The organism is Bacillus sp. FSL M8-0256 (genome assembly GCF_038005765.1).
Lineage (GTDB): Bacteria > Bacillota > Bacilli > Bacillales > Bacillaceae > Bacillus > Bacillus safensis.
On sequence record NZ_JBBOTU010000001.1, the window covers coordinates 976,659 to 1,438,031 of the forward strand.

Here is a 461,373-nt window from a genome sequence, read left to right on the forward strand (position 1 = left end):
TATGGCTTACGAGAGTTGTATCAAACATACGAACAGTCTTCTTTTAGAAAACAGCCGGAAATCTTAGATGAACTCATTCCACTAGAGATAAGACGTCTTGCATTCAAAAAGAAAACGGAAGCAAAAACAGAGCAAGAAACGAAAGAGTGGATCGATCAATTGATTGCGAAGTATATACCGAAGAAGAATACATTAGAAGAATTACATACAATCGCTGAATGTATGATCATTGCTCTTCAACTAGAGGAGGTAAGTGGACATGCCTGAAAGATGGTTTCACATTCAACCGCTTGATCCGCTGCTTATTCGTGATGCACGCCCATTTCAAAGTGTACCGGGTATACGGGCGCGTTCATTAAACGATGTTCCGCCGAGTGTGGTCGCAGGAACACTTCGTACAGCTCTAGCAAAGAAACGACAATCAATCAAACATACCACGCCACTTTCTTATTATGCGAAATCTCTTGTGCGAGGTCCTTTATATCGCTGGCATGATCATTTATATGTGCCAATGCCTAATGACCTTGAGTTATTCGATGATGAGTATGGGATGAATCAAGTGAGACCAAAGCCAATGATGTCGGAAGGACAGGGCTTTTTTGGTACAGGAAAAACAGGCCGTTTTAGTGAGGCATTATGGCCGCCAATTGGAGCTGGTGCTCGTAAAAAAATGAAATCGCCGCCTGCTTTTGTATCACTAAAGTGGATGGTGAACTGGCTGACAGACGCAGTGAATGAGAGTCAGGTGAAGGAAGCCTTGACTGAATACCAACATATGCAGAAGGAAAATCATGCTTTCAAAAAGGAAACACCACCGGCATTTATTCCAGCATTACAGCGTCAGGAACGAACACAAATTGAGGTGGAAACTGGCAGTAAAAAGGCAAAAGATCAGCATCTATTTTCAACAGAATCACTCGTATTCCCAGATGACTTTAAACTGGAGGCGGGAATAGAGTTATCTACTGAAGAGTCAGAAGCATTAAAGCCTTTCTCAAGTCTTCACCCAATCGGTGGTGAAAGGCGGCTGGCTCATATAGAAGACCGGCCACATGTATACCAACAAGATTGGACATGTCCAGATATGATTAAAGAATCGCTTAAGAACAAGCCGTATGTTCGCATGATATTGGCGACACCTGCTTATTTCAGTAAAGGATGGCAGCCCGGTTGGCTGGATGAACAGCTCATGTCAAAACCACTATTTGATACGAATGTACGACTGAAATTGGTTTGGGCATCTGTTCCACATTGGCAGCCTATCTCTGGATGGAGCTTAGCAAATAAAGACAAAGGGCGTGAAAAAGCAATCCGCCGCTTAGTCCCCGCGGGTAGCGTTTACTTCTTTATAGTAGAAGAAGGAGATCCGGCAGAACTGGCCGAAAAAATGTGGCTTCAATCAGTATCTGATCGTAACCGGCGCAAAGAAGCGTTTGATCGTGAAGATGGCTGCGGGTTAGCACTTTGGGGAACATGGAAACCGAATGAATAAGAGGAGTGAGATGATGGAAGCAAGCCGTTGGTTTTGGATACATTGTTTATCCCCCCTTCATATTGGAGCGGGTGAAGGAGTTGGCGTGATTGATATGCCCATTCAACGAGAAAAAGTAACAGAATGGCCGATTATACCTGGAAGCAGTATTAAAGGCGTGCAGCGTGAACATTATCGCGCGAAAGGACAAGACACATTCGTACAAAAAGTATTTGGCACACAAGGAGATCAAGATGGAAGCGCAGGAGCAGTCGTCATGACAGATGGCCGGTTATTTTCATTCCCGGTGGCGAGTAGATACGGTACATTTGGATATGTGGCAAGTCCACTCATATTGAAAAGATTAGCCCGCGATGCAAAAGCATTAGGCGTATCGCTGGATATCCCTGATCTCATCGAAGAATCAAGCACGCTAGTCACCATGAATTCTAAATTAGTAGAGAATGACGAATTATACCTAGGTGAATTCCAAGGGGCTGCAAAAAAATCTCCACAACTAACCGATTTTGCTGAAAAGATGGCCAAACTTTTATTCGACGATAAACAATCACAAACTCTTTGGATAGAACGATTTGTGATTGTAAGTGATGACGTTTTTCAATACATTGTCACCATGAATTCTGAAGTGACACCTCGTATTAGAATTGATCATGAAACCCAAACAGTTAGTAAAGGAGCTCTCTGGTATGAAGAGTATGTACCAGCAGAAGCCATATTTTATGGGCTCATGTGGTGTGATCGTGTCGATGGAAGCAATGATTTATCTGTTAGACACCAACTTTTAAATCAACTAGAAAAACAGATATATCTTCAATTAGGTGGAAACACAAACGTAGGTAAAGGAAGAGTATCCTGGCGTATGACAGGAGGGGAGGGATCATGAAACTCATTCAACATCATTATGCTGAGAAAGCGTATCAACATGTGATGAATGCCAAAACGAATGAGGAGAATTTCTCAAATCAATATGGACAACTCTGTCACAGATTCGCCTCAATGATCTTAACAAATGGATTAAGGCTCACCATTACATTTTTTGAGGCAAAATCAAAAAAAGGAAATGCTTATCAACAATTCGTTCAGGATATAAAAGAAACACTAGATATACAAGGGGATTGGTCAGCTTCCAATCGAGATTACTTAATCAAATCAAGACAAGCTTTAAGTGCATCTGTTTGGTTAAAAAGATATGCGGAATCTATTTTAAAGGTGGAACAAGGGGCGGAAAATGTGGAGGACATCCAATGAATCTGTCATTAACCTTAAACAAAAGCAAATGGGAGATTGGTGGTTCTACATTGTCGGACATCATAAATGACAGTGCGGAGAAGCAGTCATTTTATGAAAATGTGATTCGTCTACATCGAAAACAGTGGGGGGAAAATCGCTTTTTGTATGAAAGATTTGTGGAGCAATATTATACCGATACGAACCCCACATGCCTAGTCAAGTCCATATCGCCGTTAGTCATTGGACATGGAGGAGAGGGTGTACTTGAAACGGGATTGTTATTACACCCGATATACGGCATTCCTTATTTACCAGGAACAGCTTTAAAAGGCGTAGCCTCTCATTATGCCCATTCTGTATTAGGTGAAAACTTTGAAGAACTAAAACAAGATGGTAGTGATTACAACACATTGTTTGGAACAAACGAACGTGCCGGCATCATCGAATTTCATGATGCGCTCATGATGCCTGAGACGGTAGGAGAAGCATTCAAAGTGGATGTGATGACACCACATCATTCTGACTATAACAGCGTCAAGCTAGATAAGATGAACAAAGGGGGAAGTGTTCCAGCCCCTCGAGACGATGACTCACCGACACCGATTCATTTCTTAACGGTGGTCAACGGCCGCTTTCAACTTCTATTGAAAACAAAAAAGAATCGACCAGAAGAAGCGGAATGGCTCGAGCTCGCCAAAACCATCTTACTAGGAGCTTTAGAATACGAAGGAATCGGTGCTAAAACAAATGCAGGCTATGGAAGACTTAAAATGGACGACGTCATTTCATAAGACTAAGTGCGAATGTGAGGTGAACATAAAATCCCTAGAACATTCGCACCGTTTCATTCGACAAAAATGAGAAAAAATGTATATTTTTCAGGGGTGAAAACTTAATTCCTATATAGAAACTTAAGGGTTTTGACGATCATTCCCTAAAAAATGTTATAATTAGGGCGAAAATCGCAGTCGCACTCTACATGAGTGCGTGGATTGAAATTGTACAAATAACAATTAAGCGGAAGAATAAAGGGTCGCACTCCACATGAGTGCGCGGATTGAAATTTTTACCATCCATCTTGTAACCTGAAAGCCATTCGTCGCACTCCACATGAGTGCGTGGATTGAAATATCCTCAAACGCTTCAGGAGAGTCGAGCAAACCGTCGCACTCTACATGAGTGCGTGGGTTGAAATCTGAAGCGTCGCTGACTTTTTTGGTCAAAATAGGTCACACTCTACGTGAGTGGGTGGATTAATAATTGCGAAAACATAACCCTGCCTCCTGCCTCAGTAGTCATGAATCTAATTGAATTCAATTGTTGCTGAAATATAAATAAGTATGATTAACAAGTTTCAATAGATTTCATACTAAGAAAAAGTCGGTGCGAATGTGAGGTGAACATAAAATCCTTGGAACATTCGCACCTATTCATTCGACAAAAATGAGAAAAAATGTATATTTTTTAAGGGTGAAAACAAAATTCTATATAGAAACTTGTGGGTTTTGACGATCATTCCCTAAAAAATGTTATAATTAGGGCGGAAATCGCAGTCGCACTCTATGTGAGTGCGTGGATTGAAATAATTTTGCTGATTCTAGTTTGTGTCTCGTCTAGATGTCGCACTCTATGTGAGTGCGTGGATTGAAATTCTAAGTATCTTATGTTTTCCCTGCATTTATCAGTCGCACTCTATGTGAGTGCGTGGATTGAAATGCGCTGGCAGTGTATACGGAAACGTCGGATGAAGTCGCACTCTATATGAGTGCGTGGATTGAAATATCATATCTTCAACCGAATTACGCAGCGTCATCAATCGCAATCTCCATGAGTGCATAGATCACAATTTCTGCAAATTATATAAAGTCAAATACCTATCCATTTCAAAATCTACACAAATGAATAATCAAAATAATGTACTTTCCACCTAAATCCAAGCCCTACACAACAAAAAAAGACTCGCTCACACAGAGCCGAGTCTTAATTTTTTTTGCAGTTTTTCTTCACTGAAAATCCAGCCGGTATAGGAATTTTTGATTTGGTGGTCCATGTCGATATGGCAGATTGCGACAAAAGGATAGTGACCTTTGCTGCGGTAGCGCAAATCAATGAACCGCACCTCGTAATGATCCTTGTATTTATCCACTTCCCACCGGTAGACAGGGGAGAAGGAGAGAAAGGCTGAAATGTTTTCATCTTGTTTGGCAATTTTCATAATTTCGGTGTCAGGGACCGGCACACGGTTAAAGGTGTCTAAAATGACGACTTCTCCATTCATGCTGCGCCCAACATGGAAAGAGGATTTACATTTCACGGCGATGCGCCATTGTCTGAACTTCATTGTAGGCGAAATAATAATCTCTTCAATTTCATCGAATCGTGCACGCAGCTGACGTTTAATCTGAAGCTGCATGATGACCCTGACGATATAGTAACAGAAAATCACGGCATACAGCGTAATAAACGTATAGCCGGGATGTCCGCCAATCGCCCAAACGACAATGGCGACAAGGTGTGTAAAAAAGATAAACGGATCAAACGTATTAATGATCCCTAGCGCTACCCATTTCTTCGAAAATGGACGAATGGCCTGCGTGCCGTATGCATTGAAAATATCGACAAACACATGAAGGACAACGGCTAATAGTGTCCATAACCAAAGGTGAAGTAAATTCGCCCCGGGCACAAATGGGAAAATCACAGCCGGAATCAGCAATGACCAAAACAGTACAGCCGGAATGGAATGTGTAAATCCTCGGTGATTTCTTATATAAACCGCATTATTTTTTAGTTTTAGCACAGTATCAATGTCTGGTGCTTGGGAGCCGGCGATGGTCGCGATCATCACGGCGTGTGCCATGTGTGGATCTGCACTGACGGCTGGATCTAAAAGTGCAAGTCCCCCAAGAGAAATGCCCATTACTACATGAGTACCAGTGTCCAATTGATTACCTCCTAGTTGTCATGCTTAGGAACAATCATACAAAGTATACGTCTCCAATCAAGACTATGTGCAAAAATCACTTTTGCTTTATCCCGATTTAATGTAACATGTTAACGTATCTACAAACAGTATACAACAAATAAGGTTCTATTCAGAACGTTAGCCCTCGGTCCAATGAGAAGGAGTATAGATATGAAAGACATTCAAGAAAAGCTGGACCGCAAAGATATTGCGGGCTTTCAGCATGATTTAATTGATTGGTATGAAAAAGAACAACGAACATTGCCATGGCGTGAAAATCAAGATCCATACCGCGTCTGGGTATCAGAAGTGATGCTTCAGCAAACGAGAGTAGATACGGTCATTCCGTACTTCAACCGGTTTATGGAGCAATTCCCGACGGTGAAAGATCTCGCTTTAGCTGATGAAGAAAAGGTCATGAAAGCATGGGAAGGTCTTGGCTACTACTCACGAGTGCGTAATTTACAGGCAGCTGTGAAAGAAGTATATGAATCCTACGGTGGCGTTGTCCCTGATACGAAAGAGCAATTTTCAAAGCTCAAAGGTGTAGGCCCGTATACGAGCGGCGCAGTGCTGAGTATCGCCTATAACAAGCCGTATCCTGCGGTAGACGGCAACGTGATGAGGGTCATTTCTCGTATTTTGTCCATATGGGATGATATTGCAAAACCAAAAACGAGAAATATTTTCGAATTTGCGGTCGATCAACTCATTTCCCGGGAAAAGCCGTCAGAATTTAATCAAGGGTTGATGGAGCTTGGTGCGCTCATTTGTACCCCAACATCCCCTGCCTGCCTCATTTGTCCTGTGAACATGCATTGTTCGGCATTCGAGGAAGGCGTTCAGCATGAGCTTCCAGTGAAAAGCAAAAAGAAAAAGCCGACTGCAAAATCAATGGCAGCAGCGGTGTTATTTGATGACGCAGGCAACCTATATATTCATAAGCGGCCAAGTACAGGCCTTCTTGCGAATTTATGGGAATTCCCTAACATGGAAACCATGAAGGGAAGAAAAACGGAAAAAGAGCAGCTGATTGATTTCTTAAAAGAGGAGGCGGGTGTACAAGCGGAGCTTGGTGATTTAGAAGGCACCATTCAGCATGTATTTACCCACCTCATCTGGAATATTTCTGTTTTCTTTGGACGAGTTACCTCTGTATCTGATGACACGAAGCTGAAAAAAGTCACAACAGAAGAATTTGAGGCATATGCTTTGCCAGTCTCACACCAAAAAATTTGGAAGCTGGCACTTGAGCAGCCTAGTCATATTTAACCGTTGTACCGTGGGTATAATCAGCTTCATTTCGGTGCAGACCCCCGCGGTCTTCGATTTCAGAAATGATTTCTCGATACTTAGATTGCCCTTCTTCATTCAAATAAGGTAAAATTTGTTGGAAAGCATGATGAAAGTAAGCAAGCTCAGTATCTTTCCATTGATCCTTGGACATCATGCCAAGCTGGCTTAAATCGCGTCCGACATACATGAATGTAACCTCCTAATAGGAACTTTCCTATTAGTGTGAAGCGAATGAACGAAAACTATTCAAATCAGGAGATGAACCATAATGAGTCAACGTAAATGTGCATTAATTACAGGAAGCAGCAGAGGAGTAGGGAAAGAAGTAGCCCTTCGCCTCGCTGAAAAAGGATATGACATTGTCATTAACTATGCGAGAAGCAAAAAAGCCGCACTTGAAACAGCGGAAGAAATTGAAGCGATGGGCGTTAAAACATTGGTTGTCAAAGCCAATGTAGGCCAGCCTGAGAAAATCAAAGACATGTTTCAACAAATTGATGAAACTTTTGGCCGTTTAGATGTATTTGTGAACAACGCGGCATCAGGTGTTCAGCGGCCAATTATGGATCTTGAAGAAAATCATTGGGATTGGACGATGAATATCAATGCGAAAGCCTTGTTATTCTGCGGACAAGAAGCTGCGAAACTAATGGAGAAAAACGGTGGCGGACATATCGTCAGCATTAGCTCTCTTGGCTCTATTCGCTACCTTGAAAATTACACAGTAGTCGGCGTATCAAAAGCAGCACTAGAAGCTTTGACACGTTACCTTTCTGTAGAGCTTTCACAAAAAAATATCGTCGTTAACGCTGTATCAGGCGGCGCGATCGATACCGATGCACTCAAGCACTTCCCGAACCGTGAAGAGCTTTTAGAAGATGCGAAGAAAAATACACCTGCCGGCCGAATGGTGGAAATTAAAGACATGGTCGACAGTGTAGAATTCCTTGTATCAGGCAAAGCAGACATGATTAGAGGTCAGACGATTATTGTGGATGGCGGACGTTCTTTGCTTGTTTAAAAAAATCATGAATAGGATGTACACCTTCTGCACAAATTAATGTGCGTGGAGGTGATAATGATGGATCAACAACAAAACAAAACAAACGCGCAACAAGTGAAGAAACAAAACCAAGCTTCTGCACAAGGCGGTCAATTTGGTACTGAATTTGCTAGTGAGACTGACGCACAGCAAGTAAAAAAATACAACCAAAAAGCTGAGCAAAACAAACAACAAAACAGCTAATCACTGAAACAAAGGAAAGCACTTCATATACGAATGAAGTGCTTTTCTTTTTGCTCTCACCACCATCCGACAAAACCTGTAAAACCTCTACATAAACAGTCAAAGGATTTCTTCCTTCTTTCAAGAAATGGTATACAGACAAAAAGTGGATTCGATGAAAAGGGAGGAGTTAGATGTCTGATTTCGATCAGCTTGTAAAAGAACAAATGCAGCTCATGGATCAGCTGCTCGATGTGCAGGGAGAACTCGATCTATGCTTAGAAACAGAAAAACAATTGCTGCAGGATGAAAAAAAAGAAGAGTGGCATAGGCTTTGTGATCAGATCAAACAGAAACGTGAGGAACTGCAAAAAGTGCAAACCTTGTTTACAAAACAGACAGAAGAGGTCATCAGCTCATATAAACAGATGGAAAAGAGTTCTAGCGTGATGTAAGTCAGTGTGCCGTTCAATTGGGTTGAATGGCTTTTTCATTTCATTTTTTAATGATGTAACGGTATAATATAATAGAGACATGTTTAGTTGGGAAATTAGGTCTTTGGACTGTTAGGTTTGTTTGTTATAGAAAGTAGGGAGAAAATATGGGCTATCCCAAGGAAGGAGAAACCATCCAAATTCAAAGCTATAAACATAATGGCTTGATCCACAGGATTTGGAATGAAACCACCATTCTGAAAGCAACGGAATTGTGTATCATTGGTGCAAACGACCGTACAATGGTGACTGAATCCGACGGCCGTACTTGGATGACGAGAGAACCGGCTATTTGCTATTTCCATGCAAAACAATGGTTTAATGTAATTGGGATGCTTAGAGATGATGGGGTATATTATTACTGCAACATCAGCTCTCCTTTTGCGACAGATGATGAGGCAATTAAGTATATTGATTACGATTTAGACGTCAAAGTCTTTCCAGACATGACGTACAATATTTTGGATGAGGATGAATATGCAGATCATAAGAGGCAGATGAATTATCCAAAAGAAATCGATAGTATCTTAAGAGAGCATCTGAATACATTACTGCATTGGATTCACCAGCGGAAAGGTCCGTTTGCTCCTGAATTTGTGGATATGTGGTATGAACGTTTTTTACATTATACAAAATAAGCAAGAGCATCAAAAAACCTGTTTGGCTTTTTAGGCTAACAGGTTTTTGATTGCGTACGGATAAGAGGCACTGATAGATTGGGAAGGAGATTTACATGGGGGTCATTAAACGCTACATGGCTTTTGTAACACCGTATAAAAAACAGATTGCATTGACAATGGTCATCGGAATGATTAAGTTCTCGATTCCCTTAACCTTGCCTCTGCTTTTAAAGTACGTCATTGATGATGTCATTCAAGGCTCGGGGTCAGCTGAAGAAAAGACATCAACTCTACTGATCATAATGGGAATCATGCTCGTATTATTTTTAGTGTTGAGGCCGCCTGTTGAATACTATAGACAATACTACGCACAGTGGACAGGCAGTAAGGTATTGTTTGATATTCGGGAGAAGCTGTTCTCGCATATTCAAAAGCTAAGTCTTCGTTATTATGCCAACACGAGAACAGGAGAAATTATTTCAAGAGTGATCAACGATGTGGAGCAGACAAAGGAATTTGTCATCACAGGGCTCATGAACATTTGGCTGGATATGATGACTGTACTGATCGTGATCGCTATTATGTGTACACTGGATCTGAAGCTCACCATCGTGTCTGTCATTATTTTTCCGCTATACGCGTTTGCAGTAAAGTATTTTTACGGACGGCTTCGTAAGCTGACAAAAGAGAGGTCACAGGCGCTGGCTGAAGTGCAAGGGCACCTGCATGAGCGGGTACAAGGAATGCCGGTCATTCGAAGCTTTGCGATTGAAGAATATGAACAAGAGAATTTTCATGATGAAAACAAAAATTTCTTAAACAAAGCAATCAACCATACGAATTGGAACGCCAAAACATTTGCTGTCGTCAATACCATCACTGACATTGCACCGCTGTTAATCATTGCATTTGCGGGTTATACAGTAATTAACGGATCGCTGTCGATCGGAACCATGATCGCCTTTGTCGGCTATATTGACCGGATGTACAATCCGATTCGCCGTCTCATTAACTCATCCACGACGTTAACTCAGTCCGTTGCATCAATGGATCGGATCTTTGAGTTTATTGATGAGCCATATGAGGTCACAGACCGGCCGAATGCAAAAGAAGCCAATCATTTAAAAGGAGAGGTAGAGTTTAAAAATGTGTCGTTTCGTTATGAACACACGCAGGAAGAGATTCTGCACAACATCTCCTTGAAAGTAGAAAAAGGACAAACAGTTGCCCTTGTAGGAATGAGCGGTGGAGGGAAGTCGACACTCGTCAGCTTAATTCCAAGGTTTTATGATGTCACAAACGGGTCACTTGAAATTGACGGCATTGATATAAAAGAGTACAAAGCAAGAAGCCTTCGAAATCAAGTCGGAATGGTGCTGCAGGATACATTCCTATTCAGTGACACGATTAAAGAAAATATTGCGGTTGGTGACCCTGAAGCATCTTTTGAAAAAATCGTGTCGGCTGCAAAAGCGGCAAACGCCCATGATTTTATTATGTCTCTTCCTGAAGGATATGACACGAAAGTAGGAGAACGGGGCGTGAAGCTGTCAGGCGGACAAAAACAGCGGATTTCCATTGCAAGGGTATTTCTTAAAAATCCACCGCTGTTGATTTTAGACGAAGCGACGTCTGCACTTGATTTAGAAAGTGAGCATTACATTCAAGAAGCGATGCAAAAGCTGGCGAAGGATCGCACAACTTTTATTGTCGCACACCGACTATCGACCATTACACATGCTGACCAAATTGTGGTCATGGAACAAGGCGAAATTGTGGAAAAGGGAACACACGAAGAATTAATGAATCAAGACAGCCACTATCGTCATTTATTTACCATTCAAACATTAAATTAGTAGAAGCCTATCCGATTCTAGCGGATAGGCTTTTTTATGCTTGTCAAAAACATGACATATTTCCCAGCTTGTCTCAATACAATTTTAAAAAGTATGACGGGGTGGTGAATATGTGAAAGAACAAGACGTGCTGCTAGATGTCAAACAGCTGTCCATTGCGTTTCAGCAGAAAAAGCAAAAAGTGCCCATCGTCCATCACATATCGTTCTCGATTCAAAAAGGAGAAACATTAGGGATTGTGGGCGAATCTGGCTGCGGGAAAAGTATCACAAGCATGTCATTAATGGGATTGAATCAGCAAACCGATACAACGGGCGAGGTTCACTTCGAAGGGCAAAATCTGCTGTCACTTTCAGAGAAACAGTGGCGAGAGATAAGAGGAAATGACATTTCGATGATTTTCCAAGAGCCAATGACCTCTCTGAACCCATTAATGACCATCGGCAAACAAATGACGGAAGCCCTTTTCACACATCAAGCAATCGGTCAAAAAGAAGCAAAAGCGAAGGCGGTTGATCTTCTTGAAACAGTTGGGTTGAAGCAAGCGGAATCGTTACTTAAAAAATATCCACACGAATTATCAGGCGGTATGCGCCAGCGAGTCATGATTGCGATGGCAATGCTTTGTCACCCAAAGCTCATGATCGCTGATGAACCGACAACTGCACTTGATGTCACCATCCAAGCGCAAATCCTTCGTCTGCTCAAAAAGCTAAACGAAGAAATGGACACTGCTATTTTATTTATTACCCATGATCTAGGTGTCGTGCGGCAAATATGCCAGCGAGTCATGATTATGTATGCCGGTCGAATTGTAGAAGAAGGAACCGTTGACCGTATTTTTCAAAAACCTCTGCATCCCTACACGAAAGGTCTTTTCGCCTCAGTTCCATCGTTTAAAGAGAAAAAAGAAAAACTCATCTCTATTGCAGGTCATGTGCCTAAGCCAGGGGCCATCCGGTCCGGCTGTCAATTTGCACCACGCTGCCCATATCAAATGGCGCAATGTCTTGAAAAAGATCCAGCCTTACAATCCATTGAACAGAATCATCGCGTGGCATGTTTTCTAATGGAAGGAGGAGAAGACACTGAGTCACCCACTCTTGCAAGTGAATCAGCTGACAAAACGGTATGACACAGCCGCTTTTTTTTCTAAACATAAACAATCGACTTTGGCTTTAAATCAAGTGTCCTTTCACGTGAAGGAAGGAGAAACGCTTGGCATTGTTGGTGAATCAGGCTGCGGTAAATCAACACTTGGCAAAAGCCTAATGAGATTGACTGAACCGACGTCAGGCTCTATTCAATTAAAAGGGCAGGAGATCACCCTTCTAAAAGAACGAGACATGCGTTCTTTAAGAAAAGATATTCAAATGATCTTTCAAGATCCATATGCTTCTTTAAATCCGAGAATGAAAATCAAAGATATTTTAGAGGAACCGCTGATTGTCCATCAGCATGGGACGAAAGCAGAAAGACGGAAACGGGTAAAAGAGATGCTGCACATTGTTGGATTTGATCCTTCCTACGGGGAACGTTATGCGCATCAATTCAGCGGCGGACAAAGGCAGCGTATCGGTATCGCAAGAGCACTTATTACGCACCCAAGTCTTGTCATTGCCGATGAACCAGTTTCGGCTTTAGATGTATCCGTTCAAGCGCAAATTTTGAATTTGATGCTTGAATTACAAAAGACGCTTTCTCTGACGTATTTGTTTATTTCTCACGACCTTGGGGTTGTCAGGTATATGAGCGATCGGATCGCCGTCATGTATGCTGGGCGCATTGTGGAGATGGGGCCTGCCGAGGATGTGTTTCACAGCCCGCTTCATCCCTATACATCGCTGCTTCTGAAATCCATTCCACATATGGATCACGTACTAGAGGCGCAAGATGTGGCAGCAGAAGAGACCACAATGACGGAACGCGGCGGCTGTCCTTTCTACAAAAGGTGTCCAAAGAGATGGGAGAAATGCCTGAAAGCAGTTCCTGCTTTGTATGAGGAGGCACCGGGGCACGCGGCCGCGTGTTATTTATATCAAAAGGAGGAACACAATGAAGAAGACATGGTTATTCAGTAGTTTCATTTTTGTGCTGGCACTGGCGCTCTTTTTAGGGGGATGCTCGTCTTCACCGACATCAGAAGAAAAGGCAACAAAAGATACCCTCGTATTTGGCAGAGGGGGAGATTCCACTTCACTAGATCCAATCACAACAACAGAAGGCGAAACCTTCAAGGTCACAGAGAATATATTTGAAAAGCTTTTGAATTACGGTGAGAAAGACACGACCATCCATCCTGGCCTCGCAACAGAATGGGATGTTGCAAAGGACGGAAAATCATACACGTTCTACTTAAGAAAAGGTGTGAAATTTCACGATGGCACAGACTTTAACGCAGAAGCAGTGAAATTCAATTTTGAACGCTGGATGAATGGAGACGCAGAAAAGTTTCCTTACTATGGTATGTTTGGCGGCTATAAAAAAGATAAAGGGCATGTCATTAAAGACATCATCGTCAAAGGCGAGCATGAAATTGAATTTCAGCTAAAGCGCCCGCAGGCAACATTCCTCAAAAACATTGCTATGTCACCATTTGGCATTGCCAGTCCAGCGGCTATTGAAAAAAGCGGTGATTCATTTAGAGAAAATCCAGTGGGGACAGGACCATTTAAGTTTAAAGAGTGGAAGCAAAACGACCGTATCGTGTTAGAAAAAAACGAGGATTATTGGCAGAAGGATAAACCAAAGCTGAATCAAATCATCTTCCGCTCCATTCCAGAAAATTCTGCTCGTTTAAATGCCCTTAAAACAGGCGAGATCGACTTAATGGATGGCGTGAATCCGTCAGATTTAGATGGCATTAAAACCGACAAAGCACTCCAGCTTATTGAAAGACCATCGATGAACGTAGGCTATATCGGACTGACCGTCACAAGAAAGCCGCTTGATAACAAGCTCGTTCGTCAGGCACTCAATTATGCGGTCGATAAAGAATCGATTATTGAGTCATTTTATGGCGGACTTGCTGAGCCAGCAAAAAATCCATTGCCGCCAGCTTTAGAAGGCTACAATGACGACATTGAGCCATATCCGTATGATCCAGAAAAAGCGAAAGAACTATTAAAAGAAGCGGGCTTCCCTGACGGCTTTCGCATCAAACTTTGGGCAATGCCTGTACCACGTCCATACATGCCAGATGGGATGAAGGTAGCAGAAGTCATTCAGTCAAATTTTGAAAAGGTCGGCGTCAAAGCAGAAATTGTCACATATGACTGGGCAACCTACTTAGATAAAGCAAGTAAAGGGGAAGCAGATGTGTTCTTATTAGGCTGGACAGGGGACAATGGTGATCCTGATAATTTCATTTACACACTGCTGGACAAAGACAGCATTGGCGGTAACAACTATACATTCTTCGAAAACGATAAAATGCATGACATTCTTATTGAAGCGCAAACAGACACAGATCAAAAGAAACGAAATGAGCTGTATAAAAAAGCGCAGGAAATCATTCATGACGAAGCGCCTTGGATTCCATTGGTGCATTCGATTCCAATGCTTGCCGCTTCTAATGATTTAAAAGGCTATCAGCCGCATCCAACTGGTTCAGAAGCTTTAACTGACGTGTATTTCGAATAAGCAAATAAGGGAGATCATGTATCTCCCTTATCAAACAAAGATAAAGGCGGTGAAAGCTGTTTGTTTGCTTATTGTATGAAGCGGGCAGGAATGCTCATCCCAGTACTGATCGGAATGACATTGGTCGTGTTTTCAATTATTCGTTTTATACCTGGAAATCCAGCGCAGGTCATTTTAGGACAGCGGGCAACGAAAGAGGCTGTAGAACAATTAACGATCCAGCTCGGTTTAGATCAGCCATGGTACGTTCAATACGGTCATTATATGCTTGGCCTTTTAAAAGGGGATTTAGGGACTTCCATTCGAACAGGAGCGGCTATTGCCCAGGAAATGAAGCCTTACTTATTTGCGACGTTAGAATTGACCTTTTTTGCCATGGTGCTGGCGATTGTTGTGGGAGTGAATGCCGGAATCATCAGTGCTTGGTTTAAGCATTCTTTCTTTGATTATGCCGCGATGTTTATTGCACTCATCGGAGTGTCCATGCCAATTTTCTGGTTAGGCTTAATGGGGCAGTGGCTGTTCTCGATCGAATTAGGTATTTTGCCGACAACGGGCCGAGAAGACGTAAGGAATCCAGTGGAGTCGATCACGTATATTCATACACTGGACACGCTTTTACAAGGCCGGTTTGATCAATTCGCTGACAGCATCAAGCATTTGATCTTACCAAGTACAGCACTCGCCACAATCCCTGCTGCGATTATTGCGAGAATTACAAGGGCAAGTATGCTGGAAGTGCTTCATTCCGACTTTATTCGAACAGCAAAAGCAAAAGGAGTACGCTCATTTTTTATCATTTATCAGCATGGCCTGAAAAATGCGCTCATTCCGATCTTGACGATTATTGGTCTTCAGACGGGCCTCTTGCTTGGTGGAGCGATTTTAACAGAAACCATTTTTGCTTGGCCGGGAATCGGGCGGTATATATATGATGCCATCAGTTATCGTGATTACCCAGTCATTCAAACAGGTATTCTCGTCGTTGCGCTTATATTTGTCCTGATCAATTTCATTGTGGACATCTTGTATGCGGTCATTGATCCAAGGATTAAATATTAGGGAGGGAGAGTGACAATATGGAAGCACAAAAAGAGCTTGAACCACCTCAGCCAAAAGATGAACGCTCTCAATCATTGATTCTTGAATCGATGAAGCAGTTCTTTCAGCATAAGCTGGCGGTCATTGGCAGTGTGATTGTCTTTTTATTTCTGATCCTAGCGATCTTTGCACCGCTCATTGCTCCTTATGGAATCAATGAACAATCACTCGGTGAGCGATTTAGTGCCCCTTCAGCTGCACACTGGTTTGGTACGGATGATTTCGGCAGAGATATATTTTCAAGAGTTGTGCATGGAGCACGGATTTCCTTATGGGTCGGTTTTTTCTCGGTCCTCGGGTCTGTCATTTTAGGCACACTGCTTGGATTGATAGCAGGCTATGGCGGAAGAGTGTTAGATGCTGTGATCTCCAGATTGTTTGATATTTTACTTGCTTTTCCTAGCATTCTATTAGCGATTGCTATTGTCTCCATCCTAGGCCCCTCCTTACAAAATGCCCTTATTGCCATTGCGATTATTAATGTCCCAACCTTTGGACGGCTCGTTCGTTCAAAAGTGCTGAGTATTAAACAAGAAGAATACGTGCTGGCAGCAAAGGCGGTGGGGATGTCACACCGCCGCATCGTTCTGCGCCACATCCTGCCAAATAGTATGGTGCCGGTCATCGTACAGGCGACGCTAGCGATCGGAACGGCAATTATTGAGGCAGCCGCTTTAGGCTTTTTAGGATTGGGGGCACAGGCGCCAAGTCCAGAATGGGGGAAAATGCTCGCCGACGCAAGACCTTATCTCGTTCAAGCCCCTTGGACATTAATCTTCCCAGGAATAGCGATCATGCTGACTGTTTTAGGCTTTAACCTGATGGGGGATGGATTAAGAGACACACTAGATCCTAAAATGAAGAAAATAAAATAAGACCGATTCTCAGAATCGGTCTCAGCGCGCGGGCAAACCCTCACATTCGGTGTCAGTCCTGCGTGCCGGTGCTCACGAATACTCAATTCGCTCCGCTCCGGTACTCGTTCTTCCTAGACTGCAAAGGTTTTCAGGTCACGCTGAAAAGAAGACAAAGAGCTAAAATCAAGATCATTTTAGCTCTTTGTCAACAATTTAAGACCGATTCTAGGAATCGGTCTTTTCTATTTATGCTTCTTTTTCTTCTGTCTCGATTTCACTATCTTTTGGGTGATACGTCTGGAAGCTTGTAATCAATGTATCTAAATGCTCTAGCTCATCACGGTATTCGATGATGCTGGACATGACATTCAGCATGTTGTAATCGAGTAAGTCATTTTCTTGGTTTTGCTGATGCTGAATAAATGATTTCGTTAACGTCTCAAGACGAAGAGAGCATTCATTTTGAAATTCATCGTCCTGCGGCTTCATTTTTCCGACGAATTTCATCAAGGTGCGCTCATGCCAATACAGTAAATAATCAATTTCATCCGTTAAGCTTTCCCTGAAATGCTCTGGCATCAAATGAATTTCATTTTCTAATTTATGAAGCTTTTTCAGTAAATACAGAGCACGATTTGATGTCATAATGGCCTGTCTGAACAAAACAAGCTTTCTTGATTTGACATAGGTGGTTTTCTTTAAATAGCTTCGTTCCTCTTTGTATAACAAGTAAATATGATCTAATTTGATCATGCGTTCTTTTATTTGATCGATGTCATCCTTTAATGTGGAATGATCAGTAGACTGTCTGGAGGTCAGACGGATCCATTTTAAAATCTCCTCCGTATTTTCCATAATGTGATGAACAAGCTTTGTTTCATACTTTGGCGGCAGGAAGATTAAATTCACTAAAAATGAAGAAAGAACTCCTAACACCACAGTAGCTGTTCGAATTAAGGCAAAGGAAAGGAAATGATCCCCTGCACTTTCTAAAATCGCAATGACGGTTACAAGTGCAATTGGAATGGTGTGTTCAATTTTCAGCTTTAAATTAATGGCGATGACCATGACGGCGGTTAAACCGATAATGACTGGTCCTGTGCCAAAAAGCAGACCGAACGTAATGGCAAGCGCTGCTCCAATAATATTGGCTTGCACTTGATCAACAATGGTTAAAAAAGATCGATAAATTGATGGCTGGATAGCAAATACAGCTGCAATTCCCGCGAAGACGGGCGTTGGCAACCCAAGCCATGTTGCCAGGTAAAGCGCGAGTACAATGGCAATACCAGTTTTTAAAATACGGGCTCCAAGTTTCATTGGTTTTGTCCCTGCATTCCTTTCTTTTCGATAATAGATGATCACTCGTCATTTATCATTCATATTTTGATGAAACAACTAAGTAATATACAGCGGTCTTCCGAAATATTCAAGTGATTTTTGAAAGTTCATGAAAACATCTAAAGAAGGTATTGAGAAGAAATGTAACAGATTCGCACGCTTTTGACAAACAAGAGTTGGTAAATAAAAAAACAGGCGCATGTTTTTACGCCTGTTTTGGACTTCATTATGATTGTTTTAGCTGTGCAAATGCATGATCTACTGCTTTTAGCGTCTCAGAAATATCTTTTTCAGTATGTGCGATCGTTAAGAACCAAGCTTCATATTTAGAAGGAGCGAGGTTAATGCCTTGGGCGAGCATTAATTTGAAGAAACGGGCAAACATTTCGCCATCCGTATTTTCAGCCTGCTCGTAGTTCACAATCGTTTCTGTTGTGAAATAAATTGTGAGCGCTCCTTTTAAGCGATTCACTGTAATATCTACTTGATGCTTTTTGGCATGGGCTAAAATGCCTTCTTCTAACATAGCGCCAAGCTGATCAAGACGCTCGTAAACACCGTCTTCTTTTAACACTTCCAAGCAGGCAATACCTGAAAGAATGGATGCAGGATTTCCTGCCATTGTGCCAGCTTGATAGGCTGGTCCAAGCGGGGCCACTTGTTCCATAATTTCTTTTTTACCGCCGTAAGCGCCGATAGGAAGTCCGCCGCCAATAATTTTTCCTAATGCAGTGAGGTCAGGTTTTACTTGAAGCAAGTCCTGTGCACCGCCATACATAAAGCGGAAAGCGGTAATGACTTCATCATAAATCACCAGTGCGCCTTTTTCATGTGTGAGGTCATTGACCTGCTGCAGGAAACCGTCCTTAGGCTCTACGATGCCGAAGTTCCCGACAATTGGCTCGACAAGGACAGCTGCTACTTCATCACCCCAGCGATCTAATGCTTCTTTATAGCTGTCAATATCATTAAATGGAACGGTAATGACTTCATTGGCGATACTTTTTGGTACACCCGCGGAATCAGGTGTTCCTAAAGTGGAAGGACCAGAGCCTGCTGCCACAAGCACAAGATCAGAGTGGCCGTGATAGCATCCGGCAAACTTAATGATTTTTGTTCTGCCTGTATATGCGCGTGCCACTCGAATCGTTGTCATCACCGCTTCTGTACCTGAATTGACAAAACGAACTTTGTCCAAAGCAGGCATGGCTTCCTTCAGCATTTTAGCAAAAGTGACTTCATGCTTCGTTGGTGTTCCGTAAAGGACACCTGTTTCAGCCGCTTTCGTGATGGCTTTTGTAATATGCGGGTGGGCATGTCCTGTAATAATTGGACCGTATGCTGCTAGATAGTCAATATAGCGGTTTCCGTCAACATCCCAAAAATAAGCGCCTTCTCCTCTTTCCATCGCAACGGGTGAACCGCCGCCTACTGCCTTATATGAACGAGACGGGCTGTTGACACCTCCAACAATGTGCTCCAGCGCCTCTTGATGTAATTTTTCTGATTCTGTGAATTTCATAAATAGCCTCCTATCTCAACGTATCACGTCGTCTAACATTATTTTAACATGCCGATGCAAGCGTCCTTAGTTGAATATCCTCTCAAAATTGGATAGGCTAATTAAAAAATAGGTTGGAGGGATTGTGTCATGACAATCGAAGTAGGGCAGCAAGTACCTGACATTGAATTAACCGGTGACAACGGGGAGAAAATAAAGCTTTCTGATTTTAAAGGAAAACATATTGTTCTTTATTTCTATCCAAAAGATATGACACCAGGCTGTACAACAGAAGCATGTGATTTCCGCGACCGCCATCAAAGCTTTGCAGAATTAGATGCTGTCATTATCGGTGTAAGCCCAGACAGTCAGGACAAGCACCAAAAGTTTAAAGAAAAACATGATTTGCCGTTTCTGCTTCTTGTAGACGATGAACAGAAATTGTCTGAAGCCTTTGGGGTATGGAAGCTGAAAAAGAACTTTGGCAAAGAATATATGGGAATCGAGCGTTCAACGTTTCTTATTAATAAAGAAGGCACGCTTGTGAAAGAATGGCGAAAAGTAAAGGTGAAAGACCACGTAGAGGAAGCACTTGAGGAATTGAAAGCTCACGCTTAATATCCTCACAGGATGAGATCGGCAGTCATGCCGGTCTTTTTTGTAAAGAAGAATAGGTAAAAAAGAGGATTGTAATTGACAAAGTTTCGGCTCTGGGGGTACACTATTTATAAAGATTATAATATAAGAATATTTTTGAAGAGAGGTGCATGATGAAATGGCTGCTCACGAACTAAAAGACGCTTTAGATGCTCTAAAAGAAACCGGTGTTCGAATTACTCCGCAGCGCCATGCCATCTTGGAGTTTCTCGTAAATTCTATGACTCACCCAACCGCGGACGATATATATAAAGCACTTGAAGGAAAATTTCCAAACATGAGTGTCGCAACGGTTTACAACAATTTACGAGTCTTCCGGGAATCTGGATTAGTAAAGGAATTAACGTATGGTGATTCCTCAAGCCGATTTGATTTTGCGACATCTGACCACTACCATGCGATTTGTGAAAACTGCGGAAAAATCGTAGATTTTCACTATCCTGGCCTTGATGAAGTTGAACAGCTTGCATCCCATGTGACGGGCTTTAAAGTCAGTCATCATCGCTTGGAGATCTATGGAACTTGTCAAGAATGTGCGAAAAAAGAAAATCATTAATGAAAAAAGCTGACCGTTTAAATGGTCAGCTTATTTTTATGACTTTTTTCGATTGTAGGATTCATCAAACTCTTTACCTTCTAATGCTGGATCAAGTGTAAGCGGCTCTCTGCAATGCATGCACATGTCCACACGCCCAAGCACTTTTGTTTCCTTCTCACAGCCTGGACAAACGACACGTACAGCCTTCGTAGAAAGCATACCAATCCAAAAGTAAACGGCTGTACTTAATCCAATCGATAAGACGCCAAGCAGCATAAAGAAAGTCGACAGCCAGATCGATTCCTTGAAGAACACACCGATATACATGATCAGAAAGCCAACAAAAACCAAACTAAGTGCAAATGTTCTGATTTTATTAATCTTACTGGAGTATTTCGCCATCCCTAGTCCCCCTTATCTCCAATATAGCACATTTTACCTTTCCGTTTGAATTAGTTATAGAGTTTTGTGAATAAATTGCTTATAATGATTCAATGATCTTTTTTCATGTATTGAAGGAATTTTGATTCTATGAGGAGAAATACATAGCATTAGAGAAGAACTTTACACCCGAGTATTGGAGGAATCACTATGGAAAATCTTCTCCGTCCTATTTATCAAGAGAGAGCAAGCCATCCAGACACATTAGCTGTGATTATAGTAGAAAGAAGACATAAAGTATCTTCTGAGACGGATAACTTTGATGCAGCACTTTTAGTCATCGTAAAAGAAGCGGAAGAGCCGTTATTTATCAAGCACTATGAATCCGATCACCAAACAGCTTCTTTAAACGTTGTCACAGATGATCAACTAAAGGAATGGATTACCCTCGGTACTAACCGCCGAATCATCGATTGGATTTTGAATGGAAAAGTCCTGTTTGATCGAAATGAATATATCTTCAACTTAATTGATGAACTAAGTACATTCCCGTTTTCAAACCGCAAGCTCAAAATCGGTTTAGAATATGGCAAGCTCATTCGCAGATATATAGAAGGAAAAGCATTTTTTGAGTCAAATCAATTCCTTGATGCATATAATTCCATTGTGCATGCCCTGCATCACTTAGCACGTATTGAAGTAATTGATAAAGGCTTCCACCCAGAAGTGACCGTTTGGAACCAAGTGCGTCACATGGAGCCGGAAGTATACAAACTTTATTCAGAACTGATTGAAAGCCATGAAAGTCTGCATAAACGTTTGGAACTTTTATTTTTAGCAAATGATTTTTTGATCCATTCAAAAGCAGAAATTGGTGCCGCTCATTTGCGTCATGTCATGGAACAGAAGGATATATGGCTTTTTGGTGAGCTTCTTGCACATCCTGATCTTAAGTATTTCACGCCTGACCTTAGCGTCATGATTGATTTCTTTGTGGAAAAAGGAATTGTTCAAGTGGAGCCGATTGAGACAAAGGGACAAAAAATCTATCATCGAGGATATTTTGTGAAAAAAGATATTGACGCATGAATATTATGATGGTATATTATTAAACGTCGCTAACGAGCAACTGAGTTGCTTTGAAAGAAAAGCTGACAAAAAGAAATTCTAAAAAACGCTTGACGCACACGGTGCTCAAATGTTATATTAAGAAAGTCGCCTCTGAGCGATAACGAAGATGATCTTTGAAAACTAAACAAGACAAAACGTACCTGTTAATTCGAGTTTTTATAAAAAAATCCTATGAAACTTCATAGGTAGTCAGTCAAACTGGCGAGGCAGGAAGTGATCACATGCTAAGTTCGCTACATCGTGTAGCAGCGCATGTGTGATATGCATCCTGCATACCTCGGAGAGTTTGATCCTGGCTCAGGACGAACGCTGGCGGCGTGCCTAATACATGCAAGTCGAGCGGACAGAAGGGAGCTTGCTCCCGGATGTTAGCGGCGGACGGGTGAGTAACACGTGGGTAACCTGCCTGTAAGACTGGGATAACTCCGGGAAACCGGAGCTAATACCGGATAGTTCCTTGAACCGCATGGTTCAAGGATGAAAGACGGTTTCGGCTGTCACTTACAGATGGACCCGCGGCGCATTAGCTAGTTGGTGGGGTAATGGCTCACCAAGGCGACGATGCGTAGCCGACCTGAGAGGGTGATCGGCCACACTGGGACTGAGACACGGCCCAGACTCCTACGGGAGGCAGCAGTAGGGAATCTTCCGCAATGGACGAAAGTCTGACGGAGCAACGCCGCGTGAGTGATGAAGGTTTTCGGATCGTAAAGCTCTGTTGTTAGGGAAGAACAAGTGCGAGAGTAACTGCTCGCACCTTGACGGTACCTAACCAGAAAGCCACGGCTAACTACGTGCCAGCAGCCGCGGTAATACGTAGGTGGCAAGCGTTGTCCGGAATTATTGGGCGTAAAGGGCTCGCAGGCGGTTTCTTAAGTCTGATGTGAAAGCCCCCGGCTCAACCGGGGAGGGTCATTGGAAACTGGGAAACTTGAGTGCAGAAGAGGAGAGTGGAATTCCACGTGTAGCGGTGAAATGCGTAGAGATGTGGAGGAACACCAGTGGCGAAGGCGACTCTCTGGTCTGTAACTGACGCTGAGGAGCGAAAGCGTGGGGAGCGAACAGGATTAGATACCCTGGTAGTCCACGCCGTAAACGATGAGTGCTAAGTGTTAGGGGGTTTCCGCCCCTTAGTGCTGCAGCTAACGCATTAAGCACTCCGCCTGGGGAGTACGGTCGCAAGACTGAAACTCAAAGGAATTGACGGGGGCCCGCACAAGCGGTGGAGCATGTGGTTTAATTCGAAGCAACGCGAAGAACCTTACCAGGTCTTGACATCCTCTGACAACCCTAGAGATAGGGCTTTCCCTTCGGGGACAGAGTGACAGGTGGTGCATGGTTGTCGTCAGCTCGTGTCGTGAGATGTTGGGTTAAGTCCCGCAACGAGCGCAACCCTTGATCTTAGTTGCCAGCATTCAGTTGGGCACTCTAAGGTGACTGCCGGTGACAAACCGGAGGAAGGTGGGGATGACGTCAAATCATCATGCCCCTTATGACCTGGGCTACACACGTGCTACAATGGACAGAACAAAGGGCTGCAAGACCGCAAGGTTTAGCCAATCCCATAAATCTGTTCTCAGTTCGGATCGCAGTCTGCAACTCGACTGCGTGAAGCTGGAATCGCTAGTAATCGCGGATCAGCATGCCGCGGTGAATACGTTCCCGGGCCTTGTACACACCGCCCGTCACACCACGAGAGTTTGCAACACCCGAAGTCGGTGAGGTAACCTTTATGGAGCCAGCCGCCGAAGGTGGGGCAGATGATTGGGGTGAAGTCGTAACAAGGTAGCCGTATCGGAAGGTGCGGCTGGATCACCTCCTTTCTAAGGATATATGGAGCAGCGTACGTTTTCGTCTTGTTTAGTTTTGAAGGATCATTCCTTCAAAACATGTCTCTAGCGAGACAGGATTGTTCTTTGAAAACTAGATAACAATAAGTAATACATTCACATTGAATGCAATGCAAAGTTCATCACACATAGTGATTCTTTCTAAAGTAAGAAATGGTTAAGTTAGAAAGGGCGCACGGTGGATGCCTTGGCACTAGGAGCCGATGAAGGACGGGACGAACACCGATATGCTTCGGGGAGCTGTAAGCAAGCTTTGATCCGGAGATTTCCGAATGGGGAAACCCACTGCTCGTAATGGAGTAGTATCCATACTTGAATACATAGAGTATGAGAAGGCATACCCGGGGAACTGAAACATCTAAGTACCCGGAGGAAGAGAAAGCAAATGCGATTCCCTGAGTAGCGGCGAGCGAAACGGGAACAGCCCAAACCAAGAGGCTTGCCTCTTGGGGTTGTAGGACACTCTATACGGAGTTACAAAGGAATGATATAAGCGAAGAGGTCTGGAAAGGCCCGCCAAAGAAGGTAACAGCCCTGTAACTGAAATGTTATTCTCTCCAGAGTGGATCCTGAGTACGGCGGAACACGTGAAATTCCGTCGGAATCCGGGAGGACCATCTCCCAAGGCTAAATACTCCCTAGTGACCGATAGTGAACCAGTACCGTGAGGGAAAGGTGAAAAGCACCCCGGAAGGGGAGTGAAATAGATCCTGAAACCGTGTGCCTACAAGTAGTCAGAGCCCGTTAACGGGTGATGGCGTGCCTTTTGTAGAATGAACCGGCGAGTTACGATCCCGTGCAAGGTTAAGCAGAAGATGCGGAGCCGCAGCGAAAGCGAGTCTGAATAGGGCGCATGAGTACGTGGTCGTAGACCCGAAACCAGGTGATCTACCCATGTCCAGGGTGAAGTTCAGGTAACACTGAATGGAGGCCCGAACCCACGCACGTTGAAAAGTGCGGGGATGAGGTGTGGGTAGGGGTGAAATGCCAATCGAACCTGGAGATAGCTGGTTCTCTCCGAAATAGCTTTAGGGCTAGCCTCAAGGTAAGAGTCTCGGAGGTAGAGCACTGATTGGACTAGGGGCCCCTACCGGGTTACCGAATTCAGTCAAACTCCGAATGCCGATGACTTATCCTTGGGAGTCAGACTGCGAGTGATAAGATCCGTAGTCGAAAGGGAAACAGCCCAGACCGCCAGCTAAGGTCCCAAAGTATACGTTAAGTGGAAAAGGATGTGGAGTTGCTTAGACAACCAGGATGTTGGCTTAGAAGCAGCCACCATTTAAAGAGTGCGTAATAGCTCACTGGTCGAGTGACTCTGCGCCGAAAATGTACCGGGGCTAAACGTATCACCGAAGCTGCGGACTGTTCTTACGAACAGTGGTAGGAGAGCGTTCTAAGGGCTGTGAAGCCAGACCGGAAGGACTGGTGGAGCGCTTAGAAGTGAGAATGCCGGTATGAGTAGCGAAAGACGGGTGAGAATCCCGTCCACCGAATGCCTAAGGTTTCCTGAGGAAGGCTCGTCCGCTCAGGGTTAGTCGGGACCTAAGCCGAGGCCGAAAGGCGTAGGCGATGGACAACAGGTTGATATTCCTGTACCACCTCCTCACCATTTGAGCAATGGGGGGACGCAGGAGGATAGGGTAAGCGCGGTATTGGATATCCGCGTCCAAGCAGTTAGGCTGGGAAATAGGCAAATCCGTTTCCCGTGAAGGCTGAGCTGTGATGGCGAGCGAAATTTAGTAGCGAAGTTCCTGATTCCACACTGCCAAGAAAAGCCTCTAGCGAGGTGAGAGGTGCCCGTACCGCAAACCGACACAGGTAGGCGAGGAGAGAATCCTAAGGTGATCGAGAGAACTCTCGTTAAGGAACTCGGCAAAATGACCCCGTAACTTCGGGAGAAGGGGTGCTTCTTAGGGTGTTAAAGCCCCGAGAAGCCGCAGTGAATAGGCCCAGGCGACTGTTTAGCAAAAACACAGGTCTCTGCGAAGCCGTAAGGCGAAGTATAGGGGCTGACGCCTGCCCGGTGCTGGAAGGTTAAGAGGAGCGCTTAGCGTAAGCGAAGGTGCGAATTGAAGCCCCAGTAAACGGCGGCCGTAACTATAACGGTCCTAAGGTAGCGAAATTCCTTGTCGGGTAAGTTCCGACCCGCACGAAAGGCGCAACGATCTGGGCACTGTCTCAACGAGAGACTCGGTGAAATTATAGTACCTGTGAAGATGCAGGTTACCCGCGACAGGACGGAAAGACCCCGTGGAGCTTTACTGCAGCCTGATATTGAATGTTGGTACAGCTTGTACAGGATAGGTAGGAGCCTTGGAAACCGGAGCGCTAGCTTCGGTGGAGGCATCGGTGGGATACTACCCTGGCTGTATTGACCTTCTAACCCGCTGCCCTTATCGGGCAGGGAGACAGTGTCAGGTGGGCAGTTTGACTGGGGCGGTCGCCTCCTAAAATGTAACGGAGGCGCCCAAAGGTTCCCTCAGAATGGTTGGAAATCATTCGCAGAGTGTAAAGGCACAAGGGAGCTTGACTGCGAGACCTACAAGTCGAGCAGGGACGAAAGTCGGGCTTAGTGATCCGGTGGTTCCGCATGGAAGGGCCATCGCTCAACGGATAAAAGCTACCCCGGGGATAACAGGCTTATCTCCCCCAAGAGTCCACATCGACGGGGAGGTTTGGCACCTCGATGTCGGCTCATCGCATCCTGGGGCTGTAGTCGGTCCCAAGGGTTGGGCTGTTCGCCCATTAAAGCGGTACGCGAGCTGGGTTCAGAACGTCGTGAGACAGTTCGGTCCCTATCCGTCGCGGGCGCAGGAAATTTGAGAGGAGCTGTCCTTAGTACGAGAGGACCGGGATGGACGCACCGCTGGTGTACCAGTTGTTCTGCCAAGGGCATCGCTGGGTAGCTATGTGCGGACGGGATAAGTGCTGAAAGCATCTAAGCATGAAGCCCCCCTCAAGATGAGATTTCCCATTCCGCAAGGAAGTAAGATCCCTGAAAGATGATCAGGTTGATAGGTCTGAGGTGGAAGCGTGGTGACACGTGGAGCTGACAGATACTAATAGATCGAGGACTTAACCTATATTCTAATGTGAAGCATGAACATTGTTATCTAGTTTTGAGAGAATATTTTTAAAATATCTCTTGATTTATTTTCAATACATAGTATAATATCTTTTGTCACTAAATTGTCTGGTGATGATGGCGAAGAGGTCACACCCGTTCCCATACCGAACACGGAAGTTAAGCTCTTCAGCGCCGATGGTAGTTGGGGGGTTCCCCCTGTGAGAGTAGGACATCGCCAGGCTTTCTTCATTCCGCAGTAGCTCAGTGGTAGAGCTATCGGCTGTTAACCGATCGGTCGTAGGTTCGAATCCTACCTGCGGAGCCAATTTGGAGAGCTGTCCGAGTGGCCGAAGGAGCACGATTGGAAATCGTGTAGGCGGTAACCCCGTCTCAAGGGTTCGAATCCCTTGCTCTCCGCCACAATTTACATAATAAAGGGCCCGTTGGTCAAGCGGTTAAGACACCGCCCTTTCACGGCGGTAACACGGGTTCGAATCCCGTACGGGTCACCATTTTTATAGAATATACACCAGCATTTTTTATTCGGAGGATTAGCTCAGCTGGGAGAGCATCTGCCTTACAAGCAGAGGGTCGGCGGTTCGAGCCCGTCATCCTCCACCATATCTTTTATATCGTCGCGGGGTGGAGCAGTTCGGTAGCTCGTCGGGCTCATAACCCGAAGGTCGCAGGTTCAAATCCTGCCCCCGCAACCAAAATGGTCCGGTAGTTCAGTTGGTTAGAATGCCTGCCTGTCACGCAGGAGGTCGCGGGTTCGAGTCCCGTCCGGACCGCCATTTTTCAAAAGAATACTTGGCTCGGTAGCTCAGTTGGTAGAGCAACGGACTGAAAATCCGTGTGTCGGCGGTTCGATTCCGTCCCGAGCCACCACTATTTGCCGGTGTAGCTCAATTGGTAGAGCAACTGACTTGTAATCAGTAGGTTGGGGGTTCAAGTCCTCTTGCCGGCACTGTTTTTCAAAAGTGGAGGGGTAGCGAAGTGGCTAAACGCGGCGGACTGTAAATCCGCTCCCTCCGGGTTCGGCGGTTCGAATCCGCCCCCCTCCACCATTTTTTGTTTTCATAGGGGCATAGTTTAACGGTAGAACAGAGGTCTCCAAAACCTCCGGTGTGGGTTCGATTCCTACTGCCCCTGCCAATTATACTTTATAATTCATTACATCTATGGCGGTTGTGGCGAAGTGGTTAACGCACCAGATTGTGGCTCTGGCACTCGTGGGTTCGATTCCCATCAATCGCCCCATTTTATTATTGGGCTATAGCCAAGCGGTAAGGCAACGGACTTTGACTCCGTCATGCGTTGGTTCGAATCCAGCTAGCCCAGTTGATGTGCGGAAGTAGTTCAGTGGTAGAACACCACCTTGCCAAGGTGGGGGTCGCGGGTTCGAATCCCGTCTTCCGCTCCAATAATGGCGGCATAGCCAAGTGGTAAGGCAGAGGTCTGCAAAACCTTTATCCCCGGTTCAAATCCGGGTGTCGCCTTTTTTGAAAAGACTGCCGGGGTGGTGGAATTGGCAGACACACAGGACTTAAAATCCTGCGGTAGGTGACTACCGTGCCGGTTCAAGTCCGGCCCTCGGCACCATTGTTTTTAAATATAAGTTGCGCTCTTTAATGATCATGCCGGTGTGGCGGAATTGGCAGACGCGCACGACTCAAAATCGTGTTCCTCACGGAGTGCCGGTTCGACCCCGGCCACCGGTATCTAGTTTTAGATATTCTTTATTATCGTCAATCACAGAAGAATTAAAGAATATCAACGTTTAAAACGTCTTTCTACAAATTGTAGGAGGGCGTTTTTTATTTGTTTTTTAGCTGATTTTTCACACGATAAAATTACTTCAAATCGTTTCACTGCTGAAAGGGGACCTAGCTAAATGGCAAGACGTAAAAATATTTTAGACCAAGGTGAATTGGCAATTTTAGAAAAGGAAACTAAGTCTTATGCTATTGAATTATTTGTTTAGGACTGTGAGTAATAAATTTTTAAGGCGTTTCTTAATTCTCTAACAGCAATATGACAGAGGAACATATTAAGGAGATTACTTTTACTTTATTGATGGTTACCTTATGATTAAACTAAAGAGGCAGGATAATTGAAGAAGGATTGGATATAAATTGTACATAAGAGGTGTTGTAATGATTACGGTTAAAAATGCTGAAAGTTATCTTAAAGATAGCATTGGTGAAGATACCGATGATATAAAAAAGGTTTGGGAAACATTTAAGGCTTTTTCAAAGGAGACAGTTGAGGGCGAAGAAGATAAAGAAATTTTATTTCAGTGTGGTGTCTATGATTTTACAGGAGAGGAAGTATTTCATTTTGACTTTGTACGTCAGTTTACAGTTTATGAAGAAGATGATTATTCTCACATGGAACAACTACACTGTGAATTTTTATTTAAACCAACAAGCGAGTTAAAAAAGTTAAAGGTGGTAGAAGAATGGTCAATGGATTATGACGATATCGATCATTTTTTTTATCATATTGAAAGTATTCATGAGTTTAAAATACCTTTGAGTTTAAAGCCGATAAAATCAGAAATATATCGGGAAGAGCTTTAATTCTTCATTCATTAACGGGTGCTTTACTATAAGAGGGTATACCTTGCCTTTTTGGAATAATTTATCATCTGGTTCGACCCCGGCCACCGGTATCTGTTAAAAGTTTCATGATTGGTTTTTCCATGAACCTAACGTTTCACCCTCGTGGTAAAACGTTTTTTTGTGGTTTAAATGAGTTATTTAGATAAAAAATAGGAACCTATTAGAACATAATGAGTATGTACTTCTTTTAGCAGAATAATCTTTAGATGATTTGCAACATTTGATAAGATACATTTAACCATGTAAGGAAACAAAATGGAGCAGCACATTCACATAAAACTGTTGTACTACTTTTGAGTAACTAAATGAATATTTGTGGGTACATACACATCTTTAACTGACATCAACATGGTGACCCAGTTTGAGGGGAGAATTTATGAAAAAACAAAATGCTCATGAAGAGTTATTGACAGGTGGAAATGTCTCGAACGTATATCGTTCGGGAGATACGGTTCGTCGAGAAGTAAAGTCAGACAATATCAATATACGAAAGCTGCTAAAGCATTTAGAAAAAAAGAATTTCTCCTATGCTCCAAAGTTTTTAGGGGTTGATGAACAAGGTAGAGAGATATTGTCCTTCATTGAAGGCGTAGCCGGTCATGAGCCTTTAAAAGAATATATGTGCTCTCACCATGCCTTAAAAGAAATAGCGAGAATGCTTAGACTGTATCATGATGCTGTTCATGATTTTCCCATTTCAGACGATTGGGAACGAATGGACAATACGCCTGTCGAAATAGAGGTTGTGTGTCATAATGATTTTGCAATGTACAACATCATTTTCAATAATGAAAAACCAGTAGGTATCATTGATTTTGATGTAGCTGCTCCTGGTCCAAGACTTTGGGATATCGCATATACTCTGTATACATGTGTACCTATCAGTAGGTTTTTTCGCACCAAAACAGGAGACATCGTGAACTATCATTCATCAGACCATGCAGACCAGATAAAGCATAGAGTGAAACTGTTTTTTGAAGCTTATGGTGAGGAAATAGCAGAAGATTATTTGGATATGGTGCTGCTGCGTTTAGAAGGATTATGTCAGTATATGAAACGAAAAGCGAGTGAGGGGGATATCGCTTTTCAAAACATGATTCAAGAAGGACATCTTGAACATTATCAAAAAGACATTCAATTTATTCATGAACATGGAAAAGAATGGATGTAAAGAGGCGGCGTTGTGATTATGCAAACGAAGACGATATTACAGGCTATCATTCAAGACGAGGGAGTAAATGATTATCCTCTTTTTAGACAGTACTGTGTGAGAAAAGAACAGGGCCTGCGTAAAGATGCGCTAAACGTTCTTCAGGCCTTTATTGAAGAGATGAAAGAGAACGATTTTGAAGTACAGCGGGAATTTGCTGCTCGGCTGTTTGAGTGGATTGAACGGTTTGAGGATGGTCATCATCTGCTTGTGTATCCGCTGGTGAATGGGGTGCTCCAGCCTGTTCTTCAAGAGTGGGAGAATGTTGATCCATTAGATGTGAGACCGCACCGCTGGCAAGGTATGTTTGTACATCAAGGAGAAGGGCTGCCCTATTTATTGAAGGCACTAGAGCTTGGAGGCAGAAGTGAGCAGCGTGTGATTGTTCAAATTTGCGAAACCTATTTATCGGCCTTGTGGTATTCGTTTCATCATATACATGAAGATCTTTATTTAAGCACCTATGAGAAGGATCAAGAGAGAATTCAAGGGATTGAACGTGTTATGATGCTGATTCAAGATCAAAGAACTCGTACGAATGTTCAAAAACAAGCTGTCTATTATGACCAGCTTTTAACGGACTGGATGACGTTTCAGCAGACGGAGACAAGGGGCTTTATGAAATGGTGTGCGGAGCGTAAGAAACCGTATGAGTGGGTAGAGTCCTTTTATTATCAGCAATAGATGAGAAAACGGCAGAGTTCATTCTGCCGTTTATTTATGCCATATTCGTTCTATTTCTACATGATTTGGTTTGAAATATCTCAGGGTATAGACATCTGGATTGCTTAGTTTCTTCCACTCTTCGAATCCAATCGTTGAATCGGCGTGTTTAAGAAGCAGGCTCATGATATTGCCATGTGTGACGAATAGGGTATGATCTTTTTCTAATTTAATTTGTTCGTGGAGTGCTTCTACAATACGATTCATGGCTTCTTGGCTCGATTCTCCGCCTTCACAGGTCATATGTAAGTCTGTAAAACTGAGCTTTAGTTTCTCATACCAATCGTCTATTGGTTTGCTGCTTAATACACGTTCAGAGAGGCGCTGATCGATTTTTATCTCGAGCTGTTTTGCATGAGCAAGGGGTTCAGTAGTTTGGATCGCTCGTTTATAAGGACTTGAGATAATTTGATTGAGATGAATGCTGGAAAAAAACTGTGCCAGTTCATGAGATTGAGTGATGCCTTGTGGCGTTAAAGCTGCATCTTTAGATTGTCCATCTGCTTGGCAGTGTCTGACGATATAAAATGTTTTCATTGAATACACCTTTCATTGAGTATAAAAAAATCATCCAGTATTGGATGAGGATTTACGAAGGTCTAGGTAAGCTTGTTCGTATCTGTTTCTTTATAGGGATCTGTGAGCTTGGAGGTCAGGTCTAGATTGAACAAAAAATCATCGACGGTGTCTGTGCCAAAGGGAAGTGTGGAGAAGTCGATTGGGATGCTGTCTTCTTGCTTTTCTGAAGTGATTTGCTGTGCAGGCTGCTTTTTTCTCCAGTTCTTAAACAAGCGCATGTGAGGCCTCCTTTTCTTTGAAAAAGATGGATTTATACATAATATACGGGGAGAGTTGTCCAGGCGTCAAATGTTTTCTTCAAAAGGAACGATTCAATTGATAAACAAGAGCCACAGGAAAGTGCGGCTCTTGTTGTCAGTTTACATTGCATGCTGTAATGCTTGTAGTAATTTACTTTCGCATCTTAAGTTGTAGCGCTTCTTATGGAGTTTCTCCGTTTTAAACCTGCCTATGACACGTCGAACATCGGGATCATAAATGATGAGCTCCCTGCAAGTTTGATCATGTAATAGTGCTTGAAACCAGCTATATTTTTTGAGATGTGCTGCGTTCCTCGAGATATCCTCTTCATCCACTTGTAGAAAAGGGATATACACAGCAAGTGAAAAGATGTCTAAAATGAATCCCATTTTGCTTCCTCCTTTCATTGTTATTCATTACGCTTAGGAGAAGGCAAGGTTTCATTCAATAAACGTTAAAAACAATCCCAGTGCATAAACCATTCTTTTGATTCTTTGTCATAATAGAAATACATCGTGCCGTTATCACCAATCATGAAACGAGGTTTTTCTTCTGAGGCGATTTGCAGCATGAATTCGCCTTGTTGTTGATGGGGCGGGGATTGAATATACGCCCCATACCCACCGATTTTTGTGAACGAATAATTTGTGTATTGATTAAAGAAGTGGTTTGTGGCTTCTTCACTTTCGTTTACTTCTGATAAATCGATGTATGACCATGCTTCTTCCCAGCAAGGGAAGTCCCTTTGCTCACTTTCGTTCCATTGGATTTGAAAGGCTTTGAGCCCTCTCACTTCTTCAGGAGTTTCAGCTACTTCTAAACCTTCGATTGATGCATATTCAATGAGCTTCCAGCCTTCACCGTTTTTGGTGATATCAATCGGAAGTGTTTTCTGATTAAGAAAAATTTGAATCAGTTTACATTCATTGAAGCCGTTCATTCCTCCTGGCACTTCTGGTAAATAAATTTGTAAAATCGGAATCATGGCCCCATCTTGATCTGTCGGCCAGCCTTGGTTAGGATCGATGAAAAAATGGCTGGCAAACCAGCTGTGTATAGCTGGATCAGGACGGAAGCCGCCAATTTTGGCGATGGCTGGCGTTTTCCCGATTAGATTTAATTCTTGAAAAGCTTTGATTTCCATGGGTTATTCCTCCAGCCTTTAGCCTGCAATGTGTGCATCATGAAATGTGCCATTTATATTTCCTGTGACAATAATGACATGACCCCAAAATAAATCACCGTCATGATAGTAGACTTCAAACTCTCCCTCAGGGTAAACATGCAGGCTTTCAAGTGAAATGCGGCTTATAAATTGATTCAGTGTGAGTTCTTCTTGCTTTTCAGCTGATTCGTCTTGTTCCTGCCAATCCTTTGCTAGATCTATCAGCTGATTCGCGGCAAATGATTTAATAGAAGAATCCCATTTGGCTTGCTCTTGCATAAGTTGGTTTGCTGTTCGAAGAGAGTCATTTATTTTTTCATCTTCTTCGAGGTTGAAGTAGAGAAGGCACTCTTCATTGCTCCATTGGATCGTTTTTTCAAATAAGTCTAGTCCTTTTACTAACTCAAAGGTTCCAAGTATGTCATCATGATAATACACAGGCTTTTGGGCTTCTTCTAAAATTTCTTGAAGCGCTTGATCCTTTGTGTCTGTATCGATCAAAGATACAAGCATGAATTCACCTTCGCCTTTTCGAACCTGAAGTGTAACGATTGATTCTTTATGTAATTGTGCCTGTTTTTCCCTTAATCCCTCGTCATCTGTTAACCAGCAAAGTCTTACATTTTCGGTTATGATATGACCGTTTTCTTTCCAAGCAATCAGTGGAATAGAAGCGGTCCAAAGAGGTGCCTGGCCTGCTTTTCCTGCCCCTACGCCAGAAGGTCCTGTAACAGCAATGATAGTGACTACATCTTCTGAAAATCTTTCTTCAAAAGTGTTGATTTGTTTGTTAATCTTCATGTGATGTCCTCCAGCCTGATTTTTTTGTCATGAACATATAAGTGTTGTGATCAAGTTCTACCTCTTTATCACACCGCACATCAGTAGGGGAAATCAAGCTTTTTTTGTTTAAAACTGTTTTTTTAGGGAGGTACATGGATTAATGGAGGTTGAGTCACAATAAAAGAAGCAAGGATCGAATTTTGTATAAATTTGGGTAAATGAGTCGAAAAGCCTAGGTTATTCTTCCTTTTCTTTATAATTACTTTGACACGAATAGATGAAAAAAGTAAAGTAATACTGAGTGATTTACAAAACCTTATTCATCCACTAAAACATGAAGTGTGCGTAAATTTAATGTAAATGGATATTTTTCCTTTTATTTACTCGTATTTTTTTTGAAACTTATGATGCTTCTCATTCGTTATATTAAAGGAGCGCATGTATCCGGCGGAGACAGAGCATCGGCATGCTTGGCGAAGAAGATTTACATTTGCAAAATGAATGTAAATTTTTTATGATTTCATTTATATCAGAACGATGATAAGAAAGAAGAGGTTTTATGAAAAAAATATTTGCAAACAAATATAGCTTTTTTGTTTTGGCTGTCCTTTTATTCTGGGCTAAATCGTACACAGCCTACAAAATGGACTTTAATTTAGGAGTAAAAGGTTCTTTTCAAGAGGGGCTTCTCTTATTGAATCCATTTAGTTCAGCCATCGTGTTTTTTGGACTTGCTCTCTTTTTGAAGGGGCGTAAATCTGCCATTGTTTTAATTGTTATTGATTTTATTATGACCGCACTTTTATATGCAAATGTAGCGTATTACCGTTTCTTTGATGACTTTTTGACTTTCTCAACAATGAAGCAGGCAGGAAATCTTGGGGGAGGCATGACTGGCGGTGTGCTAGCAAGCATTAAGCCGCATGACCTTTTATACTTCCTTGATATTATCATTTTGATTGCGATTGTCATTTGGAGACCAGAAGTGAAGAAGTTCCAAATGAAAAAGACGTTTGCACTGCTGATTGTAGCTGCAGGTATTGGACTGTTCTTTGTAAACCTTCATTTGGCTGAAAAGGATCGTCCAGAATTATTAACGAGAACCTTTGATCATAAGTATGTTGTCAAATACTTAGGTGTTTATAACTATACGATTTATGATGGGGTACAAGCAGCACAAAACGCAACACAGGTAGCAAATGCAAGCAGTGAAGATTTAACGGATGTTGTGAACTATACGTCCTCTCACTATGCGAAGCCAAATGCAGAGTATTTTGGTAAAGCAAAAGGCAAAAACATTATTAAAATTCATTTAGAAAGCTTCCAGTCTTTCTTAATTGACTACAAATTAAATGGAGAAGAAGTGACTCCATTCTTAAACAAACTGGCTCATGGGAAAGACGACTTTACGTATTTTGATAACTTCTTCCATCAGACAGGTCAAGGGAAGACATCAGATGCTGAGCTGATGATGGATAATAGTATGTTTGGCTTGCCAGAGGGAGCAGCATTTGTGACAAAGGGTGAAAATACCTTTCAATCACTACCTGCCATCCTAGATCAAAAAGCAGGCTATACGAGTGCAGTACTTCATGGGGACTATAAATCTTTCTGGAACCGTGACACGATTTATAAACATATGGGAATTGATCAATTCTTTGACGCTTCCTATTACAACATGGATGAAGAAAACCTTGTGAATATGGGTCTGAAGGATAAACCGTTCTTCAAAGAATCAATTCCAATGCTAGAATCAATGAAAAAGCCATTTTATGCACATTTAATGACACTGACAAATCACTATCCATTTAATTTAGATGAAAAAGATGCGACAATCGCTAAGGCAACAACTGGCGATAAAACAGTCGATAACTATTTCCAAACAGCAAGATATTTAGATGAGTCATTAGAGCAATTCTTCAAAGACTTGAAAAAATCAGGTATGTATAAAGACTCAGTCATTTTATTATATGGTGACCATAACGGTATTTCTGAGAACCATAACCGTGCAATGAGTGAAATTCAAGGGAAAGAAATCACTCCTTATCAAAATGCACAAAACCAGCGTGTTCCGCTCATGATTCGTATTCCTGGTAAGAAGGGCGGCGTGAACCATACGTATGGTGGTGAAGTCGACGTTATGCCAACACTTCTTCACTTACAAGGTATCGATTCAAATGAATTCGTGAATTTTGGAACAGACTTATTCTCTAAAAAGCATGATGAGACTGTTGCCTTCCGTAATGGAAACTATGTGACACCGAAATACACACTTGTCGATAATACCGTTTATGATACGAAAACGGGTAAAGTGGTGAAACAAAATAAAAAGACAGAGGCGATTAAAGCCCGTGTTGATAATCAGTTAAGTCTTTCAGATAAAGTGCTCTATAGGGATCTTCTTCGATTCCATAAGTTATCTGATTTCAAACCAGTGAATCCATCGGATTATTTCTATGGTAAAGCAAACAAAGAAAAAGAAGCGGATTCTTCTGCTAACTAACTGAGTTTTGGGCAAGCACAGAAAGGTGCTTGCCTTTTTCTCTCTCTTCGCTTGATTTGTTGGCAAAATATGTTTATATTTAGGGAGAAACAAGCGTGACGCCGGCTGGCAGCTGGTGACACACATTTCGTCCTTGGGGAATTCAGGAGGAGCTTATGACAACAAATACAAAAACACAAAAAAAGAAATCAGAATTATGGGGCTGGATCAAAGCCATCTTAATCGCATTTATTGCTGTTTTTATCATTCGGAACTTTTTATTCGCGCCATACATTGTCAAAGGATCTTCCATGTATCCGACATTGCATGATACAGAGCGGGTGTTTGTGAATAAAACGGTTGATTATTTCGGTGATTATAAACGAGGACAGATCATTGTTCTTGATGGGGAAGACCGCAGCACTCATTATGTCAAACGATTGATTGGTTTACCTGGTGATAAAATTGAAATGAAAAATGATCAGCTATATGTTAATGGAAAAAAAGTGGCGGAGCCTTACTTAGCGTCAAACAAAAAGAAAGCAGCTGCAGATGGCACCTTGCTGACACCTGATTTTGGCCCTCTGACTGTTCCAAAAGGAAAGTACTTTGTCATGGGCGACAATCGCCAAAATTCAATGGACAGCCGCAACGGCTTAGGTCTTTTTACAAAGCGTGATATTCAAGGAACTACCTCATTTGTATTTTATCCTTTCCAAGACATTCGATTACTCAATCATTAATAAACAATAAAAAAGCACACAGCCGTGTGCTTTTTTCTATGTCATTCAGACTGACTTTTTGTAATCGCCTGTTCAAGATCTGCAAGAATATCTTCAATCGCTTCTGTTCCAACAGATAAACGAATGAGCTCTGGTGTGACACCTGTCGCTTTTTGTTCTGCTTCGCTTAATTGCTGATGCGTTGTGCTGGCAGGGTGAATGATGAGGGATTTAGAATCGCCCACGTTTGCGAGATGGGAGAAAAGCTGCACAGAATCAATGAGCCTTTTACCTGCTTCGCGTCCACCTTTAATACCGAATGTGAGGATTGCACCTTGTCCTTTTGGTAAATAGGTTTGAGCAAGCTCATAGGATTCGTGACTTTCAAGACCCGGATAGCTTACCCAATCGACAAGAGGGTGATCCTGTAAGAATTGTGCTGTTTTCAAGGCATTTTCACTATGCCGCTCAAGACGAAGATGTAATGTTTCTAAACCCTGCAGAAGTAAAAATGAGTTGAATGGCGACAGAGCTGCCCCTAAATCACGTAATAGCTGTACTCGTGCTTTTGTGATATAAGCTGCTTCTCCAATCGCTTCTGTATATGTCAGACCGTGATAGCTTGGATCTGGTTCAGTCAGTCCTTTGAACTTATCGCTGTCAGCCCAAGGGAATCGGCCGCTATCAACGATGACGCCGCCAATTGATGTACCGTGACCGCCAATAAATTTGGTTGCTGAGTGGACGACAATGTCTGCACCAAACTCGATAGGTCTTAATAAATAAGGGCTGGCGAGCGTATTATCCACAATAAGCGGGATATGATGCTTGTGTGCAATGGCTGAGATGGCTTCAATATGTAAAATGTCGCCTTTTGGATTTCCAATGCTCTCTGCATACACTGCCTTTGTTTTGTCTGTGATCGCCGCTTCGAGTTCTTCAAGGTTGGATGAATCGACGAATTTTACTGTAATTCCAAGTTTTTTGAGTGTATGGGCAAATAAATTGTAGGTGCCGCCATAAAGACTGCTTGAGGAAACGATTTCATCTCCGGCTCCTGCAATGTTTAAAATAGAATAAGTCGTCGCTGCTTGTCCAGAAGAAACAGCAAGTGCACCAATTCCACCTTCAAGCTCAGCGATACGCTTTTCAAATACGTCATTTGTAGGGTTCATAATACGTGAATAAATATTTCCCGGTTCCTGAAGACCAAATAAATTCGCTGCATGCTCACTGTCTCTAAAACCAAAGGAGCTCGTTTGGTAAATAGGCACGGCTCTTGAATAGGTCGCTGAATCAAGCTCCTGACCTGCGTGAATGGCTTTTGTTTCTAAACGAAATGGACGTTCCTCTGACATGTGTGTATCCTCCTTTTGTTAGATAAAACCAACTGTTTTGATAAGAAATATTTAATAAGACTATAAATCTTGTTCCCTGCTCGGTCAATCATTTTTTAGATAAATCTGAAAAAACAATAAATATAGTTGACAGGTAGGAATAGTGTGTATTAACATGAGCATACTGAAAACACGAACAAGAATGGCTGATCGGTCAACCGAAGGCTCTATCACTCAAGCATGAGTGAAGAGCCTTTTTTTATTTGAAAAAGAAAGGATGATGAAAATGGAAAAAAAGAAAAAACGAAAAAAATACAGAAAACACATGGATCTCACACTAGACATATTGATTGAGCGGAACAAATATGAGATTTACAGCAGCAAGGAACGAATAGAAGCGATTTACGATCGGATCGATGAAAAACATACAAGGACAAAATAACCATTTTATAAATTTGAGTTGATTTATGGGATTAATATGATTTAGGATGGTGCTAACAAATCAATATGATTAGCTGATCGGACAACGCGAAGGCTCTTATCTCTTTTTTGGGATAAGGGCCTTTCTGTGTATTTATCTGATCGCAAGAGGAGTGAAGGCTTCAATGACGATTTCAATTGATATTGTGGATAAAACCTTTTGGAAAAACAAACAGTCCATTCGGGTACTTGAAAACTTAAGATTGAGCATCATTCCTGGTGAATTTATAACAGTAATAGGTCCGAGCGGATGCGGGAAAAGTACGTTGCTAAAAATCATAGGCGGGCTCGACACAGTGTATGATGGGCAAATTTTGATAGGAGATAGACAGGTCACAGAACCAGGAATGAAACAGGGCTTTATCTTTCAGGAACACCGCCTGTTTCCATGGCTGACAGTCGAAGAAAATATAGCGGCCAATTTCAATTTAAAACAACAGGATGTACGCCGCAAAGTGGATGAACTGATTGAAATTGTTCGTTTAAAAGGATTTGCACACGCTTATCCACATGAGCTCTCCGGAGGAATGTCGCAACGGGTTGCCATTGCGAGAGCACTCCTTCGTGATCCGGAGATCTTATTGCTGGATGAACCATTTGGTGCGCTGGATGCATTCACACGAAAGCACTTGCAGGATGTGCTGCTGGACATTTGGCAGGAGAAAAAAACAACAATGATTCTCGTTACTCATGATATTGATGAATCGATTTATTTAGGAAATGAAATTGTGCTAATGCAAGCGAGACCTGGCCGAATCCATAAAATTCTTCCTGTGAACCTGCCTTTTCCGCGTGATAGAACGTCAACCGCTTTTCAAAGCTTAAGACAAAAGGTGCTTTCAGAATTTGAGAAAACAGATGAATTGTTACTAACTGATGGATCAGGGATTTAGGGAGGGGAAATCGCATGAAAAAGAAACAGATGATCGTTATCTTTTTGACTCTGCTGCTTGTTTTAGCAGGGTGTGATCAAGCAGCAGACGGCTCAGAAAACAAGGTGAAAGAAATTAGGATTGGGATTCAGCAAAGTTTGAGCCCGCTGCTTTTAGCAAAGGAAAAGGGCTGGTTTGAACAATCATTTGAAAAAGAAGGAGTGAAGGTAAAGTGGGTGGAGTTTCAAAGTGGTCCTCCTCAATTTGAAGGACTTGCTGCAAATCAATTAGATTTCTCGCAAGTTGGAAACTCACCTGTCATAGCAGGTCAGGCAGCAGGTATTGATTTTAAGGAAATTGGTTTATCTCAGGATGGGCTGAAAGCGAACGGTATTTTAGTGAATAAGAACAGTAAGATTCAAAAAGTAGAAGACTTAAAAGGGAAAAAAATTGCTGTCGCTAAAGGGAGCAGCGGCTTTGATTTTTTATACAAAGTATTAGATCAGGCAGGTTTATCTGCGAAGGATGTTCAAATCATTCAGCTTCAGCCAGATGAAGCGATATCAGCATTTGAAAATGGGTCCGTTGATGCTTGGTCGATCTGGGAGCCGTTCTTATCACTTGAAACGATAAAGAAGGGAGCAAAGCTGCTAGTGAATGGGGAAGCGACCGATTTATATTCTCCAGGTTTCACACTTGTTCGAACTCAGTTTGCTGATCAGCATCCTGAACTAGTAGTGAAATTTTTAAAGGTATATGACCATGCAGTGAAGTGGCAAAAAGCACATCCAGAAGAGGCTGTTACTCTATATGCGCGTGTAAAAAATTTAGATAAGAAGGTCGTCACACAAGTATTAAACAATACGGAACCACTCAATAAGCCCATTTCGAAGAAGATCATCAATGCTCAGCAGCATACCGCTGATTTTCAATATCAAACAAAAGCGATCAAGAGAAAAATTGATGTCAATCAGGTTGTAGATAATTCGTTTATTGAAAAAATGCTAAAAGAGGAGATGAATAAATGAAAGCTATTTCGAACCCGGCTTTAGCATCTAAAATTGAGCGGTCAAAGAAAAAAAGGAGAAAAGCTTCTTCTTTATATAAGTTAAAGGGACTGGTATTACCTCTCCTACTTATTGCAGTTTGGCAGATCATAGCTGGTTCTCAAATCGTTTCTTCCACTGTCTTGCCTTCGCCTGTCTTGATTGCAGAATCCTTTCGAGAGTTGATTCGTTCTGGTGAACTGTTTGGCCATCTATACATCAGCCTTTATCGAGCGATATGTGGATTTTTACTAGGGGGAGGCTTAGGTCTTTTGCTGGGCGTATGCGTAGGGTTTTCTAAAAAAACAGAGCAGTATGTAGATCCGACATTGCAAATGTTGAGAACCGTTCCACATTTAGCGGTCACTCCTTTATTCATCCTCTGGTTTGGCTTTGATGAAACGGCGAAAATTTTATTGATTGCACTTGGGGCTTTTTTTCCGATTTATATTAATACTTTTCTAGGTATTCGCAGTGTAGACAATAAGCTGTTTGATGTGGCTCGCGCCTTAGAGTTTAATGTGTATCAAAGCATCACAAAGCTGATTTTACCGGCTGCTCTTCCTCATATTCTTCTGGGCGTGAGACTGTCATTAGGAATTGCTTGGCTTGGTTTGGTGGTAGCTGAGTTGATGGGTTCAAGCAGCGGGGTAGGCTATATGATTATGGATGCAAGGCAATTCTCTCAAACGGATAAAGTGTTTGTAGGAATTATCATCTTTGCAGTAGTTGGTAAGCTGACAGATTCATTTGTACGTCTGTTAGAAAAGCGTCTGCTCAAGTGGCGCACTAGTTATCAAGGTGAATAATAACAGGGGGCGATGTTATGAATATTTTATGGTTTATTCCAACGCATGGAGACGGCCGTTATTTAGGATCAGCAAAAGGGGCAAGACAGGCAGACTATCCATATTTTAAACAGATTGCTCAAGCAGCTGATCAGCTTGGTTATACAGGGGTCTTGCTGCCTACTGGGAGATCATGTGAAGATCCATGGCTGACGGCAGCTGCTTTAGCTGCGGAAACCACTCATTTAAAGTTCCTCGTGGCTCTTAGACCAGGGCTGATGCAGCCGTCTGTTGCTGCTAGAATGACTTCTACATTGGATCGTCTTTCAGGCGGGAGACTGTTGATTAATGTGGTAGCAGGGGGAAGTAAAGAGGAGCTTGAAGGGGATGGGCTGTTCATTTCTCATGATGAACGCTATGAGGCAACAGAAGAATTTTTGACAATTTGGAAGCGGTTATTGAATGGAGAAAATGTACAATTTCATGGCAAACATCTACAAGCGGAGAATGGCCGTCTGTTATTCCCGCCAGCTCAAACACCCCATCCACCAGTCTTTTTTGGCGGATCATCAGCAGCAGGAATTCAAGCAGCCGCCAAGCATACAGATGTCTATTTAACTTGGGGCGAACCGCCTGCACAAGTAAAAGAGAAAATTGCACAAGTGAAGAAACAGGCTGAAAAGGAAGGAAGAACGGTGAAGTTTGGCATTCGTCTTCATGTGATTGTGAGAGATACCGAAGAGGAGGCATGGGAGGCAGCGGAACATCTGATTCGTCATTTGGATCAAAAAACAATTGATGAGGCGCAAAAAGTGTTACAGAGGATGGATTCAGTAGGTCAAAGACGAATGGTGGAATTGCATCAAGGGAGGAAAGACAAACTTGAAATCAGCCCAAATCTTTGGGCAGGCATTGGTTTAGTACGCGGCGGTGCAGGAACAGCACTCGTCGGAGACCCGCAAACAGTAGCAGAACGTATCCTAGAATATGAGTCTCTAGGCATTGATACATTTATCTTTTCTGGATACCCGCATCTAGAAGAAGCTTATTATTTAGCAGAGCTTGTTTTCCCGCTCCTTCCATTCAAGAGATCAGGGGCTACAGGACTCTCTGTGCCAGCTGGTGAAATCATTGGGAACAATCATTTCCCAGATGCTGCCTCTGCTGCTAGTTCCTCATAAATATGAAAAAGCAAAGCAGTCTGCGATGGCTGCTTTGCTTTTTTCATAGAATAGCGGGAGTCTTATGTTGTGTACTGCTGAACAAAGTAAGGGCTTTTTTCCCAATCGCTTTTCTTGTATATACACATTTATAGAGTCAAGAAAAGAAGGGAAATATGCCCACTCTTTTATCAGAATGATCAGTAAATATTTCATAATTGGCGTTATTGTGACATAAAATCAGGACTTTTTTATCTGATATATCGGGGGAATTCTTTCTATCTCACAAAAAAGAAAGAATAAATATGATAGATGATAAATATGGACTATTTGAAAAAAAGGAGAAAAAAGATGGTGCAAATGACATTAAATGGGTTTTGTGGTTCTTATGGGGTGTCAAAATCTAGTAAATAAGAGAGGGTTTAAACGGATGAAAGGGAATAATTGAATAAAAAGTCACATTTTAATCAAATGTATGTTCGGTCAAAAATGGGATGTTCTGTAGATGTTTGGAGTGTGACGCCTATGATACGATCATCATAAGCTGGGAGGTGAAAAGTATGACTTATGCAGCGCCGCAAGTTGACTATTCCACTATGGAACCTGCTATTATGGACCAAGCTTGGTTCTTAGTATTTGTTGCTGTCCTTCTTGGATTGGGAGCAACAGTTGTTCTAGGAGCAGCAGTTTGGTGTATCGCAAACGGCAAGGGTAGCTTTACAGGAGCCGTTCAGTGGGAAAGTGGCTTAAAAGTCAAAATTGAATGTAAGTAGCTATACTTAGGATTCATCTTTTTGCTTCTTAGATAAGACACCAGGGCTAAACCGTCTGTGGCGGGCGGTTTAGCCTGATCTGTTTTTAAAGAATATGCAGACACTTGGAGGTTATATGTTTACGATCGAGAATTTAACCAAGACGTATAAAAATAACGTGACTGCTGTCAATGATTTTCATTTAAAGATCGACCCTCATCAAATCGTTGCTGTTGCTGGACCGAATGGTTCGGGTAAAACAACGATGATTAACTGTATACTCGGCATTATTAAGCATACAGAAGGAAGGATTCACTTGCAGGACGTCCCAAATGATGAACCATCCTTTAAAAAACAAGTAGCCTATGTTCCAGATGACCTGCTGCTCCCTGAAGCATTGACTGGTGCTGAATATTTAGATTTTGTTTCTTCTATGTATGAATGTAAAACAATTCACAGAAGAAATCAACTAATTGAACTGTTTGATATGGACTCGGCTTTATCAAGACCGATCGAAACCTATTCACATGGGATGAAAAAAAAGACACAGCTGATTGCTGCATTTATGCTTGATAGTCAATTGGTGATCATGGATGAGCCCTTTAGAGGACTTGATATTGAAGCGGTTATAAACACAAAGAAACTGATGAAGCGGTATGCCGAGCACCATGGTGCGATCTTGCTTTCAACGCATGATATGCTTTCAGCGGAAGAGCTGTGCCACAAAATCGCCATTATTTCTAAAGGAAATAAAATGGATGAAGGGACGGTCTCAGCCTTAAAGGAGAAGTATCAATCAAGCACACTGGAACAGGTGTTTCTGAAAGCTTCAATGTTAAGTGATAGGGGTGCACATTTTGATGAAATCATTAATCATTTCTAAAATGATGCTTAAAATGTGGCAGCAGGAGATGTATAAGCTCTTTGATACTCAAACGAAGCGGATCATTGTGGTCTTATTCTTTTTGTTTGCCGTCACAATGGGAGCCATTATCGGATACAGCTTTACAGGTGTCTTTATGAAGGCTTTCTTAAATGGAGATGAACGTTCACTTGGATTACTTGTCGTGTCAATGGCGATCAATGCTTCTATTTTTACAAGCTTGTTATTCGTTTTGATCAAGGTCAGAACACCTGAACAAGACCGGTTTTCTATGCAGCTCAGCTGGTTCCCGCTCTCTACCTTTCAGAAAAGTTTTGGATACTTCATTCCGATGGTGACAGTGGTGGCAGGGCTTGTTTTATTTTTTATCGGCATCCTGCTTTTACCTAATTTTATTGCCCAGGGAATAGGTATTTTCTTTATCTTCACTTTCTTTTTGATGGTGCTTTTGCAGTCGCTTTTTGTCTTAATGCTGCTGCAGTTTATTTACAATATCACTTATTTACTCGTTTTGAAATTAAGATTACCGTTGCAAAAATTTGCAGCGATCTTTGTTTTATTGGCACTCGTTGTCACGTATGGATTGACGCACTTTGATATTAGCCAAATTCAGCAATCATATATTCAGTTTGATTATCATTTGATGTATTTGACAGCACCGTTTTTCTTAGCCGCACAAGGAATGCCTCCTGAAGGGGTAAATTATGGGATCTTGATTCTGCTCATCCTCTTATCGGCAGGCGGCGCATTTGTTTCTCTTGCGATGATGCCGATTATGGCAGAGAAAAAAGCGTTAACCTTTTTACACAAGCTACCATTCTCTTCTTCAAAAAAGTGGTCACTTATTATGAAGGAAATGAAGTCACAGGTACGGAATGAAGAAAACATTTTAAACTTTCTTATTCTTCTTATTGTGATCTTATTCGTTCGTTATCAGTTTGGATTCCGCTTTGAAGAGGAAGCATTTTTTGTTCTATGCGCTCTTGCTGGATTAACAGCCTTCAATTCGTTTGGCAATGATAAACGAATGCTGGGCATGTATAAAACATTTGGTCTGAGATCGTGGGAAGTGGCTTTGTATAAGTTTATCGGCCTTCTGCTCGTAGGTGTACTGCAAATTGTTTTATTCATGCTGACAACGCTGACGCTTCCTGATCAGATTTGGCACGCATTGATTGGTGCCGCTGTGTTATGCAATGCGACTGCGCTCTTTTATATGGTAGGTATTTTACTTCCTCTTGATCGAAACAATCCCTATACAGGCATTTTTTCATTTGGAGCGCTTATTTTACTCATGATTCCGATTGTTTTTATTGGAAACTATGTCATAGGGGCGTCGAGTCAAACGCTTCAATGGCTGCTTGTGGCTGCATTTGAGGGTCTGCTCATCTTTGCCATATACAAAGGTTTTTCATGGAGGTATTCACATGATTCAACTTCTTAACAATAAGCTAAAGATTGAGCGGGTACCGGCACTAGCGCCGTATGTGACCTTACAAAAAAGGCATCTCACGGATACGCAGTATGGAAGCACACTCCCGATCAATGAAAGTGCCTATCATATGTTAACGAAAGTGGACGGTAAAAGAACTGAAGCGAGTATTACCGCAGAGCTCGCCGATTTGTTTCAGGTCGATGAGTCGGTGATTGCTCGTGATTTTTATCAGCTGATGATGGGATTGAATCAGCATCACTTGCTGTCTATTCATTATCATTCACCATATCGGATTGTGACAGCCTGCTGTCAATTTTTCAAGCAGTATCAAGTCAAAATGAAGGAACGATTTGATTGTACTGGTCACTCGTTCCTTCACATTTTTGGGACGGCTTTGCTCATGGTGACGCGTAAAATCATCTTTTTCTGGATGCTTTTTATGGTCATGGCAGGGATCGCTTTTTTATTCATTCCTGATCCGTCGATTGCAGCCATTGCGATTTATTTTACGATTATTTATTTCGGGTTAATTACCGGAACCGCCTTACATGAGGCGGCACATGGCTATGCGCATCGAAAATTTGCAGGACGGGATGGTCCTCAAGGCTTTTTTGCGAGTGACATGATGTCAGTGAAGTTTGTAAGGCCTGTATTAGACCCATTTCAGAAAAAGCAGGTATGGATTACGCTGCTTGGACCGCTTGTTCCCGGTGTGATTGGCGCAGCAGGCATTATTGTCACCATTTTATTTCTAAAAGAAAACCCGGTTTCGACAGCTTTTTTCATCTTTTCAATCACGTATTTTATTCAATTACTCTATCTTCTTCCGTTTATGGGGGATGGTAAGTCCATTATGAAGCAGCTATTGCTTGGGGGAATGGGAGGACAACGATCATGAACGTACAGGCGATGAAACAAGGCGCGATAGTTGGTAGTTTTCTAGGATTCTTAGGCTTTCCGATGCTGACAATCGGTGTACTGTTCTATCATTTATTTCAATCAAAAACGAATGATGCTTTATTATTTAACAGTCTCGCTTTTGAGATGGAAGGCTCTTCCGCATTTACTTTTCAGATCAAGCCAAACTTTTTTATTTATATGATGGTGATTTTTGCTGTGAGTTTTCTCATTGTGGCATTCCTATCAGCCATGAAACAGAAAAAAGCAAAAGGTTAGGAGAATTCTCCTAACCTTTTTTTGTGTTACGACCAAATTTTAGTATAATAAGAAATAAAAAACATCAAAGGGGATCACAATGTTTAAAAAATGGAGCATTCTTTTATTCACAGTTTTTCTATTAGCAGGATGCGGCGAGAAGGCCGAAGAAACCACGACAACCGAAAAGACGGTTTCGACAATAAAAACAGAGCCTGCCACTAAAAACCAAGTAACCATCGAACAAATGAAACTCTCAAAAAAAGAAAAAAACTTACTAGAAGCAGCAACGACTAATGAAAAGGTGGCTCTGACACTGAAAGGATTAACGAAGAAGAATAAGAGTATTACGTTTATGGGGAGTCATTACAAAAATGGACGATTAGTGGATAAGGAAGCATCATCTGCTACCTTTACTTTACACCAGGATGGAACTGACCAAACGGTGAATGTACTTCTTCAATTACATCATGAGAAAGATACATATGAATCACAATTTAGTATTTGGTCAAATAAAAAGAATGATGGGATGACGAAAGCGACATCAAGCTTTCCGTTCAAAGTAAGTGACTATGTATTTTCTGCACAATCTGAAACTGTCAAAGTTGCTTCTGGAGGAAAGGCACTGATTGCGTATACAGCGGCAATGGGGAAGGATGGAAATTCACCAATGCTTGAGGAAATTCAGAAGAATCCAAAGCAAGCGCTGAAAAATAAGTCACATGCATACTTATTTTATATCCAGCTAGATAAATAACTATCGTAATATATACGGAGAATATGAAGTTTTTTGACGAAAAATCTTCATATTCTCTTGACGAATTGTTAAGAAAGTTGTAACATAATAAAAGTCAACGCGATGACGTTGCTTTTAAAAGATTGATGCGGGTGTAGTTTAGTGGTAAAACCTCAGCCTTCCAAGCTGATGTCGTGAGTTCGATTCTCATCACCCGCTCCAATACATAATTTTGTTTATAACGCAGTATTTCGTTTCTTAGATAAACGAAGTGTTGCGTTTTTTATTATGTCAGTATAATGTGAAAAAGCACTGTCACGCTACAGTGCTTTTTCAATGAGTTCATATTTGCTTTCTCCGCCATGTATTTGTACAAACATCTTCGTCAAGGATTGAATAAGAGCTTCACTCTTTTCCCGGGAAATAGATGGCGGGAAAAGGATGATTTGAAGAATGTTCTTTGTGTCTTGAGAAATTTGTGCTTTACTTGCTTGAGAAAATAATCCATTCAGTCCTGCGCTGTCCTGCCATTCGATGTGACCAGCCTCATGTTTTGCCAGTGAAAGCGGTCCTTTGATGCGATCGGCATCTAAAGTCAGGATAGGTAAGAAATATTTTAGTGAGAAAAATATCGACAAATCCTGTACGGAATTGGTCGAGTCAATAAATTGTTCCTTTTGGATGTTGGAAAGAAGTGGAAGGAAAGGAACGTCTTTTAAAATATCCGTCCATTCTTTGATGGCTGATACTTCTTCTAAAACTTTATCTTCGTATTCAAAAAATAAGGATTCTTGAAACAGGCGTAAGCGGCCTTTTAACATTTGAGGTGATGTACCCACTTCAATATGCGAATATTCAATCTGTCCAACATGGATAGACGGGTTTTGAGGATGAGAAATTTCCATATGTATCTTCACAGTGACTCACTCCAATCGGTCATGATACACTCGTATTATACTGAAAACAACAGAAGAAACAAAGAAAGGAGGTTTGCAAGGTGATTCATGTTGGAGAATTAAAAGAAGAATTGATTCAATATGCGAAAGAAATTGGTGTCGATAAAATTCGATTTGCAAGTGCCGACACATTTGATTCATTAAAGGACCGCCTCATCTTACATGAATCGTTAGGGTATTTGTCAGGCTTTGAAGAGCCTGATATTGAAAAAAGGACAAACCCTTCTTTGCTGCTTCCGAAGGCCAAATCAATTGTTGCGATAGCGCTCGCATATCCTTCCAAAATGAAAGATGCTCCTCGAAGTACAAAGGATGCGAGACGGGGGATTTTTTGCCGGGCTTCATGGGGAACGGATTATCATGTTGTGCTGAAAAAAAAGCTTGATATGCTCGAAGAATTTTTGCGAAGCAAACATGTTGATATACGGACAAAATCAATGGTGGATACAGGAGAATTGTCTGATCGTGCTGTAGCGGAACGTGCTGGCATTGGTTTTAGTGCAAAAAACTGTATGATTATCACGCCAGAGTTTGGATCTTATGTGTATTTGGCTGAAATGATCACAAATGTCCCATTTGAACCGGATGAGAAAATTGAAGATCAGTGCGGAACTTGTAATAAATGTGTGGATTCGTGTCCAACGGGTGCGCTGGTGAATCCAGGGCAGCTGAATTCTCAGCGGTGTATTTCATTTTTAACGCAGACAAAAGGCTTTTTACCTGACGAATTTCGTTCGAAAATAGGGAATCGATTGTACGGGTGTGATACATGTCAAACTGTCTGCCCGATCAATAAAGGAAAAGACTTTCATCTGCATCCTGAAATGGAGCCAGACCCTGAAATTGCGAAGCCGCTGTTAAAGCCGCTTCTGACGATCAGCAATCGTGAGTTTAAGGAAAAATACGGTCATGTTTCAGGTTCATGGCGGGGGAAAAAGCCCATTCAGCGGAATGCAATTTTGGCACTCGCTCATTTTAAAGATACATCTGCCTTACCAGTATTAATTGAGCTGATGCACAAGGATCCAAGACCGGTCATTCGAGGAACGGCTGCATGGGCAATTGGCAAAATTGGTGATGATCAGCAGCTCCCAGAGCTGGAAAAGGCCCTTGAGCGGGAAAGTGATGAAGAAGCGAAAGAGGAGATTGTGAAAGGGATTGAGCTTTTACAGACACCTTTAAATACTAAATAACATCCCTGTGAACATAGAATGAACCAAACAAAGATTTTAAAAAATGTTTGGTGGTGTCTGTGTGAAACAATTATTAGAGAAAACTTTAGAAGACAGGCTGGCGTATTTAATCAATGACCGTGCAATCAAACAGCCGCAGCTTATGTCTGATGTGGAAGCAGTAGAGCGGAAAAAAGAGCTTTTTGCTAGAAGACAGGTTGAGATTGTAAAGGCAAAAGCAAAAACAAAACTTCTCGATTCAGCCATTCAAGATGATGGGGCTCAGCATGTGCAGTACCTTGCTCATCTCACATATGTATGCAAGGATGTAGACGATTCTTTTTATTTAGAGGAACAGGTGGAAAAAAGAGAAGCATTTCTTTATAACAACATGCTTGTCAAAGATCGGATGATGTTAGAAGAGCGGCAATGGGAAGAGCATTTGGATGAGCGCTTTCAGACCGAAGATCAATTTGGGAGAGCCTTTCATTATGACCGGCGGGCTGCCGTGAAGTATGCGGAGACATATTGGAATAAACGGAATCCAGCCTATAAAAACTTTGAAGATAACTGTACAAATTTTATTTCACAATGTTTGAAAGCAGGGAATGCGCCAACGAGAGGGTATCCGAACCGCGGGTCTGGCTGGTGGGTGCGTCCGCATACGTGGAGCTATAGCTGGACGGTGGCTCATTCGATGAAAAATTATTTAGCGAATTCAAAAGCGGGTTTGAGAGCAAAGAAACTCAAAGAAGCGCACGAGCTTCAAATTGGTGATGTCATTTGCTACGATTTTGAAGGTGATGGAAGGTATAATCATACAACCATTGTCGTTGATCATGACAAAGGCGGAATGCCTCTTGTGAATGCACAGACGTATGACTGCCGCATGCGTTATTGGTCATATGAGGATTCGACTGCCTATACACCTGCTATTCGATATATGTTTTTTCACATTTTGGACGATGCCGCGAAGGATAGTTAGTGGTATAATGTTGAGCGGAAAAGAAAATTAGAGGTGAACTTTTTTGGGACTTCATGTCGTTTTATATCAACCAGAGATTCCAGCTAATACTGGAAATATTGCGCGTACATGTGCAGCAACAAATACAACCCTTCATCTGATTCGTCCGCTTGGTTTTTCGACAGATGACAAAATGCTGAAGCGTGCAGGACTCGATTATTGGAAATATGCCAATGTGGTCTATCATGATTCACTTGATGAATTGTTTGAGGCACATCCGAAGGGGCAATTTTTCTATATCACTAAATTTGGCCAAAAGCCGCACACAACATTTGATTACTCTCAGCTGGATGAAGACTATTTCTTTGTGTTTGGAAGAGAGACAAGTGGATTGCCGAAAGATTTGATTGAACAAAATATGGACCGTTGTCTTCGTTTACCGATGACAGAGCATGTTCGTTCTCTGAATCTGTCGAATACGGCAGCCATTCTTGTATATGAGGCACTTCGCCAGCAGCAATATCGCGATCTCACATAAGATCATGATAAAAGCCGAGATACTGAACTCGGCTTTTTTATGTGAAATCACTTTTTTTGACATGTTGAAAATGAAAAGGATGTTCCGCAAATGGAACATCCTTTTTTTCATTTACCAGGCTTGCCTTCGTAGCCAGCAGTGAAAATGGATACTAAAAACGTAATGATGACGCCCATCATAATGACCGTTCTCATATAAGCTCCCCCTTATCCCTTTGTTCCGTTCGCTGCCTGTTTCATATGATGTGAAGTTCACCTTGAAAAGCAGGAGAAGAAAATCATTTTTCTCCTATTTTTCCTTTATTATGAAGGGTCTTGCGGATGGTTGTCAATTCAGTTTGCCAATTCGTCATTTTGAAGAACGAAAGCATGTAATAGGACGCCTCCGCATAGATTGTAAAACAGTATCTGATTTCTAGCTTCAATCTTGAAAGAGGAGGTTCATATGGATATTTTAAAGAAAATCGAACAGCACAGAGAAGAAGAGCAGCGTCTCAAATGGGAAGGCACATTCAGCGATTATTTAGACATTATTAAGGAAAATCCACTTGTCGCTCAATCTGCTCATTCTCGCGTTTATCATATGATTAAAGACAGCGGGATTGAAGAGGAGAATGGGGTCAGAACCTACAAATTTTTTGATCAGGAGCTGTTTGGGTTAGAGGAATCACTCGAAAGATTAGTAGAGGAATATTTTCACCCTGCTGCAAAGCGGCTAGACGTCAGGAAGCGTATTTTATTACTGATGGGACCAGTAAGCGGGGGGAAATCGACGCTTGTCACTAGATTGAAAAGAGGACTTGAAGAATATTCATTGACAGATCATGGCGCAGTTTATGCGATCAAAGGCTGCCCTATGCATGAAGATCCGCTTCATCTCATTCCGCAAAATCTGCGGGAGGATTTCTATAGAGAATATGGGATTCGTGTGCAGGGGAATTTGTCGCCTCTGAACATGATGAGACTGGAAGAGGAATATGGCGGCAGAATTGAGGATGTAAGGGTCGAGCGGATCTTTTTCTCTGAAGATAAACGGACCGGCATTGGTACCTTTAGTCCGTCTGATCCGAAATCTCAGGACATTGCCGATTTAACAGGCAGCATCGATTTTTCAACCATTGCTGAATTTGGATCAGAGTCAGATCCCCGCGCCTACCGCTTTGATGGAGAACTCAATAAAGCAAACCGAGGGATGATGGAGTTTCAGGAGATGTTAAAGTGTGATGAGAAATTTCTCTGGCACCTCCTGTCATTAACGCAGGAAGGGAATTTTAAGGCAGGAAGATTCGCCTTGATTAGTGCAGATGAATTGATCGTCGCCCATACGAATGAAACCGAGTACCGGTCGTTTATTTCAAATAAAAAGAACGAGGCGCTCCATTCAAGAATTATTGTGATGCCAATTCCTTATAACTTAAAGGTCACAGAAGAAGAACGCATTTATCATAAAATGATTTCAGAAAGTGATGTCTCAGATGTGCATATTGCCCCGCATACGCTGAAGGTAGCAGCAATGTTCTCCATTTTGACGAGATTAAAAGAGCCGAAGCGTTCTGATGTTGATTTGGTGAAAAAAATGCGTCTGTATGACGGAGAAAGTGTCGAAGGCTTCCAATCAGTCGACATTGATGAGATGAAAAAGGAATTTCATGACGAAGGGATGAGCGGAATTGATCCGCGGTATGTGATTAACCGAATTTCATCTACCATTATTCGAAAGAATATGGAATCGATCAATGCACTGGATGTTCTTCGCTCCTTAAAAGAAGGGCTTGATCAGCATCCGTCTATCTCCAGCGAGGACCGGGAGCGTTATTTGAATTTCATTTCAGTCGCGCGAAAAGAGTATGATGATATTGCGAAGAAGGAAGTGCAAAAGGCCTTTGTGTATTCCTATGAGGAGTCTGCGAAAACGCTGATGGATAATTACTTAGATAATGTCGAGGCATACTGCAATAAAAACAAGCTGCGTGATCCGTTAACGGGTGAAGAAATGAATCCTGATGAGAAGCTCATGCGTTCAATTGAAGAGCAGATCGGTATTTCTGAAAACGCCAAAAAGGCATTTAGAGAAGAAATTCTAATTCGTATTTCGGCTTATGCGAGAAAGGGAAAACGCTTTGATTATAATTCGCATGAGAGATTGCGGGAGGCCATTCAGAAGAAGCTGTTTGCTGATCTAAAAGATGTGGTGAAAATCACGACATCGACGAAGACACCGGATGAACAGCAGCTGAAGAAGGTCAATGAAGTAGTGGCTAGATTAATTGATGAGCATGGCTATAATTCCACAAGTGCAAATGAACTTTTAAAATATGTAGGCAGTCTTCTGAATCGTTAATATATGAAGGAGGCATTATTGGCGCATCAGCACCGGTAATGTCTTTTTTAGAAATGATCGTCAACTTGGATGACGAGCAGCATAGGATAAAGGAATCGATGGTTAGAAGAATTGTGCAAATAGGTGAGGAGGGGGATGGATGTCCCGGCAAGAAAAAAGTCAGTTTATTGTGTCTCAGGAAGACTGGTCCCTCCATCGAAAAGGCTATGACGACCAGCAGCGTCATCAGAAAAAAGTCAAAGAGGCGATTAAAAACAATTTGCCGGATCTTGTCACAGAAGAAAGCATCATCATGTCGAATGGAAAAGATGTTGTGAAAATTCCGATCCGTTCATTAGATGAATATAAAATTCGGTATAACTACGACAAAAATAAACATGTGGGTCAAGGCGATGGAGACAGCGAGGTTGGCGATGTTGTTGCGCGTGACGGCTCAGACAGCAAGCAGGGTCAAGGAAAGGGGCAGGGTGCTGGTGATCAAGCTGGTGAGGATTATTACGAAGCAGAAGTCTCATTAATGGATCTCGAGGAAGCACTGTTTCGTGAACTGGAGCTGCCAAACCTCAAGCAAAAGGAGCTTGACGACATCATTGTTGAACAAATTGAGTTTAACGATATTCGCAAAACCGGGTTAACAGGAAATATCCACAAAAAACGAACGATGCTCTCGGCATTTAAACGAAATGCGATGACAGGCAGCCCTTCCTTTTATCCCATCTACCCGGAGGATATCAAGTATAAGACGTGGAATGAAGTGACCAAACCAGAGTCGAAAGCCGTCGTTTTGGCGATGATGGATACGAGCGGAAGCATGGGGCTTTGGGAAAAATATATGGCGAGAAGTTTTTTCTTTTGGATGACACGTTTCTTACGGACAAAGTATGAGACGGTCGATATTGAATTTATTGCCCACCATACAGAGGCAAAGGTGGTAGACGAAGAACATTTCTTCTCACGGGGTGAGAGCGGGGGCACCATTTGCTCGTCTGTCTATCGAAAGGCACTAGAGCTCATAGACGAACGATACCCTCCGTCGCGATATAATATTTATCCTTTTCATTTTTCTGATGGTGACAATTTGACCTCAGACAACGCCCGGTGTGTGAAACTTGTTTCTGAAATCATGAAAAAAGCCAATTTATTCTGCTATGGTGAAGTCAATCAATACAACCGGCATTCTACGTTAATGTCAGCATATAAGCACATTCAGGATGAGAAATTTAAGCATTATATTTTGAAGCAAAAATCAGACGTTTTTCTCGCACTAAAAAATTTTTTTCAGCAGGAAGAAGTTCTTTCATAACGAGCACATTTGAAAAAACCTTTCAGCATAAGGGCTGAAAGGTTTTTTGTGTGGAGAAGGAAAGGATCGCCAAAAAAAAAGTAAAACTTTCTCTTTGACATTTCAATTTTCATTTATTAATATTTAATCTTGTTAAATATAAGTTTTTCAAAAAAGATGCCGATTGTCTTTTCTTCTTTTTCTGCTCTTTGCTCATAAGTGAACAATAAGTATAAATGGGCTGCACACCATGATAGGGGCGGGAGTAGATGAAGGGAAAAGGACAGATTGTTGAGCTTGTTTCATATTCTGTCAGATGATGGGCATTCTAAGTTTGCTAAAGCAGATGACACTATATTTTTATACATGAAAGGAGAAACAAAACATGAACAGAGGGCGTTTATTGCTAACGAACATTATTGGCCTTATTGTGATTCTTGCCATTATTGCCGGAGGTGCTTATTACTACTACGAAAGCACAAACTTTGTTAAAACAGACGAGGCAAAAGTGACAGGTGACATGTACCAAATTACAGCACCAGCAGCTGGACAAATCAAAGGCTGGGATATCAACGAAGGTGACGAAGTGGAAAAAGACAGCACAGTTGCAAAAGTTGAAGGACAAACAAAAACAAACATTAAAGCAGTGGCTGATGGCACATTAGTCAAAAAAGAAGTACAAAACAATCAACAAGTGCAGCCTGGTACAGTTCTTGGTGAAACAATTGATTTAAGCAAGCTTTACATCACAGCAAATATTAAAGAAACAGATATTAAAAACATTGAAAAAGGCGACAAAGTCGACATCGTTGTAGATGGAGATCCTGATACAACATTTGAAGGAACTGTTGAACAAATTGGTTATGCGACAAACTCAACATTCAATATGCTGCCAGCAACTAATTCAAGTGGCAACTATACAAAAGTAACGCAAAAAGTAGCAGTGAAAATTTCAATTAAAAACCCATCAGACAAAGTACTTCCAGGTATGAATGCTTCTGTCAAAATTTCATCTTAATAATGATTGATATCAAAAAATGAAAGGAGGTTGTCTGAGATGGCAAATCAACCTGCAGCGACAAAACAGGGAACAGGCTCCTTGTCTTTACTGATCATTTTAATGGCCGGTTTGTTCGTAGCGATTTTAAACCAAACGCTTTTGAACGTAGCCATGCCCCATTTAATGACAGAATTTAATGTGAGTGCAACGACGATTCAGTGGCTGACAACAGGCTACATGCTTGTCAACGGTGTGCTGATTCCGTTGTCTGCGTTTTTAATCACACGTTTTGGACAGCGCAGCTTATTCCTAGTGGCTATGATCTCGTTTACACTAGGTACATTTATTTGCGGCATTGCGCCAAACTTTTCAACGATGCTTATCGGCCGTTTGATTCAGGCTGTCGGCGGCGGTATCTTACAGCCGCTTGTCATGACAACAATCCTTTTTATTTTCCCTCCGGAAAACAGAGGGAAAGGAATGGGGATTTTTGGTCTTGCGATGATGTTTGCTCCTGCAGTAGGACCAACAGTATCTGGTTACATTATTGAACATTATTCTTGGCGTATTATGTTTTATGGACTTGTGCCAATCGGTGCGATTGTCATTATCGCGGCTTTCTTTATGTTTAAAAATATTGTAGAGCCTAAAAAAATCAAGCTGGACAGTCTTGGTGCAATTCTTTCAATCGTCGGTTTTGCTTCCCTTCTATACGGAGTGAGTGAAGCAGGAAGTGATGGTTGGACAGATCCGATCGTCTTATCTACGATTATTATTGGTGCGATTGCGATCATTCTCTTTATTTTCCAACAGTTGAAAGTTGATAATCCGATGCTTGATTTCCGCGTATTTAAATACAGCATTTTCTCATTATCAAGTGTCATTAACATCATTATTACGGTTGCCTTATATACGGGGATGTTTTTACTTCCGATTTATCTGCAAAACCTCGTTGGGTTTACGGCATTGCAATCTGGGCTATTAATGCTTCCAGGGGCACTTGCGATGCTCATTATGTCCCCGATTTCAGGAATCTTGTTTGATAAATTTGGACCTCGTCCGCTTGCCATTGTGGGGATGCTCATTACCGTTGTCACGACATATGAGTTTACAAAGCTGACCATTGATACTTCCTATAGTCACATAGTGCTCATGTATGCAGTACGTGCATTTGGTATGTCACTCTTGATGATGCCGGTTATGACAGCAGGGATGAACCAATTACCGCAGCACTTAAACAGCCATGGTACAGCGATGTCTAATACATTAAGACAAATTAGCGGTTCCATCGGTACGAGTTTGATCACAACGATTTATACGAATCGGACGACATTCCATTATTCCAATATGGCGGATCAAACAAATACAGCGGACCCGTTCTTTATGAATTCATTCCAGGCGGCGGTATCGAATGTGATGCATCATATGGGTATGACAGCAGAAGCTGCTCAAAAATATGTATCCACCCAGCTCTTTACGAAAGCACAGATCGATTCAAACGTGATGGGTATCAATGATGCTTATATGTGGGTGACATTATTCTGTGCGGCTGGTGTCATTCTCAGCTTGTTCCTGCGAGATGTTCGTAAGGATAAAAAGCGAAAAGAACAGCAGCATAAGAAACAAGAAATATCACTGCTTCCAGCACCTAAGGAAGCAAACCAAGATGCAAGATAAGTGTGGAGGGACCGTACATGAAAATTTATGTTGTATACGATAGTGAAGGTGACCATACAAAAGCACTTGCAGAAGCGATTGCAGCAGGCGCGGGTGAAACAGAGCAAGCTGAAGTATTCATTGATCACGTGAAAGATGCGGATATTCGCAAGCTTGATCAAATGGATGCGATCATTTGGGGCTGCCCGGGCCACTTTGGTACCATTAGTTCTGGGTTAAAGACATGGATTGACCGTCTCGGCTACTTATGGGCAGAAGGAAAACTAATCGATAAAGTCGGTGCTGTTTTCTGTACAACTGCTACAACACACGGCGGTTTAGAAATGACAATGCATAATTTGATCACACCAATGTTCCACCAAGGAATGCTTGTTGTCGGCCTTCCTGGAAATGTTCCAGAGAATGCTTTATACGGCTCTTACTATGGAGCTGGTGTGACATGTCCGATCGATTCAGATGAATTGATTTCGACTGAAGGCATTGAACTTGGAAAAGCACTAGGAAGACGTGTAGCATCAGTCACTGCATCATTTAAGCGATAAGGAGAGGGTTCTTTTGGCGACGATTATTGTAGCGTTAGTAGCTGCTGTTCTAGTCATTATTGGATTAGTAGCGTTCAATGTCAGACACGCATCAGCCGATAAGGAAGAGATCAAAGAAGATGTCTCCAAACAGCCTGACGTGCCGCATAGCGAGCCAGAAGCTGTGGCGAGACATGTAGAGCCTGAAGTTGAAAAAAAAGCGTCAGAGCCTTCTCAAACGGATGATGCTGCGTCTGGCGACGATTTCTATAGACAGGCGCTTCAAAAGTTTAAGCAGCCAGAACCACCTGTCAAAGAAGAAGAACCAGAGACAAAAATGAATGATGATATGTATCGTTCTGCTTTGCAGAAGCTAAAGCAGAAGGACAAATAAAAAAGAGAACCTCTCATCAGGTTCTCTTTTTTTATGGCACAAAAAAACCGCCGGCAGAAGCCGGGCGGTTTTCCTTCACTCTATAAAGTGCTAAAAGAGCAGATGCTCTTAAATTACGCTTTGTTAACGTTAGCAGCTTGTGGTCCACGGTTACCTTCAACGATTTCGAAAGAAACTGATTGACCTTCTTCTAAAGTTTTGAAGCCTTCGCCTTGGATAGCAGAGAAGTGAACGAATACATCGTCTTGACCTTCTACTTCGATGAATCCGAAACCTTTTTCAGAGTTGAACCATTTTACTTTACCTTCTAACATGAAATTTCCTCCTAAAGCGATCTTAACGCTTAAATTCACTATTCTTGCTCTTACACAAACTTCAAAGACGAAAACTCTTTCAAAACTTTCTTCTTAAAGATGATACGAACAAAAATAATTACCTTTACTTTACCAGTGTTTGCGGGAAAAAACAACTGTTATACGAAAACTTTTTTAAAAATAATTAGTGCTAACAAATTGAGGAAAATGCCTATGTCAAATGGTCTTTTTTTCTCTCTGAAAAGCTCACTTGATTTCGGCCGGACTCCTTCGCTTTATAGAGCTCCTGGTCAGCTATAATCGGTAATTGCTTGATGTCTGCACTCGTCCCATAAGAATAAGCACACCCAATTGATACCGTAGTGTGAATGGACAGACCGTTTTTTAAATAAATCGGTTGATCGGCTATTTTTTTTCGCAAACGTTCTGCAATCTGCCATGTTTTTTCAATTGTACAATTTGGTAGAAAGACAGCGAATTCCTCACCGCCAATCCGCCCAATATAATCAGAGCTTCTTGTGTTTTTAATCAGCCTTGTACCAATTTCTTTTAAAACGATATCTCCCTCATGATGCCCATATTGATCATTGATGGTTTTGAAGTAATCGATGTCTAGGTAAATAAGGGACATTTGATGGATAGGCTGCTTCAACTTCTTAGTAAAAGCATCACTTAATACCTCATCGAACTTCCGTTTATTTAAAACACCTGTTAAAAAGTCATAATGAGCTTGGAATTTATACAAATTTAACAGCTGATATGCTTTTGTTTGATGCTCAATGATATAAAAATTAAACAACCCAGCAATATATGAGAAAACCCAATAAGTAAAATGCAGTTGAAATGATGTCTCATGCACGACCATGATAGTCAGGCTTGTGGCCATCACATTACCAATCGTAATGGATAACAGCACTTTCACAACATGATTCATATGACGCTCTGCAATCCAAAAAGAGGAGGCAGCGATAAACATCATGGAAAAAATATTGACTGAAGAAGCGATGTTGGCTTCAATTAATAATCGGCCAATGATCACAACAAAAGCTGCAATCATTGTTTGGGCGATGCCTCCATAAAAGGCCGTTAAAATAAGGGGAATATGTCTTAAATCGATGATCGCTGGTCCTGTTTTAATAGAGAAGAACATTAAAAGGACACCGAGTAACCCAGAAAGCATGCCTTTGCATATTTGTCTGAGCAAGGTATCTTCTTTCTTTAGAAAATTCTCTTTAAACACAAGTATAAATAAGTAATGGAAAGTAACAAGAATTGTTAAATTAATAAAGAGGTCTCTTAGCAAATAGAATCACCTTTTTAAAATTACTAAAATTTGTTGCAAAAGAAAAGGGGAAAAAAGATAATTAATAAAAATTTTAATGATGAGGAATTGAAGAAAATGCGAGGAAAACGCTTTCCAGATCAAACGGACTGGCTTTCTTTTTTTGAAAAAATGCCAGATGCCGGATTTGAAAAAGAAATGCCGGTTGAATATCAAGATTTGACTTTTCGGTTCGAGAATCAAGAGGAGCGATTTGTTGTGAACATGTCGCTTGCTATGAAGGAGTTTAGCTTAAACGTCGTTCGAAAAAAGACCGAATCCGTTTTAGGAATATATGATTTTAAAACAGTGCAGCATGTAGAGATTAAAAAAGATCGGAAGGAAGAAAAGGAGCTTTTGCTGATATTAGAGCATCATGACGACTTCATCACAACAATCGAAATCACATTTCTACCTTCCTTTTGTCTTATGGTCAAAGAACATTTTTCAGGAGAATAAACAGGAGCCTCTTTTTATGAAGGCTCCTGTTTTATTATTTGTGCTCGATGTCATTGATGACTTGCTGGATCGATTCATCATCCATCACATTCATCACACTTTCATCAATGTGAAGAGATTGCGCATAAGACTCTCTTGGCTGATGAGTTCTTGATGGTGATTGGTGCTGGTTCGTTTGATTTGGCTGGACAGCTGTGAATGCCTGCTTGATCATTTGGCCAACTTCACCTGTTCCTTTTGATTCCTTATGTGAGCGGGACTCATGACGAGATGAATCTTGGTGCTGATGGTTTGCGCCTTTCATCATTGAAGACATATTCATTTGTGTCATGCTTTTCAGCCTTCTTCGTAAAACCGGGGAGAATAATGCAATGATAGCTGTTGATACTGCGATCATTGCGCCAGTGCTCATACCTTTTCTTTTTTTAAACAAACGAATCCCTCCATTTGATCGTGATGATCTTTCATCAAGTTTAGGATGACCAATCACAGCTGAATTATGAATTCATTTTGCGGAAAGAGAGGATATGTGCATAAAAAGCCGGTTGGATGAAAAACCTATGAGCAAAAGGAGGGAATAATTGATGAATAAGAAATGGATGCTATCTTTACTGCTCGTGCCAACATTAATCACCGCTGGGTGTGGAATGAACAACCAAGGCGATGAGCGTAGAGGAACAATGAAACGGCAGTATGAAAATGTCACATATAAGAATGACAACATGAGGCAGGATCAGCCAGATGTTCAAACACCTCAGAAGGTCAAAGTGTCAGATAAGGCGTCAGAGCTCGTAGCCAATATGTCTGAAGTGAAAACAGCGAACGTACTTGTCACAGGAAAAAATGCATTTGTTGCCGTTGTACTTGAAGGCAATAAAAGCGGTGATGTGACGGACGATCTGAAAAAGAAAATTTCAGACAAAGTCAAATCAACGGATCAACAAATCGACAACGTGTATGTATCTGCTAATCCAGACTTTGTCGATCGTATGCAAGGTTATGGAAAACGTATTAAAAGCGGAGAGCCGATTTCAGGATTTTTCGATGAATTTACTGAAACGGTTAGACGTGTCTTCCCTGAATCAAAATAGCTACGACAAAAGCCGTATGTCATATGCGGCTTTTTTGTTTGGAACCGCACCTCGCGCACCTGACTGCATAAAGTAAAAAATATATCACCTCTTGTTGATCTTTGTTTCTTCATAGAGAGAGAAAGAGGGTGCAGGATGAATTCAGGTGGGGAGCAAATGAAAGCAAGGCCGTCATTGATTCATAAAAAACTTGTAAGCGGGATGATTGCAGCAGGTCTGATTTTTTATGCTTTCACCGCGTACTTGATTTATGTTGCGTTTCAGCTGACAGGACAATATTTGGAGCAGTCTTCTCCTAAAACGGTTATCACGGAGGGACTCAATAAGCAAGTCTATGAACATATTCGAATCTACTATGCAGAGGAAGAGGATGCTTTTGTTGATCTGACCATAGAGGCCATGAAACAGGCAGAGAAGAGAACATCGTCAGTGTTTCAGTTTGAAGCTGACAGACCTTTAGACGTTATTTATTTTGATGATAAAGAGACGATCGAACAAATGGCTGGAATTAAGCATATAACCGGATTTTACTCTGATCATGATCAAATGATTGGGTTATATCCAGATAAACGGGAAGCATTATTGAAGAAAGAGACACTGCCTTTATACTTTTTCAATACGCTTTTTATTCATGAGTATGCTCATTTTGTTTTCTATGAAAAGGTCCATTCATATGAAGTATCTCCAGGCATTTTTCCGCTTTGGTTCCACGAGGGAACAGCAGAATGGACGGCCTATGACGTGTTAAATGCTACGTCTGAACGCTTCGACGTGATTCCATTTCACTCTCTTCATTCTGATCAGGACTGGCAGAACTCCCGGGTAACGTATGAGACAGATGTCTATTTACAAAGCTATTATATGATCTATGAGCTGGTGCAGCTTTACGGACGAGATGTCATACATGAGATCATGGAGGAAACTGCGAAAACGGGCCAATTTGCTAGCGGCTTTGAACAGGCGACTGGGGAGAGGCTCACAGATTTTGAAGAACAGTTCAAAGTGATGTACCAAAGAAAAAACGGCTGACCAGAGAAGGGGTCAGCCGTTTTTTTAATGAAGAGGCCTTTGTTGATCAGCCTTGCTAGGAGGCATTTGAACCTGCCCCTGAAGCGGTGCAAAAGCTGACGTCATGGCTGTCATGTCTTGTTTGGAAAGCTGAGGAACTTGATAGTAGCCATGCTTGTTTTGATACAAGAAAATTTCATAGGCCATTTCGATAAAGTTCGGGATCTGCGCAGCAAGCACACGTCTGACAACAGGGTTTGTCACTTCTAATGCGGACATGGAAAGTAACCCAGCGTGTGATTTGACTAGGCTGAGCATATGTCCTGTGATACCTAAGTCTTTTACATCCTGTAAGGACTGATTCGGCTTCTTCGGCTGAGTAGGTTTGATTCCGTATGTCACTTGTGTGTGTTCTTTCATCATATAAGTAGCGGTTTCTTCACTAGGCTTTTGGCCTGTAGAAAAACAATCTACAGTGACATTGTACTGGGATAAAACGAATTGATATTGTCGATCCAGGATGTCGGATAATGCAGGATCTTGAATAAATTGCCGCAGGATCATATATTGATCCAAAATATTAATCGTGCCGGCTAAAATTTCATGTAAATCGAATAACTCATGCCCGCCATGGTTGAGTTCAGGCTGCTGAGCGTTTCCTTGAAACATTGGCTGCTGATCGTTTTGCATTGAGATTCCTCCTTTTGTTTATACAATCTGTTTTAATGTGAGGATGTTTTCACGTTTTCATGCAAAAAACATTATTTACAATTAGAGGGTTTTCTTTCTTTTTGTCGAAAAAAAGTATCAGACGAATGAACATGGGGGTACCAGATGCAGGACAAAATCATTAATCGTTTGATAGAAGACGAACATGTGCAGGCACCAGTGATCGGCATCGGTGTTTCGCCGTTTGAACAGCATCATCTTGAGGCTTTTTTTCAATCGTTGCCACATGAATTAAATGCCTCTTTTATTGTTGTGCAAAATCATGTGACAGGCGATTGTATAACAGATTTAGAAGCACTTGTTTTACCGATTGGCTACCGGGCAAAAACGATTAAACATGGTGAGAAAGTCATGAAGAAGACCATCTATTTTTGTCCGCAGCATGCGGCTGTGACGTTAACAGAAGATCATCGGCTTCATGTATCAGAGCAGCTGCCAACAAACAAGGCATGCTCTGTCGACTTGCTTTTTAAGTCACTTGCCAGTGTTCAAAAGGAAGAGGCGTTTGCGATCTTTTTTCAAAAAGGTCATTGTGTGGGGAGTGGATTGCTTCGGTTGGTTGAGCAAGGCGGTACAGCTTTATCATGCAGTGAGGTAGAGAGTGGTTTTGACAGCATGTATCATCACACATTCAAAAATCCATCCACCCTTGCAGCTTATATGGCCAATATCATCAATGTCCCGCATGTGGATGAGACGGATCCAGCTTTACTAAGAATCATTGAACGTCTCGAAATGTATAAAGGGATTGCCTTTTCAACCTATGAAAAGAAAAGGCTGCTTTCTGTTATTCAAAAACGCATGCGCACCGCAGACGAACCGATGTCATTATTAACAGAGTACGATCGTCTATTAGAAAGAGAACCAGATGAGCTTGACCGCCTGCATGCCCAGCTCCTAAGCGGCACGACTGCTTTCTTTAGAGATATGGAGGCTTTTCGAGTATGTGAACAGAAGGTGATCCCGTCAATCATTGACCATTCGATGAACAACGGGAAATCTCGATGCCGAATTTGGATTGCGGGATGTTCGACAGGGGAAGAAGCTTATTCTTTTACGATTTTATTTTTAGAAGAAATGAAGCGAAGAGATGTGTCCATTGAACTTCAAGTCTTTGCGACAGATATCAACCGAAAAGCCATTCAAATAGCTAGTAAAGGTCTTTATTCGATAGAGTCTATGGCAAGCATACCGGAAAAATGGCGGGCGCGATATTTCGAAAAAAAAGGTGACGCTTTTATTGTGAAGCAGTCGCTTAGAAAACATATTGTTTTTGCTCCTCACAATTTATTGATTGATTCACCTTTTATCCACCTCGATTTTATCAGTTGCCGAAATGTTCTGATGTACTTTGAGCCAGAAGTACAAAAACGAGTATTATCCCGATTCCAATATGCTTTAAAAGATCAAGGGGTGTTAATCTTAGGGCCAAATGAAACTGTTCCCAATATTCCTCGATTGTTTCAATTATTCAATGAGAAGTGGAACATTTACGCCTATTCAAATGTTCCTGCATCTAGTGTCCCTTGGGTATATGACGCTCGTGATGCCGAGTTAAAAAAGCGAGCTGCTCAATATATGGAAGAAGTGAGCGAAGAATATGACGCATGCATGGTGATCAATGATTGTGACAAAATTCTGGCGATGTCAAATGGGGCCTATTCCTTCTTAGACCGTACAGAAGTGTCAAATCAATCATGTGAATATGTGACACCTGATTATTTGAAAGAGATGTTGAGTCAAACCTTTCAAAAGGTATGGACGGACGAGACAGAGGTTGTGTTTCAGCATGTCCTCATTTCGGAAAAAGGAAAAAAGCAGTATGCGGATTTTATTGTAAAGAGTTTTGATCACCGTTTTAAAGGGGTATACGTCATTCTCATTCGAATGAATGAGAGAGGGAAAATTCAAAAGAACAGCAGGGAAAAAGGAATGCCAGATCAGAATTCAGTTTATCAACAGCGTATTGTCGATTTAGAAAATGAACTCAATGAAATTAAACAAAAAGAGCAGGAGGCAAGGGCTCAATTAAAAGTGAAAAACACGCAAATAGCGGAGCTTGAGAAAAAACACGAGCATTTTATTAATATCATAAACAACTTAAGGGTAACAAGGGAAGAACTGTATAGACCTTCTGTTAAGCCACAGCTTGCGACGTTGTTTGTGGACCGGGACATGAATATTCGCTATTACACTCCTACAGCCGCCTCTTTATTTACTTCAGCTCAAATAAGGCAACAGCAATCCTTTCAGGCGATGGCTAAGAAGCTTACGCAGGAAACGCTCTATCATGACATACAATCGGTTATCTCGGACAGGCGTGTCATCGAACGAGAAATTGAAACGAATGAAGGAGAACAATTCACTGTTCACATCACACCTATCTTTGATCAAGATCATGAGGGAGCGGTGATGACGTGGATTAAAATGACGGAAATGACAAAAATCAAACAGTCACTCCATCTAGCGGTAACAGCACTGGATAATAGCCATATCCATATTGTTGTTGCAACTGAGGAAGGGGTCATCCAATGCGTGAATCAGCGCTTTTGCCAGTTTGTACAGCAGCATGAATATGACCTGATCGGCAAAGATATTTTTTCTGTCTATTATTCGCTGTGTCAATGTGATGATTTAGAAAAGCAATGGGATGTTTGTTTAAAAGAAGGCAGCTGGACTGGTGAGCTGTACTTTCAGGATTTATCAGGCCGTGAACGATGGGAGAGAGTCTCTTTACACCGAATTGATGATCCTGACAAAATGCAGTCAACCGTGATGCGGATTTCAGAGGACATTACCAATCAAAAGCAGTCAGAGAAAATGCTGATGAAGTCAGAGATGCTGTCCGCAGTTGGTCAACTTGCAGCCGGCATCGCCCATGAGATACGGAACCCGCTGACGTCGTTAAAGGGATTTTTACAGCTGATGATTCAAAGTAAGAAATATCAGAAGGATTATGCAGATGTGATGATGTCTGAATTTAATCGGCTTGAAGCGATTATTAATGAATTCCTTGTGCTCTCTAGAAGCAAATCGGTGAAATTTGAGCCGGTACATGTCAATCTTCTGCTCGAAGAAGTGATCATGGTCGTTGAATCACAGGCGGTTTTAAAAGGCGTGTCTATTCAGAAGAATTTATCTCCGTCGCTGCCAAACATTCAAGGTATACCAAATGAGCTGAAACAAGTTTTCTTAAACATTCTTAAAAACGGTATTGAAGCGATGGATGGTGTGACAGGTGTCATTCAAGTCACATCCGTATTGGAACATAATCAGATGATGCTGATTTTTGAAGACCAGGGAAAGGGCATACCAGAAGAAGAAATAGGGAAACTGGGTGAACCTTTTTATACAACGAAAGAAAAAGGGACTGGCCTTGGTTTAATGATGACGATTAAAATCATTGAAAGCCATGGCGGCAGCATTCGTTTTGAAAGCAAAAGCTTTGAAGGGACACGAGTGATTATTACGTTTCCAATGAGCTGACAGACATAAGATTTACAAGAAATCCATCTACCATCAATATTTACTTAGTACACTATGAGAGATAAAGCTCGGAAGGGGAGGGTCTAATGAAACGTGTTCGATCCATTCGAATGATCTGCTGTCTGGTTTTAGTGATCTTTAGTCTGCAATCCTTACTGCCTGGCATGATCACAGCAGAACAAGCCATTGCGTCTGAAAAGAATGAAACGGTTTGGAACCAAAAGAAGCCAATGAAAATCAAGAAAGCCCGTCAGCTGATCGGAGAGACGGTGACGGTGAGTGGAATTGTGACAGCAGACCAATCGGCTATAGGCAATGGGAAACTGTCAACGTACATTCAAGACAAATCAGCTGGAATCAATATTTATTCAGCACAGCAAAGCAATTTCCCAGAACTAAAAGCAGGCATGAAGGTGACAGTAACGGGGAAGATCACGTCTTATAAAGGACTGATTGAAATTGTGCCGGATCGAGACCGTCTGAAGATCGATGGTGTGAATCAAACTTTGCCAAAACCGAAGCGAGTCTCCGTGAAACAACTAGAAACGGATCAGGCACGTAAACATGAAGGAAAACTTGTGAAGGTCAAAGGCTATGTTGAATCAAAACCAGAGCAGCCGGCTGGCGGTGGATACAATGTAGTAGTCATTGATAAAAAATATCACAGCACCATCCTTAGAGTGATGGTGGATACTAGTGCCATTGATGAAGTAAAGACAGGGAAATGGTATGAGTTTACAGGAGTGTTAAGCAGATATGATACGCTGCAGGTGCTTCCAAGACACAAAGGTGATGTCAGTCTGCAGAAACGCCAGCGGAAGCCGCCAAAAATGAAGAAAGAATACGAGGCAACGGTTGACCGGGTGGTAGATGGAGATACGATTCATTTAAAGAAGCCTGTGCTTGGTACAACAAAGGTGCGCTTTGTGAATATGGACACGCCGGAAACGTACCATAAGCCAAAAAATGAATTAGATCAAAACCAGCTGCGTTTTGGACAAAAGGCGGCGGACTATTTAAATACGCTTCTTTCAAGCGGAGATAAAGTCACATTAAAGATTGGTCCTGAAGCGAAGGACGCCTATGGACGTCTTTTAGCTCAAGTGAAAACTAAAAAAGGGGTCAATACGAATTTAGAGCTTGTGAAAAAAGGATATGCCCCTACGTATTTCATCTGGCCGGTTGGAGATGAAAAGGACTATCAGACGTTCCAAAAAGCGGTCAAAGAGGCGAAAGAAAAAGGGCTGGGCATTTGGAATGAAGCGGATCCGCTGCTGGAACAGCCGTTTGAATTTAGAGCACGTGAACAGAAAAAAGGACTGACACGCTACGTCGGTGATTCATCAGCGAAAACGTACGTATCGCCTGACAGCTGGAAAGAAATCGCTGTAGATAAACGCATCTTTTTTGCTTCAAAAGAAGAAGCAGAACAGGCTGGCTATCAGCCGGCAGAGGAAGCTGGGGAAGTCCCGTTAACCATTTTAAGCATGAATGATTTACACGGAAAAATTGATCAACAATACGAGCTGGATCTAAAAGGTGATGGCAATAAAGGGACGTACGGACGGATGGATTATGTGGCGGCTTATATGAAACAGAAACAAGCAGCAAACAAAAATACGATCACAGTCCATGCTGGAGATATGATAGGCGGCAGCTCTCCAATATCGTCTCTTCTGCAAGATGAACCAACAGTTGAACTCATGGAGAACATTGGTTTTGATGTTGGCACGGTCGGCAACCATGAATTTGATGAAGGGGTGGACGAGCTATTACGTATCATAAATGGCGGAGATCATCCTAAAGGCACAAAGGGATATGACGGGCAGAATTTTCCGCTCGTTTGTGCAAACTGTGAATACAAGGATACAGGCAAACCACTTTTACCTGCTTATGAAATCATGGATGTCGAAGGAATTCCTGTAGCATTTATCGGTGTTGTGACAAAGTCAGCCGCAGGAATGGTCATGCCAGAAGGGATTAAAAACATTCAGTTTACAGATGAAGTCAAAGCCGTAAATGAAGCCGCGAAGGAACTAAAACAAAAAGGGATCAAGGCCATAGCGGTTTTAGCTCATATGACAGCCTCACAAAATGGAGACACCATCACTGGAGAAAGTGCGAAGCTTGCCAAAGAAGGCGATGATGAAATTGATGTCATCTTTGCGGGGCATAATCACGAAGTCGTAAACGGAGAGGTCAATGGGAAATTAATTGTTCAAGCCTTTGAATATGGGAAGGCCATTGGCGAAGTTAATGTAACACTTGACCGGAAAACGAAGGATATTGTCAAAAAGAGTGCAAATATCCAGTACGTAGACCAGTCTGGTATTGAAAAGGACAAGGAAGCAGCCGGCATCCTAGCTCATTACGGGAAAGAAGTTGAGCCGATTATTAGTGAGGTAGTTGGAGAAGCTGGTATCAAAATGGAAGGCGGCTATTCAAATGATGGAGACACGCCGCTCGGTAATTTGATTGCTGATGGCATGAGGTATTCTATGAAAAGTGATTTTGCTATGATGAATGGCGGCGGCATCAGACAAAACCTTGAAAAAGGGCCGATTACGTGGGGAGATCTGTTTAATATTCAGCCTTTCGGCAACGTATTAGTTAAACTTGAGATTAAGGGGAAAGACTTGGCTGAGATCATTGAAGCGCAAATTTCTCCTCAATTTGGACCAGATTATAGCATTTCGGGCTTTTCATATTCCTATGATCCGGTAACATATAAAGTAGTCGACTTAAAGCTGCCAGATGGATCAGCCGTTGTGCTTGATCAAACATATACACTCACGGTGAATAACTTTATGGCAACTGCAACTGGCAGTAAGTATGCACCGATAGGAAGGCTGGGGAAAAATCCTGAAACAGGTCCAGAGGATTTAGAAGCCACTGTCGCTTTTGTGAAGAGTTTTGAAGGAGCTTCCATTGTGTATCAAAAAGAGGGACGCATTCAAAAAGCAAAACAAGAAGAAAAAGCAGCAAGCTAAAGAGCGTATCATCTAAGAGAAATGTAACAGGTAAAGGAGTTTAAGCATGAAAAAGTGGCTTGCACTTACTGTGATGACAGCAGGAATTGTCTTGCTCGGCTGGGGAATTTGGCAAATCGCCTCTACGCACCTTCAAACAGCACAATCATTAGAAGACGCGAAGAAAGCGGTAGCGGACGATCAGGGGATGTCAAAGAAGCAGTTTTCTCCTGATGTGGGGAAAGCCTCTGGCATCCTGACGATTCCGAAATTAAAAGCAGACCTACCCATTGTCGAAGGGACAGATGCGGATGATCTTGCCAAAGGAGTCGGGCATTACAAAGGCAGTTATTACCCTGATCAAAAGGGACAAATCGTCCTATCTGGCCATCGTGACACGGTATTTCGCCGAACAGGTGAATTGAATATTGGCGATCAGCTGAAAATCACTGTGCCGTATGGTGAGTTTGTTTATGAAATCACACATACGAAAATCGTGGATCAGCATGATACATCCATTATTACTTTGCAGAATAAAAAGGAAGAGCTCGTGTTAACGACATGCTATCCATTTCATTTCGTCGGCAATGCACCAGAGCGGTACATTATTTATGCAAAAAGAGCATCTGTCTAATGAAGAAAGAGCCTGCTTATTAAAAGCAGGCTCTTTTTTAATGAATGATCTCGTCCATGAGCTGGGACATATCTAGTGGAAGCGGTGCTTCTATGCTCAGTTGCTCACCTGTAAAAGGATGTGTCATGTCTACTTGTTTGGCGTGGAGAGCGCATCTGTTGATATGATGGCGAGCTCCGCCATAAAGTGTATCTCCGGCTAAAGGGTGCCCAAGACTGCTAAGATGGACTCGAATTTGATGTGTTCTTCCCGTCTCAAGTTGCAGCTTGACGGCTGTCATTTGCAGGCGTTTATTGATGTCCATGACCTGAAAGAGAGTGACAGCATTTTGACCAGTAGGAGAGATTCTTCGTCTGACGGCATGATGCTTGTCACGGCCGATCGCTGCCTCGATAGTGCCTTTCTTTTTCTTGAAAAGTCCTTCTGCGATAGCGATATAGGTTCGGCTGATCGTTTTTTTAGAAAGCATTTGATCAAGCAGAGCATGAGCTAATCTGTGTTTGGCAAAAATGACCGTGCCGCTTGTGTCTTGATCTAGTCTGTGAATATGTCTCACTCGCTTTTCTTCGCCATTTGCTTGAAAATGAAAGGCCACAAGGTTTGCCAGTGTGCCCGTTTGTCCCTTTTCATTCGGGTGCGTTGGTCGTCCAGCGGGCTTTTGCACAATCAATAAGTGCTCGTCCTCAAAAAGCACCTCTAATTCACCATATTCTGGCGTTACATCACTCTCTTCCGTTTCAAATAAATCGATCAGGATGTGATCGCCTGTACTAACCTTTGCCGCGTGATGGGCAGGCTTTTGATTTAAACGTATTTTTTGGTGCTCCATCCAAAAATGGATAATCGGTTTTGAGGCCGACACGGCTGTTTTTAAAAACTGACTCAGTGAAGTGTCATGATCCTGCTCACCTGCTTTTAGCGAGAGCGTGTGTCCGTTAATGTTCATGATATCCGTTCCTCTCTTTGGGTATATATAGGAAACACTTACCTTGGCGAACGCCTTTTTTTCTGTGCTATTCTGAATGGAGAAATAACGACAGAGAGGTAGATGCCACGTGAGAATAATGAAAGCTGCTACAGACCTGCAAGAGCAGGCAATTGAAGAAATATCAAAGGATGTTGAAGATCTTCTATCCCATGCTGTCGGTGAAAACCCAGCTGCGCGTCAACAAGAACGCCCGCTGACCTTTGTTGAAGGGGTATATAACGGAACGATGGACGATGCTTTTCGTATTTTATCGGGACTTCAGCTATTACATACCATTATTGTAAAACCTAAACGCCATATTACAAAGCGTGATCGTGAGCTATTCGAGCGAAACCGTAAGCAGGTCAATGCATGCGGCTTTTCTTTTCCATTTGATTTAGACGATTTTGCCAGCCGCCGTCTTCAAAATGCGTAAAAGTTGGTGTGAACTTCCTTGTTAACTTACAAGGCTGCCGCACATACTATTTTTAAGGGAACGGAGAAACCTTTAGATCTGTAATACCAAACCCGCTCTTTTTCAACTTTGCCTATTTCTCCACGAATCGGAGCGCTTGGATCTCTTGCAGAATAAACCGAACACGGGTAGGAGCCTGACAAAATTGGTACAGGCTCCTTTTATACATAATTATTTTAGCAGACATTCATCTTTGAAAGTCAATTTTATTCACGATATGATAGCATTGAGTATCATATTAAAGACTTTCGTAAAAAAAAGGAGTGGCCTCGTTGGTAAAGGCGATTATATTTGATTTTGACGGATTAATTTTAGATACAGAAACACATGAATATGAAGTTTTACAAGAAATATTTGCAGAGCATGAGTCGGAGCTGCCTCTTTCTGTATGGGGCAACGTCATTGGGACGCAGGCAGGCTTTAAGCCTTTTGAATACTTAGAAAAGCAGCTAGGAAAGACGCTCGATCATGAGGCACTCACAGCGGACCGGCGTTCTCGTTTTCAAAAGAGAATGAAGGATGAATCAGCACGACCTGGCGTAGAAGCTTATTTACAGGCAGCGAAGGAGCTTGGGATCAAGATTGGCCTTGCTTCCAGCTCAGACTATAAATGGGTGTCTGATCACCTGAAGCAAATTGGTCTTTTCGATTACTTTGAATGTATTCGCACGTCAGATGATGTGGAAGAAGTCAAACCAAATCCAGAGCTTTATTTGCAGACCGCAAGCTGCTTAGGTGTAGAGCCAAAGGATTGTGTGGCATTTGAGGATTCAGTGAATGGATCAATTGCTGCCAAACGCGCAGGCATGAAATGCGTCATCGTCCCAAACAAAGTGACGAGCACGCTGCAGTTTGAAGAATATGATGTCAGATTAGAATCCATGGCTGAAATCGAATTGCTCCAGCTATTCCATCAGCTTGAAAAAGAGGATCAGTAAGGGGGCAAAAACATCATGGCAGAAAAACTCGATTTAACGCGGTTTGAAAAAAGAATGGTGATCCGTAATATCCGGGAAGAAGATATTGACCGAATCATCGCCTTGCAGGAGGTATGCTTTCCGGGCATGGACCCTTGGAAACGAGAGCACCTTGAAAGCCATCTTGAGCATTTCCCAGAAGGTCAGTTTTGTGCTGAATTTGAGGGAGAAATCATTGGCTCTTGTTCAAGTTTATTAATTAACTTTGATGAATACGATGACCGTCATACTTGGCAGGACATCACAGATGATGGGTACATCACTAACCATAATCCAGATGGGATGAATATGTATGGAATTGAAGTGATGGTTAGTCCTGAATACCGCCGCATGAAAATTGGCCATCGTTTATATGAAGCAAGAAAAGACTTAGCGAGAAGATTAAATTTAAAAAGCATCATCATTGGCGGACGCATCCCGAATTATCATAAATACCAAGAGGAAATGACGCCTCGTCAATATGTGGAGCAGGTCATGCTTCATCAAATTTATGATCCTGTTTTATCTTTTCAGCTGTTAAATGAATTCAGCCTCATGCGGATCAATCCGAATTACTTGCCGGACGATAAGGCATCGAGCACATATGCTACGTTAATGGAATGGAACAATGTTGATTATCGTCCGCAATCGAAGAGATATTATAAATCGGCATTCCCAGTTCGTATTTGCGTCATTCAATATGCGATGAAACAAATTCATTCCTTCGAGGAATTCATGAATCAGGTGGAGTATTATGTTGATGTCGCATCAGATGCGTCAGCTGACTTTGCCGTATTCCCAGAAATTTTTACAACGCAGCTCATGTCTTACTTAGAGGAGCGCTCCCCAAGTCTTGCAGTGCAAAGGATCACAGAATATACCGAGGACTACATTAATTTGTTCACAGACCTTTCTGTGAAGTACAACATTAACATCATTGGCGGATCCCATTTCGTTGAAGAGGAAGGGAAAATCTACAATATCGCTTATTTATTTAGACGTGATGGAACAATTGAAAAGCAATATAAGCTCCATATCACACCGAATGAAAGAAAATGGTGGGGGATTTCAGCAGGTGATCAGGTTCGGGTATTTGATACAGACTGTGGTAAAATTGCAATCCAAATTTGCTACGATATTGAATTTCCTGAGCTTGCTCGAATTGCAGCTGATAAAGGAGCGAAAATTATTTTTACTCCGTTCTGTACAGAAGACCGCCAAGGCTATTTAAGAGTGCGTTACTGTGCACAGGCTAGAGCGGTTGAAAACCAGATTTATACCGTTATCTCAGGAACTGTCGGAAACCTTCCGCAAACCGAAAATATGGATGTCCAATATGCACAGTCAGCGATTTTTGCCCCATCTGACTTTGAATTTGCAAGAGATGGGATTGTAGGAGAATGTAATCCGAATATAGAAATGGTTGTCGTTGGCGATGTTGATTTAGAAATTTTAAGAAGACAGCGGCAAGATGGAACGGTACGTCAGCTCAAAGACCGAAGAAGAGACGTGTACCATATTGAATATAAGAAATAATGAAAGGAAGCGCCTGTCACAAGGCGCTCCAGCGCACAGACAAACCCTCGCATTCGGTGTCAGGTCTGCGCTCCAGTGCTCACGAATGTTTCATCCGCTCCGGTGCTCGACCTTCCTAGACTGCAAAGGTTTTCTATCACGCTGAAAAGAAGCGCCTGTCACAAGGCGCTTTTTTTTGATTAAGAGACACAGTAGCAGCACGAGCGCTGCTACCTGTTCAAGATTCATCATCATTTTTTACTTAAATAAGATGGAGAGCTTATTTTTTCATGCGATAAAGGGATGCTGGAGCAAAATCTGAATATACTGAAAGGAGATCATGTGTTCAAAAAGGAGAGGAACATGGGACGACAAGCTAAACATTTGTATATCAATTTACCGGTAAAGCATGTCAAGGAATCAAAGGCTTTTTTTGAGCAGCTGGGTTTTGATTTTCAAGAGCAGCTGACGAATGATCAGGCAGCTTGTTTGGTCATTGGTGACACCATTACGGTCATGCTGTTAACCCATAAGCATTTTCAAACCATCTCAGAAAAACAATTGGTGGATGCAAGGCAGGGATCAGAGGTCATTGTCTCTATGCGGGTTGATTCACGAAAAGAGGTCGATGAGCTGGTGGAGCAGGCGATGGCAGCAGGCGGGTCACCGTTTAAGGAAAAGCAGGATCATGGGTTCATGTACGGTTGGAGCTTTCAGGATCTTGATGGTCATTTGTGGGAAGTGTTCTATTTGGATGAGGAGAGAAGCGGCCTTTCATAAGGGTGCTTCTTTTTTATTGTTTAACAGTGGTATGATTATGAGGAAGAATAGGAATTCATCTAGAGAAAAGTAGGTGCAGCATGGAGTTTTTACTTGTCTTACTGCCAGTGTTCGGTATTTTCCTTATCGGGTATATTGGGCAGAAGGCCATTGGTTTTGACATACATACGCTCTCATCAATGTCTTTATATTTAATGTCACCATTTCTTGCGTTTGAAACCTTTTATCAAAACAAAGTGTCGATGGACTATGTGTACCTATCTATTTTTGTCGTCGGACTTTGTCTTTCACTTGTTTTATGTGTCTTTATTTTATCTCGTATTTATGGTTATTCGAAGGAAATGTATTGTGCCATGATTCTGTCGTCAGCATTTATGAACAATGGGAATTACGGCACGCCTGTTGTCCTGCTTGTCTTCGGAGCAGCAGGTTTAGATATTGCCATCGTCTTAATGGTGCTGCAGCAGCTTGTCATGAGTACGATCGGTATGTATTATGCAGCAAAGGGCGGAGAGGATGCAGGGGATGGGAAGGTCGTGCTGAAAAAAGTGCTGCGTATGCCGGTTGCATATGGGGCACTCCTCGGTCTATTATTTCAGCTGATGGATCTTACACTACCTAAAGAGGTGATGACGGGTGTCCAGCTTGTGGGAGATGCCGCCATACCGACGATTATGCTTATTTTAGGCATGCAGCTCGCCGTCATTTCTTTTAAGCAAGTGGATTATCGCAATATTTCTTATGCTGTATTGCTGAAGCTGTTTATCTCACCACTCATCGCATTTGGCTTTACACTCATTTTACCGGTAGATGATCTAGTGAAACAAATTATGATCTTAGTTGCAGCCATGCCGACAGCAGCAAATACCACCCTGATGGCTGTACAATTTCGAACGAAGCCTGAGTTTGTCTCAAGCACGACATTTCTCAGTACCGTTTTAAGCATCGTGACATTACCAGTTTTATTATGGATTTTATCTATGCACCCTCTGGGATAGGGGATAGGCGGCAAACAAAGGGGGACATATCAATGAATGCAGATGTTCATTTTCAAGTGAGTGATGTGTTAAAAACAAAGTATTTTGCCCATGCAAAAGTGTTAGCAGGAGAAAAGGGATTGTTTCGGCAGGTCAAATGGGTCCATGTGCTAGAAGTGCCTGCTGTAGAAGATTTGTTAAATGGGGGAGAGCTCATATTAACCACAGCCGCAGGCTTTCATGATCAATTGGATGTGTTTCAAGCATTTTTAAAACAGCTGATCGATTCTGGTGCGGCAGGCTTATGTATTGAATTTGTTCCGCTCAGATTCGATGTGCCGGAAGAACTGATTGCATATGCAGAAGAAAGAGATTTTCCGCTGATTTTGTTTACAAAAGAAGTGAAATTCGTCAACATCACACAGCATCTCCATACGATGATGATTGAACGCCAGTATCAAATGATGGCTGATTTAGAAGCACTGTCATCAAAGCTGAATGAGCTTTTGCTGACTCCCCATCCGCAGATGGATATTTTGGATCAAGTGTATCAGCACGTAAGGGGCATTCTTTTACTCATTCCTGTTCAGGGGGAGCCGATTATTTTATGTGATTCCTCCAAACAAACCGAAGAGATGGTCATGAATTATTTACAGTTTGCTTCCTTGCCAAAAGGATACGAAGTGACCAAAAAAGAAGTGCTTGCACTCAAGCAGACATTTGCAGACCTTGTGCTCATTCATCAAACAAACACACTCTCAGAATTCGAACTGCTCGTAATGGATAAAGGGGCAAATGCTCTTGCCCAGCAAACGCTAAGAGAGCTTTATACAGAAGAATTGAAGAAGACAAAAGAGAACGAATGGCTGCAAAAATGGTTCCAAGAAGAGCATACAGAAAGAGATATTTTAGAGCATCTTGAAGAAACAGAAGGATTGAAAAAGCCAACCGGCTGTGTGGTGATGCTCTTTCAAAAGCATCATCAAATCGAAGAAATCGCAGGAAATCTATATTTTCTCGTATCGTGCCGCTCTATCTTTCAGCGTGCGGGTTTCCATTTGATTCCTTATGAGCATCAAGGACAAACCTTGTTTATTTTATTGAACACGAGAAAGAAGGAGGATTGGAAAGAGCGTGCAGAGAGGGCTGCGAGTGATATCAAACAATTGTATGAGCGCGAGCAGCCCCGCGGAACTGTGATCAATTTTGGCATCGGTCCATATTGTGAACAGTTTCAGCATATGAGAAAAAGCTTTCAAGCAGCCAAAGAAGTGCTGCATTTAAAGAAAGTGATGCCCCAGCGTGTGGAAAGCCCATTTTATCAAGATTTGCATATGCTCCGTCTCATGCCTGTCATGAAGGAAAGCGGACTGCTTGAATGTATGGTGAAAGAGTATTTGGAGCCTGTCATTTTATATGATAAGCAAAATAGCGGCAGACTTTATCAAACGCTGAATATCTTTTTACAGACAAACGGTTCTAAAAAGGAAACTGCAAGCCAGCTCTATATTGTCAGGCAGACGCTTTATCATAGACTAGATAAACTGCAAGCATTGCTTGGCGAGGATATGATGCAGGCACCGAAACGACAGGCGCTTGAATTTGCGATTCTTGCATATGAATTCCTGCAAGGAAATGACCGTTAACGAGGTATGTTAGATTTGCTAAGCATCCTAGTAGAGTGTCTTACGGTTCTTTTCAATCAGTTGACGATCTGTCTAATGTAATGGGCCCGGCCCCTTTTTTATAATGAAAGTAATGGTTGGTTCTCTCTTACGGGCGGCCTAGTTTCAGTTTCATATGCCTCCCTTTTCAGCCATATAATGAATAGAGGGGCAATGTGCTGCTGAACCGGTTTAAGCTTCTTTAATGATGAAAACGGATACATGGGGGTCGGGAAGATGAAAATACATGAGCAGGCTCAAAATCTTCAGGCGAAAGATGATCAGTTGATCTGGCATCATATGAAAGGGACAAACAAGGAAAATGAAAGCATGGTCATTCACAAGGCAGAAGGCGCATGGGTGACTGATATTCATGGGAATCGCTATTTAGACGGGATGTCAGGTCTTTGGTGTGTAAATGCCGGTTATGGCAGAAAAGAGCTTGCAGAAGCGGCATATGAGCAGCTAAATACAATGCCTTACTATCCGCTGACGCAAAGCCATGTGCCAGCGATTCAGCTGGCTGAAAAGCTAAATGAATGGCTTGGCGGGGACTATGTCATCTTCTTTTCTAACAGCGGTTCTGAAGCCAATGAAGCCGCTTTTAAGATCGCCAAACAATATCATGCGCAAAAAGGAGAGAGCACAAGAACAAAGTTCATCTCCAGGTATCGGTCGTATCACGGTAATACCGCAGCAGCTCTTGCTGCAACGGGGCAGGCGCAGCGTAAATATAAATATGAGCCATTAGGTCAAGGCTTTATCCATGTCGCACCGCCTGATATGTATCGTCATCCTGAGGATCAAGAGACTTTGGCAAGTGCAACGGCAATCGATCAAGCCATGACGTGGGAACTAAGTGAGACCATTGCTGGGGTCATTATGGAACCGATTATTACAGGCGGCGGTATCTTAATGCCGCCAAAAGGGTATTTGAAGAAGGTCAAAGACATCTGTGAGGCTCATGGAGCGCTTCTCATTGTGGATGAAGTCATCTGCGGCTTTGGCCGGACAGGGAAGCGGTTTGGTTTTATGCATGAAGATGTAAAGCCGGACATCATCACAATGGCAAAAGGGATCACAAGCGGCTATTTACCTCTTTCTGCAACGTGCGTGAAACGAGAAATCTATGAAGCCTACGCAGGGGAAGATACGTATGACAGGCTGCGCCATGTAAATACATTTGGCGGTCACCCTGCTTCTTGTGCGGTGGCCCTTGCCAACCTAGAGATCATGGAAACCGAGAAATTAGTAGAACGGTCTGACACACTTGGGCAAGACATGCTTGAACGTTTACAAGAGTTAAAAGAGCATCCATTTGTCGGTGATGTCAGAGGGAAAGGCCTGCTGTTTGGTATTGAACTTGTTCAGGATCAACAGTCTAAAAAACCGGCTGCTCCACAGGTTGTCGGTCAATTGATTGCAGAATGTAAAAAACGCGGACTGATCATCGGGAAAAATGGTGATACGGTTGCCGGCTATAATAACGTTGCCCAGCTTGCACCGCCGCTAAATATAACAGCCGAAGACGCTTCATTTATTATCAACACGCTAAAAGAAAGCATGGCACAGTTATAGCAGAGAGATTTCTCTGCTTTTTTCTATGGGAAGAGCACATACATTAAGATCTGCTAGGTGAAATCGGCATTGGATACACTAGGTGTATTGAAAAATAGAAGAGATTCTATTACTGTTAGGAGAAGACTGAACCAATACACTATAGAAGGAGACGGCATATGAGTTTTCATGATCAACCCATTCTACCTGCTGTTCGCAATATGAAGCAATTTGAGGAATTTTTAAAAAGTCCATTTACATATGGGGTCTTACTTGATGTGCATTTAGGCCGGCTAAAGGGCATTATGAATGAGGCAAATGCCCATCATAAAAAAATGTTTGTCCATGTCGATCTCATTCATGGGATCAAACATGATGAGTATGGAACGGAATTTATTTGTCAGGAAATGAAGCCGGCAGGAATTATTTCTACTAGGTCTTCTGTCATAGTAAAAGCCAAGCAAAAAAAGGTATATGCCATTCAGCGAATGTTTTTACTTGATACAAGTGCGATGGAAAAAAGCATGGAGTTCGTAGGAAAACACCGCCCAGATTTTATTGAAGTATTGCCAGGGGTCGTACCGGATTTAATTACAGAAGTGCGCGAGCGAGCTGGGATTCCAATATTTGCAGGCGGGTTTATCCGTACAAAAGAAGATGTAGAAAGAGCGCTTGAAGCGGGAGCTACAGCTGTGACAACATCGAATACAGCCCTTTGGAAAGCGTTCCAAAAGTGAAAAAGATAAAATGTGAAAATTGATTGACAACGTTTTCATCCTCTGATACTATAGCACTAAGTTAATATCATGTGATGGAGAAACGGAGATCCACAACAGCGCTTTACTAGGTGACAAATGACCCTGATGTAAAGTATGTTTGTTGTGGATCTTTTTTCTTTATCTTTTTTTACACATTCATAGGGGATGGCAACTGAACCAGAGGAGGAATTTTCATGACACCATTTTGGGGTGAAGTCGTAGGTACAATGCTTCTCATTATTTTTGGAGGCGGTGTATGTGCGGCAGTCAATTTAAAGAAATCGCTCGCATATCAGTCCGGCTGGATTGTAATCGCTTTCGGATGGGGATTTGCAGTAGCCATAGCAGCTTATGCAACAGGTGGAATCAGCGGAGCTCATTTGAATCCAGCACTAACAATTGGGCTTGCGCTAGAAGGAAGTTTTCCTTGGGCTGATGTACCAATGTATATTGCCGGCCAAATGCTTGGCGCATTAATAGGAGCTATTATTGTCTTTTTACATTACTTACCGCACTGGAAAGCAACAGACGATCCAGGTGCAAAGCTGGGTGTATTCTCAACTGGTCCTGCGATTCCGCATACTTTTGCAAACGTACTTAGTGAAGTCATCGGTACATTTGTATTGGTTCTAGGAATCTTATCGATTGGTGCAAATAAATTCGCAGACGGAATCAATCCGCTGATTGTTGGATTCTTAATTGTCGCAATTGGTCTTTCTTTAGGTGGAACAACTGGTTATGCAATTAACCCTGCACGTGATTTAGGTCCGAGAATTGCACATGCGATTCTGCCGATTCCAGGTAAAGGTCCATCGAATTGGAAGTATGCTTGGGTGCCAGTCGTTGGTCCAATTTTAGGCGGTGCATTTGGCGGTGTTTTCTACAATGCAGCTTTTAAAGCGAACATCACACCAGCCTTTTGGATTGTAAGCGTTATTTTAGTTGTGGTATTGTTAGGACTCTATGTCTCTACGAAAAATCAAACAAATGCTGTAAATGAAAGTATGTAAGGGGAGGAAAACACCATGGCAAAAGAAAAATATATTCTCGCTTTAGATCAAGGGACAACAAGCTCAAGAGCGATCTTATTTGATCAAGAAGGCAAAATTGCACATACAGCTCAGAAGGAATTTAATCAATATTTTCCGAACCCAGGCTGGGTAGAACATAATGCAAATGAAATTTGGAGCTCTGTTCTATCCGTCATTTCAACTGCTTTAATTGAATCAGGCATTGAAGCAGATCAAATCGCCGGTATCGGAATTACGAACCAGCGTGAGACAGCTGTTGTTTGGGATAAACATACAGGCGCACCCGTTTATAATGCAATTGTTTGGCAGTCTAGACAAACGTCTGGCATTTGTGAAGAGTTAAAAGCGCAAGGACACAATGAAACGTTTAGAAATAAAACAGGTCTTCTCATTGATGCTTATTTCTCAGGGACAAAAGTAAAATGGATTTTAGACAATGTAGAAGGTGCTCGTGAGAAAGCAGAAAATGGCGACTTGCTGTTTGGCACAATTGATACATGGCTCATTTGGAAGATGACAGGCGGTCAATCACACGTCACAGATTACTCCAACGCGTCAAGAACGTTAATGTTCAACATTTACGATCTGAAATGGGATGAAGAATTACTTGAGATCCTTGGCGTACCTGCTTCTATGCTTCCAGAGGTAAAACCATCTTCACACATCTATGGTGAAACAACAGACTATCACTTCTTCGGCAGAAATATCCCGATTGCAGGAGCGGCGGGAGACCAGCAGTCTGCACTATTCGGTCAGGCTTGCTTTGAAGAAGGAATGGCGAAGAATACGTATGGCACAGGATGTTTCATGTTGATGAATACAGGGGAAAAAGCAATTAAGTCGGATCATGGTTTATTAACGACAATTGCATGGGGCATTGACGGTAAAGTTGAATATGCTTTAGAAGGAAGTATTTTCGTAGCTGGTTCAGCGATCCAGTGGCTGCGCGATGGACTGAGAATGTTTAAAGACTCAAAAGACAGCGAAGCCTATGCGGAGCGCGTTGAGTCAACAGATGGCGTATATGTCGTTCCAGCATTTGTTGGTCTAGGCACACCATATTGGGACAGTGATGTCAGAGGCGCTGTATTCGGATTAACACGCGGTACTTCTAAAGAGCACTTTGTCCGTGCAACGTTAGAATCACTTGCTTATCAAACGAAAGATGTTTTAGATGCGATGGAAAAGGATTCAAACATCTCATTAAAAACTTTGCGTGTGGATGGCGGAGCTGTAAAGAATGATTTCTTAATGGGCTTCCAAAGTGATTTGCTGGATGTACCAGTAGAGCGTCCAGAAATTAATGAAACGACGGCACTCGGTGCGGCCTATCTTGCGGGAATAGCAGTTGGCTTCTGGAACGACCGTTCAGACATTGCAAAACAATGGAACCTTGACAAGCGCTTTGACCCTAAAATGGAAGAGGACAGCCGTGACTCGTTATACAGCGGGTGGAAAAAGGCTGTAAAAGCAGCTCAAGCTTTCAAATAAACCAAAAGTATGGTATACTTCAAGTAAGTTAATAGAACGGTTGGAGAACTGGAGAGACCGCAGGCACCGAAGTGTAGAAATACGCTTTGGGTGTTTGCGGTCTCTTTTTCTTTACCGTACAACATGGGAGGAACAAGAGATGACTTTTTCTAGCTTAGAAAGAGAACAAATGCTTCAGGAAATGACAAAAAAACCATATGATGTGTTTATCATTGGTGGGGGTATAACAGGCGCTGGTACAGCACTTGACGCGGCTTCACGCGGAATGCGTGTCGGTCTTGCAGAAATGCAGGATTTCGCAGCAGGTACGTCCAGCCGATCAACGAAACTAGTGCACGGCGGACTTCGTTATTTAAAACAATTTGAAGTAAAAATGGTCGCAGAGGTCGGTAAAGAGCGTGCCATTGTATACGAAAATGGTCCTCATGTGACAACGCCAGAATGGATGCTTCTTCCGATGCATAAAGGCGGGACATTTGGTAAGTTTTCAACCTCTATTGGACTGAGAGTGTATGACTTTTTAGCTGGCGTAAAGCATAGCGAACGCAGAAGCATGCTAAGTGCGAAAGAAACACTTGAAAAAGAACCGCTTGTCAAAAAGGACGGCTTAAAAGGCGGCGGCTACTATGTTGAATACCGTACAGATGATGCACGCCTCACAATTGAAGTCATGAAAGAGGCTGTGAAATTCGGAGCGGAAGCGGTCAACTATGCGAAAGTAAAAGAATTTATTTATGATAAAGGCAAAGTGGTTGGTGTTGTCATTGAAGATGTCATGACGCAGAAAACATACGATGTGTATGCGAAGAAGATCGTCAACGCGACAGGTCCATGGGTAGATCAGCTGAGAGACAAGGACCACTCAAAAGAAGGAAAACACTTACAGCATACAAAAGGAATTCACTTAGTATTTGACCAATCGGTCTTCCCATTAAAACAAGCGATTTACTTTGACACGCCTGATAAACGTATGGTCTTTGCCATTCCAAGAGAAGGCAAAACGTACGTTGGAACAACAGATACAGTGTACAAAAAACAGCTGGAGCACCCGCGTATGACAAAAGCCGATCGTGACTATGTCATCCAAGCGATTCAGTACATGTTCCCTGACCTCAATATTACAGAAAAAGATGTAGAATCCAACTGGGCCGGTCTTCGTCCGCTCATTCATGAAGAGGGCAAAGATCCTTCAGAAATTTCTCGTAAGGATGAAGTGTGGACATCATCTTCAGGCTTAATCACCATTGCTGGCGGTAAATTAACAGGCTACCGTAAAATGGCTGAGCATATTGTCGATCTAGTACGTGATGGATTGAAACAGGAAACGGGCAAAGATTACGGACCATGTAAAACAAAGCATATGCCAATCTCAGGCGGCCATGTAGGCGGATCTAAAAACATGGCAGCCTTTGTTCAAGCGAAAACAGCAGAAGGCGCATCTGTTGGTTTAACAGAACCGATTGCACAAAAACTAGCTGAAAAATATGGTTCAAACGTCAGCAGTGTCTACAAACGAGTAGAGCAGCTTCAAGGGGAAGCAGACAAACGAAACATTCCAGCATATGTGCTGGCAGAGCTTGTCTATGCGATCGAAGAAGAACTAGCTGTAACACCTGTCGATTTCTTCTTAAGAAGAACAGGAAGCCTATTATTTAATATCAATTGGGCAAAAAAATACGCACAGCCTGTTGTTGACTACATGGCAGAGCGTTTTGGCTGGGATGAAGCAGCAAAACAGAAACATCAAACAGAATTAGATCAACTATTCCATGAAGCAGTCGTACCGCTTGATGCTGAATAAAAAGAAGACAAAGGGTTAAAGCAAGATCATTTTAGCCCTTTGTCAACAATCTGAAAGCCGATCATGTATCGGCTTTTTTTATTTGTGCAACATTTTTTCCAACTGCTAATGATATAGCATGACATAAAGGATGATTCCATATAAAATAACAGTAGATGTTATTTTATTGATGATAAGAGCTGGGGAGGACGACCATGAGTTGGAAGACGAATTATGAGCGATGGATCAATGAGAAGCACCTGGATACTGAATTAAAGGAATGGCTGGAGACGCATCAAGATGACCACCAGGCACTTGAAGACTGTTTCTACAAAAACCTTGAGTTCGGCACTGGAGGAATGCGCGGTGAGATTGGTGCAGGCACGAACCGAATGAATGTGTACACTGTTCGTAAAGCATCAGCAGGTCTTGCTGCGTATATTGCGAAACATGGAGAGGATGCAAAAAATAGAGGCGTCGCCATTGCATATGATTCACGCCATAAATCGCCTGAATTTGCGATGGAAGCAGCCAAAACACTTGCTTCACAAGGCATTCAAACGTACGTATTTGATGAATTGCGTCCGACACCAGAGCTCTCCTTTGCGGTTCGTGAACTGCATGCATTTGCTGGAATCGTCGTGACAGCAAGTCATAATCCACCAGAATATAATGGCTATAAAGTGTATGGTGAAGATGGCGGGCAGCTTCCTCCATTTGAAGCAGATCAAGTCATTCAAGAAGTAGATGCAATTGAAAATGAACTGTCGATTTCAGTTGACTCTGAAGAAACGTTGAAACAGCAAGGGCTGATCAAAATAATCGGAGAAGAAATCGACCATGCTTATATTGAAAAATTAAAAACCATTAGTGTGCACCCTGAGCTGGCACATGAGGTCGATGTCAAAGTCGTGTTTACTCCGCTTCATGGGACAGCCAATCACCCTGTCAGAAACGGGCTGCAGGCTCTTGGATATCAGCATGTCACTGTTGTGCCTGAGCAGGAAAAACCAGATCCACAATTCTCAACAGTGACCTCGCCGAATCCAGAGGAGCATGCAGCATTTGAGTACGCCATCAAGCTTGGCGAAAAACAAAATGCAGATATCCTTATTGCCACAGACCCAGATGCTGACAGGTTAGGCATTGCGGTCAGAGATCACGAAGGAGAATTTACCGTCTTAACAGGCAACCAAACAGGCGCTCTGCTGCTCCATTATTTATTATCTGAAAAACAAAAGCTGGGTCAGCTGCCGCCTCGTCCCGTTGTGATGAAAACCATTGTTACAAGTGAGCTTGGGCGCGCTGTAGCATCAGCTTTTGGTGCCGACACGATAGACACACTCACAGGCTTTAAATTTATTGGAGAAAAAATTAAGCAGTTTGAAAAGAGCGGAGAATACACGTTTCAATTCGGTTATGAAGAGAGCTATGGCTATTTGATCGGTGACTTTGCCCGAGATAAAGATGCGGTGCAAGCGGCACTTTTAGCCGTTGAAGTCGCTGCTTTCTATAAAAAGCAGGGCAAGTCCTTGTACGATGCACTTGTCGATATTTTCAAGCAGTTTGGATTTTACCGGGAAGGATTAAAGTCGTTAACCTTAAAAGGAAAAGAAGGAGCAGAGCAGATTTCAGCGATCCTTCATACCTTTAGAACAAACCCGCCATCTGCCATCGCAGGGCAGCGCATCACAGTGATTGAGGATTATCAATCAAATCAAAGACAACTTGTGGCTGAAAAGAAAGAGGAAACCATTCACCTGCCAGCATCAAATGTACTGAAATATTTCCTTGAGGATGGTTCGTGGTTCTGCTTAAGACCTTCCGGCACTGAGCCTAAAGTGAAATTTTATATTGCAGTCAAAGGCACGTCTTTAACAGATAGTGAAGAAAAGTTAAAGCATTTGTCAGAAGAAGTGATGAAAGTCGTTTATGATATTGTGGAAGAAACAGCGAAATAACGAAAGACAAGGCCATCGTGTATGAATACATGATGGCTTTTTCTCAGCCAAAAGGATGAGAAGAAATCATTCTTTTGGAGAAAGAGCGACGAGGGGGCTCATGGTATAATGAGCGTAATGAGAAGTGAAGGCTGCAAATGCCGGGGGTAAACATTATGGGAGAATACCAAGAGAAGGTTGAAACATTAAAAACGTTAAAAGAAATTGCTGAAAAGCTAAATGAAGGCATGGAAATGAAAGAAACGCTCCATGAAGTACTCCACATGCTGATGGATGTCACAGGCTTTCATTCAGCATGGATTTATTTTATAGAAAAAGACGGGTCATATGAACTGATGGCAGAGGTTTCCTTACCTGAAGCACTCGCAAAGCATCAAAAGCAGCTCATGTGTCAAAATGATTGTTATTGCATCAACCGTTACACAAAAGGCACACTGCAATCAGCCACCAATATTATTAATTGCAAACGGATTGAAACGGCGATTGAAGAAAAGCTTGGGGATACAGAAGGAATTACTCATCATGCGACCGTACCGCTACAAGCGTGTAAGCGTACGTTCGGCTTATTAAATGTGGCAGCAAAAGGAAAAGTCACGTTTACGCAAGAAGAGCTGAATTTGCTTGAAAGCATTGCACTTCAAATTGGCACCGCCATTCAGCGGATGAAGCTTGTGCAAAATGAACAGCAGCATGCACTTCTGGAAGAAAGAAACCGGCTGGCACAGGACTTGCATGATTCTGTCAACCAAATGCTGTTCTCTGTGAGTCTGACGGCTAAGGCTGCACGGCAAATGACAAGCGATCAAAATCTAGGGGAAATGATTGATTTTATTCAGCATTTGTCACAAGACGCTCTGATTGAAATGCGGTCACTCATTTGGCAGCTGAGACCAAGAGGCCTTGAAAAGGGGTTTACGACAGCAATTGAAGAGTATGCACAGCTTTTAGGATTACGCTGCAACTTATCTTTATTAGGCTGTATAGAAATGGATCATTCACACAATGAAACTTTGTTTCGGGTATGTCAAGAAGCACTGAATAACTGTCAAAAACATGCGGAAGTAGAAGAAGTCGAGGTCAAGCTTGAGCAATCAAAAGACACGTTGGAGATGAAAATCATTGACCACGGAAAAGGTTTTCAATATGACGAGCAGATGAGCCTTCCTTCACTTGGGCTGAAAGGGATGTCTGACCGCATCCAAAGAGCAGGTGGTACATTTTGTATCCATTCAGAGTTAGGTAAAGGAACTACGATTCATGTAAAAGTGCCATTTTCACAAGAAAGGAAGGGATCGTCATGAGAGTTGTCATTGCAGATGATCATCATATTGTGAGAAAAGGGCTTGTGTTTTTCTTGCAGACACAGCCTGATGTGGACATCGTTGGTGAGGCGTCCAATGGGCAAGAGGCATTAGAGGTTGTCAGAGAAACCCGGCCTGATATCGTCTTAATGGATTTGTCTATGCCTGTCATGAATGGCATTGAGGCAACGAAACAAATGACGCTGGAAATGCCTGACTCCCGCATTGTGATCCTGACAAGCTATGCGGATAAAGATTATGTCATTCCCGCCATTCAAGCAGGGGCGAAGGCCTATCAATTAAAGGATGTGGCACCAGAAAAACTGCTGTCAACCATGATTGAAGTACAAAATGGCACTTATCAGTTAGATGGTCATATCACGACCTTTCTCGTGCAGCATCTGACAGAGCCAAAAGAGCAGAAATGGGCATTGATGAAAGATCTCACCAATAGAGAGCGAGATGTCTTATTTGAGATTGCAAAAGGCAAAAGCAACAAAGAAATTGCCTCATCGCTGTTTATTTCTGAAAAGACTGTCAAAACGCACGTATCTCATGTATTATCAAAATTAGAGCTGGCAGATCGAACCCAAGCGGCTCTGTATGCAGTGGATTATCAAAAAAATCAGCCAAAAGAGCTGCTATGACAGACTAAAACTTTTAAGCGCACATTCAATTCAGTGAATTGAATAAAGAGTTGGTTATTTGACGTGCCCTTTTGCGTAAAAAGAGAAGTATGAACAGCCTAATTTCTAATAGAAAAACAAATAAAAGACTTGATGAGAGTATGCTCATCAAGTCTTTTTTTATTCTAAAGGAGATGATGAGCTGGTCAATCAAAGGTGAATGTAAAATCGGAGGGGATCAAGTGGAGGCATATGAATTAGTAAGTGATGACAAATTAGAGCTTTAATAAGCTTGTGATCCATACATTATCTCTAACGCTTCCGTCTATTTCATGTCAGCCACTTTATGTTTCCCAGCACTGCGCACTGCTAATTGTATGGAAAAGGGAAGGGCTAAAAAATTCATTTTAGCCCTTTTTCTTTATGTGTACATCGGTTGTGAATAAACTTCAGCAGCAGCCTCTGAAGCATGGTCAATGTACTGCAGGAGCCCATATAAACATTTTTCAACATCTGCATCGTTCCGGTTAAATTGATACGCATGTAAGAAATGCTCAATACGTTTCGAGAGCAAATCATCTTGCGTACGTACCATAAGAATAAGTAAATTATCCCATTGCGAGCGATGCGTATAATAAAGTGCTTTATCATAATCCGCCACATTCATTAAACCTTCTCCTTTCCCTTGAGAAGTCCTCATTAGTTTGCTCGGATCATATCGACTTTTTCAGGGGAAAAGTTGGTGTCCGCATCAATCGTGTACCGGGAATTATAGGCTGAATAATTGCTTCATGTATGAAAAAGGACCGGCCAGCTAAACCTAAACAAAACATATATGAAAGTGAGTTCAATGATATCATGCAGCCGAAATTGTGGATGCTTATTGCAGCAGGAATCGTTTTGCTTGGCAGTTTGATGATTCATCCTGCATCAAAAGCAGCGGTGCAGCCGTTTGAAAATTGGGAAAGACTTGCGTATACAGCGTTTAAAGATGAATATAAAGGTGCCGCTTTAAATGATTATCATTACATTGGCCGGACAGAAGTGAATGATGAGCAGACAAAAGATGTGTTTCGCGTCACTGTAAAGGAAGGATCAACTCGCTTTGCCGCACATGCAGAAATTTATTTTCATCCGGTGACCGGTCATTTGATTAGTATTAACGTGTTTCGATTATAAAAAAGCCCCTTTTTTTGTAAAGGGTGCTTGAGGCGTTCAGTCAAAAAAGACAAAGGGCTAAAATAAAGATCATTTTAGCCCTTTGTCCAACAATTTTTTTTCGAAATGGAATTACTTCATGCTACCTTGAAGATAAGCACGAATATCCACACCAAGTGAATCTGCTAATCGCTGGCCGTAATCTTCATCGGCACGATAGAAGTTGCAGATTGCAAGTAATTTTGTTTGGTCATTCACATCTTTCAGATCAGCTGTTAGGTTTTTAATCAATGCTTGTTTCTCTTCTTCAGAGTAGCTTCGATATTTTTCTCCAGCTTGTTTAAAATCGTTCGGTTTTTCAATTTTTTGTCTCACCATACGGTCACCGTGAAGAACTGGTTCACTTTCTTTGTAGTGAGGGTTTTCTTTTGGCTGATCGGCATAACGGTTTGGTTCATAGTTAATATGACCGCTTGGACGAGTCGTTGTCATAAAGCCATCCTGCTGGTTATTGTGTACAGGTGCATAAGGGCAGTTAACCGGAATGCGCATGTAGTTCGCACCAAGACGGTGGCGCTGAGTATCAGGATATGAGAACAGACGGCCTTGAAGCAGTTTATCTTCAGATGCCTCAATTCCTGGAACAAATGCACTTGGCGTGAAAGCAGACTGTTCTGTTTCAGCAAAGAAGTTCTCAGGATTGCGGTTGAGTGTCATGCGTCCTACTTTTTGAAGCGGGTAATCTTCCTCGCTCCACGTTTTTGTTGGGTCACATGGATCATAATCAAGGTCATCATAATCGCTAAGCGGCATAAGCTGAACATATAAGTCCCATGCTGGGAAGTTGCCTTTTTCAATGCGGTCATATAAATCTCTTGTCGCATGCTGGAAATCGTTTGCTTGAATTTCCGCTGCTTCTTCCATAGATAAGTTGCGAATACCTTCAGAAGGTCTCCAGTGATATTTCACATATTTTGCTTCGCCGTATTTGTTCACCCATCTAAATGTATGCACACCAGAACCGCGCATTTCAGCGTAGCTTGCAGGGATTCCTTCGTCAGAGAAAAGCCATGTGAGCATATGAGTGGATTCAGGCGTTAAGGTCATAAAATCCCAATAACGGTCAGGATCTTGAATATTGGTTACAGGATCTGGCTTGAGAGAGTGAACCATATCAGGGAATTTCAATGCATCACGAATAAAGAAGATCGGCAAGTTGTTACCAACGAGATCATAGTTGCCTTCTTCTGTATAAAATTTGACAGCAAAGCCGCGCGGATCACGCAATGTTTCAGGTGAACCTTTCGGATGAATAACGGTAGAGAAGCGAACAAAAACGTCTGTTTGTTTTCCTTCTTCACTTAAGAAGGCTGCTTTTGTATGTTTCTCCATGCTGTTTTCTACTTCAAACACACCGTAAGCGCCGGCGCCTCTTGCATGAACGACGCGCTCTGGAATACGTTCACGGTCAAAGTGTGCAAGTTTTTCAATCAAATGGTAATCATCAAGAAAGGTAGGTCCGCGGTGACCAGCTGTTCTTGAGTTTTGGTTATCGCCAACAGGCACGCCTTGGTTCGTTGTCAAATTTTTATGATTTGAATTTGTCATTCTTTTCTCCTCCTGTAAACAAAAAAGTGTTTTCTAGCAATCTATATACCCTAATTATATTGAATCAAACATGATAGTCAATATTTATTTATAATAATTTTAAATAAATTATTATTACAAGAAGGTAAAGAAAAAGACGAAAGAATAAATTCTTTCGCCTTAAAGCAGGAGCTCTCTAAGAGCATCTTTGTTTTGTGTTAAATCGTTTAGTGTGTATCGGTCTAGAACGCTTAAATAAGCAGTGAGTGCTTCATGAAGTACATGCTTTAATGAACAAATTGGGGAGATAATGCAGCTGTTTTTCTTTGGATCAAAGCATTCAACCATGACTAAATCATCCTCTGTATAACGGACAACCTCTCCAATATTAATGCTTTCTGGGCTTTTTCCAAGCCTGATCCCGCCATTTCTTCCGCGAATCGTTTCCACATACCCGCGTTTTCCAAGATGATAAATCACCTTCGTCAGATGATTTTTAGAAATGCCATAAACATCGGCGATCTGCTGAATATTTGACAGTTCATTATTTTCTCTCGAAGCTAAATAAATGAGTACCCTTAATGAGAAATCTGTGTAATTCGTAAGTTTCATTTTGACGACCTCTAAACCTAATAGAGTTTTGTATCATCGTAACACATTTTAGACAAAAACTGTTCGAGAAAGTGTAAAATGTGACAACATTTAAAACATGTATTATAAATATTGCTTTTAGAGACTGTCATCTATTACGATAAAGATGTATTTAAAATACTTCTTTTGAAAGAAGGAATGACGATGTTATCTAAAGATCAAATGAATGCAATAAAGCAATCAGCTCCTCTACTAAAAGCCGAGGGAACCAAGCTTGTCACTGTTTTTTATCAAAATATGATTCGCCAGCACCCGGAGCTGCTCAATCAATTTAATAAAACAAATCTGATGAACGGAAGTCAGCCAGAGGCACTTGCTGCGACACTATATCAAGCTGCACTGCACATTGATCGGTTAGAGGAATTACTTCCTGCGGTCAAACAAATTGCCCATAAGCATGTCAGTGTCATGGTCAAAAAAGAACAATACCCAATTGTCGGATATCACTTGATTGAAGCGATGAAAGAGGTGTTTGGCTTAAGAGAAGAAGATGCCACTTTATTAGCTTGGAAAGCTGCATATGACATCATTGCGAATATTTTCATGACCATAGAAGCAGAAATGATGGATGAAAATGTGAAACAGACAGGCGGATGGGCAGATGTGAAGCCGTTTGTGATTAAGAAAAAGAAGCAAGAATCTCCATCGCTTATCTCTTTTTATTTAGTACCAGAAGATGAATCAGAGCTGCCAATGTATAAAGCAGGTCAATATATTACGGTTCAGGCAGATATGCCAGGAGAAGCCTATATGTGCAGCAGACAATACAGCTTATCAGACGAGCATCATCCATCTTATTACCGTATTACAGTGAAGCGTGACGGTCATGTGTCTACATTTTTGCATGATGAAATGGAAGAAGGGGACGTTCTTCAAGTGAGTATGCCGCAGGGAATGTTCTGTTTGCAAGATGACATAAAAGAGCCTGTTTATTTCATCAGTGCTGGGTCTGGTGTTACACCAATGATTGGTTTAGTGAAAACTGCCGCACAAAACAGCCAGACATTCACGATGATTCATGCAGATCGATTAGAGGATGTAAACGCTTTTGAAAATGAGTTTGAACGCGTTCTAGCTTCAGCTTCCTATGGACGCATCATCCTATGTAACGAACAATTTGCGCAGTCTGGAAAGGGTGAACTCGTTGAGAAAGCGGCTTCCCGCATTGACCGTTCATTTCTTCAATCGGTGATCGGAGAAGGGAAAGGCCAATTTTATCTATGCGGTTCCCCGGTGTTTACACAGGAGATCATTCATCATCTAAAAGAGCTGGGAATTCCAGCACACCATATTCATTTCGAAGCATTCGGCGGGCAATCCACGAAAGAAATAGAAGTCGTCTAAACGATTGGCGGAACATCATGTTTTTTTACATACGCTCATATAGTAGGGATAAGTCCGATGAGGAGGGATGGTTTCCTTGAGCGTATCTGAAAAACGTCTTTTACAAAGAGCGATTGATGAAATTACAGAGATTGCAGAAGGATTTGGTCTAGATTTTTATCCGATGAGGTATGAAATCTGTCCCGCGGAAATTATTTATACGTTCGGTGCATATGGAATGCCAACACGATTCAGCCACTGGAGCTTTGGGAAGCAATTTCATAAAATGAAGCTTCATTATGATTTAGGGTTAAGCAAAATTTATGAACTGGTCATCAATTCAAATCCTTGCTACGCCTTTCTACTTGATAACAATACGCTCGTTCAAAATAAATTAATTGTGGCTCATGTATTGGCACACTGTGATTTCTTCAAAAATAATTGCCGTTTCCAAAATACAAAACGAGATATGGTCGAAAGTATGTCAGCAGCGGCAGAGCGGATCAAAGAATATGAGCATATCCATGGAACAAAAGAAGTCGAGTCCTTTTTAGATGCCGTTTTGGCTATCCAAGAGCATATTGATCCGTCTCTTGTTCGATCAAAATTAAGCTGGAATATGGAAGATGAAGAAAGTGAAGATGATAAACCAAAACGTCAAACGCCTTATGATGATTTGTGGGGAATGGATGAGCCGAAAACGCGTGAGAAAAAGAAAACTGTTAAGCAGTTTCCGCCAAAGCCGGAAAAGGATATTTTACTCTTTATTGAGGCGCATTCCCGCGAGCTGGAGCCGTGGCAGCGGGATGTCCTTACCATGCTGAGAGAAGAAATGCTCTATTTTTGGCCGCAGCTGGAAACAAAGATTATGAATGAAGGCTGGGCATCGTATTGGCACCAGCGGATTATGCGGGAGCTTGATTTGGATTCAAGTGAATCGATAGAGTTTGCGAAATTAAATGCAGGTGTGGTGCAGCCATCTAAAACAGGCATCAATCCTTACTATTTAGGGCTGAAGATTTTTGAAGATATTGAAGAGCGCTATAACAACCCGTGTGAAGAATTAAAAAAAGCAGGGGTCACAGAAGGATCAGGCCGCAGCAAAATGTTTGAAGTCAGAGAAATTGAGTCAGATATTTCCTTTATTCGAAACTACTTAACGAAAGACCTTGTGATGAGAGAAGATTTGTACTTGTTTCAAAAGCAGGGGAGAGACTATAAAGTCATTGATAAAGAATGGAAGGCGGTTCGTGATCAGTTAGTCAGTATGAGAGTGAATGGCGGCTTTCCGTATTTGACCGTGATCGATGGCGACTATTTAAAAAATAACGAACTTTATATCAAGCATTGGTATGAAGGCATTGAACTTGATCTGAAATACTTAGAAAAAGTCCTTCCGTATTTATATCAGCTGTGGGGAAGAAGTGTGCATATCGAGTCCGTTCTTGAAGGAAAAGAAGTGATGTTTTCTTATGATGGAAAAGGGGTTCATAGGAAATATCTTGCATGAAAAAGACCAAAAAAGATGTCTCTTAGCAGACATCTTTTTTGTCCATTTTATTGGTTTTTCAGCAGTTTGAAAATGTGTTTTGCTTGATCGGTATTTTCCATTAGACCTTTTAGCTGCTGGCTTGTTGGGCCATACGCAAAGAATGGAACTTCATCACCGGTATGACCAGATGTTGTCCAGCCTGTATGTGATCTTGTATTGATCACTTCTTCAATCGCATCATCAATTTTAACAGTATCCTTTGTTTCAGCGGCCTTTTGAATAGATGATATTTCTTCTTTTGTGAAATCAAGATTGATATATTGTTTCAGGGCTGACTCGACAGGCATGCCGCTGACGATTTTGTTTGCGATAAAGTCAGGCGTTTTTTTCGCTGCTTTTACCGGTTTGTAATCCCAGCTCCCTGAACCGTCTGCTCCGAAGGAAAGTCCGCCAGTTGAATGATCCGCGGTCGTGATGACTAACGTGTTTTTATCCTTTTTCGCAAAACGAATCGCTTCTTCAAATGCTTTTTCAAAATCTTTCATTTCACTCATCGCACTGACAATATCATGATCATGTCCAGCCCAGTCAATTTGACTGCCTTCGACCATAAGGAAAAATCCTTTTTTGTTTTTAGACAGCTGTTTGATGGCTGAGGATGTCATGTCTTGCAGGGAAGGGGTCGTTTGATCACGATCAATGGCTTTATCGAGACCTCCATCGGCAAAAATGCCTAACACTTTTTCATTTTTGTTTTTTTGTAAGGCAGCTTTATTGGTGACATAATCATAACCGGCTTGTCTGAATTCCTTCGTCAGATCACGATCCTTTCGGACAAAGTCGACAAGTCCTCCGCCAAGCATGACATCGACTGTATGCTGTTTTCCGATTTTCTCATCGAAGAAGTCATCGGCGATGGCTGCAGTGTTTTTCCTAGACACATCGTGAGCGGCATACGCAGCAGGCGTAGCATTTGTTAATTCAGATGTCACGACAAGACCCGTCGATTTTCCTTTTCGTTTGGCTTCTTCTAAAACGGTTTTTAGTTTTTTGCCGTTTTTGTTTACACCAATGGCATTGTTGTATGTCTTTTTACCAGTTGCCATGGCTGTACCAGCTGCTGCTGAATCGGTAATGTTATTTTTAGAGTCGTCAGGGTATGTTTTGTGCATGCCAGTGAGGTAAGGGTCAAACGCTGTTTGCTTTGAAAGGTCACCGTTGTGTTTAAATGAGCGGTAAGTTGAAAGATAGGGTGTTCCCATGCCATCTCCAATCAGCACGATCACATTTTGCACGTCATTTTTCGACTTCTTTTTAGCCTCAGCTTTGTCAGCTTGTCCAAATTCAATCCCTGAAAAAATGCCAATCGATAGCACAGATGCTGCTGCCACTGCAGCGATTTTCGTTTTCGAGCTTTTCAACACACTCATTCATTTTGCCTCCTCATTGTTTATGTATCGCTCTTACGTTTACAATGGTAGAGCAGAAGTGTGGATTCCTTTTTACAGCACCGTAAAGTTCACTTTAAAATTGTAAAGGTCCACTTTACATAGAATGAACCAAAAAGAGAAATGAATGTATCATTTATCCATGACAAGATGCGATTATTTTGTCATGATTGTGTAATAAAAATGAAATAAAAAGAACCCTAAAAAAAAATAAATTTTGCCGAATTAATAAGCATAATGTCGTAGGAAGTCAAGACTATTTCTTCTGGTATTTGATCCTTATAATAGGGAGTAGATAAAAATTCGGATCAGATAGATACATACAGGAGGAACAAATGAAAAAACAATTGATCACAGCTGCAAGTGCAGTTCTACTTGGGACGACATTATTTGCCGGAGCTGCCTCAGCACAATCAGTAAAAGTTCAAAAAGGTGACTCTCTTTCTGTTCTAGCGAAAAGATACAAAACAAGCGTGAGCAAAATTAAATCAGACAATAAGCTGAAATCTAACGTGATTTATGTTGGACAAACCTTAAAAGTGTATGGCACTTCTTCGAAAAAAGCAGTGAAGACATCAAAAACAACAACAAAAGTAAAAACGGCTTCAGCAACTGCCACTCATAAAGTTGTCAAAGGTGATACATTATCTAAGATTGGCAAAAAATATGGGATGACTGTGAAAGAGTTGAAATCGTTAAATAAACTTAAAACAGACCTCATTAAAATCGGGCAAAAGCTAAAGGTGAAAAAGACGTCTAAAGTAAAGACGAAACCTGTGAAAGAAAAAACAGTTTCTACTTCTTCCTTAAACACGTCTAAGCTCATAGCAGATGCTAAAGCGCAAAACGGTACTCCATATAGATGGGGTGGAACGACACCGCAGGGCTTTGATTGCAGCGGATTTATGTGGTATATCATTAACAAACAAAAAAAGATTTCAAGACAAACAACTGAAGGTTTCTGGGGATCGATGAAAAGTGTATCCAAACCAAAGGTTGGAGATTTTGTCTTCTTTACAACGTATAAATCAGGTCCATCTCACATGGGTGTCTACCTTGGAAACAATAAGTTTATCCATGCTGCTTCTGACGGTGTAACGATCAGTGATATGACATCAAGCTATTGGAAGCCTATTTATCTTGGAGCGAAAACATTTGTAAACTAATTCATTTTAAGAGACTGCTATGAAGCAGTCTCTTTTTTCATATATCATTTATGCCGCAGAAACTGGTCTTTTTCTCATAGATCACTATCAGTCTAAAGGCTTTAAAATAACATAATTGTGGACCCGCTTTTAAAAAAAGGGTCTTATTTTTGTTGAATAATAAGTATATGAAAAAAATATAATCTTCCATGTTGTATAATAAATAGAGGGAGACAAACTATCAATTGAATAAGGATTGAAGAAAATCTAACCGTTTTATTGACAATATTTTCGTTGATGTATAAGAATTTTCACTCTATTTTTAAAAAAAGTGTTTTCATTTTTTAATTTTCATATATAATAATTTTACGCCACCAATTTATTGTGCTAAATTTAATCTAAATATTCAGAAAATATTGTGAATTATATGAATGTGGCGTCTTTAGACTGATACTAAGTTTTGGGAGTGATGGTATGAGCAATTCATTGTTTAGAAAAAAGAGCATTTCAGAGCTCATTGCGGCAACACAAGGGGAAAAAGCATTAAAAAAGGAATTGGGTTCATTTGATTTAACCATGCTGGGCATTGGAGCCATTATCGGGACAGGGATATTTGTTCTAACAGGTACAGGAGCCGTCACTGCGGGGCCAGGACTTGTTCTATCATTTGTCATCGCAGGTCTTGCTTGTTTGTTTGCAGCACTGTCATATGCGGAATTTGCTTCCACAGTGCCTGTATCAGGGTCTGTGTATACATTTACGTACGCATCAATGGGGGAATTTCTAGCATTCATCATTGGATGGGATTTAATATTAGAATATATGCTGGCCGCTAGTGCCGTTTCAGCGGGCTGGTCAGGCTATTTTGTGTCTTTTTTAAATGGGATAGGGATTCATATACCAGTTGAGTTAACAGCAGCACCAGGTGGTTTAAAAGGGCAAGTGACATATTTTAATCTTCCAGCATTTATTATTTTAATGGTCATCACCTTCCTGCTGTACTTTGGTATTAAAGAATCAAAACGAGTCAATAACATCATGGTTATTATGAAAATTGCTGTGATTCTGCTCTTTATTTTAGTCGCTGTGAAATATGTAAAACCTGAAAACTGGACACCATTCGTACCATTTGGGACATCAGGGGTCTTAAGTGCAGCAGCCCTAGTATTCTTTGCATTTATCGGGTTTGATGCAGTTGCTTCTGCAGCAGAGGAGACAAAAAATCCATCACGCAACCTGCCTAGAGGGATTATTACTTCCTTATTGATTTGTACACTGCTTTATGTCGTTGTCAGTGCGATTATGACGGGCATTGTTCCTTTCATGAATTTTGAAGGAGTATCACATCCAGTGTCTCTCGTTTTACAAGTAGCCGGACAAAACTGGGTGGCTGGTATTGTGGATGTCGGAGCGATTCTAGGGATGACAACCGTAATGCTTGTCATGCTGTACGGCCAGACACGCGTGATGTTTGCTATGTCTCGTGATGGCTTGGTGCCAAAGGTATTATCAAAAGTTCACCCAAAGCATAAAACTCCTTACATCAATACACTGTTCTTCGGTACATTGTCAGCATTAATGGGTGGATTTATTCCACTTGATGAGCTGGCAAGCCTAGTGAATATCGGGACACTTTCAGCATTTATTTTGATTTCAGTGGCGGTCATTGTGATGAGAAAAACGCAGCCGGACTTACCACGAGCTTTCAGATGCCCAGCAGTTCCGCTTATTCCGATCTTAGCTATTCTATCTTGCGGATTGCTCATTTATAAGCTTGGTGCAATCACCTTTGTTCGTTTCTTAATCTGGCTTGCCATTGGGCTGGTTGTGTATTTCTTATATTCAAGAAAGCATTCAGAATTGAATAAAAAGTAAATGAAAAAAGCCCGTGCTGCTTGGCATTAGTCAAGTAACACGGGCTTTTGCTTTTGAGTGCTGATTAAAAACCTAACTGAAGATCGACATCGATTGATACGATGGCATAGACACAAACAATGACAAAGATATTCAGTACGACACCGAGGAAACCTGGACCCGTACGGCCTTTTTTAATGAACAGTTCAATAATGCCAAATGGAACTGCGGCCATTGCAAAAGGAAGCATTTGAAAAGAATAAAATGTCACGTTGCTGATAATGGCGAGGTTTAGCATGAGCAGGGATAATATCGCTGTGCCGACAGAAATCCAGCCAAATACATTATGCTCTTTAAAAATTCTTACCAATTCCATAATTCCACCTCGCTCACTTTTGCCGTTTTAATGCGTTTTGTCTTTACAAATTTCTCAATTTCTTTAGAAGGTCCAGTGACCACAGAGCCATAAACGGTGACGCCATTTTGATCGATATAGCGTATACGATTAGACAGATCAAGATCAGGTCTGCCAGAGATCGTTGTTGCCCATGTCGGGTGCTGATTAACATAAGCAAGGGCATCTTTGAATTGATCTACCTCAGTTTTTGATGTGTGCTGAAGCTCTTTTAAAAATTCAGAGTCCTTCCCAGGAAAGCCGATTGGCCGCTGATTTCCACTTAATGAATCCTCTGTTTTAATCGCATTCCACAGCACTTTCATATCATATTTTTTAGCAAAGGAATAAATATCCTTTGGTGTGTAAGCTCTGTCATAGGATACATACACTTCACTTACTGTTCCTTCAGGAAGCTTGTCTAACGTAGTGAGTGTTTGTTTTTTTGAGGCATCTGCCTGCGCCGAAGGATGGGTAAAGAAACCCTCCGTTTCGCGTGCGCTGTCACCATAATAAGAGATAGTAGGCTGCTTTAATTTATCGAAAAACATCTCGATTTGTTCACTGCCAATGGCTTCTGTTTTATTGCCAATTTGCTTTTGCAGCTTCAATTCGGTGTTCATCCCAAAAAGCTTGACCTGACCTTTTAAATCCTTCATATCAATGGCCACGTTTGGTTTGGTCAAAGCGACGGTGACAGCGGCAGTTTCCATGAAGTGATTGCCTTTGCTCTCGGCTCCGCCAACGCCGTAGTATAAATAACTTCCTAATGTACAAAGCGGTAAAATAATGAGTGTCGATATGACAGCAAGTACGGAAATACGTAAATATGACTTTCTTTTTCCGTATTGTAAAATGGCTTTTTGCTTCTCAGGACTGATGGAAAAGTCTGTCCAATCCGAGTCGTTCAGTTCCTGGCTTAAGCGTTTTTCGTTTTCTTCAAGCTCTTCCTCAAACGCTATCATTTCTTCCTCATTCATCTCACCATTATTATATTGTTCCCATCGCTTGTTAAACTCTTCATTCATCATTAACACCTCTGTTGTAAAGTGCTTTTAGGCGCTGCCTTGCACGAAATAAAACACTTTTGAAATTTGCTTCAGTAATATTCATGACCTTGGATGCTTCCTTGTAATTTAGTTCTTTTAAATAATACAATGTCAACGCTTCCTTGTAGTTATCTGGAAGCTGCTCTAAATACATGGTGAGGACTTCCTTTATTTCAACCTGTTCAGCAGGGCTTTGTACAGACGTTTGTAAAAGACCGCCAATGAGGTCATCCGATATGGTCACTTCTTTTTTATGTTTCCTGACATAATCAATAAAAGCATTTCGTGCCACCTGAAATAACCAAGGTTTCACTTTGCTATGGTCGTAGGAATGAATATGTATATACGCACGCATAAAGGTTTCCTGCAATAAGTCTTCTGCCAAATGTTTGTCTTTTGTCATGGAGAGCAGAAACCTGTAAACATCGTTCATATACATTTGATAAATTTCATCGATCGTCACTGATTTTTCTCCCCTCTATGTTATACACGCATAAGAAAGGCATAAAGTTGCACGAAACTTCTCATTACCGTACATTACTCATCTCTTTCGCCGAATCAAAATCATTTCTCCTTATCATAGCGAAATTTGCATCATTTATAAAGTATTTTCAATAGAACAAATCAGGAAAAAACATCGAAAAACGACAAAATTGAACACAATTCCTATTCTATTCTCCCCTAAAGCCTTGTGCTTGAATACAGGCAGAACGTTCATTTTTAAACGAAAAAAATAGGGAGGATTGGACTGTGTACAAATTTTTAGTACCAGGTAATAAAAAATTTGTTATAATAGAGACAAATCCTTCATTCTTCAAACAAAGGAAGTGCACTATGTATAAATTTTCAGGCTATACCGTCAAACTATTATTTGGTCTCCGAGGTGGAATCAAAGTATATCAAAAAGAGAATCTGCCAACTGATCGGGGTTTTGTCATTGCTTGTACACATGAGGGTTTTGTGGATGTTCTTGCATTAGGCGCAGGAATTCTTCCGTTTGAGATCCACTACATGGCGAAAAAAGAATTGTTTGCAAATAAATGGATCGGTGGATTTTTAAAAAAGATTCATGCCTTTCCTGTTGATCGAGAGAATCCTGGGCCAAGCAGTATTAAAACGCCCATTAAATTATTAAAAGAGGGAAAGATCGTTGGGATTTTTCCAAGCGGAACACGTACAACAGAGGATGTTCCTCTAAAAAGAGGGGCGGTTACCATTGCGCAGCTCGGTAAAGCGCCAATTGTTCCAGCCGCATACAAAGGACCTTCAAATGCGAAAAGTCTTTTCAAAAAAGGGAAAATGCGCTTAATCATCGGTGAACCGATTGAGCTGTCTGAATTTGACCATCTGCCGCCAAAAGAAAGATTAGGTGCCATGACAGAAGTATTAAACACAAGAATCAAAGAGCTAGAAGCTCAATTAATGGAAAAGGCATAAGAAAAACGACCGCTTGCTTAGGCAAGGGTCGTTTCAGCGTGTAGACAAACCCTCGCTTTCGGTGTCAGTCCTGCGTGCCGGTGCTCACGAATGCTCAATTCGCTCCGCTCCGGTACTCGTCCTTCCTAGACTTCAAAGGTTTTCTATCACGCTGAAAAAGAAGACAAAGGGCTAAAATAAAAATCATTTTAGCCCTTTGTCCACAATGTGAAACGCCCACTTGCTTAAGCAAGTGGGCGTTTTTTGTTACGAAGCGCCTTCTTCAGCTGCTTCTAATAATTGTTCATTTAACTTTTTTACTTCGATGTATGCCACATGGTGTCCATCGACTTCATTAATAATAAATTCATAGCCTTGTTCACGAATGGCGTCATTTTTCTCTACTTCATATTTCTGAGTAAGGAACCAGCCGCCGATTGTGTCGACCTCTTCATTATCAAGCTGTGTACCTAATAGCAGGTTGACTTGATCAACAAGAACCTTGCCATCAAAGATGTAATGGTCTTCTCCAAGTTTACGCACTTCGTTGATTTCATCAATGTCGAACTCATCACGAATTTCACCAACGATTTCTTCAAGGATGTCTTCAACGGTCACAAGACCTGCTGTACCGCCATATTCATCTGATAAAATGGCCATGTGTACACGTTCACGCTGCATTTTGAGCAGTAAATCATGAACAGGAACCGTTTCAATCACATGAATAATCGGATTTACAAACTTTTCGATCGTATCGCTTGTAGAGCACTCACCACTAATGCAGGCAGTGAGAACCTCTTTAATGTTAAGAACACCGATAATGTTGTCTTTGTCGCCATCTTCAATTGGATAACGTGTATATTTCTCTACCTTTGTTACCTTCAGCATTTCCTCAATGGTAATATCATACGGGAAGCTGACAACTTCGGTACGAGGAATCATAATTTCTTTCGCCAGACGGTCATCAAATTCGAAAATTTTATTTACATATTTGAATTCAGACTGGTTAATCTCGCCGCTCTTATAGCTCTCTGATAAAATAATCCGCAATTCTTCCTCAGAGTGCGCCATGTCATGCTCAGATACTTGCTGAAGACCGAACGCTTTCGTTAACAAACGAGCAGATCCATTTAATACCCAAATGAACGGGAACATCACTTTGTAAAAGATCATCAGTGGTCTAGCAAAAAGAAGGGATACTTGCTCAGCCTTTTGAATGGCGAGTGTTTTCGGTGCAAGTTCTCCAACGACAACGTGTAAAAACGTCATGATACTAAACGCAATAATAAAAGTGACAATAGAACTAGCTGATTGAGGAATGGACAACTCTGCAAAGAGCGGCGCAAGCATATGCGCAATTGTTTCTTCCCCTAACCAACCAATACCAAGGGCGGTAATGGTAATACCAAGCTGACAGGCTGATAGGTACTCATCAAGGTGAGTCGTTACATGCTTGACAGCAACTGCTGTTTTATTACCTTCTGCGATTAACTGATCAATTCTTGAGCTTCTTAAGCGAATGATCGCAAACTCTGATGCAACGAAAAACGCGGTTAAAGCTATAAGTAAAGCAACTATGAGTAAATTAACTATGTCCAATTAAGGCCTTCGTTCTGACTTTGAGAACGAAGGTAACACCTCCTGTTTAGTAAAAATTTTAACTTAACAGCAGTAAAAATGATTGGACAGCCGTCATTTTTTCAGGAGTAAGCTGCTCTTTTAGTTTTTCACGTTGTTCTGGCTGAAGCTGCTTACAACGTGCCAAAATGCGGTCCATATGCTCATTCATCCGATCGATATCAGAGGTTAAATGGACAAGTTCATCATGATCTTCCTTTTGAGAAGGGAATTGTTCATCTAATCTGGATTTGATGTCAGAAAGAGCCAATCTCTGCTGTTTGCAAAGAACGATTAATTGTAATCGTTTTAAAGCATATTCATCGTAATAACGATAATTTGAGCAAGATCTAACAGGCGCAAGCAAACCTAGATTTGTATAATAATCTACAGTTCGTTTCGTCACCTGTGCAATCTGTGCTAGTTCACCAATACGATACTTTTTCTCAGCCCCATCTGAACATCTCCTCCTAACCGTCACGTTATAGTTTATGAAAATAGTTTAATATAATTCTAGTCTGAAACACAAGTTAATTGTTCATATTTCCTGCCAATAAGAAGAAACAGAGGAGGATTTCCCTTAATTTAGTCAGTCATGTCAAAAACAGCATGATGATACAGGAATTTTCAGATTATTTATGGTAAGATAAAATGAATACCGTTTCATATATATGTAGAGAGGCGGAATTTTACGTGAACCGGAGGTGGTTAAGTGGGGCCCTCAATGTAGTCTTATTTAATCAGTTAACCGTTTTGCAAAACATAACATCATCAATCAGGAGGTGACTCCTTGTTCTTCTAAGAAAGAGCAAGGTTAAATGGACGATATTGTTAATCTGAGTATAGTCGGTGTTTTGATTGCTTTAACAGCTTTCTTTGTTGCATCTGAATTTGCCATAGTAAAGGTGAGAAGTTCAAGAATTAATCAGCTTGTTGCCGAAGGGTCCAAAAAGGCCATCATGGCGAAAAAGGTGACATCAAGGCTAGATGAATATTTGTCAGCCTGTCAGCTCGGTATTACAGTGACATCCCTTGGTTTAGGGTGGATTGGTAAGCCGGCTGTGAAAGAACTTTTGGTTCGAGGTTTTGGTTTGACAAACATTCCTGATTCAGCAATCAGCCTGATCTCAGCAACACTTGCGTTCTCTATTATTACCTTTTTGCATGTAGTTGTAGGTGAGCTTGCACCAAAAACGCTTGCCATTCAAAAGGCGGAAAAAATGACACTATGGCTGTCAGGCCCGCTGCATGCATTTTATATCCTTATGTTCCCTTTCATTTATGTGTTAAACGGGTCAGCACGTCTGCTAACTAAAATGATGGGCATCGATATGGGGTCTGAAAAAGAACATTCCCATTCTGAAGAGGAACTGAAGATTTTATTATCTGAGAGCTTAAAAAATGGGGAAATCAACCCATCAGAATATAATTATATGAACAAGATTTTCGATTTCGATAATCGAATTGCCAGAGAGATCATGGTACCGCGGCGAGAAATTTGTGCGATTCCAGAAGATATGCCGTTAGATGATATCCTCGCCATCATGACGCAGGAAAAGTATACACGTTTCCCTGTGTTTTCAGGAGATAAAGACCATGTCATCGGCATGCTGAACAAAAAGCAGCTCTTTGCAGATCTTGTGTATCAAGGTGAAAAAGATCAACTGAAAATTCAAGATTATATATATCCAGTGATTGAGGTTATCGACACGATTCCTATTCAAGAGCTTCTCGTCAAGATGCAGCGTGATAGAATGCATATGGCGATCTTAACTGACGAATATGGCGGAACGTCTGGACTTGTCACAACGGAAGATATTTTAGAAGAGATTGTCGGAGATATTCGAGATGAATTCGATGAAGATGAACAGCCAGTGATTCAAAAAAGAGCCGATCATCATTATGTTTTAGATGGCAAAGTGAGATTAGATGAAGTTCAAGATTTGATCGAGATCTCTTATCATGATGAGGAAATTGATACAATCGGCGGACTCATCTTAAAAGAGAATATTGATATCAGAGAAGGACAATCCGTCTATCTTGATGATATTCGAATGAAAGTGCTGGAAATGGATGGACGCTACGTTAAAAAGATTGATTTGAAAAAAGGCGTCACATCGGCAGAAAAAGGCAGTGCACGCACTGGACTTGATATAAAGGAGCCGCTGCTAGTAAACGAAATGACCTTGAGCGAAAAATAAGCTCAAGGTTTTTTTAGGTATTTAGTCTCTTTTATACGAATGTATGTTCGATATATAATAAGAACAAACGTTCGATAGAGGGGGATGGACATGCTTTGGTATGAAACAGCAAGTATCACGGAGAAAAAAACCTCAATGAAACGAATTGAGTTTCATTTAAAGAATTTCAAAAATTATCAAGCAGCAATCTTAAATATCGAAAGGCAGCTTGAAAAAAGAAGCCCGCATCATCTCGACCACATGACACGGAAAAAGTTAGAAGAGCAAAAAAATCAGTATAAACTCATCGTTGCTTGTATTGAAACGGCATTAAAAGAGTTGGACGAAATAGAGCAGCAGCTCATCGATTACAAATATTTTCGAGATTGGCGGATGGCAAAGTGTGCAATGGAAATTGGCTATAGTGAAAAAACACTCTTTTTGATGAAGCGCCAGCTGATGGATCAGCTGCTCATCAGCTTAGCCGCTATTACCAATATTTAAAGATGCTGTCCTATTTGATAAAACGTAGCAAAGAGACATAAAGACCCGATGATTGTGACCAATAAGTAGACAGCAAGTTGTCCAATTTGCCGCTCTTGCAGCATGGACGCAGCCTCTACACTAAATGTAGAGAAGGTTGTAAAACCACCGAAAAACCCAGTACCTATGATCATTAGCAGCGGATCACTGTCAGTCACTGCACCTGTCAGTAAACCTAAACCGGCAGCGCCGAGTAAGTTGATGAGAATAATACTATACGGAAAACGAGTATTAAACTTGGTTTTCTGAATCGATTGACTGAGGAAAAAACGAAGGGCACTGCCTATCCCGCCGGCAACAGCTGTATAAAATACAATCATTTATCTGCTTCCTTTCGGCTGCTCATCTTGTTGAAAGAGGCGCTGAGCGGTGATCAGTCCACATAAGGCAGCGCCCACTCCAGCAATCACTGAGAGTAGAATGTACATGATACTTGATGTGAACAGTCCATCCTGTAATAAGAGAACCGTTTCTTTAGAAAAAGTGGACATTGTCGTAAAACCACCGCAAAATCCTGTTCCGATCAAAGCAGCAAGATATTTTTTTCCTTTCCGAAACATAAAATACCCTGTTGAAAAGCCAAGAAGCAGACTGCCTGTCATGTTTTCAATCAGTGTTGCATAGGGGAATGTCTGGCTGACAACGGATTGGCTAAGTTCATATCTGCAAAGAGTACCAACCAATCCACCGATAAATACGGCGAGATATGCTTTCATTTACATCATTTCTCCTTTAGAAAAAATGGCGGGTGATCCGTCACCACTCCATCAATGTGGTATGTTTTCATCCTGTCGGCTGTTTTTTGATCTTTCACTGTCCATATAAAGACATCCATTCCAAATGAGTGGATGCGATCAATCCACCATCTGTTGATCATCGTTTTCTTCATATTAAGGCAATCCGCAAAGGAGCGGTACTCCGCTAATTTCCTTTTCGTCAGTTTAAAGGCAGAGGGTTTTATAATAAAAGCTGTTCGAAGAGAAGGGGCGTAAGCTTTGACTCTTTGAAGTGCATTGGCATCAAAAGATTGAACCATGATGTGACGGGAATAGGCAAACCGGTTGATGATGTCGACAACTGCCTTTTCAATCCCAATCTGCCGTTTTGGATGCTTGATCTCAATCAGTATCCCGACACGCTGACTGTATCTTTCAAGAATTTCTTGTAATGTGGGAATTCGTTCGTTGGCGTACTGAGAATGAAACCAGCTTCCTGCATCCAATTTCTTCAGCCGATCAAGTGTATAACCTTTCACTAAGCCGCTTCCGTTACTCGTCCGATCAACAGTATCATCATGGATGACGGCTACGTGCTGATCCATTGTCAACTGGACGTCTAACTCAATATAATCCGCACCCCGCTGAACAGCTAAATCAAATGCGGCGATTGTATTTTCTGGGGCAGCGCTTGAAGAACCTCTATGCGCGATAATATACACATGCTCCAGCTCCTGACATAAGTTCTGGTCTTATCATATCAAATTTTTGCTGTTTTTCCTTCTTTACTATATGGTACGAGGGAGAGCTGTATGTAATGGAACATGGCATATGGTGAGAAAGCATCGTGTATGAAAGGTGAAAAGTTGCAGGAATATCCCAAGCTCTTATTGAGTAAATCTGAACTACATCATTTTTTCTTCGATCAATTTTGTCCAAATCGTCAGCGTTCGTCAAAATATTAGTGCTTTCGTCATGTTGACTGAAAATTCTGATGTTTTATAATGATGAAAAGGAGGCGAGATGATTGGGTAAAGGGAGAATTAGAGTGGAAGAACGTATTAAGGCCGAAACGGATGCTGAAATGTTTAAAGCGACTCTCCTTGATCAGGCTCAGAAGAAAAAGTAGTTTGCTGCCCGTCGATATGTCTCTAGCCAAAATTTCATATTTGAACTTCATGCCTCGGGATCAGTCCCGAGGCTTTTTATGTAGAGGTCAGACATTTAAGAGAGGACATGAACGAAGGTTATATTATAAACTAGAGAGGATTGTTTTAAAGGAGAGAGACAGACATGTTTACACAAAAATGGATGGATACATATTTTACAGTAGATATTGCGATCCAAATTGGTATTAGCCTTTGTATTTTATTGCTTTTTTTATTGCTTCGGAAAGTATTTACGAAGTATTTATTTCAGCTTTTGTTTAGGCTGACGAATCGGTCTAAAACGGAGGTCATTAACCAAATTGTTGTGGCATTTGAAAAACCAGCCAGGCTGTTTTTCGTGGCACTTGGTTTATATTTTGCGTTAAGACAAGCGCCATACTTTGAGCATCATATGGATGTCATCATTAAATTGTATAGATCTTCTATTATATTGATGCTGACGTGGGGGCTTTGTAATTTAACCGCTGCATCTTCTTTCTTGTTTCAAAAGGTCAATTCGAAATTTGAATTAGATATGGATGATATTTTAGCACCATTTTTATCAAAGGTACTTCGCTTCATTATTATTGCACTGAGTATTAGTGTCATTGCACAAGAATTTAATTATGACGTAAATGGACTTGTGGCAGGTCTCGGTCTAGGTGGTCTAGCCTTTGCGCTCGCCGCTCAGGATACAGTGGCTAACTTTTTTGGAGGGATTGTCATCATTACAGAGAAGCCTTTTACGATGGGCGACTTTGTGGAGACACCAAGTGTTCTTGGGACTGTGGAGGACATTACATTTCGAAGTACAAGGTTTCGAACACCTGCTGAAGCCGTCGTGACCGTTCCGAATTCTACGCTTTCAAAGGAGCCAATCACAAACTGGACAAGAATGAATAAACGTCAGATTACGTTCTCTGTTCGCGTTTCTTACAATACACCAAAGGAAAACATTGATCAGTGTATTAAGCGTCTCAAACAGATGCTTCACGAGCATGATGGTGTGCATAAGGAGACGATTATGGTAAATCTCGATGTACTGGCAGACAGCTATTTGAACTTGTTTTTCAACTTTTACACAAACACGACAGCTTGGTCTGAAAACCTTGATATTAAGCAGGATATTAACTATCGCATCATAGATATTTTCCACGAGGAAGGCGTAGAATTTGCTTTCCCTGGTCAGGCCATTTATATGAAACAAAAAGGTGAGAAGCAGCTGGGTGAATAAAGGAGGAATGGTGCGTGGACCAAACAAAGGTGGATGTGTTAAGAGAGAAATTATCGCAGGCTTCACATATCACAGTACTCTCAGGTGCAGGTATGAGTACAGAATCGGGTATTCCTGATTTTAGATCAACGGGTGGTCTGTGGACAGAAGATACTTCCCGCATGGAGGCGATGAGCCGGTCCTACTTTTTATCAAACCCTCATCAATTCTGGCCAAAATTTAAAGAATTGTTTCAAATGAAAATGAGTGGAGAATATGAGCCTAATAGCGGGCACACCTTTTTAGCCAGCCTTGAGCAACAAGGGAAGCATGTGGATATTTTTACCCAAAATATTGACGGTCTTCATAAAAAGGCGGGAAGCCAGCATGTATATGAACTCCATGGCTCCATTCAAACGGCCACTTGTCCATCGTGTCAGGCGGTATATGATCTGTCTTATTTATTAAAAGAAGAGGTGCCGATCTGTCAAAGGGTTACCTCAGACGGCAGTACGTGTGGACGTGTGCTAAAAACAGATGTTGTCCTATTTGGCGATATGGTCAAACATTTAGACCAAGTGGAGACATCACTTCAGAAAACGGACATGCTCCTCGTCATGGGGACTTCCTTGGAGGTAGCGCCAGCAAGGTATATTCCAGAAGATGCAGCTCATGATCCTTCCATCTTCATGGTGATGATGAATTTGAGTGAAACAGAATTCGATCCGCTTTTTGATCTTGTCTTTCATGAGCGAATTGGCGATCTCGTGAAAGCTTTATAAATCATTAAAAAACCCGCATCCTAAAGGTGCGGGTTTTACTTTATTGCTGCAGCGGCTTCATTGTTTCATCAAGGACTTCAAATGTATAGCCCTTTGCCTTTAGCTGCGTAATTAAGCTGCTTAAGTATTTTGCCGTCGCCGGCTGATCATGCATTAAGATGATTTTTGGTTCTTTTGGATTTTTTGTCTCCAGCACTTGCAGCTGATTTAATACCTCTGGTACATATTTTGAGCTTTTATATTTCCAATCAAGACTGTCAATGGTCCAGTCCCAGTAGACAAAGCCTTTTTGTTTTAAACGTGCTTTTTGCTGATCGGTTAAATTTGGGGTGCTGCCATAAGGTGTTCTCACAAGATGGGTATACTCACCTGTCACAGAAGCCAAAATGCGCTGATCTTCCTTCATCTCGTTAACAGGAGAATCTTTTTTTTGATAAAAGCGTTTCACATCATGGGTGATGCCATGAAGCCCTAATTGATGACCTTCTTGATGGAGTCTTTTCACAGCTGCCGGGTGTTCTTTAATCTGAGGTCCGAGCATAAAGAATGTGGCTTTCACTTGATGCGCTTTTAGCACATCTAACAGCTGATTTGAAGTCGCTGATGGACCATCATCAAAGGTTAAAAAGATCGTTTGATCCGTTATATGTTTATTTGAATTGATCTTAAAATGTGCATCTAATGTTTTCCGAGAAGCATCTTTTGCTTTCATACTTGTGCTTGTGTCTCTAAATTGACTGCTCTCAGATAATTTCGCCGGCTGATCTGCTGCCTGCATATTGGTTTTGGACATATCCCAAATAAAAAAGAGGATCAGTGTCAGAATGACAAAACCAATCGCCTTTGAGAGCAGCATAGTGTTTGAAGGTGCCTGTTTTTTTTTAACCCGTTGCATTACAATCGCTCCAATAAATCAAAAATTTGTGTCGAATCATGTAGTAGATTCTGTCTTTTTCCGCTGTTTTTTGTCATGTTTATATGGTGTCAGTATACAGGAAAAAAGAGCCTATGAATATAGAAGTTGCTAAAAAATTGGAATCTTTTTGGTTATGAATCTATATTTGTTACAATAGAAGGTTATCCATTTCTTATGATGTGAAATAATTCTGAATAATCATTGAAACGTACCCATTTATCCGCTAAGATAGCATCAGATTCAACCATTAATGCAAAGCGAAGGGGAGATTCCATATGAAAGTATTGTACAATGGAGATTTCATTGAAAAAAAGGATGCACATGTTGATATTGAGGACAGAGGCTATCAATTTGGTGACGGAGTCTATGAGGTCATCCGTGTATACAATGGTACTTTGTTTACGTTAAAAGAGCATACAGAGCGTCTGTTCAAGAGTGCAAAGGAAATTGGCATTCATCTGCAAGGTACAGTATCTGATATGGAAGAAAAGTTACAGCAGCTCGTCGCTCACAATCAATTAACAGATGGCGGTGTGTATATTCAAGTCACGCGGGGTGTCGCCCCTCGTAAACATCAATATAGTGATTCTCTTACTCCTCAAATCACGGCATATACGTTCCAGGTGAAAAAGCCTGTTCAAGAGCAGGAAGCTGGGGCAAAGGCCATTTTATCTGAGGATCTTCGCTGGTTAAGGTGTGATATCAAAAGCTTAAACCTTTTATATAACATCATGGAAAAGCAGAAAGCATCTGAAGCTGGTGCGTTTGAAGCAATCCTTGTGAGAGACGGTTTTGTGACCGAGGGAACCTCCTCGAATGTATATGCCGTGATTGATGGCGTGATTCGTACTCACCCTGCAAACAATCTCATTTTAAACGGCATTACTCGTAGAAAGCTGCTGGAGGTATGTGAGGAAGAAGGGTGTACTGTTGAAGAAACTCGTATAAGCAAAGAAGAACTGCTGCGCGCTCAGGAAATTTTCATCAGCTCGACGACAGCTGAAGTCATTCCGATTGTTGAAATAGATGGCGAGCCAGTAGGGGAAGGCGTTCCGGGCAAGCTGACAAAGCGCGTACAGGAAGGCTTCCAGCAAAAAATTAAACATGAAAGTGAAGCATCGATCTCTTCATAAATAAAAAAAGGCTGTAAACCAATGTTTACAGCCTTTTGTGATGCTTATTTCACAATAAGCACAGGTATATCTGATCTTGCTGATAACTTTTCACTCACACTGCCAAACAGCATTTTTTTCAATCTGCTTTGGTCACGTGCTCCCATGACGATGAGGTCTGCTGATATTTCCTCCGCATATTCGATAATCGCTTCCGCTGGTTCTCCCTCTACAATTTCAATGGCAGCCTCAAACTGCTCCTCATTTAAAAGCATTCTTGCTTCCGCAACGACCTCTTCTGTATGGTCTTCAAAAATCAAGGGACTTTGCTGTTCATCATGAGGTACATATACAGGGGGTGTTTGAAGATCTGCCGTACCGCCGCCGATATAAGCTCCGCCAGTCATTGGGCGCGGCACATCAAACACCTGTCTGTCTGTTTTGCCATCATGTGCATAGGTAACGGTCAGCTTGGCATGTAAGGTTTTAGCTAAAGCGATTGCCTTTTTTAATGCTTTCTTACTGTCTTCATGTCCATCAAACGCTACGACCATCCGATCAGCTTGAAACAATGTCCTCATTCCTTTCAAAAGGAGTCTTTACACTCATGGTATACCCGTTAATAGAAAAAGATACACATGAAGGAGAATGATTTTTGTTAGAAAATTTCATTTATTGAAAAATATTTATTGACAAAATAGTGACAGCCACTATAAGATAAAAAAAGATTCAAGAGCCAAAAGGAGGAAATGTCATGTGCAACATTGGAAGAATGAAATCAAACTGCATGAATGGGTTGATTCACGTGACAATTACACCTTCATTGGTCATGGAAAAGGAACTCGTCTGTTCCAATTGATCGGATGAATCAAGGCGTATGTTGCGTATTTGTCAACATGCGCCTTTTTACATGACGAAAAGAGGCGTACCAGCAAGCTGGTGGCCTCTTTTTTTGTTGAATTCATTTCGCATTTCGAAATAAAGGGATGAAAAACAACAAGTAAATGAAGAGGAGTGAAAGCATGTGAACATGCCAAAATCAAGACAAATGACAAAAGCTCAAAAAACGAAACAAGGTGACTTGCAGGAAAATTTAGAAAGCGGCTAGCTTGAAAAGGAGAGACAAACATGTTTTCAGTATTTGCGAAATTAGGCTGGTTCTTTAAACAAGAGTGGAGGCGTTATACGATTGCTATTACGCTCCTGCTCATTGTGAATGTGCTTGAAATGCTGCCGCCAAGATACCTTGGCCAGGCAGTTGATGACATTCGTTCTGGTCAATTTACAACATCCAGTATTGTGTTTTATGTGACCATTTTTTGCTTACTAGGTGTCGTCGTCTATACACTTACATATTTTTGGATGTATCAGTTATTTGGCGGCGCAAATGTCATGGAGCGTGTGATGCGTGGGAAACTGATGCGCCACTTGCTTAAGATGACGCCTACTTTTTATGAAAAGAAAAAAACGGGCAACTTAATGGCATTGGGTACAAACGACTTGAATGCTGTGGCCTTAACGACAGGCTTTGGCGTTCTGACCTTGGTTGATTCCACTGCTTATATGCTGATGATCTTCTTTACGATGGGGCTGACGATTAGCTGGAAATTAACCTTAATGGCGATTATTCCTATGCCGCTGATGGCGCTCTTGATTGCGTTTTATGGAAGCAAAATCCATGAGCGCTTTACAGTCGCTCAAGATGCATTTGGCGATATGAACGATCGCGTTCTTGAATCAGTGGCAGGTGTCCGGGTCATTCGGTCTTTTGTGCAGGAGAAACAAGATGTCGAACGCTTTCGAGAAATGACAGATGATGTATTTCAAAAAAATATGCGAGTGGCGATCATTGATTCTTTGTTTGAGCCGACAGTGAAATTACTTGTGGGGATCAGCTACTTAATCGGAATCGGCTACGGAGCCTATCTCGTGTTCCAAAGTGATTTAACCATTGGGGAGCTTGTTGCATTTAACGTCTATCTTGGCATGATGATCTGGCCAATGTTTGCGATCGGCGAATTGATTAATATTATGCAAAGAGGAAATGCGTCGTTAGACCGGTTAAATCATACACTTAGCTACAAGCCGGACGTAACAGATGCTGCTCAGCCGAAAACGTTACAAGAGCCTGGAGATATTGAGTTTGATCATGTGACATTCAGATATCCAACCTCATCTAAAGATAATCTCATTGATGTGTCCTTTACCGTTCGAAAAGGGCAGACAATTGGGATTACAGGCAAAACGGGAAGCGGCAAAACGACCATTGTCAAACAGCTTCTGCGCCAGTACCCGGCAGGTGACGGGCAAATATTGCTATCAGGTGTTCCGATCCAAGACATTGAATTAGATCAGTTATTTCAATGGATCGGATATGTACCGCAGGATCATATACTTTTCTCAAAAAGCGTGGAACAGAATATGCGCTTTGGTTATCGTGACGCGAAACAAGATGAGTTAGCACAAGCAATCAAAGATGCTTACTTTGAAAAGGATTTACGCCTTTTGCCAGAGGGTCTGGAAACCATGGTTGGGGAAAAAGGTGTGGCGCTGTCAGGCGGACAAAAACAGCGAATATCCATTGCACGTGCTTTATTAATTGATCCAGACATTTTAATTCTGGATGACTCATTATCTGCGGTAGATGCAAAAACAGAAACCGCTATCCTAGAAAATCTAAGACAAAACCGTCATGGCAAAACGACGTTTATTACAACTCATCGCCTATCAGCTGTTGAACATGCCGATCTCATTCTTGTCATGGAAGAAGGACGCATTGTCCAAAAGGGCACCCACAACGAGCTCATCCAGCAGGATGGGTGGTACAAAGAACAATTTTTGCGTCAGCAGCTAACAAATCAGCTGGAAGGAGGGGATGAGGCATGACAACAGGAAGAAGACTCCTTGCCTACGCACTCCTATATAAGAAAGTATTGTCTGTTGCCTTAATCTTTCTAATGATTGCAGTTGGTGCTGAGCTGACAGGGCCGTTTATTGGGAAGAAAATGATTGATGATCATATTTTAGGTGTAGAAAAACCGTATGTCGAGGTCAATGAAAAGACAGACAAAACCGTTTATTACCAGGGAAATAACTATATACGAAGCGATCGATTAAATAATGGAATGGATTCTGGAAAGCAAATCAATGTAGTGCAAGTCGGGTTCGGTTACTATTTTGTGAATGAGCCGATCCGTTTTGATGGAAACAGAAAAATATCGGTAGATCAGCTCACCATTGATAATGGGAACGAGCGTGAAACCTATGAGGTAAAGCGTTTATCAAAAGAGGAGATTTTCGCTTTTTATCAGCCAGAAATCAGTGGTTTGGTGCAGCTTGTTCTATTTTATCTAGGACTGCTCATCGTTGCGATTTTCTTTCAGTATGGGCAGCATTATTTGCTCCAAAGGATTGCAAATCGAATTATTCAAAAAATGAGGGTAGACGTATTTGAGCACATCCAAACGCTGCCGATCCGATATTTTGATAATTTACCGGCTGGAAAAGTTGTCGCGAGGATTACAAATGACACGGAAACCATTCGTGATTTATATGTAACAGTCCTTGCAAATTTCGTGACAAGTGCTATTTACATGATTGGGATTTACATTGCCATGTTTTTATTAAATGTGAAGCTGGCACTCATCTGTTTGGTCGCAGTACCGATTATTTTCCTATGGTCGATGACTTATAGAAAGTTTGCATCAGTGTACAATCACCGCATTCGTTCGATCATCAGTGAAATCAATGCCAAACTAAATGAAGCCATTCAAGGGATGACAATCATTCAAGCCTTTCGTCATGAAAAAGCGACGCAAGAGGAATTTGATGAGCTGAACAACAATCACTTTCGATATCAGCGAAAGATGCTGCATTTAAATTCACTTCTTTCACATAACTTGGTTAACCTGCTGCGAAATTTAGCATATGTGGCACTCATTTGGTATTTTGGCGGTGCGTCGCTAAGTGCGACAGGCATTGTGTCCATTGGTGTGCTCTATGCGTTTGTCGATTATTTAAATCGATTGTTCCAGCCGATTACAGGCATTGTGAATCAGTTCTCTAGGTTGGAATTAGCAAGGGTTTCATCAGAAAGGGTTTTCCGATTATTAGATGAACCAGGAACAGAAGTGGAAGAACCTGTTCAGAAGAAGCTGGAGGGACACGTTCAGTTCAAAGATGTCACCTTTGCTTATAATGAAGGGAAAAATGTCTTAAAGAACATTACGTTTGAAGCGAAGAAAGGTCAAACGGTTGCACTTGTGGGGCATACTGGTTCTGGGAAAAGCTCGATCATGAACTTGCTGCTGCGTTTTTATGACATTCAGCAAGGAGACATTCTCATAGATGGCGAAAGCATTTATGATCAGTCGCGCCAAACGCTCCGTAAACAAATGGGCATTGTGCTGCAAGACCCGTATTTATTTTCTGGAACGATTGCTTCCAATGTGAGCTTAGGGAATGAAGACATCAAAAGAGAAACGATTGAATCCTCATTAAAGCAAGTAGGTGCCGCAGAGTTATTGAAGCATTTGCCAGAAGGCTTTGATGAACCAGTCGTTGAAAAGGGAAGCACCCTTTCCTCAGGGGAACGTCAGTTGATTTCATTTGCGCGCGCATTGGCGTACGATCCAGCGATTTTAATTTTAGATGAAGCCACCGCGAACATTGATACAGAAACAGAAGCGATCATTCAGCGGGCGCTTGATGTAGTTAAAGAAGGACGAACGACTTTTGTGATCGCTCACCGATTATCCACTATTAAAAAAGCCGATATGATCTTGGTGTTAGAAAAAGGTGAAATCGTCGAGCGTGGCAGTCATGAACAACTCATGCAGCAAGAAGGGCTGTATGCACAAATGTATGAACTGCAAAAAGGTGCTGTTGCAAACAGCTGATGAATAGTAGAAAAAAGAGCCTCATTCAATTGGAAGAGGCTCTTTCCTTTGCATGAAAAAGTCGAGGGTTCTGTCCTCGACTTTTACTGGTTATATTGTTTGGACAGGCATCATCATCAATAAGCGATGCCGACGCGTTGATGTACAAACTCCTTCGAATTTAACTGCTGATATAAAAAGTGTGCGGTATCTTCAACTGAAATTTTCTTTCCATCTATAGGGAGAAAATCTTTCTCATAGCGATATGACCGTGTCACTTCTCCATCTGGTAAATAGGTTGGACAAATAATGGTCCAATCTAGATCAGTCGATTGAAGGATTTCAAACGCTTTCGCATGCTCTTTAGCTGCTCGGGAAGTGGTCCGTCTTGATTCATTTGTTTCAAAACGGTAGAGCTCCGGCTGCTGCCTTGCTTTTAAAATGCCTGCTGTACCAATTGTAATAATTCTTGATGTATTCGTTTGCTTCATGGCTTGTACGATATGCTCCATTGAAACAGATAATGTATCATCACCATCTGTTGATAGACAGCTCACAACAATATCTGCTCCTTTGATTGTCTCAAGCACATCTTCTCGATTTCTTGAATTGCCGGTGACTTGAAACATACCCGCAAGCATTTCTTCTCGGTTTGTCCGAATCAATGAACGAACCATGTAACGCTCATCTACTTGAACGAAACGAAGAAATGCTTGTCCTACACGTCCATGAGCACCGAAAAGAGCTATTTTCATCTGTTCGATCCCTCCACTACATACTATAAGTGAAAAGAACCCAAATTGGTACAACTTTTATGTGATGCTTTTTTTATAAAGATGAAAGGACCGAATACTATGAGCATATTCACATAATAGAGAGATCCCTACAAATTGTAAAAGTTCAAAGTTCATACCAGAAAAAATGTCCATGAAGATCCGCTCCTTTCTACTACATGATATGAGCTGAAAGGAGTTTGGTGAGGGATAAAAACAAAAAAAGAAGACACCATAAGAGGTGCCTTCTATGATCCAGATATGAAATTAAGCTTTTGTTCCGCCAAGGTTTTGTTGAGCGAAAGACACAAGACGTTTTGTAATTTCTCCACCAACTGAACCGTTAGCACGAGATGTTGTTTCTGCTCCAAGATTTACACCAAATTCAGAAGCGATTTCGTATTTCATTTGATCGATCGCTTGCTCTGCTCCAGGAACTAGTAATTGGTTTGAACTATTAGAATTAGCCATGATGTGATTCTCCTTTTTGTATATGATTTGTTTTTTTGGTTGGGTTTGCTGGAATCGCACCAGCGAAATGATCAAGTCATTTGCCACTTGGCGAAACCCAATGCAGTAACTGCTTTGTACTAAGTATTATGGTTATTTCCGAAAAAAACATACGAAAAAAGAACATGGTAAATGTTGTGTTAACATACAAAAAACCATCACCCAATGATGAGTGATGGCGCTGCTTATATATCTTTTTATTCTGCTGAGCGAATGCGCAGCTCCGTATCCGAATCAAAGAAATGGGCTTTGTTCATATTAATCGCAAGAGGGATAGACTGTCCGGCCTGTACATCGGTACGAGAATCAACACGTGCAATAAACGATTGACCATCGATAGAAGAATAAAGCATCGTTTCTGCCCCCATTAATTCAGCTACTTCTACGTCAGCATGAATTTTTGTGCCTTCAGACGCCTCTATAAATACTGGTTCATCGTGAAAATCTTCTGGTCTGATGCCTAAAATGACATCCTTTCCAATATAGCCTTGGCTGCGTAATACTTTCATTTTTCCTTCTGGTACACGAATATGAGTTTTTCCAACCGCAATGGCACCGTCAGAGAGCTTTCCTGTAAAAAAGTTCATCGCAGGTGAGCCGATAAATCCACCTACAAACACATTCTCTGGGTTTTCATATACATCTTTCGGCGCTCCTACCTGCTGAATAAAACCATCTTTCATGACAACAAGGCGTGTTGCCATTGTCATGGCTTCAGTCTGATCATGTGTCACATAGATAAATGTTGTTTGCAGACGCTGATGAAGCTTAGAAATTTCAGCACGCATCTGAACACGGAGTTTTGCATCTAAATTAGAAAGCGGTTCATCCAAAAGAAAAACCTTTGCATCACGTACAATCGCTCTGCCAAGTGCAACACGCTGCCTTTGACCGCCAGACAGTGCTTTTGGTTTTCTGTCTAAATATTGCTCAAGCCCTAATATTTTAGCGGCATTTCGAACCCGCTCATCAATTTCTGCTTTTGGAAACTTCCGAAGCTTTAATCCAAAAGCCATATTATCGTACACATTCATATGAGGATATAATGCATAGTTTTGGAAAACCATTGCGATATCCCGGTCTTTCGGCGCTACATCATTCATCCGTTTTCCATCTAACAGAAAGTCTCCTTGTGATATTTCTTCTAGACCTGCAATCATGCGGAGGGTTGTTGATTTTCCGCAGCCTGATGGACCAACAAACACAATAAATTCTTTATCTTCTATATGTAGATTAAAGTTGTCTACTGCTGTTACTTTGTTATCGTATACTTTATAAATTTGATTGAGCATCATTTCAGCCATTAGATGTCAGCCTCCCCAGTCCCTCTTTTTTCGAAAGCGCTTTACTAGTAAATAAAGTGTATAAAATGAGGAAGAGTCTGTAAATGGACAACGTGCACAACATCCTATTTTCATTTTTGGGCAGGGTGCTCATGTCTTCATTCTTTATGAAAGATCGAGTAGAGTCATCATCAAATAAGCAGCGGATGCTTCTGGAAAATGTCGTATATCTAGCCCAGTGCGCTCAATAAATTTATCAATTCGATATTGAAGACTGTTTCTGTGAACATATAACGCTTTTGCTGCTTTGGATGCGTTTAAATTACATTGCATATAGGTCATGAGGGTTCGGTAAACATCCCGGTCAAAGACCGCTTCTTTAAAAGCATCTGAAATAGCATGAGAGAGTGCGGATGCATCATAACAAATGAACGAAGGCAGGCATTGATAAAATGTAGCAGCCCCTGATCTAAGCTTTTCTCGCTGCATATGGTATAAAAATAGCTGTTGTTCATTTAATAACCTCATCTGTAAATGGTCATTTGGCAAATGCAGCTGTCCTTGTATAAAGACTGAGTCTGTTAAAAAATCACTTGTAATAGCTAGAGACAAATCATTTAACTGATCTAATTGACTGTTTTCTGATGTGGCATTTGGTTGAATCAGCATAGCTGTTTCAGGGCCTGTCCATATGAAATGAGTATGTTCGAGGCTGTTATTCACAGCCTCTTTTATTTGCTGTCTTTGTTCTTCTTGATGGATCATTTGAAAATAATAAACACGGACGGGATGTTGGACAGTTAGTGGTTTGTTTTCAAAAAGATAGCTGAACCATTTTTGTTCATCCTCGGTCTGCGCTTTTTGAAATAGATCAATTGGTGTAAGAAAAGAGTTGAGAAGAAGTGTTTCTCTTTCTGAAAGCTCCGATTTGTTTACTCCAAATATTTCACCTTCGTCTGTTTGATACCAAAGAATTTGTTTGTCATGAGTAGGTGTGCTGATGATATGGTCTCCGTAAACAAGTTTTAATTTTTCTAACATGGCGGGGCTCCTTAAACAGTTTAATCATAGACATGGAACAGCATTAATTCGTGGATTTCTTCTTTTAAAGTTGGTTCTACTTCATGGGGCGGAAGCTGAGAGCCCCATTCAATGTCACCTGTTTTGTGGTAGATGCCTTCATAGTGTGCACCATTGTGGAAAAAGGATATTTTCCAGCCTGGCAATTGTGCTTTCTTAAAAAGGGGTTTCCATTGAAAATGAGAAATCATATCATCATTGCCTCCTTGCTTTTATTGATGAAACAATAAACAAACACGACAACACGGAAACAACCTTGAACTTGATTTTATTGTATCTCATCTCATGAAAAGAGCATAGAAAAAGCATAGATTTAAGAGCACTGACATGTGACAAAAAAGCGTCAGTAGACGTTCGCGTGATCTGAAGTGGTGAGTGCCGTTTTTGAAAGGTAAGATGCGTAATCCATGATTCTTTTCCCAATCAGCCATTCTGATTTTTTCAAAGAGACATGCTGGAAAATCTCTCGGCCAGGGCGAGAATTGGCTTCGAACATCCAAATTGCACCTGTTTGATCAATGCCTAAGTCAAAACCGATTTCACCAATATGCCCGGTCATTTTTTTATCTATCACTTGGCTAAGCATGATGGCAGTATGAGAAAGCTGCTGTAAAATCTGCAAACGTTTCTTTTCTTCTGGAAAGACAGCATAAAGTGTTTTCACCGTTCCCCCGTGTAACTGGTGAGTCGTGATGGTATGATCTCCAGAAACCTTTGCTGCTGCTGCTGTGACTGTCCAATCACCTTCTTTATTTTTATTCGTATGAACTCTGAAATCCATCGGTTGATTGTCTATTTGAAGAAGCTCAATGCCTTGTTGTGCAATAAAATCATGAATTGCATGATCCTTTCGCAGCCTTTGAACAAACTGATCTATTGAATCATATGGAATAGAATTTCCGAAATTTGAGGATACAGTGATTCCGTCGTTTTCCTTTTTTAACTGATAAATCCCGTCTCCATGACTTCCGTTTGTCGGTTTTAAGTATATAACTTGATGCAGATGGAGAAGTGTTTCAATTTTACTTAGAGCGTCCACGGGATCTAATTGTACAGAATGTGGGAGAAAGGACCATGTTTTTTCATCTGTTAATAGCTGTTCGTGAATCTCCCATTTATTAAAAAAGTAAGGATTGAACCAAGGGATATCATAGTCTTGGGTGAGTTTTCGCTTCGTTTCTTGAATGAGTGCCGACTGAGCAGCTTTTCTATTTGGAAGCCGATCATAAATGACTGACGGAAGGGGAAGCTGTTTTTTAACCCATGAATCTTCGTGGTACAACAGTCCTTCTACAATTCCTTTTTCCCAATCAATAGAATGTGACCCAAAAAGATAGGCAAAACCAGGATGCTGCCTGAAAGAGTGCAGCAGTTTGATAAAAAATTCTGATCTCGTTCCTAATGGCTGTGTACTTTGCTCAAAACCTGCAGTGAAAATGCCCATCAACGGCCCTATAAAAAGTGTATGGTCAATGATGATCACATCAGCTTTTGATTGGTAAGGAATCAGTAATCCTCTGTATAGATCTTCAGATAATAAAATTTTATTTGGATGCTGATGATAGGAAATGTTGAAGCCATCTACTAAACGAGACCCTAGAGCAAGAGAATAGATGGCATCTTTCTGTTTATAATGGACGGGAAGATGAATTGTTTTTTCACTTGTAAGGTGTGGGGCGATGATGCAGCGCTTTCTGTTCATAAGAAACCTCCTTCGGTTGAGATTTTATCGATTGCGCATGTTCAAGAATGATGCGAATCAATTCGTGTTCCTTCTCAGGATAAACTTTTAAAAAAGCGGACCGCCCTGGCTTTGATCTGATATTTGATATGAAAAGTCTGCCTTCACTTGAATGAAGTAAGTCTACTGCGAATTCAAAGCAAGGAGAGTAAGTTTTATCTATATAAGCTGGGATTGATGCCTGAATGGATGCCATATCATCTAAAAGGAGTTCCTTGATGTGTGGCTGCAATGTATTTAGATAGTGTTCAAAGCCTATCACAGGAGCTGATTTTTGTGTATGACTTAAAAGACTATTTTCTGCAGGTGATTTTGTGTGAATTCCCATGCGTTTCCATTGATTTTGTGAATCTTTCATAAGGAAAATCTTGATTTCATTGAATAAAATTTCTTTTTGATCATTCGTGTTGAAAAATTGAAGGAAATACCGGCCTGCATATTTTTTGCACCAGCGTTCCAGCTCTGACGTACGAGAAAATGTAATGGTTTGATTGGAACTTAGTTGAACAGTAAATGTTGATTTGCCATCAAAGAAAATGAAGTAAGTAGATGCTGCATGCTGATGGGAGAGAGGCTGCATTCTACAATAACCGCCAGCCCCGTACTCCCTTACCATATTGATCAGGTCTGAGGGCTCTTTTAATAAAAAGCAGCCAGGTAAATATGGCTGTGAAGCAGAGAGGAGACGGAGCTGCTCAAATAGCACCATTTTATTTGAAATGCCCGTATTCAAAAAATCTGTTTTTGGATATTTTTTTAGCCATTCCATGATGGGTTTTGCTTTTTTAGATTGTGCGTCATGCCGATAAAGACATCGGTCATAAATCAAGTCGGGAATCGGAAATTGTGCGTCAGCAAACCCTTGGCCATTCGTATATGTTTGGCCTTGTATCAAATTTGAAGCCGGCTTTAAATCAAATGGTGTAAAACGAACAACCTCTAAACGATAAGAAGAGGCAGCTTTGGCGAGCTGCCGTGTGAATGCCTCTTCATACTGCGGAGAAAGGCTCGCAATACCTAATGTTGTCATTAAAAAACACCTTCTTTTCAACTTCTTTTTTTACCATCAAAAAACATTTTTTTGTGATTTTACATAAAGCTTACGCTCCTTTATCATTACGACAGATCGCTTGATCATATGTCTCGCTGCATGCTTCATTTGCTTGGGAACTTGACAACAACTATAATACGTATAGATCAAAACAATAAACCTCGGGTGTTGTTTGAAAGGTAGATGACGACTTTGAATATATTCACAACGTTTATCTTTATGATTGTTATCGGCGCAGTCATAGGAGCAGCGACAAACCATCTTGCAATTAAAATGCTTTTTCGGCCTTATAAGCCATATTACTTATTCGGAAAACAGCTTCCATTTACACCAGGGCTTATCCCTAAAAGAAGAGACGAAGTAGCCAAGCAGGTTGGTGTCATGGTTATGGAGCATTTGCTCACGCCAGAAGGTATTCAAAAGCGATTTGAATCATCGGAGGCAAAGCAGGAGATCCTGCGTACAGTCCATCAATATATTGACAAAGGCGCAAATATGGAGATCACCGTATTCTCCCTGCTAGAAAAATTCGGCGTTTCACAGGCTGATGTTAAAGCAGATAGATGGCTCCATCAGTGGTCTGACCAGAAGCTCGCTTCATTGCTTGAAACATATAACGAGCAAACTTTATCTGAATTGCTCCCGGTAGAAGTGGAAACCAAAATATCATCAAAAATTCCAGATGCAGCAGATTATATTTTAAAGAGAGGCATTCATTATTTTGAAAGTGATGAAGGCAAAGCCAGGCTTGGCAATATGATTGATGATTTCTTAAAAGAACGGGGAATGCTTGGCAGTATGGTCCAAATGTTTCTAGGGAATTCAAGCTTAATTGATCGTGTACATCCCGAAATCATCAAGTTTTTAAGAAACGCAGAAACAAAAAGATTTTTATCAGATTTACTTGTTCAAGAATGGGACAAGGTGAAGCTATTTTCTCTTCATGAGCTTGATGAAAAATGGAATGTGAAGGAACTTATTTTTAGTGTGAAAAATCAATTGCTTTCTCATTTCTCTACAAAGCTGATATTAGACAAACCAGTTGGAACATATGTCAGTGCTGTAGCGGATGACCTTAAAACACATTTTGCGCCAGTGTTGATTGATAAGGGGATCGAAGCGGCTTCAAATGCTTTAGAGAGTCTGCTTGCAAAGCTGCAATTTGAAGATATCATTCGTGAACAAATTGAACTTTTCCCGCTTGAAAAAATGGAAGAGCTTGTAGTCAGCATCTCTAATAAGGAGCTGAAGATGATAACATTTCTAGGCGGTCTTTTAGGCGGGATGATTGGTGCTATCCAGGCTGTTTTTGTGGCGCTATTCTAAGACAAGCTATAGAAATTTTAATGAATTCATTGTATATATGTGAAACGAAAGCCATAGTTTGTTATAGTGGAGTGGTGTCCGCCGATCATATCGGTGATAACGGATAGAAAGGAGACATAACATGTCTGTAAATCTTTATGATGTTGCATATGACCTTGAAAAAGCATTGCGTCATAGCGAAGAATATTCAACTTTAAGAAATCTTTATGATGAGGTAAACGCGGATGAGTCCTCTAAAAGAATGTTTGAGAACTTCCGTGACATTCAAGTAAACCTTCAACAAAAACAAATGACTGGTCAAGAGATCACACAAGAAGAAGTGGAGCAAGCTCAAAAAACAGTTGCTCTTGTTCAGCAGCACGACAAAATCTCTCAGTTGATGGAAGCAGAACAACGTGTGAGTGTTCTTATCGGTGAGTTAAATAAAATTATCATGAAGCCACTTGAAGAGCTTTATGGGAATCCAGAAGAAAACTAATGGAAAGGGCGATGTCATTCGCCCTTTTTTGTTTTATCTTTTCTCCTCAATATCTTTTAAAAAAAGGTTGTCGAAGCACATAAATTCTGCGATAATACTTATATTGAAAGTGCTTTCAAAAGGCGCTCTCAAGGGACAATTGGGTGCGTTTCACTTGGGATTTATGGCGGTGAGCCAAACGAGAGAGAAGCGCTTCTGGGAGAAACGCAAAGCATCATAAGGGGATCTGATATAAGCAATGCTTTGGTGTGTAAATGATAAGGGGATCATGGGGAGCTTCATCACTCCATTGTAACGCATCCAAACCATACATAAAAAAAAGCCTAGGGGTAGGCTTTTTTTATTTATATCAATCATTCATAACTTTGGGCTCTTTCAACTGCATGTTCTAAAGCACCAAGCTAGGGCATATCCTCATCGTAAGTACAGTCATCAAGAAGGGGGATGCCTCAGTGTCAAAAAAACTACTTGCACTCAATATAGATGGGACGTTACTTCGTTCCAATGGTAAAATCCATTCTGCTACAAAAGAAGCTGTGGAATATGTAAAGAAAAAAGGGGTTTACGTGACGATTGTCACCAACCGGCATTTTCGTTCCGCTCAAAAAATTGCCAAGGCGTTGAAGATTCCAACATCAACCCTTGTGACGCATAGTGGTGCATTTATCGCCGATAAACTCGATGAGCCGCTTCATGTGAAAAAATTAACGGAAGAAAAGACATTTAATCTTGTGCAAATCCTTGAAAGCTTCGATTGTAATGTCCGCTTGCTGCATGAAAAATTCTCGATCGGCAACCGGAAAAAAACGCAGTCTCAGCTGATGGGAAAGACGCTCATTCATCCGTCTGATCCCATTTTCTATCCCGTCCAATTTGTTGAATCTTTAAGTGATATGCTGATGGATGAACCAGTCAGTACACCAGTGATTGAAGTATATTCGACCGCGGAGCTTCAGCCTGAGATTCACAGGACCATTCAACAAGCATTCCCATCTGTTGATCTTATTAGGATCAGTGATGAGAAAATGAATATTGTATGCAAAGGGGTTTCGAAGGAAGCGGGACTTTCTCTTTTAACCTCTGCACTCGGTTTTACTTTAGAAGATACGGTTGTCATTGGTCATGGAACAGATGACATTCCAATGCTTGAATTGGCTGGTTTAGGCGTTGCTATGGGAAATGCCCCCAATGATGTCAAGCGCAAAGCCGATTGGGTGACGCGTTCGCATGATGAACAGGGTGTGGCTTATATGATCAAGGAATACTTTAGAATGCAGCAAAGAGAAGGATTTTTACATCAATTCGATATTAAGAGATAATACACTGAAGGCCCTGTCAATCAAGAAATGACAGGGCCTTCGTCTGTTCCCTTCATTGCTTTTCCTACTTGAATTTTGTAAAATGAAACAAGTTTGAAGATAAAGGTGATATGATGCGAATTTTAATTAAAGGGCTGTCAGATGAACGATTTCATCGCCCGCTTGTCAATATAGCCAATTTATTTGAAGAAGATAGTGAAGTGATGTTTGAACCAAGTGAACTGGATGATGGTTTGATCATGGAATTTAGCTGGAAGGAAGAAAATGGCATGGTGGAAGCATCTGGTCATATCGATGGATCAGACATCACCAGTCGTTTTTCGCGGAATGTCCCAGAGAGCTTGAACGATAAGGAGCGCTGGAAACAAATCAAAAATACAGTGCTGTCCGTTTATTTACACTTGCTTCAGGAGCACACAGGAATGACACAAAAGTGGGGGATTCTCACAGGAATACGTCCGACGAAATTGCTCCATAAGATGCTGAGAGAAGGCATGTCAAAGGAAGATGCACATGAGGCATTAAAGCGTGATTACTTGATTCATGGTGAAAAAATCAATTTGATGCAGGAGATTGTCGATCGTCAGCTTAAAGCCATTCCAGATCTGTATGACCTTCAGCAGGAAGTGAGTATTTATATTGGCATTCCTTTCTGCCCCACAAAATGTGCTTACTGCACGTTCCCTGCTTACGCCATTAAAGGACAAGCTGGCAGAGTGGGAACGTTTTTGTTTGGTCTGCATTATGAAATGCAAAAAATGGGCGCATGGCTTAAAGAACATGGAATCAAAGTGACGACTGTTTACTTTGGCGGAGGCACGCCAACGAGCATCACAGCGGAAGAAATGGATTTGCTGTATGAAGAAATGTATCGCTCGTTCCCTGATGTGAAGCATATACGGGAAGTGACTGTCGAAGCAGGGCGTCCTGATACGATTTCGCCTGATAAGCTAGAGGTGCTAAACCGCTACAATATTGACCGGATTAGCATTAACCCGCAATCGTATGAGAATGAAACACTAAAGGCTATTGGCAGGCATCATAGTGTGGAAGAAACGATTGAAAAGTATCACTTATCAAGACAGTACGGCATGAATAATATCAATATGGACTTAATCATTGGATTGCCGGGAGAAGGGCTCAAAGAATTTCAGCACTCCTTGCAGCAGACTGAAGAGCTCAAGCCTGAATCTTTAACTGTGCATACACTCTCCTTTAAAAGAGCATCTGAAATGACGCGCAATAAGGAGAAATACCAAGTAGCAGACCGAGAAGAAATCACACGTATGATGGATGAAGCGGTCTCTTGGACGAAAGCACATCAATATCACCCGTATTATTTATATAGACAAAAAAATATTTTGGGAAATCTCGAAAATGTCGGGTATTCATTAGATGGACAGGAAAGTTTGTATAATATCATTATCATGGAAGAAGTACAGACAATCATTGGCATTGGGTGCGGTGCAGCGAGTAAATTCATTGATCCACGGACAGGAAAAATTACGCAGTATGCCAATCCAAAAGATCCAAAATCGTATAATGACCGGTATGAACACTATACAGAAGAGAAAATTCAATTCCTTGAATCATTATTTGTTTCTCACGTTTAAACACTGCGATGACGCAGTGTTTTTTTTCATTTGTAAAAGGGTATATAAGTGATAAAAAGTTAAAGCAGGTGTACATATGATAGATGTGATCGGAATTGGGATTGGGCCCGCCAATTTAGGATTGGCCGCTTTGTTAGAGGAGTATGAGGATGTCTCATGCTGTTTTTTTGAACAAGAGTCTGAGTTTGCTTGGCATCCTGGTATGCTGATCAAAGGAACGGATTTGCAAGTTTCCTTTTTAGCAGATCTTGTCACAATGGCGAATCCAAGGAGCAGGTATACATTTTTAAATTATTTACATGAATCAAATAGACTTCACCGGTTCTATACATTTGAACAGTTTGATATCCCGCGGAGAGAATTCAATGAGTATTTATCATGGGTGGCAGGGGAATTAGACAGCTGCCAGTTCGGGATGAAGGTAGAAGAAGTGACGGACTGCCAAGATGGCTACCTTGTGAAAGTCAGACGGCTGAACGATGGATCGCTTTCTGAGTATCGTGCAAAGCATGTCGTGTTAGGCACAGGAAGCAAACCAATGATTCCAGTCGATGTGCCTGAAGCAGCATACTCATATGTGACCCATAGCAGCCGTTATTTAGATCAGCAGAAAGCACTTCACGAAGCTGAGTCGGTGGCGGTAATCGGCTCAGGGCAGAGTGCAGCTGAAATTTTCTTAGACCTGCTTCAGCATCAAAAGAAAGGACAGCAGCTTTCATGGTTTACACGTTCTAGTGAATTTAGAGAGCTAGAGACGGCAGAGCTTGGCCAAGAACTTTTTACACCAAAGTATGTCGAGTATTTTCATTCGCTTCCTTATGAAGAACGTATGAACACATTGCCTAGGCTGACAGGATTAAGAAATGGCATCGATGCATCAACGCTTTCGCGCATTTATCAGGAGCTGTATCATCGCTCTGTTTCAGGTGAAGAGCCATCTGTGCTCATTCAGCCAATGACAGAGCTTGAAGCGATTCAAAGAGGAGAGCATCAGCCTTTGGAGCTGCATCTCAAACAGTGGCAGCTGAAGAAAGAAAAAAGCATAACTGTAGATCATGCTGTATTGGCTACAGGGTATACACCGAATATTCCTGAATGGTTTAGTGCATATGAACCTTTGATTGAATGGGAAAGTGAAGAGCATTTTAAAGTGACAGACGACTTCAGGCTTGTGTTCAAAGACAAGCGTTCAAATCATTTCTTTACATTCACGAATCTTGATCATTCTCATGGAACAGCGGCAACCAATTTGAAACTATCGATTTACCGCAACCAGAAAGTCATTCGAACCATTCGCGGGGCCGAGGAAGCGCCAGTCAAGCAAGAAACTGCATTTCAGCAATTTGAATAAAACATAGAAAAGGGCCCAAGCATAGGGCCCTTTTTCATTAGATCGTCGTTTCTTTTTTTACTTTTGGTTTTTCAGGTTTCCATTTGAAGATTTTGTTTAGGATTTGATAGATTTTCTTAGATTCTTTCGTTACGAGCGGTCCTAAGATCGCAAGGATTAAGACATACAAAGCAGCAAAGGGCTTCAAAGTAGCGGCAAGTCCGCCGGCGATGCCAAGCTCGGCAACAATGATTGAAAACTCTCCTCTCGATACGATGGTTAATCCAATATTAGAAGAGGCTTTATGAGAAAATCCAGCTCTCCGTCCAGCGAACATTCCGGCAGTGAAGTTCCCAATTAAGGTAAGAATCACAGCGCCGATCGCAAGCCAGAAGGCATCACCCAATGTAAACGGATCGATACTGAGACCAAAGCTGAAAAAGAACATCGCTCCAAAGAAATCTCTAAACGGAACCACGAGATGCTCGATGCGGTCTGAGTGCTCTGTTTCTGAGAAAACAAGACCAAGTAAGAGAGCCCCAATAGCCTCTGCTACATGAATCGTTTCTGAGAAACCAGCGACAAAGAACAAAGCGGCAAAAATCACAATGATGAACACTTCGTTCGAACGGATATCAAACAACTTGTTTAATAGTTTTGGCAGCTTCCGCGCAATGATAAAGAAAAGCATCATATAACCAAAAGCGATTAAAATCGATAATAAGGCACCGCCAACAGTAGTGGCATCTCCAAGGACAAGACCTGATACGACAGATAAATATACGGCAAGGAAAATATCCTCAAACATAATAATCCCTAGAATTAACTCTGTTTCAGGATTTGCCGTCCGTTTCAAATCGACAAGGACTTTGGCCACAATGGCGCTGGATGAAATGGTGATCACACCTGCCATAATGAGAATCTCAAGGAATCCAAACCCTGTGATAAAACCGTAGAGCAGTCCTAAGCTGAAGTTGATCAAAATATAAATAGATCCGCCGACTGCAATAGATTTACCCGATTTAATGAGTTTTCCGACAGAGAACTCAAGTCCAAGATAGAAAAGAAGGAACAGGACGCCCATTCTGCCAAAAAACGAAATGATCTCCGTGCTTTCGATAAATTTCAAATCAATGATCCCGATAGTTGGAGCATGCGGCCCAACAATCATTCCGAGGACAATGAGAAAAGGGATGATAGAAAATTTAATTTTATTGGCGATTAAGCTGGCGATGGCGATAAGAATTAGCGCCGTCCCAACTTCAAAGACTAGATGATCCATTCATCACTCTCCCCCTCTAGAAAGAAAATCACGTACCAATCGTTTCAAGTGTTTTCTTTCGCCCGAAATGACCATCGTATCATTTGCTTGAATAATCGAATCGGCACCAGGGTTGAGTAATTTTTCATTTGTATGTTTAATGATCGCAATCACGGTGACTTCATAATTTTGTCTCACATCTAAATCACCGAGTGTATGTCCAACCGCTTTTGCACCTTTTTCCACTTTAAACCATTCAATGATCAAGTCGTTGAAGGCCATTTCAATGGTTTCTAGTGCCTGCGGTTTATACACCATACCGCCGATAATAGCAGCGATTTGCCGGGATTCAGCATCATCGAGTGAAATGGTAGACAGCACTTCATCTGGATCATCATCGTCAAAACGATAAATTTCCCGTCTGCCATCATCATGAATCACAATCGTCATTTTTTCTCTATTTCTCGTTTCAATTTCAAATTTCTTTCCGATCCCAGGAAGATCATTTTCTTTAATGTTCATTTTATCCCTCCGAATTTGATAGTCTGTGTTTTTTATATAGTAAATGCGGATGAAATAAAATGAATCAGTAGAGGTAATTAGATTGATACATAACGGGGATCGCACACTTCATTTCCAAAAAACATAGATCAATGGACAATGCAGCTGATGGGGCAGGCTTTGGCAGAAAAGTCTTGGCATCCATCATTGATAATCTGTCCTTCAACAGAATGGATGAAGCATGTTTTTTTGAAAACGAAGGTGTCTTCACAGCATTGATTTCTTCATCATAAATGGATGGAGAAATCAGGCTAGGTATACTCGCTTCTGCCTGTGAAGCAAAAACGACATTTGAAAAAGGAGAAAACATGACGATGAAGCTAACCAATATCATGATGGAACATCTGATCAATCATCCTCCTCCTTTCAAATTTATTTTCTTTCTTTTTTTACTATATAAAAATATATTTCTTGTTTCAATCATTATGCTTATTTTAGTATCAATTGATCTTGAAATTTTTTGTTTAGAGAAAAAGGTTTTACATGATGGAAATGGAAGTAAGTTATGAGCTTTTAAAAGAAGAGGGGGATGGATGATGACATATATCAATTGTCAGTTAGACGGGGATGTTTTTGAAATCGTTTTCAATAGGCCTGAAGCTTATAATTCTTTTCATGTGGACATGTTTGCTGAATTCAAAGAAGCATGTGATGCAGCGGAGGAAAGCAGTGCAAAAGTCGTTGTCATCAAGGGAGCGGGAAAAGGATTTTCAGCAGGCGGAGATATTGGGATGATGCTCAAGCAGGAAAGTGAAGAAGATTTCCATCGTGTGATGGATTTGATCGAGGGAATAACACTTTCTCTAGCTGGTATGAAAAAAGTGACGATTGCGCTTGTCCACGGGTCAGCAGCAGGCCTCGCTTTTAGCTTTGCTCTAAGCTGTGACTACTTGTTTATGCATCAGGATGCAAAACTTGCCATGAATTTTAATGGAGTAGGATTAATTCCAGATGGCGGGGGGCATTTTTTCCTCACAAAAAGAGTGAGTGAGCAAACCGCTAAACAATTGATTTGGAGCGGACAAAAGCTGCCGGCTGAAGAAGCGTTAAAGCTGCGCCTTGCAGACGGGGTGTTTCAGGATGAGGTCGATACGTACCAAAAAGTGTGTGTGAAGCCATTTATGAACATGCCGCTTCAAGCCTTTATCGAAACAAAGATGATCTATTTCCAGCAGTCAGAATCAAAGCTCTTATCAGTTCTTCAAAAAGAGAGAGCAGCACAGGCAAGACTGAGAAAAAGTCATGATCACAAGGAAGGTATACAGGCCTTTTTAGATAAAAGACGACCAGTCTTTCAAAAAGCATAAATGAACATGAGGCCGGCAAAAGCCGGCTTTTTTAACGTTCAAATAAAAGCAGCTTGCCTGCTTGATTAACGAGTCGATGAGAATGCTTTGTGTATTGCTGTTCCATTAAGCGATGACGTCCTAATTCCTTTGCTTTCTCGTCACTATCCGCTGTGATTTTTTCATTTAATAAAGTCTCACCCGACCGGTCAAATACGGTTAAAAAGTATGTCTTCTCCATGCCTCATCTTCCTTTCCTCTCTTTTTTAATGTAATTAAACATGGAATAAGTCAAAACCTCTTTTTTAGCCCTTAAAAATGTGTTTTTTAGAAAGAGAGTGATAGAACGTGCATTCGTAAAAATGGCATGATAAAATATGGACAATGACAGTATCGGACAAGGAGATAGACGTTTGACTAAGCTCACCTTTATTCATGCCGCAGATTTACATTTAGACAGCCCATTTGCAGGAATGTCGACTATACCTAGTTCCATATTTAAGCGGCTCAAAGAAAGTACATTTCAAAGTGCTAAGAACATCTTTGATCTCGCCGTTGAGCGGGCAGTAGACTTTGTGCTGCTGAGCGGAGATTTATTTGATGAATCCAATCGCAGCTTGAAAGCACAGCTGTTTTTAAGAAACCAGTTTGTAAGACTGCAAACACACGGGATTGAAGTCTTTATTATTTATGGGAATCATGATCATTTAGGCGGTGAATGGACACCGATTGAGTGGCCTGAGAATGTACATGTCTTTACGAGCAGTACACCAAGTGAGCTCTCCTATTATCGAGGGGATCAGCTTGTCGCGAGTATTTATGGGTTTAGCTACAAAGAGCGGGCTGTCTATGAAAATATGACATCTCATTATGTCAAAACGACAGATGCTGCCTATCACATTGCGATGCTTCACGGCACATTAGCCGGACAAGAAGGACATGATGCATATGCCCCATTTCAGCTTCAGCAGCTTATAGCGCGGGATTTCGATTATTGGGCGCTCGGACATATACATAAAAGAGCCCTTCTGCATGAAGACCCATATATTATTTACCCTGGTAATGTCCAGGGCAGACATATAAAAGAAACGGGAGAAAAAGGCTGTTATTTGATTCAACTCTCCGAAGATTCACGGGCAGCGGATTTTATTAGCTGTGCAGATATCATCTTTGAGAAACTGGCAATAGACATCACAGAAACGGCTCATATGACGGACCTTGTCACACTTGTGGAAAGCAAAATCAATGAACTGAAAGAGGACGGTATTCCTCATTTTGTGAGAATTGAATTGACTGGTGATGCGCCTTCTTACCTTGAGCATACGCAGCTTGAGGCCCTCGAGGAGCTGATGACTGTTTTTCATGAACAAGAGGAAGATGAAGGTGTGTTTGTTTGGGTGATATCAATTGACTGCCGAACAAACGAGGAAGTGATCTATCCAGAAGATTCCTTTTTGAAGGAACTAACGGCAGAAATTGCTCAGTTTGAGTCATATGAAGAGCTGCTTTCCCCGATCAAGCGTCACTCAACCTACAGGAAGTCAGGAAAAGCGCTCACACAAGAGGATGAATTGGATATAAAAGAAGAAGCACAAAGGCTGCTGACGGAACAGCTGAAACAATTATGAGAAAAGGAGAGGTATGATGAAAATACGTTCACTCCATATAGCGAATTTCGGGAAATTTTCAAATCGAACCTTTCACTTTTCTGATGACGGTTTTCAGCTTGTTTACGGCCTGAATGAATCGGGGAAAACGACATTGAAGGCGTTTATTGAGTCGATGTTATTTGGTTATTCTAAAAATAAGATGTACAAGCCGAAACAAGGATCTTTCTATGGTGGGTCCCTCACTTGCTTAGATGAGGAGTTAGGTGTCATTCACATTGAGAGATCGTCTGATCGAGGCGGTCAAGCACAGGTGTTTTTACCAAATGGTGAAGTGAAAGACGAAGCATTTCTACGCACTCTTTTAAAGGGAACGGATCGCAGATTATTTCAATCAATCTATTCATTTGATGTGTTTGGACTGCAAAATGTCCAAGCCTTAAACGAAGATCAAATCGGTGAATTCCTCCTTTTCTCAAGTTTATTTGGCTCAGATGCGGCTTCCAAGATGGATAGCAGGCTGCTTAAGCAGCAGGAGCAGCTGTTTAAACCAAATGGACGTAAGCCGGAATTAAACCAGCAGCTTGATCGTTTAAAAGAGCTCACTGGTCAGCTGAAACAAGCTAGATTGGCAGAAGGCCGTTATACAGAAAAAAAACGGGAGCATTCTGAATTAATAGAGACTATCGCAGCGCTTCAAAAGGAAATGAAGCAGACAGAAGAACAGATTCAGCAGTTAACTGAACACATTCAACTTTATCCCATGATAGAGAAGAAGATGGAGTTAAAAAAAGAATTAGCCCGTTATCCAGAACGAGTCAAACGCTTTAAAGCAGAAACAGAGCATGAATTGGATAAATTAGAATCACACCTTCACCCGAAAAAGGCTCAAATGGCTGCACTAAAGCAAAAATTAGATCATATGCAAACCTCGCTGGCCCAAATTCAACCGCTTCATGACAAGGATACGTTACTGGAGATGAAGCGTGTCGTTGATGAATCATCTCATGCTGAACTTGTCAAAAATCGCTTAGCAGAATGTAAAGCAGAACGTGATTCATTGAAACAAAAAATGGACGAAGCCGCAGCGAAGCTAAAGTGGCAGCGTTCAATCAAGCTCGATGAGATCGACGACTCCCTTGAATTTGAGTGGGAATTAAAGGAGGCTGTCAGCCAATACGTTCGTTTAATGGACAGAAAGGCACAGCTGGATGACCGGTTTGATCATGCAAGACATGAGCTGGAAGAAGCGGAAACCGCTTTAAAAGGGTTAAAAGAACAGCAGGCCAAACCACATAGTACAGTGGAAACTTGGGGGACAAGAGCAAAAGAGAAACAGGCTCATTCCCGGGCGTGGTTATTTCCTGTGATGGTGATGTTCGATGCTGCATTTCTGCTTGTCCTCTTCTTTTTAACAGAGTGGTGGGTTACTTTCTTATTTGCGGGATTTTCTGTTTTTGTCTTCTTTGCTATTTACCCATTTTTGAAATCGACACAGGTGAAACAGGGAAGCGGCGGAGGAACATTCGATTCCTTCCAGGTACAGGCAGCTTCAGCTGAAACGCTTGTGAGGCAGAAGGAGCTTTTGTACGAAAGGATCATCCGGCAATATGAAGACTGGGAGAAGGAGCTGGAACCTGTCCAGCAGCAAGTAGAGGAAAAGAAAAGACAGCTGGGCTTGTCCTCAGAGCTTTCTTTCCTAGTAGAAGCCTTCCTTATCCTGAAGCAATTAAAAACGAATACAGCGGGATATGAGGAGCTTAGCCGGGAAATAGACGAGCTTGCCGGCCAGCAATCCAACTATGAGCACAGAGTGGAAGCGTTAAGCAGTCTTCTTCAACGAAAGGAAGGCACCATTCAAGAGCATATCTCGGCCTTTCAAGAGATATTGAAAGATGAGGCGAAAAGAGAAAAAGAACGTCAGACATTGGATGTATCGATTCAACATGTGAAGCAGCAGCTCACGACGCTAGAAGGGGAAATTGACTATTACGAAAAACAAATGGACGCGCTTTTTTGTCAAGTAGAGGCAGAGTCCAAAAAAGATTACCAAATTCTTTCTCATCTATCGAAAGAATATCGGGAACGGCTTTCCCATTTGCAGCAGCTGAATCAAGAGCTTCATAGAAGCGGCTGTTTTAATGAGGAAGAATCGATTGTTCGCAAAGGATTGCGTTTTCTTGAAGAGGAGTGTGCGGAAGCGAAGCAGCACTTGAATAACTTACAATTGAATGCGGCGAATATGGAAAAACGCCTGGCAGAACGAGCAGTGGAAATCCGGCAAATAGAAGCTTCGGGTACGGTGTCTGATTTGACTCATCAGCTTGCAGCTGAGCAGGAGCAGGCAAAGCACCTTGCGAAAAAATGGGCGGCAATTCAGCTTGTTCGCTCCGTCATTCGAGAAAAATTGAATGAACATAAAGAAAAAAGGCTGCCAGCTCTGCTGCAAACAGCCTCCCGCTTTATTCAGCCGTTAACGAATGATCGATATGAAGCCATTTTATTTTCACCCGAGGATGACCGGCTGATCTTGAAAAGGATGGATGGACGAATATTCCGCCCAGAGGAGCTCTCACAGGCAACATGTGAACAAGTCTATCTGGCCATTCGTTTTGCACTCGCCTTGTCTCATCAGCAGGAGTGTCAGCTTCCGTTTATGATGGATGACAGCTTCGTTCATTTTGATCATGTTCGTCTAGGAAGAGTGCTGGAGCTGATGAATGAACTCACTCGTTTTGAAACACAGCTGTTTTATTTCACCTGTCATCAGCATATGGCGCAGGCAGCAGAACATGGACAGATTACGAGTTTAGCAGTTGAATGATTGACAAATAATTACTTATGTTATACTTATATGAGCAGAAACATGGAAGGAGCTTTTATTGAATGGCTAAAGGGATCATGACCTATGATGTCGGCGAACAAGTTGACCTGCATTTATTAATTAAATCATCTACTAAAGGGATTGCAAGTAATGGCAAACCATTTTTAACGCTCATTCTTCAAGATCAAAGTGGAGATATTGAGGCGAAACTATGGGATGCAAAGCAGAATGATGAAATCACCTATGGCCCGCAAACCATTGTGAAGGTAGTAGGCGACATTCATCATTATCGCGGGAGGAATCAGCTGAAGCTTAGGAATATACGCCCTGTTGCTGAAAACGAGCAAATTCGAATTGATGACTTTCTCGAAACAGCTCCTATTCCAAAACACGATATGATGGATACGATTATGCAATATATCTTTGATATGAAAAACCCTAATATTCAGCGCGTTACAAGGCATTTGCTGAAGAAATACGGACAGGAATTTGCTGATTATCCAGCAGCGACAAAAAATCATCACGAATTTGTCTCTGGACTCGCCTATCACGTCGTGTCCATGCTGCATTTAGCTAAATCCATTGTTGACCTATATCCATCACTAGATCGAGATCTTTTATATTCAGGCATTATTCTTCATGATTTAGGGAAAGTCAAAGAGCTATCGGGTCCAGTCTCCACCACGTATACAGTGGAAGGCAATTTAATTGGCCACATTTCCATTATGGTGACAGAAATTGCGAAAGCTGCGGAAGAGCTTAGCATTGATTCAGAAGAAATTCTCATTTTACAGCACTTAGTCCTGAGTCATCACGGAAAAGGAGAATGGGGGAGCCCGAAACCACCAATGGTGAAAGAAGCTGAAATTCTCCACTATATTGATAATTTAGATGCGAAAATGAACATGATGGATCGTGCGCTTGAGCATGTGAAACCAGGAGAATATACAGAACGTATTTTTGCACTTGAGAATCGTTCGTTTTATAAACCAACCTTCCATCACGAATAATCATGTCAAAACGTCCGTTTATGCGGGCGTTTTTTTCATAACTTGTCTTCTTTTCGCATAAGCATGTAACACAAAGGAAGAGAGGAATTTCCTTAAGAAAAGGAGGCGAGGAAAAAATGTTGTTTTTTCCGTGGTGGGTGTATGCATGTATTATCGGCATTATTTTCTGTGCGTATAAATTAATGACAACAGCCAAAGAGGAGCAAGAAATTGATCAATCCTTTATTGAAAAGGAAGGAGAAATTTTTATCGAGCGAATGGAACAGGAAAGAGAGCGCAGACGCCAGAATCAGCAGGTGAAAAGATCACAGGATACTGCGGCACATGAAGATCATTCAATCGCTTAATCTCGTCATACAAAAACCCCTCTGCACGATTACGGCAGAGGGGTTTTTTGTGATTACTGGTTCTGTTGTGTCTGCTGATTTTGTGCAGGCTGTTCAGATTTTTCTTTGAACGTTTTTTGAAGCTCTTTATCTTTTACTTTCACATCAGCATCTTTTACTAATTTGTTTAAGATGTTTTGGATTTCATTTGTGTCTGCTTGTTTTTGGTCAAGCAGTTCTTTTTTCAAGTCTGCTTTCATGTCATCATATTTACCGCGTTCTTCAGTCTTTTTAATGATATGGTAGCCGAATTGGGATTTTACTGGCTTGCTGATTTCATTTACTTTTAGTTTGAAAGCAGCTTTGCTGAAGTTCTCGTCCATTTGGCCTTCTTTTGCGAACCAGCCTACATCTCCGCCTTGTGCTGCTGAAGCAGTATCAGTTGAATATTCAGAGACAAGGGAATCCCATTTTTCACCTTTATCTAATTTCTTTTCCACTTCGTCAGCTGTTTTCTTATCAGCTACTAAAATGTGGCTTGCACGGATTTTTCCTTTAAGGTCATCGTAATACGATTTTACTTCTTTATCAGTGATTTTGATGTTAGCTTTGGCAGCCTTTTGAGTCAGCAGCTCATATTTCACTTGATCTTTGATGTAATCTTTACCGAATTCATCTTGAAGCTGTTTTAAACGATCTTCACCAAGTGTCTTTTTATATTCTTCCAATTTCTTATCAATTTCTTTATCAGATACTTTGTATTTGTCAGCAAGAACCTTTTGTTGAACAAGTAGGTTTAGAGCATCTCCACCTGCTTGTTTCTTAAGAGTTGTATAAAGTTCTCCTTTTGTGACATCTCCTGATTTCGTTGTGGCGATCACATCTTTATCACCGCTACTGCATGCGCCAAGAGTTAATACACTTACTGCTGTTACAGCTGCTAAAGCCATTTTTTTCATTCAAAAAACACTCCTAATCTTTCCAATTTATTTATCATTGCTTGTATCATAACATATTGTGACACGCTGTAAAAAGAAATGCAAATGGAAGGGCATTCGTCTAGTCAAAAAATTGCGCGCGACATACACATATAGTGATCACAAAAAGGAGGCTGAATTATATGGGAGCAGGATATTCTAATGGGTTTGCTTTATTGGTCGTGCTATTCATTTTGCTGATCATCGTTGGTGCAGCATATCTTTACTAATTAAATCGCTGTGACAGAAGGGAGCCGTCCTGCCGTGCGTGAGGGCGGTTCTTTTTTCAAACGATGACAGGTGCCTAAACGTTTTTTATTTTTCTGCATACACTGAGCTTAGAACAGAGGAAGAACTGGCAGGAGGTGTTTTCACATGGGAGGAGAAGTCTTTGCTGGCGGTTTTGCACTAGTCGTCGTATTATTCATTTTATTGATCATCATCGGTGCATCTTGGATTTGCTAATTAAAATATACACAAAAAGCTGCCCTCAAACTGGCAGCTTTTGCTTTGATCTTAAATGGAAATGGTAATTTCAACAAATGATGAGATAAGTAAGATCAGTATCGATACATTGATAAAGCGAAACACCTTATCTTGCCGTTCTTCAGGAATCTCTCTGACAAGGCATAATGTATTAGTAAGCCTGTTTATTGAATACACAATAAACGCGGCAAAGACGATGAAGTAAAATAAAACTATCGGAGATCCCCCCTCTCTATGCTATTCCCATACTACATTACCAAATTTTTTATGAAAAAGATAGAAGTTGGCTTTAAAAACCTCATGATGAGGAAGTTTGGTCAACTAAAATATCAAACTCGTCTTGAGCTTGATCGATGATGCAGGATTTAGGTGCTTTGAGCAGCTTCCATGCAAATAAAAAGTCAGGCAAACAATAGCCTGCATGTATACTTGCGATGATGATAAAATAGTGTGCGTACATAGGAAACGCCACGCCTAACACAAAGTAAACCGGTGAGATGACACAAAACGGGCTGAGAAGTGAAAAAAGCATCACTTTCTTAGGCACGCGCTGCCAGCAATTTCGTTTCATTAATAGCGTCATTTTTTTCTTATTTTTCATCACTGGGATCAAGTGAACCACACGGTGGACAAGCAATGTCACAAGTAAGAGCACGGCAAAAAGCGGTGCGTTATGGCTGCTTAGCCTCGTTTCAGGATGAGTCAGTTGAAAACATAAAAATGCCATAATGAAAAAAAGGATAGCAAGACTTATGGCAGAAATCATCATTCTCGTATAACCATAATCCTTTTCAAGATTAATGGTCTTCCAACAATTCATTTTTCATCCTTCCAATCTAAAAATCGAATTGAATATCTCAAGATAATTTACTCTTCCTGAGGATAAAAATCAATGGTTTTGATGAAAAAAAATAAAATGGTGCCTTCATATGGAATAAAGAGAGGAAACTTTGGATTTTTCAAGAAAAAAGAACTGAAGGGGGAGGTTCGTCTCTTTCGTCAATGAGTATTTTCGGCTAAAATAGAAGGACTAAGAGAAAGAGGGAACGTACATGAGTATTGAGGAACGAATGAGCCAGCTTGAATATTATATGGAACTTTTATTGACGGCAGCCGATATGAGCCGTTATCCATATTATGCGTTATTGATCAGGCAGCGTGTATCGAAAGAAGAGGCAGAGGAAATTGAGCGTATTTGTGCTGAGCTTACAGAGGAAATGGATAAGCAAAAAGCACAAGGCTACGTCATGTTTGACGATCTCCTTGCGCTCTTTGCGGGACAGTTAATTGAAAAGCTGGATGTTCATGAGACGATATTTGCTTTGCATGATCAAGGGCTCTTTCAGCCGCTAATGAATGAATTTATAAAGATCATTAAACAATTTGATTTGTTTTAGACGCTTTTTCTGCTGCCTCAGCTGAGTTTTCAAGTTCCTCAGTCTTTTTTGTGACTTTTCCTTGCTCATTCAAAAAGTCCTTCTCAATGTTTGAAAACGATTTCTCAAAAATCTCCATGAAATCCTCACCATATATGTTACGGATGATACACATCATTTCTAAAATCTCAGGGAACTTTCCGTAAATGTCATGAAGCGGCTGTGCGCCTTTGACAATACCAGTTCGGGCCGGGTCATAATCTTCGAGTAGTTTATGGAATGTCTCTTCGCCTTTTGGCGTTAGCTCAATATACGTATTGCGCTTATCGTTTAACTTTTTAGAAAATTTTAAAAATCCTCGTTCCTCCAGTTTCTTGGAGAAGTTAAACGCCGTTGATACATGCATGACGCCAAACTTTGCAATTTCTGATATTGAAGCTCCTTTTAATTGATACGCAATCCACAAAATATGATGTTCATTGATATTTAGGTTATACGGTTTGATCCACTGCTGCCAGTCCTTTTCAATGGATTTCCAAAGAGCTTTGCTCAATTGGGCCATTCTTTGACTGAATAAAAGTGCTTCTTTTACATCGAAAGGCTGTTCCGAATGATTCATCCATTTCACCTACTTCTCTTTTTCTTGTAATTCTATTATGCCAATAAAATAAAGATTAATAAAGCTGAAAATTCAAGAATTTTTAAAAGTCATGAAAAACATTGTCAAAATAACCTTTTTTCAACAAAAAAAGTGCGGGATACGCACCCCGCACACTTTTGTAAACGAATATTTTTTTGTGAGTATATTAGTTTTGTAAGGTTTTCTCCAGTTGTTTGAGCTTTTCCTCAATTTCCTGAATTTCCTTTTGTAAGTCCTGCTGATGAGGTTTGATTTCTTCGCGCCATTGCTGAATCGATGTTTGCAATTCAGACCCGACTTCTTTAATTACCTCTGCGCTTTCTTTTGCTGTTTCCACAATTTGCTCTTTTAAAGCTTGTCCATCTCTTTTTAATTTTGTCAGCGTATCTTCGAATTTGTCATAGCCGTCTTTCACTTTTCCGCGCACATCTCTGCCAGAAGAGGGAGTCGTCAGGAGCACTGCCGCACCTCCGAGGAGACCGCCTACAAATAATCCTGTTAATAAAGAACGTCCACTAGCCATTCAAATCACCTCTAGTCAAATTTTACACATTCGCATGTTCTCTCTGAGCTGACGATCAGCTTCATTGAACTTCCATACATAGCTTGCTTTATTTTAGCATACTTTTGAAGAAAAGGGAGGGGAGAAGGTTGTCTGTCTTTCTGTTCGTTTTTATGTGTATCGTCATCGTTTTTACAGGTGGTTCTATTCATTATGCAAGACAGCTTGGGTATGCAGGGTCTTATCCGCCAAAACATGTTTTAAAGCAAAAAGCACTTGTGTGTGCGGCTGGTGCAGGAATTTCGCTCCTCATTTTGCTGCTGACCCTTTTTCTTTTATAAAAGCATGAAAAAAACCTCTTCATCTATCATGAAGAGGTTCCAGCGTGTAGACAAACCCTCGCATTCTTTGTCAGTCCTGCGTGCTGGTGCTCACGAATATCAAATTCGCTCCGCGCCAGTACTCGTCCTTCCTAGACTTCAAAGGTTTTCTATCACGCTGAAAAGAAGACAAAGGGCTAAAATCAAGATCATTTTAGCCCTTTGTCAACAATCTGAAACCTCTTCATCTATCATGAAGAGGTTCGGTTATTCGTTAAGCAACTTCTATCATTCTTGCACGTCTCAGAATGGACTGAGCAATTGGGAAGACAAATACCATAGCGATGGTATTAATCACGGCTGCTGGCAGGACAACACCCACAAGAAGTGCCGGTAATGCAGCTGGCAGTCCAGTGATCAGTAAAGCGGCAGATAAGAAAATCACGCCGGATACGATGGTTCCAATCGCAGTTAATACAGCGGTCAGCACCACTTTGTTCTTTATCTTCAAGCAAGATAAGAAAAGGGCTAAGAAGATAAAGGCTGTCACTGGCTTATCAATCATATTCGGAATTTGTCCGCCTGGGAATCCCGTTGTTAATGCAGAAATGACACCAGTCACTAGCGCAATCACGACAACATGCTGTACCTTTGGGAAAAGGATGATGCTTAAAAACATCATGACCAGCATCATATCAGGTTTCATTCCGAAAAAGATGGGCGGGAAAATCGTATGCAAGACAGCTCCCATTGCTGCAAGCAATGACATAATCACTAATTCTTTTGTTTTCATTTCTATGCTCTCCTCTGCTAAGCTCTTATAGGACTCTCCAATAATATGGCTCATCATTTATTGCAAGAGTCATGACTTTATATTTCTCGTTATTATAACAAATTTATTTCCTTATAGAAAAGCCTTTTTACTCATTTTCTTGCTGGAACTTTTTCATAAAGTCCGCAAGCTTTTGGCAGTCTTCAATTGAGACCGCATTGTAAATAGATGCTCTGCATCCACCGACAGAACGGTGGCCGGCAAGTCCAACCATTTGCTCTTGCTTTGCTTTTTCCACAAAGGAAGAAGTAAGTGCATCATCGCGAAGAGTAAAGGTGACATTCATATGTGAACGGCTGTCAGCGCGCGCATGTCCTTGATAAAAACCGCCGCTTTGATCAATGGTATCATAGAGAATGCCTGCTTTTTGTTCATTGCGTTTTTCCGCTGCTTCTACACCGCCAGCTTGTTTGACATGCTCAAGGACAAGTGACAGCATATAAATCGCAAAAGTCGGTGGTGTATGATAAAGAGAATTGGCTTTTGCGTGTGTTGAATATTTTAATATTTTCGGCGTGCTGCTTTTCTCTTTCTCTAATAAACGTTTGCGCGCAATCACAATCGTGATACCTGAAGGCCCTAGGTTTTTTTGTGCCCCAGCATAGATGAGATCAAATGAAGAAACGTCTATTTTTTTGCTGAGAATATCACTGGACATATCCGCAATGAGCGGCAGTGACGTGTGCGGGAACGTTTTCCACTGAGTGCCGAAGATCGTATTGTTCGATGTGATGTGCAAGTAAGCACCATCTGTTAAACCAGAAGTATCTACTTCTGGAATATACGAGTAGTTGTCATCTTCACTTGAAGCAAGCACAGATGTCTGACCAAACCCTTTTGCTTCTGACAATGCTTTTTCTGACCAAGCGCCTGTTTGAATGAAATGAGCTGTTTCGCCTTCATGTAAGAAGTTCATAGGAATCATCGCAAATTGAAGACTAGCTCCGCCTTGTAAAAAGAGGACTTCATAATCTTCTGGAATGTCCATCAGTTCCACCAAAAGCGCTTTTGCTTTATTGTGGACTTCTTCATATTCACCGCTGCGATGAGAAAGCTCCATCACAGACATCCCAGTTTGTTTAAAATCAACAAGTTCTTCCTGTGCTTTTTGAAGCACTTCTAGCGGCAGTGCCGCTGGACCAGCATTAAAATTTGTCGTTCGCTTCATCACAATCTCTCCCTATTTCTCGCGTTAATGGATCAAAAGATAAAACCATCCTATCACAAATTTGAAGCATTTGGACAAAAAATTTGAATCGTTCAAAATATCTTACTATTAGGGAGATGGAAGCAATGAAAAGGGGCAAAAATAAGAAAAACCTCATCTGTTAAGATGAGGTACAGATTGTTGACAAAGGGCTAAAATGATCTTTATTTTAGCTCTTTGTCTTCTTTTCAGCGTGAAAGAAAACCTTTGAAGTCTAGGAAGCTCGAGCACTGGAGCGGAGCGAATTTGACATTCGTGAGCACCAGCGCGCAGAGCTGACAACGAATGCGAGGGTTTGTCTACACGCTGAACCTCATCTGTTAAGATGAAGTAAGCCGCGTGTGGATGGCAGAAGAAATGTCTTTTAAATCCTCTGACGTGTATTGATCTTGGTGTGATTTCCATACGGCACCAAAGCCATCGCCTTTTCCGTAGCGCGGAATGATATGCATATGGTAATGGAACACCGATTGACCGGCTTTTTCACCGTTGTTGTTCAGGAGGTTTAACCCAATTGGTTCAAACTCCTGTTTGATCGCCCTTGCAATTTTCGGAATCGCTTGGAAGTAGTGGTTAGACACTTCTGGTGTCATCTCATAGATGTTTTCTTTATGTATTTTCGGGATTACAAGGGTATGTCCTTTTGTTACTTGGCTGATATCAAGAAAAGCCAATACATGCTCGTCTTCATATACTTTTGCACATGGAATGTCTCCATCAATGATCTTGCAAAAAATGCAGTCGCTCACGCCATGTCACTCCTCATTATTTTTCCTTTATCGTATCACAAAAAGAAGCAAAAAAGAAAACAGGACAAGCGAACTCCTTTGGTCGCTCATCCTGCTCCTGCAGAAGAAATGCTGATGCTTTCATTCGAATGCCTTTTGAATTCTCTATTTACTGAAATAAAGAATTCATGTGCCTGCTATTTCTGCCGTAAACACCTCATTTGACGTTTTGGTTTGTCGTATACATATTGTATAGGACACAAAAATCAAGAATCAGTGAAGCAAAACAGAAGCTAAGGTTTTTAGATGAAAAACCAACTTGTCATGCGGTTCTTTGCCTTTAACAAACACCTCATTTACTTATTGGTCATCAAGTTCATTTCTTCTACATACATTATGATGACCAAAGCGCCTATTTTATATTCATGACTCGTCTATAGGTAAACATTTCAAATTATCATTCGTTTTTGTTACTATAAAGGAAAAAAGAAAGAAAGGAACGAATTCATGTCCCTTCTCACTGTAAAAGATGTAACGGGCGGATATACGAAGAATCCCGTTCTAAAAAATATTTCATTTGAATTAGAAAGAAATCAAATCGTCGGTCTCATTGGCTTAAACGGGGCGGGGAAAAGTACAACCATCCGCCATATTATCGGGCTCATGAAACCGCATAAAGGTGTCATTGAATTGAATGGACGAACTCTTCAAGACGACCAAGAGGCGTATCGTTCACAATTTACATTTATTCCTGAAACACCTGTTTTATATGAAGAATTAACGTTAAAAGAGCATTTAGAGCTGACAGCGATGGCTTACGGTCTATCAAAGGAACAATTAGACGAACGCCTGCCATCATTGCTGAAAGAATTTCGAATGGAGAAAAGGCTGAAATGGTTCCCTGCTCATTTTTCAAAAGGAATGAAGCAGAAGGTCATGATTATGTGTGCATTCCTTGTGGAACCAGAGCTGTATATCATCGATGAACCGTTTTTAGGGCTTGATCCGCTTGCAATCAATGCACTGCTTGAACGGATGAATGCAGCGAAGAAAAGCGGCGCTAGTGTCCTGATGTCAACGCATATTTTAGCGACAGCTGAGCGCTATTGTGATTCCTTCATTATTTTGCACGAAGGGGAAATCAGAGCGAAAGGAACACTGGCAGAGCTGAGAGAACAGTTCGATATGAGAGATGCGACACTCGATGATCTTTATTTGGAATTAACAAAGGAAGAAAGCTATGAGTAAAACAACGCTTACTATTTGGAAATCAAGATTAGAGGAACACATACAAGAAACAAGAAAATACTTAAAATACATGTTCAACGATCATCTTGTCATTGTGCTCATTTTTTTCCTTGCAGGCGGAGCAAGCTGGTACAGCAGCTGGCTCAAACATATTCCGGTTCACTTCCCATCCTACTGGGTGATGGCAGTTGTTTTCTCATTGGTACTTACAAGCTCATACGTACGTACGTTGATTAAAGAAGCCGATCTCGTGTTTTTGCTTCCTTTGGAAGGGAAGATGGAGCCTTACTTAAAACAAGCGTTTAACTTTAGCTTCATTTCTCAGCTGTTTCCTCTCATTGCTGTATCCATTGTCGCACTTCCGCTTTATTCGGCGGTGTCTTCAGGAGGCATCACGGAGTATGTGCTAATATTGGCGCAAATGATCTTAATAAAGGGCCTGAATACAGCCATTCAATGGAGAATGACTTATTTTCAAGGAAAACACGTGAGATGGCTCGATGCAGCCCTTCGTTTTCTATTAAATATGATGTTGATCTACACCATTTTACAGGCAGCCTATGTGATTGCAATCGTTTTTTATCTTATCTACGGTGTCTATCTCGTCTACTTAACAAATGCAGTGAAAAAACAGCCCTTTCAATGGGAACTGCATATTTCTGATGAATTAAAACGGAAGCAGCGCTTTTATCGTTTGGCAAACTTATTTACAGATGTGCCTCACTTAAAGAAACAGGTGAAAAGAAGAGCATACATGGACTGGATGTTGAAGTTTGTTCCTTATGATCAGCGTAAAACTTTTTCTTATATGTATGTGAGGGCGTTTGTACGCTCAAATGACTATTTTGGTCTGGTGTTTAGATTAACGGCCGTGTTTGTCCTGATTATTTTGTATACAGGTGCAGCAGGCTGGGTGGGTGCGTTACTAGTCTTGTTCACAGTATTTATCACAGGTGTACAGCTTGTGCCGTTAACGAAGCACTTTGCTCATCTTTCATTACAGGCACTTTATCCAGTTTCTCAAAAAGAAAAGGATCGAAGCTTTTTTGTTCTCGTCCGTAATGTGCTCATCATCCAAGCGATATTGCTGAGCTGTGCGGTACTTCCAGCAGGAGGCTGGCAGGGAAGCGGACTTGCCTTTCTCATTTCTGTAGCGTTTGTGCTTGCCCTCTTTAAGCCTTACGTACAAAGCAGGTTAAAAAAGATGAGATAAGTGGAATTACAGCGAGCGTATGATGACATCAAGGAGGGGACCGGATGAATGCAGCTGAACGGGAGTTGTATGAAGAAGCCATTCTTTTTCAAACACGTTTTTTAAGAAAACCTTCAAAGATCGAACGGTTTTCAAAAGGAGTTCAGCAGCAGGTGAACCGCCGAATTCCTGCCAGGTTTCATCAAGTCATCACAAGTGCAGTCAAAACAATGGTTGAATCCACCGTATCAGGATCACACTTTACTTCATTTTCAGTGATTGATGAACAATTATCTATTGTAGAACGAAATGAACTGGCAAAGGATAAAGTGAAGTATTACCAAAAGGCGGCTGCTATCGAAGGGGTTGGAACAGGTGCAGGCGGTTTATTCCTCGGAATGGCAGACTTTCCCCTGCTGCTGAGCATAAAGATGAAATGCCTTTATGAGTTGGCGTGTATTTATGGCTTTGATTTATCTCAAAAGGAGGAAAGACTCTTTTTGCTCTGTATATTTCAGCTCGCCTTTTCCAGCAGTGCCCATCGTCAAAAAATGATGAAGATCATAGATGATTGGGAAACGAGCCGCGAGGAAATGGATTGGTACAGCTTTCAGCAGGAGTATCGAGATTATATTGATCTTGTAAAGCTGTTTCAATTAATGCCGGTCGTCGGAGCCGCTGTTGGCGGGGTGGCAAATCATCAGCTGACAGGACAGCTCGGAGAGGTTGCACGCCATGTGTTTCACTTGCGAATATTGAAAGAAATGAAATAGAAAAGCCGCTGATGACAGCGGCTTCAGATTGTTGACAAAGGGCTAAAATAATCTTTATTTTAGCCCTTTGTCTTCTTTTCAGCACAGCGTGATAGAAAACCTTTGCAGTCTAGGAAGGACGAGCAGCGGAGCGGAGCGAATTTGACATTCGTGAGCACCGGAGCGCAGACCTGACACCGAATGCGAGGGTATGTCTACACGCTGAAACCGCTGATGACAGCGGCTTTTTTTTATTCATTGTAGGAAAGAACGGCGTTAGCGAGAACCTTTGCTGCGATAGGCATTGCTTTTTCGTTGATATCAAACTTTGGATGATGATGTGGATAGACGTCTTTGCTGTTTTCCGGCATGGCGCCTGTGTAGAAGAAGGTACCAGGGACATGCTGAAGGTAGTAAGCAAAGTCTTCTCCGCCCATTTGGGTTTCCGCTTCTTTTACTTCTGTGACACCTTCTGTCTGGTTTGCGATGCCAGCAATATATTCAGTCGGCTTCGGATGGTTTTTGACAGCAGGGTATCCTCTTACGTATTCATATGTGTAGGCAGCATCATGCATCTGGCATACCCCTTTTACCACCTGTTCAATTTCTCGTTCGATAATATGCCGTGCACTTTCTTCAAAGGATCGTGCTGTACCCGTTAAAACAGCTGAATCTGCAATAACGTTAAAGGCATTCTCTGCTACAAAACCTCCAACAGAAACAACAGCAGAATCAATTGGATTGACTTTACGTGCAACGACTTGCTGCAGGTTTGCGACGATTTGTGAACCGATGAGTACGGCATCTTTTGTTAAATGAGGCTGGGCGCCATGTCCGCCTTTCCCTTGGATTTGAATGGAGAAACGATCGGCCGCTGCCATAAAGTTCCCGCTTTTATAAAGAATCGTGCCACAAGGCTCTGAAGACCAAAGGTGCGTACCAAATATCACATCGACCCCGTCTAAACAGCCGTCTTCAATCATCGGTTTTGCACCGCCGGGAGCATATTCCTCGGCATGCTGATGAATGAGGACGATCTTTCCTTTTAATTGATCACGATGCGTATGCAAGACTTTTGCTAATACAAGAAGTGTCGCAGTATGCCCATCGTGACCGCATGCATGCATCACACCAGGCTTTGTTGATTTGTAAGGTACATCTTTTTCATCGTGGATGGGAAGTGCATCAAAATCAGCTCTGAGGGCAATGGTTGGTCCCGGAGAAGCTCCTTCAATAAAAGCGAGTACGCCATGACCGCCCACCTTGGTGCGCGTAGGTATTTGTAATGTATCATAGTAGCTGGCGATGAAAGCGGCTGTTTCTTCTTCCTGAAAAGAAAGTTCAGGATTCATATGGAGATGGCGTCTAATTTCAACCATTTCCTCATAATGTTCATCAAGACGTTCATTGATGCTTTTTTGTAAAGTGGATATTGTCATTGAATCGAAAACCTCCTTCATGCTCTTTTACTGATTGTATGGTAATTGTTAGAATCTTTCAACAGAAGAGGATTTCGTGGTCAGTATCCAAAGGTCATTTTACATAAAAGTCGAAGTTGATATGAAGCAGGGAAAGGGAGGAGTAGCGTTGGGAAGCTGTCCAAATTGTTCAAAAACATTTTCTTTCGTCGAAAAATTTCATTTATCACATACGAAAATGATGATGTGTCCAAGCTGCCGGCATCAAATCAAAGAAACCTTTGTCTCAAAAATGAGTTTTTTTATGATCTGCTTGATTCCACTATTGGTGCTGCTGATTCAATTGAAAGGTGCTTCACCTATGTTGAAGTGGCCGGTCTTATTAGGGTGGATATTGCTGAATTTCTATGTGCTTCAGCCGATCATTCATCGGTACGAGCTGAAATCAAGTTCATAAAATGAAGAGCCCAGGCGACTGGGCTTTTTTTAATGAAAAAAAGAAGTGCTGAGAGCAGCACTTCCTTAATTGTCTGTGACGGCATGGTAGGATGTGAGGTAAGCTGGACGAGAGAAAATGGAGCCTGTATCCTCGTGTGGCTGAAAGAATGCTTCTGATTCTTGAAAGTCTTGAAATAAGTCCTCTGATTCCCAAAGTGTCAAAATCAAATAAACTTCTTCATCTTTTTTAGGTCTTAAAACGCGAATAGCCTGGAAGCCGCGCTGATGTTCTGAGATGTTCGTTTTTTTCTGAAAGGTGGATTCAAACAGTGCTCTGCTTTCAAGCTTAACAGGGATATGATTCAAGGTGACGAAACCAGATTGGACAAGCTCGCCTTTCGCATAAATCACATCATAGGCATGAGGGGCTTTAAATACAGTCTCACCCTCCGTTTCATGAAAAAGAGCTGCTTGTTCTTTTCCGACCATATAAAGCAGATTTTCCAGATGGTGTTTCTTTGCGATTTTATGCAAAAAATCTGCTGTTCCATATGTAATATAGAAATTCATCTAAACCGCCTCCTGCTTGATAGTATAACAAAAGAATGATATATAATTCTTTGGCAGTCAATCCATAAAACATATTATGAAGCAATACATCCCATACTATCCGTATAAAGGAATGAGGTGACCTAATTTGAAGAAAAAGAAGATAATCATTCCATTAGTCATTGCAGGAAGTACAATCGTACTCTCATTCATTGGCTATCTGACGATTTTATTTTTAGGACATTATGTCATAGATGAAAAGAAGCTTGTTTTTCACGCTTCCTCCAAAATCATTGATCAGAATGGAAAAGAACTCACAAGCATGTATTCAGAAAATCGGGACCCTGTGTCATTAAAAGAGGTGCCTGATAAAGTAGCAAAAGCTTTTGTGGCTGTCGAGGACAAGCGTTTTTATGAGCATCACGGAATTGATGCACAGTCTATTTCAAGGGCGGTTTATCGAGATATATTAGCAGGAGGGAAGGTAGAGGGCGGCAGTACAATTACCCAGCAGCTCGCAAAAAATATTTTTCTCACAAATGACAAAACCTTTCTTCGAAAAACGAAAGAAGTCATTATTGCCATTAATTTAGAGAGAGATTATTCAAAGGATAAGCTGCTAGAGATGTATTTGAATCAGCTTTACTTTGGCCATGGTGTTTATGGTATTCAGGCAGCAGCCAATTATTATTTTAGTAAGGATGTGAAAGATTTAACGGTCAGCGAAGGTGCCACACTCGCTGCGATGCCAAAGGCACCATCTTCTTACTCGCCTGTTTTACACCCTGATAAAAATAAACAGAGGCGGGACACCATCCTGAATTTAATGAACGAACAAGGATATTTGTCTTCAACAGAAACAGTAGAAGCAAAAGGGAGAACACTAGGCATTCATTTAAAAAAGAAATCAGAAACGCCTTGGGTGGACAGCTATGTTGATCTCATTATTAAAGAAGCAGAATCAGAGTATGCCATTTCGCATGAACAATTGCTTCAAGGCGGCTATACCATTACAGTTCCGATTGATATGAATCTGCAAAAAACCGCTTATGATGCGATGAAGAACAACCGTTATTTCCCGGGAAAAAGCGGTTCTCCGGAAGGCAGCGCCGTATTCATTGATAACGAGTCTGGTGGAGTGAAAGCAGCCATCGGTGGACGAGAATATCAGGCAAGAGGCTACAACAGGGTGACAGCTGTTAGGCAGCCGGGATCTGTTTTTAAGCCGATCGCAGTCTACGGTCCGGCAATGCAGGAGAAAAAATTCAGACCTTATTCACTGCTTGAAGACAAAGAAAAAAGCTATGACGGCTATTCACCTAAGAATTACGATGGGCAGTATGAAGGCAGGGTCACAATGGTGGAAGCCCTCATGAAAAGTAAAAATACCGCTGCTGTGTGGACATTAAGCCAGCTGGGCATTGATATGTCGAAATCATATCTCGAGAAAATGGGGATAGATATCTCGGATAAAGGCTTAGCTATTGCGCTTGGCGGTTTAGAAAAAGGAGTTTCTCCATTACAGATCGCTGGAGCCTTTCATACATTTGCAAATGAAGGCGTATATAAAAAGCCTTTCTTTATTCAAAAAATCACCAATGATGAAGGAGAAACTGTAGAAAAGAATCGTAGTCAGCAAGAACGAGTATTTAGTGTGCAAAATGCTTGGAATATGACAAGAATGCTTCAGCAAGTCGTCAAGGGCGGAACAGCCCAGAGCGGTTCATACGCTGGAGATTTAGCAGGTAAGACAGGTACGACCACATATTCAGGTGTGAAAGGTGCAACAAAGGATGCTTGGTTTGCCGGCTATACGCCTAGTACAACGGGTGCAATTTGGATGGGGTATGACAAAACCGATAACAGCCACTATTTAACTGGAGGCAGTCAATACCCTGTGCAGCTGTTTAAAGATATTTTAACAGCAGCTCAAATCACCAATGAAACGTTTGAAAAACCAGAGGGGATTAAAGAGCTCGAGTCGCCCATCCATTTAGAGGGATTATCAGGATTTGAAGCCCGCTATGCGTTTAAAATCAAAGGCTTGTTTACATTAGAGCTGTCTTGGGACAATCAGGAGGATAAACGCATTGAATACCGCATCTATGAAAAGAGAAATGGAAGCGAGACGCTGATCGACACAGTGACAGGCGTGGACAGCTATACAATGCCGTATGCCAATGTATTTTCAAATGCAGAGTATAAGGTTGTTCCATATAATACCCAAACGCAAGAAGAAGGAGAAGGCAGTCCATATGTCAAGCCAGAGGCTTTTGGACGTTAATATTCGGCGATTTTTTGAACATTGAGCCGCTTTAGTATACCGTGCCTTGAAAAAACGGTATAGTAAAAGCAGGTTTGAGCCTTGTACAAAAAGAGAGTATAAGGCGAAAGGTGGAATGAAAGGTAATGGGAAAAACGAAGGTTTTTAATGACACGTTCTTAAAGGCGTGTAAAGGGGAAAAAACAGACCATGTACCAGTGTGGTATATGAGACAGGCAGGACGCTCACAGCCTGAATATCGTGCCCTTAAAGAAAAATACGGGCTATTTGAAATTACGCATCAGCCAGAGTTATGTGCTTATGTAACAAGACTTCCTGTAGAACAATATGGTGTAGATGCCGCTATTTTATATAAAGATATTATGACCCCGCTTCCGGCTATTGGAGTGGACGTAGAAATTAAAAATGGAATTGGACCTGTGATTGATGCACCGATTCGATCTAAAGCAGATATTGAACGTCTTGGGGAACTTCATCCTGAAGAAGACCTGCCATATGTGCTTGATACCATTCAGCTTTTAACGAAGGAGCAGCTGAATGTTCCGCTTATCGGTTTTGCTGGCGCACCATTTACGATGGCAAGCTATATGATTGAAGGCGGTCCATCTAAAAATTATCATAAAACAAAGGCGCTGATGTACAGTGATCCTGAGGCGTGGATGCTGCTCATGAACAAGTTAGCTGATATGACGATCACGTACATACGTGCGCAGGTAAAAGCCGGGGGCAGCGCATTTCAAATTTTCGACTCATGGGTTGGTGCTTTAAATGCAGCAGATTACCGGACATTCATTAAGCCTGTCATGCAGCGAATTTTCACAGAGCTGAAGTCTGAAAACGTCCCGATGATCATGTATGGAGTTGGTGCAAGCCATTTAGCGAAAGATTGGCATGACCTGCCGCTTGATGTGGTTGGACTGGATTGGCGTATGAGTGTAGACGAAGCAAGAAAAGAAGGGCTCACAAAAACGTTACAGGGGAACCTTGATCCAACTATTTTACTTGCTCCTTGGGAAGTCATTGAAGAGAGAGCAAAAGATATTTTAGATCAAGGAATGAAATCAGATCACTTTATCTTTAACTTAGGTCATGGGGTATTTCCAGATGTTTCACCAGATACGTTAAAGAAGCTGACAGATTTTATTCACGATTATTCAGCGAAACATAAAAAATCATCCATCTAAACTATTTCAAATGATCTGAAGGAGTGTTGGTTGTGGAGAAAAAGAAAATGGGACTTCTTGTCATGGCATATGGCACCCCATATAAAGAAGAAGATATTGAGCGTTATTATACACATATCCGTAGAGGCAGAAAGCCGGAGCCAGAGATGCTGCAAGATTTGAAGGATCGCTACAAGGCAATCGGCGGTATTTCTCCTTTATCAAAAATTACCGAACAGCAGGCAAATGGTTTGTGTGATCATTTGAACGACATCCAAGACGACATTGAATTTCATGTCTACATTGGCTTAAAGCATATTGAGCCGTTCATTGAGGATGCAGTTGCAGAGATGCACAAGGACGGCATCACAGAAGCAGTGAGTATTGTTCTTGCGCCGCATTTTTCAACCTTTAGCGTGAAATCGTATAACAAGCGTGCACAAGATGAGGCAGACAAGCTTGGCAATCTGAAGATTACGTCTGTGGAAAGCTGGTACGATGAGCCGAAGTTTGTGGACTATTGGGTGAAACAAGTGAAGGATACGTATGCATCAATGAGTGAAGAGGAAAGAGAATCAGCCGTACTCATTGTGTCTGCACACAGCCTTCCTGAAAAGATTATTGCAGCAGGAGATCCATATCCTGATCAGCTCGCACAATCTGCCAAAATGATTGCAGAAGGTGCAGGAATTGAACATTATGAAATTGGCTGGCAAAGCGAAGGCAACACGCCTGATCCATGGCTTGGACCAGACGTTCAAGACTTAACACGGGACCTATTCGAACAAAAAGGCTATAAAACGTTCGTATATGTGCCTGTTGGGTTTGTCGCTGACCATCTTGAAGTGTTATACGACAACGATTATGAATGTAAAGTCGTGACAGATGAAATCGGTGCAGCCTACTATCGACCAGAAATGCCAAATGCGAAACCAGCATTTATTGATGCCCTCGCAACTGTCGTATTAAAGAAGCTTGACGAAAGCAAGTAATTATATAAAAGAAGGCGATCCTATGCATGACAATCAAAAACACCTTGTCATCATTGGCGGTGGCATCACTGGTTTAGCCGCCGCCTTCTATTTGGAAAAGGAAGTCGAAGAAAAAGGTCTTCCCATTCAAATATCTCTTATTGAAGCGAGCCCTAGGCTAGGTGGAAAAATCCAAACATTATATAAAGACGGCTACATCATTGAACGTGGGCCTGATTCATTTTTAGAAAGAAAGGTCAGTGGACCGCAGCTGGCGAAGGATGTGGGTCTCGCAGATCAGCTCGTCAATAATGAAACAGGGCAGGCGTATGTACTAGTCAATGAAACCCTTCACCCGATGCCAAAAGGCGCTGTCATGGGTATTCCAACTCAAATCAGCCCATTCATCACAACCGGTCTTTTTTCAGTTGCAGGAAAAGCGAGAGCGGCAATGGATTTCGTCTTGCCAAAAAGCAAGCAAACAGAAGATCAGTCGCTCGGTGAATTTTTTAGAAGACGTGTCGGTGATGAAGTAGTTGAGAATTTAATCGAACCTCTTCTATCAGGCATTTATGCAGGTGACATTGACCGTCTCAGCTTAATGTCCACCTTCCCGCAGTTTTATCAAACAGAACAAAAGCATCGCAGTTTGATTCTTGGGATGAAAAAATCACAGCAGCATGCGAAAGCGCAGCAAGTGACAGCGAAAAAACAAGGGCAGTTCCAAACGATCAATCAAGGACTTCAAGCGCTTGTTGAAGCAGTAGAAAGCAAGCTTAAGCTGACAACGATTTATAAAGGGACAAAAGTGAAGCAGATTGAAAAAACAGATGGGGGCTACGGTGTGCAGTTAGACAGCGGTCAAACGCTTTTTGCTGATTCAGCCATTGTGACAACTCCGCATCAATCAATCTATTCCATGTTTCCAAAAGAAGCGGGGCTTGAGTACTTGCATGATATGACATCTACTTCTGTTGCAACGGTTGCACTCGGTTTTAAAGAAGAGGATGTTCATAATGAATATGACGGTACTGGTTTTGTCATCTCAAGAAACAGTGATTTCTCTATTACAGCCTGTACGTGGACGAACAAAAAATGGCCGCATACAGCTCCTAAAGGAAAAACGCTATTGCGTGCTTATGTAGGGAAGGCTGGCGACGAATCAATTGTCGAACAGTCAGACCATCAAATCGTCAGCATTGTGCTGGAAGATTTAAAGAAAATTATGGATATTAAAGCAGATCCAGAACTGACGACAGTGACTCGCTGGAAGACGAGCATGCCGCAATATCACGTCGGTCATCAAAAAGCCATTTCGAACATGCGAGAAACGTTTAAGCAATCATATCCTGGTGTTTATATCACAGGTGCTGCTTTTGAAGGTGTCGGAATCCCTGATTGTATTGATCAAGGAAAAGCTGCCATTTCAGAGGCTGTATCTTATCTATTTTCATAAAACTAACTCCCTTTTCTATCAAGGAAAGGGAGTTTTTCATGCTCGAATAATTCAAAAAGAGTTGTGAATCATAAAAGTGAACAAAGTTGTTGCATCTGGAGAAAAGGATATGGTATATTACTTTCTGTACTTAATGACCAAAACGTTCAAATAGTCATTTTGGGAGTGAGATCATGAGTGTTGATAGGAGACAAATGATTTTAGACGGGGCTACGAAGGCATTTACTCAATTCGGGTATAAAGCCACCACAATGGACCTTGTGGCGAAGCTTGCCAACGTCGGAAAAGGAACCATTTATACCTTTTTCAAAAACAAAGAAGAGCTGTTCGATGAAATTTTTACATCCCTTTTAAGTGAGATGAGGAAAATTGCGGATGAAGCAATGGATGAGGAGAAAAGTTTCTCTGAAAACCTTCATTTAGCACTCTTTGCAATATTGGAATTTCGAAAAAATCACCAGCTCACAATCAAAATCTTTCAGGAAAATGCGAAGCTTGGCACGTCAGCGGTCAAGGAAATGATTGAGAAGATGGAGCAAATGATCATTCGCTATATTAAAACGAAAGTAAAAGAAGCGATTGATAAAGGCGATATTAAGCCATGTGATCCTGAATTGACTGCATTTGTGATGGTGAAACTATATATTGCACTTATTTTTGATTGGGAAAAGCGATACGAGCCTTTAACAAAAGAAGAGGTGGCCGAGTCGCTGGAGCTTTATGTACTCAAAGGACTTTTAGCAGCAAGATAATTTTTTTTAAGTTCAAATGACCAAATTCTAAATTTAGTCATTCATCTATGGGAGGAAAACAGCAATGAATTTAATTCGGAATCAATGGAAAGACATTGTGACGAGCAAAAAACTACTGATCCCGATTTTCGCTGTCTTATTTATTCCGCTGATTTACAGCGGCGTGTTTTTAAAAGCGTACTGGGATCCATATGGTACAGTTGATCAATTGCCTGTAGCAGTTGTCAACTTGGACGAAGGCAGTCATTATGACGGAAAAACACTGCATGTCGGCGATGATTTAGTGAAGGAATTAAAGAAAAATGATAATTTCAAATGGAACTTTGTCGATAGTGAAGAAAAAGCCTTGAAGGGATTAAATAACGAGGATTATTATCTCGTCGTGGAAATACCAAAGGATTTCTCGAAAAATGCAAGTACAGTCCTTGATAAACATCCGAAAAAATCGAATCTGAAATATTATACGAATCCAGGCGCCAACTATGCGGCGTCACAAATTGCGAATAATGCCATTATCAAATTAAAAGATTCGGTTTCAAAGGAAGTCACAAAAAATTACGCAGAGGTCATTTTTGATAACTTCAAAACGATTGCAAAAGGCTTAGATCAAGCAAGCGATGGTGCGAAGAAAATTGATGACGGAACAAAAGATGCAAAAGATGGCAGTAACAAGTTAAAAGAAAATCTAGCAAAATTGGCTGAAGGAACGTTAACCTATAGCGAAGGTGTTCATCAGTTTGCTGGTAAAATGGGTGAACTGAACACAGGGATACAATCTCTTGACAGCGGTCTTGGCCAGCTCTTAACAGGCTATCAAACCATCGATCAGAAATTTGGAGAGCTTGGTACAGGGATTGATACATTGACTGAAGGGCTAAACACAAGCCGCGAAGGTCATCAGCAGCTCGCTTCTAAAATGCCGCAATTTACAGCGGGTATTGAGCAACTAAACAACAAAGCACAATCTTTTTCAGAAAAAATTGAAGCAGTAGAAAAAGTCTTGTCGTCACCAGAATTAGCGAATCTTGAAAAGATGGCGCCTAAACTTGATCAGGTGAAAAAAGACGCAAAAACGTTTAGTACAAAACTGGCTTCATTAAAAGAAGCGTTATCGAATCGAGATGCTAAAGTAAAAAGCATCATCCAAAACAGCTCAATGACAGATGAAGAGAAAAAGGCGGCAATGGATCAGCTTGACAGTCTGCCTAAAATCGAACTGCCTGATCTGTCTGGACTTGAACAAAGCTTAGCGGCCTTGCAGGAACTGCCTGATGCTAGTGAGGTTCAATCTGCGGTTGCTTCTGCAAAAGCTCAGCTGCAGCAAGTCAAACAGCTGCCAAAGAAAACGGAACAGCTGTACACGTCTACAGTCGCGATACAAAATGCAATTGATCAAATGACATCAGGTACGAATAAATTGTATCAAGGTGCACTGAAGCTCCAAACAGGTCAAGGCCAATTACAAGATGGTCTGCAAACAGCAAATGGAAAGCTTGATACAGCGAAAAGCGGTGCAGATAAGCTTGCGAATGGTTCAAGCCAGCTTAGTGCAGCGTTAAATAAGCTGGAAAGTGGTTCAACGAATATCCAAAGCAACACATCTAAGCTTGCTGAAGGCTCAAAATCACTCGATAAAGGATTGGGAGATTTAAAGAGCGGTACAGGTAAGCTGTCCGATAAATTAAAAAGTGCCGCAGATGAAACAGGAGAAATTGATGCGGGTCAAGACAATTACAATATGATTGCCAGTCCCGTGAAAACAGAAAATGATACAGCGAAAAAGATCGATAATTATGGTACAGGGCTCACACCTTATATTTTATCGATGGGACTCTTTGTAGGGGCTCTCATGCTCACTGTTGTATTCCCAATGAAAGACCCTGCTGGACGCCCTAGAAATGCGTTTGAATGGTTTTTCAGCAAATATAGTGTGCTCCTCTTTGTCGGTATCCTGCAAGCAGTTATTGCAAGCTCCATGCTCATCTTTGGGCTTGGTCTTGAGGTGGAAAGCCTCTGGCGCTTCTATCTCTTTGCGATTATCGTCAGTCTGACATTCTTAGCGATCATTCAGCTGCTGGCGACAACTATGGGGAACCCAGGACGCTTCATTGCCGTTATTATCTTGGTTCTTCAGCTCGCAGCAAGTGCTGGTACATTCCCGCTTGAGCTTGTGCCGAAATTCTTCCAAGTCATTCATAGTCTGCTTCCAATGACGTATACCATCAACGGATTTAGAACGATCATTGCAAGCGGTGATGACAGCTATTTATGGCACCAAGCAGCGATCCTTGGAACAGTTGCGATCATCATGATGGCAGCAACAACAGCATACTTTGCTTGGAACGTAAGAAAAATGAAACAGGACGAAGCTTAATCTATGGAATCCTTTCTCTTTATAGAGGAAGGATTTTTCATTTGAAATTAGACATCTCGAACCTGAAGCGATATATTTTAAGAAGAGATGCTGAAAAAGGCATACATGGAAGGAATTGCTTTCAGACAAAGGAGGAAATGCCGAATGACAACTGAAGTAAACGAAACCGTTCAGCTGATTCAAAAGCTCGTATCAATTCCAAGTCCATCAGGCAATACAGAAAAAGTGATCGGCTTTGTTGAACGTTTTTTACAAGATTTGAATATTGAGACAAAACGAAATCGAAAAGGCGGATTAATTGCCACCATCAAAGGGACAGATGACAAAGAACACCGCATGCTGACAGCTCATGTTGATACGCTCGGTGCGATGGTTAAGGAAATTAAATCAAATGGACGGCTTCGTCTTGCACTCATTGGAGGCTTTCAATATAACTCAATTGAAGGCGAATATTGTGAAATTGAAACAGCATCAGGCCATACATACACAGGGACCATTCTTATGCATCAAACATCCGTACACGTCTATGCGGATGCTGGAAAAGCGAAACGAAATCAAGAAAATATGGAGATTCGTCTCGATGAAAAGGTGAAAAATGCAGACGATATCAAAGCACTTGGCATTCAAGTAGGGGACTTTATTTCATTTGATCCGAGAGTGGAAGTGACGTCTTCAGGGTTTATTAAATCAAGACATCTTGATGATAAGGCAAGTGTTGCGCTGCTTTTGCGTCTCATCCACCGGATTCAAAAGGAAAAGATCACATTGCCGCATACGACGCATTTCTTAATTTCCAATAATGAAGAGATTGGCTACGGCGGCAACTCGAATATTCCAGAAGAAACAGTGGAATATCTAGCTGTAGATATGGGTGCGATCGGTGACGGTCAATCAACAGATGAATATAGTGTATCGATTTGTGTAAAGGATTCGAGCGGCCCTTATCACTATGGATTACGCAAGCATTTAGCTGCATTAGCAGAAGAGAACAACATTGATTACCGCCTTGATATTTACCCTTATTATGGCTCTGATGCATCAGCAGCCATTAGAGCAGGGCATGATATCATTCATGGACTGATTGGTCCTGGTATAGACTCCTCGCATGCTTTTGAAAGAACACATGAAGATTCACTTATCCATACAGCGGATCTCCTTTACTACTATGTTCAATCACCATTAATCACAGCATAAAAAAAGAACCCCTGATAGATGGGGTTCTTTTTGATTAGCTTGAAAGCTGTGTTGGCTCAGGTGCCTCTTGTCCAGTCATCACACGATGTCCTTTTTCAGGGTCATACTGCCCTTCCCATTTAGACATGACAACAGCTGCAAGTGCATTTCCTGTTAAGTTTACAACTGTCCGCGCCATATCCATGATACGGTCCACACCTGCAATAAATGCAAGACCTTCAGCAGGTACACCGATCGTTCCTAATGTCGCGAGTAATACAACAAATGAAGTACCAGGAACGGCAGCCATTCCTTTAGATGTAACCATCAGCACAAGAACTAGTGTAAGCTGCTGGACGATCGTAAGGTCAATGCCATATACCTGTGCAAGGAAAAGTGCAGCAATGGCTTGATACAAGACGGAGCCGTCCAGATTAAATGTATAACCGATTGGGATAACGAACGAAACAATGCCTTTTGGACATCCGATGCGCTCCATTTTATCCATGACTCTTGGTAAAACTGTTTCAGAGCTGGATGTACTAAAGGCAAGAAGCATTTCGTCTTTCATGTAAGCAAGAAATCTGAAAATATTGACGCCAATCATCTTTCCGATAATTCCGAATACAACGATAAGGAAGAGAGCGAGCGCAAAATAAACAAGACCTACAAGCTTACCTAATGAAATAAGAGATTCAAGACCAAATTTTGATACGGTCACACCAATGAGTGCAAATACACCAAATGGTGCAGCTTTCATCACAACATTGACGACATGGAACATGGCATGTGATACACCCTCGAAGAAGGCGAGCACTGGTTTACCGCGTTCCCCAATCGCTGAAACGCCAAGTGCAAATAGCACAGTGAAGAAAATAATCGCAAGCAAATCACCTTCCGCCAATGATTGGAAGAAGTTCGTTGGAACGATATGAAGGAACGTATCAGCAACTGATTTGCTGCTTTGCTCTTTTTCCGTTTCAACATACTGGCTAATATCTTGTTTTTCTGCATGTCCAAAGTCAACGCCTGCACCAGGTTGTACAAAGTTTGCAAGGACAAGACCAAGGACAATCGCAAATGTTGTGATAATTTCAAAATAAAGAATGGTTCTAAAACCTAGTTTCCCTACTTTTTTACCATCACCCGCACCTGCAACACCTAAAATTAAGCTGGATACGACAATTGGTATGACAATCATCTTGATGAGTCTTAAGAAGAAGTCTCCAATTGGTTTTAAGTATGTCTCGACACCTGGGTTACCGAAAAAGATTGCCCCAACAACGACACCGAGAATAAGACCGATTAGGATTTGAGTAGCCAATCCAAATTTTAATTTTTTCATAGATTTCCTCCCTAACATATTCATTAAAGGAATATTCCCATCATATTAAGTTTTAATATATTAATTAAAGTATAACTAAAATTAAAGAGGTTCGTCCACGATAAAATTATATTAAGAAAATACAAAATTGTTAGAAAAAATAGACATTTAGAACCCCCTTCATTGCTTCGAGTCAATAAAAAGTGTCTTCAGAACTAAAACTCATCATATGAAAATACTAAAAAACCCTTTTGTGACAGGGGTTTTACCTTTTTACCTATTTTTCAGAAAAAATAAAAAGCACTTTTGACTCCAACTGACGAAGGAGGAAAAAAGTGCTTTTTTATTCAATTTATTTCCTTATTTAAGATAACTTACTTGTGAGCATTCCTCACATTCATTCCCATAACACTCGTGCTGTTCCATTAAATCATTTCCACATTTTGTGCATTTTTTTGAGGGCAAATTTCTAAAAAACTCTGTGATTTTTCCTAGCATTTGTCATCCTCCTATACGTTTTGTTGCTATTATTGTATTATAACAGATTAATAATTGTCAATCTGTTTTGTAACAATAGGCAGGAAGAATGCTTTTTTCATGAAAAATGGGTATATTGTAAGAAGGGGATTTTTAGAAAAGGAGGGAAAAATGACGATGAAATTAACCGTAATTGGATGCTATGGAGGGTTTCCGGCAGCTGGTGAAGCGACATCAGGCTACCTTTTTGAATCAAATGGCTTCAGGCTACTTATAGACTGCGGAAGCGGTGTTCTTTCAAAGCTTCAGCAATACATTGATATAGAAGAACTAGATGCTGTTCTCCTTTCTCATTATCACCACGATCATATTGCAGATATCGGACCACTCCAATATGCGAAGCTAGTGGGATATCATTTAGGAAAAAGCAGCGGCCCGCTTCCGATCTATGGACATACTGGTGATCAAGAAGCATTTGGACGGCTTTCTGATGATGTACATACAAAGGCAAAGCCTTATCAGCCGGAAGAAGGGATTCAACTCGGACCCTTTCAAATTGATTTTTTGAAAACGGTTCATCCAGCAGAATGCTATGCGATGAGAATTCAGGCAGAAGATGCTGTGGTCGTGTATACAGCAGACTCAAGCTATCAGGAGGCATTTATTCCATTTAGCAAGGGGGCAGATCTGCTCATTGCCGAAAGCAATTTTTACGCTGGACAAGATGGATCAGGTGCTGGACATATGAACAGTACGGAAGTAGGGAAGATTGCAAAGGAAGCAAATGTTGGGGAACTCATCATCACCCATCTGCCCCATTTTGGCCGTCATAAAGACCTAGTCAATGAAGCACAGGCGTTATATACTGGCAGTATACAGCTTGCCCATTCAGGGCTTAGATGGAACAAGGAAGGAAGATAGAGATGCTGTTTATCGATAACGAACAACATTATGATCCAATGATTAATTTGGCAATTGAAGAATATTGCTTAAAATATTTAGATCCAGAAGAAACGTATTTGCTGTTTTACATTAATCAGCCGTCGATCATTATCGGAAAGAACCAAAATACAATAGAAGAAATCAACACAAAGTATGTGGAAGACAACGGAATCAAAGTCGTACGCCGCTTATCCGGCGGTGGTGCAGTTTACCATGACAAAGGGAACTTAAACTTCAGCTTTATCACAAAAGATGATGGAGACAGCTTCCATAACTTTAAAAAGTTCACAGAGCCAGTCATCAAAGCGCTTGAAAAGCTGGGCGTTAAAGCTGAATTGAGCGGCAGAAATGACATCATGGCAGATGGACGCAAAATTTCTGGAAATGCCCAGTTCGCAACAAGAGGACGTATTTTCAGTCATGGCACACTTCTATTTGATTCAGAAATTGAGCATGTCGTTTCGGCTTTAAATGTGAAAAAAGAAAAAATTGAATCAAAAGGCATCAAATCGATTAGAAGCAGGGTTGCCAATATTAGTGAACTGATGGATCAAAAAATGACAACAGAAGAATTTAGAAAAATTCTTTTAAGCTACATTTTTGATACAAATGGGGACGTGCCTCAATATCGCCTGACTGAAAAGGATTGGGAAAAGATTCACGAAATTTCTCGAGATCGCTATCAAAAATGGGAATGGAACTACGGCCGTTCACCGAAATTTAATTTGCAGCATTCTAAGAGATTCCCTGCAGGCTCCATTGATTTGCGATTAGAAGTGAAAAAAGGGATGATCCAGGATTGCAAAATCTTTGGTGATTTCTTTGGCGTAGGGGATATTGCCGATATTGAGAAGCGGCTCATCGGACAGCAATATGATCGTAAAACGATCAGTGATGTCTTAGAAGATATGGATATGCGCCACTATTTCGGCAACGTATCAAAAGAGGATTTTCTTGATTTGATTTATTAATTGCGGGAAAGCACGGCTAGAGATAGCAGTGCTTTTTTGATTGAAGGAAATGAAAGCGATTTACATTTGATCTTGTGGATTTTTTCGATTGTCTATTATAATAGAAAGGAGGAATGTTCGGCCATAAAATGAATGGTCATTCATTCATTGATGACATGTAAGGGGTGGGAGAATGGATTTGATCAAAAATCTTCAGCAGACGGCGATGACGAAGGGAGAAAATATCGCACTGATCTTTGAAGGAAAGAAGTGGACCTATCGAGAGCTGATGACAAGTATCGAGCGTTTTGCAGATGGATTAGTCAACGAAGGGTTTCAAGCTGGGGATCATATCGCGCTTATTTTAGGAAATTCACCGCATTTTGTCATTTCTTTTTTTGGCGCATTAAAGGCAGGGCTTGTCGTTGTACCTATTAACCCAACGTATACACCTAGTGAAATTGGATATATGCTCATCACAGGCGATGTGAAAGGTATTGTGGCGCCTGAACAGCTTCTGCCAGTTTACGAGCAGGTGTATGAGCAGCTTCCGTCCATTGAAAGAGTCATTATTTGTGCAGAAAATGAATCGGCGTGCAGATCAAGCTTCAAGGAAGTATCTGATCGACTTGTTTTCTTTGGAAAACTTGTGTCAGGTGCTGCGAATGAAAACGTACATCCTTCCATTCAGCCAGATGATACTGCTGTTATTTTATTTACATCTGGCACGACAGGAAAACCAAAAGGTGCCATGCTGACTCATTTCAACCTTTATTCAAATGCCAGAGATGTCGCTGAGTATTTATCGATTGATAAAAAGGACAAGGTTATTGCCGCTTTACCAATGTTCCATGTATTTTGTTTAACAGTCTGTATGAATGCACCGTTGATTCATGGTGCGACGATTTATGTCTTGCCGCATTTCAGCCCGTCAGAGCTTTTGCGCATGATGGAAAAAGAGAAGCCAACGCTATTTGTTGGAGTGCCCACCATGTATAACTATTTGTACCGCCAGGAGGGGCATGAGGAAGCGATGTCATCCGTGAGGATCTGTATATCAGGTGGTGCCTCAATGCCTGTTGCCTTACTCCATGGCTTTGAGAAAAAATTCGGTGTTACGGTCCTTGAGGGCTATGGGCTATCAGAGGCATCTCCAGTGACTGCATTCAATCCTCTTGACGGAAAAAGAAAACCAGGTTCTGTCGGGACTGACATTATGAATGTGAAGAATAAAATTGTGAATGAACTAGGAGAAGAAGTCGGTCCAAATGAAGTCGGAGAGCTGATAGCAAAAGGGCCAAACATCATGAAAGGCTATTATCAAATGCCAGAAGATACAGAAGCTGCACTAAGAGACGGCTGGCTGTATACTGGCGATTTGGCGAGAAGAGATGAAGAAGGATATATTTATATTGTCGATCGGAAAAAGGATATGATTCTTGTTGGCGGTTATAATGTTTATCCAAGAGAAGTAGAAGAAGTACTCTATCAACATGAAGCTGTAGCAGAAGCCGTTGTCATCGGTGTGCCAGATCCGAACACGGGAGAGGCAGTCGTCTGTTACATTTCCCCTAAGAAACATGCTCACATCAATCAAGAAGACATCATCACACATTGTTCACGCTATTTAGCAAAATATAAGCAGCCCCAAACGATCCATTTCATAGATGATATTCCTAAAAACACAACAGGTAAAATTTTAAGAAGAGCGCTAAGAGAAAAGTATCAAGCAGAAGAAAGTAAATAAAAAAAGGGGGTCTCTGATGAAGAGACTCCCTTCGCATGTAGACAAATCCTCGCAATTCAAAGTTTTCTCTCAAAGATCATTTTAGCTCTTTTGAATGGCTTCTTTTAACTGTCTCTGAAAAGAATTCGACTGTTTTTGATTCAGTTCATAAAACGTTCCATCAACTAAAAAAACGACCTGTGATCGGTTGGTCCAAAGCTGGAAGGTGGTGCCGTTTGTTCGTCCGAACATCACCTTGGCGATATAATCGGGCTTTTTTAAATTTTTCTTGAGATGATTGCTTGTTTGTTTGCCTTTATTTAATTCTTCGATTAAATCTTCTACTGTGTCCTTATCATCTATTTCATAAGAGATGGATTCATTCGCAGGTGAGAGCAGCAATTTTTCAGCTCGATTCTCATCAAAGATTTCGCTCGTCCGGCTGAACACATAAAAGAAGGTAATTAATAAAAGTCCAAAAATCACAACTCCTGCAAGGATTTTCTTCATTTTGATCCTCCAACTTACTGTTTTACATGTAGCTTCTCCGATTTTTGAGTCGCATAATCATTTTTTTCGCGAAAGCTTTTTCTGATGGGGCATGCTATGATGGAGCCACATGAGACAGGTTCTAAACGAAAAAATGCATGACTAGAATAGAGAGAGGGATGGAAAGGAGGCTGACCTGTGCGAGTACGTAAATGGACGGCTCTTGCAACGGTAGCATACATATTGTACGGTCTTTTTATTTATTCGTATCTGTTTCTAATGGGGGATTCATCGGTACCTGAAAGTGTAAAAGGGACAAGTGCAGATCCGCATACCTTTATGACAAGTCATGAGCTTGTGATCAGCGAGAATTTCTCGAATATACGGAATCTGCTGTATTTCATAACCATCCCATTAGATTGGTATGTCTTTTTCCTTTTGCTCATTTCAGGGTTTTCACGGAAAATAGCAGATTGGAGCCTGGCAGCAGCTCGTTTCAAGTTTTTAAGCAAACTTGTGTATGTGTTTGTGCTGTCACTTCTAACAATGATCATTTCATTGCCAATTAAGTGGATTGGCTATCAGCTGTCTTTGCACTACGGAGTATCTGCACAAAGTACGGCAAGCTGGTTGAAAGATCAAACACTGGATTTTTGGATTCAATATCCGCTCCTTGCCCTTTGTGCTATTGTGTTCTTTTGGCTGATTCAAAAGAGAAGAAAACGCTGGTGGCTGTATGCGTGGTGTTTGACAGTCCCAGTTACGCTGTTTCTCTTCTTTATACAGCCGGTCGTCATTGATCCGTTATATAACAATTTTTATCCACTAAAGGATCAAGCTCTAGAGAAGAAAATATTAACGCTGGCAGACAAAGCGCATATTCCGGCAGATCATGTATATGAGGTCAATATGTCTGAGAAAACGAATACGATGAACGCTTATGTCACAGGAATTGGTGAAAATAAGCGTATTGTCTTATGGGATACAACACTGCAAAAGCTGAAAGACCAAGAAATTTTATTTATCATGGCGCATGAAATGGGACATTACGTCATGAAACATGTCTATATTGGATTAGCAGGATATTTAGTGTTGTCATTGGCCGGATTATTTGCGATCGACCGTCTTTATTTCTATCTTTATCAAAAAGGCGCAGCCACATTTCGTCTCAAGGTGTCACACGACATTGCTGCTCTTCCGCTTCTTTTAATCATCGTATCGATGCTGTCATTTGCAGCTTCACCTTTTACAAATGCAGTGTCAAGGCATCAAGAACGGGCAGCCGACGAATATGCGGTGAACATGACAAAAGACGGGGAGGCAGGCGTAACGTCTTTTCAAAAGCTTGCAAAATCAGGGCTGTCCCAGGTAAATCCACCGTTTTTAGTGAAGATCTTCCGCTATGGACACCCAACCATGATGGAGAGAATCATGGATATGGAAAAAGCGGCGGAAAAAGAGAAAACGCCGAAAAAGCAGTAATAAATAAAATCCGGCTGGATCAGCCGGATTTTTTTATCACACTTGGTTAGTTAGAAGCAGCTTGAACGTTGATTAACCCTTTTCCATAATAGAATGAGTCACCAAGCGGTGTCGCTGTATTTTCTAAGCGCTGGCGAACCTGTGAATTTGTTAGGTTCGGGTTTTTAGAAAGAATAAGCGCTGCTGCTCCTGCTACATGAGGAGACGCCATAGATGTACCAGTATAAGAAGTGTATCCACTGCTTGGCACTGTACTTAAAATAGAAGTACCAGGTGCAGAAACATCTAATTCAGGACCTGCGCTAGAAGATGAGTTTCTGACATTGTTACTGTTTACATTGGCAACAGCAATTGTAGACTCGTATTTGGCTGGATAGCCAACTGTACTTCTAGAGCCACTAGAGCCTGAATTACCTGCGGCGGCAACAACAACGACTCCGCGGCTGTTTGCTGTATCAACGGCATTTTTAAGTGCTGTTGAACCGCTTGCTCCGCCTAAACTCATATTGATGACATCCATGTTATTGGCTACAGCCCATTCAATACCGCTAATAATCCAGCTGTATTGTCCGTCGCCATTGCGGTCTAATACTTTCACAGCATATAGGGAAGCGCTTGGAGCGACCCCAAGAACACCAATTGTGTTATCAAGGGCAGCAATGGTTCCAGCTACGTGAGTTCCATGTGATTGAAAGTCTTGGGTGGCATTTGGCTCTGAAGGGACGAAGCTCGCACCGCCTGCAACATTTAAGTCAGGGTGTGCAGCGTGGATTCCAGTATCAAGGACAGCTACTTTGACATTATCACCTTTATAACCTTGAGCGTGTACAGCTGGAGCTTTGATTTGAGGGATTCCATAAGGGACGGTTTGTGCATATGCTTCTGCTTTATGGTCTTCTTCTACGTAAGCAATGCTAGGGTCATGTTCAAGTTTTTTGGCGGCTTGTTCGGACATTTTCACTTGTGCAGCATTAATGAGGCGGTATTGTTTTTCTAGTTTTCCACCATTTTGAATGACAGCTTGTTTCTTAGAGCTGTTTGTGGTGGCAGAGGCTTTAAAACCAACAATATAGCTTTTTTCACTATCTGTTTTGGAGACCGTCTCGGCATTTGCCATAGAGCCTCCAAACCCTGCTGAAAACAGAAGAGGGACAGCCAATAAAACACTTGTCATCACATTTTTCTTTTTCACGCACATTCCACATCCCTTTTTCTTATTTCAGAATAATCATCCGTAGTCTATAAGAATGATCCGTTTGATTATTCTGTATATTCAGTTTAAGGGAAGTAGGCAAATAAGAGTAGACCCGAATTTTTGTGAAAGTCCTAGCGAAAATTGGGGAATTAAGTCACTTGGAACTGGTGGTAAAATATGTTTATTCTATCATTTCAGCGATGATCTATTAAAAAGGGAGTGTGCTTTTTTTCTCATGATCCATTTCCGGTTAAATATTCGATACCCGAAAAGCCATAAAATAGGTAGAATCGTCTAGCATCTATTTCGAATTTCGATATAAAAAAATATTATTTTATCATTGTTTTTGCCATAAAAAAGAACCTGCTAAGATAACAGGCTCTTTAAGAAGGGGCGGATTGAGTTAAATGGCTGACCACGTTGTAATCACGGACCTTCCATTTACCATCTGACCATTCCACATAATTTAAGCAAGCATTAACAAGTCTCGTGTTCTGTAAACCCATATGTTCATCAGCCAAAGTGGTGAGTAAAGCATGGATAGCAGCGCCGTGAGCCACGATCAGGACATGTTGATCTGGATAGGCGGCTCTGACTTTCTCAATACCTTCTAGCATTCGGTTTTGAATCGTCTCAATTGGTTCCATATTTGGATATTGTTTATCTGGAAACAGCTTTTGACGCTCCTCAAACGACATGCCTTCAGCGTCACCATAATCTCGTTCTATAAAATCATCCATGATGACAAGTGGGGCATGGACATGATTTAAAATCAAGTGTGCCGTTTCTTTTGCCCTTGTTAGTGGACTGGAAATGACAACATCCCAATGGACATCCTTTAAGTAAAGTCCAGTTTGTTCAGCCTGCCATTTCCCTGTGTCGTTTAAAGGGATATCTGTTCGTCCTTGAATTCGTTTCGCTGCATTCCAATCTGTTTCCCCGTGTCTGACTAGGCAAATTGTTGTCAATCAAATCCCGCCTTTTCTATCTTTTCTTCTATTATACTAAAGCAGAAGAAAAAAGACTGTATTAGCGATTTGTCAGGCTTGTTAAGGATTCGACAGAACTTGCGACTTGAGACACCGTTTGTTTGACTTCCTTCAATTCGTTTAGGAAGGTCTGAAGGTCAATTTCAATTTTTCCGTTTTGGTTTTTGCTTAAGTTCATGCTGCTGACGATATCATCAAAGAGTGAATTGATTTGTGTCATTTTTTCTTTACTGTCTGTCACAAGTAAATTCACGTCCGCAATGTGCTGAGAAACAATGGCGATTTGTGAATTAGTATTGTTGACAAGTTCAGATACAGTTGAAACCGTTTTCTTGGTGTCCTCTGATAATTTGCGTACCTCGTTTGCAACGACAGCAAAACCTTTTCCGTGTTCACCTGCTCGTGCAGATTCGATTGAGGCATTTAAAGATAACAAGTTCGTCTGCTCTGCAATGCCTGTGACAATCCCAAAGATTTGTTCAATTTGTTTGGCGATTTCTTCAAGGCGTTTAATTTCTGTTTCAATCTTTGTCATGCTGCCATCAATTTGGTTCATTTGTGTTTGCTGAATTTCTAATTCTTTTTTACCGCCGATTGATTTTTCTTCGACCTGGGCTGAAATTTGTGTTCCAGCTTGTGACATGTCCGCCATCTCATCCGATTTTGAGACAAGCTTGTCGACTGCACTTGTTGTGTTTGAGAAGAGCGAAGCAAGTGAATTTGAAGTCTCTGTGATTTTTGTATGAAGCTCCTGCTGCTGCTCTTCTGCTTCATCACGAATTTTAGAATATTCATTTTGGAATGTATCTAGGACAAGCTGCTGCTCTAAATTTAAAATTTTCGTCGTCGCTTTGACCGCTGTCTGATATTCTTTGAAATCTTGGATATGGTTAGCGAATAAATCCATAATGGATAGCAGAAGGTCTTGGAATGCTGCCATGTACCATTTAGGCTGGAGCCCAATCCGTAAATGAACTTGCGCGATTTTAATGCGTTTTGCCACATAGGCTTCGTCAATCACACCTGCAAACATTTCACTAATATGAATGCGGAGTGTTTTTTTCAAACGATCGACAGAACTATTGTCTTGAATGATATGCATCAAGGAAGACTCGACTTCTAAATTTTTATAAAACTTATCAACAATATGTGCAATATCATTCTGAACAATTGGATTGAGCTGTTTTAATATCAATAGGTCATGCTGCGTCAGGTCAATCATTTTGATTTGTTTGGCGATGTCCGTATTGTTCGAGAAGTTGATTCGTTTTATCCCATCATCCTGCTGTGTGAAAAAAGCAGTGTTTTTTCTTTTCGGTTCTTTTTTAAATAACAATGTGTTTGTCCCCCCATAATCATCAAAAATATCAGACTTTATGTTTTTTATCGGATAATATTGGATTTTTTAAAGGGGGACGAGTGAAATTTCACTGTTCTTTATATGACCTTTTTAGTGGTTTTTTAGCAGGGCCTTCTACTACTTCTCCAGTAATGGAAAAACGTGAACCGTGACAAGGGCAATCCCAAGTGCGGTCACTATTATTCCAAGCCACTTCACAGCCTAGGTGAGTACACGTTGTATCGACTAGAAAGACATTCCCATCCTCTGATTTATAGGCGCCGCACTTTTTATGTTCATACGAGATAATGCCGCCCTCGCCTGGTTTTAAATCATCGATTGTTTGATCAGTTCGTTTGAATTTACCACTGATCAGCTTGGCAGCGACATTGGCATTTTCTTTAACGAAATCTTTGACGAAAGAGTCAGTAACAGGTCTTGATGGCGTAAAGATTGATTCATATGGATTCGATTTTCCTTCAATTAAATCACCGATAAGAGTGGCTGCGACGTGGCTTGTGGTCATGCCCCATTTTCTAAAGCCGGTTGCTACAAAGATATTCTGGTGGTGTTTGGTCAGGCGGCCAATGTAAGGGATTTGATCCATTGTGACCATATCGTGTGTCGACCAGCGATACAGCACTTCTTCTATTCCAAGGGTGGCATCTCCAAACGTTTCTAGTCCTTCATAGTGAGCGGATTCATCTCCGCCTTGTCCTGTTTTATGGCCTTCTCCTCCGATGAGGACTACTTCTTCACCGTGCCATTCTGCCGTTCTTAAAGAGTGAGCAGGCTGGTCAATTCCTAGGTACATTCCGTCTGGGAGTGGTTTGGTTGTTCTAGCTGCTACGACATAGGATTGCTCTGGATGAATTCGGGTGAAATAAAGTCCTTTTCCATCATAAAAAGGAAAGTGTGAGCATGAAATGACATAGCGCCCTGTCAGATGATGTCCGCTTTTTGTGACGACAGCAGGGCGGTTCCCTTCTTTTACATCAACAGCGGTTGTTTGTTCAAAGATACGTACACCTCGCTCTAGGAGCTTGTCGATTAGCGCATTGAGATAATGAAGGGGATGAAACTGTGCCTGATTGGTCATCGCAAGGGCTGCTTTAATGTCAGCGTCAAAAGGAAGCTTTGTTTTCCATTCCCGGTCAATACCAAGCTGTTTGTAGGCATCTAATTCCTTCTTTAACTTTTTTACACCGCTTTCTTCCTTTGTATAAAGGTAAGCATCTTTTATCTCTAGCTGACAATCAATGTCGTGCTCTTTGATACGAGCTTGAATGAGGTCTTTTGCTTTCTCATTTGCTTCTACATACAAACGTGCTTTTGGCATCCCAATTTGTTGAATCAGCTCATAATAGTACACATCATGCTGTGAGGTGATTTTAGCCGTTGTGTGTCCGGTCGTGCCTTGCAGCAATTGTTCGGCATCAATGATGATCACATCTAGTCCTTGCTCTGTCATTTCAAACGCCGCAGCGATACCGGTAATACCGCCGCCGACAATGATCACATCTGCTGTGAGATCTTCACTGACAGCAGGGAAAGAATATTTCTGACTGCCGGCCAGCCATAACGATTTTGCCTGTTCCATTCCTTTATGTTCTTGTTCCATGTTGTCGCCTCCACTTGACTTGTTGTGTATAATTTTTCCACAATGCTGAAAATCATACATCTGAAAGGAAACAAGGGCGCCATACATAAAAAAGCCGCCAGCACATAAAAATAAACAAGATAAAAGGAAGGAGTGGACTAACGTGTCAACAAAGCAGCCGAAGAAAACATTGCCGCCTCAGCACCAAAATGAACGTCCGGGTCTTGAATATAAAATGAATCCTAGACCTGTCTTTGATCGTGAGGTGCAGGATAAAAAGTTAGCAGGAAAAACAGCCATTGTGACAGGTGGAGACAGCGGGATTGGAAGAGCAGTTTCTGTTTTATTTGCGAAAGAAGGTGCCAATGTCGCCATTGTTTACTTAAGTGAACATCGTGACGCTGAGGAGACGAAGGACTATATTGAGAAAGCGGGAGGCCGTGTCATCTTAATTGCAGGTGATTTAGGGGATGAGGCTTTTTCAAATGAGGTCGTCAAAAAAACAAAAGATGCCTTCGGTTCCATTGATATTTTGGTGAATAACGCCGGGGAACAGCATCCGCAAAAAAGCATTGAGCAAATTACCTCGCATCAGCTTCTTCGGACGTTTCAAACGAATATTTTTGCCATGTTTTATTTAACAAAGGCTGTTCTTCCTCATTTAAAAAAAGGAAGCAGTATCATTAATACAGCCTCTGTCACCGCCTATAAAGGGCATGAAACATTGATCGATTATTCATCCACAAAAGGGGCGGTCGTAACCTTTACGAGATCATTATCCTTATCGCTCATTAAACAAGGGATTAGAGTGAATGGAGTAGCTCCCGGTCCTATTTGGACACCGCTGATTCCCTCAACCTTTACGGAAAAAGAAGTCTCTGAATTTGGCGGAGATGTCCCAATGGAACGTCCTGGTGAGCCAGTAGAGCTTGCGCCAAGTTATTTATTTTTAGCGAGCGAAGACTCATCTTATATGAATGGACAAATGCTGCATGTGAATGGCGGGACCATTTTAAATGGGTAAACAAAAAACTTGCGGTAAAGAGACGAGTTGCTGTCTCTCTGCCGCAAGTAAAATCATCATGATTGATGTAAGCAGTGTTCTGCATATTGAGCTGACAGGTCATTGAATCGCTTTTCATCACGCTGATCCAGTGCCTTATCAATCTCTTCTCTTAGGAAGGTTAAGCGCTGTTTATAAAGCGCCTCATCTAAAACCATTTGAATATAGATGTCTAAAATGGTGACGCCGTTTTCTTCGGTTTTTTGGGTGTTGCGGGACTTCATGAGCTCAGCATACGTTTTTTTCTCTTTCATAAAGAATCCCCCCGATGCCTTTTTTATAGTATATGGATTGGCGGAGAAAAAATCAACAAGAATTTATAATTTTTAGACAATTTATTTTTGAGCAGAATCGACACCTCTTGTCCAATCGACAGGATGTGATATATCTTTAAAAATGGCTTTTCGATAGATCGAATGGACTAAATAATATGATAAAAAGATGATTTTTAATAAATTTTGAAAAAATCCTGTCGTTTCTTATATGTTGGTGATAGATTAATAGTATCTTAAATAACCAAATATTAACACAGGAGGAAATGAAGTGTCAGGAATTAGTGAAACACCTTTAGATTCATACGTCATTAATCAAACAACAATGGCGGTCCTTCCAGTTGAAGAAGGAAAAAGAGTATATTCAAAAGTCATAGAAAGAGAGACAAGCTTTTACGTTGAATTAAAGCCCCTGCAAATTATTGAACGCAGCTGCAGATTCTTCGGCTCAAGCTATGCAGGCAGAAAGGCGGGAACATACGAAGTAACAGGAATTTCTCACAAACCCCCAATTGTGATTGACTCATCCAATCATCTGTATTTCTTCCCAACTTATTCATCCAACCGTCCTCAGTGCGGCTGGATCTCCCACAAATACATTCATACCTTCCAAGAATCATCCCTCGGAGACACGGTGGTCACCTTTACAAATGAGCAAACCGTCAAACTTGATGTCTCATATAAATCATTTGAGAGTCAGGTGCACCGGACAGCATATCTCCGAACGAAATTTCAAGATCGTCTTGATGGCGGTCTTCCGAAGAAACAAGAATTTATGCTGTATCCAAAGGAACAGCAGCTCAATCTCGTATACGATTTTATATTAAGGGAGCTTCGTAATAGATATTAGTCAAAAGCCAGCGGCAGAGCAGCCGCTGGACATCTTATCAAGCATGAATGCAATGTAAAAAGACGCCGCTACATCATAAAGATGAATTCATTGAAACCAAATACGTATGTCTCGTCGTCTATTGGTTGTATTGGGAAATGACAGGGAAATGTGGATACTTTGACGTATTTTCATCCATTTACTCATAAATCACAGAAGTGACACGAGCTTGTCTGTTACAATAAAAGAAATCTTATGTGGTAAAGGATGCTTATATTTGACCGATATGAACGAATGGGATGAAGAAATGGAGGCTCTGTATGAAAAAACAATCACATTTGGTGCTGCTATTTATCCTAACTTTGACATTACTAGCAGCCTGTCAGCAAGCAGGTCAGCCGCCTTCAAAGCAAGACACAAAAGAAGCTGCTTATGAACAATGGGTGCAGTCTTATATGGATGAGTTAAATAAAGCATATGAAAATATGACCGATCAGTTTATCTCAGATGGACATGGAAAGATCCAAACAAATAAAAAATTGACAGAAGCGACGAAAGCATTTGATCGTGTGATTCAAAAAGGGCTGGATCATCAAGAAGTTCCAGCCGCTTATCAAAAGGCCGATCAACAATTAAAGACAGGACTTGCTTCCTTTGAAAAAGGGATCAGTAAGGTGGAAAAGCTCTTGAAGCATCCCGATCAAGAGAAGCTGTTTATTTCCGCTACCCATCATTTTCAGGATGGCTTGCAGCAGACAGCCGCATTTATTGAAGAAGTAGGTCAGATTCAGCAATCATCCTAAAAAAGCTTGGAAGTAAACCTTCCAGGCTTTTTTAAATGTGAAGGATTTTCTTTAAACGGCGAACGCCTTCTTGAATCATGCTTTCGTCCGTACAGGCGAATCCTAGCAGTAATCCCTTTCGATTGCTTTCAAGCCAACACCAGCTGCTTTTGCTGCCTGTCTCATTCTATTAATCTCAGGTGCCGGGCAGTAACAAAAGTAAGATGTCCATCTTTCTCTTTCTCCTCCAATTCGTTTAAAATATAGAGAGGAGAGGGGAAGATGAACATGAAAAAAGTGCAGCTTGACGGTGCAGCGTGCAGGTCGCAAGAAGAGCTTCATGACCAGCTGAAAACAGTTTTACACCTTCCTGACTATTACGGAAAAAATCTTGATGCCCTTTGGGACTGTTTGACAGGGGAGGTGACTCTTCCAGTAGAGCTGACATGGGTGAATTTTCAAACGAGCAAAGACGCTCTTGGTGATTATGCTGAGAGCTTGCGTCAGTTATTTCAAGAAGCAGAAGAGGAATTGAAGGGACAATTTCAATTGAATATTCAATCATGATGAAAAAAGCAGCCGCTGCCGCAGGCTGTTTTTTTGAGTTTGCGTCTTTTTCATACCGCTATTGAATATTTCACTAGATGTGATAATATATGAACTGTCGCTTAATTGATAATGATAATCATTTGTGGCGGATAGAGCTTGATAGAAAGTGAGAAACCTGTATGAAATTGTATCAATTAAGTTTGTTATTTGTATGTTTGGCATGTATATCTCTGTTTGTCGGTGTACAGGATCTGTCCATTTTACAGCTGTTTCATTTAACAGATGAACAAGTGCACACGTTAGTTTCAAGCCGCCTCCCGCGTCTCGTGAGTATTGTGCTTGCTGGTATGAGCCTTAGTTTATGCGGCTTTATTATGCAAAGCATGACGAGGAATAAATTTGTTTCACCAACCACTGCAGGAACGATGGATTGGGCGAAGCTTGGTATTTTAGTAGCAATGCTTGTTTTTACACATGTGAATCCGCTTATGAAAATGGGGATTGCGTTTCTATTTACTTTAGCTGGGAATCTTCTTTTCTTAAAAATCCTGCGGCATATTAAGGTGAACGATACGATTTATGTACCATTAGTCGGCTTAATGTTTGGGGGGATTGTCAGTTCAATATCTACGTTTATAGCCTATAAATATGATTTGATCCAAAACGTATCCGCATGGCTTCAAGGAGATTTTTCTCTTATTGTCCAAGGGCGTTATGAACTGCTCTATGTGAGCGTTCCACTATTGATCATTGCGTATTTATATGCTGACCGCTTTACAGTGGCAGGCATGGGCGAGAGCTTTGCCGTCAACTTAGGTTTAACGTATAAACGTGTGATGGCGGTTGGTTTGGTGATCGTTTCAATGATTACGTCTGTCACCATTTTAACTGTCGGAATGCTGCCATTCCTTGGATTAATCATTCCGAATATTGTATCGATCTACCGCGGCGATCACTTGAAAAAAAGTCTCCCGCATACAGCTTTACTAGGAGCTATTTTTGTTCTGATTTGTGATGTGCTCGGAAGGGTGATCATTTATCCATATGAAATATCAGTTGGACTCATGGTAGGCATCATCGGAAGTGCGATCTTCCTGTATATGTTATTAAGGAGGAAACGCTATGCATAAGAAACGTATATTATGCCTGATTGCAGCCATTGCAGCCGTGTTGATCGTAATTTTTATTACCTTTCAAATGGGGTACTGGCCGTACACAGTCCCAAGTCGTTTAAAGAAAGTGCTTGCGATGACATTAACGGGAGGCGCGATTGCCTTTTCATCTGTTGTTTTCCAAACTTTGACCAACAATCGAATCTTAACGCCGAGCATATTGGGTTTAGACGCACTGTACTTGTTTTTGCAAACAGCGATTATTTATGTGTTTGGGTCGACTCATTTAATGATCGTCAATAAGAATTTTAATTTTTTCCTTTGCGTTGGGCTGATGATTCTATTTTCTGTGCTGCTGTATACAGTCATGTTCAAACGCAAAAATAAACATATTTTCTTGCTTCTGCTTGTTGGAATTGTGTTTGGGACATTGTTCAAAAGTCTTTCTTCGTTTATGGAAATGCTGATCGATCCGAATGAATATCAAGTCGTACAGGATAAATCCTTTGCAAGCTTTAATCACATGAACACTGACATCTTACTGATTGCTTCTGTTTTATTTGCGGCGCTGTGTGTTTACATTTGGACATTCCGCTCCAAATTAGATGTCATGTCTCTTGGTAAGGAGCATGCGGTGAATCTAGGCATTGACTACGACAGTGTCACAAAAAAGATGCTGATCGTAATAGCTGTCCTTGTGTCTATCGCAACGGCACTTGTCGGACCGATTACGTTCCTCGGCTTACTCGTCGTAAACGTCGCACGAGAGCTTTTTCGGACATACCGGCATACATACTTGCTATTAGGCTCTTTTTTTATTAGTGTGATTGCCCTTGTAGGCGGGGAATTTCTTGTAGAAAAGGTATTTACTTTTCAAACGCCGCTTAGTGTGTTGATTGATTTAGTCGGCGGACTGTATTTTATTTATTTACTGTTAAAGGAGAGTCGTTCATGGTCTTGATGAAGGGCGTCAGTAAGACGTATAACGGAAAAACAGTGCTTCACGACACAACAATCAGTGTGAAAAAGGGACAGCTGACCTCTCTCATTGGTCCGAATGGTGCGGGGAAAAGCACGCTTTTATCCATTATGAGCCGGCTGATTCAGCCAGACTCAGGTGCAGCTTATTTAGAAGACAAGCCCTATAGCGCATACCCTCCGCAGGAACTTGCGAAGAAGATGAGTATTTTAAAGCAGGCCAATCATATGAATGTGCGGCTGACCGTTCGGGAGCTTGTCAGTTTTGGCCGTTTCCCTTACTCACAGGGCCGTCTGACTAAAGAGGATGAGAAGATGATCGATGTGTCCCTCCAATACATGAAGCTTGCTGATATCCAGCATCAATATGTAGATGAACTGAGCGGTGGACAAAGACAAAGAGCCTTTATTGCAATGGTGCTGGCGCAGGATACAGATTATATTTTCTTAGATGAGCCTTTAAACAATTTGGATATGAATCATTCTGTCGAGATGATGAAGCTCTTTCAGCAGCTCGTCAAAGATCTTGGGAAAACAATTGTTGTGGTTCTTCATGATATTAACTTTGCTTCTGTGTATTCCGATCATATCGTCGCCTTAAAAGATGGACAGGTTATTAAAGAAGGTGGAGTGGACGAAGTGATTCAAACAGATGCACTTGAACAAATTTATGACATGCGCATACCGATTGAAGTTATTCGCGGTGAGCGTATTTGCTTATATTTTTCTTAAAAAATAAAGAGGTGATCACGTATGAAAAAATGGATATGGATGATGACTGTATTAACAGCGATCGTGGTACTCGCTGCCTGCGGAAATCAAGGAAAAACAGAAGGAATTAAAGAAGAAACTGTGACGGTAAAAGACATGCTGAATAAAGATGGTGTAAAGATCAAGAAAAACCCGAAAAAAGTGGTTGTGTTTGATATGGGAAGCCTTGATACGCTAGACAAACTAGGTGTGAATGTAACAGCTTTACCGAAACAAGTGGTGCCTAAATATTTATCTAAATATGAAGGAGACAAATATGAAAATGTCGGCGGATTAAAAGAGCCGAACTTTGAAAAAATTGCAGAAATCAAGCCGGATTTAATCATTATCCAGCACCGTCAAGCAGATGCATTCGATGAATTTTCTAAAATTGCCCCTACGATTTATATGGATGTAGACAATGCCAATTATATGGAATCATTTAAAAAGAATGCCGCAACTTTAGGCAAGATTTTTGATAAAGAAGACAAAGTCAAAGAAGAACTTGCTGCCATTGATCAAAAAGTGGATGCTTTAAAGAAAGACGCAAAAGAGTTAAAGAAAAATGGACTGGTAATCATGGCGAACGACAGCAAAATGACAGCCTTTGGTCCTAAGTCAAGATACGGTCTCATCCACGATGTGTTTGGTATCACACCGGCAGATCAAAAGCTTGAGCCATCTGATAAACACGGACAAAGCATTTCGTATGAATACATGGTCAAAACGAACCCAGATTATCTATTTGTCGTTGACCGAGGCGCAGCGATCGGAGAAGAAACGTCTGCGAAACAGCTTGTTGAAAATGATTATGTGAAATCAGTGAAAGCAGTCAAAAACAACCATGTGGTGTATTTGAACTCTGACATGTGGTATTTATCTGGCGGCGGCCTTGAATCATTCACTGCCATGATTGATGAAATAAAACAAGGAATTAGCCAAAAATAATGGACGAAAGCTGCTCATCTTGAGCGGATTTTTTATTGTGGATTCATAAAAATATGTTGCATGCAGGAAACTTTCATCAAAATATGTTATAGTGGAACCTACATTGATAGACTAAGATAGAGTGAGGGTTCGGAAAGGATGAAGGAAAAAAGATCAAAAAGAAGACTAAGGCCTTGGGTAAAAGCCGTGCTGTTTATCATGGCATTTGTCATGGTGATGGCAGTGTCCGTGACTGGATACGCATACTATAAAATTTCAAAAGCGTCGAATAAGGCGCAAGTATCATTAGAAAGAGGAGACACCTCGCAAAAGCGTGTGAAAGCTTTTGATCCAGGAAAGGACAGCTTTTCGGTGCTGCTGCTTGGAATTGACAGCCGTCCAGGTGAAACGGTAGACGAAGCAAGAAGTGATGCGGTCTTACTGGCGGCGGTGAATCGAACAGACAAAACCATTAAGCTTCTCAGTATTCCTCGTGATGCTTATGTGGATATACCGGGGAGAGGATATGATAAAATTGCTCACGCCCATGCGTTTGGGAGTGCAGATTTGTCAGTCAAAACGGTCGAAAACTTGTTGAACATTCCTGTAGACTATGTGATTTCAGGGAACTTTAAGGCGTTTCAAGACATTGTGGATGAGTTAAATGGAATTGACGTAACGATTAAAGATGAAAGTATCGCAAAACAAATGGAAAAGGATTCAAAAGGGAAAGTTCATGTGCAAACAGGAACACATACGTTAAATGGTGAAGAAGCTTTAGCCTTTGTGAGAACGAGAAAGGCTGATAGTGACCTCATGCGCGGAAAACGCCAAATGGAAGCACTTCAAGCCATCTTCGAAAAATCTAAATCGATTTCTTCGATCCCGTCATATGACAACATCATTGATACGCTTGGTGATAATGTCTCAACCAATCTTTCCATGAAGCAGTTCATCGGTCTTTTTCCATTACTGAGCTCATTGAAATCAGTGGATACGATTCAGCTAAAGGGCCATGATTATCAGCCTGGGAATGTGTATTACTTTGAGTTAGATGGACCAGGATTAGAAGAAGTTAGAACAGAGCTGAGAAAACAGCTTGAATTATCATAAATAAGAAGGAGCCTGCCGCCGCGGCAGGCTTTTTTCTTTGAATGTGTACCACGCCGCATTTCAGCAAGAAGTTAATTTGCTTGATGCAGAAAATATCCAGTCAGCAGTTCCTCTACCCGGTGACGTATACGCGGATTAAAGTATTTATGCTTTTCTTCATAGCCATTTATGATAAATAGATACGTTGTAAATCCTTCATCGTGTTCAATTTGCTGTACCTTCATGTTTTCTTTACGTAAATGCTGCTTCAGTTCGTAAAGTGCTTTCTGTGCTTCCTTTAACACGGAGGTCACAAGCTGAATGTATGGTTCATTTAATTTAAATGTTTGATGTTGTTTTAAGTGTGTCAGATCACGATTGAGGATGGAGATGACCATTGGGAGAAAGATGGCCTGTTCCATCATCTGAAGCTGTATTCTTGATAGTCTCGTCATGTCCAAGCCTGCTTTCTTTAAATGTAGAACAAATGTTCTTATTTATTATATCGAATGAGTCAAACAATCTCAAGGGGGCGAGTGTGCTTCATTTGTATATTTTTATGTTTTCCATGTAAAATGAAATGTAGACAAACCTTGAAGGAGTCAAACAAGTTGACATCATTTCTTTCTCTATTTACTCATGAAAATATCACATCATTTTTTGAAAGCTACAAGGCCTTTGGACCAATTGTCGCTATATTGCTTCCTCTGATTGAAGCATTTCTTCCGTTTTTACCACTCGTGGCGTTTGCGGTGGCAAATGCGAATGCATTCGGCCTTTGGGAAGGCTTTTTATTAACCTGGATCGGTGCAAGTGCAGGTTCTATTCTTGTCTTTTTACTGATCAGAAAATTTGGACAGATGAGAATGCTGAACTTTATCAGCAGACACCCTTCCATTAAGAAATTAATGCTTTGGGTAGAAAAGCGGGGATTTGGTCCGTTATTTATTTTACTCTGCTTTCCTTTTACACCTTCTGCGGCTGTCAATGTTGTCGCAGGCTTATCAAGAATTAGCATGTGGCAATTTTCATTAGCTGCTTTAGCTGGTAAGTGTGTCATGCTCTTTATCATTAGTTTTATCGGTTATGATCTTTCTGCTTTAGTAAAGAATCCGTTAAGAAGTGTTTTTGCGGTTCTAGTTATCGTTTTATTATGGTATGTTGGAAAGAGAGTAGAAAATAGGTTGAACATTCGAATGAGCAAGCGTGAGGACAAAGGAGGCTCTTAATGAAAAAGAAGCCATTGCTATGGTTGATGATTATTACATGCATCGTCTTATTGTTCCAGGTAAAGAATTTCATGTTTGTGAAGTATAAAGTAGAAGGGGTTAGTATGGACCCCACATTTACAGATGGAACAGAATTATTAATCAACAAGTTCTCGCCAAAACTCACGAAAATTAGCCGGTTTGATTATGTGTTATTTCACGGCCCTAAAAATCAAATTTTGATCAAAAGGGTCATTGGGCTCCCAGGAGAATCGATCAAGTATGTAGATGATCAGTTATTTGTTAATGGGGAAAAATGGAAAGAACCCTATTTAAAAGAGCAGAAAAAACATAAAATGGGGAATGTCCTGACAGGAGATTTTCAGCTGAAAGCCATCACAGGACAAGATAAAATCAAAAAAAACCATTACTTCGTAATCGGAGATAACCGAATACATAGCTTCGACAGCCGGCATTTTGGAACGATTTCAAAGGATCAAGTAGTTGGTGTCAAAAGAAATCAGGATGAATAAAAGAAGAGGCGCTCTGCACATGCAAAGCGTCTCTTTTTTTATTTTGCGGCTTTATATTCAGGATGTCTTTTTGCCCAGACATGATGTAAGAATCGAAAAAACGGTGGCAGCATCGCAATGACAAGAATGATTCTAACGACTTGTACAGCTACTACAAAGGTTGAGTCCTCATGGAGTGTGACTGCTGTTGTTGCCATTTCTGCAATACCGCCAGGCGAAAAGGCAAGAATGGCTGTAATGACAGAAATGCCTGTGACCTCTGCAATGGCAATTGAACTGAGAACCGTTGCAGCAATCAATCCAGCTGAGCTGACGACGGCTACAATTAACGTGTTTTTTAGCCCGACAAACATCTGTTTATTCATTTTTGAACCGATGGTTGCACCGAGAAATACCTGTGATGCGATATTCGCTTGTGCTGGCCAATAAGGAATCAAATCATGACCTATGAACGCACCTGCACCTACTTGAAGAGCTGCAACTCCTAACATACTGCCAATCAGCCAAGGGGCAGGGAAATGAAGCCGAACCGCGAGGCGTGACATAAGCCAGGCACCTAAAATAAGTGCAGCAGTCCACGAGATATTTGACAGGGTGAAAACGCCGGATGAAAAGGCGCTCCCTTGCACACCTGCAGCTGCATCCGCTGGATTTTTTGTATTTAAATAGAACACCGTAAATGGGATGGTGAGTACCACCATTAATACACGTGTTGTTTGTACGAGACTGACAACGGCTGTATTTGCTCCAACCTCTTGGGCAATCCCTGGCATAGCAGATAAACCGCCTGGGGCTGTTCCGACAAAGCTGGTCAGCATATCTGTTTTACTCAGCTTCCATAAGGCAAAGCCAGAGAGCATCGCCAGTAGAATAGAAAAAACGAGCATGAAACTCACAGGGAGCCAATGTTCAGCGAAAATATGAAGAACTTTCATGTTCATTTTCTGTCCGAGTTCGATTCCGAGAATGAATTGACCAAGGAGTAGCCATCTGCTGTGAATACGCAAGGTGTTGTTTCCTTTACGCTGAAACAGGGTGGGACGTCGCATGGCAATAAATGCAGCTGTGATTAATGTACCGACCATCCAGCCAATAGACATTCCTGTTAAAGACAAAAGAAATCCACCTAAACCGCTTATCGCGATCAAAATGAGATCGGTTCGAAGGCTGTTTCCTTGTTTCATCACATGTAAACCTTCTTCCTATAAATTTGTTCAGTAAGTGAAATGTTGTTATCTCTACTATAATACAAAAAATACAAAAGTCTTTATAAATAAAATACGAATTTTTTTACCTTTTTCATAAGATTATCTTATCAAGAGCAAGATAGCCTCTTGATAAAAGTAAAGATATAATTTTTACCAAAAACAAAAACAATATACAACGATTTTCCCCTATTTTAGTTATCAGTTGACTATCATTTTCAATTACACTACAATCCTTAGTGTGAGGTGATTACATGAAAATTCCTTCTTTTAAATATAATGAAAAGGGATTGAATCGTTTTTTCGGTCCTTTAGAGGGAAGAATTATGGAAATCCTTTATCAAGGTGAGGATATGCCGATTAAAGAAGTGCAGCAGAAGCTGTCAGATGAAAAGCCGATTAATTTCAACACAGTGATGACTGTGCTGAACCGCTTAACCGAAAAGGGAATTGTCGAGAAGAAAACAAAAGGGCGTTCATCTATTTATAATCCCATTTTAACAAAAGAAGAATTTCTAAATGAGCAGACAAAATGGATTACGCAAGGGCTGATGGACGATTTTGGTCCACTGGCAGTGAATCATATGGTGGATGCAATTGAAAGTGCTGACCCTGAATTACTCAAAGTGCTTGAAGCAAGGCTGGCATCCAAAAAAGAGGAGCAGCAAAATGAATAAAATGAAATCGAGCCTGCTATTTTTAAGCGGTATATTGATTGGTTTAACGATTTTTTATCAGATGGGGTATTACGTGCTTTCAAGCTTTTTTGGCTGGAATCAAGCATATAATCTGATTCATGTATGCCAGTCTGTTCTCGAATTCTATGGATTCACTCCTTTGAAATATTTCCTTGATGCTTTAGTCCTCTACACGTTGGGATTTGCGATTTTCTATATGACGAAACAAATCAAAACGTACATTCAATTCAAGCAAAATCTGATGCTTGCAGTCGATCACCAGTCGACCGAATCTTTATCTGAGAAGTATGCAAACGAAATCATTGTGTTTCATTGTCATGAACCGCTTGCTTTTGCCATGGGGATGCTTCATCCAAAGGTCTACTTATCAACATCTCTCATGGACATGCTGGATGAAGAGGAAATTGATGCTGTTGTTCATCATGAATTGCACCACAAATACAGCTACGATCCTTTAAAGGCCTTCACATTCTCAATGCTTACAAAAGTGATTTGGTACATTCCAGTGTTAAAGCATATGAGACAAAGCTATTCCGTTTTTCGTGAAGTGATCGCAGATGACTACGCGATTCGGCAGACAGGCACTGAGCTTGGAGTAGGGCAAGCCCTTTTGAAACTGATTAAAAAGAGAACGCAGTTTCAAAAACAAACGAAGTTTGCGGTATCCTTTGGAGATCGGGCATTGAATTTAAGAATACAGAAGATCTTAAACCCAACATACAATATTCCTTTCAATGTACCCATCATTCCCATTGTCACATCAACGATTCTCATGGTGGCCTTAATCATTATGCTTAATCTAAATTACTAATTTTTTTTACTTATTAACATTACATTATGTAGTGTAAAAACAGGAGGAAATCACTATATGAAAACAAATCAAGAAATAGGAACACTTTTCGTACGTGTTATTTTAGGTATCATCTTCTTTCTACACGGACTTCAGGCATATCAAGGAGGTCTGGGAGGAACAGCGGCATTCTTTGGACAAATCGGTATACCGGAATTTATGGCCTATATTGTGAAGACAATTGAACTGGTCGGTGGTATCGCCTTGATTTTAGGTCTAGGAACACGTATTTTCGCAGCCTTATTTGTACCCATTATGGCTGTGGCGATTATGACGGTTGGTTTTTCTAAAGGATTTGTGGGCGGTTATGAATTTGAACTATCGCTGCTTGTCATGGCGCTTTATTTAACACTTAGCGGCAGTAAGATGCTGTCCATTGATGGGATGCTAAAACATCAGCAGCAAAGCAATGAAGCAAAATTTCATTAAACGATCATGAAAAAAACTCCTTCTGCTATTTGTGGCAGAGGAGTTTTTTATTTATCAAATTGTCGTTTTCACGTTTGAAAAAGTGAAAGAGATGAGAGGTTTGCTGAGAATCCTTCCTTTATTTTATAGATTGAATGAATAAAAAGACAATTTCATTTTTTGACGGAACATACGATCTCCTATTAAAATAGGACTATCTAAGACACATGGTGCGTTAAAAGATATAAAAACCATACAGCATGCTGCTGTTCATCTTGAGCGATACGTTTCATCAGCTCTTTTGTTCCTTGATCCCGGACATAATCTGATATCGTTAAGTAAAAATCGACCGTTCTTTGTTCATCTTTAAATGCGAAAAGAAGCCCTTCTCTAAATTGATCTGGACAAGGTTCTGTTATGCTTGGTTTGTGGTTTTTACCTGTTAAAGAATAATATAGCTTTGAAAATAGTTGATAGTGTCTGACTTCATCCTGGCGTATTTCTTGAATGATTTTTTTTGCCTCAGGAGTTTTTGCTCTTTGGGCAAGTTTTTCGTAGCATTGGATCGCAGAATATTCACCATTGATTGCTTTTTCAAGATCTGAAATGATTCTTGTGTTTTGGCGCATGTCATATGGCGAATAGTCATAATAACTGTAATACATGATATTGCCAGCCTCCTTTGAGTTCATGATGGTTTATGATATGAGAAGAGTAAGGAAAGGTGCCTATATCTTTTTAGGAAGGAGAAGGGGAAAATAGCTATTTACTTTTATTTTCGCTAGAATATGAGTACATAAGAAAGGTGTTGTGGAGCGTGGAGATTCAGTTTTTAGCAGGCAGATCGGGGAGTGGAAAAACGACTGCAATCTTAGAGGAAATCAAAGAACAGCTTCGGCTTGATCCGTTGGGTCCGCCAATCATTTTTTTAGTCCCGGATCAAATGACATTCTTAATGGAATACGAGCTTGCAAAAACGTCTGAAGCTGGCGGGATGATCAGGGCCAAAGTATTTAGTTTCACGCGTCTTGCTTGGACTATTTTACAGCAGACTGGCGGAGCGAACCGGCAATTTGTGACAAGCACAGGAATTCAAATGCTTTTAAGAAAAGTGATTGAAGAGGAGAAAGAAAAGTTTAAGGTATTCAAAAAAGCGAGTGATAAGCCGGGGTTTGTGGAGCAAATCGAAAAGACGATGGCTGAGTTCAAGAGATACTGCATGCTGCCGGAGGATATTGAAAAAATTTCATTATCGAGCATGCATTCAGAGTATACAGAAGAAAGACGGGCAGCCGAGAAATTGCATGATCTGCATGTTCTTTATCAGCAGATGGAGCAGCATTTACAAGATGAATATGTGCACTCAGAAGACTATTTGACACTTCTCACGCAGCAAATTCCTTTATCTGAAGAAATAAAAGGAGCACACATTTATATAGATGGTTTTTATCAATTTACACCGCAGCAGCTCCTCGTCATTGAACAGCTTCTGTTGCATGCTGAGAAAATAACGGCTGCTTTCACAGTGGATCGTTCCTATCATGATAAGCAGCCAAATGAACTTGATTTATTTCGTATGACAGGTAAAACGTATTTCCAGCTCTATCAGCTTGCCAAAGAGTGCGGAGCGGCCATTTCTGAGCACATTTTGGAGAGAAATAAACGTCATCTTCATACGCCGGATCTTGCTTATTTAGAACGGCAATATGAGCAGAGACCGGTGCAGCCATATCAGGAAGTCACTCCTCATCTCACAGTATCTAAAAGTGCGAGTAAACGAGCTGAAATTGAGGGAGTAGCGAGAGAAATTCTTCATTTAGTGAGAGAAGAAGGACTTAGACTGCGAGATATTTCGATTGTAGCGCGGCATGTAGACGACTATAAAGATACGTTAAAAGAGGTTTTTCGAGATTACGATATTCCTTTTTTTATTGATGGAAATGAATCGATGCAGTATCATCCGCTCATTGAATTGATTCGTTCGAGCATGGATGTCATAAAAGGAAACTGGCGGTATGAGGCCGTGTTTCGATGCGTGAAGACAGAGTTCTTATTTCCGCTCGAACTTGCCAGAAACAAAGCGAGAGAACAGGCAGATCAGCTTGAAAACTACTGTATTGCTTATGGTGTAAAAGGAGAACGCTGGACAAACGGCTCCCGTTTCCATTACAGGCGGTTCCAATCCTTAGATGAGGATTTTGGACAAACAGATCAAGAAATTGAAATGGAACAGATGCTGAATGATGTAAAGGAATGGATCGCACCTCCGCTTTTCCAATTGCAAAAAAGGCTGAAAAAAGCGCAAAAGGTAAAAGACATGGTAGAGGCAGTCTATGTCTTTTTAGAGGAAATACAAGTGCCGGATAAACTTGAAAAGGCTAGGCTGGAAGCTGAAGAAGCAGGTAGATTAGCTGAAGCCATGCAGCATGGACAAGTATGGGATGCTGTTATTCAATTAATGGATGAATTTGTTGAAATGCTCGGTGAGGAGGAGCTCTCATTTCCTTTATTCCAACAGATGATGGATACAGGATTGGCTTCTTTAAAATTCGCTTTAATTCCGCCTTCACTCGACCAAGTATTTATCGGAAGTATGGATTTATCTAGAATGTATCAAGTGAAGTGTATGTTTATCATTGGGGTAAATGATGGCGTTATTCCCGCACGCCCTTCTGACGAAAGTGTATTGTCTGAGGATGACAGGGAATGGTTAAAACGAGCAGGAGCAGAGCTGGCAGAGACAGGAAAGGAACGGCTGCTAGATGAGCAATTTTTAATTTACCAGGCGCTGTCGAGTCCATCTCATCATTTGTATCTGTCTTATTCAGTGTCAGATGAAGAGGGGCGCTCTCTATTGCCTTCGACTCTTATCAAGTATTGTCAGGAGCTTATGCCAAATCATGAGCATGCTTTGTATGTGTTAGACCCGGAACAGCTGGAGGACAAGGAGCAATTAAAATTTGTAGCGAATGAGCATGTCTCGTTATCGTATACTGTCTCGCAGCTGCAGCAATGGCTCAACCAATATCCCATTAGTGGTGTATGGTGGAGTGTCTATAATTATTTGATGACGTCATCTCATCGGGATGTATCAAAAAACATCTTGTCGAGTTTGTTTTTTACAAATCGAGCGAAGCGCTTAAAACCAAACGTCACAAAAGAACTTTATGGTGATCACATTCAAGGCAGTGTTTCAAGAATGGAGAAATTCAATGCGTGTGCATTTTCTCACTTTGCTTCCCACGGGTTAAAACTAAAGGACCGGCAATTTTATAAATTGGAAGCACCCGATATCGGCCAGCTGTTTCACTCGGCCTTAAAGCATATTTCAGATACGCTTGTTGAACAAAAAAAGGATTGGAAAAACCTAACGAAGGATGACTGTGTCAACTATTCAAGACATGCAATCGAACAGCTTGCACCGCGTCTTCAAAAGGAAATCCTATTAAGCTCTAACCGGCATGCTTATATTAAAGAAAAACTCCAGAAAATCTTGATTCGAGTCTCTTCTATATTAAGTGAGCATGCAAGAGTGAGTGGATTTTCTCCCGTTGGGCTTGAGTTAGGCTTTGGCGGCCAAGGACCACTTCCACCGTTTACTTTTCAATTGAAAAATGGCTGCACGATGGAGCTTGTCGGAAGAATTGACCGGGTGGATAAAGCAGAAGGTTCAAAAGGGCTGCTGTTGAGAATCGTCGACTACAAATCGAGTGAGAAAGGTCTTGATCTAGCAGAAGTATACTATGGACTGGCCTTGCAAATGCTCACTTACTTAGACCTGACCATTACGTATTCGAAGGAGTGGCTCGGCGTAGAAGCAACACCAGCTGGCATTTTATATTTCCATATTCATGATCCGCTCATTCAAGCACCGATTCCGCTTGCAGAGGATGAAATTGAACAGGAAATATTCAAGAAATTTAAAATGAAAGGTCTATTGCTTGAAGATGTAGAAGCGGTAAAGCTAATGGATCAAACGCTTGAATCAGGAAGATCACAAGTCATTCAAGCCGGCTTGAAAAAAGATGGGTCCTTCCGTTCTGACTCTGCTGTTTTAAGTGAAGATCATTTCCATATACTCACACAGCATGTTCGGCGCACGTTTGAAGAGGCAGGCGAAAGAATTACAAATGGCGAAGTAGCCATTAATCCATATAAATTGAAGGATCAGACACCATGCCGCTTTTGTTCATTTAAGTCTATTTGCCAATTTGATGAATCGATAGAGGATAATGAATTTAGAGTGCTTTCATCTGAAAAGGATGATGTTGTGATAGACCGGATCAAAAAAGAAGGGGATCAGTATGCAAATACCAAAACCGAATAACAGTACTTGGACGGATGACCAGTGGGAAGCCATCGTTTCAGAAGGACAAGATATTCTTGTTGCGGCGGCGGCAGGGTCAGGTAAAACAGCTGTTTTGGTTGAACGGCTGATTCGAAAAATGACCCGTCCTGAAGATCCAGTTGATGTGGATCGTCTGCTCGTTGTGACTTTCACAAATGCATCTGCGGCAGAGATGAAGCATCGGATCACAGAAGCACTTGAAAAGGAGTTAGCCAAAAACCCCGGGTCCCTTCATATGAGAAGACAGCTGTCGCTCATGAATCGTGCCAATATCTCCACCCTGCACTCCTTTTGCTTGCAGGTTTTGCGCACCTTTTACTATGAGATTGACCTAGATCCAGGCTTTCGTTTGGCTGATCAAACAGAAGGAGAATTATTAGGAGATGAAGTGTTAGATGAACTGTTTGAGGACGAATATAAGGCTGGAAAGCCAGCGTTCTTTGAACTGGTTGACCGTTACACTTCTGATCGTCATGATTTAGACTTGCAATGGCTTGTAAAGAGAATTTATGAGTTTTCCAGATCTCACCCTTCACCTGAGCAATGGATGAGGGCATTCCTTTCTCTTTATGATGTAGATGCTCAAACAAAAGTAGAACAATTACCGTTTTACCCATATATCAAAGAGGACCTTTCTCTCGTTTTTCGAAGCTGTCTGGAACTGCTCGAACGAGCTCTCGCCCTATCAAAAGAACCGGGCGGGCCGGCACCGAGAGCAGAAAATTTTATTGATGATTTAGAGCAAGTCAATGAATTAATCAGGCACCAAGATGATTTTGAGAAGCTTTACGAGCTTTTGCCAAACATCAATTTTAAAAGGCTCAAAACATGTAAAGGGGACGAATATGACCCTGTGCTGTTAGAAAAAGCCACAGATGCACGCAATCAAGCAAAAAAACAATTAGAAAAGCTTAAAGATGAATACTTTATGCGCAGTCCGGCCCAGCATTTGAAAAGCTTAGCAGAAATGAAGCCGGTGGTCGAGACACTTGTGGAGCTTGTCATCCAATTTGGACAGCGTTTCGAAAGAGCGAAGCAAGAAAAATCAATCGTGGATTTTTCGGATTTAGAGCATTATTGCTTACGCATTTTAGCAGAGCAGGACGCGGAAGGAAATTTGATCGAAACAGAAGCGGCCAAGTACTATCAACAGCAGTTTGAAGAAGTACTCGTTGATGAATATCAAGATACAAACCTTGTGCAAGAAACGATTTTAAAGCTTGTATCTAAAGGGGAACATGCTGCAGAGGGCAACCTGTTTATGGTTGGTGATGTAAAGCAGTCCATTTATCGTTTTAGACTGGCTGAGCCCATGCTCTTTTTAAACAAATATAAACAATTTACACCAGACGGCAAAGAAACAGGGAAGAGAATTGATTTAAATAAAAACTTCCGCAGCCGTTCAGATGTGTTAGACAGTACGAACTTTTTGTTCAAACAGCTGATGGGGGAAACAGTTGGAGAAATTGAATATGATGAACAAGCTGAATTAAAGCTTGGAGCGAGTTATCCAGAAAGCGAAGATACAACGACAGAAATGCTTCTTGTACATTTAGATCAACAGGAAGCAGAAACTGACGAAGAGCGAGAAGAGCTAGAAACCGTACAGCTTGAAGCGAGAGTCATTGCTAAAAAAATAAGACAATTAGTGGAGCAGCCATTTCAAGTGTACGATTCAAAACAGCAAATGACCCGTAACTTGCAGTATCGGGACATTGTGATTTTGCTTCGCTCCATGCCGTGGGCACCGCAAATGATGGAGGAATTGAAGAAGCAGGGAATCCCTGTGTATGCGAATCTTTCCTCTGGTTATTTTGAAGCAACAGAGGTGTCTGTGATTCTTTCTCTGTTAAAAGTCATTGATAATCCATATCAAGATATCCCGCTTGCAGCTGTATTAAGATCACCAATTGTTCATTTAGACGAAAATGAAATGGCACTGATCCGCACGAGTGATAAAAAAGGCACCTATTATGATGCTGTGAAAGCATTTATGAGTGTGACTCATTCAGATCACCCTACATGCAAAAAACTAGAACGATTTTTCAGGTTGCTGCGTAAGTGGCGTGATTTTTCTATGAATCATTCAGTAGCGGAATTGATTTGGGAAGTATACCGCGATACGCAGTATCTAGATTACGTCGGTGGGATGCCTGGAGGCAAACAGAGACAGGCGAATCTCCGTGCTCTTTATGATCGAGCGAAGCAGTATGAAAAAGCTGCTTTTAGAGGGCTGTTCCGTTTTCTTCGCTTTATCGAAAGAATGCAGGAGCGTGGAGATGATCTTGGGGCGGCAAAAACGTTCAGTGAAACAGAGGACGTTGTTCGCATGATGACGATCCATAGCAGTAAAGGATTAGAATTTCCAGTCGTCTTTACCGCAGGACTCGGCAGAAACTTTAATATGATGGACTTAAACCAGTCCTACTTACTTGATAAAGAATTAGGCTTTGGAAGCAAATATATTCATCCAGAGCTGAGAATTAGTTATGCAACATTACCGCTTGTTGCGATGAAAAAAAAGATGAGGAAAGAGCTATTATCTGAAGAGCTGAGAGTTCTATATGTAGCGCTCACAAGGGCTAAGGAAAAATTATTTCTTGTCGGCTCTGTCAAAAATCAGGTGAAGGCATTAAGCAAATGGCAAAATGCTGCAACCGGAGAGGACTGGCTCCTCCCTGATTTTGAACGTTATCAATCGAAAACATACTTAGATTTTATTGGTCCTGCTCTCATCCGTCACCAAGCAATGTCATCTATTTTAGAAGAAACAGGTGATGTTGTTCTTTCGCACCCATCAGCATTCACAATCTCATTTACTCAAGCTTCCGATCTTCTAAAAGAAGATATGTCACTTGAAAAGAAGCAGCAAGATGAGGTGGTACAAGCATTGATGGACGGCTTACCTGTTGAAGGATATGGTGATGCTGATGAGAAAGTAGCAGAGAGACTTTCATGGAGATATCCGTATCTAGCGGCCTCACAAGTCGGCACAAAGCAGTCTGTTTCAGAGATAAAGAGAATGAAAGAAATACAGGATGAGTACAGTGTTCCTTCTTCTCTTAGAAGAGCTCATGCAACGTTGTATGACCGGCCGGCTTTCATGAAGAAAAAAGCACTCACTGCCGCAGAGCAAGGCACCGCAATGCATACAGTCATGCAGCATATTCCGCTTTCTTCTGACGAGCCCCTCGATGAAATCCGTATACATCAGCTGCTCGATTCCTTACAGCAGCGAGACTTGCTAACAAATGAGCAAGTTCAGTCAATTGATCAAGAAGGAATTTCCGCTTTTTTCTCTACTTCTATTGGTCAAAAGCTGCTGAAAGCGGACTGGGTGAAACGAGAAGTGTCATTTAGTATGGTGTTACCTGTTAAAGAGGTATACAGCCATATTGATGCAGAGGGGGAGCCTGTCCTAATTCAAGGGATGATTGACTGTTTATTTGAAACGGATGGAAAACTATATTTACTAGATTATAAAACAGATAGAGTGCAAGGCAGATATACAGGCGGTCTTGAAGCAGCTGTACCTATTTTGAAAAAGCGCTATGAAACTCAAATAGCGTTGTATGCACAAGCGGTGGAACGTTTAACAAACAGAACATTAGAGGAGAAAATTCTTTATTTCTTTGATGGGAATTTAGAAATTTCATTATAAATGTATCGGAATGAGAGGTGAATCACATGAGGATTTTGCATACGGCAGATTGGCATTTAGGAAAAACCCTTGAAGGCCGGAGCCGGCTTGATGAGCAAGCGCAGTTTTTAGATGAGCTGTATCAAATCGTAAAAGACGAACACATTGATGTCATTGTCATGGCTGGAGACGCCTTTGATACAGTAAATCCGCCTGCTAGAGCAGAACAGCTTTTTTATGAAAGTCTATCCGCCTTATCTGATAAAGGAAAACGTCAGGTCGTGGTCATCTCAGGCAACCATGATAATCCGGATCGACTATCTGCCGCATCGCCTTTAACAAATGATCAGGGGATTCATTTAATTGGATATCCGACAAATGACATCATCCGCGTCGATGTTCCTTCTTCGAGTGAACGTTTATCCATTGCAGCACTCGCTTATCCGTCTGAAGCGAGACTTAACGAGGTGCTGGCTGAAACATTTGAAGAGAAATTGCTTCGTGATCATTACAATTTAAAAATACAGCAAGCGTTCCAACATTTAAGCGCTCAATTTCAAGCCGATACGGTCAATATCGCAACAAGCCATATTTATGTGGCAGGAGGAAGTCAAACAGATTCAGAAAGACCGATTGAGGTAGGCGGTGCATATACCGTTGCGGCTGAAAGTCTGCCAGAAGCAGCCTGCTATGTGGCCCTTGGTCATTTGCACCGCCCGCAAACCATCAAACGTGCCAAAACGACTGCCCGCTATTCCGGGTCACCTCTTGCTTACAGCTTTTCTGAATCAGGATATGCCAAATCAGTCACGATTGTAGAGGCAAAACCTAATGAAAAAGCAAGCTGGAAAGAAGTGTTGTTATCAAGCGGAAAACCACTTGTGAAATGGAAGGCAACTGAAGGATTGAGCCAAGTACACGAGTGGCTGGATGAAAAACGGGATCTTCAGGCATGGATTGATTTAGAGATTCATTTAACAGATCAGCTCTCCATAGAAGAGATTCATCAGCTCCGAAAGCAGCATAGCGGGTTTGTCCATATTAGACCGAAATTTAAAGAACTTCAGCAAATGGAAGAACAAAAGCAAGCCGAAAAGCTCTCAATCGAAGAGCGGTTCGTGAAATTTTATGAGCGCCAGACAGGCGGCGGTCTTCCTGATGAAAAAACAGTCAAGCTGTTTTTGGAGCTCGCCAATGAAATGCAAGAGGAGGAAGCGACTTGAAGCCGATTACGCTAACCATTAAAGGACTTCATAGCTTCAGAGAAGAACAAACAATTGACTTTAGCTCATTATGTGATGCAGGTGTGTTTGGCATTTTTGGACCGACAGGAAGCGGAAAGTCGTCCATATTAGACGCCATGACCCTGGCGCTTTATGGAAAAGTGGAACGTGCGTTAAATAATACACATGGTATTTTGAACCAAGCGGAAGAGAAGCTGTCAGTTTCCTTTACATTCGCTTTACAAAAGGAACACCACATTTCTTATAAAGTCGAACGTGCTTTCAAGCGGGCAGATGAAATGAAAGTCAGAACGACACTATGCCGTCTGATTGAAATTGGGGATACGCAGACAGTTCTTGCAGATAAAGCGAGTGAGGTCAATCGTAAAATAGAAGAATTACTCGGGTTAACCATTGATGATTTTACGCGTGCGGTTGTCTTGCCCCAAGGGAAGTTTGCAGAATTCCTTTCTTTAAAAGGAGCCGATAGACGACAAATGCTTCAGCGTTTGTTTAACCTGGAGAAGTATGGGGATCAGCTCGTTAAACGTTTGCGCACAAAGGCGCAGAATCAGTATGGGCAAAAAAATGAACTGCTTGCTGAGCTGAATGGCTTAGGAGAAGCTGGCCCAGAGGCGCTCGCAAAGGCAAAGGAAGCGGCTGAGCAGGCAAAGGCTATTTTTCATGAGAAAAAACAAGCGCGGGATGAAGCGTTCACTGCTTTTACAAAGGCGCAAACAATTTGGCAGTATCAAAAGGAACGAGAAGCTTATGAGACGGAACTAAACCATCTGAATCAACTGGCACCATCAATGGAAGAGAAAAAGGCCAAGCTTCATATTGCTGAGCAGGCAGAGGCATTAAAGCCTTATGCGGATGCATTAACAAAGGCTGAAAATCAGCTTTCTCAAGCATTAAAAGAGAAGCAGGAAGCAGAAAATCAGCTGCTGCATCAACGAACGATCTATGATCAAATGACACAGAACTATGAGCAAGCAAGGCAAAAGAAAATAGAAACTGAGCCAGAACTTCTTCAAAAGAAAGAGCAGCTGCTTCAGCTAAAGGAAATTGAACGGAAAAAAGAGGCGGCTCTTCAGGAAAAGACGGCAATCGAACAGCGAAAAAACGATACATCGCAGCAATTATTACAAAAGAAAGAAGAAGCAGACAATCTCCAATCTTTGTTAGAACGTGCACTGGCAAAACAAACACAGCTGAAGCGTGAGCTGGAGCAATTACAAGTCTCTGTAAAAGAACGGAAAAGTGTACAGGATGCTTTGCGTTTAAGCGAAAATGTTCAAAGAATACACCAAAGCATACACAAGGAAGAACAAAAGATGGAGGATCTCAAAAAGCGATCAACACAGACCGCAGCAGCATATGAAAAGCTTCAAAAACAGCAAAAAGACCATCATGAAAAAATAGACCAATCGTTTCAAGCGATTGAACAGCTCTATTTCTATGTATGTGAATTTGAACGGGCTTTTACAGAATGGAGTAAAAGAGAACAAAGTCAGAAGCTCGAAAAATTAAAACAGCGTGATGCTGTTAGGGCGGCAGAATTAAGAAAAGAATTAGCGGCAGAGCTCGTAGATGGTGAGCCATGTCCTGTTTGTGGATCGATTCATCATGACCCAAAAGCACTGGAAAACAATGACCATGAAGAAACAGTGGCACAAATCGATGAAGTGATTCAACGGATGGACACAGAGCTCAAGCAGGCAGAGGAATATACAAGAGACATGTATGCCGCCAAGCAGTTATTGGAAACGCATGCCAATCAATTAGTAAAGCAGTTTGCCTTTTTATCTCAGAAAGCTCCAGGTGCGGAAGTTGCAGCAGCAGTAGAAGCAGTGCAAAAGCCGGAGTCCTTGCAGTATCTCATGCAAGAATGGAAAGGCTTGAAACAAGATATTCAAGAAGTTGAACGTAAACGAGCTCGTTTAATGGATGAAACATATGATCAAGCAGCAGAGATAAGCAAGACGAAAGATCAAATGACATTTGATCAGCAGCGTACCGAAGAATTAGACGGGCTGATCAAGGAGCTTCAATCTGAGCTTGCAGAGCAAACGTCTCAATTTGAACAGGCCTTCCCGCACTTTCCATTGCACCAAGTACAAGAGATGCAAAAGCAGATCGACGAAAAGGACCAGCAAGCGGAAGGCTATAAAGAGCGTATTGAGAAAAGTATTTCATTTTTGGAAGAAAAACAGCTGGCAAAAGAACAGCTGCAAACAGCCATATACGATGTAGAGAAGGAATTTGATAAACTAGCGCATCAGCTAGAAAGCCAGCAGCAGCTCATTCATCAATATGAAACAGATTTAGGGAGATATCCATTGAAAGCTGTCTCCATTTCTGATGAATTGATCGAGGTTGAACACACGCTTGCTCGTCTCAATGAAATGGAACAGCAATCGTACAAGCAATTACAGCAAGCGCAGGAGCTCTTTAGTGAAGCACAAAGTCATTTTTCAAGCTGTGAGCGTCAGCTTCAAGAGGCTGACCGGAGAAAACAAGAAGCAAGTGAAGCATGGACTAAAGAATCGGAGTCTTCTCCTTTTGATAAGCCTCAAGAGATTGAATCTGCTTTCATGAATCAATCAGTACGTCAAACTGTTAAACAAGAAATTGACGAATTTGAGGATAAAAGAAAGCAATGTACCGCAAACTTAAAGCGAATTTCTGAACTGCTGAAAGATGAGTTACTAGATGAAAAGCAATGGACTGACATTCAACTGAGGAAAGAAGCGGCAGAAAAGGCTTTGGAAGAAGCAACGGTGATGAGCGGCTCTGCATATGAACATCTGCGTGTAATGGAAGAAAATCACCAGCGATTTGCAAGTATTCATGAACGTTTGGCGGAGCTGCAGCAAGAAATTGATCGGCTCGATAAGCTGCAAACCGTGTTTAAAGGAAATACATTTGTTGAGTTTTTAGCAGAAGAACAGCTGGAAAGTGTCAGTCGTGATGCATCTGCCCGTCTTGGTATTTTGACAAGACAAAGGTATGCGATTGAGGTTGATTCAGAAGGCGGTTTTGTCATGCGTGATGATGCGAATGGCGGTGTCAGACGTCCAGTGTCCAGCTTGTCCGGCGGGGAAACCTTCCTGACGTCGCTTGCGCTTGCGCTAGCTCTTTCAGCGCAGATTCAGCTGAGAGGCGAGTTCCCGCTGCAATTCTTTTTCCTTGATGAAGGCTTTGGCACCCTTGATCAAGACTTGCTTGATACAGTGATTACTGCATTAGAGAAATTACAGTCTCAAAACTTAGCTGTTGGTGTCATCAGCCATGTGGAAGAATTGAAAATGCGGCTGCCGAAAAAACTGATTGTCCATCCGGCAGATCCAAGCGGGAAAGGGACAACAGTCTCAATGGAATTAATGTAAATATTGAGGTGATGACACGGGTGGCAAAGCAAACAATTGGATTATGTGAAATGTGCGGAAGACAAGATGTCCTGCTTACAGAACATCACTTAACCCCAAGAGAAGAAGGCGGGGCTTTTTTACCGACTGCCTACCTATGCATCCCTTGTCATAAACAAGTACATGCCCTCTATACAAACCAGGAGCTTGCCGCACGTTTGAACACAATTGATGCGCTGAGGCAGGATGAAAAGCTTGCTTCGTACATCAAATGGATTCGGAAACAGCCGGCAAGCAAGCTGGTCAAAACAAAAAAATCGAGACAGCGCAGAAAGAAATAAGCATAAAAAAGCGCTCCTCTATTTGAAATGGATGTAGAGGAGCTGCTTTATGCATTGCCTACCATATTCTGATCATTTAAGTCAGGATCCACATAGTTGGTGGCGCTAATGCCATTATTTAATATCAAGAAATCTCCGGTATTCCCCGCTCCAGAGCCTAAAGCAGATTTTGACGAACTTTTAGGCGACAGGTAGAATGAGTCACCGACGTTTACGACGCCTCCAGAAATAGAGTTAATGTAAATGGGTCCGACAATTGCTGGCATAATCGACATCCTTTATTCGAAGTCATATCACCATCATATGCGCAGGTAGGTCCATTTGTGAGTTTTGCGGACTTTCATCATTGCTAAACAGCTCTCTAATATGCTTCACTCGCGCAACGCCATTCATTCTACAAGTAGAGCCGATTTGATAGACAGAGGACGATGATACCCCTTCTACATGGATTGAAGACACTTTAATCACAGGCTTTTCATGGTAAAATGCCGTTCTCACTGATCGTTCTGGCAGCATCAAAGGAATGGGCTCATAATACACTTCAAATTCTTTCGCATCTAAATTTTCTGCTTCATAGCCATAAAACAAACTAATGGTTCGTTGAACAGCTAATACCTTGACTTTCGGGCATAGCTCCTGAGTATCACCAATTTGAACCACACTCGAAATCCCGACAGAATTCACCTTTGAGAACTTTACTTGAGATGTGCGCTTGATCATTATCGAGGCGCCAGAGGAACAAACGGGCCAATAATCAGTGATTCTGGCGGAGTATCGAAAATCGAGGATAATTGTACATGGTCTGTGTCCCCGATGATAAATAGGGAAGAAGACGATACCCCGACTACTTTAATGCTTCCAGTCTCGATGTTGCGGTTGACAACTGTGAAATTCATCCGTTTTCCTCTCCTTTCGTTTCACTTGGAATATGGGCTAAAAAGTGCTCAATCGCCCGCTTTACATCATGCTTCACATATTCAGCAATTTGCTCTGAACGCTGCAGCGGTGTCATATCTTCCCGGTGTGGCAGCTGTCCCGCATAGTATTTGATCCTGCTGTCAATTTGCTTGCGAATATCCTCAATGATATGGTGTTTGTTGCTTTCATCGAGGGACCCTTCGTATCGCTGTTCTAGTTCTTCAAGAAGTTCTGGTGCTTCTTCATTTAAAAATGCATCGACAAGCTGCCGTGTTTGATTGAAAAATTGACCAGCCATTTCTTGCTGCATCATTCCAATTCCCGGGGTTGTTGTTTGGCCCACTTCAAAGTTTTGAACACTGTTTGGATCAGATGGATTGAGGCCGATATTCAGCGTTCCTTCCAGCCGTTCGATTTTCAGTTGATCAAATTGATAATCAATCCGTTCAATATTCGTTGTCGGTTTATCTTTGATCATTTGTATTTCCTGCTGAAGCTCGTTAAGCCTTTTTTCAAGCATCATGATTTGTTGCGAGTGTTTTTGAATGATGCCATATACTTGTGAAGCGTTGCTCTGATAATCATACATTTACATACACCTCCGGGGATTGCAGATGGCTTAAGTTGTTGGTGACTGAAGCGGTACAAAAGGTGCTGTGCTTGCGCCTTGAGATTCTTCAATTCCTTGTGTACCTGCTGCGGCAGGCGCTGCTTCTACATAGCTTCCCGTGTTATACAGGTTGGAAAGGGCCTTGATGGATCCAGCACTCCCAATTTGCAGAACAGAGGAGTTACTCACAGACTCTACACGTAAATAATTAATTTGTATCGCTTGATTAATATAGAAGTTCAACGGATCCTCACTCCTTACAAGTTACCAACAAGCGGTTGATCAATGACATCACTGTCGTACGTATTTGTCACACTTTTGTAGTTGCTAATTTGTAATTGATCACCTGTATTAAAACTGCCTGCGCCAGCAAACGTTTTAACCTGACTATTTGGAGAAATGGTGATGCAGTCTCCAACATGAACGACTCCGCTCGTTCCGACGGCATTTACTTTAAAGGCTCCCACAATAGCCGGCATAGCGGTGCACATCCTTTATAAAATTAGGGCACTTGTTTTGGGCGTTTCACCATAGCTTATGATGGGTCTTTTAATGTGTGATTGTCTTTTTGAAAGCTTTTGATGAGAGGAATTAGATGTATGGCTTACCCTTTTTTTGAGCAATCTTTAGAGGTGGATTTGATGCCTTTATTTAAGAGTGTGTCAAGCTCTTGACTGCACCTGATCGTTTCTTCGGCATTCATCCCGAATTTTTTCGCAGTCTCAATTAAATGTAATCTTTTTTGTTCAATTTCATAATTGATCATAACGGACGCCAACTCTCACATTTTTTATCAAATAGAAGGATATGGTTAGTATACCCTATTTTTCTATAAAAAAAGCTGTTTCGTCAATATGAGTAATAAAGTGACAAAATTCGAAAGTGTTCTTACGTACCAAATATCTCTTTTTTGATCTCAGTCTGTAAATAGCGTCGTCTTTTGTTGATATACTGCCGAATTAAGTCTCTTTCAGACTGCAAGATGTCTTTTCGATCTTTCGTATATGGATCATCTCCAATTCGATCCTCAATCGATTCATGCCATTTCTCGATGATTGGACAGAGCCGGTCTTCTACAAAATGTGTATCGAGTACATGCTGGAAAAGTGTGTAATAGGCTCTTTTAAACGAAGGGATATCTAGTAATCTAGCAGTTAATGTATTAAAGCCGTTTACTGGGATATAATCAAACGGCATTTCTTCTCCATGAATGTCACGACCCCATGTTGCATCATAATCCCAAGGAAGTACTTGAAACCTCCCTTGTTCATTTACATAAAGAGCGTAGTTATGAACAAAACCATCAAAGTTTTGTGTGCATACCACACCGATGAGCCAGCGGAAATACTGTGTCACATCTAGGTATTGTTCAATTTTTTCTGCAAAAGTGTCATCTTTCGCTGTATTGAGAAAGTAAATAAATTCACTCAGCTGCTGATCATGTTGAGAAGTTCCCGTTTTTTTCTCGTATCCGAGAAGAAGGTGCTTTTTTGGTTTTTTATCAAAAGAACTCAAAAGGGAGAAGTTCGCGTCATCATCAACCGCATAATAAATGCCGCCTCCTGAAAGCTGCCGTTTTTGAAGAAAGAACTCATCGACGGATTCTATTTTCAAATAAATCCCTTCTTTTCTTCCATTTATGGTGAGAAACACATGAGAAGCAGCGGGGCTATGCACCCCCATCTGCTCAAAGAAATAAAAGGACAGCCTGTTTCGGATAAATGAAGGATCATTGTACTCTGCATTTAAATGAAAGATCGATTCGCCTTGTCTTTGTTTCGGCTTTCGATATTCAATTTGATAGGACTTTTTCTTAAGCTTTCTAATGTGTGATCCGCGGTATGAAGCATAAATATGTGATTTGGTTTGGCCTGTTTTTAGAATAGCTTCAACAGGTTCATCGTTCCAAATGTCTTTTTTTAATTCAATCAAGTCCTTTGGATGAATCCACATATCAAGTTGTTTTAAAGGTTCTGTGTTCATACGTTCATCAGCCTCCTATATGCTCTTCTTTACAATATGAAAGTGAAGGAATGTCCTGTACCGGCTGGTAGGTATTCATGGAGTTTTAAAGGAAAGAGGCATTCGTCACGAACACTTGTCTACCGAGTCTCGTAACATAAAGCAGAGAAGATAAACAGCTTTGTCTGTTTGTTTTGTCGAAGCATAGACTGGGAGGGGAATTGTTCGTGAGTACATTTGATCATTCACACATTGAACATGCAGTGGCTTCACTTCGAAGTGAGGGACGTGATCATCACTTAGATCGTGAACCAGAATCGAGACGTTCGCACAAGTCAGCTCGTTCTCGTCATTCGAGTCGCGGTCATTGGTTCTTTGGCGGTGGTGGACACCGTAAATCACGCCGCAGTAAAAAAAGCTACAGAAGCTATCGTTCAAAGAAAAGTTATCGCTCTAAGAAAAGCTATCGTTCGAAGAAAAGCATGAAGAGCAAAAAGTCATGTAAAAGCAAAAAATCTTACAGAAGCAAAAAGAGTGAACCGAAAAAGTCACACCGCAGCAAATGCAGATCCCATCATAAGAAAAGCTGCCGCAAATCACACCGCAGCAAATGCAGATCTCATCATAAGAAGAGCTGCCGCAAGTCACATCGCAGCAAATACAGATCCCACAATAAGAAGAGCCGCAAATCTCGCCGCAGCCATCGATCTAAACGTTCTCATCACCATAAACGCAGCCGCTCTTGCCGAAGATGTGGAAAGAAAACGCATCGTTCCCGAAATAGAGGAAATGTTGAGCGTAAATGGGATCAAGGGAATATGTGGGAATACCGCCGTTTCCGCTAGGCATTCAATCATCATTTTTGAAACCCTTTTTAAAAGAGAGTATGATAAAAAAGGGTTTTTTTTATTTCATAGAGAAATAAAATGAGACATCATAACTTAGCGAAATGAAGATTGTGAGGGGAAGACATGAAGTTTTTTACAGGTGAGATACATAGCAGCATGTTTATCGGGGTAGTCATTGATGATGAATGGGTAATGGACGTCAAAAAGGCAGAAGCCAAATTATTTGAGCTTGAGACACTGCCAAACTCTTTATCTGAGTGTATTAAAATGGGGGACAAGTTTGTTGAACATGTAGGGCAGCTTCTTGATTGGGCTGAGAAAAAAGAAGAAGACCGCGGTTCTTATGTATATCCGCTTTCGGACGTGAAACTCCATGCCCCGATTCCAAAGCCGTCTAAAAACATCATGTGTGTCGGAAAGAATTATCAAGATCATGTGATGGAGATGGGAAGTGCGGCGGATATTCCTAAAGACGTGATGATTTTTACAAAGGCACCTACTTCTGTCATTGGACACGAAGCGGACATTCTCCTTCATGAAGATGTGACAAATGAATTGGATTATGAAGGAGAGCTTGCCATCGTGATGGGCAAATCAGGGAAAAACATTGCTCCTGAAGAGGTCCAAGATTATCTATTCGGTTACACCATTTTAAATGATGTGACGGCAAGAGATTTGCAGAAAAAACATAAACAATTTTTCATTGGCAAAAGCTTAGATACAACCTGCCCGATAGGACCTTATATCGTTCATAAGTCAATGATCGAGGATCATGGTGCGCTCCATGTGGAAACAAAGGTAAACGGAGAGGTTCGTCAGTCTGCCAGTACGGAATTAATGATCTTCACTGTTGAGGACATTGTCTCCACTCTTTCAAAAGGGATGACATTAGAAGCGGGTGACATCATTGCAACAGGTACACCTTCTGGGGTAGGGAAGGGCTTTGAACCGCCTAAGTTTTTAGCTTCTGGAGATCGAATTGACATCACGATTGAACCGATTGGAACGCTGACAAATCACGTCAAATAAAGCGCGTGATGACACAGGATTGTCGCTTTGTGTTCGACTTATTTCGTGGTACGATGAGAAGGTACTTGTTCTGATAAAGGGGGAAATTACAAATGGGAACACATTTACATATCACAGCATGGGTGCTGGGGATTATTTTATTCTTCGTAGCCTTTGCTCTAGCAGGTAAAAATGACAAAGGCGCTAAAATTGTGCATATGATCGTTCGTTTATTCTACTTGATCATCATTGCAACAGGCGTAGAGCTGTATGTTCGCACAGGAATGAAAATTCCAGGTTACGGGGGCGAGTATATTGGAAAAATGATTCTTGGTATCCTCGTGATCGGTTTCATGGAAATGGTCCTAGTGCGCAAGAAAAAAGGAAAATCGGTGACTGGTGTGTTGATTGGTTTTATCGTATTTGCGATTGTGACCATTCTTCTCGGTTTACGTCTGCCGATCGGTTTCCATATCTTTTAATATAAAAAGGACATTGCTTATACGAAGCAGTGTCCTTTTTATGTGGCATCAAATTGTGAAACGATCCGTTGTCCTTCTGAAGTGGTCCATTCAAAAAGAATGTGATTGGATGCTGGCTCATGGTGACATTGAAGTGCAAGTGATTGCGTATCTGCCGAAAACTGAAAGAAAGAGACGCGCTGCAATGAATGAAAGGAAGAGAAAACACAATCATAGACGGAAAAACCAAGCTGCTCTATCTGGTCAAGGATGTGATCAAAAACGTTTTCCGGTACGAACATGAGAAGATCAAGCCAGCCTTTGGCAAGAGACGCCGTATATTGAATGTTTTCTCCTCCCTGTACTTCTATTAGCTGCCCGTTTTCATGAAGAATCATAGAACCGAGCAATTCCCCTTTTGTCCATTGGTCATTTTCCTTCAAACAGATCATTGTGCTTTGAAGACTTTCTGGCAGCATGATCTCTCCTTCATCATCTTCAATCAGGCAATGCCCGTTTTCAATGAGCAAATACCCATTACACCATCTTCTGCTGCAGCGTTCAAGCTGCCTCATTCGATTCTCCATTTGCAAAAGCTCCTTTCCTCTTTCTTTTCTTACCAAATCAAGCTTGTCCTATACACCGGGAAAAAAGGACAAATCAACTATCAAGGAGACGATGCATAAACTAAGAAAGGCTGAATGAGAACACTTGAGGAAAAACGGATGGGAGCTGATGATGATGTGTGGAATTACAGGCTGGGCAGACTTTAAAAAGCAGCTCATCCAACAGGATCATGTAATCAATCAAATGACAGATACATTATCTAAAAGAGGGCCAGATGATACAAATACATGGAAAAGTGAGCACGTTCTTTTCGGGCATAAAAGGTTAGCGGTGGTAGATGTAGAAGGCGGAAAGCAGCCGATGACATATACACATCAAAACCATGCTTATACGGTTGTATACAATGGAGAGCTCTATAACACGGAGGATATAAGAAAAGAATTGTTAAAAAGGGGGCACCGCTTTCTTGGGCATTCTGATACAGAAGTTCTTCTTCATGCCTATACAGAATGGAAGGAAGAGTGTGTCTCTCATTTTAATGGCATTTTTGCATTTGTGATCTGGGATAGTGAGCGTGAATTGTTATTTGCAGGGAGAGACCGGCTAGGCGTCAAGCCATTTTTCTATACAGAACGTCATCATTCCTTCTTATTTGGTTCAGAAATCAAAGCACTTCTTGCTCACCCTGATATCAAAGCAAAAGTCGATCATGAAGGACTGTCGGAGATCTTTGGCTTAGGACCGTCAAGAACACCAGGTCAAGGTGTGTTTAAAGGGATAAAAGAGCTGAGACCTGCACATGCCTTGACCTTTTCAAAAGACGGTCTGCGCGTATGGAGATACTGGAATGTTAAAAGCAAGAAACATACTGATTCACTTGATGACACCGCACTGCACATTAAGCATCTCTTTACAGATGCCGTGACAAGACAGCTCGTCTCTGATGTGCCTGTATGTACATTTTTATCTGGGGGCGTTGATTCTAGTGCCATTACTGCCATTGCCGCTAAGCACTTTGAGAAAATAGGGAAAGCACCGCTTCATACGTATTCCATTGACTACGAAGGAAACGATCAATTCTTTGAGGCAAATCAATTCCAGCCAAATGCTGACGGTCCTTGGATTGATCAAATGACCAAAGCGTTTCAAACGAATCATCACAGCTGTATCATTGGACAAAAAGAGCTCGCTTCCTATCTGAAGGAAGCCGTTGAGGTTCGAGACTTACCGGGTATGGCAGATATTGATTCTTCCTTGCTTTGGTTTTGCCGAGAAATTAAAAAGGACTTCGTTGTTGGCTTGTCAGGTGAATGTGCGGATGAAATCTTTGGCGGTTATCCTTGGTTCCATATGGAAAATGAAACGAATGGTTTTCCTTGGATGAGATCGACTGAAGCTAGAACTCAGCTCCTGCAAGACTCATGGCAAAAAAAGCTGTCACTTAAGGAATACGCGCAAAGCAAATATGAAGAAACGGTGGCAGAAACGCCTCTTTTAGATGGAGAAACCGGCGTCAATAAAGCCCGGAGAGAACTTTTTTACTTAAATATGATCTGGTTTATGACAACACTGCTTGATCGAAAAGATCGAATGAGTATGGGGGCTAGTCTTGAGGTACGGGTGCCATTTGCAGATCATCGCCTTGTCGAATATGTGTGGAATATTCCTTGGGAAATGAAAATGCATGGAAATCGTGAAAAAGGGGTTTTACGAAAAGCATTAGAGGGAATTTTACCGAATGAAGTGCTTTATCGAAAGAAGAGTCCTTACCCGAAAACACATCATCCAGCCTATACTCAGGCTGTGAAAGAGATGCTCACAGACTGCCTCGCGCAAAAAGACTCTGTACTTCACGAATTTTTAGATCCACATCAATTAAAGCAGCTGATTGAAACGGAAGGGGCTTCCTTTCATGTGCCATGGTATGGCCAGCTCATGAAGGGCCCGCAGTTGATTGCCCATCTAGCACAGATTCATCATTGGTTTGAAACGTATCGAATTGATATAGAAGCGTAATAAAGAGCCGGCTTTCTTGCACATGTTGAAAGGAAGCCGGCTTTTTTGATACATAACATGAGACTTTTTGAGCACATCAAAAGTTGATGTAATCTTTTTAATTTGTATAATTAACTTAAAGTGAATTAATTTGGAGGAAAAAGGATAATGAAAATCATTGTGATTGGAGCGGGACCAGGGGGCCTTGCAGCAGCTATGATGCTTCAAAGCAAAGGACATGACGTTCATGTATACGAAAAGCAGCCCTTTGTCGGCGGGCGTAACGCTAAGTTTCAGCTTGGTGATTTCACGTTTGATACAGGTCCTACCTTTCTCAGCATGATTCATATTGCAGAGGAGCTGTTCACCTTTGCTGGTAAAAATCTTTATGACTATATTGATGTGATTGAATTAAAAGAGATGTATAGATTAATATTTCAAGACAATCAGCTGGACATGATCCGGGATCGCGATGAAATGTACAAACGATTAGAAGCCTTTGCATCTGGTGAGGGCGAAGGGTATTTACGATTTATGAATGATACAAAGCGCAAAATGGATCGTCTGACACCAATTTTACAAAGTAAAATGGACCGCTTTCATCATTACCTTCGCCTGAAGGTGATTAAAGCACTTCCACAGCTTTCACTAAATAAAAGTTTGTATGATGTGCTGTCAGACTATTTTTCGAATGAATCAGTGAAATATGCTTTTACATTTCAATCAAAGTACTTAGGAATGTCGCCGTGGGAATGCCCTGGTGCGTTCTCGATCCTTTCGTTTATGGAACATGACACAGGTGTATTTCATCCGAAGGGCGGTGTCAATCAGCTGTCAGAAGCGATGGCAAAGGCGGCGCTTGAAGCTGGGGCAGAGATTCATCTGTCAGCAGGCGTTGAAAAGCTGCTCACGGATGGAAGGAAAGTAAAAGGCATTCGTTTAGAATCTGGGGAAGAAATACAAGCAGATGAGGTTGTCGTCAATGGAGACTTTGCACATGTGATGACAAAGCTTGTCGAGCCAGGACTCTTAAAGAAATACAGCGAGAAAAAATTAAAAAAGAAAAAATTCTCATGCTCTACCTTTATGCTTTATTTAGGACTGGATACCATGTATGATGAGCCGCATCATACCATTGTTTTTTCCGATGATTATGCTAGATTTGTCAAAGGCATTACGAAAACATATGAGCTGCCAGATGATCCGTCTATTTATATTCAAAATGCAAGTGTAACCGATGACTCACTTGCTCCAAAAGGAAAATCAGCTCTTTATGTGCTGGCTCCAGTTGCCAATAACCAAAGCGGTATTGACTGGGAAGCGCATCAAGATGAATTTAGAGAGCTTGTGCTGGATACATTGGAGCGGAAAACCGGCTTTCAAGATGTGAGACAGCATATAGAAGTCGAGCGGATGATCACACCGAAGCAATGGGAGGAAGACCTTTACGTATATGAAGGAGCTACATTTAACCTCGGCCACCAGCTGACGCAGATGATGGTCCTAAGGCCGCACAATGAATTTGATGAATTAAAGAACTGCTGGCTTGTTGGAGGAGGAACACATCCAGGAAGCGGACTGCCAACCATTTTAGAATCAGCACGTATCACGACAAATGCCATTCTTAAAAAAGAGAAACATTCACACAAAACAATGCCGCATCAAGAAAAGGGGAGCGCCTCATGAAACAACATATATTGATTGCAGGAGGCGGTATTGGCGGAATGATCTCAGCGCTTTATTTAAAAAAAGCGGGACATGATGTCACCCTTGTCGAAAAAAATGAACGGCTTGGCGGGAGACTTGCTTTTGTACGTGAGAAAGGATATAAAGTAGATGAAGGTCCGACCATTGTCCTGCTTCCTGACATGTTAAAAGGCATTTTACATGAGGTAGGAATTGACGAATCATCTCTTGATCTTGTGCAGCTTGATCCGCTGTATACAATTCAATATCAAGATGGAACCTCCTATACGAAATACTCTGATGCACGTCGTCAGCTAGATGAAATCAGACGTGTATTTCCAAAGGAAGATCAAGGGTTCCAGAGGTTTATGGAAGAAATGACGGATCGGTTTCAAGAAGGGCAGAAAGCTTTTCTAGAAAAATCATTTCACGAAAAACGTACATTTTTTACAAAAGCCAATATGAAGATTTTAATGAAATTAAAGGCGTATCGAACGGTGCAAAGCGCTCTGAAAAAATATTTCTCAGACGAACGCCTGCGAGATGCATACGCACTTCAAACCCTCTATGTTGGGGGAAACCCGTATGAAGCATCGGCTATTTATTCGCTTGTGTCCTATAGTGAGCACGCACATGGAATTTACTATTTAAAAGGCGGCTATGCAAGTTTAGTAGATATATTGGAAGGGCAGCTTATCAACATGGGTGTGCATGTAAGAAAAAATGAAGAAGTCACCCAATTGGTGTTTGAGGGAAAACGGGCAGTCAAAGCAAAAGTAAATGATGAACATGTAGCTGCTGATGCATTTGTGATCAATGGAGATTATCCAGCTGCGTTAAAACAGTTTGGTTTAGACGAACAAGATCGCCGGAAATACGTGCCTTCCTCTGGCTGTGTGATGGTGTATCTTGGTTTAAATAAGATGTATCATGAAGCACCTGTTCATCAATTTTTTATGGGAGAACACTTTGATCAGCATATGAAAGAGGTTTTTCAAACGAAAACGATTCCTCAAGACCCGTCATTTTATACATTTAATCCATCGATCATTGATCCATCTCTTGCCCCAGAGGGCTGTAGTGTTCTATACATGCTCGTTCCCGTTCCTTCAGGAGATCATATCAACTGGGAAGAGGAGACAGATTTCGCCGAGAACATGGTGGATCGCCTTGAGAAAAGAGGCTTTCCGAGATTGCGAGAGTCGATTGTCTGGAAAAAGGTCAGAACTCCAAATGATTCCTTGCGAGAAGGATTGTTTGAAGGCGGCAGCTTTGGACTTGCCCCTAATTTGTTTCAATCAGGTGTCTTCCGCCCGCAAGTGAAGGTCAGTGAGACAGATAATCTTTATGCGGCAGGTGCTTCCACGCATCCGGGCGGCGGGGTGCCAATCGTGATGCAAAGTGCGAAGCTCATGGCCTCTGTACTACTAAAAGATCTGAATGATAGAAAGGAAGTGAAGCTAAGTGGTTGATGTACAAACAGCATTGAAAGTGTGTGAGGACACCATTCAAACCCATTCAAAAACGTTTTATCGTGCTTTTTCCATGCTGCCTAAAAAGAAAAGACAGGCCGTCTGGGCCGTATATTCCTTTTGCCGTAGAGCAGATGACATTGTAGATGAGTCCCCTTCGCCAAAAGAGGACCTTGCATCCTTTCGAGAGACGTTTGATCGATTTTTACAAGGTGAGGTAGACCGGAATGATCCAATATGGGTGGCGCTAGAGCATACATTTCAAGAGTTTCGGATGGATGAAGCCCCGTTCCGTGACCTGCTCCAAGGACAAGAGATGGATATAGAGCAGCAGCGATACGAAACATTAGATGAACTGCTCATCTATTCCTATCATGTTGCTAGTACCGTTGGACTCATGCTCCTTCCCATTATTGCACCGCGTAAAAAAGAGCAGCTAAAAGAAGCAGCCATTTCGTTAGGGATTGCTATGCAGCTCACCAACATCCTTCGAGATATTGGGGAAGATCAGGCTGAAAGAGACCGCATTTATTTGCCAAAGCAGGTGATGGATCAATTCGGGTACACAGAGCAAGAATTGCAGGAAGGGGTTGTGAATCAAGCCTTCCAGCACGTCTGGGAGTACATTGCCTTTGAGGCAGAGGCATACTACGAGGAGTTTTTTGACCATCTTCATGAATTCCCGCTGTATTCACGAATACCGGTGAAAGCAGCAGCCCACTTTTATAAAGCCATTTTAGATAAAACGAGAGAAAACGAATACCGCGTCTTTACAGAGCGAGCATTTATTTCAAAACAGGAAAAAGCACTTATTTTAGAAGATATTACGTAAAAAAGGACTGCACCCAGTCCTTTTTTATGTGGAAGAAAAGCGATACTCCGTCCATACTCTGGAACGCCAGCGCCTATACATGAAGATGCCTCTGACCCATTCATCCACGATAAAAGAAATCCAAACCCCAATGAGACCCATTTCAAGCTGAATGCCTAACAAGTAAGCGATCGGAAGCCCGATCCCCCACATTGATATCATCGCCATATACACTGGAAACTTCGCGTCACCAGCCGCCCGCAATGAATTAATAATGACCATATTAAAAGAGCGTCCCGGCTCTAAAATGATCGTCAATAGGAGAAGTGTGGCGGCGATTTGAATGATTTCACGATTGCTAGTGAAAAAGGTAAGCAAATGCGTCGATGATAAAGATAAAGCAGTGGAAGAAAGAAGAGAGATCCCAATGGCCCAGTATAAGCTTTTCATACATCTGCGGTAGGCAGCATCAAATTCTTTCGCTCCAATATGGCGCCCGATTAAAATCTGTGTCCCTTGGCTAATCGCTGCACCAAACAACATAATGAACATCATCAAATTTTGAGTGTAGACCTTTGCGGCTAAAGCCTGCGTCCCCATAAATGTAATAAACAGTGTAATGATCATTTGAGAGCCGTTATATGAAAGCTGCTCCCCAGCAGAAGGGATTCCAATTTTCAGCAGCTTTTTTAAATGTGTCCGCTGAATGTGAAACATTCTTTTCAGCGAAAAGCGCAATCCAATTCGGCGGCGGACAATGAGGATCATCGCCATCAATCCGATCAACCGAGCCAGCGAGGTTGAAAAGGCAACACCCATGACACCTAATACCGGAAAGCCAAACGGACCAAAAATGACCAAATAATTCCCGGCAACGTTGAGCAAATTCATTCCGATGGTGACATACATCGTGTCTCTTGTATATCCGTAGCTTTTTAAAATAGCACTATACGTCATAATGAGTGCTTGAATAAAAGAAAGCAGGCCGACAATTTGTAAAAAGACCGCCGCATCCGGCATGAGTTCACTTGATAAGCCCATCATGTGCAGGATTGGAACAGCTAACACAAACATAAGGAGACTAATGACAAAGCTGATCAAGAAGTTGGTTCCTAGTGAGACATAGGCGACTTGAGTCGCTTCCTGCTTGCGGTCAGCTCCTAAAAGCTGCGCAATCACAATGGTCGTTCCTGTTGTAATGAAGCTGAACATGACAATTAATAAATTCAGGAGCTGGTTGCTTACACCTACTGCGGCCACACTATTATCGGAGTATTGGCTGAGCATAAGTGTATCAGCGCTCCCCATGAGCATATATAAAGAGATTTCGATAAAAATAGGCCAAGTTAATGCAAATAATGAAGGGTGTGTTTTCTCATCTTTTGCTTGAACCTTTTCATATGACAGGGTTTGAGATTTCATCACATAGCCCCCTTTCGTATAAATCCGATTTATAGTGTACCGTGCATCGACTATAATAAGAAGAGACGAAACCGAAACTTATTGGAGAAATCCGACTTCATAAGGGGATGAATATGGATCGATTTATTACATTTACTGTACCGCCGTTTCCTACTTATATTGCATCAGGTAAAGGGGTATTTCATCAAGGAGAAAGACATATCTCAAGAACCTTCACTGTATTTGATCTGCTCTATGTCACAAAAGGTGAACTATGGATGACAGAGGGCGAGGAGGCTTTTCATGTAAAAGAAGGTGAATATATGATTCTCTCACCGGGCCTGTCTCATGGTGGACATCTGCCATGTGAAGAGGAAACCCACTATGAGTGGCTGCATTTCTCAATTGACCGATTTGAGCTGACGAACCGGCCGAGAGAACACTGGATTGATATGAAACAAAATCAAGCTACCTTTGAAAAGCCGGCAACCTATGAATTTAGTCTGCCCCGTTTAGGAAAAGTGAAAGGACGAAGTGTGTTAGAAAAACACCTTTCAGCGATGAGAGCACTAAATCATGGTGCATCTGAACTTCCGCTGAAAAAACAGCTTCTATTTGAGGAACTGCTCATTCACCTGCAAAAGGAAGCATTCCATATTCCAAGTGCAAAGGAGACCGTCGCATCAGAAGTGGTTCATTATCTTGAGCATCATTTTATGGAGAAATTACACATGGAGCAGCTTGCAGAGAAACTGCACTATCATCCTGACTACATGACAAGATGTATGCAGACGGTATATGGATTGACGCCAAACCAGTACAGCCATCGTCTCAAAATCGAAAAAGCCAAAAGCATGCTGGCCTCAACGAATGAAAAAATCGCTGCTATTGCAGATCATGTAGGGATTGACGACCCTACTTATTTTTCTAAGCTGTTTCGGCAAAATGAAGGCATGACGCCGATCGAGTACCGTCATTTAGCAAAAAGAACGACAAAGTAAAGGAACGTGAACAGATGAAAAGTGAAAAGGAAGAGCTTGTGAACATACGTCCATTAACCGAAACGGACTTAGAAACGGTGTGGCATTTAAAATTTAAAGCATCAGACCAGTCCTATCGAAAATGGAATGCCCCTTATTTTTATGAACACGAAATCCCGCTTGCTGCATTTAAGAAACGTTACTTACAGGAAGAATCCATTCCTCAAAAGCTATATGGCATTGAAATAGATGGTGATATCAAAGGCACCGTCTCATATTATTGGGAGAATGAACGTACGAGGTGGCTTGAATGCGGCATTATCATTTATGACTCACGTTTTTGGAGCGGGGGTATTGGGACAAAGGCATTAAATCTATGGATTGATGTGTTATTTACGCATATTGATATCCCTCGAATTGGTTTAACAACTTGGTCAGGGAATGAACGGATGATGCGGTGCGCAGAGAAATGCGGATTTGTCCTTGAGGGGAGACTGAGAAAGGTCCGTTATTATCAAGGGGTTTATTATGATTCAATGCGCTACGGAATGTTGAGAGAAGAATGGCGAAGCCTTCCACGCAATATCCTCTGAATCATGATTTTTTCAGGACAAAAGTATCATATAATGGAATAAACTGAAGAAGAAGGGTGGCAGATGAATGTGGGCTGGATAACTGGATGGTTTGTTTCTATTTTAGTCGCAATCTATCTATTGATAGATGCACCAAAACATGGGAAAAATAAATGGTTATGGTCTATTTTAGGTCTTTTATTCGGGCTCTTTGCATTTGGGATATACCTCATCAAAACAGGAAGAAAAGGATTGGGCTGGACAGTTCTGATCGTGTCCATCATCATCTATTCTATTGTTATACTAGTCTTTGTCTTTTACTTCCTGTTGCTGATCTTCGGATACTCAAACGCATCATAGAGAGCGCGTATACATAATAAGGGGGAGTTTAATCTTGAGAATAACGGGTCTATTCGTTTCACTCGCTGTGGCCATCTATTTATGGTTTGATGCGCCAAAGCACAACAAAGACAAATGGCTGTGGGCCATTTTAGGCGTGCTATTTAGTACCATCGTACTCGGTATTTATTTGATCAAGACAGAGAGGAAGGGGCTGGGCTGGACGATCTTGATTTTAACCATCTTGTTTTATCTCATGCTGCTCATCTCTGTTTTGATCGGTGTTATTCTTTTTTATCAGGCGCCTTCATGAAGAAGGGCCTTTTTCTTTTACCTTTTGAGCCGGTACACCAGCAATGACGATCTGCTGTTCATGAAAGGAACGATTCACCACGGCATTTGCTCCGATTGAAATATGATTTGCAATATAAATGTCTCCAAACAGCTTAGCACCAGGGCCAATCCATACGTGATCTCCAATGGTTGGGACATCCTTTTCGGAATGGTTTTGGCCAATATTCACCCCTTGATGAATATCACAAAATGCCCCAATTTTTGCGTGCTTATTCACAATTAAGAGACCACTATGATTGATTCTAAGGCCGGGGCCAAAGACGCCAATCGGAATATCAAAGCCAAGCTGCACGCCTTTCTTTTTATGTAAATAGCGATAAAACCATTTGCGCAGTAGAGCGCCGCTATTAGAATAGTATTCATATTTTCGTAAATACCTTTGATATTTCCATATATCGTCCCCAAACCACTTTGGTCTTCTGCGCGTAATCGCTAATGCTTTCTTATCCTGCGTTAAGTAATGGTGAAGATCGTGCTTTGTAAAAATCATCAAATTCCCCTCCATTCCTTTATGTTTCAGAGAAATTATACCATCCAAACCATTTATATCAAGAGAAAATGATGTTACTTCTTCAATTTTCTACCTTCATTTCATCCAAATTTCTTCATAAAATGAGCGCTTTGAGTTGAATAGAACAAAAGAACCAGGAAGAATGATTTGTAATTTTTTTCAATATCAAATCGTCTCATGCGTTCCATCTCCTTATGGCAGTAAGGTTTGTAAAAATTACTCGAAAATACTCATTAAAAAGAGAAAATTGCATTCATATGCTTTTTGAATCATCTTTTTGAATACAATTGACTTTCCTATCTCACATCCTCTAGGCTAATAAATGAAAATGATAATCTTTATCAATTGGAGGAGTGTTTTATTATGTCCATCAAAACCGTTTCTAAAAATCAGCAATTTTTAGAGCAGCAAAGTCAAAGAGAATCTAATGCAAGGTCTTACCCGAGACGGTTCCCATTAGCCATGCAAAAAGCCGAGGGTATGATCGTGACAGATGCAGATGGCAGAGAGTTTTATGACTGTCTGTCAGGCGCAGGAACACTTGCACTTGGTCACAATCATCCGGTTGTTATAGAAGCTATTGAACGTATGCTTCATGAAAAAAGACCATTGCATACGTTGGACATAACCTCAGAAATTAAAGAAGAGTTTGTGAATGAAATTTTTTCTCACCTGCCAGAAGAGTTTGCAAAGAGAGCAAAAATTCAATTTTGTGGACCAACTGGCGGTGATGCCATAGAAGCTGCGATTAAATTAGTCAAGACAGCGACAGGTAATCGTTCCATTCTTTCTTTCCACGGTGCTTATCACGGTGCGACACATGGCACGATGTCATTAAGCGGAAATTTGTCTCCAAAGGAAAGAGTGCAAGGGTTAATTCCAGATGTGCATTTCATGCCTTATCCATATGAATATCGCTGCCCATTTGGTATTGGCGGGAAAGATTCACACCGTATTTCCAGTTCTTATATTGAGCGTGTATTAAATGATCCTGAAAGTGGTATTCTTCCGCCAGCAGGTATGATCTTTGAAGCTGTGCAAGGTGAGGGAGGCTCAATTCCAGCATCTATTGAATGGATAAAAGAAATGAGAAGAATCACAAAAGAAAAAGGCATTCCGCTCATTATCGATGAGGTTCAATCAGGCATTGGCCGAACAGGTAAGATGTTTGCCTTTGAACATGCAGGAATTGTGCCAGACGTTATTGTATTATCTAAAGCCATTGGTGGAAGCCTGCCGCTTTCAGTTGTGATTTATGATCAAGATTTGGATCAATGGAATCCAGGTGCACACATTGGCACATTTAGAGGAAATCAAATGGCGATGGCTGCAGGAACTGCTACGCTTAAATTTATAAAAGAAACCAATCTGCTTGATCATGTAGACCAGTTAGGGAATCGCATGCAGGCTTATTTAAAAGACATACAAAAAAATGTACCTGCTATCGGTGATGTTCGAGGAAGAGGATTAATGATTGGTGCTGAAATTGTCAATCCAAATGAAAAGCAGGATGTGGATGGAAGTTATCCAGCAAATCCTGAGCTAGCAAGTCTTATTCAAAAGAATTGCTTCGACAAAGGCTTAATTGTAGAGACAGGAGGCCGTTTCGGTAGCGTCATTCGATTCTTACCGCCATTGATCATGACAGAAGAACAGCTTGAACAAGTCATCGCCATTTTCAAAGAGGCCGTTTACGATGCAATCAACTAAAGCTTCTGTGGATTCATTATTTATCAATCAAAGCCAGCTTGGAAGAGAGTCCTTCCGAGCGGCTCTTCATACATCTATCGACAGCTTACTGGATCAGTGGCAAAAAGACCAAGGACCATACAGCGGAATATTGCCTGGGAAATTAGCGGCTAGTGTCGAATCCTTATTTCAGTTTCAACCGTCTGGCGAATCAATGGAATCTGTCTTTCAAGATATAAAGCAGCATCTTTTGCCGCATCTCGTTGATGTATCGCATCCTAAATGCTTGGCACATTTGCATTGCCCGCCGCTCATACCTGCTCTTGCCGCAGAGGTGATGGTAAGCTCCTTTAACCAATCAATGGATTCCTTCGATCAAAGCGGTATTGCATCTTTGGTTGAGGAGGAAATTTTAAAGTGGCTATGTGCGAAGTTTTCTTATGGAAATCTAGCAGATGGGACATTTACGAGCGGTGGCACCCAATCTAACTACATGGGACTGCTTCTTGCAAGAGATGCATTTTGTGAAAACACATGGCAATGGAATGTTCAGCAGAAAGGCTTGCCGAGTGAGGCTCACCGCATGAGAATTCTTTGCTCTAAGAATGCTCACTTCACTGTGAAAAAATCTGCATCCCAGCTAGGCTTAGGGGAGCAGGCAGTTGTTCTAGTAGAGACAGATGAGCATCACCGCATGGACCTCAACGATTTGAAGAAGAAACTTGTTGAGTTAAAGGAACAGGATCTCCTGCCTTTTGCGGTAGTGGCGACTTGCGGGACAACTGATTTTGGCAGTATTGACCCGGTTCGAGAGGTGTATGACATCGTCAAGCCATACGGTCTATGGATTCACGCAGATGCTGCTTACGGAGGTGCGCTTATATTAAGCGAAACCTACAGGTGTAAATTAGAAGGTATTGAGCTTGCTGATTCCATCACGATTGACTTTCATAAACAATTTTATCAGCCGATCTCTTGCGGGGCATTTTTGCTGAAGGATAAGAGACATTTCGGCTTGATCAATTATCATGCAGATTATCTTAATCCAAAAGAAGATGAACTGGATGGAATACTACATCTTGTCCATAAATCTGTCCAAACGACGCGCCGGTTCGACGCACTGAAATTGCTTCTTTCTCTTCGCCTGATTGGGGAGGAAGGGTTTGGTGACATTATTGACCATACCATTGATTTTGCGAAGGATGTGGCTGCGCTTATCGAGAGAAATGATCACCTTGAAGTGATCAATCCTGAACCAGAAATCAATGCAGTTGTGTTTCGATTTAAGGGGGCGGATGACATCAATAAAATCATCCATCGAACGTTATTCAAATCAGGAACTGCTGTCATTGCGAAAACAGTGGTGGATGGTCAAACGTGCTTAAAATTCACTTTATTAAATCCGAGAACGACAATCACACATATTGAGGAAATCCTTTCTGACATCGTTGATATCGGGATCGCTCATATTCAATCCGGGAGGGTACTACGTTGAGTCAATATAAACAAATGGCTGAAAATGCAACTATGCAAAGCTTTTTAAACTGTTTTTTACGTGAAACAGGAATCGATCGATCTGCAAAAAAAGAGACGAAAGCAGATGGTTCGCTTGTATTCGTGGCAAAACTAGCAAAGCAAGACCTTGAGCTTGTGATTCCGATCCGATATTTTTCATCTGTAGGCCGCCATCTCTTTGATTTTCCGATTCGCTTTCGTCCAAGTGGCAGCGAAAAAGAGGGAACAGTCGTCGATTACACGACACTTGTTGCTTTATGTTCAAAGGAGCTTCTCATTGCATATGGCCGCACAGATGCAGAGGATGAATTCATGCTTCGCATCATTTTAAGCTGCCGAAATATTGAACGATTTTTACGGGAGAGAGAAAGTGATCAAGCTGCTTTATCTCAAGCTGATTTTGAGTACATCGAGGCTGAGCAATCACTTCTCCTTGGCCATTTAACACATCCTACACCAAAAAGCAGACAAGGAATGACAGAAGAGGAGGAAGCCGTCTATTCTCCTGAGCTGAAAGGAGCTTTCCAGCTTCATTACTTTAAAGCGCACCATTCGATTGTGCTTCAGGATTCGTCTATTTCACAATCTGCGGCAAACCTCATGTTAGAAGAGCTTTCGCGTCAGGTGCCAGAAGAAACAGAGAGGCTGAATAGGTTAACAGAAAACGGAGAATATGTGCTCATTCCGATTCATCCGCTGCAAGTCAAAGTGGTCATGGAGAAGGCATTCGTGAAGCGTTATATAGAGGAGGGGAAACTGACTTATTTAGGACCGCTCGGGTCTGAATACACAGCGACCTCATCCTTTAGAACGGTCTATCAAAAGGATTCTGCTTACATGCTCAAATTCTCTGTTCCTGTGAAAATTACAAACTCGTTACGCATCAATAAACAAAAGGAACTGGATCGAGGAGTAGAGATGTCCCGCATCTTAAAAACAGAATTAGGCGTTTCTTTATATGAAAAATTCTCTGGATTCCGGGTCATTGAAGATCCTGCATATCTCTCTATTCGAGGAGATGAAGCGGAATCTGGCTTTGAAGTGGTCATTCGTCAAAATCCATTCTTGCATCGTGAAAAAGGCGCAAGCTTAATTGCTGGGCTGTGTCAGGATCATGCGTATGGAGGGAAATCGAGATTAGCAGGAATCATTCATAAACTTGCAGGCGCAGAAGGCAGGTCAACAGAAGCGGTCAGCCAAGATTGGTTTAAACAATATTTGACTATTTCGTTAAAGCCGATGCTCTGGCTGTTTGAAACGTATGGTCTTGCACTCGAGGCCCATCAGCAAAATGCTGTTGTGCAAATGAAGGATGGTTATCCAGAGACCTTCTATTACCGTGACAACCAAGGCTACTATTATAGTGAATCGAAAAAGGATAAGCTCGCAAATCTAGTTCAAAACTTGAGCGTAAGAAGTGAAACCATTTGTGCGGATGATGTAGCCGTTGAGAGACTCCGTTATTATTTCTTCTTTAATCATTTATTTGGTCTCATTAATGGCTTTGGCACGGAAGGCCTTGCAAAGGAAGAAGATTTGCTGGCACTCGTGAGAGATACATTGCTCGCTCATGAGGAGACGTACGGAGCATCTGATCTGACTAACAGCCTTCTCCGCTCAAAAGAACTTCCTTCAAAAGCGAATTTGCTGACACGATTTGAAGATATGGATGAGCTGACCGGATCTCTGGAAACACAATCTCGTTACACGGCTGTCTTAAATCCGCTCTTTTTACATAAGGAGGCGCTGATTGGATGAGGCATCGTATTAGGTTTATTCGCGCTGAATATGAAAGAGACGTTCAGCTTGTCCATAAGTGGATGCAAGAAGAGTACGTTCACCCATTTTGGCATTTGAATATTCCGTTTTCTGATTTTGAAAAGCATTTTTATCAGGCCATACATGATCCGCATCAAACCCTTTATTTAGGCACGATTGATGGGACACCAATGAGTTATTTTGAGGCTTACAACGTGAAAGGGGATATCATTGAATCCTACTATGAGCCTTCTCCGCATGATCAAGGCATTCACCTGTTAATAGGGGAGCCGGATTATGTGGGAAAAGGATTTGCTGCGCCGCTCCTTCAGGCAATGACAGCATTTCAATTTGAGCAGAACAAACGAACAGAAAAAATCGTTGCTGAGCCGGATATTCGCAATGAAAAAATGATTCATGTATTTGAAAAATGTGGCTTCGAACGTGTAAAACCAGTTACTTTACCCGATAAAACAGGTCTTTTGATGTTTTGTGATCGAGAAAGATTCGAAAGGAAGTATAACCATGACGCGGTTCAACAAGCAAAATAATGTAGTGGATGTAATAGGGATCGGCATTGGCCCGTTTAACCTGGGGCTTGCCGCATTATCTGAAGAGGTAAATGAAATCAACGCTTTGTTTTTTGAAAGAAGTGAAGCCTTTCACTGGCACCCAGGGATGCTCATTGAAGGGACAACACTGCAAGTCCCATTTTTAGCGGACCTTGTCAGCATGGCAGATGTGAAAAGCAAATATAGCTTTCTCAACTATTTGCAGGAACAAAACCGTTTGTATTCATTTTATTTTCTAGAGGACTTCCATATCCCGCGCAAGGAATACAGTCATTATTGCCGCTGGGTCGCTGACCAGTTAGATTCCTGCCGATTTGGCATGAACGTCGAATCTGTCTCACTGATTGAAAAGGCAGGGGAAAAGCGGTATGAAGTGCATGTCCGTCATGTAAAGAACCAAACTGTAGAGGTATTTGAAAGCAAACATCTCGTTTTAGGAATTGGCACGCAGCCGGCGATACCCGCATCGCTCCAGCCAGCTTTAGGAGAGAAGGTTTTTCACTCAGCTGACTATTTAAAACGAAAGAAAGAAGGCTGTTTCAAAGGGAAATCTGTAACAGTTATCGGCTCTGGTCAAAGTGCGGCAGAAGTGTTTTATGACATTTTATCAGATGATGAGGCAAAGGATATTCACTGGTTTACACGATCAAAAGGATTTTTCCCAATGGAATATTCAAACCTTGGACTTGAGTATTTCTCCCCTGACTATATTGATTTCTTTTATGAGCTTCCGCAAGCCAAAAAGGATGCGTTATTAAAACAGCAAGACTTGCTGTATAAAGGTATCAGTTCGGCGATGATTCGTGATATTTATCATTTGCTTTATGAACGTTCTGCCTGCGGAAACCAGCTGAACACAGTGCTTCAAGCCATGACAGAGGTCAACTTGATTGAGGAAACAGCGGGCGGGTTATCACTTTCATGCACGCAATGGGTCAAGGAAGAATCCTTTACACATGAGACGGATATTGTCGTATTGGCGACTGGCTACCAATCCGTTCTGCCGCCATTTATCAACCCTATTTCTCATCACATTCAATGGGATGATCAAGGGAGATTCCAAGTTGAACGTGAATATCGTTTGAAAACAAATATGATGGGTGAAAATGATATTTTTGTACAAAATGCAGAGCTTCATACACATGGGGTCGGCGCACCAGATTTGGGGCTGGGGGCTTATCGAAACAGTGTGATCATCAATGAACTTGCTCGTCAAACTGTGTATCCACTTTATCAAAAGCACGTCTTCCAGACATTTGGTACACACAAGAACGCACACACATTTGAAGAAATGAAAGGATAAGGAGGATGAAGCGATGAGTGTACAAGATGAATTGAAAAAAGCGGTGAATCCTGCTGCTTGGAAAAAGGCAAACCAGCGAATGGTGGCAAAAATGCTGTCTGAATACATGTATGAGGACATGCTTCATCCTGTTGAGCTGGATTGTAAGGATGGCATCGCGCAGTATGAATTAATCATTCACGAACATAAGAAATATCGTTATCTGGCAAAACCTCGGTTGTTTGATAGTTTTGATACAATCGCTGAATCAATTGAGTACTGTCAAGATGGAAAATGGTCAAAGGATGTCAGTGCCATTGTGTTTTTACTAGACATTCAGCCGATCATTCCAATGTCTTCTGACACAACAGGCCATCTTATCAAAGAGCTTCACCATACTTTGTTAGCCGATGTCCATTTGCTGTCGAAAAAAGCACTTCGTGCGGATGAACTGACAGATACGGATTATGCATGGATTGAAGGAGAAATGACAGGCCATCCTTGGATTGTGTATAACAAAGGACGTATAGGATTCAGCTACGATGATTACTTAGCCTATGCACCAGAACGGCAGGAATGTGTGCAGCTGTCTTGGATTGCTGTACATAGAGAGCTTGCGACATTCCATGCAGTCGATCATGAAAACTATGAGCAGGTGATCGCTAAAGAATTAGATGAAGTCACGATTCGTCAATTTCAGCGTGTGTTAAAGGATGAAGGACTGAATGCAGCTGACTATTATATGATGCCTGTCCATAAGTGGCAGTGGACGCATATGATTATTCAGCATTTCCCTGAAGATTTGGCCTTGCGCCGGATTGTGTATTTGGGAGAGGGGCTGGATCAATATATCCCGCAGCAGTCGATCAGAACCTTTACAAATATCTCAAATAAAGACAAGCATCATATTAAACTGCCAATGAGTATTTTAAATACGCTCGTGTACCGTGGACTCCCATCAGAACGTACGGTCATTGCCCCGCGCATTACAGCGCATATTAAAGGGATTGCCGATCAAGACTCATTTTTATCTGATGTGTGCCGCGTCATTTTACCAGGTGAGAATGCAAGTATCAATGTCGATCATCCATACTACAGCAAACTGCCTGGTGCGCCGTATCAATATCTTGAGATGCTCGGTGTCATTTTTAGAGAAAGCATTTATACGTACTTAGAAGAAGGGGAGAGCCCTGTTACACTTGCGGCACTTACTTACGAGGATCATGAAGGTGAGCCGTATATCAAGCAGCTGATTGAAAAATCAGGTCTCTCAGCAAAAGAATGGATGACGAAGTTCTTCCATGTCGTGATGCCGCCGCTGCTGCACTTTATGTATCAATACGGCACAGTCTTTTCACCGCATGGGCAAAATACAATTCTTGTGTTAAAAAATCATCAGCCGCATCGTTTGGCGATCAAAGATTTCGTTGATGATGTGAATATAAGTGACCAGCCGCTGCCTGAATTAGCTTCACTAGAAGAAGATTTAAAAGAAGTGCTGCGCAGTGAGCCGCCAGAAGGTCTAGTACAATTTATCTTTACAGGATTATTTATTTGCAATCTGCGTTATGTATCCAACGTATTAGACAATCACAATCTGTTAGATGAAACGACTCTTTGGCGTTTGCTTGCGGAAGAAATTCAGCAGTATCAAAAGCAATTTCCGCAGCTAAAAGACCGTTTTGAATTATTTGATCTATTCCAGCCGAAGCTGACAAAGCTTTGCTTAAATCGTAATCGAATGATTGATTATGGCTATGGAGATGGTGATGACCGCCCGCATGCATCAGAGCATGGGAAGGTCACAAATGCACTAGCTCATGTTCTTTCGTCAGTTGGGGAGAAGTAATAGAAAAGCTGTAGACATTAAGTGTCTACAGCTTGTTTGTTTTTTAAGAAAATGCTTGAGAGGCAAGAAAATAGAAAAGGGCGGGATCATTTAGTTTTTCTTTCCCGCGAATCATCATAAAATGGGCTACGTTTGTTTTCGTAAATCCTGCTTCAACAAGTGTTTCATGCAGGCGTTCAGCAGTTTCTTCCTGCATATCTAAACGAATTGCCCCTGAATAAGACGAGATGAGTGATTGGATGAGCGAGAGAGCGGTTTGTTCATCGTTTGCTGTAAGCGGTCCAATCATTAGATTAGCAGGGGTTTCGATGCCAAATGCAAATCCAGTTGTTTCATGATGCTCATTCTTTGCGATCAGCCGGAACGATGCTCGTTCCATTCGCTTTCTTATAAAGCTTGATCGATTGGTGCCTGCACCTTTTTCGTCAAGTGCTTCAATAGACGGAAGGTCCGCTTCATCAGCAGGAGAAAGGTGAATCCCGCCTGACACACGAAAAGCCGATGGATTCGTGGTCTGTGCTTTGTATGTATGAATATAGCCGGCCGTTTGAAATCCGATTTTTTCGTAAACGGGCTGTCCTTGTACAGTAGCAGTTAAAACGACAGGAACACTTTGATCGCTCCGGCGAAGCAGGGTGTCAATCATTTTCCGCGCAAGGCCTAAGCCGCGATGCGTCTCAGATACAATAACGGCACCAATTGATGCTGCTTTATCATATTGGAAAAGTCCCGCACATGAGATCACTTGTCCATCTGTTGTTGAAAAACCTGTAAAATATCCGTTTGTTAAAAGAGATGTAAGCTCATCCTCATTGTAATCAGGCCAGTCGACCTCTTTTGACAATGCGATAAGATCGGGTATGTCATCAAGTGTTAAAGTTCGTTGTACAACGTTTTCCAATACACGCAACTCCTTCTTAGCTGATTTCATCTATATGTATCGTACCATATGAAGGCATAAGAAAAAGGAAAAGGAAGATCCTTTTCCTCTCAGCGTGTATCAAAAAAGAACCCCCAATGACGGAGGTTCTAGTCTTAATGAACATTAAAATATCGAGCTTCAGGGTGGGAAACGACGATCGCTGAAACAGATGCTTCCGGTTCCATCATGAATCCTTCTGTCAGATGGATGCCGATTTTTTCAGGCTGAAGCAGCTTGAACAGCTTTTCTTGGTCCTCAAGATTTGGACACGCTGGATAACCAAAGGAATAGCGCTGCCCTTGATATTTCGCTTGGAATCGCTTTTCCATTGTAAAATCGACTGGGTCAGGGAATCCCCATTTGTCACGAATCACTTGGTGGGTTCTTTCAGCCAATCCTTCTGCAAGCTCAAGTGCCAGAGCTTGGACAGCATGCATTTTTAAATAATCTCCTTCCTGCTTAAATTGCTGCGCGACTTCACGTATACGCGCGCCGGCTGTGACGGCGAATAAGGCAATATAATCTTTCTCGTTTTCATCACTTTTCCGTACATAATCAGAAATAGAGCGGTACGGGAGCTTCTCCTGCCTTGGAAATTGGAACGTTTCAATGATGCGGTCAGGTTCTTCAGGATCATAAATATGCAAATCATTTCCGTCTGAACTGGCAGGGAAGAATTGATACACAAATGCTGGCGCAAACCAGTTTTTCTCTCTGCCTTCGTTTAGAAGATCTGTGACAAGCTGTTTTAATTCCAATGCTTTTGGGTGCTGTTCAGCTAATAAGGTTTTGACCTTTCCCTTTAAACCGAGATGATGACCAATGAGCATTTGTTCATTCACATATGGCATAATATGATGCAAATCGATGTCCCTCACATAATGGCGTGTGGTATTTTCTGGTGTAAATACCGGTGCTTGCGGGAGAGATGCGCGTTTTTCTAGTAATTCAATGACAGCTTTCGGCTGCTTTCCTTCTTTCTCCTTGATAGGTGCCGCTGGCTCTTCTGGCGGCTTTGTTTGAAATTGCAGTGGATTTGCTTTTAACTCATTGGCTAATGACAGTCCGTCCATAGCATCTTTTGCATAAAGAACAGGCCCATCATAATGAGGCGAAATTTTCATTTTTGTAAATTTACGAGAAAGGGCAGCACCGCCGACCAAAATAGGAACAGAAATGTTTGCTTTTTGTAAATCCTGAGCGGTTAGTACCATTTGCTGTGCGGACTTTACAAGTAAGCCTGATAATCCAATCATATCTGGTTTTTCCTTTTGCACAGCTTCAATCAATGTTTGAGGTGTCACCTTGATACCGAGGTCGACCACTTGAAAGCCATTATTGCTCAAAATGATGTCGACAAGGTTTTTCCCGATATCATGGACATCTCCTTTTACAGTCGCAAGAAGAATCTTTCCTTTCCCGCTTGCATGTTGCTTTTCCATATATTGCTCAAGAAACGAAACAGATGCTTTCATGACCTCTGCCGATTGGAGTACCTCGGCTACGATCAGTTCGTTTTGATTAAAAAGACGACCAACTTCAGCCATGCCCTGCATTAACGGGCCATTGATGATATGAAGCGGCGATTCATAATGCTCCAAAGCAAGGGCTAGATCATCGATGAGACCTTCTTTCGTTCCCTCGACGACGTAGAGCGCCAGTCTTTCATCAAGTGATAAGGACACCTTTGGTTTTTTCTCCGTTTTCTTTTTGCCGCGGTAAAATTGGGTGAATTCAGCCAGTGTTTGATCATTTGTTTCATAAAGCAAGGTTTCAGCTAGTTTGATTTCTTCCTTTGGAATGGAAGCGAAGCGTTCAAGCTTTTCTGTATTGACAATGGCATAGTCAAGCCCTGCTTGCACGCAGTGATACAAATAGACGGCATTTAAGATTTCTCTGCCAACAGGCGGAAGTCCGAAAGATACGTTACTGATGCCTAAAATAGTGAGGCACTCAGGCAGGGTTTCCTTGATCATTTTAATGCCTTTGATTGTTTCTTCAGCGGCGCCAATATATTGCTCGTCTCCAGTGCCTACGGGAAAGACAAGCGGATCAAAAATGATGTCACTTGCGGGAATTCCATACTTCCTCGTTAGCAAATCGTGAGAACGTACAGCAATTTCAAGCTTTCGTTCTGCTGTCACGGCCATTCCTATTTCATCAATCGTGCCAACAACAAGTGCACCTCCATATAGCTTCACAAGAGGAAGAATCTCTTCAAAGCGTTCCTCGCCATCCTCAAGGTTGATGGAATTGATGATGGCTTTCCCTTGAGAATAGGTGAGTGCCTTTTCAATCACGTGTTTATCCGTTGAATCAATGACAAAAGGGGCTTTCACCTTTTTCATGGCTTCTTGTAAAAAGCCTTCCATGTCTGCTGCCTCATCACGGTCTGGGTCGGCGAGACACACATCAACGACGTGAGCGCCATTTTTCACTTGAGCACGAGCAATTTCTGCTGCTTCTTCAAACTTTTGTTCCGCAATGAGCCGTTTGAATTTGCGAGAACCAATGACATTGGTCCGTTCGCCTACAAAAAGAGGACGCATCGAATCCTCATAAATAAGGGGCTCAATTCCTGATACGGTATGCTGCGGTGATTCGCAATTGATACGACGCGGCTGAAGCGTGCGTACTTCATCTGACAATGCTTGAATATGCGCAGGTGTAGTCCCGCAGCAGCCGCCGACGATATTTAACCAGCCTTCCTTAGCAAAGGCGGCGATTTTCTTCGCAAGAGAGACAGGGGATTCATGATATTGGCCTTCTTCATCTGGGAGACCAGCATTCGGATAGCAGCTCACCGCTGACTTTGCAATGGAGGATAGCGTGCGAATATGGTCTGTCATAAATTCTGGACCAGTCGCACAGTTCAGGCCCACACTGATGGGTTTCATATGCTCAAGAGAGATATAAAAGGCTTCAATATCCTGGCCAGCAAGGGTGGTGCCCATCGGTTCAATCGTTCCTGATACCATGAGTGGTAATTGAATGCCCGTCTGCTGAAAGGCTTCTTGAATCCCTTTGAATCCAGCTTTTACATTCAGCATATCTTGGCTTGTTTCTAAAAGAAGGGCATCACACTTTCCGTCAATCAGAGCGCGGGCCTGTTCTTCATAGTTTCTGACGAGCTCACTGAAGGTTGTGCCTCCTGTCACAGATAATGTTTTCGTTGTTGGGCCCATTGCGCCTACAACAAAACGAGGCTGCTCCGGTGTAGAGAAACGGTCTGCTTCAGCCTTAGCCAGCCGCGCAGCTCGAACATTGAGTTCATAGGCAAGATGGCCAAGCCCATATTCATCAAGGACGAGCTCTGTCGCGCCGAACGTATTTGTTTCAATGAGGTCAGCATTTGCTTCGAGGTACTCCCTATGGATCTTAGAGATGATGTGAGGGGCTGTCACATTCAAATACTCGTTACAGCCCTCATACTCTTCTCCGCCAAAGTCCTCTGCTGTCAGGTTGGCGTTTTGAATCATTGTGCCCATTGCCCCATCAAGCACGAGGATGCGTTTTTTGAGCTGTTCAGTGATAGTTGACATGGACGTTAGACTCCTTTTCTTTCTGATGGATGTAGGTGGTCAGTTCTGCTGTTAAATCTGATCGAAGGAAAGGAGTAATTAAATAAATGCCATTAAACAATTCGCAGGCTGTATCTAATAAAGAGCGGGCAATCGCTAAACCTTCTGCTCGCTGCTTTTCTTTATCCTCGCCAGCCTTAGCCATAATGTCACGAATAGAATCAGATAATTTGATGCCGGGAATTTCGTGATGAATAAACTCTGCATTTCGGCTGCTTGTTAACGGCATAATGCCGATGTAAATCGGTTTATCCAAGTGGCGGCTTTCCTCATGAATTTTTACAAGCTGTTCCTCAGAATAAACAGGCTGTGAAATAAAATAATCAGCACCGTACTCGATTTTTTTCTCAAGACGTTTGACTGCTTTATCAATATGGCGCACATTTGGGTTAAACGCGCCAGCCACTGAAAAATTGGTCTTTTTGCCAAGGGGCTTTCCTGAGAAAGAAAGGCCTTCGTTAAATTGTTTGATGAGACGAATCAAATCAAAGGAGGTTAAATCATATACAGATGTTGCACCTGGGAAGTCTCCAATTTTAGATGGATCGCCTGTGATCGCTAAAATATCGGTTAATCCAAGGGTGTCGAGCCCCATTAAATGGGATTGTAGCCCAATCAAATTACGGTCGCGGCATGTGATATGAACAAGAGAACGCATATCGAGCTGCTGCTTTAATAATGCGCCGCAAGCGACATTGCTAATGCGCGGAGTCGCAAGAGAATTATCGGCTAACGTCAATGCATCAATGCCAGCATCCTTTAATTCATTTGCAGCAACGAGAAATTTTTCGAAGTTCAGCTTCTTCGGCGGATCAAGCTCTACGATAATCGAACGTTTTTTCACAGCCAGCTCATCAAGACCTGGCTCAGTGCGCTGATCTTGGATGGAAATGATTTCTTCTTTTAACACCTTCACTTCTTTTTCAGTGATCGGTGCTAAATCTTTGACCGCTTCAGCCATTGCGCTAATATGCTGAGGTGTTGTTCCGCAGCAGCCTCCGATAATACGTGCGCCCTGATTTCTAAATTCAAGTGCACTTTTTCGGAAATAATCGTTATCGGTATCATAGACGAGTCTGCCTGCTTCAAGAGAGGGGAGACTGCTGTTAGGATAGACAGATAAATGCGAATTTTCCAAAAGTGGAACGCCTTCGAGTGCCTGAATCATGTGATAAGGGCCCAGCCGGCAGTTGATGCCGACAACATCTGCACCAAGAGATGATAACTCAGATAAACCATCCTTCAGCGGGGTACCATCCTGCAAAACCCCTTGTTCATGCATAGAGACGTTCATGACAATCGGAAGAGTCGTTTCTTTGCGGGCAATTTGGAGAACAGCCTTTGCTTCTTCTATGTCATAATACGTTTCAAGCAACAATCCGTCAGGTTCTTCATTTAATAGGATGTACAGCTGCTCTCTAAAGCTTCGTTTGATTTCTTCTATAGAGTAGGCATTTTTGTTAAACGTCCGAATGCCGCCAATTGTTCCGAGTACATAAGCAGAGCCTGCGGCTGCTTTTGCAATTTGTACTGCTTTTGTATTGATGCGTTTTGTTTCTTCCTCTAAGCCGTAGCGGGATAGTTTAATATAATTCGCGCCGTATGTGTTCGTTTGGATGATGTCAGCGCCAGCCTGCACATATGCCTCGTGAACGCGTTTCACTTCATCCTCTTTCGATAAATTTAATTCTTCAAAGCAGCGGTCAATGCCGTAAGAGTATAAAAGTGTTCCCATCGCTCCGTCAGCTATCAGTACGCGGTTTTGTAAGTCTTGTAATAGGCCCATTGTATTCCTCCTTATTTCTATGTAACAAAAAAAGCCTTCTGATAAGAAGAAGACTTTTTGGCTGTATCGTAATTCTTCTCCTTATCTTCCAAGCAGTTGCTTGCTGGATTTAGCACCTTGGTCATAGAAAATAGATTTCTACTACACCGGTTGCTGAGGCTTCACAGGGCCAGTCCCTCTGCCTCTCTTGATAAGAAAGCAATATGAACATGTCAATGAATTGAACTTCCATCAACTGTAACGAAAAATGCAGAAATAATCAATGGAAAATTTGAAATTTATCGAAAATTTATAAATTGGACATCAATCGGCAAATCAGCCTTGCGCATAAGAGAAATCACCTCTTGTAAATCATCTTTATTTTTCCCTGTCACACGCACTTGGTCATCCTGAAATTGTGATTTCACTTTGATACCAGACTGCTTGATAAGCGCGTTAATCTTTTTGGCGTTGTCTTGATCAATCCCGCTGATGAGCTTCGCACGCTGGCGCACTGTACCGCCTAGGGCATGCTCAGTTTTTCCGTAATCGATATTTTTAGTTGGAACATTTCGTTTGATCAGCTTTGTCACAAGCACATCTTTTAGCTGCTCAAGTTTGAAGTCATCATCAGAGATGAGAACGAGCTCTTCTTTTTCGAGAGAAATATCACTTTTACTTCCTTTAAAATCATAACGGTTTTTAATTTCTTTCAGTGCTGCTTGAACAGCGTTTTGCACTTCAGGCAGTTCAACCTTCGATACAATGTCAAATGAGCTTTCTTTTGCCATCACACATGACCTCCAAGTTTAGATATTGCGTCTATTTTATCATGCAAATAGCAGAAGAAGAAAACTTTATCAAAGAGTACAGCCGCCAGCCGTATAAATCGTGTCCAGTTTGTCCACTTTAGCTAACAGAACTAGAGATGTTCATGCGGGGAGAAGTATAGTAGAATAGAGTGAATCAAAAGATGAACGAACGCTCTTTTATGGGCAGATAGGAAGGAAGAGAACATGAGACCAGGTGAGCAACTGACCTTGCAAATAGAGAATGAAATGGAATACGGCTACTTTTTGACAGACGGTGAAGATTCGGTCCTCTTACACCGCAGTGAAATGACAGAAGATATTGGTGACCGAGATGAAGTAGAGGTCTACTTATATGTAGATCATGAAGAAAGACTCGCTGCCACGATGAAAATACCTACAATTAACGCACATACATACGGCTGGGTAGAAGTCGTGGACGTGGTAGAAGACATGGGCGCATTTGTCGATGTTGGGCTGTCAAAGGATGCACTTGTTGCAACAGAACATCTCCCGCCTTTTGAGGAAGCATGGCCGAAAAAAGGAGACAAACTCTACTGTATGCTGAAAGTCACGAGCTACGGCAGAATGTTCGCAAAACCAGCCACAGAAGACGTGATCAGTGAATTGTTCACTGAGGCACCAGAAACCTTAATGAACAAAGAAATCACTGGAACCATTTATCGTTTAATTGCGACAGGTTCCTTTATGCTGACAGATACAGGCGTGCGAGGGTTTATTCACCGCACGGAACGAAAGGAAGAGCCAAGATTAGGATCGACCGTTACAGGACGCGTCATTGCAGTGAAAGAGGATGGAACCGTAAACGTTTCTCTGCTTCCTAGAAAACAGGATGCATTATCTGTCGATGCAGAAGAAATTTTAACCTATATGAGAACAAGAAATGGCGCCATGCCTTATGGAGACAAAAGTGATCCAGAGGATATCCGCGAAAGATTTCAAATGAGTAAGGCAGCCTTTAAACGAGCACTAGGTCATCTCATGAAAAATGATCTAGTTTACCAAAAAGAAGGCTGGACATACGAGAAAAAGTGAGCATTTGCTCACTTTTTTATTTTTGTCTTAAATAATGGATTTTTTCTATGAAAAAAGTCATGAAAAACCTTCACTATATCATTGAAACAACGCCCCTCAAATCCGATAAAAAAGGAGTAAGGATGATAAAAGGAGTGTGTTTTTGGATGAAAGTGAAAATATCATTACTTCTGATGGCAGCCATGCTTATGGTGCTCGCCGCATGCGGTAATCAACAGGAAGGGGCGCCAAAATCAACTGCGAAGCATATTGGCGTTATGCTCACAGATGATGGTCTTGGTGATCAATCATTTAACGATTCATCATTTAAAGGATTAGAAAAAGCACGTGATGAGCTTGGCATTGAATTTGATTATAGAGAAATTGCAGAAACTGATACATATGAAAAAGGGCTGACAGAGCTAGTGAAAGATGGAAATGATCTCATCATTGGTGTAGGTTTCAGTATGCAAGAAGACCTAGAAAAAGTCGCGAAGAAATATCCGAAGAAGCAGTTCCTGCTTATTGATGCCGTATCTGAGCTGAAAAATGTAACCTCTGTGACGTTTAAAGAAGAGCAAGGCAGCTATTTAGCGGGAGCACTTGCTGCAATGACAACGAGAAGCGATGTCATTGGATTTGTTGGCGGTGTTGACGCAGATGTCATCCATCGTTTTGAAAAAGGATTTCAAAAAGGCGCCAAATCAGTCAATCCGAAAATCAAGATTTTATCTACCTATGCCGGTACATTTAGTGATGCAGGCAAGGGGAGTAAAATAGCCAAAGACATGATCAAAAAGAAAGCAGATGTTTTATATGCCGCAGCCGGCTACTCAGGTGTCGGTGTATTAAAAGAAGCACAGTCACAGGGTAAATATGCTATTGGTGTAGACAGCGATCAGTACTATACTGCTGAAAAAGCGGTCATTTCGTCTATGGTGAAAAAAGTCGATGAAGTGGTCTATCAATTCAGCGAACAGCTCGTTAAGAACAATCAAATGAAAAGCGGGCATGTTGTCTATGACTTAAGCAATGATGGAATCGATATGGCAAAAATCCGGATACTGAAAAATGCTGAGACACTGACCAAAAAATTAAATGGTCTGAAGCAGACGCTTCTAAAAGAAGAGGGGGACGCATCATGAGCTTACGCGTCAAAATTTTACTCAACTCACTTACCTCACTTCTTTTAGCAGTTGGCGTTATCGCCTTTATCATTGTCAGCATGACAAAAATCCAATCATCAAATGAGACAGATGTCCAAACCTTATTAAATGTACAAAAAACGAAGGCAAGCTTTGAAAGTGTCGAGCAAGCCATGACCAATTATTCGATGACACTCTCAGATGAACAGCTAGAGATCGTTCAAAACGATATTTCTACAGCAAAAAAACAGCTGCAAACGTTAAACAAACATGCAGGAAATATGAACAAAGAGGCATTAACAAGGTTAAATTCAAAATATGACACGTGGACCAAGGAAGCAAACAATGCCATTGGTGAAAAAAACGCATCGGATGCAAGACGTGTGGCAGCAAGAATTGATGGCGTTTTAAACGATGTGCATACGATGAATAAAAGGGCAGAAGAAGCGTATAAACAAAATCTAGAGGCTGCAGCAGACAATGTCCAATGGATTATCACAAGTGCACTCGTCTCAGCCCTCACACTGATTGTCATTGCCGTCTTTTTGAATATTGGATTAACGCGATCCATCGTGACACCCATTAAATCACTATCCTACAGAGCAAAGCAGATCGCAGAAGGCAATCTTGCTGTGGAACGGATGGATATTCAGCGCAAGGATGAAATCGGCGGTTTGAATGAATCTTTTAATCAAATGACAGATCAGCTGATTAGTCTGATTAAAGAAATCAGCAATGTCTCAAGCCGAGTAGAGACATTCTCGATCCACCTGAATGATGAAAACAAAAAGATGATGGAGTCTGCGAATCAAGTATCTGTTTCGACTGACGAAATGGCCAATGGATCACAAGCGATTTCAGAAGATCTCCAGCACGGCGTCAGCTTGATTGAGAAAATGGACCAGCATGGACGTAAAAATTCCGAACGCTCACAAACGGTCATCCGCAGTACAGAGGATGCCATCGAAGCCGTAGAAAGCGGAAAGCACACGTTAACAGAAACAAAAAAAGCGATTGAAAAAAATACACATGCGACGAGACAAATCGAAGAATCAGCAGGAGAATTCACGCAATACGCCAGCGGAATCTCAGCCATGGCCAAAACGGTTTCTGACATTGCGGACCAAACAAACCTGCTTTCCTTAAACGCAGCCATTGAAGCGGCAAGAGCAGGCGAAGCTGGAAAAGGCTTTGCTGTTGTAGCGGATGAAATTCGCAAGCTTGCCGATGAATCGTCTAATGCCACAAGACAAATCTTTGACATGGTCAGTCATATTGAAAGAGGCATTCAATCCATTAGTCAAACTGTTCAAGAAGGGGTCAAGCTTTCACTTCAGCAGCAGGATGCGATGGACAAAACCTCACACTCCTTTGAAGATATAGAAACAAAAGCGCAGCATATTAAACAAGAAATGGCGGTCTTAAATAACCAAATTATGCAATCAACAGAACTTGGCGGACAAGTACTGCACTCGATTGAAAATATTAGTGCAGTGGTAGAAGAAACAGCAGCTGGCAGCGAAGAAATTTCTGCTTCAGCCAATGAACAGCTGCAATCGTTCCATCAAATGAACAAACAGGTCGAAGAATTGATGAGTATGACGGCAAGGTTAAATGAAACCGTCCAGCGATTCAAACTTTCATAAGAAAAGCACCCTTCCCGTGTTGTGTCAGGGAAGGGTGCTTTTTATGATCATTTGCCTGTAAAAAAGATCGCAAGCGTGCTAGGTCCTGAATGGGACCCAACAGCGGCGCCGATGATCTGAATATCAATTTCCTTTGGATGAAATTCGGCTTCGATCAGCTGTTTCATGTCTTCCGCCAGTGCAGGATCATCACCATGACTAATACCAACCGTTTGGTTCGACCAATCCGTTCCGCGTTCTTTCATTAGTTCAATAATGCGCTTCAGCAGCTTTTTACGTCCGCGGATTTTTTCAAGCGGGATGAGTTTTCCATCTTCGACATGTAAAATGGGCTTAATGCTTAACAAACCGCCAACAAATGCGGACGCTTTACTGATTCTTCCGCCTCTTGCTAAATACGATAAATCGTCTACAGTAAAAATATGTTGTAAAGATTCACAAAAATGCTTTACAGACGTTTCAATTTCTTGTATTGTATTTCCGTCAATGGCAAGTGATTGAGCGTGTTTGACAGCAAGCCCATAGCCGAGTGAAGCGCATTTAGAATCAATGATTCGTAAATCAAAATCAGGGTATTCTTCCTTCACTTCGTTTGCCATCATCACAGCTGTCTGGTATGTACCTGAAAGCTCTGATGAAAAAGCGACATAGATGGCAGATGTATGGGTTTGAGCGGCAGAAACAAAGGTTTCCTTGATCCGGTGTGGTGAAGCCTGTGACGTTTTTGGACTGGCTCCTTGTCTCATCGCATCAAATACTTGTTTTGGTTCAATGGTGATCAAATCCTCAAATTCCTGCTCGCCAAGTAATACGCGGAGCGGAATGAGCGTTATGTTATGTTCATCATAATAAGAAAGAGGCAGATCAGCAGCACTGTCTGCTATGATATGAACAGTCATATAAATCCCTTCTTTCTAAAAAATAAGCCATATTTTACATCTTTTTAGCCTAACTATATCATAGAAATCATCTTTTCGTGTTCAAATTCTAAATTTTAGGGAAAACCATAGAGAGAATGGTAAGTGGAGGAATGACAACATGTTCATTGGAGAAGCAAAAAAACTCATTGTCGTCGTTATTGGTGCATTACTCAATGCGATTGGACTGAATTTATTCTTAATCCCAGCTGACGTATATGCGAGCGGTTTTACAGGGGTAGCCCAGCTGTTATCCAGCTTAATCGATCAATATGCGCCATTTTATGTATCAACAGGGATTCTATTATTTATTTTAAACATTCCAGTCGGTATTTTAGGCTGGATGAAAGTTGGCCGTTCCTTTACTTTGTACAGCATCATCAGTGTTGCGCTGACGACCATTTTCCTTGGTATTTTACCAGAAACGAGCGTTTCCCACGATATTTTATTAAATGCTGTGTTTGGCGGTGTCATATCCGCAGTAGGGATTGGGATCACGCTCAAATACGGGGCATCAACAGGCGGACTCGACATTGTTGCTATGGTTTTAGCGAAGTGGAAGGATAAACCAGTTGGCACGTATTTCTTCATTTTAAATGGAATCATCATTTTTACAGCAGGATTATTACAAGGTTGGGAGAAAGCATTATATACCCTTGTCACATTATATGTGACCACACGGGTCATTGATGCCATCCATACAAGACATGAGAAGCTGACCGCGATGATTGTCACGAAGAAAGCAGATGAAATCAAAGAAGCCATTTATGGAAAAATGGTCAGAGGCATTACGACTGTACCTGCAAAAGGCGCATTCACCAACGAGCAAAAGGAAATGATGGTGATCGTCATTACAAGGTATGAGCTATATGAACTTGAACAAATTATTAAAGAAGTCGATCCAAAAGCCTTTACAAATATTGTGCAGACAACCAATATTCTTGGATTTTTCAGACGAGATTAAAAGGTGGGTAGCAGATGAAAAAAGGGTTGGTGCTTCTTCTCATTCTATTGGTTTTAGCCGCTTGTGGACAACAAAAAAAGGATGAACCAGACAAGGAGGTATCCGGTCAAATGGGAGAAAAAACGGTTGAGCTCACAGTAGACCCCGTCCAGAAAGGTTCTTCAGTTCAATTTAACATGTCACTGAAAAATGAATCAGATCGAGATTTTGAATTTACCTTTAACACAAGCCAAAAATTCGAGCTTAGTGTGTATGACGAAAACGGGAATGAACAATACCGCTATTCGAAAGACCGTATGTTCACACAGGCCATCCAAACTTTTGTGCTGAAAAAAGGCGAGGCCTATGATTTTCAAGATACATGGTCAAACGGTGTAAAGCCCGGAACATACGAAGCAGTCGTAACGTTTAAAGGAAAAGCAGAAGGGCTGAAACAAATCACGGAGAAGAAAACATTCCAAGTCAAATAAGCAAGGGAATCAAAAAAGCTGTCCACCTAATGTGGCCAGCTTTTTTATGTTAGAGATCATCGAGCAAGTCTTGGAAGGTATGCAGCTGGTTTCTTTCTGCATCTGTCGAATTGGCAAATGCAGAGGATACGGCATTTTTCGCTCGCTTGACTGCCTGTTGACGCTCTAACCCAGATGAAAATGAAGAAGTAAGAGCTTCTTCAGTAAACGATTTGGCTTGATCAAAAAGTTCGTTTCTCACAATGAACCTCCAGAAGCATCAGTCTTCATATTCCCTCTGTCTGACGCTTCTTCAAGTGTCGAACGATAAGGAAAACGTGCGTCATGAAGACTGACTGAATCTTTACCTTGTTGTATAAAGCGTTTCGATTTGCTTCTTTTACCCATTCGGAATCCGCCCCTTTACACAAGCTGACAGGACAACCTGTCTAACGGTAGTATGCCCGCTTCCATCTGCTATGTATGAATGGAAAAATTAAAGCGAGAAGTAATTCGTTAGAAACTTTGCAATCCCGTCTTGTTCATTTGTATCAGTGACTTCATTTGAGACACGTTTCACGGCATCAATGCCGTTGCCCATTGCTACACCGCATCCAGCAAATTCAAGCATTTCTAAATCATTGTCTTCATCTCCGAATGCCACAATCCGCTCCTTAGGAACACCGTAATAATCACTGATCTTTTGCAGTCCAACGGCTTTGTTCATGCCTGTTTTAATGATTTCAATCACGTGCCACGGGGCAGCCCAGCGCCTGTGATCAATCACTTCTGCATGGACATCTGATAAATAGCTTCGAATGGCTCCAACGTCCTCTTCTTTTGCATGAATTAACACGCTCGTCACATTCTCTCCAAGGTTGGCCCTAAGGTCTCCAACAGTGACTTTGTTTGCATTCATATTAAAGATATCAATGAGTTTTTCATCATGATAATGGAAATACAAATCGTCTAACACTTCAGCTAACACATTGTGCACTTTATACTCTTCACTAATGTCTACAAGCTGTTTGACCACTTGAAGATCAAGTGACGTATGAAATCTGCCCCATTTTTCATCAAGAGGATGATGGACAAACGCTCCGTTAAAATTCACAATGGGTGAATCAAGCTGTAATTGCTGATAATAAGGAGAGCTGGATCGAAATGGCCGGCCTGTTGATATACAGACGTGATGACCGCTGTCTCTCACTTTTTGAATGACGTCAAGTGTGTGCGCAGAAATGGTTTTATCATCTTTTAATAATGTGCCATCCAGGTCAAGTGCGATTAGATAAGGTTTAGTCTCCATAAAATCTCCTTTGATCTGTAAGTGATAGGAGGCAATTTCATGTTAGCGCCTCTATCTATAGTGTATCTTTATCACATCTTTGTTGTCTACATGTTAAAATAAACAAAGACGGGAATGATAAAGGAGGATTCATAGGCTGTGATCACCATTGATGAGCAAATTACGCGCGATATTCCATTTTTACATATCGTAAAAGCTGAAAATAAAGACAAACCGCTGCCGCTTGTATTTTTTATTCATGGATTTACAAGTGCACGCGAGCATAATTTACACTTCGCCTTCCATTTGGCGGAAAAAGGCATGAGAGTCATTTTGCCTGACTGTGCTTATCATGGTGTAAGATCAGAAAACCTCAGCTTAGAGGAACTGGCATCAAAGTTCTGGGAAATTGTCCTGAACGAAATTCGTGAAATCGATATACTTAAAACATACTTTCAAGAAAAACAATTGATTGAAGCCGATCTGATAGGCGTTGCGGGTACATCCATGGGCGGCATCACCACCTTTGGTGCACTTGCCAAGCATGATTGGATCAAAGCCGCTGTCAGCTTGATGGGAAGTCCAAACTATACGACGTTTCTAAAGGCACAAATCATGGACATGCGTCACAAAGGGTTAATGAAAGACATTACAGACGAAGAGGTTCATCTGCAATTAGACGCCCTGCGCCCATATGATTTAACGCTGCAAACGGATCGATTAAACAAAAGACCGCTCTTATTCTGGCATGCTGAAAATGATCCTGTCGTCCCTTACCGGCACGCAAAATCACTATATGATGAGTTAGCGGCCACACAATATAAACAGGATCCGCATCTGATTCGCTTTATTACTGATGGACAAGCAGGCCATAAAGTCTCAAGACAAGCGATGTTTGAAACGATTGACTGGTTTGTGACACATCTGAAAAGCACAAACGTTTAGTCATAAGAAAAAGTACGTTATACTAATGGAAAAAGGAGTGGATATCATGGATGAAGCATTGAAAGAAAATATTTTAGGCGCCCTAGAACAGGTGATTGACCCTGAGCTGAATGTCGACATCGTCAACCTTGGACTTGTCTATGATGTCGATCTTGATGAGAATGGAAAAGCGGATATCACCATGACCTTAACATCAATGGGTTGTCCTCTTGCACCAATTATCGTGGATGAAGTCAAAAAAGCATTAAGTGATCTTCCAGAAGTAAAAGAAACAGAAGTTCACATCGTATGGAATCCGCCTTGGACACGAGACAAAATGTCAAGATACGCAAAAATTGCGCTCGGTATTCAATAAGCAAAAATAAAAAATGCCTGGTATGAGTTAAACTCATGCCAGGTTTTTTTATGAAAAATTAAGGTGGAGGAGGAGAGTAGCTTGATATAATGGATGTAATTTTATAGAACGGAGTACCTATCATGAAACAAAAATGGCTATGGATCGTTCTTTTGATCGTATATGCTACTGCATTTTTTATATCAATCACTATACGAGAAGGCCAAGTACACAAAAAAAAGGATCTTGAGGCTTTTACTGATGTCAGTCATCTCATGCCTGTCAAAATCAAAAAAGTTGTTCAAGGGAAAGAGGTAGACACGTTAAAAGAAGTATTGAAAGAAGCAAAAGCTAAACACCTGCCGATTTCTATTGCCGGCAAACAGCATAGCATGGGCGGCCACACATATTATGAAAACGGCATCGTGCTCGATATGACGGAATTCTACCAGATTTTAGCGTTTGATCCAAAAAAGAAAACGATTCGAGTTCAAAGCGGTGCTACATGGGATGATATACAAAAATATGTGAATCCATATGGACTTGCTGTGAAGGTGATGCAATCGCAGAATATCTTTACAATTGGTGGATCTTTAAGTGCAAACGCACATGGACGTGACATTCGCTACGGGTCACTCATTGATACAGTACGTTCCTTTAGGCTGTTAAAAGCAGATGGTGAGATTGTCACAGTAAAGCCAGACGATGATTTGTTTTCTGCGGTCATTGGGGGATACGGGTTGTTCGGTGTCATTTTAGATGTTGAGCTTTCTTTAACAAAAGATGAATTATATAAAATGGAGACAACTTCTCTGGGTTACGATGAGTATACGGAGTATTTTCAAAAGCATGTCAAACACAATAAAGAAGTACGCATGCATCTTGCCAGAATCTCCACAGCAAAAACAAATTTTTTGAAAGAGATGTATGTGACGAATTATTCTCTCACTTCAGATCAAGAAATGGAATCATATCAAGAGCTTAAAGAAGATCAACTCGTCATGCCATTAAAATTTATGCTCGGCCTTTCAAGAAGATTTGATATGGGGAAAGATCTGCTCTGGAATTTGCAAAAAAAGTATTTCCTAAGTCAAAATGATCAGCTGATCACAAGAAACAATGTGATGCGGTCTGATTCAGCCTTTTTAGAATATGAAAATGAGTCAGACACAGATGTGCTGCAGGAATATTTCGTCCCAGTTGACCGTTTTCGTGCGTACATCGATGACATGAGAGCCTTTTTACAACAGGAAGATTTGAATCTAATGAATATCACAATACGCTATGTTCAAAAAAATGAAAAAGCGGATCTCTCATATGCGAAACAAGATATGTTTGCCCTCGTGCTTTTAGTGAATTACGGGTTTGAAAAAGAAGAGAAAGCGGAAGCAGAGCGGATCATTCGAAAAATGACAGATATCACGCTGCGGCACGATGGTAGCTATTACTTACCGTACATGCCTTATCAAACGAAGGCGCAAATGAAGAGGGCTTACCCTAAAACCGATGTATTCTTCCAAAAGAAAAAACAAGCAGATCCAGATGGTATGTTTACCAACTACTTTTATGAGAGGTACAATACACAATGAATGCAAAAGCAATGAAATGGTTTGTCTACTCACAAAGTCTGCTGTTTTTCGCCAGCAGTTTGATATTTCCTTTTTACATTCTTTTTATTAAAAATGTTGGATCAAGCTATTCACAGTTTGGACTCGCCTATGGTCTGTTTGGTTTAAGCGGTGCGTTTATTCATTTACTATTAGGGAAACTGCCAGAAACCACCGACAGAAGGATCTTTTTAATCATACATTCGTTTGGTATGGCGTTTCTTTTACTACTTTTTCCGCATATAACAGAAGTGGGGCAAGTGTATATAATCCAGCTTGCACTTGGTGCACTTGGCGGCTTTCAAAAACACGGGGAGAAATTGCTTGTTACTGATCTCACAACAGAGAACAAACGAATGAAAGAAGTCGGTCACTATCATTTTTGGACAGCCCTATTTTCATCCATTGCCATTATGCTTGGCGGCCTGTTTGCTGATTTCTTTACCGTTTACTTCATTTTTTATGCAAGCTCCATATTATATTTATGCAGTGCACTCATGGTCCTCTATATCAAAAACGAAAGATAAATCCGCATGTCTCATGAAGATATGCGGTTTTTTTGTTGAAAAAAAATGAAAACAAATATTAAATATACAATTGAATTAATTTTTATACATGTTATAATGTTAAATAATTTCACAAAGATCAAGAGGGTGTATTGACGTTGAAAATAGGTATTATAGGTGCTACAGGATACGGTGGTGCGGAATTGGTTCGTATCTTCAAGCATCACCCGCATGTGGAGGAATGTATATTGTATTCATCAAGTGGTGATGGGCAATCATACAGTCAATCTTATCCGCATCTAACAACGATTACTGACCAAACATTAAAAGCCATTGACCCGGCTGCCATTGTGCGAGAGACAGATGCTGTGTTTTTAGCGACACCAGCAGGCGTATCAAGCGAACTGACGCCAAAGCTTATGAATCAAGGAGTGCCGATCATTGATTTATCAGGTGATTTGCGCATTCAAGATGGAGCAACCTATGAAGCTTGGTATAAACGAAGGGCAGCGGATACAGCATCTGTTCAACAAGCGGTGTACGGTTTATCCGAACTGAATCGTGACAAAATTCAACAGGCTGAAGTGATTGCCAATCCGGGCTGCTTTCCTACCGCAGTTCTTCTCGGTTTAGCACCGCTCATCAAACAGAATGTCATCGATGAATCCATGATTATAATAGATGCAAAAACAGGGGTGTCCGGTGCCGGACGATCTGCCTCACTTGGCACGCATTTTTCAGAACTAAACGATAACTTTAAAATTTATAAGGTGAATGAGCATCAGCATACGCCAGAAATAGAGCAAATATTAAGAGAATGGAACTCGCAGACGGCGAACGTCACATTTTCTACGCATCTTGTCCCGATGACAAGAGGGATTATGGCGACGATGTATACACAATTAAAAACAGATGTCACAAAAGAAGAATTGATGAAGCGAATGAAAGACTTTTATGAAGATTCCTATTTTGTCAGAGTGAGAGATCACGGCGTTTATCCACAAACGAAAGAAGTATACGGCAGTAACTTCTGTGATATTGGCTTTCATTTAGATGAGCGAACAGGGAGAATGACAATCGTGTCGGTCATAGACAATCTCATGAAAGGTGCGGCCGGTCAAGCGGTTCAAAACTTCAACATCATCAAAGGCTTACATGAAGAGGCGGGCCTCACAATGACACCTCTTTATCCATAAGAGAACAGGGGAGACAACAAACATGATCGAATTGAATGAAAAAAGCATTGTCAAAATAGATGGTGACGTATCATCACCAAAAGGCTTTGAAGCAAAGGGGATTCACATTGGCTTGCGCTATTCAAAAAAAGACCTTGGCCTCATCGTCAGCGAAGTGCTAGCAGCAAGTGCAGCGGTCTACACACAAAGTCACTTTCAAGCTGCGCCTCTCAAAGTCACACAACAAAGCTTAAAAAAGACAGGACAATTAAAAGGTGTCATTGTCAATAGTGCCATCGCCAATGCATGTACTGGTGAGCAGGGATTAAAAGATGCATACGACATGCAGGCAGCCTGTGCAGATATGTTAGGTGTAGCACCTGATTATATTGCTGTTTCTTCTACAGGTGTCATTGGGGAATGTCTTGAGATGGATAAAATCAAAAAGGGCATCGCCGAGTTAAAAGAAGCAAAAGCCGAAAAAGGCCATTTTGAAGAAGCGATCTTAACGACAGATACTGTCATTAAAAATACAGCATACACCCTTACGATAGACGGAAAAGAGATCATCATTTCAGGCGCAGCAAAAGGCTCTGGCATGATTCACCCGAACATGGCGACAATGCTTGGCTTTGTCACAACAGATGCAAATGTCGAACAGGAAGCCTTACAGCAAGCGCTTCGTGACATTACGGATGTGACCTTTAATCAAATTACCGTCGATGGAGAAACTTCGACAAACGATATGGTGCTTGTGATGGCAAATGGAATGGCACAAAACAATGCACTCAATGAAGAGCATCCAGAGTGGCCATTGTTTAAAGAAGGATTAAAACTAGCTTGCGAGGATTTAGCCAAAGAGATTGCGAGAGATGGAGAAGGCGCAACCAAATTAATTGAAGCAAAAGTCGCTGGTGCTAAAAATAACTTGGAAGCAGGCATCATTGCAAAAAAAATCGTTGGTTCAAGTCTTGTTAAAACCGCTGTATATGGTACAGATGCCAACTGGGGCCGAATCGTTGGAGCCATTGGTCATAGCGCAGCTTCCGTCACACCGGAAGAGGTAGAAGTCTATTTAGGCGGACAATGTTTATTCAAACACAATGAACCGCAGCCATTCTCAGAAGAGGAAGCAAAAGCATATCTAGTGCAGGATGAGATTACGATTTTCATTCAAATGAGTGAGGGGAATGGTGAAGCAGCAGCATGGGGCTGTGATCTTACCTATGATTATGTGAAAATTAACGCGAGCTATCGCACATAAAGAAGGAGATAGACATGAATAAAACGATCGTGTTCAAGTGTGGAGGCAGTGTCATTCGAGAACTTTCAGATACATTTTATGAAAATGTCCGCTCACTTCAAGCTGCTGGATTTAAGCTGGCTATCGTGCATGGCGGAGGACCTGAAATCACCGACATGCTGCAAAAATTAGAAGTGAAAACAGAATTTGTTGACGGTCAGCGTAAAACAACGAAGCCTGTGCTAGAGGTAGCCGAAATGGTTCTCTCAGGAACAGTCAATAAATACTTTGTGTCAGAGCTCGCAAAGCATGATATATCATCTGTCGGCGTATCCGGTAAAGATGGGCAGATGCTTGTCGCCGATTTCCTTGATCAAGACGTTTACGGGTACGTTGGTGAAATCAAAGAAGTTCATCCAGAAATGGCAGAAGCACTCATGGAGAAACAATTCATTCCTGTGATTGCGCCGCTGTCTATGACGGAAGAATGCCAAACCTTAAATGTGAATGCTGATTTAGCTGCATCAGCTGTCGCCGGAGCTATGAAAGCTGATAAGCTCATGTTTGTCACAGATGTTGAAGGCATTTTAAAAAATGGTGAACTATTAGATGTCGTCACAGAACAAGAAGCCCTTTCACTCATTGATGAAGGCATTATTTCCGGGGGAATGATTCCAAAAGTACAATCCGCTTTGAGTGCTTTATCAGGTGATGTAGATGAAGTGATGATCGTAAATGGCAAAGGCAGTATCTTTACAGGAGAAACCTTTAAAGGAACAAGAATCGTGAAACAAAAGGAGGCGGTCCTGTGAGTCATCTTTTTCAAAACTATGGACGGTGGAATGTTGAAATTAAAGAGGCAGCAGGTTCTTGGGCAATCGATACAAATGGAAAAAAATATTTAGACTTTATACAAGGCATTGCTGTTACAAATTTAGGTCACAATCACCCAAAGGTCAATCAAGCCATTAAGGAACAGCTTGACCACGTCTGGCATGTATCGAATCTATTTGAAAATGGACTGCAAGAAAAAGCAGCAGAAAAGCTGGCAGCAAACAGTTCAGGGGATCTCGTGTTTTTCTGTAATAGCGGGGCAGAGGCAAATGAAGGTGCCATTAAATTAGCACGTAAAGCGACTGGGAAAACAAATATCGTCACATTTTTGCACTCTTTCCATGGGCGCACGTATGCTGGTATGGCTGCCACAGGTCAAGATAAAATCAAAACTGGCTTTGGCCCTATGCTAGAAGGCTTTCACTACGTACCGTTTAATGATCCAGACGCTATGTCAGCCTGTGCAGTCGATGATGTGGCAGCGGTGATGCTGGAGGTTGTGCAAGGTGAAGGTGGAGTGAATCCAGCGACACCAGCATTTCTTGAAGCCGTTCAAGCATTTTGCAAAAAGCATGAAGCACTGCTGATTGTAGATGAAATTCAAACGGGCATCGGTCGTACAGGAACAGCATTTGCGTACGAAAAGACGTGTCTTGACCCTGATATTATCTCAGCAGCAAAAGGGTTAGGAAACGGCTTTCCAGTTGGTGCAGTCATAGGGAAAAAAGCTCTAGGAGATGCATTCTCTCCAGGTTCACATGGTACAACATTTGGTGGGAATATGCTCGCCATGGCCGCTGTGAATGCGACACTCGATGTCATTTTCAAAGAAGAGTTTCTTTCAGAAGTGAAAGAAAAGGGTGATTACCTGTTAGAAAAGCTGCAAAATGTCAAACAGCTGAATATCGTAAAAGAAGTGCGGGGAAAAGGATTGATGGCAGGTATTGAATGTGATCAGCCAGTTGCCGGCTATATCACAGCTCTTAGAGAACAAGGGCTGCTGGTGCTTCCAGCTGGTCCGAATGTCATTCGTTTATTACCTCCGCTGAATGTGAAGAAAGCAGAGCTGGATCAAGCGATCGAAGCAATTGTTCAAGTATTAGCCAATAAAACAGTTTCGGTGTAAATTTTTTTACAAACGAACGTATAAAAATACATTTGTATCATTAATTATTCAATTTTGGGGTGACATAAGCATGAAAGGTTATTTAAATTTAGAAGATGGAGCCTCTTTTGAAGGAGATCTGACAGGAGAAGCTGGCATCACAGGTGAAGTGGTCTTTTTTACAGGTATGACAGGTTATCAAGAGGTGCTCACAGATCCTTCCTATAAAGGTCAGATCATTGTTTTCACATATCCGCTGATCGGAAATTACGGCATTAACCATGAAGACTTTGAGAGCAAGAAGCCTCAAGTAAAAGCGGTGGTTGTGTACGAGGCAGCAGAGCATTTTTCACATCATCTTGCAGCGGTCAGCTTAAAAGATTATTTACAAAAGTGGAATATCCCGCTTCTGACACATACAGATACGCGCGCAGTCGTGCAAAACATCCGGGCAAATGGAACGATGAACGCTGTGCTCAGTGTAGACGAAAACGAAACACCGCCTGCAATGAAACAAGACAATGTCGTCGCACAGGTGACAGATAGTGAGATTTACACACAAGGCAGCGGTGAGGAACATGTGGCGCTCATTGATTTTGGCTTTAAAAAATCAATTGCAGATTCGCTTGCAGCACGCGGCTGTAAAGTAACCGTCATTCCATATAAACAAATGGAAAAGGTATTTGAGATCAAGCCGGATGCGATCCTCTTGTCAAACGGACCTGGAGACCCGAAAACCATGACACCGTATTTAAAAACAATTCATGACATCATGATGTCATTTCCGACACTTGGGATCTGCCTAGGTCACCAATTAATCGCTCTTGCACTTGGCGGAGATACGTATAAGCTGCCATTTGGCCACAGGGGAGCGAATCACCCTGTCCAGGATACAGAATCCAAACGTGTCTTTATGACAAGTCAGAACCACAGCTATGTTGTGAATGAAAAAAGCATGAATGACAAAGAAGTGGATGTGAAATTCCTTCATGTCAATGATGGATCTGTAGAAGGATTCATTCATAAAGAAAAGCTGATTATGTCAGTTCAATTTCATCCAGAAGCACACCCAGGGCCTGCTGAAAGTGAATGGGTATTCGATGATTTTATTGAGAAAGTGAAACAAGCAAGGAGAGAAGTCGCACATGCCTAAAGATCAAAGCATACAAACCATTCTAGTCATCGGGTCTGGTCCAATCATCATTGGTCAGGCAGCAGAATTTGATTACTCAGGAACACAAGGATGTATGGCCTTAAAAGAAGAAGGCTACAAAGTCATCTTAGTGAATAATAACCCAGCAACCATTATGACAGACGAGTCATTTGCTGATGAAATCTATTTTGAACCGCTTTCAGTTGATTCAGTGACAAGAATCATTGAAAAGGAAAAACCAGATGGTCTTTTAGCCAACCTTGGCGGACAGACGGCTTTAAACCTTGCTGTCGAGCTGGAAAAAGCCGGTGTGCTGAAAAAGCATGGGGTGACCCTGCTCGGAACGTCAGTTGAAACCATTGAAAACGGTGAAGATCGAGAGAAATTCCGTGCTCTCATGAAGCATTTGAACGAACCTGTGCCAGATAGTGAAATTGTGGATAGTGCGGAAGATGCTCTTCAATTTGCAAAAGAAGTCGGCTTCCCAGTTATCCTAAGACCAGCATACACACTTGGCGGTAAAGGCGGCGGAATCGCTCTAACAGAAGAGGCGTTTAAGCCGCTCATTGAAGGAGCTCTTTTAGCGAGTCCAATTCACCAGTGTTTAGTTGAAAAAAGCATAGCTGGCTTTAAAGAAGTTGAATATGAGGTCATGAGAGACCGTCAAAATACGTGTATCACGGTATGCAACATGGAAAATATCGATCCAGTTGGTGTGCATACAGGAGACTCGATTGTCGTTGCACCTTCCCAAACATTAACAGATCAGGATTACCAAATGCTCCGTTCTGCAAGCTTGAAAATCATTTCAGCGCTGGATGTAGTCGGTGGCTGCAACATCCAATTTGCCCTTGATCCACTCAGTAAAGAATACTTTGTCATTGAGGTGAATCCTCGGGTCAGCCGTTCTTCCGCTCTTGCATCAAAAGCAACAGGCTATCCGATTGCGAAAATGGCAGCTAAGCTTGCGGTGGGTTATACGCTAGACGAATTGAAAAACCCTCTCACAGGCACAACCTATGCTAGTTTTGAGCCGGCACTCGATTATGTTGTCGTGAAATTCCCGCGCTGGCCGTTTGATAAATTTAAACAGGCAGATCGTCAATTAGGCACAAAAATGAAGGCCACTGGCGAAGTCATGGCGATTGATCGGAATTTAGAGTCAGCCATTCAAAAAGCAGTTGCATCACTTGAAATTAAAACGAAGGGCTTCCACCTTCCAGAACTGAAAGAGCAATCGACAGAACAATTATTTGAACTCATCAAAACACCAGACGATCGCCGGTTTTTCGCTGTTATGGAGCTTCTTTCAAGACAAGAAACGGTTGAAACGATTCATCAAACGACGAAAATTGATCGATTCTTCTTACATGTGTTCCAGAATATGATTACGCTCGAACAAGAATTGAAAGATCATAAGGGGACGCTATCAAAAGATACCTTGAAAAAGGTAAAGGAAAAGGGTTTCCTTGATGAAACGATTGCTCTTCTTACGGGTCACACGGAAGAGTCAATCAGGCAGCTTCGTCAAGAATACGGCATTGCTGCTTCATTTAAAATTGTTGACACATGTGCGGCGGAATTTGATGCAAAAACGAATTACTTCTATTCCACCTACTTCGGCAAAAGCGATGGTGAACATCAAGAAAAAACAAAGCAGCGTGCACTCATCATTGGCTCTGGTCCGATCCGAATCGGGCAGGGGGTCGAGTTTGATTACAGTGCCGTTCATGGCGTTCTGACCTTGCAAAAGCTTGGATTTGAAACCATCATGATGAACAACAATCCAGAAACAGTCAGTACTGATTATGAGATTGCCGATCGTTTATATTTTGAGCCGATTACATTAGAGCACATCCTAAACGTTGTGGAAGCAGAACAGATTGATTTTGTCATTGTCCAATTTGGCGGACAGACTGCGATTAACGTCGCAGAAGGCTTGGAAAAAGCCGGTGTCACGTTGTTAGGTACGTCCTTTGATACGCTGGATGCACTTGAAGACCGTGATTTATTCTATCAGCTTCTTGATGAACTGAATCTTCCTCACGCAAAAGGAGATACGGCTCATTCAAAAGAAGAAGCACTCGTACATGCGAAAAGCATCGGTTTCCCTGTATTAATTCGCCCATCGTATGTCATTGGCGGAATGGGAATGATCGTTGTTCAGTCAGAAGCACATTTGGCGTCACTGCTTGATCAGCCAGATCATTTGCCATACCCAATCTTAATTGATGAGTACGTCACTGGAAAAGAAATTGAAGTCGATCTTATTTCTGACGGAAAAAAGGCGTTCATTCCAACCATCGTAGAACATATTGAGAAAGCGGGCGTGCACTCAGGTGACAGCTTTGCCATTTTACCAAGTATCTCAATCAGTGAAGACATCAAACAGCAGGTGTATACCGCGTCTGAACAAATAGCGAAGAAATTAGCGTTCAAGGGCATTATGAATATCCAATTTGTCATCAAAGGGGATCAGGCGCTTGTATTAGAAGTGAATCCGAGGGCAAGCCGGACTGTACCAGTCGTCAGTAAGGTAATGGGCATTGATATGATCCCAATGGCCACTCAATTATTAGCTGGTGCATCGCTTGAAGAACTAAACCCTGCAACGAAAAACAAAGGGGGGACAGCGGTCAAATTCCCAGTGTTCTCATCACATGCCATTCAAGATATCGACCTCAAGCTGACACCTGAAATGAAAGCGACAGGAGAAGGAATGTGTGTAGGCAAGAACGCCGAAAGCGCCTTGAAAAAAGTGTTTGCGCCGATCTGGAAGCAAAAAGGAAGCCTCTTTATACAAGGCAGCGATCAATTGATAGATGAAGCGAAGCATGCAGGCTTTGACGTCTGGACTGGCAGCTTTGAATCTTGGCTGCAGAATGAAGATAAATCCCTTCATATTCATTTAGGAGAAGATGAAGAGGCAAAAGAGCAGCGTGTAAAAGCACTCACACACGGCGTTCAAGTCCTAACCGAATATGAAACAGTTCAAGCATTCCTGCAAGGGAAAAATGGAGATGTATCACCAGTATCGCTCCATGAATTATATAAAAAGGAAGTGACGGCATGAGTCAAGTCGACGTGCAACCGGCATTATACGGAAAAGACTTTTTATCATTAAAAGATTTCTCAATCCATGAGATTGCTTATTTAATTGAAAAAGCGGAAGAAATGAAACAAAACCCATATCAAGATTTATTCAAAGGAAAAACGTTAGCGATGATCTTTGAAAAATCTTCAACTAGAACCCGTGTCTCGTTTGAAGCGGGGATGACGCAGCTAGGAGGACATGCGCTCTTCCTCAGCTCAAATGATTTGCAAATTGGCAGAGGAGAAACCATCAGTGATACAGCGCAGGTGCTGTCTGGTTATGTCGACGGTATTATGATTCGAACCTTTGAACATGAGAAGGTTGAAGAGCTTGCACAATACGCGTCTATTCCAGTCATTAATGGATTAACCGACTACTCACATCCATGTCAGGCGCTTGCTGATTTATTAACCATTAAAGAAACAAAAGGTACTTTAAAAGGAATCAAAGTGGCCTATATCGGTGACGGAAATAACGTGGCGCACTCCTTAATGGTCGGCTGTGCGCAGCTAGGCTGTGACATTGCGGTTGCATCACCAAAAGGCTATGAACCACTTCAAGAAGTAACAAACACTGCCCGTGAGTTTGCAAAACAATCAGGCGCAGAAGTGACCGTGACAACAGATCCTGTTGCAGCTGTAAAAGATGCAGATGTTATTTATTCAGATGTGTTTACAAGCATGGGACAGGAAGCAGAAACTGAGAAACGTCTTGCTGAATTTAAAGAATATCAAGTCAATGACGAACTGATGAGTCATGCAGCAAAGGACTATATTTTCCTTCATTGTCTCCCGGCACATCGCGGGGAAGAAGTGACAGCAGATATTATTGACGGGCCGCACTCAAAAGTATTTCAACAGGCAGAAAACCGCCTGCATGTGCAAAAAGCGTTAATGAAAGAACTTATGTATCAACCATCCAAATAAATCCAAGTGTCCCTGACTCGTATGAGCAGGGACTTTTTGCATAAAGGATTGGAGAGCCAAGGGACGGGACATAATAACATCAATCGAGAAAGGAGGATGAAAATGGGTCAGCAGCATCAGTTTAAATCAGGGAATAAAGCACCGAATAATGGTGTGTATATCGAGATCGGCGAAACTGGAAGTATGGTGAAAGATCCTTTAAAGATTAAGCTTAAAGCAGGCGATGTCTTTCCTGATAACTCGAACCATAATCGTGTTTGGACCTACCAAAGAAAGCCGTAAGCAATTGACTAAGAGTCAGCAGGAATAAGACTTTAGAGGCATGTGTCATGCCTCTTTTTTCTTTATAATAAAAAACAATTAAGTTCAAATTTTCAAATAAATAGTATGAAAAAAAGAGAACTTAAGGTAAAATATGTAATATATTGTTGAAAGGATTTGTGTGATGGAAAAGATGAATCTCAGTGAAAGTGTTTGGAATAAACGCTTCACCTCATTATTCATATCAAGACTCATTAAAAACACAGGGGAAAGTTTTGCTTTTACATCCGTCCTTTGGCTATTGATTTTAAGAGGGGATGGAGCGCTCGGTACAGGACTTCTTCTAGCAGTAACTGTTCTCCCTTCATCTTTGTTAGCCCCAATATTAGGACCTCTTATGAAAAAGCACCATTTGTCTAAATGGATGTTCGCTTCAGATGTTGTTCGAGCAACAATTGTACTCATTATTCCACTTCTGCACTTTTCGCATCTATTGCCTCTATGGTTATTGATTTCATTAATGGTTATTCAATCGGCAACAGGTGCAGCTTATAATCCAGCTTCGGTGGCAATCTTACCGCAGATTGTTCCAAAGCATCTCATTCAAAAAGCAAATGCAATCCTGCAATCTTCTTTTGAGATTGTTGCACTTGCAGCAGTCATGGTGGCAGGTCTTTTGGTTAAATTAATTGGACCTGCAGATACTCTGCTGATCACCACTGCTTTATTTGTGATTTCTGGTCTGTTTATTATCGGGGTCAAACTAAAGAAAACTGATGAAGAAGAAGCAGCGGGCATTAAACAAGCGAAGAATACATATTTGTATAACTTAAAAAGAGGTTTTCTCGTTGTCAAAAACCATCACATTTTATTTGCGCTCACGCTGTATTGTATCTTAATGAATGTCGCAGCAGCTCCGTGGCAGGCACTGTCAGCGGTATACGTAGCAGAAGCGCTGCAAAGCGACTCCATGGTGTATTCCATTTTAAGAGGTGTTGCCGCAGTTGGCGCGTTTATGATGGGCTTTGCTCTGGCAAAAGTGAAAATTAAGAGGTTTGGTTTGTTCTTTATTGTCGCTGGCATGATTGAAGGGGCTGCATTCTTTATTACAGGGATGAGTACATGGCTGCCGGTTGTTCTGCTTGCTTCCTTTATTTTCGGAGCTGCTGTCAGTGCGATCAATGTGCCGGAAATGGTCATTATTCAAACCTCTGTTGACCAAGAGGATCAGCCGCAAGTATATGCTGTGATCAATGCCTCATCAAATGTCTTTCTCCCGCTTGCAGCTGTCGTATCAGGCGTCCTGGCAGAAAGATTTGGAGCGGGACCTGTCATTGCTGGCGGAGGAATCCTTGAAATTTTATCAGGTATCGCGATCTTCCTGTTTACAGGGCTTGCGAAAAGCCATTTGACAGAGGACAAACAGAAGTCCGAAACCGTCGAGGTATAAACAATAAAAACCCCCTGTATGTTTAAGGCAGGGGGTTTTAGTGTGCCGCAATCACTCTGAAAAAAAGAAAAAAGAGCTAAACATCAATTTAGCTCTTTTTCACAAGTCATATTAAGAATGTTTTGTTGAACTTTCCGTTTCTTTCATTGGACTTACTTCAGCAAAGATGAATAAAATAACCGTAAACACAACTGCAAGAATGGAAGTGAGCGTAAAATCATAAGCAGCTCCATTCATAGAGGCAACGATGTAACCAGCCATATGTGTCAGCAGAAAAGTCCAAATGAGGGTGATAATATAATGCATAATCCCACCGTCCTTTATGTAACAATCTATTGATTATCATACCATAGATGCAAGTGAAGGGAAAAGACTGTTTTCCGCCTTTATGTGACCATTTTGAGACCTTCTGCTATAAAAATAAAAAGAATTCTTCTGTCTTTAGGGGATTTCCTTATTCCTACAAGAGTTGTTGTTCATATCATAGAAAGCAGAATCACTGAAAGGAGGCTGGCCATATGGGTGTAAGCGAACGTTTTTTCCAGCTTGGTTCCCAGTGGAACATCATTCACCTTCCTCAAAAACCAAATGGCTTTGGCATTCTAATCCTCGGTGACCGAAATCACTTTGTGCAGGAGAATACATCATTCTGGCTTCAGCATTATGGAAGAAACCAGCTTTTAACTGCCTTAAAGGATGAAGGATATACATTGTTTAATAGTCATCTTCATGGGAATCACTGGGGATGCGAAGATGCTGTTTTTAGCGCCAAGCAGCTCGTGCATCACACACTAAAACAAGAAATATTAAACCGGGAAATTCATGTGCTCGCAGAGGGAATGGGTGCACTTGTTGCCATGAGCCTTGCTGAGGAGATGCCTGAAGTACTAAGGTCCATTGCGATGGTGAATCCATGTCTGAATCTGGATGCACAACGACACAGAGAAAAGGAACACAAATTCTTTTATAAGCAGCTGCTCAAAGAGTTAGCAGAGAGCTATGGCTGTTCTGAAAAGGAAGCTGAAACGTATCCACTGCCTTCTTGTCCTGTTCATTCTGCTCATGTGCCGATTCATATATGGCAAAGGCTAAACGGCGCACCTTATGCATATGAACTTCACGCAAAGCCTTTTATTGATCAGCATATGAAAAATCCAGAACATTGTCAGGTCGATCTCACGCTGCATATGTTTGATCATCCGAGAAGAATCTTTCAATCCATTCACAAGTTTTATAAATCGCATGAAAGAGAATTGTGATGAATAGGATGATAACAGCCCTTCATAGAAAGGGCTCTTCTTTTTATTCGATATTAAAAAAGGGGACATGAACATGGAAACAGGACTGATCATAGGGGCAGATGAGTTTTTTGGCCTGACACTTTGTGAATATATGATGAAAGAGGGCATTCAAGTGGATATCACGCGTCCTCATGATCTTAAAGAAGAACAAAAGGCACTGTTAGAAGAGCGGATGATGTGGCTGGGCAGAAATGATCTCGTTCGTGTCATTGACCTTCAGGATAGCAAGGACACGTATGACCTCATTTTTATTCAATCAGAGGAACCGCATAACAGGCAGAAAGACATCAAAGCAGAGCATGGCATGTACCAGATTCTTTATGAAAAACCTGAAAACGAATCAGCGAAACAGAATGTGCCGGCAGTTATTCTTCCTCGCATGTTCGGACCATGGACACTCAATGAAGATCAAACAAAGCGTGCAGATTCACTTTTTGTAGAAGATGTGGCAAAGGAATTGTTACAATGGGCATCGGACACAGGTCAAAGACAGGACATGACGTATGAATTGAAGGTAGAAAGCCAAACAGATGACAAACAAGCAGAAGACATGATTGCAGAATGGAAAAGACAAAACTCAACATTTTTCGACAAAAAGCAAGAATGATCTTCCATCTTATCTTTTTTCAGTATAAAATAAACCTATATTTAACATACAGGTTCATCACTGCATGTTGTAAAAGGGAGTTGAACATGGCATGAAGTACCAGCGGCTTGTCATGATCTTTTCGTTCCTTCTTCTATTATCTGCCTGCTCGCAGGCGCCTTTAAAAGGAAAAATTGAGAAGGTGGGTTTACTCGTCCCCGATACGATCAATGATCAAGTTTGGGGAACGAAAGGTTATAAAGGCTTATTAAGTATCCAATCAACATTTGGTGTAGATGTTTATTATAAGGAAGGAATGGTCGACAAGGAGAAAATCGTTGATGCCATTGAAGAATTCCATAAAAAAGGAGTCAATTTGATTATTGGCCATGGCAATGAATACAGTGAAATTTTTAACTTGATCAGTGAAGATTATCCAAACATACAATTTATTACGGTCAATGGAAACAAGCCTCAGGCGGGCAATGTCACAAACGTGACGTTTAAAGGTGAAGCGATGGGCTTTTTCGGAGGCATGACAGCTGCACATATGTCAAAAACAAAAAAGATTGGTATTCTTGCTACATATGATTGGCAAAGTGAAGTAGACGGCTTTATCAAAGGAGCAAAATATCAAGATGAACATGTACAAGTATTAGCAGAGTTTGTCGAAAACTGGGATGATGCTGACAAAGCGGTGGAGCTCTATCAAAAATTAAAAAAGCAGGGCGTTGATGTTGTGTATCCAGCAGGTGATGGTTATAATATCCCTGTCATTGAACAAATCAAAGCCGATAATTTATCAGCGATCGGGTACGTCACCGATCAATCCAACCTCGGCAGCCATACAGTTTTAACGAGCACTGTACAGCATGTTGATAAAGCGTATAGTATCATTGCAAAGAAGTTTAATGAAGGCAAGCTAAATGAACAAGATGAGTACTCCTTTGATTTTAAAGAAGGAGTGGTCGAGATGGGGAAATTTAGTTCCACCATTGACGACGCTTTTGTGAAAGACATTGAAAGTGATATTGCGTCATACAAAAAAACAAGTAAACTGCCAAATGAAAAGTGAGGAGACGACGACATGCAGCACGAAAAATCGATGGAATTTTTACAAATTGCCATGAAGTATTTTCCGCAGGCGAAGGAAGAGTTAGATAAAGCAGGGATTCAGCTTGAGCCTGAAGCACTTCAGCCGCTTCTAACATTATTTACATCTGTCATGCAAGAAGCATACGAGCTTGGAAAAGCAGATGCAGAATCAGAAAAAGCCACAGAATAGTGGCTTTTTTTTATGATAATTTTTTCTTGAAGGCACTAATCATAGGACCAACATCTTTAAACACAGGCTTCAGCTCATCGATGGAGTTCATAATGTTCCCAATTTGATTCATGACATGCATGTAGTCAATTGAGTCCTCACTTGAAGATGTCTCCGCACGTTCCTCCTTTGCCTCTGTCTTGCTTTTCTCCTTTTCAAGCGGCTGTCCAAACATCATTGCTGAGAAAATATCTTTTTGCGCCATATCACATGTTCCTTTCTACTATTGGTATATATCATTAATCTATGAAAAAAGTGAGAGGAAAGGTTAGACGTTTGTATTGCCAAGAAGAAAAAAATAAGGTAAAATTAGTACCAGATACTAATATAAGATCACAATATCACATGCTCGTATGAGTAAAAGGAGTCTTATTCAATGAATGCTGGAATTATTGGCCTTGGCCGCTATATACCTGAAAAAGTATTAACAAATCATGATTTAGAAAAAATGGTTGAAACTTCTGACGAGTGGATTCGTACTAGAACAGGTATAGAAGAAAGAAGAATTGCATCTGATGATGTCAATACATCTCATATGGCGCTTGCTGCTGCAAAAAAAGCATTAGCTGACGCAGATGTGGCTGCAGAAGATATCGATATGATTCTTGTGGCGACAGTCACGCCAGATCAAGCATTTCCGACAGTTGCTTGTATGATTCAAGAGCAGCTCGGTGCACATAAAGCATGTGCAATGGATATTAGCGCTGCGTGTGCTGGCTTTATGTATGGGCTTGTTACTGGAAAACAATTTATCGAATCAGGAACTTACAAACACGTGCTTGTCGTCGGTGTTGAAAAGCTTTCTCGTATTACCGACTGGGATGACCGCAATACAGCTGTTTTGTTTGGAGATGGAGCTGGAGCTGCTGTGCTGGGAGAAGTCAGCGAAGGTAAAGGAATTCTATCATTTGAACTTGGAGCAGATGGAAGCGGCGGGAAGCACTTGTACTTAGATGAAAAAGATCATACAATCATGAATGGACGAGAAGTATTTAAATTTGCTGTAAGACAAATGGGCGAGTCAAGTGTAAATGTCATTGAAAAAGCTGGACTATCAAAAGAAGACGTTGATTTCTTGATCCCGCATCAAGCAAATATTCGCATTATGGAAGCAGCACGCGAACGCTTAGAGCTTCCAGTTGAAAAAATGTCGAAGACTGTCCATAAATATGGAAACACATCAGCAGCATCCATTCCAATTTCACTATGTGAAGAAATCGAAGCCGGAAAAATTCATGACGGCGATGTGATTGTAATGGTTGGTTTTGGTGGCGGATTAACTTGGGGCGCAATCGCTATGCGATGGGGCCGATAAAAGAGTGGGGTGCACAAATTAATGGATAAAAAACGAGTAGTTGTTACAGGATTAGGTGCTTTGACACCACTTGGCAACGATGTAGAGTCAACATGGAAAAATGCTTTAGCGGGTGTATCAGGGGTTGGACCAATTACACGTGTCGATTCAAGTGAATATACCGCAAAAGTAGCGGCAGAACTAAAAGATTTTAACATTGAAGATTACATGGAGAAAAAAGAAGCGCGAAAAATGGCACGCTTCACGCAATATGCAGTCGTTGCTGCTCAAAAAGCGCTGGAAGATTCACGTCTTGAAATCACAGATGAAATCGCACCGCGTGTTGGTGTATGGGTTGGGTCTGGTATTGGCGGACTTGAAACATTTGAAGAGCAGTTCGAAGTGTATTCAAATAAAGGGGCAAGACGCGTCAGTCCATTCTTCGTCCCAATGATGATTCCTGATATGGCGACAGGCCAAATCTCAATTGCACTTGGCGCAAAAGGGGTTAACTCTTGTACAGTGACAGCATGTGCAACAGGAACAAACTCAATTGGTGATGCATTTAAAGTTATTCAACGCGGCGATGCAGATGCGATGATCACAGGCGGAACAGAAGCGCCATTAACAAAAATGTCGTTTGCAGGTTTCTGTGCGAACAAAGCCCTTTCGACAAATCCTGATCCAAAGACAGCAAGCCGTCCATTCGACAAAAACCGTGACGGATTTGTCATGGGTGAGGGTGCAGGGATTATTGTTCTTGAAGAACTTGAGCATGCCTTAAAACGTGGTGCGACCATTTATGCAGAAATCGTTGGTTATGGTTCAACTGGAGATGCCTACCATATAACAGCACCAGCTCCAAATGGAGAAGGCGGCGTCCGTGCAATGAAAGAAGCGATTCGAGATGCAGGTTTGTCTGTGGAAGACATTGATTATATCAATGCCCACGGTACAAGCACACCTTACAATGATAAATTTGAAACAATGGCGATTAAAGAAGTGTTCGGAGAGCATGCAAACAAGCTTGCGATCAGTTCGACAAAATCAATGACAGGTCACTTACTTGGCGCAGCAGGCGGAGTAGAAGCCATTTTCTCTGTTCTTGCGATTAAAGACAGCGTCCTTCCTCCAACGATTAATCTTGAAACACCGGATGAAGAATGTGATCTTGATTATGTAGCAAATGAAGCACGTTCAAAAGAAGTACAAGTGGCTTTAAGTAACTCACTTGGTTTTGGCGGGCATAATGCGACAATTATTTTCAAAAAATACGAAGCATAATACTTTCTGAGAAAGCGGCGGTCGATAAACAGATCGCCGCTTTTTTGCATATGATGAAAATGGAGGTGTTCAGCGGTATGGGTCTGATCAATACACAATATCTCATTCATCAATCATCATCATTTCAGGAGCTTGCAGCGCGCTTTGTTCCTTATTTTAAAGGGGCCGAGGAAAAAGAATGGTCGTCTATCCTCGCTCACCTGCAGCATCACGGGATGGTTCGGTCTTGGAGCTCGTGCAAAAACATGATCGACAAGCTCAAGGAAAAAGGGTACTTCAAGCTTGTCATGAAAGAATATCAAACGCTTCAAAAGCAGTGGGAAGGTCCAGACATTCCTGTGTTTATTTTACCTGTCAATGAGAGCAGCAGAGAAATCAGAGAGCAATTTTATTATCAATCCGGCATGGCATTTGATGACAAGGTCTTTCTTTTTTTGTCTCCAAATACCCCGAAGGAGCGAATCGGTACATTGCTGACTCATGAATATCACCATGTATGCAGGCTGCATTTTCTCTCAAAAGAAGAAAAAGACTTTACATTCCTCGATACAATCATGATGGAGGGGCTCGCTGAATATGCTGTGTATCATAGATATGGAGAAAACTATACAGCGAAATGGACCACCTTCTATAGCGAAGAACAGCTTCAGCGTATGTACAAGAAATGGGTATCCAGTCATCTTGATCAAAGAGTCCAGGACGACGAAAGGCTGATACAGAATCTTCTTTATGGAAAAGGGAACTACCCTAAAATGCTTGGTTACGCTACCGGGTTTTATATCGTGAAAAAATATTTCAATGAGCACCGAATCAGCGAGGAATCTATGATTGCAGAGCCAGCAGAAACCTTTTTAAAGGCAATAGAATCACAAAGTGAATAATTCACATAAAAAGAGACATATTACAAATTTACTAAATACTTCTTGATTTCGTCATAACGATGTAATAATATACAAATAATTCTTTTTATTTTTAAAATACAGAATATTCAGGTTCGATTCTATTGATCTAAGGAGAAAGGGGCGAATGAATGAGCACGCTGCTTGAAGTGCAAAACTTAAAAACATATTTTTTTCGAAAAAAGGAACCGATACCTGCTGTGGATGGCGTTGATTTCAGCATCAACAGAGGAGAAACTGTCGCATTAGTCGGTGAGTCTGGGTCTGGCAAAAGCATTACGTCCTTATCCATTATGGGTCTGATTCATGGCACGGGCGGGAAAATTATGGACGGTTCCATCAAACTTGATGGAAAGGACCTTGTTACATATAGTGAAAAGGAATTATGCAGCATCCGTGGTAATGATGTATCTATGATCTTTCAGGAACCCATGACCTCACTTAATCCCGTCTTACCCATCGGAGAACAAATAACAGAAATCCTCATCTATCACAAAAAACTTTCAAAAAAAGAAGCGGTCAAAAAAGCGGTTGATCTGCTGAAGCTTGTTGGTTTTTCCCGCCCGGAGCAAATCATGAAAGATTATCCGCATCGTTTATCAGGCGGCATGCGGCAAAGAGTGATGATTGCCATAGCGCTAAGCTGTGATCCGAAGCTTCTCATTGCAGATGAACCGACAACTGCCCTGGATGTGACCATTCAAGCACAGGTACTCACTTTAATGAAAGATTTATGCTCTACCTTTGGTACATCTATTCTTCTTATCACACATGATTTAGGTGTCGTGTCTGAAGTGGCAGATCGAGTGATTGTCATGTACTGCGGACAGGTTGTTGAAAATGGGACTGTCGAAGAGTTGTTTGAACAGCCGCTTCATCCTTACACAGAAGGGCTGCTTGAATCGATTCCTGTCATTGACGGAGACATACAGCCGTTAACAGCCATCAAAGGAAATGTTCCTGCGCCAGATCAGCTTCCAGCCGGCTGCCGCTTTGCTCCTAGATGTCCGCAAGTGAAGGAACGCTGCCTGGGAGAACTGCCTAAGCTGAGAACATTTGAAGATGGCAGAAGCGTCAGATGTTTCTTATATGAGGAGGCAGACCACACATGACACTTGCTCAAAATCAAACACAAATAACAGACTTACCAGAGAAAGAAACGATCCTTGAACTGAAACAGATTCGAAAACATTTTCCGATTAAAGCGGGCGTCTTTCAGAAGAAAGTCGGTGCAGTGAAAGCTGTTGACGGCATAGACTTGAAGATTTATAAAGGTGAAACGTTAGGTATTGTCGGGGAGTCAGGATGCGGGAAATCCACACTAGGCCGGACAATGATTCGCCTATACGAACCAACCGACGGTCAAATCTTTTTTAAAGGGCAAGACATCACGCGCGTATCAGAATCAAAGCTAAGACAATCTACACGAAAAAACATCCAAATGGTTTTTCAAGATCCCTTTGCATCACTCAACCCTAGAAAAACACTTCGAAGCATCATCAAAGAACCCTACAAAACACATCACTTATATTCCTTAAAAGAAAGAAATGAAAAAGTAGAACAGCTTTTATCAAAGGTAGGTCTTCATCCAAGCTTTGCGAACCGCTATCCCCATGAATTTTCAGGCGGGCAGAGGCAGCGGATCGGCATCGCTCGTGCGCTTGCCATGAATCCCGACATGATCATCGCAGATGAGCCTGTATCAGCACTTGATGTATCTATTCAGGCGCAGGTTATTAATCTGATGGAGGAGCTTCAGGAGGAATTTGACCTTACCTATCTATTTATCTCTCACGATTTAAGTGTGGTCAGACATATTAGCGATAGAGTCGGCGTCATGTATCTCGGCAAAATGATGGAGCTTGCCGACAAGCACAGTCTGTACGATGAACCGCTCCATCCGTATACACAGGCTCTGCTTTCTTCCGTTCCTGTCACCCGTAAAAAAGGGCAGACGAAAAGAGAACGCATTATGCTGCAAGGCGATCTGCCGAGTCCTGCAAATCCGCCAAAAGGCTGCGTATTTCACACAAGATGCCCGCATGCGAAAGAAATCTGTAAAGAAAAAGTACCAGCATTTCAGGAGTTAAAAACGAACCACTTTGTTGCCTGCCACCTCTACAACGCTTGATCAAGCTTGTATGATCTCATCTTTGAGAGGGGGGATGAAACAGGATTCGGTCATTATTTTTAAAAAAGAATAGGGGGAATTGTCTATGAAAGGTAGAAATAGAAAGTCCATTCTGGTCAGTTTATTGCTGATTTTTACATTAATCCTTGCTGCTTGTTCTGGTGGAAATAAAACGTCTGGAGACAGTGAAAAGAAGTCCACAGGTAAACCGGTACAAGGCGGCGATCTTGTCATCGGTTCAATTGCAGAGCCAACATTATTTAACTCGCTGTATTCTACAGATGTGGCAAGCTCTGATATTGAGGAAAGAATCTACAGCTTCTTACTTCAAACAGACGGAAAGCTCAACCCTCAGCTATCGCTGGCAGAGGATATTAAAGAATCGGATGACGGCAAGCAGTTTGATGTCACCATTAAAAAAGGTGTAAAGTTTCATGATGGTGAAGAACTGACTGCTGATGATGTTGTGTTTACATACAGCATACCAATCAATAAGGACTACAACGGGGAGCGCGGATCAGGCTTTGAAGTTTTAGAGTCTGTTAAAAAGACAGGGGACTACTCGATCGAATTCAAGCTCAATAAAAAAGATCCTTATTTTTATAATGTCACACTAGGAAGCTATGGTATTTTACCTAAGCATATTTTAGGTGATGTGCCTATAAAAGATCTCGGTGAAAACGAATTTAACCGAAAAAAACCAATCGGTTCAGGTCCATTTAAATTCGCAGAATGGAAAGAAGGAGACTATGTCAAACTAGAAGCCTTTGACGATTATTGGGATGGACGTCCTTACCTTGATAATGTCACAATTAAAACCATTCCTGATCAGAATGCAGCGATTGCCCAGCTGTCAGCAGGAGATATTGATTTCTTTGCTGTACCAGGATCCGAGCTGCAAACAGCTGAAAAAGTGAGCAACATTAAAATCGAATCTGATCTAGGACTCAATTATTCATACATTGGCTGGAACCAGAAAAATGAACTCTTTAAAAGTAAAAAGGTCCGCCAAGCACTGACACATGCCATTGATCGTCAAACGATTGTTGACCAAGTGCTAGATGGAGACGGCAAAGTAGCCAATATTCCAGAAAGTCCGCTGTCCTGGAACTATCCAAAGGATGAAAATGTTCCAGTGTTTGAGTTTGATCAAGAAAAAGCGAAAAAGATGCTGAAAGAAGAGGGCTGGGAGGATACAGATGGAGACGGCTATCTTGATAAAGATGGCAAGAAATTCTCCTTTGTCATAAAGACCAACCAAGGAAATAAAGTTCGTGAAGATATCGCTGTCGTTGTCCAGCAGCAGCTCAAAGAAATCGGTGTAGAAGCGAAGCCGCAAATTGTGGAATTCAGTGCACTCATTGAGCAGACGACACCGCCTAAGTGGGATTATGATGCGCTTCTGCTCGGCTGGAGCCTTGCGACATTCCCTGATCAATTCAGCATATTCCACTCAAGCCAGTCAGAAAAAGGTTTAAATAACATCTGGTATAAAAATAAAGAGGTCGATAAGCTGTTAGTTGATGCTAAAAACTTAAGCGATCGAAAAGATTATTCAAAGGCATATGAAAAAATTTATAAACTGATCGCAGAGGATCAGCCGTATACGTTCCTTTACTATGCTAACTCACATCGTGCTATGCCATCTAATCTCCAAGGCTACTCTTACCACCCGAAAGATGAATATTACAAAATCGAAAAATGGTGGCTTGAACAGTAGGCTGATAGTGAAGAAGGGGGGATTCTCCCCTTTCACCGTGAGAACAATCCCTTGCATTCGGTGTCAGTTCTCTGCGTGGGTGCTAAAAAGATCACTTCGTTCGCTCCGCATCAGCACGAGAATTCAAGGGTTTTCAGATCACGCTGAAAAGCAGACAAAGGGCTAAAATACCATCATTTTGGCCTTTTTTTTACAGATTGGCGATCCGATGAAAAAGGAGTTGTGCATATGGTTACATATATCATTAGAAGGACATTACTCTCCATTCCCATTTTATTAGGGATTACTATCTTGTCCTTTGCCATTATGAAAGCAGCACCAGGCGATCCGATGTCACTCATGATGGACCCTACCATTAGTGCGGCAGACCGGGAAGCCTTTATTGATAAGTACGGCTTGAACGATCCTGAATATGTGCAATATATGAAATGGCTTGGCAATATGCTTCAAGGTGACTTTGGCACATCGATTGTCAAAAAGGGAACGCCCGTGGCTGATTTGATTTTTGCCCGGCTGCCAAATACCCTCATCCTCATGATCTTTTCTACATTAGTTGCCCTGCTGATCGCCATTCCATTTGGTGTCCTTTCAGCAAAACGTCCATATACAAAGCTTGACTATGGCATTACGGTTACATCTTTTATCGGACTGGCTATTCCAAACTTTTGGTTTGGTCTCATCCTCATTATGGTTTTATCCGTGAATCTAGGTTGGTTTCCAACTGGCGGAGTTTCTACCTTGAATGCCGATTTTAATGTGTTAGACCGGCTCCATCATATCATTTTACCTGCCTTTGTTTTAGCAACGGCTGATATGGCAGGGCTGACCCGGTACACAAGGTCGAGTATGCTTGATGTGATGAGGCAGGATTACATTCGCACAGCAAGAGCGAAAGGCTTTAGAGAAAACAAAGTCATTTTTAAGCATGGTTTAAGAAACGGTCTTATGCCTGTCATAACGATTTTCGGATTAATGATACCATCTTTTATTGGCGGCGCAGTCGTGGTGGAACAAATCTTCACCTGGCCTGGACTTGGAAAGCTGTTCATTGATTCTGCCTTTTCGAGAGATTATCCGGTCATTATGGCGATGACCGTTATTTCCGCAGTGCTTGTGGTGGTTGGAAATTTAATAGCGGATATTTTATATGCGATCGTTGATCCGCGTATTGAATATTAGAAGGGAGCTGAAGCACAATTGGCACAGCCTAATCTGGGAACACCTCCTGTTGATATCAAATTAAAGGAGGGCCTTCAACCAAAGCCTGAGACGATGCTGCGTTTATTTTGCGAGAAATTTTTCAAAAATAAATTGGCGGTTGCCGGCTCCGTGATCTTATTGATCATTATTTTTTCTGCCATTTTTGCTCCAGTGATCGCTCCATATGCACCAGAGCATCAAGATTTATTGAAGCGGCTCCAGCCGCCAAGTGCTGAGCATTTTATGGGTACTGACAAGTTTGGCCGCGATATTTTCTCAAGGGTGCTATATGGCGCGCGGGTCTCTTTATTGGTCGGTTTCGTCTCAGTGGTCGGTGCAATCACCATTGGCACTGTCGTTGGCGCGGTCGCGGGGTATTTCAAAGGGTTTGTTGATTCCTTGTTAATGAGGTTTGTGGATGTCGTCTTGTCGATTCCAGACATTTTTCTATTGATCACGCTCGTCACTATTTTCAAACCGGGCATTGATAAATTGATTTTAATCTTTGCTTTGACAGGCTGGACAACAACCGCCAGGCTCATCCGCAGTGAATTCTTATCACTTCGAACAAGAGAATTCGTCCTCGCGGCGAGAACCATTGGAACGAAAAATCATGTCATCATCTTTTCGCATATTTTACCGAACTGTATCGGTCCTATTATTGTATCAGCTACATTAAAAGTAGGCTCAGTCATTTTAGCTGAATCAACGCTCAGCTATCTTGGCTTTGGTATTCAGCCGCCAACAGCAAGCTGGGGCAACATGCTGCAAGATGCACAAAATTTCTCGATTATGGTGCAAGCGTGGTGGTACCCGCTTTTCCCAGGTTTACTCATTTTGCTGACTGTTTTATGCTTTAATTTTTTAGGAGATGGGCTGAGAGATGCGCTTGATCCTAAAAAGCTGAAATAAAGTTTAAAGGGGCTCTGCGTGCGCTCTCCGTTTCCTGAATGAAATAAAGACACGAAGCTATCACTCGATCAGCTTGAAGTTTTGATAAAGTTGGAATAATTTCTCTATCCCTTGCCCATACTGTGGACAACAGTTTTTATAAAGTGAGGGATTGGTTATGTTATTTCTTCATGACGTATGGGTGAATTGGTTTGAAGGGGAAGAAAATGGCTACAATGTGTGTCATTTTCATGAGTGGCGTAAGGAGGACAGCGTTGAACTGTTAGATCAAGTGCCTTTACTTAAGGTGCAGAGCCCTTTGTTTGATTACATAGAGAATGATCTTTCAGAGCTGCCGAAGACACTGCTAGAGTCTGTATTTGAGAAATCTTATATTCGAAAAAATCATGAACGCCGTAAATTAGAGTATTGCTTTGTGGTCACAGACGGCATTCGAATTATTGCTGTAGATACGATTGGGTATTCCATACCTGTGAGAAAAAGCCGCTTGATCCCAAGGCAGGAGCAATTGGTGTATGAAATGGTGAAAGATGTGAAGGCAGAGGAATATGAATTTTCTAAGGACAGCCTTGAATCGACGAAAGAGTATCACATTCTATCACTGCCGCCGCAGCATATCAGCGGATTAACGAGAAAAGAAAGACAGCTGAAACAGCTGATGTTTATGGCGCTCGATCAATTAAAAGGGCTCAAAAACAGGGCGGAGATTGCGTATTGGTATACGGAATGGAACCCGCGCATGTACAACCAAATCAAACGAATGTCTTTCGAAGAGATTTGGAACATGCTTTACAATGAAACGATTGATGGGTGGTCAGAGAATCATTTAGCCTTCTGTGAAAAAATGATTAAAGGACAGCCTTTTTTCGAAAAGCTTTGGGAAATGGAAAACGAATCAAAAGTAAATTAGAAAAAGCTTGCAGCGAGTCGTGCTGCAAGCTTTTTTTATTTGCGTTTTCTGCCAAGACCCATCGCATTCTCCATTTTTTTCAGCATTTTGTTTGCTGCGCGGTTTGCTTTTTCAGCACCTTCGTCTAGAATGCGGTCAAGCTCGTCTGATTCAATGAGTTCATAGTATCGATCTTGAATTGGTTTTAAAGCATCAACGACAACGTTCGCAAGATCTCCTTTAAACTCACCATATCCTTTGCCTTCGTACTTTTGCTCCAGCTCTGTAATGGATATGTTGCCTAATACAGAATAAATCGTCAGCAAGTTGGCAATACCAGGCTTGTTCTCTTTGTCATACTTGACGATGCCTTCTGAATCCGTCACAGCACTTTTAATTTTCTTTTCAAGCTGCTTTGGTTCATCTAATAAGGTAATGAAAGATTTTTGGTTCGGATCGGATTTGCTCATTTTTTTCGTTGGATCTGTTAAAGACATAATCCGCGCGCCTTCTTTTGGAATTTTCACTTCAGGCACAGTGAAGATGTCATTGTACTTTCGGTTAAAGCGTTCAGCGAGCGTTCTAGTCAATTCAAGATGCTGCTTTTGGTCTTCTCCAACAGGGACTAAATCAGTACCATATAATAAGATATCGCCAGCCATTAATGGGGGATACGTTAATAGGCCTGAAACAACTGCTTCTTTACCAGCGGATTTGTCCTTAAATTGGGTCATTCTTTCTAATTCCCCAATATAAGCAACACATTGAAGCATCCATCCTGCCTGGGCGTGAGCAGGTACCTCTGATTGGATAAACAATGTCGCTTTCTCTGGATCAAGACCAACAGCTAAATAAAGAGCTGCTAAGCTTCTAATATTTTGACGGAGAGCTAATCGGTCCTGACTCACTGTAATCGCATGTTGATCGACAACACAAAAATAGCCATTATAGTCATGCTGCAAATCGACAAATTGCTTCATTGCTCCAATATAGTTCCCTAATGTGACAGAACCGCTCGGCTGAATGCCTGAAAAAATTGTCTTCTTTGTCATACTAAAACCTCTTTTCTTCAATATAAAAAGGCCCACCCATCACTTTTCAACAGAAAAGGGACGAATGAACCGTGGTACCACCCTTGTTATTTCACATAGAAATCACTCAAGACGTTGATAACGGAGACTACTCCGTCTAAGCCTACTCACTTTTTTAGAAGTGTTCGGTTAGCTGCTCCAAAGCCCATTCCATACATGCCATTATCTGCTCACACCGGCCGCAGACTCTCTGTAAATGGTGAATATATGTACTCTTCTTTTTCATCGCAACAATATGTCTATCTATTATAAAGGATGACCATGAAAAAGTCACGAAGCCATTATGTGACCTTCTCATCATGCCTATTGACACTTAAAATTTTAGATAAAATACCAAATATCTGTCAGAATTTTTTAAAAAAGGATGATTAATTATATGTATAAAACATTATTCCTGCTGAATTTGTTAAATTATTTTAATCAATTTACGCTTTAATTTGTTGAAGTGATTGAGACTTTAGTTTATAAAAATCCCTCTTTATCCCCATTTACGTTTTTAAAAAATATATGAAATTGATATTGCAATAAATTATTCTATTCATTATAATGAATTTGTTCACACGTTTGTGCTAGGCTCTTTACATAGTGAAAATTCAGAAAAAACAAAAGAAATAGAAAGTAAGCTATTTAGGGACTTTTTTACGCTATTTCTTAAATCTGAATCTCATCTTCTATCGAGACCTTTGAACTAAAAACATATTATAAGGGGGAATACAGTTGAAAAAGCGTTGGTCTGTTGTTACTTTAATGCTTATTTTCACACTTGTATTAAGCGCTTGTGGTTTCAGCGGAAACAAATCAGGCGACAGCACGAGCAGTTCTGGAGAGGCTAAAACAACATTAAATGTGAATATCTCCACTGAGCCTTTTTCTCTACATCCGGGATTGGCAAATGATTCAACTTCAGGTAGTGTCATCCGTCAGACTTTTGAGGGATTAACAAGAATTAACGCTGAAGGAAAGCCAGAAAATGCAATGGCTTCTGATATCAAAACAAGTGCTGATGGTAAAACTTATACATTCACACTTCGTGATGCAAAATGGTCTAATGGTGACCCTGTAAAAGCAGAAGATTTTGAATATGCTTGGAAATGGGCATTAGATCCTAAAAATGAATCTCAATATGCTTACCAGCTTTACTATATTAAAGGTGCTGAAGCAGCAAACAAAGGGAAAGCGAAAGTTGCTGATGTTGGCATTAAAGCTAAAGACGACAAAACGCTTGTAGTTGAGCTAGAGAACCCAACACCGTTCTTTACTGAACTAACTGCATTCTATACTTATATGCCAGTCAACAAAAAAGTGGCTGAAAAGAATAAAAACTGGTACACAAATGCTGGTGAAAACTACGTATCTAACGGACCATTCGTTCTTTCTAAATGGAAACATGGCGGTTCTATCACGCTTGAAAAGAACAATGAATACTGGGATAAAGATACTGTGAAATTGAAAAAAATCAACATGTCTATGATCAAAGATACAAACACTGAACTTAGCATGTTCAAAAAAGGCGAGCTTGACTGGGCTGGTTCTCCAACTGGAAGCCTTCCAACTGAGTCTTTAAAAACATTGAAAAAAGAGGGCGGTCTGAAAATCCAGACGATCGCTGGTATCTATAACTACAAATTCAACACAGAAGTAAAACCATTAAACAATGCAAACATCCGTAAGGCCCTTGCATACTCAATCAACCGTCAAGCGATCGTTGACAAAATTACGCAAGGTGAACAAGTTCCAGCAATGGCAATCGTTCCACCAACAATGGAAGGATTCACTGATAACAAAACTGGCTACTTCAAAGATCACGATGTAGATACAGCTAAAAAGCTTCTTGAAAAAGGTGCGAAAGAATTAGGTTATAAGTCTGTTTCTGATCTTCCAACATTGAAACTTTCTTACAACACAGATGAAGGCCACCAAAAGATTGCACAAGCAATTCAAGAAATGTGGAAAAAAGATTTAGGTGTGAAAGTTGAACTTGATAACTCTGAGTGGAACGTATACATCGACAAAATCCACAGCGGAGACTACCAAATCGGACGTATGGGCTGGTTAGGTGACTTCAACGATCCAGTGAACTTCCTTGAGCTTTACAAAGATAAAGACGGTGGAAACAACGACACTGGATGGGAAAGCAAAGAGTACAAACAATTGTTGAATGATTCTGCAAAAGAAACAGATAAAACGAAGCGTGAAGAAATGCTGAAAAAAGCAGAAGAAATCATCATCAACGATATGCCTGTAGCACCAATTTACTTCTACACTCAGCTTTGGGTACAAGATCCAAAACTTAAAGGTGTAGTTGTATCTGGACTAGGTGATGTTCAATACAAATGGGCACATTTCGAAAAGTAAGAGTCATAGTGTAAGAGATCTACGGCAAGGATCTTAAGGTATATGGAGGATGTCTCTCCATATACCTTTCTTGCTGATTAGAGAAATTGTTGTAAAATCATGGAGGTGCAATTCCGTTGCTTAAATATATCGGTAAGCGATTAATATATATTTTAATCACACTGTTTGTTATTGTAACTGCAACTTTCTTTCTCATGCAGGCAGCACCTGGTGGTCCATTCTCTGGAGAGAAGAAACTTCCTGCTGAAATTGAAGCAAACCTAAACGAGCACTACGGATTGGACAAGCCCTTATTTGTTCAATATGTAAGCTACCTAGGTTCAGTTGCAACATTAGATTTTGGTCCCTCATTTAAATATAAAGGACAAACTGTAAATGACTTAATCAGTTCTGGATTCCCCGTTTCCTTTACCCTCGGAATTGAGGCAATTCTCCTCGCATTAGCATTTGGTGTATTGTTTGGGGTCCTTGCAGCGCTCTATCATAACAAGTGGCAAGACTATACGATTGCCATTTTAACGATCTTTGGAATTTCAGTTCCAAGTTTCATTTTAGCGGCGCTACTACAATATGTATTTGCATCTGAGGCAAGTATTATAGCGATCTTCCCAGTTGCAGGATGGGAGTCTTGGGCAAGCACCGTACTACCTTCTATTGCACTTTCCTTCATGCCAATGGCATTTATCGCTAGACTTGCACGGTCAAGTATGCTTGAAGTACTAAATAGTGACTACATTAGAACGGCTAGAGCGAAAGGCTTAACAAAATCTGCTGTGACGATCAAACACGCCATCCGAAACGCATTGTTACCTGTTATCACATACATGGGACCAATGGCTGCTTCAGTTTTAACAGGTAGTTTTGTCGTTGAGAAGATTTTTGGTATCCCTGGATTAGGCTCTCACTTTGTCACAAGCATTACAAACCGTGATTACACCGTCATCATGGGTGTTACAGTCTTCTACAGTATTATTCTATTAATCAGTATTCTAGTCGTTGACGTCCTCTACGGTATTATCGATCCTAGAATTAAACTGACGAAGGCGAAGAAAGGGGTCTAACACATGGAAGAGATGAGAAAAGATTTATTTGTGCCTGCGACAGCTGACGCAGCAGAATCTGAAAAAATTTCTAAACCTAGTCTATCTTTATGGAAGGATGCCATGCTTCGCTTCCGTGCCAATAAACTTGCAATGGTTGGACTTACAATCATTTTTATTATTGTGATGCTGGCCATCTTTGTTCCGATGTTTTCTAAATATGATTACTCCACGACCGATTTGCTGAATGCTGACCAGCCGCCTTCAAAAGAGCACTGGTTTGGTACAGATGATTTAGGACGTGACATGTTTGTCCGTACATGGGTCGGGGCAAGAATTTCGATCTTCATCGGTCTTGCTGCAGCGGTTCTTGACGTGATCATCGGTATTATCTGGGGAAGTATTGCTGCGTTCAAAGGCGGCCGTACAGATGAAGTGATGATGCGTATCGCAGACGTTTTATGGGCAATTCCAACACTATTAATGGTTATCTTAATGATGGTTGTTCTGCCAAAAGGATTATTAACGATTATTCTCGCCATGACAGTCGTAGGCTGGATTAACATGGCACGTATTGTTCGGGGACAGGTTTTACAATTAAAGAGTCAAGAATACGTTCTTGCAGCACAAACATTAGGTGCGAAAACATCTAGACTTTTATTTAAACACTTAATTCCAAACTCAATGGGACCAATTCTTGTGACGATGACATTAACGATTCCTTCTGCTATCTTCACAGAGGCATTCCTAAGCTACCTAGGGCTTGGTGTACCGGCTCCGTTAGCGAGCTGGGGAACAATGGCGTCTGATGGAATTCCAGCCATGACGTACTACCCTTGGAGATTATGGTTCCCAGCCGCATTTATCTGTATTACAATGTTTGGTTTTAACGTGGTTGGAGACGGACTAAGAGACGCTTTAGATCCGAAGTTGCGTAAATAAGGAGTGATTAGGATGGAACGTGAACGTATTCTAGAGGTGAAAGACCTTGCAATCTCATTTAAAACATATGGTGGAGAGGTTCAAGCCATTCGTGGTGTGAACTTCCACTTAAATAAAGGCGAGACACTTGCTATTGTAGGTGAATCTGGCTCTGGTAAAAGTGTGACATCACAAGCGATCATGAGATTAATTCCGATGCCGCCGGGTTATTTCAAGCGCGGACAGATCCTGTTTGATGGACAAGATATTGTCAAGAAAACTGAGAAACAAATGCAAACCATTCGAGGAAAAGATATCTCAATGATCTTCCAAGATCCGATGACATCTTTGAATCCAACGATGAAAGTCGGGAAACAAATTACAGAAGTGCTGTTCAAGCATGAACAAATTTCAAAAGAAGCGGCTGAAAAAAGAGCCATTGAACTATTGGAGCTCGTTGGAATTCCAATGCCTGAAAAAAGAATTAAACAATATCCGCACGAATTTAGTGGCGGGATGAGACAAAGGGTTGTCATCGCCATGGCGCTTGCAGCAGATCCAAAGCTGCTGATTGCCGATGAGCCAACGACTGCACTTGATGTAACAATTCAAGCACAAATTTTAGAATTAATGAAAGAAATTCAGCAAAAGGTTGACACTTCGATTATCTTTATTACGCATGATCTAGGTGTTGTTGCCAACGTCGCTGATCGTGTAGCTGTTATGTATGCAGGACAGATTGTGGAGACAGGGACTGTCGATGAAATTTTCTACAATCCTAAGCATCCGTATACATGGGGACTTTTAGCCTCCATGCCGAGTCTTGACACAGATGGCGGAGAGGAAGGAAAGCTGACTGCCATTCCAGGAACACCGCCAGATCTGACAAACCCGCCGAAAGGAGATGCATTTGCACTCCGCAGCGATTATGCAATGAAAATTGACTTTGAACAAGAACCGCCAATGTTCAAAGTATCAGATACGCATTATGTGAAATCATGGCTACTTCATCCGAATGCACCTAAAGTTGAACCGCCTGCTTCTGTAAAGGCGAGAATGCGTGAACTAGAAGGTAGCTACGAAAAACCTGTATTAGTAAAAGAGGGTGAATAGCATGGCAGAAAAACTGTTAGAAATCAAAAATTTGAAACAGCATTTCCATACAGCAAGAGGAACTGTGAAAGCAGTTGATGGGGTTTCATTTGATATTTACAAAGGTGAAACGCTTGGTCTTGTAGGTGAGTCTGGTTGTGGTAAATCCACTACGGGCCGTTCGATCATTAGACTTTATGATGCGACAGATGGTGAAGTTCTTTATAAGGGTGAAAATGTACACGGGAAGAAATCAAGACAAAAAATGCTTGAGTTCAACCGTCAAATGCAGATGATCTTCCAAGATCCATATGCTTCACTCAACCCTAGAATGACAGTGCTTGATATCATTGCAGAGGGCATCGACATTCATGGCCTTGCAAAAACAAAACAGGCGCGAAAAGAGCGTGTGTACCAATTACTTGAAACTGTTGGCTTGAACAAAGAGCATGCGAACAGATACCCGCATGAATTCTCAGGCGGTCAAAGGCAGCGTATCGGAATTGCACGTGCATTAGCAGTAGAGCCGGATTTCATCATCGCCGATGAACCAATCTCTGCATTAGACGTGTCGATCCAAGCGCAGGTCGTCAATTTATTGAAAGAGCTTCAAGAGGAAAAAGGTTTAACGTACTTATTCATTGCCCATGACTTGTCCATGGTAAAATACATCAGCGATCGTATCGGCGTGATGTATTTCGGAAAATTGGTTGAACTGGCACCAGCGAATGAATTATACGAAAACCCGCTTCATCCATATACAAAATCATTGCTGTCTGCGATTCCGCTTCCAGATCCTGATTATGAGCGTAACCGCAAACGAATCAAGTATGATCCATCTGTTCACAAAGGAACAAACACCGAGTTCCGTGAAGTGAAGCCAGGTCACTTTGTGAGCTGCACAGAGGAAGAATTCAAAGAGCTACAGGCGAAACAATCATAAGAAGGAAGAAGCACTGCTAAGTCAGTGCTTCTTTTTATTTGGGTCTGGTTTCATATATTAGAAAGTTAAAAAGAAATAACTCAATCACAGGTGAAGTGATAATAAGGAGTTTAATTCAAAATAAGGAAAAATATGATACGCTTAAGTAATGAAAATTCAAATTGTATACTATTTCGTTTGGGGGAGGACAATTGAAAAAAATAACATTAACAAATGGAGAAACAGTTGAAGTCGAGTGTCTTAGTTGTGCTTTAACGAATGGATTAGTTGTACCAGAAGGTGGTGTAGTTATTGAAACAGAGTACTTTCACGCCCATCAAGATGTCGCTTATCCAATCAGAGGGCTAATAATTTTAGCTTCAAAAAGACACATCAAATGTTTAGATGATTTAACTAATTCGGAAAGATTAGACTACATAGAGGTTTTAGCAAAGATAAGAAAAGCACAAAGAACCGCTTTAGGGATAGAACATGTCTATTATTTTTACAACGAAGATACAACCCATCATTTTCATACTTGGATGGTACCAAGATATGAATGGATGTATAATTTCGGGCGTTCAGTTGAATCAGTCCGACCAGTATTACTTCACGCTAGAAATGAAATGAACACTAAAGAAAATATGTTAGAAGTTAAGGAAGCCATCAATATTCTGACCAAAGAATTAAACAAATAAAAGGAGGAAAAAATAGGATGTTGAGATGGAAAACCTTTCGTTATTCATTGCTTCATGTTCTCATTGTATTCATGCTTTTTTCAACGACTTTTTTCAGGAAACCAAACGGAGGAAAGTGGATGCTCGCGTTTATGGTGCTCATTGGGATTGTGTCTTTTTCAGTGGAATATATGCTTAACCGAAAGACAAGCGGTCAGAAGCAAGAAGCACGGCGTGTAAAATATCTTTATTTCATCATGCTTCAAATTGCGATGACACTTATCCTGTTTGTCTGCATTCAACTCGTCATGAATCGTTCGTTATAAAACTTTTTTTGCGTTAATTGAAAAAAAGTGAAACTACTTTAGACTTTGCTGCGTCTTACTAGTACAGGCGTTTAAATAGCAGGAAATCGGGAATATCTAAGGAAGTGGTTCTTAACTATAGCATAAGGAGCAGATCCATGAATTGGTATGAAAAGCTCAGTGAATATTTCCCGATAGAAGAAATGAAGTCAAAAGAGCATATGGAAGCTTTATTAAAGGAAAGAAGTGATATTTATCATAAGGAGGAAGGACCTCATCATGTGATGATGTACGCCGAATTTGATTCTTTCATCTTTATTGATTATTTATTTGTTTCCAAAGATGCAAGAGGTGAAGGCCTCGGATCAAAGCTTATTCATAAGCTGAAGGAAAAAAAGAAACCGATCTTGCTTGAGGTCGAGCCTGTAGATGAAGATGATGCAGATACTGCAAAACGCCTAAAGTTTTACCAAAGAGAGCACTTCAAGCATGCAGAATCAATCGGTTATAAACGCAGGTCACTTGCAACAAATGAAGTGAACCGCATGGAAATTCTTTATTGGTCGCCTCTTACAAATGACGAGGAAGAGATCATGGAAGCCATGAGGAAGACCTATGAACGAATCCATACGTATAAAGATGAAGAATGGTATGGACAATCGTATGAGGACGTTGATGATGTATTGAAGATCATTGAAAATAGAAAGCAAAAAAATATTTTCGATCATCTCGACTAAATGAGAATGTTCAGACATCAAGCAGCACCACAAAATGAATAAAATTGTCTAGTTTTTGTCACAAAAATTGCAAGAAAATCTGTTCACACTTACTTTTTTATAGTATAATCACTATAAAGATTACTTATTTAGAACAATTTTAATTTAAGAATACAGATCAATATTCATTCTACAAATTGAGGAGTGAAGATTTATGGTAACATTATACACATCACCAAGCTGTACATCATGTAGAAAAGCAAGAGCGTGGTTAGAAGAGCACAATATCCCATATCAAGAGAGAAACATTTTTTCTGAGCCTCTTTCAATCGATGAAATCAAAGAAATTCTTCGAATGACAGAAGACGGTACAGATGAAATTATCTCAACACGTTCAAAAGTATTCCAAAAACTAAATGTCAATGTTGAGACAATGCCGCTTCAACAATTGTATAAACTAATCAATGAGCATCCAGGTCTTTTGCGTCGTCCAATTATCTTGGATGAAAAAAGATTACAAGTTGGGTACAATGAAGATGAAATTAGACGTTTCTTACCAAGAACGGTTCGTACATTCCAACTAAGAGAAGCTCAGCGACTTGCTAACTAATAAAAATACGAAAAGCTGCCGATCATTTGGCAGCTTTTTTTATTTGTTTTCAGCCGTTTGTTCGTAAAAGAGGCTTGCTAATATGACTGTAATGACGGTTAAAAACGGTAGCATCAATTCAAGCGTGGCATGCTGTGACATAAATTCAGTCAATTTCACATCACGCACAATCATTTCTCCGCCAGTAAAGGCCAAAAGCGCACTTCCTCCGTATAAAAGAAACGGAAATTTAGTTAAAGCTGCATGAATCAGCTTGCTTCCCCAAATAATAATCGGTACAGAAATCATGAGGCCAAAAGCGGTCAGAATCATGTTGCCTTTTGCCGCACCTGCAACTGCGATGACATTATCAAGTGACATAAAGAGGTCTGCAATCACAATGGTTTGAACCGCACGCCAAAGGGAGCCGCTGCTCTTAATCCGAATCGATTCCTTTTTTTGTTCAATTAACAGATTGTATCCTATATAAAGGAGAAAAAGACCGCCAATAAACTGCAAATAAGGGATAGTCAATAAATAAACTGCGGCACCAGTCATTGTAATTCTCATCAGAACGGCCAAAAGAGTGCCGATCCAAATGGCTTTATTGCGTTTGTCATGTGATAAACTTCGACTGGCCATCGCAATGATGAGCGCATTATCTCCGCCTAAAATCAGGTCTATGCCAATAATCATCAGTAAGGATACGATCCACTCTGTTTCCATCCATTTCACCTCTTGTCCTAATAGAGCTCGTACAACCAATATATGAAGACAATTCAAATATATGTTTCTGCAAGTTTTCTCTGCAAAAAATGCGTTTTTATTTCTTTTATTCATGTTTTATCATAAAATAGACAGTACGAAGCAATACCTCAATTCTTTAAACGGTTAACATGTAGACGGAACGGGTAAAGTGTAGTAAAGTACTATTAATTGGGAGCTTGTATGTCCCTTCAACATCTTATATAGAAGGGAAGGTTGGCAAAATGGAAATCGAAAGAATAAATGAACATACAGTAAAATTTTATATTTCCTACGGTGATATTGAAGATCGCGGATTTGACCGTGAAGAGATTTGGTATAATCGTGAGCGCAGTGAAGAGCTGTTTTGGGAAGTAATGGACGAAGTGCACGAAGAAGAAGAATTTGCAGTAGAGGGGCCGCTTTGGATTCAAGTACAGGCACTTGATAAAGGTCTTGAAATTGTCGTGACAAAAGCCCAACTTTCTAAAGATGGACAAAAGCTCGAATTGCCGATTCCAGAAGATAAAAAAGATCAAACAGATGAAGAAAGCTTAGACGCACTGCTTGATGATTTTCATAAAGAAGAGCAAGATCAAGAAGACCATAATGAGAAGGACAAAAAACTTCAACTTCAATTCGTGTTGAAAATGGATGACTTTGAAGATTTGATTGCACTTTCTCAATTAAATATGCAGGATTTTACCACAAGTTTATATTCGTTTGAAAACCGTTATTATCTATATGTTGACTTCCACGAGGATTTGTCAGATGAGCAAGTGGAGAATAAGCTCAGCATTTTGCTTGAATATGCTCATGAATCAGTGGTCAGCATCTACAGACTGAAAGAATACGGTCAGCTGATTATCGAAGGGAATGCCCTTGAAACGATTCAACAGCACTTCTCGTAACTCACAAAAAGTCGATTTCTATAGAGGAATCGGCTTTTTTATCTGAATGAATAGGTAAATAAAGAGATCGGCAAGGAGAAAAATAAATGAGAAATGTAGTCAAAGTTCTATTTTTTCTAATCATTACGATAGGTGCTTATTTAATCATCCAATTGATTGTCGGTGATTTAGCGGTAAGTGTATTAAGTTCTGTCAGTGTTCTGTTTACGTTATCGATTATTTTCATCGGATTTGTTATTTTCTTGGAGAACCGGAATCCGTCTCAAACGATTACATGGCTTGTCCTGCTTGGCAGCTTTCCGTTATTCGGCTTTTTGTTCTACATTTTCTTTGGACGCAATATTAAAAAGCGCCGGCTGTTTGAAAAGAAGGCGGTATTGGACGAGAAGTTAATCCAGGAAGATGAAAGTATCCATAGAGAAGCAATTGAAAAAATGACGCATATGGGTGATCATCAGCAGCTCTTATTTAAGCTGGCCCACAGACTTGGACATACTCCTATTACATATCGCACGTCCTCTAAAGTCTTAACCAATGGTGAAGAAACATTCTCTCATATTTTTGAAGAGATTAAAAAAGCAACACATCACATTCATTTAGAATATTACATTCTCCGCCACGATGACCTTGGCCAAGAATTAAAGGACATTCTCATTGAAAAAGCGAAAAATGGCGTGATTGTCCGCTTTTTATATGACGATGTAGGAAGCTTAAATCTCTCCCGTCAATATATTGCTGACCTAGAAAAGGCTGGCGTTCAGATCGTTCCGTTTTTACCAGTAAGGCTCCCCCTTTTAAATAATAAAATCAACTTCCGAAATCATAGAAAAATTGTCGTAATTGATGGGGAAGTGGGATTTGTCGGCGGGCTTAACATTGGAGACGAATACATGGGCAGAAGCAGACAATATGGATTCTGGCGTGATACTCATTTGATGATTAAGGGCGAAGCTGTTCGTGACCTCCAGCAGATTTTCATGCAGGATTGGTATTATATGACGAATGAAAGATGCTCAGGTGTGGACTATTTCAAAGATTTCAGCCACCTTGAGAGTACAACAGAAGGCGTACAAATGATTGCTGGCGGGCCTGACAAGCAGTGGGAGGTCATTAAAAATCTCTTTTTCTCCATGATCATCTCCGCCAAAAAGTCCATCTGGATCGCTTCACCGTATTTTGTGCCGGATGATGATATTTTGTCCGCATTGAAAATTGCCGCATTGAGCGGAGTAGATGTACGGATTATTGCTCCAAAGAATCCAGATAAACGGATTGTTTTCCATGCGTCTCGTTCATACTTCCCGGAGCTTCTTGACGCAGGGGCAAAGGTGTACGAGTATGATCAAGGCTTTATGCATAGTAAATTTATTATTGTGGATAGCGAGCTGGCTTCGATAGGAACGGCAAACATGGATATGAGAAGCTTTCATTTGAACTTTGAAGTGAATGCCTTCCTCTATAAAACAAAAAGCACTGAGAAGCTCGTCAACGATTTCTTAGGTGATTTAGAGCAGTCACATGAAATTGTTCCAGAAGAGTTTGCAAAGAGACCTTTGGGGGTCAGACTGTTTGAATCAACAGCAAGATTATTATCACCACTTTTATAAAAATTGTATTTTCCCCCTTTTCTATAAGGGGGATTTTTAATTTTCCTGAAGAGATGATTATTAAAATCATCTTTTGACACGGTAAAAATTCATTTTGCCTTTTCGCTTCCTTATAGACGAACAAGCTATAATACGGTCATCAAAGAGCGAGGGGCGAACTGAATGAATACAGCAATTATGGATAACGGTAAGCTTATCCGAATGACACATCATTTATCGAAAAGCCGTCTTGAGCATGTAAGAACGACGTGCAAATTTTATTGTCCTGAGTGCAGGGAGGAGGTGCAATTAAAGCTAGGGGAGCATCGTGTCTATCATTTTGCGCATAAACAGCTGACAGCATGTCCGTTAGCCTCTGGCGAAACGGCTTATCATCAGGCGGGAAAGAAAGCTATTGTGAATTGGCTGAAGGGGCTTGGACATAAACCGGCGCTGGAAAAGTATATGTCAAAGATTCATCAGCGTCCTGATGTGACCGTCTCTATAGGAAATGAAACTTATGCCATTGAATTTCAATGTGCAAATATTTCCCGGCAAGAGCTTCGCAGAAGAACAGCAGGTCTCCGCGAGGCAGGGCTCTTTCCCATATGGATGATAGGGGCAAATCGTTTAAACCGAAAATCTGCCCAGCTTTTTTCTTTCTGCTCCATTCATTGGGGAATTTTAAGGGAATCAGAGGAAAGGCGGTTGATTTTTTTCTGCCCGATCCAGAATAGGTTCATCCATCTTGATCAATTCCTTGTTTTTCAATCAACGAAAATATGTGCGGCAATGACTGTCAGACCACCTTCAGCATACCGCGAAATTCCGGCATTTCTATCTCCGCCTTCAAGCAAGCGTCAAGTAAACCAACAATGGATTAAATGTATACAGCAATTTAGGTTGCGTCCTCCTCGAATTTTATCAAATGAAAGCAAACGTTTGAGAGATATTTTTTATGAGCATCATCAAACAGCATTCCCTTTTTTGCCAACTGAATTATTTATTCCAGTGCAAGAAGCGTATATTTTTACAAGTCCCGTGTATGTTTGGCAGGGGTGTCTCTATGATTGGATGATGAGGAAAAAAGGAAGCGGAAGAGTGACAATTCAGCAGCTAATGATGGAAATCAATCGATGTGTGCAAATGAAAGAAGTGAAACTCCGATATGGCGATGTTTCAAGAGAAGAAATAAAAGAGGTGGTCACTGCATATGTAAATGCGCTTGTAAGACAAGGGTTTTTACATATGACGAAAGAGGGTAATTATGAAGTATCGTCGAATCAAATGCCAATACGAACACTAGATGAAGTGTTAAAACGAGATGCTTTCTTATTTCATTAGCATGTTTCATAACCACTTTGATCATGATAAGAAAAAGGTGGTGCTGCTATTGAATCAAAAGAAACGCTTTTTTCTCATTTTTTTAGTCTGTTTGGTATTTATTTCTGCATATGATTTGACAAATATAGTTCAAAACAAAGAAGATAAATACAACACCAATTTCTTTCACTTTCCGAAAGGTTGGTTCAACACAACTCAAGCAAGGGGGATTCATATGACTTCACAAAACAAAAACAATCATCTACCAGACAGAAGCGAAGTAAAAGAAGAAAACAAATGGCGTCTTGAAGATATTTTTGAAAGCGTCGATGCATGGAACAAGGAATTCGAAGCGGTCAAAAAAGAAATTCCGAAGCTGGCTCAGTTTAAAGGCAAGCTGGCCCATTCTGCTGATGTCCTGTATGAAGCCCTAACCTTTCAGGATCAACTTTCTGAAAAGCTTGGCAAGCTTTATACATATGCGCACATGAAATACGATGAAGATACAACGAACTCATCATTTCAGGCGTTAAATGATAAGGCATCAAATCTATTTACACAGCTGTCTAGTACATCTGCTTATATTGTTCCAGAGATTTTATCGATTCAAGAAGATAAATTGCAGCAATTCATACTAGAAAAAGAAGAATTAAAACTGTACTCACATGCTCTCGAAGAAATTAATAAAGAGCGTCCACATATTTTAAGTGAGGAGCAAGAAGCTTTATTAGCTGAGGCCTCTGAACCACTTTCATCTTCATCTACTACTTTTAGTATGTTTAACAACGCCGACATTTCTTTTCCTTCTGTAAAGGATGAGAATGGGGAGGAAAAGAAGATTACCCACGGCAACTTTATCACATTTTTAAATAGTGATGATCGTGAAGTGAGAAAGAATGCCTTTAAAGCTGTGTATAAAACGTATGATCAGTATAAGAATACACTTGCTTCTACACTGAGCGGTTCAATTAAGAAGGATAATTTTTATGCAAAAGTACGAAATTACAAATCGGCAAGAGAAGCGGCATTATCACGAAACAGCATCCCGGAAGAAGTGTATGACAATCTAATTGATACAGTTCATCAATATTTACCGTTATTACACCGTTATATTGAATTACGTAAAAAGGTATTAAAGCTTGATGAAGTGCACAATTACGACTTGTACACACCACTTGTGAAAGATGCTGGCATGAAGCTCACCTACGATGAAGCAAAGGATTATATGCTGAAAGGGTTAGCCCCATTAGGAGAAGAATATGTGTCCGTGTTAAAAGAAGGACTCGAAAATCGCTGGGTAGACGTTTATGAGAATAAAGGGAAACGAAGCGGTGCTTATTCATCTGGGAGCTATGGTACAAATCCATATATCCTCATGAACTGGCAAAATAACATTGATAATTTGTTTACACTGGCTCATGAATTTGGGCATTCTGTACACAGCTACTATACAAGAAAGCACCAGCCATATCCGTATGGAAACTACAGTATCTTTGTAGCGGAAGTGGCTTCCACTACAAATGAGGCGTTACTAGGTGAATACCTGCTTAATCATTTAGACGATAAAAAGCAGCGTTTGTATGTATTAAACCACTTGTTAGAAGGATTTAGAGGAACGGTATTTAGACAAACGATGTTTGCTGAGTTTGAGCATCTTATTCATGTGAAAGCACAAGAAGGAGAGGCTTTAACGCCAGAATTTATGACGAACCTTTATTATGACCTGAACAAGAAGTACTTTGGTGACGGTATGGTGGTTGATAAGGAAATCGGATTAGAGTGGACGAGAATCCCTCATTTCTATTACAACTATTATGTGTATCAATACGCGACAGGCTATAGTGCGGCGCAGGCATTAAGCAAGCAAATATTACAAGAAGGAAAACCAGCGGTAGAGCGCTACACCGATTTCCTTAAAGCAGGAAGCTCTGATTATCCAATCAATGTGCTGAAAAAAGCAGGGGTTGATATGGCTTCTAAAGAACCAATCGAAGCAGCATGTCAATTGTTCGAAGAAAAACTAAAAGAAATGGAAGAGCTCATCTCCAAAACAGGTGAGTAATGAAAAGACTTCTGTCAGACGTGTGAGTGCTATCTCATCTTTTGACAGGAGTTTTTTTCTCATAAAAAAAGACCTCTTCAGATGTCGAGGCCGTTCCATGTCAATCATCCTTTAAAACCTCTAAAGGTCTTACGGTGATTCATTCGATAAAGCGTAAAAAGAATCGAAGCAAATAAGAGTGGAGACGTCAAATAAAGAGGAAGCATCTTCATTAAGCCTAATATATTTAAAAAGAAACATAAGCCAATGGCAACAAGTCCAATAGTTGTGCTGCGCATGCAGATCCCCCCATTTTTTTGTTACTTTTACTATATGAAAGTGACAACCCTCTTATGTTTTGTGACAAAAATATGAACATATAGTATATCTGTTGTCATAAGTCGACAAAATTTGATATACTACAGATGTGAAATTAATCACATACAAACATTACCCCTTTGTTTGACCGTGAAAAATTTCTCCCATCCCCTTTGTTGTCGTTAAGACATAGTGAAACCGCGCTTATCCCGGCGCGGTTTCTTCGTATTTATAAACAGAACGAATGTTCCTAGTGGAGGTAAAGAAAAACATGGGTCAGCACCCATGTTCATTTTCACAGCGATAGACATCAAGATCTGTATGGTGGTCATTCTCTTTATAGCGCCAAAACATTTCTTGCTGCACTTGGACACGTTCTACCTTTTGAGCGAAAGCCAGCTTCTTCATTTCTCGTTCAACTTCTTCAAGCGTCAGGTCATAGACAACGGCTATCTCTTTTGCGGAAGCAAATTGAAAGTAAGCAATAAACCATTCAATTGGAGGCCGTTCTGATGGTGTTGGTTTTTCACCAATCATTTCAAAAAGGATTTCTTCGTAAATATCATAAGAGTAGGCACCTGAAATTTTTAATCCTTCGTCTCCATTTACGGTATTAAAAAAGGCGAAGGTCGGAAGCTCAGATACGTCCATTTCTGCTGCAATTTTCATATCACATTGCAGTGCTTTCACAGCACTTTGAGAATGAATGTCGCGCTGGAATTCCTCGATGTCCAGTCCAGCACTTTTTGCATTTTCTATCAGCACCTGCTCACTTGTGACATCTTGCTGATGGCAAAAAAGTGATTCTTGAATGAGACGCAAAAACTTCATTCCGCATTTTCTGCCTTGAAGCTCCGCTGCTTTTAGTGCGAGTGAGGCGAGGTAAGGTGATGTCACAATTTGTTCAGACAGCATTTGTTCTTTTTTGGTCTGCGTTTTAGTGGCAAATTTCCCCCATGCTTCAGTCAGTAAATGTTTCTTTCTTTTCCGATTCAAAGCATTAATACTAGAACTTGTTACCGTTCGTAAAGTGAAAAAACGGCCATATTTCATTTTCAACTTTTTAATGGACGGCTCTAATAACCAGCAGTCTGGGCTTAGAGGATCAATGAATACATAGATTTCAATCGGCTTTTGAGGATGTCCGTGACAGTGTGAGAAATATTGATCGTGCGTATTGCAGCTCAAGATCGTCCATCCTTTTCAGGTGTTTGGTTGACCATATGACGAGCCGTCAGAGAAAGCCGTTCAAATAAAAAGTCACGAATATCGCCGGTTAATTCTACTTGATCCATTGCATCCTCCATGCATTCAAGCCATGCGTCAGCCCGCTCCTCAGTAATCGGAAAAGGGAGATGTCTCGCCCGCAGCATTGGGTGGCCATGCTCTTCTGTATAAAGCGGTGGTCCGCCTAAATATTGCGTTAAAAATTGTTTTTGTTTTCTTGCTGTTTCTTTTAAGTCATCCGGGAAAATAGGATGAAGCAAAGGATGACACTTTACATTTTCATAAAAAGTATCAACAAGTTGCGATAGAAGTTCCTCTCCAACCGCTTCGTAAGGTGCGTTAAACGATTGTACCATGTTGACTACTCCTTTTACTCGTAGTTAATAGGATGACTCATCCTATTGCGCATTTCATTTATTTCAAAAGTGATATTCAGTTTGTTCTATTTTATTGTTTCTATTCTTGTACTTATTTTAACAACCTCATCTCAATTCCACAAACAAACCGCTTTGGTCTGCTCGAAATAAAGAGAGAATCGGGTTCTGTGATCAATTGACCATATCATAACACATTCAGTCAAAAAAGGGGGAAAAGCGACATACAAAAAACCGAAGAGGTTATTCTCTTCGGTTTAAGCGAAATATTGAGCTGTGATTTTCTTTACATAATTTTGTGTTTCTTTAAATGGAGGAATGCCTCCGTATTTATCTACATTTCCTGAGCCTGCATTATAGGCAGCTAAGGCGAGTGAGATATTCCCGTTATATTTATTGAGCATTTGTTTTAAATACTTCGTTCCGCCTTCAATGTTTTGGGACGCATCAAAAGCATTGTTGACGCCAAGTGATTTAGCAGTAGATGGCATGAGCTGCATGAGTCCAAGCGCACCTGCATGGCTGACAGCATTTGTGCGGTAGCCGGATTCCTGCTTGATGACCGCGTGAATCAGTTTTTCGGGAACGCCATGCTTTTGAGCCATTTGTGACACGATTTGATTAATCTCTTTTGATGATGAGCCGCTGGAGACAGCCTTTTGAAGCGGCGGCGTGTAGCTGTTGTTTAAGACATTTCCAATGCCATTCGCTGTATTTAATTGGTTGTCATTTGCATACAAAGATTGAGCCTCAAGCTGATCACTGCCGGAAGTGGCAGATAAATATGGGTTTGTACGCGCATATTGCGTGTTCGGAGCCGTTGATGGGTCCGTGCCCATAAAAGCAGAGATGGAAAGCGGGAGACGTGATAATTCTGATCCGCCTAAAAAATCTTGCAGCAGCGACTGAAATGAAGCTTGGGCATTCGATTCTTGACCCGCAGACATTTGCGTTTGTGCTGGATCTGTCTGTAACGTTTTAAGCGCTTGAAGCTGCATAAAGGATTGAAGTTGATTGACGTTCATCATGTTCCTCCTTCAAGGAATTCATCTATTCTGTGTTTTCATTTTTTCTTCATAAAAACGAACGACTTTGTTTTTCGTGTTTCGTACTGGAATATGAAATTTGCGGAGCAATGCGGAGAAAGCGGCTTGTCCGATTTCCAGGTCGCTCACTTCAAATTCAAGTTCATAGTCCTCTACTGTTAAATATCGGCTGTGATCCAAAACAATTAAGCCTTCTTGAATCATTTTTTCTGCTCTTGACGTTTCAAGTGAACCAAAGTACACGATTTGATCCTTTTGAATGTTCAGGTGGTCTAATCTGTCCGCAACTTCACCATCTGGCAGCTCAAAATCGTCAAGTTGAGTTGGGGGAGCGATCGTTTGGTGGGTTTCGAGCAAGCCTATTTCGTGAGGTTCCTTTAATGTGAGCACCCATTGACCGTTTTTTTCTCTCATTCTTAATGCAGCCAATTGAGATTTTATATTAAATTGAGGTGTATCAAAATAATAGTTGGTTTGCGTGTGGAAATCCGCATCCTTCAATTGAAAATGCTGTTTCAGCTGTTCAAATTCTTCTTTCATTAATAATTGCTTTAGTTCGATTTCAATTTCCTGTGCCATTTTGACATCAACCTTTCATTAGAGGAAATATGATTATTGTACATGAAGTGTGTTCACCATGTAAAAGACTGTTTTTTTCTCTCTATTTTCAATTTAGGTATGGACCAAAATGAATGAAGAATCTTGGGAAAGGGTCATTTAAAAGAGAAAAACAGGATTTTCTCAAAAAGTTCGGTTTATCAATATTGAACTTGATATGATAAAATAAAGCTGTACTTTGTTGTAAAGGAGATCATGATGCAAAACAGAATTGAAATCACAGAAGCAACTTTAAAAGAAGACAGGCTGATTTTGACAATCCAGTCAGAAGAGCAAATTCAAAAAGCAAAAGCATCAGGACAAATGCTTGTTGATTCTGATCACTTTGCGTTCGTTTACATACTTGAAACCGAGGAGTCCTTTTCGTATCTTATTTTAGGGGAACATACATGGGCTCCATTAAAAGAAGCAATGAATCGTGACATCCCTGTCTATTTGGCATCGGATGAATATTCGCTGGAACTCATTCAGCTTCAACAGGAATTACATTATTTAATCGACAATATTAAAGACAATGCCAATTACGGAGATATGGAAGAGAAAGTGAAAAGCACATTCCTCTGAAATAATTAGGTATATGGAATTGGGGGAAGTTTCATGGACAAAAAACAATGGGATCAATTCCTCGCACCGTATAAACAAGCAGTCGAAGAATTAAAAGTGAAACTAAAAGGCATTCGAAAGCTGTATGAATTCGAGGATGACCATTCACCAGTAGAATTTGTCACAGGCCGAGTGAAACCCGTTGCCAGCATATTAGAAAAGGCAAAGCGTAAAAACATCCCGATGCATGAGATTGAAACGATGCAGGATATTGCTGGGCTTCGCATTATGTGCCAGTTTGTAGAAGATATACAAGTCGTGAAAAAAATGCTCCAGTCACGTAAAGATTTTGTGGTTGTAGATAAACGCGACTATATTGCAGAACATAAAGAAAGCGGATACCGCTCTTACCACCTTGTTGTGTTATATCCGCTGCAAACCGTAAGTGGAGAGAAACAGCTCCTCGTCGAAATCCAAATTCGTACGCTTGCGATGAACTTTTGGGCGACCATTGAGCATTCTCTGAATTATAAATATAGCGGGAATATCCCGGAGAAGGTCAAGCTGCGCCTTCAAAGAGCATCTGAGGCAGCATCTCGTCTCGATGAAGAAATGTCCGAAATCAGAGGGGAAATTCAAGAAGCACAAGTGGCATTTTCCCGGAAAAAGAAAAACGACAGCTGAGCCAGTTTGATCAAATATGATGCTGCCCTCTCATAGCAGCAAGGTGAAAAAGGAGAAGAATTCATGAAATTTGCAGTTTCTTCAAAAGGGAATTCTGTATCTGACACGCTCAAAAGTAAAATTCAGACCTACTTATTGGATTTTGGTATGGAACTAAATGAAGAGGAACCGGATCTTGTCATTACGGTTGGTGGAGACGGCACCCTTCTTTATGCGTTTCACCGTTATAGCGACCGTCTAAATGAAACAGCTTTTGTCGGTGTTCATACAGGTCATCTTGGCTTCTATGCTGACTGGGTGCCGAGTGAAATTGAAAAACTCGTCTTAGCCATTGCGAAAACGCCTTATCATATTGTGGAATATCCGATCTTAGAAGTCATTGTCAGATACAACGACGGCGGCAGAGAAGAGAAATATTTAGCAATGAATGAATGTACGATTAAAAGCATGGAAGGGACACTTGTAGCAGATGTTGAAATTAGAGGCCAGCTGTTTGAAACATTCAGAGGTGACGGCCTTTGTCTGTCTACACCATCTGGCAGTACGGCCTATAATAAGGCACTGGGTGGCGCCATTATTCATCCTTCTATTAGAGCCATTCAGCTGGCAGAAATGGCTTCAATCAACAACCGAGTGTTTCGGACGGTCGGTTCACCGCTTATTTTGCCTGACCATCATACTTGTGTGATTAAACCGAGGAATGATGTCGATTTTCAGGTGACCATTGATCATTTGACACTGCTTCATAAAGACGTCAAATCCATTCAATGCCGGGTGGCAGACGAGAATGTCCGTTTTGCCAGATTTAGACCGTTTCCGTTTTGGAAAAGGGTGCAAGATTCCTTTATCGGAAAAGGAGAATAAGAAAGAGGTTGTTCCCGCTGGAATACTTTACGTTAAACAAAACCATAACAGCCAAAGAAGAAGGGCTGCTTTTAAAGGAATATTTAATTGATCTTGGCATTTCGAAAAGAATGCTGACGGATATTAAGTTTGATGGCGGTGACCTCCTCATTAATGGAGAGCATGTTACCGTGAAGTGCGAGCTGCATGAAGGGGACAGACTCACCATTTTATTTCCCGAGGAAAAAGTGAGTGAAGGGCTGAAGCCTGCACCGATTCCACTTGATATTATATTTGAGGACGAGCATGTCCTTGTGCTGAATAAAAGGCCGTATATTCCTTCGATCCCTTCTCGGGAGCACCCTGCGCACAGTATTGCGAATGGATTACTGCATCATTATGCCAAGCAGTCTGTTCGGCATACGGTTCATTTGGTGAACCGTCTTGATCGTGATACATCTGGTGTCATGCTTGTGGCGAAGCATCGGTTTGCCCATAGCCTTTTATCAAAAGCGCAAAAAAGTGGAGCGGTTAAACGAACATACAGAGCCTTTACACATGGCATGATCACAGAAAAACATGGAACGATCGCTGCAAAAATTGCCCGAAAAGGGGATAGTATTATCGAGCGGATGGTTGATGATGCTGGGCAGGAGGCAGTAACGCATTATTCCGTGCGAGCGGTAATCGCTGAGTTGAACATGTCGGATGTGTCTCTCTCACTTGAAACCGGGAGAACACATCAAATTCGTGTGCATATGCAATTTCTTGGGCATCCGCTCATCGGAGATACGCTGTATGGCGGAACGACCGAGCGGATAGACCGGCAGGCACTGCATAGTGAAACCCTTGTGTTTCCTCATCCGATGACAGGTGAGCAAATGACTTTTTCAGCCCCGCTTCCTGATGATATGAAATCATTGCTTTTTTAAATAGAGAAACCCGGTCACCTGGAGCGCAGGACCGGGTTTTTTTATGATGTGAAATGCTGAAATCTAGAATCGTCATAAGGCATGGATGAAGGAACGGAGACCGTGTTAAGCTCAGGGTATGTGAGGGCAGACAGCTTGTTGCCAAATACGCAGCCTGTATCAATATTGACCGTTCTGCCAACGAATCGAGGTTCTTTCACTGGTGTATGGCCATACACAATCCACGGTTTTCCGTGATATTCCTTTGCCCAGTCCTTGCGAACAGGCCGTCCATCTGGCCATGTTTCTCCTGTGACGGCACCAAATAATAAATAGGACCGCATTTGTTTATTCGGCTTTTTTCCAATATCCTTTTCCTTCATCGCTGCGTGTGCAATGATCAGCTCATCAGGAATGAGTACATCATAAAGCGGAGCCTTCTCGAATAACTGCTTAAATTCATGTGACAATTTGTTTTGTTCATGGATTGGCAGTTTTTTTATTTCATTCACTGTGGTTTCGATGCCATGAAGCAATTTGACGGGATTTCCTTTTAAGTAGCGATAAAGCTTAAAGCAGTGGTTGCCAGGTACATAACGGATTGCGCCGTGTGAATAGGCATGAATGACAAATCGCATGACGTCTACTGACCGAGGTCCACGATCTGTTAGATCACCAACAAGGGCCAGCGTTCTCTTATCAGGATGGACGGGTAATCCATGTTTGAGTTCGTATCCTAGTTTGTGTATGAGGGTAAGCAGCTCTTCGTAGCAGCCATGGATATCACCAATAATATCGAATTTCATAAGGTTTCCTCCTGATTTTTTCATCCATTCATCGGATATAAAGAAGTTTGAATTTTAGAAAATATAACGAATGGCTTTCATTTCATTTGGGCAATTGTTAGAATCAATGCTTTAACGTAAGACTTAAAAAATTAAACATGAATGTTAGGAGGCTTTAGCCAATGGAGCATACATCTGTTTCATCACTCGTTGTCGTTATTATTGTCGCCTTTTTCACCCCTATTTTATTGCATCGATTTAAGCTGACCATTCCGGTCGTTGTAGCTGAAATCATCATGGGGCTCATCATTGGGAAAAGCGGTCTTCAACTGGTTGTCGAACATGATGCGTGGTTAGATACATTATCCATGCTCGGTTTTATTTTTCTGATGTTTTTAAGTGGACTTGAAATAGATTTTTCTTCTTTTGAGTCAAAGAAGAAAGCACGAGAACTTCCAAATGGTTTAAAAGAACCAAATACATTTAAAGCAGCCACCATGATTTTTCTTGGGGTATTTTGTATTTCCTTTATCCTGTCCTATGCGTTTGTACTCGCAGGGTTTATCCAAAATGCCTTTTTAATGACGCTCATTATCTCTACCATTTCATTAGGCGTAGTGGTGCCAACCTTAAAAGAGGAAAAGTTGATGCAGACGAATATCGGTCAAATCATTCTGCTTGTAGCTGTCATTGCCGATTTGGTTACGATGATTTTGCTTGCTGTGTTTTCCTCCATTTATGGAGATGGAACAGGGAACATGTGGCTCCTGCTCTTATTATTTGCTGCAGGCATTCTTCTTTATTTATTTGGCCGCGTATTTAAGACAAAGTCAATTTTTCAGTCGATGTCTAAAGGAACCGTGCAAATTGGGACAAGGGCAATCTTTACTCTCATTATAGTCTTAGTTGCCTTATCTGAATCACTCGGGGCTGAAAATATTCTAGGGGCGTTTTTAGCTGGTGTGCTTGTGTCCCTTCTTTCGCCAAATAAAGAACTCGTTCAGCAGCTGGACTCATTTGGCTACGGATTTTTAATCCCGATCTTTTTTGTGATGGTCGGAGTGGATCTGAATATATGGGCACTGTTTAAGGACCCGACGATTATGATCATGATTCCGCTTCTGTTTATTGCGCTGCTTATAAGTAAGCTCATCCCGATTCTTTATTTGAAAAAATGGTATGACATGAAAAAGGTCATTGGCTCCGGCTTTTTATTAACTTCAACTTTATCTCTCGTCATTGCAGCTGCGACGATTGGTGAGCGGCTCGGTGTCATTGATCATAAAATGTCAGGAGCGCTGATTTTAGTTGCTGTGCTAACGAGTATTTTAACACCTGTTTGGTTTAAAGCGCTGTTTAAAAAAGAACAAGCGGCAAGCCATAAGAAGCGTGTGACCTTTATTGGTGCAAATCAGCTGACTTTACCTGTCACACTTGATTTACATCAGGATGAATATGACATTCGGATTTTGCATGTGTTTCAAGAAAATAAGGAAGCACTGCTGGCAGACTCTATCTTTGAAGTCGAATCAATTGAACAATACGATGATGAGACGCTGAGAAAGGCAGGCGTCGGCCAAGAGGATGTCCTTGTCGTCGCAACAGGCAGTGAGACGAAAAATAAGGAAATTGCTTTATTTGCAAAAGAAGAAGGTTCAAAACAAGTCATTGCAAGTGTCAACAAAGCAGAGGCAGAGCTGACATTGAAGGAAGCGGGAATTGATACGTTTTCTACTTTCCTTTCATCTAAAACGGTGCTAAGAGCTTTGATTGAAGCACCTGATGCGATTCGATTGCTAACAAATGAGGATTCTTCTTTGTATCAAATTCAAATGAACAATCATCGTTATCATAATGTCATGCTAAGAGAATTTCCTTTCACCGGTGATTTGGTATTTGTTCGCATTTTTAGAGGGGTAGACAGCTTAGTACCGCATGGAGATACGACACTTAGAAGCGGCGACCGTGTGCTTGTATCGGGCTCCCGGGAGTATGTGGCAGGACTAAGAGCCCAATTAGAATGACAATGAACCCTTGACCAATGAACAATTCCTGATTAAGATAGAGGTACAACATCATATATTTGATCCACTAGGGGAGTCCTTTAAAAGGGCTGAGATAAAAGTGTCGACTTTTAGACCCTCATTACCTGAACAGGTTCATACCTGCGTAGGGAAGTGGTGCGGTTTTTGACTATGTTTTTTACAAATTCCAAGCCACTTTCCACGCGGAAAGTGGCTTTTTTATATGGAAAAACAGGAGGAGAGGAACATGACGTTTTCAACAGAATGTAAAGAGGCTGCAGCAACATGGTGGAATGGAAGCTTTACACATCCTTTTGTCAAAGGGATTGGAGATGGCACACTTTCACTCGATCGTTTCACCTATTACGTGATGCAGGATTCTTATTATTTAACTCATTTTGCAAAGGTGCAGGCATATGGAGCGGCGATAAGTGAGGACTTACATACGACGGGCAGAATGGCGTATCATGCCCAGGGCACGTATGAAGCAGAGCTGTCGCTGCATCGGAAATTTACAGAGCTTCTGCAAATTTCTGATGAAGCCATTGAGAACTTTAAGCCTTCTCCCACTGCTTATGCGTATACCTCTCATATGTACCGATCTGTAAAAAGCGGACGGTTTGAAGAGATTTTAGCCGCGCTATTACCGTGTTACTGGCTCTATTATGAGGTAGGTGAAAAGCTGAAACAAACAACACCTGACCATCCAATTTACCAAGAATGGATTTTGACATACGGAGGCGATTGGTTTAAGGAACTCGTCTTTGAACAAGTGAATCGCTTTGATGAACTAGCAGAAAAAGCACCAGACCATGTACGGGCCAATATGAAAGAAAATTTTGTGATTTCAAGCTATTACGAATATCACTTTTGGGAGATGGCGTATCAAAAAGAAATGTGGCAAACAGCATGCTTAGATGGGGTTGGTGCAAATGGAACTCCACGCAGTGACAAATGATTCCCTTCCTGCGGGTGAACTGATCAAACAAATAAAAGCCATAGCGTCTGAAGTGGATTTTATTCATATTCGGGAACGGTCTAAAACAGCAAGTGAGCTTGTTGATCTCGTGAAGAATCTCCTTTTAGAAGGTGTATCGAAAGAAAAGCTCGTGATCAATGACCGTGTAGACGTTGCACTGCTTACCAATATTCACAGGGTGCATCTCCCGGGCCACAGCTTTTCGCCAAAAGAACTGCGAAAAAAATTTCCTCACCTTCATGCGGGAGTATCTGTCCATTCGATAGAAGAAGCGAAAGCAGCAGAGAAAAATGGAGCAGAGTATGTCATGTTTGGGCACATATATGCTACCTCTTGTAAACCAGGACTTCAGGCAAGAGGTGTACATCTTGTGAAGAAACTGACTTCTGCACTAACGATTCCAGTGGTGGCCATCGGCGGGGTGACCCCAGAACGAGTTCCAGAATTGAAACAAGCAAATGTGAAAGGAATTGCTGTCATGTCTGGGATTTTTGCTCATCATCAGCCGCGTATGATGGCACAAGCATTTTCTGAAAAGGTAAAGGAGAATCCTTATGAAAAAGCATTATGACGTTGCAATCATTGGTGGTGGAATCATAGGGGTCTCCATCGCCTATCACCTTGCAAAAGCAGGAAAACAGGTGGTCTTATTTGAAGCGAATGAGATAGGGAAGCAAACGACAAGTGCGGCTGCCGGGATGCTCGGTGCACATGCTGAAGGAGAGGGTCATGAGGATGTTTTCTTTCAGGCAGGCAGAGCAAGCCAGGCATTGTACGAAAAATTAAAAGTCGATCTTCTGCATGAATCAGGCATTGATATTCGAACTTCAGCGGGCGGTATCATGAAGGTCGCCTTTACAGAAGAAGAGAAACAAGCCCTTTGCCGGATGCAGCATTTGTCTACATTTAAATGGCTTGACGCAAGCAGCGTAAAAAAATGCATGCCTCAAGTTACAGATCACATGCTGGGAGCAGGTTTGATTGAAGAGGATGTGCATGTGGAACCTTACGCTGTATGCAGGGCTTTATGGCAGGCGGCCGTCCGGTACGGGGCAGATGTGAAAGAGTGTACACCTGTGATCGAAGTGAAGCGGGACAAAGAAGCGTTAACTGTCAGAACAACGAAGGGCACATTCACATGTGATGACCTGACAGTCGCAAGTGGTGTATGGTCTGGCCGTTTTTTTGAAGAACTCGGATTATCGCATTCTCTTTATCCAGTAAAAGGGGAATGTGTGTCTGTATGGAATAATGGTCCGGCACTCGCACACACCATTTATCATGATCATTGTTATATCGTTCAGCGAGATAGTGGAAAGCTTGTCATCGGCGCAACAATGAAGCCAAACGAGTGGCAGGCTGTTCCAACGCTTGGCGGCATGGAAGCTGTGATTCAAAAGGCGTCTCAGCTTATGCCTTCTATTAAGGAGATGCCGATTGAAGAGTGCTGGGCAGGCCTTCGTCCGGCGACAAACGACCGGCATCCCTATATCGGAAGACATCCAGAAGACAAGCGTATTCTTTTTGCTGCAGGGCATTACAGGAATGGCATTTTACTTGCGCCGATTACTGGAGAAATCATTCGTGACCTGATATTAGGCGAACCTGTCAAAGAGGAATGGCTTCACGCGTTTCGTATTGGACGAAAGGAGGCACTATTCGTATGAAGATTCAATTGAATGGCAGAATCGTTGATTTCGATCAAGAGAATGGAACGATCTATGATCTGCTATCAGCCTATCAGCTTGAAAACCGTGTGGTGATCGTTGAAAAGAACCATGAAATCATTGATAAAGAAGCGTTTCAACAAGTAGAAATTCAACCAAATGACACGATTGAAATCGTTCATTTCGTAGGAGGAGGATGACCCAATGCTGCACATTGGCGGAAAAACATTCACATCAAGACTATTACTCGGAACAGGAAAGTACCCATCATTTGAGGTTCAAAAAGAAGCGGTGAACGTATCGGAAGCCGAAATTTTAACCTTTGCCGTCAGAAGAATGAACATATTCGAAGCATCTCAGCCTAATTTTTTGGAGCAGCTTGATTTATCAAAATATACGCTGCTTCCGAATACAGCTGGAGCAAGTACAGCAGAAGAGGCAGTGCGTATTGCCCGTTTAGCAAAGGCTTCTGGGCTTTGTGACATGATTAAGGTAGAAGTCATTGGCTGTTCAAGGTCTCTTTTGCCAGATCCAGTTGAAACATTAAAAGCATCTGAAATGCTGCTCGAAGAAGGATTTATCGTGCTGCCATATACATCTGATGATGTGGTGCTGGCAAGAAAATTAGAAGAACTCGGTGTCCATGCCATTATGCCTGGTGCTTCACCGATTGGTTCAGGCCAAGGCTTACTAAATCCTTTGAATCTCTCATTTATTATTGAGCAGGCGAAGGTGCCGGTCATTATTGATGCTGGCGTAGGTTCTCCGAAGGATGCAGCTTATGCGATGGAGCTTGGAGCAGACGCTGTATTACTAAATACCGCTGTCTCTGGTGCAAAGGATCCTGTGAAAATGGCAAAAGCAATGAAACTCGCGATTGAATCAGGAAGACTAGGCTATGAGGCAGGACGTATTCCGCTGAAAAACTATGGGACAGCGAGCAGTCCACAGGAAGGAATGCCGTCATTTTGAGCACTCGTTATTCACGCCAAGAGCTTTTTCAGCCAATCGGAACAGAGGGACAAAAGCGGCTAAATGACTCAAGGGCGGTCATTATTGGAGCGGGGGCACTTGGAACCGCAAGTGCTGAAATGCTCGTTCGTGCCGGCGTTGGATCTGTCACCATTTTGGACCGAGATTATATTGAATGGAGCAACCTTCAGCGTCAGCAGCTTTACACGGAGCAAGACGTGAAGGATCGGCTGCCAAAAGCTGTGGCGGCTGAAAAAAGACTCAAGCAAGTAAACAGTGACGTGCACATCAAAGGAATCGTAATCGATGTGACTGCTCACAATATTGACGAACTTGTCAGTGGGGCTTCAATCATTGTCGATGCAGCGGATAATTTTGAGGTAAGAATGATCGCCAATGATGCCGCTGTCAAACATCAAATTCCGTTCCTTTATGGGGCCTGTGTCGCCAGTTATGGCATTCAATTCACAGTGATCCCTGGTGAGACGCCGTGTTTACACTGTCTGCTTGAACATTTGCCTGCACAAGGCATGACATGTGATACAGCAGGTATCATTAGTCCAGTTGTGCAGCAGGTAGCCGCATATCAAGTGGCAGATGCACTTAAATATTTAACAGGACATCAAGTGACGCCAATTTTAAAATCCTTCGATTTATGGAAAAATGAACGCTCTGACATTCGGTCGGCCGCGTCTTTAAAGAAGAAGCAATGTCCAAGCTGTGGACTGAAGACCTATCCATTTCTTTCATATGACAAGAGAGCGAAGGCAGATGTACTATGCGGCCGCAATACGGTACAAATCCGCAGTGCAGCAGAAACACCGCCGCCTTTACATGAAGTAGCTCTTCGGTTAAAGAAAGCAGGAATGGATGTGCTTGAGAATCCATATTTGCTTTCGTGTCAAAAGGATGAGTTTAAGCTTGTCTTATTTAAAGATGGCAGAGCGCTTGTACATGGTACGAATGATATTGCCAAAGCAAGAACCATTTATCATCAATGGATTGGCTAATGAGAGGTGTGAAGAAATGACGATCAAAAAAGCATTCACAATCGCGGGTTCTGATTCTGGCGGCGGAGCAGGTATTCAGGCAGATTTGAAAACTTTTCAGGAGCTCGGTGTGTACGGAATGTCTGCGATCACAGCGATTACTGCGCAAAACACACTAGGTGTTCACGGGATATACCCGCTTTCAATTGAGGCGTTAGAGCGTCAAATAGATGCAGTGGCAGAAGACTTACCGCCAGATGCCGTCAAAACAGGGATGCTGTGGAGTGCAGACATGATCAAGATTGTAGCTGAAAAAACGGTTCAATATGATATGAAGCTGATTGTAGATCCAGTCATGATCGCAAAAGGAGGGGCCTCTTTATTAAATGAAGATGCGGTCGCTGCGATGAAAACACACTTGCTGCCTGTCAGCTATGCTGTAACGCCGAATCTTCCTGAGGCAGAAGTACTGACAGGGATACAAATTCAGACGAAAAAGGACCGCTATGTGGCAGCGGAGCACCTTTATGAGCTAGGTACGAAACATGTCGTGATTAAAGGCGGCCATGGTCCATCTGATGGGATGATTACAGACCTGCTGTATGATGGAAAAGGCTTTATTGAAGTCACAAATGAACATATTGATACACCGCATACACATGGCACAGGCTGCACGTTTGCAGCAGCATTAACAGCTGAAATTGCGAAAGGATATTCGATGCAGGAAGCCTTTGAAACAGCAGAAACCTTTGTTCATGAAGCCATTAAATTCCCTTTACGTATTGGATCTGGACACGGACCTACGAACCATTTTGCTTATCAGCAAAACAGAATCAAATGATAAAGGAATCGAACCGTCTTCACTTATGAAGACGGTTTTTTCGCGAAAATGAAACTTTCTTTCAGCGGAAATTGTCATTCTCTTATGATCTGTGATAATATTATGATCAGGTACTAATACTATGTCTTGAAAAAATAGGAGGCTTTATTACATATGAACTTTTCTTTAGAAGGCCGTAATATCGTGGTTATGGGTGTTGCCAATAAACGAAGCATCGCTTGGGGAATTGCCCGCTCACTTCATGAAGCTGGAGCTCGTTTGATTTTTACTTATGTTGGAGATCGTCTTGCTGAATCGGTAAAAGAGCTGGCAAGCACACTTGAGCGTGATGATTCAATTATTCTTCCATGTGACGTGACAAGTGACGAAGAAATCGAAAAATGTTTCGCTGCAATTAAAGAAAAAGTACAAGTCATTCATGGCGTTGCGCATGCCATTGCATTTGCAAACAAGGAAGAGCTTGTTGGCGAATACTTGAACACGAACCGTGAAGGTTTCCTTTTGGCGCACAACATTAGTGCATACTCATTAACTGCTGTAGCCAAAGCAGCACGTCCATTGATGACAGAGGGTGGAAGCATTGTGACGCTTACATACCTAGGCGGAGAGCGTGTTGTATCAAACTACAACGTAATGGGTGTAGCGAAAGCATCACTTGAAGCAAGTGTGAAATATTTAGCAGCTGATTTAGGCGCAGAAGGTATCCGCGTGAATAGTATTTCTGCTGGTCCTATTCGTACGTTATCTGCAAAGGGCATCAGCGGCTTTAATACCATTCTGAAGGATATTGAAGAGCGTGCACCGCTCCGCCGTACAACAACTCCTGAAGAAGTTGGCGATACAGCTCTATTCTTATTCAGTGATCTATCTCGCGGCATGACAGGTGAGAATCTGCATGTTGATTCCGGCTTCCATATCATTGCCCGCTAAACGAATACATGACTTGCAGCATACCGATGAAGGGTATGCTGTTTTTTTATTTTTCTTCTGATTTGAGGCCTCCGTTCATATATATAAGGAATGAATCATTCGGGAGGGATTAGTATGTCAAATAAAGGTGATGAGAATCAAAAGCCGCTGATGTATATTGTTCAGCCGAGCTATCAAGAATCAAAGCCGGCCATGCAAAATATTGTGAGAAAGCGAAAGAAATCAGAAAAACAGCCAGAAAGTGAGACCAATGCAAAAGATGTGATCAAAGAAAGCGCGCAGGAGGAACCTGCCGCTCAAGAAATAGAGCATAAAAAAGAAGCCGAGCCGCCTAAACTTCAACAAGAACGAGATATGACACACGAAGCTGAGTTTACAGAAGAACAAGAGATTACACAAGAAGCAGAGGCTACACAGGAACAAGAGGATACACAAGAAGCCGAACGTACACAGGAACAAGAAATCACACAAGAACCAGAGCTCATACAAAAGCGAGAGCCTCAAGAAGAAGAGGGAAATCAGCCAGAAGGTGTCTTTCATGAAACAAAAGAAGAACCAAGAAGAAAACGAGTGAAAAAGCCTTTAAGTCAGATGAGTATTGATGAAAAAGTCGATTTTCTCACAAGACTGCCTCATAATATGCCAAGAGCTCTTTGTCTGATTGAAGCTGATGGTAAAACATATAGAGGAATCATCATGGATCGAAAAGATGATACAGTGGTCATTCGTACAGCAGGCGGGGGAAATCCAGTCGAATTAGCGATTGCTGAGATTACTTCCATCCATCCGCTAGGTTTTTAACTAATAAAAAAAGTCCCTTATAGGGACTTTTTTTGTTAGCAGTTACGATTGATGAGTCGTGGGTTTAGGCACTCGATTGCGCAGAAGCAGTCAAGGTCTACTTCAATGCAATATTTCGATTTTTCTAATCGGAACACATCACATAAGGAATCTTTATCTGTAAAATCTAAAATATGACGGTCTTTGTCAAATGCGATAAGCAAGCTGAGTGTTGCACAGTGATCACAGATATGTTCGACTCTGAAAAATGCAGTGCTGAAGCAAGGGCCTGGATCTACTTCTCCGACGTTTCCGAATGCAACGAATGGTTTTGATTTAGATGTAAAGAGAACAAACGGGACAGTGTCACCTAATGAATGTGATGGAGAAAGGAGATTGCTGTAACAGCTTGTCGGGCACTCTTCTTTGACAGCATTTTGCAAGTCGCTAATGTTTTCAACAGCCTCTGTTACACAGCTCCATGAATGGTTGCGGCTCATATTCAACCCTCCTATACTAGGAAATTTGTTTGAGTGTTTGAGCACTGTCATCATCTACAAGCTATCTTTGCCGGCTCGTGCATCTACTTTTAACCAATGCGGAAGCGGCCGCTTCTTATGCTGACTGCTCCGCATGATTGGCTGTCATTCGTGAGGAAGGGGATGCTTTGACTTATGACAAGTTAGATCAGCGGCTTGTTGATTTAGCCGTGGTGATGATGCTTTTTATCTTTCGATGGCATGACTCTGTCGACAAGCTCTGGGTTTAAGCATTGGATTGCGCAGAAGCAGTTTAAATCAACCTCAATACAAAAGTCCGTTTTTTCTAGACCAAAGAAGTCAGGGTCACAAGGGTGACACACGCTCAGCGTATGTCCGTGTACATCAACAGGTCTTAATACAGATAACGTAGCACAGCAGTCGTGTAATTTTTCAACCCGGAAGAAAATAGATTCGAAGCATTGGCAATCGTCAACGAATCCTCCAATGTTTCCGAAAGTAGAGAACAACCCGCCCTTTTTATCAAAAAGTAAAAACGGAATTGTATCTTTTCCAGAAACTGTTGGGCTTAATAAATTACTGTAGCAGCTCGTAGGACATTTATCTTCTACAGCTTCCTGCTCTGCTAAAATCTTATCAACCGCATCGCATACACAGTTTTCATCATGTCGGCCATGGTGTTTTCCGCAGCTCATGGATTTCAGCTCCTTTAACAAGGTATTTGACTTTAGTCCTTAACAACATATGTATGCGCCCTCTAGTTGGTGTGGGTAAATGACCATTTATATTTGTTGTATTTTTATAAAAGGAAAAGCAGAGCTTTTCGCTCTGCTTTTGGACATTAGAGGATACCGATTGCAACGATTGTCGCAACAAGTGTTTGTGTAAGTGTTTGGATTGCGATAGAGATGTCCGCATCGATTGTAGAGACTGTAACATTTCTTGAATTTTCGATGACAAGTTTTTGGCGGTTTGTTTGTTTGTGAGTAGCTGCTTGTAAGAGATCCTGCGTGACGCGGTCTGCCAAATCACCGTCTGCGATTGAGATATTTGTAATGGTGATGATCGCTGTTTGAATCGCTACTTGGATAGATGCTGCAACCTGTGCATCGACAGAAGATACGTTAATGTCACAAGAGTCTCTGACGATAATGACTTCCTCAGATGTCTGCTTTGTGAAGCTTACTTGATCCAAGTCTTGTAAGACATCTTCATCATCATAATAGTCGTCACAAAGTGCTTTTCTTTCATAATTGCAATCGTCGTGGTGTCTGTGGTGTCCGTGGTGTGTACAGTTACGATCTAGAGCGACCCAAGAATATGGTTTAGAATCCATTTCTATTCCTCCTTCCGTTTACTTTATTAAATGCTGGAATGCGTGGTTTTGTCTCGGGCATTTACCCTAGCAGGCAACCCATTTTTATTTAATCGTTATTACGCTGCGCATTACGACGCTGCTGAATACGATTTCGAAGTGAGTTTCGATTTGGACGTACTTTTGGTTCAGGCACTACTTCTTCCGGCTGTTTTGCTGCCTCAGCCTGCCTTTTTTTCTCCTGCTGCTGTTCTACGAAATCATTTGCTTTCTTTTGTAAGTCCTCGACTAATTTCAAAATCATTCTTCTTTGATCGTCTGAAATTTTTGCTTTCTGATCATCAGTGATATTGTTTTTGTTTAACACATCACTGACAAGAAGACTTGTTAATGGATCAATATCAGTATTGATTTGAAACTCCTTTTTTTCGTTCTCTTCAGCCACGATGATTTCACCTCTTTCATACGTCATTAGAAAAAGAAAGGGTCAAAGAATGCCGGCTTCAACTAAGAGCACATTCAATGTTTGAGTGAGAATTTGGACGGAGTTCATAATGGATGCATCTGATAATGTAATCGTAATGTTATAGCAGTTGATGATTTGAATCACAGTTTTCTTTTGGACTTCCACTTGTTGTGTGGATAAAAGCTGGTCTGTGATGTCAGCAGCCAATTCATCGTCTGGTACAAGAATTTGGATTAAAAGAGTAATGATTGTCGTTACGGTCGCTTGAAGGGAGAGTGCGGCTGTTACATCTGTTTTATGAATTGTGACATTTTCGGAATCTTTGATCTCAATGAAATCATCATAATTGCTGATTAATTCGTTTAACAGTTGTGTATATAATGTTTCAGCACTTTCTTCAATAGACAATACTTTCACTCCTTTCTTATCTATACATTATTTAATGCAACAAGGACGCAAGGTGGAATCGGAAAGTGTGAAAAAGTACAACCCAATTTTATTTCCGCTCGATTCATCATGACGGTCTTTTTTCTTGCATATATAAAGAAAGGACGGAAAAAGAAGAAAGAAGGAGGTGGAGGCTCCCTGAGCGGTGCTTTGTCATTTGTCGTGTTTGCCCTCGCATCCTTTAGACTGACGAGACTGATTGTGTTTGATACCATTACTGCGCCATTCCGCCGTCTATTTCATGAAGAACAGGAAGAGGTAAACGAACAAGGTGAGGTCGAAACATATATCATCATTAAAGGGGAAGGACTGCGGTCTTGGGTTGGAGAACTGTTAAGCTGTTATTGGTGTACTGGCATATGGTGCACTGCTGCCTTACTTCTGATATACATACTTTTCCCTGTCATCAGCATGTGGCTTAATTTACTATTAGCGATTGCCGCAGCAGCAGGCATCATTGAAGCGGTCGTCTCGAAGCTTGTGAAATAAACAGGCATTCTGATCAGACACGCTTTCAATAAATGCATATACTATCATGGAATAGGAAAGGAAGGGTTGCGATGAAACCAACTGAAACGCCGTCACATATGCTTCAAGGTTATCCAGCGCAGTCAAATCAACAATCTGTATATACGAAGAAAATCAAAAAAAATGGCTGCGGCTGTGGAAACAAAAAGAAACCTCAATAATAGAAGAGAAAAACAAAAGCCGGATTTATCCGGTTTTTTTGTTGCCTTTTTTTGAGTGGTGCATATGTAAGAGAGAAGGGGTGACCAGAATGGATGCATTCGAACAATTAATCGGTTCCTTGTTCACTAAACCCCATGATGGGAAAGAACAAGCGCACGAAAAGGCTGAAATGGATCTAACGGATAAAGCGAATGATCTTGAGGAGCACTTAAAAGCATTTGGCGTGAAGATGGAGGCTTTTGCGAAAGAAACAGAAGCATTCATGGTGCGTCATAGAGAGGCAGATTACATCTTTAAACAGCAGAAATAAAAATTCCGCACTTTTTTATGTGATCGTCCAAACCATTTCTTGCATTTTTCATACTTTGTAAGGGAGAAGAGGAGGTGCTTAAATATGAGTTGTTACGGTGGCGGTTCTTGCGGCGGCTACGGCGGTGGCTACGGCGGCGGATATGGATCAACATTTGTTCTTGTCGTTGTGCTTTTCATCCTTCTAATCATCGTTGGTGCTTCTTTCTTTAACTACTAAACAGTAAGAAGGTGAGGGAAGCAAGGGGGAAGCCTTTTGCTTTCCTTTCTCTTTGGTCAAACAAGGCTTTAGGATAGGCACATATCCCGCCTATTTTCATATAGTAAAGTGATTACTCCACAAAGAGGAGGCAAATGAATGGATAATAAATTCTTTAAAAGCGTAGAAAACAAAACCGGTGTGAATATGAATGATGTGTTTAAACTTGCAGGCTCTTTGCAAAATGCCAACTTTAAAGATGAGAATACCGTTCGAGGTGTCATTAAAAAAGTAGCGCAGCTTGCGAACAAACGTGTACCTAAAGAAATGGAAGACAAAATCGTTCAATCGATTACAAGTGGAAAAGAAAAGCTTGATTTCAATACAATCGCTAAAATGATGAACAACAAAAAATAAACAACAGGCTCTCCGTTTAAAGGGGGGCCTGTTGTTTTTGCGTAAATAATTCACGGTTTTTCTTTAGAAGAGGATACAAAAAACGAGAACGATGAGCCGTTTTTCCTCGTCTAAATGATGGAACAGACAGATAAAGAGATTGTTCTGCTCTTGTCATGGCCACGTATAATAAACGGCGCTCTTCTTCCAATGCTTCTTCATCACCGTTTCTGAGTTCATCCAGTGAGAAATCATGAGGCAGTGCCCCATCGACCACACAAGTGATGTATACGGTCTGGAATTCAAGTCCCTTTGCACGGTGGATCGTCATGAGCTGAACACCGGGTTCATCTGTTTTTTCCTTTTCGGCAGACTTCATATGTTCGGCATGTGCAAGAAAGGCTTCAATCGTTTCAAAGCGTTTAGCGGCTGTTTTCACATCACGTACATCATCCGCCCCTTTTTCAAGTACATTCGTATCGTTCACCCGTTTTTTTAAGTAATCCCCGAGTCCCATCTTTTGTTCAATAAATGTCACCGCGTCCGATGGCTTTAATGTACGTAACGTTCGGAACAAAGGAACGATTGATTGCAGCTTTTTCCGTTGAAACGGCTGTATATCTGTCAGTTTTCTGAGCGCTTCTACCATTGAGCAATCTTCTGTGATGGTCAGTGCCTTTAGTGTATTCAGGGTTTGCTGCTTTAAAAAGAAAACCGGCAGCAGCTGTTTTATGGCGGCCACATCATCTGCATCCTGACTTAAGGAAAGAAAGGCGAGAAGAACCCGAACCATTCGTCTGCTGTAGAAGGCTTTGACGCCAGCATCCGTCTCATATGGAATCGCCGATTGATGCAGCCGTTCATAAATCGCACGGCCGCCTGTATTCGTTCGAAACAGCACGCAGAAGTCATTCGGCTTTGCACCATTTTTAATTTTCTCCTGAATATCTGTGACAATCATGGTCGCTTCCTCTTCTTCGTCATATGGATAGAAGAGCGTCGGAGGAATTTTCTCCGCGCGCACGGCTTTTAACGTCTTCTCATAACGATGCTGATTTTTCTTAATAATCGCATCAGCACTTGCGACAATCGTATGGTGAGACCGGTAATTCGCATGTAAATGGACGATCTGAGCCGAAGGATAGTCCTGTTTGAATTCAAGAATGAAAGCAGGATTGCTCCCTCTAAAGGCGTAAATGGCTTGATCATCATCGCCTACACAAAATAACTGCTCTGATTCTCCGGCTAAAAGCTGAATTAATTGATATTGCACTGGATTAATATCCTGAAATTCATCCACTAAAATATACTGGAATCGTTCTTGATACCGTTTTAGCAGTTCTGGCTGTTCTGTGAGCATATGTAAGCAGGCAATCGCCATATCATCAAAGTCAAATTGCTGATGATCTCGTTTTTGCTGTTCATATGATTGATAGATCGTCCACATGTGTTTTTCCTTTTCATCTTTCAAATCAGGAAGTTCACCTGGTAAAAAGGCATTTTTCCAATAGCCGATCGATTGCAGTACTTGATCGGTAGGATAGTCTTTCTCATCAAGTCCTTCATTCATAATGGCTTTTCGAATGTATTGCTCCTTTTGCCAGTCAAACTTGATCAGATGCTGGCCGTTCCATTTGTTTGCGTCATCGTGAAGCAGCATTTTATAAAAAAGACTGTGGAAGGTGCCTGTCACTACTTGGCTGGCTTGTGAAGGATGAAGCTGGTATTGCTTGCGCAGTCTTTCTTTCATCTCATTGCTCGCTTTTGTGGTGAAAGTTACGAGTAAAATATGGTGAGCAGGAATATGATGATGGGACATGAGATAAGCCGCTCTAGCCGTCAGGACTCTTGTTTTCCCGCTGCCGGCACCAGCCAGCACAAGCATCGGACCATCTAAATGTGTGACAGCTTGAAGCTGCGGTGTGCTAAAGGTGATATGCGGGAAGAGGTCGATCGTATGAACTTCTTCATTCTCTTCTAAATGTAAGGCGTCGCTAAATTGAATCGACCTTGGTTCCTGCCAGTCATATGATTCGCTCGTTTGCGAGATGATCTGTTTGCCGGTTGGAAAACGGAAGCCGCCAAGTTCTTTATAGGAAGCCTGTTCCTCTTGTTCAGCCGTTTGATGATGATCTGCTTGTTCTTCAGCTTTTTCACAAATCTCTTGCTGAGACATATGCTTATGAATAAAAGCGGGTTCATCATGTATATTTAATCTAAAAAAGACCGGTTGTCCGCAATATGGGCAGAATAATTGTCCTTTTTTTCCCTCGTCATGGAGGAATTGATAGTGTTCTCTCGAATACGTATGTAATGAGATCGTTCGATCATGTCGTCGTGCGCATTTCAAAGCTAGTCCTCCAATAGTCAATCAATCTTAAAATGAAACACATCTAATCATATCAAATGAGGCGTGTTTCAAACAGTCATAATTAGGGAATAGTAGAATAGAAGAGAAGCAAAGGAGGCGTTCTTGATGGGATATATAGCCCCTATTCAGCCGGATCTGTATTTTCAATATATCAATCGTCCAGCTCCTCAAGATAAAGAAGACTATGCGAAAGTAACAAAGGTTACTCGCACCTTTCATGACAAGATATACAGAGAGCTGGAGAAAAAAGAGGACTTAGTGACAGAAGCGGAAACGAAAGTACAGCAAAAAAAGCGGGAACGCTTTGTACGAGATATGTTTATGGAGGAAGGCAAGGGCATTCATATCAATACGTATATATAAATGATTGCGCTTTCTTCCTGTGGCGAACGATAATGAAAAAGAAAAAGCCAGAGCATCTTGAATGCTCTGGCTTTTCTTTTGATCAAACAGACAGCGTTTTTGTCATTTTGACATGTGTGATCCCTGCTTCTTCAAACGGTTCAGAAACCGCTTTGTAGCCTTTCTTTTCGTAGAAAGGAAGAGCTTGGACTTGGGCATGCATAACCGCTTCTTTTGCTCCATTTGCAATCGCTTCTGTTTCTAGCGCCTCTAATAGTTTGTGGCCAAGGCCGAAGGAGCGCGCCTCTTTTAACACACAAATGCGTTCAAGCTTTGCCTTTGATCCCTCAATGATCCGCAGTCTAGCGGCCGCCTGAGGCTTTTTGTCATCATTGTAAATGACAAAATGGGTGGCTTTGTCCTCTAGTTCATCTATTTCGATCTCTACTGGAACTTCTTGTTCTTTTACGAATACTTCTTTTCGAACGTAGTAAGCATCTTCTCGTTGTGTTTGTTCTGTTGCGATGACTGTTTTCAAATGTCTTTAACCCTCTTCTCCTAAAATAAATGTTTCATAGACGGTCCAAGATCCGTTCTCTAATTGATATAAAAGGTGGAAGCGATCCACTGTTTCTTCATGGTCAATCTTTCTCAGCTTTAATGTGCCAAGTACGTCTGAATGCTCATCATCGGATAGTTTTTGAGCGACTGTCACATGCGGAACAAAGGCATATTCAGGTGTACCAGCAAGTGGATCTGCGTACAATCTTTCATTGAGCGCCATGATGTCCTCGTTCGGTTCTACTTTCATATAAATGACGTTGTTTACAGGAGCGAATGAACTGAATTTTTTAATACGTAACGTAATAGGAGAAGCATTTTTTGCATAATCTCTTAACGTTGAGACGACCTCAGCCGCTTCTAGATCCGTTAATTCAAAAGGTGTTCTTAATGTTAAATGAGGCGGTATGAGTGCATAGTTCGGATCATAACGCTTCCGGTAAGAGTTCGCAATATCTTGCAATTTTTTTGATGGAAATATAACAACTCCGTATTTCATCATGTTCCCTCCTGAATAAGAAAGTATTTATTATTGTTTATTATAACAAAATTCAGTTGATTAACGAATATGGGAGCATTCTTTTTAACGAAGGCGCAATGAGCGGCTGCCAAAACGTCCATTTATGATCCCCTTCGAATGTCTCAAATAAGTAATCCGCACCAGATTGTTCAAGAAGGGCCTTTAAATCTTCGTTCGGCTGAACAAAATCAAGCACCTGGCCATCTGTCGTTTTCACAGCGGTTTCCTCAAGCCCAATTTGATGGATAATGGCATAATGAGAAAGGGCTGTCGACTGTTTGACGGCTTCTAGAACCGACTCGTCAACGTAAGGGGACTGCAAAATCAGCCCGCCAAATAAAGAAGGATAATCAATGGCTGTCATGAGGGAAATCGTCGCACCAAGTGAATCACCAATAAACGTACGTCCTGATCCAATTTGATAGGTTGGATAGTGTTCATCAATATAAGGGACCAGTTCATTTGCTAAAAAGCGTTTATACGCTTCAAACTTTGTACCGTCTGGATGATACGTGTTTCGTCTTTCCGTGACATTTTCATAAGGAACACCAATGATAATCGAGCGTTCCATTTCTTTGTTTTGCATCAATTCTTCTGCCTGTCTGCCTATTTTGCCTAGGCGGAAATAATCATGACCATCCTGGGCAATGATGACATGATATGTATAAAGGGGGGAGTAATTGACTGGCAAATAGATCAAAATGGTCATGTCCGCCCCAAGTTCTTTTGACTGTATGGTTTCTTCTTGAATGATTCCTGTTTTCTTCACCATAATCCATTCCTCCAGCTAACCAAATTCATCATAAAGTGAAACGTTTCCATTCATTGTAACATGAAAAACTGTGATATTCCTATATGCTAACATGCAATCAAATTGTATAACATCGATTCTGTTATAAAATACAGAAAATTTTAATTAATCATGACATTTCCCCTTGAAAAATGAGATTTAATGGGTTACAGTATTAAGAATTAGAACAGACAGACAACACATTCTTATCGTGAGAGGTGGAGGGACTGGCCCTTTGAAACCTCAGCAACCGGTATGCATCACTTCATGTGATGTACCAAGGTGCTAAATCCAGCAAGCAGCTTTTTTGCTTGGAAGATAAGAGGAAGCGATTAAACCCCTTCTTCTTATGAAGAAGGGGTTTTCTGTTTTGAAATCAGATTTTTACTTAGGATGGTGTCAAATGACAGAACATGTGGAAACGAAATTAGCGCAGATTGGAAACCGTAGCGATGAGGTGACTGGCACTGTCAGTCCTCCCGTTTATCTTTCGACAGCATATAGACATAGAGGTATAGGGGAATCGACAGGATTTGATTACATTCGAACGAAAAACCCAACAAGACAGCTTGTAGAGGATGCAATTGCTTCACTCGAAGAAGGGACGGCCGGTTTTGCCTTCAGTTCGGGAATGGCGGCAATCCAAACGATCATGGCTCTATTTGAAAGCGGAGATGAACTCATCGTCTCATCAGACCTATATGGCGGTACATACCGTTTGTTTGAAAACGAATGGAAAAAGTACGGCCTGCGTTTTCTTTATGATGATTTTTCAGATGAAGACTGTTTACGCTCTAAAATCACGCCAAACACAAAAGCGGTCTTTATTGAAACACCGACAAATCCATTGATGCAGGAAGCAGATATTCAAAAAATAGCGAAGATTGCAAAAGAGCATGACGCTTTGGTGATTGTCGATAACACCTTTTACACACCAGTCTTGCAAAAGCCGATTACGCTTGGAGCGGACATTGTCCTTCATAGCGCAACCAAATATTTAGGCGGACATAATGACGTTCTTGCCGGGCTTGTGGTGACAAAAGGAGAGCAGCTGTCTGAAGACATGTTCCAGCATCAAAACGCGATAGGAGCGGTTCTATCACCATTTGACTCATGGCTTTTAATGAGAGGCATGAAAACACTGGCTCTTAGAATGCGCCAGCACGAGGCAAATGCGAAGGAGCTGGCTGAGTTTTTAAAGAAACAGCCAGAAATTCAAGATGTGCTTTATCCAGGAAAGGGAGGCATGCTGTCATTCCGAGTAGCTAAAGAGGACTGGGTCAATCCATTTTTAAAGCAGCTGAAAACGATTTGTTTTGCTGAAAGCCTTGGCGGAGTCGAAAGCTTCATTACGTATCCTGCAACACAAACGCACATGGATATTCCAGAAGAGATTCGCATTGCAAACGGTGTATGTAACAAGCTGCTCCGTTTCTCTGTTGGCATCGAGCATGTAGATGACTTGAAAGCAGACCTGAAACAGGCACTATCACAAGTAAAAGAGGAGGTACACGCCAAATGACCACACACGATTGGACACTCGAAACACAACTCGTTCATAATGCGTTTAAAACAGACCGTTCAACAGGTGCAGTCAGTGTACCGATTCAGCATGCATCCACATTTCATCAAAGCAGCTTCGATGAATTTGGCCAATATGACTACTCCAGATCGGGAACTCCGACACGTCAAGCATTAGAGGATACGATTGCAGCGCTGGAAGGAGGAACGAGAGGGCTTGCCTTTGCATCAGGCATGGCAGCCATTTCAACCGCTTTTCTTCTATTATCAAAGGGAGATCACGTCCTTGTCACAAGAGATGTGTACGGCGGGACTTTCCGAATGATCACCCAAGTTCTTTCAAGATTTGGAATTGAGCATACCTTCGTGGACATGACCGATTTGAATGAAGTCAAAAGAGGCATTCAATCGAATACAAAGGTCATTTACATGGAAACACCGTCCAACCCAACACTAGGCATTACAGATATTGAAGGTGTCGTACAGCTTGCGAAAGAGCATGACTGTCTGACTTTCTTAGATAATACGTTTTTAACACCTGCGCTTCAGCGTCCGCTGGATCTTGGTGTTGATGTTGTTCTGCATAGCGCAACGAAATTTTTAAGCGGCCATAGTGATGTGCTGTCAGGCTTAGCTGTGGTGAAAGATGAGAAGCTGGGAGAGGAACTTTATTCGCTGCAAAACTCCTTCGGTGCGGTCCTTGGCGTGCAGGACTGCTGGCTTGTGTTAAGAGGGTTAAAAACCCTTCAGGTGAGATTAGAAAAAGCAAGCCAAACGGCCTTCGAACTAGCTTCATTTCTAAAAGAACATCCTGCGGTGAAAAAAGTATACTATCCAGGCTTAGACGATCATCCTGGGGCACACATTCAGCGCAAGCAAGCAAGCGGAGCAGGAGCCGTTCTCTCATTTGAACTAGAAAACCAAGCGGCTGTCAAAGAATTGGTGGATGCCGTCACATTACCTGTATTCGCCGTCAGCCTCGGCGCCGTTGAATCCATTCTGTCGTATCCAGCTAAAATGTCACATGCGGCTATGCCAAAAGAAGAAAGAGAAAAAAGAGGGATTACAGATGGGCTGCTTCGTTTAAGTGTCGGAGTTGAAAACGGAGAAGACCTCAAACGCGACTTCAAACAAGCACTCGATCAACTAAAGCCCGTCCTTGTGAACCAATCATAAAGAAGGAGAGAAAAAAGCCGGCACAGCAGCCGGCTTTTTGACCTTTTTTGAACAAAACCATTGACGGCTTAATATGATGGTTATATAATAGAGACTGTCAGTAACAGAAAGCCCAGAACTGATACATAACCCGATTCCGTAGCTCAGCTGGGAGAGCGCTACCTTGACAGGGTAGAGGTCGCTGGTTCGAGCCCAGTCGGAATCATATAAAAAGACGTTGATACAGAGCCATTCTTGAGATAATCGAGAGTGGCTTTTGTATTTCTTAAAACAAAAAGGTAACATTACCAAAATAAAAACCACACTGAAATAAAGTGTGGTCAATTTAAAATTCCATCCATTTGATCAGCAATCTGTTGGCTTGTTGAAGGTAGTACATATATGTTTGAAGTGTTCCTTTTATGTCCCGGTCTTTCACTCACTGCTTTAACAGGTGCACCATTCAATAATAAGATAGTTGCACAAGTGTGTCTTAGATCATGAAACCGTATCTTGGTAACGCCTGTTTCTTCTATTGGCCAATCATAGATCAGACCCCGTTTTATGAACCAAGTGAAGAAGTAAAAGAAACAGTTGATCACATTGTTGAGGAATATAAAGATGAGATTGAAGAAGTTTTGTCGGTGATTAAAGATGTCGATGTATGCAGAGATACATTCTCGTTTGTAGATCCACAGGAATGGATGACGGAATTAAAAGAGAAAAAAGCTGTTACCGCAAAGTTAAGTAAATTTAAAAAGAATTGAGGACAGCTTTTCTAAACAGAAAATCATCTAAGGATCTTTACAAACTCAGTAATAGTATCTATGCATTTTGGAACGAAGTTTTCTTCTAGTATAAAGGAAAATGTATATTCATCTATCTCGTGTTCTACACTTAATCCAGGAAGCTGTTTTATACTTGAATATTTTTTCTTTTTAACTATAGACTGATTATGTGCAATAGCATTTCTTACTTTTCCGTAGTCTACAATATCTCGCCATAAACCAGTGTTGAATGGCTCAGTGATTAAACAAGCTTTTGTTAAAAAAGTTTTTGCTCTATTAATTCCATGGCCATGAATATCCTCATAACTCAGATTGAGGTTTTTCTCTTTTTGTAGATCATTACATTTAGAATTAAGATAGTTTTCAAATGAAAAGTATATCTCCAGAAATACTGTTCTACGTATCATTTGAGGATGTCTAATTACATAATCATAAAGCTTATCATCATTTCTCTCCACGTAATACTGTGCTTCTTCTTTATCCATTCCTTGTGTAGCTTCATCAAGGTATTCTTCATAGGACTGAAGGGAATTTTGATTGTATTTTTCCATTTCATTGTAGTACTGCAGTATTTGCTTGAGTTCGAATTCTATAAAAAAATCATGTATTTTAAATATTTTAGGTGCCATATTCATCATCCTGTTCCAATTAATAGAAGTATTATAAATTAACTATAAAACTGTGTAAAGTGGAAGGGGTGTAAAGCAAATTATGTTAGATGAAAGAAAGATTAAATCTATCTCATTAATAGCGGAAGCAAGGAAGACAATGCAAGAAAGTGCTGATGAAAAACTTTACAAAAACAGGTATGATTAAACAAAAACCCACCCCGATCTGGGGTAGGTTTAAACTCATTTGTAGACGTAACATGTTCCATTGATAACATCAATACAATCGAATGTTCTATAATATGAGTCTCCATCATCATCTCTAAACCAAACACGAACTTGTGCTATTCCCTGACTATTATAACCAAGCCAGTTATACTCATAGCCTTTGTGTTTGTTTCGGATAGGTGTTAAATCTCCTGGTTTTACTGGATCTGATGCATGAGCTGGGACAGCAGATACAAGCAAAGCCCCTGTAACTAAAACACTTCCAATGATTTTTTTCAAATTCATAAATGACACTCCCTCTCAAATTTATGTATCTATTGAACCGCTAATAGACATCCTAATATTAACATTTAATTTGTTCGTAATTTGTCGAATCGTGTAGTTTTCATTAAAGTATTTTCCATTTTTGACTAAAAATAACATTCTATTCAACAATATGATTATATGCTAGAGAAAAAGTCTTGTTGACTTTTAAAAAAGCCTCAAAACAACTTCAATCGCAAGCGCAGTTTCCGATATTATCCATGAGGTGACTATAAATGAGAAGCACACTGAAGGAAAATAGAGAAATTAAGGAATTGAGAAAACAGAAGTTTACTAAGCATAATTTGGTGGAGTTGAGTTCACGTGGACTCATTGTTTACTTAACAGAGAATTTCCCTAGAGATGGGCAAGATTATACCGAATTTGAAAAGAAGATGATGATTCTAAAATCATTAGATACGGAAGATATATCACATGCTATTGCTAGAATGGATAGGATTAATCATGTTAATGACCAAAAAAGATTCTTCTTCTTTATTGGAGCAATGTCAACAATTATCGCTGCCGCAATTGGTACCATTCTCAGGAACATAGAATTCGCCCCTAATGCAACCAATTTAGATATTGCTACAACTATTGCAATGATATACATAGTTCCTGTAATTATTTGTCTAATGTTTTCCTGGGCAGTAATAATGGACAGTTTCAGCAAAGCAACAGTTAATTATTTTAAGGACTTGCTAATCCTTGCAAGAGGTGAGAAAAAGAACGATATTGAAATTGTTTAGCTTGTCCCCTGTTCAGTTTTATCTATATCCAGTTTACTCATCGTAAATTTTGGCGATATGTTGAAGAATACACTCATTTTCAATAAGGGTATTAAGTTGCCTAAATTGAACTTAGGGAGTCTATGAATTAACTATCGATTAAACCTATAGTGGGAAATTCCACATTTGGAATACTGCCGTTTTAAGCTACGGTATTCTTTTCAGTTCGCTCAAATTTTGTGTATAATTATGGAAAAGAAAATAGGGGATACAAGTGAAGGTTCTTAGATTTGAATATGAGAAAAATAGATTTAAATTACACGCAATGTTTATGAACGATATTTCAGGCATGAGGGATGATGATATTCAAAGAGATATGTTGTTTAAGAGTAAAAATATAGTTAAAGCTGCTTTGGGATTTGAAGATTATTTGGAACAAGAACATTTTTCAACATACGAAGAAACCAATTCAGTGTATTGCTCATATACGTTTTGAAAGGATAACAAGATAAGAAGGGATTAGAACCTCAGTTAGATGGAGCTAAGAATATGGATTACGATGAATTAATTGAGGATTTGAAAAGAACCCATGTTATCATAGAAGAAAATGGATGTTGGGGGATTGTCAGTAAATGCTCAAATCAAAGTTAGTTGTTTGGACGTTTATCATTGTGACTGGATTCTATATGCTGGTGAGTATATGGAACATTGCTGTATTTCCAGATAAGACATGGGCAGATTATGCAGGACAGATGTTGATTGTCATTTTTGGGAGTATGGTAAATGGTTTAATCGCTGCATTCTTTATGTACGCAGCAGCTATGTTAGTGAAATATATTAATGGTGATAAAGCTTAAATTTATAGGCAGGCATAGGTTTAAAACAGGCGCATAAAAAGGTAACAAAAAAGGTAACAAAATTTTTAGTTTTTAAAAAATACGAAGGAACACAAGAGGATACAGAAGGATAAAGAAAGCTTGTGTATCAAGGTTTATGAGTGAATAGAGGATATCGCTGATCATCACAGGATTCCATATATCTACCTTGACAGGGTAGAGGTCGCTGGTTCGAGCCCAGTCGGAATCATCGTTGAAACCCTTGCTTAGCAAGGGTTTTTTGTTTTTTTGACAACGAATATTTGTTCTGTTTATTTTGATTGGGGACGAATTTCGGCAACTCCCTTGATAACATCAATAATTTTACTGATTTCCTCTGCTCTGATTTTTAATTCATCTACAGCTTGTTTAAGATTTGAAGTTTCTATCATATTATTATTAAACGAATAGTCTAATGTTTGAATATGTTTGATGCCTTCTTCATTTAGCACCCTCACACTAATTGCCTTTTGATTTATCTGGTTAATTAATTGTTTTGAGTTTTCAATCATATTCGAGAAGTGGAGTGCTTTATGTGCAATATGTTTGTTAGTTATTTTATGTTCTCTACTACTATCTGCAACTAATTCTACAGATGCACCGATATCAATCTGTGAAGCTAAGTTGTCTTTAAAACTATTAGCAAATTCATGATTAATGTGGTCCACTTTTTCAGCGATCGTTTTATTTGTGACTATTAATGCTTCTAAATTTCCTAATAGCTTAAGTGATTTTTCAGTTTCTTTCAATAAAGAATGAGCCTCAAAAATAACTATTTTTGAGGCTCGAGTGTTTGTAAATAACCATCAAGATAAAAAGACATTGTACTCATCACATCTGTTTTAAAATCCCTTTTGAATTCTTGCATATTATGATTTTCAAGAATATTAATGACTTCATCAGGTAAGGTGGCAGTGAGTTTGCATCCTGTGATAATTGCTGCTTCAGCTTGAAAAATATCCATCACTTGCGCCTCATTGATCACATCATTTTGACAAAGTAAGTCTGTCATTTCTGCTAGTTTTTCAAATAACATCATTTTTGATTGAAGCATGGTGTCAGAGTCTACGTTTCTTTCCAACACAGAAGTTCGAATTGCTTCTAATCTGATGTACATAGGATTTTTATCAATGATTTCTTCCAGTTCCTTCAGAAAAAGATGTTTGATATCTTGAAGGTTTTTAATTTGTGTTTCAGAAATAATTTCAATGAATCGCTCTAGTCTCTTTACATATTCCCGGCATAATAGCTGGAAGAACAGAGCTTCTTTTGTTTTGAAATAAACAAACAATATGCCTTTAGACAGCTTCGTTTCTTTGGCGATATCTGACATTTTAATTTGGTTATATTCGTTTGTCTCAAAAAGCTCTGCTGCTTTATCTAAAATCGCTTGAGCTCTTAGAGCCTTTGCTTCATCTGTCATCGCTCTTTTCATTATGTTTCAACCTCCATTTCAAAGGTAATCTTGATTTGGAGTCAGACAAAGTGATATATAAGGAAGCAAGTGATTAGCTGAATCTTTTAATGATCTTGTCAAACGTACGATCACCAAGAAGATTCTTCATAAACACCATAGGTTTAGCACCAAACCCAACCAAATAGCGCGTTTTAGGTTTCGTTACAGTGACAGCTTTCACAATTGTATTTGCAATGACTTCTGGTTTTGTTAAATTACTTCCTGAATAAGTCTTTACCATGTTGTCTGCAGATTTGTTGGCAGCTTCTTTATAAGCTCCTTTTGTAGAAGCAGTTCTAAGTTTTTCTGCTGCAATGACTCCCCAGTCGGTTGCAATACCGCCAGGTTCCACAACAATGACATCAATACCAAATGGTTCAACTTCTAATCGTAAGCAATCAGAAAAACCTTCAACTGCAAATTTTGTAGCGTGATACCATGCACCAAACGATGTCCACACTTTACCACCCATAGAAGAAATATTGACGATCTTTCCATAATTGTTTTTTCTCATACTAGGCAGAACAAGCTGCGTCATTCTGGCAAGTCCAAACAAGTTCACTTCTACTTGTCTTCGAGCTTCTTCCATAGATACATCTTCCACTGCACCATATGAGCCGTAGCCCGCATTATTGACAAGCACATCAATTCTTCCTTCTTTGTCCAAAATCTCACGTACACAGTTTACCATAGACTCTTCATCAGTGACATCAAGAGAAATGGTGCTAATTCCTTGAGAGATGAGGTCTTCCATCATTTCTTTTCGACGAGCAGCACCATAAACAATGAAACCTTTCTTATTTAATTCAATTGCTGTGGACTTTCCAATACCTGCTGATGCACCTGTGATAAGAGCAACTTTTTTACTCATTTGTCATTCCTCCTTGTTTTTGACCAAAGGTCACTTATTGATGACTTGTGGTCAATTATAATTGACTTGAAGTCAGTTGTAAAGGAAAAATATTAATATGTTTTATAATTTGTTTGATTTTATGTGTTCTCTGAAAAATTTTATAAAGTTATGATTTTTTGGTGTGTAATTAAAATAGTTTTCTTTATGAAGCGAGAAAAATTTATGTAGCAGTATCTTTGTGGAAATGAGAAGGAGGTCAAAATTATTGAAGAGCAGAATGCTGATGCAAATGTTAATGATTCTTCCTTAAAAAAGGTAGAGTAATCCTATCTGAGGGTGTTTTAGCACTAGCATGTCCAGCTCTTTTTTGAATAGTATTTAAGGAGTGCGACCATTATGAATCGTGGTTGTTGAAATAGGTAATTTTGATGTGAAAGAGTCACTAGACAATAAAAGAACCAGAAACAAAGTATAGGGATATATGACGGCTTGGCCTGCCATCTCGTAGGGGGATAACGACGTTTCAAAGTATTGATGGAAGATAATCCGTTGAACAAATTTTCCTTTCCATACTAATCACACATCTTTTAATAGTATCAGCATATCCAGTTTAAGAGGATTCTTACAAAATATTTAGTATTTTTTGCGAGAATCCTCCTAAATGTAATAATATTTTCATTTATAATTCTCTATTTGTCTATACTTTTCATATCGCTGTTGTATAAGCTCTTCCGAGGATAATGGTATCAATTGTTTTAGAGATGATTCGATGACAGATTCAATCATTTTCGCCTGTGATTTTATATCATTTTGTGCTCCACCTTTTATTTCAGGAATGATTTCATCAATAATTCCTAACTGTTTTAAATCTTTTGCTGAAATTTTCATATGTTCAGCAGCTTCTGGAGCATACTTAGCATCCTTCCATAGGATAGATGCTGCTCCTTCTGGCGAAATGACCGAGTACCATGAATACTCTAACATATGGATATGGTTACCGACACTAATGCCAAGAGCTCCACCACTTGATGCCTCTCCAATTACAATACAAACAATTGGCACTTTAAGCGTAGCCATTTCCAATAGATTTCGAGCTATTGCTTCAGAAATTCCACGTTCTTCAGACCCTTTCCCTGGATAGGCGCCTATTGTATCAATAAATGTAATAATAGGGCGATTAAATTTATCAGCTTGTTTCATCAGTCTTAGCGCTTTTCTATATCCTTCTGGATGAGCCATTCCAAAATTTCTTTCTATATTTTCCTTTGTACTTCTACCTCTTTGATGACCAATAACCGTAACGGGCATTCCTTTAAATTTTGCAATACCACCTATCATTGCTTTATCATCACCATATAATCGATCACCATGAAGTTCGAAAAAGTTTGTAAACAATAAAGGTATATAATCCAATGTCGTGGGCCGGTTACGTAGCCTTGCAATTTGAACTCGTTGAAAAGGTGTAAGATTAGAATAAATTTCATCTTGCATTTTATTTAAACGTTTTTCTAATAAATGAATTTCTGACGATAAATCTACATTATTTTCTTTCATCATTTTCTTTAATTCATCAAATTTCTCTTTTAGTTCAATAATAGGACGTTCAAAATCCAAACTCATTTTATCCTCCAAAGGTTATGATTTACCTCACTCTAATCAAAAGACTTAGAAATAGAATCAATAAATAATTCAAAACCATCCACAACTATTTTTTGTTCTGATTCTGATAAATTATTAAGGATACGTTGATAAAATGTAAGGGATTGTTCTCTTAAGCGATTAACAGTAATGTGCCCTTTTTCTGTGAGGTGCAGAAAAAGTTCTCTTCTATTTTTTTCATTTACTTCACGATAAACAAGCCCCATTTTTACTAACTTATCTACCAATCTACTTACAGTTGAAGTCTCTAATCTAAGTTTATTGGATAGTTGCCAAACAGTTAATTTTTCCACCTCTAGTTCCTCTAACGCCATCATTTGAGAAGTTGGTAGAGGTTTTTCAAATGGTCCATTCGGCAAATTTTGAGATTCGAAAACCCCAGTTAATATAATCATTTTCTTAATATCTGTTCTTAGTTTTAAGGCATCTTCTCTTTTCAAAAGGTCACCCTCCTACAATTCATGCATCATACATCAATTGTATTATACATCAATTTGATTTTTTCACAAACTTAACATAAGCCAATGTGACAACATGGACGAGATATTTCTTCTTGTTGAAATGGTTTAAGTGGATTGATCCATAGTCGATCCTCCTGATTGATAGAAGCATCAGGATCTTACACTAAGTAATTTCTGTTTACTATTCTTTCAATAAAAATAGACAAATATGAAAAATAAAGAGAGGGGAGAAAGATATGAAGTCATTTTTACTAATTGGACAATCAAATATGGCGGGGCGCGGCTTCAAACATGAAGTGCCTCCGATTTATAATGAAAGAATCATGATGCTGCGAAATGGTAGATGGCAAATGATGACTGAGCCCATTCATTTTGATAGGCCGGTAGCTGGCATAGGACTAGCGGCTTCCTTTGCGGAGGCTTGGTGTAAGGATCATGAAGGAGAGAAGATTGGCCTTATTCCTTGTGCAGAGGGTGGCAGTTCCATTGATGAGTGGTCACCGGATGGAGCATTATTTCGTCATGCAATAAGTGAAGCTAAATTTGCAAAGGAAAATAGCGAATTGGCAGGGATATTATGGCATCAAGGAGAAAGTGACAGCCAAGATGGGAAATACAAAGAATACTATGAAAAATTACTAGGATTATTTAATGAACTAAGAACTGAATTATCCGTACCTAACATTCCGCTTGTAATAGGAGGTTTGGGCGATTTCTTGGGAAAGACGGCATTTGGCGCAGGATGTGTGGAATATCAACTGATTAATGAAGAACTAAAAAAATATGCACATCATCATGAAAATAGTTATTATGTTACTGCCAAAGGCCTTGCACCTAATCCGGACGGTATTCACATCAATGCGTTGTCCCAGAGAATATTTGGTATAAGATACTATGAAGCATTTCGAAAAAAAGAACATATACATGAGCCATTACCAAATGAACATGAGTTAGTGAATGAATGTCATAATAGAATGAATACCTCAGCGGAGAAAACATATATAGCACTAGAAAAGTTCACGTTAGGCAAGATGACTTACGAAGAGTTGTTGCAGGTTTTATCGTAGGTAAATCTCTGAATGGACAGAAACATAATATATATCTTGAAAGGATGATTGTGTTGGTGAAAACAGATAAAGTCTCCTCCTGAATACAAGAAATTACATTCAGGAGGAGATAAAAATGTTTAAACAAATAGATGAAAATTATCCGAGAAAAGAACACTTCCATCATTATACGAAGGTAACCCGATGCTCATATAGCCTAGTGATCGATCTAGACATTACGAAATTACATGCAATATTAAAAGAAAAAAATCTAAAAGTATATCCTGTGCAAATTTATTTGTTAGCAAGGGCTGTGCAAAAAATACCGGAGTTTCGGATGGATCTAGTGAACGATGAACTTGGTCACTGGGATCTTCTCCACTCTAGTTATACGATTCTAAATAAAGAAACAAAGACATTTTCAAGTATTTGGACGCCTTATGACGAAAACTTTGCTCAGTTTTATAAAAGCTGTGTAGCCGACATTGAAACATTTAGCAAAAGCAGCAACCTATTTCCGAAACCTCATATGCCAGAGAACATGTTCAATATTTCAAGCCTGCCTTGGATTGATTTTACTTCTTTTAACCTTAATGTATCTACAAAAGAGATTTATTTACTGCCAATATTTACGATAGGCAAATTTAAAGTGGAAGAAGGGAAAATCATTTTGCCCGTTGCGATTCAAGTACATCATGCTGTTTGTGATGGCTATCACGTGGGTCAATATGTGGAATATTTGAGGTGGCTTATTGAACATTGTGACGAGTGGTTAAATGATTCAATGCCAATTACCTGAAGACAAAAGGTATGCTCATGGAAATCTAGAAGATGAAGGCAGACTGAAATGAGTCTGCCTTTTTGTTTTGTGATGAGAATGAAAATGTTCCAAAGGTTTACTGAGGCTATATTTGTTCTTTTTGCGGTTTCTTTTCGGTGCTTTGTAAATTCTTGTATGTGATAATAAATGTCATATAAGGGAGTTCAGTGGAAGGGGAATAAGGGATGGAGAAAGTTCTTTCTTCACATGTAGGTGTGAAAATAAATGAATGGTATAAAATGATTCGGCAATTCAGTGTACCTGATGCAGAGATTTTGAAAGCTGAAGTCGAACGAGAAATTGAGCGAATGGAAGAGGATCAAGACCTACTCATTTATTATCAATTAATGTGTTTTCGACATCAGCTTATGCTCGATTATATTAAACCTTCAGAAAAACGATCGCCTTCTGTTTCTGATTTGGTTGATAAAATTGAGAATTCTAATCATCAACTTTCGGGTATGTTGCAATATTACAATGCCTTTTTTAGAGGAATGCATGAATTTAGTAAGAAAGAATATGTACAGGCTATTCAATATTACAAAATCGCTGAAAGGCAGCTCGCATTGGTTGTCGATGATATTGAGCAAGCGGAGTTTCACTTCAAGGTGGCTGAAGCCTACTATATTATGAAACAAACTCATGTTTCTATGCATCATATTATAAAGGCCTTAGACATCTATAAGCAGCATGAACAATATAAAGTTCGCCAAATACAAAGCTTGATTGTTATTGCAGGAAATTATGATGATTTCAAGCGATATGACAAGTCATTAGAGCATCTAAATACAGCTTTTTCTATAGCAGAAGAGCTCGCCGATAATATGTTAATTGCTAAAATTCTATTGAACATAGCGAATACATATGATCGACAACAAAAGTACACTGAAGCAATCATACGCTACAGAGAAGTTTTAGACATTATTACACCACGAAGTATTGATATAAAACCAATCACCCTATTTAGTTTAAGTTGGTCGTTGTATAAGTCTAGTCAACATGATGAAGCCGCTCCACTCGTAGAAGATGGTCTTAAGTGCTCCTTAGAGAGAAATGATTCGTTGTGTTTGATGTTATTTAAAGCTTTAAAAGCGATTTGTATAAATGCTAATGAGAAAGCCATTCAAGAAGTGCTAGATTATTTTGAGGAAAAGCAACTATATGTCTATGTCGAGGCATTTGCTCAAAGTATAGGATTATCTTCTGAAAAAAAAGGGGACTTTGAAAAAGCTGCCGAATATTACAGAAAGGCTCTTAAAGCTCAAAATGATATTCAAAAAGGAGAGTGTCTGTATGATTATTAAAAAATTACTAGTCATTGTATCCATTGTATTGTTAAGTGTTTCAACAGCAGAAATTTTGAAAATCATTGAAACAAAATCAATTCGGAATACAACAATGGAGGAACAACAAAAATCAAATCGAAATACGACTATCATTGATCGAAATACAACCTCTGAAAACGTATAGACAAGATTAAAACAGACTTTAATAGTCTGTTTTTTTATGAAGTAGAATGGCAAATGAATAGTTGGTCAATGTTATACTTATCTCAATAGATATAGGGAGGCATCCACTTTGAAACCTTTTTGGGAGAAAGAAGAAGCGAGTCCTTTCACGTTAGAAAAGATAGATGAGGAAAAAATTCGTGAAGCAGAGGGAAGACTTGGTGTCGCTTTACCTGATACATATAAAAAGCTCATCTTAGAATGGAATGGTGGCTTTACAGTTCGTAATGCGTTTCCAACGGAACAACCGAATTCATGGGCTGAGGATCATGTTCAATTTGACCATCTAAGAGGAATCGCCAAAGATGATGGCATCATGAATAGTTCCCAGTTAAGTGATGAATTGGAGCTGCCGGAGGGACTTGTGATCATCAGCGGAGAGGAAGATACATGGATCGCAATGGATTATCGAAAAACGAAGGAACACCCGCCTATTCACTATTTTGATTTAGAAATGGGAGTCGATTTTAAGCTGGCGGATACTTTCGATGATTTTATTGAGAAGTTATATACAGCTGAAGACGCGATGGTCGAGGTAGTAGAGATTGATGATGAATCTTCTGAATTATATATAAGTAGAGAAGAGCTTGAACTCATATTTGAGAGAGGAGACCTTCGTCAGCAAAATCTCTTTAAAATGGCACATTATCCGATGGAAGACATTGAAGAGATTGAATGGTTTTTCGATCGAATGAAAAAATGCATCAAACAGATAAAAGATCAAAATGTCTTGTACGAAGCAGCCACGACTGTTCACTCCATTCTTTTGTTAAATCCAGATATGCCAAGGAATGACCGTATCAATAAAGAGCTGCAAGAAATTGCTGAGTTTCTAGAAAAGAGTGGAGAGTCTCTTACCGTTCTTTTGGGAGAAGACATTCATCCAGTGAAAAAATGATAGTGAAAGAATAAAAGCCCTCAAAGGGCTTTTAAAAATGTAGTTTAAGACCTCTTTTTATTTAAGGTTTTCATGATGAATAATGCTATATATGAAGCAATGAATGAGCCTAAAGTGTAAACAACTGACCACCCTAAGAAGGAGATATTAAAAAGTGTAAATATCAGGATGAGCAAAATGATAAAGCTCACAACTGGCATGAAATAAACCTTTTGTACAATCAATGTGACGATAAAAGAAGCGATGATCATACTGACTGGAAGCAAGCCGAATGCGAATTCTAAATGAGTCATATCAATTCTCCCTTTAAATGACCTAGCTACATTTGAGTTTAATAAATTTATTAGACAAAAGAATCAATAACCATATCATAACAAGGAAAATCCAATTATTTCACTTTATGTAATTTAATGATGTGTCTGATGATTTTAAATTCTTCTTTTTGTAATGTTATTGAAAGGCATATTTAAATAAAGTATAGTAACTTTATATAACAAAGAGGAGGATGGTTAAAGATGATGCATGCAGGAAGATTACGTCAGCAAACTTTGAACAATCAGTAATTTCATATGTTCAAAGGCTCTGTTTTCATCAAACGGAGTAAACGGGGTAGTCTGCACATTTTTAATGATCTTCAGCGGGAAAGTATGCAAATTTACTAGAAGACAGGCAGATAATTGTTCTGTCTTTTTTTGTATGTTTTTATAATACAAAGAAAGGTATAAGTCTAGCTTTGTTTACTCTGACCACATAAAGTAGTCTGTTTGTGGTTTTTTGTGATGATATTCTTGATGCCTATTGATCATGACCAAATGAGCAATTGGAGGAATGGATATGAATAGACTGGAATTAAAGCAGTTAGCCAAACATCACGGATTAGAGATTTTAGAGAATACCATGAAAATAAATGAATCAGGTGTTGATTTCCGTGTCGCACATGTCGAAGATTTTCATGGTCATCAATGGATATTAATTAAGAGTGCCTCGCAGACCTGAATCAATGAAACATACCTTACAAGAAAAAAAGACATTAGATCATATGAGTAAGCAGGTTCACTTTCAGGTCCCTAAGTGGTCTATCTTTACAGAAAGTCTGATTGCTTATAAACAATTAGAGGGGGTACCGGCGGCTAGTATTGATGTGGAGAAGCAATCGTATGTGTGGAGTTTTGACCAAACGAATGTACCGCAAGCCTATTACGAATCATTAGGAAGAGTTCTAGCGAATGTACATTCCTTAGATCAACAGCCTTTTAAAACGATCGGTGTGGAGATGCTCAGTGCTCATGAATTAAGTGCATCAATGAAACAGCGAATGGAACGTGTCAAATCGCAATACACCATTAACAGCGGTTTATGGGAGCGCTGGCAAGCATGGCTTGATAAAGATTCTTTATGGCCGCCTTTCGTGGGGGTGAAGCATGGAGATTTACATCCTGGCCACATTCTGATTGATGAAAATCAAAGTGTGACGGGTGTGATTGATTGGACTGAAGTGGGGGTTGGTGATGTATCTGCAGACTTTTTGTCGCATCAACTTCTCTTTGGGAAAGAAGGATTAACAAAACTTATCCATGCGTATGAAAAAGCAGGCGGGAGAACTTGGCCAGGAATGGATGAACATATAATAGAACTTCTGACTACAAGTGCGATCACTGTGGCCGAGTACGCACAGAGATCAGGATTGAAAGATATGCATGAAGCTGCAGCATACATGTTAGCAAACGAAAGTTAATCAATCAGAATGAATCCAAAAAAAGCCCTAAAAAGGGCTTTTTTAATTTAATTCATGAAAAAACTGTTTGAGTTGATCAATGAAAACGGATTTTGATTTTCCTTTTTTATAAATGAACTCGATATTGATATTGAAATTGATGGATGGATCGATTGAAATTTGTTTTAATGTTCCTTGTTCTACTTCATTTCTAACACAATGATGAGGTAGAAACGATAGCCCCATTCCTTGTAGCACTAAATTTTTTGCGGTTTCCATATGATCAACCTCAATGGAAATGTTGGGTGTGATGTTGTTTTTTTGAAATAATCGGTGAAGCATCAACCAATCAAATGACCCGTAGTCAAAGAAAATAAAAGGCTGTTCTTCTAGTTCTTTCATATTGATATTGTCAAGGCTGGCAAGCGGATGATGAGTTGGGACGAACAGCCCAATCGGATCGCTGAAAATAGGAATCGATTCAATTTGAGGATGTGTTTCAGTCCTGACAATGCCAAAGTCTACTTGATTGTTAATCACTTTTTGTACAACATCCTTTGAATGCCCTGTTACAATTTTTACTTTCAGGTTTTCATATTTTTCTTTTAGGGCTGGCAATATGTTAGGCAATAGATTATTGGAAATAGAGGATGCGCATCCAATTGTCAATTCATAAGGGATCATCGTTTGTTTGAGACTATGCTTTGCTTCTTGATAAGAATGGAGAATCTTTTTGGCATGCGGGTAAAACTGTTCACCTTTTTCCGTCAGAGATAGTTTATTTCTCTGTCTATCAAATAATTTCAGGTCTAATTCCTTTTCTAACGATTGAATACGTGCCGAAACAGAAGGCTGGGTTAAATACAGTGCTTCCGCAGCTTTATTGATACTGCCTAGCTGGCATACATAAATAAACGCTTCTATATTCTCAATATTCATGTTATCCCCTTATATGACGTTCTTTAAATGTTGAGTTTTTCAAGCTCATACACTAATTTTACAGCTTCTTTCGCCAAAATGACAGTAGGGTCAATCACTTTCACATCTTTAGTTGACCTTAGGACTAAAGGGATTTCTGTGCAGCCGGCAATGATGGCTTCTGCCCCTTGATTGATTAAAATTTCTGCAGCTAACGCCAATTCACTTTCGCCTTTACTCAATTTCCCAGCTTTCACTGCATATATCCCATTCATGACGTTTTTCTGAAGCTCTTCACTTGGGGTCATGACGTCAATCTTGTGATGAGCACAAGCCTTTTGGTAGAGCTTAGTTTTTAATGTGCCATCAGTACATAGTAAGCCCACAGACGTATAGTGATGTTTGTTCAGGTGCTTTGCGGTTTCTAGTGGCATATTCATAATAGGGATATGAGTGGATTGTTGTACATTTTCTAAAAAGAAGTGAGCGGTATTGCATGCAATCAGAATAAAGTCCGCTCCTGCGCGTTCTAATCTTTTAGCTGATGCAATCATATATTCTGTAGGATCTTCGCCTTTCCCAAATATGGCGTTGGTTCTATCAGGAATTTGCGGATAATTATCAGCAATCACGTGGAGATGATCCTGATCTTTTATCGCTGGAGTATGAGAAATGATTTTTTTCATCAGATCAATCGTTGCTAAAGGGCCCATCCCGCCCATAATTCCGATCGTTGTAGACATATACACCACCACATTTCTTTTTTTTTCTATTATAAAAAAAGAAAGCATGGTGATCGTTATAGAAAAGTTCTATTTGTATATAGAAGGTTGATCAAAAACGCCTTTATCTGTTGAAGTATGAGTTGCAATCTATTCAAAAAACATTAGAATTAAGAAAAATTGAGAAAGGAGCAACCATATGAATTTCAATTTAAATGAAGCTTTAGATATGTTGAGTCGAACTCCTCACACGTTAGAAAGTCTTTTGTCGGGTTTATCGAAGGATTGGCTTCACAGCCGTGAAGGGGAGGGGACGTGGAATCCGATTGAAGTCATTGAGCATTTGATTGAAGCAGAAAAATTCAATTGGATTCCTCGATTAAATGTGATTCTTGCTGATGGAGAGAATACACCATTTCCTGCGTTTGACCGATACTCTCATTTGAACCAATCTGAAAGACAGATAGAGCAAGCACTATCTGAGTTTCAGCATGTGCGGATGGAGAATGTGGCATATATTCAGCGTATGACACATTCACGCCTTGATCTAGAAAAAAAGGGCGTCCATCCGGAGTTTGGGGTCGTGCAAGTGAGCGAATTACTTTCTGCGTGGGTTGTCCATGACTTCACACATATGTCCCAGATTGTTCGGGTCATGGCGGAACGATATCGAGCCGATGTGGGTCCATGGAGCGCTTATTTAGGAATTTTGAATAAAAAATAATTGTTTAATGGTGCTTAGCGGCCCACTCTGATTGAAGCATGGCATATTGATATTCATCGACCCAATGCCCCTTCGACATATAATTTTGCAGCAAATGTCCTTCGCGTCTCATTTCTAAACGTTCCAGCACTCGAATGGATTTTTCGTTGCGCACATCGGTAAAGGCAATGATTTTATGTTTGTTCAGTGTCATAAAAATATATTCGAAAATTGAACTGAGAGCTTCATGAATATAGCCCATTCCTTGGTATTCAGGCGCGAGTGTAAAACCTATTTCAACAATTCTTGGCTCACTGTCAAGCGTATGAATGGCGCAATCTCCTATCAGTTGATTGGAGTCAGATAAGGCAATAGCGTATTGAAACCACGTCCCCGGTTGATTAGGTTTTTGTGTCATTTGATGTTGAACAAATGATTCAGCATCTTCGTACGTGTAGTTTTCCCAGGATTGAAATTTTGCAATAGAGGGATTTGCTCGGTATTGATAAAATGCTTCAATATCCTGCCTGTCAAATTGGCGAATAACAACCCGGTTTGTTCTTGTAAATATGCTGTTTGCATTCTTCATGTGTTTACCTCACTTTTTTTAGTTTGTTCTTGATTTGAAAAAGTCTATCAGCCATTCAGATAGCTGCTGTTGTGCTTTGCTGACAAATCGATCTGCATAATAAATTAATTCCAAGTGACGGACAGGTGCTGGCTCAGCAATAGGAATCGAAACAATATTGGGCCACGTCGAATGTTGTTTTAGTAATCCTCTTGGCTGAATGGTTGCGCCGATTCCCGCTTCAACCAGCTGCAATAGCGAAGAAGCGGACCCAACCTCCATGGCAGTGTCCAGTTCAACACCCTGTTCTTTACATACGTCATCTACTAAATCCCTTCCTAGATATCCCTTTGGATACATGACCAACGCATGCTGAGCCAGCTCTTTTAATGTCACTTCACTTTTTTGAGCCAAATCACTTTCTGAATGAACAAATAATTCGTAAGGCTCACTTCCAAGTGGAATTTGAACGAGACGCTTATCCGCAGGCCCTCGCAGTCCGATGGCGAGGTCTACTTTATGTGAAAGGACTTCTTCACGAACGAAGATATTTGAATATGCCTTCAGATTGGTTTCGGGATAAAGGGTTTTAAATTCTACAAAAAGTGGAACCAGCTGAAAATCAAGATCGGATGGGAGTACTGCGAGACGAACGGTTCCTCGTTTTTCTGATAATAGTTCTTTCATCGCATTTTTTGCATCTCTTTCAGCTTGAAGCATTTTCATGCCATATTGATAAAGCAGCGAACCAGCTTCGGTAGCAACGACTTTTTTTTCGATACGATCAAAGAGCGGCATCCCAACTTCTGCTTCAAGCAGTCGAATTTGCTGGCTAAGTGTAGGCTGTGATATGCCTAGCTGCTCAGCAGCCTTTGTAAAATGCAAATGATTGAATACAGCCATAAAATAGGTAATATGCCGGGTATCCATATATCTTCCTTTCGTAAATGATAGTTTTCTCCTATCATCATAATACGAATTATTGTATTGATCAATGAATGCAGCAGATTTATACTCAAAGTAACCTTAACAAGATGAGAGAGAAAGAAGGGTATTGATGAAAAAAATATATTATTTAGCCGCTTTATTTTTAGCGGCATTAAACTTACGTCCGATCATTACTTCCGTGGCTTCCATGATGAGCATGATCCAATCAGAGCTTGGCGTAAACGCACTGACAGCAAGTCTTTTGACCACTTTGCCTGTTCTTTGTATGGGAATATTTGCTCCTGTTGCGACGATACTCAGCCGGCGGTTTGGTTTAGAGAGAACGCTGTTTTTCTCGATTCTTCTTATCACGATTGCCACCGCACTGCGTGGTACAAGCCAATCGGTTGCTATCCTGCTCATGACTGCGTTTGCAGGAGGGGTAGGGATTAGCTTCGCGGGTCCTTTATTGTCTAGTTTTATTAAAAAATATTTCCCGAGAAATCCTGGTATTGTCAGTGTGTATTCAATTTCGATGACGATAGGTGCAGCGCTCGCTTCCGGCTTTACCATTCCAATTTATTTACGCAGCCAGCATCACCTTACGTTTGCATTGTCCTGCTGGGCTATTCTAGGGGTGATTGCCCTTATTCTATGGGTCGGTTTAGTTCTCAAAAATGAGCAGAGTGATCATGTAACCTTGCCGTTAAAATTGCCGCTGAGAAATAAAAAGGCCATTCAATTCACCTTGTTCTTTGGTTTTATGTCCAGTATGTTTTATTCTTTGACGGCATGGATTTCACCGATTGCACTTAGCTTTGGAAACAGTCCGCAATATGCTGCTATGCTATTGACCATATTTACACTCATTCAGATACCGGTGGCACTACTCGTTCCAGCGGTCGTTACTCGATTAGGAAAACCGAAATTATTTCTCATCTTATGCAGTCTGTCTGAACTCATTGGACTTATCTTTCTTCTTCTGCCAATGCCGATCTTGCCAGCCGTCATTTTCCTAGGTATGGGTGCAGGTGGATTATTTCCTTTAGCGCTTATGCTTCCGATTATGGAGACGAGCACTCCGGAGGAAGCCGGAACATGGTCCGCGATGTCGCAGATGGGCGGGTACATCGTGGGTGGATTCGGTCCGTTTTTCATTGGCTTGGTTTTCGATCTAAGCGGACATTTTTATGCTTCCATTGTGGCAATGCTTGTCATCGTCTCGTTAATGATTGGCGTTCAGTTATCAATGAAACTTGGTAGAAAAGCAGGAGAAGTGTCGAGTTAAATAATGCTGCTTCACATTTCAATAAAAACGGGGGAATTCTATTGCTCATTCGAGAAGCAAAAACGATCGATTATCCACAATTAAGGCAAATTTATTTAGAATCACGGCGCCAGAGCTTTCACTGGCTCAATCCAGAAGAACTCAATCTGCAAGATTTTGATCAAGATACGCAGGAAGAGCAAATTTTCTTAGCTGAGGAGAACAATAAAATCCTTGGATTCATTTCTCTATATGTACCAGATCGTTTTATTCATCTCTTGTTTGTACATCCTGAAGCTGCTGGTCAAGGGGCTGGCGATCTGCTGCTCAAACAAGCGATAAAAGTTTTGGGAACACCGGTCACCCTCAAATGTGTCTCCGAAAATCACAAAGCTTTATCTTTTTATCAAAAAAGAGGCTGGAAGGCTGTTGTAGAAGAAGGAGAACCTGGGGCGGAATACTGGGTGCTTATTTATGAATAGAAGTCTTTTTATCTTATCATTCACAGGGCCCTTTATAGGGCTTTTTTGCGGTTTCTTTTCGGTGTCGAATGGTTCATAAAATGATAATATATGTCATTATAGGGAAAATAGAGGAAGGGGTAGGGGCTGATGGAGAAAGTGCTTTCTTCTCACGTCGGTTTGAAAATCAATGAATGGTATTATCATATTCAAAGATTTAACGTACCGGACGCCGAAGCATATAAAGAGGAAATCAAATCAATGCTTGATCATATGGAAGAAAATCAAGATTTATTATTGTATTTCTCACTCATGGAGTTCAGACATAAATTAATGCTTGATTACTTGAATCCTTTAGAAAATGGGAAAGAGCGGGCTAACTTCAAGGAGCTCGCAATGAAGATCAAAAGGGACCAAGAGAAATTAACAGGATTACTCGAGTATTACTTCAATTTTTTCTACGGCATGTATGAATTTGAAAACTATGAATACCTAAATGCGATTACCTTCTATAAACGGGCAGAAAAAAAGCTGTCTCTTGTCAGTGACGATATTGAACGGGCCGAGTTCAATTACAAGATGGCTGAAATCTATTACCACATGAAACAAACCCACATGTCTATGCACCATATCGCACAGGCGATACAATGTTATCGAGAAAAAGATACATACACTGTAAGAGAAATACAATGTTCTTTTGTGATCGGATTAAACTATATAGATATGGGCTGCCCCGAAAAAGCAATACCCCATTTTCAACACGCACTAGAAAAAGCCGCCGACAATTCAACAAAACGATTAAAAGGATCAGCACTCTATAATTTAGGGTTGAGTTATTTTCATAATAAAGAAATAGCACAAGCAATTATTCATTTTAATGACTCAATTCGAGCATTTAGAGAACAGGGATACGAACATTTAAATAGAATCTTAGACCCGCTCATTATGTTGTCAAAAGCCTATTTCAAAAAGAAAGAACAGGATTTAGGTATATATGCTTTAAATAACGGCATAGAACTATCTGAAAAGCTGAAAGATCATGTGCTGTTATTGATATTCAAATTTTTAAGGGCACTATACGTTGACAACAACTTTGAACAATTGGAAAAGATAATGGAATTGCTAGAAATAAAGTCAATGTATCCTGATCTTGAAGATTTAGCCAAAGATGCTGCAAAATATTATAATGAGATGGGAGATAAAGACAATGCGATGCATTTCTATGAAAAGATTCTTTATTTCCAAACTCAAGTGAAACGGGGGGACTGTCAGTATGAAATTTAAAACGTTATCAGTCGTATTCGTGATGATCAGTGTCATCAGTATTGTTGGTTATTTTACATCTGAAGTGACAGCAAGTCATGATGAAGCTAGGAGAGGTCATACTGCAAGTATCGGTTATACAGCTTAAATAAAAAGCCCCTTAAGGGCTTTTTATTAAGTTTATCTCATGCATTTAAATGATCTAGGATTGCTTGCTTTAAATATCGATATTGATCATCATTCGTATCTTCAAATGCTTCTTCTCGATTAGAAGGTACATCCATATAAACGATTTCATCAGAGAATTGTGAAGAAGTAAAGTCGATTCTTGTTCCATTCACTACGTTGTAAAAGTGCCATCCATTGGGTAATGCAGTTTTGTTTATTTTTCCGCCTAAAAGATCATGTACGACTAAAGAAGTGACGCCACATTGTCCGTTTGCCGGGTTGTCTTTACTCCATTTTGAGCTAGATTGAGAAGACCATGCTTTAAAAAGAGCATCAATGATTTCGTCTGTCGTGTAGAGGTTCATCATAAAAATCCTTTCTATTTAAAAAGTGAAATGAATGTAGTATCTGTTTAGTCTATAGTAGATTTTTTTCAATCAAAATCCAGATGCTATACTATGGCTAAACCAATATAACAATGAAGATTCATGACAGGAGGAGCTTGGTGTGGTATTCATCATAGGTATTGTAATCGCTTATATTGTTGCTATTTTAGGCTTTACTGTTTTCGTAGATGTAGGGAATGGGTTGGGGACGGCTCTTAGCATCATCGGGGGAATGGTTATTTTATTCATAGCTGGTAGACTACAAAGACAAAAAGAAAAGAATGATCCAAACATATTATTAGATAAAATGATGATGCTTTTTCAAGAAGACGGTTTTCAGGCATCAACATACATCTTTTCACAAAATGTTGATAAAGGCTTTGCGATTGATGATGAGCGAAAAGTAATGCGCTTTATTACACACCAACCTGGCGGCTCATCTCGAAAATTCAGGTTTGAAGTCACTGAGCTTTCCTTGAAAGAGTTGAAACAAGTTGACATGTTAGAAGATGGTGTACCGATTGAACAATCTACTGAGAGTGATAATAATGAAGAGATCTCGACACTTGAATTAAGATTAACTATGAATGATCAGGAATCATCAACGATCACGATCACCTTCCTGCAATTTGATGTGCCAGTTCGTAAGAGCGACGCCGAATATTCGACTGAACGACAAAATCTGGAAGAGATTTATCGTGAAATTGATTCAATGATGAAATCTGCGGTTTAATAAATGACTGTTCATAAAGAAGAAATCACAGTTTGAGGTGGTTTCTTTTTTATGTCCATCAAGACAAAAGCTGGTTCAATCATTGCGGTTGAATGTTTTTCTCAAAAATGAATAAAGATAGACTAGACACGAAAACGAACATTGATATCGAAATGACTGGAGGAAACATACATGCAAAAGCTTTGCAGGGAAGTCTGGATCGAGGTCAATCTTGACGCGATTAAAAGAAATATCGAAGCCATTCAAGCGCATATTCCAAGGAAAAGCAAGATCATGGCTGTCGTAAAGGCGAATGCTTATGGACACGGTTCAGTTGAAGTAGCGCGGCAGGCACTAGAAAGCGGTGCGACAGAGCTTGCGGTTGCCAGCTTGGAAGAAGGCATTGTATTGCGGAGAGCAAAAATTGAAGCACCGATTCTGGTCCTTGGATTTACCCCTCTCGACTGTGTGAAAAGGGCTGCAGCCTGGAGAATTGACCTCTCCGGCCTTCGAGAAGACTGGATTGTTCAAGCAAATGAGATCTTAGCGGAAGAAGAAAGTCAGCATCGCCTTGGGATTCATGTCAATGTTGACACAGGGATGGGACGATTAGGTGTACGGACAAAGGAAGAGCTGTTAGAGGTGGTGGAGGCGCTTGAAAAGAGTGAAAACCTGAGGTGGGATGGAATATTTACACATTTCTCCACTGCGGATGAGCCTGACCCTGATTTCACACTGCTGCAGCACAGCATTTTTATTGATTTTCTTCGTTTCTTAAAAAAACAAGACATTACTTTGCCCACGGTACATATGAACAATACAGCGGCTGCCATCGCATTTCCTGAATTTAGCGCAGATATGATACGGCTAGGCATCGGACTATATGGACTGTACCCATCGCAATACATTGAGAGTTTAGATGCTGTTAAGCTAGAGCCCGCTCTCAGTTTAAAAGCAAGGATTGCATTCGTGAAGGAAATGGTGACAAAGCCAAGGACCGTCAGCTATGGGGCAACCTATGTAGCAAAACCTGATGAAGTGATAGCAACCATACCAATCGGTTATGCAGATGGGTACTCACGAGCATTATCCAATCGAGGATTTATGCTTTTCCGTGGAAAACGAATGCCGATTGCTGGCCGCGTCACCATGGATATGACCATGATCAGTTTAGGAGAAATGAAAGCAAAGCAAGGCGAAGAAGTCGTCATATATGGTCGTCAAAAGGGCGGAGAAATTTCTGTCGATGAAATCGCCGAAATGCTCAATACGATCAACTACGAAGTCATCGCCACCTTAAGCCGCCGCGTCCCAAGATTTTACCGTCGAGGCGGGAAGATTATTAAAATATCGACACCGGTGATGTATGTGTGATCTCAATTTAAGCAGACTGCAAAATTCGATTAGCCCCCTTTACATGGCAAGGGGGCTAACTTTCACGACTTAAGCACGATACTCTTTATCTAAAATAAGAATTGGTTTAATCGTAGATCCATTTTTAGAATCTTCAAAGGCTTGTTCAATATCTTCTAATTCGTAGAATTTTGCTAGTTTCTCAACTGGGAATCGTCCATTTTTAAAGAACTTCACTAGTTTAGGAATAAGTAGTTGTGGAACGGCATCCCCTTCTATCACACCTTTTAATGTGAGAGCATTGATCATTAGGTCATTTGTTACATTAAATGTTAAATCGCGCTTTCCTACTGCTACTGTTGCACAAGTCCCTTTGACACGCAGGCAATGAAGGGCAGCTAGAGTGACTTCTGGTACACCAGTTGTTTCAAATGAGTAATGTGCACCTTTGCCTTCTGTTATCTCCTTAATTTTTTCAGCTGGATTCTCATGCTTACTGTTGATGATATGTGTTGCACCTAATTCTTTTGCTAACTCAAGGCGGCTATCATGAATATCAACGGCAATAATCGGATCACAGCCAGCGATTTTAGCTGCCATTAACCCACTTAAACCAACAGCACCTGTACCGAACACTACAAAGCTTGTACCTGGTGCTGGAGCAAGTGAATTTAAGACAGTACCGCTCCCGGTCATTAAGCCGCATCCGAATGGGCCTAAATAACGCAAATCGGTTTCTTTGTCTACTTTCACCACATTTTTCTCATCAACGGTGGCATATGTACCAAATGACGATTGACCAAAAAATTGCGATACATCTTGGTGATCATGTGTATGAAGTGGCGTTTCATTATGCTTATTACGACCAGAGAAATTCAAAGGCATCATGTTCTCACATCCACCTGCGTTCCCATCTAAACAATTATGACAATGACCACAATAAGAGAAACCTAGTACAACGTGGTCTCCTTCTTGAACGGTTGTGACATTAGAACCTGCTTTGACTACAATGCCAGAGCCTTCATGTCCTAATACAGCAGGACGTGGGACAGGAAGCGTTCCATCTAATACTGTCGCATCAGTATGACAGACGCCAGATGCAACAATTTTGACAAGCACTTCATCTGCTTTTGGGTCATCTAGTAATAACGTTTGTTTCTCGAAATCTTTTTCATTTGTTGTGACCATCGCTTGAATTTCCATATCATGTGCCCTCACTTTGTATAGTATAATATTTAATAAAGTTAGATCAAATGTCACAAAAAATTCATTTCTTTATGACTAATTTGATTGTAGGACGAAAGATTTTTCGTTTCAATCAGCAAAAAAACTTCTTTGTATAGGTTTTCAACACACAGGAATTTATGTATCTCTAATCAACATTTTTTAAAAAGTGTCTAAAGGAGGGGCCAATGATCAAAAAAGAGGATCGCCGTGTTGAGCGAACAAAAGAAACACTTCGGCAAACATTCAAAATACTAGTAAAAGAAAAAGGATATTCGCACGTAAAAGTAAAGGATATTGTGGAAAATGCAAACTATAATCGGACGACGTTTTATGTGCATTATGAAAGTAAAGATGAACTAGCAGCAGATTTTATTTATCGGGAAATGGAAGATTTCGAATATGAATTTTGTAAGCCGACTCGTGAAAATCCCCTGTTAGACTTAACTCGCATGAAACCAGAGGGCACCTATGTATTTCAATATATCGTCGAAAATCGCGACTATTATGATTTATTAGTTATGGAAGATCGCATCCCGCAAATACAAGAACAATTGCTTAAGAAAATACAATACATCTTCCAAAATAGAATGTCGTTTGTGAGTGATCAGTATGCAGAAATCAACGACAGTTATTTTATCCAATATCGTTCATACGGCATCTTTGGTTTTATCATTGAATGGATTAGAAATGACTACAATGCGTCCCCCTCTGAAATGGCACGCCGCATTATCAATTTATTATATAATCAATCCTCGCTCATGATTGAGCTGAATGGCGATGAACCGATTATTAAACGTGATGCTTAGAACATATCTTCACCACACAATATATTTTAATGATTGAATGAATGACTTATTGATTTATTGAATGAGAATGAAGCCTTTAAAGTTCCATTGAAGAAGATGTAAAATTATATTTTTTGCATTTGAGGTACTCATGTGCTTTATCAAATTAAGAATTTAAGCTTTTTGTTCAAAAAAGATAAAGTAAGCCGGAGAGGTCTTCATTTGCGTTCATTGAAAGATATGTTCAGAGAGAAAAATACAGATAAATTTGATATATGTAGAAAGATATTAATAGAAATGTGTGCATCCTGAATTTATGATGGGACACAATTGTAAAATTTAAATGTTATTACAAATATGTCGATAAAAGGAGGGATATTTAAATATGGAGGAAAGAAACGATGAAAAAAGGTTTATTCTTAGTGCTTTTGACCATTTTTATGATGGTCACAATTCATCCGTTAAAAGCTCATGCTGCTGAAACAAATGGGTGGACGAAGCGAGCGGACTTACCGGAAGAGCGTATCGGAGCAAGTGTAGGAGTAGTTGAGGGGAAAATATATGTATTCGGTGGGGCAAGTCAGCAGTCTAAATTCAACAATTCGACATATATGTATGATCCTAAAACTGATTTGTGGTCAGAAAAAGCAAGTATGCCTAGATTAAGAACAGGAGCTGCCTACGCAACAGTAGGTAAAAAAATCTATGTTATTGGCGGTCTTACTGATACAACTAAAACAGTTCACAAAACCATCGATGTTTATGATACGGAACTAGATCAATGGACAGAAGAACCGATTCAGATGCCTGAGAAATTTATATATACATCCTATATAAATGGTTCCTTAAGAGCAGTTACAGTTGGAGAAAAAATTTATATAGTGGCATCTTTATCAAGCTCTCAAGTAAATTTTTACTCCTATGATACGGTAAGTGGAGAGTGGGAAAGCTTAGATAATTCTCAATTAACTTCTCGTCAAGGGAGAAGTATTGCAGAGATAAATGGAAAGTTATACATTGCTGGTGGTGAGGTTAATGTTAGCCGAACGAATGATAAAAATATTTTAGAATATGATATGACGCTAGAGAAGTGGCAACGCTTAAAGGATATTCAATTAAATTCTTTTGCTTATGAAGCTGCATATGCGACATACAATCATAAATTATTTATGATTGGTGGTCAGAGAATTGGAGATAGATCGAGTAAATTATTAAAACAAGTCCAGATATTTGATCCAAAAACTAGTCAAGTCCAAGATTCTTTATATGAAATCCCTGAAGGAAGAGTTGGATCTATGGCAGCTATTGCTGATGATCAATTATATGTTATTGGTGGAAGAGATTATGCTGAATCAATTGGTAGTTATTCTGTCAAAAACAATTTTAAATCTGTTATCTCTATTCCATTAAAAAATCTGCAAAAAGTGTCAAAGGATCAGGATGAAACAAAACCAGATGATGGCACAAGCGAAGAACCGAAAGATCAAGACGGAACAAAACCAGATGATGGCACAAGCGAAGAACCGAAAGATCAAGACGGAACAAAACCAGGTGATGGCACAACCGAAGAACCAAAAGATCAGGATGGGACAAAGCCAGGTGATGGCACAAGCGAAGAACCGAAAGATCAGGACGGGACAAAGCCAGGTGATGGGTCAACTGAAGAACCAAAGGATCAAGACGGAACAAAACCTGGTGAAGAAGCAGCAAAAGGCATACTTTCAATTACGATGATAAACGGGCTGCAAAAGGATTATTTGCTTTCAATGAAAGAAATCAACGATTTTCTTAACTGGTATAAAGAAAGAAGCTTTGGAATTGGTATGAACTTCTATGAAATCAATGATGAACACAATAAAGGTCCTTTCACAAGTAAGAAGGATTATGTGGTGTACCAAAATATCTTAATGTTTGATATCAAGCAATACTGAAATTCATAAATGTTAAAGCTGCTGATAAGAGATCAGCAGCTTTTTATTTTGATAAAATTGTTAAAATTAGGATTAACGTCATGAAAAAATAAGATATTTTTTTAAAAATCTGCTAAACATCCTATAAACACATCCGATAATAGAATTGTCAGGGTTGATAAGCCCTAGAATAAAGGACTTTTTTCAGACAAGGACGTCTGTCAGGTCCCACATACATGGAGGTAATAGGAAATGAGAATTAACCACAATATCGCAGCACTTAACACATTAAACCGTTTGTCTGCAAACAACGGTGCGAGCCAAAAGAACATGGAGAAACTTTCTTCTGGTCTTAAAATCAACCGTGCAGGAGATGACGCAGCAGGTCTAGCAATCTCTGAAAAAATGCGTGGACAAATCCGCGGATTAGAAATGGCTTCTAAAAACGCACAAGACGGTATCTCTCTTATCCAAACAGCTGAAGGTGCATTGACTGAAACTCACTCAATCCTTCAACGTGTTCGTGAACTAGTTGTTCAAGCTGGAAACACAGGTACACAGGATAAAACTACTGATCTTCAATCTATTCAAGATGAGATTAAAGCTCTACAAGAAGAAGTAGATGGTATCTCAAATCGTACAGAGTTTAACGGTAAGAAATTGTTAGATGGTACATTTAAAGCTCCTGCTGATCCTGCAGCACCAGCTGCTGGTGAGCAATCTTTAGTTTTCCAAATCGGTGCTAATGCAACTCAACAAATTTCAGTGAACATCGAAAAAATGAGCACTGATGCACTAGGAGTTAAAGATCCAGCTGATACAACTGGAAGAACAATCTTAGCTAATCAATCTGTAAAAGATATTGATGTAACTAAATTTGCTGATAATGCAGCAGATGCAACAGATGTTGGTTTTGATACTCAATTGAAAATCGTTGATGCTGCTATCAACCAAGTATCTGCTCAACGTGGTAAACTTGGTGCAGTACAAAACCGTCTAGAGCACACAATCAACAACCTTAGTGCTTCTTCTGAAAACTTAACAGCTGCTGAGTCTCGTATCCGTGACGTTGATATGGCTAAAGAAATGAGTGAGTTCACTAAGAACAACATTCTTTCTCAAGCGTCTCAAGCTATGCTTGCACAAGCGAACCAACAGCCACAAAACGTACTTCAATTACTACGTTAATGACAGGCCCCTATATGGGGCTTTTTTTTATGCTTCTTTTCTTCACATTTTCTTCAGTCTTATGATTCTTAAATCCCTCTGTTAAATCATGATAAATGACCTTTAATTTTGGCATACTCTAGCGAAACGATCATAGTGAATGAGACTTTATCCTTATTTATTCCTTTTTTGTTAAACATATTCCAGTTAAGTTCGATAAATGGATTGTAAGGCTTACAAAAAAATTCTAATTTAGAACTTTTGGATAAGGACGTCCAATTGGTTCAAACACATGGAGGTTATTTAACATGAGAATTAACCACAATATCGCAGCACTTAACACACTGAACCGTTTGTCTGCAAACAATGGAGCAGGGCAAAAGAACATGGAAAAGCTTTCTTCTGGTCTTCGAATCAACCGTGCAGGAGATGACGCAGCAGGTCTTGCCATCTCTGAAAAAATGCGTGGACAAATCCGCGGATTAGAAATGGCGTCTAAAAACGCACAAGATGGTATTTCTCTTATTCAAACAGCTGAGGGTGCATTAACTGAAACACATGCGATTCTTCAACGTATGCGTGAATTGACAGTTCAAGCGGGTAACGTGGGTACTCAACAAACAGAAGATTTAACAGCTATTCAAGAAGAACTCGATGCTTTGGTTGAGGAAATTGATGGTATTTCTCAGCGTACAGCATTTAACGGAAAGCAACTGTTGGATGGTACTGTTGAGGATGGATTCCAATTTCAAATTGGAGCGAACATTGAGCAAAATATCAATGTAAAGATTGGTAAAATGGACGCTGAAACACTGACTGTCAAAGATATTAAAGTAAATGAAGAAGGCTTTAACTTTGACACTGAAGTAGCAAAAATCGACGTAGCAATCGGCGCTGTATCTAAACAGCGTTCAGCTCTTGGTGCAGTCCAAAACCGTCTAGAGCACACAATCAATAACCTTGGTGCTTCTGCTGAAAACTTAACAGCTGCTGAGTCTCGTATTCGTGACGTTGACATGGCGAAAGAAATGAGTGAGTTCACAAAGAACAACATTCTTTCTCAAGCATCTCAAGCAATGTTAGCGCAAGCAAACCAGCAGCCGCAAAACGTACTTCAATTATTACGTTAATGAAAAAGCCCCCTTTAAAGGGGCTTTTTTTTGTTTCAATCGAATGACAGCAAGTGCTCTAGACGAAAATCAGGAACCGCTTCATGGAAAAAAGCTCGGTTGCCTTCATCGTTCTTTTGATCCCATTGCTTCCACCATTCAGCGGTTTCTCCTGAGGTGTCAGCTTGAATCATGTCGTTCAGCTGTTCTAAGTTGATGATTTCTCTCGGTTCTGTTAAGAAAGAATGCATCCGGTGATACGCTTCAAGTCGTTTGGGCTGTTTTGTGACAATGGCGTATGTACGTAGCGATTTAAAAATTCCTGTACGAACGTCAAATGGGGGATGGGTGTTTCCCCTTTTAACTCGACACCGTCCCACGCCATATCAGCAATTGCACAAAGCCACCAGCCAAGTTCACTCGCTTGCTGCATTTGTTGTAATGTGTCCTTTTCAAAAGACAGCCGCTCATTTTTTTGTGCTTGTTTGAGCATACGGTGAAGTGTTTGAGCTTCGAGGGCTGCCTTTGTCATGCCCTGTCCATGAATGGGATCTAACGTACACAAGGCATCGCCCATCACCAATAATCCACTTGGCCAATCCTGCATGTGTTCATAGTGATGTCTCACGCAAGAAGGAACTCTAAATCCTTTTGGTTTTGTAAAGGGCGTTAAATGGGTGATGGCTTCTGCTATCGCGGGATGGGGCAGTCCAGCGGTTTCTGAATCAAATTGATCTGCATCCGTTGTTGGATAATGTGAACCGCCAGCTGCAGAAAGAAGAACAGCCACTAAATCATGATCTACCCGTTCAAACAGCCCTGTTGGAATTTGCTTGTCTGGCTGGCCAACTACGACCATTGATTGCAGGGGTGGGGCCCCTGATGGTATTTGGTAATATCTTGTGCTGTAGCCTAGAAACACACTTAACTTATCAGTCTGTGGCAAGGTTAATCCAGCGTCTTTCAACCATTTTGGCAATTTGGACATTCTTCCAGACGTATCGATCACTAAGTCTGCTTTCATTTCATGAATGCTGCCAGGTTTTACTTGCCGGTCCTTCACGATAAGCCCCATGACTTGATTGGTTCCCTCTTTAAACTGAAGGGAGATGGCTTCATGTTTTTCTAAAAACTGCACACGTTCCTCTGTTACCATTCTTTGCATCAGCACCCACTCTAGCATTGCGCGTCTTGTGACGGCGGTTTCTTCTGTATCAGTGAGCGTTAACTCGCCATCTTTTGTGATAAATCGAGAGGTTTGATGCATGGTATTAAATCCGCTCATTACCAGTAACTCTTTTGTATAACCAGGAAATAGACGTTCAACGATTTGCTTGCCAAGTGGCAGCATTCTATGTGGATGAAAGGCTTGAGGAGTGCCGAGACGATTCTCAGGAGAGTCTGGCAGTTCATCCTTTTCAATAATCAAAACTTGATGATAAAACGTTGATAAAACTTTTGCAGCGAGCATCCCGGTGATACCTCCGCCAATGACGATTGCCCGCTCATATTTCATGGGTTGTGTCACAACATGCGCCTCCAATGAATATACAAAATGGTTACATGACCATTTCATCATATGTTGATTCATTAATTATAGCAAATATACGTTTGAATATAGAAAGGAAAGTACTTCTTTTTACTCGTAAATATGAAGAATTTCTTCTAATCATCATGATTATTTTAAAAAGTAACTATTAATTTAAGAAGAACGACCGATAAACTATATAAGGGGGTAGAGAAATTGGATATACTACAGAGTATTGTGACAGCAGCACCTTATATGATGCAGATTTTAAAAAACGAAGTGACGATGGGTGTCATTGATCGAGAGAAATTCTTGCTGTATTTGCCATCGAAAGATGTGGATTTTCAAATTCGTGCTGGAGAACCCATTAAACCAGATGATTTAAATATGAAAAAAGCGCTCAGAGGTGAAACATCAAGTACGTTTGTACCTGAATCGGTCTATGGAATACCGTTAAATGCAATGGGTCTGCCAATTTTTGATGAAAATCAACAGGTTATCGGCGCACTCGCTTTAGGTTTTCCACTTAAAAATCAATTAGAGCTTGAAGCGTATATGGAGTCATTAAATGACATCATTCAAAGTATTCAAGAAAAGGTGCATGTGGTGGCGGCGCATTCGGAGGAGCTTTCTGCGACAAGTGAGGAAATGACCTTACAAACGCAGCAAACACTTGAAAGCTCGAAAAAAACATCTGATATTACAAAAATGATTAAGGGCATTTCGAAACAAACGAGTTTGCTGGGATTGAATGCGTCAATCGAAGCAGCCAGGGCAGGAAAAGAGGGGGCTGGATTTAGTGTTGTAGCCAGTGAGGTTCAAAAGCTTTCAAGTGAAACTTCACGTGCAACAGAAAATATTGAAAGTTCACTGCAAGGAATTTCCTCTAATATACATACATTACTTGAGAGTATGGACCATATGAAAGGTTCATCATCAGAGCAGGCTTTACTTGTGACAGAGTTTAGTGAAATTGTGGAACGACTGACGAGCGTAAGTAAAGAAATGAAAGAATTCATGCAGCATGTGATGTCAACGTAAAAAACGAATCCAAGAGGGATTCGTTTTTTTGATACGCTATTTTCTTTTGTTTCGGTCAAAGCGATAATCGTATGTTTCTCCTTTTACCACATTTAAAAATTCATGTCCAATTTGAACAAGCTGTCCATTTTTCCATTTGATGAGAGGGTCTTTATCAGGGTATTTCCAGTAAATCGTTTTCTTTCGGTGGGTGAGTTTGTTTTCAATCTCTGCTCTAACTGCGTTCTCCTTTAGTTTCCCTCCGCTATGTCGATAGGTGTTGATGATATATGTTCCGTCAGGTGATGTCATCGAGCGGATAAAGGTTCCGTGAGATACGCCTTGAAGAGAAAAACATTTCCAGTAAATGATGCCAGCAAAGCTAAGGATTAAGATGACAAAAGTGATGGTGGTTTTCTTTTTTAACATGAATTCCTCCAGATGTAGATCACAATATTTCTAATTTATGAGAGAGAATGTAAAAAGATTCATATAGTCCAAAAGTTCTATTCATTTCAATTATCGGTCATTTTTTCTCAAAATTCAACAGATAGCCGAAAAGATAAGGAAAATTTAAGGATGTATTAAGTCGATAGGTCATGCGAAATCCCTTTACAAAAGAATTTAAGATCAGTAGACTTATGCTCATATAGAGAAATGGGGAAGATGGAATGACGCAAATCATTGATACATATCAAAGTTATGAAGAGCTTTCCGCTCATGAAAGAGAGGGAATCGACTATCAAATTCTTCACGAGCGGAAAGGAGACCAGCTTTTGGTTTTGTCCCCTCATGCTGGGGGAATTGAATCTGGCGTGAGTGAGCTCATTCATGAAATCGCAAGTGATGATTCTATGTATTTATTTGAAGGCCTTAAAGTAAAAGGCAATCATGTGCTTCATATTACAAGCACACGTTTCAATGAGCCGGTCTGCCTTTCTCTAGTGAATGCCCATCATTACACGTTTGCGCTCCATGGCTACGGGGAAACGGAGGTGCTTCAAACATTAGTGGGCGGGACAGACAGAGAAAAAGCGGCAGAAACAGTGAAACGTTTAACGCTTAATGGATTTCCCGCAGTGCTGCTATCTGAATCTGATCGCTATTCTGGAACACATCCTCACAATATTAATAATCAATGTCTGACCGGAAAAAGTGTACAACTTGAAATCAGTCAGGCGCAAAGAAGAGCATTCTTTCAAGACTTCAGACGGCGCTATCGCCGTGAAACGCAAAATGAGCAATTTTATCGGTACACAAATGTACTCAAGCAAGTATTAAATCTTTATGGATAAACCCTGTCGCCCTATGCAGAAGAGGCTTACGTTTGATAAACAGCTTCTTTTTCCGCGACCTTCTCGGCTTTCATTAAATAAGATGTAAACTCTTGTTGGAAGCGAATGCCTGCTTTCCGCTGTTCGAACAAGGCGAGCCGCTTTTCAGCGAAAGCCCAGGTGACGTGAAATGTTTGCGCAATGTGCAAAATGGCTTGCTGCCGAAGGTTTGGAAGCTTCATTTGCATCAGCATAAAGGTCGGCACACAAAAGTGATACATGAATTGTTTAGCCTGAAACTCTTGCAGTTCTCGAAAGAGTTTGTGCATCTTGAAATGATTGCCTGCATGCTTCAGCACATGACAAAGCTCGTGGGCAAAATCCTGCCATTGTTCCTCTGACGATAGAGATCTGTTTAATATAATACTGTAAAGACCTTGATGTTTGATCATCATGCTGCCAGTATCCTCATAGTGGACCCATACATGAAATTCAGAAGCGATCCTTTGCATGTCTCTATAAGCAGGACCGCTTATTTGTAATTTGGCATATAACCGCTTAATCTCTTCTTCTAAATGGGTTAAAAAACCAGTCATTTAAAAACCTCCAAGCAAACGTATGTTCTGTTTTTGGCGTAAAAGAAAAGTCCATATAGGACTAAATAGCTAATGAAGCTATTACTTATTTTTAATATCGGCTTATTTTTAACAATTTTAACATAAAATCAAGGAAAAATGGAATTAATTCCTGTTTTTTTCTTCATTTTTGCGTTTTCCATTACTAAAAAGAGTGGATTGAATTCAAATTTTACCATAGTCTTATCACTAAAACAAACACAAGTTGTCTTACGAACGCCACCAATTGATGAGAAAGATCAATTCAATTTAGCAAAAGGGAGTGCAGAACATGGTAGAAATTTATCAAGATTTTATTCCAGTTGGAAACGGGAACCGCCCAGGATACGCCATGACACCGATGTATGTGACGGTGCATAACACAGCAAACACGTCAAAGGGAGCGGATGCAAAAAGTCATGCGGCATATGTGAAACGCCCAACGACAGCGGAAAGCTGGCACTTTACAGTGGATGATCATGAAATCTTTCAGCATCTGCCGTTAAATGAAAATGGCTGGCATGCAGGGGACGGAAATGGAAATGGGAACAGAAAGTCGATCGGGATTGAAATTTGTGAAAATGAAGATGGGAATTTCCAGCAAGCGGTCAAACATGCGCAATGGCTCATTCAAAAGCTGCTGAAAGAGCATAATATTCCACTAGCGAATGTGGTCACACATCAGCACTGGTCTGGAAAAGCATGTCCGCGTCTGCTTCTCGCTACATGGGATGAATTTAAAAAAGGAATTGAAACGGCAGGAGACCCTGAAACGGTCATCACGTATGTCGTCAAAAGCGGGGATACGTTAACGAGTATTGCTAAAGCTCATGACGTCACAGTTCAAGATCTTCAGAAGTGGAATAACATTAGCGACCCGAACAAGATTCAAATTGGACAGGTTCTCAAAATTTATCGAAATGATGGAAAAATGATGTATGAGCTGCCAGATGGGATTTTAAAGGTGACTTCGCCTCTAACGAAGGGAGAGCACGTACGCCTCGTCCAAAAAGCGCTTGCTGCTGTTTATTTTTACCCTGATAAATCGGCTGCAGATAAAGGCATCGATGGTGTTTACGGAGAAAAAACGGCGAATGCCGTAGCGCGCTTTCAGCTGGTGAACGGTCTGACAAGTGATGGGGTATACGGTCCTAAAACGAAGGAGAAGCTGCTTAAACTGTTAAATCAGTGAGTGTTTCTGTTTGTATGATTGGATGGCTGTTTCACTCTTTTCAATTAAACGCTTAGTATATGGGGACGGCTGATATTCAGCAAACTGAACATATCTCAGTTGTTTGATTTTCTTTTTCATTTTGGCACCTCAATCGTTGCAGCGTATAGTGTATTGTATGCAAGTCTATGTGAAAATGGAAGCAGGACGCGGATTTCGTTCCGCGTCCTTTAGTGTAATCAAGCCTTTTTATTTTTATACTCATCCAGAAGCTGTTCATTCTTTTTAAAAATTCGCTCAGTATGGGGGCTTACCTTATAATCGGCCATACTGATATGGCGTTTTTTCTTTAAAATCTTAAAAGGGTTTTTCTTAGGATTGTTGTTATCCCCTTGAAGTGCGTGGTCCATCTTCATCACCTTCCTCTTCGTCAGGCAAGATTAGGTCATAAATTGTTGTAAGTGATGTCATTAATAAATAGTCGAACTCCGTGACAATCTCATCGGAGGTGAGCTTAATGACAAAATGAGCATCTGCTACAGAAAATGGGATGAGCACCAAATGACCGAAATCATCGTAATATACTTCCTGCCTGTCAAGCTTCGCCTGAATAAGAGCCCGCTGGTCAAGTGTCCGAAGCAGGTCGTCTTTTTGTTCCTGCATATCGTATGGACAAAGCACCGCTTGAATATTCATCTTGTCGGCAAAAGAATAAATCAGCCGCTCAATTCCCTCTATATATGCCTCTACACTTCCATAATATACATGGATCGGTTCATTTTTCAATAGGTATTGGTACGTTTTTAGTTTATTGAGGTAAGAATGAAGCAGATCGTTATTTTGTTCAAGGAGTTGATGGGTGTCGGTTTCCAGCTCATGATTTCCGAGTTTCTTAATATAGGAGCTAAGAAAGATGAAAGCATCGGTTAATGCGAAAAATACGGCAATGATCAAGTAGTGCATCCAATCGGTGAAGATAGAAGAAGGGTCATTTGTCCAGTACACAACAGCACCCGCTACATAAATCCAATACCACGTTTTACGAATGGCAAACATCTTTTCTTTTACTTTTTGTTCAAAGCGCCAAACTGCAAATACATACACTGCAAGAGCACCTAGCAATAACCATACAGTCAATTGAAAAAATAATAGCATGTTCTTCTCTCCCATAGACAGATGAATACTTGTTTATTTCTATGGATATGATTGGAAACCCTGCTTCATGAAAAAATGTCCTGCAGGAAAAGGGTTTTAAGTGTGCGGGCAAATAAAAAAAGACCTGTTAGACAGGTCTTTGATATTAGAGAATCGCATTTAACACAAAGTATATAAGAGCTCCTAGAGTTCCTGAAATCGGTAATGTAATCACCCAAGTGACAAGCATACGTTTTGCCGTACCCCAGTTAACCCCTTTGACTCTGTGTGCAGAACCTACACCTAGAATAGAAGACGAGATAACGTGAGTCGTACTAACAGGTAAGTGAATAAACGTCGCACCGAAGATAATAGCTGCACCCGTTAAGTCGGCAGATACTCCGTTTACTGGACGAATTTTCATAATTTTACCGCCGACTGTTTTGATAATCTTCCAGCCGCCGATAGAAGTACCGAGTCCCATTGCAAGCGCACAAGAGAATTGTACCCAGAAAGGAATGTCGTCTGTTGTATGCAAATTACCTGCAATTAAAGCCATCGTAATAATTCCCATCGCTTTTTGCGCATCGTTTGTCCCATGGGTATACGATTGCAGTGCAGCCGTTAAAATTTGAACACGTCGGAATTGTTTATTTGTTTTTGCGAGATTGTTGTTTCTAAATATAATTTTGATAATGGTATACACGATATATCCCAATACGAAAGCTAGGATAGGTGAAAGCAAAAGTGCTTGAATGATTTTAATGAATCCCGAATAGTTTAAAGCGCCAAAACCGGCAGAGGCAATAACCGCTCCTGCAATTGATCCGATTAATGCATGAGAAGAACTACTCGGAATCCCGTAATACCAAGTAAGCAAGTTCCATGTGATGGCCGCAATTAAAGCAGCCAAGATCACAACAGAGCCGTTTTGAAGTGTAAATGGATCTGCGATATCTTTTGTAATGGATTTTGCCACACCTGTAAATGTCATTGCTCCTAAGAAGTTCATGAACGCTGCCATGATGATCGCATGTCTAGGCTTTAATGCCTTCGTTGAAACTGAAGTCGCAATGGCATTTGCTGTATCGTGGAACCCGTTAATGAAATCAAAAGCAAGTGCACAAATGACAATAAGTATGGTAAGGATGAGTAATGTGTCCATGTTTAACTAACCCCGTTACGCATTCTTCATAATGATTGTTTCTAGATTGTTGGCAACACTTTGACAGGAATCAGCGATTTCTTCAAGTGTTTCGTAAATTTCTTTGTATTGAATCACTTTAATTGGATCTGTTTCTTTTCCAAACAAGTTCTTTAATGATTTACGATGAAGATTGTCACAATTATGTTCAATCTCTTTGATCTTGATTGCGTGCGGATGAATATCTTTCAAGCGATTTTCAGCTAGTAGATCAATTGTGATTAAAATTTCTTTTGCACACTCTCTGATGTAGTGGCTGAATTTGTCGATATGTTCGTCAGAGCTTGTAATTGAGTAAATTTCTAATGTTGCGGAAAAATGCTCAATTCCATCTAAAACATCATCGAGGCTATTCGTCAATTGAAGAATGTCTTCACGTTCAATCGGTGTAATAAAGGCTTTGTTCAGCTCTTTAATCATGGTATGAACATGATTATCACCTTTTGTCTCATATTCCTTCAATGTGTCAGAAAATTCTTTCAGAGTGGTTTGATTTGTTACTTTATAGCTAACAAAATACTCAGCAGTTTCATCTAAATTTTTAGCAATTTCCGTTAACAAGACGGAAAACTTGTCTTTTTTCCTTTTTAACATGTAAAAACCCTCCATTGTATAAATGAGACAATGCACACATCAAATAATTATATATTCTTTTGTCGAAAAAAAACAGGTGTAGTCGAAAATTTCTTCACTTTTTCTATTTGATCTTATTCTGACCTAAAGATGTGATCTCAACACACCTTTTTCTAAAAGGGGAAAAGCAACGAAAAAAGCGGGCCATATTTGGCGCCGCTTAAAGGCTAAGAAGCTGAATGAATCAGCTTAAACCGTTCACAAACAAGAAGCATATCCTCTTTGAATTCTAAACTGTATGATTGGAGTGCTTCTGTGAAAAATTCTTTATGTTCTCTGTACCAATAGTCATAAGATAAGTCGCCTTCACCCTCTGCTTGTGCAAATGATACGGGGACTTCATTCATTGGCATAACATCAACATGTGTAATTTCAATGATGGCTTTTGGCTCTTCTTGGCTGTCCAAAATGACCGCATATTGTCCGGGTTGTGGAAGCGGCTCCTGTTCCTTTTCATAAAAAAGGTGTCCAGAACAAGTGGCTGTTTTTTTTCCTTGCTTTACAAGATCAAGCAAATGATCAGGATCTGAGCCGAATGCCCACGCCGAAACAAACGCGTCAGCAGGTGCTTTTTCTGATTTCTCTTTCCAATAGTCTTCCCAAAATAATCTGCATTTGTTGTTCAATGTTTTTCCCCCTCTTTGTTGTGTTTATTATACCTTGAAGCTGAATCGTTGGAAATGGTGTGTCTTTATTCCTAATGAGTGAGTGCGTCATATGTTTTGAAAAACAATGTTTGATTTGGGAAATGTAGGATTATAGGATGAAAATTTTTGAAATTTTAGAATAATCTATTGTATTCTGGTCAAGAAGTCGGTAAGGTCAAAGTAAGAATATGGAAGGGGTGTTGTTCATGAAACGCATTTCTCTAACTGTTTTGTCCATATGTCTGTTTGTTTTCTCGTTTTTTCTGCCTGTCAGCCAAGTCAATGCGAACGAATCTCATGGGAGTAAAGTAGCTGTTGGTAAAGATGGCATGGTGGCTACTGCTCACCCGCTGGCATCAGAAGTAGGTGCTGATGTATTGAAGAAAGGTGGAAACGCAGTGGATGCTGCTGTTGCCATCCAGTACGCACTGAATGTGACAGAGCCAATGATGTCTGGAATTGGCGGCGGTGGTTTTATGATGGTTTATGATGGAAAGACAAAAGAAACATCCATCATCAATAGTAGAGAACGAGCACCACAGGGCGCAACACCTGACATGTTTTTAACGGATGAGGGAAAAGTCATCCCATTTGCTGAGCGATCCACACACGGTAATGCGGTTGGTGTTCCAGGGACAGTAAAAGGTCTCGAAGCAGCATTAGATAAGTGGGGAACCCGTTCGATGAAGGAATTGATTGAGCCTTCCATTCAGCTTGCAGAGGATGGATTTGAAATCGATTCTGTTCTGGCAAAAGCCATTGAAGATCATCAAGAAAAGCTGAAAAAAACGGCCGCAGCGCCAATCTTTCTTCCAGATGATCAGCCGCTCAAAGAAGGCGATCTGCTTGTACAGCCAGGTCTTGCGAAAACATTTAAGCTCATTGCGAAAAAAGGAAGCAAAGCATTTTATGAAGGAAAAGTAGCAAAAGCACTTGCAAAGACAGTCCAAGATTTTGGCGGAACGATGACAACTGATGACCTTGGTCGTTATGAGGTCAAGACTGACAAGCCTATCTGGGGGGACTATAAAGGATACCAGCTTGCAAGTATGCCTCCACCAAGCTCAGGCGGTGTGTTTATGCTGCAAATACTCAAAATACTAGATCACTTCAATCTATCACAATATGACCCCAAATCATTCGAAAAATATCAGCTGCTAGCTGAAACCATGCATCTCTCCTATGCTGACCGTGCTGCATATGCAGGCGACCCCGAATTCGTAGATGTTCCACTAAAAGGACTACTAGACGATGATTACATTTCAAAAAGAGCTTCTCTCATTCAATTAGATCAAATGAACAAAAACCCGAAAGAAGGAGATCCATGGGCGTATGAGGATGAAAAAAATCCATCCCCAATTGTCCCGCAGCCAGAAGATAAAACCATTGGCGAGACCACTCATTTTACTGTTGCCGATCAGTGGGGAAATGTCGTGTCATTCACAACAACCATTGAACAGTTATTTGGTACAGGGATTCTTGTTCCGGAATATGGCTTTTTCTTAAACAATGAACTAACAGATTTTGACGCAAGACCAGGCGGAGCAAATGAAGTCCAGCCGAATAAGCGTCCATTATCCAGTATGACCCCGACCATCATATTTAAAGATAACGAGCCGGTCATGACTGTGGGCTCACCTGGAGGAACGACTATTATTGCTTCTGTTTCACAAACCATATTAAACTTGCTTGAATACGACATGGAGCTGCAAGATGCGGTGGAAGAGCCGCGGATTTATACAAACAGTACAACTTCTTACCGTTACGAAGTAGGTGTTCCCCTTGATGTAAGAACGAAGCTAAATGATATGGGTCATCGTTTTGGCAGTTCACCTATTGATATAGGAAATGTGCAAGCCTTACTCATTGATCGGAAAGCAGGGACATTTACAGGAGTAGCTGACTCCTCGAGAAATGGAACCGCTGTTGGTGTCAATTTAAAGCTTTCTGCCGATTAAAAACCATTTCCCGGGAAAAGAAGCGCCTCTTCAAGATGGCGTTTCTTTTTTTGTTTAAATGAAAAAACAGAGTTGACACCTGTGAATAGTTTGAATAATATATAGACTAACATCAATCATACATAGCTGATCGGACAACCGAAGGCTCTTGGCAATTTGAAGTACAGGACTGTGATGTATTTCAGGTGGCTAAGGGTCTTTTTTGCGTATGAAACGGCAAGGTTGGTGTCACTATTTTTGATAACGGGGGAGCGGGATAACATGAAAAAGTGGAAATGGGTCTGGGGCGTGACTATTATATTAGTCTTGTCTGTGACGAGTACTGCATGCTCAAACGCAAACGAAGCCTCAAGCCAAAAGGGAAAGGTTGAGCTGTTAAATGTTTCGTATGATCCTACACGTGAATTGTATCAGGAATACAATCAAGCCTTTCAGACGTATTGGAAAGACAAAACAGGTGAGGATGTCACGATCAAGCAGTCTCATGGTGGATCAGGAAAGCAGGGAAGATCGATTATTGATGGACTCGAGGCAGATGTGGCAACACTGGCTTTAGGGTATGACATTGATGCGATTGCAGATCGCGGACTGCTTTCAAAAGATTGGCAAAAAGAATTTCCAAATCAGTCAACACCGTATACATCGACCATTGTGTTTCTTGTGAAGAAAGGGAATCCCAAAAATATTAAAGATTGGGACGACTTGATTCGGCCAGGTGTGTCCATCATTACGCCAAATCCGAAAACGTCCGGCGGTGCGAGATGGAATTACTTAGCTGCATGGGCCTACGCCGATAAAACATTTCATGGGAATGAAGAAAAAACAAAGGATTTTGTCAAAAAGCTATATGAACATGTCGAAGTCCTTGATTCAGGTGCACGCGGAGCCACAACGACCTTTGTTGAACGCGGACTTGGGGATGTGTTAATTGCATGGGAGAATGAAGCCTATTTAACGCAGCACGAACTAGGCAAAGACAAATTTGAAATTGTCACCCCATCAATTAGTATTCTAGCGGAGCCGCCTGTTGCGGTCGTTGATCAAAATGTGAAACGTAAAGGAACAGAGAAAGTGGCGAAGGCTTATTTAGATTATTTATATTCTAAAAAAGGGCAGGAAATTGCGGCAAAAAACTATTATCGCCCTAGAAATCAACAAGTCTTAAACAAATATAAAGACCAGTTTAAAAAGATTGATATGGTGACGATTGATCAAGCGTTTGGCGGGTGGAGAAAGGCGCAGAAAAGATTTTTTGATGATGGCGGATTATTTGATCAAATATACAGCGGACAAAAATAGGGGGCGATGTGATGAAGAAAGCACATGCAGCCGCCAATAAAAGAAAACGTATATTGCCTGGATTTGGGCTGAGCCTTGGGGTGACGCTCGTTTATGTGAGTGCGATTGTCGTCATTCCTTTATCCATGGTATTTATTTGGACGGCTTCATTAGGAGCAGAGGGGATTTGGAAGGTTTTTACCGATGCAAGAGTATTGAAGTCGCTTCAGCTGACCGTGACGACTTCCTTTGCAGCTGCTCTCATCAATGCAGGGTTTGGTGTACTAATTGCCTGGGTTCTCGCCAGGTACACATTCCATGGAAAGAAAATCTTAGATGCTCTCATTGATTTGCCTTTTGCTCTCCCAACAGCTGTTGCGGGTATTGCCCTGACCACCCTCTATTCTCCTAATGGATGGATTGGTCAATTTCTGCATATAAAGGTGGCATACACACCGATTGGGATTATTTTGGCACTGATTTTTATTGGCATTCCATTCGTTATCCGAACCGTTCAGCCAGTGATAGAAGGGCTGCAGCAGGAAGTCGAAGAGGCTGCGGCGATTCTTGGTGCGACAAGGAGACAGACCTTTTTTCACGTACTGCTGCCGGCCCTGTTTCCTGCGGTGATGACTGGATTTTCACTTGCGTTTGCAAGAGCGCTAGGTGAATATGGCTCTGTTGTGTTTATAGCTGGAAATATTCCGTTTAAAACAGAAATTACACCGCTGATGATCATGTCCAAGCTTGAACAGTATGATTATCATGGTGCAGCAGCGATTGCCTGCTTGATGCTGCTTCTTTCGTTTTTCATCCTGTTATTGATTCATGGCATTCAGTGGTATGTTGAGCGGAAAAAACAAGTATACGTGAGGTGAAACCATTGGAGAGAGAGCTTAGTCATCAGCACCATGTTCAGTATAAAAGTCCTGTAACCGAATCTAAAGGGGTGAAAATCCTCTTGATTACGGTCGTGTATGCTTTTTTGATTTTATTTTTACTCATACCGCTGATCGCCGTTTTTTCAAAGGCATTTGAGAAAGGATGGAGTTCATACCTTCTGGCCATCTCACATCCAGATACACTCGCGGCGATCAAATTGACTGTTTTCATTGTCGTCGTCACCTTGCCGCTCCAAATGATCTTTGGGGTAAGTGCTGCATGGCTTATCACAAAATTTAATTTCCGCGGAAAACGTTTGTTAACGACTGTGATTGATCTCCCGTTTGCCGTTTCGCCTGTGATTGCTGGACTTGTATTTGTGCTTTTATTTGGTTCAAACGGGCTTTTAGGACCTTGGCTTATGGCGAATGGATGGAAAGTCATTTATTCTGTACCAGGCATGATCCTAGCCACCATATTCGTTACATTTCCGTTTATTGCTAGAGAATTAATCCCGTTTATGCAGCATGAAGGCATTCATGAGGAGGAAGCATCGCTCACACTTGGTGCAAACGGATGGAAGACTTTTTTCTTTGTGACACTGCCGAATATCAAATGGGCTCTTTTTTACGGTGTCATTTTAGCCGGGGCAAGAGCGATTGGTGAATTTGGTGCCGTGTCGGTTGTATCAGGTCATATTCGAGGCATGACCAATACGATGCCACTTCATATCGAAATTTTATACAATGAGTACCAATTTCAAGCCGCTTTTACTGTGGCGTCTCTCATGGCGTTTGTGGCAGTCATTACTTTAATCATTAAGCAAATCATTCAGCAGAGGGAACATCGGCTTGGCAAGCGCTCAACATAAATGGAGGGATCGACCTTGGGGATTACAGCAAAACAAATATCAAAACAATTTGGTCAGACAAAGGTTTTGCAAAACGTGGATTTATCGATAAGAAATGGTGAATTAATCTCTTTACTAGGACCATCTGGCTCTGGGAAAACGACTTTATTAAGAATCATTGCAGGTCTTGATTATGCCAATAACGGACAGATTTTATTTGGAGATCAGGATTACACACACATTCCAGTACGAAAACGACAGATCGGTTTTGTATTTCAGCAATATGCACTTTTTCGAAATATGACGGTTTTTGATAATGTGGCATATGGGCTGAAAATGAAACCTAGAGGAGAAAGACTGCCTAAAAAAGACATCAAAGAGCGGGTACATGAGCTTTTAGAGGTTGTTCAGCTTACGCAGTTTGAGCAGCGGTATCCAGATCAGCTGTCAGGCGGGCAAAAGCAGCGTGTGGCACTGGCGCGCGCACTTGCCGTTCAGCCGAAGGCACTCCTCTTAGATGAACCTTTTGGTGCACTTGATACAAAGGTGAGGAAAGAATTAAGGCATTGGCTGAAAAAAGTTCATCGTGACTTTCAAATGACCACCATTTTTGTGACACATGATCAAGAAGAAGCATTCGATATTGCTGATCGTGTTGTGGTGATGAATGAAGGAAGAATCGAAAAAATTGGCACAAAGGAAGAAATGGCAGTGCAGACAGACAATCTATTTGTATCTGAATTTTTAGATATAGGAAGCCACATTTAACAAGCAGTATAGAAGATTAGAAGGATGAGACGCGGTGATGACTGCGTCTTTTTTTATTTAAATTTCCCTAGGGACATTGACTTATAATTTTGAATATTATAATATCTTTACAAAGGTAACGATATTGAACATTTTTCATAACTCATAATTGTAAGCGCTTTATAAAAGGTCCTATTCTAAAAATGTTCTTTCTTTTGTTACATGTGTTCATATTTATACCAAATGAAAGGGGTGGTTGTTTGAACAGCTTGTTTGAGTTAGATAAACAACTGATTAAGCTGCAGTTCGAAGCATCTTCGAGAGAGGAGGTGACCACATATTTAGCAGGGCGGTTAGAAGCTGGAGGGTACATTAAATCGAGCTTTTTACCAGCAGTGCTTGAAAGAGAAAAAACATATCCTACAGGTCTTCCACTTGCAGCCTTTGGGGTAGCGATTCCGCATACAGATCCTGAGCATGTGAACAAACCAGCGATTAGTGTAGCTACTTTAAAGGAACCTGTCATTTTTCATAAGATGGGAAGCCCTGATGAAACAGTGCAAGCCAAAATTGTGTTTGTCCTAGCAATCTCTGAGCCTAGCAAACAGCTTGTGATGCTGGAGAAGCTGATGACACTTTTTAGAAAAGAAGAGGTGATGACAAAGCTCTCACACATGACATCTTATGAAGAAGCAGTTGACGTGCTTCAGCAAGAATTAAACCAATAGCCATTCACGAAAATATGTAAGCGCTTTATCTGAAAAATTCAGGAGGTGGATGTATGATCAAGCAAGCCGTCGATTTTATATTAGACCTTGGACCAACTATTATGCTCCCGATTATTATGACGCTTTTCGGTATGATTTTAAGGCAGGGCTTTAAGAAATCCTTCAGGGCCGGTATTACGATCGGAATTGGATTTGTCGGTGTCAATCTTGTCATTAATTTGCTCGTGAGCGGACTTGGGCCAGCAGCAAAAGCCATGGTTAATTCCCTTGGGCTAAAGCTCGATATTTTGGATGTTGGATGGCCGATTGGAGCTGCCATATCCTTTGGTACACCCGTTGCCCCGCTCATGATTCCTCTTGTACTTTTATTAAATGTCATCTTATTGTCCGTAAACTTTACGAAAACGCTGAATGTGGATATTTGGAACTTCTGGCATTTGATTTTCGCAGCCTCTGTTACTTACTACGCTTATCATAATATGTTCTTGGCTCTTGCTGTTGGCTTGATCGTCTCTGCGATCACGCTAAAATTAGCCGATTGGACGGCGCCGACAATCGAACACCATTTCGGATTAAAAGGCGTATCGATGGCTCATGCTGAAACGGTCAACTTTGCCCCGCTCATGTATGCGTCCAACCGCATCATTGATAAGATCCCTGGTTTAAACAAAATTCATGCTGATCCAGAAACATTGAAGAAACGCTTTGGCATTTTTGGTGAACCGCTTGTGATGGGTCTCATACTTGGTATCATTATTGGTCTTCTCGGCGGCTATGATGCAAAAGGTGTGATGACGCTCGGTATTCAAATGGCAGCAGTTCTTGTCTTAATGCCAAGAATGGTTGCGCTATTAATGGAAGGGCTCATTCCAATCTCTGAGGGCGCTCGTTCTTATATTCAAAAGCGTTTCCCAGGGAAAAATGTCTATATTGGTTTAGATACAGCGATTGTGATTGGTCATCCAGCGAATATGGCGGTAGCCCTTTTAATGGTGCCGATTACCATTTTGCTCGCAGTTGTTCTGCCTTACAATGGCATGCTCCCGTTTGCTGACTTATCGGTTCTGCCATTTACAGTTGTCTGGGCAGTAGCAGCCGCTCGTGGAAATATTATTCGCGGTCTTATTAACAGTATTTTCACATTAATGATTGTCTTCTTTATCGCAACGAACCTTGCACCGCTTGCGACAACCATGGGGAAAGCAGTCGGCTTTGATTTCCCAGAAGGGGCAAACATGATTTCAGGTATTGACCTTGGTTCTCACGTTATTCCTTGGATCATGGTGAGACTTCTTGATCCGAGCAACCCTTACTTTATTGCAGCAATTATCTGTGCTTTGGCTTATGCGCTTCTATGGTACTGGGTGCGAAATGATATTAAAAAGCAGTATGCGAAAGAAATGGGCTTAGATCAAAAAGAACAATAAATGAGCTGGAGGGATTCTAATGGCGAAGAAAATATTAGTATCATGCGGAACGGCAGTTGCAACATCAACGGTTGTGGCTAAAAAGGTAGAAGAAACGTTAAAGGAAAAAGGATATGATGTCGTCGTAGAACAGTGTAAGGCATCTGAAGTCCCGCAAAAAGCGGAGGGTGCAGATTTAATTGTGACAACAACACCTGTGAGTGATACAAAAGGGACACCTGTGATTCAAACATTATCCTTTTTAACTGGATTTGGTATTGAAGATGATATCGAGAAAATCATCGATCATATCAAGTAGAGAGTTATTGCATGGAGGAGCTTTTGTGGCTCCTTCTAGTGATCTGAAAGGAGGAAGTCTCATGCAGCATCATGCTTATAGCCGAACGTCTGCAATGTTGTCTATTTTTCTTCCGGCTGTGCTCATCTGTCTGTTTTTTCTCTGGTCTCTTTATACATTATGGTCAGCAGGACCTGACCCGTTAGCTGTGTTAGGCGTTTATACGCTGCCTATTCTCATACTTTCTAGTATCACGGGACTGAACCAGCCGACAAACGTCATCATTAGTGAAGATCAACTGAAGATAGGCGCTTTTGGCAGATGGCACACATATGCAGTTTCTGATATTAAAGGAAAGCTTTTTTTAAAGCCTTATCCTCATATCGGGAAAGTCTATGTCAGGGTGGGGCCAGCTCGTATATTCGGAGGGCGCTACTGGATATCCAGCGAGATGAGTGAGTACAAGCAGCTTGTTCAAACACTACAGGATTTTGCGAAGGGTGATGAAAAGGAGGATGCTGCTACATGAAATCAGCTGTCTTTTATTCTTCAGAGGACATTCGGTATGAGGAGCGGAACCGGCCAGTCATCGGTGATGATGAAGTTCTGTTAAAGCTGCGAGCCTGCGGCTTATGCGGAACGGATATTTACAAAGCAACGCATGAGACAGTACCTCCTGGGACGGTGTTAGGGCATGAAATCGCTGGTGATATTGTCGAGACCGGCAAGCGTGTGACAAATGTCCAGACGGGAGACAGGGTATATGTGGCGCATCATGTGCCTTGTTTCACCTGTGACTTTTGTCAAAAGGGGTTTTATACGATGTGTCCGCAGTTTACAGCCACAAATGTAGAGCCGGGCGGGTTTTCAGAATATATCCGTGTACCTGCTTTGCATGTCAAGCACACGATGGGCAAGCTTCCAAAAGACGTATCGTATGAGCAGGGGGCGATGGTAGAACCGGTTGCCTGCTGTCTGCATGGGTTTGAACGAGCTCCTGTTCATCCAGGAGATTCCGTATTGATCCTTGGAGCGGGGCAAATTGGCTGTATTCAATTGCAGCTCGCCAAATATTATTTGGCTGGGAAAGTGATGATAACAGATGTGAATGAGAACAGGCTGCTGCAAGCGAGGAGTTTAGGTGCAGATATCGCTTTCCATCCAGCAGCTGAGCCGGTTGAAAACCGGGTGATGAAGGAAACAGATGGAAAGGGAGCAGACCTCGTCATTATTTCTGTTGGGAGCAGTGCGCTTTTAAAAGAGGCGTTTCAGGCTGTAGCGCGAGGCGGGACGATTTTGGTGTTTGCTCATTTTCCAAAGGGCGATGTGCCCATTCCTGCTGAACGATTTTTCAATGATGAAGTGAAGGTAGTAGGAGCCTATTCCTCGCATCCATATCACTATCGTGAAGCCCTTGAGCTTCTGAAAGCAAAAGTGGTCAACACTGAAAAGATGGTGACGCATCGTTATCCGTTAAGCCAGCTGCTTCAGGCGATAGAATGTGCGAGGCATCCTGAGGGTGAGAGCGTCAAAATCATGATGTATCCAGATGAATGAGTGTATGAGATTAAAAGAGAAAGAGAAGTTCTTTGGAAAAGGGCTTTGCCTTTCTCTTTTTTTCTGACAAAAGATGAAAACGCTTAAAAATGAGAGAGAAATGCTTGACTTCGATGACAGTTAAACGTATGATAATTACAAATGTAACACATAAGAACAAATGTAAAGGGGAGAGAAGAAATGCAAAAACAAATCACTTTGCCTGAACAGATTAGTCATGAGAAATTAGCAGATTTATATAAACAAATGTGGTTAGTGAGATATTTTGATGAAAAGGTTGATCAATTTTTTGCAAAAGGACTTATCCATGGCACCACTCATTTATGTGTTGGACAGGAAGCGTCAGCTGTTGGATCGATTGCCGTATTAGAAGATAAAGATAAGATCGTCAGCACACACAGGGGACACGGTCACTGTATTGCAAAAGGGGCCGAGGTTAATAAAATGATGGCTGAATTGTTTGGACGTGAAACCGGCTATTGTAAAGGAAAAGGCGGCTCCATGCATATTGCGGACTTAGAAAAAGGAAATCTTGGGGCAAATGGAATCGTTGGCGGCGGTATCCCGCTGGCAACAGGTGCAGCGCTCACATCTAAAATGAAGCAGGAAGGCTTTGTTGTTCTTTGTTTCTTCGGAGATGGCGCCACAAATGAAGGCAGCTTCCATGAAGCATTAAACCTTGCGTCTATTTGGGATTTACCAGTTGTGTTTATTTGTGAAAACAACCAGTACGGCATGTCTGGCCCTGTGAAAGAAATGATCAACATTGAAGACATTTCAACAAGAGCAGAAAGCTACGGAATGCCAGGGAAAACGGTTGATGGAAATGACATGGTCGAAATTATGAACACAGTTGATGAAGCAGTCAGCCGTGCGAGAGCGGGAGAAGGCCCATCACTCATTGAAATGAAAACATACCGCTGGAAGGGTCACTCTAAGAGTGATGCGAAAAAATACCGTACACGTGAAGAAGAGACAGAGTGGAGACAAAAAGACGGCATCAAACGCTTTAAGTCTCTCTTGATTGAACTGAATGTTTTGACAGAAGAGCAGGCAGCAAGCTTACAGGAAGAAGCAAAGCAGGAAATTGAAGCGTCTGTCGAATTCGCCAAAAACAGTAAAGAACCGTCAATTGACACACTATTAGAGGATGTATACGCCTAATTAGGAGGGGAATCACGTGACAAAAACAACAGTGAGAGAGATTTCATATTTAGAAGCCGTTCGAGAGGCAATGAGTCAGGAAATGAGAGAAAACCAAGATGTCTTCATTTTAGGTGAAGATATCGGCGTATATGGAGGTGCTTTTGGTGTCACGCGCGGCATGATTGAAGAATTCGGTCCAGAGCGTGTTCGCAATACACCTATCTCAGAGGCTGCCATCGCAGGTGGGGCAGTCGGAGCGGCTTTAACTGGTATGCGTCCTATTTTAGAACTTCAATTCTCTGACTTTATCACAATCGCAATGGATCAGCTTGTGAACCAAGCAGCCAAAACACGGTACATGTTTGGCGGAAAAGGAAAGGTTCCGCTTGTCGTGAGAACACCAGCAGGATCAGGAACGGGTGCAGCGGCGCAGCACTCCCAAAGCTTAGAAGCGTGGATGGCGCATATTCCAGGACTTAAAGTGGTTCAGCCTTCAACAGCCTATGATGCAAAAGGACTTTTAAAAGCGGCGATGGATGATGACAACCCTGTCATTTTCTACGAGCACAAGCTTTTATATAAAACAATCGGTGAAGTGCCTGAAGAGCAATATTCCATTCCTCTAGGGAAAGCAGATGTGAAAAGAAGCGGGAAAGACGTCACGATTGTAGCAACAGCGATTATGGTACACAAAGCGTTAGAAGCGGCGAAGGAACTAGAAGCAGAGGGAATCGATGTTGAAATCATTGACCCAAGAACACTCGTCCCATTAGATGAAGAAACGATTATCGAATCTGTGAAGAAAACAGGTAAATGTATCGTCGTTCATGAAGCGGTAAAACGAGGCGGCTATGGCGGAGAGATTGCAAGTATGATAGCGGAAAGTGAAGCCTTTGACTACTTAGATGCTCCAATTAAACGACTTGGCGGTCTTGCGGTCCCAATACCATACAACCCGACGCTGGAAAAAGCGGTCATTCCACAAGTGCCAGATATTATTGAAGCAGCAAAAGAGCTTGTGCGCTCTTAAGTAAAGGGGAGAAGATCATGCCAAAAGAGATATTTATGCCGAAGCTGAGCAGTACGATGGAAGTCGGCACCTTGCTTCAATGGTTTAAAGAAGAAGGAGATTCGGTTGAAATCGGTGAGCCTCTTTTTGAAATTATGACAGACAAGATCAATATTGAGGTGGAAGCCTATGATGATGGTATTTTTCTAAAGAAATATTATGAAGCCGATGATCAAATTCCAGTTAATGCTGTCATTGGATACATCGGAGAGGCAAATGAACAGGTGCCAAGCGAACCGCCAGCACAATCAGATGAAGAATCACCAGACAGCAGCGAATCGTCTTCATCAGAAGCGGCTTCATCCAGTTCTACTGAAGCCCCAAAAACATCTAATGAAAAAGTACGTGCCACACCTGCGGCGAGAAAAACGGCAAAGGATCATCATGTAGCGATTCATGAGGTATCTGGCACAGGACCTAAAGGCAGAGTTCAAAAGCGTGACGTCGAGGCGGCCGTCCACTCTAGTGAGAAAGATCAGCGCGTGTCACCGCTTGCAGAAAAAGTGGCTGCTCGTGAAGGAATCAATTTAGCGAATGTTGCTGGATCTGGTGCACACGGAAAAATTATGAAGAGTGATGTAACGGCAGCAGCTGCACAAACAGCAGAGTCTTCTCCAGCGAAAACACAAAAACTAGCTGGCATGAGAAAAGTGATCGCTGATAGGATGTCACAAAGTGCCTTTACAGCACCGCACGTGACATTAACAAGTGAAATCGATATGACAAAAGCGAAAGAAGTACGCAAACAGCTATTGCCAGCGATTGAAAAAGAGACAGGCTACAGATTGTCGTTCACAGAAATTATCATTCATGCGGTCAGCAACGTACTCACACGCCACCCGCATATCAATATGACGTTTGAACAAAATGAGCTCCATTTCCATGATGATGTGCACATTGGTCTCGCTGTCGCTGTAAAAGATGGCTTAATGGTTCCAGTCATTTCTCATGCGAACCAAAAAGGGTTAAAACAGCTGACAAAAGAGGCGAAAGAAATCGGCCGAAACGCACGTGACCAAAAACTGCTGCCAGACCAGCTGAAAGGGTCCACTTTTACCATTAGTAACTTAGGGATGTATGCCATTGATACCTTTACCCCGATTATTAATCAGCCGGAAGTGGCGATCTTAGGGGTTGGGCGCATTCAAGAAAAAGCTGTTGTAGTAGATGGAGAAATTCAGGTGCGGCCGATGATGGGCGTTAGTTTATCGTTTGATCACCGAGTGGTAGATGGCGCACCAGCGGCTGCCTTTTTAACAGATCTTAAAAAAGTGCTTGAACAACCATTTGAATTGCTAATGTAGGAGATGAATCGGATGACGAAAACGTATGATCTGACAGTCATTGGCGGAGGGCCTGGCGGGTATACTGCCGCCCTTCAAGCAGCTGAGCGTGGACGGAAGGTCGCATTGATTGAAGAGGATTTTCTAGGCGGTACTTGTTTAAATCGGGGCTGTATTCCTTCAAAGACGCTGCTCAAACATGCAGAAGTCATTGAATCAATTGAGAAGGCGAAAAGCTGGGGAATTGAAGCAGGTGATTTGGTCCTTTCCTTCGATAAAATGAGAAAGCGCAAAGATGACGTCATTGAAAAGCTCAGAGGCGGAATTGCCTTTTTATTAAAGCAAGGAAAGATTGATGTATATAACGGCAGAGGTACAGCTGTTACAAAGCACCGGATTGAGATTGAAAAGCAAGATGGGGCAGAATCGATCGAAACGAAAGAACTCATCATTGCTACTGGATCTTCACCTGCCATTCCGCCAATACCGGGCCTTAAAGACATTCAATTTGACACAAGTGATACAATCTTTGACATTCCAGATATTCCGGCTTCTGTCGTCATCATTGGCGGCGGTGTCATTGGACTTGAGCTGGCTTGTATCTTCCAGAGTCTTCAATCAAAAGTCACGATTATCGAAGCGGCTCCGTCTATTATTCCGCAAGAGGATGAGGAAGCATCTAAGCTGCTAGAAAGAGAATTAAAGAAAAAAGGCATCCATATCGCGAAAAAAACCACTGTGACAGAGGTGACGGAAAGCGAAGGAATCAAAGCGGTTCATGCATCAGACGATAAAGGAGAGACGCATATCTTTACGGCTGAAAGACTGCTTGTTTGTGTAGGAAGAAGACCTAGCGTTTCTGCTGTCAGCCAGCTTGACCTTCAGTTGGATGGTCCTTTTATCAAGGTGAACGACAAGATGCAGACAAGCGTGGAAGGTGTCTATGCAGTTGGAGATGTCGCTGGCGGCTATCAGCTTGCTCACGCAGCGATGGCAGAGGCCGCTGTTGCGGTCAGTAATATTTGCGGTGTGTCTGAAAAAATAAATGCTGATATCATGCCTAGATGTATTTATACATTACCAGAGGTAGCAAGTGTTGGTCTAACTGAAAAAGAGGCAAAAGCCAAAGGACTTAACGTGCGGGCAGAACGATTTGATTTAGCAGCAAGTGGTAAAGCACTAGCGGCAGGCGAGCAAACAGGTTTTATTAAATTGGTATACGATACAGCCTATGGTGAAGTGATTGGTGCGACGATGGTTGGCCCGCACGTCACAGAGATGATTTCAGAAGCTTCCTCCTTTATGTATTTAGAAGGAACAGCAGAAGAGATGGCGAAAATGATTCATCCGCATCCGACCATCTCAGAAGGTTTTTATGAAGCAGCACTTGATATCGTGAGTAAGCTGAGAAAATAAATGCCAAACAAGGGATAGGGAGGAGATGCATGTGCACGTCCAGCTTCATCAGAAAGTGGCACTTGTGACAGGTAGCACAGATGGATTTGGAGAAGCCATCTGCCTGGCTTTAGCCCGGGCAGGTGCACATGTTTTTTTACACACGTTTCATGATGAATCAAAGGCTAAAACCATTCGTGAAGACATTCAAAAAATGGGCGGTCAAGCGAGTATCATTCAGAACCCGCTGGAAACGCCGAGTGATGCCACACGGATGCTGAGGCAAGTGATTGATACATGCGGTAAACTGGATATTTTGGTCAATCAAGCTGAACAAGGAGCGGACGCAGAGCTTGATGACGTGAGCCCAGATGAGTGGGTGGATGAAGTGGAATCGGCTGTGAATACCGTCTTTCTTTCCAGTCAGGCTGCCGTATGGCATATGGTTGATCAGAAGCAAGGCTGCATCATTAATATATCGTCATCAGGCAGTATCACAGGGGATGGCGGGATCTCACATGCTACATCAAATTCTATGCTGAATGCCATGACAAAAGGGTTAGCAAGAGAATTTAAAGACAAAGGTATCCGGGTGCTTGCGCTGCTGCCGCCGCCTCTCGATTTGGTTCCTGATACAGAGCAAATCAAGGAGACTGTGGCCCATATGACGGTGTTTCTCAGTACATCCTATGGTGCATTTACAGATGGCGCGGCGATTATGCTTGATGGGGGTGAGAGTGCTGGCTAATGTTCAAAAACCAGTTCTCATCGTTGGCGGAGCCCAAGGGATCGGAAAAGAAATTGCTGAGCGGTTTTTAAAAGAAGGGCACCAAGTCGCCGTGTCAGATATAGACGAAAAGGGACTTTCGCTCTTAAAGACACAGTATCCTCAGCTACTGATATTTCAAGCTGACGTTTCATCGTGGGAAAGTGTTCAGCAAATGATATCAGCAGCTGAAAGGGAGCTGGGCGGTATTGCTCACCTTGTGTATTCAGCAGGAATGACAAAATCACTGCCTTTTTTAGAAGTCGATTTTTCACTTTGGAAAAAGACACTTGCTGTGAACTTATATGGTCTTTACTATTGCATCAAAGCGCTGGCACCCTATATGTGTGAGCGGGAGGAAGGCAGTGTTGTCATTATTGGATCGGGATCGGCAATCACCGGATCAGGCGGCGGTATTCAATATTATGCATCAAAAGCAGGGGCTTTTGGATTGATGCGTTCGCTCGTAAAAGAACTAGGCTCGCATCATATACGCATCAATGTGATTGCCCCCCGCGTAATTGAATCTCAAATGCTTGATACGCTCTATCCTACTGTAGAGGAGAAACGGCAGCTGCAATCACTCATTCCCATCGGAAGATTAGGAAAGCCTGAGGATATTGCAGGACTCACTTTATTTCTCACACGTGGCGAGGGGAGTTATTTGCACGGACAAATTATCCTGTTAGACGGAGGGAGAACGTATCAGCCGAAATATACTGAGGGAAAAAGAGCGGAGAGTTAATCGCTCTTTTTGTCATTTTCATAACAATTGTTCCAATTGGAAACGAATGTTTGGTATACTGGTAATCATAGTATATTAAAAGGATGATGTCACATGCTGAATTGGGAAGAAAGACGACAGCTCGTCAAAGTTGCTCATCTTTATTATACAGACGGGTGGACGCAGCAGGAAATTGCAAAAAAGCTCAATGTCTCAAGACCAGTCATTTCAAAGCTCTTACAAAAAGCGAAAGATGTGGGAATCGTTGAAGTGTACATTAAAGACGAAAGCATTCATACGGTGGAACTTGAAAAGCAGCTAGAAACAATCTTTCAATTAACAGATGCGGTCGTTGTTCCAAGTGTCGGGACAATGTCTGAGATGGTGAAGCGGGCAGTCGGTCAAGCAGGCGCCTATTATTTGTCTAAAAACATGAAAAATGCGGAGAAAATCGGCATTTCATGGGGCACGACGCTTGCTGAGCTTGTCAAAGAATATCCTTTTGAACGAAGAAATGATGTGAAGGTCATTCCTTTAGAAGGCGGAATGGGCAGGCAGGCGGTCGACATTCATGCCAATCAGCTGGCATATGAGCTGGCAAAGAAAATGAACGGCACGTGTTCCTATTTATATGCCCCTGCGATTTTAGAAACAGAAGAATTAAAAGAACGGCTTATGGCGATGCAGGACATAGAAGCTGTGCTTGAAGAAGGCAGAAATGTGGATATTGCCCTCATCGGTATTGGCAACCCGCATAAAGGGTCAACTTTAAAAACAGTCGGTTATTTAAAAGAAGAGGACTTATCTGGTTTAAGGCAATCAGGGGCTGTCGGTGATATTGGCTTTCGTTTCTTTGATGGAGAAGGAAAACCTGTTCAAGATGAACTGAATCAAAAGGTCATTGGCTTATCGCTTGAACAATTAAAGAGCGTCAAAACGGTCATCGCTGTTGTAGAAGGAACCCATAAAGCTGAGAGCATTTTAGGGGCTTTAAATGGCGGCTTCATCCAAGTACTGGTGACAGACGAACTAACGGCGGCAGCCATTTTAAAGGAAGCATCCGTTCAATAAAAGACTGGCAGCGTTCGAATGGTATAACAAGAGCAACATCAAACGAGAAAGGAGCTGTGTATCTTGAAGCAAACCGAAATGGAAGCAAACCTACACTGTACTCGGTGCCAAGAAGAGACCCTCCACAGCATCGTTTATGTGAATGATCAGATGAAAAGCGTTGAGTGTACAGAGTGTCATCAAAAGATCAGTGTGCAAGTCGACATCATGAAGGAATTTTACAAGGAAGTATACGAGAAAATAGCAACAAAGCCAAAGCGGATCACCCAGGAATATAAGTCGAACTTGAATGGATTTATCTCAAGACTCCCAATCCGCGTGCTTAGTAAGCCATACCGGCTCATGAGATATTTAAACGAATCATACAAAGTGATCAAACAATATAAAAAATGAAGCAGAGACCATTTAGCGCTCTGCTTCAGCGTGTAGGCAAACCCTCGCATTTTTTGTCAGTCCTCTGTTCCTGTGCTCACGAATGTCACATTCTCTCCGCTCCGGTACTCGTCTTTCCTAGACTGCAAAGGTTTTCTATTACGCTGAGAAGAAGGAAAAAAAGCAGAGCACTGCTTAGTGCTCTGCTTTTTGTGCTTTTTTCATATAATAATAAATAGGCAGTCCGGCCATCCCGATCAGCATGGAGATCAGGCAGCTTTTCCAATCGGTGATCATGGTGCTGATTAAAACGAATAATGAACCGATAATCGCAATGATCGGTGTCAGCGGGTAAAGTGGTACACTGTACGCACGCTTCATTCCGCTGTTTTGTTTTCTCAGCTTAAAGACGGCGAAAAAGGCCATGACATAAAAGATGTAGATCATGAAAATCGACACCTCAGACAGCTTCTCTGGATTACTGACGATCATAAACACAATGGCGATCAAAATTTGCACAAATACAGCGATCCAAGGTGTTTTAAACGTTGGGTGAATCCGCGAAATCGCGTTGGCGAAAGGAATCTGCTTTCGCTCTGCCATCGCAAAAATCACACGTGGGAATGAAAGAACCTTTCCGTTCAAACAGCCAAAGATACTGATGATGATCCCAATACTAATGATTTTCCCGCCAATTGGTCCAAAGAGCATGGTAGCAGCAGTGCTTGTCGCATTTTCACCTAACTGGACAATTTGATCAGCTGGCAGTACGTGCAAAAGTGCGACATTAATAAAGAGATAACAAGCCGTCACGATTAAAATTCCGCCTGCCATCGCGCGAGGAAGCAGTTTCTCAGGGTTTTTCATTTCACCACCAAGCGCAGCAAGTAAAATCCAGCCATCATAGGCAAACAGCGTAGCCAAAATCGCTGCACCGAAGTTCATTTGAGCGATACTATCGTTGACGGCCATGAAGATGTTTTCGTTACCTTTCCATATGCCAAACACAATAATCGCGGCAATTGGGACAAGCTTTCCGATAGTGGTCAGCCCCTGAACAAATCCGCCGTATTTTGTTCCCATGATGTTAATGATACATAAAAATAAAACGGTGATAATGCCGATCGTTGTAGACCATAAAGTCGATAGAGAAAATAAATTGGCTAATAATGAACCAAAATAAAGACCAAGTGCACCAATGATGGCAGGTCCGTAAATAATAATCTGCACCCAGCCGCATAAGTAGCCCCAAAATTCACCATACACTTCTTCAAGATAGGCGTACAAACCGCCGGTTCTCGGGATTTGTGTACCAATTTCAGCGACAGTCAGTCCGCCTGCAAGGGTTAAGATCCCACCTAACAGCCAAGCGAATAATGCGATGTCTGAGCTTCCTGAATAGGAAAGGACGTTGCCTGGTTTCATAAAGACGCCTGACCCGATAATGGTCCCGATGACAAGAGATAGGGCGAAAAATAAGCCGATGTCTTGTTTTAACGCTGGTTGTTCTTTGTTCATTACACACGACCTCCTGCATCACTTTCGTACGTTACTGTGACATGTATTTTGTTCATTGTAATACGATTTTAGGAAAACAAGAATTAAAAAAATTTTCTGATTTTCGTATTTGTATTTAAAAGTGTTCGTTTATTGGAGATATTAGGGTAAATGTTGTGTTAAAAACGAACAATGAAAGTTTATTTTTGATTTAATGTTAATTTAATGACCGGAAACCGAACATCCAGTAAACGTGCAGCCAAATGGTTGACTTTTTTTGAAAAATGAACTATTTTATTCATAAGGATATTATCTCGAATTCGAGATATTTTAAAATAGGAGTGAAAATAATGAAAATCAATGGGATTCACCACGTATCTGCGTTAACAGCCAATGCTCAGAAAAATGTTGATTTCTACCGCCAAATCCTTGGCTTAAAACTTGTAAAGAAAACAGTCAATCAGGATGACCCGTCTATGTATCATTTGTTTTATGGAGACGAGGTCGCTTCACCAGGAACAGAGCTAACATTCTTTGAAATTCCAATGCTTGCCCGCCGTTTGGAAGGGACAAATGCGATCACAAGCACAGGCCTTCTCGTTTCTTCTGAAGAGGCACTCACGTTTTGGGAAAAGCGGTTTGAAGATAAAGGCGTGCAGCAAGAAACAGCTTCCTTGAGAGGCGGAAGACCTGCTTTGCGTTTTAAAGACCCAGAAGGGCAGCAGCTGTTTTTAACAGTAGAACCGAATACGCAAGAGGCAGGCTCACCGCCAGTGCATGACGATATTCCGGCAGAGTTTGCGATTAGAGGTTTAGGTCCAGTTGAATTAACTGTTGCAGAATCTGATAAGACGATCCGTGTTTTAACAGACATCCTTGGATTCACTGAAAGAGCACGTGAACAATCAAATGATGGTGAGATCGTGACCATTTTTGAATCAGGAAATGGCGGTGCTGGAACAGAAATTCATGTGATTGAAAAAACAGAAGGGCCTTCTGAACGTTCCGGCAGAGGCAGTGTGCATCACGTCGCATTTCGCGTGAAGGATGCAGAAGAGCTTGAAAAATGGTATGAAAAAATCTCAAAAGCAGGCTTTACGAACTCTGGTGTTGTAGAACGTTTTTACTTTAAAGCTCTTTACTTTAGAGAGCCAAATGGTATTTTATTTGAAATTTCAACAGATGGTCCTGGGTTTACAGTCGATGAAGGGGTGGATGTACTTGGCGATCAATTAGCCCTTCCGCCGTTCCTAGAGCATAAACGAGCAGAAATTGAACAAAGATTAACGCCAATTCAGTCGTCATAAAAAAAAGCAGCTCATCAACTGAGCTGCTTTTTCATTAGGAACTGACCTGCTTAGATTCAGATTGTGTTAATGTGACCTGCTTTGTTTCTTGTTTTCCGTTTCGAATGAGGGTGATGCTCACGGTGTCTCCTACTTTTGCATTCGTGTATAGCTCATGACGTAATTCACTGCCAGTTTTGATTTGTTTCCCATTGATGCCGGTAATGACATCCTCTGACTTTAAGCCAGCTTTGGCGGCAGGTGAACCTGCGGCGATATCTTTGACATACACGCCTTGATTGAGCTGACTGCTTTTGAGTCCGAGAGTTTCTTTTTGATACACATCTGGAACTTGTTCGAGATCCAGCATGCTGATGCCGATATATGGACGTTCAATTTTACCTTTTGTGAGAAGCTGATCAGCGATTGGTTTGACATCATTGATTGGCAGTGCGAACCCAATGCCTTCAACACCTGTTTCAGAGATTTTCATACTCGTGATCCCCACAACCTTTCCGTCTGTCGTCAGAAGCGGACCGCCGCTGTTACCAGGATTAATAGCTGCATCTGTTTGAATGACATTAATGCTGCTTTCGCCTGCTGATGTGTTCATAGAGACTGTTCGGTCGACGCCGCTGACAATTCCTTGTGTCACCGTTCTTGAAAGATCTTCACCAAGCGGGTTTCCGATCGCAATGACGGTTTCCCCAGCACGCAGTGAGGAGGAATTGCCTAATGCCGCAACCTTTGTCACATGACTACTGCTAATTTCCACAACGGCTAAGTCAGTGAGCGGATCAGCTCCAACCAGTTTTCCTTCAATGGTTTTGCCATCGTGTAAGGATACGGTTAGTTTATTTGCGCCTTCAATGACGTGGTTGTTTGTTAAGATATAGGCTTTATTGCCTGATTTTTTGAAAATGACGCCTGAGCCTGTACCGGTTTCTTCCTCTTGACTGCTTTTGTTTTGCTGTGATTCATCGAAAGGCGTACTGAAATCGCCAAAGCTCGTGTCTGTTTGAGTTTGCGCTTGGTAGTTTGTAATGCCGACAATAGCTGGTGATACATTTTCGACCATACTGGAGATGCTGCTTGATGAATTTGATGTTTGGACGGCTGTTGTTTTTGACGAATTCGTGTGATTTGTCGATACTGCTTCTGTTTTTGCTGCCGAATCATTTGCGGTGCTGTCTGATGAATGCTGAGCATATGGCGTAAGAACGTAGACACCTAACGCTAATGTACCGCCTACAACCCCGCTGACAAATGGCTTAAACCAGCCGTTTGGTTTTTTCTGTTTTTGAGGTTGTTCAATTATTTGTTTGTCATCTTTGTGCTGTGTCATTTCAATCACTCTCTTTCAATGATTTTTTCATGTATGTGTTTGGGTGTTTTACCGTATGTGGTGGGGACTGACTTTATCGTATGAAAAAAGTGTGGGATAAAAATGAAAACATTGTGGGAAATTGTTAAAATAAGTAGTGAATCTAAGCAAAATAGAGGAGATTAAACTGTGGAGACAATTGGAATCATTGGATATGGAAGTATGGCTGATATGATGGTGCAAAAGTGGCTGGAAAATGGGGTGCTGGATGCTCATCAAATCATGATCCATACAAGAAGCGAAACGGTGCGCCTTCATCAGCTCAAAGAAAAGCACCAAGAAATCAACATTTGTTCATTAGACGAACTTTCTGCGTCATGTGATATATTGTTTGTCTGCGTGCCGCCGCTTGCTGTACTAAATGTTCTGGATCAGCTGCCTTCTAAAGGGAGAGCGGTACATATTGTGTCAGTAGCAGCAGCTGTGACATTAGAAAAGTTACAGGCGCATACAGCGCAGCCAGTATCCAGATACATCCCAACGCTCACGTCAGCTGTTGGGACAGGTGTATCCCTTGTTGCGCATGGTGCAGCCGCAGGACGTGAGGACAAGGAGCGTTTGCACCGGCTGCTTTCAGCTTTTAGCATCGTCAGGGAAGTAGAGGAAGACCGGTTTGATGCGGCGAGCAATTTGACAAGCTCATCTCCTGGTTTTATCGCTGCTCTTTTTGAAGAAATGGCAAAAGCGGCTGTGAGAAATAGTGATCTTTCCTTAGAGGAAGCGAATGAATTTTTAACGTATGCCCTTTTAGGAACTGGCCAGATCCTCGTAGAACGAGGCCTAACCTTTGCTGAAACTGTCGATAGAGTGGCGACAAAAGGGGGAATTACAGGAGAAGGTGCTGAGGTCATTCAACAGCAGGCACCTCAGATGTTTGATGATTTATTTACACAAACCATGAAGAAATATGAACAGCTGAAATCGCAGATTAACGAAGCGGATAAACACCACTAAAGACATAGTTAGTGGTGTTTTATTTGTTAAAAAAATCCTTTCTAAAAAAGCCTTTTGACCTGTATTATCTGAGTCTAAACTCCTTATTTTCAGACATTGTATTGAAAAATCAATCAAGTTCTCATATAATTTTTTAGAAAATTTAGAAAAATATGCACAAATTTTATGTTTAATTAAAGGGGGATGAGAATGAAGCTCTATCTATCTGTCGATATGGAGGGAATTACTGGTCTAGCTGATCATACATTTGTTGATTCACGCCAGCATAACTACGAGCGGGGCAGACGCATTATGACGGGTGAAGTGAACGCCTGTGTAGAAGCGCTTGTTCAGCATGGTGCCACCGACATTTTGGTGAATGACAGTCATTCTAAAATGAATAATCTTTTGATCGAAGAACTGCATGAAGAGGCAGTTCTCATATCAGGTGACGTAAAGCCTTATTCAATGGTGCAAGGATTGGATCAAACCTATGATGCAGCTGTTTTTTTAGGCTATCATGCAAGGGCATCAATGAAAGGTGTGATGTCACACAGTATGATTTTTGGGGTCAGACATTTTTACATAAATGATCATCCAATTGGTGAAATGGGCTTTAATGCGTATGTTGCAGGCTACTATGGTGTGCCGGTGATTCTTGTTTGCGGGGATGATCAAGCAGCACTTGAGGCAGAAAAGCTGATGCCTGGTGTGAAAACAGTGGCAGTGAAAGAAACCATCTCAAGATCTGCTGTGAAATGCTTACCTCCTGCCAAAGTCAATCAACAAATCTTGCAGCAAGTGGAAGCCGCGATGAAACAGATTGATCAAATGAAGCCGCTGACGCCTCCTGATCAGCCGCTGCTTAAGATTGAGTTTGCCAATTATGGACAAGCTGAATGGGCGAATTTAATGCCGGGTACTGCCATCATAGAAGGAACAACGACGGTGACATACCAAGCAGACAATATATTAGAAGCCTATCAAGCGATGCTTGTCATGACAGAGCTTGCCGCACGTACAACATTTTGTTAAGCGAGGGGGAGACAGCAGATGGCCAGCTTTTTGCTCAAGCGTTTTATTGCGATGATTGCCACGATCTTAACGATTACGACTTTAACGTTTATTTTAATGAAGGTCATCCCAGGATCGCCTTTCAATGAAGAACGAAATACAAACGAAACCGTCCAGCGAAACCTCGAAAGCTACTATCACTTAGACGAACCACTCTATGTTCAATATGTCATCTATTTAAAATCCATTGTTACCTTTGATTTTGGCCCTTCCATTAAAAAGCCTTCTGAAAGTGTCAATGATCTATTGGCGAGAGGCTTCCCAGTCTCATTAGAACTTGGTCTTATCTCAATATTGATTGCTGTTATCTCTGGTATCCTGCTAGGGGTTATGGCTGCCCTCCGGCATAATGGTTTGATTGATTACATCGCCATGACGATTGCTGTATTCGGTATATCCATTCCAAACTTTATCTTTGCTACCTTATTAATTCAGCAGCTTGCTGTCAATTTGAAGCTCTTTCCTACAGCGATGTGGACAAGTCCAATGCATATGGTGCTGCCTACAATCGCCCTTGCTGTCAGCCCAATGGCCATTATCGCCAGGTTAACGAGATCGAGCATGATTGAAGTGCTGTCGCAAGACTATATCCGTACGGCCAAAGCAAAAGGACTTTCTCCCTTTAAAATTGTATTTAAACATGCGCTTCGAAATGCCCTTTTACCCGTTGTAACCATTCTTGGAACACTTGTCGCAAGTATTTTAACAGGAAGTTTTGTCATTGAAAAAATATTTGCCATTCCTGGAATGGGGAAATACTTTGTTGAGAGTATTAACAACCGTGATTATCCTGTCATCATGGGAACCACTGTTTTTTACAGCATTATTTTAATCACACTTCTCTTCATTGTCGATGTGGCGTATCGTCTCCTTGATCCAAGGATTCAGCTGCATCAGAAAGGAGGAAAGGCATGAGTATACACCTTCAGCATGATCCACCGAACAGGCATCCTGAAGTGCCGGACGAATGGTTTTCTCCCCGAGAGCAAAAGAAAACAGAAGCCCATGCCATTAAAAGACCCTCTCTTTCCTATTGGGCAGATACATGGAGGCGGCTGAAGCAAAATAAGCTTGCGATGTTTAGTCTATCGGTTCTGATTTTTCTTTTTGTCATGGCAGTCTTAGGCCCATTGCTTGCGCCAAATAGTGTGACAGAGCAGCGTCTTTCGATGCAAAATCTGCCGCCTTCGGCTGCTCACTGGTTTGGAACAGATGAGCTTGGACGAGATGTGTTTACTCGGACTTGGTACGGAGCACGCATTTCGTTATTTGTGGGTGTCATGGCAGCCTTGATTGATTTTGCCATCGGTGTGATTTATGGGGGCATAGCCGGCTATAAAGGCGGACGCTATGACCATGTCATGATGCGGATTGTCGAGGTGCTCTACGGACTTCCTTATTTACTTGTCGTCATTTTATTGATGGTGCTCATGGGGCCAGGGCTTGTCACCATTATTGTAGCGCTCACTGTCACCGGATGGATTGGAATGGCAAGAATTGTGAGAGGTCAGGTTCTTCAGCTGAAAAGCCAGGAATATGTCCTTGCCTCAAAGACCTTTGGTGCCAAAAGCCTGCGGATCATTCGCCGCAACCTGCTGCCGAATACGATGGGGCCAATTATCGTCCAAATGACCCTGACTGTGCCGACCGCGATATTTGCTGAAGCATTCCTAAGCTTTCTCGGTTTAGGTATTCAAGCACCGTTTGCAAGCTGGGGCGTGATGGCCAATGATGCTTTGCCGACTGTGCTGTCAGACAATGGACATTGGTGGCGTTTATTTTTTCCAGCATTTTTTATTTCACTCACGATGTTTTGCTTTAACAATTTAGGTGATGGCTTGCAAGATGCGCTTGATCCAAAGATGAAGAGGTGATGGCGCTTTGAAAAAAGTTCTACAAATCATCGATCTGCACGTCAGCTTTCGGACATACGGCGGTTCAGTTCAAGCAGTACGCGGAGTGAATGTCGATGTATATGAAAAAGAAACCTTAGCCATTGTGGGAGAATCAGGCTGCGGGAAAAGTGTGACATCACAAAGCATTATGAGGCTTCTGCCTGCATACAGCGCGCATGTCGATCAGGGAGAAATCTGGTTTCAAGACCGCAACTTGCTGTCATTATCTGAAAAAGAAATGCGCGCCATACGAGGTGTCGATATTTCGATGATCTTCCAAGATCCGATGACGGCACTGAACCCTACCTTGACAATAGGGGATCAGCTGATGGAGGCGGCGAAGGAGCATCAAAAGCTGACGAAAAAAGAAGTGAAAGAAGCCGCCATAAAGATGCTTGATTTGGTTGGTATTCCGCAGCCGAAGGAGAGATTAAAGCAATACCCGCACCAATTCAGCGGGGGAATGAGGCAGCGGCTCATGATTGCCATGGCACTGATTTGTGAGCCAAAGGTGCTGATCGCAGATGAACCGACGACCGCGCTGGATGTGACCATACAGGCACAAATTTTAGAACTGTTTAAAGAGATTCAGAGGAAAACAGGGGTTACCATTATCTTAATCACACACGACTTAGGAGTCGTAGCCCAAGTTGCCGACCGGGTAGTAGTCATGTACGGAGGGAAAATGGTTGAAACCGGAACAAGGCAAGATATTTTTTACAGTCCGCAGCATCCTTATACAAAAGGACTCCTGCAATCCGTTCCAAGACTTGATATGAAAGATGAACTGATTCCGATTGAAGGAAGCCCGCCTGATTTATTTGCACCGCCAAAGGGCTGTCCGTATACCGATCGCTGCCCGGCTGCCATGAAAGTGTGCGATCATATCATGCCGCACGAAACGCAGCGGTCACCTACTCATACAGTGCATTGCTGGCTCCAGGATGAGCGAGCGAACCAAGCGATGTTATCTTCAACACAAAGGGGGAGTTTTTCATGAGAAAAAAAGGGTGGATCATTAGTGTTTGTTTGTTCATCATCATGCTGCTCGCAGGATGTACAGCCAATGAGCAAGCAGGTAAAGGATCATCGAGCAACAAGAATGAAAAGAAAGTATTAACCTTAAATAACGAAAACGAACCGACGTCATTTGACCCGCCGATTGGTTTTAATAATGTATCGTGGCAAGGTCTGAATAACTTAATGGAGGGATTAACAAGACTGAATGAAAAGCACGAACCATCTCCTGCAATGGCGGAAAAATGGGGAATTTCAGAGGATGGAAAAACGTACACATTTCATTTAAGAGACGGCATCAAGTGGTCGAATGGTGATCCAGTGAAAGCGAGTGACTTTGAATATGCGTGGAAGCGTCTGCTTGATCCGAAAACAGGCTCTTCTGCATCGTTCTTAGCTTACATGATTGAAGGCGGAGAGGCATTTAACAGCGGAAAAGGAAAGAAAGAGGATGTAAAAGTCAGTGCTGAAAATGACAAAACGCTAAAGGTCACACTGGCATACCCGCAGAAATCGTTCTTAAATATGACCGCAAACCCTGCCTTTTTCCCTGTCAATGAGAAGGTAGCAGAGAAGGATCCAAACTGGGCAAAGGATGCCAAAACCTTTGTTGGGAATGGACCGTTTCAGCTGACAGATTGGAAGCATGATGAAAGCTTCACTATGGAAAAAAGTGAGACGTATTGGGACAAAAAATCAGTCAAGCTGGATCAGGTAAAGTGGCTGATGATCAGCGATCGAAACACTGATTATCAAATGTATCAATCGGGAGATTTAGATACTGCCTTCGTCCCAGCAGAACAAAGTGAAAACTTGCTGAAAAATAAAGATGTACAAATTGAAGATCAGGCTGGACTGTTCTTTTATCGTCTGAATGTGAACATGGAACCTTTTCAAAATAAGAACATTCGCAAAGCCTTTCAAATGGCGATCAATCCGCAAGATATCGTGGATTATGTCACGAAAAATAAAGAGAAGCCAGCTCGCGCCTTCGTTTCACCGGGGATTTTAGATTCAAAGGGTGAGGATTTCAGAGAAGCTGGCGGTGATCTTGTCAAACAAGATACGAGTGAAGCTGCAAAACTATTAGAAAAAGGGCTGAAAGAAGAGAACTATTCAAAGCTGCCGCCCGTCACATTGACATATAGTACAAAGCCTGAGAACAAGAAAAAAGCTGAAGCCATCCAGCAGCAACTAAAAGAAGCGCTGGGTGTGGACGTGAAGCTTGCAAACATGGAAGCCAATGTATTTGCAGAAGATCAAAAGGCACTGAAATTCCAATTCTCGCAAAGTTCATTTTTAGCAGACTATGCAGATCCGATTAATTTCCTAGAGAGCTTTCAAACAGGGAATGCGATGAACCGGACTGGATGGTCAAACGACACCTATGATCAGCTGATGAAAAAGGCGAGAAAGGAAGCAGATGAACAAAAAAGAAACAGCATCCTTCATGAGGCAGAGGCACTTCTCATTGAAGAAGCACCGATCATTCCAATTCATTTTTATAACCAAGTTCATTTGCAAAAAGAGGGCGTGAAGGGAATTGTCCGCCACCCTGTTGGGTATATCGATTTGAAATGGGCACAAGTAGATGGAGAGTAATTGAAGGGAATGAGGGACACGGACGTTTTGAACAAAAGCGTCTCAGCACGCGGACAAACCCTCGCATTCTTTGTCAGTCCTGCGCTTCGGTGCTCATGAATGTCAAATTCGCTCCGCTCCGATGCTCGTCCTTCCTAGGGCTGCAAAGGTTTTCAGGTCACGCTGAATAGAAGACAAAGGGCTAAAATAAAGATCATTTTAGCCCTTTGTCAACAATATGGGACGCTTTGAACAGAAGCGTCTGTTCCTTTATTTGTTCATGTTATGGAGAAAGTGCCCATAGATTGTAAGAAATAAAGAGAAAGAGGGGATTGGCATGAACCAGCTGCCAGCGGCGCTTCAAACAGGGGATACGGTGGGGATTATCGCACCAGCAAGCCCGCCTGATGAATTGAAATTAGCAAAAGGGATTGCCTTTTTAGAGAGCCTTGGGCTAAAGGTGAAAAAAGGGAAGTATCTTGATTCCCGGTACGGGTATTTAGCAGGGCGTGATCATGAAAGAGTGGAAGATCTTCATGGCATGTTTCAAGATCCAGAAGTCAAAGCAGTTATTTGTGCCTGCGGAGGGTACGGAACTGGAAGACTTGCGGAAGCCATTGATTATGACCTCATTCGCCGGAATCCAAAAATCTTTTGGGGTTATAGTGACATTACGTTTTTACATACGGCCATCCAGCAGCAGACTGGTCTTGTGACCTTTCATGGTCCAATGCTTTCCTCTGATGTGGGACTTGAAGAGGTCCATCCGTATACGAAGGATACCTTTTTGCAGCTGTTCACGCCGAATGCCTTTACGTATACGCATCACTTGTCACCTCTTCATACCTTCTACCCCGGCACCGCTTCAGGTGACATCATAGGAGGGAATCTTGCTCTCATCGTGACAACACTTGGTACACCTTTTGAAATTGATACGAAGGGAAAGCTGTTGTTCATTGAAGATATTGACGAAGAGCCTTATAAAATCGATCGTATGATGCAGCACCTCACCTCTGCTGGAAAATTGGATGATGCGGCTGGATTCATCATTGGAGATTTTCATCAATGTGAACCAAAAAAGAAAGACCAGTCCTTAACCTTGGAACAGCTGTGGGAAACCTATATTGTGCCGCAAAAGAAACCCGCACTCGGCGGCTTTCGGATCGGTCATTCATCACCGAACTTTGCCTTTCCGATGGGCGTGCAGGCTACACTAGATGCCGCAGGGAAAAAACTGCACATTTCTCCAGGCGTTGCAGCGAAAGAGGCGATCAAATGAAAATTGTCGATGTTCGTACATGCAGAACAAGTGTACCGCTAAAAAAGCCTTTCAAAACTGCTTTAAGAACGGTGTATGACGCAGCATCTCTGATCGTTATCATCACATATGATCAAGGTGATGTCAGCTACGGAGAGGCAGTTCCCACATCGGTGATTACAGGAGAAACGCTGGAAAGCATCGACTATGCCATCTGTGAAGTGATCAAACCCATTTTGCTCGGGGCTTCCTTGGCAGAGTATGAACAAATCTTTTCTGCTATGAACCGCGTGCTCGCAAGCAACACAAGCGCAAAAGCTGCAATCGATATGGCCATTTATGATGGGTTAGCAAAGCAGGCAGGACTTCCGCTTTATCAATACCTTGGCGGATATCGTCATCAGCTCGAAACCGACTATACGGTCAGTGTAAACCGGCCGCTTGAGATGGCAGAAGATGCGAAGCAATACGCAGCTGAAGGTTTTCAGACGTTAAAGATCAAAGTAGGAAAAGATGATATACACACGGACATTCAGCGGATCAAGCGGATTCGAGAAAAAGTCGGGCCAGACATTCAGATCAGGCTCGACGCCAATCAGGGCTGGACATGGAAGGAAGCGATCACAGCTATTCGAAAAATGGAAGCGCTGAATATTGAATTAGTAGAACAGCCAGTGCCGAAAGAAGATATCGAAGGCCTGCGTCGTGTGACGGAAGCAACTGAAACATTGATCATGGCAGACGAAAGCATTTTCAGTTTTCATGATGCAATCAAGGTGCTTGAAATGAGAAGCTGTGATCTGATCAATTTAAAATTAATGAAATCAGGCGGCATAAAAGAAGCATTAAAAATCAATGCCCTTGCCGAAGCATACGGTGTTCAGTGCATGGTTGGCAGTATGATTGAGTCAAAGCTTGGCATTACAGCAGCGGCACATTTCGCCGCAAGCCAGCCGAATATCACCCGCTGCGATTTTGATGCCCCGCTTATGCTGAAAGAGGACATGATAGACGGAGGAATCGTGTACAAAGGAAAAGATATATTTTTACCGCTGCATCATGGGTTAGGCATTCAAGGGGTGAAAGGAGTCTCATGATGATATACGAATCAAAGGTTCCAGTCGCTAATGTATGGACAGCGCCGCAGTCTCCCCGAGAAATCGATCGAAAGGTACTTCAGGACTCCATCAACATCAAAGAATGGATTGACCAGCAAACATATGAAGAAAAGCTGGCTTTATGTGAAGAAAATTTGATTCAATCTCAAGTACTGCTCGGCGGACGAGTGATTGGATTAGAAGAGACAGATGGTTGGATGAAAGTCGTCATTCCGCAGCAGGCCAGCCGGAAACATCCGCAAGGCTATCCAGGCTATATGCCTGCTGAGCAATTAAAACAAGTAACAGAGGGAAGTGCGTCAGCTGCATCTCTTATCGTTTGTCAGAAAAAAGCCACGCTCTATCAAAACGGGGAACCTGATATGGAGATTAGCTTTTTAACAGAGCTGGCAGCCGCCAAAGAAACAGATGATCAATTTCATGTTGTCACCCCATTAGGAATAAGAGAAATCAACAAAGCGGATGTACGCCCAGTATCGCAAGCTTTCTCTATGACCGGCAAAGATGTCGTAGACGCAGGAAAACAATTTATTGGCCTTTCTTATTTATGGGGAGGCATGAGCAGCTTTGGCTATGATTGTTCAGGCTTTGCTTACAGTATGTACAAAGCGTGCGGATATCTTTTGCCAAGAGACGCAAGTGACCAAGCAGTTCAAGGAACGCCGGTTACATCAAGCCATTTAGAACAAGGTGACTTGCTATTTTTTGCAAATGAAAACGGAAAGGGAGCGGTCCGCCATGTAGGGATCTACGCTGGGGACGGGATGATGCTTCATTCGCCTAAAACCGGCAGACAAATTGAGCTTCTTTCCCTTTCTGGCACTTCATATGAAAAGGAATGGGCAGGTGCAAGGCGGTATTTACCAAGTGAGAGGAGGAGCGAACATGACAGTTGAACCACTTTTACAAGTAAACAACCTCAAAAAACATTTTCATCTATCGAAAGGGAGAACCTTAAAAGCGCTGGATGGTGTCTCTTTTCAGCTGAAACAAGGTGAAACCTTTGGTCTCGTTGGTGAGTCTGGCTGCGGCAAATCCACACTTGGAAAAGTGCTCATGCGTCTTTATGAACCTACAGATGGTGAAGCCTTATATGAAGGGAAAAGTCTTCACCACCTTTCTAAAAAAGAATCATTTGATTTCAACCGGCAAATGCAAATGGTCTTTCAAGATCCGTATTCCTCGTTAAATCCAAGACTGTCAGTAAAAGATATTATGCTTGAGCCAATGGAGATTCATCAGCTTTATGGCAGTCAAAAGAAAAGGATTGCCCGCGTGAAAGAACTGCTCGAAGCGGTAGGATTAAGCTATGATTTTGCTACCCGCTATCCGCACGAATTTAGCGGGGGGCAAAGGCAGAGAATCGGCATTGCAAGAGCACTTGCCTTAGCGCCAAAATTTATTGTGGCAGATGAGCCGATTTCTGCACTAGACGTCTCCGTTCAAGCGCAGGTCGTGAATCTGCTGAAAAAATTGCAAAAAGAGGAAGGATTAACATTTCTCTTTATTGCACATGACTTGTCAATGGTGAAATATATTAGTGACCGGATCGGTGTGATGTATTTAGGCCATCTCGTCGAGTTGACGACAAGCGATGCATTATATCAAACACCGCTTCACCCATATACACAAGCCTTGCTGTCTGCAATCCCCATTCCAGATCCTGACGTAGAGGACAAGCGCAAAAGGTTTATTTTAAAAGGAGAAATTCCAAGTCCAGTGAACCCGCCAAGCGGCTGTGTATTTCGAACAAGATGTCCTGCCGCGATGGATGTGTGTGCTGAAAAAAAGCCGGCATTACAAGCGGTGGAAGAAGGACATGAAGTCGCCTGTCATTTATATAATAGAAAATAGGACAAGCTAGACAAAAGCCAGCAAGTAGACAAGCTGTTCTACATGCTGGCTTTTTTAATAGATGAACGCCGAATAGGCAATGTGCAGCATCTGAAAGAGCCGCCGGATTTAATAATTTCAGAAAAGTCAACTTCAATAACGGTGTATCCGTGAGCGGTTAACGCAGCATTTGTTTCTTGGTTGCTGGGCAAGCTGATCACTTTTTTCTGCCCAATGGATAAAACATTTGGTCCAAGTGTGAATTGCTCTTGTTCGCTGATTTCAATCAAATCATAATACGTTTTGAGCAGCTGGAGATCCTTTTGCTTGAATGCTTCAGGATAAATGATGATCTCGTCATGAGACAGAATATTCATCACACAATCAAGATGCAGAATGTGAGGAGGAAGGTGAATCGGAATGATGTCATGATCCGGCAGCTCCTTTTTGAGCTGGTAGATAGCGGCTGGACTAGTTCTTTTGCTCGTGCCAACAAATACACGGTTTTGATCCACAAGCACATCGCCGCCTTCAATCGTTCCGTCTGTCAAAGTGACAGCTGACCACCCTTTTGCGTGTGCCCATTCTTTTAGGTATTGTTCTTCCCCTTGCCGAACCGGAGCGGCCATACTTGAAACAAACAGTGTATGTCCAATCGTAAACCCAATATCCCGAGTGAAGACTTGCTCAGGGAAGCGGTCATTCGCCGGGAGCAGGATGGGCCGTACTTGATTCTCTTTAAGGGTTTGGATCAATTGCTTATGCTGAGCGACTGTTTTCATTTGAGAAATATTTTCTTTTGCAAAATGTTTCTGGGTTTCGTTAATAATTTGTTTGATTTCCATATAAATAGGACTGCATAAAAGAACTTCTTCTAAATCGTCGTATTCACTCATGCATTGCGGCATTTTGTATAATTGCTCTGCTCTCATAGAATCCATCAAATGGCCTCCTTGTTCATTCATAGTTCTATTATTCCTTCTTCTAGCCATGGTTGAAACATTTCCGAAAGAAAATCTCTCACATAAGACTAAAGCAAAAAGTTTAGACAAACCTAAAAGAATAGTGTTTAATAAAAGTCGTTCCGCATCCACGAAAACAGCAAGAAGGAGCTATGATGATGAGTGAAGAAAATTTCAAATACTGCAAGGAATCGAAAGTTGTTAAAACCAGCAGGGTGTTTCCTCTTGATACGAATAACCACCAAACGTTATTTGGCGGGAAATTAATGAGTTATATAGATGACATTGCCTCCATCTCGGCTGCAAGACACAGCCGCAGTGAAACGGTCACAGCTTCAATGGATTCTGTTGACTTTTTAGAGCCGATTGGACAAAAGGAGTCCGTATGCTTGGAATCCTATGTCACATGGGTGGGCACGTCTTCTATGGAAGTGTTCGTCAAAGTCATTAAAGAAAACTTGATGTCTGGAGAGCGCAGACTCGCAGCAACTTCATTTCTGACATTTGTCTCATTAGATGAAAACGGAAAGCCTAAACGAGTCCCGCAGGTGATGCCGGAAACAGAGGAAGAGATCATGCTTCATCAAACAGCGAAGCAGCGGGCAGAGGAAAGAAAAAGCCGCCGAAAGCATAGTAAGGCGCTTGCTGACGCACTTGGGACAGATAAGCCTTGGGCGTAAAAATCACCCTTTAAGCGGTGATTTTTTTCTGTGCCAGTATCTTGCATGGCAAGATAGTGTGTGGTAAGATGAAGCTATCTTGTGATGCAAGGTACTGGAATCGGAGGAACAATCATGACAACATCCACACAAATGCTAAAAGGAATTTTAGAAGGCTGCCTGCTGTCGATTATTTCTGAGGGCGAAATTTATGGGTATGAAATGACGAAGAAGCTCGCGCATTATGGGTTTGATCAAATAAGTGAAGGCAGTATCTATCCGATTTTGCTGCGTATGCAAAAGGAACAGCTGGTGACCACCGTCACAAAAGCGTCAGCGACCGGCCCGAAAAGGAAATACTATACGCTCACACAAGCGGGTGAACAAGCACTCACAGAGTTTATTGCCCGCTGGGATGAGCTTTCAAAAAATGTAAACCGCTTATTACAAAAAGGGAAGTGAGATTATGGTATCAAAAGAAACAAGACAAATTCTACTAGAGCTGCAACTTTATCTCATATCAAAGGGGAAAAATCAGGGTGAAATCGATGAGCTGATGGACGAACTGACAGCACATGCGGTTGAGGCTGAAAAAGACGGCAAAACAGGTGAGGATGTGTTCGGTGGAGATCCGCGGGGCTATGCTGATGAACTGGCAAAAGAGCTGTCAGGGAATCATAAAGACTGGGTGCCATTCGTCAGTGCTTTCTTAATTGGATCGCTTTTTTACATGATTTTAGCAGATGCAATCAGCCAAAACTTATCCTATTCTTGGTTTGCTTTGATTGGATATCCGCTCGTTTTAGTGGCCAATGTTATCATGATCATTGTGATGTTTAGAGCGTCCGCCTTTCAAACAAGCAGCCGGGTATTTCTCTACTTTTGGATGTTAGGAATCTTTCAGCTGACAGCGATGGTGACAATCAAACTATTGGATCAAAAAGTCGGCACACCACTACTTGTCCTTACTTCTGGCCAGAGGTGGGGCGTCATTTTGCTCATGCTGCTATGTATCGTTGTATTTAATGCAATCTTAAAGGCGAATGTCGTTTCATTGATTCCGATTATCTTTTTCGGACCGCAGCTCATATTCGAATGGATTGGCTGGACGTCACCAAGTGTGATTTTGCTGCAAAGTCTGCTATCTATTGTGATTTTAATGGGGCTTATATTCATTGTACTGCGCCGGACAAATAAGAAAAATGAAAATACGAATGTAAACTGAGCACATCCTATCCGATGTGCTTTTCTTTTTCTAAAAAAATGTAGAAATGGAATTGTCTTTTTCATTACAATGGGGAGAGGACAAAAATGAAAAGGGGTTCTGTTTTTGGATATCGTATGGGGATATGTACTCGTTTTTGTATTGGCTGCCTTGCCTTTTTTTGAAGTGATTGGTGTCGTTCCATTCGCAATCTTAAGTGGGCTGCATCCTGTGACAACGGCTGTGATTGGATTCGTTGGAAACTTTTTGACAGTCTTGCTTCTCATTGTGTTCGTCGACCGGTTTAAAGCATGGTGGTTAAAAAGAAAAGAGGAAAAAGGTGATGAAAAAGGAGAGAAAAAGCAGCTGCGCGCGAGAAAAATTTGGGAACGATACGGTCTGCCTGGGTTAGCGCTCATAGGACCTTTTATCATCGGCAGTCATTTAGCAGCCTTGATGTGCATGAGCTTTGGAACGAAAAGAAAGCAAGTCGCGGTGTGGATGACCGTCAGTTTAATGATGTGGACAGCGCTGGCTGCAAGTTTAACCGGTGCGGGCTTCCATTACTTTGCCCCAGATTCAAATGGATTGTTCGGAGATATTTTTAGCAAGTAAAAAAGGGGGGATCATCAATGACAGTTCAAACAAGAACAGTATTGGAAACAGAGCGCCTGAAACTGAGAACGATGAATGATCATGATGCGTCATTTTTATATGACGAGCTGTTTCAGGATGAAGAAGTGATGAAGTATTATCCTTCTTTGAAGGATGAACAGCAGACAAAAGAGTGGATTGCATGGAATCAAAAAAATGACCGCATGTACCACACCTCGCTATGGATCATTGAAGATAAAGAAACAAATGAACGACTTGGACAAAGCGGCATTGTCCTGCAAAACATTGAAGGACAAACCGAGCTTGAGATTGGCTATATGCTAAAGAAAGCGGCGTGGGGGAATGGCTATGCTGCTGAGGCTGCAAAAGGCTGCCTTACCTATGGATTTGAAGAAATGAAGGTCAGACGGATGGTCAGCCTAATTCGTCCTGAGAATGAAGCGTCGGTGAAGGTCGCTTTAAAAATGGGCATGAAAAAAGAAAAAACCATTTCAAAATGGGACCAAATCATTGATGTATACAGCATCACCCGTAACGGAGAAAACGGCTCGCTTACCGAATAAGCAGAGCCGTTTTTTTATGCACGCTGTTCTAACTGAAGCAAATATTTCTTCCGTTCAATCCCTCCGCCGTAGCCTCCAAGCTCACCACTTGTTTGAATCACGCGGTGGCAGGGAATGATAATCGCCAATTGATTGGCACCATTTGCATTACCAACGGCACGAACCAAATGCGGATCGCCTAGTTTCGTGGCTAGATCTCGATAGGATCTCGTTTCGCCTGCGGGAATGCGTGAGAGCTGGTCCCACACCTTCATTTGAAATGGGGTGCCATGTAAAGAAAGCGGTACAGTAAACTTGGTCAGCTTTTTCTCAAAATATAAGGCCAATTCCTTTGCTAATTGCTGATGGACGTTTGTTTCTCCAACTAAAATGCGGGCATGATGCTTCTTTCTTAATGTTTCAATTTCTTTTTCGAGTCCCCGCCTGTCCATAAACTCCAGTAAATACACATGTGTGGCATCTGTCACACTCATCATCCGCCCGATCGGTGTGGAAATAAAATTAGCATAGAGAATGTGAATCTGTGCTTTTTTAGGGGGATTTCCCATGATTTTCGTAAATGCATCATTGAAGGCACTTGAAGATTCATAGCCGAAAGTGACCTGCTGATCGATTACTTTTTTTCCGTTCAAAATTTCTTTAAAGGCAAGTCCCATTCGGCGTGATCTTGCATATTGAACAAAGGTCATGCCGTAAATGTCTTTAAACTTTCTTCGAGCTGTGGCAGAGTGAATCCCTAATTGGCGGAAGTCCTCTTCCTTCCAGCGTTTCTCAGGATTTTTTTCTACTGCTGAAACGAGTATTTTGACTTCTTCAGGAATGCTGTTAGGGTATGTTAATGGTGTGCAGCGCTTGCACGGGCGATACCCTGCCAGCAGTGCTTCCTCCGCTGTAAAGAAAAACTCACAGTTTTCAAATTTTGGCTTTCTGGCCGTACATGTGGCATGACAGAAGATACCGGTTGTCTTAATACAGGCAAAGAATGTGCCGTCATATTGCGGATTCTTGTCAACAAGTGCTTGATAAAATTCATGTTTTTGTTCATCGGTCATCATCATATGAAGCCACCTCTTGATTTTCTATAAAATGTTTTTCAGCATTGTTTGGGGTACGACGGATGATCTGTAAATACATCATCCTAAAGTTGGACGTTCATCGCATCAATCTGATTTCATTATATCAGCGATGTGATCATTGACGTATCCGTGCTTTAAGGAATGCGGAATAGATCCTGTTTACAATCAAGCATCATAAACATTCAATCTCCTCCTTTTCTCATTCCTGTTTTAGTTCATATACTTTAGTTGCTTCTGTTTCATTTCTTCATAAAATGCTTCAACTTCTTGTTCGTAAAGTACGACTCCATGTCCTTGTATTTACGCTTGATCGTCAATGTCATAAAAAATAAATGGATTGTCATATACGCTCATTTCCCTTCAGTCCGCAGACCTTCTTTATCAGCCTGTTTCTAACACTTAGTATACGGCGGTCCCATAAAAATTCTTTCGAAAAATGAACAAGTATATTTGCATGTGGAAAGCAAAGCGGTAGACCGGTATTTCGGGGTGTGATACAATTTTGACACACAGAATCTGCTTTAAGTCAGATCTGCTTATTAAGAAATGGTTTTCTAGGGTTCCGTGCGGGTGGCGCAGTCTGGACCGAGAGAAAACACATAGGGTCTAGACAATAGACCGTATGGACACGGAGGGATAAAAGCCCGGGAGATTTGATCAAACGATCGATTTCCGGGCTTTTTTTATTGCTTGGAATCGTTCAGAAAGGAAGAGAATCGGATGAAATGGGGAAATGTATTGATTGCAGCCATCTTTGAAGTTGGCTGGGTGATGGGGTTGAAATATGCTGACTCTTTATTAGAATGGGCCGCAACCATCGTTTGTATTGTCGTGAGCTTTTATTTACTCCTGAAAGCCACGACTGTACTGCCAGTTGGCACACTTTATGCCGTTTTCACCGGACTTGGGACAGCAGGTACTGTCATAGTAGGTATGGTACTGGGAGAGCCAGTACAGCTGGTGAAATTACTTTTAATCATGGTGCTTTTAAGCGGTGTATTAGGACTTAAACTAACCACAGGTGAAAAGAAAGGAGAGACTGAATCATGAGCTGGCTTTTACTCATTGGTGCAGGCATTTTAGAAATGCTTTGTGTCACCATGATGAATCAATTCCAGAAAGACCGGCATGTCAAATGGATTTTATTCATTGCAGCTGGATTTTCGCTGTCCTTTCTCATGCTCTCTCTTGCGATGAATACAATTCCGATGGGAACGGCATACGCCATTTGGACTGGCATTGGAGCCGCTGGAGGAGCCATTGTCGGCATGCTGTTTTACGGTGAGTCGAAGGACGCAAAACGTATATTCTTTATCGCACTGATTTTATCTGCGGCGGTCGGGTTAAAAATCATTGAATAAGAAAAGGCTGTCATCTGTCTGCCAGCCTCAGTATGTAGACAAACCCACACATTCTTTGTCAGGCCTGCAATGGTTTTCTATCACGCTGAAAAAGAAGAAAAAGGGCTAAAATAAAAATCATTTTAGCCCTTTTTTGTTACATCGAATGATGATTGGAATCGTTTTCATTTTTGCGGTAAAGCTGACTCACTAGAAGAAAACAGACACCAAATGTGAGCAAAGGAATGAGTCTCTCACCGGCCATAAAAAGATAAATACCTGTGATCAGACATACGATGCCGAGCCAAAAGCTCACTTTACCAAACAAAGTCATGCTTTTCATCTCCATCACTCCTTTTGTGATAAAAGGTCTACTCACATTATATCATGCTAGGTGCAGAATTGAATGAATATTCAATAAAAAATGGACTCTTCATTGCTTTTTCTCTTTCCAGTCCAGTATAATATTTCATTAGAATGAAAACGCAAATGAGGTCATGATACATGAGAACATTGATTACAGAGAAACTTGAATTACACAGACAAAAGCACGAGCAAAAAGGCAGATTACTTGTCAGCTGCCCAGATCAGCCTGGTATTGTATCAGCTGTTTCTTCCTTTTTATTTGAGCACGGAGCGAACATCATTGAATCGAGCCAATACACAACCGATCATGAAAGCGGCCGGTTCTTTTTAAGAATTGAATTTGATTGGAAAGACATCTCGGCGAATATGGATCAATTGAAAAATAGTTTTGAGCCAATCGCAGCATCATTTCAAATGACGTGGAGCATGTCGCGTGCAAGTGAGCTTAAAAAGCTGGCAATCTTTGTCTCAAAAGAGCTTCATTGTCTGCATGAGCTTCTGTGGGAATGGCAAAGCGGAAATTTAATGGCTGAAATCGCAGTTGTGATCAGCAATCATGAAACGGCAAAAGATACAGTAGAATCGCTTGGAATCCCATTCCATTTTGTAAAGGCGAACAAAGACATTCGCAAAGAAGCTGAAAAAGAGCAGCTCGCCTTATTAGAAGAGTACGACATTGATGTGGTTGTGCTTGCTAGATACATGCAAATTTTAACGCCTGGATTCATTGAAGAGCATCCGAACAAAATCATTAATATTCATCATTCCTTCCTGCCAGCGTTTATTGGTGCAAACCCATACAAGCGGGCATATGAGCGGGGGGTCAAATTAATTGGTGCGACTTCTCATTATGTCACCAATGATTTAGACGAAGGCCCGATCATTGAACAGGATATTGAGCGGGTCGATCACCGGGATGATGCGGAAGCCCTAAAAAATATTGGCCGGACAATTGAGCGCAGTGTGCTTGCACGTGCTGTCAAATGGCACCTTGAAGATCGCATTATTGTTCATGAGAATAAAACGATTGTCTTTAATTGACCGCTTGACTTTTCTTTAGCAATTGGTGATAATATAAAAAAATTAACGAGCGTTGAAAAGGAATAGTAAGCAGGAACTGATGCGTAAAGAGAGCAAATGATGTGCTGAAACATTTGCCGCAGACAGCTGCTGAACCTGCCCTTTGAGCCTTAGAGGAAAAATCTAAGCGCGTGCCTGGCGTTACAGGAGTTGAGTGGAATAAGCAGATTGCATGCTTATTCAATGAAGGTGGTACCACGGAAAATCCCTTTTCGTCCTTTACATAAGGAGAAATAGGGATTTTTTTGTGCCTAAAGGTATAGCGGAGGGAATCAAGGATGAAAAAGCAAAGGATCGTCATAAAAATTGGCAGCAGTTCATTAACAGAGCAAAAAGGAGCCATTGATGAACAAAAGATGCAGGATCATGTAAGAGCCATAGCAAAGCTCAAAGAAGCAGGTCATGAAATCATTTTAATTTCATCAGGAGCCGTTGCAGCAGGATTTGGCAGTTTAGGCTATCCATCAAGACCTGTGACCTTAAAGGGGAAACAGGCAGCTGCCGCCGTTGGACAGGGTTTGTTAATGCAGAAATATACAGAGCTTTTTTCACAGTTTCATATGACACCTGCTCAAATGCTTTTAACACGTAATGACTTTTCAGATCGAACAAGATATCGAAATGCGTACGCAACGATGATGGAGCTGCTTGAAAGAAAAATCTTGCCGATCATAAACGAAAATGATTCAGTCTCCATCGAGGAGCTTACCTTTGGGGATAATGACATGCTGTCAGCTCTTGTCAGTGGATTAATCCATGCAGACCAATTGATCATATTAACAGACATCAATGGCATTTATGATGCAAATCCAAATGAGCATCCTGAGGCGAAGCGATTTGATGTCCTGACCCACATTTCAGAAGAATTGTTTTCATATGCAAAGAGCACCGGTTCAAAGGTTGGAACAGGCGGAATGAAATCGAAGCTCTCAGCTGCACAAACGGCACTTTCACTTGGCGTGAAAGTCTTCATTGGCACAGGCACTGGGGAAGACAAGCTGCTTCGCATACTTGCGGGTCAAGGCGACGGAACGTATATCGGTGAACAGGATTTATCAGCTGTGAACAACCGCCGTCAATGGATTCAATTCCACTCACCGGTCTCTGGGAAGATCATGATTGATGCAGGAGCGGAAGCGGCGATTTTGCATAATGGCAGAAGCCTTCTTCCGGCAGGAGTTATTGATGTCGCTGGTGACTTTTCTAAAGGAGAAGTCGTAGAAGTCGTCGGTCCAAACGGATTAGTTGGTAAGGGACAAACCTTGTACGCCTCCGACGAGCTTCTCGGCATTAAAGGAATGCGAAGTGACGAGCTTGCAAAAGAGAAGCCTGAGGTCATACACCGAGATCACTGGGTACAGCATGTACAAAACTGAGGAGGGAATACGATGAATGAAGTTCTTGAAAAAGCAAAAAAAGCAAGTGCAGCCAAAGATCAGCTGCTTCTAAAAACGACGGAACAAAAAAATGCTGCCCTGCACGCCATTGCCAGTGCACTAAAAGCATCTTCAGCTTATTTAATAGAAGAGAACCAAAAGGATGTTAAGGCTGCTGAGGAAAAGCAGTTCACGCAATCTGTCATTGACCGGATCACACTCACGGAAGAGAGAATTGAAGCCATTGCAGATGCGACCCTTCAACTCATTCAGCTAAAAGACCCAATTGGTGAAACGTTAGAAACCATTCAAAAAGAAAACGGTCTGTTCATCGAAAAGGTCCGTGTACCGCTTGGAACGGTTGGAATGATTTATGAAGCAAGACCAAACGTGACAGTCGATGCTGCGACCCTTTGCTTGAAAACTGGGAATGCTGTGATTCTGCGCGGAAGCTCATCTGCTATTCATAGTAATAAAGCGATTGTAAAGGTGATTCATGAAGCGCTTCATACGACGGATATTCCAGTAGACAGTGTGCAATTAATTGAAGATACTGGCCGTGAAACGGCGAAAACGCTGTTCACTTTAAATGAATACCTGGATGTCCTTATTCCGCGCGGCGGGAAGAATTTAATTGATCTTGTAGTGAGAGAGTCAACTGTGCCGGTGCTTGAGACAGGTGCAGGAAATTGTCATATCTACATTGATGAAACAGCGAAAAACGAAATGGCTGAGCGGATTGTGCTGAATGCCAAAACTCAAAGACCTTCTGTTTGTAATGCAATCGAGAGCATTGTCATTCAAAAAACATGGGCAAACAACTACGGTGCTTCTTTATTTGAAGCCCTTCAATCCAATGGGGTAGAAATACGCGGTGATGAAGCCGTTTGTGCGCTTGCTCCTAGTGCTGCATTAGCGACAACTGAGGACTATGCAACGGAGTTTTTAGCACCGATCGTCAGTATTAAAATTGTAGAAAACATAGAACAAGCGATTCAGCATATTCAAACATATAGCTCTAAGCACTCTGAGGCGATCATTACGGAAAACGATGAGCATGCAGCCCTTTTCTTAACAGCTGTCGATGCTGCCGCTGTTTATCATAATGCCTCTACTCGTTTCACAGATGGCTTTGAATTTGGCTATGGAGCGGAAATAGGTATTAGTACGCAAAAACTTCATGCAAGAGGGCCAATGGGTCTGCCAGCCTTAACGTCTGAAAAATTTGTCATTCGTGGTCAAGGACAAATAAGAGAATAACGAATTTAAAAGAGAGTCTTGTGACAACAGGCTCTCTTTTTCCTTTCATTTTTGTATTTCTCCGGTCAAGTATGATAAAATATGGTAATGTTTTATATTTTGAGAAGATTGGAGAAGGCAACGTATGGCGAAAATCATTCCCTCTTCGGATATTGGAGTGAAAATCAACAAGTGGTATGAATTAATCCGCAGATTTGATTCCGAACAAGCAGAACAGTTAAAGCAGGAAATTCGCACCTCTCTTGATTCAATGGAAGAAGATCAGAATTTGCTTCTCTATTTTTCTTTAATGGAATTTAGGCATGAGGTCATGCTCGATTATTTAAAGCCATTAAAGGAAGGAAAGCTTCGCGCCAACTTTTCCGAGCTTTCGAAAGAAATAGATGAGCATCAAACGCATGTCACAGGCATGCTTGAATACTACTATCATTTTTTTAGAGGCATGTATGAATTCGGGCGGAGGGAGTATATTGCTGCCATATCGTCTTATCAAAAGGCAGAGCATAAGCTTTCTTTTGTATCAGATGATATTGAACGTGCGGAATTTCATTTTAAAATGTCAGAAATATATTATCACATGAAACAAACTCATATCTCGATGCACCATGCTAAACTAGCGCTGGATGTTTATGTTCAGCATGAACTGTATGCGCTTCGCACGATTCAGTGTGAATTTATTGTGGCCGGTAACTACGATGATATGAGAAGGCATGAAAAAGCATTACCACATCTCGAAAGAGCACTTGCGAGATCAAGAGAGTTTCAGAATGTGCGTTTTATTGCCTCCTCTTTGTTTAATATGGGCAACAGTTATTACCGAATGGGAGACTTGGGCCGCGCACTCGAATTAATGAAAGAATCCATCTCGTTATTTGATCAAAATCAATCCGATCATCTTCGTCGATCTATAGACCCTCTTTATACAGCCGCTCAGATATTATACAAACAAGGAAAACACGAAGAAGCATTACACTACAGAGAAGAATGTATGAAGAGAGCAGAAGCTCTTCAAGATGACATTCATATTCAGAAAACCATATTTCTAGAAGCATTGTATTTAAGACAAGATGCTGAGCATATTAAACGAATTTTCCATTTTTTAGAGTCTGCCTATGCATATCCAGATATAGAGGAGCTGGCATTAGATACCGCAAAGTATTATAATGAAATGGGGGATTATGAAAAATCTTCCATGTTCTATGGGGAAGCGGAACATGCTCGAATCTATATTCAGAGAGGGGATTGTTTATATGAATTTTAAAAAATGGGCAGTCGTCTGTACAAGCATCACCATTATGGCATTGTGGCTGGCAGCAGCAAATGCCGACCCAGATAACAGAAACCATACGCTAGAACAACCGAATCCGCAGCATGACACGATCTAAAAGCCCTTTTTAAAGGGCTTTTTTTACTGCCTAACAATTTCCGGACATACTCATAAAAAGGGTTCAGGCAGGAAAACTTAAAAAAGAGTATTTATTGATTGACTCTGTAATTTAAATTGTGTACAATTCAATTGTAGAAAATATTATTGGAGAGAAAGAGGGTTATATTCATGTCAGACGTTTTATTTACAGCAACGGTATCAGCTGTCGGAGGAAGAGAAGGTAAGGTTGTTTCAACAGATGGTGTACTTGAACATGATGTAGCAATGCCTGGAACACCAAGAGCAAAAAAACTTGAAAAAGCAACAAATCCAGAGCAATTATTCGCAGCAGGCTACTCTGCATGTTTTGATTCAGCCCTTCAAATGGTAGCGAGACAAGAGCGTATTCGCTTTGAAAGTGAAGTTACAGCACATGTCAGCTTATTAAAGGACAGTTCAGATGGCGGCTTCAAACTAGGCGTTCAATTAGAGGTAAAAGGAACTGGAATTGAGCAGTCAGCATTAGAAGAACTTGTTCATAAAGCACACGGCGTTTGCCCATATTCAAAAGCAACTCAAGGAAACATCGAAGTAGAACTAGTAGCTGTCGCACAATAATAGACATTATAAAAGGCTGAGGGAATGTTCCCTCAGCCTTTTGATTGTGTTAAATTTTGCAAAAGCTCATGTAAAGAGGCACGCAGTGTTTTTAGCTCTTCTTCCGATCTGCCTGTCCCAGTCAGCATGTGAGACGGAATCGCAGTGGCCTTTTCTTTTAGCTGCTCTCCATATTCCGTTAAACGAATTTGTACAGACCGCTCATCCTCTTTCGAACGTTCTCGGATAATGAGTCCATTTTGCTCCATTCGTTTCAGCATGGGCGTGAGTGTACCGGAGTCTAAATAGAGAAGCTCTCCCATCGTTTTCACATTTAATGTTCCATGCTCCCACAATAAAAGCAGTGCCAAATATTGCGGGTACGTAATGTTTAATTCTTCTAACAACGGTTTATACTGCTTCGTCATCTCTCGTGAACTTGCATATAACAAGAAACAAAGCTGATTTTCCAGCTTCATATGTTCAAATTCATTTGTCATGTCAGTCACCAACTATTTTTTGTCATACTTATCATTGTATAAGATTTTCTTCCTTTTTAAAATAAATACAGACGAAAAATGAAAAATTCTTCAATGTGCGATAAATGTTTGAGAAATGAATAGAACGTGAAAAGGATGAATAGATGAAGGAGGAGATGAAGATGAAACCATTATTCACAGCAAAAGTAAAGGCGCAGCATGGAAGAGCTGGACATGTTCGTTCAGAGGATGGTGTGCTCGACCATAACATTGTCATGCCTAACGCAAAGAAAGATGGAGAGACTGGTACAAACCCAGAGCAATTATTTGCAGCAGGCTATGCAGCTTGTTTCGGAGGAGCACTTGAGCACGTAGCGAAGAAGCAAGGGATAGAAATAGAATCGGAAGTAGAAGGACATGTCAGTCTTTTAAAAGATGAAAGCGACGGCGGCTTTAAGCTTGGCGTAAAGCTGATTGTGTCTGCGAAAGGTCATGATCATGACAAAGTGAAAGAGCTTGTCCATGCTGCCCATGAATTCTGTCCATATTCAAAAGCAACAAGAGGGAACATTGAAGTAGAGCTTGAAGTGGCGGAGTAATAGTAGAAGACAAAGGGCTAAAATAAAGATCATTTTAGCCCTTTATCAACAATCCGCAACACCTGCTTACCGCAGGTGTCTTTTTTTAATATTCTTTCTTTTTATCGTATGCTTCCCATGCTTCAAATGGTGCAAGGGTTTTTTGAGGTGTCAGCTTGTAAAATGGTATATTTCTTGATTCGTATTCTTTGTTGATTTCTTCATAAATAAATGAGTCATCAAAACCAGAATCCGCTGCATCCTGATGTCCAGCAGCAAAATACACAGCTTTTGGTCTAGCCCAGTAAATAGCGCCAAGGCACATCGGACAAGGCTCGCAGCTTGTGTATAGAATGCAGTCTTCTAATTGGTATGTATGTAGAGTTTGGCACGCTTTGCGAATGGCTGTGACTTCTGCATGTGCGGTTGGATCGTTACTCGTTGTCACGTTGTTGCTGCCCTCTGCAATAATCTGACCATCCTTGACAATGACTGCTCCAAAAGGGCCGCCAGTACCACTATTGACTCCTTCTACTGCAAGATCAATTGCGCGTTGTAAAAAATCTTCGTGATTCATTGTCTTCCTCCCTTTGTTCGACTGACTTCTCTAGTATAAACGAATCATGCTAGAAAAGAAATCATCATAGCAGGAGATCGAACAGGCCAATTTGCGCATAAAAAACCCCTGCCGAGTTCAGCAGGGGAGAGACATTCAATTAAGCGTGCTGCGCCAGCTTTTTACGAGCGACTTCAGCAGCTGTGACCATGTTTTTCAAAGCAGCAATGGTTTCAGGCTCTTGTCTAGTTTTTAGACCGCAATCCGGATTCACCCAGAAGCGATCTGTTGGACAAACGTTCAGCGCATCATCAATAATTTTGCTCATTTCTTCAACAGATGGAACGCGCGGGCTATGGATGTCATAAACACCTAGTCCAAGTCCTTTCAAATACGGGTGTTTTTCTAAGTAATCGAGGAATCCGCCATGACTGCGTGAATGTTCAATTGTAATCACGTCAGCATCCAAGTCTTCGATTGTATCGACAATATCCTCGAAGTTACTGTAGCACATATGTGTATGAATTTGTGTTTCATTTTGAACGGATGATGTGGATAAACGGAATGACTCTGCTGCCCAGTTTAAATATTCTGCCCAATCACTTTCTTTGAGCGGAAGTCCTTCTCTTAGCGCAGGCTCATCCACTTGGATCACTTGAATACCAGCTGCTTCTAAAGCTTCTACCTCTTTACGCAAAGCGAAAGCGATTTGGAAAGCAATGTCTTTGCGAGAGATATCCGTTCTTGGGAAAGACCAGTTTAAGATGGTAACAGGTCCTGTCAGCATGCCCTTGACTTTTTTCTCTGTCAAACTTTGTGCGTAAACCGTCTCTTTCACTGTCATTGGCTCTGTAAACTCTACATCTCCATAAATGATTGGCGGCTTCACGCAGCATGATCCATAGGATTGAACCCAAGCAAATTTCGTAAAGGCAAATCCGGCTAGCTTCTCGCCGAAGTATTCAACCATGTCTGTACGTTCAAATTCCCCATGTACGAGCACATCCAGACCAATTTCTTCTTGAATATCAATCCATCGTTTTGTTTCTTTCTTAATAAACTCATCATACTCTGCATCTGTCCACTCATTTTTGCGCCACTTTTGACGAGCACTGCGCACTTCGGCAGACTGCGGGAAACTGCCAATTGTTGTTGTTGGAAGAAGCGGGAGCTCAAGAGATTCGTTTTGGATACGAAGGCGTTCTTCAAAGGCAGCTGGACGTTTAAAATCTTTCGATGAAAGATTGTTGCGTTCCGCTGTTAGATCCGCATTTGTTCCTTTTGCGAACTCTTTTAAGGTAAGAAGTGCTTGTGCTGCTTCGTTAATATCAGCATCAATGGCAGCTGCTCCTTTTGTTAAACCTTCTTTTAGCAGTGTCAATTCAGCCAGCTTTTCAGTGGCATAAGACAGTCCGTTTAATAGTTTTTCTTCAAGCTGTTCGCTTGGGTGTTTGGCAACTGGCACATGCAGCAAGCTGCTTGATGGCTGCAGCCATACTTCTTTCGGCTGAACGTCAGCAATGACTTCAGAAATAAAGGATAATCTTTCGCCAAGGTCTGATCTCCAAATATTTCTTCCATCAATGACGCCTGCTGCTAAAATTTTATCTTTCGGGAAGCCGTGCTTTTTCACTTGATCAATGTTGCGCCCTTGATCATGGACAAAATCAAGACCGATTGCTTCAACAGGATATGTGACAAGTTCTTCATACGCATCTACTGAATCAAAGTATGTTTGAAGAAGAATGTTCAACCCAGGTACGGCTTCTTTGATCGTTTGATAGATTTCTTTTACGGCTTTTACGTCTTCACTGGAAGCTGTGACAAGTGCAGGTTCATCAATTTGAACCCATTTGACGCCTGCTTCTTTAAGTTCTTTTAAAAGCTGATTATAAAGCGGCACTAGACGCTGCTGGATTTCTTTCACTTCATTTGCTTCATAACCTTTAGAAAGTGAGACAAATGTATATAGACCAAGTACAACCGGTTTTGTTTCAACACCAAACGCCTTTTTCACCTTTTCGTAAGCTTCAAGCGGTTTGTTGTGTGTGAGTTTAAATTCTGTGCTTTTTTCGTATTCTGGAACGATGTAGTGATAGTTTGTATTAAACCATTTTGTCATTTCACTTGAGACGGCATCTTTTGTTCCGCTTGCCATCGCGAAGTATGTATCTAGCGGGTCTTTTAAGCTGCGGAAGCGCTCTGGAATCCAATTGAACATAACAGCGGTATCCAGCACGTGATCATAGAAGGTAAAGTCTCCAGAAGGAACAACATCAATTTGTTGATCGATTTGTGTTTTAATGGCAGTTAAAAATTGTTCATCCAGTGTGCTTAAGAGGGTTTCGCGGTCTGTTTGACCTTTCCAGTAAGACTCAAGTGCTTTTTTCCATTCTCTGTTTAAACCAATTCGCGGAAAGCCTAGATTACTTGTTTTAACAATTGTCAATTCCAATTCCTCCTCTAAATATAAAAAGACATTTACGCTCATGATCATGATTGATGAGGTAAATGTCTGGTTTAAAAGACAAAATGTGTGTGCGAAATAAGGCGTGAGTATCACTGACGCTTTTCCGACATCTCCTATCAACCGTAGGGGGTTTGATGTGATAGAGCGGCTGGTATCCTGGCTGGTGAATCTGCAAGCTTTTCATCCTTCCCATCCTAATGACAGTGGATTCCTGAGAAAAGCTCTCCTCACTCACAGTGGCGGGACCGCGCCGGATTTTCACCGGTCTTCCCAATTAAAATTCGACGTGTAATCGAATTACCGACTCTCAAACTATGAATTTATTGTGTTCGATTATATAACGTTCACTTCATTTCGTCAAAGTAAATTTTGAATAATTTTAATTAAAAAAAATCCTGAGAAAATTCTATCTTTTCTCAGGACCTCTATTTAAGCTATAGAGATAAAAGATCTGCTTCCAATGTTTTTTCTAAAAGGACATCAGGTGCAGTTAAATATAAAAATCCATTCCCTACAAGGGCTTTCGACTGTTTTAATGGAAGGGTTCTTCTGACAAGCTGAGCATAAACCTCAGGCTCTGTCAGCTTGCGCTGGAACGCTTCTTCTTCGGCATTTTTAATAATGGCTAGTGCACCGCTTACGTGAGGGGCAGCCATTGAAGTCCCTGTGAGCCTGCCGTATTTATGGTTAGGGAGAGTGGATAAAATGTCTTCTCCTGGAGCGACGAGGTCGATTTCTTTATTGGCGTTAGAAAATTCAGAGGATTCTCTAGCAAGGGAAACAGAACCGACGGCAATGACTTCATTGTATGCTGCTGGGTAGGAGAACTCTTCCGTACGCTCGTCCCCGTCCCCTTCATTTCCTGCTGCGCACACAACAAGCACACCGCTTTTTACCGCATTTTGAATGGCTTCCTGCAGGGCAGGCTCATTGCTTGGACCACCGAGAGACATGGAGATAATATCCACCTTCTGCTCTGCGGCATAGTTGATGCCATCAATGATCCACTCATATTTTCCGCTGCCATTTTCACCACCAAGAACTTTCACGATGAGAAGCTTGGCTTCAGGGGCAACCCCTAAAATTCCGCCATTTTGATCTGTTGCGGCAATCGTTCCTGCTACATGGGTACCATGCCCATTGTAGTCTTTTACATTTTCAGCATCTCCATCGTCATCATCGGTAAAGTTCTTCCCACCGATAATCTGATCTTTTAAGTCGGGATGCTCTGTGTCACAGCCTGTATCAAGGACAGCAATGGTTATGCCTTTTCCTTTGAAGCCACTTGACCAAAGTTCGGGTGCTTTAATCTCCTGAATACTTTCCGGCGTCTCTTTCGCTTCCATCACATTGGCTTTTACTTCATACGGAATTAAGCGAATTTCACCTTTCATAAGAAAGCCCTCCTTATTTTGTTTTCAAAGTAGATTCAGGCTGCATAATGTTATTGTATAAAAGAAACTTTTGATCGGAAAGGGTCAATTGTAATAATTTTTCAAATAATCAATCTATTATCAAAAGTGCAGTTCTCCTCACATATTGACGAAAGAGCTCACCTTTTGAAGAAAACTCTTGATATCATATGAAAAAGAAGGAAATGCTGCATAGTGAGGTTGCACCTGTACAGATGAAAATGGGTGAATAGAACTAAAAGCGGCAGATTAAAAAATAATGAGATGAAGTAACAACTTGAGAAGAAGGCTCAAGTTAAATGTTTTTTCTCAAAAATAATTCCCTCCATAAAAAAATAGATGTGAAGATTGTGACTGTTCCAAATAAGAAAGGCAACATATAATAATGGAAAGACAAGCTTGCCTTTTAGATAGGAGAGATAGAGATGAACAAAGGGAAGATACTCGTAGTCGAAGATGAAAAGAAAATCGCAAGGGTGCTGTCACTTGAGCTTGAATATGAAGGATATGAGGTGACAGTCAAAGAGACAGGAATAGATGGGCTTCAGGCTCTTGAAGAAGATAGCTTCGATTTGGTTCTGCTTGACGTCATGCTTCCAGAGTTAAGCGGGCTTGAAGTGCTGAGAAGGGTTCGGAAGACAAATACAGCGACACCTATTATTTTGATTACAGCAAGGGGAAGTGTTCCTGATAAAGTAAGCGGGCTCGATCTTGGGGCGAATGATTATATAACAAAACCTTTTGATATAGAAGAATTATTAGCACGAATTCGCGCACAGCTAAGGTTGAATATACATGCACAAGAAGAAAAGAAGACAGAGCTGAGCATAGCAGACTTAACGGTCAACGAGAAAACAAGAGAAATACAAAGGGCTGGGCAAATGCTTGAACTCACACCGAGAGAATATGACCTGCTTGTTCACTTACTGAACCATCAGCAGCAAGTGCTCACAAGAGATCAGCTTTTAACAGCGGTTTGGGGTTTTGATTATTTCGGTGATACAAACGTGGTAGATGTCTATATCCGTTATTTAAGGAAAAAAATCGATTACCCATTCGAAAAACAGCTGATTCACACAGTGAGAGGTGTGGGTTATGTGATGAAAGGATAAAGAATGAGATTAAAAAATAAGATTCAGCTTTATACGTCGTTGTCTTTGTTTTTAATGGTGCTCTTGTTTCATACAGCCATTTATTTTATTTTTTCGATGACCTTGACGCAAAAAGATATGTCCCGCTTGTCTGAGGTGGCTGAAAATATTGCGATTGCTTTAAAAAAATCAGAGGAAGAGGGTCTTCCGTCCTCGGAGCTGCTGAAGGCGTACCTGCCTCAAAATGGTATGATCCGTGTCGTGACAGAAACGGGAGAGTCAAAACTGACTGTCACAAAGGAATCAACGTTTAGCTCACTGCCTTTTACATACGAATCTGGCCAGACAGCAGAAATCAAAGAATACAATAAGCATATGATTGCGTTCGCTGCTATTCCGGTCATTTGGACAAATGGTGAGATTATGTCGCTTCAAGTATATGAAGAAATCGAAAATACGGAAGAGAACTTAGCGTTATTAAAAATGATTTTAATCGCTACCGGCGTTTTGTTTATTGTGCTTTCCTATTTTGCAGGCCACGTTTTAACAAAGCAAATTGTCCGGCCGATTAGCAGAATGACGAATACCATGAAGGCAAGTATGAAAGAGAAGGCGTTTAAACGAATTGAATTAACAGGCGATTCAAAGGATGAACTATATCAAATGGGACAAACCTTTAATGAAATGTCCGAGATTCTCGAGAAGCATTATGAAAAAGAACAGCAATTTTTGCATGATGCCTCCCATGAATTGAAGACACCGATTACCGTCATTATGAGCTACAGCAATTTACTCAAACGCTGGGGGCAAACACGTCCAGAGGTTGTAGAAGAATCCTCTCAAGCGATTCATGATGAAGCGAAAAAAATGAAAAGACTGACAGATCAATTACTGACATTGGCGAAAAACGGCCAGCCGTTATACTTGGATATGAAGCCGGTTGATCTTGGTCATTTGTGCAAGCAGCTATGTCATACACTTGAAGTGGCTACCAATCGAACGATTCAATCTCATGTGCAGACAGATCAGCCGCTGATCGCAGAAGGAGACGAAGAGAAAATCAAACAGCTTTTGACTATCTTAATTGATAATGCGGTCAAATATAGCAGAGAGCCAGTTGATGTGACCTGCGGATGGGCAGGAGACAAGCCATTTATTTCAGTGATTGATCAAGGAATTGGCATAAAAGAAGAGGATCTGCCGAAAATCTTTGACCGCTTTTTCCGTGTGGATGAAGCGAGAAACAGTGAGACGGGCGGAACCGGACTCGGTCTTTCAATTGCGAAGCAAATTGCAGAAGAACATGAAGCCGAGCTGAAGGTAGACAGCCGTATCGGCGAAGGAACAGCCATGACCATTCTTTTTCAGAAATAAATGGGTCTTTTCTCATCAATTTCTCATTTCCTCCTTATAAAATAGGAAATAGGAAGGAGGCGCTGCATGTCTAGAAAAACGAAAATGGTGCTTGCGCTCGCAGGATGTCTTGTGATTCTTGCGGCCTTTGCAATGCTCATGATCCAAACCATTGATCAAAAAATATTAAGTGAAGCAGAAATGAAAAAAATGATCTCAAAAGACTATAATGGAAACATTACACATATTGATTTAATCAATCATAAACAGGACTACACAATGACGCTGGAAAATGCAAATGGCATCTATCAAATCATTGCATCTTCTGCAAGCGGTCAAATGAAAGAGATTAGACAGTTAAAAAGCTATCAGAAGCCAAATGAAAAAAATGCTGAGCTCCAGGCAGAAGAGGCGGCTGTTAAAAAGGTGAGCGGAACCGTCATTCAAAAAAAGGAGACGTCAGATCGTTTCATTTTTACCATCCAATCAAAAAAAGAATTGTATCAAGTTGAGGTCGGCAAACAGTCATTTAAGGTGCTTGAAGCAGAAAAGAAAAAACCAAGCTCTAAAGAAAAGAAGCTCACGAAAATCACCGTCGAGGAAGCCATCCAAATTGCCGTCAAAGAAGTTGGCGGAACAGTGGATGATGCTGATCTTGAAACATTCAGCGGTATGCTCGTATTTGAGGTGGAGCTGGATTTGCCTGACGGCAGAGAGGCAGAGGTGCTTGTGAACGCCTATACAGGAGACATTGAGGGCATTACGTACGAAAACTAATCCTTTTCTCATGATATTCTCATGTTTCTTTCCTTCCTTTATCATCTTGTTTTCTTAAGATATAGAAGAAATCAAACAGAGGAGGAAATGAACATGATGAAAAAAGTACTAGTAGCTACAGCATTAACGGGAACTCTTGTCGCAGGTGGTTTCACACTTCAAGCGCAAAATACAAATCAAACAGCAAACGCCGAGCAAGTCGTGCAAAAGAAATCGTCATTTGTTTCAAAGAAACAAGCTGAAAAAGCAGCCTTAAAAGTGGTAAAAGGCTATGTGGATGATGTGGATCTTGAGCGTAAAAAAGGAAAATGGGTGTATGAGGTCGAGATCAAAAAAGGCGGCTTTGAATATAAAGTATATGTCGATGCAAAAACTGGAAAAGCGTTGAATGATCCAGTCAAAGAAAAGAAACAGAACGTGAAGATCACGAAAAAACAGGCTGAAAAAATTGCTCTTGCAAAAGTAAAAGGCACAGTCACTGATTCTGATCTAGATAAAGAAAATGGTGTGTACATTTACGAAATTGAAATCACAACACCAAGCGGCGAGGAAGTTGATTTTGAGATTTCCGCTAAAACAGGCAAAATCCTGAAGCAAGAGTGGGATGATTAAGCTATGACCAAACCTTACACTTTCATGTGTAAGGTTTTTTCATTGGGACAAACTACGGGAAAGGAGGCGAGAGAATATGAAGAAAAAAGAAGATGAGCAAACAATGGATCACGCGGAATACGTTCCGCATCCTGATGGAGAAGGATATGCTTTGTTTTTGCATGATTCCTTTCATCTCCTCTCCCAAGAGGATATGAATCAGCCGGAAGAGGAATAAAAAGACATGAAAAGGGCGATGGCTGAGCTGTTTATCGCTCTTTTTTTGAAAAGTAAGCGAATACATAAGGATACTTGGCATCTTGCTTATTGACATCATTCCGCTTTTTCTGTAATCTCAGTGTGTTAACAATATGAGACTTCGTTAGGTGAGGCTCCTGTATGGAGATACGCTGCTGCCCAAAAATGTCCAAAGACGCCAATGGGTCAACAGAAATCATCGACATAAGGTGATTTTTAATGCAGCTGGATTTGATCCTATGCCATACAGTGCTAAAGCTCTACGATTGAAGGAGCAAGTGTTTATTTTGTCATGCTTACAAAGCGCCTTCATTCGGTTGAAGGTGCTTTTTTATGAGAAAAGGAGGTGTGGGGATGGATCATCCCGATTCGAGACACATAAAGAGTATGTCAAAAGATCAGATTGACGCATCAGACAGAGGAGATCCTGACCCCCGCACATTCTAAGGGATTCGGGTATCTCCTGACTTTGGGGAGGTAACAGCGATGATACAGAACATTACGTACGATGAACTCATTTTAAAAATCATTATTTTATTAAGAGACGGCAAACGCAAAGAATTTAAAAACATTATGGAAGAACTTCAGCCATATGATATGGCCTATTTATTTAAAGAACTTCCAGAAAAACACCGCGGCCGTTTCCTCAGCTTTTTAACAATCGATGATGTGACGGAAATGATGGGTGAGCTTGAGCGCGAATACCAAGAAATTGTGCTTGAAAAAGTAGGAAAAGACAAAGCCACCTTCGTCACAAACAAAATGGATAACGATGACCTAGCCAACTTGTTTGATGAAATGGATGATGAGCTGAAAGACCAGCTTTTATCAAACATGGAGGCGGAGGAATCAAAGGCCGTTCAGCTTCTCATGAATTATCCTGCTGAGACAGCAGGCCGGATCATGACCAACCGGTACGTTTGGATTCCTCAGCACTATACGGTTCAGGACGCGGTTGTAAAGCTGAAAAGCTTTGCTGAAATTGCAGAATCGATCAACTATTTATATGTCATTAATGATCAAAAGCAGCTTGTAGGGGTTCTGTCGTACCGGGATCTCATTTTAGGTGAACCAGATGAAAAAGTGCAGGATCTTATGTTTACAAGAGTCATTGCCGTTGGAGCTTTTCAAGATCAGGAAGAAATCGCAAAGCTGATTGAACGGTATGATTTTCTTGCCATTCCTGTTGTAGAAGAGAACAATGTCCTGGTTGGAATCGTCACAGTCGATGATATCATTGATGTCGTCATTCAAGAGGCAGGAGAAGATTATGAGAAGTTCGCTGCCTCTGGTAAAGATATTACATTCGACACGCCCGCTTTTGTTGCGGCATACCGCCGTCTCCCGTGGCTCATTTTACTCTTATTCATTGGGCTGATTTCAGGCAGTATTTTAAATTACTTTGAAGATACCCTTCAGCAAGTCGTCGCCTTAGCCTTCTTCATGCCAATGATTGCAGGAATGACAGGGAATACAGGCACACAGTCGCTTGCCGTCGTCATTAGAGGACTTTCAAAAGAAGAATTAACGAAAAAAACCATTATGCGCCTGATTTTTAGAGAGCTCCGAACAAGTATTTACATTGGGATTGTCTGTTCCATCATTATTACAGTCGTCGCAATGGTGTGGCAGGGCAATATGATTTTAGGATTTGTTGTCGGTTCCTCACTGCTTGCCACACTGATTATTGGAACGATGGCAGGTACGATCGTGCCTATTATTTTACACAGATTAAACGTCGACCCTGCGATTGCATCTGGGCCACTGATTACAACATTGAATGATATTTTATCACTGCTCATCTATTTTGGTATTGCGACAGCGTTCCTTCATACACTTATGTAGCAAGAAGACTGTAAAACATGACGTTTTGTAGTCTCAGCGCGCTGACAAACCCTTGCATTCGGTGTCAGTCATTGCGTGCCGGTGCTCACGAATGTTCAATTCGCTCCGCTCCGGTACTCGTTCTTCCTTGACTTCAAAGGTTTTCAGATCGCGCTGAAAGGTAGACAAAGGACCATCCTTTGTCCACAACCTAAGCCTGTAAAACATGACGTTTTACAGGCTTTTTTTGTATAAAGATTGCATATAGCGCTTCCATCCTTTACATTTTAAGGAGAAGGTGGGAGAGAAACATGAAGAAATTCTTATTCGTTTTGATGTGTATGTTTTTGCTGAGTGCATGTCAAAGGGAGGACGAGGGGAAAGACCGAAGGCTAGTGGCTGCAGAGCATATGCTTGAAGCCATCACCGAAGGAAATAAAAGAAAAATGGAAGACATCTACGTCGAAGGTGCGATCCCGAGCCCGGATGACATTCTGAAACTGAAAAAAGAATGGGGCATAGACACGCTTTCTTATGAGGATTTTCAATTGGAAGAAGCCAGCATTCATGTGTTTCATGCGAATTATGAAGATGCAAAAACCGGGAAGAAAAAGGCACTTGCCCTGCGGGTGAAAGAAGATCCTGAAAGAGGTGGCGTGCTGATTGACTTTGTAGGGGTTGTAGAAGGTACTGAAGCTTCCTCTAAATAAAAAGAATCGTTCAAAAGAGCGATTCTTTTTTTGTTTAACGATTTTTATACCGAAAGTGTGCGTTAATCTGACCTTCCAGCATTTTTTTCTTAAATTGTCCGCTTTTTAGCGCTTGTTCTTTTTTCTTCATGTCTTTTAAAATTTCAGCTGTCTGCACACCGTCTTCCCGTTTATTGGCGATGTCCATCAAACGTTCAACATCTGCAAAAGAATATTTCCGTGTGCCTCTTGTTGAGCGCTGGGGGTAAATGAGTTTACGTTCCTCATAATATCGGATTTGCCTGACGGAAAGCCCTGTTAGCTCACTGACAATCCCGATTGAAATGACTTTTTTATCTTTATAAGATACATCTTCCTGCGTCATATACTCACCCCTGCAAGTCTTTTCTTCATATTATATAGAACGAGAAGTGAAAAAACCTATCGTTTGTTAGAAAATATAACACAAAAACGAAAAAAATGAAAAAACCATGGGAGGAAAGATTACAGAGAGTGTGCAATACATCTTACGGCGGCATATAATCATGGTGAATTGACATAGGAGGAGGAGCATATGATGGAGGAAGCACAGATCATTCGTATGGCAAAAGAAATCATCGCATTAGATGTGAAGAGGGATGAATTGCTCGAGCAATTCATGCAGGCTGCAGGTCAGAATGCACATGCGCTTCTAAGAGCCATGCAAAATGATTTGTATAAGAAGTCTTCATAAGCACCCGATCCAAATCACTTGATAGGAGGGATAATCGGTGCGGCGTATATTAAAAGAAGCTTTAGCAAAGGAAAGACATTATTATACGAAGCAGCTATGTTCATTAGGGGTTTACAGCCCTGATGCGGCCAAGAACATGACAATTAGTGACTTAAAAAAAGAGTATCATTTCTTTTTCAACAAAACAGAACGCTGTCTGTAAAAATCCCTTGAAATGTGCGTATGTCACATAAAGGGTTCTTTTTTTTGTTTAATATTATAGCAATATTGAATTTTGTAGAAATTTGGCGAATGAAGTGCAAGAAACCATAGATTCTTTACAGATTTTGTTAAAGTGTGTCGCATCTTGATGGTTTGCTGAAAAAGCTTTTTTTCGAGATGATTGTGAAAAATAAGAAGGATTTTAAAAGTTTATATCGAAACCTTATACATAACACGAATGGAGTCACTTATGTGGTTGAAAGGGTTTTCAAAAACGTACTTCTATTTTTTACGAAAGGCTCCAACTGCACCGCAAGACAGCCTTGAAGTTAAAAAAATATTATAAGAGGTAGATATGTGATGAGACTATCGTTTAATGAAGAAGAAGTAGAACGCTCAATGACGCTTTACAAGGTTTTTGCAAGAGCATTTAAAAGCGTTTCAGAACACAGTATTAGAGACAGCAAAGAGCATGGATTCAATCCAACTGAATTTGCCGTTCTTGAATTACTGTACACAAGAGGTGCTCAAAAGCTTCAGCAAATCGGCTCAAGACTCCTGCTTGTCAGCGGGAATGTGACGTACGTAATTGACAAATTAGAACGAAATGGTTTCATTGAAAGAGAACAGGACCCCAAGGATAAACGGTCGGTTTATGCCCATTTAACGGAAAAAGGGCGAAGCTATCTTGACAAGATTTATCCGATCCACTCTCTTCGGATTGCGCGTGCATTCTCTGGTCTGACACGTGAAGAGCAAGAGCAATTGATTAGTCTATTGAAAAAAGCAGGTATTCACAGTCAGCATTTATTATTTAGATAAAACGAAAAGGTGCCATTATTGGCACCTTTTAAATTGTTGACAAAGGGCTAAAGTGATCTTTATTTTAGCCCTTTGTCTTCTTCTCAGCTCAGCGTGACAGAAAACCTTTGAAGTCTAGGAAGGACGAGTACCGGAGCGGAGCGAATTGAGCATTCGTGAGCACCGGCACGCAGGACTGACACCGAATGCGAGGGTTTATCTGTACGCTGGAAGGTGCCATCATTGGCACCTTTTTATGTGTCAAGCAGCGCCGGATAGGCGATGAATTTTTCAATATCGCTTGCTGGCAGCGGTTTGGCATAATAAAACCCCTGCAGGTCGTCACAGCCCTGGGCAGATAATAGCTGAGCCTGTGCAAACGTTTCAACACCTTCTGCTATCACTTCGAGAGATAACTGGTGTCCCATCGCTATAATAGCCCCTGTAATCTGTTCAGACTTTGAATCACTTAAAATGTCCTCAATAAAGGATTTATCAATTTTCAGTCGATGAATCGGTAAATCCTTTAAATAGCTTAATGAGCTGTGGCCTGTACCGAAATCATCAATACTAATGCGGACGCCAAGCTGTTTTAGCGATGTTAACACCTGTTTTGATTGCTTGATATTGTCCATTGTCATACTTTCTGTGACTTCAAGCTCCAAGAGTGACGGTTTCAGGTCGTATTTTTTCAGTGTGAGCTTGATCAAATCAATTAAGTCTTCAGAATTGAATTGTTTCGCAGATAAATTGACAGCCACAGGAATCTTCAGCCCATCGTCATACCACATTTTTGCCTGCTTGCCAGCCGTATCAATGACCCATCTGCCAATATCAATGATCAGACCTGATTCCTCTGCCAGCTCAATAAAAGCCTCAGGTGATTTTAAGGAACCATCTGGTGCCTTCATTCTCAAAAGGGCTTCAACCCCAGTCATCTTTCTTGTTTTGGCACTGACTTGCGGCTGGTAGTGAAGGACAAATTGCTCTCTTTGAATGGCATCCCTCAGCTCCAGCTCCCGGTTTAACCTGTCCTCACTTAATCTTTCCATTGATTCGGTAAAGAACTCATAACGGCTTTGCTTATGTTTTTTGGATAAATACATGGCCATATCGGCTTTTCTCATCAGCTCCATCCCGTCTTTGCCATTTTGCGGAGAGATAGCGATCCCAATGCTGATTGACGTAATAAGCTGATGGTTCTGGATGAAAAAAGGACGTTCAAATTGATGGATGATATTTTTAGAAAATTGTTCGATTTTATGTGTATCATGATCCATGTGGGGAAAGATCATTAAAAATTCATCACCGCCAAGTCTTGCGATAAAGCCATTGTCCGGTAAACATTGCGTCAGTCTGTTTGCGGCAGCTTTCAGCAGTAAATCTCCTATGTTATGCCCGAGTGCATCATTAATAATTTTAAAACGATTTAAGTCCAGAAACAGAACTGCTGTTGATGTTTTTGACTTTTCTTGAGCGGAGAGAACATCATTTAAATGATTGATGCCGTGGCGGCGGTTAGGAAGCTCTGTTAGTGCATCATAATGTGCCATCACATGAATTTCCTTTTCTGCAATCCGCTGCTGCGTTAAATCTTTTAAAACAAGATAAATGCTGTCGAGTGAATTGTTCACATGAACAGGTATGTAAGTGACATGATAATAATAAAAACGATCTGCTGTTTTCAGTTCTGCTTCGCGTGTGATAGCTTTTTTTGACTGAGAAATAAATTCTTCCCACAACTCAGTCGGCATCACATATTGGCTGACATCATCACCAATCTTAGAATTGTACAACTCTAAGATTTGTTTACCAGAGTCATTTGCAGAAAGAACCTTTCGATCGACAGATAACACGATAATGCCGTCTATATTATGTTTGATAAGCGATTGAAACCGTTGTTCATTTTCTTTCAGCTGATCTGACTGCGTCATGATCCGGTGATCAATATAGGCCCCAAAAATCATCAGTGTTTGGACTATAAGTGTCATTAAGCCGATAAAAATCGACAGACTGAATGGCGACATTTCAAGAGATCCACCTATAGCAGCCTGTCCATTTGAATGATAAAACATGGTAGAGGCAGCCATACCAGTATAATGCATACCTGCTATAGCACCGCCCATCAACATTGAACCAAGACTCTTTAAAAGATAATTCTCTCGTTTACTTTTCGTGCGGTCAACACGAAAGAAGAGTTTCAATGAGAAGTAGGAGGTAATGGCAGCAATGAAAAACGAAAGAAAAAAGAGGACTGGATCATAGCTGATTGAGACATTGGCCATTGATTCCATTCCAAGATAATGCATGCTGCAAATAGCTGAACCCATGGTGATTGAACTAATGAGCAGCCGTCTTCTAGAGAGCTGCTTTTGAATGCATATTGAAAAAGCGATCAAGGATCCGATAAATGAGGCCAAAATCGATAGAATCAGTAAGGATGTATCATATGTAATGCCAACACGCATTTGAAATGCCATCATGCCAATAAAATGCATCGACCATATCCCCATTCCCATGATCATTGCACCAATGAGCAGCCATACCTTTTTCTTTGCACCGCTTGACTGTGCTACCCTGCTGGCTATATGAAGAGCTGAGTAGGAGGCAACAGCGGCGACAGCGATTGACAGAAAGACAAGCCATCCATTGTAGCTTCCTGTTAAATGGGTCATGTAAGAAAACCTCCTGTACTTTAAAACAGACATATACTTAATATATCGGATCGAATGGCTTCTGTGTTCACCTTTCCTTCACTTAAATACAATAATCAACGTTTTTTTCACCCTTCTTTTATAGTAAAATCAAATTTAATGTAAAAAAACGACGAAAAGCGAATCGTTTCTTCGGTTTTATTCGTTTAATATATGGTGTGATTCTAAAAGAGATAGAATCAGTCAAATGATTATGTTTGAAAGGGATTGATAAACATCGAAGATTTTATTATTTCTTTAGCTGATGCCTTTAAGAACTTGTCATACTTTGGCATCTTCCTCGCATTATGCATTGAATTTGTACCTGCTGAAGTGGTTTTGCCTCTTGCGGGTTACTGGGTCTCAGAAGGGGACATGGCTTTTATCGGTGTTGTGGCGGCCGGCTCCATTGGCGGCGTGGCTGGTCCTTTGACCTTGTACTGGTTAGGACGTTACGGCGGCAGACCCTTTTTAAATAAATATGGAAAGTACTTTTTTATAAAACCTGAGTCGCTTGATAAATCGGATGCTTTCTTTGAAAAGCATGGCGGATTCGTCGCATTCAGCGGCCGGTTCATACCAGGAGTCAGAACGCTGATCTCCATCCCGTGCGGTATTGCCAAGATGAATGTGTGGGTCTTTTGCTTGTATACGTTTTTGGCAATTACACCAATTACGTTTGTGTATGTGTATCTTGGGTTTATGCTTGGGGAGAATTGGAAAGAGGTTGGCGCCATGATAGATCCTTATCTTTTACCAATTGGGATCGGTGTTGTGTTATTGTTTGTTGTCTACCTATTGATAAAACGAAGAAAAAGAAAAACAGAAACGCCAACTGCCTAATCAATGGATTGAACAGAAAGTCAGCTGTTGACAATCCAGTGTCTATTGATTATGATATAATTAATCTAAATATTCTAAATCCCGCCAAAGGGGAGTAGCGTCCGGTTTTTACCGGAAACAAAGTCGTCATTACATGGACTGATGTTCATCGGCTTTGTTGGCATGATTCTACATATCACATGTCTAGCAAGACCTTTGCCATTACAGGCAAAGGTCTTTTTTGCATTCATAAGCCTTTGTCTGTTGTGGGACAATAGATAAAAACAAGGAGGAATGATGATGGATGCAGCTATTATTTTAGAGTACGGGTGGGTTCTGCTCGTACTGATTGGATTAGAAGGGATTTTAGCAGCTGATAACGCGCTGGTCATGGCCGTGATGGTCAAACACCTTCCTGAAAAACAAAGAAAAAAGGCATTGTTTTACGGACTTGCAGGTGCGTTTGTCATGCGGTTTGGTTCTCTGTTTCTTATTTCGTTTTTAGTGGATGTGTGGCAAGTTCAAGCCATTGGTGCAATTTATCTTCTTTATATTTCCATTCACCATATTTTAAAATCGCACGTATTTAAGAAAAAGGAAACTGAAACAAATGTGAAACAAAGCGGCTTCTGGGCAACAGTCGTGAAAGTAGAGCTGGCTGACATTGCTTTTGCCGTAGATTCCATTTTAGCGGCCGTCGCTTTAGCTGTGACACTGCCAAAAACAAGTCTTCCGCAAATCGGTGGACTCGATGGCGGTCAATTTATTGTCATTCTTTTAGGCGGTATCATTGGTCTTGTTATTATGCGATTTGCAGCAACGGTCTTTGTGAAACTGCTCAAAACAAGACCGAGCCTAGAAACAGCAGCATTTGTCATTGTCGGATGGGTGGGTGTGAAGCTCACGCTTTATACACTGTCACATCCAGCTATTGGGGTCGTATCGTCTCATTTTATCCATTCAGCATTATGGAAAGTCATTTTCTGGACAGTGCTTCTCGCAATTGCAGCATTTGGCTGGTTTTTATCAAATCCATCAAGAAAAGGCGGGCAGGAAAACGAGGAGAAGCAAGAGGCACGCCTGGGAGAGTAGGTTTTTTGAAAGAAATATCATTTCATTTTCATAACACGTATATTACAAATAAGGGGGAGATACCCCCTTATTTCTTTGCTTTTAGACGAAACATTGTAAAGTAGATGGTGACATACATGTCATAATTGAGTAACAGGAAATGAATTCCTCATTTCTTCCTTTGCGCTTCCCTCATAAATTAGCTATCATAAATGAGTAATATAGGGAGAACTGAGGTGAAACCATTGCTTAGCCTTTTGTTTAAAAAAGGAAAGAAAAAGCAAACATTAGAGCAGTCGGCTATCAGTATTCAACAAGGTGATATCGAACTGCAAAATGCATTAATAGAGCAATACAAACCATTTGTCGCTAAGACGGTTTCATCCGTTTGTAAACGATATATAGATGAAAAAGATGATGAATTCAGCATAGGCTTAATAGCCTTTAATGAAGCGATAGAAAAATACTCTGCCGAAAAAGGAAACTCACTGCTTGCTTTCGCAGAATTAATTATTAAAAGAAAAGTGATTGACTATATTCGAAAAGAAGCAAGAAATGCGTCAACGGTTCAAATGGACCTGCAAGAAAGTGAGAATGGCGAATACTCTCAAAGCATGATTGAAGCCGAGCTCTCTGCAAATGAATATAGGCGTTTAATTGAACAAGAACATAGAAGAGAAGAGATTGAACATTTTAAAGAACGATTGAAAGTATACGGTCTCACGTTTCAAGAGCTGCTTGAGCATTCACCAAAGCATGCAGATGCCAGGCAAAATGCCATTAAAGTAGCCCGTACACTCGTTGAACACGATGAGCTGAGAACCATTTTATTTCAGAAGAAACAATTGCCTGTCAAACAGCTGGAAAAGTTAGTGGAAGTCAGCCGCAAAACGATTGAGAGAAATAGAAAATATATCATTGCGATGGCGATCATTATGACAGGTGATTATGTGTATTTGAAAGATTACCTTAAAGGGGTGCTTAATTCATGAGAAGAGGCATTATAGTAGAGAAAAACAAAAAATATGTCACGCTGCTGACCCCTGATGGACAATTTCTGCGGACTAAATATGAAGAGCAAAACTATGAAATCGGCCAAGAAGTGACATTTCCGAATGAATCACGTCTCGAAAGAAAAAGAGCCGGTTTTTTTGACCTGCTTCGTTTACGTCCGTTAAATGCAGGAATTCTATCAATAGCAGCGATTATTGTCGTAATTTTTACTATGATGCCATCTTTCTCAAGTCAAAAAGCATATGCGTATATGACAATTGATATTAACCCAAGCTTTGAGCTGAAGCTTGATCACAATTATCAAGTGATCGGTGTCACACCGCTGAATAAAGATGCAAAGCAAGTACTGGCGAGTATGAAGGATTTAGAAAAAAACGACATGACCAAAGTCGTCCAGGAAATTATAGATGACTGTGACAAAAAAGGATATGTGAACCATTCTAAAAGTATTTATATTTCAACCGTTTATGAAAACAAGCAGGACAATACATATAAAACAAACGTAAAAAGCAAAATTAACACCATTTCTGGTGAATATCAAAAACGCAATTATAAGTTGGAAACTGTGGAAAGTGACATGGAAACAAGAGAAAAAGCTCAAAAGGCAGGCATTTCAACAGGAACATATATTAGAAATCAAGAAATGCAAGATCAAGAACATGAAGACATCAAAAAGGATGAAGACGGAGCAGATAACGATGCTGTGAAGGAAGAAGATCCTAAGAAACATGATGAAGAACAAGCAGATAAAGACAAACAAGAAGACGTAAAGACAGACGATAGCGAAGAGATGCAGCCAGATCAAGAGGCTCCTGAAGCTGAGGACAAAGAGCAGAAGGAGGCAGAGAGGGAAGAGCAAGGATCTGTTCAAAAGCCTCAAAAACCTGATGATGCAAGCAAAGACAACAAGATAAAGGAAGAAAAGGATCATTCTTTCGATAAAGAGCAAAAAAAAAATCATTCAACTGATCCTGATGAAAGAAGACACTGGAACGGCACATCACGTGGTGATGTGGAAAAACATGCAAAAAAAAACGGCAGGGATCAGAACAATCCATCCGCTGAACAAAAAAGAGAACATGTGAAGCAAAAAGGGAAAGGTGCACCGTTTCCTTATCGCGAGAACCGGCATGAGCACACATATGAACAATAAAAAACGCCAGATTAGCTCCGGCGTATTTCACCATGTCTTTATTTAGATTGATTGCCCATTTGTGATTGAGCCTGTTGAACGAGTCTTTTTGTGATTTCACCGCCAACAGAACCGTTTGCACGTGAGACTGTATCTGAACCGAGAGTGACGCCAAATTCTTGAGCGATCTCGTATTTAAATTGATCTAAAGCTTGTTCTACTCCAGGAACAAGAAGTTGATTTCGATTTGCCATGTCATATTCCTCCTTTCACCTCATGTTTGTTGCGCCTTCTTATTTTGAAAAAAAAGCCGCACATTTATGCTGGCAATTGCTGTACAAAAAAACCGAGATGATGAAGGTCACCTCGGTTCTTATTTATCCCTTATTCAGCTGAAGCGTATTATACATCATTTCTTGAGCTGTACTTTGCAAATGAGAAGTAAATACAGAGAAGACGGTAGAACTGATAATGCCTTTAATCAAATTCCATTGGCTCTTCGTCAATTCTGTAAACTCGTCATGGAGCTTGTCTGTCTGCTCCTCAGTTATTTCTCGTAAATTTGTTTCCTTTAATGGAAATTGTGTATGGTGATAAATAAAATCAAGGACGTGCGCATATGCTTCATAAAAACGGATTGGACTAATAATATCATCTGTTCGATCTGTGATGGTGTTAAATAAGGCAGATAAGATCATACGAATGGTATCGAAGTCAAAAACTGATTTTAAATCCCTGACAATTAATAAAATAACGACCTGATCAATAGAGTACTTCTTGCCAAGCTCTGGATGGCCAATCATATCTTTAATATCACGTTTGATCCAATTTTGAATCGCCGTCGATTTAAGAGAAGTCAGCTCACACAAGTTGCCAAGCTCAACAATTTCATTTGTAGAAAGACCATGCTCTGATTTTTGCTTCCGCCGTTCAAGCTTCTCAAAAAAAGACGGGATCTTTAATTCATCATAGTCATGATCCTTGCCATTTTTTACAGATAGTTTCAAAAGCTGAAGCGGAGTCAGATCTCCCTCTCCTTTTAGAGAATACAGAAGTCTTGTCATGTCAATTCTCGTTAATTTAAAAGTAACCATGTTCCACCTCATTTGTACGTCAAAACGTGATTATTGATCTAATTCAACATCATAGTCTCTTTTTGATGAAAATGCAAAATAAACTCAAATTCAAACCTGTGCGTCACAATTTGTTCACTTTTCTGCTGGGGCAAATGTCGTAAATATTGATGTGATGGGGCTTTAGCCGTTATGATAAACAGAGAAAGTGATTCCTTTTTCCTTGCAATTTGAGACGTTTATTTTTATAATTTTATTAATAAGTTCATTTGAACTTAATATTACAGCGGAGGTTATGTATGGGTAAGAGAATATTTCTGTTTATATTAACGAACATTCTTGTTATCACTACGATTGGTATTGTACTGTCGGTTATTAGTGCAGCAACTGGTGTTGGTTCTTATATAGGAGCAGACGGAAGACTTAATATCCTTTATCTTCTTGTATTCAGTGCAGTTGTTGGTTTTGTTGGCTCGTTTATGTCACTTGCAATGTCTCGCTGGATGGCAAAAATGATGATGGGTGTACGTGTGTTAAATCCAGAAAAGGATTCATTAACATATGATGAGCAGCAGCTTGTTGACCGCGTGCACAGACTTTCAAGAGCAGCAGGCCTTTCTAAAATGCCTGAGGTTGGTATTTATCAATCATCTGAAGTCAATGCATTTGCAACAGGTCCTTCTAAGAGGAGATCACTTGTTGCAGTATCAACAGGATTGCTTCATGAAATGGATGATGCAGCAGTTGAAGGTGTAATCGCCCACGAAGTCGCTCACGTTGCGAATGGTGATATGGTGACGATGACGCTGCTTCAAGGAATCGTCAACACGTTCGTTGTGTTCCTTTCAAGAATTGCGGCATGGATCGCAAGCCGTTTTGTTTCACGTGAAGAGCTTGTGCCGATTGTTCACTTTATCGCTGTGATTGTTTTCCAAATCATTTTTTCTATCCTAGGAAGCCTTGTCGTGTTTGCATATTCTAGACACCGTGAATTCCATGCAGACCGCGGCGGAGCCGACCTTGCAGGTAAAGATAAAATGATTCATGCGCTTCGTTCACTTGAGGCGTACACGTCAAGAATCAAAGATGATGATCAAACAGCAGTCGCTACGCTGAAAATCAGCGGTAAACGAAAAGCTTCTCTTTTCTCAACACACCCTGATTTGAACGAAAGAATCAGAAGACTAGAAGCAAAATAAGAAAGACGAAAAGACATTCTTTAACAGGATGTCTTTTTCTTTTTGATGAAAAAGAAAATAAAGCATAAAATAGCTTTAAAATCATGTCTCTTTTCATTAAAATGATAAAGGTATTCGAAAAGATAGATAAAAGAAGGAATGACAATGAATCCTATAAAAAAGCTAATTGACCGGCTGTCAGCTTTTCAGTTGATTGCCCTTTATTATTTTCTTGCTGTGACCGTGTCGTTTATTCTTCTCAGCCTGCCAGTGGCTCATCAAGAGGGAGTCAAATGGACATTCATTGATGCCTTGTTTACAGCGGTGAGTGCGGTAAGTGTTACAGGACTGACTGTTGTCGACACCTCACAAACATTTAGTGTGGCAGGGATGTGGATCCTTGCGTTTGTTCTGCAAATTGGAGGCATCGGCATTATGACGCTCGGTACCTTCGTATGGCTTGTCATGCGAAAAAGAATTGGAATTAAAGAAAGAAAGCTGATCATGGCAGATCAAAACCAAAGCAATTTATCTGGAATTGTGAAACTAATGAAGCAGGTCTTATATTTAATTTTGCTGATTGAGTTTGTCGGCGGGCTGATTTTAAGCATGTATTTTCTCAAGTATTACGATGTGCAAAGCGCTTTCTTGCATGGCTTCTTCTCAAGTATTAGTGCGACAACCAATGGTGGCTTCGATATTACAGGGAGCTCTCTTATCCCTTACAAAGATGATTATTTCGTCCAGTTTATTACAATGCTGCTGATCATCTTTGGAGCGATTGGCTTTCCTGTGCTTGTGGAAGTAAAGGATTATTTGTTCAATCAGGACCGTAAGCACGCATCGTTCTCATTGTTTACAAAAATCACCACGCTCACGTTCGGCGGCCTTGTCGTTGTTGGAGCGATTGGAATCTATGCACTTGAAGCCGGGTTTAGCTTTGTAGGGAAAAGCTGGCACGAAATCTTGTTCTATTCTTTGTTTCAATCGACTGCAACAAGAAGCGGGGGGCTGACAACGTTAGATATTACGCAGCTGACGGAACCGACGCTTTTATTTTTATGTATGCTCATGTTTATCGGGGCTTCCCCAAGCTCTGTGGGGGGCGGCATTCGGACAACTACGTTTGCTCTTAATTTACTCGCCTTGTTTCATTTTGCTAGGGGAAATAAGTCCATTAAAATCTTCAAGAGAGAGCTTCATCAAGCGGATATTAATAAATCCCTTATGGTAACCATGATGGCGTTTATTTTGGTCTTTGGCGCTACGTTCCTGTTATCCTTAACAGAGCATAATACACTTCTTGAAAATTTATTTGAAGTTTGCTCTGCTTTCGGAACAACGGGGCTGTCGCTTGGGATCACCTCAGATCTCACTGTGTTTGGTAAATGTATTATCATGGTGGTCATGTTTATTGGCCGGATCGGCATTCCAAGCTTTTTATATTTAATAGGCCGAAGAGAAAGCGAAGCAAATTATCATTATCCGAAAGAGCGCGTCATTATTGGTTAAACAGCATTCAAATGGAATGCTGTTTTTTTATTTCCATTATCTAACTGGCTAAATCATATGGGATGTTCGCAATCTATAGGTAAGAGGTGAACGAGACGTGCTTGATGTATTATGGAAAGCAATTGTCATGCTGCTAGTTGGTACCTTGCTGCTGAGAATAGCAGGGCCTAAATCCATTAGTCAATTAACTGTACAACAAACAGTGATTATGATTTCAATCGGATCGATTATTATCCAACCCTTTATTGAGCATAATTTACTTGAAACCATTTATGCAGCTACCATCTTTATTGTGGCACTTGTCATTATGGAAAAGCTGTCGATTCAATCGGATTTTTTTGAAAAATTGCTTTCAGGAAAATCGGTCGTGATTTTACAGGATGGCGAAATGCTTGATCATAAGCTGAAGAAAACAAGGCTCACAAGGGATCAATTTAAAATGCGTTTAAAGCAGCAAGGCATCACTGACATCAGCTGTCTCAAAAAAGCCACGCTAGAAGCCAATGGACAAATTGGCTATGAGTTAAAACCTGAGGAAAAGCCAGTGACGGTCAAGCAAATGAAAGAACTCCTTGACCAATTAAGAGAAGAACTAAACCTGTCAAAAAAGGACTGAATGTAGATGAAAAGAAAAGCAGCGAAAAATGAAGCATTAACAAATAATATGACGCCGACAGAAAGCATGGCACATGATCAAGGACAAACCCAATTTGACGAACAATCAAGAGATCGTCAGGCAAACCGAAATTCTCATAAAGGAAAACAAGGGGGAGCATCTCGTGACTAAGAAGCATATGAAGAGCAAAGAGATGAAGGACCATAAAAAGCCAATGGACCCAGATATTTTAGAAGAGGAATTTGGCAGTGAGCTTGGAGATATTAACAGCAGCAAATGGATTGATACATTGGTGAAGCCAAAGAAAGATGCTGCATGTCAGCAGAATAAGAAATAGAAAAAAACGATCCATGAAGGATCGTTTTTTTATTTGATATAACTCCCCTGCCTGCCAGTGATCGTTCGCATGAAGTTGTTCATTTTAAGCTCAATCACTGGCTGTGCAACGGTTTTGACAAAAGTGCTAGACAGGGTAAAGGTTAACAAAATGGTCAGCAGCAATAAAATGAGTACACTTGCTGCATTTAGCGCCCAGTCATCAAACCAAGTGGTTCTTAGCAGTTTGATCACAAAGCCATGTAATAAATAAACATATAACGTTCTTGTTCCCCATTTTGTAAAGAAGAAACGGCGTGTCGGAACTAATGCAAAGAAGCTGAATGTAGCGCCAAATGCAAGCAAATACCATGCCATTCGTTTCATCGCCGCAATCATTCCTTCATCTCCAAGAGAAGCATACGACTTTGAGCCAAATAAGAAGGAATAATCAAATTCATAGAAGTAGCAAAACAGGAACACAGCCATTAATACAAAAAATGCTGCAAGCTTTCCTTTGCTTGTACGGATGAATTCAAAATGCTGCTTTTTTAAATAGAATCCAGCTAAAAACATAGGCAAAAAGACAAACGTACGTGATAAGCTGAGTGTATCGCTGATGCTGTCCACATAACCGACAAGTAATGCAATCGATAAACTGACAATCATCGCCCAGTGGAACGGCAGTTTTGAAAAAGGAATGAGCAGCAAGTTCCAAAAGAATAAACTAATTAAAAACCATAAGGACCATTGCGGATCAATTGGATTTAAATTGGCCATGCTTTGATCCTGTAATAGATAATAGTAAACCGAATAGATCACCTGAAAGATTAAATATGGGATGATCAGCTTAACGGCGACTTTTTTCATAAAGCCCGGTTTTCTAAACCCTTTTGCAAAAAAGCCAGAAACTAAAATAAAGGCGGGCATGTGAAAGGTATAAATAAACTTGTATAAATAGAGCATCCAGTCATTATCATGAATGAATGATCGTAACAAATGACCAAAAACAACTAGAAAAATCAGAAGGAATTTCGCATTATCAAAATAACTATCTCGTGAAGATGCCATAACATCACCTTTCCTGCTCGTTTTCGAACATAAATGTTCTAAGTGCACTGTTCCCTTATTTGCCTCATTCTAAAATACATTTTCGCTTAATTCGCTATTTGATGTGAAATTGTAGTACGGTTGTAAAAGAAGCGTAAGAAAAGTGAATCGTTATACAATCCTGTCATCCAAATGAAATAAATGAGACAGTCTTCGTGTAAAAAGTTATCTTTTTTTATGAGTCGAATGAAGGAACAATGAAAATATTGTAGAAATATTGTAGAGGAATGAGGCTGGAAAAGGAGTGTAAGAGAATGACTGAAACGCTCGATGGCAATAGGTTAACCCCTGCGGGAGATATCAGAAAATTAGAAAAAGAGAACGAATATTTGCGAACTGAGTTGATGCAGCAAAAAATGCTGTTAAATAAGACGCTAGATGCCATTTTTATATTTGATCAGCACCTCAACATCATCCAAGCCAACGAAGCAACATGCAGGCTTGTCCAGACACCGAAAGAAGACCTCCTCAATAAATCCGTTCTAGATTTCTTATACGGCATCCCGAAAGATAAAGTTGAATGCTCACTCGATCTATTTTTTCGCAAAGGTACGTTAAAAAGAGAAATCTCCATTCAGCTGGAAAATGGCGAAACAAAATACATTGAATTTGTCGCAGAGCACGACACCATGAATCAGCAGTATATAGTGGTTATGCGAGATATTTCATCAAAGAAAATATTAGAACGAGAACGCTCCATGAATGAGCAGCTGTTCAAAGATTTGTTTGACCGAGCCATTGACGGGATGGTCATTTTTGATCAGGATGGCTGCATGATTGATGCAAATCATTCTTTTTGTCAGAGCTTTGAGCTGCAAAAGACTGATTTAACCGATCGCTATTTACATGAATTTGTCGAAGAAGAAAACCTTCCCGCCTTGCAGCATCTTTTAACGTCACTTAAAGAAACAGGGAAAGCAAAAGGGGAGCTTCCTGTTACCCTTCAATCTGGCCAGCACAAATTATTCGAACTCACCATTACATCAAATGTGATGAGTGGTTTTTATATGTCCATCATGCGGGATATTACAGAAAAAAGGCTGATGGAAGAGAAGCTGTTAAAAAGTGAAGAACGCTTTAGAGAAATTTTCGAAAATGCAATGGATGCCATCATCATATGGGCGGACGATGGAGAGATTGTGAGAGCCAATGAATCAGCCTGCCGAATTTTTGAATTACCAATGCACTCGCTGATTGGCAAAAAACTTACCGACTTTCTCGTCAAATCTGATAAGAGATATAGACCAACAAGAAGACGCTATATCCGGAATCATGAAATAAGGGAAGAGCTATTGTTCAAAATGGCAAATGGACAGTATAAAGAGCTTGAGTTTACATCAAAGCATGCGGTATTAGAAGGACAGCACTTAACCATTTTACGTAATGTAAGTGATCGAAAAAGAATGGAGCAGGAGCTGCGCGAAAGTGAGCTTAAATTCCGCAAAGTATTTAATGGATCAATGGACGGCATTGTTCTTTTTGATAATCAATATCGAATCATTGAAGTCAATCCATCTGCCAGCGAGCTGCTTCAATTGAAGGACGATCATTTAACAGAAATGAATCTTTTCCACATCCTTGCCCCTTATCAAATAGAAAATTTGGCTCAGCCTGCCGAGGCGATGTCATTAGATGAAATGGATAATGAGGTTCCGTTTGTACTGAATCATCCAGATCAGCGTATCCTGGAATTCTCTTTTAAACGCAACATTATCCATAATATGAATTTGGCGATCTTTAGAGATGTGACAGAGCGGAAGGAATTAGAAGAGCGGGTGAGAAAATCAGATACCCTTCATGTGGTCGGAGAGCTTGCCGCTGGAATTGCTCATGAAATTAGAAACCCGATGACAGCCTTAAAAGGCTTCATTCAGCTGTTAAAAGGAAATATAGAAGGGGAGTATTCGCTCTATTTCAATGTCATCACATCAGAGCTGAAAAGAATTGAATCCATCATCACCGAATTTTTGATTTTAGCGAAACCGCAAGCCATTGTATATGAAGAAAAAAATGTGGTGCAGATTGTGAAAGACACGATGGATCTACTGCACGCACAGGCGAATCTTGGCAATGTTCAAATGCATCTCAATGTGCTGGATGAGATTCCGCTCATTTATTGTGAACAAAACCAATTAAAGCAGGTCTTTATTAACATTTTAAAAAATGCAATTGAAGTCATGCCGCGCAAAGGAAATGTCTATGTGAGCATTCAGCGGAAGGGCGAGGAGCATATTGTCATTTCACTGCGTGATGAAGGTTGCGGAATGGCAGAGGATAAGCTAAAGCGTCTAGGTGAGCCTTTTTATACAACGAAAGAAAGAGGAACTGGACTTGGCTTAATGGTTAGTTATAAAATTATTGAAGAGCATCAAGGAACCATTGAGGTAGAAAGTGAGGAAGGCGTAGGAACCGTCTTCCATCTCACGCTGCCACTCAGGCAGCAGAAACAAGAAGGAGAGCAGTAACGTGTATTATACCGTCTATCACGCACCCATCGGGGAATTATACATACTAGAAAAGGATGGTGCCATCATCGAGGTGATGTTTGATGATGAACCGTTTTTAGCAAAAAAGCAGGCAGCGAATCTAAAGCAAGCAGATACGCCTGTCTTACAAGAAGCGAAAAAACAGCTAGATGAATATTTCAAGGGTGAGCGTCAAGTATTCGATCTCCCGCTCAAGCAAACAGGTTCCCCTTTCCAAGAGCAGGTGTGGGGAGCATTGTCGGCCATACCATATGGTGAATCAAAAAGCTATGCAGACATTGCAGAAGCGATTGGCAATCCAAAGGCTGTAAGAGCCATCGGACAAGCTAACAGACGAAATGCATTACCTATTTTTATCCCATGTCACAGGGTGATTGGTAAAGACCGGTCTCTGACGGGCTATGCAGGATCGAAGACAGACATGAAAGCGGTCCTCCTTGAATTAGAAGGCATCCCATTTGTTCAAAAATAAATCGATTGACCTGTTCCAAATGTTTGTCAAGCGACATATCCTTTTATTAAGCTAAAAAAGTTGGTTGAGGGAAAAAGGAGGGCGCTGGCATGTTTTGGGGCAAAAAAGGTAAAATGTATGCCGTTACGTCACTATGTGTCAAAATGAACGTTTTGACAGAAGAACAAAAAAAAGAAATCTTAACAAAAACGAATCAAGAAACAAAAAAGCGCGGTGCTCTTAAATGACAAGAACACGGCGCTTTTTTGCGATCATTGGGAGATGCTTTCGGCGAAAAGAGCATCAATCTCTTCTGCATAGTTCGATGTGATAATTCCCTTTTCTGTAATAATGCCTGAAATAAGATGATGAGGAGTGACATCAAAGGCGGGATTGAATACCTGAACATCAGGCGGTGCAATGGGGACGCCGTTTAATTCCTTTACTTCCAGCGGGTCGCGCTCTTCAATTGGAATATCTGACCCGTCGCGGGTGGATACATCAAAGGTTGAAAGCGGTGCTGCTACAAAAAACGGAATGTTAAAATGCTTGGCTAGAACGGCAAGACCTAACGTTCCAATCTTATTCGCTGTATCTCCATTACGGGCGATACGGTCAGCTCCAACAATGACAGCAGAAATTTGCTTTTCCTTCATCGTATGGGCTGCCATGTTATCTGTAATGAGCGTCACATCCACGCCGCCTTGCATAAGCTCCCATGTTGTCAGACGAGCACCTTGAAGAACAGGGCGTGTTTCACATGCATAAATGTGAAGATCAAGATTTTTCTTTTTGGCTAAATAAAAGGGAGCAAGGGCTGTTCCGTACCGGCTCGTTGCGATGGAGCCTGCATTACAAATGGTCATGATACGGTCACCTGATTTAAAGAGCTGAAGAGCATTTTGACCGATTTGTCTGCATGTTTCTTCATCTTCAATTTGAATTTGAATGGCTTCATGGACAAGGTCTGTTTTGGCTGCATTCACTGATGCTGCACGCTGAATGCGCTGCAGCAGCCGGTCTAATGCCCAGGCGAGGTTCACAGCGGTTGGACGAGCACTGTTTAAATATTCTTTGATTCGAATGACTTCTTGTTTAAACACATCCATTTCTTCTGTCTCAATGGCTTGTGCACTAAGCGCCAGCCCAAAAGCTGCTGTAATGCCAATCGCAGGCGCTCCGCGTACTTTTAATGACACAATCGCATCATACACATCTTCTTTCGTATATAAATGCTCAAATACGGTTTCGGCCGGTAATTTTTGCTGATTTAAAATGTGAATACGGTTTTCTTCCCATTCGACAGAACGGGGGACTTCAAATTCTTTTGACAAAACCCGTCACTCCTTTACAGATGGCTGGAATAATGCGACGAGATCAGACGCTGTTTCCACTGTATGATATTGTTTGATAAATGTTTTTCCAAGTGTCAGTGCTGCTTTTTTCTGCTGAATCCGTCTAGTTGGTGATGGAATCGCATCAAGATCAGCGGCATGAGCAAGACCAATTGTTCGGCGGACAAGCTCACAGCCGGCAAAGCCTGTCGCTTCTTTTAAAATCCGGTCAAAGGTTGTTTCTAAAAAGCTGTCCGATACACTAAACGCTTCAATGCTGTCCTCTTTCCAAGCTCTTGTGAACACTTCTTTGAAGGTTGCCCATACATTGACGACATGGTCAAAAAGGTGCTGCTGCTCGTGTTCATTCTCGCGAGATAAAGCATTCAGGAACAGATTGGCGATAAAGTGGCCGATATCGAATCCAAAGGGACCGTAAAACGCGAATTCTGGATCAATGATTTTCGTTTCAGTCTCATTTGCAAAAATACTGCCTGTATGAAGATCTCCATGAACCAATGTTTCAGCTGATGTCAGGAAGATACGCTTCAATTCCGCTGCTTTGGCTTGCAGCTCAAGATCTTTCCAAAGCGCTTCTGCTGATTCTCTTAATTCTTCTTCGAAGTCATTTGTTTCACTATCAAAGAAAGGGTCTGTGAAGACGAGTTTTTCTGTAATATCACACAGGTCAGGGTTCGTAAACTGCTTCACAAATTGTTTTTTGATTTTAGGATTTGTCGCAAAGTCAGATGTGTAAAAAAGTGTTTTTCCTAAAAATTCTCCAACATGATCAGATAAATGCGGATATTGTTTTCCGGCAATTAGCCCTTTTCTGACGATTTCTAAGTGAGAGAGATCCTCCATGGCTGTCACTGCAAGAGCTGTATCTGAATAGTAGACTGCTGGTACGAGGTGCGGCGCATATTCTGACTGCTTGATCAGGGCGGCACTTTCAATTCTTGCCCGGTCTAATGTAAGCGGCCAGCTCTCCCCAACCACCTTTGCATAAGGCAGCGCCTGCTTGATGATCAATCCTTTTTCTTGTTTGTGATCATAAATATGAAAGACGTAATTTAAATTCCCGTCACCAATTTCAGTACATGTCAAATGACTGCTTTCTTGGATCAAACCAAGTCTAATTGCGAGTGCAACTGCCGAGCTTTCTGTTAGTTCTTCATATGATGCCGTAAGTGTAACCAATTGCTTCCCCTCCAAATCATATAAAAAAGCCTCTTTCTCCTGAGAGAAAGAGGCTTGATGGTGTGTATGCTCAAAGCCTCTCTTATCTCTCAGCACATACGTCTGATGGAATTAGCACCGTGCCCTATAAGACAATTGTCTTGGCGCGTTACTTGCTGCGCCCCACTTCACAGTGGTATTAACGGTCGGTTGCTGTTGGGGTCAAAAGGCCAAATCCCTCGCCCAACTCTCGATAAGAGAAATCAATATGTAATTGTTTCGTGTCTGTTTGCATTTCTTAATTCAAGATATTATCAGAGCGTTGCTTTACATGTCAATCTTTTTTCAAAATTGCTTTACAATTCATAAAACAATCCATTACAGTGATTGTATTGTCACGTAACTTGAATAGAAGGTGAAGAAATGGAATTCCAGCAATCAGATGTGTTGAAACAATTACCGAAGCAATTTTTTGCGTCCCTTGTCCAAAAGGTGCAGAAAAAAGTGCAGGAAGGGGCAGATATCATTAATTTGGGGCAGGGAAATCCTGATCAGCCAACTCCTCCGCACATTGTAAAAGCCATGCAGGAAGCGGTAGCAAAACCTGAAAATCATCAATACTCCTCATTCCGTGGAACAGCGAAATTAAAAAAGGCTGCTGCCGCTTTTTATGAAAGAGAATATGGCATCACACTTGATCCAAAGACGGAAATTGCGATTTTATTTGGCGGGAAAGCAGGGCTTGTTGAGCTGCCGCAATGCCTGCTGAATCCAGGTGATACGCTTCTTGTCCCTGATCCTGGCTATCCTGATTATTGGTCAGGCGCTGTGCTTGCTGGAGCGCATATGGTAACCATGCCACTTCTTGAAAAAAATCATTTTTTACCTGACTACGATTTGCTGCCTGAGGATGATAAGAAAAAGGCAAAATTAATGTACTTAAATTACCCCAACAATCCGACGGGGGCTACGGCAAGCCGTTCATTTTTTGAAGAAACCGTTACATTTGCGAAAGATCACAAGCTATGTGTTGTCCATGATTTTGCATATGGCGGCATTGGATTTGATGGAGAAAAGCCGCTCAGCTTTCTGCAAATAGAGGGAGCGAAAGAGACGGGAATAGAAATTTACACCTTGTCTAAAACGTACAATATGGCAGGGTGGAGAGTAGGATTTGCAGCTGGAAATTCATCTGTTATTGAAGCCATTGAGCTTTATCAGGATCATCTGTTTGTCTCCCTGTTTAAAGCCACTCAAGATGCAGCAGCGGAAGCGCTATTAAGCGATCAAACGTGCGTACAGGTGCAAAATGATCGATATGAGAAAAGGCGGAATGTATGGATTGCTGCCTGCAAAGAAATTGGCTGGGAAGTCAGTGCACCAAAGGGATCATTTTTTGCTTGGTTAAAGGTGCCGGAAGGATATACATCTGAAGCCTTTTCTGACTTATTATTAGAGAAGGCACATGTTGTGGTTGCGCCAGGTAATGGCTTTGGTGATCACGGTGAAGGGTACGTGAGAGCAGGGCTTCTAACAAGTGAGGAGCGGTTACAAGAAGCTGCTCAGCGCATCGCTGCCTTGAATCTGTTTGAAAAAAAGCCATTGACAACATAAAAAAATGGTGCGATAATTCAGGCAATATTTAAGAAAATTGAATATTCTTATCAAGAGTAGGCAGAGGGACTAGCCCAATGAAGCCCGGCAACCGACTTCCATGAAGCACGGTGCTAATTCTTGCAGCAAGCGCTGAGAGATAAGATTCGGATGAATGACACGAAACAACCTCTTTAAGGCGCTCAAGAAGCACTTGAAGAGGTTTTTTTATTGAACATATGCATGACGCAATCGAAAGGGGATTCCTAGTGAGTGAATTACTGGCAACATACGTATTAACACATCGAGAGGATGAACAAATAAATCGAAAAGCAGAGCAGATCGCGCTTGGTTTAACAGTTGGATCATGGACGGATTTGCCGCAGCTCAAAAAGGAGCAGCTTCAAAAGCATAAAGGCCGAGTTGAAAAAGTATTAGAAAAAGCTGCTCCAGCCGAAAATGGTCTTTATCAATCAGAGGTGACGATTGCTTATCCTGAGGCAAACTTTTCAGCTGATTTACCAGCAGTTTTCACGACGATTTTTGGAAAGCTTTCACTAGATGGAAAAGTGAAGCTAGTCGATATCCAATTTTCTGAAGAATTTAAAAAAAGCCTGCCAGGACCTGTATTTGGAATTGATGGCATTCGAAAAAAGGTAAATGTGTTTGATCGTCCATTATTGATGAGTATTTTTAAAGGCGTTATCGGCCGTGATATGCAGGATTTAAAAGAGCAGCTCCGTTTACAGGCATTAGGCGGGGGTGACTTCATCAAAGACGATGAAATTTTATTTGAAAGTCCATTAGCTCCTTTTGAAGAGCGAATCAAAGAAGGAAAAGCGATTTTAAAAGAAACCTATGAAGAGACAGGACACCGCACGCTGTATGCTGTCAATTTAACGGGCAGAACCTTTGACCTGAAGGATCGGGCGAGAAAGGCCGCTGAACTTGGGGCAGATGCGCTCTTATTCAATGTCTTTGCTTACGGCCTTGATGTCATGCAAAGCCTAGCTGAGGACCCAGACATTCCATTGCCGATTATGGCGCATCCCGCTGTGAGTGGTGCTTTGACATCCTCTCCTGAATATGGATTCTCGCATTCTCTTCTTTTAGGCAAATTAAATCGATATGCTGGCGCTGATTTGAGCCTTTTTCCCTCACCTTATGGGGCGGTTGCACTTCCGAAAAAAGATGCCCTTGGAATCTATGAAGCTTGCGTGAAAGAGGATACGGTTCAAAAAACATTCCCTGTCCCGTCAGCAGGCATTCATCCAGGAATGGTTCCAGTATTAATCAAAGATTTTGGAATTGATCATGTGATAAATGCAGGCGGAGGCATTCACGGACATCCGCGGGGAGCCATCGGCGGAGGGAAGGCATTTCGTTCGATCATTGATGCCGTGATTCATGAAGAGTCCATCCAAGATAAGGCGGCTTCCTGCCAAGACTTAAAAGCGGCACTTGATCTTTGGGGAAGGGTAGCAGAATAATGAAAAAACCAATTGTATGTTGTGATTTTGATGGAACAATTACAAAAAATGATAATATCATCCGCATCATGAAACAGTTTGCACCAAGTGAATGGACGAAGCTGAAAGATGGTGTCCTGTCAAAGGAAATCACCATTCAAGAAGGCGTCGGGCAAATGTTTCAATTACTGACAAGTGATCAGAAGGATGCCATTCAATCATTTATTTTAGAGGATACAGAGATTCGAGAAGGATTTAAGGAATTTGTGGATGAGGTAAAAAAAGCAGACATTCCTTTCTATGTACTTAGTGGGGGGATGGACTTTTTTGTCTACCCCATCCTCGAAGGCATTGTCGATCGAGACGATATTTATTGCAATCATGCATCATTTGGGGAAGAGCATATTCAGATTGAATGGCCGCATGCCTGCGATACGCAATGTCAAAATGGGTGCGGATGCTGCAAGCCCTCAATCATTCGAAACCTGACTCATGAGGATGATTTCATCATCATGATCGGAGATTCAGTGACTGATGTGGAGGCGGCGAAACATGCAGATCTTACGTTTGCGCGCGACTACTTGCTCAATGAATGTCAAGAGCTCGGGCTCGTACATAAGGAGTATGACACATTTATTGATCTACACGCGCAATTTGTTCAAATAAAGGAAGTGAAGGAATGGCAGACGCAAAGAGCAAACGCTGGCAGGAGCTAGCAGACGTTAAACGTGAACTGGCCCAAAGAGACTGGTTTTTCGGAACAAGCGGTAATTTATCGATCAAGGTGTCGGATGATCCAATCACGTTCTTGGTGACGGCAAGCGGCAAAGATAAACGAAAAGAAACAAACGAAGATTTTGTGCTAGTAAATGCGGCAGGCCAGCCACATGATCCGAACGAGACGCTTAGGCCATCAGCTGAAACACTGCTTCACACGTACGTGTATAGACGGACGAAAGCAGGCTGCTGCCTCCATGTCCATACAATCGATAATAATGTGATGTCAGAGCTATATGGGGATAAGGGAGAGATTCGTTTTAAAGGCAACGAAATCATCAAAGCGCTTGGTTATTGGGAAGAGGATGCAGAAGTGTCGATTCCGATTATTGAAAATCCAGCTCATATTCCGCATCTTGCAGAGCAATTTGCCAAACATCTGACACTAGAGGCGTCATCTGGTGCTGTACTCATTCGCAATCATGGCATCACGGTCTGGGGAAAAACAGCCTTTGAAGCAAAACGAGTATTAGAAGCATATGAATTTTTATTTAGCTATCACTTAAAATTAGCGCTTTATCAACAGCAGCTTGTAAGATAAAAAGGAGGAAAAGCACATGGCGACGATTTTGATTCATAACGAAGAGAACACATTACTTGAGAACGAGCAAGAGGTAGCATCATATTTAGAAAACCAAGGGGTCATTTATGAGCACTGGGATATTGAAAAGCTGCCAAACCGTTTATCAGAAAAGTATGATTTAACCGATGAGGAAAAGGAAGAGATTTTGACTGTTTTCCAAAAGGAAATCCAAAGTATTTCTGAAAAAAGAGGGTACAAAGCGCAGGATGTCATTTCATTGTCTGATGCCACTCCAAATCTTGATGAGCTGCTCCAAAACTTTAAACGTGAGCATCACCATACAGATGATGAAGTACGCTTTATTGTGAGCGGGCACGGAATCTTTGCTATTCAAGGCAAGGATGGCGTCTTTTTTGATGTGAGATTGAATCCAGGTGATTTAATTTCTGTGCCGCCAAACATTCGTCATTACTTTACACTTCAAGAGGATCGCAAAGTGGTCGCAGTTCGCATATTTGTCACAACTGAGGGCTGGGTGCCGATTTACGAGGAAGAAACGGTTTAATGATAGAGCTGATCATTCCGCATGAGGCGGAAGATCAGCTTTTTTTTAGGAAATTAGACATAAAATGAGAAAGAAAATAGTTGATTTTGATCTTCTGCATAGGATAAAATTCTGTTTAATCAATGTGTCAGTCCTGTCCAAATTTGAAGTTTACCCCCAAATTTGATTGGGTAAAAGGTCTTTAGGCTGTAAAAAATTAAATAAAATAAGCATATTTAATTTAATTTACAAATAAAGTATAATTTTGGTGTCGGATCATTTTGAGCATAGACAGTCGAATTCATTGCGGGAGCTGAGATCATGAATATTTATGTAAGGAAAGAACAATTGCTGATGTCCATTGATGAGAAGAGAAAACAAATGGTAGAAGCAGCTCAAGTGGAAGGGTACACTGGTGAGAAGACAATTAAATATAGTCAAGAACTGGACAACCTGATGAATGAGTATCAGCATCTTCTTTTTCATGAGAAACAATCTGCCCCCTCCTTTCATGATCTTGTGTCTCAAATGAGTCTTTTATCTGTGAACCGCCCCTCTTATTGACATGAAAAACCGGTCTTGCATAAGCAAAACCGGCTGACATCTTCAGTTATGCTGAGTGAGCAGAAGGAAGCATGATCATAACAGTCGTTCCTTTATTCACTTCGCTATGAATATCAATTGTTCCGCCATACATCGAAATGATTCGTTTACACACGACAAGCCCAAGACCTGTGCCTTTTTCCTTCGACGTAATAAAGGGGAGGAAGATGTGCTTTAACATCTCTTCTGGTATGCCTTCACCTGTATCCTCTACTTTAATGATGACATGTTCTTTTTCAGCTTCGATCACAATCTTCAAATGACCGCCGTTTGGCATCGCTTCTAAAGAGTTCTTTGCTACATTTAAAACGACTTGTTTAATATGATCCTTTGTGCAATATACGCCCACATCTTGAATCGTATTGATTTGCAAATCCACTTCCACATTATAAAGGTTTGCCTCAGAGAAAACGATCGGCATGATCTCACTTACAATTTCTTTTACAGAGTTATTTTGCCATTTTTCTGCCGTTGGTTTTCCTAATACAAGAAATTCACTGACGATTTGGTTGATCCGTTTAATTTCTTCCTCGATGACAGAAAAATAGAGCTGATCTTCTTCTGAATGATACTTCTTTTGCAATAGCTGGATAAATCCGCTAATCCCTGTTAATGGGTTGCGAATTTCGTGTGCTGTACTTGCTGCGAGTGTTCCGATCAATTCAAGCTTTTGCGCTTCATTTTCATGACGCTCCTGCTGAGTTTGCCGCCTTAACACGATATATTGGACGAGTGTGAATAAAATATTTAATAAAATAAACGCACTGGATAAAGGGATGAGCATCACAGACAGCACTTCACTAGTTGAAGCACGCTGCGGAAAGACCTCCAGCTTCCAGCTGTTTTCATCTAAATATGTAGACACGGTGCTGCCGCCCTCGGGTACTGGCTGTGGACCGCTTGTAAACACAACATGTCCATTTTGATTCAGCATCTTAAAATGAAGATCAGGGTTCAATACATTCATAATATTTTTTAAATAATCAATTTGAATGGCGGCAATCAGTACATTGGTGACCTCTTCGTTTTCATCGAGAACAGGCACACAAATGGAGAGAATCCGCTGTTTTGTAATTCGGCTCACATAGTTGTCTGTGATCACGGTCTGCTTGGTCACTTGAATGCGTTTAAAGTAATCTCTGAATGATAGGTTGATTTTTTCCTTTAACGGGGTGGTGCTTGCTGTTACATTTCCTTTTTTGTCTAGGAGATACAGACCTGAAAAACGAGGTTCTTGTTTATAGATTTTCTCTAGGATGTTTTGTACTTTTTTCGTCTCAAGCGGCTGGTCAAATCCCATGGCAAGGGAAGTTAATCTCGCTTCTGTCTCACTTATTAAATAATTCATTTGGTTTTTGTGAATATTTAACATAAGTGTAGCGGTTTGTTTGTTCTTTAAATCGATTTTTTCAGTTTCTTTTTCGTAGATAAAATAACTAATGATTAGGGTTGGAAGCATGACCAAAATAAGGTAAAGCCTGATCTTCTTCCAAAACCCTTTCAGTATACTCATCATTCATCGCTCCAACGTATTACCTAATAGACTTATTATAGCATTGAACCTATCTTTATTACGATGACTTGTGTGATTTTTAAAAAATTAGGTGATTCGTTCTGGTCTCATTTTCGTGCTAAAGATGGATCAAAATGTTGACATTTTACTTATTGTTTATTAATGTCACATTAGTAGGTTGCATTTCATAAAGGATGATAAAAAATGGAAAATCATAATGTTGAAAAATCATTGAAACTATTTATTGTATTATCACGTGCCTATCGCTCAATTAATCATCACATGAACAAACATATTGTGAAGCACGGGCTGAATCCAACTGAATTTGCTGTGCTAGAATTGCTATATCATAAAGGTGATCAGCCGCTTCAGCAAATCGGTGATAAGATTTTACTTGCAAGCGGCAGCATCACGTATGTGGTCGATAAATTGGAGAAGAAAGAACTTCTCAGTCGCAAGGCTTGTGCAGAAGACCGCAGAGTGACATTTGCGCATATTACCAAGCAGGGACGAGCTTTGCTTGATGACATCTTCCCAGATCATGCGAAAGAAATTCATGAGATGATCAGTGTCCTGAGCGAAGAAGAGAAAGATGTCTGCATTGATATGCTCAAACATGTAGGGCTGCGTGCAAAGCATTTATATGATCATCAAGACTAAATAAAAAGGAAGCCGCTGGCTTCCTTTTCAGCGTGCAGGCAATCCCTCGCATTTGGCGTTAGTCCTGTGTGCCGGTGCTCGTTCCTAGACTGCAAAGGTATTCTATCACGCTGAAAAGAAGACAAAGGGCTAAAATAGAGATCATTTTAGCCCTTTGTCAACAATCTGTAAAGAAGCCGCTGGCTTCTTTTTTTATTTCGCTTTTTTCTCAATCGGTAAAATGAGTACTTCTACACGCCGGTTTTTACTTCTGCCTTCTGCTGTATCGTTTGAGGCAATCGGTTTGAATTCGCCGTATCCTTTTGTACTAAAGTTCTCTTGGTTTAGATTGCTGTTTTCAAGAAGAATATTTAAAAAGTTCACAGCGCGAATGGCGCTTAAATACCAGTTTGATTCAAATTCTGAATTTCTGATCGGTACATTATCTGTATGTCCGCTAATGACAATGTCACGTGCGGGATTAATGACGAGCAGTTTTGAGATTTCTTTTGCTAACGGGACATCTTGAGGGCGAATAACTGCCCGCCCAGAATCAAAGAAGATACTGTCTTCAATCGTAATGAGAAGTCCTTCATCCGTAAGCTTTGTTTCGAGCTTGGCACCAAGTTTTTTATTTGCAATGAATGAATCGACCTGCTTTTTGACCTTTGTGAGAACCGCTTGGTCCCTAGCCTTTGCTTTGGCTTCTTCATCTTTCTCTTCCTCGGCTGCTTTCTTGACCTGGTTGCTGTTTTCAGTTTCTTCCGTGCTTTGCATGCTGGATTGATCCATAACACCGGTACCGCCAGTAAAAACTACATTAAAAGACTTAGCCATCTGTTCATATTTTGCCGCATCAATTGAACTAGATGCAAAAAGCACAATGAAGAGGGCGAGAAGAAGCGTCAGAAGATCGGCATAAGGGATAAGCCAAGATTCATCTACATGGTCTTCATGATCATGGTTTTTACGTTTCCTAGCCATTTTGATTTTCTCCTTCTTCAATGACAAGATTTGCACGCTCTTTTGCTGGTAAGTACATAAGAAGTTTTTGTTCAATGACTTTTGGAGACTGACCTTCAAGAACAGACAGAATACCTTCGATCATAATCAGACGAAGCTTTACTTCTTCCTTTGATTTACGCTTCAGCTTGTTGGCAAATGGATGCCATAATACATACCCAGTAAAAATCCCAAGCAGTGTGGCGACGAAGGCAGCACTGATTGCATGTCCAAGTGCCTCAATATCTCCCATGTTGGCAAGTGCGGCAATAAGTCCGACAACGGCGCCAAGTACCCCTAGCGTCGGAGCGTATGTACCAGCTTGTGTAAAGATTAATGCACCTGACTGATGTCGTTCAGACATGGCGTCAACTTCTTCTGTTAAGACGTCTCGAATAAATTCAGCACTTTGGCCGTCAACTGCCATGCTTAACCCGTTCTTTAGAAAATCATCATCGACTTCCTCAAGACTTGCTTCTAATGCCAAAAGACCTTCACGACGCGCAATTTGTGCCCAGTTTGAAAATAGAGGGATCATTTCTTGAATCGTTGGAAGCTGGCTGTCTTTGAAAATTTTTCCGAACAATTTTGGTGTTTTCTTAATTTCACTAGAAGGGAATGCGATGACAACAGCTGCAACCGTTCCAACAATAATGATTAATATAGCCGCCGGGTTGAGAAGAGCAGTTAGACTCACACCTTTCAAAACCATACCGACACCTAGTGCAATAAATGCTAAAATAATACCAATTAACGATGTTTTGTCCATTATCTCACCAAATCCTTTAACTATCTTTTTCTATAGTTAATATCGGTGTGTTCTAGAATGGTTTTAGTCAGAATATAAAATTAAGACAGTTTCTGTGAAGAATTTTTGACGAAAGCGCTTTCTAAATATGTAAAAGAAGAAACTCCCTCTCATATAAAGGGAGTCTCCATTTAATCGTTTTGAGCTGGTTCATCTAAATGAAGCAGTTCTTTTAATTTTTCTTCATATATGATTTTGACAAGATCGTAGCTCCAATTCATCATGTGATCCACCTCTTTTTCTTTTATCGTAAAGGAAAAGAGGCGGGGGAGCGTCGGCGTTCAGATGGAACTTAGACGCCGCAACATGATGGAGGTGCATATCATCCTGAAGATGTAGTTATCCTTTTTTTACGACGATTTCGTCATGTTCAACATCCACAGTAAATCCAGAAAGCTGCTCCTCTTCAAGCAGGATCTCCGTCATTTGGTCTTCAACGTGCTCTTGGATGGTTCTTCGAAGTGGACGAGCACCAAATGCAGGATGATATCCAAGCTCTGCGATCTTTTCTTTTGCTTCATTTGTGACATGAACTGTTAAATTCTGCTCTTTTAATTGCTCTGACAGCTCATTGAGCAGAAGATCAACAATCTTCACTAAGTCCTCTCTGTCTAGTGAATCAAATTGAATGATGCTGTCAAAACGGTTCAAAAATTCTGGTTTGAAGTAGCTGCTCAGTGAATCAATGAGTGATTGTTCCTCAAACGCTTCTTCCTGATCAGATTGGAAGCCCACTTTGACTGTTTTATCTGCGGTGCCTGCGTTACTTGTCATGATAATGACTGTATCTTTAAAGCTGACCGTTCTGCCTTGGCTGTCTGTTAAGCGGCCGTCTTCCATGATTTGCAGGAACATGTGCTGTACATCTGGGTGTGCTTTTTCGATTTCATCCAGCAAAATGATGCTGTATGGTTTTCTGCGCACTTTTTCAGTCAGCTGGCCAGCTTCATCATGTCCAACATAACCAGGAGGAGAACCGATGAGTTTGGACACAGAGTGTTTTTCCATGTACTCACTCATATCTAAACGAATGATCGCATCTCTTGAACCAAATAATTCTTCAGCCAGCGTTTTAGACAATTCGGTTTTCCCGACACCTGTTGGTCCAACGAAAAGGAAGGAGCCTGTTGGTCTATGTTTCGATTTTAATCCAGCTCTGCTTCTTTTCACGGCTTTGGCCACTTTATCAACCGCATGCTCCTGCCCAATCACTCGTGCTTTTAGACGGACGTCAATTTCTTTCATTTTGGTTTGTTCGTCTGCTTGGAGTTTCCCGACAGGAATGCCTGTTTTTTGTTCCACAATGGCCTGAATGTCCTCTGCTGTAACGATATGCTCTTTTTCAGTTGTTTTGTTTTGAAGTCTTGCTTCAATGGCTTCTTCTTCATCGCGAAGCTTCGCTGCTTTTTCATATTGTTCTTCTTTTAGCGCAGCTTGTTTTTCTGCGGCAATTTCCGCTAATCGATTTGTCAGCTCATCTTCACTTGCTGCATCAATGGAGAGGTTCGCTTTTGAACCAGCTTCATCCATTAAATCAATGGCTTTATCCGGTAAATGGCGGTCTTGAATATACCGCGAAGATAATTGAACACACGCTTTGATTGCTTCATCTGAATAGGTGACACCATGATAGGCCTCGTATTTATCTTGAATACCTTTTAAGATGTCGATCGCTTCATCTTGTGTTGGCTCATCTACGATGACGGGCTGGAAGCGCCGTTCGAGTGCAGCATCTTTTTCAATTTGGCGATATTCTTTTAATGTCGTCGCACCTACTAGCTGCAGTTCACCTCTTGCAAGGGCTGGTTTTAAAATGTTTCCAGCATCCATTGATCCTTCTGCAGATCCTGCGCCCACAAGAAGGTGGATTTCATCTACAAATAAGATGATATTTTTACGGCTTTGCAGTTCTTTGATTAACTGCTTCATTCTTTCCTCAAATTGACCGCGTACACCTGTGTTTGCGACAAGTGAGGAGACATCTAATAAATAGATTTGTTTGTTCTTTAATTTATTTGGCACATCGCCGCTCGCAATTTTGAGCGCGAGTCCTTCTGCGATCGCTGTTTTCCCAACACCTGGTTCACCAATAAGAACAGGGTTATTTTTATTTCTTCTATTTAAAATCTCAATGACTCTTGCGACTTCTTCATCACGGCCAATGACTGGATCAATTAAACCAGCATTTGCTCCATCTGTTAAGTTACGGCCAAGCTCATCGAGTAAGCCTTTTTGCTTTGGCTGCTCCATGTTTGGGGCATGACCTGCTGCCTGAGAGAAGAATGAACTTCCTCCAAAGAGCTGAGGTCCCATTTTCATTTTTGACTGCTCCATCAAAGAGGTATAGCAGTCTTCACATAAAACCATTTGGCTCCGGGACGAATTTACTTGCATATTCAGGCGAATAGTTGCTTCATTTACTTGACAATGTTGACAACGCATTTGCCATGACCTCCTTAAAATAAAGTTTGACTTTATTTGACCAATGAATGTTAAAGAAAATGGTCTATTGTTTGACCATCTTTGACTATAGTATACTCTGACCTATTTTGACTTTCAACTGTTTTGCTCAAAGGGGAATAAAAATCCTTTTTTGCATTTAATCATGGTTTGTCCTTCTTTTCAAGGAACTTGTCTCATAGGATAAAAAAGGAACAATCGAAAGTGATGGGTGCGGAGGGGTCACATGAAACGTTCAAATGAATCCGCTTTTCAGCTTGCCTTTGTATATGTAGGAACAGTGGTTGGAGCTGGGTTTGCGACAGGAAAAGAAATCGTAGAATTTTTTGTTCGTTTTGGCTGGATTGGACTATTAGGAATCCTGATTAGCGGTGTTATTTTTACTGGCCTTGGGGCAAAAATGATGCTGATTTCGAAACGAATCGAAGCAGAATCTTATCAAGATATGAACCGTTTTTTATTTGGCGCAGCTGCGAGTCGATATATTAATATTGTCATGTTTTTTATTTTACTTGGTGTCACCTCAGTGATGATTTCAGGCGCAGGGGCTATTTTTGAAGAACAACTTGGTATATCGAAGGAATATGGGATTTTTTTGACGATCATTCTGAGCGTCATTGTACTCTTTAAAGGATCAAAAGGGTTATTTGGCGTCAACGTGCTTGTCGTTCCAATGCTGATTTTCTTTTCAATGATCGTGTTTCTTGATTCATTTGTGTTTAGCAGCAGTGAAAGTTATGTTCTTGCGCTGCAAATGGGTGAGGGCGAGTGGATATTATCAGCAGTGTCATATGGTGCCTTTAATTTAGCACTGTCACAGGCAGTGTTAGTACCCGTCGCAAATGAAATGACCTCTGAAGCAGTCATTAAAAAGGGAGCGGTGCTTGGGGGTGTCATGCTGACACTCATTTTGCTTGCTTGCTTCTTATCTCTTTCTTCATTAGATATGCTGGAGGCGTTTGATATTCCAATGGCCCAGGTGGTGTATCAAGTTGCAAACTCGATTCATCTCATTTATTTATTTGTCATCTTCGGTGAAGTTTTTACATCCGTCATAGGTAATTTATACGGGCTGGAGAGACAAGTGAGGGCATATATCCGAATGAACAGCATCTTTACGATATCCCTTATTCTCATATGCTGCTATGTGATTAGTAAAATTGGTTACGGTACACTGATTTCAACGGTTTATCCGGTTTTTGGCTATGTCAGCATCTTTTTTATCCTCTTTCTTTGTCTAAAAAAAGTGCCTGCACCGCTAGATAAGTAAAGAAAGGATAGCCTGTATGAAAAATATGTGGTACACTATCCTCTGTGAAAATTGAACAAAAATCCGTGAAGACGGGAGAGGTTCTAGCAAAACCCTCTATAAAAAACTAAGGACTTGCCGTATCCTTGGATGTGGCATTTTTTATTTTTTATGGCTGGGACACCTCATACACATGTAAAGGTGTCTTTTCTTTTGAGAAAAATAGGGGTTTTCAGGAGCCTTTCAGATGCAGTGTTGTACGGTTGTACTCATCTGCAAAAGGAGGAGAACAGAAAATGAAAAATGAAAAAGCAGTCGTTGTCTTTAGCGGGGGACAGGACAGTACGACCTGTTTATTATGGGCACTTCAACAATTTGAAGAGGTAGAAACAGTGACCTTTCATTATAATCAGCGTCATCAAGAAGAAATTGATGTCGCCAAAAGAATCGCTGACAAATTAGGTGTGAAGAATCATCTATTAGATATGTCACTTTTAAATCAACTGGCACCTAATGCTTTAACAAGAGATGACATTGACATTGAGGAAAAAGAAGGAGAGCTTCCTTCCACATTTGTACCAGGAAGAAACTTAGTGTTCTTATCCTTCGCCTCTATATTAGCGTATCAAATTGGAGCAAGACATATTATCACAGGTGTTTGTGAGACAGACTTTAGCGGCTATCCAGATTGCCGTGACGAGTTTGTGAAATCTTGCAACGTCACAGTGAATTTAGCAATGGAAAAACCATTTGTGATTCATACACCACTGATGTGGCTGAATAAAGCAGAAACATGGAAACTGGCAGACGAGCTTAATGCGCTGGATTTTGTGAAAAATGAAACGCTCACTTGCTATAACGGCATCATCTCTGATGGCTGCGGGGAATGTCCTGCGTGTAAGCTGCGGAAAAATGGCTATGACACTTATATGGAAATGAAGGAGGCAAAATAAATGCTTTCTCAAATCTATCCACAAACCGATCATCCATTTTCATTTGAATTAAATAAAGACATGCATGTATCTGCTGCCCATTTCATCCCGCGGGAAGATGCGGGCGCATGCAGCCGTGTTCATGGTCATACGTACACCATCAATATCACGATTGCGGGAGACGAGCTAGATGAATCGGGTTTCCTTGTCAATTTCAGTACATTGAAGAAGCTCATTCATGGGCAGTACGATCACACGCTGCTCAATGATCATGAGGAATTCTCATCAAACGATCGATACGCGATGCCAACCACTGAGGTGGTGGCAAAGACCGTACATGACAAAGTCGCAGCGTATTTATCGACTTTAGCGAACAAGCCGACATGTGTTCAGGTCTTTGTCAGAGAGACACCAACAAGCTATTGCATTTACCGTCCGAAACGAGTTGAGATCAATGGCTAAAGCGATTCCCGTATTAGAAATCTTTGGTCCAACCATTCAAGGAGAGGGAATGGTCATTGGACAAAAAACCATGTTTGTCAGAACGGCTGGCTGTGACTACTCGTGCAGCTGGTGTGATTCCTCTTTTACATGGGATGGCTCAGCGAAGCATGACATTCAGTGGCTTGAGGCAGAAGACATTGTCAAAGAATTAAAAAGAATAGGCGGACAGGCTTTTTCTCATGTCACCATTTCAGGGGGAAACCCGGCGCTTTTAAAACAAATGGAATCCCTCATTGATTTGCTGCATGAAGAAGGAATTGATACAGCGCTTGAAACACAAGGAACGATGTATCAGGAATGGTTTTTGAAAATTGATGATTTAACCATTTCTCCTAAGCCGCCAAGCTCGAATATGAAAACAGATTTTACGAAACTAACACGTATTATAGATGAGCTGAAAAGCGGGAATAGATTGCAGCATGCTAGCCTGAAAGTCGTGATTTTTGACGATCGTGATCTTGCGTATGCGAAGGATGTTCATGCGAAATATCCTGAGCTTCCTTTTTATTTGCAGGTAGGAAATGATGACACAACGACAGGTGATGATGCGTACTTATTAACGCATTTATTAAAGAAATATGAAGCGCTTGTGAATCAAGTCGCGCAAGATCCAGACTTAAACCGCGTAAGAGTGCTGCCGCAGCTGCACACGTTATTGTGGGGAAATAAACGAGGCGTATAGAAAGGAAGAGATGATATGACGACAAGAAAACCAGAAGAATTAGAAGGTGTCACGCTACTAGGAAACCAGGGAACCAATTATTTGTTTGATTATGCACCACAAGTGCTTGAAACGTTTCCGAATAAACATACAAATAGAGATTACTTTGTGAAATTCAACTGCCCAGAATTTACATCACTATGTCCGCAAACAGGTCAGCCAGATTTTGCGACAGTTTATATCAGCTATATCCCAAATGAAATCATGGTCGAAAGTAAATCGTTAAAATTATATTTGTTCAGCTTCCGTAACCATGGTGACTTCCATGAGGACTGTATGAACATTATTATGAACGACCTGATTGAATTGATGGACCCAAGGTATATTGAAGTTTGGGGCAAATTTACGCCAAGAGGCGGTATTTCCATTGACCCATATACGAACTACGGGAAACCTGGCACGAAATATGAGGAAATGGCAGAATACCGTATGATGAACCATGATATGTATCCGGAGACGATTGATAATCGGTAATTATTCCGCTGTGTGAGACGGAGTATGAAACGAAATGGTGTCACATTAAAGTGGAAAAAGTCACACCTGAAAATACTCATGAGAATTGTATGAAAAAGTGTGACCTAAGGTGCAACCTAACTGTGACTTTTATGCAGTGAAAAATTGATAGTACAGAAGCAGATGAAGGCGTACAATTTGTACGTCTTTTCTTTTTTATCCGAAAGAAAAAATGCCTATTATGAGATCATAGGCATTATTGTTTGGTTAAGTTACTGAACCTTCTCTTTAACATTTGAAACAGCTCATTTTTGAATTTCATCAAAGCTCTCCTGAATATAGTCCATGACACTTCTGATTAGAACTTCACTTTCAAAATTGACTATCTCATTTATTTCTGACAGTTCTTCATCTGTTAGGTGAGGGTATTGAAGTTGTTTAGCATTTACTTCAGCAGCTACATCTATCCTAACTTTAGTTGTTCTGGTTGTACAATTTCATATTCACCTTCTGCATACTCTTGCTCCGCATATTGGCTCCCCCATTGACAGAGCTCCTGCAAGATAGGTTTAAGAGATTTTCCAAGTTCAGTGGATGAATATTCAACCTTCGGCGGTACTTGATTATACATCTTTCTGGTCACAAGTCCACTGGCTTCAAGCTCTCTAAGAGTTTGAATCAGCATTTTCTGAGTTATATTTGGGATAATGCGCTTTAATTCACTCGTTCTCTTTGGTCCATTCATTAAAAAGTATAATACAAGTCCTTTCCATTTTCCGCCAATCACTTCCTTTGTCACTTCAAACCCACAGCTAAATTTTTTCATGTCTAAAGCTCTCCATTTCACATTTATTACTTTTTAGTTACTATATCACAAAAAAGTGGGTACTTCCGATAATGTGCTTACTGAAGGATACTATTACTTGTAAGTTGTTCTTCAAGTACTTAAAGGTACTAGACATAAAATAATATGAATTCTAAAGGAGTGTTTAAGTATGGGGAAATTTGAAGGTAAAATAGCGCTTGTAACGGGTGGAACAAGTGGGATTGGTCTTGCTGCAGCACAAAAATTGGTAAACGAAGGTGCATATGTTTATATCACGGGACGTAGACAAAACGAACTTGATAAAGCTGTTAACCAAATTGGCAAGAACGTAACCGGTGTTCAAGGTGATATTTCTAAGCTTGAAGACTTAGACAAACTATATGACATGATAAAGCAGGAAAAAGGTAAGTTGGACATCCTTTTTGCTAATGCAGGCATTGGCAACTTCCTTCCATTAGGTGAAATTACTGAAGAGCAGGTTGATAGAACGTTCGACATTAACGTGAAAGGAACCATTTTTACTGTTCAAAAAGCGCTATCACTATTCCCGGACAAAGTAGGTTCTATTATTGTAACGGGCTCTACTGCTGGATCAATTGGCAACCCAGCATTTAGTGTATATGGAGCATCTAAAGCAGCATTAAGAGCACTAGTTCGCAACTGGATTCTTGACCTAAAAGGTACTGAAATTCGTGTAAATGTGGTAAGTCCAGGAGTGATTCTTACACCTGCATACGATGAGCTTTTTGGTGATGCACTTGAAGGAGCGATGGAAAATGCCAGAAATACTGTTCCAGTTGGAAAAGTTGGGACACCTGAAGAAGTAGCAAACGCTGTATCTTTCCTTGCATCAGACGAAAGCAGTTACTTGACGGGTGTTGAATTGTTCGTAGATGGCGGGCTAGCACAGGTATAATTCACTGCGAAGGGATTACAAATCGTCCTTAATGGATTTTCCTTGAGTCGTATAAAAAAGTCGTTTTCCTTATGTCCTGGGTAACCATAAATGCTGCAAACTAAGTTTGATGATGGATATGTAAAATGAGAAAAAAGGAAAAGACATGCCGGATGCATGTCTTTTTTTGCGAATCAACCATAAAAAAAAGAGAAGAGTCATGTCACTCTTCTCATACGAATGGGAATAGAACTTGCTAGGACGGCTGGGGGCTACCAGCTCGTAAACATATTATACATGACAGAACGTATGTTTGTAAATAGGGATCATGCTTTTTTTGCTTATCTCATTTGATGTAAGATAAAATAGAGGCAATGAATGATAAACGGAGGCGTTTGAGTTGGCAAACAAAGAAGAGCGGGCAGAGCAGCTGCTAATGGAACTAAAGGAAGAGCTTCAAATGCTTGAACATCAAAACAAAGAACGGTATAAATGGAGTGCCTCCACATTGCTTGGAGTGATTGCCCTCTTGATTGATAAAGGAGTGATCACACCCGAGGAAGTCGAGATGTACAAGACGAAGGCGGAAATGCAAACCTTTCATATGAAAAGAGATTGATGCTTTCTTCATATGGAGTAAGGTAAAAATAAGAAAAGGACATAACAAATTGATGACTCAATTGATATTATGTCCTTACTTCTGCAATTCGTTTTCACAGCTTTAAACAAGCTTATACATTAAAACATCATCCCAGTATTCATGATCATTTATTTTAAATTCTTTTATTTTACGTCCTTCTTCTATAAACCCCATCTTTTTGTACAAAGAAATGGCCTTTTGATTTGTTGAGAAAACGGCTAAACTAACCTTTTCAATTGAAGGGTTCTTTTCTGCCCAATGTAATAATGCTGTTAGCAGCATTTCCCCTACGCCTAAACCTCTATAGCTCTTATGCACCATCAGCCCGAAAGAACCCGTATGGGAAGTTCTTTTTCTATTTGATGAATGTTCAAAGGCTATCCATCCAATGACTTTTTCATCAGTTTGAGCAACTATGTACGTCTCATTTTCATTTTCTATTCTTTTCTGTATCCATTCCCTGTGTTCTAAGAGGGTTTTTTTATTTTCTTCAGGCGATGTAAGTAGATAATCTGATTCAGCAATAACAGATTTCTGTATTTCTAAAGTCATTTCAGCATCTTCCATTTTTCCAAAACGTACAATGATATCATTGGAATTTTGCATATTAGTTTTCTCCTGTCTAGAGCTAATACTGCATCTCATCATTTTTTAAAATGAAAAAGAAGGGTATTGAAATAGCTTTCACCATTTGGCCAAATCGTGATTAGCTTTGCTTCGTATGTACCGATCGTCTGAATTGAGGATTGCAAATTAATGTACGGAGTCTTTGATGATTTTATAGTTTTTATGATTAACGACTGTTAGTGAATCCAGTTCTAAATCTCTATAGTTGTCCATAATGGTGACATCCACAATGACAGAGTTTTCATTCACTTTTTCAACTACACCTGTTAAACCATTTCTAAATTCGATCACATTTCCAATTTTTGCAATCTTCAACCGATCCCTCTCCTTTAAAAACAGATTTCATTCCCTATTAAAAAGTATTTTGCAATATTTTCATACCAATGTAAAGGATAAAGACGTTTTTGTTTTGTTTTCGTTGTATGCTCTTCTAACGAATGGTATATTTAATAATTGATCATGGCTGAAAAGGAGCGGTTTTTTTGACTGAAGAACAAATCCTCACCATCCTCGAATCTTTACGGAATGGGACGGAAAAACAGGTGACCATCCAAAAAGATGACTTTTTAACGTTTCGTTCTGTTTTGGTGAATCAAGATGATTTTAAACATTTTCGCGGGATCGCCAAACATGGTGGAGATGTTATTTTTGAATATCTTACAGAAGCAAGAAGCTAAAGCTTTTTCTCATTGATGAGAGAAAGCTTTTTTATTTTCGTTCTTTTGTCACACTTCAAACCACTCTGATACATATGAAAAGAAAATGTAATAACCCATAATCAGGAGCATAAGGATGATGATAGGTGAAAAAGGGATCTTTTTAAGCGCTAACAATTCCATTTTATGTGCGCTCAACTAGGACATGCCATTTAATGACGGAATTTGGACAGGCATGTAAATCTTTGTGCGTGAAAATAGAATGAGCTCTTGTTAGAGTGGACAAGTATCTTACAGCCTACTTTTGATTAAAGGAGGAAAAAGGCGAATGATTAAAATTCATACAGCTCTTTTTGTCATCCTTATGCTCGTTGCAGCAATGAAGATGGACAATATACAAGAGCAGCATGGCACATTAAGTCACGAACTTTCACAAGCACCTGTTAAACATCAGCTTTCATATATAGATCAAGACCACGATCAAGTCATCCCGGCATTTTCTGAAGAAAAGCGTCAGCCAAAAGTGAAATTGCTAAGTACGTCAACAGAAGAAAAGTCTTCAAAACCGAAGCAAAAGAAAAAAGTAAAATCTGAAACGACGAATAAGGCAAGCGGCAAACAGTATTCTAATGAAGAAATGGATTTGCTTTCTCGATTGGTACATGCTGAAGCGAAAGGTGAATCTTACGAAGGGAAAAAAGCGGTGGCAAGCGTTGTTTTAAACAGGGTGGAGCATCGTTCTTTTCCTGACAGCGTTAAAGGTGTGATTTATCAGCGAAATGCCTTCCAGCCAGTATCAAATGGAAGCATTCATGATAAGGCAGATCAAGATTCCATTAAAGCGGTGAAGCAGGTAGTAAAAGAGCATGACAGAACAACAAAGGCTATCTATTTTTATAATCCAAAAACGGCAACAGATCATTGGATTCGTTCCCGCAAAATTGTAGAACGCATCGGACGTCACGTGTTTGCCGTATAAAGAAAAAGAGCGATCAATGAGATTGCTCTTTTTTTTGTCTTCAATTATTAAAATATTTTTTGGACTTGTCTCATAGAATGTGAAAAGAATTTGCTTTAGACAAGGGGAGGCTACATGAATCGATTTGTAAAAGGGGTCATTCTGCTATCTGTCGCAGCTTTTATTGCGGAGTGTATAGAGTTTTTAGTCAATATGATTTTAGCGAGAGAGCTTGGAGAACATGGAATGGGTTTATATATGAGTATCCTTCCAATCATCATGCTTGTCCTTGTGATCGCCAGTTTAGAGCTGCCAGTCTCCATTTCTAAATTCATTGCAGAATCACATGAACGTCTCCACAAAAGCATGCTCCGTCATGCCTTTAAAATGACACTTGTGGTGACAAGTACAACAACAGCTATAGCAGCCATTGTACTGCCTTTCATTCCAGTGTTTCAGTCGTATCATCCGCTGATGAAGGGCCTAGTGCTGTCACTTATCCCGATTATTGCGTTTACCTCCATTGCCCGCGGCTATTTTATGGGAAAGCAGCAAATGGGCAGAATTGCTTTAGCCAATATGCTGAAGAAAACGATCCAGCTTATCTGCTTGTTTTTGTTTTTTCATTGGTATTCGTTTGATATTGAAACAGCAGTACTCATCGCCATTGGTGTCATTGTTGCGAGTGATCTTGTTGTCTTTATTTATTTATACTCCCAATACGTCATGGCAAAAAATGCTGTGAATGTCAGGTCTGTTGAATTAAGAGGAAGTGATGTGCGAAAGCGCCTATTAGCCGTTTCCATTCCGACAACGGGCATGCGCATCTTTCATGCGATTGCCAATGCGGTTGAACCATTTTTAATCAAAGGAGCGCTCGTGGCAGCAGGCATTTCTGGAACACTTGCTGTTGATCATTACGGCATGCTGGCTGGTGTCGCAATGTCGATCGGTTTTTTCCCGGCGTTTATCGCTCATTCCATCATGATTGTGATGATTCCGAGTGTCTCTGAAGCCTATGCTTTAGGCCAGTATGATCTTGTGAAAAAACGTGTTAGACAGGCGATTCTCATAACGTTTGGATATGGGGTGCCGGCAGTGATGGTGATGTATTATTTTGCTTACCCGCTCACACAGCTTTTTTTTGATTCACCGCAAGCTGCTGTCTATTTACAGCTGCTTTGGCCATACTTTTTATGCCATCTGTTTGTGATGCCGTTTCAAGCATGTTTAATCGGAATGGGGCTCATCAAAGATGTGTTCCTACATAATATATGGGTGCATGTCGTCTCTTTTTCTATGGTGTATTTCCTTGGTTCAATTGAAAGCTTGAATATGATGGGGGTCATTTTAGGGATGAACACAGGCATGCTACTTTTGACTGCGCTGCATTATGCGACGATTTGTAAGGAGCTCGGCGTTTCAATGTTTCTTACATTGAAAAAAGCTTGAATGTCATCGTCATCGAGAGGGCAAGCTATAAGAAAACTGGGAAGGAAGATCCTGATGAATCGTAAACATCTACCCGCCAGTCTTCTGATGATGAGCGTGCTTCTATTTCTCATGAGCGCAGTAGCAGAAGCAAAAGAGCCTGTGATGGCGCCAAGGATAGAGGCGCCGACATTAAATGGTGACATGCAGATGGTTCCCGAAAAAGGGAAAAAGACCATTTTGCATTTTTGGACAACATGGTGCCCGTCCTGCAAAATGGAGCTGCCCGAATTTGAACAGATTGTGAAAGAAAATCAGAGTGATGTTGACATATTGACCGTGAATTTACTAGGTGCTGAACAAAGTAAACATGCTGTTGCCCAATTTGTGAAAGACAGAAGGTTTACATTCCCGATCATCCTAGATGAACACGGAGAAATGATGAAGAAATATCAAATCATCACCATCCCAACGACCTTTTTGATTAACGAAAAAGGAGAAGTGGTGAAAAATCATGTAGGTCCACTGACGAAAAAACAAATCAAAGAGTGGACAAATCCGTAGAACAAATCCTTTATGTGAAAGAACCAATTCTGTTGGTTCTTTTTTGTGTTCCTTTGCTTTTCATCTGAATACAATGTGCTCAGAAGAAGACGGAACGATCTATATCAATAATGATAATTATTATCAAAAAGAAATTATAATAATTATTAATTGAAAATTGATCAGAACCTGTTATAATGAGTTACAGACCAATAAAAAGCTTGAAATAGCAGAAAATATAGATGGAAAAAGAAACGGGTAACGATTGATAATGTGAAAACGATTATCAATTAGAGAGGAGAAAACAATCATGAATGAGAATACAGCACTTTATCAAACGACAAATCAAAAGGAATCGAAATGGTCCTTACATAAATGGGCTCAGCACGGAGAATTAATTGCAGCAGGTATCTCGGGGATTCTCATTTTAATTGGATGGATTCTAAAGGATCAGAGCATGTGGAGCATTCCTCTTTTCATCCTAGCTTTTGTTATTGGAGGGTTTGCAAAGGCGAAGGAAGGAATTGAAGAAACGATTTCGTCGAAGACCTTGAATGTGGAACTTTTAATGATTTTCGCAGCAATAGGCTCAGCTCTAATCGGCTATTGGGCAGAAGGCGCTATCTTAATTTTTATTTTCTCACTGAGTGGTGCGCTTGAAACGTATACGTCAAATAAAAGCAAGAAAGATTTAACAGCATTAATGAGCATTGCACCAGATGAAGCAACTTTAATTGAAGAAGACGGTACGACCATTCAAATCGCCGCTTCATCATTAACACCAGGTGACCGGATTATGGTCAAAGCTGGGGAACGTATTGCAGCAGATGGTGTCATTTTAAGCGGGAGAACAAGTGTGGATGAATCTGCCCTCACAGGCGAATCTATTCCACAGGAAAAAGGGCAGGGGGAAGACGTATTTGCAGGAACTGTGAATTTAAATGGTTCCTTAACAGTGGAAGTCACGAAACATAATGAAGAAACGTTATTCCATAAAATTATTAAACTTGTTGAATCCGCTCAAGAAAGTGTTTCGCCAAGCCAAGCATTTATCGAAAAATTCGAAGGCGCCTATGTAAAAGGTGTGCTGATCACCGTCGCGATTTTAATGGTTCTGCCTCATTTTGTCCTCGGCTGGAGTATGAGTGAAACCTTCTACCGGGCAATGGTGTTTATGGTCGTTGCTTCACCTTGTGCTCTAGTTGCATCCATTATGCCAGCCGCACTGTCATTGATCTCAAATGGCGCAAGAAATGGAATGCTTGTCAAAGGAAGTGTCTTTTTAGAAAAACTAGGCACAAGCAGTATGATTGCTTTTGATAAAACGGGGACGATTACAAGCGGGAAGCCAGCCGTAGAACAAGTTGTCATGACGGAAGGGCAGGATGAATCTGCTTTTTACCAGGCACTCTATCAAATTGAGAGTCAATCAAACCACCCATTAGCGAAAGCAATTTCTGATATGGCAAAAGAGCACCAAACAGAAAGAACAGTCCATGTCACCATTGAAGAAACCTCTGGATTTGGTGTGAAAGCACAATTAAATGGAGAAACGTGGCGGATTGGGAAGAAAGACTTTGCGGGTAAGGCGTCAATCGACCGCGAGATTGAAGAGACAGGTGATGACCTTTCAGCGCAAGGATACACAGTGGTCTACGTTCAAAAGGATGAAAAAGTTGTTGGCTGTCTTGGCCTTAAGGATCAAATCAGACCTGAAGCCAAAAAAATGATTCAAGAACTAAATGATTTAGGCATCCAGACCGTCATGCTGACAGGAGATCAGCAAAAAACGGCTGAAGCGATTGCGCAGGAAGCCGGCATCCAAACCGTAGTGGCTGAATGTCTTCCAGATGAAAAGGTACATGAGGTCAATCAATTAAAAAAACAAGGTAATTCAATCATCATGGTAGGAGACGGAATCAATGATGCACCAGCGCTTGCCACAGCAGATGTTGGGGTTGCGATGGGCGGAGGCACAGATGTTGCCTTAGAAACAGCGGATCTCATCTTAATGAAGAACAATTTAAATAACCTAACAAAGATGATCCGTCTTTCAAGAAAAATGAATCGAATCATTAAGCAAAACATTATTTTCTCATTAACGGTGATCTGTCTGTTAATTTGTGCGAATTTCTTACAAGTGCTTGATTTGCCTTTTGGTGTCATCGGGCATGAAGGAAGTACGATTTTGGTCATTTTAAATGGTCTGCGTCTGCTTCGTGCATCTTAAATCAATCATCAGGGCGCACTGGATTCATGCCAGTGCGCTTTTGTGCGAAATAAAGCAAAAACTGATACAATAGACCAGTAGTAAAACGTGTGAGGAGGATCATGATGAACCGAATGAAGAGCTTGTCTTCTTGGCTTAAGAAAGAAGACATTCAAGGTGCATTTATACATACAAAGGAAAATGTGTTTTATCTATCTGGATACTTCACAGAGCCGCATGAAAGAGTGATGGGGCTGTTTGTGTTCCAAGAGGCAGAACCATTTTTTATTTTGCCTAAAATGGAAGTTGAGCAGGCAAAAAATGCAGGATGGTCCGGCGATATTATTGGATATGAAGATCATGAGAATCCATTTGATTTCATTCAATCAGCGATAGAAAAACGCGGTATTCAAACGGCGCGTCTTGCGATTGAAAAAGAATCGATTCCACTTCAAAGAGCAGAACAGCTCCAAGCTGTTACCGGGGCAGAAACGTTCGTCCGGGCTGAAGATGCGCTCAATCAGCTCAGACTGATTAAAGATGAATCTGAAATTGCTACACTCAAAAAAGCGGCTCAATTGGCAGATGAAGGTGTAAAAATTGGGGTTAACGCCTTAAAAGAAGGAGTCACAGAAACAGAAGTGCTCGCTGTCATAGAATATGAACTAAAGAAAAAAGGCATTCAAGGTATGTCCTTTTCAACTATGGTTCTCTTTGGTGAAAAATCGGGCGAGCCTCATGGAAATCCGGGACAGACAGCCTTAAAAAAAGGTGATTTTGTGTTATTTGACCTTGGCGTCATTGTCGATGGATATTGCTCAGATATCACAAGAACATTTATCTATCAGGAAGCTTCTGAAAAGCAAAAGGACATCTATCAAACCGTCTTAAATGCAGAAATGGCAGCTCTTGAAATGAGTAAGCCCGGCGTGAGAATCGGTGATCTTGATTTAAAAGCCCGCGGGCTGATCACAGAAGCGGGATATGGTGAATATTTCCCTCATCGCCTCGGACATGGGTTAGGGGTTTCTGTTCATGAGTTTCCTTCTATGAGTCAGGCAAATGACGATCTTCTGCAAGAAGGTATGGTGTATACGATTGAACCAGGAATTTATGTCCCAGAAGTCGGCGGCGTAAGAATTGAAGATGATGTTCTCATTACGGCAGATGGTCCAGTCACCTTAACCAATTATCCGAAAGAGCTGACGATCATCAAGTAATGAAAAAAATCACGATGAACGTCCAGGTCTTGGAAGTGTCATCGTGATTTTTTATCACTCTTCTCGATCCTTATCAACAAAAAAATCATCAATTGATTGAAACGGTTTGATTTTATGTTCTTTTCCTAAAGGATGTAATGCAAAACGAGCAGAAAACAAAACAGTCATACATAATATAATCCATATGATGAAACCCATCTTGAATTCCCCTTTCCATCCAGTGATTTGTTCAGCTCACATACATCTTAAAGTATGAAACGCTTACCATATCAAGAGAAAGTAGGAGAAAAAATGGCAAACATAAGGGAGATTGCGAAAAGAGCGGGCGTATCTGTGACAACCGTATCACGTGTGTTGAATGAGCATCCTTATGTTAAAGAAGAAAAAAGAGAACGTGTTCTACAAGCGATGAAAGAGCTCAAGTATACGAGAAACATCCAGGCGGTCCATTTAGCGAAGGGCTATTCGAATATGCTTGGCATCGTCCTTCCAAACATTGAACACTCTTATTTCAGCGCACTCGTCACAGGTATTGCAGAAAAAGCACAGGCGCGCGGCATGCATTTTGCTTTATTTCAAACAGGATATGACCCATTAAAAGAAAAAGAAGCGTTAATGAGTTTAAAAGAGCGCCGTGTGGATGGTTTAATATTTTGTTCAAATGCGTTAAGTGATGGTCACATTTTAAAGTGGCAGGAATCAGGGCCGATTATATTTTGTCATCCTGCGCCGCACGATCAATGCTCAACCGTGTCGATTGCGCATGATCAAGCATTTAAGGAAGGCCTGCATCATTTGGCGGCATGCGGCCATCAACGAATTGCGATCGTTCTCGCCAGAACAGAAGGAGCGAATAGCGAGTCGCGACTTCAGGCTTATCAAGACATGATGCAATCGCTCGGGCAGACCATTGATGAGAAGTGGATCATCGAAGGGAAGTTATCCCTGCTTGATGGGAAGCAATTATTTGCAGAATGGCAGGAAATGAAAAATCGTCCTACAGCTTTATTTATTACAAATGACGAAGTCTCTGCCGGCTTTTTATTAGAGGCGCAGCGTCATGACATAAAAGTAGGAGAATCACCAGCCATACTCAGCTTTCAAAATAACCAATTAAGTGAGGTTTTGGGGATTTCCAGCATTCATATTCCCCTCAAACAAATGGGACAGGAAGCGTTTGACCTTTTTGACCGGGCATTAAAGGGAGAGAAATCAGAAAAAAGAATGCTGCCATTTCGCCTGATTGAGCGAACAACAACCGTTTTGAAAAACAATCGTTGACGCACGTTTCATCTGTTTTGTACGATAAGAGGGATTGAATAAGAAGGAGGTGGGGATGTTCATGGAATCCTTCACCGTTGATAAAGCGTTAAATAATAATGTCATCATCGCAAGACACCCTTCTTTGGGCGAAGTGGTTCTGATTGGGAAAGGGATCGGCTTCGGTAAAAAATCGGGGGATCTTCTCGATCAAGACGTGTTTGAAAAAATGTTTGTGTTAAAAAACACGAAGGAACAAACAGAATATAAGCAACTGCTTCATCATATTGATGAGAACATGATCGAGCTTGCCAATGACGTCATTTATCATATACGAGAAAAAATGGGACAACGATTGAATGAGCATATACATGTTGCACTGACCGACCATATTGCGTTTAGTTTTAAGCGGGTGCAGCAAGGCTATGATATCACGAACCCTTTTATGCTTGAGACGCAATCGCTTTACCCGAAAGAATACGAGGTTGCAAAGGAAGTTGTTGAACTGATTAACGAGCGGCCAGATGTCGAAACGAAGCTGCCAGAAGGAGAAATTGGCTTTATAGCGCTCCATATCCATTCAGCTTTGACGAATCGGCCATTATCTGAAGTGAACCGTCATTCGCAGCTCATTACACAAATGGTTCAAGTCATTGAAGATTCATTTCATATGAAAGTAGACAGAGAAAGTATTCATTATTTACGCTTATTACGCCATATTACGTTTTCAATTGAGCGTATTAAACGGGGAGAATCATTAGAGGAGCCAGAAAAATTGCTTCATCTATTGAAAAATGAATATCCTTTATGCTACAATACTGCTTGGAAAATGATCAAAATTTTGCAGCATGCATTGAAAAAGCCTGTACAGGATGCTGAGGCCGTCTACCTGACACTTCATCTGTACAGATTGACAAATAAAATTTCATAGTTTCCTTGAAACGTGTAACTGATTCGATCAGGCATGAGTGACTTAAGGTAAATACAGGATAAGATCCTGTTATTTGCGCAACCTTATATCACCATGCCTTTTTTTGCGTTTGAAAGTGAAATGTAAACGGTTAATTATGAAATGTACGTCAGGGAGCATCCTAAATGTATGTTGTAAGCGAAAACAAAAGGAGGTTCAACCAGTGTTTAAATCACTTTTTGGTGTGTTGCAAAAAATTGGACGAGCACTCATGCTTCCAGTTGCGATCCTTCCTGCTGCTGGTATTTTACTGGCACTTGGGAATGCGATGCAAAATCCGCAGCTGATTGATGTAGCTCAATTTTTAAGCAATGATACAATTCAGCTTGTTGCAAGTGTCATGGAGAATGCGGGGAACATCGTCTTCTCGAATCTTCCGCTATTATTTGCTGTAGGGGTTGCCATCGGTCTTGCCAATGGAGACGGAGTGGCAGGGATTGCCGCTATCATCGGTTACCTTGTCATGAACGTCACGATGAGTGCCGTATTAATGGCTAACGGATCCATTCCATCCGATTCACTCAAACTGGCTAAGTTCTTCAAGGAAAGCCATCCAGCATATATTAATATGCTCGGCATACCGACCTTGTCTACCGGCGTTTTTGGCGGGATTATCGTCGGGGTATTAGCAGCTTATATGTATAATAAATTTTACAAAATTGAGCTCCCGCAATATCTTGGCTTCTTTGCTGGTAAGCGTTTTGTTCCAATCGTTACTTCTATTTCAGCACTTATTTTAGGGCTATTGATGCTAGTCATTTGGCCGCCAATCCAAGGTGCACTGAACTCATTTTCAACAGGACTGCTCGCAGCGAATGAGCCGCTGGCTGCCTTTGTATTCGGTGTCATTGAACGATCATTAATTCCGTTTGGTCTGCACCACATTTTCTACTCACCATTCTGGTATGAGTTCTTTAGCTACAAGAGCTTATCAGGAGAGCTTGTCCGTGGTGACCAGCGTATTTTCATGGCGCAAATCAAAGATGGTGTACAGCTGACAGCTGGTACATTCATGACAGGGAAATATCCGTTCATGATGTTCGGTCTTCCAGCAGCAGCACTTGCGATTTACCATGAAGCAAAACCAAAGAATAAAAAGCTAGTAGCAGGAATTATGGGATCAGCGGCCCTTACTTCTTTCCTTACAGGGATCACTGAACCGCTTGAATTCTCATTCTTGTTTGTTGCACCAGTATTATTTGCGATTCACTGTGTATTCGCTGGATTATCCTTTATGATAATGGATATTCTAAACGTGAAAATCGGGATGACCTTCTCAGGAGGGTTAATCGACTTCTTCCTATTTGGTATCCTGCCGAATAGAACCGCTTGGTGGCTCGTCATTCCAGTAGGTCTTGTACTTGCTGTCATTTACTACTTCGGATTTAGATTCGCCATTCGCAAATTTAATCTGAAAACACCAGGCCGCGAGGATGAAGCAGCAGATGGAGCAAGTGAGGCGAAGTCTGAAAAAGGGAATGACTTGCCTTATGAAATCCTTGAAGCAATGGGTGATCAAGAAAACATTAAGCACCTGGATGCTTGTATCACGCGTTTACGTGTCACTGTGAATGATCAGAAGAAAGTGGATAAAGACCGTTTGAAAAAGCTTGGCGCTTCTGGTGTTCTCGAAGTAGAAAACAACATCCAGGCCATTTTCGGCCCGCGCTCTGATAACTTAAAAACACAAATGCAGGACATCATTGCAGGCCGCACGCCTCGTCCAGCGAAAGACCCTTCTGCAAAAGAAGAAGTCAGCCAGCAGGTTGAAGAAGTTATTGCAAAGCCGCTTCAAAATGAGCAAGGGGAAGAAATTTTTGCTTCACCAATTACAGGGGAGCTTCATCCAATTACAGATGTACCAGATCAAGTATTCTCAGGGAAAATGATGGGTGACGGTTTCGCCATCTTGCCAACAGATGGAACGGTTGTTTCACCGGTAAGAGGGAAGATCTTAAATGTGTTCCCGACGAAACACGCCATTGGCCTGCAATCTGATGGTGGACTTGAAATTTTGATCCACTTCGGAATTGATACGGTCGGCCTCAAAGGAGAAGGGTTTGAAGCATTTGTACAAGAGGGAGATCAAGTAGAAATCGGTCAAAAACTTTTAGAGGTTGATATTGATAAAATTAAGTCTGAAGTACCATCTTTGATGACTCCAATTGTATTTACCAACTTAAGTGAAGGACAATTTATTGACCTTCAAGCATCCGGTGAAATCAAAGCTGGACAAGAAAACATCATGAAAATTTCAAAATAATTTTCATAACTGCCGTTCTTGTTAGATGACAAGCTCGGCAGTATGATATAATATTGTGGATGTATTAATTGTATAAAAAGGAGATTGATAAAAATGGCTCAACAAACATTCAAAGTAACTGCAGATTCTGGAATTCACGCACGTCCTGCAACAGTTCTTGTACAAACTGCTAGTAAATATGATGCTGATATCAACTTAGAATATAATGGTAAAACAGTGAACCTGAAATCTATTATGGGTGTAATGTCTCTAGGAATTGCGAAAGGTGCTACAATCACAATCTCTGCTTCTGGTTCTGATGAAAATGATGCACTTGCTGCGCTTAAAGACACAATGAAAAGTGAAGGCCTAGGCGAGTAATGCAACAACTGAAAGGAATCGGTGCTTCAGCAGGCGTTGCGATTGCAAAAGCGTATCGTCTGGAAGAACCAGATTTAACAGTTCACCAAAAAGACATCAATGATCCAGAGACAGAAGTGAAGCGTTTTGAAGAAGCAATTCATGTTTCTAAACAAGAACTTGAAGCAATTAAAGAGCATGCGCTAAAAGAGCTTGGCCAAGACAAAGCAGATATCTTTTCTGCCCACCTTCTTGTGTTAAGTGATCCTGAACTGCTAAACCCAGTAAAGGATAAAATCAAATCTGATAAAGTAAATGCTGAGTTTGCTTTAAAAGAAACAGCGACAATGTTTGTCACAATGTTCGAAGCAATGGACAATGAATACATGAAGGAACGTGCAGCGGATATTCGCGACGTAACGAAACGTGTGACTGGCCATTTGCTAGGCGTTGACATTCCAAACCCAAGCATGATTTCTGAAGAAGTCATCATCATTGCTGAAGATTTAACACCTTCTGATACTGCTCAGCTGAACAGACAATTTGTCAAAGGCTTTGCAACAGATATCGGCGGTCGTACTTCTCACTCAGCGATCATGGCAAGATCTATGGAGATTCCAGCAGTTGTTGGGACAAAAGAAGCAACAAAAACGGTGAAAAACGATGATCTGATCATTGTGGATGGTATTAGCGGCGACGTCATCATTCAGCCTTCTGAAGATGAAGTGAAAGCGTATCAAAAAAAGCATGAAGACTACTTAGCTCAAAAAGCGGAATGGGCGAAACTTGTTGACCAGCCAACGGTTACAAAAGACGGCGTTCACGTAGAGCTAGCTGCAAATATCGGAACACCTGAAGATGTAAAAGGTGTACTTGAAAATGGCGGCGAAGCAGTTGGATTGTACCGTACTGAATTTTTATACATGGGCAGAGACCAGCTTCCTACAGAAGAAGAGCAGTTCGATGCGTATAAAACAGTTTTAGAGAAGATGGAAGGGAAAGCAGTGGTTGTCCGCACACTAGATATTGGTGGCGATAAAGAACTTCCTTACTTGCAGCTTCCAAAAGAAATGAACCCGTTCCTTGGCTATAGAGCCATTCGCCTTTGCCTGGAAGAGCAGGAGATTTTCAGAACACAACTACGCGCCTTACTTCGTGCAAGTACATATGGAAACTTGAAAATCATGTTCCCTATGATCGCGACGTTATCAGAATTTAGAGAAGCAAAAGCCATTTTACTTGAAGAAAAAGAAGCATTGGTTGCCGCTGGTACAGACGTTTCTGATTCCATTGAAATCGGAATGATGGTAGAAATTCCATCAACAGCTGTCATCGCAGACCAATTTGCAAAAGAAGTAGATTTCTTCAGTATTGGAACGAATGATTTGATTCAATACACAATGGCTGCTGATCGAATGAACGAACGAGTGTCTTATCTTTATCAGCCTTACAACCCAGCGATTTTACGTCTTATTACGCTTGTGATCGAAGCAGCGCATAAAGAGGGTAAATGGGTCGGCATGTGCGGTGAGATGGCAGGAGATGAAATCGCAATCCCGCTTCTACTTGGATTAGGATTAGATGAATTCTCAATGAGTGCAACATCCATTCTTCCAGCTAGAACGCAGCTAAGCAAGCTTTCTAAAGAAGAAGCTGCATCATTTAAAGAGCATATTTTATCACTTAGCACAACAGAAGAAGTGGTTGATTTCGTCAAGAAGACGTTTCAACAGAACTAAGTGAATGAAAACCAGACAGGTGAAACTGTCTGGTTTTTTTGTCGAATTTTATCATATTGAGTCATATTGGGCAGTGAGAAGGGCACCCTATAATTAAAAAATGGAGGTGACCAGATTGCCTTTCTCAGACTACAAACCGGGTGATCAAGTATATGTGATTTATCGAAATCCACATGCTGCAAACGTAGCACAAATTAAAGAAGCAGAAATTGTTTCACATCCATACAACGATGAAGAGCTTGCCCTCTTTTTACTTGAAACGTATCATCCACTAGCACCTGATGATGCTGTGTTTCCAACATATGAAGAAGCAGAAGCTCTTTATCAAAACTTGTTTGAATAAGGGAGATTTTAGAAAGGATAAAAGCCATCCTGTGCGGTTAAAGTAACGGTATGAAAACCTTAAAGGTAAGGATGTGCTTAATATGATCAAACCTTTCGTTCCCCAGCTTGTTTACATTGAACCCCGGGCGTTAGAGTACCCGTTAGGACGAGAGCTGAAGGAAAAGTTTGAGGGTATGGGAATCGAAATAAGAGAAACGACTTCACACAACCAGGTCAGAAATATTCCGGGAAAAAATGACTTGCAAAAGTATCGT

At 41.2% G+C, this 461,373-nt stretch carries 473 protein-coding genes, 18 tRNA genes, 3 rRNA genes, 4 pseudogenes, 10 riboswitches and 2 other annotated features (2 of these 510 running past the window's edge); of the genes and pseudogenes, 346 read left to right on the plus strand and 152 right to left on the minus strand.

The features are described from left to right. The 5 genes in view from cas10 to cmr6 are tightly spaced (at most 13 nt apart) and all read left to right on the plus strand, a layout consistent with a single transcriptional unit that may run on beyond the window. Window positions 1-267: the 3' portion of a type III-B CRISPR-associated protein Cas10/Cmr2 gene (cas10, locus tag NSQ76_RS04760; protein WP_341052779.1), read on the plus strand. It extends 1,545 nt beyond the left edge of the window; only the last 267 of its 1,812 coding nucleotides appear in the window; the start codon falls outside the window, past its left edge; its stop codon occupies window positions 265-267. Next, window positions 260-1,492, plus strand: a complete 1,233-nt coding sequence (cmr3, locus tag NSQ76_RS04765) for a type III-B CRISPR module-associated protein Cmr3 (RefSeq protein WP_056766951.1) — start codon at window positions 260-262, stop codon at window positions 1,490-1,492. Before cas10 ends, cmr3 begins: the two co-directional genes overlap by 8 nt. A 13-nt stretch (window positions 1,493-1,505) precedes the next feature. After that, window positions 1,506-2,375, plus strand: coding sequence for a type III-B CRISPR module RAMP protein Cmr4 (gene cmr4, locus NSQ76_RS04770; protein WP_341052784.1), 870 nt, complete (start codon window positions 1,506-1,508; stop codon window positions 2,373-2,375). Continuing rightward, entirely contained in the window at window positions 2,372-2,740 is a 369-nt protein-coding gene (cmr5, locus tag NSQ76_RS04775; RefSeq protein ID WP_041090765.1) for a type III-B CRISPR module-associated protein Cmr5, read from the plus strand. The genes cmr4 and cmr5 overlap by 4 nt, the downstream gene beginning before the upstream one ends. Next, window positions 2,737-3,513: a type III-B CRISPR module RAMP protein Cmr6 gene (cmr6, locus tag NSQ76_RS04780; protein WP_341052787.1), complete on the plus strand. Its 777-nt coding sequence runs from the start codon at window positions 2,737-2,739 to the stop codon at window positions 3,511-3,513. The genes cmr5 and cmr6 overlap by 4 nt, the downstream gene beginning before the upstream one ends. Before the next feature lie 1,172 nt (window positions 3,514-4,685). Here the strand turns inward: cmr6 and NSQ76_RS04785 are convergent. Next, window positions 4,686-5,666 carry a metal-dependent hydrolase gene (locus tag NSQ76_RS04785; RefSeq protein WP_034623275.1) on the minus strand — a complete coding sequence of 327 codons (981 nt, stop codon included), beginning with the start codon at window positions 5,664-5,666 and terminating at the stop codon, window positions 4,686-4,688. Window positions 5,667-5,858: 192 nt separating this feature from the next. Between NSQ76_RS04785 and mutY the strand changes: the two genes are divergently transcribed. Beyond that, entirely contained in the window at window positions 5,859-6,959 is a 1,101-nt protein-coding gene (mutY, locus tag NSQ76_RS04790) for an A/G-specific adenine glycosylase (protein ID WP_341052790.1), read from the plus strand. Here mutY and NSQ76_RS04795 read toward each other — a convergent pair. Next, window positions 6,946-7,170, minus strand: coding sequence for a hypothetical protein (locus NSQ76_RS04795; RefSeq protein ID WP_003217808.1), 225 nt, complete (start codon window positions 7,168-7,170; stop codon window positions 6,946-6,948). The two genes, mutY and NSQ76_RS04795, sit on opposite strands and share 14 nt — an antisense overlap. 81 nt (window positions 7,171-7,251) lie before the next feature. Between NSQ76_RS04795 and fabL the strand changes: the two genes are divergently transcribed. From fabL to NSQ76_RS04845, 10 genes and pseudogenes are all read left to right on the plus strand, one after another. After that, window positions 7,252-8,004 (plus strand): enoyl-[acyl-carrier-protein] reductase FabL, encoded by a 753-nt coding sequence (gene fabL / locus NSQ76_RS04800; RefSeq protein ID WP_024425211.1) that lies wholly within the window; start codon window positions 7,252-7,254, stop codon window positions 8,002-8,004. Window positions 8,005-8,079: 75 nt separating this feature from the next. Next, window positions 8,080-8,229: pseudogene (locus tag NSQ76_RS04805) on the plus strand (gamma-type small acid-soluble spore protein); the annotation flags it as partial. A 173-nt stretch (window positions 8,230-8,402) separates the two neighbouring features. Then, complete coding sequence (locus tag NSQ76_RS04810) at window positions 8,403-8,663, plus strand: YgaB family protein (RefSeq protein WP_025093469.1); 261 nt, start codon at window positions 8,403-8,405, stop codon at window positions 8,661-8,663. Window positions 8,664-8,809: 146 nt separating this feature from the next. Then, window positions 8,810-9,340 carry a nucleoside tri-diphosphate phosphatase gene (gene ntdP, locus NSQ76_RS04815; RefSeq protein ID WP_024425209.1) on the plus strand — a complete coding sequence of 177 codons (531 nt, stop codon included), beginning with the start codon at window positions 8,810-8,812 and terminating at the stop codon, window positions 9,338-9,340. Between the two features lie 95 nt (window positions 9,341-9,435). Continuing rightward, window positions 9,436-11,178: an ABC transporter ATP-binding protein gene (locus tag NSQ76_RS04820; protein WP_025093468.1), complete on the plus strand. Its 1,743-nt coding sequence runs from the start codon at window positions 9,436-9,438 to the stop codon at window positions 11,176-11,178. Window positions 11,179-11,290: 112 nt separating this feature from the next. Further along, a complete protein-coding gene (locus NSQ76_RS04825) occupies window positions 11,291-12,313 on the plus strand; it encodes an ABC transporter ATP-binding protein (protein ID WP_025093467.1) in 1,023 nt (340 codons plus the stop codon). Further along, entirely contained in the window at window positions 12,282-13,259 is a 978-nt protein-coding gene (locus NSQ76_RS04830) for an ABC transporter ATP-binding protein (RefSeq protein WP_080708071.1), read from the plus strand. The genes NSQ76_RS04825 and NSQ76_RS04830 overlap by 32 nt, the downstream gene beginning before the upstream one ends. Beyond that, complete coding sequence (locus tag NSQ76_RS04835; protein ID WP_125587598.1) at window positions 13,234-14,820, plus strand: ABC transporter substrate-binding protein; 1,587 nt, start codon at window positions 13,234-13,236, stop codon at window positions 14,818-14,820. The genes NSQ76_RS04830 and NSQ76_RS04835 overlap by 26 nt, the downstream gene beginning before the upstream one ends. A 60-nt stretch (window positions 14,821-14,880) precedes the next feature. Further along, window positions 14,881-15,882 (plus strand): ABC transporter permease, encoded by a 1,002-nt coding sequence (locus tag NSQ76_RS04840; protein WP_024425205.1) that lies wholly within the window; start codon window positions 14,881-14,883, stop codon window positions 15,880-15,882. Window positions 15,883-15,899: 17 nt separating this feature from the next. Beyond that, window positions 15,900-16,796, plus strand: a complete 897-nt coding sequence (locus NSQ76_RS04845; protein WP_125587596.1) for an ABC transporter permease — start codon at window positions 15,900-15,902, stop codon at window positions 16,794-16,796. Window positions 16,797-17,024: 228 nt separating this feature from the next. Here NSQ76_RS04845 and NSQ76_RS04850 read toward each other — a convergent pair whose 3' ends face one another. Together NSQ76_RS04850 and NSQ76_RS04855 are read right to left on the minus strand one after the other, a co-directional pair. Further along, window positions 17,025-18,098 (minus strand): FUSC family protein, encoded by a 1,074-nt coding sequence (locus tag NSQ76_RS04850; protein WP_024425203.1) that lies wholly within the window; start codon window positions 18,096-18,098, stop codon window positions 17,025-17,027. 247 nt (window positions 18,099-18,345) lie between these two features. Further along, the gene (locus NSQ76_RS04855; RefSeq protein ID WP_024425792.1) at window positions 18,346-19,641 is read right to left on the minus strand and encodes a glutamate-1-semialdehyde 2,1-aminomutase; all 1,296 of its coding nucleotides are present in this window, start codon (window positions 19,639-19,641) and stop codon (window positions 18,346-18,348) included. 129 nt (window positions 19,642-19,770) lie between these two features. Between NSQ76_RS04855 and bcp the strand changes: the two genes are divergently transcribed. Next, window positions 19,771-20,238, plus strand: coding sequence for a thioredoxin-dependent thiol peroxidase (gene bcp / locus NSQ76_RS04860; protein ID WP_056766971.1), 468 nt, complete (start codon window positions 19,771-19,773; stop codon window positions 20,236-20,238). 157 nt (window positions 20,239-20,395) lie between these two features. After that, window positions 20,396-20,833 (plus strand): peroxide-responsive transcriptional repressor PerR, encoded by a 438-nt coding sequence (gene perR / locus NSQ76_RS04865; protein ID WP_012009347.1) that lies wholly within the window; start codon window positions 20,396-20,398, stop codon window positions 20,831-20,833. A gap of 36 nt (window positions 20,834-20,869) precedes the next feature. Here perR and NSQ76_RS04870 read toward each other — a convergent pair whose 3' ends face one another. Continuing rightward, window positions 20,870-21,217 carry a YgzB family protein gene (locus NSQ76_RS04870; RefSeq protein WP_024425201.1) on the minus strand — a complete coding sequence of 116 codons (348 nt, stop codon included), beginning with the start codon at window positions 21,215-21,217 and terminating at the stop codon, window positions 20,870-20,872. Between the two features lie 189 nt (window positions 21,218-21,406). Here NSQ76_RS04870 and NSQ76_RS04875 point away from each other — a divergent pair, with 189 nt between their 5' ends. The 23 genes from NSQ76_RS04875 to NSQ76_RS04985 all read left to right on the plus strand — a co-directional run bounded on the left by NSQ76_RS04875 (window position 21,407) and on the right by NSQ76_RS04985 (window position 31,765). Continuing rightward, window positions 21,407-22,285, plus strand: a complete 879-nt coding sequence (locus tag NSQ76_RS04875) for a nucleotidyltransferase-like protein (RefSeq protein WP_024425790.1) — start codon at window positions 21,407-21,409, stop codon at window positions 22,283-22,285. A gap of 316 nt (window positions 22,286-22,601) precedes the next feature. Then, a 16S ribosomal RNA gene (locus NSQ76_RS04880) occupies window positions 22,602-24,150 on the plus strand. 182 nt (window positions 24,151-24,332) lie between these two features. Next, window positions 24,333-27,263: ribosomal RNA gene (locus NSQ76_RS04885) — 23S ribosomal RNA — on the plus strand. Between the two features lie 109 nt (window positions 27,264-27,372). Further along, window positions 27,373-27,488: ribosomal RNA gene (gene rrf / locus NSQ76_RS04890) — 5S ribosomal RNA — on the plus strand. Together the 16S, 23S and 5S rRNA genes with 16 tRNA genes alongside form the textbook arrangement of a ribosomal RNA operon. A 9-nt stretch (window positions 27,489-27,497) precedes the next feature. Further along, a tRNA-Asn gene (locus NSQ76_RS04895) sits at window positions 27,498-27,572 on the plus strand. A 4-nt stretch (window positions 27,573-27,576) separates the two neighbouring features. Beyond that, a tRNA-Ser gene (locus NSQ76_RS04900) sits at window positions 27,577-27,667 on the plus strand. Window positions 27,668-27,684: 17 nt separating this feature from the next. Beyond that, window positions 27,685-27,759 (plus strand) — tRNA-Glu (locus NSQ76_RS04905). Between the two features lie 33 nt (window positions 27,760-27,792). Further along, a tRNA-Val gene (locus NSQ76_RS04910) sits at window positions 27,793-27,868 on the plus strand. A gap of 15 nt (window positions 27,869-27,883) precedes the next feature. Then, window positions 27,884-27,960: transfer RNA gene (locus NSQ76_RS04915), tRNA-Met, on the plus strand. A 4-nt stretch (window positions 27,961-27,964) separates the two neighbouring features. Then, window positions 27,965-28,041 (plus strand) — tRNA-Asp (locus NSQ76_RS04920). Window positions 28,042-28,059: 18 nt separating this feature from the next. After that, window positions 28,060-28,135: transfer RNA gene (locus NSQ76_RS04925), tRNA-Phe, on the plus strand. A gap of 6 nt (window positions 28,136-28,141) precedes the next feature. Then, window positions 28,142-28,214: transfer RNA gene (locus NSQ76_RS04930), tRNA-Thr, on the plus strand. A 15-nt stretch (window positions 28,215-28,229) separates the two neighbouring features. Then, window positions 28,230-28,314 (plus strand) — tRNA-Tyr (locus NSQ76_RS04935). 14 nt (window positions 28,315-28,328) lie between these two features. Continuing rightward, a tRNA-Trp gene (locus NSQ76_RS04940) sits at window positions 28,329-28,402 on the plus strand. Between the two features lie 29 nt (window positions 28,403-28,431). Then, a tRNA-His gene (locus NSQ76_RS04945) sits at window positions 28,432-28,507 on the plus strand. Between the two features lie 9 nt (window positions 28,508-28,516). Further along, window positions 28,517-28,588 (plus strand) — tRNA-Gln (locus NSQ76_RS04950). Window positions 28,589-28,595: 7 nt separating this feature from the next. Further along, window positions 28,596-28,670, plus strand: a tRNA-Gly gene (locus tag NSQ76_RS04955). A 5-nt stretch (window positions 28,671-28,675) separates the two neighbouring features. Then, a tRNA-Cys gene (locus NSQ76_RS04960) sits at window positions 28,676-28,746 on the plus strand. Window positions 28,747-28,760: 14 nt separating this feature from the next. Continuing rightward, a tRNA-Leu gene (locus tag NSQ76_RS04965) sits at window positions 28,761-28,849 on the plus strand. 37 nt (window positions 28,850-28,886) lie between these two features. Then, window positions 28,887-28,968 (plus strand) — tRNA-Leu (locus NSQ76_RS04970). Window positions 28,969-29,403: 435 nt separating this feature from the next. Next, window positions 29,404-29,829 carry a hypothetical protein gene (locus tag NSQ76_RS04975; protein ID WP_149125838.1) on the plus strand — a complete coding sequence of 142 codons (426 nt, stop codon included), beginning with the start codon at window positions 29,404-29,406 and terminating at the stop codon, window positions 29,827-29,829. 418 nt (window positions 29,830-30,247) lie between these two features. Next, window positions 30,248-31,042 (plus strand): phosphotransferase, encoded by a 795-nt coding sequence (locus NSQ76_RS04980; protein WP_149125837.1) that lies wholly within the window; start codon window positions 30,248-30,250, stop codon window positions 31,040-31,042. An 18-nt stretch (window positions 31,043-31,060) separates the two neighbouring features. After that, window positions 31,061-31,765: a hypothetical protein gene (locus NSQ76_RS04985; RefSeq protein ID WP_149126692.1), complete on the plus strand. Its 705-nt coding sequence runs from the start codon at window positions 31,061-31,063 to the stop codon at window positions 31,763-31,765. A gap of 30 nt (window positions 31,766-31,795) precedes the next feature. Here the strand turns inward: NSQ76_RS04985 and NSQ76_RS04990 are convergent, their stop codons facing one another. From NSQ76_RS04990 to NSQ76_RS05010, 5 genes are all read right to left on the minus strand, one after another. Next, window positions 31,796-32,341: a histidine phosphatase family protein gene (locus NSQ76_RS04990; protein ID WP_149125836.1), complete on the minus strand. Its 546-nt coding sequence runs from the start codon at window positions 32,339-32,341 to the stop codon at window positions 31,796-31,798. Window positions 32,342-32,403: 62 nt separating this feature from the next. Continuing rightward, the gene (locus NSQ76_RS04995) at window positions 32,404-32,601 is read right to left on the minus strand and encodes a hypothetical protein (RefSeq protein ID WP_025093286.1); all 198 of its coding nucleotides are present in this window, start codon (window positions 32,599-32,601) and stop codon (window positions 32,404-32,406) included. A gap of 141 nt (window positions 32,602-32,742) precedes the next feature. Next, a complete protein-coding gene (locus tag NSQ76_RS05000) occupies window positions 32,743-33,012 on the minus strand; it encodes a hypothetical protein (protein WP_149125835.1) in 270 nt (89 codons plus the stop codon). Between the two features lie 65 nt (window positions 33,013-33,077). Further along, window positions 33,078-33,767, minus strand: coding sequence for a DUF1963 domain-containing protein (locus tag NSQ76_RS05005; RefSeq protein WP_149125834.1), 690 nt, complete (start codon window positions 33,765-33,767; stop codon window positions 33,078-33,080). 18 nt (window positions 33,768-33,785) lie between these two features. Continuing rightward, entirely contained in the window at window positions 33,786-34,589 is an 804-nt protein-coding gene (locus tag NSQ76_RS05010; protein ID WP_025093289.1) for a DUF2262 domain-containing protein, read from the minus strand. A 541-nt stretch (window positions 34,590-35,130) separates the two neighbouring features. Here NSQ76_RS05010 and NSQ76_RS05015 point away from each other — a divergent pair. Then, window positions 35,131-37,074, plus strand: coding sequence for an LTA synthase family protein (locus NSQ76_RS05015; RefSeq protein ID WP_024427404.1), 1,944 nt, complete (start codon window positions 35,131-35,133; stop codon window positions 37,072-37,074). Between the two features lie 155 nt (window positions 37,075-37,229). Next, complete coding sequence (lepB, locus tag NSQ76_RS05020) at window positions 37,230-37,796, plus strand: signal peptidase I (protein WP_024425343.1); 567 nt, start codon at window positions 37,230-37,232, stop codon at window positions 37,794-37,796. Between the two features lie 41 nt (window positions 37,797-37,837). On the opposite strand, the gene NSQ76_RS05025 is transcribed toward lepB (NSQ76_RS05020), so the two are convergent. After that, window positions 37,838-39,133, minus strand: coding sequence for a homocysteine synthase (locus NSQ76_RS05025; RefSeq protein ID WP_034624044.1), 1,296 nt, complete (start codon window positions 39,131-39,133; stop codon window positions 37,838-37,840). A 265-nt stretch (window positions 39,134-39,398) separates the two neighbouring features. On the opposite strand from NSQ76_RS05025, the gene NSQ76_RS05030 reads away from it, so the two are divergent. The 12 genes from NSQ76_RS05030 (at window position 39,399) to NSQ76_RS05085 (ending at window position 48,641) form a co-directional block, all read left to right on the plus strand. Then, window positions 39,399-39,554: an FbpB family small basic protein gene (locus NSQ76_RS05030; protein WP_029706872.1), complete on the plus strand. Its 156-nt coding sequence runs from the start codon at window positions 39,399-39,401 to the stop codon at window positions 39,552-39,554. A gap of 163 nt (window positions 39,555-39,717) precedes the next feature. Beyond that, on the plus strand, window positions 39,718-40,485 hold the full coding sequence (locus tag NSQ76_RS05035) for an ABC transporter ATP-binding protein (RefSeq protein ID WP_034624043.1): 768 nt from the start codon (window positions 39,718-39,720) through the stop codon (window positions 40,483-40,485). A 29-nt stretch (window positions 40,486-40,514) separates the two neighbouring features. Continuing rightward, complete coding sequence (locus tag NSQ76_RS05040) at window positions 40,515-41,492, plus strand: aliphatic sulfonate ABC transporter substrate-binding protein (protein ID WP_373393910.1); 978 nt, start codon at window positions 40,515-40,517, stop codon at window positions 41,490-41,492. Continuing rightward, window positions 41,489-42,319, plus strand: coding sequence for an ABC transporter permease (locus NSQ76_RS05045; protein WP_025093293.1), 831 nt, complete (start codon window positions 41,489-41,491; stop codon window positions 42,317-42,319). Before NSQ76_RS05040 ends, NSQ76_RS05045 begins: the two co-directional genes overlap by 4 nt. 17 nt (window positions 42,320-42,336) lie before the next feature. Further along, window positions 42,337-43,479: an FMNH2-dependent alkanesulfonate monooxygenase gene (gene ssuD / locus NSQ76_RS05050; RefSeq protein ID WP_197172741.1), complete on the plus strand. Its 1,143-nt coding sequence runs from the start codon at window positions 42,337-42,339 to the stop codon at window positions 43,477-43,479. Window positions 43,480-44,018: 539 nt separating this feature from the next. Continuing rightward, window positions 44,019-44,231 (plus strand): hypothetical protein, encoded by a 213-nt coding sequence (locus NSQ76_RS05055; RefSeq protein WP_024425336.1) that lies wholly within the window; start codon window positions 44,019-44,021, stop codon window positions 44,229-44,231. 115 nt (window positions 44,232-44,346) lie between these two features. After that, on the plus strand, window positions 44,347-45,093 hold the full coding sequence (locus tag NSQ76_RS05060) for an ABC transporter ATP-binding protein (protein WP_025093295.1): 747 nt from the start codon (window positions 44,347-44,349) through the stop codon (window positions 45,091-45,093). After that, window positions 45,071-46,537, plus strand: coding sequence for a hypothetical protein (locus NSQ76_RS05065; protein WP_125587351.1), 1,467 nt, complete (start codon window positions 45,071-45,073; stop codon window positions 46,535-46,537). The genes NSQ76_RS05060 and NSQ76_RS05065 overlap by 23 nt, the downstream gene beginning before the upstream one ends. Further along, entirely contained in the window at window positions 46,521-47,426 is a 906-nt protein-coding gene (locus tag NSQ76_RS05070; protein WP_025093297.1) for a PqqD family protein, read from the plus strand. The genes NSQ76_RS05065 and NSQ76_RS05070 overlap by 17 nt, the downstream gene beginning before the upstream one ends. Then, window positions 47,423-47,704: a hypothetical protein gene (locus NSQ76_RS05075; RefSeq protein WP_024425332.1), complete on the plus strand. Its 282-nt coding sequence runs from the start codon at window positions 47,423-47,425 to the stop codon at window positions 47,702-47,704. Before NSQ76_RS05070 ends, NSQ76_RS05075 begins: the two co-directional genes overlap by 4 nt. A 79-nt stretch (window positions 47,705-47,783) precedes the next feature. After that, window positions 47,784-48,440: a hypothetical protein gene (locus NSQ76_RS05080; RefSeq protein ID WP_125587350.1), complete on the plus strand. Its 657-nt coding sequence runs from the start codon at window positions 47,784-47,786 to the stop codon at window positions 48,438-48,440. A gap of 127 nt (window positions 48,441-48,567) precedes the next feature. Beyond that, a tRNA-Gly gene (locus NSQ76_RS05085) sits at window positions 48,568-48,641 on the plus strand. A 98-nt stretch (window positions 48,642-48,739) separates the two neighbouring features. On the opposite strand, the gene NSQ76_RS05090 is transcribed toward NSQ76_RS05085, so the two are convergent. After that, complete coding sequence (locus NSQ76_RS05090; protein ID WP_025093299.1) at window positions 48,740-49,336, minus strand: hypothetical protein; 597 nt, start codon at window positions 49,334-49,336, stop codon at window positions 48,740-48,742. Window positions 49,337-49,419: 83 nt separating this feature from the next. Between NSQ76_RS05090 and queG the strand changes: the two genes are divergently transcribed. The 9 genes from queG to NSQ76_RS05135 all read left to right on the plus strand — a co-directional run bounded on the left by queG (window position 49,420) and on the right by NSQ76_RS05135 (window position 59,263). Further along, entirely contained in the window at window positions 49,420-50,568 is a 1,149-nt protein-coding gene (queG, locus tag NSQ76_RS05095; protein ID WP_024427417.1) for a tRNA epoxyqueuosine(34) reductase QueG, read from the plus strand. Window positions 50,569-50,629: 61 nt separating this feature from the next. After that, window positions 50,630-51,532 carry an amidase domain-containing protein gene (locus tag NSQ76_RS05100; protein ID WP_125587349.1) on the plus strand — a complete coding sequence of 301 codons (903 nt, stop codon included), beginning with the start codon at window positions 50,630-50,632 and terminating at the stop codon, window positions 51,530-51,532. Window positions 51,533-51,575: 43 nt separating this feature from the next. Continuing rightward, on the plus strand, window positions 51,576-52,049 hold the full coding sequence (trmL, locus tag NSQ76_RS05105; RefSeq protein WP_024425327.1) for a tRNA (uridine(34)/cytosine(34)/5-carboxymethylaminomethyluridine(34)-2'-O)-methyltransferase TrmL: 474 nt from the start codon (window positions 51,576-51,578) through the stop codon (window positions 52,047-52,049). 444 nt (window positions 52,050-52,493) lie between these two features. Continuing rightward, on the plus strand, window positions 52,494-54,389 hold the full coding sequence (locus NSQ76_RS05110; protein ID WP_341052820.1) for a PrkA family serine protein kinase: 1,896 nt from the start codon (window positions 52,494-52,496) through the stop codon (window positions 54,387-54,389). 139 nt (window positions 54,390-54,528) lie between these two features. Then, a complete protein-coding gene (gene yhbH / locus NSQ76_RS05115; RefSeq protein ID WP_285707639.1) occupies window positions 54,529-55,692 on the plus strand; it encodes a sporulation protein YhbH in 1,164 nt (387 codons plus the stop codon). A 364-nt stretch (window positions 55,693-56,056) separates the two neighbouring features. Continuing rightward, complete coding sequence (locus tag NSQ76_RS05120; RefSeq protein WP_024425324.1) at window positions 56,057-56,689, plus strand: HlyD family efflux transporter periplasmic adaptor subunit; 633 nt, start codon at window positions 56,057-56,059, stop codon at window positions 56,687-56,689. Between the two features lie 39 nt (window positions 56,690-56,728). Beyond that, window positions 56,729-58,348, plus strand: coding sequence for a DHA2 family efflux MFS transporter permease subunit (locus NSQ76_RS05125; protein ID WP_341052823.1), 1,620 nt, complete (start codon window positions 56,729-56,731; stop codon window positions 58,346-58,348). Window positions 58,349-58,365: 17 nt separating this feature from the next. Then, window positions 58,366-58,890, plus strand: coding sequence for an NAD(P)H-dependent oxidoreductase (locus NSQ76_RS05130; RefSeq protein ID WP_024425322.1), 525 nt, complete (start codon window positions 58,366-58,368; stop codon window positions 58,888-58,890). Window positions 58,891-58,903: 13 nt separating this feature from the next. Next, window positions 58,904-59,263: a hypothetical protein gene (locus NSQ76_RS05135; protein ID WP_025093303.1), complete on the plus strand. Its 360-nt coding sequence runs from the start codon at window positions 58,904-58,906 to the stop codon at window positions 59,261-59,263. A 113-nt stretch (window positions 59,264-59,376) separates the two neighbouring features. Here NSQ76_RS05135 and cspB read toward each other — a convergent pair whose 3' ends face one another. After that, window positions 59,377-59,577, minus strand: a complete 201-nt coding sequence (gene cspB / locus NSQ76_RS05140) for a cold shock-like protein CspB (protein WP_008349061.1) — start codon at window positions 59,575-59,577, stop codon at window positions 59,377-59,379. Window positions 59,578-59,788: 211 nt separating this feature from the next. After that, window positions 59,789-60,880 carry a GGDEF domain-containing protein gene (locus NSQ76_RS05145; protein ID WP_285707645.1) on the minus strand — a complete coding sequence of 364 codons (1,092 nt, stop codon included), beginning with the start codon at window positions 60,878-60,880 and terminating at the stop codon, window positions 59,789-59,791. Between the two features lie 96 nt (window positions 60,881-60,976). On the opposite strand from NSQ76_RS05145, the gene NSQ76_RS05150 reads away from it, so the two are divergent. Continuing rightward, window positions 60,977-61,357, plus strand: coding sequence for a hypothetical protein (locus tag NSQ76_RS05150; RefSeq protein ID WP_024426614.1), 381 nt, complete (start codon window positions 60,977-60,979; stop codon window positions 61,355-61,357). A gap of 34 nt (window positions 61,358-61,391) precedes the next feature. Here the strand turns inward: NSQ76_RS05150 and NSQ76_RS05155 are convergent, their stop codons facing one another. Then, entirely contained in the window at window positions 61,392-61,790 is a 399-nt protein-coding gene (locus NSQ76_RS05155; RefSeq protein ID WP_024426613.1) for a hypothetical protein, read from the minus strand. Window positions 61,791-61,941: 151 nt separating this feature from the next. Between NSQ76_RS05155 and NSQ76_RS05160 the strand changes: the two genes are divergently transcribed. Beyond that, a complete protein-coding gene (locus NSQ76_RS05160) occupies window positions 61,942-62,448 on the plus strand; it encodes a YhcN/YlaJ family sporulation lipoprotein (protein WP_034623898.1) in 507 nt (168 codons plus the stop codon). 156 nt (window positions 62,449-62,604) lie between these two features. Then, window positions 62,605-63,477: a hypothetical protein gene (locus NSQ76_RS05165; protein WP_335342869.1), complete on the plus strand. Its 873-nt coding sequence runs from the start codon at window positions 62,605-62,607 to the stop codon at window positions 63,475-63,477. A 24-nt stretch (window positions 63,478-63,501) separates the two neighbouring features. On the opposite strand, the gene NSQ76_RS05170 is transcribed toward NSQ76_RS05165, so the two are convergent. Beyond that, window positions 63,502-64,146 (minus strand): spore coat protein, encoded by a 645-nt coding sequence (locus NSQ76_RS05170; protein ID WP_025093306.1) that lies wholly within the window; start codon window positions 64,144-64,146, stop codon window positions 63,502-63,504. Between the two features lie 144 nt (window positions 64,147-64,290). Between NSQ76_RS05170 and NSQ76_RS05175 the strand changes: the two genes are divergently transcribed. From NSQ76_RS05175 to NSQ76_RS05185, 3 genes are all read left to right on the plus strand, one after another. Beyond that, complete coding sequence (locus NSQ76_RS05175; RefSeq protein WP_285707653.1) at window positions 64,291-67,671, plus strand: CheR family methyltransferase; 3,381 nt, start codon at window positions 64,291-64,293, stop codon at window positions 67,669-67,671. Window positions 67,672-67,757: 86 nt separating this feature from the next. Continuing rightward, complete coding sequence (locus NSQ76_RS05180) at window positions 67,758-70,661, plus strand: 5'-nucleotidase C-terminal domain-containing protein (RefSeq protein ID WP_341052831.1); 2,904 nt, start codon at window positions 67,758-67,760, stop codon at window positions 70,659-70,661. A gap of 46 nt (window positions 70,662-70,707) precedes the next feature. After that, window positions 70,708-71,274 carry a class D sortase gene (locus tag NSQ76_RS05185; protein ID WP_041089565.1) on the plus strand — a complete coding sequence of 189 codons (567 nt, stop codon included), beginning with the start codon at window positions 70,708-70,710 and terminating at the stop codon, window positions 71,272-71,274. Between the two features lie 37 nt (window positions 71,275-71,311). Here the strand turns inward: NSQ76_RS05185 and NSQ76_RS05190 are convergent, their stop codons facing one another. Then, window positions 71,312-72,220 carry an RluA family pseudouridine synthase gene (locus tag NSQ76_RS05190; RefSeq protein WP_285707658.1) on the minus strand — a complete coding sequence of 303 codons (909 nt, stop codon included), beginning with the start codon at window positions 72,218-72,220 and terminating at the stop codon, window positions 71,312-71,314. 109 nt (window positions 72,221-72,329) lie between these two features. On the opposite strand from NSQ76_RS05190, the gene NSQ76_RS05195 reads away from it, so the two are divergent. The 14 genes from NSQ76_RS05195 to NSQ76_RS05260 all read left to right on the plus strand — a co-directional run bounded on the left by NSQ76_RS05195 (window position 72,330) and on the right by NSQ76_RS05260 (window position 89,134). Further along, window positions 72,330-72,677, plus strand: coding sequence for a DUF5365 family protein (locus tag NSQ76_RS05195; protein WP_025093310.1), 348 nt, complete (start codon window positions 72,330-72,332; stop codon window positions 72,675-72,677). A 311-nt stretch (window positions 72,678-72,988) separates the two neighbouring features. After that, window positions 72,989-73,654 (plus strand): HAD family hydrolase, encoded by a 666-nt coding sequence (locus NSQ76_RS05200; protein WP_277722216.1) that lies wholly within the window; start codon window positions 72,989-72,991, stop codon window positions 73,652-73,654. A gap of 15 nt (window positions 73,655-73,669) precedes the next feature. Continuing rightward, window positions 73,670-75,208, plus strand: coding sequence for a bifunctional GNAT family N-acetyltransferase/carbon-nitrogen hydrolase family protein (locus NSQ76_RS05205; RefSeq protein WP_012009394.1), 1,539 nt, complete (start codon window positions 73,670-73,672; stop codon window positions 75,206-75,208). 342 nt (window positions 75,209-75,550) lie between these two features. Further along, entirely contained in the window at window positions 75,551-75,967 is a 417-nt protein-coding gene (locus NSQ76_RS05210; RefSeq protein ID WP_024425308.1) for a VOC family protein, read from the plus strand. A gap of 80 nt (window positions 75,968-76,047) precedes the next feature. Beyond that, window positions 76,048-76,965 (plus strand): AEC family transporter, encoded by a 918-nt coding sequence (locus NSQ76_RS05215; RefSeq protein ID WP_024425307.1) that lies wholly within the window; start codon window positions 76,048-76,050, stop codon window positions 76,963-76,965. 32 nt (window positions 76,966-76,997) lie between these two features. Beyond that, window positions 76,998-78,590, plus strand: a complete 1,593-nt coding sequence (locus NSQ76_RS05220; RefSeq protein WP_024425306.1) for a PucR family transcriptional regulator — start codon at window positions 76,998-77,000, stop codon at window positions 78,588-78,590. Window positions 78,591-78,845: 255 nt separating this feature from the next. Further along, entirely contained in the window at window positions 78,846-80,186 is a 1,341-nt protein-coding gene (locus tag NSQ76_RS05225) for an aspartate aminotransferase family protein (RefSeq protein ID WP_341052839.1), read from the plus strand. A gap of 158 nt (window positions 80,187-80,344) precedes the next feature. Continuing rightward, entirely contained in the window at window positions 80,345-80,902 is a 558-nt protein-coding gene (locus NSQ76_RS05230; protein ID WP_024425304.1) for a glycerol-3-phosphate responsive antiterminator, read from the plus strand. Window positions 80,903-81,117: 215 nt separating this feature from the next. Then, entirely contained in the window at window positions 81,118-81,933 is an 816-nt protein-coding gene (locus NSQ76_RS05235; protein ID WP_024426603.1) for an MIP/aquaporin family protein, read from the plus strand. Window positions 81,934-81,948: 15 nt separating this feature from the next. Then, window positions 81,949-83,445, plus strand: coding sequence for a glycerol kinase GlpK (gene glpK, locus NSQ76_RS05240; RefSeq protein WP_024425302.1), 1,497 nt, complete (start codon window positions 81,949-81,951; stop codon window positions 83,443-83,445). Window positions 83,446-83,584: 139 nt separating this feature from the next. Then, entirely contained in the window at window positions 83,585-85,246 is a 1,662-nt protein-coding gene (gene glpD, locus NSQ76_RS05245; protein WP_024426602.1) for a glycerol-3-phosphate dehydrogenase, read from the plus strand. Between the two features lie 194 nt (window positions 85,247-85,440). Beyond that, window positions 85,441-87,186, plus strand: a complete 1,746-nt coding sequence (locus tag NSQ76_RS05250; RefSeq protein ID WP_277722212.1) for a phospho-sugar mutase — start codon at window positions 85,441-85,443, stop codon at window positions 87,184-87,186. 155 nt (window positions 87,187-87,341) lie between these two features. Continuing rightward, on the plus strand, window positions 87,342-88,487 hold the full coding sequence (locus tag NSQ76_RS05255; protein WP_125587334.1) for a GAF domain-containing sensor histidine kinase: 1,146 nt from the start codon (window positions 87,342-87,344) through the stop codon (window positions 88,485-88,487). After that, window positions 88,484-89,134 carry a response regulator transcription factor gene (locus NSQ76_RS05260; RefSeq protein WP_341052844.1) on the plus strand — a complete coding sequence of 217 codons (651 nt, stop codon included), beginning with the start codon at window positions 88,484-88,486 and terminating at the stop codon, window positions 89,132-89,134. The genes NSQ76_RS05255 and NSQ76_RS05260 overlap by 4 nt, the downstream gene beginning before the upstream one ends. A 400-nt stretch (window positions 89,135-89,534) precedes the next feature. On the opposite strand, the gene NSQ76_RS05265 is transcribed toward NSQ76_RS05260, so the two are convergent. Beyond that, a complete protein-coding gene (locus NSQ76_RS05265; RefSeq protein ID WP_075622702.1) occupies window positions 89,535-89,780 on the minus strand; it encodes a YhdB family protein in 246 nt (81 codons plus the stop codon). Window positions 89,781-89,971: 191 nt separating this feature from the next. On the opposite strand from NSQ76_RS05265, the gene NSQ76_RS05270 reads away from it, so the two are divergent. After that, complete coding sequence (locus NSQ76_RS05270) at window positions 89,972-90,292, plus strand: YqzG/YhdC family protein (RefSeq protein ID WP_135032439.1); 321 nt, start codon at window positions 89,972-89,974, stop codon at window positions 90,290-90,292. Window positions 90,293-90,403: 111 nt separating this feature from the next. Here NSQ76_RS05270 and NSQ76_RS05275 read toward each other — a convergent pair whose 3' ends face one another. Further along, entirely contained in the window at window positions 90,404-91,879 is a 1,476-nt protein-coding gene (locus NSQ76_RS05275) for a catalase (protein ID WP_024425295.1), read from the minus strand. A 159-nt stretch (window positions 91,880-92,038) separates the two neighbouring features. Beyond that, a complete protein-coding gene (locus tag NSQ76_RS05280) occupies window positions 92,039-92,470 on the minus strand; it encodes an Rrf2 family transcriptional regulator (protein WP_024425294.1) in 432 nt (143 codons plus the stop codon). A 183-nt stretch (window positions 92,471-92,653) separates the two neighbouring features. Between NSQ76_RS05280 and NSQ76_RS05285 the strand changes: the two genes are divergently transcribed. Together NSQ76_RS05285 and NSQ76_RS05290 are read left to right on the plus strand one after the other, a co-directional pair. Further along, window positions 92,654-93,853: a globin domain-containing protein gene (locus tag NSQ76_RS05285; RefSeq protein ID WP_135032437.1), complete on the plus strand. Its 1,200-nt coding sequence runs from the start codon at window positions 92,654-92,656 to the stop codon at window positions 93,851-93,853. Window positions 93,854-93,920: 67 nt separating this feature from the next. Continuing rightward, on the plus strand, window positions 93,921-95,342 hold the full coding sequence (locus NSQ76_RS05290) for a SpoVR family protein (protein ID WP_445661659.1): 1,422 nt from the start codon (window positions 93,921-93,923) through the stop codon (window positions 95,340-95,342). A 47-nt stretch (window positions 95,343-95,389) separates the two neighbouring features. Here the strand turns inward: NSQ76_RS05290 and NSQ76_RS05295 are convergent, their stop codons facing one another. Beyond that, the gene (locus tag NSQ76_RS05295) at window positions 95,390-96,754 is read right to left on the minus strand and encodes an alkaline phosphatase (protein ID WP_341052852.1); all 1,365 of its coding nucleotides are present in this window, start codon (window positions 96,752-96,754) and stop codon (window positions 95,390-95,392) included. A gap of 353 nt (window positions 96,755-97,107) precedes the next feature. Here NSQ76_RS05295 and NSQ76_RS05300 point away from each other — a divergent pair, with 353 nt between their 5' ends. Then, entirely contained in the window at window positions 97,108-97,938 is an 831-nt protein-coding gene (locus NSQ76_RS05300) for a LysM peptidoglycan-binding domain-containing protein (protein WP_341052854.1), read from the plus strand. A gap of 453 nt (window positions 97,939-98,391) precedes the next feature. Beyond that, window positions 98,392-99,792 carry an amino acid permease gene (locus tag NSQ76_RS05305; RefSeq protein ID WP_024425289.1) on the plus strand — a complete coding sequence of 467 codons (1,401 nt, stop codon included), beginning with the start codon at window positions 98,392-98,394 and terminating at the stop codon, window positions 99,790-99,792. A 64-nt stretch (window positions 99,793-99,856) separates the two neighbouring features. Here NSQ76_RS05305 and NSQ76_RS05310 read toward each other — a convergent pair whose 3' ends face one another. The 3 genes from NSQ76_RS05310 to NSQ76_RS05320 are packed head-to-tail and all read right to left on the minus strand — an operon-like array spanning window position 99,857 to window position 101,677. Then, entirely contained in the window at window positions 99,857-100,147 is a 291-nt protein-coding gene (locus NSQ76_RS05310; RefSeq protein ID WP_024425288.1) for a hypothetical protein, read from the minus strand. After that, window positions 100,135-101,193 carry an anti-sigma factor gene (locus NSQ76_RS05315; protein WP_024426591.1) on the minus strand — a complete coding sequence of 353 codons (1,059 nt, stop codon included), beginning with the start codon at window positions 101,191-101,193 and terminating at the stop codon, window positions 100,135-100,137. Before NSQ76_RS05315 ends, NSQ76_RS05310 begins: the two co-directional genes overlap by 13 nt. Next, complete coding sequence (locus NSQ76_RS05320; RefSeq protein WP_024425287.1) at window positions 101,186-101,677, minus strand: sigma-70 family RNA polymerase sigma factor; 492 nt, start codon at window positions 101,675-101,677, stop codon at window positions 101,186-101,188. The genes NSQ76_RS05315 and NSQ76_RS05320 overlap by 8 nt, the downstream gene beginning before the upstream one ends. Window positions 101,678-102,048: 371 nt before the next feature. Between NSQ76_RS05320 and NSQ76_RS05325 the strand changes: the two genes are divergently transcribed. Further along, window positions 102,049-102,651, plus strand: a complete 603-nt coding sequence (locus NSQ76_RS05325; protein ID WP_024425286.1) for a lysophospholipid acyltransferase family protein — start codon at window positions 102,049-102,051, stop codon at window positions 102,649-102,651. 246 nt (window positions 102,652-102,897) lie between these two features. Here NSQ76_RS05325 and NSQ76_RS05330 read toward each other — a convergent pair whose 3' ends face one another. Next, complete coding sequence (locus NSQ76_RS05330) at window positions 102,898-104,229, minus strand: hemolysin family protein (protein ID WP_024426590.1); 1,332 nt, start codon at window positions 104,227-104,229, stop codon at window positions 102,898-102,900. Between the two features lie 58 nt (window positions 104,230-104,287). Beyond that, complete coding sequence (locus NSQ76_RS05335) at window positions 104,288-104,728, minus strand: MerR family transcriptional regulator (RefSeq protein WP_034667702.1); 441 nt, start codon at window positions 104,726-104,728, stop codon at window positions 104,288-104,290. Between the two features lie 337 nt (window positions 104,729-105,065). On the opposite strand from NSQ76_RS05335, the gene NSQ76_RS05340 reads away from it, so the two are divergent. After that, window positions 105,066-106,448 carry a hemolysin family protein gene (locus NSQ76_RS05340; protein ID WP_025093319.1) on the plus strand — a complete coding sequence of 461 codons (1,383 nt, stop codon included), beginning with the start codon at window positions 105,066-105,068 and terminating at the stop codon, window positions 106,446-106,448. 90 nt (window positions 106,449-106,538) lie between these two features. Beyond that, window positions 106,539-106,931 (plus strand): transcriptional regulator, encoded by a 393-nt coding sequence (locus NSQ76_RS05345; RefSeq protein ID WP_252050304.1) that lies wholly within the window; start codon window positions 106,539-106,541, stop codon window positions 106,929-106,931. On the opposite strand, the gene crcB (NSQ76_RS05350) is transcribed toward NSQ76_RS05345, so the two are convergent. From crcB (NSQ76_RS05350) to NSQ76_RS05360, 3 genes are read right to left on the minus strand one after another with little or no spacing between them, the layout of a single operon-like run. Further along, window positions 106,928-107,290 carry a fluoride efflux transporter CrcB gene (gene crcB / locus NSQ76_RS05350; RefSeq protein ID WP_341052858.1) on the minus strand — a complete coding sequence of 121 codons (363 nt, stop codon included), beginning with the start codon at window positions 107,288-107,290 and terminating at the stop codon, window positions 106,928-106,930. The genes NSQ76_RS05345 and crcB (NSQ76_RS05350) overlap by 4 nt on opposite strands. Beyond that, window positions 107,291-107,686: a fluoride efflux transporter CrcB gene (crcB, locus tag NSQ76_RS05355; RefSeq protein ID WP_024425734.1), complete on the minus strand. Its 396-nt coding sequence runs from the start codon at window positions 107,684-107,686 to the stop codon at window positions 107,291-107,293. It lies immediately after the preceding gene. Between the two features lie 5 nt (window positions 107,687-107,691). Continuing rightward, entirely contained in the window at window positions 107,692-108,408 is a 717-nt protein-coding gene (locus tag NSQ76_RS05360; protein WP_341052861.1) for a glycerophosphodiester phosphodiesterase, read from the minus strand. Window positions 108,409-108,713: 305 nt separating this feature from the next. Between NSQ76_RS05360 and NSQ76_RS05365 the strand changes: the two genes are divergently transcribed. The 3 genes from NSQ76_RS05365 to NSQ76_RS05375 all read left to right on the plus strand — a co-directional run bounded on the left by NSQ76_RS05365 (window position 108,714) and on the right by NSQ76_RS05375 (window position 110,829). Beyond that, entirely contained in the window at window positions 108,714-108,815 is a 102-nt protein-coding gene (locus NSQ76_RS05365; protein ID WP_017360338.1) for a YhdX family protein, read from the plus strand. A 164-nt stretch (window positions 108,816-108,979) separates the two neighbouring features. Then, window positions 108,980-110,068, plus strand: a complete 1,089-nt coding sequence (locus NSQ76_RS05370; protein ID WP_024425736.1) for a mechanosensitive ion channel family protein — start codon at window positions 108,980-108,982, stop codon at window positions 110,066-110,068. Between the two features lie 14 nt (window positions 110,069-110,082). Then, on the plus strand, window positions 110,083-110,829 hold the full coding sequence (locus tag NSQ76_RS05375) for an NAD-dependent protein deacylase (RefSeq protein WP_341052863.1): 747 nt from the start codon (window positions 110,083-110,085) through the stop codon (window positions 110,827-110,829). 40 nt (window positions 110,830-110,869) lie between these two features. Here the strand turns inward: NSQ76_RS05375 and NSQ76_RS05380 are convergent, their stop codons facing one another. After that, the gene (locus NSQ76_RS05380) at window positions 110,870-111,724 is read right to left on the minus strand and encodes a polysaccharide deacetylase family protein (protein ID WP_135032430.1); all 855 of its coding nucleotides are present in this window, start codon (window positions 111,722-111,724) and stop codon (window positions 110,870-110,872) included. Between the two features lie 296 nt (window positions 111,725-112,020). Here NSQ76_RS05380 and dat point away from each other — a divergent pair, with 296 nt between their 5' ends. Then, window positions 112,021-112,878 (plus strand): D-amino-acid transaminase, encoded by an 858-nt coding sequence (gene dat, locus NSQ76_RS05385; RefSeq protein WP_341052866.1) that lies wholly within the window; start codon window positions 112,021-112,023, stop codon window positions 112,876-112,878. A gap of 44 nt (window positions 112,879-112,922) precedes the next feature. Here dat and NSQ76_RS05390 read toward each other — a convergent pair whose 3' ends face one another. Next, the gene (locus NSQ76_RS05390) at window positions 112,923-113,429 is read right to left on the minus strand and encodes a universal stress protein (protein WP_341052868.1); all 507 of its coding nucleotides are present in this window, start codon (window positions 113,427-113,429) and stop codon (window positions 112,923-112,925) included. Window positions 113,430-113,985: 556 nt separating this feature from the next. Between NSQ76_RS05390 and NSQ76_RS05395 the strand changes: the two genes are divergently transcribed. After that, window positions 113,986-115,743, plus strand: a complete 1,758-nt coding sequence (locus NSQ76_RS05395) for an ABC transporter ATP-binding protein (protein ID WP_208946540.1) — start codon at window positions 113,986-113,988, stop codon at window positions 115,741-115,743. Beyond that, window positions 115,740-117,755, plus strand: coding sequence for an ABC transporter ATP-binding protein (locus tag NSQ76_RS05400; protein WP_341052873.1), 2,016 nt, complete (start codon window positions 115,740-115,742; stop codon window positions 117,753-117,755). The genes NSQ76_RS05395 and NSQ76_RS05400 overlap by 4 nt, the downstream gene beginning before the upstream one ends. Before the next feature lie 116 nt (window positions 117,756-117,871). Here the strand turns inward: NSQ76_RS05400 and NSQ76_RS05405 are convergent, their stop codons facing one another. The 7 genes from NSQ76_RS05405 to NSQ76_RS05435 form a co-directional block, all read right to left on the minus strand. Continuing rightward, window positions 117,872-118,489 (minus strand): NAD(P)-dependent oxidoreductase, encoded by a 618-nt coding sequence (locus NSQ76_RS05405; RefSeq protein ID WP_024425743.1) that lies wholly within the window; start codon window positions 118,487-118,489, stop codon window positions 117,872-117,874. A 285-nt stretch (window positions 118,490-118,774) separates the two neighbouring features. Beyond that, entirely contained in the window at window positions 118,775-118,978 is a 204-nt protein-coding gene (locus NSQ76_RS05410) for an alpha/beta-type small acid-soluble spore protein (RefSeq protein ID WP_024425744.1), read from the minus strand. A 236-nt stretch (window positions 118,979-119,214) separates the two neighbouring features. Next, window positions 119,215-120,321, minus strand: coding sequence for an ABC transporter ATP-binding protein (locus NSQ76_RS05415; protein ID WP_024425745.1), 1,107 nt, complete (start codon window positions 120,319-120,321; stop codon window positions 119,215-119,217). Window positions 120,322-120,465: 144 nt separating this feature from the next. Next, on the minus strand, window positions 120,466-121,341 hold the full coding sequence (locus tag NSQ76_RS05420; RefSeq protein ID WP_024426580.1) for a helix-turn-helix domain-containing protein: 876 nt from the start codon (window positions 121,339-121,341) through the stop codon (window positions 120,466-120,468). A 20-nt stretch (window positions 121,342-121,361) separates the two neighbouring features. Beyond that, on the minus strand, window positions 121,362-121,571 hold the full coding sequence (locus NSQ76_RS05425; protein ID WP_003211787.1) for a YheE family protein: 210 nt from the start codon (window positions 121,569-121,571) through the stop codon (window positions 121,362-121,364). A gap of 152 nt (window positions 121,572-121,723) precedes the next feature. After that, window positions 121,724-123,082, minus strand: a complete 1,359-nt coding sequence (locus tag NSQ76_RS05430; protein WP_056766057.1) for a YheC/YheD family endospore coat-associated protein — start codon at window positions 123,080-123,082, stop codon at window positions 121,724-121,726. Beyond that, window positions 123,039-124,151 carry a YheC/YheD family protein gene (locus NSQ76_RS05435; RefSeq protein WP_056766059.1) on the minus strand — a complete coding sequence of 371 codons (1,113 nt, stop codon included), beginning with the start codon at window positions 124,149-124,151 and terminating at the stop codon, window positions 123,039-123,041. The genes NSQ76_RS05430 and NSQ76_RS05435 overlap by 44 nt, the downstream gene beginning before the upstream one ends. A 213-nt stretch (window positions 124,152-124,364) precedes the next feature. On the opposite strand from NSQ76_RS05435, the gene NSQ76_RS05440 reads away from it, so the two are divergent. The 5 genes from NSQ76_RS05440 (at window position 124,365) to NSQ76_RS05460 (ending at window position 130,259) form a co-directional block, all read left to right on the plus strand. Then, a complete protein-coding gene (locus NSQ76_RS05440) occupies window positions 124,365-125,498 on the plus strand; it encodes a DUF445 domain-containing protein (RefSeq protein WP_024426577.1) in 1,134 nt (377 codons plus the stop codon). 121 nt (window positions 125,499-125,619) lie between these two features. Then, entirely contained in the window at window positions 125,620-125,976 is a 357-nt protein-coding gene (locus tag NSQ76_RS05445) for a YlbF family regulator (RefSeq protein ID WP_024425750.1), read from the plus strand. A 452-nt stretch (window positions 125,977-126,428) separates the two neighbouring features. Beyond that, window positions 126,429-127,295, plus strand: coding sequence for a Cof-type HAD-IIB family hydrolase (locus NSQ76_RS05450; protein WP_039177545.1), 867 nt, complete (start codon window positions 126,429-126,431; stop codon window positions 127,293-127,295). Between the two features lie 113 nt (window positions 127,296-127,408). Then, complete coding sequence (locus NSQ76_RS05455; protein ID WP_341052884.1) at window positions 127,409-128,908, plus strand: coproporphyrinogen III oxidase; 1,500 nt, start codon at window positions 127,409-127,411, stop codon at window positions 128,906-128,908. Window positions 128,909-128,984: 76 nt separating this feature from the next. Continuing rightward, entirely contained in the window at window positions 128,985-130,259 is a 1,275-nt protein-coding gene (locus NSQ76_RS05460; RefSeq protein WP_341052886.1) for a lysine N(6)-hydroxylase/L-ornithine N(5)-oxygenase family protein, read from the plus strand. Between the two features lie 37 nt (window positions 130,260-130,296). On the opposite strand, the gene NSQ76_RS05465 is transcribed toward NSQ76_RS05460, so the two are convergent. The 3 genes from NSQ76_RS05465 to NSQ76_RS05475 form a co-directional block, all read right to left on the minus strand. After that, a complete protein-coding gene (locus NSQ76_RS05465) occupies window positions 130,297-131,520 on the minus strand; it encodes a cation:proton antiporter (RefSeq protein WP_024426572.1) in 1,224 nt (407 codons plus the stop codon). 3 nt (window positions 131,521-131,523) lie between these two features. Next, window positions 131,524-132,021, minus strand: a complete 498-nt coding sequence (locus tag NSQ76_RS05470) for a cation:proton antiporter regulatory subunit (protein ID WP_024425442.1) — start codon at window positions 132,019-132,021, stop codon at window positions 131,524-131,526. Between the two features lie 64 nt (window positions 132,022-132,085). Further along, entirely contained in the window at window positions 132,086-132,412 is a 327-nt protein-coding gene (locus tag NSQ76_RS05475; RefSeq protein ID WP_231506868.1) for a potassium:proton antiporter, read from the minus strand. 181 nt (window positions 132,413-132,593) lie between these two features. Here NSQ76_RS05475 and NSQ76_RS05480 point away from each other — a divergent pair, with 181 nt between their 5' ends. Further along, complete coding sequence (locus tag NSQ76_RS05480) at window positions 132,594-133,367, plus strand: enoyl-CoA hydratase (RefSeq protein ID WP_341052889.1); 774 nt, start codon at window positions 132,594-132,596, stop codon at window positions 133,365-133,367. A gap of 31 nt (window positions 133,368-133,398) precedes the next feature. On the opposite strand, the gene NSQ76_RS05485 is transcribed toward NSQ76_RS05480, so the two are convergent. Beyond that, the gene (locus tag NSQ76_RS05485; protein ID WP_047202901.1) at window positions 133,399-133,587 is read right to left on the minus strand and encodes a YhzD family protein; all 189 of its coding nucleotides are present in this window, start codon (window positions 133,585-133,587) and stop codon (window positions 133,399-133,401) included. A 172-nt stretch (window positions 133,588-133,759) separates the two neighbouring features. Between NSQ76_RS05485 and NSQ76_RS05490 the strand changes: the two genes are divergently transcribed. The 4 genes from NSQ76_RS05490 to NSQ76_RS05505 all read left to right on the plus strand — a co-directional run bounded on the left by NSQ76_RS05490 (window position 133,760) and on the right by NSQ76_RS05505 (window position 139,134). Further along, window positions 133,760-134,974 carry a metallophosphoesterase family protein gene (locus tag NSQ76_RS05490; RefSeq protein ID WP_341052890.1) on the plus strand — a complete coding sequence of 405 codons (1,215 nt, stop codon included), beginning with the start codon at window positions 133,760-133,762 and terminating at the stop codon, window positions 134,972-134,974. 16 nt (window positions 134,975-134,990) lie between these two features. Next, entirely contained in the window at window positions 134,991-137,777 is a 2,787-nt protein-coding gene (locus NSQ76_RS05495) for an ATP-binding protein (RefSeq protein ID WP_341052893.1), read from the plus strand. A gap of 62 nt (window positions 137,778-137,839) precedes the next feature. After that, a complete protein-coding gene (yhaM, locus tag NSQ76_RS05500; protein WP_024425447.1) occupies window positions 137,840-138,787 on the plus strand; it encodes a 3'-5' exoribonuclease YhaM in 948 nt (315 codons plus the stop codon). A gap of 116 nt (window positions 138,788-138,903) precedes the next feature. Beyond that, complete coding sequence (locus NSQ76_RS05505; protein WP_024425448.1) at window positions 138,904-139,134, plus strand: sporulation YhaL family protein; 231 nt, start codon at window positions 138,904-138,906, stop codon at window positions 139,132-139,134. Window positions 139,135-139,187: 53 nt separating this feature from the next. Here the strand turns inward: NSQ76_RS05505 and NSQ76_RS05510 are convergent, their stop codons facing one another. Continuing rightward, window positions 139,188-140,072, minus strand: a complete 885-nt coding sequence (locus NSQ76_RS05510) for a peptidylprolyl isomerase (protein ID WP_024425449.1) — start codon at window positions 140,070-140,072, stop codon at window positions 139,188-139,190. Window positions 140,073-140,233: 161 nt separating this feature from the next. On the opposite strand from NSQ76_RS05510, the gene NSQ76_RS05515 reads away from it, so the two are divergent. Continuing rightward, window positions 140,234-140,320, plus strand: a complete 87-nt coding sequence (locus tag NSQ76_RS05515) for a YjcZ family sporulation protein (RefSeq protein WP_008361129.1) — start codon at window positions 140,234-140,236, stop codon at window positions 140,318-140,320. Between the two features lie 145 nt (window positions 140,321-140,465). Then, the gene (locus NSQ76_RS05520; RefSeq protein WP_017360317.1) at window positions 140,466-140,555 is read left to right on the plus strand and encodes a YjcZ family sporulation protein; all 90 of its coding nucleotides are present in this window, start codon (window positions 140,466-140,468) and stop codon (window positions 140,553-140,555) included. A gap of 51 nt (window positions 140,556-140,606) precedes the next feature. On the opposite strand, the gene NSQ76_RS05525 is transcribed toward NSQ76_RS05520, so the two are convergent. Continuing rightward, the gene (locus tag NSQ76_RS05525) at window positions 140,607-140,792 is read right to left on the minus strand and encodes a hypothetical protein (protein WP_072368131.1); all 186 of its coding nucleotides are present in this window, start codon (window positions 140,790-140,792) and stop codon (window positions 140,607-140,609) included. Window positions 140,793-140,874: 82 nt separating this feature from the next. Beyond that, the gene (locus tag NSQ76_RS05530) at window positions 140,875-141,396 is read right to left on the minus strand and encodes a DUF3267 domain-containing protein (protein ID WP_024425450.1); all 522 of its coding nucleotides are present in this window, start codon (window positions 141,394-141,396) and stop codon (window positions 140,875-140,877) included. Window positions 141,397-141,628: 232 nt separating this feature from the next. Here NSQ76_RS05530 and NSQ76_RS05535 point away from each other — a divergent pair, with 232 nt between their 5' ends. Beyond that, window positions 141,629-141,973 carry a YhaI family protein gene (locus NSQ76_RS05535; protein ID WP_024425451.1) on the plus strand — a complete coding sequence of 115 codons (345 nt, stop codon included), beginning with the start codon at window positions 141,629-141,631 and terminating at the stop codon, window positions 141,971-141,973. Here NSQ76_RS05535 and NSQ76_RS05540 read toward each other — a convergent pair. Then, on the minus strand, window positions 141,951-142,571 hold the full coding sequence (locus NSQ76_RS05540; RefSeq protein WP_024425452.1) for an HTH-type transcriptional regulator Hpr: 621 nt from the start codon (window positions 142,569-142,571) through the stop codon (window positions 141,951-141,953). The two genes, NSQ76_RS05535 and NSQ76_RS05540, sit on opposite strands and share 23 nt — an antisense overlap. A 187-nt stretch (window positions 142,572-142,758) precedes the next feature. After that, window positions 142,759-143,115 (minus strand): YtxH domain-containing protein, encoded by a 357-nt coding sequence (locus tag NSQ76_RS05545; protein ID WP_024425453.1) that lies wholly within the window; start codon window positions 143,113-143,115, stop codon window positions 142,759-142,761. Between the two features lie 128 nt (window positions 143,116-143,243). Between NSQ76_RS05545 and NSQ76_RS05550 the strand changes: the two genes are divergently transcribed. Then, a complete protein-coding gene (locus tag NSQ76_RS05550; RefSeq protein WP_024425454.1) occupies window positions 143,244-143,435 on the plus strand; it encodes a hypothetical protein in 192 nt (63 codons plus the stop codon). Between the two features lie 253 nt (window positions 143,436-143,688). On the opposite strand, the gene NSQ76_RS05555 is transcribed toward NSQ76_RS05550, so the two are convergent. The 3 genes from NSQ76_RS05555 to NSQ76_RS05565 all read right to left on the minus strand — a co-directional run bounded on the left by NSQ76_RS05555 (window position 143,689) and on the right by NSQ76_RS05565 (window position 146,202). After that, complete coding sequence (locus NSQ76_RS05555; RefSeq protein ID WP_024425455.1) at window positions 143,689-144,207, minus strand: tryptophan transporter; 519 nt, start codon at window positions 144,205-144,207, stop codon at window positions 143,689-143,691. A 127-nt stretch (window positions 144,208-144,334) separates the two neighbouring features. Beyond that, entirely contained in the window at window positions 144,335-145,414 is a 1,080-nt protein-coding gene (serC, locus tag NSQ76_RS05560) for a 3-phosphoserine/phosphohydroxythreonine transaminase (protein WP_044333715.1), read from the minus strand. 359 nt (window positions 145,415-145,773) lie between these two features. Then, the gene (locus tag NSQ76_RS05565) at window positions 145,774-146,202 is read right to left on the minus strand and encodes an HIT family protein (RefSeq protein ID WP_024425457.1); all 429 of its coding nucleotides are present in this window, start codon (window positions 146,200-146,202) and stop codon (window positions 145,774-145,776) included. A gap of 486 nt (window positions 146,203-146,688) precedes the next feature. On the opposite strand from NSQ76_RS05565, the gene NSQ76_RS05570 reads away from it, so the two are divergent. Genes NSQ76_RS05570 through NSQ76_RS05580 form a run of 3 tightly spaced genes read left to right on the plus strand, consistent with a single transcriptional unit; the run spans window position 146,689 to window position 149,394 of the window. Beyond that, window positions 146,689-147,429 (plus strand): ABC transporter ATP-binding protein, encoded by a 741-nt coding sequence (locus NSQ76_RS05570; protein WP_024426563.1) that lies wholly within the window; start codon window positions 146,689-146,691, stop codon window positions 147,427-147,429. Next, the gene (locus NSQ76_RS05575) at window positions 147,422-148,642 is read left to right on the plus strand and encodes an ABC transporter permease (RefSeq protein ID WP_341052900.1); all 1,221 of its coding nucleotides are present in this window, start codon (window positions 147,422-147,424) and stop codon (window positions 148,640-148,642) included. Before NSQ76_RS05570 ends, NSQ76_RS05575 begins: the two co-directional genes overlap by 8 nt. Before the next feature lie 44 nt (window positions 148,643-148,686). Then, window positions 148,687-149,394, plus strand: coding sequence for an EcsC family protein (locus NSQ76_RS05580; protein ID WP_087975647.1), 708 nt, complete (start codon window positions 148,687-148,689; stop codon window positions 149,392-149,394). Between the two features lie 230 nt (window positions 149,395-149,624). Here NSQ76_RS05580 and NSQ76_RS05585 read toward each other — a convergent pair whose 3' ends face one another. Then, the gene (locus NSQ76_RS05585; RefSeq protein WP_327823016.1) at window positions 149,625-150,812 is read right to left on the minus strand and encodes a M20 family metallopeptidase; all 1,188 of its coding nucleotides are present in this window, start codon (window positions 150,810-150,812) and stop codon (window positions 149,625-149,627) included. 148 nt (window positions 150,813-150,960) lie between these two features. Between NSQ76_RS05585 and NSQ76_RS05590 the strand changes: the two genes are divergently transcribed. After that, window positions 150,961-151,248, plus strand: coding sequence for a hypothetical protein (locus tag NSQ76_RS05590; protein WP_225315487.1), 288 nt, complete (start codon window positions 150,961-150,963; stop codon window positions 151,246-151,248). Window positions 151,249-151,313: 65 nt separating this feature from the next. On the opposite strand, the gene NSQ76_RS05595 is transcribed toward NSQ76_RS05590, so the two are convergent. Beyond that, window positions 151,314-151,799: an antibiotic biosynthesis monooxygenase family protein gene (locus NSQ76_RS05595; RefSeq protein WP_024426559.1), complete on the minus strand. Its 486-nt coding sequence runs from the start codon at window positions 151,797-151,799 to the stop codon at window positions 151,314-151,316. Between the two features lie 127 nt (window positions 151,800-151,926). On the opposite strand from NSQ76_RS05595, the gene NSQ76_RS05600 reads away from it, so the two are divergent. The 7 genes from NSQ76_RS05600 (at window position 151,927) to NSQ76_RS05630 (ending at window position 161,972) form a co-directional block, all read left to right on the plus strand. Next, window positions 151,927-154,062, plus strand: coding sequence for a transglycosylase domain-containing protein (locus tag NSQ76_RS05600; RefSeq protein WP_024426558.1), 2,136 nt, complete (start codon window positions 151,927-151,929; stop codon window positions 154,060-154,062). Window positions 154,063-154,187: 125 nt separating this feature from the next. Continuing rightward, a complete protein-coding gene (gene hemE, locus NSQ76_RS05605; RefSeq protein ID WP_341052909.1) occupies window positions 154,188-155,246 on the plus strand; it encodes a uroporphyrinogen decarboxylase in 1,059 nt (352 codons plus the stop codon). 32 nt (window positions 155,247-155,278) lie between these two features. Continuing rightward, window positions 155,279-156,217, plus strand: a complete 939-nt coding sequence (gene hemH, locus NSQ76_RS05610) for a ferrochelatase (RefSeq protein WP_024426557.1) — start codon at window positions 155,279-155,281, stop codon at window positions 156,215-156,217. A gap of 22 nt (window positions 156,218-156,239) precedes the next feature. Beyond that, window positions 156,240-157,652 carry a protoporphyrinogen oxidase gene (gene hemY / locus NSQ76_RS05615; protein WP_044333704.1) on the plus strand — a complete coding sequence of 471 codons (1,413 nt, stop codon included), beginning with the start codon at window positions 156,240-156,242 and terminating at the stop codon, window positions 157,650-157,652. Between the two features lie 173 nt (window positions 157,653-157,825). Continuing rightward, on the plus strand, window positions 157,826-158,404 hold the full coding sequence (locus tag NSQ76_RS05620; protein ID WP_024426555.1) for a TetR/AcrR family transcriptional regulator: 579 nt from the start codon (window positions 157,826-157,828) through the stop codon (window positions 158,402-158,404). 64 nt (window positions 158,405-158,468) lie between these two features. Next, window positions 158,469-160,778, plus strand: coding sequence for a YhgE/Pip domain-containing protein (locus NSQ76_RS05625; protein WP_120207470.1), 2,310 nt, complete (start codon window positions 158,469-158,471; stop codon window positions 160,776-160,778). Window positions 160,779-160,922: 144 nt separating this feature from the next. Beyond that, a complete protein-coding gene (locus NSQ76_RS05630; RefSeq protein ID WP_025093349.1) occupies window positions 160,923-161,972 on the plus strand; it encodes a M42 family metallopeptidase in 1,050 nt (349 codons plus the stop codon). Between the two features lie 34 nt (window positions 161,973-162,006). On the opposite strand, the gene NSQ76_RS05635 is transcribed toward NSQ76_RS05630, so the two are convergent. After that, a complete protein-coding gene (locus NSQ76_RS05635; protein WP_024425470.1) occupies window positions 162,007-163,296 on the minus strand; it encodes a cation:dicarboxylate symporter family transporter in 1,290 nt (429 codons plus the stop codon). Window positions 163,297-163,635: 339 nt separating this feature from the next. After that, window positions 163,636-163,773 (minus strand): protein YhfH, encoded by a 138-nt coding sequence (gene yhfH, locus NSQ76_RS05640; RefSeq protein ID WP_008359029.1) that lies wholly within the window; start codon window positions 163,771-163,773, stop codon window positions 163,636-163,638. Between the two features lie 156 nt (window positions 163,774-163,929). Between yhfH and NSQ76_RS05645 the strand changes: the two genes are divergently transcribed. The 3 genes from NSQ76_RS05645 to NSQ76_RS05655 all read left to right on the plus strand — a co-directional run bounded on the left by NSQ76_RS05645 (window position 163,930) and on the right by NSQ76_RS05655 (window position 167,391). Continuing rightward, on the plus strand, window positions 163,930-164,673 hold the full coding sequence (locus tag NSQ76_RS05645) for an MBL fold metallo-hydrolase (protein ID WP_172881705.1): 744 nt from the start codon (window positions 163,930-163,932) through the stop codon (window positions 164,671-164,673). A gap of 2 nt (window positions 164,674-164,675) precedes the next feature. Continuing rightward, entirely contained in the window at window positions 164,676-165,665 is a 990-nt protein-coding gene (locus NSQ76_RS05650; RefSeq protein WP_024425472.1) for a lipoate--protein ligase, read from the plus strand. 172 nt (window positions 165,666-165,837) lie between these two features. Continuing rightward, window positions 165,838-167,391 (plus strand): fatty acid--CoA ligase family protein, encoded by a 1,554-nt coding sequence (locus NSQ76_RS05655; RefSeq protein ID WP_025093351.1) that lies wholly within the window; start codon window positions 165,838-165,840, stop codon window positions 167,389-167,391. Window positions 167,392-167,472: 81 nt separating this feature from the next. Here the strand turns inward: NSQ76_RS05655 and NSQ76_RS05660 are convergent, their stop codons facing one another. Beyond that, complete coding sequence (locus NSQ76_RS05660; RefSeq protein ID WP_024426550.1) at window positions 167,473-167,880, minus strand: hypothetical protein; 408 nt, start codon at window positions 167,878-167,880, stop codon at window positions 167,473-167,475. Window positions 167,881-168,057: 177 nt separating this feature from the next. Between NSQ76_RS05660 and NSQ76_RS05665 the strand changes: the two genes are divergently transcribed. Further along, window positions 168,058-169,341, plus strand: a complete 1,284-nt coding sequence (locus tag NSQ76_RS05665) for a M48 family metallopeptidase (RefSeq protein WP_341052920.1) — start codon at window positions 168,058-168,060, stop codon at window positions 169,339-169,341. A gap of 46 nt (window positions 169,342-169,387) precedes the next feature. On the opposite strand, the gene NSQ76_RS05670 is transcribed toward NSQ76_RS05665, so the two are convergent. The 5 genes and pseudogenes from NSQ76_RS05670 to NSQ76_RS05685 all read right to left on the minus strand — a co-directional run bounded on the left by NSQ76_RS05670 (window position 169,388) and on the right by NSQ76_RS05685 (window position 174,485). Next, window positions 169,388-170,533, minus strand: coding sequence for a serine alkaline protease SapB (locus NSQ76_RS05670; protein ID WP_341052922.1), 1,146 nt, complete (start codon window positions 170,531-170,533; stop codon window positions 169,388-169,390). Between the two features lie 386 nt (window positions 170,534-170,919). Then, on the minus strand, window positions 170,920-171,504 hold the full coding sequence (locus NSQ76_RS05675; RefSeq protein WP_024426547.1) for a histidine phosphatase family protein: 585 nt from the start codon (window positions 171,502-171,504) through the stop codon (window positions 170,920-170,922). Between the two features lie 61 nt (window positions 171,505-171,565). Continuing rightward, window positions 171,566-172,177, minus strand: a complete 612-nt coding sequence (locus tag NSQ76_RS20935) for a methyl-accepting chemotaxis protein (protein ID WP_404841197.1) — start codon at window positions 172,175-172,177, stop codon at window positions 171,566-171,568. Window positions 172,178-172,321: 144 nt separating this feature from the next. Then, window positions 172,322-172,861 (minus strand): annotated as a pseudogene (locus tag NSQ76_RS20940) (protoglobin family protein); the annotation flags it as partial. 91 nt (window positions 172,862-172,952) lie between these two features. Continuing rightward, the gene (locus NSQ76_RS05685) at window positions 172,953-174,485 is read right to left on the minus strand and encodes an FAD-dependent oxidoreductase (RefSeq protein ID WP_341052926.1); all 1,533 of its coding nucleotides are present in this window, start codon (window positions 174,483-174,485) and stop codon (window positions 172,953-172,955) included. Between the two features lie 142 nt (window positions 174,486-174,627). Here NSQ76_RS05685 and NSQ76_RS05690 point away from each other — a divergent pair, with 142 nt between their 5' ends. Next, window positions 174,628-175,488, plus strand: a complete 861-nt coding sequence (locus NSQ76_RS05690; RefSeq protein WP_024425480.1) for an SDR family oxidoreductase — start codon at window positions 174,628-174,630, stop codon at window positions 175,486-175,488. A 56-nt stretch (window positions 175,489-175,544) separates the two neighbouring features. Here the strand turns inward: NSQ76_RS05690 and NSQ76_RS05695 are convergent, their stop codons facing one another. Next, a complete protein-coding gene (locus tag NSQ76_RS05695; protein ID WP_008348804.1) occupies window positions 175,545-175,781 on the minus strand; it encodes an IDEAL domain-containing protein in 237 nt (78 codons plus the stop codon). Window positions 175,782-176,070: 289 nt separating this feature from the next. Between NSQ76_RS05695 and NSQ76_RS05700 the strand changes: the two genes are divergently transcribed. From NSQ76_RS05700 to NSQ76_RS05735, 8 genes are all read left to right on the plus strand, one after another. Then, window positions 176,071-176,649 carry a competence protein ComK gene (locus NSQ76_RS05700; RefSeq protein WP_024425481.1) on the plus strand — a complete coding sequence of 193 codons (579 nt, stop codon included), beginning with the start codon at window positions 176,071-176,073 and terminating at the stop codon, window positions 176,647-176,649. Window positions 176,650-176,948: 299 nt separating this feature from the next. Next, a complete protein-coding gene (locus tag NSQ76_RS05705; RefSeq protein ID WP_024425482.1) occupies window positions 176,949-177,431 on the plus strand; it encodes a hypothetical protein in 483 nt (160 codons plus the stop codon). Between the two features lie 267 nt (window positions 177,432-177,698). Next, entirely contained in the window at window positions 177,699-177,977 is a 279-nt protein-coding gene (locus NSQ76_RS05710) for a barstar family protein (protein WP_024426542.1), read from the plus strand. Window positions 177,978-178,138: 161 nt separating this feature from the next. Then, window positions 178,139-179,089 carry an ABC transporter permease gene (locus NSQ76_RS05715; protein ID WP_024426541.1) on the plus strand — a complete coding sequence of 317 codons (951 nt, stop codon included), beginning with the start codon at window positions 178,139-178,141 and terminating at the stop codon, window positions 179,087-179,089. Next, the gene (locus NSQ76_RS05720; protein ID WP_024425487.1) at window positions 179,082-180,032 is read left to right on the plus strand and encodes an iron chelate uptake ABC transporter family permease subunit; all 951 of its coding nucleotides are present in this window, start codon (window positions 179,082-179,084) and stop codon (window positions 180,030-180,032) included. Before NSQ76_RS05715 ends, NSQ76_RS05720 begins: the two co-directional genes overlap by 8 nt. After that, window positions 180,023-180,781 (plus strand): iron ABC transporter ATP-binding protein, encoded by a 759-nt coding sequence (locus NSQ76_RS05725; protein WP_024426539.1) that lies wholly within the window; start codon window positions 180,023-180,025, stop codon window positions 180,779-180,781. Before NSQ76_RS05720 ends, NSQ76_RS05725 begins: the two co-directional genes overlap by 10 nt. A gap of 21 nt (window positions 180,782-180,802) precedes the next feature. Then, entirely contained in the window at window positions 180,803-181,747 is a 945-nt protein-coding gene (locus tag NSQ76_RS05730; protein WP_341052931.1) for a siderophore ABC transporter substrate-binding protein, read from the plus strand. A gap of 138 nt (window positions 181,748-181,885) precedes the next feature. Beyond that, window positions 181,886-182,839 (plus strand): LCP family protein, encoded by a 954-nt coding sequence (locus tag NSQ76_RS05735; protein WP_328699312.1) that lies wholly within the window; start codon window positions 181,886-181,888, stop codon window positions 182,837-182,839. A gap of 71 nt (window positions 182,840-182,910) precedes the next feature. On the opposite strand, the gene NSQ76_RS05740 is transcribed toward NSQ76_RS05735, so the two are convergent. Next, window positions 182,911-183,273: a hypothetical protein gene (locus tag NSQ76_RS05740; protein ID WP_024425491.1), complete on the minus strand. Its 363-nt coding sequence runs from the start codon at window positions 183,271-183,273 to the stop codon at window positions 182,911-182,913. A 156-nt stretch (window positions 183,274-183,429) separates the two neighbouring features. Between NSQ76_RS05740 and NSQ76_RS05745 the strand changes: the two genes are divergently transcribed. Together NSQ76_RS05745 and lepB (NSQ76_RS05750) are read left to right on the plus strand one after the other, a co-directional pair. After that, on the plus strand, window positions 183,430-184,047 hold the full coding sequence (locus NSQ76_RS05745; protein WP_024425492.1) for a TVP38/TMEM64 family protein: 618 nt from the start codon (window positions 183,430-183,432) through the stop codon (window positions 184,045-184,047). Continuing rightward, complete coding sequence (gene lepB / locus NSQ76_RS05750) at window positions 184,047-184,559, plus strand: signal peptidase I (RefSeq protein WP_024425493.1); 513 nt, start codon at window positions 184,047-184,049, stop codon at window positions 184,557-184,559. Before NSQ76_RS05745 ends, lepB (NSQ76_RS05750) begins: the two co-directional genes overlap by 1 nt. Before the next feature lie 38 nt (window positions 184,560-184,597). Here the strand turns inward: lepB (NSQ76_RS05750) and NSQ76_RS05755 are convergent, their stop codons facing one another. Further along, the gene (locus NSQ76_RS05755; protein WP_171464241.1) at window positions 184,598-185,743 is read right to left on the minus strand and encodes an AbrB family transcriptional regulator; all 1,146 of its coding nucleotides are present in this window, start codon (window positions 185,741-185,743) and stop codon (window positions 184,598-184,600) included. Window positions 185,744-186,018: 275 nt separating this feature from the next. On the opposite strand from NSQ76_RS05755, the gene NSQ76_RS05760 reads away from it, so the two are divergent. From NSQ76_RS05760 to NSQ76_RS05770, 3 genes are read left to right on the plus strand one after another with little or no spacing between them, the layout of a single operon-like run. Continuing rightward, on the plus strand, window positions 186,019-186,441 hold the full coding sequence (locus NSQ76_RS05760) for a BlaI/MecI/CopY family transcriptional regulator (RefSeq protein WP_024425495.1): 423 nt from the start codon (window positions 186,019-186,021) through the stop codon (window positions 186,439-186,441). Further along, a complete protein-coding gene (locus NSQ76_RS05765) occupies window positions 186,434-187,273 on the plus strand; it encodes a M56 family metallopeptidase (protein WP_268478824.1) in 840 nt (279 codons plus the stop codon). Before NSQ76_RS05760 ends, NSQ76_RS05765 begins: the two co-directional genes overlap by 8 nt. A 57-nt stretch (window positions 187,274-187,330) precedes the next feature. After that, window positions 187,331-187,741 (plus strand): DoxX family protein, encoded by a 411-nt coding sequence (locus NSQ76_RS05770; RefSeq protein WP_024425497.1) that lies wholly within the window; start codon window positions 187,331-187,333, stop codon window positions 187,739-187,741. Between the two features lie 197 nt (window positions 187,742-187,938). Here the strand turns inward: NSQ76_RS05770 and NSQ76_RS05775 are convergent, their stop codons facing one another. Further along, the gene (locus NSQ76_RS05775; protein WP_024425498.1) at window positions 187,939-188,385 is read right to left on the minus strand and encodes a ferritin-like domain-containing protein; all 447 of its coding nucleotides are present in this window, start codon (window positions 188,383-188,385) and stop codon (window positions 187,939-187,941) included. Window positions 188,386-188,537: 152 nt separating this feature from the next. On the opposite strand from NSQ76_RS05775, the gene addB reads away from it, so the two are divergent. The 5 genes from addB to NSQ76_RS05800 are packed head-to-tail and all read left to right on the plus strand — an operon-like array spanning window position 188,538 to window position 200,643. After that, entirely contained in the window at window positions 188,538-192,047 is a 3,510-nt protein-coding gene (gene addB / locus NSQ76_RS05780) for a helicase-exonuclease AddAB subunit AddB (RefSeq protein WP_268478826.1), read from the plus strand. After that, window positions 192,025-195,729 carry a helicase-exonuclease AddAB subunit AddA gene (gene addA / locus NSQ76_RS05785; protein ID WP_268478827.1) on the plus strand — a complete coding sequence of 1,235 codons (3,705 nt, stop codon included), beginning with the start codon at window positions 192,025-192,027 and terminating at the stop codon, window positions 195,727-195,729. The genes addB and addA overlap by 23 nt, the downstream gene beginning before the upstream one ends. A gap of 26 nt (window positions 195,730-195,755) precedes the next feature. After that, window positions 195,756-196,931 carry an exonuclease subunit SbcD gene (gene sbcD / locus NSQ76_RS05790; RefSeq protein ID WP_024426531.1) on the plus strand — a complete coding sequence of 392 codons (1,176 nt, stop codon included), beginning with the start codon at window positions 195,756-195,758 and terminating at the stop codon, window positions 196,929-196,931. Then, window positions 196,928-200,323, plus strand: a complete 3,396-nt coding sequence (locus NSQ76_RS05795; protein WP_268478828.1) for an AAA family ATPase — start codon at window positions 196,928-196,930, stop codon at window positions 200,321-200,323. The genes sbcD and NSQ76_RS05795 overlap by 4 nt, the downstream gene beginning before the upstream one ends. Before the next feature lie 20 nt (window positions 200,324-200,343). Continuing rightward, window positions 200,344-200,643, plus strand: coding sequence for a hypothetical protein (locus NSQ76_RS05800; protein ID WP_024425503.1), 300 nt, complete (start codon window positions 200,344-200,346; stop codon window positions 200,641-200,643). A gap of 47 nt (window positions 200,644-200,690) precedes the next feature. Here the strand turns inward: NSQ76_RS05800 and NSQ76_RS05805 are convergent, their stop codons facing one another. The 8 genes from NSQ76_RS05805 to NSQ76_RS05840 form a co-directional block, all read right to left on the minus strand. Beyond that, on the minus strand, window positions 200,691-200,909 hold the full coding sequence (locus NSQ76_RS05805; RefSeq protein WP_003211468.1) for a spore germination protein: 219 nt from the start codon (window positions 200,907-200,909) through the stop codon (window positions 200,691-200,693). Window positions 200,910-200,931: 22 nt separating this feature from the next. Next, window positions 200,932-201,363 carry a spore germination protein GerPE gene (locus NSQ76_RS05810; RefSeq protein WP_024425504.1) on the minus strand — a complete coding sequence of 144 codons (432 nt, stop codon included), beginning with the start codon at window positions 201,361-201,363 and terminating at the stop codon, window positions 200,932-200,934. Further along, entirely contained in the window at window positions 201,363-201,539 is a 177-nt protein-coding gene (locus tag NSQ76_RS05815; RefSeq protein WP_003210893.1) for a germination protein GerPD, read from the minus strand. Before NSQ76_RS05815 ends, NSQ76_RS05810 begins: the two co-directional genes overlap by 1 nt. After that, window positions 201,536-202,150, minus strand: a complete 615-nt coding sequence (locus NSQ76_RS05820) for a spore germination protein GerPC (protein WP_024425505.1) — start codon at window positions 202,148-202,150, stop codon at window positions 201,536-201,538. The genes NSQ76_RS05815 and NSQ76_RS05820 overlap by 4 nt, the downstream gene beginning before the upstream one ends. 30 nt (window positions 202,151-202,180) lie before the next feature. Next, window positions 202,181-202,414: a spore germination protein GerPB gene (locus NSQ76_RS05825; RefSeq protein ID WP_003210877.1), complete on the minus strand. Its 234-nt coding sequence runs from the start codon at window positions 202,412-202,414 to the stop codon at window positions 202,181-202,183. Window positions 202,415-202,428: 14 nt separating this feature from the next. Further along, window positions 202,429-202,650 carry a spore germination protein gene (locus NSQ76_RS05830; RefSeq protein WP_024425506.1) on the minus strand — a complete coding sequence of 74 codons (222 nt, stop codon included), beginning with the start codon at window positions 202,648-202,650 and terminating at the stop codon, window positions 202,429-202,431. Window positions 202,651-202,775: 125 nt separating this feature from the next. After that, window positions 202,776-202,937 (minus strand): aspartyl-phosphate phosphatase Spo0E family protein, encoded by a 162-nt coding sequence (locus tag NSQ76_RS05835; protein ID WP_029707539.1) that lies wholly within the window; start codon window positions 202,935-202,937, stop codon window positions 202,776-202,778. A 122-nt stretch (window positions 202,938-203,059) separates the two neighbouring features. Next, entirely contained in the window at window positions 203,060-204,154 is a 1,095-nt protein-coding gene (locus NSQ76_RS05840; RefSeq protein ID WP_224426383.1) for a CotH kinase family protein, read from the minus strand. 206 nt (window positions 204,155-204,360) lie between these two features. On the opposite strand from NSQ76_RS05840, the gene cotG reads away from it, so the two are divergent. The 3 genes from cotG (at window position 204,361) to NSQ76_RS05855 (ending at window position 206,471) form a co-directional block, all read left to right on the plus strand. After that, the gene (cotG, locus tag NSQ76_RS20945; protein WP_134817563.1) at window positions 204,361-204,978 is read left to right on the plus strand and encodes a spore coat protein CotG; all 618 of its coding nucleotides are present in this window, start codon (window positions 204,361-204,363) and stop codon (window positions 204,976-204,978) included. Window positions 204,979-205,104: 126 nt separating this feature from the next. Continuing rightward, window positions 205,105-206,010, plus strand: coding sequence for a fumarylacetoacetate hydrolase family protein (locus NSQ76_RS05850; protein WP_024426525.1), 906 nt, complete (start codon window positions 205,105-205,107; stop codon window positions 206,008-206,010). Window positions 206,011-206,102: 92 nt separating this feature from the next. After that, window positions 206,103-206,471: a YisL family protein gene (locus tag NSQ76_RS05855; RefSeq protein ID WP_024426524.1), complete on the plus strand. Its 369-nt coding sequence runs from the start codon at window positions 206,103-206,105 to the stop codon at window positions 206,469-206,471. 38 nt (window positions 206,472-206,509) lie between these two features. On the opposite strand, the gene NSQ76_RS05860 is transcribed toward NSQ76_RS05855, so the two are convergent. Then, window positions 206,510-207,037 carry a DUF2777 family protein gene (locus tag NSQ76_RS05860; RefSeq protein ID WP_341052946.1) on the minus strand — a complete coding sequence of 176 codons (528 nt, stop codon included), beginning with the start codon at window positions 207,035-207,037 and terminating at the stop codon, window positions 206,510-206,512. 154 nt (window positions 207,038-207,191) lie between these two features. Here NSQ76_RS05860 and asnB point away from each other — a divergent pair, with 154 nt between their 5' ends. The 4 genes from asnB to NSQ76_RS05880 all read left to right on the plus strand — a co-directional run bounded on the left by asnB (window position 207,192) and on the right by NSQ76_RS05880 (window position 213,002). Then, window positions 207,192-209,033: an asparagine synthase (glutamine-hydrolyzing) gene (gene asnB, locus NSQ76_RS05865; RefSeq protein WP_341052948.1), complete on the plus strand. Its 1,842-nt coding sequence runs from the start codon at window positions 207,192-207,194 to the stop codon at window positions 209,031-209,033. Window positions 209,034-209,180: 147 nt separating this feature from the next. After that, window positions 209,181-210,698, plus strand: coding sequence for a phytoene desaturase family protein (locus tag NSQ76_RS05870; protein ID WP_341052950.1), 1,518 nt, complete (start codon window positions 209,181-209,183; stop codon window positions 210,696-210,698). Then, entirely contained in the window at window positions 210,695-212,170 is a 1,476-nt protein-coding gene (locus NSQ76_RS05875) for a phytoene desaturase family protein (RefSeq protein WP_268478836.1), read from the plus strand. Before NSQ76_RS05870 ends, NSQ76_RS05875 begins: the two co-directional genes overlap by 4 nt. Continuing rightward, a complete protein-coding gene (locus NSQ76_RS05880) occupies window positions 212,163-213,002 on the plus strand; it encodes a phytoene/squalene synthase family protein (protein ID WP_056766108.1) in 840 nt (279 codons plus the stop codon). The genes NSQ76_RS05875 and NSQ76_RS05880 overlap by 8 nt, the downstream gene beginning before the upstream one ends. A 24-nt stretch (window positions 213,003-213,026) precedes the next feature. On the opposite strand, the gene NSQ76_RS05885 is transcribed toward NSQ76_RS05880, so the two are convergent. Then, window positions 213,027-214,403 carry an MATE family efflux transporter gene (locus NSQ76_RS05885; protein ID WP_268478837.1) on the minus strand — a complete coding sequence of 459 codons (1,377 nt, stop codon included), beginning with the start codon at window positions 214,401-214,403 and terminating at the stop codon, window positions 213,027-213,029. A gap of 113 nt (window positions 214,404-214,516) precedes the next feature. Between NSQ76_RS05885 and NSQ76_RS05890 the strand changes: the two genes are divergently transcribed. The 4 genes from NSQ76_RS05890 to NSQ76_RS05905 all read left to right on the plus strand — a co-directional run bounded on the left by NSQ76_RS05890 (window position 214,517) and on the right by NSQ76_RS05905 (window position 216,586). Then, window positions 214,517-215,383: an AraC family transcriptional regulator gene (locus NSQ76_RS05890; protein WP_268478838.1), complete on the plus strand. Its 867-nt coding sequence runs from the start codon at window positions 214,517-214,519 to the stop codon at window positions 215,381-215,383. A gap of 14 nt (window positions 215,384-215,397) precedes the next feature. Then, on the plus strand, window positions 215,398-215,955 hold the full coding sequence (locus NSQ76_RS05895; protein ID WP_034621799.1) for a GNAT family N-acetyltransferase: 558 nt from the start codon (window positions 215,398-215,400) through the stop codon (window positions 215,953-215,955). A 63-nt stretch (window positions 215,956-216,018) separates the two neighbouring features. Then, entirely contained in the window at window positions 216,019-216,294 is a 276-nt protein-coding gene (locus NSQ76_RS05900; protein WP_024425087.1) for a hypothetical protein, read from the plus strand. 34 nt (window positions 216,295-216,328) lie between these two features. Continuing rightward, complete coding sequence (locus tag NSQ76_RS05905) at window positions 216,329-216,586, plus strand: hypothetical protein (RefSeq protein WP_029707533.1); 258 nt, start codon at window positions 216,329-216,331, stop codon at window positions 216,584-216,586. On the opposite strand, the gene NSQ76_RS05910 is transcribed toward NSQ76_RS05905, so the two are convergent. After that, complete coding sequence (locus NSQ76_RS05910; RefSeq protein ID WP_041117087.1) at window positions 216,581-217,117, minus strand: serine O-acetyltransferase; 537 nt, start codon at window positions 217,115-217,117, stop codon at window positions 216,581-216,583. The two genes, NSQ76_RS05905 and NSQ76_RS05910, sit on opposite strands and share 6 nt — an antisense overlap. A gap of 384 nt (window positions 217,118-217,501) precedes the next feature. Between NSQ76_RS05910 and NSQ76_RS05915 the strand changes: the two genes are divergently transcribed. From NSQ76_RS05915 to NSQ76_RS05940, 6 genes are read left to right on the plus strand one after another with little or no spacing between them, the layout of a single operon-like run. Next, a complete protein-coding gene (locus NSQ76_RS05915) occupies window positions 217,502-218,848 on the plus strand; it encodes an aspartate aminotransferase family protein (protein ID WP_341052960.1) in 1,347 nt (448 codons plus the stop codon). Then, window positions 218,835-220,322 (plus strand): pyridoxal phosphate-dependent decarboxylase family protein, encoded by a 1,488-nt coding sequence (locus NSQ76_RS05920; protein WP_135032370.1) that lies wholly within the window; start codon window positions 218,835-218,837, stop codon window positions 220,320-220,322. The genes NSQ76_RS05915 and NSQ76_RS05920 overlap by 14 nt, the downstream gene beginning before the upstream one ends. After that, window positions 220,319-222,100 carry an IucA/IucC family protein gene (locus NSQ76_RS05925; RefSeq protein ID WP_034621795.1) on the plus strand — a complete coding sequence of 594 codons (1,782 nt, stop codon included), beginning with the start codon at window positions 220,319-220,321 and terminating at the stop codon, window positions 222,098-222,100. Before NSQ76_RS05920 ends, NSQ76_RS05925 begins: the two co-directional genes overlap by 4 nt. Beyond that, a complete protein-coding gene (locus NSQ76_RS05930) occupies window positions 222,097-222,651 on the plus strand; it encodes a GNAT family N-acetyltransferase (RefSeq protein WP_025093381.1) in 555 nt (184 codons plus the stop codon). Before NSQ76_RS05925 ends, NSQ76_RS05930 begins: the two co-directional genes overlap by 4 nt. Beyond that, on the plus strand, window positions 222,626-223,975 hold the full coding sequence (locus tag NSQ76_RS05935; protein WP_341052966.1) for a lysine N(6)-hydroxylase/L-ornithine N(5)-oxygenase family protein: 1,350 nt from the start codon (window positions 222,626-222,628) through the stop codon (window positions 223,973-223,975). The genes NSQ76_RS05930 and NSQ76_RS05935 overlap by 26 nt, the downstream gene beginning before the upstream one ends. Before the next feature lie 13 nt (window positions 223,976-223,988). Then, on the plus strand, window positions 223,989-225,803 hold the full coding sequence (locus NSQ76_RS05940) for an IucA/IucC family protein (protein ID WP_341052969.1): 1,815 nt from the start codon (window positions 223,989-223,991) through the stop codon (window positions 225,801-225,803). A gap of 43 nt (window positions 225,804-225,846) precedes the next feature. Here the strand turns inward: NSQ76_RS05940 and NSQ76_RS05945 are convergent, their stop codons facing one another. From NSQ76_RS05945 to NSQ76_RS05960, 4 genes are all read right to left on the minus strand, one after another. After that, complete coding sequence (locus NSQ76_RS05945; RefSeq protein ID WP_070325692.1) at window positions 225,847-226,704, minus strand: GNAT family N-acetyltransferase; 858 nt, start codon at window positions 226,702-226,704, stop codon at window positions 225,847-225,849. A 134-nt stretch (window positions 226,705-226,838) separates the two neighbouring features. Next, window positions 226,839-230,267, minus strand: a complete 3,429-nt coding sequence (metH, locus tag NSQ76_RS05950) for a methionine synthase (protein WP_341052973.1) — start codon at window positions 230,265-230,267, stop codon at window positions 226,839-226,841. Further along, window positions 230,251-232,092 (minus strand): bifunctional homocysteine S-methyltransferase/methylenetetrahydrofolate reductase, encoded by a 1,842-nt coding sequence (locus NSQ76_RS05955; protein WP_034621789.1) that lies wholly within the window; start codon window positions 232,090-232,092, stop codon window positions 230,251-230,253. The genes metH and NSQ76_RS05955 overlap by 17 nt, the downstream gene beginning before the upstream one ends. Window positions 232,093-232,170: 78 nt before the next feature. After that, window positions 232,171-232,289, minus strand: a riboswitch (SAM riboswitch). 81 nt (window positions 232,290-232,370) lie between these two features. Further along, window positions 232,371-232,862, minus strand: coding sequence for a YajQ family cyclic di-GMP-binding protein (locus NSQ76_RS05960; protein WP_012009527.1), 492 nt, complete (start codon window positions 232,860-232,862; stop codon window positions 232,371-232,373). Window positions 232,863-233,087: 225 nt separating this feature from the next. On the opposite strand from NSQ76_RS05960, the gene NSQ76_RS05965 reads away from it, so the two are divergent. The 3 genes from NSQ76_RS05965 (at window position 233,088) to NSQ76_RS05975 (ending at window position 236,706) form a co-directional block, all read left to right on the plus strand. Then, window positions 233,088-233,936, plus strand: coding sequence for a CvfB family protein (locus NSQ76_RS05965; RefSeq protein WP_025093387.1), 849 nt, complete (start codon window positions 233,088-233,090; stop codon window positions 233,934-233,936). Window positions 233,937-234,082: 146 nt separating this feature from the next. Next, a complete protein-coding gene (locus tag NSQ76_RS05970; RefSeq protein WP_286099031.1) occupies window positions 234,083-235,060 on the plus strand; it encodes a BMP family lipoprotein in 978 nt (325 codons plus the stop codon). After that, window positions 235,057-236,706 (plus strand): methyl-accepting chemotaxis protein, encoded by a 1,650-nt coding sequence (locus NSQ76_RS05975; RefSeq protein WP_341052986.1) that lies wholly within the window; start codon window positions 235,057-235,059, stop codon window positions 236,704-236,706. The genes NSQ76_RS05970 and NSQ76_RS05975 overlap by 4 nt, the downstream gene beginning before the upstream one ends. A gap of 47 nt (window positions 236,707-236,753) precedes the next feature. Here the strand turns inward: NSQ76_RS05975 and NSQ76_RS05980 are convergent, their stop codons facing one another. Next, window positions 236,754-237,605, minus strand: a complete 852-nt coding sequence (locus NSQ76_RS05980) for a DegV family protein (RefSeq protein ID WP_327822985.1) — start codon at window positions 237,603-237,605, stop codon at window positions 236,754-236,756. A gap of 139 nt (window positions 237,606-237,744) precedes the next feature. Here NSQ76_RS05980 and NSQ76_RS05985 point away from each other — a divergent pair, with 139 nt between their 5' ends. Together NSQ76_RS05985 and NSQ76_RS05990 are read left to right on the plus strand one after the other, a co-directional pair. Then, on the plus strand, window positions 237,745-238,587 hold the full coding sequence (locus NSQ76_RS05985) for a YitT family protein (RefSeq protein ID WP_024425072.1): 843 nt from the start codon (window positions 237,745-237,747) through the stop codon (window positions 238,585-238,587). 14 nt (window positions 238,588-238,601) lie between these two features. Next, a complete protein-coding gene (locus NSQ76_RS05990; RefSeq protein WP_034621785.1) occupies window positions 238,602-239,057 on the plus strand; it encodes a BsuPI-related putative proteinase inhibitor in 456 nt (151 codons plus the stop codon). Between the two features lie 49 nt (window positions 239,058-239,106). Here NSQ76_RS05990 and NSQ76_RS05995 read toward each other — a convergent pair whose 3' ends face one another. From NSQ76_RS05995 to NSQ76_RS06005, 3 genes are all read right to left on the minus strand, one after another. Continuing rightward, window positions 239,107-239,298 carry a DUF3813 domain-containing protein gene (locus tag NSQ76_RS05995; RefSeq protein ID WP_024425070.1) on the minus strand — a complete coding sequence of 64 codons (192 nt, stop codon included), beginning with the start codon at window positions 239,296-239,298 and terminating at the stop codon, window positions 239,107-239,109. Next, a complete protein-coding gene (locus tag NSQ76_RS06000) occupies window positions 239,295-239,444 on the minus strand; it encodes a hypothetical protein (protein ID WP_024425069.1) in 150 nt (49 codons plus the stop codon). The genes NSQ76_RS05995 and NSQ76_RS06000 overlap by 4 nt, the downstream gene beginning before the upstream one ends. Window positions 239,445-239,532: 88 nt before the next feature. Further along, on the minus strand, window positions 239,533-240,345 hold the full coding sequence (locus NSQ76_RS06005) for a Cof-type HAD-IIB family hydrolase (RefSeq protein WP_327822984.1): 813 nt from the start codon (window positions 240,343-240,345) through the stop codon (window positions 239,533-239,535). Between the two features lie 138 nt (window positions 240,346-240,483). Here NSQ76_RS06005 and NSQ76_RS06010 point away from each other — a divergent pair, with 138 nt between their 5' ends. From NSQ76_RS06010 to NSQ76_RS06070, 13 genes are all read left to right on the plus strand, one after another. Further along, a complete protein-coding gene (locus tag NSQ76_RS06010) occupies window positions 240,484-241,269 on the plus strand; it encodes an alpha/beta fold hydrolase (RefSeq protein ID WP_024425067.1) in 786 nt (261 codons plus the stop codon). A gap of 46 nt (window positions 241,270-241,315) precedes the next feature. Beyond that, on the plus strand, window positions 241,316-241,624 hold the full coding sequence (locus NSQ76_RS06015) for a metal-sulfur cluster assembly factor (protein WP_024425066.1): 309 nt from the start codon (window positions 241,316-241,318) through the stop codon (window positions 241,622-241,624). Window positions 241,625-241,746: 122 nt separating this feature from the next. Then, entirely contained in the window at window positions 241,747-243,192 is a 1,446-nt protein-coding gene (locus tag NSQ76_RS06020; protein ID WP_341052995.1) for an FAD-binding oxidoreductase, read from the plus strand. Next, window positions 243,189-243,737: an MFS transporter gene (locus NSQ76_RS06025; protein ID WP_133743997.1), complete on the plus strand. Its 549-nt coding sequence runs from the start codon at window positions 243,189-243,191 to the stop codon at window positions 243,735-243,737. Before NSQ76_RS06020 ends, NSQ76_RS06025 begins: the two co-directional genes overlap by 4 nt. Before the next feature lie 137 nt (window positions 243,738-243,874). Continuing rightward, window positions 243,875-244,912, plus strand: coding sequence for an N-acetyl-gamma-glutamyl-phosphate reductase (gene argC / locus NSQ76_RS06030; RefSeq protein WP_341055764.1), 1,038 nt, complete (start codon window positions 243,875-243,877; stop codon window positions 244,910-244,912). A gap of 22 nt (window positions 244,913-244,934) precedes the next feature. Beyond that, the gene (argJ, locus tag NSQ76_RS06035) at window positions 244,935-246,155 is read left to right on the plus strand and encodes a bifunctional ornithine acetyltransferase/N-acetylglutamate synthase (RefSeq protein ID WP_341053002.1); all 1,221 of its coding nucleotides are present in this window, start codon (window positions 244,935-244,937) and stop codon (window positions 246,153-246,155) included. Window positions 246,156-246,169: 14 nt separating this feature from the next. Further along, complete coding sequence (gene argB / locus NSQ76_RS06040; protein WP_025093396.1) at window positions 246,170-246,946, plus strand: acetylglutamate kinase; 777 nt, start codon at window positions 246,170-246,172, stop codon at window positions 246,944-246,946. Continuing rightward, window positions 246,943-248,094, plus strand: coding sequence for an acetylornithine transaminase (locus tag NSQ76_RS06045; RefSeq protein WP_341053005.1), 1,152 nt, complete (start codon window positions 246,943-246,945; stop codon window positions 248,092-248,094). The genes argB and NSQ76_RS06045 overlap by 4 nt, the downstream gene beginning before the upstream one ends. Before the next feature lie 70 nt (window positions 248,095-248,164). Then, window positions 248,165-249,226, plus strand: a complete 1,062-nt coding sequence (locus NSQ76_RS06050) for a carbamoyl phosphate synthase small subunit (protein ID WP_024425061.1) — start codon at window positions 248,165-248,167, stop codon at window positions 249,224-249,226. Next, window positions 249,219-252,299 carry a carbamoyl phosphate synthase large subunit gene (locus tag NSQ76_RS06055; protein ID WP_341053008.1) on the plus strand — a complete coding sequence of 1,027 codons (3,081 nt, stop codon included), beginning with the start codon at window positions 249,219-249,221 and terminating at the stop codon, window positions 252,297-252,299. The genes NSQ76_RS06050 and NSQ76_RS06055 overlap by 8 nt, the downstream gene beginning before the upstream one ends. Further along, the gene (gene argF / locus NSQ76_RS06060; RefSeq protein WP_280149687.1) at window positions 252,296-253,246 is read left to right on the plus strand and encodes an ornithine carbamoyltransferase; all 951 of its coding nucleotides are present in this window, start codon (window positions 252,296-252,298) and stop codon (window positions 253,244-253,246) included. Before NSQ76_RS06055 ends, argF begins: the two co-directional genes overlap by 4 nt. A 102-nt stretch (window positions 253,247-253,348) precedes the next feature. After that, a complete protein-coding gene (locus NSQ76_RS06065) occupies window positions 253,349-253,528 on the plus strand; it encodes a YjzC family protein (RefSeq protein ID WP_008348517.1) in 180 nt (59 codons plus the stop codon). Window positions 253,529-253,691: 163 nt separating this feature from the next. Next, on the plus strand, window positions 253,692-254,957 hold the full coding sequence (locus NSQ76_RS06070; protein WP_280149686.1) for an MFS transporter: 1,266 nt from the start codon (window positions 253,692-253,694) through the stop codon (window positions 254,955-254,957). Window positions 254,958-255,068: 111 nt separating this feature from the next. On the opposite strand, the gene NSQ76_RS06075 is transcribed toward NSQ76_RS06070, so the two are convergent. Continuing rightward, window positions 255,069-255,263 (minus strand): YjzD family protein, encoded by a 195-nt coding sequence (locus NSQ76_RS06075; protein WP_003211779.1) that lies wholly within the window; start codon window positions 255,261-255,263, stop codon window positions 255,069-255,071. A gap of 212 nt (window positions 255,264-255,475) precedes the next feature. Here NSQ76_RS06075 and NSQ76_RS06080 point away from each other — a divergent pair, with 212 nt between their 5' ends. The 4 genes from NSQ76_RS06080 (at window position 255,476) to NSQ76_RS06095 (ending at window position 258,129) form a co-directional block, all read left to right on the plus strand. Further along, on the plus strand, window positions 255,476-256,216 hold the full coding sequence (locus tag NSQ76_RS06080; RefSeq protein WP_280149685.1) for a hypothetical protein: 741 nt from the start codon (window positions 255,476-255,478) through the stop codon (window positions 256,214-256,216). Between the two features lie 73 nt (window positions 256,217-256,289). Then, window positions 256,290-256,865, plus strand: a complete 576-nt coding sequence (locus NSQ76_RS06085) for a hypothetical protein (RefSeq protein ID WP_024426490.1) — start codon at window positions 256,290-256,292, stop codon at window positions 256,863-256,865. Window positions 256,866-256,956: 91 nt separating this feature from the next. Further along, on the plus strand, window positions 256,957-257,919 hold the full coding sequence (locus tag NSQ76_RS06090) for a BMP family ABC transporter substrate-binding protein (RefSeq protein WP_125586506.1): 963 nt from the start codon (window positions 256,957-256,959) through the stop codon (window positions 257,917-257,919). A 12-nt stretch (window positions 257,920-257,931) separates the two neighbouring features. Continuing rightward, complete coding sequence (locus NSQ76_RS06095) at window positions 257,932-258,129, plus strand: ComZ family protein (protein WP_024425054.1); 198 nt, start codon at window positions 257,932-257,934, stop codon at window positions 258,127-258,129. A gap of 10 nt (window positions 258,130-258,139) precedes the next feature. Here the strand turns inward: NSQ76_RS06095 and NSQ76_RS06100 are convergent, their stop codons facing one another. Further along, entirely contained in the window at window positions 258,140-258,373 is a 234-nt protein-coding gene (locus tag NSQ76_RS06100) for a hypothetical protein (RefSeq protein ID WP_024426489.1), read from the minus strand. Window positions 258,374-258,544: 171 nt separating this feature from the next. Between NSQ76_RS06100 and NSQ76_RS06105 the strand changes: the two genes are divergently transcribed. The 9 genes from NSQ76_RS06105 to NSQ76_RS06145 all read left to right on the plus strand — a co-directional run bounded on the left by NSQ76_RS06105 (window position 258,545) and on the right by NSQ76_RS06145 (window position 268,518). Beyond that, a complete protein-coding gene (locus NSQ76_RS06105; RefSeq protein ID WP_024425052.1) occupies window positions 258,545-259,483 on the plus strand; it encodes a beta-ketoacyl-ACP synthase III in 939 nt (312 codons plus the stop codon). Between the two features lie 21 nt (window positions 259,484-259,504). Beyond that, complete coding sequence (fabF, locus tag NSQ76_RS06110) at window positions 259,505-260,746, plus strand: beta-ketoacyl-ACP synthase II (RefSeq protein WP_024425051.1); 1,242 nt, start codon at window positions 259,505-259,507, stop codon at window positions 260,744-260,746. Window positions 260,747-260,823: 77 nt separating this feature from the next. Next, window positions 260,824-261,627 carry a DUF2268 domain-containing protein gene (locus tag NSQ76_RS06115; RefSeq protein WP_024425050.1) on the plus strand — a complete coding sequence of 268 codons (804 nt, stop codon included), beginning with the start codon at window positions 260,824-260,826 and terminating at the stop codon, window positions 261,625-261,627. Between the two features lie 149 nt (window positions 261,628-261,776). Continuing rightward, window positions 261,777-262,757: an ABC transporter ATP-binding protein gene (locus NSQ76_RS06120; RefSeq protein WP_024426488.1), complete on the plus strand. Its 981-nt coding sequence runs from the start codon at window positions 261,777-261,779 to the stop codon at window positions 262,755-262,757. Next, a complete protein-coding gene (locus NSQ76_RS06125) occupies window positions 262,754-263,776 on the plus strand; it encodes an ABC transporter ATP-binding protein (RefSeq protein ID WP_041110125.1) in 1,023 nt (340 codons plus the stop codon). Before NSQ76_RS06120 ends, NSQ76_RS06125 begins: the two co-directional genes overlap by 4 nt. Window positions 263,777-263,861: 85 nt before the next feature. Further along, entirely contained in the window at window positions 263,862-265,496 is a 1,635-nt protein-coding gene (locus tag NSQ76_RS06130) for a peptide-binding protein (protein ID WP_341053025.1), read from the plus strand. Window positions 265,497-265,724: 228 nt separating this feature from the next. Further along, the gene (locus tag NSQ76_RS06135) at window positions 265,725-266,675 is read left to right on the plus strand and encodes an ABC transporter permease (protein ID WP_024426486.1); all 951 of its coding nucleotides are present in this window, start codon (window positions 265,725-265,727) and stop codon (window positions 266,673-266,675) included. 93 nt (window positions 266,676-266,768) lie between these two features. Next, window positions 266,769-267,608 (plus strand): oligopeptide ABC transporter permease, encoded by an 840-nt coding sequence (gene opp4C / locus NSQ76_RS06140; RefSeq protein ID WP_341055765.1) that lies wholly within the window; start codon window positions 266,769-266,771, stop codon window positions 267,606-267,608. Window positions 267,609-267,765: 157 nt separating this feature from the next. Continuing rightward, complete coding sequence (locus tag NSQ76_RS06145) at window positions 267,766-268,518, plus strand: YjbA family protein (protein ID WP_024426484.1); 753 nt, start codon at window positions 267,766-267,768, stop codon at window positions 268,516-268,518. Between the two features lie 35 nt (window positions 268,519-268,553). Here the strand turns inward: NSQ76_RS06145 and trpS are convergent, their stop codons facing one another. Continuing rightward, entirely contained in the window at window positions 268,554-269,549 is a 996-nt protein-coding gene (gene trpS / locus NSQ76_RS06150) for a tryptophan--tRNA ligase (protein WP_263905382.1), read from the minus strand. A 53-nt stretch (window positions 269,550-269,602) separates the two neighbouring features. Further along, window positions 269,603-269,823 (minus strand) — a binding site (T-box leader). Between the two features lie 482 nt (window positions 269,824-270,305). Here trpS and NSQ76_RS06155 point away from each other — a divergent pair. The 9 genes from NSQ76_RS06155 (at window position 270,306) to spxA (ending at window position 278,226) form a co-directional block, all read left to right on the plus strand. Continuing rightward, window positions 270,306-271,943 carry a peptide ABC transporter substrate-binding protein gene (locus tag NSQ76_RS06155; RefSeq protein WP_024425045.1) on the plus strand — a complete coding sequence of 546 codons (1,638 nt, stop codon included), beginning with the start codon at window positions 270,306-270,308 and terminating at the stop codon, window positions 271,941-271,943. Window positions 271,944-272,059: 116 nt separating this feature from the next. Then, window positions 272,060-273,004, plus strand: coding sequence for an ABC transporter permease (locus tag NSQ76_RS06160; RefSeq protein WP_024426481.1), 945 nt, complete (start codon window positions 272,060-272,062; stop codon window positions 273,002-273,004). Window positions 273,005-273,007: 3 nt separating this feature from the next. Beyond that, window positions 273,008-273,925 (plus strand): ABC transporter permease, encoded by a 918-nt coding sequence (locus NSQ76_RS06165; protein ID WP_024425043.1) that lies wholly within the window; start codon window positions 273,008-273,010, stop codon window positions 273,923-273,925. A gap of 12 nt (window positions 273,926-273,937) precedes the next feature. Beyond that, on the plus strand, window positions 273,938-275,017 hold the full coding sequence (locus tag NSQ76_RS06170) for an ABC transporter ATP-binding protein (RefSeq protein WP_025093404.1): 1,080 nt from the start codon (window positions 273,938-273,940) through the stop codon (window positions 275,015-275,017). A 1-nt stretch (window position 275,018) separates the two neighbouring features. Further along, window positions 275,019-275,939 carry an ABC transporter ATP-binding protein gene (locus NSQ76_RS06175; RefSeq protein WP_024425041.1) on the plus strand — a complete coding sequence of 307 codons (921 nt, stop codon included), beginning with the start codon at window positions 275,019-275,021 and terminating at the stop codon, window positions 275,937-275,939. A 191-nt stretch (window positions 275,940-276,130) separates the two neighbouring features. Beyond that, window positions 276,131-276,616: an HIT family protein gene (locus tag NSQ76_RS06180; RefSeq protein ID WP_280149682.1), complete on the plus strand. Its 486-nt coding sequence runs from the start codon at window positions 276,131-276,133 to the stop codon at window positions 276,614-276,616. 17 nt (window positions 276,617-276,633) lie between these two features. Continuing rightward, window positions 276,634-276,921, plus strand: a complete 288-nt coding sequence (locus tag NSQ76_RS06185) for a hypothetical protein (protein WP_263905380.1) — start codon at window positions 276,634-276,636, stop codon at window positions 276,919-276,921. Between the two features lie 137 nt (window positions 276,922-277,058). Next, window positions 277,059-277,637, plus strand: a complete 579-nt coding sequence (locus tag NSQ76_RS06190) for a GNAT family N-acetyltransferase (RefSeq protein WP_025093407.1) — start codon at window positions 277,059-277,061, stop codon at window positions 277,635-277,637. A gap of 193 nt (window positions 277,638-277,830) precedes the next feature. Beyond that, window positions 277,831-278,226, plus strand: coding sequence for a transcriptional regulator SpxA (gene spxA, locus NSQ76_RS06195; RefSeq protein ID WP_003211421.1), 396 nt, complete (start codon window positions 277,831-277,833; stop codon window positions 278,224-278,226). Between the two features lie 39 nt (window positions 278,227-278,265). On the opposite strand, the gene NSQ76_RS06200 is transcribed toward spxA, so the two are convergent. Next, window positions 278,266-278,931 (minus strand): TerC family protein, encoded by a 666-nt coding sequence (locus tag NSQ76_RS06200; RefSeq protein WP_024426476.1) that lies wholly within the window; start codon window positions 278,929-278,931, stop codon window positions 278,266-278,268. Window positions 278,932-279,194: 263 nt separating this feature from the next. On the opposite strand from NSQ76_RS06200, the gene mecA reads away from it, so the two are divergent. From mecA to pepF, 4 genes are all read left to right on the plus strand, one after another. Further along, the gene (mecA, locus tag NSQ76_RS06205) at window positions 279,195-279,860 is read left to right on the plus strand and encodes an adaptor protein MecA (protein ID WP_024425038.1); all 666 of its coding nucleotides are present in this window, start codon (window positions 279,195-279,197) and stop codon (window positions 279,858-279,860) included. Window positions 279,861-279,946: 86 nt separating this feature from the next. Beyond that, a complete protein-coding gene (cls, locus tag NSQ76_RS06210; protein WP_024426475.1) occupies window positions 279,947-281,467 on the plus strand; it encodes a cardiolipin synthase in 1,521 nt (506 codons plus the stop codon). 162 nt (window positions 281,468-281,629) lie between these two features. After that, window positions 281,630-282,790, plus strand: a complete 1,161-nt coding sequence (locus tag NSQ76_RS06215) for a competence protein CoiA (protein WP_341053038.1) — start codon at window positions 281,630-281,632, stop codon at window positions 282,788-282,790. A 214-nt stretch (window positions 282,791-283,004) separates the two neighbouring features. Further along, window positions 283,005-284,831, plus strand: coding sequence for an oligoendopeptidase F (gene pepF, locus NSQ76_RS06220; protein ID WP_281733681.1), 1,827 nt, complete (start codon window positions 283,005-283,007; stop codon window positions 284,829-284,831). A 104-nt stretch (window positions 284,832-284,935) separates the two neighbouring features. Here the strand turns inward: pepF and NSQ76_RS06225 are convergent, their stop codons facing one another. From NSQ76_RS06225 to NSQ76_RS06245, 5 genes are all read right to left on the minus strand, one after another. Further along, the gene (locus tag NSQ76_RS06225; protein ID WP_024425034.1) at window positions 284,936-285,109 is read right to left on the minus strand and encodes a hypothetical protein; all 174 of its coding nucleotides are present in this window, start codon (window positions 285,107-285,109) and stop codon (window positions 284,936-284,938) included. A gap of 295 nt (window positions 285,110-285,404) precedes the next feature. Further along, complete coding sequence (locus tag NSQ76_RS06230; RefSeq protein ID WP_024425033.1) at window positions 285,405-286,316, minus strand: ClpXP adapter SpxH family protein; 912 nt, start codon at window positions 286,314-286,316, stop codon at window positions 285,405-285,407. Continuing rightward, a complete protein-coding gene (locus tag NSQ76_RS06235) occupies window positions 286,313-286,711 on the minus strand; it encodes a globin domain-containing protein (protein WP_341053041.1) in 399 nt (132 codons plus the stop codon). Before NSQ76_RS06235 ends, NSQ76_RS06230 begins: the two co-directional genes overlap by 4 nt. Before the next feature lie 275 nt (window positions 286,712-286,986). Next, window positions 286,987-287,754 carry a lytic transglycosylase domain-containing protein gene (locus NSQ76_RS06240; RefSeq protein ID WP_024425031.1) on the minus strand — a complete coding sequence of 256 codons (768 nt, stop codon included), beginning with the start codon at window positions 287,752-287,754 and terminating at the stop codon, window positions 286,987-286,989. Between the two features lie 21 nt (window positions 287,755-287,775). Beyond that, complete coding sequence (locus NSQ76_RS06245; protein WP_341053044.1) at window positions 287,776-288,354, minus strand: CYTH domain-containing protein; 579 nt, start codon at window positions 288,352-288,354, stop codon at window positions 287,776-287,778. Window positions 288,355-288,591: 237 nt separating this feature from the next. Here NSQ76_RS06245 and NSQ76_RS06250 point away from each other — a divergent pair, with 237 nt between their 5' ends. The 4 genes from NSQ76_RS06250 (at window position 288,592) to NSQ76_RS06265 (ending at window position 291,395) form a co-directional block, all read left to right on the plus strand. After that, window positions 288,592-288,957, plus strand: a complete 366-nt coding sequence (locus tag NSQ76_RS06250) for a UPF0738 family protein (protein WP_024425029.1) — start codon at window positions 288,592-288,594, stop codon at window positions 288,955-288,957. 33 nt (window positions 288,958-288,990) lie between these two features. Continuing rightward, window positions 288,991-289,620: a GTP pyrophosphokinase gene (locus tag NSQ76_RS06255; RefSeq protein ID WP_024425028.1), complete on the plus strand. Its 630-nt coding sequence runs from the start codon at window positions 288,991-288,993 to the stop codon at window positions 289,618-289,620. Between the two features lie 63 nt (window positions 289,621-289,683). Then, entirely contained in the window at window positions 289,684-290,484 is an 801-nt protein-coding gene (locus NSQ76_RS06260; RefSeq protein ID WP_003211364.1) for an NAD kinase, read from the plus strand. A gap of 8 nt (window positions 290,485-290,492) precedes the next feature. Continuing rightward, the gene (locus tag NSQ76_RS06265) at window positions 290,493-291,395 is read left to right on the plus strand and encodes an RluA family pseudouridine synthase (protein ID WP_034621762.1); all 903 of its coding nucleotides are present in this window, start codon (window positions 290,493-290,495) and stop codon (window positions 291,393-291,395) included. Between the two features lie 41 nt (window positions 291,396-291,436). Here NSQ76_RS06265 and prpE read toward each other — a convergent pair whose 3' ends face one another. Then, complete coding sequence (gene prpE / locus NSQ76_RS06270; protein ID WP_024426469.1) at window positions 291,437-292,180, minus strand: bis(5'-nucleosyl)-tetraphosphatase PrpE; 744 nt, start codon at window positions 292,178-292,180, stop codon at window positions 291,437-291,439. Between the two features lie 161 nt (window positions 292,181-292,341). Between prpE and NSQ76_RS06275 the strand changes: the two genes are divergently transcribed. The 10 genes from NSQ76_RS06275 (at window position 292,342) to NSQ76_RS06320 (ending at window position 301,362) form a co-directional block, all read left to right on the plus strand. Beyond that, window positions 292,342-294,183 carry a monovalent cation:proton antiporter family protein gene (locus NSQ76_RS06275; protein ID WP_286099040.1) on the plus strand — a complete coding sequence of 614 codons (1,842 nt, stop codon included), beginning with the start codon at window positions 292,342-292,344 and terminating at the stop codon, window positions 294,181-294,183. 59 nt (window positions 294,184-294,242) lie between these two features. Beyond that, window positions 294,243-294,352, plus strand: a riboswitch (TPP riboswitch). A 78-nt stretch (window positions 294,353-294,430) separates the two neighbouring features. Beyond that, window positions 294,431-295,141, plus strand: coding sequence for a thiaminase II (gene tenA, locus NSQ76_RS06280; protein WP_024425024.1), 711 nt, complete (start codon window positions 294,431-294,433; stop codon window positions 295,139-295,141). Continuing rightward, entirely contained in the window at window positions 295,116-295,733 is a 618-nt protein-coding gene (gene tenI / locus NSQ76_RS06285; RefSeq protein WP_171464151.1) for a thiazole tautomerase TenI, read from the plus strand. Before tenA ends, tenI begins: the two co-directional genes overlap by 26 nt. After that, entirely contained in the window at window positions 295,717-296,829 is a 1,113-nt protein-coding gene (thiO, locus tag NSQ76_RS06290; RefSeq protein ID WP_025093415.1) for a glycine oxidase ThiO, read from the plus strand. Before tenI ends, thiO begins: the two co-directional genes overlap by 17 nt. Further along, on the plus strand, window positions 296,826-297,029 hold the full coding sequence (gene thiS / locus NSQ76_RS06295) for a sulfur carrier protein ThiS (RefSeq protein ID WP_024426466.1): 204 nt from the start codon (window positions 296,826-296,828) through the stop codon (window positions 297,027-297,029). The genes thiO and thiS overlap by 4 nt, the downstream gene beginning before the upstream one ends. Before the next feature lie 4 nt (window positions 297,030-297,033). Continuing rightward, complete coding sequence (locus tag NSQ76_RS06300) at window positions 297,034-297,801, plus strand: thiazole synthase (protein WP_025093416.1); 768 nt, start codon at window positions 297,034-297,036, stop codon at window positions 297,799-297,801. Further along, entirely contained in the window at window positions 297,798-298,811 is a 1,014-nt protein-coding gene (locus NSQ76_RS06305; RefSeq protein ID WP_263905375.1) for a thiazole biosynthesis adenylyltransferase ThiF, read from the plus strand. The genes NSQ76_RS06300 and NSQ76_RS06305 overlap by 4 nt, the downstream gene beginning before the upstream one ends. A gap of 16 nt (window positions 298,812-298,827) precedes the next feature. Continuing rightward, entirely contained in the window at window positions 298,828-299,631 is an 804-nt protein-coding gene (gene thiD, locus NSQ76_RS06310) for a bifunctional hydroxymethylpyrimidine kinase/phosphomethylpyrimidine kinase (RefSeq protein ID WP_056766173.1), read from the plus strand. Window positions 299,632-299,784: 153 nt separating this feature from the next. Continuing rightward, entirely contained in the window at window positions 299,785-300,561 is a 777-nt protein-coding gene (gene fabI / locus NSQ76_RS06315) for an enoyl-ACP reductase FabI (RefSeq protein ID WP_024425017.1), read from the plus strand. A gap of 114 nt (window positions 300,562-300,675) precedes the next feature. Continuing rightward, complete coding sequence (locus tag NSQ76_RS06320) at window positions 300,676-301,362, plus strand: CotO family spore coat protein (protein WP_341053053.1); 687 nt, start codon at window positions 300,676-300,678, stop codon at window positions 301,360-301,362. A gap of 35 nt (window positions 301,363-301,397) precedes the next feature. Here NSQ76_RS06320 and NSQ76_RS06325 read toward each other — a convergent pair whose 3' ends face one another. The 5 genes from NSQ76_RS06325 to NSQ76_RS06345 form a co-directional block, all read right to left on the minus strand. Next, complete coding sequence (locus NSQ76_RS06325) at window positions 301,398-301,841, minus strand: CotY/CotZ family spore coat protein (protein WP_024425015.1); 444 nt, start codon at window positions 301,839-301,841, stop codon at window positions 301,398-301,400. 203 nt (window positions 301,842-302,044) lie between these two features. After that, window positions 302,045-302,536 carry a CotY/CotZ family spore coat protein gene (locus tag NSQ76_RS06330; protein ID WP_003211658.1) on the minus strand — a complete coding sequence of 164 codons (492 nt, stop codon included), beginning with the start codon at window positions 302,534-302,536 and terminating at the stop codon, window positions 302,045-302,047. A 146-nt stretch (window positions 302,537-302,682) separates the two neighbouring features. Next, the gene (locus NSQ76_RS06335; RefSeq protein WP_025093420.1) at window positions 302,683-303,177 is read right to left on the minus strand and encodes a spore coat protein; all 495 of its coding nucleotides are present in this window, start codon (window positions 303,175-303,177) and stop codon (window positions 302,683-302,685) included. A gap of 88 nt (window positions 303,178-303,265) precedes the next feature. Then, window positions 303,266-303,601: a hypothetical protein gene (locus tag NSQ76_RS06340; protein ID WP_024425013.1), complete on the minus strand. Its 336-nt coding sequence runs from the start codon at window positions 303,599-303,601 to the stop codon at window positions 303,266-303,268. A gap of 42 nt (window positions 303,602-303,643) precedes the next feature. Next, window positions 303,644-304,039 (minus strand): spore coat protein, encoded by a 396-nt coding sequence (locus NSQ76_RS06345; RefSeq protein ID WP_231506869.1) that lies wholly within the window; start codon window positions 304,037-304,039, stop codon window positions 303,644-303,646. Between the two features lie 168 nt (window positions 304,040-304,207). Here NSQ76_RS06345 and NSQ76_RS06350 point away from each other — a divergent pair, with 168 nt between their 5' ends. From NSQ76_RS06350 to NSQ76_RS06370, 5 genes are all read left to right on the plus strand, one after another. After that, window positions 304,208-304,558, plus strand: a complete 351-nt coding sequence (locus NSQ76_RS06350) for a DUF1360 domain-containing protein (protein WP_024426459.1) — start codon at window positions 304,208-304,210, stop codon at window positions 304,556-304,558. 71 nt (window positions 304,559-304,629) lie between these two features. After that, entirely contained in the window at window positions 304,630-304,758 is a 129-nt protein-coding gene (locus NSQ76_RS06355; RefSeq protein WP_259279657.1) for a hypothetical protein, read from the plus strand. Window positions 304,759-304,847: 89 nt separating this feature from the next. After that, complete coding sequence (locus NSQ76_RS06360; RefSeq protein WP_024426458.1) at window positions 304,848-305,069, plus strand: hypothetical protein; 222 nt, start codon at window positions 304,848-304,850, stop codon at window positions 305,067-305,069. A gap of 84 nt (window positions 305,070-305,153) precedes the next feature. Continuing rightward, entirely contained in the window at window positions 305,154-305,288 is a 135-nt protein-coding gene (locus NSQ76_RS06365) for a YjcZ family sporulation protein (protein WP_034282023.1), read from the plus strand. A 138-nt stretch (window positions 305,289-305,426) separates the two neighbouring features. Beyond that, window positions 305,427-305,684, plus strand: coding sequence for a stage VI sporulation protein F (locus NSQ76_RS06370; protein WP_008348417.1), 258 nt, complete (start codon window positions 305,427-305,429; stop codon window positions 305,682-305,684). Between the two features lie 16 nt (window positions 305,685-305,700). On the opposite strand, the gene NSQ76_RS06375 is transcribed toward NSQ76_RS06370, so the two are convergent. Further along, window positions 305,701-308,013 carry an ATP-dependent helicase gene (locus NSQ76_RS06375; protein WP_341053059.1) on the minus strand — a complete coding sequence of 771 codons (2,313 nt, stop codon included), beginning with the start codon at window positions 308,011-308,013 and terminating at the stop codon, window positions 305,701-305,703. A 126-nt stretch (window positions 308,014-308,139) separates the two neighbouring features. Here NSQ76_RS06375 and NSQ76_RS06380 point away from each other — a divergent pair, with 126 nt between their 5' ends. Next, a complete protein-coding gene (locus tag NSQ76_RS06380) occupies window positions 308,140-308,397 on the plus strand; it encodes a hypothetical protein (RefSeq protein ID WP_024425007.1) in 258 nt (85 codons plus the stop codon). Window positions 308,398-308,479: 82 nt separating this feature from the next. Here the strand turns inward: NSQ76_RS06380 and NSQ76_RS06385 are convergent, their stop codons facing one another. Genes NSQ76_RS06385 through NSQ76_RS06395 form a run of 3 tightly spaced genes read right to left on the minus strand, consistent with a single transcriptional unit; the run spans window position 308,480 to window position 310,229 of the window. Beyond that, on the minus strand, window positions 308,480-308,914 hold the full coding sequence (locus NSQ76_RS06385) for a GNAT family N-acetyltransferase (protein WP_024426455.1): 435 nt from the start codon (window positions 308,912-308,914) through the stop codon (window positions 308,480-308,482). A gap of 6 nt (window positions 308,915-308,920) precedes the next feature. After that, window positions 308,921-309,436, minus strand: a complete 516-nt coding sequence (locus tag NSQ76_RS06390; RefSeq protein ID WP_024426454.1) for a YjcG family protein — start codon at window positions 309,434-309,436, stop codon at window positions 308,921-308,923. Between the two features lie 52 nt (window positions 309,437-309,488). Then, on the minus strand, window positions 309,489-310,229 hold the full coding sequence (locus NSQ76_RS06395; RefSeq protein ID WP_263905370.1) for an alpha/beta hydrolase: 741 nt from the start codon (window positions 310,227-310,229) through the stop codon (window positions 309,489-309,491). 221 nt (window positions 310,230-310,450) lie between these two features. Further along, window positions 310,451-310,572: riboswitch (SAM riboswitch) on the plus strand. Between the two features lie 78 nt (window positions 310,573-310,650). Here NSQ76_RS06395 and NSQ76_RS06400 point away from each other — a divergent pair. From NSQ76_RS06400 to NSQ76_RS06410, 3 genes are all read left to right on the plus strand, one after another. After that, window positions 310,651-311,769 carry a methionine biosynthesis PLP-dependent protein gene (locus tag NSQ76_RS06400; RefSeq protein ID WP_341053063.1) on the plus strand — a complete coding sequence of 373 codons (1,119 nt, stop codon included), beginning with the start codon at window positions 310,651-310,653 and terminating at the stop codon, window positions 311,767-311,769. Continuing rightward, window positions 311,766-312,944, plus strand: coding sequence for a cystathionine beta-lyase (gene metC / locus NSQ76_RS06405; RefSeq protein ID WP_070325716.1), 1,179 nt, complete (start codon window positions 311,766-311,768; stop codon window positions 312,942-312,944). Before NSQ76_RS06400 ends, metC begins: the two co-directional genes overlap by 4 nt. Before the next feature lie 132 nt (window positions 312,945-313,076). Continuing rightward, window positions 313,077-313,149: transfer RNA gene (locus tag NSQ76_RS06410), tRNA-Val, on the plus strand. 115 nt (window positions 313,150-313,264) lie between these two features. On the opposite strand, the gene NSQ76_RS06415 is transcribed toward NSQ76_RS06410, so the two are convergent. After that, window positions 313,265-313,525 carry a tyrosine-type recombinase/integrase gene (locus NSQ76_RS06415; RefSeq protein WP_341053065.1) on the minus strand — a complete coding sequence of 87 codons (261 nt, stop codon included), beginning with the start codon at window positions 313,523-313,525 and terminating at the stop codon, window positions 313,265-313,267. On the opposite strand from NSQ76_RS06415, the gene NSQ76_RS06420 reads away from it, so the two are divergent. Beyond that, window positions 313,424-313,690: a hypothetical protein gene (locus tag NSQ76_RS06420; RefSeq protein ID WP_341055805.1), complete on the plus strand. Its 267-nt coding sequence runs from the start codon at window positions 313,424-313,426 to the stop codon at window positions 313,688-313,690. The genes NSQ76_RS06415 and NSQ76_RS06420 overlap by 102 nt on opposite strands. A gap of 23 nt (window positions 313,691-313,713) precedes the next feature. Here the strand turns inward: NSQ76_RS06420 and NSQ76_RS06425 are convergent, their stop codons facing one another. Together NSQ76_RS06425 and NSQ76_RS06430 are read right to left on the minus strand one after the other, a co-directional pair. Then, complete coding sequence (locus NSQ76_RS06425; RefSeq protein WP_341053067.1) at window positions 313,714-314,340, minus strand: hypothetical protein; 627 nt, start codon at window positions 314,338-314,340, stop codon at window positions 313,714-313,716. Between the two features lie 222 nt (window positions 314,341-314,562). Next, window positions 314,563-314,832 (minus strand): hypothetical protein, encoded by a 270-nt coding sequence (locus NSQ76_RS06430; RefSeq protein ID WP_341053068.1) that lies wholly within the window; start codon window positions 314,830-314,832, stop codon window positions 314,563-314,565. A gap of 254 nt (window positions 314,833-315,086) precedes the next feature. Between NSQ76_RS06430 and NSQ76_RS06435 the strand changes: the two genes are divergently transcribed. The 3 genes from NSQ76_RS06435 to NSQ76_RS06445 all read left to right on the plus strand — a co-directional run bounded on the left by NSQ76_RS06435 (window position 315,087) and on the right by NSQ76_RS06445 (window position 316,435). Then, window positions 315,087-315,599, plus strand: coding sequence for a hypothetical protein (locus tag NSQ76_RS06435; RefSeq protein WP_341053069.1), 513 nt, complete (start codon window positions 315,087-315,089; stop codon window positions 315,597-315,599). 253 nt (window positions 315,600-315,852) lie between these two features. Further along, a complete protein-coding gene (locus NSQ76_RS06440) occupies window positions 315,853-316,074 on the plus strand; it encodes a hypothetical protein (RefSeq protein ID WP_341053071.1) in 222 nt (73 codons plus the stop codon). Between the two features lie 136 nt (window positions 316,075-316,210). Next, a complete protein-coding gene (locus NSQ76_RS06445; protein ID WP_024424997.1) occupies window positions 316,211-316,435 on the plus strand; it encodes a hypothetical protein in 225 nt (74 codons plus the stop codon). A 290-nt stretch (window positions 316,436-316,725) separates the two neighbouring features. Here NSQ76_RS06445 and NSQ76_RS06450 read toward each other — a convergent pair whose 3' ends face one another. From NSQ76_RS06450 to NSQ76_RS06470, 5 genes are all read right to left on the minus strand, one after another. Then, complete coding sequence (locus tag NSQ76_RS06450) at window positions 316,726-317,202, minus strand: hypothetical protein (protein WP_263905368.1); 477 nt, start codon at window positions 317,200-317,202, stop codon at window positions 316,726-316,728. Between the two features lie 23 nt (window positions 317,203-317,225). After that, complete coding sequence (locus tag NSQ76_RS06455) at window positions 317,226-317,888, minus strand: TetR family transcriptional regulator (protein ID WP_341053074.1); 663 nt, start codon at window positions 317,886-317,888, stop codon at window positions 317,226-317,228. A gap of 73 nt (window positions 317,889-317,961) precedes the next feature. Further along, complete coding sequence (locus NSQ76_RS06460) at window positions 317,962-318,780, minus strand: oxidoreductase (RefSeq protein ID WP_056766189.1); 819 nt, start codon at window positions 318,778-318,780, stop codon at window positions 317,962-317,964. Between the two features lie 657 nt (window positions 318,781-319,437). Then, window positions 319,438-320,382, minus strand: coding sequence for an acetyl-CoA carboxylase carboxyltransferase subunit alpha (locus tag NSQ76_RS06465; RefSeq protein ID WP_135032309.1), 945 nt, complete (start codon window positions 320,380-320,382; stop codon window positions 319,438-319,440). Window positions 320,383-320,414: 32 nt separating this feature from the next. Beyond that, window positions 320,415-320,861 (minus strand): MarR family winged helix-turn-helix transcriptional regulator, encoded by a 447-nt coding sequence (locus NSQ76_RS06470; RefSeq protein ID WP_056766193.1) that lies wholly within the window; start codon window positions 320,859-320,861, stop codon window positions 320,415-320,417. Between the two features lie 257 nt (window positions 320,862-321,118). Here NSQ76_RS06470 and NSQ76_RS06475 point away from each other — a divergent pair, with 257 nt between their 5' ends. The 5 genes from NSQ76_RS06475 (at window position 321,119) to NSQ76_RS06495 (ending at window position 325,154) form a co-directional block, all read left to right on the plus strand. Beyond that, complete coding sequence (locus NSQ76_RS06475; protein WP_341053080.1) at window positions 321,119-321,949, plus strand: sialate O-acetylesterase; 831 nt, start codon at window positions 321,119-321,121, stop codon at window positions 321,947-321,949. Between the two features lie 115 nt (window positions 321,950-322,064). Next, window positions 322,065-322,727, plus strand: a complete 663-nt coding sequence (catA, locus tag NSQ76_RS06480; protein ID WP_056766195.1) for a type A chloramphenicol O-acetyltransferase — start codon at window positions 322,065-322,067, stop codon at window positions 322,725-322,727. A gap of 206 nt (window positions 322,728-322,933) precedes the next feature. After that, window positions 322,934-324,052 carry a Rap family tetratricopeptide repeat protein gene (locus NSQ76_RS06485; RefSeq protein ID WP_341053083.1) on the plus strand — a complete coding sequence of 373 codons (1,119 nt, stop codon included), beginning with the start codon at window positions 322,934-322,936 and terminating at the stop codon, window positions 324,050-324,052. Continuing rightward, complete coding sequence (locus tag NSQ76_RS06490; RefSeq protein ID WP_025093434.1) at window positions 324,042-324,218, plus strand: hypothetical protein; 177 nt, start codon at window positions 324,042-324,044, stop codon at window positions 324,216-324,218. The genes NSQ76_RS06485 and NSQ76_RS06490 overlap by 11 nt, the downstream gene beginning before the upstream one ends. Before the next feature lie 108 nt (window positions 324,219-324,326). Further along, a complete protein-coding gene (locus tag NSQ76_RS06495) occupies window positions 324,327-325,154 on the plus strand; it encodes an SMI1/KNR4 family protein (protein ID WP_341053086.1) in 828 nt (275 codons plus the stop codon). A gap of 44 nt (window positions 325,155-325,198) precedes the next feature. Here the strand turns inward: NSQ76_RS06495 and NSQ76_RS06500 are convergent, their stop codons facing one another. Beyond that, window positions 325,199-325,447: a DUF2651 family protein gene (locus NSQ76_RS06500; protein WP_056766201.1), complete on the minus strand. Its 249-nt coding sequence runs from the start codon at window positions 325,445-325,447 to the stop codon at window positions 325,199-325,201. 541 nt (window positions 325,448-325,988) lie between these two features. Here NSQ76_RS06500 and NSQ76_RS06505 point away from each other — a divergent pair. After that, window positions 325,989-326,889, plus strand: a pseudogene (locus tag NSQ76_RS06505) (macrolide 2'-phosphotransferase). A gap of 42 nt (window positions 326,890-326,931) precedes the next feature. Here NSQ76_RS06505 and NSQ76_RS06510 read toward each other — a convergent pair. Next, entirely contained in the window at window positions 326,932-327,807 is an 876-nt protein-coding gene (locus NSQ76_RS06510) for a LysR family transcriptional regulator (protein WP_024424981.1), read from the minus strand. Window positions 327,808-327,830: 23 nt separating this feature from the next. Next, a complete protein-coding gene (locus tag NSQ76_RS06515) occupies window positions 327,831-328,529 on the minus strand; it encodes an aspartate/glutamate racemase family protein (RefSeq protein WP_024426756.1) in 699 nt (232 codons plus the stop codon). A gap of 178 nt (window positions 328,530-328,707) precedes the next feature. Between NSQ76_RS06515 and NSQ76_RS06520 the strand changes: the two genes are divergently transcribed. Further along, window positions 328,708-329,232 (plus strand): DinB family protein, encoded by a 525-nt coding sequence (locus NSQ76_RS06520; RefSeq protein ID WP_341053090.1) that lies wholly within the window; start codon window positions 328,708-328,710, stop codon window positions 329,230-329,232. A 4-nt stretch (window positions 329,233-329,236) separates the two neighbouring features. On the opposite strand, the gene NSQ76_RS06525 is transcribed toward NSQ76_RS06520, so the two are convergent. After that, on the minus strand, window positions 329,237-329,800 hold the full coding sequence (locus NSQ76_RS06525) for a GNAT family N-acetyltransferase (RefSeq protein ID WP_135031996.1): 564 nt from the start codon (window positions 329,798-329,800) through the stop codon (window positions 329,237-329,239). An 18-nt stretch (window positions 329,801-329,818) separates the two neighbouring features. Beyond that, on the minus strand, window positions 329,819-330,709 hold the full coding sequence (locus tag NSQ76_RS06530; RefSeq protein ID WP_341053093.1) for a LysR family transcriptional regulator: 891 nt from the start codon (window positions 330,707-330,709) through the stop codon (window positions 329,819-329,821). Between the two features lie 127 nt (window positions 330,710-330,836). Here NSQ76_RS06530 and NSQ76_RS06535 point away from each other — a divergent pair, with 127 nt between their 5' ends. The 4 genes from NSQ76_RS06535 (at window position 330,837) to NSQ76_RS06550 (ending at window position 333,845) form a co-directional block, all read left to right on the plus strand. Next, on the plus strand, window positions 330,837-331,994 hold the full coding sequence (locus NSQ76_RS06535) for an MFS transporter (RefSeq protein WP_025093442.1): 1,158 nt from the start codon (window positions 330,837-330,839) through the stop codon (window positions 331,992-331,994). 41 nt (window positions 331,995-332,035) lie between these two features. Continuing rightward, the gene (locus tag NSQ76_RS06540; protein WP_024424975.1) at window positions 332,036-332,455 is read left to right on the plus strand and encodes a GNAT family N-acetyltransferase; all 420 of its coding nucleotides are present in this window, start codon (window positions 332,036-332,038) and stop codon (window positions 332,453-332,455) included. A 129-nt stretch (window positions 332,456-332,584) separates the two neighbouring features. Then, window positions 332,585-333,718: a response regulator aspartate phosphatase gene (locus tag NSQ76_RS06545; RefSeq protein ID WP_341053096.1), complete on the plus strand. Its 1,134-nt coding sequence runs from the start codon at window positions 332,585-332,587 to the stop codon at window positions 333,716-333,718. Continuing rightward, window positions 333,708-333,845, plus strand: a complete 138-nt coding sequence (locus NSQ76_RS06550) for an aspartate phosphatase (protein WP_095408252.1) — start codon at window positions 333,708-333,710, stop codon at window positions 333,843-333,845. Before NSQ76_RS06545 ends, NSQ76_RS06550 begins: the two co-directional genes overlap by 11 nt. Window positions 333,846-333,882: 37 nt before the next feature. Here the strand turns inward: NSQ76_RS06550 and NSQ76_RS06555 are convergent, their stop codons facing one another. Beyond that, window positions 333,883-334,230, minus strand: a complete 348-nt coding sequence (locus NSQ76_RS06555; protein WP_134817552.1) for a YunG family protein — start codon at window positions 334,228-334,230, stop codon at window positions 333,883-333,885. Window positions 334,231-334,372: 142 nt separating this feature from the next. Between NSQ76_RS06555 and NSQ76_RS06560 the strand changes: the two genes are divergently transcribed. Both NSQ76_RS06560 and alr read left to right on the plus strand, forming a co-directional pair. After that, window positions 334,373-334,984 carry a hypothetical protein gene (locus tag NSQ76_RS06560; RefSeq protein WP_024424973.1) on the plus strand — a complete coding sequence of 204 codons (612 nt, stop codon included), beginning with the start codon at window positions 334,373-334,375 and terminating at the stop codon, window positions 334,982-334,984. Window positions 334,985-335,155: 171 nt separating this feature from the next. Beyond that, on the plus strand, window positions 335,156-336,337 hold the full coding sequence (gene alr / locus NSQ76_RS06565) for an alanine racemase (protein ID WP_024424972.1): 1,182 nt from the start codon (window positions 335,156-335,158) through the stop codon (window positions 336,335-336,337). Between the two features lie 69 nt (window positions 336,338-336,406). Here alr and NSQ76_RS06570 read toward each other — a convergent pair whose 3' ends face one another. Then, complete coding sequence (locus tag NSQ76_RS06570) at window positions 336,407-337,519, minus strand: NAD(P)-dependent alcohol dehydrogenase (RefSeq protein ID WP_341053099.1); 1,113 nt, start codon at window positions 337,517-337,519, stop codon at window positions 336,407-336,409. 209 nt (window positions 337,520-337,728) lie between these two features. Here NSQ76_RS06570 and NSQ76_RS06575 point away from each other — a divergent pair, with 209 nt between their 5' ends. From NSQ76_RS06575 to hag (NSQ76_RS06590), 4 genes are all read left to right on the plus strand, one after another. Then, complete coding sequence (locus tag NSQ76_RS06575) at window positions 337,729-338,349, plus strand: TetR/AcrR family transcriptional regulator (protein WP_024424970.1); 621 nt, start codon at window positions 337,729-337,731, stop codon at window positions 338,347-338,349. Window positions 338,350-338,729: 380 nt separating this feature from the next. Continuing rightward, complete coding sequence (locus NSQ76_RS06580; protein ID WP_341053101.1) at window positions 338,730-340,259, plus strand: Kelch repeat-containing protein; 1,530 nt, start codon at window positions 338,730-338,732, stop codon at window positions 340,257-340,259. Between the two features lie 231 nt (window positions 340,260-340,490). Next, window positions 340,491-341,426 (plus strand): flagellin Hag, encoded by a 936-nt coding sequence (gene hag / locus NSQ76_RS06585; RefSeq protein ID WP_024424968.1) that lies wholly within the window; start codon window positions 340,491-340,493, stop codon window positions 341,424-341,426. A gap of 287 nt (window positions 341,427-341,713) precedes the next feature. Then, a complete protein-coding gene (gene hag / locus NSQ76_RS06590; RefSeq protein ID WP_024424967.1) occupies window positions 341,714-342,535 on the plus strand; it encodes a flagellin Hag in 822 nt (273 codons plus the stop codon). 35 nt (window positions 342,536-342,570) lie between these two features. Here the strand turns inward: hag (NSQ76_RS06590) and NSQ76_RS06595 are convergent, their stop codons facing one another. Both NSQ76_RS06595 and NSQ76_RS06600 read right to left on the minus strand, forming a co-directional pair. Further along, window positions 342,571-342,765: a hypothetical protein gene (locus NSQ76_RS06595; RefSeq protein WP_341053104.1), complete on the minus strand. Its 195-nt coding sequence runs from the start codon at window positions 342,763-342,765 to the stop codon at window positions 342,571-342,573. After that, window positions 342,750-344,042 (minus strand): FAD-dependent oxidoreductase, encoded by a 1,293-nt coding sequence (locus tag NSQ76_RS06600; protein ID WP_341053106.1) that lies wholly within the window; start codon window positions 344,040-344,042, stop codon window positions 342,750-342,752. Before NSQ76_RS06600 ends, NSQ76_RS06595 begins: the two co-directional genes overlap by 16 nt. Before the next feature lie 216 nt (window positions 344,043-344,258). Between NSQ76_RS06600 and NSQ76_RS06605 the strand changes: the two genes are divergently transcribed. Next, the gene (locus NSQ76_RS06605; RefSeq protein ID WP_268421404.1) at window positions 344,259-345,083 is read left to right on the plus strand and encodes a methyl-accepting chemotaxis protein; all 825 of its coding nucleotides are present in this window, start codon (window positions 344,259-344,261) and stop codon (window positions 345,081-345,083) included. A gap of 36 nt (window positions 345,084-345,119) precedes the next feature. On the opposite strand, the gene NSQ76_RS06610 is transcribed toward NSQ76_RS06605, so the two are convergent. Beyond that, window positions 345,120-345,491: a DUF5412 domain-containing protein gene (locus NSQ76_RS06610; protein ID WP_024426772.1), complete on the minus strand. Its 372-nt coding sequence runs from the start codon at window positions 345,489-345,491 to the stop codon at window positions 345,120-345,122. 242 nt (window positions 345,492-345,733) lie between these two features. Between NSQ76_RS06610 and NSQ76_RS06615 the strand changes: the two genes are divergently transcribed. Further along, complete coding sequence (locus tag NSQ76_RS06615) at window positions 345,734-346,357, plus strand: poly-gamma-glutamate hydrolase family protein (protein WP_125586353.1); 624 nt, start codon at window positions 345,734-345,736, stop codon at window positions 346,355-346,357. 26 nt (window positions 346,358-346,383) lie between these two features. Here NSQ76_RS06615 and NSQ76_RS06620 read toward each other — a convergent pair whose 3' ends face one another. Beyond that, window positions 346,384-346,932 carry an ImmA/IrrE family metallo-endopeptidase gene (locus NSQ76_RS06620; RefSeq protein ID WP_024424963.1) on the minus strand — a complete coding sequence of 183 codons (549 nt, stop codon included), beginning with the start codon at window positions 346,930-346,932 and terminating at the stop codon, window positions 346,384-346,386. 310 nt (window positions 346,933-347,242) lie between these two features. Between NSQ76_RS06620 and NSQ76_RS06625 the strand changes: the two genes are divergently transcribed. Continuing rightward, complete coding sequence (locus NSQ76_RS06625) at window positions 347,243-348,142, plus strand: N-acetylmuramoyl-L-alanine amidase (protein ID WP_024424962.1); 900 nt, start codon at window positions 347,243-347,245, stop codon at window positions 348,140-348,142. On the opposite strand, the gene NSQ76_RS06630 is transcribed toward NSQ76_RS06625, so the two are convergent. The 6 genes from NSQ76_RS06630 to NSQ76_RS06655 all read right to left on the minus strand — a co-directional run bounded on the left by NSQ76_RS06630 (window position 348,131) and on the right by NSQ76_RS06655 (window position 351,718). Continuing rightward, entirely contained in the window at window positions 348,131-348,262 is a 132-nt protein-coding gene (locus NSQ76_RS06630; RefSeq protein ID WP_120207232.1) for a type II toxin-antitoxin system SpoIISB family antitoxin, read from the minus strand. The two genes, NSQ76_RS06625 and NSQ76_RS06630, sit on opposite strands and share 12 nt — an antisense overlap. 98 nt (window positions 348,263-348,360) lie before the next feature. Then, on the minus strand, window positions 348,361-348,531 hold the full coding sequence (locus tag NSQ76_RS06635) for a type II toxin-antitoxin system SpoIISB family antitoxin (RefSeq protein ID WP_024424961.1): 171 nt from the start codon (window positions 348,529-348,531) through the stop codon (window positions 348,361-348,363). Then, window positions 348,506-349,276, minus strand: coding sequence for a type II toxin-antitoxin system SpoIISA family toxin (locus NSQ76_RS06640; RefSeq protein WP_024424960.1), 771 nt, complete (start codon window positions 349,274-349,276; stop codon window positions 348,506-348,508). The genes NSQ76_RS06635 and NSQ76_RS06640 overlap by 26 nt, the downstream gene beginning before the upstream one ends. A 145-nt stretch (window positions 349,277-349,421) precedes the next feature. After that, window positions 349,422-350,420, minus strand: coding sequence for an inorganic phosphate transporter (locus NSQ76_RS06645; protein WP_017359158.1), 999 nt, complete (start codon window positions 350,418-350,420; stop codon window positions 349,422-349,424). A gap of 15 nt (window positions 350,421-350,435) precedes the next feature. Then, complete coding sequence (locus tag NSQ76_RS06650) at window positions 350,436-351,053, minus strand: DUF47 domain-containing protein (RefSeq protein ID WP_024426775.1); 618 nt, start codon at window positions 351,051-351,053, stop codon at window positions 350,436-350,438. A gap of 206 nt (window positions 351,054-351,259) precedes the next feature. Further along, window positions 351,260-351,718, minus strand: a complete 459-nt coding sequence (locus NSQ76_RS06655) for an ASCH domain-containing protein (protein WP_208946608.1) — start codon at window positions 351,716-351,718, stop codon at window positions 351,260-351,262. A gap of 227 nt (window positions 351,719-351,945) precedes the next feature. Between NSQ76_RS06655 and ggt the strand changes: the two genes are divergently transcribed. From ggt to NSQ76_RS06745, 18 genes are all read left to right on the plus strand, one after another. Further along, complete coding sequence (gene ggt, locus NSQ76_RS06660) at window positions 351,946-353,697, plus strand: gamma-glutamyltransferase (protein ID WP_029707621.1); 1,752 nt, start codon at window positions 351,946-351,948, stop codon at window positions 353,695-353,697. A gap of 261 nt (window positions 353,698-353,958) precedes the next feature. After that, the gene (locus tag NSQ76_RS06665) at window positions 353,959-354,996 is read left to right on the plus strand and encodes a sulfate ABC transporter substrate-binding protein (protein WP_341053114.1); all 1,038 of its coding nucleotides are present in this window, start codon (window positions 353,959-353,961) and stop codon (window positions 354,994-354,996) included. An 11-nt stretch (window positions 354,997-355,007) separates the two neighbouring features. Further along, a complete protein-coding gene (cysT, locus tag NSQ76_RS06670; protein WP_024424955.1) occupies window positions 355,008-355,853 on the plus strand; it encodes a sulfate ABC transporter permease subunit CysT in 846 nt (281 codons plus the stop codon). 5 nt (window positions 355,854-355,858) lie between these two features. Next, complete coding sequence (cysW, locus tag NSQ76_RS06675; protein ID WP_341053117.1) at window positions 355,859-356,728, plus strand: sulfate ABC transporter permease subunit CysW; 870 nt, start codon at window positions 355,859-355,861, stop codon at window positions 356,726-356,728. Between the two features lie 15 nt (window positions 356,729-356,743). After that, entirely contained in the window at window positions 356,744-357,475 is a 732-nt protein-coding gene (locus NSQ76_RS06680) for a sulfate/molybdate ABC transporter ATP-binding protein (RefSeq protein WP_024424953.1), read from the plus strand. 239 nt (window positions 357,476-357,714) lie between these two features. Then, window positions 357,715-358,182, plus strand: coding sequence for a PTS sugar transporter subunit IIA (locus NSQ76_RS06685; protein ID WP_341053120.1), 468 nt, complete (start codon window positions 357,715-357,717; stop codon window positions 358,180-358,182). Window positions 358,183-358,235: 53 nt separating this feature from the next. Beyond that, window positions 358,236-359,609 carry a PTS galactitol transporter subunit IIC gene (locus tag NSQ76_RS06690; RefSeq protein WP_024426780.1) on the plus strand — a complete coding sequence of 458 codons (1,374 nt, stop codon included), beginning with the start codon at window positions 358,236-358,238 and terminating at the stop codon, window positions 359,607-359,609. A gap of 19 nt (window positions 359,610-359,628) precedes the next feature. Next, window positions 359,629-359,907, plus strand: coding sequence for a PTS sugar transporter subunit IIB (locus NSQ76_RS06695; protein ID WP_003212259.1), 279 nt, complete (start codon window positions 359,629-359,631; stop codon window positions 359,905-359,907). Between the two features lie 61 nt (window positions 359,908-359,968). After that, window positions 359,969-360,415 carry a hypothetical protein gene (locus NSQ76_RS06700; protein ID WP_034623414.1) on the plus strand — a complete coding sequence of 149 codons (447 nt, stop codon included), beginning with the start codon at window positions 359,969-359,971 and terminating at the stop codon, window positions 360,413-360,415. Then, window positions 360,412-361,443 (plus strand): alcohol dehydrogenase catalytic domain-containing protein, encoded by a 1,032-nt coding sequence (locus NSQ76_RS06705; RefSeq protein WP_056766233.1) that lies wholly within the window; start codon window positions 360,412-360,414, stop codon window positions 361,441-361,443. Before NSQ76_RS06700 ends, NSQ76_RS06705 begins: the two co-directional genes overlap by 4 nt. A gap of 180 nt (window positions 361,444-361,623) precedes the next feature. Then, a complete protein-coding gene (gene pdhA / locus NSQ76_RS06710; protein WP_024424949.1) occupies window positions 361,624-362,607 on the plus strand; it encodes a pyruvate dehydrogenase (acetyl-transferring) E1 component subunit alpha in 984 nt (327 codons plus the stop codon). Window positions 362,608-362,638: 31 nt separating this feature from the next. Next, the gene (locus tag NSQ76_RS06715; protein WP_034281944.1) at window positions 362,639-363,619 is read left to right on the plus strand and encodes an alpha-ketoacid dehydrogenase subunit beta; all 981 of its coding nucleotides are present in this window, start codon (window positions 362,639-362,641) and stop codon (window positions 363,617-363,619) included. Window positions 363,620-363,636: 17 nt separating this feature from the next. Then, window positions 363,637-364,962, plus strand: coding sequence for a dihydrolipoamide acetyltransferase family protein (locus NSQ76_RS06720; protein ID WP_341053123.1), 1,326 nt, complete (start codon window positions 363,637-363,639; stop codon window positions 364,960-364,962). Window positions 364,963-364,974: 12 nt separating this feature from the next. Beyond that, window positions 364,975-366,357 (plus strand): dihydrolipoyl dehydrogenase, encoded by a 1,383-nt coding sequence (gene lpdA, locus NSQ76_RS06725; RefSeq protein ID WP_341053125.1) that lies wholly within the window; start codon window positions 364,975-364,977, stop codon window positions 366,355-366,357. 25 nt (window positions 366,358-366,382) lie between these two features. Further along, the gene (locus tag NSQ76_RS06730) at window positions 366,383-367,084 is read left to right on the plus strand and encodes an SDR family NAD(P)-dependent oxidoreductase (RefSeq protein ID WP_341053127.1); all 702 of its coding nucleotides are present in this window, start codon (window positions 366,383-366,385) and stop codon (window positions 367,082-367,084) included. After that, on the plus strand, window positions 367,062-367,847 hold the full coding sequence (locus tag NSQ76_RS06735; RefSeq protein WP_034281482.1) for an SDR family NAD(P)-dependent oxidoreductase: 786 nt from the start codon (window positions 367,062-367,064) through the stop codon (window positions 367,845-367,847). The genes NSQ76_RS06730 and NSQ76_RS06735 overlap by 23 nt, the downstream gene beginning before the upstream one ends. A gap of 93 nt (window positions 367,848-367,940) precedes the next feature. After that, a complete protein-coding gene (locus NSQ76_RS06740; protein ID WP_135031952.1) occupies window positions 367,941-368,897 on the plus strand; it encodes a sugar-binding transcriptional regulator in 957 nt (318 codons plus the stop codon). A gap of 63 nt (window positions 368,898-368,960) precedes the next feature. Beyond that, on the plus strand, window positions 368,961-369,290 hold the full coding sequence (locus NSQ76_RS06745) for a bh protein (RefSeq protein ID WP_034281483.1): 330 nt from the start codon (window positions 368,961-368,963) through the stop codon (window positions 369,288-369,290). 174 nt (window positions 369,291-369,464) lie between these two features. Here NSQ76_RS06745 and NSQ76_RS06750 read toward each other — a convergent pair whose 3' ends face one another. Next, window positions 369,465-370,787, minus strand: coding sequence for an APC family permease (locus NSQ76_RS06750; RefSeq protein ID WP_034623410.1), 1,323 nt, complete (start codon window positions 370,785-370,787; stop codon window positions 369,465-369,467). 329 nt (window positions 370,788-371,116) lie between these two features. Here NSQ76_RS06750 and NSQ76_RS06755 point away from each other — a divergent pair, with 329 nt between their 5' ends. Next, window positions 371,117-372,073 (plus strand): ring-cleaving dioxygenase, encoded by a 957-nt coding sequence (locus tag NSQ76_RS06755; protein WP_341053129.1) that lies wholly within the window; start codon window positions 371,117-371,119, stop codon window positions 372,071-372,073. Between the two features lie 34 nt (window positions 372,074-372,107). Here NSQ76_RS06755 and NSQ76_RS06760 read toward each other — a convergent pair whose 3' ends face one another. Beyond that, window positions 372,108-373,397: a S1C family serine protease gene (locus NSQ76_RS06760; protein ID WP_149125720.1), complete on the minus strand. Its 1,290-nt coding sequence runs from the start codon at window positions 373,395-373,397 to the stop codon at window positions 372,108-372,110. A gap of 168 nt (window positions 373,398-373,565) precedes the next feature. On the opposite strand from NSQ76_RS06760, the gene proG reads away from it, so the two are divergent. The 10 genes from proG to NSQ76_RS06810 all read left to right on the plus strand — a co-directional run bounded on the left by proG (window position 373,566) and on the right by NSQ76_RS06810 (window position 384,166). Further along, window positions 373,566-374,390 (plus strand): pyrroline-5-carboxylate reductase ProG, encoded by an 825-nt coding sequence (proG, locus tag NSQ76_RS06765; RefSeq protein ID WP_125586337.1) that lies wholly within the window; start codon window positions 373,566-373,568, stop codon window positions 374,388-374,390. Window positions 374,391-374,579: 189 nt separating this feature from the next. Then, window positions 374,580-375,404 (plus strand): M55 family metallopeptidase, encoded by an 825-nt coding sequence (locus tag NSQ76_RS06770; RefSeq protein WP_133743905.1) that lies wholly within the window; start codon window positions 374,580-374,582, stop codon window positions 375,402-375,404. Between the two features lie 18 nt (window positions 375,405-375,422). Then, a complete protein-coding gene (locus NSQ76_RS06775) occupies window positions 375,423-376,358 on the plus strand; it encodes an ABC transporter permease (RefSeq protein WP_024424621.1) in 936 nt (311 codons plus the stop codon). Then, the gene (locus NSQ76_RS06780) at window positions 376,355-377,317 is read left to right on the plus strand and encodes an ABC transporter permease (protein WP_024424622.1); all 963 of its coding nucleotides are present in this window, start codon (window positions 376,355-376,357) and stop codon (window positions 377,315-377,317) included. Before NSQ76_RS06775 ends, NSQ76_RS06780 begins: the two co-directional genes overlap by 4 nt. Window positions 377,318-377,324: 7 nt before the next feature. Continuing rightward, window positions 377,325-378,338: an ABC transporter ATP-binding protein gene (locus NSQ76_RS06785; RefSeq protein ID WP_341053135.1), complete on the plus strand. Its 1,014-nt coding sequence runs from the start codon at window positions 377,325-377,327 to the stop codon at window positions 378,336-378,338. Continuing rightward, a complete protein-coding gene (locus tag NSQ76_RS06790) occupies window positions 378,335-379,957 on the plus strand; it encodes a peptide ABC transporter substrate-binding protein (protein ID WP_341053137.1) in 1,623 nt (540 codons plus the stop codon). The genes NSQ76_RS06785 and NSQ76_RS06790 overlap by 4 nt, the downstream gene beginning before the upstream one ends. A 316-nt stretch (window positions 379,958-380,273) precedes the next feature. Continuing rightward, window positions 380,274-381,215, plus strand: coding sequence for a S66 peptidase family protein (locus NSQ76_RS06795; RefSeq protein ID WP_341053139.1), 942 nt, complete (start codon window positions 380,274-380,276; stop codon window positions 381,213-381,215). Beyond that, window positions 381,212-382,291: a mandelate racemase/muconate lactonizing enzyme family protein gene (locus NSQ76_RS06800; protein WP_341053141.1), complete on the plus strand. Its 1,080-nt coding sequence runs from the start codon at window positions 381,212-381,214 to the stop codon at window positions 382,289-382,291. The genes NSQ76_RS06795 and NSQ76_RS06800 overlap by 4 nt, the downstream gene beginning before the upstream one ends. Beyond that, window positions 382,291-383,208 (plus strand): C40 family peptidase, encoded by a 918-nt coding sequence (locus NSQ76_RS06805; protein WP_217008556.1) that lies wholly within the window; start codon window positions 382,291-382,293, stop codon window positions 383,206-383,208. The genes NSQ76_RS06800 and NSQ76_RS06805 overlap by 1 nt, the downstream gene beginning before the upstream one ends. Continuing rightward, the gene (locus NSQ76_RS06810; protein ID WP_024426800.1) at window positions 383,198-384,166 is read left to right on the plus strand and encodes an ABC transporter ATP-binding protein; all 969 of its coding nucleotides are present in this window, start codon (window positions 383,198-383,200) and stop codon (window positions 384,164-384,166) included. Before NSQ76_RS06805 ends, NSQ76_RS06810 begins: the two co-directional genes overlap by 11 nt. Window positions 384,167-384,204: 38 nt before the next feature. Here the strand turns inward: NSQ76_RS06810 and NSQ76_RS06815 are convergent, their stop codons facing one another. Then, window positions 384,205-385,086, minus strand: a complete 882-nt coding sequence (locus tag NSQ76_RS06815; protein WP_341053145.1) for a dimethylarginine dimethylaminohydrolase family protein — start codon at window positions 385,084-385,086, stop codon at window positions 384,205-384,207. Between the two features lie 179 nt (window positions 385,087-385,265). On the opposite strand from NSQ76_RS06815, the gene NSQ76_RS06820 reads away from it, so the two are divergent. From NSQ76_RS06820 to NSQ76_RS06840, 5 genes are all read left to right on the plus strand, one after another. Then, the gene (locus NSQ76_RS06820; protein ID WP_008346212.1) at window positions 385,266-385,787 is read left to right on the plus strand and encodes an acyl-CoA thioesterase; all 522 of its coding nucleotides are present in this window, start codon (window positions 385,266-385,268) and stop codon (window positions 385,785-385,787) included. Between the two features lie 114 nt (window positions 385,788-385,901). Then, complete coding sequence (locus NSQ76_RS06825) at window positions 385,902-386,228, plus strand: PadR family transcriptional regulator (RefSeq protein WP_034623393.1); 327 nt, start codon at window positions 385,902-385,904, stop codon at window positions 386,226-386,228. A gap of 4 nt (window positions 386,229-386,232) precedes the next feature. Continuing rightward, complete coding sequence (locus NSQ76_RS06830; RefSeq protein WP_149125714.1) at window positions 386,233-386,991, plus strand: HAAS domain-containing protein; 759 nt, start codon at window positions 386,233-386,235, stop codon at window positions 386,989-386,991. Window positions 386,992-387,096: 105 nt separating this feature from the next. Beyond that, the gene (locus NSQ76_RS06835) at window positions 387,097-387,585 is read left to right on the plus strand and encodes a small multi-drug export protein (protein ID WP_034623389.1); all 489 of its coding nucleotides are present in this window, start codon (window positions 387,097-387,099) and stop codon (window positions 387,583-387,585) included. A gap of 17 nt (window positions 387,586-387,602) precedes the next feature. Next, window positions 387,603-388,148: a GNAT family N-acetyltransferase gene (locus tag NSQ76_RS06840; RefSeq protein ID WP_025092308.1), complete on the plus strand. Its 546-nt coding sequence runs from the start codon at window positions 387,603-387,605 to the stop codon at window positions 388,146-388,148. A 14-nt stretch (window positions 388,149-388,162) separates the two neighbouring features. Here the strand turns inward: NSQ76_RS06840 and NSQ76_RS06845 are convergent, their stop codons facing one another. Together NSQ76_RS06845 and NSQ76_RS06850 are read right to left on the minus strand one after the other, a co-directional pair. Next, entirely contained in the window at window positions 388,163-389,206 is a 1,044-nt protein-coding gene (locus tag NSQ76_RS06845) for a bifunctional transcriptional activator/DNA repair enzyme AdaA (RefSeq protein ID WP_341053149.1), read from the minus strand. Between the two features lie 228 nt (window positions 389,207-389,434). Continuing rightward, window positions 389,435-389,568 (minus strand): annotated as a pseudogene (locus NSQ76_RS06850) (YrzI family small protein). A gap of 199 nt (window positions 389,569-389,767) precedes the next feature. Beyond that, a riboswitch (guanidine-I (ykkC/yxkD leader) is annotated at window positions 389,768-389,877 on the plus strand. A gap of 67 nt (window positions 389,878-389,944) precedes the next feature. Between NSQ76_RS06850 and NSQ76_RS06855 the strand changes: the two are divergent. Both NSQ76_RS06855 and NSQ76_RS06860 read left to right on the plus strand, forming a co-directional pair. After that, entirely contained in the window at window positions 389,945-390,274 is a 330-nt protein-coding gene (locus NSQ76_RS06855) for a DMT family transporter (protein ID WP_025092310.1), read from the plus strand. Next, on the plus strand, window positions 390,271-390,585 hold the full coding sequence (locus NSQ76_RS06860; RefSeq protein ID WP_024424636.1) for a DMT family transporter: 315 nt from the start codon (window positions 390,271-390,273) through the stop codon (window positions 390,583-390,585). Before NSQ76_RS06855 ends, NSQ76_RS06860 begins: the two co-directional genes overlap by 4 nt. A 136-nt stretch (window positions 390,586-390,721) precedes the next feature. On the opposite strand, the gene NSQ76_RS06865 is transcribed toward NSQ76_RS06860, so the two are convergent. Beyond that, a complete protein-coding gene (locus NSQ76_RS06865; protein ID WP_024424637.1) occupies window positions 390,722-390,907 on the minus strand; it encodes a hypothetical protein in 186 nt (61 codons plus the stop codon). 161 nt (window positions 390,908-391,068) lie between these two features. Between NSQ76_RS06865 and purU the strand changes: the two genes are divergently transcribed. The 6 genes from purU to NSQ76_RS06895 all read left to right on the plus strand — a co-directional run bounded on the left by purU (window position 391,069) and on the right by NSQ76_RS06895 (window position 396,630). Continuing rightward, window positions 391,069-391,971: a formyltetrahydrofolate deformylase gene (gene purU, locus NSQ76_RS06870; RefSeq protein ID WP_024424638.1), complete on the plus strand. Its 903-nt coding sequence runs from the start codon at window positions 391,069-391,071 to the stop codon at window positions 391,969-391,971. 43 nt (window positions 391,972-392,014) lie between these two features. Further along, window positions 392,015-392,233: a binding site (T-box leader), on the plus strand. Between the two features lie 55 nt (window positions 392,234-392,288). Next, window positions 392,289-393,386: a glutamate 5-kinase gene (gene proB / locus NSQ76_RS06875; protein WP_024424639.1), complete on the plus strand. Its 1,098-nt coding sequence runs from the start codon at window positions 392,289-392,291 to the stop codon at window positions 393,384-393,386. 12 nt (window positions 393,387-393,398) lie between these two features. Further along, window positions 393,399-394,646: a glutamate-5-semialdehyde dehydrogenase gene (locus NSQ76_RS06880; RefSeq protein ID WP_341053152.1), complete on the plus strand. Its 1,248-nt coding sequence runs from the start codon at window positions 393,399-393,401 to the stop codon at window positions 394,644-394,646. Between the two features lie 124 nt (window positions 394,647-394,770). Next, window positions 394,771-395,907 carry a Rap family tetratricopeptide repeat protein gene (locus NSQ76_RS06885; protein ID WP_024426809.1) on the plus strand — a complete coding sequence of 379 codons (1,137 nt, stop codon included), beginning with the start codon at window positions 394,771-394,773 and terminating at the stop codon, window positions 395,905-395,907. Further along, window positions 395,897-396,031, plus strand: coding sequence for a hypothetical protein (locus NSQ76_RS06890; RefSeq protein ID WP_024424642.1), 135 nt, complete (start codon window positions 395,897-395,899; stop codon window positions 396,029-396,031). The genes NSQ76_RS06885 and NSQ76_RS06890 overlap by 11 nt, the downstream gene beginning before the upstream one ends. A gap of 170 nt (window positions 396,032-396,201) precedes the next feature. Further along, window positions 396,202-396,630, plus strand: coding sequence for an organic hydroperoxide resistance protein (locus NSQ76_RS06895; protein WP_024424643.1), 429 nt, complete (start codon window positions 396,202-396,204; stop codon window positions 396,628-396,630). A 32-nt stretch (window positions 396,631-396,662) separates the two neighbouring features. On the opposite strand, the gene NSQ76_RS06900 is transcribed toward NSQ76_RS06895, so the two are convergent. Then, window positions 396,663-397,109 (minus strand): MarR family winged helix-turn-helix transcriptional regulator, encoded by a 447-nt coding sequence (locus NSQ76_RS06900; protein ID WP_024424644.1) that lies wholly within the window; start codon window positions 397,107-397,109, stop codon window positions 396,663-396,665. 161 nt (window positions 397,110-397,270) lie between these two features. On the opposite strand from NSQ76_RS06900, the gene NSQ76_RS06905 reads away from it, so the two are divergent. Next, window positions 397,271-397,687 carry an organic hydroperoxide resistance protein gene (locus NSQ76_RS06905; protein ID WP_024424645.1) on the plus strand — a complete coding sequence of 139 codons (417 nt, stop codon included), beginning with the start codon at window positions 397,271-397,273 and terminating at the stop codon, window positions 397,685-397,687. Window positions 397,688-397,772: 85 nt separating this feature from the next. Here the strand turns inward: NSQ76_RS06905 and NSQ76_RS06910 are convergent, their stop codons facing one another. The 3 genes from NSQ76_RS06910 to NSQ76_RS06920 all read right to left on the minus strand — a co-directional run bounded on the left by NSQ76_RS06910 (window position 397,773) and on the right by NSQ76_RS06920 (window position 402,086). Next, window positions 397,773-398,243 carry a nucleoside deaminase gene (locus NSQ76_RS06910; RefSeq protein WP_024424646.1) on the minus strand — a complete coding sequence of 157 codons (471 nt, stop codon included), beginning with the start codon at window positions 398,241-398,243 and terminating at the stop codon, window positions 397,773-397,775. 139 nt (window positions 398,244-398,382) lie between these two features. Next, window positions 398,383-400,671 carry a 5-methyltetrahydropteroyltriglutamate--homocysteine S-methyltransferase gene (gene metE, locus NSQ76_RS06915; protein WP_341053156.1) on the minus strand — a complete coding sequence of 763 codons (2,289 nt, stop codon included), beginning with the start codon at window positions 400,669-400,671 and terminating at the stop codon, window positions 398,383-398,385. Window positions 400,672-400,821: 150 nt separating this feature from the next. Further along, window positions 400,822-401,013: riboswitch (cobalamin riboswitch) on the minus strand. Window positions 401,014-401,126: 113 nt separating this feature from the next. Further along, entirely contained in the window at window positions 401,127-402,086 is a 960-nt protein-coding gene (locus NSQ76_RS06920; RefSeq protein WP_024424648.1) for a S8 family peptidase, read from the minus strand. A 443-nt stretch (window positions 402,087-402,529) separates the two neighbouring features. On the opposite strand from NSQ76_RS06920, the gene NSQ76_RS06925 reads away from it, so the two are divergent. The 7 genes from NSQ76_RS06925 (at window position 402,530) to NSQ76_RS06955 (ending at window position 408,708) form a co-directional block, all read left to right on the plus strand. Beyond that, complete coding sequence (locus NSQ76_RS06925) at window positions 402,530-403,216, plus strand: response regulator transcription factor (protein WP_248351404.1); 687 nt, start codon at window positions 402,530-402,532, stop codon at window positions 403,214-403,216. A gap of 3 nt (window positions 403,217-403,219) precedes the next feature. Next, window positions 403,220-404,569, plus strand: a complete 1,350-nt coding sequence (locus NSQ76_RS06930; protein WP_076840934.1) for an ATP-binding protein — start codon at window positions 403,220-403,222, stop codon at window positions 404,567-404,569. A gap of 66 nt (window positions 404,570-404,635) precedes the next feature. Next, complete coding sequence (locus tag NSQ76_RS06935) at window positions 404,636-405,325, plus strand: PepSY domain-containing protein (protein WP_341053161.1); 690 nt, start codon at window positions 404,636-404,638, stop codon at window positions 405,323-405,325. A gap of 93 nt (window positions 405,326-405,418) precedes the next feature. Then, window positions 405,419-405,937: a PepSY domain-containing protein gene (locus NSQ76_RS06940; protein WP_024424652.1), complete on the plus strand. Its 519-nt coding sequence runs from the start codon at window positions 405,419-405,421 to the stop codon at window positions 405,935-405,937. Window positions 405,938-406,013: 76 nt separating this feature from the next. After that, window positions 406,014-406,154: a hypothetical protein gene (locus tag NSQ76_RS06945; protein WP_172643418.1), complete on the plus strand. Its 141-nt coding sequence runs from the start codon at window positions 406,014-406,016 to the stop codon at window positions 406,152-406,154. A 133-nt stretch (window positions 406,155-406,287) separates the two neighbouring features. Next, window positions 406,288-406,452: riboswitch (M-box (ykoK) riboswitch) on the plus strand. 208 nt (window positions 406,453-406,660) lie between these two features. After that, a complete protein-coding gene (gene mgtE / locus NSQ76_RS06950; RefSeq protein WP_341053167.1) occupies window positions 406,661-408,019 on the plus strand; it encodes a magnesium transporter in 1,359 nt (452 codons plus the stop codon). A gap of 290 nt (window positions 408,020-408,309) precedes the next feature. Then, window positions 408,310-408,708 (plus strand): hypothetical protein, encoded by a 399-nt coding sequence (locus tag NSQ76_RS06955; RefSeq protein ID WP_034623375.1) that lies wholly within the window; start codon window positions 408,310-408,312, stop codon window positions 408,706-408,708. 34 nt (window positions 408,709-408,742) lie between these two features. On the opposite strand, the gene NSQ76_RS06960 is transcribed toward NSQ76_RS06955, so the two are convergent. Beyond that, entirely contained in the window at window positions 408,743-409,072 is a 330-nt protein-coding gene (locus NSQ76_RS06960) for a MerR family transcriptional regulator (RefSeq protein WP_024424656.1), read from the minus strand. A gap of 192 nt (window positions 409,073-409,264) precedes the next feature. Between NSQ76_RS06960 and NSQ76_RS06965 the strand changes: the two genes are divergently transcribed. From NSQ76_RS06965 to NSQ76_RS06975, 3 genes are all read left to right on the plus strand, one after another. Beyond that, window positions 409,265-409,420 carry a hypothetical protein gene (locus NSQ76_RS06965; protein ID WP_087977671.1) on the plus strand — a complete coding sequence of 52 codons (156 nt, stop codon included), beginning with the start codon at window positions 409,265-409,267 and terminating at the stop codon, window positions 409,418-409,420. 37 nt (window positions 409,421-409,457) lie between these two features. Beyond that, window positions 409,458-409,622: a hypothetical protein gene (locus NSQ76_RS06970; protein WP_024426818.1), complete on the plus strand. Its 165-nt coding sequence runs from the start codon at window positions 409,458-409,460 to the stop codon at window positions 409,620-409,622. Window positions 409,623-409,978: 356 nt separating this feature from the next. Next, window positions 409,979-410,443, plus strand: coding sequence for a MarR family winged helix-turn-helix transcriptional regulator (locus tag NSQ76_RS06975; protein WP_087975546.1), 465 nt, complete (start codon window positions 409,979-409,981; stop codon window positions 410,441-410,443). Between the two features lie 233 nt (window positions 410,444-410,676). Here the strand turns inward: NSQ76_RS06975 and NSQ76_RS06980 are convergent, their stop codons facing one another. Further along, a complete protein-coding gene (locus tag NSQ76_RS06980) occupies window positions 410,677-413,097 on the minus strand; it encodes a bifunctional diguanylate cyclase/phosphodiesterase (RefSeq protein WP_034623374.1) in 2,421 nt (806 codons plus the stop codon). A 246-nt stretch (window positions 413,098-413,343) separates the two neighbouring features. Between NSQ76_RS06980 and NSQ76_RS06985 the strand changes: the two genes are divergently transcribed. From NSQ76_RS06985 to NSQ76_RS07000, 4 genes are all read left to right on the plus strand, one after another. Then, complete coding sequence (locus NSQ76_RS06985) at window positions 413,344-413,958, plus strand: DedA family protein (RefSeq protein ID WP_025092317.1); 615 nt, start codon at window positions 413,344-413,346, stop codon at window positions 413,956-413,958. Between the two features lie 77 nt (window positions 413,959-414,035). After that, window positions 414,036-414,206, plus strand: a riboswitch (yybP-ykoY riboswitch). A 31-nt stretch (window positions 414,207-414,237) separates the two neighbouring features. Next, complete coding sequence (locus tag NSQ76_RS06990; protein ID WP_377939645.1) at window positions 414,238-415,029, plus strand: TerC family protein; 792 nt, start codon at window positions 414,238-414,240, stop codon at window positions 415,027-415,029. Window positions 415,030-415,244: 215 nt separating this feature from the next. Further along, on the plus strand, window positions 415,245-416,000 hold the full coding sequence (gene sigI, locus NSQ76_RS06995; RefSeq protein WP_341053172.1) for an RNA polymerase sigma factor SigI: 756 nt from the start codon (window positions 415,245-415,247) through the stop codon (window positions 415,998-416,000). After that, window positions 415,997-417,175 (plus strand): anti-sigma factor domain-containing protein, encoded by a 1,179-nt coding sequence (locus NSQ76_RS07000; protein ID WP_268436388.1) that lies wholly within the window; start codon window positions 415,997-415,999, stop codon window positions 417,173-417,175. Before sigI ends, NSQ76_RS07000 begins: the two co-directional genes overlap by 4 nt. Before the next feature lie 38 nt (window positions 417,176-417,213). Here the strand turns inward: NSQ76_RS07000 and NSQ76_RS07005 are convergent, their stop codons facing one another. Together NSQ76_RS07005 and NSQ76_RS07010 are read right to left on the minus strand one after the other, a co-directional pair. Continuing rightward, window positions 417,214-417,408, minus strand: coding sequence for an alpha/beta-type small acid-soluble spore protein (locus NSQ76_RS07005; RefSeq protein WP_024424662.1), 195 nt, complete (start codon window positions 417,406-417,408; stop codon window positions 417,214-417,216). Window positions 417,409-417,531: 123 nt separating this feature from the next. Further along, window positions 417,532-418,248: a DUF1836 domain-containing protein gene (locus NSQ76_RS07010; protein WP_025092320.1), complete on the minus strand. Its 717-nt coding sequence runs from the start codon at window positions 418,246-418,248 to the stop codon at window positions 417,532-417,534. 278 nt (window positions 418,249-418,526) lie between these two features. Here NSQ76_RS07010 and htpX point away from each other — a divergent pair, with 278 nt between their 5' ends. The 5 genes from htpX (at window position 418,527) to NSQ76_RS07035 (ending at window position 421,870) form a co-directional block, all read left to right on the plus strand. After that, window positions 418,527-419,426, plus strand: a complete 900-nt coding sequence (gene htpX / locus NSQ76_RS07015) for a protease HtpX (RefSeq protein WP_024424664.1) — start codon at window positions 418,527-418,529, stop codon at window positions 419,424-419,426. A 144-nt stretch (window positions 419,427-419,570) separates the two neighbouring features. After that, on the plus strand, window positions 419,571-420,917 hold the full coding sequence (locus NSQ76_RS07020) for a TrkH family potassium uptake protein (protein ID WP_080652937.1): 1,347 nt from the start codon (window positions 419,571-419,573) through the stop codon (window positions 420,915-420,917). A gap of 97 nt (window positions 420,918-421,014) precedes the next feature. Further along, window positions 421,015-421,533, plus strand: coding sequence for a DUF421 domain-containing protein (locus NSQ76_RS07025; RefSeq protein ID WP_024424666.1), 519 nt, complete (start codon window positions 421,015-421,017; stop codon window positions 421,531-421,533). Window positions 421,534-421,539: 6 nt separating this feature from the next. Next, window positions 421,540-421,704 carry a hypothetical protein gene (locus tag NSQ76_RS07030; protein ID WP_087975542.1) on the plus strand — a complete coding sequence of 55 codons (165 nt, stop codon included), beginning with the start codon at window positions 421,540-421,542 and terminating at the stop codon, window positions 421,702-421,704. Further along, entirely contained in the window at window positions 421,697-421,870 is a 174-nt protein-coding gene (locus NSQ76_RS07035) for a hypothetical protein (protein ID WP_166644678.1), read from the plus strand. The genes NSQ76_RS07030 and NSQ76_RS07035 overlap by 8 nt, the downstream gene beginning before the upstream one ends. A 29-nt stretch (window positions 421,871-421,899) precedes the next feature. Here the strand turns inward: NSQ76_RS07035 and NSQ76_RS07040 are convergent, their stop codons facing one another. After that, window positions 421,900-422,919, minus strand: a complete 1,020-nt coding sequence (locus NSQ76_RS07040; protein ID WP_341053177.1) for an acyltransferase family protein — start codon at window positions 422,917-422,919, stop codon at window positions 421,900-421,902. 293 nt (window positions 422,920-423,212) lie between these two features. Here NSQ76_RS07040 and NSQ76_RS07045 point away from each other — a divergent pair, with 293 nt between their 5' ends. The 3 genes from NSQ76_RS07045 to NSQ76_RS07055 all read left to right on the plus strand — a co-directional run bounded on the left by NSQ76_RS07045 (window position 423,213) and on the right by NSQ76_RS07055 (window position 426,143). Next, window positions 423,213-425,423 carry a PAS domain-containing sensor histidine kinase gene (locus tag NSQ76_RS07045; RefSeq protein WP_034623371.1) on the plus strand — a complete coding sequence of 737 codons (2,211 nt, stop codon included), beginning with the start codon at window positions 423,213-423,215 and terminating at the stop codon, window positions 425,421-425,423. A gap of 1 nt (window position 425,424) precedes the next feature. Then, complete coding sequence (locus NSQ76_RS07050) at window positions 425,425-425,916, plus strand: methylated-DNA--[protein]-cysteine S-methyltransferase (protein ID WP_135031912.1); 492 nt, start codon at window positions 425,425-425,427, stop codon at window positions 425,914-425,916. A gap of 89 nt (window positions 425,917-426,005) precedes the next feature. Continuing rightward, entirely contained in the window at window positions 426,006-426,143 is a 138-nt protein-coding gene (locus NSQ76_RS07055; RefSeq protein WP_162860203.1) for a hypothetical protein, read from the plus strand. Window positions 426,144-426,167: 24 nt separating this feature from the next. On the opposite strand, the gene mtnA is transcribed toward NSQ76_RS07055, so the two are convergent. Both mtnA and mtnK read right to left on the minus strand, forming a co-directional pair. Continuing rightward, on the minus strand, window positions 426,168-427,229 hold the full coding sequence (gene mtnA, locus NSQ76_RS07060) for an S-methyl-5-thioribose-1-phosphate isomerase (RefSeq protein WP_024426829.1): 1,062 nt from the start codon (window positions 427,227-427,229) through the stop codon (window positions 426,168-426,170). 6 nt (window positions 427,230-427,235) lie between these two features. Next, window positions 427,236-428,429 (minus strand): S-methyl-5-thioribose kinase, encoded by a 1,194-nt coding sequence (mtnK, locus tag NSQ76_RS07065; RefSeq protein WP_034623368.1) that lies wholly within the window; start codon window positions 428,427-428,429, stop codon window positions 427,236-427,238. An 80-nt stretch (window positions 428,430-428,509) separates the two neighbouring features. Next, window positions 428,510-428,667, minus strand: a riboswitch (SAM riboswitch). A gap of 164 nt (window positions 428,668-428,831) precedes the next feature. Here mtnK and NSQ76_RS07070 point away from each other — a divergent pair. The 6 genes from NSQ76_RS07070 (at window position 428,832) to NSQ76_RS07095 (ending at window position 433,878) form a co-directional block, all read left to right on the plus strand. After that, window positions 428,832-430,022: a pyridoxal phosphate-dependent aminotransferase gene (locus NSQ76_RS07070; protein WP_341053182.1), complete on the plus strand. Its 1,191-nt coding sequence runs from the start codon at window positions 428,832-428,834 to the stop codon at window positions 430,020-430,022. 44 nt (window positions 430,023-430,066) lie between these two features. Then, window positions 430,067-430,168, plus strand: a riboswitch (SAM riboswitch). Between the two features lie 102 nt (window positions 430,169-430,270). Continuing rightward, window positions 430,271-431,491, plus strand: a complete 1,221-nt coding sequence (gene mtnW / locus NSQ76_RS07075) for a 2,3-diketo-5-methylthiopentyl-1-phosphate enolase (protein WP_445661660.1) — start codon at window positions 430,271-430,273, stop codon at window positions 431,489-431,491. Next, a complete protein-coding gene (locus NSQ76_RS07080) occupies window positions 431,491-432,186 on the plus strand; it encodes a 2-hydroxy-3-keto-5-methylthiopentenyl-1-phosphate phosphatase (protein WP_341053186.1) in 696 nt (231 codons plus the stop codon). Before mtnW ends, NSQ76_RS07080 begins: the two co-directional genes overlap by 1 nt. Further along, on the plus strand, window positions 432,150-432,788 hold the full coding sequence (locus NSQ76_RS07085) for a methylthioribulose 1-phosphate dehydratase (protein ID WP_171464182.1): 639 nt from the start codon (window positions 432,150-432,152) through the stop codon (window positions 432,786-432,788). The genes NSQ76_RS07080 and NSQ76_RS07085 overlap by 37 nt, the downstream gene beginning before the upstream one ends. Before the next feature lie 16 nt (window positions 432,789-432,804). Continuing rightward, window positions 432,805-433,335 (plus strand): 1,2-dihydroxy-3-keto-5-methylthiopentene dioxygenase, encoded by a 531-nt coding sequence (locus NSQ76_RS07090; protein WP_024426834.1) that lies wholly within the window; start codon window positions 432,805-432,807, stop codon window positions 433,333-433,335. 300 nt (window positions 433,336-433,635) lie between these two features. Further along, window positions 433,636-433,878, plus strand: coding sequence for an aspartyl-phosphate phosphatase Spo0E family protein (locus tag NSQ76_RS07095; RefSeq protein WP_024424676.1), 243 nt, complete (start codon window positions 433,636-433,638; stop codon window positions 433,876-433,878). 46 nt (window positions 433,879-433,924) lie between these two features. On the opposite strand, the gene NSQ76_RS07100 is transcribed toward NSQ76_RS07095, so the two are convergent. Beyond that, window positions 433,925-435,430: an ATP-binding protein gene (locus tag NSQ76_RS07100; RefSeq protein ID WP_341053188.1), complete on the minus strand. Its 1,506-nt coding sequence runs from the start codon at window positions 435,428-435,430 to the stop codon at window positions 433,925-433,927. A gap of 204 nt (window positions 435,431-435,634) precedes the next feature. On the opposite strand from NSQ76_RS07100, the gene NSQ76_RS07105 reads away from it, so the two are divergent. Further along, window positions 435,635-436,090: a MarR family winged helix-turn-helix transcriptional regulator gene (locus NSQ76_RS07105; protein WP_024424678.1), complete on the plus strand. Its 456-nt coding sequence runs from the start codon at window positions 435,635-435,637 to the stop codon at window positions 436,088-436,090. 192 nt (window positions 436,091-436,282) lie between these two features. Here NSQ76_RS07105 and motB read toward each other — a convergent pair whose 3' ends face one another. The 3 genes from motB to NSQ76_RS07120 all read right to left on the minus strand — a co-directional run bounded on the left by motB (window position 436,283) and on the right by NSQ76_RS07120 (window position 440,321). Continuing rightward, window positions 436,283-437,053 (minus strand): flagellar motor protein MotB, encoded by a 771-nt coding sequence (gene motB / locus NSQ76_RS07110; RefSeq protein ID WP_024424679.1) that lies wholly within the window; start codon window positions 437,051-437,053, stop codon window positions 436,283-436,285. After that, window positions 437,046-437,840 carry a flagellar motor stator protein MotA gene (gene motA, locus NSQ76_RS07115; RefSeq protein ID WP_024424680.1) on the minus strand — a complete coding sequence of 265 codons (795 nt, stop codon included), beginning with the start codon at window positions 437,838-437,840 and terminating at the stop codon, window positions 437,046-437,048. Before motA ends, motB begins: the two co-directional genes overlap by 8 nt. Before the next feature lie 378 nt (window positions 437,841-438,218). Next, a complete protein-coding gene (locus tag NSQ76_RS07120; RefSeq protein ID WP_024426836.1) occupies window positions 438,219-440,321 on the minus strand; it encodes an ATP-dependent Clp protease ATP-binding subunit in 2,103 nt (700 codons plus the stop codon). Between the two features lie 244 nt (window positions 440,322-440,565). On the opposite strand from NSQ76_RS07120, the gene NSQ76_RS07125 reads away from it, so the two are divergent. The 5 genes from NSQ76_RS07125 to queF all read left to right on the plus strand — a co-directional run bounded on the left by NSQ76_RS07125 (window position 440,566) and on the right by queF (window position 444,219). Beyond that, window positions 440,566-441,609: a YkvI family membrane protein gene (locus NSQ76_RS07125; protein WP_034623360.1), complete on the plus strand. Its 1,044-nt coding sequence runs from the start codon at window positions 440,566-440,568 to the stop codon at window positions 441,607-441,609. Window positions 441,610-441,680: 71 nt separating this feature from the next. Continuing rightward, window positions 441,681-441,725, plus strand: a riboswitch (PreQ1 riboswitch). A 159-nt stretch (window positions 441,726-441,884) separates the two neighbouring features. Continuing rightward, window positions 441,885-442,541 carry a 7-cyano-7-deazaguanine synthase QueC gene (gene queC / locus NSQ76_RS07130; protein ID WP_024424683.1) on the plus strand — a complete coding sequence of 219 codons (657 nt, stop codon included), beginning with the start codon at window positions 441,885-441,887 and terminating at the stop codon, window positions 442,539-442,541. After that, a complete protein-coding gene (gene queD / locus NSQ76_RS07135; RefSeq protein WP_024424684.1) occupies window positions 442,542-442,982 on the plus strand; it encodes a 6-carboxytetrahydropterin synthase QueD in 441 nt (146 codons plus the stop codon). Next, a complete protein-coding gene (gene queE, locus NSQ76_RS07140) occupies window positions 442,975-443,706 on the plus strand; it encodes a 7-carboxy-7-deazaguanine synthase QueE (RefSeq protein ID WP_034623358.1) in 732 nt (243 codons plus the stop codon). Before queD ends, queE begins: the two co-directional genes overlap by 8 nt. A gap of 15 nt (window positions 443,707-443,721) precedes the next feature. Then, on the plus strand, window positions 443,722-444,219 hold the full coding sequence (gene queF, locus NSQ76_RS07145) for a preQ(1) synthase (protein WP_024426839.1): 498 nt from the start codon (window positions 443,722-443,724) through the stop codon (window positions 444,217-444,219). A gap of 442 nt (window positions 444,220-444,661) precedes the next feature. Here queF and NSQ76_RS07150 read toward each other — a convergent pair whose 3' ends face one another. Continuing rightward, entirely contained in the window at window positions 444,662-445,024 is a 363-nt protein-coding gene (locus NSQ76_RS07150) for a winged helix-turn-helix transcriptional regulator (RefSeq protein ID WP_034623357.1), read from the minus strand. Between the two features lie 169 nt (window positions 445,025-445,193). Here NSQ76_RS07150 and NSQ76_RS07155 point away from each other — a divergent pair, with 169 nt between their 5' ends. Together NSQ76_RS07155 and NSQ76_RS07160 are read left to right on the plus strand one after the other, a co-directional pair. Continuing rightward, entirely contained in the window at window positions 445,194-445,940 is a 747-nt protein-coding gene (locus NSQ76_RS07155) for an SDR family NAD(P)-dependent oxidoreductase (protein ID WP_341053192.1), read from the plus strand. A 379-nt stretch (window positions 445,941-446,319) separates the two neighbouring features. Then, complete coding sequence (locus NSQ76_RS07160) at window positions 446,320-446,538, plus strand: hypothetical protein (protein ID WP_024426840.1); 219 nt, start codon at window positions 446,320-446,322, stop codon at window positions 446,536-446,538. A 102-nt stretch (window positions 446,539-446,640) separates the two neighbouring features. Here the strand turns inward: NSQ76_RS07160 and NSQ76_RS07165 are convergent, their stop codons facing one another. Together NSQ76_RS07165 and NSQ76_RS07170 are read right to left on the minus strand one after the other, a co-directional pair. Continuing rightward, entirely contained in the window at window positions 446,641-447,165 is a 525-nt protein-coding gene (locus NSQ76_RS07165; protein ID WP_034623353.1) for a GNAT family N-acetyltransferase, read from the minus strand. A gap of 147 nt (window positions 447,166-447,312) precedes the next feature. Continuing rightward, window positions 447,313-447,501: a YkvS family protein gene (locus tag NSQ76_RS07170; RefSeq protein WP_003211747.1), complete on the minus strand. Its 189-nt coding sequence runs from the start codon at window positions 447,499-447,501 to the stop codon at window positions 447,313-447,315. Window positions 447,502-447,668: 167 nt separating this feature from the next. Between NSQ76_RS07170 and NSQ76_RS07175 the strand changes: the two genes are divergently transcribed. The 6 genes from NSQ76_RS07175 (at window position 447,669) to NSQ76_RS07200 (ending at window position 454,203) form a co-directional block, all read left to right on the plus strand. After that, complete coding sequence (locus tag NSQ76_RS07175; RefSeq protein ID WP_024424688.1) at window positions 447,669-447,863, plus strand: hypothetical protein; 195 nt, start codon at window positions 447,669-447,671, stop codon at window positions 447,861-447,863. A 307-nt stretch (window positions 447,864-448,170) separates the two neighbouring features. After that, complete coding sequence (locus tag NSQ76_RS07180) at window positions 448,171-448,821, plus strand: cell wall hydrolase (RefSeq protein ID WP_025092333.1); 651 nt, start codon at window positions 448,171-448,173, stop codon at window positions 448,819-448,821. 114 nt (window positions 448,822-448,935) lie between these two features. After that, window positions 448,936-450,252, plus strand: a complete 1,317-nt coding sequence (locus tag NSQ76_RS07185; RefSeq protein ID WP_024424690.1) for a polysaccharide biosynthesis protein — start codon at window positions 448,936-448,938, stop codon at window positions 450,250-450,252. 54 nt (window positions 450,253-450,306) lie between these two features. Then, the gene (stoA, locus tag NSQ76_RS07190; protein ID WP_034623351.1) at window positions 450,307-450,795 is read left to right on the plus strand and encodes an endospore biogenesis thiol-disulfide oxidoreductase StoA; all 489 of its coding nucleotides are present in this window, start codon (window positions 450,307-450,309) and stop codon (window positions 450,793-450,795) included. A 289-nt stretch (window positions 450,796-451,084) separates the two neighbouring features. Further along, a complete protein-coding gene (locus NSQ76_RS07195) occupies window positions 451,085-453,004 on the plus strand; it encodes a heavy metal translocating P-type ATPase (RefSeq protein WP_341053195.1) in 1,920 nt (639 codons plus the stop codon). Window positions 453,005-453,108: 104 nt separating this feature from the next. After that, window positions 453,109-454,203, plus strand: coding sequence for a M24 family metallopeptidase (locus NSQ76_RS07200; protein WP_341053196.1), 1,095 nt, complete (start codon window positions 453,109-453,111; stop codon window positions 454,201-454,203). 54 nt (window positions 454,204-454,257) lie between these two features. Here the strand turns inward: NSQ76_RS07200 and NSQ76_RS07205 are convergent, their stop codons facing one another. Continuing rightward, complete coding sequence (locus tag NSQ76_RS07205; RefSeq protein WP_162842493.1) at window positions 454,258-454,401, minus strand: hypothetical protein; 144 nt, start codon at window positions 454,399-454,401, stop codon at window positions 454,258-454,260. 93 nt (window positions 454,402-454,494) lie between these two features. On the opposite strand from NSQ76_RS07205, the gene NSQ76_RS07210 reads away from it, so the two are divergent. From NSQ76_RS07210 to splB, 7 genes are all read left to right on the plus strand, one after another. Further along, entirely contained in the window at window positions 454,495-455,484 is a 990-nt protein-coding gene (locus tag NSQ76_RS07210; RefSeq protein WP_277722039.1) for a LacI family DNA-binding transcriptional regulator, read from the plus strand. A 55-nt stretch (window positions 455,485-455,539) separates the two neighbouring features. After that, window positions 455,540-456,394: a glucose PTS transporter transcription antiterminator GlcT gene (glcT, locus tag NSQ76_RS07215; protein WP_024424695.1), complete on the plus strand. Its 855-nt coding sequence runs from the start codon at window positions 455,540-455,542 to the stop codon at window positions 456,392-456,394. Window positions 456,395-456,596: 202 nt separating this feature from the next. After that, window positions 456,597-458,696 (plus strand): glucose-specific PTS transporter subunit IIBC, encoded by a 2,100-nt coding sequence (gene ptsG, locus NSQ76_RS07220; protein WP_341053200.1) that lies wholly within the window; start codon window positions 456,597-456,599, stop codon window positions 458,694-458,696. 93 nt (window positions 458,697-458,789) lie between these two features. Then, entirely contained in the window at window positions 458,790-459,056 is a 267-nt protein-coding gene (locus tag NSQ76_RS07225) for a phosphocarrier protein HPr (RefSeq protein ID WP_003211078.1), read from the plus strand. After that, entirely contained in the window at window positions 459,056-460,774 is a 1,719-nt protein-coding gene (gene ptsP, locus NSQ76_RS07230) for a phosphoenolpyruvate--protein phosphotransferase (RefSeq protein ID WP_024426847.1), read from the plus strand. Before NSQ76_RS07225 ends, ptsP begins: the two co-directional genes overlap by 1 nt. Before the next feature lie 100 nt (window positions 460,775-460,874). After that, window positions 460,875-461,117, plus strand: a complete 243-nt coding sequence (locus NSQ76_RS07235) for a transcriptional regulator SplA domain-containing protein (RefSeq protein WP_051683472.1) — start codon at window positions 460,875-460,877, stop codon at window positions 461,115-461,117. A gap of 82 nt (window positions 461,118-461,199) precedes the next feature. After that, window positions 461,200-461,373 carry the beginning of a spore photoproduct lyase gene (splB, locus tag NSQ76_RS07240; RefSeq protein ID WP_024424698.1) on the plus strand. The gene runs 855 nt beyond the window's last position, so 174 of the gene's 1,029 nt are visible here — the first part of the coding sequence; it begins with the start codon at window positions 461,200-461,202; its stop codon lies off the right edge, out of view.

Coding starts and splice junctions, on each gene's coding strand:
- cmr3 (WP_056766951.1), top strand. CDS start 260: ATGCCTGAAAGATGGTTTCACATTCAACCGCTTGATCCGCTGCTTATT.
- cmr4 (WP_341052784.1), top strand. CDS start 1,506: ATGGAAGCAAGCCGTTGGTTTTGGATACATTGTTTATCCCCCCTTCAT.
- cmr5 (WP_041090765.1), top strand. CDS start 2,372: ATGAAACTCATTCAACATCATTATGCTGAGAAAGCGTATCAACATGTG.
- cmr6 (WP_341052787.1), top strand. CDS start 2,737: ATGAATCTGTCATTAACCTTAAACAAAAGCAAATGGGAGATTGGTGGT.
- mutY (WP_341052790.1), top strand. CDS start 5,859: ATGAAAGACATTCAAGAAAAGCTGGACCGCAAAGATATTGCGGGCTTT.
- NSQ76_RS04795 (WP_003217808.1), bottom strand. CDS start 7,170: ATGTATGTCGGACGCGATTTAAGCCAGCTTGGCATGATGTCCAAGGAT.
- fabL (WP_024425211.1), top strand. CDS start 7,252: ATGAGTCAACGTAAATGTGCATTAATTACAGGAAGCAGCAGAGGAGTA.
- NSQ76_RS04810 (WP_025093469.1), top strand. CDS start 8,403: ATGTCTGATTTCGATCAGCTTGTAAAAGAACAAATGCAGCTCATGGAT.
- ntdP (WP_024425209.1), top strand. CDS start 8,810: ATGGGCTATCCCAAGGAAGGAGAAACCATCCAAATTCAAAGCTATAAA.
- NSQ76_RS04820 (WP_025093468.1), top strand. CDS start 9,436: ATGGGGGTCATTAAACGCTACATGGCTTTTGTAACACCGTATAAAAAA.
- NSQ76_RS04835 (WP_125587598.1), top strand. CDS start 13,234: ATGAAGAAGACATGGTTATTCAGTAGTTTCATTTTTGTGCTGGCACTG.
- NSQ76_RS04845 (WP_125587596.1), top strand. CDS start 15,900: ATGGAAGCACAAAAAGAGCTTGAACCACCTCAGCCAAAAGATGAACGC.
- NSQ76_RS04850 (WP_024425203.1), bottom strand. CDS start 18,098: ATGAAACTTGGAGCCCGTATTTTAAAAACTGGTATTGCCATTGTACTC.
- NSQ76_RS04855 (WP_024425792.1), bottom strand. CDS start 19,641: ATGAAATTCACAGAATCAGAAAAATTACATCAAGAGGCGCTGGAGCAC.
- bcp (WP_056766971.1), top strand. CDS start 19,771: ATGACAATCGAAGTAGGGCAGCAAGTACCTGACATTGAATTAACCGGT.
- perR (WP_012009347.1), top strand. CDS start 20,396: ATGGCTGCTCACGAACTAAAAGACGCTTTAGATGCTCTAAAAGAAACC.
- NSQ76_RS04870 (WP_024425201.1), bottom strand. CDS start 21,217: ATGGCGAAATACTCCAGTAAGATTAATAAAATCAGAACATTTGCACTT.
- NSQ76_RS04875 (WP_024425790.1), top strand. CDS start 21,407: ATGGAAAATCTTCTCCGTCCTATTTATCAAGAGAGAGCAAGCCATCCA.
- NSQ76_RS04975 (WP_149125838.1), top strand. CDS start 29,404: ATGATTACGGTTAAAAATGCTGAAAGTTATCTTAAAGATAGCATTGGT.
- NSQ76_RS04980 (WP_149125837.1), top strand. CDS start 30,248: ATGAAAAAACAAAATGCTCATGAAGAGTTATTGACAGGTGGAAATGTC.
- NSQ76_RS04985 (WP_149126692.1), top strand. CDS start 31,061: ATGCAAACGAAGACGATATTACAGGCTATCATTCAAGACGAGGGAGTA.
- NSQ76_RS04990 (WP_149125836.1), bottom strand. CDS start 32,341: ATGAAAACATTTTATATCGTCAGACACTGCCAAGCAGATGGACAATCT.
- NSQ76_RS04995 (WP_025093286.1), bottom strand. CDS start 32,601: ATGCGCTTGTTTAAGAACTGGAGAAAAAAGCAGCCTGCACAGCAAATC.
- NSQ76_RS05000 (WP_149125835.1), bottom strand. CDS start 33,012: ATGGGATTCATTTTAGACATCTTTTCACTTGCTGTGTATATCCCTTTT.
- NSQ76_RS05005 (WP_149125834.1), bottom strand. CDS start 33,767: ATGGAAATCAAAGCTTTTCAAGAATTAAATCTAATCGGGAAAACGCCA.
- NSQ76_RS05010 (WP_025093289.1), bottom strand. CDS start 34,589: ATGAAGATTAACAAACAAATCAACACTTTTGAAGAAAGATTTTCAGAA.
- NSQ76_RS05015 (WP_024427404.1), top strand. CDS start 35,131: ATGAAAAAAATATTTGCAAACAAATATAGCTTTTTTGTTTTGGCTGTC.
- lepB (WP_024425343.1), top strand. CDS start 37,230: ATGACAACAAATACAAAAACACAAAAAAAGAAATCAGAATTATGGGGC.
- NSQ76_RS05025 (WP_034624044.1), bottom strand. CDS start 39,133: ATGTCAGAGGAACGTCCATTTCGTTTAGAAACAAAAGCCATTCACGCA.
- NSQ76_RS05030 (WP_029706872.1), top strand. CDS start 39,399: ATGGAAAAAAAGAAAAAACGAAAAAAATACAGAAAACACATGGATCTC.
- NSQ76_RS05035 (WP_034624043.1), top strand. CDS start 39,718: ATGACGATTTCAATTGATATTGTGGATAAAACCTTTTGGAAAAACAAA.
- NSQ76_RS05040 (WP_373393910.1), top strand. CDS start 40,515: ATGATCGTTATCTTTTTGACTCTGCTGCTTGTTTTAGCAGGGTGTGAT.
- NSQ76_RS05045 (WP_025093293.1), top strand. CDS start 41,489: ATGAAAGCTATTTCGAACCCGGCTTTAGCATCTAAAATTGAGCGGTCA.
- ssuD (WP_197172741.1), top strand. CDS start 42,337: ATGAATATTTTATGGTTTATTCCAACGCATGGAGACGGCCGTTATTTA.
- NSQ76_RS05055 (WP_024425336.1), top strand. CDS start 44,019: ATGACTTATGCAGCGCCGCAAGTTGACTATTCCACTATGGAACCTGCT.
- NSQ76_RS05060 (WP_025093295.1), top strand. CDS start 44,347: ATGTTTACGATCGAGAATTTAACCAAGACGTATAAAAATAACGTGACT.
- NSQ76_RS05065 (WP_125587351.1), top strand. CDS start 45,071: ATGAAATCATTAATCATTTCTAAAATGATGCTTAAAATGTGGCAGCAG.
- NSQ76_RS05070 (WP_025093297.1), top strand. CDS start 46,521: ATGATTCAACTTCTTAACAATAAGCTAAAGATTGAGCGGGTACCGGCA.
- NSQ76_RS05075 (WP_024425332.1), top strand. CDS start 47,423: ATGAACGTACAGGCGATGAAACAAGGCGCGATAGTTGGTAGTTTTCTA.
- NSQ76_RS05080 (WP_125587350.1), top strand. CDS start 47,784: ATGTTTAAAAAATGGAGCATTCTTTTATTCACAGTTTTTCTATTAGCA.
- NSQ76_RS05110 (WP_341052820.1), top strand. CDS start 52,494: ATGGATATTTTAAAGAAAATCGAACAGCACAGAGAAGAAGAGCAGCGT.
- yhbH (WP_285707639.1), top strand. CDS start 54,529: ATGTCCCGGCAAGAAAAAAGTCAGTTTATTGTGTCTCAGGAAGACTGG.
- NSQ76_RS05120 (WP_024425324.1), top strand. CDS start 56,057: ATGAACAGAGGGCGTTTATTGCTAACGAACATTATTGGCCTTATTGTG.
- NSQ76_RS05125 (WP_341052823.1), top strand. CDS start 56,729: ATGGCAAATCAACCTGCAGCGACAAAACAGGGAACAGGCTCCTTGTCT.
- NSQ76_RS05130 (WP_024425322.1), top strand. CDS start 58,366: ATGAAAATTTATGTTGTATACGATAGTGAAGGTGACCATACAAAAGCA.
- cspB (WP_008349061.1), bottom strand. CDS start 59,577: ATGTTAGAAGGTAAAGTAAAATGGTTCAACTCTGAAAAAGGTTTCGGA.
- NSQ76_RS05150 (WP_024426614.1), top strand. CDS start 60,977: ATGCGAGGAAAACGCTTTCCAGATCAAACGGACTGGCTTTCTTTTTTT.
- NSQ76_RS05160 (WP_034623898.1), top strand. CDS start 61,942: ATGAATAAGAAATGGATGCTATCTTTACTGCTCGTGCCAACATTAATC.
- NSQ76_RS05165 (WP_335342869.1), top strand. CDS start 62,605: ATGAAAGCAAGGCCGTCATTGATTCATAAAAAACTTGTAAGCGGGATG.
- NSQ76_RS05170 (WP_025093306.1), bottom strand. CDS start 64,146: ATGCAAAACGATCAGCAGCCAATGTTTCAAGGAAACGCTCAGCAGCCT.
- NSQ76_RS05175 (WP_285707653.1), top strand. CDS start 64,291: ATGCAGGACAAAATCATTAATCGTTTGATAGAAGACGAACATGTGCAG.
- NSQ76_RS05180 (WP_341052831.1), top strand. CDS start 67,758: ATGAAACGTGTTCGATCCATTCGAATGATCTGCTGTCTGGTTTTAGTG.
- NSQ76_RS05185 (WP_041089565.1), top strand. CDS start 70,708: ATGAAAAAGTGGCTTGCACTTACTGTGATGACAGCAGGAATTGTCTTG.
- NSQ76_RS05190 (WP_285707658.1), bottom strand. CDS start 72,220: ATGAACATTAACGGACACACGCTCTCGCTAAAAGCAGGTGAGCAGGAT.
- NSQ76_RS05205 (WP_012009394.1), top strand. CDS start 73,670: ATGGCAGAAAAACTCGATTTAACGCGGTTTGAAAAAAGAATGGTGATC.
- NSQ76_RS05210 (WP_024425308.1), top strand. CDS start 75,551: ATGGGACGACAAGCTAAACATTTGTATATCAATTTACCGGTAAAGCAT.
- NSQ76_RS05215 (WP_024425307.1), top strand. CDS start 76,048: ATGGAGTTTTTACTTGTCTTACTGCCAGTGTTCGGTATTTTCCTTATC.
- NSQ76_RS05220 (WP_024425306.1), top strand. CDS start 76,998: ATGAATGCAGATGTTCATTTTCAAGTGAGTGATGTGTTAAAAACAAAG.
- NSQ76_RS05225 (WP_341052839.1), top strand. CDS start 78,846: ATGAAAATACATGAGCAGGCTCAAAATCTTCAGGCGAAAGATGATCAG.
- NSQ76_RS05230 (WP_024425304.1), top strand. CDS start 80,345: ATGAGTTTTCATGATCAACCCATTCTACCTGCTGTTCGCAATATGAAG.
- NSQ76_RS05235 (WP_024426603.1), top strand. CDS start 81,118: ATGACACCATTTTGGGGTGAAGTCGTAGGTACAATGCTTCTCATTATT.
- glpK (WP_024425302.1), top strand. CDS start 81,949: ATGGCAAAAGAAAAATATATTCTCGCTTTAGATCAAGGGACAACAAGC.
- glpD (WP_024426602.1), top strand. CDS start 83,585: ATGACTTTTTCTAGCTTAGAAAGAGAACAAATGCTTCAGGAAATGACA.
- NSQ76_RS05250 (WP_277722212.1), top strand. CDS start 85,441: ATGAGTTGGAAGACGAATTATGAGCGATGGATCAATGAGAAGCACCTG.
- NSQ76_RS05255 (WP_125587334.1), top strand. CDS start 87,342: ATGGGAGAATACCAAGAGAAGGTTGAAACATTAAAAACGTTAAAAGAA.
- NSQ76_RS05260 (WP_341052844.1), top strand. CDS start 88,484: ATGAGAGTTGTCATTGCAGATGATCATCATATTGTGAGAAAAGGGCTT.
- NSQ76_RS05265 (WP_075622702.1), bottom strand. CDS start 89,780: ATGAATGTGGCGGATTATGATAAAGCACTTTATTATACGCATCGCTCG.
- NSQ76_RS05270 (WP_135032439.1), top strand. CDS start 89,972: ATGCAGCCGAAATTGTGGATGCTTATTGCAGCAGGAATCGTTTTGCTT.
- NSQ76_RS05275 (WP_024425295.1), bottom strand. CDS start 91,879: ATGACAAATTCAAATCATAAAAATTTGACAACGAACCAAGGCGTGCCT.
- NSQ76_RS05280 (WP_024425294.1), bottom strand. CDS start 92,470: ATGAAACTTACGAATTACACAGATTTCTCATTAAGGGTACTCATTTAT.
- NSQ76_RS05285 (WP_135032437.1), top strand. CDS start 92,654: ATGTTATCTAAAGATCAAATGAATGCAATAAAGCAATCAGCTCCTCTA.
- NSQ76_RS05290 (WP_445661659.1), top strand. CDS start 93,921: ATGGTTTCCTTGAGCGTATCTGAAAAACGTCTTTTACAAAGAGCGATT.
- NSQ76_RS05295 (WP_341052852.1), bottom strand. CDS start 96,754: ATGAGTGTGTTGAAAAGCTCGAAAACGAAAATCGCTGCAGTGGCAGCA.
- NSQ76_RS05300 (WP_341052854.1), top strand. CDS start 97,108: ATGAAAAAACAATTGATCACAGCTGCAAGTGCAGTTCTACTTGGGACG.
- NSQ76_RS05305 (WP_024425289.1), top strand. CDS start 98,392: ATGAGCAATTCATTGTTTAGAAAAAAGAGCATTTCAGAGCTCATTGCG.
- NSQ76_RS05310 (WP_024425288.1), bottom strand. CDS start 100,147: ATGGAATTGGTAAGAATTTTTAAAGAGCATAATGTATTTGGCTGGATT.
- NSQ76_RS05315 (WP_024426591.1), bottom strand. CDS start 101,193: ATGAATGAAGAGTTTAACAAGCGATGGGAACAATATAATAATGGTGAG.
- NSQ76_RS05325 (WP_024425286.1), top strand. CDS start 102,049: ATGTATAAATTTTCAGGCTATACCGTCAAACTATTATTTGGTCTCCGA.
- NSQ76_RS05340 (WP_025093319.1), top strand. CDS start 105,066: ATGGACGATATTGTTAATCTGAGTATAGTCGGTGTTTTGATTGCTTTA.
- NSQ76_RS05345 (WP_252050304.1), top strand. CDS start 106,539: ATGCTTTGGTATGAAACAGCAAGTATCACGGAGAAAAAAACCTCAATG.
- crcB (WP_341052858.1), bottom strand. CDS start 107,290: ATGATTGTATTTTATACAGCTGTTGCCGGCGGGATAGGCAGTGCCCTT.
- crcB (WP_024425734.1), bottom strand. CDS start 107,686: ATGAAAGCATATCTCGCCGTATTTATCGGTGGATTGGTTGGTACTCTT.
- NSQ76_RS05370 (WP_024425736.1), top strand. CDS start 108,980: ATGTTTACACAAAAATGGATGGATACATATTTTACAGTAGATATTGCG.
- NSQ76_RS05380 (WP_135032430.1), bottom strand. CDS start 111,724: ATGCAACGGGTTAAAAAAAAACAGGCACCTTCAAACACTATGCTGCTC.
- dat (WP_341052866.1), top strand. CDS start 112,021: ATGAAAGTATTGTACAATGGAGATTTCATTGAAAAAAAGGATGCACAT.
- NSQ76_RS05395 (WP_208946540.1), top strand. CDS start 113,986: ATGTTTTCAGTATTTGCGAAATTAGGCTGGTTCTTTAAACAAGAGTGG.
- NSQ76_RS05400 (WP_341052873.1), top strand. CDS start 115,740: ATGACAACAGGAAGAAGACTCCTTGCCTACGCACTCCTATATAAGAAA.
- NSQ76_RS05405 (WP_024425743.1), bottom strand. CDS start 118,489: ATGAAAATAGCTCTTTTCGGTGCTCATGGACGTGTAGGACAAGCATTT.
- NSQ76_RS05410 (WP_024425744.1), bottom strand. CDS start 118,978: ATGGCTAATTCTAATAGTTCAAACCAATTACTAGTTCCTGGAGCAGAG.
- NSQ76_RS05415 (WP_024425745.1), bottom strand. CDS start 120,321: ATGGCTGAAATGATGCTCAATCAAATTTATAAAGTATACGATAACAAA.
- NSQ76_RS05420 (WP_024426580.1), bottom strand. CDS start 121,341: ATGTTAGAAAAATTAAAACTTGTTTACGGAGACCATATCATCAGCACA.
- NSQ76_RS05425 (WP_003211787.1), bottom strand. CDS start 121,571: ATGATTTCTCATTTTCAATGGAAACCCCTTTTTAAGAAAGCACAATTG.
- NSQ76_RS05430 (WP_056766057.1), bottom strand. CDS start 123,082: ATGAACAGAAAGCGCTGCATCATCGCCCCACACCTTACAAGTGAAAAA.
- NSQ76_RS05435 (WP_056766059.1), bottom strand. CDS start 124,151: ATGACAACATTAGGTATTGCGAGCCTTTCTCCGCAGTATGAAGAGGCA.
- NSQ76_RS05445 (WP_024425750.1), top strand. CDS start 125,620: ATGTCTGTAAATCTTTATGATGTTGCATATGACCTTGAAAAAGCATTG.
- NSQ76_RS05455 (WP_341052884.1), top strand. CDS start 127,409: ATGCGAATTTTAATTAAAGGGCTGTCAGATGAACGATTTCATCGCCCG.
- NSQ76_RS05460 (WP_341052886.1), top strand. CDS start 128,985: ATGATAGATGTGATCGGAATTGGGATTGGGCCCGCCAATTTAGGATTG.
- NSQ76_RS05465 (WP_024426572.1), bottom strand. CDS start 131,520: ATGGATCATCTAGTCTTTGAAGTTGGGACGGCGCTAATTCTTATCGCC.
- NSQ76_RS05470 (WP_024425442.1), bottom strand. CDS start 132,021: ATGAACATTAAAGAAAATGATCTTCCTGGGATCGGAAAGAAATTTGAA.
- NSQ76_RS05480 (WP_341052889.1), top strand. CDS start 132,594: ATGATGACATATATCAATTGTCAGTTAGACGGGGATGTTTTTGAAATC.
- NSQ76_RS05485 (WP_047202901.1), bottom strand. CDS start 133,587: ATGGAGAAGACATACTTTTTAACCGTATTTGACCGGTCGGGTGAGACT.
- NSQ76_RS05495 (WP_341052893.1), top strand. CDS start 134,991: ATGAAAATACGTTCACTCCATATAGCGAATTTCGGGAAATTTTCAAAT.
- yhaM (WP_024425447.1), top strand. CDS start 137,840: ATGGCTAAAGGGATCATGACCTATGATGTCGGCGAACAAGTTGACCTG.
- NSQ76_RS05505 (WP_024425448.1), top strand. CDS start 138,904: ATGTTGTTTTTTCCGTGGTGGGTGTATGCATGTATTATCGGCATTATT.
- NSQ76_RS05510 (WP_024425449.1), bottom strand. CDS start 140,072: ATGAAAAAAATGGCTTTAGCAGCTGTAACAGCAGTAAGTGTATTAACT.
- NSQ76_RS05515 (WP_008361129.1), top strand. CDS start 140,234: ATGGGAGCAGGATATTCTAATGGGTTTGCTTTATTGGTCGTGCTATTC.
- NSQ76_RS05520 (WP_017360317.1), top strand. CDS start 140,466: ATGGGAGGAGAAGTCTTTGCTGGCGGTTTTGCACTAGTCGTCGTATTA.
- NSQ76_RS05530 (WP_024425450.1), bottom strand. CDS start 141,396: ATGAATTGTTGGAAGACCATTAATCTTGAAAAGGATTATGGTTATACG.
- NSQ76_RS05535 (WP_024425451.1), top strand. CDS start 141,629: ATGAGTATTGAGGAACGAATGAGCCAGCTTGAATATTATATGGAACTT.
- NSQ76_RS05540 (WP_024425452.1), bottom strand. CDS start 142,571: ATGAATCATTCGGAACAGCCTTTCGATGTAAAAGAAGCACTTTTATTC.
- NSQ76_RS05545 (WP_024425453.1), bottom strand. CDS start 143,115: ATGGCTAGTGGACGTTCTTTATTAACAGGATTATTTGTAGGCGGTCTC.
- NSQ76_RS05555 (WP_024425455.1), bottom strand. CDS start 144,207: ATGAAAACAAAAGAATTAGTGATTATGTCATTGCTTGCAGCAATGGGA.
- serC (WP_044333715.1), bottom strand. CDS start 145,414: ATGAAGCGAACGACAAATTTTAATGCTGGTCCAGCGGCACTGCCGCTA.
- NSQ76_RS05570 (WP_024426563.1), top strand. CDS start 146,689: ATGTCCCTTCTCACTGTAAAAGATGTAACGGGCGGATATACGAAGAAT.
- NSQ76_RS05575 (WP_341052900.1), top strand. CDS start 147,422: ATGAGTAAAACAACGCTTACTATTTGGAAATCAAGATTAGAGGAACAC.
- NSQ76_RS05580 (WP_087975647.1), top strand. CDS start 148,687: ATGAATGCAGCTGAACGGGAGTTGTATGAAGAAGCCATTCTTTTTCAA.
- NSQ76_RS05585 (WP_327823016.1), bottom strand. CDS start 150,812: ATGACAATATCCACTTTACAAAAAAGCATCAATGAACGTCTTGATGAA.
- NSQ76_RS05595 (WP_024426559.1), bottom strand. CDS start 151,799: ATGAATTTCTATATTACATATGGAACAGCAGATTTTTTGCATAAAATC.
- hemE (WP_341052909.1), top strand. CDS start 154,188: ATGGGAAAAACGAAGGTTTTTAATGACACGTTCTTAAAGGCGTGTAAA.
- hemY (WP_044333704.1), top strand. CDS start 156,240: ATGCATGACAATCAAAAACACCTTGTCATCATTGGCGGTGGCATCACT.
- NSQ76_RS05620 (WP_024426555.1), top strand. CDS start 157,826: ATGAGTGTTGATAGGAGACAAATGATTTTAGACGGGGCTACGAAGGCA.
- NSQ76_RS05625 (WP_120207470.1), top strand. CDS start 158,469: ATGAATTTAATTCGGAATCAATGGAAAGACATTGTGACGAGCAAAAAA.
- NSQ76_RS05630 (WP_025093349.1), top strand. CDS start 160,923: ATGACAACTGAAGTAAACGAAACCGTTCAGCTGATTCAAAAGCTCGTA.
- NSQ76_RS05635 (WP_024425470.1), bottom strand. CDS start 163,296: ATGAAAAAATTAAAATTTGGATTGGCTACTCAAATCCTAATCGGTCTT.
- yhfH (WP_008359029.1), bottom strand. CDS start 163,773: ATGCTAGGAAAAATCACAGAGTTTTTTAGAAATTTGCCCTCAAAAAAA.
- NSQ76_RS05645 (WP_172881705.1), top strand. CDS start 163,930: ATGAAATTAACCGTAATTGGATGCTATGGAGGGTTTCCGGCAGCTGGT.
- NSQ76_RS05650 (WP_024425472.1), top strand. CDS start 164,676: ATGCTGTTTATCGATAACGAACAACATTATGATCCAATGATTAATTTG.
- NSQ76_RS05655 (WP_025093351.1), top strand. CDS start 165,838: ATGGATTTGATCAAAAATCTTCAGCAGACGGCGATGACGAAGGGAGAA.
- NSQ76_RS05660 (WP_024426550.1), bottom strand. CDS start 167,880: ATGAAGAAAATCCTTGCAGGAGTTGTGATTTTTGGACTTTTATTAATT.
- NSQ76_RS20935 (WP_404841197.1), bottom strand. CDS start 172,177: ATGGCGGACATGTCACAAGCTGGAACACAAATTTCAGCCCAGGTCGAA.
- NSQ76_RS05685 (WP_341052926.1), bottom strand. CDS start 174,485: ATGGAACAAGAACATAAAGGAATGGAACAGGCAAAATCGTTATGGCTG.
- NSQ76_RS05695 (WP_008348804.1), bottom strand. CDS start 175,781: ATGAAAGAGAAAAAAACGTATGCTGAGCTCATGAAGTCCCGCAACACC.
- NSQ76_RS05705 (WP_024425482.1), top strand. CDS start 176,949: ATGAAAAAACAATCACATTTGGTGCTGCTATTTATCCTAACTTTGACA.
- NSQ76_RS05710 (WP_024426542.1), top strand. CDS start 177,699: ATGAAAAAAGTGCAGCTTGACGGTGCAGCGTGCAGGTCGCAAGAAGAG.
- NSQ76_RS05715 (WP_024426541.1), top strand. CDS start 178,139: ATGAAATTGTATCAATTAAGTTTGTTATTTGTATGTTTGGCATGTATA.
- NSQ76_RS05720 (WP_024425487.1), top strand. CDS start 179,082: ATGCATAAGAAACGTATATTATGCCTGATTGCAGCCATTGCAGCCGTG.
- NSQ76_RS05725 (WP_024426539.1), top strand. CDS start 180,023: ATGGTCTTGATGAAGGGCGTCAGTAAGACGTATAACGGAAAAACAGTG.
- NSQ76_RS05730 (WP_341052931.1), top strand. CDS start 180,803: ATGAAAAAATGGATATGGATGATGACTGTATTAACAGCGATCGTGGTA.
- NSQ76_RS05735 (WP_328699312.1), top strand. CDS start 181,886: ATGAAGGAAAAAAGATCAAAAAGAAGACTAAGGCCTTGGGTAAAAGCC.
- NSQ76_RS05740 (WP_024425491.1), bottom strand. CDS start 183,273: ATGACGAGACTATCAAGAATACAGCTTCAGATGATGGAACAGGCCATC.
- lepB (WP_024425493.1), top strand. CDS start 184,047: ATGAAAAAGAAGCCATTGCTATGGTTGATGATTATTACATGCATCGTC.
- NSQ76_RS05755 (WP_171464241.1), bottom strand. CDS start 185,743: ATGAAACAAGGAAACAGCCTTCGAACCGATCTCATTTTGATCGCGATA.
- NSQ76_RS05760 (WP_024425495.1), top strand. CDS start 186,019: ATGAAAATTCCTTCTTTTAAATATAATGAAAAGGGATTGAATCGTTTT.
- NSQ76_RS05765 (WP_268478824.1), top strand. CDS start 186,434: ATGAATAAAATGAAATCGAGCCTGCTATTTTTAAGCGGTATATTGATT.
- NSQ76_RS05770 (WP_024425497.1), top strand. CDS start 187,331: ATGAAAACAAATCAAGAAATAGGAACACTTTTCGTACGTGTTATTTTA.
- NSQ76_RS05775 (WP_024425498.1), bottom strand. CDS start 188,385: ATGTATTACAGTTATTATGACTATTCGCCATATGACATGCGCCAAAAC.
- addA (WP_268478827.1), top strand. CDS start 192,025: ATGCAAATACCAAAACCGAATAACAGTACTTGGACGGATGACCAGTGG.
- sbcD (WP_024426531.1), top strand. CDS start 195,756: ATGAGGATTTTGCATACGGCAGATTGGCATTTAGGAAAAACCCTTGAA.
- NSQ76_RS05805 (WP_003211468.1), bottom strand. CDS start 200,909: ATGCCAGCAATTGTCGGACCCATTTACATTAACTCTATTTCTGGAGGC.
- NSQ76_RS05810 (WP_024425504.1), bottom strand. CDS start 201,363: ATGATCAAGCGCACATCTCAAGTAAAGTTCTCAAAGGTGAATTCTGTC.
- NSQ76_RS05815 (WP_003210893.1), bottom strand. CDS start 201,539: ATGAATTTCACAGTTGTCAACCGCAACATCGAGACTGGAAGCATTAAA.
- NSQ76_RS05820 (WP_024425505.1), bottom strand. CDS start 202,150: ATGTATGATTATCAGAGCAACGCTTCACAAGTATATGGCATCATTCAA.
- NSQ76_RS05830 (WP_024425506.1), bottom strand. CDS start 202,650: ATGCCGGCTATTGTGGGAGCCTTTAAAGTAAATGCCGTCGGAACGAGC.
- NSQ76_RS05835 (WP_029707539.1), bottom strand. CDS start 202,937: ATGATCAATTATGAAATTGAACAAAAAAGATTACATTTAATTGAGACT.
- NSQ76_RS05840 (WP_224426383.1), bottom strand. CDS start 204,154: ATGAACACAGAACCTTTAAAACAACTTGATATGTGGATTCATCCAAAG.
- NSQ76_RS05850 (WP_024426525.1), top strand. CDS start 205,105: ATGAAGTTTTTTACAGGTGAGATACATAGCAGCATGTTTATCGGGGTA.
- NSQ76_RS05855 (WP_024426524.1), top strand. CDS start 206,103: ATGGGAACACATTTACATATCACAGCATGGGTGCTGGGGATTATTTTA.
- NSQ76_RS05860 (WP_341052946.1), bottom strand. CDS start 207,037: ATGGAGAATCGAATGAGGCAGCTTGAACGCTGCAGCAGAAGATGGTGT.
- asnB (WP_341052948.1), top strand. CDS start 207,192: ATGTGTGGAATTACAGGCTGGGCAGACTTTAAAAAGCAGCTCATCCAA.
- NSQ76_RS05870 (WP_341052950.1), top strand. CDS start 209,181: ATGAAAATCATTGTGATTGGAGCGGGACCAGGGGGCCTTGCAGCAGCT.
- NSQ76_RS05875 (WP_268478836.1), top strand. CDS start 210,695: ATGAAACAACATATATTGATTGCAGGAGGCGGTATTGGCGGAATGATC.
- NSQ76_RS05885 (WP_268478837.1), bottom strand. CDS start 214,403: ATGAAATCTCAAACCCTGTCATATGAAAAGGTTCAAGCAAAAGATGAG.
- NSQ76_RS05890 (WP_268478838.1), top strand. CDS start 214,517: ATGGATCGATTTATTACATTTACTGTACCGCCGTTTCCTACTTATATT.
- NSQ76_RS05895 (WP_034621799.1), top strand. CDS start 215,398: ATGAAAAGTGAAAAGGAAGAGCTTGTGAACATACGTCCATTAACCGAA.
- NSQ76_RS05900 (WP_024425087.1), top strand. CDS start 216,019: ATGAATGTGGGCTGGATAACTGGATGGTTTGTTTCTATTTTAGTCGCA.
- NSQ76_RS05910 (WP_041117087.1), bottom strand. CDS start 217,117: ATGATTTTTACAAAGCACGATCTTCACCATTACTTAACGCAGGATAAG.
- NSQ76_RS05915 (WP_341052960.1), top strand. CDS start 217,502: ATGTCCATCAAAACCGTTTCTAAAAATCAGCAATTTTTAGAGCAGCAA.
- NSQ76_RS05920 (WP_135032370.1), top strand. CDS start 218,835: ATGCAATCAACTAAAGCTTCTGTGGATTCATTATTTATCAATCAAAGC.
- NSQ76_RS05930 (WP_025093381.1), top strand. CDS start 222,097: ATGAGGCATCGTATTAGGTTTATTCGCGCTGAATATGAAAGAGACGTT.
- NSQ76_RS05935 (WP_341052966.1), top strand. CDS start 222,626: ATGACGCGGTTCAACAAGCAAAATAATGTAGTGGATGTAATAGGGATC.
- NSQ76_RS05940 (WP_341052969.1), top strand. CDS start 223,989: ATGAGTGTACAAGATGAATTGAAAAAAGCGGTGAATCCTGCTGCTTGG.
- metH (WP_341052973.1), bottom strand. CDS start 230,267: ATGTCAACTATCACTGAACAGCTCAAAAAACGCATCCTCGTGCTTGAT.
- NSQ76_RS05955 (WP_034621789.1), bottom strand. CDS start 232,092: ATGGGCCTATTACAAGACTTACAAAACCGCGTACTGATAGCTGACGGA.
- NSQ76_RS05960 (WP_012009527.1), bottom strand. CDS start 232,862: ATGGCAAAAGAAAGCTCATTTGACATTGTATCGAAGGTTGAACTGCCT.
- NSQ76_RS05965 (WP_025093387.1), top strand. CDS start 233,088: ATGAGACCAGGTGAGCAACTGACCTTGCAAATAGAGAATGAAATGGAA.
- NSQ76_RS05970 (WP_286099031.1), top strand. CDS start 234,083: ATGAAAGTGAAAATATCATTACTTCTGATGGCAGCCATGCTTATGGTG.
- NSQ76_RS05975 (WP_341052986.1), top strand. CDS start 235,057: ATGAGCTTACGCGTCAAAATTTTACTCAACTCACTTACCTCACTTCTT.
- NSQ76_RS05980 (WP_327822985.1), bottom strand. CDS start 237,605: ATGACTGTTCATATCATAGCAGACAGTGCTGCTGATCTGCCTCTTTCT.
- NSQ76_RS05985 (WP_024425072.1), top strand. CDS start 237,745: ATGTTCATTGGAGAAGCAAAAAAACTCATTGTCGTCGTTATTGGTGCA.
- NSQ76_RS05990 (WP_034621785.1), top strand. CDS start 238,602: ATGAAAAAAGGGTTGGTGCTTCTTCTCATTCTATTGGTTTTAGCCGCT.
- NSQ76_RS06000 (WP_024425069.1), bottom strand. CDS start 239,444: ATGGGTAAAAGAAGCAAATCGAAACGCTTTATACAACAAGGTAAAGAT.
- NSQ76_RS06005 (WP_327822984.1), bottom strand. CDS start 240,345: ATGGAGACTAAACCTTATCTAATCGCACTTGACCTGGATGGCACATTA.
- NSQ76_RS06015 (WP_024425066.1), top strand. CDS start 241,316: ATGGATGAAGCATTGAAAGAAAATATTTTAGGCGCCCTAGAACAGGTG.
- NSQ76_RS06020 (WP_341052995.1), top strand. CDS start 241,747: ATGAAACAAAAATGGCTATGGATCGTTCTTTTGATCGTATATGCTACT.
- NSQ76_RS06025 (WP_133743997.1), top strand. CDS start 243,189: ATGAATGCAAAAGCAATGAAATGGTTTGTCTACTCACAAAGTCTGCTG.
- argJ (WP_341053002.1), top strand. CDS start 244,935: ATGATCGAATTGAATGAAAAAAGCATTGTCAAAATAGATGGTGACGTA.
- argB (WP_025093396.1), top strand. CDS start 246,170: ATGAATAAAACGATCGTGTTCAAGTGTGGAGGCAGTGTCATTCGAGAA.
- NSQ76_RS06050 (WP_024425061.1), top strand. CDS start 248,165: ATGAAAGGTTATTTAAATTTAGAAGATGGAGCCTCTTTTGAAGGAGAT.
- NSQ76_RS06055 (WP_341053008.1), top strand. CDS start 249,219: ATGCCTAAAGATCAAAGCATACAAACCATTCTAGTCATCGGGTCTGGT.
- argF (WP_280149687.1), top strand. CDS start 252,296: ATGAGTCAAGTCGACGTGCAACCGGCATTATACGGAAAAGACTTTTTA.
- NSQ76_RS06065 (WP_008348517.1), top strand. CDS start 253,349: ATGGGTCAGCAGCATCAGTTTAAATCAGGGAATAAAGCACCGAATAAT.
- NSQ76_RS06070 (WP_280149686.1), top strand. CDS start 253,692: ATGGAAAAGATGAATCTCAGTGAAAGTGTTTGGAATAAACGCTTCACC.
- NSQ76_RS06075 (WP_003211779.1), bottom strand. CDS start 255,263: ATGCATTATATTATCACCCTCATTTGGACTTTTCTGCTGACACATATG.
- NSQ76_RS06080 (WP_280149685.1), top strand. CDS start 255,476: ATGGGTGTAAGCGAACGTTTTTTCCAGCTTGGTTCCCAGTGGAACATC.
- NSQ76_RS06085 (WP_024426490.1), top strand. CDS start 256,290: ATGGAAACAGGACTGATCATAGGGGCAGATGAGTTTTTTGGCCTGACA.
- NSQ76_RS06090 (WP_125586506.1), top strand. CDS start 256,957: ATGAAGTACCAGCGGCTTGTCATGATCTTTTCGTTCCTTCTTCTATTA.
- NSQ76_RS06095 (WP_024425054.1), top strand. CDS start 257,932: ATGCAGCACGAAAAATCGATGGAATTTTTACAAATTGCCATGAAGTAT.
- NSQ76_RS06100 (WP_024426489.1), bottom strand. CDS start 258,373: ATGGCGCAAAAAGATATTTTCTCAGCAATGATGTTTGGACAGCCGCTT.
- NSQ76_RS06105 (WP_024425052.1), top strand. CDS start 258,545: ATGAATGCTGGAATTATTGGCCTTGGCCGCTATATACCTGAAAAAGTA.
- fabF (WP_024425051.1), top strand. CDS start 259,505: ATGGATAAAAAACGAGTAGTTGTTACAGGATTAGGTGCTTTGACACCA.
- NSQ76_RS06115 (WP_024425050.1), top strand. CDS start 260,824: ATGGGTCTGATCAATACACAATATCTCATTCATCAATCATCATCATTT.
- NSQ76_RS06120 (WP_024426488.1), top strand. CDS start 261,777: ATGAGCACGCTGCTTGAAGTGCAAAACTTAAAAACATATTTTTTTCGA.
- NSQ76_RS06125 (WP_041110125.1), top strand. CDS start 262,754: ATGACACTTGCTCAAAATCAAACACAAATAACAGACTTACCAGAGAAA.
- NSQ76_RS06130 (WP_341053025.1), top strand. CDS start 263,862: ATGAAAGGTAGAAATAGAAAGTCCATTCTGGTCAGTTTATTGCTGATT.
- NSQ76_RS06135 (WP_024426486.1), top strand. CDS start 265,725: ATGGTTACATATATCATTAGAAGGACATTACTCTCCATTCCCATTTTA.
- opp4C (WP_341055765.1), top strand. CDS start 266,769: ATGCTGCGTTTATTTTGCGAGAAATTTTTCAAAAATAAATTGGCGGTT.
- NSQ76_RS06145 (WP_024426484.1), top strand. CDS start 267,766: ATGTTATTTCTTCATGACGTATGGGTGAATTGGTTTGAAGGGGAAGAA.
- trpS (WP_263905382.1), bottom strand. CDS start 269,549: ATGACAAAGAAGACAATTTTTTCAGGCATTCAGCCGAGCGGTTCTGTC.
- NSQ76_RS06165 (WP_024425043.1), top strand. CDS start 273,008: ATGGAAGAGATGAGAAAAGATTTATTTGTGCCTGCGACAGCTGACGCA.
- NSQ76_RS06170 (WP_025093404.1), top strand. CDS start 273,938: ATGGAACGTGAACGTATTCTAGAGGTGAAAGACCTTGCAATCTCATTT.
- NSQ76_RS06175 (WP_024425041.1), top strand. CDS start 275,019: ATGGCAGAAAAACTGTTAGAAATCAAAAATTTGAAACAGCATTTCCAT.
- NSQ76_RS06185 (WP_263905380.1), top strand. CDS start 276,634: ATGTTGAGATGGAAAACCTTTCGTTATTCATTGCTTCATGTTCTCATT.
- NSQ76_RS06190 (WP_025093407.1), top strand. CDS start 277,059: ATGAATTGGTATGAAAAGCTCAGTGAATATTTCCCGATAGAAGAAATG.
- spxA (WP_003211421.1), top strand. CDS start 277,831: ATGGTAACATTATACACATCACCAAGCTGTACATCATGTAGAAAAGCA.
- NSQ76_RS06200 (WP_024426476.1), bottom strand. CDS start 278,931: ATGGAAACAGAGTGGATCGTATCCTTACTGATGATTATTGGCATAGAC.
- mecA (WP_024425038.1), top strand. CDS start 279,195: ATGGAAATCGAAAGAATAAATGAACATACAGTAAAATTTTATATTTCC.
- cls (WP_024426475.1), top strand. CDS start 279,947: ATGAGAAATGTAGTCAAAGTTCTATTTTTTCTAATCATTACGATAGGT.
- NSQ76_RS06215 (WP_341053038.1), top strand. CDS start 281,630: ATGAATACAGCAATTATGGATAACGGTAAGCTTATCCGAATGACACAT.
- pepF (WP_281733681.1), top strand. CDS start 283,005: ATGACTTCACAAAACAAAAACAATCATCTACCAGACAGAAGCGAAGTA.
- NSQ76_RS06225 (WP_024425034.1), bottom strand. CDS start 285,109: ATGCGCAGCACAACTATTGGACTTGTTGCCATTGGCTTATGTTTCTTT.
- NSQ76_RS06235 (WP_341053041.1), bottom strand. CDS start 286,711: ATGGTACAATCGTTTAACGCACCTTACGAAGCGGTTGGAGAGGAACTT.
- NSQ76_RS06240 (WP_024425031.1), bottom strand. CDS start 287,754: ATGAACGTCAATCAACTTCAATCCTTTATGCAGCTTCAAGCGCTTAAA.
- NSQ76_RS06245 (WP_341053044.1), bottom strand. CDS start 288,354: ATGGCACAGGAAATTGAAATCGAACTAAAGCAATTATTAATGAAAGAA.
- NSQ76_RS06250 (WP_024425029.1), top strand. CDS start 288,592: ATGCAAAACAGAATTGAAATCACAGAAGCAACTTTAAAAGAAGACAGG.
- NSQ76_RS06255 (WP_024425028.1), top strand. CDS start 288,991: ATGGACAAAAAACAATGGGATCAATTCCTCGCACCGTATAAACAAGCA.
- NSQ76_RS06260 (WP_003211364.1), top strand. CDS start 289,684: ATGAAATTTGCAGTTTCTTCAAAAGGGAATTCTGTATCTGACACGCTC.
- prpE (WP_024426469.1), bottom strand. CDS start 292,180: ATGAAATTCGATATTATTGGTGATATCCATGGCTGCTACGAAGAGCTG.
- NSQ76_RS06275 (WP_286099040.1), top strand. CDS start 292,342: ATGGAGCATACATCTGTTTCATCACTCGTTGTCGTTATTATTGTCGCC.
- tenA (WP_024425024.1), top strand. CDS start 294,431: ATGACGTTTTCAACAGAATGTAAAGAGGCTGCAGCAACATGGTGGAAT.
- tenI (WP_171464151.1), top strand. CDS start 295,116: ATGGAACTCCACGCAGTGACAAATGATTCCCTTCCTGCGGGTGAACTG.
- thiO (WP_025093415.1), top strand. CDS start 295,717: ATGAAAAAGCATTATGACGTTGCAATCATTGGTGGTGGAATCATAGGG.
- thiS (WP_024426466.1), top strand. CDS start 296,826: ATGAAGATTCAATTGAATGGCAGAATCGTTGATTTCGATCAAGAGAAT.
- NSQ76_RS06300 (WP_025093416.1), top strand. CDS start 297,034: ATGCTGCACATTGGCGGAAAAACATTCACATCAAGACTATTACTCGGA.
- thiD (WP_056766173.1), top strand. CDS start 298,828: ATGACGATCAAAAAAGCATTCACAATCGCGGGTTCTGATTCTGGCGGC.
- fabI (WP_024425017.1), top strand. CDS start 299,785: ATGAACTTTTCTTTAGAAGGCCGTAATATCGTGGTTATGGGTGTTGCC.
- NSQ76_RS06320 (WP_341053053.1), top strand. CDS start 300,676: ATGTCAAATAAAGGTGATGAGAATCAAAAGCCGCTGATGTATATTGTT.
- NSQ76_RS06325 (WP_024425015.1), bottom strand. CDS start 301,841: ATGAGCCGCAACCATTCATGGAGCTGTGTAACAGAGGCTGTTGAAAAC.
- NSQ76_RS06330 (WP_003211658.1), bottom strand. CDS start 302,536: ATGAGCTGCGGAAAACACCATGGCCGACATGATGAAAACTGTGTATGC.
- NSQ76_RS06335 (WP_025093420.1), bottom strand. CDS start 303,177: ATGGATTCTAAACCATATTCTTGGGTCGCTCTAGATCGTAACTGTACA.
- NSQ76_RS06355 (WP_259279657.1), top strand. CDS start 304,630: ATGAAACCAACTGAAACGCCGTCACATATGCTTCAAGGTTATCCAGCG.
- NSQ76_RS06360 (WP_024426458.1), top strand. CDS start 304,848: ATGGATGCATTCGAACAATTAATCGGTTCCTTGTTCACTAAACCCCAT.
- NSQ76_RS06365 (WP_034282023.1), top strand. CDS start 305,154: ATGAGTTGTTACGGTGGCGGTTCTTGCGGCGGCTACGGCGGTGGCTAC.
- NSQ76_RS06370 (WP_008348417.1), top strand. CDS start 305,427: ATGGATAATAAATTCTTTAAAAGCGTAGAAAACAAAACCGGTGTGAAT.
- NSQ76_RS06380 (WP_024425007.1), top strand. CDS start 308,140: ATGGGATATATAGCCCCTATTCAGCCGGATCTGTATTTTCAATATATC.
- NSQ76_RS06390 (WP_024426454.1), bottom strand. CDS start 309,436: ATGAAATACGGAGTTGTTATATTTCCATCAAAAAAATTGCAAGATATT.
- NSQ76_RS06395 (WP_263905370.1), bottom strand. CDS start 310,229: ATGGTGAAGAAAACAGGAATCATTCAAGAAGAAACCATACAGTCAAAA.
- NSQ76_RS06400 (WP_341053063.1), top strand. CDS start 310,651: ATGACAGAACATGTGGAAACGAAATTAGCGCAGATTGGAAACCGTAGC.
- metC (WP_070325716.1), top strand. CDS start 311,766: ATGACCACACACGATTGGACACTCGAAACACAACTCGTTCATAATGCG.
- NSQ76_RS06420 (WP_341055805.1), top strand. CDS start 313,424: ATGAAACCGTATCTTGGTAACGCCTGTTTCTTCTATTGGCCAATCATA.
- NSQ76_RS06425 (WP_341053067.1), bottom strand. CDS start 314,340: ATGGCACCTAAAATATTTAAAATACATGATTTTTTTATAGAATTCGAA.
- NSQ76_RS06430 (WP_341053068.1), bottom strand. CDS start 314,832: ATGAATTTGAAAAAAATCATTGGAAGTGTTTTAGTTACAGGGGCTTTG.
- NSQ76_RS06435 (WP_341053069.1), top strand. CDS start 315,087: ATGAGAAGCACACTGAAGGAAAATAGAGAAATTAAGGAATTGAGAAAA.
- NSQ76_RS06445 (WP_024424997.1), top strand. CDS start 316,211: ATGCTCAAATCAAAGTTAGTTGTTTGGACGTTTATCATTGTGACTGGA.
- NSQ76_RS06455 (WP_341053074.1), bottom strand. CDS start 317,888: ATGAAAAGAGCGATGACAGATGAAGCAAAGGCTCTAAGAGCTCAAGCG.
- NSQ76_RS06460 (WP_056766189.1), bottom strand. CDS start 318,780: ATGAGTAAAAAAGTTGCTCTTATCACAGGTGCATCAGCAGGTATTGGA.
- NSQ76_RS06465 (WP_135032309.1), bottom strand. CDS start 320,382: ATGAGTTTGGATTTTGAACGTCCTATTATTGAACTAAAAGAGAAATTT.
- NSQ76_RS06475 (WP_341053080.1), top strand. CDS start 321,119: ATGAAGTCATTTTTACTAATTGGACAATCAAATATGGCGGGGCGCGGC.
- catA (WP_056766195.1), top strand. CDS start 322,065: ATGTTTAAACAAATAGATGAAAATTATCCGAGAAAAGAACACTTCCAT.
- NSQ76_RS06485 (WP_341053083.1), top strand. CDS start 322,934: ATGGAGAAAGTTCTTTCTTCACATGTAGGTGTGAAAATAAATGAATGG.
- NSQ76_RS06490 (WP_025093434.1), top strand. CDS start 324,042: ATGATTATTAAAAAATTACTAGTCATTGTATCCATTGTATTGTTAAGT.
- NSQ76_RS06500 (WP_056766201.1), bottom strand. CDS start 325,447: ATGACTCATTTAGAATTCGCATTCGGCTTGCTTCCAGTCAGTATGATC.
- NSQ76_RS06510 (WP_024424981.1), bottom strand. CDS start 327,807: ATGAATATTGAGAATATAGAAGCGTTTATTTATGTATGCCAGCTAGGC.
- NSQ76_RS06515 (WP_024426756.1), bottom strand. CDS start 328,529: ATGTCTACAACGATCGGAATTATGGGCGGGATGGGCCCTTTAGCAACG.
- NSQ76_RS06520 (WP_341053090.1), top strand. CDS start 328,708: ATGAATTTCAATTTAAATGAAGCTTTAGATATGTTGAGTCGAACTCCT.
- NSQ76_RS06525 (WP_135031996.1), bottom strand. CDS start 329,800: ATGAAGAATGCAAACAGCATATTTACAAGAACAAACCGGGTTGTTATT.
- NSQ76_RS06530 (WP_341053093.1), bottom strand. CDS start 330,709: ATGGATACCCGGCATATTACCTATTTTATGGCTGTATTCAATCATTTG.
- NSQ76_RS06535 (WP_025093442.1), top strand. CDS start 330,837: ATGAAAAAAATATATTATTTAGCCGCTTTATTTTTAGCGGCATTAAAC.
- NSQ76_RS06545 (WP_341053096.1), top strand. CDS start 332,585: ATGGAGAAAGTGCTTTCTTCTCACGTCGGTTTGAAAATCAATGAATGG.
- NSQ76_RS06550 (WP_095408252.1), top strand. CDS start 333,708: ATGAAATTTAAAACGTTATCAGTCGTATTCGTGATGATCAGTGTCATC.
- NSQ76_RS06555 (WP_134817552.1), bottom strand. CDS start 334,230: ATGAACCTCTACACGACAGACGAAATCATTGATGCTCTTTTTAAAGCA.
- alr (WP_024424972.1), top strand. CDS start 335,156: ATGCAAAAGCTTTGCAGGGAAGTCTGGATCGAGGTCAATCTTGACGCG.
- NSQ76_RS06570 (WP_341053099.1), bottom strand. CDS start 337,519: ATGGAAATTCAAGCGATGGTCACAACAAATGAAAAAGATTTCGAGAAA.
- NSQ76_RS06575 (WP_024424970.1), top strand. CDS start 337,729: ATGATCAAAAAAGAGGATCGCCGTGTTGAGCGAACAAAAGAAACACTT.
- NSQ76_RS06580 (WP_341053101.1), top strand. CDS start 338,730: ATGAAAAAAGGTTTATTCTTAGTGCTTTTGACCATTTTTATGATGGTC.
- hag (WP_024424968.1), top strand. CDS start 340,491: ATGAGAATTAACCACAATATCGCAGCACTTAACACATTAAACCGTTTG.
- hag (WP_024424967.1), top strand. CDS start 341,714: ATGAGAATTAACCACAATATCGCAGCACTTAACACACTGAACCGTTTG.
- NSQ76_RS06595 (WP_341053104.1), bottom strand. CDS start 342,765: ATGCATTCTTTCTTAACAGAACCGAGAGAAATCATCAACTTAGAACAG.
- NSQ76_RS06610 (WP_024426772.1), bottom strand. CDS start 345,491: ATGTTAAAAAAGAAAACCACCATCACTTTTGTCATCTTAATCCTTAGC.
- NSQ76_RS06615 (WP_125586353.1), top strand. CDS start 345,734: ATGACGCAAATCATTGATACATATCAAAGTTATGAAGAGCTTTCCGCT.
- NSQ76_RS06620 (WP_024424963.1), bottom strand. CDS start 346,932: ATGACTGGTTTTTTAACCCATTTAGAAGAAGAGATTAAGCGGTTATAT.
- NSQ76_RS06625 (WP_024424962.1), top strand. CDS start 347,243: ATGGTAGAAATTTATCAAGATTTTATTCCAGTTGGAAACGGGAACCGC.
- NSQ76_RS06630 (WP_120207232.1), bottom strand. CDS start 348,262: ATGAAAAAGAAAATCAAACAACTGAGATATGTTCAGTTTGCTGAATAT.
- NSQ76_RS06635 (WP_024424961.1), bottom strand. CDS start 348,531: ATGGACCACGCACTTCAAGGGGATAACAACAATCCTAAGAAAAACCCT.
- NSQ76_RS06640 (WP_024424960.1), bottom strand. CDS start 349,276: ATGCTATTATTTTTTCAATTGACTGTATGGTTATTGCTAGGTGCTCTT.
- NSQ76_RS06645 (WP_017359158.1), bottom strand. CDS start 350,420: ATGGACACATTACTCATCCTTACCATACTTATTGTCATTTGTGCACTT.
- NSQ76_RS06650 (WP_024426775.1), bottom strand. CDS start 351,053: ATGTTAAAAAGGAAAAAAGACAAGTTTTCCGTCTTGTTAACGGAAATT.
- ggt (WP_029707621.1), top strand. CDS start 351,946: ATGAAACGCATTTCTCTAACTGTTTTGTCCATATGTCTGTTTGTTTTC.
- NSQ76_RS06665 (WP_341053114.1), top strand. CDS start 353,959: ATGAAAAAGTGGAAATGGGTCTGGGGCGTGACTATTATATTAGTCTTG.
- cysT (WP_024424955.1), top strand. CDS start 355,008: ATGAAGAAAGCACATGCAGCCGCCAATAAAAGAAAACGTATATTGCCT.
- NSQ76_RS06690 (WP_024426780.1), top strand. CDS start 358,236: ATGATCAAGCAAGCCGTCGATTTTATATTAGACCTTGGACCAACTATT.
- NSQ76_RS06695 (WP_003212259.1), top strand. CDS start 359,629: ATGGCGAAGAAAATATTAGTATCATGCGGAACGGCAGTTGCAACATCA.
- NSQ76_RS06700 (WP_034623414.1), top strand. CDS start 359,969: ATGCAGCATCATGCTTATAGCCGAACGTCTGCAATGTTGTCTATTTTT.
- NSQ76_RS06705 (WP_056766233.1), top strand. CDS start 360,412: ATGAAATCAGCTGTCTTTTATTCTTCAGAGGACATTCGGTATGAGGAG.
- pdhA (WP_024424949.1), top strand. CDS start 361,624: ATGCAAAAACAAATCACTTTGCCTGAACAGATTAGTCATGAGAAATTA.
- NSQ76_RS06720 (WP_341053123.1), top strand. CDS start 363,637: ATGCCAAAAGAGATATTTATGCCGAAGCTGAGCAGTACGATGGAAGTC.
- lpdA (WP_341053125.1), top strand. CDS start 364,975: ATGACGAAAACGTATGATCTGACAGTCATTGGCGGAGGGCCTGGCGGG.
- NSQ76_RS06730 (WP_341053127.1), top strand. CDS start 366,383: ATGCATGTGCACGTCCAGCTTCATCAGAAAGTGGCACTTGTGACAGGT.
- NSQ76_RS06735 (WP_034281482.1), top strand. CDS start 367,062: ATGGGGGTGAGAGTGCTGGCTAATGTTCAAAAACCAGTTCTCATCGTT.
- NSQ76_RS06740 (WP_135031952.1), top strand. CDS start 367,941: ATGCTGAATTGGGAAGAAAGACGACAGCTCGTCAAAGTTGCTCATCTT.
- NSQ76_RS06750 (WP_034623410.1), bottom strand. CDS start 370,787: ATGAACAAAGAACAACCAGCGTTAAAACAAGACATCGGCTTATTTTTC.
- NSQ76_RS06755 (WP_341053129.1), top strand. CDS start 371,117: ATGAAAATCAATGGGATTCACCACGTATCTGCGTTAACAGCCAATGCT.
- NSQ76_RS06760 (WP_149125720.1), bottom strand. CDS start 373,397: ATGACACAGCACAAAGATGACAAACAAATAATTGAACAACCTCAAAAA.
- NSQ76_RS06770 (WP_133743905.1), top strand. CDS start 374,580: ATGAAGCTCTATCTATCTGTCGATATGGAGGGAATTACTGGTCTAGCT.
- NSQ76_RS06775 (WP_024424621.1), top strand. CDS start 375,423: ATGGCCAGCTTTTTGCTCAAGCGTTTTATTGCGATGATTGCCACGATC.
- NSQ76_RS06780 (WP_024424622.1), top strand. CDS start 376,355: ATGAGTATACACCTTCAGCATGATCCACCGAACAGGCATCCTGAAGTG.
- NSQ76_RS06790 (WP_341053137.1), top strand. CDS start 378,335: ATGAGAAAAAAAGGGTGGATCATTAGTGTTTGTTTGTTCATCATCATG.
- NSQ76_RS06795 (WP_341053139.1), top strand. CDS start 380,274: ATGAACCAGCTGCCAGCGGCGCTTCAAACAGGGGATACGGTGGGGATT.
- NSQ76_RS06800 (WP_341053141.1), top strand. CDS start 381,212: ATGAAAATTGTCGATGTTCGTACATGCAGAACAAGTGTACCGCTAAAA.
- NSQ76_RS06805 (WP_217008556.1), top strand. CDS start 382,291: ATGATATACGAATCAAAGGTTCCAGTCGCTAATGTATGGACAGCGCCG.
- NSQ76_RS06810 (WP_024426800.1), top strand. CDS start 383,198: ATGACAGTTGAACCACTTTTACAAGTAAACAACCTCAAAAAACATTTT.
- NSQ76_RS06815 (WP_341053145.1), bottom strand. CDS start 385,086: ATGGATTCTATGAGAGCAGAGCAATTATACAAAATGCCGCAATGCATG.
- NSQ76_RS06820 (WP_008346212.1), top strand. CDS start 385,266: ATGAGTGAAGAAAATTTCAAATACTGCAAGGAATCGAAAGTTGTTAAA.
- NSQ76_RS06825 (WP_034623393.1), top strand. CDS start 385,902: ATGACAACATCCACACAAATGCTAAAAGGAATTTTAGAAGGCTGCCTG.
- NSQ76_RS06830 (WP_149125714.1), top strand. CDS start 386,233: ATGGTATCAAAAGAAACAAGACAAATTCTACTAGAGCTGCAACTTTAT.
- NSQ76_RS06840 (WP_025092308.1), top strand. CDS start 387,603: ATGACAGTTCAAACAAGAACAGTATTGGAAACAGAGCGCCTGAAACTG.
- NSQ76_RS06845 (WP_341053149.1), bottom strand. CDS start 389,206: ATGATGATGACCGATGAACAAAAACATGAATTTTATCAAGCACTTGTT.
- NSQ76_RS06855 (WP_025092310.1), top strand. CDS start 389,945: ATGAAATGGGGAAATGTATTGATTGCAGCCATCTTTGAAGTTGGCTGG.
- NSQ76_RS06860 (WP_024424636.1), top strand. CDS start 390,271: ATGAGCTGGCTTTTACTCATTGGTGCAGGCATTTTAGAAATGCTTTGT.
- NSQ76_RS06865 (WP_024424637.1), bottom strand. CDS start 390,907: ATGAAAAGCATGACTTTGTTTGGTAAAGTGAGCTTTTGGCTCGGCATC.
- purU (WP_024424638.1), top strand. CDS start 391,069: ATGAGAACATTGATTACAGAGAAACTTGAATTACACAGACAAAAGCAC.
- proB (WP_024424639.1), top strand. CDS start 392,289: ATGAAAAAGCAAAGGATCGTCATAAAAATTGGCAGCAGTTCATTAACA.
- NSQ76_RS06880 (WP_341053152.1), top strand. CDS start 393,399: ATGAATGAAGTTCTTGAAAAAGCAAAAAAAGCAAGTGCAGCCAAAGAT.
- NSQ76_RS06885 (WP_024426809.1), top strand. CDS start 394,771: ATGGCGAAAATCATTCCCTCTTCGGATATTGGAGTGAAAATCAACAAG.
- NSQ76_RS06890 (WP_024424642.1), top strand. CDS start 395,897: ATGAATTTTAAAAAATGGGCAGTCGTCTGTACAAGCATCACCATTATG.
- NSQ76_RS06895 (WP_024424643.1), top strand. CDS start 396,202: ATGTCAGACGTTTTATTTACAGCAACGGTATCAGCTGTCGGAGGAAGA.
- NSQ76_RS06900 (WP_024424644.1), bottom strand. CDS start 397,109: ATGACAAATGAATTTGAACATATGAAGCTGGAAAATCAGCTTTGTTTC.
- NSQ76_RS06905 (WP_024424645.1), top strand. CDS start 397,271: ATGAAACCATTATTCACAGCAAAAGTAAAGGCGCAGCATGGAAGAGCT.
- NSQ76_RS06910 (WP_024424646.1), bottom strand. CDS start 398,243: ATGAATCACGAAGATTTTTTACAACGCGCAATTGATCTTGCAGTAGAA.
- NSQ76_RS06920 (WP_024424648.1), bottom strand. CDS start 402,086: ATGAAAGGTGAAATTCGCTTAATTCCGTATGAAGTAAAAGCCAATGTG.
- NSQ76_RS06925 (WP_248351404.1), top strand. CDS start 402,530: ATGAACAAAGGGAAGATACTCGTAGTCGAAGATGAAAAGAAAATCGCA.
- NSQ76_RS06930 (WP_076840934.1), top strand. CDS start 403,220: ATGAGATTAAAAAATAAGATTCAGCTTTATACGTCGTTGTCTTTGTTT.
- NSQ76_RS06935 (WP_341053161.1), top strand. CDS start 404,636: ATGTCTAGAAAAACGAAAATGGTGCTTGCGCTCGCAGGATGTCTTGTG.
- NSQ76_RS06940 (WP_024424652.1), top strand. CDS start 405,419: ATGATGAAAAAAGTACTAGTAGCTACAGCATTAACGGGAACTCTTGTC.
- NSQ76_RS06945 (WP_172643418.1), top strand. CDS start 406,014: ATGAAGAAAAAAGAAGATGAGCAAACAATGGATCACGCGGAATACGTT.
- mgtE (WP_341053167.1), top strand. CDS start 406,661: ATGATACAGAACATTACGTACGATGAACTCATTTTAAAAATCATTATT.
- NSQ76_RS06955 (WP_034623375.1), top strand. CDS start 408,310: ATGAAGAAATTCTTATTCGTTTTGATGTGTATGTTTTTGCTGAGTGCA.
- NSQ76_RS06960 (WP_024424656.1), bottom strand. CDS start 409,072: ATGACGCAGGAAGATGTATCTTATAAAGATAAAAAAGTCATTTCAATC.
- NSQ76_RS06965 (WP_087977671.1), top strand. CDS start 409,265: ATGGAGGAAGCACAGATCATTCGTATGGCAAAAGAAATCATCGCATTA.
- NSQ76_RS06980 (WP_034623374.1), bottom strand. CDS start 413,097: ATGACCCATTTAACAGGAAGCTACAATGGATGGCTTGTCTTTCTGTCA.
- NSQ76_RS06990 (WP_377939645.1), top strand. CDS start 414,238: ATGGATGCAGCTATTATTTTAGAGTACGGGTGGGTTCTGCTCGTACTG.
- NSQ76_RS07000 (WP_268436388.1), top strand. CDS start 415,997: ATGAGAAGAGGCATTATAGTAGAGAAAAACAAAAAATATGTCACGCTG.
- NSQ76_RS07005 (WP_024424662.1), bottom strand. CDS start 417,408: ATGGCAAATCGAAATCAACTTCTTGTTCCTGGAGTAGAACAAGCTTTA.
- NSQ76_RS07010 (WP_025092320.1), bottom strand. CDS start 418,248: ATGGTTACTTTTAAATTAACGAGAATTGACATGACAAGACTTCTGTAT.
- htpX (WP_024424664.1), top strand. CDS start 418,527: ATGGGTAAGAGAATATTTCTGTTTATATTAACGAACATTCTTGTTATC.
- NSQ76_RS07020 (WP_080652937.1), top strand. CDS start 419,571: ATGAATCCTATAAAAAAGCTAATTGACCGGCTGTCAGCTTTTCAGTTG.
- NSQ76_RS07030 (WP_087975542.1), top strand. CDS start 421,540: ATGAAAAGAAAAGCAGCGAAAAATGAAGCATTAACAAATAATATGACG.
- NSQ76_RS07040 (WP_341053177.1), bottom strand. CDS start 422,919: ATGGCATCTTCACGAGATAGTTATTTTGATAATGCGAAATTCCTTCTG.
- NSQ76_RS07045 (WP_034623371.1), top strand. CDS start 423,213: ATGACTGAAACGCTCGATGGCAATAGGTTAACCCCTGCGGGAGATATC.
- NSQ76_RS07055 (WP_162860203.1), top strand. CDS start 426,006: ATGTTTTGGGGCAAAAAAGGTAAAATGTATGCCGTTACGTCACTATGT.
- NSQ76_RS07070 (WP_341053182.1), top strand. CDS start 428,832: ATGGAATTCCAGCAATCAGATGTGTTGAAACAATTACCGAAGCAATTT.
- NSQ76_RS07080 (WP_341053186.1), top strand. CDS start 431,491: ATGAAAAAACCAATTGTATGTTGTGATTTTGATGGAACAATTACAAAA.
- NSQ76_RS07085 (WP_171464182.1), top strand. CDS start 432,150: ATGGCAGACGCAAAGAGCAAACGCTGGCAGGAGCTAGCAGACGTTAAA.
- NSQ76_RS07090 (WP_024426834.1), top strand. CDS start 432,805: ATGGCGACGATTTTGATTCATAACGAAGAGAACACATTACTTGAGAAC.
- NSQ76_RS07095 (WP_024424676.1), top strand. CDS start 433,636: ATGAATATTTATGTAAGGAAAGAACAATTGCTGATGTCCATTGATGAG.
- NSQ76_RS07100 (WP_341053188.1), bottom strand. CDS start 435,430: ATGAGTATACTGAAAGGGTTTTGGAAGAAGATCAGGCTTTACCTTATT.
- NSQ76_RS07105 (WP_024424678.1), top strand. CDS start 435,635: ATGGAAAATCATAATGTTGAAAAATCATTGAAACTATTTATTGTATTA.
- motB (WP_024424679.1), bottom strand. CDS start 437,053: ATGGCTAGGAAACGTAAAAACCATGATCATGAAGACCATGTAGATGAA.
- motA (WP_024424680.1), bottom strand. CDS start 437,840: ATGGACAAAACATCGTTAATTGGTATTATTTTAGCATTTATTGCACTA.
- NSQ76_RS07120 (WP_024426836.1), bottom strand. CDS start 440,321: ATGCGTTGTCAACATTGTCAAGTAAATGAAGCAACTATTCGCCTGAAT.
- NSQ76_RS07125 (WP_034623360.1), top strand. CDS start 440,566: ATGAAACGTTCAAATGAATCCGCTTTTCAGCTTGCCTTTGTATATGTA.
- queC (WP_024424683.1), top strand. CDS start 441,885: ATGAAAAATGAAAAAGCAGTCGTTGTCTTTAGCGGGGGACAGGACAGT.
- queD (WP_024424684.1), top strand. CDS start 442,542: ATGCTTTCTCAAATCTATCCACAAACCGATCATCCATTTTCATTTGAA.
- queE (WP_034623358.1), top strand. CDS start 442,975: ATGGCTAAAGCGATTCCCGTATTAGAAATCTTTGGTCCAACCATTCAA.
- queF (WP_024426839.1), top strand. CDS start 443,722: ATGACGACAAGAAAACCAGAAGAATTAGAAGGTGTCACGCTACTAGGA.
- NSQ76_RS07150 (WP_034623357.1), bottom strand. CDS start 445,024: ATGAAAAAATTTAGCTGTGGGTTTGAAGTGACAAAGGAAGTGATTGGC.
- NSQ76_RS07155 (WP_341053192.1), top strand. CDS start 445,194: ATGGGGAAATTTGAAGGTAAAATAGCGCTTGTAACGGGTGGAACAAGT.
- NSQ76_RS07165 (WP_034623353.1), bottom strand. CDS start 447,165: ATGCAAAATTCCAATGATATCATTGTACGTTTTGGAAAAATGGAAGAT.
- NSQ76_RS07180 (WP_025092333.1), top strand. CDS start 448,171: ATGATTAAAATTCATACAGCTCTTTTTGTCATCCTTATGCTCGTTGCA.
- NSQ76_RS07185 (WP_024424690.1), top strand. CDS start 448,936: ATGAATCGATTTGTAAAAGGGGTCATTCTGCTATCTGTCGCAGCTTTT.
- stoA (WP_034623351.1), top strand. CDS start 450,307: ATGAATCGTAAACATCTACCCGCCAGTCTTCTGATGATGAGCGTGCTT.
- NSQ76_RS07195 (WP_341053195.1), top strand. CDS start 451,085: ATGAATGAGAATACAGCACTTTATCAAACGACAAATCAAAAGGAATCG.
- NSQ76_RS07200 (WP_341053196.1), top strand. CDS start 453,109: ATGAACCGAATGAAGAGCTTGTCTTCTTGGCTTAAGAAAGAAGACATT.
- NSQ76_RS07205 (WP_162842493.1), bottom strand. CDS start 454,401: ATGGGTTTCATCATATGGATTATATTATGTATGACTGTTTTGTTTTCT.
- NSQ76_RS07210 (WP_277722039.1), top strand. CDS start 454,495: ATGGCAAACATAAGGGAGATTGCGAAAAGAGCGGGCGTATCTGTGACA.
- glcT (WP_024424695.1), top strand. CDS start 455,540: ATGTTCATGGAATCCTTCACCGTTGATAAAGCGTTAAATAATAATGTC.
- NSQ76_RS07225 (WP_003211078.1), top strand. CDS start 458,790: ATGGCTCAACAAACATTCAAAGTAACTGCAGATTCTGGAATTCACGCA.
- ptsP (WP_024426847.1), top strand. CDS start 459,056: ATGCAACAACTGAAAGGAATCGGTGCTTCAGCAGGCGTTGCGATTGCA.
- NSQ76_RS07235 (WP_051683472.1), top strand. CDS start 460,875: ATGGAGGTGACCAGATTGCCTTTCTCAGACTACAAACCGGGTGATCAA.